We start from the raw sequence: 395,795 nt of genomic DNA, 5'->3' as shown, positions 1-395,795 counted from the left end.
CGGCCTCTCGTACCAGCGGCAGCCCGACGTAACCGAGCCCGATGACCACCAGATCCATGTCCATGGCTACCTTCGCGAGTATCACGACGCCGCGGGCGGCACCGTGCTTCAGGATGTCCTTGCGGTGCCGGCCCCCGGGGACGCGGGCCCTTCGCTCAGGCCTCGTTCACTGTCGTCAGCGGTAGGCATCCCGGTAACGGGCGGCGACGGATCGCCACGTGCGCTCCGCCCTGACCCATTCCTGGGCCGCCTGTCCGATTTTCCGGCACCTGTCCGGACTGTAAATCAGCTCGGCCAGGGAATTCGCCCATGCTTCCGCATCTTCGGGAAGTGTTAACGTCCCGGTCACGCCCGGTTCGACGATTTCGCGCAGAGCATTGACATCACTTGCTATTACTGGGATTCCTCCTGCCATCGCTTCGATCGGCTTGAGGGGCGTGACCAATTGGCAGACCCGGTCCGACCGCCGGGGCACCGCGAACACATCGAGGACCGCGTGGTACTGACGAACCGACCGCATCGGCACCCGTCCGGTGAACACGACCTGAGCGTCGTGCCCGCCGGCGCGGGCCGGACCGGCCCCGGTTCCGGAGCGGCGGTCGTCGACCGGCAGGCCGTGATCGGCGGCGCGCCGCATCAGCGCGCCCAGCTCGGGCCCGTCCCCGACGAGCAGCAGCGTCACCGGGGTGCCCGCCGCGCGCAGCAGCGCGGCGGCGTCGATCAGCGTGTCGATGCCCTCGTAGCCGTAGAACGACGAGGTCAGCCCGACCACCGGCACGCCCTCGCGCAGGCCCAGCTCGGCGCGCGTCCGGGCCGCGTCCGGCAGCGGTTCGAGGAACCCCTCGTCCACCCCGTTCGGCACCGTGAAGATCTTGGACGGGTCGATGCCGCGCCCCGCGATCTCGGCCCGCATCGCCTCGCCCAGCGTGACCACCGCGTCCGCCTCGGCCATCCGGCGGGTCTCCAGCTCCCGGGTCAGCCGGTAGAAGTCGTCGCTCTCGCTGTGCGCGGGGTCGCGGGACAGCCAGGAGTCCTCCAGGAAGCCGCGGACCTCGTACACCACCGGCAGCCCGTGCCGCCGGCCCAGCTCCAGCGCGACCGCCGCGTTCAGGTGGTTGCTCACCGCGTGCAGCACCCGCGGCCGCACCGTCTCGACCAGGCGCCCGGCCAGGTCGGCGCTCTTGGCGATGTCGCGGCGCGGGTCGCGGGCGGGCAGCCAGGGCAGCAGCCGGTGGTACGGGACGCCGTCGACCTCCACCCGCGCCCGCGTGTCACCGAGCCCCTGGCTCAGCGGGTACCCGAGCCTGGTCACCACCTCGGGGGCGTAGCCCAGATCCCGCAGCGCCAGTGCGATCCGGTGCGTCCGCACCGTGTAGCCCGCGTTGGTGAGCGGCATCGCGTTGGTGACGAACTGCAGGAGGGCCTGCCCGTCCCGCTCGGCCCGTGGGCCGCTCACGGGCGTCCGGCCGGTTTGGGCCAGGAGGGCTTGGAGGTCGGCGGACTCGCGGCGCGGGTCGCGAGGGCGGGGGATCATCAGGCGGGAGCCGCGCAGCTTCGCGCCGGGGCGACCCGGGAGGACGCGGGCCAGCAGCCGCACGGCCAGCCGGGGCGCCCGGCCCGGGTCGTCGCGGAGCTGCCGCCAGGTCAGTCCCAGCAGGTAGACGAGTCTCTTGAGCACGGCGGGCGAGCGTAGGCAACCCCGATGAACAGAAGGGAAATTGTGTTGGCGTCCATCGTGCACGTTCTGGGAGCACGTCCGAACTTCGTCAAGGCCGCACCGGTCATCGAGGCGCTGCGCGCCGGAGGGGCCGACCAGGCGGTCGTCCACACCGGCCAGCACTACGACGAGCGGATGTCGGAGATCTTCTTCCAGGAGCTGGGGCTGCCCGAGCCCGACGTCAATCTCGGCGTGGGGTCGGGCGGTCATGCCGCGCAGACGGCCGCGCTCATGATCGGGCTTGAGCAGGAGTTCACGACCCGTTCACCCGCGCTCGTCATCGTGTACGGCGACGTGAACTCGACGATCGCCGCCGCACTGGTCGCGGCCAAGCTGCACATCCCGGTCGCGCATGTGGAGGCCGGGCTGCGCAGCTTCGACATGACCATGCCCGAGGAGGTCAACCGGCGGCTGACCGACCAGCTGTCGGACCTGTGCCTGGTCACCAGCCCGGAGGCGATCGGGCACCTGGCCGCCGAGGGCATCGCGGTGGAGCGCGCGCACTTCGTCGGGAACCCGATGATCGACACGCTGCTGAAGAACCTGGACGCCTTCGACACCGCCAAGGTGCGGGCCGCGCACGGGCTGCCGGAGCGGTACGTGCTCGCCACGCTGCACCGTCCCGCGAACGTGGACCACCCGGAGACGGCCGCGACGCTGGTCAAGGCGCTGCACGGGGTGGCGGATCTGGCGGAGGTGGTGATCCCGGTGCATCCGCGCGGGCGGGCCAACCTGCTGGCCGCCGGGCTGGACGAGCACGCGGGTGTGCACGTGCTGGAGCCGCTGGGCTACATCGACTTCGTCGCCGCGGTGCGGGGCGCGGCGGCGGTGGTGACCGACTCGGGCGGGCTGCAGGAGGAGACCACCATCCTGGGGGTGCCGTGCCTGACCGTGCGGCCCAACACCGAGCGGCCGATCACCATCACCCACGGCACCAACCGGCTGGTCACCTTCGGCGACCTGGTCCCCGAGACCCGCAAGGCACTGGACGCCGGCCAGGCGGCCACGACGCGGAAGCCGCCGCTGTGGGACGGCCACGCGGGCCCGCGCATCGCAGAAGTAGTCATGGAGTTCCTAGGTGACTGAATCGTCCAAGAGCCACAGCGCCGCGTCCGCGGCCCCATCAACCGCCGCATCCGCAGCGAAGGCCAACCGGCAGGCGGCCAAGTTGCGGGCCGCGCTGCGCGAGCGCGAGGGCCGCGTCCAGGAGCTGGAACGGCGCCTGATCGCGCTGGAGACCTCCACGACCGTGCAGTTCGGCAGGCTGGTCGCGGGCGCGGCCCGCAACCCGCGACGGCGCGGCACGAAGCTCCCGCGCGAGCTGTACCGGCTGTGGAAGAAGCGCAACATCCCGTCGGTCGCGCCGACCGTGCGGGAGAGCGACCGGCTCCAGCTCGACCACGTCGACCGGCCCGAGGACCGGCTGCTGGTCGCCCAGCCGTACGACGGGCTGATCATCGCCGGGGTGCTGGGCCGCGACGCCGCCGCCGAGCTCGCCGGGCAGGCCAAGGTGATCTCGCTCTTCCCGCACGACGCCAAGATCGCGCTCGACACCGCCGACGCCGACGTGCTCGTCGTCGACGCGGCGGCGGGGGAGCCCGGCGGGCCGTGGGCCTACCTGGGCACCCCCGGCATGTACGACCGCGACCGCGTCCTGGAGGAGGTGCGCGGGCTGGCGCGCGAGCGCGGGCTGCCGCTCGTCCTGTGGGGCGAGGCGCCGCCGCCGACGCTGGCCGTCCTCGACTGGGACGCGCACGCCACCGGGTTCGCCCAGCTCGCCGAGGCGGCGGCACCCGACCCGGCCCCCGCACCCTGAGCCCTCCGAGCACCTGAACAGGCAGTACCCGTGAAAGGACCTTCCGTGCGACCACGCGCCCTCGTCTACGGCGACGTCGACCTCAATCTGATCGACGGCTCGGCGATCTGGGCCCAGGGGATGGTGCAGGCCGCCGCCCGCGCCGGCTGCGCGGTGACCCTGGTGCTCAAGGCCCCCGTGCGGACCGGCCGGCTGGTCGATCCGCTGCGGGCGCTGCCGGACGTCACCGTGCTCAGCCCGCACGCCGAGGGCCTGGTCGAGGGCGAGGCCGCGATGCAGCCGAAGCAGGCCGCCGCCGTGCTGGCCCGGATCGACGAGGCCGAGCCGTTCGACCTGATCGTGGTGCGCGGCCGGCGGCTGGCCGGGAAGCTGTCGGCCGGGCCGCTGGCCGGGCGCATGTGGACGTACCTGACCGACGTCCCGCAGTCGGCCGGGGAGTTCAGCGGCTCGGCCAAGGGCGAGCTGCGCCGGATCGCCGACGCGTCGCGGGTGCTGCTGTGCCAGACCGAGGAGCTGCGCGGCTTCATGGAGAGCGCGGTGCCGGCGACCGCGGGCAAGAGCGTGCTGTTCCCGCCCGTCGTCGTGCTGCCGGACGGCATGACCGGGCGGGAGGGCGGCGCCCCCGAGGGCCGCGCGCTGAAGCTGGTCTACACGGGCAAGTTCGCGCCGCGCTGGAACACCTACGAGATGGCCTCGCTGCCGCGGCTGCTGGCGGTGCGCGGCGTGGACGCCGAGCTGCACATGGTCGGCGACAAGATCCACGACGATCCGAAGGACCCCGGCTACTCGGCGCGGATGCGGTCGGCGCTGGAGTCCGGGGAGGGCGTGATCTGGCACGGCGGGCATCCGCGGGCGGAGGCGATGCGGCTCACCGCGGCCTGCGACGTGGGCCTGTCCTGGCGGCACCCGGAGATGGACGCCAGCCTGGAGCTGTCCACCAAGGTGCTGGAGTGCGGCACGCTGGGCGTCCCGGTGGTGCTCAACCGCACCCCGATGCACGAGCGGCTGTTCGGCGCGGACTACCCGCTCTTCGCCGCCGGCGAGTCCGACGTCGTGGACGCCCTGACGCTCATCGGGAAGAACCCCGACGTGTTCACCCTCGCGGTCGAGCGCTGCCGGGCCGCCGCGGCGGAGTTCACCCTCGACGCCGCCGCCGCACGGCTGCGCGTCTACCTGCGGCAGACGTTCCCCGAGTCGTCCGAGCAGGTCCTGGCCGCCGCCCGGACCGCGGCCGCGATCGGCGCGTCGGCGTCCGCGCACCATCCCGGCGCACCGGCCGACACGCTCGTGCACGAGGTGCCCGCGGCCGCGGCGCCGGAGCGCGTCCCCGAACCCGCCGTGCGCAAGCTGCGCGTCGGGGTCGCGGGCCACGACCTGAAGTTCTTCACGCGGCTGCTGGACTACCTGAAGTCCCGTCCCGACATGGAGGTGCGCGTCGACCACTGGGCCGCGCTCAAGGTGCACGACCCTGAGCGGAGCCAGGAGCTGGTCGAGTGGGCCGACGTGGTGGTCTGCGAGTGGTGCGGGCCCAACGCGCTCTGGTACGCCGCGCACAAGCGCCCCGGGCAGCGGCTCGTGGTGCGCCTGCACCGCTTCGAGCTGTACGCCGCCTGGCCGCGCAACCTCGATATCGACGCCGTCGACCAGGTCATCTGCGTCAGCCCGCACTACGCCGACCTCACCCGCGAGGTCACCGGCTGGCCGGCCGACAAGGTCGTCGTCGTGCCGAACTGGGTGGACGACCTCCAGCTCGACCGGCCCAAGCTGGCCGGCGCCGAGCACCATCTCGGGATGATCGGCATCGCGCCGTCCCGCAAGCGGCTCGACCTGGCGCTGGACGCGCTGGAGGAGCTGCGCCGCGAGGACCCGCGCTTCACGCTCTTCGTGAAGTCGAAGCTGCCGTGGGAGTACTGGTGGATCTGGGACCGCCCGGAGGAGCGCGCCCACTACGAGGAGGTCTTCCGGCGGATCCGCCGCTCGCCGCTGCTGGCGGGCGGGGTGGTCTTCGACTCCTACGGGCGGGACGTGTCGTCCTGGCTGCGCCGCATCGGCTTCGTGCTGTCGACCAGCGACGACGAGAGCTTCCACCTCGCCCCGGCCGAGGGCATGGCGTCGGGGGCCGTGCCGGTGCTGCTGGGCTGGCCGGGGGCGGACACCATCTACGACACCCGGTGGATCCACCAGGACGCGTCCGCGATGGCCGCGTCGATCGCCGCGACCGTGCGGGAGGGGCGCTGGGAGGCTGAACGGGCGCTCGCCCGGGAGCAGGTCCGCGGGCAGTACGCCCTGGACGAGGTCTGCCGCCAGTGGACCGACCTGCTGGCCGGAGCGCTCGTCCCCGCCCGGTAGCCATTGCGGCAACGGCGATAGCCACCGTGGATCAGGTGCGCGCGGCGGTCCCGGGAACGCGGATGATCTCGATAGGCTCTGCGCTGTGAAACCCCGGCCGCTCCCTGCGTTGTACCGATCCATCGGACGTCCGGCGGGGCGGTACGCGGCCGCCCACCTGCTCTTCGCGGCGGTCCTGGCCGGGGCCGTCGCGGTACGGATCATGGCCGCCCGGGGCTACCCGTCGCTGCTGTGGGGCGGCGACTCCTACGGCTACCTCGACGCGGCCAACAAGTTCCGCCCGCACATCGGGCGGCCGAGCGGCTACTCGGTCTTCCTCGCCGCGCTCGGGCCGTTCGAGGACTTCCGGGCCGTGGTGTTCGCCCAGGCGGCACTGGGCGTGGCCGCCGGGGCCATGGTGTACGCGCTGGTCTGGCGGGCGGCGCGGCGCGCCTGGCCGCGCTGGATCTGGCTGCCCGGCCTGCTCGCCGCCCCCGCCTCGGTCCCGATGCTGTACGACGGCAACCTGATCCAGGCCGAGCACATGATGCTGGCCGACAGCCTGTTCACGTTCCTGCTGGTCGCGGCCGTGACCGTGGTGCTGTGGGGGGAGCGGACGCCCTGGTGGGCGGGCGCGGTCGCCGGGCTGCTGACCTCGTTCGCGGCGCTGACCCGGCTGGCCGGGCTGCCGCTGCTGGGGCTGATCGTGCTGGCCATGCTGCTGCGCCGGCCCGGGTGGCGGCGCGCCGTCGCCTCGGTGGCGGCGGCGGTGGTGATGTTCGCGGTGCCCTTCGGGGCGTACATGAACTGGTTCTCCGGCCACTGGGGCGGCTTCGCGCTCACCAAGGCCGACAAGGTCTGGCTCTACGGGCGCACGGTCGACTTCGCCGACTGCGCCAAGCTGAACCCGCCGCCCGAGCTGATCGTCATGTGCCCCAAGCCGGCGTCGGACCCGCGGATCGCGCCCGCCTTCCGCGCGCTGTGGACGCAGGACTCGCCGTTCACCTACATCCCCGGCGGGATCTACGGCGACGAGGGCAACCAGAAGGCCGGGGAGTTCGCCGACCTCGCGATCAAGAAGCAGTTCGGCGACTACGTGGGCGTGATCGTCCGGGACACGCTGCGGGCGTTCGAGTCCGGCCGGGAGCCGTATCCGACGCCGTGGACCGAGGAGAACACCCGCTTCCCGGCCGGGGAGGCGTGGTCGGACGATCAGCAGCTGCTGGCGGAGAAGTACGGCGCGCACGGCCGCGGCACGGTCGTCGAGCCGCACGCCGCCTGGATCCGCGGCTACCACGATCGCTGGTTCACGCCCGGCCCGGCGCTGGCCGGGCTGCTGGTGGTCGGGCTGGCGGGCGTGCTGATCCGGCTGCGGCCGCGGTCCGGCTTCGGCGGCGCGGTGCTGCTGCCGTGGTCGATGGCGGCGGCCCTGGTGGTGATCCCGGCGGCCACCGCCGACTTCGACTACCGCTACCTGCCGCCCGCGGTGCCGTTCGCCTGCCTGGCCGCCGTGCTGGCGCTGATCCCGGGGGCGGCTCGGACGCGTCCCGCCGCGGCCGCGCCGGCGGTGCCGGCGGACGAGCCCGCCGACGATGAGCCGGACGAGTCGGACGAGTCCGACGAGTCGGGGAAAAAAGTTAGTCTCTGAAAAAAGCGTCCTCGCGTGAACTTTCACCTGCCATCGGACGTCTCTGTTGCATCACCCGAACGGTCGCCTAGCGTGTCGGATGATGCCTAGAGCGTTAAAACGCTCCGATACATCCGCAACCAGGGTATGGATGTCGGGGGAGACCAGGTAGGTACGTAACGGCGGGGATTGGAGCTTATGGGGACGCCGAAGGTCAGTGTCATCGTGCCCGTTCACGATTGCCGCACGACGATGGAGCGCACGTTCCGGTCGGTCTTCGAGCAGACGATGCCGGCCGGCCAGATCGAGATCATCGCGGTCGACGACGGCTCAGCCGACGGCAGCGGCGAGGAGCTGGACAGGCTCGCCGCCGGGCGGTCCGGGTTCACGGTCGTCCACCAGCCGCCCTCCGGCGGGCCCGGACGCCCGCGCAACGTCGGGATCGAGCGGGCGACGGGCGAGTACGTGTTCTTCCTGGACGCCGACGATTACCTCGGCCCGGAGGCCCTGGAGCGCTGCTGCGCGATGGCCGACCGGAACGCGAGCGACGTCGTCGTGCCCAAGTACGTGGGCGTCGGCCGCAAGGTCAACCCGTACCTCTTCAGGAAGACGGTGGAGAGCACCACCATCTACGACGAGGTGCCCAACCTCTACGGCAGCATCACGGCCCTCAAGCTCTACCGGCGCAGCCTGCTGGAGCAGCACCGGATCCGCTTCCCCGAGAAGGTGCTGTCCGGCGAGGACCAGGCCTTCGCCGTCCGCGCCTACTTCGAGGCCAAGGTCGTCTCGGTCCTGGCCGACTACGACTGCTACTACTGGGTCGACCGGCAGGACGGCAGCAGCGCCCTCCAGAAGGGCGGGGCGCCCGCCGCGGACTACTTCCCGGAGATCGAGCGGCTGATGGCGTTCGTGGCCGACCGGACCGAGCCGGGTCCGGTCCGGGAACGGCTGATGCGCCGCCACTTCTCGGTCGAGGTGTTCTCCCGCTTCGACCCGCGCTACCAGGCGTTCTCGCCGGAGGAACGGCGCGCGACCCGGGACGGCGCGCGGCGCCTGCTGGAACTCTGGGGCACCCCGGAGATCATGGCGCAGCTCACCCCGTACATGCGGGTGCTCGGCCACGCCCTGCGCGCCGGCCTGGACGACCTGGTGGACGAGGTGGCGCTGGCGCAGGCCGAGGACCGGGCCCCGGTCGTGGTGGAGGACGACGCCGCGTTCGTCGCCTATCCCGGGTTCCGGGACGAGGCGCTCGGCATCCCCGACGAGGTCTTCGAGGCGCGCGGGCGGCTGCCCGTCCAGCGCGCCCTCACCGGGATGGAGTGGCGGGACGGGCGCCTGCTCGTGCGCGCCCGCGCCATCGTGGCGAAGGCCGGGGAAGGCGGCCGGAAGCAGGAACTGGTCCTGCGGCGGCGGGACGGCGGCGAGCAGCACCGCGTCCCGTTCCGTCCCGAGCGGCCCGGGGACGTCCCCGCGGACGAGTTCGTCGCCGAGATCGACTTCACGGACGCGCCCCCGGTCCCCGGCCGCTGGGACGCCCAGGTCGTGATCGCCGTCGAGGACGTGACCCAGGAGGGCCGGCTGGTCGCGGCGGAGGGCGTCGAGCCCCCGGAGCCGCGGATCGCCGCCGTCCGCGACGGCAGGCCGCTGGTCAAGCCGTACCTCACCAAGGGCGTCGGCGCGCTCGCGCTGCACGTGGGCGGGCGCAAGACCGAAACGGCGCCGGCCACGCCCGCCGAGGTGACGTCCGGGACGTCCGGGACGCTGCGGATCGGGTCGACGCTGGCCGCCGCGCTACCGTCCGGCGACGGCGCCCCGACGAAGGTGCGGGTGCTGCTCCGGCATCGCGGCAGCGGCGAGGTGCGGGCGACCGCGGCCACGGTCGAGCCCGTCCCCGGCGGCCTGGACGTCTCCGCCGAGGTGGACCTGCGCGGTGCCCGCTGGGGCACCTGGGACGCCTCCTACGAGGTCACCGTGGGGGCGGCGAGCGGCGAGTTCCGCGTCCCCTTCGCGGCCGGGGACGGCGAAGCCCCCGGCGCCCTGCGGGGGCCCCGGCCGTTCAGCGGCTCGGGCGGAGACCTGTCGGTGAAGGTGGGCAACTCGGTGATCTCGCGGCTGCGCCGCGTCCTCCCCGGCCGCTCCCAGTAACGCGCTGTGTTTATTGCAACCCCGGCCCAGGGCACTCGCCTGGCGGCTCGTACCCTGACCGTGCTTGGGCGAGCGCGGCATCGCTTCGCGATCTGGCCGGTGAGGCTCGCCTCCGGCATCGCCTCACCGGCCAGGTAGCGCGCTCGCGAGGTTCCTGAGGGAACTTCGAAGCAGGCCCTGGTTTCCAGGGCCTGCTTCGGGGACGGGATGGTCTGCCGACCGGTCCGGTCAGCCGGCGCTGCCGACGGCGGCTTCCTGCTGCTCGTACTCGGCGGGCAGCTGCTCGCGGTAGCCGGCGATCCGCTTCTCCAGCTTGGCCAGGCTGCGGCTGTAGTCCCGGCTGGACAGCCAGAACTTGTAGATGATCACCAGTTCGAAGGCCAGCATGCCGGCGCCCGACAGCACGGTCACCGGGATGATCGCGCCCGACACCACCGCCGCGGCCAGCGGGGCCACGATGAACACGCCCATCTGGAACTCGATCCCGCTGATCAGGTGCGGGCGGATCCGGCCGCGCTTCAGTGCGTTGCGGATCCGGGCGTACCACGGGAAGCGCTGGTTGAACTCGGCCTGCAGCGCCGCGTTCGGGTGGTCGCCGACGACCTGGTCCTCCATGTCGGCCTCGGGGTCGGGCCGCAGCGCGCCCTCGGCCGAGCGCAGCTCCTCGCCGACCGCGCCGTTGTCGGGACCGTTCCCGGCGCGGCGGACCGCCACTTCCAGCTCGCTCGCCTGCTCCCGCATGGCCAGCAGCTTGTTGCGCATCTGGGAGCGGACCTTGTAGATCTCCAGGGCGTCCATGTACCGGAGCATGTCCAGGAACACCACGGCCACCGCGGTCCACACGTAGGCGACGTTGCCGGTGGCGGCGTACTGCCCGCCCATCAGCGCGATCGCGCAGGCCAGCACCCGGACCCGGTCGAAGATGTAGTCCAGCCAGGCGCCGAAGATCGACCCGGTGCCCTTCAGCCGGGCGATCTTGCCGTCCATGCAGTCGAGCGTGAACGACAGGTGGTACAGCAGCGCGCCCAGCAGCAGGTAGGGCCAGGACGCCACGGCGAAGCAGGCGCCCGCGCCCAGGCCCAGGATCAGGGCCCCGACGGTCAGCTGGTTGGGCGTGACGTTCGTGCGGTTGGCCGTGAAGCGCACCAGCCGGGCGGCGAGCGGATCAACCAGTATGACCGTCCACCATGCGTCACGCGCCTTGTACGTCCGTTGCCGAACGTCCTCGAGCGTGAAGTTCGCCATGGAGAGGTGTCCTTTCATTGCGAAGAGGCTCCCCGGACGCGGATTCGCGCGAACCTCGAAATTCGGTTTGACGGCCGGCACGCGCCCGCCTCGGCGTGCCAGGCCCCGGCCGGAGACCCCCGGCGGCCGCATAGATGTTATCGGCTGTCCTGGGGGTGGCCTCCAGAAAGTCGCCGACTCGTAACTTTAACGATCAAAGCCGGGAAGGTTCGAGGTGTCCGGATCATCCCTCGCGCAGCATCCGGTCGACGACCCGGGCCGCCGCGCCGCCGTCGTCCCATGTGCAGAACTTCTCCCGGAACGCCCGGTAGCGGTCGGCGTAGGCGGCGGCGACCGGCTCGGCGTCGCGGATCGCCTCGATCAGCTCGGGTGAGGTCCGGCACAGCGGGCCGGGCGCCTCGATCTCGAAGTCGAAGTAGAAACCGCGCAGCTGGTCGCGGTAGCGCTCCAGGTCGTAGGTGAAGAACAGCTGCGGGCGGCCGGTGACCGCGAAGTCGAACATCACCGACGAGTAGTCGGTGATCATCACGTCGGAGATCAGGTAGAGGTCGGCGATCTCCGGGTAGCGGCTGACGTCGATGGAGAACACGCCGTCGGTGCCCTCCACCCCGCCGCCCAGGTTGAAGTGGCCGCGGACCAGCAGCACGTGGTCGTCGCCCAGCGCCGCGCGGGCCGCGTCGAGGTCGACCTGCAGCTCCATCTGATAGCCGCCGGCCTTGGCCTGGTCGTCCCGCCAGGTCGGCGCGTACAGCACGACCCGCTTGCCCTCCGGGACGCCCAGCAGCGCCCGGACGCGGGACGCCCGCGCGAGGTCGCCCCGGGCCAGCAGGTCGTTGCGCGGGTATCCGGACTCCAGCATCTCGCCGTCGTAGCGGAACGCCCGCTGCATGATCGGGGTGCTGAACGGGTTGGGCGAGACGAGCACGTCCCACTGGGCCGCGTCCGCGCTGAACCGGCGCATGTAGTCCTGGGCGTTCTTGAACCGCGGACGCTCGATGTCGTAGCCGATGCGCTTGAGCGGCGTGCCGTGCCAGGTCTGCACGTAGAACTGGCCCTCGCGCTTGCGCAGCCACTCGGGCATCGGGTCGTTGCCGACCAGGAACCGCGCCTGCGCCAGCGTCCGGAAGTGCTCGCGGCTGCCGTACAGCACGGAGCGGACGCCCGCGGGCGGCTCGAACTGGCCGTCCTTGGTGATCCAGACGTACTCCAGGTCGGGCCGCCGCCGGGCCAGCTCCTCGAAGATCGCCCGGGGGCTGTCGGAGTACTGCCGGCCGCGGAAGCTCTCGAACATCGCCAGGTCGCGCAGCGGCTCGGACAGGTAGCCGGGGTAGTCGCGCTGCGCGATCCGCTTGAGCCCGAAGACGCCGCGCTCCTCGTCGTCGGTGGCGGGACGCGACTCCAGCCGCAGCGAGTCGGCCTGGAACGTCGACAGCTTGAACTCGTGCAGCCCCACCACCCGCGGGGCGGGCAGGTCCGCGACCGAGGACCGCGAGACCGCCACCGCGACGTCGCCCTCCTCCATCGGCGCGAAGAGGCCCCACTGGCCGGTCGCCAGCGGCAGCTCCTCGCCGAACCGCGGCACCCGGGCGGGCGCCAGCTCGCAGGTGAACGTGCGGTCCTGCCAGGCCAGCGGGAAGGAGTAGGTGTCGCCGCCGTTGCGCAGCTTCACCTTCAGCTCGCCGGGCAGCGCGGCCGCGCCGTCGCCCGTGCCGGCCGCCATCTCGCCGGTCAGCACCAGCCGGCCGTCCTGGGTCCACTCGGCCCGGGTCACCGCGGGACGGCGCGGCCGCTCGATGATCCGCACGTTGCCGAACTTGGTGCGGGTCACGACGATCTCGTCCGAGCCCAGCGAGTGCCGCACCTCCACGTCGTCGTGGATGCTCAGCCGCACCGCCTTGGCCTGCCCCGCCAGCTTCAGGGAGGCGTCCCAGTCCAGGCCCTCGGTCACCCAGGTGTGCAGCGTCGCGGCGTTATCGCTCGCGTGGGAGACCAGCCCGTCCACCGGGATGCGGGCGGTGAAGCCGCCCTTGCCGTCCAGCGACACCGGCAGCCGCGACTTGCCCATGCCCTGCCGCCGGGCCAGCACGATCTCGCCCGAGGTGGCGGCGGAGTCGGCGGTCCAGCCGCGCAGCACCAGCTCCCCGCCCGCCACGTCGGCGCCGGTGATGTGCGCGCTGAGCTGCTTGACCTGGACGATGAACCGGTCGCTGGTACTGGTCACCGGCCGGATCCACACCTCCGGGCCGGCCTCCCAGGCGTTGGCCCACTTGACGTCGCTGCGCCGCGGCCCGCCCAGCGGCCCGCCGACCTTCAGCCCGCCCGGCGCGGTGACCTCCGCGTGCAGCTCCCAGTTGGCCGAGCGCAGCGCCCGCAGCACCCGGTACTTGCTGACCCGCATGAACCGGTAGCGGCTGACCTTGAGGTCGGCGGGGTCGATCGCCACCTCGAAGCCGGCCCAGTCGTAGTCGGCGGCGGCGCGCTTGGCGTCGGCGGACACGTCCGGACGGTGCGCGCGCCGCACCGGCAGCTCCACGACCGTGCCGTTGCGGGCGTGCTGGAGCCAGACCCGCAGCGTGCACGCCTCCGGGTCCTTCGCCGGGTCGGTCATCGGGATCCGCGCGATGTAGGCGTGCCCGGAGATCCGCAGCTTGCCGTTCTCCCAGTGCGCCGAGTCGGCCCGGCCCTGCAGCTTCAGCCGCAGCTCGTCGGTGACGTCGTAGAGATCGTCGGGCACGCCGCGGGACGGGTCGCGGAAGTAGGGGTACTCGGCGTACCAGTGCCCGTCCTTGCGGGTGACGTCGGCGGTGAAGATCCGGGCCTGCTGGTAGTTGATCAGCTCCAGCAGCTCGTCGATCATCCCGTTCCGGATGAAGTGGTACTTGAGCCGCTTGAGCGCGGTCAGCTCGCGGATCAGCGCGTCGTCGGCCTCGGCCAGCACCTCGTTGACCTGGGCGCGCAGCCGCTCCTGGTACTCCGTGCCGCCCTCGCCGGCCACGTCGATGTACAGCGGCAGCTCGCCGGAGACCACCGACTCCAGCTGCTTGCGCCACAGCCTGCGGTCGCGGTCGCGCAGGAACGCGGTGACGGCCTGGGTGGTGCGGACCCGGTCCTCCAGGTTGCCCGGCTCGGTACGGCGCTGCGTGATCGACTGGGACTCGCCCTCGCGCTCCCGCCAGTAGTAGACGACGTCGGACAGCACGTCCACCGAGGCGGCCAGGTAGTGCGCCGGGATCGTCACCGGGGCGTCCTCGTACAGGCCGGGCGGGAACTCGAACCCGTTGCGCTCGAAGAACTCCCGGCGGAACACCTTGTTCCAGGCGGTGCGGTCGCCGAGCAGGTCGGGCCGCCGGGTGATGTGCGTGCTCTTCTCGGTGACCTTGAAGATCTCGGTGTGCATCGGGGAGTTGCGCGGGCCGGCCGAGGTGAGCCGCCGCACGCCGCCGCAGGCCAGGTCGGAGCCGGTCTCCTTCAGCGACCCCACCATCAGCTCGTAGGTGTAGCGGGGGACGATGTCGTCGGAGTCCATGAACGCCAGGAAGGTGCCGCTCGCCTCCCGCGTCCCGGTGTTGCGGGCCGGGCCGAGGCCCTGGTTCTCCTGCTGGACGAGGCGGAACCGGTCGTCCTTCTCCGCGAACTCCTTGGCGATCGCCGTACTGCCGTCGGGTGAGCCGTCGTCGACCATGATCACCTCGATGTCGCGCAGCGTCTGCTGCTGCAGTGATTCGAGGCAGGCTTCCAGGTAGCTCTCGACGTTGTAGAACGGAACGACGACGCTGAGAAGCGGTGACACGGTTCTCCCGGTTGCGGTGACTGCGGACGGCCCTCGCGCACGGTGCCCGCCCGGCTCCGGAGGGTGTTCCGCAAAAGGAACGGCGACTTTTTGAAGATTAGCTGAACTGTCGTGAAAGGGCCGGTGTTGTTGGCGTTCCCGCCTGTTTCGGTAGGACTCAGGCCCGGGGGCCGGAGTTCACCGACGACACCTCGGCGTTCTGCGTGTCCGCGGCGGAGTCCTCGGCGGATCCGGTGATCCTAGCGCTCCCGGCGTCCTCGACGGGTCCACCCGGCTCAGCGCGTTCGCCCGCGCGGCGGGTGCCGGCCCGCCGTCCCGAGCCGGATCGCCTACCACTCGGGCCCTTGCCCGAACCCCTCCGCGAACCCTTTGCGGAACCCTTGCCCGGGCCCTTGCCCGGGCCCTTGGAGCCGGGGCGGCGGAGCGGGGTGAACGCATAGGTCATCTTGGGTTCCAGCGCCCAGCGCATGCAGACGACGACCGGCTTCGAGCACAGGAACGTGCCCACCACGGCCGCGCCCGCGATCACCACCAGCACGCCCGGGACGGTGTTCAGCCACTCGGCGTCCCACCAGTCGGTGAACTGCAGCAGCCGGGTGACGAAGCCGTGCAGCAGGTAGGCGTACAGGGTGGTCGTGCCCAGCTTGGTGAACCATGTCCTGCGCCCCGGCACGACCGCGAGGAAGGCGGCGACCAGCACGGTCGCGCACACGAACATGGCCAGCCGCATCACCGTGCCGGTGACGTTGTCGACGCCCAGCTCCTGGTGCGGATCCTTCCAATAGATCCAGGCGCGGTTCATGCGGTTCATGGCCAGGTAGGCCACGCCCAGCCCGGCGGCCAGCGTCAGCGCGCCCAGCACCCGCGCGACGGGCCGCTTGAGGTACTCGAAGTGCTCGGGCTTGAGCAGCAGGCCCAGCACGTAGAAGGGCAGCAGCCCGATCACCCGGTGGATGTTGAAGGTGTTGCCGAGGTCGCTCATGTACGACAGCAGCGAGAACACCAGCGCGACCGCCAGCGGCCAGCGGATCTGCTGCCAGACCGGGGTGGACAGCCGCCAGAAGAACAGCGCGCACAGGAACCAGGTGAGGAAGTACGGATCGAGCAGGCTGATCTCCAGCTCGTTCCGGCCGACCTGCCAGTCGTACAGCGAGTAGGCGAGCTCGAAGACCAGGTACGGCACCCCGACATTGGTGATCAGCTTGCGCGCCTTGCCGCCCGCGAACGTCCAGTTCCGCGAGAAGTAGCCGGTGACCACGATGAACATCGGCATGTGGAACATGTAGATGAACATGTACAGGGCCTTGGCCATCGGCACGTCGAGCCGGTACGCCAGCGAGTGTCCGATCACCACCAGCAGGATCGCCAGGAACTTGGCGTTGTCGAAGAACGGGTCGCGTTCCTTGCGGCGCGGCGCGGCGGCCGCCTTCCCGCTGGAGGCCCGCCCCCCTGCGGCCTTCCCGTCAGCCTTCCCGTTGGGAACCGGCGCGGCGGGCGCCTTCCCGTCGGCGGCCCCGTCGGCCGCCCTTCCGTCGGTGGCGGCCTCGGCGGCCCCCTCAGGGGGCGCGCCGGGCGGGCCCTCTCCAGGCGGCGAGGTGCGCGGCTGCGGAGCGGTGGAAGGCGGGGTGGAGTGCGCCATTATTCCTTACAGATGTCGTCGTTCGCCTTGACTTCGCCCTGCTGCGTGGGGATGCCCCCGGTCTTGGATCCCTGCAGCGGCGTCCAGTTGGAGCCGACGACCAGGTCGACGACGCCGGGCGACCCACCGGTGCGGGCGGCGGGCGGCGGCGGGCTGGTGGACAGCACCCCGTTGACGGTCTGGGCGTGCTGGTCGGCACCGGTCCCGTACATGACCCGGGTGGTCTTGGTGGGGCTCGTGTTGCCGCCCACGGTCACCTGGAAGCCCTGCTGCTCCAGGTCGTCGGCGACCCGCTTGGCCTGGCCGTCGATGCCGCTGGCGTTGAAGACCCGCACCCGCACCTGGCTCGGCGGGATCGCCGGCGTGGCGGTGCTGGCCTTCTTCTTCGGCTCGCTGGGGACGGTCTTGTCGTTGCGGATCGCGCTGAAGAACTGGTCCGCGGCCGGCTGCTGGAGCGCCACCCGGTTGGGGTCGGGGGCGTACGCCCCCCACGGCGCGGTCACGAACCGCAGCTTGCCGGAGGTCATGCCCTGCATGCCGGAGCCGATCCGCATCATCACCTGCGGGGTGAGCTCTTTGTCGGTGGTGAGCGACTTGGTGGTCGCGTTCATGAGGTCCAGCATCTTCTTGGGGTTGGAGAGCACTCCCGCGCTCATCGCCTTGCTGGCCAGGGCCCCCATGAACTTCTGCTGCCGCTTGATCCGGTCGGTGTCGGACCCGTTGCCCAGGCCCTTCCGGTTGCGGACGTAGGCCAGGGCCTGCTCGCCCTTGATGGTGTGCTTGCCCTTGGACAGCCTGAGCTTGGACTGGGGGTCGTTGACCGCCTTGGGCAGGCAGACGTCGACGCCGCCGACCGCCTCGGTGACCGCCTTGAACCCGTTGAAGTCGACCTGCATGAAGTGGTCGATCTTGATGTTGGTGAAGCCCTCGATCGTCTTGATCACGCAGGACGCGCCGCCGTAGGTGAACGACGAGTTGATCTGCCCGGGGTTCTGCGCCTGGGTGCTCTGCCCGTTCTTCAGCTTGCACGAGGGGATCGGGACCATCAGGTCGCGCGGGAAGCTGATGCCCATCGCCTGCCCGCCGCCGGGGGACAGGTGCAGCAGGATCATCGTGTCCGAGCGCGGCAGTTCCTTGGTCATGTTGCGGCCGTACTGGGCGTTGCCCGCCCCCGCCCGGGTGTCCGACCCCAGCAGCAGGATGTTCATCGCGCTGTTGAGCTTCTTCGGACGGTTGGGACCGAGCAGCGCGTTGGCGTCCTCTTGGGAGATGTTGCCGAACGCCGTGCGGTAGAAGGCGTAGGCACCGAGGGACCCGGCCACCATCACCACGGACAGGCCGATCGACACCCAGCCGAGGACGCGCCAGCCGCGCCGACGCGCGGACGGCTCGTGCTCGTCGGCGTCGTCGACGTACTCCATGTACATCGGGTTGCTGTTCATCGGCTCCGTGGTGGGGCGGCCCCGCCGCGCGGCACGGCGGATCGCCTCAGGGGTCGGAAACAAACTGAGGTTAAGTCAGAGGAGCCGTTTCACGGACCCGGACGGAACATTCCATCCGGATACGCCGGCCACCGCGGTCACATGCTCCAGGGTCACGCGTCGTTCTAGGGCTGCTTTGTCGAAGTTTCGTTGGATTATGACGGAAGCACCCGAGGCTAGTGGTGCAACCAGACCCGCGAGTACGCCGTCGAGTGTGGTGTAGGGCATGTCAACCAGGACTCGATCTTGCGCGTCGAGCCCCCATTTCGCCGCGGCCCCGAAGGCCTCACGGACCACCTCCGCCCCGGTGAGTGTGGTCTTTGTCACATGCAAGGCGGGCGATTCTGGGGTGATCTCCGCGCTTGGGACGAACCGGTCGCCGTACGAGCGGACCTCGACCGCGTAGTCCACGACCCCCGGCGGGCAATCGGCCAGGGCGCCGCCGAGCGCGTGCAGGGAGAGGCCCACGATCTCGTCCGCGCCCGGGTCCGTGAGCATCCGGTCCAGCACCTCCTCGGCGGCCACCAGGAGGTACGGGCCGGAGGCACCGGCCGGTTCGGTCGCGTCGGATATTTCGTCGGTCCCGTCCGCCGGCCCGCCCGGATCCGCCGGAACCGCCTCGAGTCCGGCCGACCAGCACGCCATCAGCCACGCCGCCGACTGCCAGTGCGGCGGCAGCGCCAGCACCACCCGGCCGCCGGGCTCGGCGGCCAGCCCGTCCACCAGCAGGTTGGCGGTCTTGGCGACCCAGTTGTCGAACGTCTTGGCCGACAGTTCCACGCGCTCGCCGGTCGCGTCGTCGTAGAAGGTCACCAGGGGCCGGGACGGGTCGTCCGCCACCCGCCTGCGGAGCAGCTCCGCGGGTCCGATCTCGCTCATGGGGCCGAGCGTACGGGGCGCAAGCCCGCCGTCAGGGCCGCTACGCTCCGCACCGATGGATCAGCATCCGATGGGCCACGTCCGTGTTCGCCGCTTGTGTCGTCTGTGTCGCCCCGGTGGTGACCGGTGACGGCCGGACGGCTGCTGGCACGGCTCGCGACCGTCCCGGCGCTGCTGGTCGTCGCGTGGCTGTCGGTGTCGCTGCCGCTGCTGCTGGCCGGGTACTTCCGGCCGGGCCCGGCGATCGCGCTGTTCGTGCCCGCAGCCGTCCTGGCCCTGTGGCTGGGCCTGCGGGAGCGCCCGGCCGATGCGCGCGAGGACACCGCCGGCGGGGCCGGGACCGGCCAGGACAGGACCGGAGCGGTGTCGTGGTGGTCGGCCGGGGGCGTGCTCGCGGTCGGGATCGGCTTCCTGATCCTCCAGACGCTGATGCTGGCCGAGCAGATCATCGTGCGCCGCGATCCGGCCTCCTACGTGCAGTTCGCCACCTGGCTGGCCGACCACGGCTCGCTGCCGATCCCGCAGTCGCGGGAGGCGTTCGGCGGCGGGGACGACGCGCTGCGGTACGGCAGCCCCGCCTTCTACGAGGTGGGCGGCGACCTGGTGCCGCAGTTCATGGCGGGCCTGCCGCTGATCCTGGCCCTGGGCTCCTGGGTCGGCGGCACCCACGGGCTGCTGCTGATGGCGCCGCTGCTGGGCGCCTGCGCCGTGGTCGCGTTCGGCGGGCTGATCGCGCGGCTGGTCGGGCCGCGCTGGGCGCCCGCCGGGGCGCTCCTGCTCGCCCTCACCACGCCGATGGTCTTCGTGTCGCGCTCCACGTTCAGCGAGCTGCCCGCGATGGTGCTGCTGCTGGGCGGCCTGGCGCTGCTGTACGACGCCCGTAAGGACGAGGAGCGCCGCGTCCCCGAGGGCACGGTCGTGAAGGGGATCCCGCCCGAGACGGCCAAGGCGTTCCTGGGCGGGCTGGCGCTGGGGCTGATCGTGCTGGTCCGCATCGACGGGATCCGCGACGTGCTCCCGGCCGTGGTGTTCGCGGGACTGCTGGTGGCGTGGCGGCGCCGCACCGGCCTGCCGCTGGCCGCGGGACTGCTGCTCGGGGCGGGCGGCGGCCTGGCCGAGGGCTTTCTGCTCTCCCGCCCCTACCTGGACTACCTGAACCGTTCGCTCGATCCGCTGCTGCTCATCGCCGGGCTGCTGATCGCCGCGACCGTCCTCATGGTGGTCGTGCTGCGCTGGGAGGCCACCGGCGCCCGGCTGCGGCGGCTCGGCGCGCAGGTCTCCCGGGGCCGCGCCCCGGCCGCCGCGGCGGTGCTGACGGTGCTGGTGGTGGCGGCGTTCGCGGTGCGCCCGCTGGTGCAGACGGTGCGGCGGGATCCGGCCAACCCCGACGACGAGCTGAACGTGCAGTTCATCGAGCATGTGCAGCGGCTCAGCGGGCTGGACATCGACGGCACCCGGCAGTATTCGGAGCTCTCCCTCTACTGGGTGGTCTGGTACATCGGCCTGCCCGCACTGCTCCTGGCCACCCTCGGCGCCGCGCTGCTGGCCCGGCGGATGATGCGCGGCCGCGCCGCCGAGTGGCTGCTGCCGTACGCGATGACCGTCTGGACCACGGTGCTGGTGCTGTACCGGCCCGGGATCACGCCCGACCATCCGTGGGCCTCGCGGCGGCTGATCGCCGTGGTCGTCCCGGGCCTGCTGCTGCTCGCGGTCTGGGGGACGGCCTGGACGATGCGGCGGATCAGGCGCGCCGGGTACGGGCCGCGCACCGTCCGCTGGTCCGCCGTCGCGGCGGCGGTGCTGCTCCTGGCGCCGATCCTGCTGTCGTCGGCCGGGATCATCGTCTCCAGGACCGACCAGGGCGAGGCGGCGGCCGTCCGCGGGCTGTGCGAGCGGCTCGGCCCGGGCCGCTCGGCGGTGGTCGTCGACCGCTCCAACGCCGACCGGTTCCTCCAGGTCATCCGGGGCATGTGCGGGGTGCCGTCGGCCCGCACGGTCTCCAGCGCCACGCCGGCGGACGTGCGCCGCGTCATCGGCAAGATCTACGCGGCCGGGCGGCGGCCGGTGCTCCTGGGCGGCGATGCCAAGCAGGTCGCGCCGTACGTCGAGCCGCACGGCCGGCCGGTCCGGGCCGTCGCGCTGCGCGCTCGCCAGGACGAGCGGACGCTCACCGAGCCGCCCAACGGCACCTGGGGCCTGACGGTGGACGTGTGGCTGGCCGAGCCGCCTCCGCCCGGCGGCGGCTGAGAAGACAGAGCGGCTGGAAATACAGACCGACTGAAGGCCTCGGTTGCCCCGCGCGCAGGTGAACAGTGCGCCACCAAGACGTTATCGGTACCCGGGGGCGAGTATTCTCGCCCGGCGTGAGTACCGAGCCCACCGAGCCGCCCGCGCCACCGACCGCCACGCTGGCCGCGGAGCCGTCCCCGGACGCCGCCAGCACGGCACCGGCCGCGGCGGACGACCCTGTCCACGTGACGATCGTCCTGCCTTGCTACAACGAGCAGGACCACGTCATCGACGAGGTCGAGCGCATCTGCAAGGCGATGGACAACAGCGGCAAGAGCTATGAGCTGCTGGCCGTCGACGACCGCTCGACCGACGACACCCTGGCGCGGCTGCGGGAGGCCGCGCCGCGCTTCCCGAACATGCGGATCATGGCCTTCCAGCACAACAGCGGCTCGGGGACGGTCCGCCGGATCGGCAGCCAGCAGGCCCGCGGCGAGATCGTGGTGTGGACCGACGCGGACATGTCCTATCCCAACGAGCGGATCCCCGACCTGGTCGAGATGCTCGACACCGACCCCTCGATCGACCAGGTGGTCGGGGCGCGCACCAGCGAGGAGGGCTCGCACAAGGCGATGCGGGTGCCCGCCAAGTGGTTCATCCGCAAGATCGCCGAGCGGCTGACCAACTCCAAGATCCCCGACCTGAACTCGGGGCTGCGCGCGTTCCGGCGCGAGGTGTCGCTGCCCTACCTGCGGCTGCTGCCGCCCGGGTTCTCCTGCGTCACCACGATCACCATCGCGTTCCTGTCCAACCAGCACCCGGTCAAGTACGTGCCGATCGACTACGCCAAGCGGGCGGGCAAGTCCAAGTTCAAGTTCTTCAAGGACGCCTACCGCTACATCCTGCAGGTGCTGCGGATGGTGATGTACTTCAACCCGCTCAAGGTGCTGATGCCGCTGGCGCTGTGGCTGCTGGCGATCGGGATCGGCAAGGGCGTGTTCGACATGGTCGTGCACTTCGGCTACTTCGCCAACAACACCGTGATGATCTTCATTTCGGGGTTGCTGATCGCCTCGCTGGCGCTGCTGGCCGACCTGATCGTCCGCTCCCGCGGCGACACCTGACCGGGGCCGGCATGAAGATCGCGATCGTGGGGCCGGCGTTCCCGTTCAAGGGCGGCGGCGCGCACCACACCACCGAGCTGGCGCACCGGCTGGACGCCGCGGGGCACTCCGTGGTGATCGAGTCGTGGCGCGCCCAGTACCCGTCGTTCCTCTATCCCGGGCAGCAGACGATCTCCGAGCCGGAGGGCGAGCCGTTCCCCGGGACGCGGCGGCGGCTCGACTGGCGCCGCCCGGACGGCTGGTGGCGCACCGGCCGCGACCTGCGCTCCCACGACCTGGTGGTGCCGGCGGTGCTCAGCCCCGTCCAGGTCCCGGCCTACCTGGGCATCCTGTCGGGCCTGCGGCGCCGTGCCCGGGTGGTGGCGCTGTGCCACAACGTCCTGCCGCACGAGCGCAAGCCGTACGACATGCCCCTGATGAAGGCGCTGCTGCGGCGCGTCGACGGGGTCCTGGTCCACTCCGAGCAGCAGGCGGAGCTGGCGCGCGGGCTCACCACGCGCCCGGTGAGCGTGGCCGAGATGCCCGCCCACCTGCCCGCCGCCCCCGCCGCCGCGGCCGGCGGGGCGCAGCGGCACGAGCGGCTGCTCTTCTTCGGGATGATCCGCCCGTACAAGGGGCTGGACGTGCTGCTGCGGGCCCTCGCGGCCGGTCCCGAGGGGGTTTCGCTCACCGTCGCGGGCGAGTTCTGGGGCGGCGTGGACGAGACCCGCGCCCTCATCGCGGAGCTGGGCCTCACCGAGCGCGTGGACCTGCGGCCGGGCTACGTGCCCGGCGCCGATGTCCCCGCCCTGTTCGGCGCCGCCGACGCCCTCGTCCTGCCGTACCGCACGGCGACGGCCTCGCAGAACGTGTGGATGGCCTACGAGTACGGCATCCCGGTCATCGCCACCCGCGTGGGCGGCTTTCCCGATCAGGTCCGCGACGGCGTCGACGGGCTCGTCTGCGACCCCGACGACGCGGGCTCCCTCACCGACGCCCTCAAGCGGTTCTACGCCCCGGGCGAGCCCGAGCGGCTGCGCGCGGGGGTCCGTCCCGTGGACCACACGCCGCTGTGGGAGACCTACGTGGACGTGCTGGTGACGCCCTCTTCCCTTTCCTCTTCCTGATCCAGGCTCTCCGCCGTGCCCGGGGCGGCCGCCCGGCCGCCCCGGCCCATCAGGAAGGCGATTCCGGCGCCGGCGAGGTCGGCGAGCGTCAGCACGACCCGCGACGCGAGCGCGACCACGATCGGCGCGCCCGCGGGCAGCACCGGCCCGAGCACCATCACCAGGACGGCCTCGCGCGCGCCGATGCCGCCCGGCGCGATGAAGACCAGCAGGCCCACCACGAACGCCAGCGCGTACGCGCCCGACGCCTGGAACACCAGCCCGGCGCCTTCGCCGCCGACCGCCTCGCACAGCAGCCAGGTGTGGACGCCGAACAGCGCCCAGCCGAGGATCGTCCACGCCACCGCGACCAGGGTCGTCCCCAGGCTCACCGGGTGCTCCAGTGGGGGCCGCCGCGCCAGCTTGAGCGCGGTGTTCAGCGCCCAGGTCACGATCTTCGGGTGCAGCGCGGCCAGCATCACCGGCGCGAGCAGGAACAGCCACCAGTAGCGGTCCCGGGCCGCGTCCGAGGTCAGCGGCAGCGTCACCGCCGCCACGGCCAGCCCGCACGCGCACGAGGTGGCCACCGCCAGCAGCGTGGAGCTGAAGCTGCGCAGCGCCGGCACCTTGTGCTCGCGGGTCATCTCGATCTGCGTGACCAGCGCCCACACCTTGCCCGGCACGTACTTGCCGAGCTGGGAGATGTTGGAGATCCGGAAGGTGGCCCGCACCGGCAGCGGCGAGCCGAGCCCGGCCAGGTAGGTCCGCCAGCCGAGCATCCACACGAACAGGCCGGCGCAGCCCGTCGCGAAGGCCCCCAGCAGCGTCGGCCACGACATCTGCCCGAACGCCCGCACCGTCTCGTCCCACTGGGAGATCAGGCTGTAGGCGCAGAACCCCAGCGCGAGCAGCACCAGCAGGACGCGCAGAATCCGCATCAGGACGACCTTCGACAACACCCGCCCAGGCTATCCGCAGCGCGGACCCGGCGCCGGGACGCGGCTTTCTCGTCACCTGGAGTTCGCACAGTTCGCCTACGTGTCGGCTTACAGTTGTCGGCGATGAAGATTTCGGATGTGGTCGCCTTCATGGGCCACCAGGTGCACGTGTGCCGGTACCGCGAGGCGGGGACGCTGCTCGACTGGATGGGCGGCGATCTGCGCGGCAGGCGCGTCCTCGACGTGGCCGGCGGCGACGGCTACTGGGCCGGGCAGGCCCGCAGGCGCGGCGCCGACGCGGTCTCGATCGACCTGGCCCGCAAGAAGATGGTGTACGGCCGGACGCTCGCCAACGCGCCCGCGCTGATCGAGTGCGACGCGCTGCGGCTGCCGTTCGCCGACGGGTCGTTCGACGCGGTCCTGTCGGTCTGCGCGATCGAGCACTTCGACGACGGCGGGAAGTCCCTCGACGAGATGGCGCGGGTGCTCAAGCCCGGCGGCGAGATCTTCATGTCCGCCGACGTGCTGAGCCGCGCCGACGCCTGGCCGAAGCTGCGCGACGCGCACAAGTCCAAGTACCACGTGCAGCACACCTACACCCACGACAGCCTCGGCAAGCTGATGGACGAGCGCGGCCTCGACCTGGTGCGGCACTCGTACCAGTTCCGCACCGCGGCGGCCGAGCGGCTGTACCTGTCGCTGTCGGCCTACGGCGGCAAGGTCGGTTTCAACGCTGCGGCGCCGCTGGCGCCGCTGGTGGCCATGGGTGACCGGAAGGCGCCGAACGAGCGCGGCAGCATCGTGCTGATCCGCGCCCGTAAGCGCGGCTGAACGGCCGCTTTCGGCGTAGGCTCTGACCGGACGGGAGTGACCTTCCTCACACTGGCCGAGCCGGGATAGGGGTGAACCCTTGGCACCTCGGATTCTGCTCGATGCGACCGCAGTGCCCGCCGATCGCGGGGCGCTGGGACGCTACGTCGACGGGCTGCTGCGGGCCCTGCACGAGCTCGGCGCCGATCTCGCGGTCGCGTGCCGGCTCGCGGACGAGGAGCGGTACGGCGCGCTCGCGCCGCGGGCCCGGATCGTCCAGGACGCGGCCGCCCAGGTCGGCGCGGACGTGATCCACCTGCCGGCCTCCACCATCCCGCTGCACGCGGGCCGCCCGACGGTGGTGACGATCCACGACGTGACGCCGTTCGCCGAGCCGGAGACCCACGATCCGGTGCGCACCGCCTACGTCAGGTCGGCGACTCAGGCGGCGGTGCGCGGCGCGACCCGGCTGATCGCGCCGTCGCGGGCGACGCGGGACGAGCTGGTGCGGCTGCTGGAGGCCGATCCCGCCGCGATCGACGTGGCCCGCCACGGGGTCGATCACGAGGTGTTCCACCGGCCGGCGGAGGACGAGGTCAAGCGGGTCTCCGAGCGGCTCGGCCTGGACGGCCGTCCCTACGTCGCGTATCTGGGCGCGCTGGAGCCGCGCAAGAACGTCCCGAACCTGATCCGGGGCTGGGTGCGGGCCTGCTCCCACTACCCGGACGCGCCGGCGCTGGTGCTGGCGGGCAGCGGCGGCTGGGACGACGAGGTCGACGCCGCGCTGGCGACCGTGCCGCTGGAGCTGCGGGTGGTGCGTCCCGGGTACCTGCCCTCGGCGGAGCTGCCGGGCTTCTTCGGGGGCGCGCTGGCGGTGGTGTTGCCGAGCAAGGGGGAGGGATTCGGATTGCCCGTCCTGGAGGCGATGGCGTGCGGCGCCCCGGTGCTGACGACGCGGCGCGGGCCGCTGCCGGAGGTCGGCGGCGACGCGGTCGCCTACACCGAGCCCGACCCGTCGTCCATCGCCGCCGCCCTGGAGGAGCTGATCGAGGACCCGGAGCGCCGTACGGTGCTGGCCGACGCGGCGTACGCGCGCTCGCAGGGGTTCGGCTGGACGGCCTCGGCGGAGGCGCACCTGGCGGCGTTCGATCGGGCCGTCGCCCAGTACGCGGCCCCGAGATGACCTGCCCCCGGACGCGGGGCTCCCGTTAACGGGGCACCAGTAGGCTCTGCCGAACGTTTTTCAGCCGTGGGAGCCGGGGCGCCGCCCGGTCCGCCGAGAAAGGAGCCTGGTGGAAGCGATTCTGTTGGTCGGAGGCCAGGGCACCCGCCTGCGACCGCTGACCATCTCCACCCCCAAACCGCTGCTTCCCACGGCGGGGGTCCCGTTCCTGGCGCACCAGCTGGCCCGCGCCAGGGCGGCCGGGGTCGACCGCATCGTGTTCGCCACCTCGTACCGGGCGGAGATGTTCGAGGCGGCGTTCGGCACCCGCGCGCACGGCGTCGACCTGGTCTACGTGAGCGAGGACGAGCCGCTCGGCACCGGCGGCGCGATCCGCAACGCGGCGGGCGCGCTGACCTGCGGCCCCGACGAGCCGGTACTGATCCTCAACGGCGACATCCTGTCCGGGCACGACGTGCCGGCGCAGGTGGCGCTGCACGAGGAGGCCGGGGCGGCGGTGACGCTGCATCTGACGCCGGTGGACGACCCGTCCCGGTTCGGCTGCGTGCCGACCGACGGGGAGGGCCGGGTCACCGCGTTCCTGGAGAAGACCTCGCATCCGGTGACCGACCAGATCAACGCGGGCTGCTACGTGTTCCGCCGCAAGGCGATCGACGCGATCCCCGAGGACGAGGTCGTGTCCGTGGAGCGGGAGACCTTCCCCGACCTGATCGAGTCGGGCGCGGTCGTGATGGGGTACGTGGAGTCGGGGTACTGGCTGGATGTGGGCACCCCGGAGGCGTTCGTGCAGGGTTCCCGCGACCTGGTGCTGGGCCGGCTGGCGTCGTCGGCGATGCCGGGCGAGCCGGGTGAGCGGCTGGCGCTGGAACGGTCGCGGGTGTCGCCGGGCGCGGTGGTGCGCGGCGGCACGGCGGTCGGGCGGGGCGCGGTCGTGGAGGCCGGTGCGACGGTGATCGGCAGCGTGCTGCTGGACGAGGCGTTCGTGGCCGAGGGCGCCACGGTCCGCGATTCGGTGCTGAGCCGCGGCGCGCGGGTCGGGCCCGGCGCGGTGCTGGACGGCGTCGTCCTCGGGGACGGCGCGGTGGTGGGGCCGGGCAACGAGCTGCGCGGCGGCGTGCGGGTCTGGCCGGGCATCAAGCTGCCGCCGACGGCGTTGCGGTTCTCCACCGATGCCTGAGCACGTCTCGTCCAGGCTCGCCGGGGTCGCGGCGGCGGAGCCGGACGGGACGCGGGAGTGGCGGGCGCCGTTCGCCCTGGATCTGGAACTGACGCTGCGCCCGCACCGGCGCGGGCTAGGGGATCCGGCGTTCCGTACGGGGCCTGACGGGACGGTCTGGCGTGCCTCGTCCACCCCGGACGGGCCGGGCACCCTCCGGCTGCGGCAGCGCGGGGACGCGCGGGAGCCGGGGAGCGTCGTCGAGGCCGCGGCGTGGGGGCCGGGCGCCATGTGGCTGCTCGAAGGGGTCCCCGACCTGCTGGGGGCGCGGGACGTCCCCGAGGAGTTCGAGGCCCGGCATCCGCTCGTCGGGGAGGCGGTGCTGCGGCATCCCGGTTTGCGCATCGGCCGTTCGGGCCGGGTCTTCGAGGCGCTGGTCCCGGCGGTGCTGGAGCAGAAGGTCCTGACCACCGAGGCCTGGCGGGCCTGGCGGTACCTGGTGCGCCGGTTCGGCCGGCCCGCTCCGGGCGCGCCGTGGCTGCGGGTGCCGCCGCCGCCCGAGGTGTGGATCCGGATCCCGTCGTGGGAGTGGCACCGGTCGGGCGCCGAGGCGGTCCGGGCGCGGACGATCATCGGTGCCGCGCGGGTCGCGGGCCGGCTGGAGGCCCTCCTCCGGGACGGCGGTGCCGCCGATCCCCGGCTGCGGACGCTGCCGGGGATCGGGGTGTGGACTGCGGCGGAGGTCCTGCAGCGGGCCGCCGGCGACGCCGACGCGGTCTCCGTCGGCGACTACCACCTGCCCGGTGTGGTGGGCTGGTCCCTGGTCGGCCGGAAGGTCGACGACGCCGGGATGCTGGAGCTGCTGGCCCCGTACGCGGGTCACCGGCATCGGGTCACCCGGCTGCTGGAACTGACCGGCGCCGCTCCGCCGAGGCGGGGGCCGCGCCTTCCCGTGCGGGACTATCGGAGTTTCTGATCCGGTCCGGACGCAGCCTGCGGCGCAACCAGAAGTCGCCGCGGGCCCAGTCGAGGCCGTCGCGGGAGTCGGCGCCGAACAGGGGGCCGAGTACGGCGAGGGCGATGATGAGGGCGAGCACGAGCCACATGGGTTCTGTCCTTCGGGATGAGGGGTCGTGCCCTGGCCAGGGACTTCTTTTTCCGCGGTGACTCCATTGTCGCCCGGCTCATCTTTCAGGTCCAGCGACTGTTTCTGCAGGGTTCGTGTAAGAATCCCTTCACAATGTTGGATCTGGGGCGGTTGCGGATGCTGCGCGAGCTGGAGATGCGCGGCACCGTCGGCGCGGTGGCCGAGGCCCTCGGCTACTCCCCGTCCGCGGTCTCCCAGCAGCTCGCGCAGTTGCAGCGGGAGGTGGGCGTGACGCTGGTCGAGCGGGTCGGGCGGCGGCTGCGGCTGACCGAGGCGGGCGAGGTGCTGGCCGGGCACGCCGAGACGCTGCTGGCGCAGGCGCAGCGGGCGGAGGAGGAGACGCTGGCGGCCAGCGGCCGGGTGGCGGGCGTGGTGCGGCTGGTCGGCTTCCAGACGGCGCTGACGAACGTGCTGGCGCCGGCGCTGCCCCGGCTGGCCGCCGCGTACCCGGAGCTGGTGGTGGACGTCCTGGACGAGGAGTTCCACCGGGTCCTGCAGGCGCTGGTGCTGCGCGAGATCGACGTGGTGCTGACCGACGAGTACACGCATCTGCCGCGTCCGCACCGTCCCGAGCTGGCCGCGGAGGTGCTGGCGACCGAGCCGATGCGGATCGCGCTGGGCGAGGACGATCCGGAGGCGGCGAGCGGGGAGCCGGTGCGCATCGCGCGGCTGGCCGACCGCTCGTGGGCCACCGGGCATGTCGGCACCAACCACGCCGACCTGCTGGAGCGCACGTGCGTGGAGCTGGGCGGGTTCCGGCCGCGGGTGCGGTTCCGGTCGAACGACTTCCTGGTGATCTTCATGATGGTGGCGCACGGCGGCGCGGCGTGCCTGGTCCCCGATCTGGCGCAGGCCGAGCGCGAGGAGGGCCTGGCGGTGCGCGACATCGCCGAGGCCCGGGTGCTGCGCCGCATGGTGATGTGGACGCGGACGGGCGCCGAGGTGCGCCCTTCGGTGCGCGCCGTGATGGCGGCGCTGCGCGAGTCGGCGGACGCGCTGGCCGCCCGGCGGCCCTCGATCGTGCGGGGCGTCCCCGACGGGGAATAGAACAGGCCGCGCGGAGGCTGGATGTGGGAAAAGGAGCGGCCCCCGGCTCTCTTCTTTCTATGACGCTTGGCATAGAGTGCCATGTCATGGACGCCATGAACAGCAGCGTGACGGAGAGTGCGCTCCGCCGGGCCCTGGCCCGGGCACGCGATGGCAAGACATTGGACCTGGACGAGGCCGCCACCCTGCTGCACGCCCGCGGCGCGCAGCTCGACGATCTTCTCACCTACGCGGCCCGCACCCGGGACGCAGGTCTGGAGGCCGCCGGACGGCCCGGCGTCATCACCTACAGCCGCAAGGTCTTCATCCCCCTGACCCGGCTGTGCCGCGACCGCTGCGGCTACTGCACCTTCGCCACCGTGCCGCACAAGCTGGACTCCCCGTTCCTCGGCCCGGACGAGGTCCTGGAGATCGCCCGGCAGGGCGCGGCGATGGGCTGCAAGGAGGCGCTGTTCACCCTTGGCGACCGGCCCGAGGACCGCTGGAAGCCGGCCCGGGAGTGGCTGGACGCGCACGGCTATGACGACACCCTGTCCTACGTGCGCGCGATGGCCGTCCGGGTGCTGGAGGAGACCGGGCTGCTCCCGCACCTCAACCCGGGCGTCCTCGGCTGGCGCGACTTCCAGCGCCTCAAGCCGGTGTCGCCCTCGATGGGGATGATGCTGGAGACGACCGCGACCCGGCTGTTCAGCGAGAAGGGCGGGCCGCACTTCGGCTCCCCGGACAAGGACCCGGCGGTGCGGCTGCGGGTGCTGGAGGACGCGGGCCGCACCAACGTCCCGTTCACCACCGGCATCCTCATCGGCATCGGCGAGACCGTCCGCGAACGCGCCGACGCCATCTTCGCGATCCGCAAGACGATGCGCGAGTACGGGGCGATCCAGGAGGTCATCGTCCAGAACTTCCGCGCCAAGCCCGACACCAAGATGCGCGGCACCCCCGACGCCGAGCTGGCGGAGCTGGCGGCGACGATCGCGGTCACCCGGCTGCTGCTCGGCCCGAAGGCGCGCGTCCAGGCGCCGCCCAACCTGGTGGACGACCAGTACGCGCTGATGCTGCGGGCCGGGATCGACGACTGGGGCGGGGTGTCGCCCCTGACGCCCGACCACGTCAATCCCGAGCGTCCGTGGCCGCAGATCGACAAGCTGGCCGCCCGCACCGCCGAACAGGGATTCACGCTGCGCGAGCGGCTGACGATCTACCCCGAGTACGTCAAACGCGGCGAGCCGTGGCTGGACCCGCGGCTGAAAGCGCACGTCGCCGCGCTCGCCGACCCCGCGACCGGCCTGGCCCGCGAGGACGCGATCCCCGAGGGGCGCCCCTGGCAGGAACCCGATGGCGGCTTCGAGTCGTTCGGCCGCACCGACCTGCACGTCGAGATCGACACCACCGGCCGGACCGGCGACCGCCGAGAGGACTTCGACTCCGTCTACGGCGACTGGGACGCGCTCCGCGACCGCATGAGCGCCCCGCAGCGCTTCGACAGCGACATCAAGACGGCCCTCGCGCACGCCGAGCGGGACCCGGCCGGCCTGTCGGACGACCAGGCGCTCGCCCTGCTGCACGCCGACGGCCCCGAACTGGACGCCCTCGCGAAGATCGCCGACGACCTGCGCCGCGACGCGACCGGCGACGAGGTCACCTACGTCGTCACCCGCAACATCAACTTCACCAACGTCTGCTACACCGGCTGCCGGTTCTGCGCGTTCGCCCAGCGCCGCACCGACGCGGACGCCTACACCCTCTCCCTCTCCCAGGTCGGCGACCGGGTGGACGAGGCGTGGGCGGCCGGCGCCACCGAGGTCTGCATGCAGGGCGGCATCCACCCCGACCTGCCCGGCACCGCCTACTTCGACCTCGCCCGCGAGGTCAAGAAGCGCGCCCCGGAGATCCACCTGCACTCCTACAGCCCGATGGAGGTCGTCAACGGCGCCAGCCGCACCGACCTGTCGATCCGCGAGTGGCTGCAGGGCGCCCGGGAGGCCGGGGTCGACTCGCTGCCCGGCACCGCCGCCGAGATCCTCGACGACGAGGTCCGCTGGGTGCTGACCAAGGGCAAGCTGCCCGCCGACCAGTGGATCGAGGTCGTCACCACCGCGCACGAGCTGGGCATGCCGACGACGTCCACGATGATGTACGGGCACGTCGACAACCCCGCGCACTGGGTGGCGCACCTCAAGCTGCTGCGGTCCATCCAGGACCGGACCGGCGGGTTCACCGAGTTCGTCCTGCTGCCGTTCGTGCACCACAGCTCGCCGATCTACCTGGCCGGGCTGGCGCGTCCCGGGCCCACCGTCCGGGAGAACATCGCGGTGCACGCCCTAGCCCGGATCCTGCTGCACGGCGCGATCTCCAACATCCAGACGTCCTGGGTGAAGCTGGGCGACGAGCTGTGCACCCGGGTCCTCCAGGGCGGAGTCAACGACCTCGGCGGAACCCTCATGGAGGAGACCATCAGCCGGATGGCGGGCTCGGAGAACGGCTCGTTCAAGACCATCACCTCCCTGGAGGAGATCGCCGCCGCCGCCGGCCGCCCGGCCCGGCAGCGCACCACCACCTACGGCAAGGTCCCCGCCGAACGCCTCGAAGCCGCCCGCCGCACCGACGGCGTCGGCCATTTCGGAAAGCCCGGCCTGAGCCTCCCCCTCGTCAGCACCTGACCCCCATATGACCCGGGCCGGCCGCGTGACGAACCGATCGTGCGGCCGGGCCCGGCATGGACCTCGACATCCCGCGGCCGCGCCCGGACGTGTCCCAGAGCATCACCCGGCTCGGGACGACCGCCACGATCAGGCTGCGCCTGGTCTGAACACCTGGCCTAGTCGTGCTTCGGAAGCAACTGCTCGTCGACCACCCATTTCAGTGCCGCGGTCAGCTTGTCCTGCAGGGGATATTTCTGCAGATGTGAGCCGAGCCCGGCGAAGTACGTGTGCTGCTTCTTCGCCTCGTCATACGAGTCGCGTGTGTGGCGGGCGAGGGCCACCGGCGGGATGACTCCCGCGGTCTTCCACGAACTCGGTGCCGTGGCCATCCACTCCGCGGCTTTCTGCGCGGCCGATGACTCATCCGACGCTGCCCCGCCGAACGGCAGCACCGGGTAGGCGATGGTGCTGAACCGGATGTAGGGGAGTCCGAGTGAGACCACCAGGCCCGCCGTGCCCGCTCCCTCGAACAGCGAGGGCAGGGTGGCCTCCGCGTACATGAGGTCGAACACGTCCTGCGGCAGTCCGTCCAGGCTGAGGACCAGGACCTCGTCCGCCTGTAGATTCCCGATCGCCTCGGAGATCGCCGTGGCGTCCCGCTCGGCCTGCCTCACGATGACCTTCGCCTTTTCGTGAGCGTGCAGATATTTGCGGGTGAAGTCACGGACCGCACGATCGTCCTGATCATTCTCCTCGAATCTGGTCTTGACGGCAGTCCACGTCTGGTCTTGCAGGCCGCGCAGGAGAAGGATGACCGCCCCCTTCTTGAATTGCGGTTCGTCCTCCTGAAGGACGCGGATCATTCCGGCCAGATTGAAGAGGGCCACTGTGACGGGAGGTGAGTTACGGGCGGCGGACGTCCCATCGGCGATCCCGTACACCGGACAGAAGAGCCGCCTCTCGCGCACTCCTTCGAGCACCGCCTTGGCCGCCGCCACGGCCTCCCTCTTCCCCGGAATCTCGAGGAGAGCCTTCCAGGCCGCATCGGACAGTTGCGGTCTGGGACGCCGGTAGAACATGTACTCGAAATTCTGTTGCTTCAGTTTTTCACCGAGGAAGAATGTCTTGTTGCCCGGGACGATGTGGACAAAACTGTTGATCTTCGTCGTCTCGGTCTCCCAGGTGAACGGCTGGACGGCGATGACGACCGTGGATTTCAAGGCCGCGATCTCCTCGTCGAGGAAGGGCGGCCTCTTCGCGCCATCGGAGTCGCTCGGCGGGTCTGGGTCGACGGGCTGCCGCTTCTTCTTCAACTCCTCGAACACGGTCAGCTTGGGTGCGGGCGTGTAGTCCCAGCCGCCACTGATGGCCAGTCTGGCCTGTCCGGACACACGCTCCAAGGCCACCACGCTGACCGGGACGGTCCTTCCTCCGCTGGATACGTCCACCGACTGCGGGAGGGCGCCCTCGCCCAGTTGCGGCAGCAGCTTCCTCAGCTTCTCCAAGGTCTCTTCCGAGTAGTAGACGATCTCCGCCCGCTTGATGATCCCGAGAGCGATGAAGCGCTTGAGGAACTGCAGAGTGGAAGCCTGGTGCCCGAAGTTCGCCCCATGTGGCATATAGAAACGCGGCGCCGTGTCTCCGAGGTAGCCCTCCAGTGCTTTATAGACCTTCTCGACTTCGGGATCGTTCTGTCCGTAGCCGGAATCGATCACCTGCTCGGTGGAGAGTTCCATTTGTGTACCCCTTCCTCGCCGTGCCTGACGTGCCCAGGCTCATTGACTGGATTGCGAATCGGTCGCTTCTTAAGTGACCCTAGCTCGCGCTTTCGCGGCTGTCCCGCCGGGCAAGCTGGCCAGGCGTGGCCATCTCGCGTTGGCTACCGCCTGGTATCGGATTGGCCCCGGAGAAGAAGATTCGCTTCCTCTAGATCGATATTCGCGAGTGATCTTTATGTGTCCGCGAGGGCCGTCCCGCTCGGTCAATGCCGACCACTGATCCGCTTATTGTCCTGGCAATGAAGGGGACGCAGTCACCGAGCAAGCAAGGCTGTGGCGCCTGTGCTCCGGCATGTCTCCCCACCCCGCCGGCGGATCGTGGTCGTGCAGGAGCAAGAGGCGCTCTATCATCGCGCCTGCCCGCTCGCCACGCACCGCGAGTAGCTTCACCACCTCTTGGACGCCATGCGTCTCCCGTCGGTTGAGCCTCGGCATCATCCCCTGGGCCTGGGAGCGCGACGTCGGCGGGTTCGGCGTGTGGCTGGACGAGACGTTCCTGATCAGCGATGACCGGCTTGTGACCGTCGAGTTGGTCAGCGGCTACCTGTCGATCATGACCCCCGAGGAGGCCGGCGGTTACCTGCGGGCGTGGGAACGCATGGTCGCACTGGCCGTGTACGGCGATCAGGCGGTCGCACTGATCCGGGGCGCGTTGGCCGCGCTGGACGAGTACGAGGACCAGTAGCGGAGGGTCAGCGGGCCGGCTTGTAGTCGGAGTGGTCGACGGCGCGGTTCCAGACCTGTTCAAACGGAGACTCACGCGATGCCGGTCAGGTCGTCAAGAACATGCGTACTGAACGCGCGCCATAACACCGTGTACCGCCGGGGGAGGGAAACCTGCCGCGTGGGAGGTCAGGCCGGGGCGAAGGTTCCGTTCTTGATGGCGTCCAGGAGAGCGGCCCACTGGACGCCGTCGCACATCAGCACGGGGCCGTCAGGGTTCTTGGAGTCACGGACGGCCACCCCGCCGTCCCCCGAAGCGACCTCCACGCAGTCCGCATTGGAGCCGCTGTGGCTGCTCGTACGCCAGATGCGGGCGACCTCAACGCAGGCTGCATTAGAACCGCTGTGAGCGCTCTTCCGCCACCGGGCGCCCGCCAGCTCCGGCCTGCTCATCCCGGTCTCCCTCACTCTCGATCGTGCTCTCGTGCGAGGCGCGCAACGAAATCGATCGACTCCGCCAGGCTCATCGCCATCTCTGTCAGCGTATCCGCCTGCTGCCGGAAGAAGGCGACATGTGCCGGTTCCTCCAGGAAGAGGCCTGAAAGCTTGTGATCCAGATACACCACTGGCTTGGCCCGAGCGAAGTCCATGACGATGAAGGGGCCGTCCAACCCGGGATGCCCGCCGAGCGTAAAGGGCAACACCCGGAGCGTGACGTTCGGCTCTTCGGCTGCTTCGGTGAGCCGCCGTAGTTGGCGGGCCATGGTGCGTGAGCTGCCGAGGGCCCGGCGCAGTGCCATCTCGTCGACGATCGCGTGCAGGGTGGGTGGCTCGTCCCTGCTGAGGATGGCCTGGCGCCCCATCCGGGCGACTACCCGGACCTCGACCTCCGGCTCCGGTACGTCGCAGCTTTTCATGACCGCGCGGGTGTAGTCCGGGGTTTGGAGCAGCCCGGGAATCACCAGTGGTTGGACCTCGATGATCTGCGTTGCCGTGGCCTCCAGCTGGATCAGTGTCCGCGACTCGTCTGACAGTCCGCCGTTGGTCTCCCACCAGCCGGGATTGTTCGCGCGCTCGGCCGTGGACAGGAGTCGGCTGCGTTCCTCACCGGTGACCCCATAGACGACGAGCAGCGAGGCGACGTCCTCGACCTTGATGCCCTGCTTGCCGTTCTCGATGCGAGAGATCTTCGATACCTGCCAGCCGAGCTGGCCCGCGACCTTCCGTCCGCTGAGTTGCCTAGCCTTGCGCAACTCACGCAACTCAGCGCCAAGACCTCTGACGCCTACAGTGCTCTGCCTCAGGCTGGACATCCCCATCTCCTCGTTCGCTGTGGATGCGTGCTCGGCGAGCTCATCATGCCAACCAGGGCTACCGGATGTGGGCGAATCAGTGGCGTTCATCGTCACACTGTGTTTCACTTCGACTACTCTACAAATTTGCTTGTGTTGCTCGATCAACGGAGGCGGGCGCATGGACGCGAGTCAAAGGTCAACGGGACTGGGCATGTCGGCGATCTTCGGGGACGAGAGGGCGCTCATGGCTGAGCTCACGGAGATGTCCGTGGAGTTCGCGCCGCGCAGGTTCGCGCTGTGCGAGGTGTGGGCGGAGGACGAGGACGCCGGGGTCGTCGGATGGGGCATGGCCTTCGACGACGAGACCCTGCTCTACCTGCCCCATACCAGGGTCTTTGGCAGGTCGTCCTCCGCTCAGACGGCCCTCAGCCGGTTCACGCGGGGCGGCGGCGGGCGGCTGGTGTGGATCGACGCCGAGAACGAAGGCCACTGATCCGCTCTTGGCCGCCCCGCGCGGCTCACGCGATCAGGTGACCGGGGCGAGGATCGCTCGGGCGGCCGCTGCGCCCTGGGCGGCCACGCCTGGGATGCCGGAGGTGATGAACGGGCCGTCCCCGGCGAGGTCGCCCACGATGTGCAGGCGCGGGGCGGCCGGGACCACGCCGCCGGAGGGGTGCGGTGTCGCCAGGCCCTTGGCGACGAGGGAGTTGACCAAGGCCACTGCGGCTTGCGGGATCGCGTGCGGTGGAGGGTTCACGGCGTTGATGACCAGGTCGGCGGTCCTCGTGGTTCCCTCCGCGTCGACATGGAACCTTCCGTTCCTGCGCTCGATGCTGTTCACCCCTCCGACGGGGTCCAGTTGGCCGGAGTCGAACAGTCGCAGCAGCCGTGCGGCGTTCACCGGCACCATCGGCGAGGCGAGGCTGGTGGCGGTACGGAAATGCGCGCGCAGACGGTTCTTGTCGTGGTCGGCGAGGAGTCGCCAGGCGTACGGGCCCACGGTGTGCGAGGTCTCCTGGAGGACGCGACGGCCGATCTCCGGCGCGTCGACTGCCTCGACCTGGCGCCGCAGCCGCTGGACGGGGTCCTCGGTCCGCGCCGCCCGCAGATCGGCAAGGAGTGCGTCGAGATCCTCCCCGGCGTCCGCCAGTTCGGCGCGCAGCAGCCTGGCCAGCCAGTCGAGTGTGATCTCACCATGGGCCTTGACCCGTTCGGTGGTTACGTGCCGGGGCCGGTGGGCGCGCGGCCGCTGCCAGACGTGGGGGAGCATGCCGGTCCGCGACACCATGCTGATCCGTCCGGTGTGCCCCCGCGCCGCGAGCGACACGACGACGTCTACGGCGGTCAGGCCGCTGCCGATCACGGCCACATCGCTGCCCGGTGTCATGCCGTCCAGCGTCCGCGCCAGCGGGTAGGGGTCGCCCACGAACCCGGGCGTGCCCTCCAGCCCGTAGTGGTCGTGGGGACGGCCGCTGCCCACGCACAGTGCGACCTGGTCGGCGACATGCCTGCTCCCGTCTTCGGTATGCAGGGTCAGGCGGCCGGCGGACCGCGCCAGGCCGACCACCGAGGCGGCGGCGACTTCCACCCGCTGGCCGCGTTCGCGTAGCTCCGCGACCGCTTTTTCGGCCGTGTGCTCCAGGTATTCGCCGTAGAGGGCGCGCGGGACGAGCGGCTGCCCGAAACGTTGGTCCAGGTACGCCTCGCCCCGCGTCCCGAGCCAGGCGCTGTAGTGACCGGGGTCTCCGTGGCGGATCGACATGATGGCGGGCGGGACGTTGACCAGCACCGAGTCCAGGTCCGGCCCGTAGGGGCGGCCCCGCCACCGGTCGGGGGACGGCTCGAACACCGTGATCGATCCTTGCGCCTGGGCGGCACCGGCCAAAGCGTCCAGCAGCCCGACCGCGGCCGCGCCGCCGCCGATGATTGCGATATCCATGCCCCAAGCCTCGGCACCGGCGCGGGGCAAGCCCATCCCCTCGCTGCGGGCGATCGTCGTGGAGTGACCCCCTCAGTTGGGGGGTTGGCGCGAAGAAGACGGCCGCGCAAGCTGGGGGAGACGACGGGGAGGACCTCATGGGCGGTCTCGAGGTGCCGGAGGGCACCGACGCCGGCGATCTCTTCGGGCGGGCCTCGGCGCGGCTGCGGCGGGTGGTGCCGTTCGACGCGGCCGTGTGGGCGGCCACCGATCCCGAGACCGGGCTCATCACGGCGCCGATGCTGGTGGAGGATCTGGGCGACCGCGAACGCTGCGCGGACTACTGGGAGAGCGAGCTGCTGGAGGAGAACGTCGTCCCGTTCCGGGATCTCGCCCACGCCTCGGTCCCCGCGGCCGGGCTGCGTGCTGTGACCGGGAATCTGCCCGGACGCAGCGCACGCTTCCGCAGGCTGCTGCAGGGCCAGGGCGTCCATGACGAGCTGCGCGCCGTGTTCCGTGCGGGCGGCCGTCCCTGGGGTGTGGCCAGCCTGTTCCGTACGGAGCCGGGCGGCCCCTTCGTTCAGGACGAGGTCGCCCTTGTCGCCGGCTTCTCAGCTCCGATGGCGGCGCGGCTGCGGCGCTTCGCACGCTTGTCGGGGCCGCAGGCTCTGCCGGACGCTCCCGCCCCGGGGCTGGTGCTGTTCGACTCGTCCGGCACGGCCATCTCGATCAACGACGAGGCCCGCGAGTACCTGGCCCGCCTTCCCCGCGGGCCCTCGGTGCCGTCCCCGCTCGGCGTACGGCTGCCGATCTGGATCATCGGTACCGCGCTCCAGGCCCGGGCGATCGCACGGGGGCGCGACCACGGCGGAGCCCGCGTGCGCATCAGGACCGTCGAGGGCCGGTGGCTGGTCTGCCACGCCTCGAACCTGACCGGGCCGGACGGGCGGGCCGGGACGGTGGCGCTGGTGATCGAGCCGGCGGCGGCGTCCGACCTGGCGGTGATCGTCGCCGAGGCCCACGAGCTGACACCGCGCGAGCTGGAGATCGCCCAGCACGTCGCGTACGGCCTGCCCACCGGCGAGATCGCCGCACGGCTGTTCATCTCGCCGCACACCGTCCGCGGCCATCTGAAGGCGATCTTCCAGAAGACGGGAGTGTCCAGCAGGGGCGAGCTGGTCGCCCGGCTTTTCGCCGAGCACTACTGGCCGCGCGCCCGCCGGAATGAACGGCCGTGATGACCGGGGCGCCTTTCGCCCGCCATTCGCAGCGTGCGGACGAGATTTCGCGGCCGTCGGTAATAATTTGACCGGCGTGCGTGCCGGGCGGAAAAAGGCTTCCTATTGAGAATTCCGGGCCGGGCGGCGGGTTATTCACCGCGCCGCCCGGCCCGCGCTCAGCGGACCTCGATGAACATGTCCGGGCTCCGCGGCGGCCGCTGCCGCGGCGGAGCCGCCGCGTGACCGATCCCCACCGCGCCCATCGGATCCCATTCGTCCGGCAGGTCCAGGACGTCCCGCACCACGTCGGGGCAGAACATCGTGCTCGACACCCAGCACGAGCCCAGCCCCTCCACGGCCAGCGCGACCAGCAGGTTCTGCACACCCGCGCCGGCCGCGACCACGAACATCTCGCGCTCGGCCCCGGCCCGGCGCGGGTCCGGGTAGTCGTGCGCGCCGTCCGCGACCAGGAACGGCACCACCAGGTAGGGGGCGCGGCGCAGCGGCTCGCCGCGGCGCAGCCGCTTGGTGATCGACTCCTTGGAGAAGCCGTCGCGGCGCAGGTCGGCCTCCCACGCGTCGCGCATGGCGTCCAGCAGCCGGGTCCGCGATTCCGCCGACTCCAGGAGCACGAACCGCCACGGCGTGGTGTGGTGCGGCGCGGGCGCGGTGATCGCGGCGGCGACCGCCCGCCGGACCGCCGCGCCGTCCACCGGATCGGCGGTGAACTCGCGGATCGTGCGGCGCGCGTGCAGCACCTCGGCCGCCCCGAACCGGAACATGTCCTCCTCCGGTGGTCGCACCAGCTCGCGCGCCCCCGGCCCGTCGTCCGCGGTGACCAGGGCGCCCAGCCCGCGCACCACCGCCACCGGGACGCCGTCCAGCTTGCCCTTGACCAGCTCGGCGGCCGAGGCGATCTCGTCCGCGACGGCCGTGATCGTGGCGTCCAGCCGGTTGCCGAAGGCGTCGTCCCGGCCGCGCAGGTCGTGCAGCGGCGCGAGCCCGGCCGCGCCGATCGCCGCGTCGGTGAGGCCCATCCGCCACGGCCGGCCCAGTGTGTCGGACACGATCACGGCGACGTTCAGCCCGGTGCGCTCGCGCACCCCGGCGCGGATCCGGCGGGCCGAGGCGTCCGGGTCCTCGGGCAGCAGCAGCACCGTGCCGGGAGCGGTGTTGGACGCGTCCACCCCGGCCGCGGCCAGCACCAGGCCCTGCCGGGTCTCCACGATCCGCGTCTCGCCGCGCGCGTGCTCTCGGCGCGCCACCACCCGCACCGTCTCGGCGTCGATCGCCTTCTCCCGGTCGGCGGCGACCAGCACCCGGCCCTCCGCCTTGCTGACGATCTTGGACGTGACGACCAGGACGTCGCCCTCCGCCAGCACGTCACCGGGCAGCAGCGCCGCGATGTCGGCGCCTTCGGACACCTCGGGCAGCCCGGGGATCCCGAAGACCCGCAATTCCTCCGGCGCGCTCACGAGAGCTCCCCGGCCAGGTCGAGGGCGGCCCGCGCGATGGCGGCGGTGGCGTCGGGGTCGCTCATCAGCAGCGGCCGGGACCGCACCTCGATCCCGTCGACGCCTGTCGCGGCGACGGCCGCGTCGGCCTCGTCCACCAGCCAGCCGTCCAGCAACCCGGCGCCGTAGTGCGCGGCCACCGCGCGGGCGGAGGTCTCCACTCCGATCGCGGTCAGGCACGCGTCGGCCATCCCGCGTACCGGCGCGTCCCCGATGATCGGAGAGACGCCGACCACGGTCTTGGCCGCGACCGCCTCCCGGATGCCGGGGACGGCCAGGATCGTCCCGATGCTCACCACCGGGTTGGACGGCGGGAACAGCACCGCGTCGGCCTCCTCGACCGCCTCCAGCACCCCCGGAGCGGGCTTGGCGTCGTCGGCGCCGACCGCCGCGATCGACACGGCCGGCAGCGCGGCGCGCGTCCGCACCCACCACTCCTGGAAGTGGATCGCCCGCCGGCCGTGCTCGGGATCGTCCACCACGACATGCGTCTCGACCTGGTCGTCGGTCATCGGGATCAGCCGCACCCCCGGCTTCCACCGGTCGCACAGCGCCGCGGTGACCGCCGACAGCGGGTAGCCGGCCTCCAGCATCTGCGTCCGCACGATGTGCGTCGCGAAGTCCCGGTCGCCCAGCCCGAACCAGCTGGGCCCCACCCCGTAGGCGAGCAGTTCCTCCTTCACCGTGAACGTCTCGCCGGCGCGGCCCCAGCCCTGCTCCTCGTTGATGCCGCCGCCGAGGGTGTACATCACGGTGTCCAGGTCAGGGCAGACGCGCAGGCCGAACAGGGAGATGTCGTCTCCCGTGTTGCCGATCACGGTGATTTCGGCCTCCGGCTCGGCTCGCAGCAGCCCCCGTAGGAACCGCGCCCCGCCGATGCCTCCGGCCAATGTCACGATCTTCATGCAGTGCATCCCGTTCGACTCACGCTGTGTCACCTGCCACCCGCTACCCGTTCGCCGCTCAGCCTATGGCGCCCCAGGACACGACCCCGCCGCCGCGGTGCTCCGGCCGGGAAGTGGGGAGGACCGGGGGAGGGGCAGAGACGTCGGGGGCCGGGATGTGCAAAGCTTTGAGCAGGGAATCCCATTGACTGCTTCGGGAGAGATGACGCCGTGAACAAGGAAGCCGTCCAGCGCCTGCGCGAACCGGCCGCCTGGGTATTGCTCGCCTCGGCGGGGGTGCAATTGTTCGCCGGGATCATCGCTCTGTTCGTCGGCGGCGGTGACAACTCGGGAGGGTTCAAGTACCGCGCGTTCGCCGAGATCACCGAGGGTTTCTTCACCCAGGTCGCCGTGGCCGGGCTGCTCGCGCTGGCGGTGGCCCTGGCGGTCCTCGGCCCGGCGCCGACCCGGCAGGCGCGCAACATCGTCATGGGCGCGCTGGGCGTGCTCGGCGGGATCGCGCTGTTCGCCGTGATCTGCTGGCTCAGCTCCCTGCTGGTGGAGTCGCAGTACGCCGGCGGCGGGATGAAGCTGTCGGTCTTCCTGTACGGCGCCGGCAGGCTCGCCGTCATCGGGGTCACCGGCTGGTTCATCTTCACGGTGTTCCAGGCCATGCAGCCCGCGCGGCCGCAGGGCCAGGCGCAGATGCCGCAGGGCGGCTACCCCGGCTACCAGCCGGGACAGCAGCAGTTCGGCCAGCCGCAGGCGCCGCAGCAGCAGTTCGGGCAGCCCCAGCAGCAGTTCGGGCAACCGCAGCAGCCGTACCAGCAGCCCCCGCAGCAGCAGCCGCAACCGGGCTACGGCCAGCAGTTCGGCCAGCCCCAGCAGCCCCCGCAGGACTACCAGCCTCCGCAGCCCGGCCAGCCCGGCGCCACCCAGCCCGCGCCCGGCCAGCCCGGACAGCAGCAGTACGGCCAGGGCGGCTACCAGCAGCCCGGCGCGGAGGAGGAGGTCGGCGACTGGACCCGCGCGTACGGCGGCCCGGGCTCCGACCAGGGGCACGGCCAGCCCGGCGGCGCCCAGGGCGAGCGGCGCGACGACGAGGGCGGCGACTGGTACCGCGACAACCGCCCGCCGCAGTGACCGGCCCGCGCCCGTCCCTCTGACGGTCCCGGATCGACCCAACGACTGGACCCGACGGCCGAACAACGGACGCTCCTTGACCGGACCTTTGGACGGCCGCAACGGTCGGGCGCCCGGTTGACCCCACGGACGGCCCACGAGCGGTCCAAGACCTTCCCAGTGACCGGTCCGCGACCCGCTCGCGATCGGTACGGTGTTCGCTCGGTGTTCGCGGTGTGCCGCCGATGATCGTACGCATGTTCCCGGCGTTTAACTGATCTCCGGTCAAAGCCGCTCTCGGTCATACCGCGAATAACCATCTTTGTCCTCCCGGAAACTTGTTCCGCTTGACGGAGCGGGCGCTACACGCGTGTAATTTCGTGGGTGTAGTTCTATGCCTTCTCGGGGGATGGAGCTGTAGGGAAGGCATTGACCAGGGGGCTCCACGGGCTAGGAGGTGCGCTGTGAGCGAGGTAGTGATCCCGCTGGCGCACGGCACAGACGGTGAAGAGTTGGGCTGGCAGGAGCGCGCGCTGTGCGCGCAGACGGACCCGGAGGCTTTCTTTCCGGAGAAGGGCGGCTCCACTCGCGAGGCCAAGAAGGTGTGCCGCGCATGCGAGGTACGGGCGGAGTGCTTGGAGTACGCGCTCCAGCACGATGAACGCTTCGGCATCTGGGGCGGTCTTTCCGAACGGGAGCGCCGCAAGCTGAAGCGCCAGGCCGTCTGAGCGGTCCGGCGGCGCGCGTCGCCGGACGCTGAAGGAGCGGCCCGCCGGTTCCAAAAGGGCATCGGATCTGGGGGGATCCGGCGCACGACGGAGCCGCCGAGCGTACAGTTGTCAGCCGTGCCGGCCGCTAAGGCCGGCACGGCTGACGGCTTTCCATCCCGTCCCCCCCGCCCCCGCCCGACCGGCCCGGCCGGTCCCGACCCGCCGCAGGAACCCCACAGGAACCCCACAGATCGAGCGGACCCTTGTCGCCCACACTCGATCGCCATGTCGTCACGGCGGTCCTCGTCGCCCATGACGGCGCGCGATGGCTCCCCCAGACGCTGAAGGCGCTGCTGACACAGACCCGCCCGGTGCAACGCCTCGTCGCCGCGGACACCGGAAGCCGGGACCGCGGTCCCGCCGTCCTCACCGAGGTCGTCGGCCCCGGCAACATGGTCACCCTGGCCCGCACCACCGGGTACGGGGAGGCCGTCGACGAGGCGCTCCGGCACCCGGCGGCGTCGCTGCCCGTGCCGCCCCCCGACGGCGTCCCCGACGAGGGCCGCACCGAGTGGATCTGGCTGCTGCACGACGACTCCGCGCCCGCCCAGGACGCGCTCGCCCAGCTGCTGCGGGTCGCCGACGGCGATCCCAACGCCGCCGTGCTCGGCGCCAAGCTCCGCGACTGGGACGACCGGCGCACGCTGCGCGAGCTCGGCGTTGCCATGGACGGAGCCGGCCGCCGCTGGACCGGCCTGGACCACCGCGAGTTCGACCAGGGCCAGCACGACGGCCTGCGCGATGTGATGGCGGTGTCCAGCGCCGGGATGCTGGTGCGCCGGGACGTGTGGGAGCGGCTGGGCGGCTTCGACGCCGAGTTCGGCCTCTTCCGCGACGACATGGACTTCTGCTGGCGGGCGCACGCCGCCGGGCACCGCGTGGTCGTGGTCAGCGACGCGGTGCTCCACCACGCCGAGGCGTCCTGGCGCGGGATCCGCGAGACCGGCGTCATCGGCGGGTCCCGGCGCCGCCGTGACCGCCGCAACGCGCTCTACACGCTGCTGGCCAACCAGCCGATGCCCGCGATGCTGCGGTCGCTGCTGCGCAACGTCTGGACCACCCTTCTCCGCGTCCTGTTCTTGCTGGTGGTCAAACGTCCCGACGCCGCCCGCGACGAGCTGGCCGCGCTCGGCGACGTGCTGAGCCGGCCGGGCCGGATGCGGCGTGCCCGGGCCGCGCGGGCGGACGGCCGCAAGCGCGTCCACCGCAGCATGCGGCGCTTCCAGCCGCGCGGGCTCGCCCTCCGCCGCTTCGCCGAGGCGGTCGGCACCCGGTTCGCCGCGCGCGGGGGCCGCCGCCACGACGCCGACGACGAGCCGCCCCGCGACGAGGGCCCCGGCCTGACCCGGCGCCTCCTGGCCCGTCCCGGGGTGGTGGTCGTGCTCGCGCTGGCCGCGGTGGCCGTGGCCGCCGAGCGCTCGCTGATCACCGCGGCGGGGCGGCTGGGCGGCGGCGCGCTGGTCCCGGCGTGGGGCGGCGCGAGCGACCTGTGGGCCCAGTACCTCTCCGGCTGGCACCCCGTCGGGCTCGGCTCCGACGCCGGCAGCCCGCCGTACGTGGCCGTGCTGGCCGCGCTGTCCACGCTGCTGCTCGGCAAGCCGTGGCTGGTGGTCTCGATCCTGCTGCTGGGCAGCGTGCCGCTGGCCGGGCTGACCGCCTACCACGCCTCCAGGACGCTGGTCGTGGCGGCGCCGCGGACCGGCCGCCGGGCCGTGGCGCACGGCCCGCGGATCCCCGTCTGGGCGGTGCGGATGTGGTTCGCCGCCTGCTACGCGCTGCTGCCCGCCGCCACCGGCGCGATCGCGAACGGGCGGCTCGGCACCGCCGTGGTGATCGTCCTGCTGCCGCTGATCGCGATCCAGGCGGCCCGGATGTTCGGACTGCCGCGCTCGGCCGCGCGCCGCCCGGCCGCGCACCGCACCGAATCACACCGCACCGAATCACACCGGGCCGATCCGCGCCGTACCGGGCGGGCCGCCTGGACGGTCGCCCTGCTCCTCACGGTCGCGATGGCGTTCGTCCCGCTGACCTGGCTGCTGGCCCTCGTCGCCGGCGTCGTGTCATGGAACCTGCTGGGCGGCGCGGCCGGGCTCGCCGGCCGGCTCGCGGGCGGCCGCGGCCGCCGCCACCTCACCATCGCGCTGGCCGTCCCGCCGCTGCTGCTCCTGCCCTGGACGCTCGGGCTGCTCCGGCATCCGTCCAGGTTCCTGCTGGAGGCGGGCCCGCACGCCCCTGTCACCCCGGTCGCCACCGCGCGCGACCTCCTGTCCCTCGACCCCGGCGGCCCCGGCACCCCGGCCCGCTGGACGCTGTACGGCCTGCTGCTGGTCGCGGTGTGCGCGCTGCCGCTGCGCAGCCGCCGCACCACCGTGCTGGCCGGCTGGATGCTGGCGATCTTCGGGCTGCTGGTCGCGATCCTGGCGGGCATGGCGACCGTCACCAAGGGCGCCGACCGGGCCGCGGTGTGGCCGGGCGTGGCGCTGGTCTTCGCCGGCGCCGGGGTGCTGCTGGCCGCCACCGCCGCCGTGCAGCGCGCCGTGGACGTCCTGGCCGGACGGCACCTCACGTACCGGATCGCCGGAGCGATGGTCGTGCTGGCCGCCCTGACCGCGCCGGTCCTGGCCGCCGCCGGCTGGATCACCGGGGGCGCCGGGGGCCCGCTCGGGCGCACCGACCCCGACGCCGTCCCCGCGTTCGTGAACGGCTCCGCCGGGGAGCGCACCCTGGTCATGCGCCGCGAGCCCACCGGACGCGTCGCCTACACGGTGCTGCGCGGCGCCGAGCCGATGCTGGGCGAGTCCGAGACCCCGGTGAACGACGACGCGCGCCGCCGCATGGACGACCTGGTCGCCGGGCTCGCCGGCGGGCGCGCCGGGGACGGCGGGGCCCTCACCCGGATGGGCGTTCGGTACGTCCTGGTGCCGCGTCCCGCCCGCGACGACTTGACCCGCGTCCTGGACGCCACCCCGGAGCTGGCGCGGCTCAGCCGCACCGACTCCTTCGGCGTGTGGCGGCTGCAGTCGCCCGCCGGGCGGCTGATGCTGCTGGACGGCCAGACCGCCACCCCGCTCGACCTGGGGCCGGGCCGGACCGACGCCGCCGTGCGGATCCCGGCCGGCCGCGCCACCCGCACCCTGCTGCTGGCCGAGCCCGCCGACGGCGGCTGGCGCGCCGCGCTGGACGGCCGCGACGTCAAGGCCCGCACGCTGGACGGCTGGGCGCAGGCGTACGAGATCCCGCCCGCGGGCGGCCGCTTCGAGCTGTCGCGCAGCATGTGGACGCGGCACGGCTGGGTGGCCGTCCAGGGGCTGGCGGTGCTGATGGTCGCGGTTCTGGCGCTGCCCGGGGCTCGTCCGGAGGCATGGGAGGCGGCCGCGGGACGGGCCGGGAGCCGCGGCCGCACCCGCGGGCGCCGGGCCCGGTCCGCCGCGGGGGGCCTCGCCCGCCGTGCCGCCGCGGGAGCCGAGCGCCGCACCGGCGCGCTGCGCGCCCGCGTCCGGCCCGCGGACGAGGAGCCGCAGATCAAGGACGAGCCGGCGGCCGAGGATCCCGCGGCCGAGGAACCCGAGAAGCCCGCGGCGACGGTGCCCGAGGAGCGCGCGTGAACCTGGACCGGATCGTCCGCCTCCTCGGGCTCCGCTATGCCACCGCCGCGCTCGTGCTGCTCGCGCTGGCCGCCCTGTACGGGGCCGCGTCCCTGACGCGCCCCGACGACCGGGCCACGGCCAAGGAGGCCGGCAGGACCGACCCCGTCCGATCGGCGGTCGCGGTCTGCCCGGGCCGCGAGGGTGGCAGGCTCACCGTCCAGAGCGCCGGGTCCGGCCGCAAGGGAGGCCGCGCCGACGTCCTCCAGGCCCCTGAGGGCACCGGCATCGGCTCCCTCACCACGCCCGGCACCGGCTGGACCAAGGACCTGGACACGGCCAAGGACTCCTACACCGTGTGGGCCCGCGGCGCCCTGGCCTCCGGTCTGGAGGCCGAGCAGACCACCCACTGGCCCGAGGGCAAGGACAGGGGGCTCGCAGGGGTGCGGTGCGCGCGTCCCGGCACCGACCTGTGGTTCCTGGGCCCCGGGCCCGTCGCGGCCGAGAGCATCGACCTGCATCTCACCAACGTGGACGCCCAGCCCGCCACCGTGGACGTCACGGCCCTCTCCGGAGAAGGCCCCCTCGACACCTCCGACGGCCGCGGCACCCCGATCCCGCCGTACGGCACCAAGGTCGTGGCGCTCGGCAAGTCCCCCGAAGGGCTCGGCGAGATCGTCCGGACCGCCGCCGACCTCGGGCTGCGCGTCCGCTCCACCACCGGCCGGGTCGCCGCGTCCATCCGGGTGCGGATCGCCGACGGCAAGGGCATCGAGTGGCTGCCGCTCGCGCCCCGCCCGGCCGCGTCGCTGCTGGTCCCGGGCGTCCCTGGCGGCGAGGGTCGGCGCCGGCTGCTGGTCGCCGTGCCCGGCGAGGAGGACGCCGGCGTCAAGATCCAGGTCATCACCCCGGACGGCGCGTTCGCCCCCCAGGGCCAGGACACCCTCGACGCCCCCGCAGGCACGGTCACCACCCTCGACCTCGACCGCGCGCTGTCCGGCAAGCCCGCCGCGGTACGGCTGGTCGCCGACCGCCCGATCCTGGCCGGGTACGCCGCCGAGCGCGGCCGCGACGTCGCCTACGGCACCGCCACGCCCGCCCTCGCGAGCGGCGGCGTCGGCATCGTCTCCGACAACCGGTTCGACTCCACGCTCTCCCTCACCGCACCGGGCGGCGCCGCCAACGTGCGGGTCACCCCGATCGGCCCGCAGGGACCCGGCACCCCGCAGGACGTGTCCGTCCCGTCCGACCGCACCATGGAGGTCAAGCTGAAGGCCCCCAGCGGGGGTGAGCAGGGCTACGGCGCGCTGATCCAGCCCCGGCCCGGCTCCGGGCCCGTGCACGCCGCACGGATCCAGTCCACGGGCAAGGACGCCGACCTGCTCTTCACCGCCCTCCCCGTAGCACCGGCCGTCACAGCGCAGCGCCTGCCAGGCGTCGGCGACTCGCAGAGCGCACTGATCCCGTAAAAGGGGCCTCAAGTAACGCGCGAGCGCGCTACCTGGCCGGTGGGGCGATGCCGGAGGCGAGCGTCACCGACAGATCGCGAAGCGATGTCGCGCTCGCTCCAAGCACGGTCAGGGTGCGAGCCGCCAGGCGAGCACCCTGGGCCGGGGTTGCAATAAATACAGCCTCATTCGTCGGGGGAGTCGTAGCTGGGGTCGACGGATTCGGGGGACAGGCCCAGCAGGTCGGCGATCTCCTCCACCAGCAGGTCGCGGACCAGCCGGCCGGTCTCCCGCTCGCCCGCGGCACGGGCCTCCACCGGACGGCGGAAGATCACGATGCGCACCGGGGGGCCCTCCGTGCCCGGCCGGGTCTGGGCGAGGGGCACCGGCCCGTCGAACCAGGGTTCGACCGGCGGCACCTCCTCGACCGCGAACTCGACCCTGGCCAGCTCGCGCCCCCACCGCCGGCCCAGCCGGCGGACCTCGTCGCGGACGAGGTCGTCGAAGCGCTCCGCCCGGGTGCGGGAGAACGGCGCCTGCGCGGGCGCCAGCGGACCGCGGAGGCCGCGACCGTGCCGATCGCGGCGTCGTACGCCTGCCACACGGGATCGCACGCCGTCCACATTACCTCTCCCGGCCCATCCGGCGGTCCGGCCTCGCCGGTTCCGGGTGTCGCGACCCATTGCGGCGCCGGGGCCACGGAATGTGATCGTTGCAAAGGAAATACGCCGGTAACGGCGACACGTGCACGCCGGTGGTGGCGGACGCGGCGGCAGCGGGGTACGGTCGGCCATCGTGAGCCCCGTCCGCACCTGCTCCCGCACCGCCTGCAAGGCGCCCGCAGTCTTCACGCTCACGTACGTCTACCGCGACTCGACGGCGGTCCTGGGACCCCTCGCCACGTATGCCGAGCCGCACTGCTACGACCTGTGCGCGGAGCACTCCGAGCGGCTCACCGCGCCCATGGGCTGGGAACTGGTCCGGCTTCCCGTCGAGGAGGAGACCGAGCCCAGCGCGGACGATCTCGAAGCCCTCGCCGACGCCGTCCGGGAGGCCGCCAAGCCCGCCCCCGGCGGCCAGGAGCCGGTGGGGCAGGGCACCGAGGTGGGCCGGCGCGGGCACCTGCGGGTGCTGCGCTCCGAACCCGCCGGGACGCAGCCCGCCCAGGAGTGACCTGCGTGCGCGTCCGCCGCCCGTTTCTGCGAGGATATCCACAGCCCCTCGTGAAGGGCCCGGCCTCCGGCTCGTCCCGGTAGGCTCGGGGCTTCGCAGAATCGCACGGCGTCCGCGATGAAAAGGGAGCAGGAGTGGGCGACCTCGCCAAGATCTTCAAGGCGTACGACATCCGCGGCGTGGTGCCGGATGAGCTCGACGAGACGACCGCCGAGGCGATCGGCGCGGCCTTCGTCCGGGTGACCGGGGCCACCGCCGTCGTCACCGCCCATGACATGCGGGCCTCATCCGGCCCGCTGTCTGCCGCGTTCGCGCGCGGTGCGACCGCCCAGGGGGCCGACGTGGTGGAGGCCGGCCTCGGCTCCACCGACATGCTCTACTACGCCAGCGGCGTGCTCGACCTGCCCGGCGCGATGTTCACCGCCAGCCACAACCCGGCCCGGTACAACGGCCTGAAGCTGTGCCGCACCGGCGCCAGGCCGATCGGCCGCGACACCGGCCTCGGCGAGATCCGCGACCTGGTCGAGAAGGGCGTCCCCGGCTACGACGGCGAGCCGGGCACCGTCTCCCAGCGCGATCTGCTCGGGGGCTACGCCGAGCACCTCAAGACCCTGGTCGACCTTTCCGGCATCCGCCGGCTCAAGGTGGCCGTCGACGCGGGCAACGGCATGGGCGGCCACACCGTCCCGGTGGTGTTCGAGGGCCTGCCGATCGACCTGGTGCCGCTGTACTTCGAGCTCGACGGCACCTTCCCCAACCACGAGGCCAACCCGATCGAGCCGGAGAACCTGCGCGACCTGCAGGCCAAGGTCCGCGAGACCGGCGCCGACATCGGCCTGGCCTTCGACGGCGACGCCGACCGCTGCTTCGTGGTCGACGAGCGGGGCGAGATCGTGTCCCCGTCGGCGGTCACCGCGCTGGTGGCGGTGCGGGAGCTGGCCAAGCACCCGGGCTCCGCGATCGTGCACAACCTGATCACGTCCAAGGCGGTGCCGGAGATCGTCGCCGAGCACGGCGGCAGCCCGATCCGCACCCGGGTGGGGCACTCCTTCATCAAGCAGACGATGGCCGAGACCGGCGCGGTGTTCGGCGGCGAGCACTCGGCGCACTTCTACTTCCGCGACTTCTGGTTCGCCGACTCGGGGATGCTGGCCGCGCTGCACGTGCTGGCCGCCCTCGGCGAGCAGGCCCGGCCGCTCTCGCGGCTGCTGGCGGAGTACTCCCGGTACGCCGCCTCCGGCGAGATCAACAGCGAGGTGACCGACCAGGCCGCCGCGGCGGCGCAGGTCCGCGCCGCCTTCGAGGCGCGTCCCGGGGTCACCGTCGACGAACTCGACGGGCTCACCGTGGGCACCGACGACTGGTGGTTCAACCTGCGCCCCTCCAACACCGAGCCGCTGCTGCGCCTCAACGTGGAGGCCGCCGACGAGCAGACCATGGCCGCGACCCGTGACGAGGTCCTGGCCATCGTGAGGGGGAAGTGAGCATGAAGCTGGACGGCTGGCTGCTGGAGATCCTGGCCTGCCCCAACTGCGGTGGTGAGCTGCGCGCCGAGGACGCCGACTCCGAGCTGGTCTGCACCGGTTCCTGCGGCTATGCCTACCCGGTTCGCGACGACATCCCGGTCCTCCTGGTCGACGAGGCCAGGACCCCCACCCCATGAGCCGCCGGGCGGCATGGTGAACGAGGGCGTCGACTCCGGCCGGCTGGACGACCCGGAGGCGATCGAGGCCGCCGACCCCGGGGGCATGCTGCGCCAGGTCGCCTCGTCCGCGGCGCAGATCCGGGAGGCGCGGCGGCTGGCCGCCGAGGCGGGCGTGGCCGGGCTGGCCGACGAGGGCCGCCCGCGGGCGATCGTGGTGACCGGCATGGGCGGCTCGGGCATCTCCGGCGACGTCCTGGCCGCCATCTGCGGTGTCGGCTGCCCGGTGCCGATCGTGACCGTCCGGGGCTACCGGCTGCCCGGCTGGGTGGGCGCGGCCGACGTGGTGATGGCCGTCTCGTGCTCGGGAGGCACCGAGGAGACCCTGGCCGTGGCGGCGGAGGCGGCCAGGCGCGGCTGCCGGATGGTGTTCGTGGGCGGGGCCGATTCGCCGCTGTCGGCGCTGGCCGAGCGCACCCGCGGGCTGTTCGTCCCGGTGCGTTCGGTGGGCCAGCCGAGGGCGACGCTGTGGGGGCTGACCGTCCCGCTGCTGCTGGCCGCCCGGGCGCTGGGGCTGGCCGACGTGCGCGACGAGGTACTGGAATCGGCCGCCGAACGGCTGGAGGACATCGCGCACCGGTGCCGTCCGGCCAGCGAGTCGTTCGTCAACCCGGCCAAGCGGGCCGCGCTCGACCTGATGGGCGACATGCCGCTGGTGTGGGGCACCTCGGAACTCGCGGGCACGGCGGCGTACCGGTTCTGCTGCCAGCTCAACGAGAACGCCAAGTACCCCGGCGTCTACGGCGAGCTGCCGGAGGCCGGGCACAACCAGGTGGTGGCGTTCGACGGTTACTTCGCACGGTCCGCGGCCGACCCCGACGACTTCTTCCGCGACCGGACCGACGACGCCGAACACGGGCTCCACCTGGTGGTGCTGCGCGATACCGACGAGCATCCGCAGGTCGGCAAGCGCCGTGAGGTCGGGGTGGAGCTCGCGAGGGCGCGCGGTGTGTCGGTCACCGAGATCGCGGCCGAGGGCGACCATCCGCTGGAGAGAATCGCGACAATGATCGCGCTAGCGGACTACATCACGGTTTACTTGGCTATCGCGCTGGGAGCCGACCCGACGCCGGTGTCGGCCATCAAAGAGCTCAAGGCAAGGATTGCGGATACATGAGTGCTGAGGGCGGAACCAAGGCGATCGTCGCCGCACTGGCCGCGAACCTCGGGATCGCGGTGTCGAAGTTCGTCGCGTTCGTGTTCACGGGGTCGTCGTCGATGCTGGCCGAGTCGATCCACTCGGTGGCCGACTCGGGGAACCAGGGACTGCTGCTGATCGGCCGGAAGCGGTCCGAGCGCACACGTACGCCGCAGCACCCCTTCGGCTACGGCCGCGAGCGCTATTTCTACGCGTTCGTGGTCGCGGTCGTCCTGTTCACGGTCGGTGCCGCGTTCTCGCTCTACGAGGGCATCCACAAGATCTCCGACCCGCACGAGGTCGAGTCGCCAGGCTGGGCCTTCGGCGTGCTGATCGCCGCGATCGTCATGGAGACCTTCTCGTTCCGCACCGCGATCGTGGAGTCCAACCGGATCCGGGGCGACAAGTCGTGGTGGCAGTTCATCCGCCGCGCCAAGGCGCCCGAGCTGCCGGTGGTGCTGCTGGAGGACCTCGGCGCCCTGGTCGGCCTGATCCTGGCGCTGTTCGGCGTCACCATGGCCGTGGTCACCCACGACGGCGTCTGGGACGGCATCGGCACGGTCTCCATCGGCGTCCTGCTGGCCGTGATCGCGATCGTGCTGGCCGTCGAGACCAAGAGCCTGCTGATCGGCGAGGGCGCGGACCCCGAGGTCGAGCAGCGGATCCTGGAGGCGCTGGAGTCGGTCGACGAGGTCGACCACGTCATGCACATCCGGACCCAGTTCATCGGGCCGGAGGAGATGCTGATCGCCGCCAAGATCGCGGTGAATCACGACGACACGGCCGCCGAGGTGGCCCGCGGCATCGACGCGGCCGAGGCCAAGGTCCGCGCCCAGTTCCCAGAGGCCCGCCTGATCTACCTGGAGCCGGCCCTGGACGAGGCCGACCGCAAGAACGCCGCGGAAACCTCCCCCTCCGCCTGACCCTCACCCACGCGGCCCCCGAACCCTGAGAAAGCTGCCAGGTGTTCGGGGGCGGCTTTCTCAGGGTCTTGGAAGCCTCGGGCCGTAGGAGCAGAGCCCTCCAGCGTTGCAGGGCCCGTCACATCGCTGCCCCCCGAGAAAGCTCCGGGTTTTCGGGGCCAGCTTTTTTACAGCAGAGACGCTGCACGGCCCCCGAAACTCGGGGCCTTTCTCACCGGCCTCGGACGCTTCAGATGCGACGCTTTCGGAGCCACCTGGGGCGAGGCCGACCTGCCCGCGTCGTGCTCGCCCAGGTGTGGGGGCGGCGGTGCGTGGACGGGGCGGACCAGTCCTGGCGGCTGGGACGTCTATTCGTGCGGCCTCCCACAGCGTTCGGAGGCTGGGGCTTAGGGCCTGTCTCGGAGGACCTCAGGTACCGCGCGAGCGCGCTACCTGGCCGGTGGGGCGATGCCGGAGGCGAGCGTTGCCGGGCAGATCGCGAAGCGATGTCGCGCTCGCCCAGGCTCGGTCAGGGTGCGAGCCGCTAGGCGAGCAACCTGGGCCGAGCTTGAAATAAACACAGGCTTCCCCGCCGATCGGCCGTTGTACCGGTCGACCCCAGCCCAGGCTTGACCGGCCGTGCCTCTGCGAAGCACTCCGCACGGTCGATCGGCGAGGCGCCTTCCCATGCTCCCCGCCCGGACCCCTGAAGCCGGGCGGTTCTGGTGTGACCGCGGCGGCTCCGCCGAACCCCCTATGTCAGCGGCGCCACCGGATCGGTCACGATGAAGACATTACGTGCCCGCCGGTTCGCCACACGTCCCCCCTGAGGAGGGAAATGATGTCGTCCTCGAGGGGGATACAGGTCGGGCGCATAACACCGCACGGTGAGGTGACAACCGGCGGGGACCGGTCAGTATTGATGGGTGACCAGCGACGACCACTCCCAGACCGCCCCGTCCCATGACCGGGAGACGCCGGCCGGGTTCGGGCCGGCGCTCGCCCACCATGCGTGGCGGCTGTCCGGCCGGATCGTGGCGGGCGTGGGACAGCTGCTGCTGTGGATCCTCACCGGGATCGGCCGGCTGCTCAGCCCGATCGGGGCGCGGATCGCCGCCAAGCTGACCGGCCGCCGCACCGGCGACGGGCACCCCCGGACGGCCACGACGACCGCGCCGCTGCCCCGGTGGATCAACGCCTGGAGCGAGTTCGGCCGGTCGTGGTACTTCGCGCCCCTCACCGGCCTCGCGCTGACGGTCGCCGCGCTGGCCGAGCTGGCACCCCGGGTGGCGTCCCCGCTGAGCGTGGCGGGCGGCTTCGCGGTGGCCTCGACGCTGCCGCTGGTGTGGCGCAGGGAGAACCTGCGTCCCGTCGCCGCCGTGGCGCTCGGCGCGTTCGCCGGCAGCCTCCTCACCGGCCAGACCCTGCTGGTGACGACCGCCTTCGCCGCTCTGTACACGCTGTACGCGCTCGCCCGGCAACTGTCCCGGCAGTCCGCCGGGGCGCTGGCGGTGGGCGGCCTGGTGGTCATCGCCGTGGTCTACGTGGCCACCGGCACCCTCGGCGACATCCCCTGGCCCGCCGCCGTCGTCGCCGTGCTGGCCGCCGTGGGGCTGGGCGACGCGCGCCGCGTGGTCGAGACCGCCGGACGCACCAGCGCCGAGGCCGACGAGCGCACCAGCGAGACCCTCACCAGGCTCACCGCCGTCCAGCGCGAGCAGGCGGTCATGCGCGAGCGCGCCCGGATCGCCCGCGAGCTGCACGACGTGGTCGCGCACTCGGTCTCGATGATCGCGGTGCAGGCGGAGACCGCCCCGTACACCATGCGGAACCTCTCGCCCGAGGCCCGGGACGGCTACACCGAGATCGCCAAGACGGCCCGCGAGGCGCTGGTGGAGATGCGGCGGCTGCTGAGCGTGCTGCGCGCCGACGCCAAGTCGGAGCCCGAGTCGGCGCCCCAGCCGCGCCTCGACCGGTTGCCCGAGCTGGTCGAGCAGCATCGCGGCGCGGGCGGACGGGTCGACATGCAGGTGCTGGGCGACCCGCGGGAGCTGTCCACGACGGTGGAGCTGTCGGCGTACCGGATCGTCCAGGAGGCGCTCACGAACGCGCGGCGGCATGCGCCCGGCGCGGGGGTCCGGGTGGAGCTGGCCTACCTGCCCGACCGGCTCGCGGTACGGGTCCGCGACGACGGGGCGTCCGCGCCGACCATGGTCCTGAACCGCGACGGGGCGCCGTCTCGTACAGCGGTACTGGATCCCTCGGGCGCCGGAACCGGCCAGAGTGGGCATACCCGGCTGGAAACCGCCTCTTCCGGCGAACCAGGCGGTGGACACGGCCTCGTGGGGATGCGGGAACGTGCGACCATGCTGGGCGGACGGTTCTCCGCCGGCCCGGCCACCGAGGGCGGGTTCGTGGTGGAGGCCGAGCTTCCGCTGACCAGGGAGGAGACCCCCACCCGTGACCCCGGTTCCCAGGCGCCCGGCCGCCTCTGACCACGGACGGCGGTCCGGCGAGCGCGGCGGGGGGTCGGCGTGATCAAGGTAGTGATCGTCGACGACCAGACGATCGTGCGGGCCGGGTTCGCCGCGCTGCTGGACGCCCAGCCCGACATCTCGGTCGTCGGGGAGGCGGGCGACGGCCGGGAGGCGGTCCGGCTGGCCGAGTCCCGCCGTCCGGACGTGGTGGTCATGGACATCCGGATGCCCGGCATGGACGGCATCGAGGCCACCCGCCGGATCCTCGCGCAACCGGGCACCGACGGCGTCCGCGTCCTGGTCCTGACGACGTTCGACGTGGACGAGTACGTCTACGAGGCCTTGGCCGTGGGCGCGAGCGGTTTCCTGCTCAAGGACGCCACCGCCGACGAGCTCGTCTCGGCCGTGCGCGTGGTGGCCCGCGGCGATTCGCTGCTGGCCCCGCAGGTGACCGGCCGCCTGATCCGCGAGTTCACCAAGCAGCGCCGCAACCGTCCGCAGGCCCCGTCCGAGCTGGCCACGCTGACGGCCCGGGAGACCGAGGTGCTGGTCCTCATCGCGGGCGGCCTCTCCAACGCCGAGATCGCCGCACGGCTGGTGGTGAGCGAACACACGGTGAAGACCCATGTGGCGCGCGTCTTCACCAAGCTGGGCCTGCGCGACCGGGCCCAGGCCGTGATGCTCGCGTACGAATCAGGCGTGGTCGTCCCAGGCGAGGGGCGCTGACCCGGAAGCCACACCCAAGGCACCGCGCACACACCCGTCGGAGCCTCCTGGAGACCGGATGTGTCACCGGAGTCTTCTGGTGGGCGCGGTGCCAGCCGCCCTGAAGGCGCCGCTGGCAGGTTCATCTGGCGCGCCTTGTCGGAGTGCCCGGGGTGGATGTGTCACCGGTCCTGGGGTGTCGCTGGTCGGCGAACCTGGCGGACGTGCCGGAGTCCTCAGGTGGGCGGGCGTCTGCCGTCCTGGAGGTGCTGGCAGGTACGTCTGGCGCTCCTCGTCATCTGGTCCGTCCTGGGCGGAAGGCGCCTCCGCGCATTAGGCGTTGCGCCTTCTCCTGCTCGAAGTCCAGGGCTCTTGTGGGTGGGGCGGAGAGTCTGCCGATGCGTTCGCCCAGTTCCCGTACGCGGGCCTGGACCTCGGGTTCGGCCAGGACGCGGAGGCCGAAGGCCAGTTCGGCGGGGCCGATGTCGTAGCGCTTCTCGAGGGCCAGGGCCAGGGCGACGGCGCGGAGTTCGGCGTCGCCGAAGCGGCGGTGGCCGCCCGCGGCGCGGCTGCGGGAGCCGGCCGCGGTCTCCCGGGTGGCGGGGAGGAGGCCGAGGCTCTCCCGGTAGCGGAGCATGCGGGGCGAGGTGCCGAGCCGCCGGGCGGCCTCCGTGATGCGCATGGGACGATTCTGACAAATCCCTGTCAGAAAGTCAGGGCCGACCGTGCCTTCGACACGAGGGCGGGCCTAGACTCGCGTGCAGACCCGGCCCCACCCGAGCGACGACGGTGGTGCGGCGGGCGCCGACCCCAGTGGAGACAGGGAGTTACACAAGCATGGATTACAAGGTCGCCGACCTGTCGCTGGCCGACTTCGGGCGCCGGGAGATCCGGCTCGCCGAGCACGAGATGCCCGGCCTGATGGCCATTCGCGAGGAGTACGCCGAGGCCAGGCCGCTGCGCGGGGCCAAGATCATGGGCTCGCTGCACATGACGATCCAGACCGCCGTGCTGATCGAGACGCTGGTGGAGCTCGGCGCCGACGTGCGCTGGGTGTCCTGCAACATCTTCTCCACCCAGGACCACGCCGCCGCGGCCGTCGTCGTCGGCAAGGACGGCACCGCCGAAGCCCCCAAGGGCGTACCGGTGTTCGCCTGGAAGGGCGAGACGCTGGAGGAGTACTGGTGGTGCACCGACCAGGCCCTCCAGTGGCCTGACGGCAGCGGCCCGAACATGATCCTGGACGACGGCGGCGACGCCACGCTGCTGGTGCACAAGGGCGCCGAGTACGAGAAGGCGGGGGCCGTCCCGGCCGCGACCGAGGACGACCCCGAGGAGTGGGGCATCATCCTCGAGACGCTGCGCCGCACCATCGACGAGAAGCCGGGCCGCTGGACCGAGGCCGCGGCCGCGATCAAGGGCGTGACCGAGGAGACCACCACCGGCGTGCACCGTCTCTACGAGATGGCCAAGGAAGGCAAGCTGGCCTTCCCGGCGATCAACGTCAACGACTCGGTGACCAAGTCCAAGTTCGACAACAAGTACGGCTGCCGGCACAGCGTGATCGACGGCCTGAACCGCGCCACCGACGTGCTGATCGGCGGCAAGGTCGCGGTGGTCTGCGGTTACGGCGACGTGGGCAAGGGTTGCGCGGAGGCGCTGCGCGGCCAGGGCGCGCGGGTGGTCGTGACCGAGATCGACCCGATTTGCGCGCTGCAGGCGGCGATGGACGGCTTCCAGGTGACGGTGCTGGAGGACGTGGTCGGCAAGGCCGACATCTTCGTCAGCACCACCGGCAACTTCAACATCATCACCGCCGAGCACATGGCGGCGATGAAGCACCAGGCGATCGTGTCCAACATCGGGCACTTCGACAACGAGATCGACATGGCCGGGCTGGCCAAGACCCCGGGCATCGTGAAGACCGAGATCAAGCCGCAGGTGCACGAGTGGCGGTTCCCGGACGGGCACACCATCCTGGTGCTGGCCGAGGGCCGGCTGATGAACCTGGGCTGCGCGACCGGGCACCCCTCGTTCGTGATGTCCAACTCCTTCACCAACCAGGTCATCGCGCAGATCGAGCTGTTCACCAAGACCGAGGAGTACCCGGTCGGGGTGTACGTGCTGCCCAAGCACCTGGACGAGAAGGTGGCCCGGCTGCACCTCGACGCGCTCGGCGTGAAGCTGACCGAGCTGACCAAGGAGCAGGCCGACTACATCGGCGTGCACGTCGAGGGCCCGTACAAGCCGGACCACTACCGGTACTGAGTTCATTGTCGCCCTTGGCGTCGGGCGTTGAACGCCCTCCTTTGGCGGGCGACGCGCGATCGCCGCATCGCTCCGGCTCGCCTGGCGGCTCGCTGCGCGATCAGGTTCTCGCAGGCTCGAACCTGGCTTCGCACGCGATCGCGGCGGTTGGCGTCGCCGGAGGTTGAGGCAGGGCGGCTGAGGTAGATGGGACACTGCCGGACAGGGATTTATGGCCTGTCCGGCAGTTGTTCGTAAGGGATCACGTTGAGCGATATCGCGGACGTTTCGCTGGCGTATGAGGGAGTCAAGCGGATCGAGTGGGCCGACCGGACGATGCCGGTGCTCCGGCAGATCCGGGAGCGGTTCGCGGCGGAACGCCCGCTGGACGGGCTGCGGGTCGCGGCGTGCATGCACGTCACCACCGAGACGGCCAACCTCATCCGGACGTTGCAGGCGGGCGGGGCGAGCGTGGCGCTGGCGGCGTCCAACCCGCTGTCCACCCAGGACGACACCGCGGCGGCGCTCGTCCAGGAGTACGGCGCCGAGGTGTTCGCGCGTTCCGGGACCGACCGGGAGGGCTACTACCGGCACATCCACCAGGCCCTGGAGACCGGCCCCGACCTGGTGCTGGACGACGGTTGCGACCTGGTGAACACCCTGCACATCGAGCGGACGGACCTGCTCGGCACGGTGAAGGGCGGTTGCGAGGAGACCACGACCGGTGTCATCCGGCTGCACCAGATGGCGCGGGAGGGTGCACTGCGCTTTCCGATGGTGGCGGTGAACGACACCGACACCAAGCACATGTTCGACAACCGGTACGGGACGGGGCAGTCCACGCTGGACGGGATCGTCCGCGCCACCAACACGCTGCTGGCGGGGAAGACGATCGTGATCGCGGGGTTCGGCTACTGCGGGCGCGGGCTGGCCGAGCGGGCCCGCGGGCTGGGCGCCCGGGTGGTCGTCACCGAGATCGATCCGGTGAAGGCACTGGACGCGGCGCTGCAGGGCTTCGCCGTCCAGCCGATGGCCGAGGCCGCACCGCAGGGGGACGTGTTCATCACCGTGACCGGCAACCGGGACGTGATCGCCGGGCATCATCTGGCGGCCATGAAGAACGGGGCGATCCTCGCCAACTCCGGGCATTTCGATATCGAGATCGACGTGCGGGCGTTGCAGGAGATGGCGGTGGAGGTGCACCGGGGGGTGCGGCCGCAGGCCGACGAGTACGTGCTGGACGACGGGCGCCGGCTGGTGCTGCTGGCCGAGGGCCGGCTGGTCAACCTGGCCGCCGCGGAGGGGCATCCGGCGGCGGTCATGGACATGTCGTTCGCCGACCAGGCCCTCACGTGCGCGTGGCTGGCGTCGGCGCACGAGACCCTCGCCCCGGCGGTGCACGAGGTGCCGAAGGAGATCGACAACGAGGTGGCCCGGCTGAAGCTGGCGTCCATGTCGATCAACATTGACACCCTCACCGCCGACCAGGAGGACTACCTGCACTCCTGGCGGATCGGCTCCTGACGTGCCCCGCGGAACCTACCTGCACCTCGACGAGGGCTTGGAAGAGCACTTCCAGTGCGCCCCCGGCGCCGGAGGCTGGCGCTACGTGGGTCAGCGCGCCGACGGACTCCGCGTCGACCTGGTCGTGGACGCCCGCTGGCGGCAGATCCGCGTGGAACTGGCCGCGCCGCATTGGTGGATCCGCGGCGGCGTCACGGGCAACGAGGTCGCCTGGGTGCGCGGCGGCGGTGCCGAGGCCACCGAGCACGCGGAACGCGCGATCGGCCTCCTCGGCGAGTCTCCCGCCTTCCTGGTCGCCGTGGCCCGGACGCTGCGCCTGCCCGAGAAGGAGCACAGGACCGTACGGCTCGTCCAGGTCACCGGTCCGGCCCTGTCCACCCTCACCGTCGACCGCCGCTGGCGGCTGGCGGGCACCTCCACGTACGAGACCGAGACCGAGCCCCTGCCCGTCGAGCGCCACGAGGTGACCGACCTGGCCACCGGCGAAGTCGATGTGGTGCACCTGGCCGGGGACGTGGTCCTGGACGCCCCCGGCATCGAACTGACCACCCTGGAGTCACCCCCCAGCCTCATCTTCTGACCCCTCGGGGTGGAGCCTCCCTGCGGTTCACTGACCGTAGTGCTGCGGGGGCGTCGCGTTGTACTGCTGCTGCTGCGACGGCGGTTGCTGGGGCCAACCGCCGGGCTGCTGTGGCCAACCACCGCTTTGCTGGGGCCAGCCACCGGTCTGGGGTTGGCCGTACGGCCCCGGCGCGCCCGAGGCCGGGGGCGCGGTCAGGACCTGCTGGTACGGCCCCGCCCCGTAGTTGGACGGCGGCAGGAAACGCGGCTGTCCGGGCGCCGGGTTGCTGAACGCGGGCGGCGCGGGCGGGCCCTGCCTGGCCGGAGCCGCCGGCGGGGCCCCGGCCATCGCCATCACCGAAGCGGGAGCGGCGGCCTCGGCGGACGGCCAGGCGACCCCCAGCTTGCGCATACGGCGCGCCTGGCGCATCCAGAGGCGCCACTCCTCCCGGCGGCGCCGTTCGGCCAGCACGGCGGAAATGACGATCTCTGGACGCACCCCCGCGGGCGGTGGCGGGCTCACTACCGCGGCCATCCGGTCCGCGATCCGCTGCCCCAGCCGGTCCCGCACGTCGGGCCGCAGCTCCCAGAACCGCGCCAGGTACTGCCGGGCGGTCATCGCCAGCTCGTCCGACAGCATCGACACCTCCAGCGTGCGGCCCCACCCCGCCAGCTGCGGCGGCATCACCGCCACCGGGCCGTGCAGCGCCGCGTGCGGCATCCGCTCCTGGATGACCACGGTGCCCGCGAACACGTCGCCCAGCCGCTTGCCGCGCTGGTTGAACAGCGAGGTGAGCAGCGCGGGCGCCCCGTAGAAGACGAAGAACTCCAGGAACCCGGCCAGCGCCCGCACCAGCGCCTGCCGGAACCGGATCGGGCCGCCGTCGTCGGCCACCACCCGCAATCCCACGGCCAGCTTGCCGAGGGTGCGGCCGCGCGACAGCGTCTCGAACGCGCACGGATAGCCGACGATCACCGTCGCGATGCCCAGGATGCTCAGCCCGGCCGACCAGGCGTCGTCGGCGACCATCGCGGTCGCCCCGGCCAGGTACAGCACCAGGTTGAGCAGCATCAGCTGGAGGAACACGTCGATGAGGAGGGCGCACCCCCGGCTGGCCAATCGCGCCACTCGGATATCGAGCGCCACGGCCTCGCCGGTGACGAGTTGGGTCACGGTCCCTCCTCCTGAATGGGGTGCGCGGTCCATTTTGCCCGCACCGGGGCCCGAGGCGTTAGTCTCGCCGGGTGGACGTCGACGCCTACGTGGCCGCGCACAACGCCGAGTGGGTGCGCCTGGAGCGGCTGATCAACTCCAGCCGGAAGCTGACCGGAGCGGAGATCGACGAACTGGTCGAGCTCTACCAGCGCACCGCCACCCACCTGTCGGTGGTGCGGTCCAGCTCGCCCGACCCGATGCTGGTCGGACGGCTGTCGGGGCTGGTGGCGCGGGGCCGCGCGGCGGTCGCGGGCGCGCAGGCGCCGCTGTGGCGGGACGTCACCCGCTTCGCCGCCGTGTCGTTCCCGGCCACCGCGTACCGGATGCGCTGGTGGTGGCTGGGCTCCGCGGTGCTGGGCAACCTGCTCGCGCTGGTCGTGGCGATCTGGGTGGCCCGCAATCCCGAGGTGCAGGCGGCCATCGCCACCCCGCACGAGATCCGCGAGCTGGTCGAGAACGACTTCGCCAACTACTACACCGAGCACTCGGCGGCCTCGTTCGCCTTCCAGGTCTGGATCAACAACGCCTGGGTGTCGGCGGTCGCGCTGATCTTCGGCATCCTGCTCGGCATCCCGACGGTCTACGTGCTGTGGCTCAACCAGCTCAACCTGGGCGTGACGGCCGGGCTGATGTTCGCCAACGGCAAGGGCGACGTCTTCTTCGGCCTGATCCTGCCGCACGGCCTGCTGGAGCTGACCGCCGTCTACCTGGCGTGCGGCGCGGGCCTCAAGCTCGGCTGGACGATCATCGATCCCGGGCCGCGCCGCCGCGGCCAGGCCCTGGCCGAGGAGGGCCGGGCGGCCGTCGGGATCGCGCTCGGGCTGATCGGCGCGCTGCTGGTCTCGGGCCTGATCGAGGGATTCGTCACAGGCTGGGTGCACACCACGTGGCTGCGGATCGGGATCGGCGTGGTCGCGGAGGCGGCCTTCCTGGCGTACGTGATCGTCCTGGGCCGCCGTGCCGTCCGGCGGGGCGAGACGGGCGACGCCGACCTCCGCCCCGACCTGGCCCCCACCTCGGGCTGATCCGCCCTTGAGGGGCCTTATCAGAGCAGTGCGGGAAGGTCAATGTCGAAAGGAAATGGCTGCTCCGTCTTGAGTGCTCCATGATAGGCACCCGTCTCGGAATATTCCCGACTTGCCGGATTAAGTGCGAATGTATACGTGGTCAGTCCTGACGAGTTCTCTTCGAGGCGCCAGTAGTGCGGAATCCCCGCCTGTGCGTACTCCACTGGTTTGGAGAAGCGATCCGTACTCACGCTGCCGGTGCTCATGATCTCAACCGCCAGCAGAGCGTCCCCTGGGAGGACCGGCCGATTGCGCGGGTCGCCCCGATAGACAAGAACGTCCGGACGGCGGTTGGTCAGAGGCACCTCTGAAATGCGCAGATCGGAGTCGATCGTCGCGCGCCATGGCGGAGGCGCCGCACGCTTCAGGGCATGGGCGAGCTCCATCGCGATTTCGTTGTGCCTGGGGGTCGCTGCGGGCGACACGACGATGCTCCCGTCGACGATCTCGATGTTCCGGCAGTCTTCTACCGGCATCCGATCGTATTGCTCCGCGGTGATTCCTTCGTCGGGAAGTGACAACATCCATTCCGGCAATGCGCCCATCTTGTCCACTTCCTTTAGTGGCGCCTGAATTGTACTCGGCTCGTTCAGGGGAAGAGGTGCCGCCATGTCACAGAGCGTACCGCCCGGAAACATTGTCACATGACCTGCGGCGAAGTTTCTCGCACGGTACCGCGTGGTTTCCGCGGGCTCAGAGGCGGCCTGCGGCCTTGAGGGCCAGGTAGGCGTCGGCCAGGGCGGGGGCGATCTCGTCCGGCGGGGCGTCCACGACCTCGACGCCGTACGAGCGGAGCTCGGCGGTGAGGCGGCGGCGGTCGAAGCGGGCCCGCTCGGCCGCGGCGGCGTCGTACACCGCCGCCAGGTCGCCGCGCGTCTCGGCCATCTCGCCGACCCGCGGGTCGCTCACCGCGGCCAGCATGACCAGGTGGCGGGCGGTGAGCTGGGGGAGGAGCGGCAGCAGGCCCTCCTCGATCGCGGCCGGGTTCAGCTCGGTGAGCAGCACGACCAGGCAGCGCTGCCGGACCCGCGACATCAGCGTCGACACCATGCCCGCCGCGTCGCACTCGATCAGCTCCGGCTCCAGCGGCGCCATCGCCTGCACCATCGCGGGCAGCAGGTCGGTGCGGGACGCGCCCTCCACCCGGGCCCGGACCCGCCGGTCGTAGGCGAGCATGTCGACCCGGTCGCCCGCCCGGGACGCCAGCGCGCCCAGCAGCAGCGCCGCGTCCATCGAGCAGTCCAGCCGCGGCACGTCGCCGACCCGGCCCGCCGACGTGCGGCCGGTGTCGAGCACCAGGTAGAGCCGCCGGTCGCGTTCCGGCCGCCAGGTCCGGACGACCACGTCCGCGCGGCGCGCGGTGGCCCGCCAGTCGATCGACCGCACGTCGTCGCCGTCCACGTATTCGCGCAGCGAGTCGAACTCGGTGCCCTGCCCGCGGATCAGCGCCACGTGCTGGCCGGTGAGCTGGCGCAGCTTGGACAGCTTGGCGGGCAGGTGGCGGCGGGACGGGAACGCGGGCAGCACCCGGACCGTCCACGGCGCCGGGCGCGACAACTGCCGCGCGGCCAGGCCCAGCGGCCCGGCGGAGCGGACCGTGACCGTCACCGCCCGCCGGTCGCCGCGCCGGGTGGGGTGCAGCGTGACGTCGGCGCGGCGGCGTTCCCCGGCGGGCACGTCCACCCGCACGGTACGGGGCGTCGCGCCAGCGCTCGGCGGCCACGCGTCCCGGAGCACGGCCTTCAGCCGGCGGCGCCCGAGGTTCTCCACGATCAGGCCGACCCGGGCGCTCTCGCCGAGCCGGACGTTGGTGTCGCCGTCGCGGTGCAGCCGCAGCGCCCGCACGTTCCCGGCCAGCACGAGGTCGACCGCGACGGCCAGCAGCAGCACGCCCCAGACGCCGAGCAGCGTCCACCAGCTCGGCAGGAAGATCGGCACGATGGCGCCGAGCAGGGCCAGCAGCCCGAGACGTCCGGTCAGCGCCATGCCCGCTCTCCCGTCCTCGCCGCGATCCCGGTCACCTCGGCCCGCTCAGCGCGGTGCCGGGACGTGGGACAGGATGCCCTCCAGCACGCCGTCGGCGGTGGCGCCCTCCAGCTCGGCCTCGGGCCGCAGCTGGACGCGGTGCCGCAGCGTCGGCCGGGCCAGCGCCTTCACGTCGTCGGGCGTCACGTAGTCGCGGCCCGACATCCACGCCCACGCCCGCGAGGTCGCCAGCAGCGCGGTGGCGCCGCGCGGCGACACGCCCAGGGCCAGCGACGGGGACTGCCGGGTGGCGCGGCACAGGTCGACGACGTACGCGGCGACCTTCGCGTCGAGGTGGACGGTGCGGACGGCCGCCCGCCCGGCGGCCAGCTCGTCCGGGCCCGCCACCGGCCGGACGGCCGACAGGTCGCTCGGGTCGAACCCGGTCGCGTGCCGCTGCACCATCGCGATCTCCTCGTCCCGGGTGGGGACGGGGACGGTCAGCTTCAGCAGGAACCGGTCGAGCTGGGCTTCCGGAAGCGGGTAGGTGCCCTCGTACTCGATGGGGTTCTGGGTGGCGCAGACCACGAACGGGTCGGGCAGCGCCCGCGGCGCGCCCTCGACCGACACCTGCCGCTCCTCCATCGCCTCCAGCAGCGACGCCTGCGTCTTGGGCGGGGTCCGGTTGATCTCGTCGGCCAGCAGCAGGTTGGTGAACACCGGCCCCTCGCGGAACTCGAACTCCGCGGTCCGGTTGTCGTAGATCAGCGAGCCGGTGACGTCGCCGGGCATCAGGTCGGGGGTGAACTGGACCCGCTTGAAGTCCAGGTCGAGCGCCCGCGCCAGGGTGCGGATCATCAGCGTCTTGGCGGTGCCCGGGACGCCCTCCAGCAGCACGTGCCCGCGGCACAGGAGGGAGATGACCAGCCCGGTGACCACCGCGTCCTGGCCGACCACCGTCTTGGCGACCTCGGCGCGCAGCGCGGTCAGCGCGGTGCGGGCGGTCTCCGCGCGCCGCCGCGCCTCCTCGCTCTCGGCCGCGGCGGCCGGATCGGTGTCGGCCGGCTCCCCGGCACCGCCGTCCTTGTCGAGTCCGACTGGGTGGTTCACGAGTGGCGTACCTGCCTTTCCAGGTCGTCGAGCACGTCGGTGAGCCAGACGAGCTGGCCGTCGTCCGCCGGTTCAGGACCGTACAGGGCCGCGCCGACCATCGCCTCGTCATAGGTGGTGCGGTGGGCGACGGCGGTGACGATCTCCTGCGCGGTGGACGGGTCCTCAGCGGCGCTGCGGGGCAGCCCGAGCAGCGGGACGAGCCGTTGCCTGGCCCCGGCGCGCAGCGCGTCGGCGGCGCGGTCCCGGGCCCGGTGCGCCCGGTACAGCCGGGCCCGGCCCTCCACCGTCTCGGCGGATCGGACGACGACCGGCAGCGTCTCGGCCACCACCGGCCCCAGCCGCCGGGCCCGCCACAGCGCGACCACGGCGACGGCGATGAGCAGTTGCAGGACGAACAGCTTGACCCCGAACGGCAGCAGGTCGTCCATGGTCTTCTCCTCGCTGCCACTGCCCGGCTCGGGCGGGTCGGGGATCAGCCAGACGACCGAGGAGCGCGCGCCCGCCAGGTTCATCGCCAGCGCGGCGTTGCCCTCCTCGTCGAGCTTGTCGTTGGTGAGCGGTGAGGAGGACCCGAGCACGGTGATCGTGCGGGTTCCGTCCCGCGTCTGGACGAGCCGGTAGAGCCCGTCGGCCTCGTAGCAGCCGGTCCCGCCGGGCGGGAGCTCGTAGGTGTCGGAGCGCTCGAACAGGACCTCCCCGGCCGGCGTGGCCGCCGGCAGGGCGCAGTCGGGGCCGGCGATCGACTCGAAGCTGCTGCTGCCGCGCTCGACCCCTGGCGCCAGCGCCCGCAGGACGTCCCGGGTCGGCTCGACCAGCAGCACGTCGGCCCGGACGCCGCGCAGCCTTTGGAGGTCGGCGTCGGTGATCCGTTCCGGGCGGGTGACCACGAGCGTCGTCCCGGCACCGGCGGCCGCGGCCGCGTCGGCGGCGCTCCGCGACACGTGCACGGGCGTGCCGCGCTGCTTGAGGGTCTCCGCCAGCGCCCGGCTGCCGCCCGTGCTGGGCGACTCGGGGTCCAGGTCCTGGGTGGTGCCGCTCGGACGCAGCAGGGCCAGCCCGATCGCGATCACGATCATCGCGAGCACCGTGAGGAGAATCCCCCGGGAGGCCCGCCAGCGGCGCGCCGCGACCTGCCCGGCGGAGGGCCCGTCGCCCGCCGTGCCGCCCGCCGTGCCGCCCGCGGGGGCGCTCGGCGGCTTCGTCGTGGTCACCACCGCGTGCCCCTGTCCTCCGCCGCCCCGGCGCCGGCCGGCGCAGCGTCCGCGTCGTTCCCGGAGCCGAGGGGGCGGGGGCGGGCTGCGCGGACGCGGTCGTCCAGGGCCTTCATCCGGGCGTACGCCTCGGCGCTGCCCGGCCGGTCGCCGTACCAGACGTCGTCGAAGATCCGCACGCCGTCGGTCAGCTCGCCGGCCAGCTCGGGCAGCGCGGCGCCCGCCTCGGCGCCCAGCTCGTCGGCGGTACGGCCCGGCTGCGGCGCCAGCACGGCGCGTTCCTCCAGGTCGCGGGCTATCGCGCGGAGCCGCTCGCGGATCGCCTGCGGCCAGTCGCCGGCCGCCGCGAACTCCTCGGCGGCGGTCCGGTGGTCCTTGGCGGTGGTCGGCTCCTCCTCCAGCAGCGCCTCGCGGCGCGACCGCACGTTCTTGCGGCCCCGCATCAGCCACGCCACCAGCGCGATCGCCGCGGCCACCACCAGCAGGACGACGACGATCGACAGCCAGCCGCTGCCGTTGCCGTGCGCCGTCGGGTCGGTGGACCGGTCGAACAGATCGCGCATCCAGTCGCCGAACCGGTCCAGGAACCGTTCCAGCCAGGACGGACGGTCGCGGTGGTAGATCGGCTTGTCCAGCTCGCGGCGGGCCAGCTCCTGGGCCTCGTCACGGCCGATCGGGTCGAGAATCATGGCATCGCCCCCGATCCGTACTGGGGAGGTCCTTGCCGCGGTCCATAGCCGGGCGGGTACTGGGGCCCGTACTGCACGGGCTGCGGTCGCGGCTGCGGCGGCGGGCTGGGGCGCCAGTGCTCGAAGAACCCGTCGTCACCCGCGCTCGCGGTCGCCGGGGCGTCGGCCGCCGCCTGCACGCCCCGCCGTTCGAGCGCGCGGGTGCGGAGTTCGAGGTCGAAGCCCTCCCGCCGCATCCGCCGGTCGATGTAGAGCAGCGCGATGACGCCCGCGTCGAACGGCAGCACCACCGACCAGCTGACGATGCGCCCAAGGGTGTCGATCGACAGCGCCAGCGCCGTCTGCGAGTCCTCCATGCCGCCCCCGCCGAAGAAGACCAGCTCCACCAGCAGGAACGGGATCCGCAGCGCGAAGAAGCCCATGAAGATCGTGACGAGGATGGCCAGCAGCATCGTCCCGCACGTCCGCCACCAGCGGCCCCTGGACAGCGCGTACGCCCTGCGCAGCGCCCCTTCGAAGCTCTCCCGCTCCATCACCACGGCGGGCGCGGCCAGCACCAGCAGCACGTACAGCCACACCATCAGCACCACGCCGACCGGGAACCCGATCAGCGCCGCCAGCACGCCCAGCGCCGGATGCGCGTCCACCGCCAGGAACAGCACGAACGGCAGCACCGGCAGCGCCAGGCCCAGCAGCGGCACCAGCGTGACCGTCACGCCGACCCCGATCAGCCGGCCCGCCCTCGGCCGGGTGTCGCGCCAGGCGCCGCGCAGGGAGGCGGGCAGTCCGAACAGCCCGCGGCCCAGCACCGGGCTCAGCAGCCCGGCCAGCAGCACGATCCCCAACGCCGACAGCACCAGCCCGAAGATCCCCAGCGTGAACTGGGTGCCGATGGAGCGGACCACCCAGCCCGGGCTGACCTCGCCCCGGGCCGAACGGCCCACGAAGAAGTACGCCGCCACCGACCCGGCCACCTGGATGACGGTGGTGATCGCCACCGAGGGGCCCAGCACGGCGCGCGGGTACAGCCGGACGCAGGCGATGGCGCCGTCGAGGATCTCCGAGATCGACAGCGGCCGGAACGGGATCTCGCCCGCCAGCGCGGCGTCCTCGCCCCCGAGCCCGGGGATCTCGCCGGCCGAGCCGGCCGAGGCCGCGCCCGCCGGCGGCGCCGCACCGCCCTCCGGCTGGGCACGGCCGTTCAGGGCGCCTTCGGGCACGGCGCCGCCGCCCGGTACGGCGCCCTGGTCCCCGGCCGCGCCGCCGCCCGGGACGGCACGCTCGTCCCAACCGTCCGGTGTCGGCATGTCTGCTCCCCGTGCGATGACTCGTCAGGTCATCCTGTCACGGGCGGGCTGCCGCGATTGCCCGTCCCCGTCCGTTCGTGCGACGACGGGATCGGCGGGCCGGCCCGCCGATCGAGGTCAAACCGGGGAACGCGCCGCCGGTCGTTCTTTACAATCCGGCTGCGGGCCGGGGCGCGGCGGCCCGGCCCCGGGCCGAAGCGGCACCATCGGCCCGACAGGAAGGGTCATGTAGGAGCCAAACAAGGGTAACCTGGCACGCCAAGGTGTGTCCTGCCCTTCCGGCACACTCCACCGACCCCCGACTTGTGACGATGAGGGCCATGAGAGGACGTGTACTGGTCGTCGACGACGACCTCGCGCTCGCCGAGATGCTCGGCATCGTGCTGAGGGGCGAGGGTTTCGAGCCGTCGTTCGTGCACGACGGCGACAAGGCGCTCGAGGCGTTCCGGGAGACCCGGCCCGACCTCGTGCTCCTCGACCTGATGCTGCCCGGCGCCGACGGCATCGACGTGTGCCGGCAGATCCGCGCCGAGTCCGGCATCCCGATCGTGATGCTCACCGCCAAGAGCGACACGGTCGACGTGGTGCTGGGCCTGGAGTCCGGCGCCGACGACTACATCGTCAAGCCGTTCAAGCCCAAGGAGCTGGTGGCCCGGGTGCGCGCCCGGCTGCGCCGCACCGACGAACCCGCCCCCGAGACGCTCCAGATCGGCGACATCACCATCGACGTGGCCGGGCACTCGGTCAAGCGCGGCGACCGGCACATCCCGCTCACCCCGCTGGAGTTCGACCTGCTCGTGGCGCTGGCCCGCAAGCCGCGCCAGGTGTTCACCCGCGAGGTGCTGCTGGAGCAGGTCTGGGGCTACCGGCACGCCGCCGACACCCGGCTGGTGAACGTCCACGTGCAGCGCCTCCGAGCCAAGATCGAGAAGGACCCGGAGCGCCCTGAGATCGTGGTGACCGTACGCGGCGTCGGCTACAAGGCCGGCCCCGCCTGACACACACCCGGAACGGAGCACAGCGAAGTGGAGGGTGTCGGCCAGGCGGTTCGCGACGGGGGTCCGGGGGTCGTTCCCCGGCCGCCGGCTCGGCCGCGGGTGCGGGGCGACGGCCCTCCTGAGTGCTTGGGCGTGCCTGCGATACGCAGGAGGCGGTTTCCCGTAACGGACCGCGAGCGCCGGCGAAGCGAAGGAGGCGTTTCGCTTCATCCCGGGGGATACGGGGGGTCGTCCCCCCGCAGTGAAGACCGATGAACAAGGTGAAGCGGCTGGTCCGCCGCGGGCTCGGCACCGGACGCCGGGTGGTGCGCGGCGCGGTCCGCCGCGCCTACGCGCGCTGGCGCCGCTCCATCCAGGTGCGGGTGGTCACCTCCACGCTGTTCATCTCCGCGATCGTGGTGGCGATCCTCGGGCTCTTCCTCATGCAGCAGATCACCACCGCGCTGATGGACGGCAAGATCAAGGCGGCGCTGCTCCAGCTCGACGAGGGCCTCGGCGCCGTCCAGCGCGACCTGGGCACCCCCTCCGAAGACGCCGGCGGACGGCTGGAGAGCGTGGTGAACGGGCTGAAGGCGCGCAGCGGCCCGTCCGGGCTCTACGAGATCTACATCCGCGACGTGCGCGAACCGTACTTCGACGGGTTCGCCACCAACGAGCTGCGTCAGGAGAGCGTCCCGCAACGGCTCCGCGACGAGCTCGGCAAGGGGCCCACCGGTGCCCGCGACCACACCTTCGGCAGGCTCTCCTACATCGGCCGCGGTTCCGAGCCCGGCCTGATCGTCGGCGGCAAGGCCGGCCAGTTCGAGGTGTACTACCTGTTCCCGCTCACCGAGGAGCAGCGCACCCTGACCTGGGTGGGCCGTTCGCTGGCCGGGGTCGGCGCGGTGCTCGTGCTGCTGCTGGCCGCGATCGCGTCCCTGGTCACCCGGCAGGTGGTGATCCCGGTGCGGCTCGCCGCGCAGGGCGCCCAGCGACTGGCCGCCGGACGGCTGGAGGAGCGGATGCGGGTCCGCGGCGAGGACGACCTGGCCAAGCTGGCCAGATCGTTCAACGACATGGCCGCCAACCTGCAGGAGAAGATCGGCGAGCTGGAGGGCCTGTCGCAGGTGCAGCGGCTGTTCGTGTCGGACGTCTCACATGAGCTGCGCACCCCGCTGACCACCATCCGGATCGCCGCGGACATGCTCTACGAGTACCGCGACACCTTCTCCGACCCGGCCGTCGGACGGTCCGCGGAACTGCTGCAGAGCCAGCTGGAGCGGTTCGAGTCGCTGCTGGGCGACCTGCTGGAGATCAGCCGGCACGACGCCGGCGCCGCCACCCTGGACGCGGAGTCGCTCGACATGCGCGACCTGGTGCTGCGCGCGGTCGGCGACATCCAGAACCTGGCCGAGCGCAAGGGCAGCAAGGTGGTGTTCCAGCTGCCGGGCGAGCCGTGCATGGCCGAGGTCGACCGCCGCCGCGTCGAGCGCATCCTGCGGAACCTGCTGGTCAACGCCGTCGAGCACGGTGAGGGCGAGGACATCGTGGTCACCGTGGGCGCCGACCGCGACGCGGTCGCGGTCGCGGTCCGCGACCACGGCGTGGGCCTGAAGGCGGGCGAGGGCCAGATGGTCTTCGACCGGTTCTGGCGCGCCGACCCGGCCAGGGCCCGGACCACCGGCGGCACCGGGCTCGGCCTGTCGATCTCCCGCGAGGACGCCCAGCTGCACGGCGGCTGGCTCCAGGCGTGGGGCGAGCCCGGGGCGGGCTCCCAGTTCCGGCTGTCGCTGCCCCGGGTCGCGGGCGCCGAGCTGCGCGGCTCGCCGCTGCCGCTGGTGCCGCCCGAGGCGGGCAGCGCCCGCCCGCTGTTCGCGGAACTGGAGGCGGGAGATTGACCGTGACGCTGACCTGGCGGAATGTCACGGCCCTCGGTGCGGTGGCGATGCTCCTCCTCGGGTGCGCGAGCGTACCCAGCGGCGGCCGGGTGGTGTCCGGCAAACGCGCCGAGGGGGCCGAGCAGGTCGACGACCCCTATGTCCGGCTGATCCCGGTCCGGCCGCGTCCCGAGTGGGGGCCGGGGCAGATCGTCTCGGGCTTTCTGTCCGCGTCCGCCAGCTTCGATGACGACCACACCGTCGCCCGCGAGTACATGTCGTGGCCCGGGATGTGGCGGCCCGCCCCCCGGCCCGCCGTGACCGTCATGCAGGACCGGCAGGACCCCGACGTGGTCAGGGAGAACGCGACCTCGGCGACCGTCCGGGTGCGCGGCCGGCAGCTCGGCACCATCGACGCCGGCGGCCAGTACACCGCCGACCCGAAGATCGTCGAGGTCACCTTCCAGCTCGCCAAGACGGCGCACGGCCTGTGGCGGCTCACCGGCCTGCCCGGCGAGGTGCAGAACGGGCTGCTGCTCACCAAGGGCGACGTCGACCGGGCGTTCCGCACCGTGAACCTGTTCTTCTTCGCGCCCGACCGGCGCACCCTCGTCCCGAACGGGATCTTCCTGCCGCTGGTGAACCGCCGCGATCTGCCCGCCCACCTGGTCGGCGCGCTCCTGGACGGCCCCACCTCGTGGCTCGACCCGGCGGTCAAGAGCGCGTTCCCGCGCGGTACCCGGCTGCGCGGCCGGGGCGTCACCGTCAGCAAGGACGTCGCCACCGTCGACCTCACCGGGGAGGCCCGCGGCGGCAGCCTGGAACGGATGTCCGCCCAGCTCGGCTGGACGCTGCGGCAGCTGTCGGAGATCAAGGAGTGGCGGCTGCAGATCGACGGCGAGACGGTCGCGCCGGAGGGCGTGAGCAGCACCCAGCCCGTTCGGTCCTGGCAGGTCAACGACCCCGACGGGATCTCCGCCGACCAGACCGCCTACGTCATCGGCGCCGCCGGCCACCTCAGCCAGCTCCTCCAGGACCAGCCGCAACCGGTCGCCACCGGCACCGGGGGACGGCTCGTCCGGCCCGCCGTCGCGCCCGACCACGTCGAGGTGGCCGGTCTCGCCCCCAAAGGCGACCAGGTCCTGGTCGGCGACCTGGTCGCGGGCGCGGCCAACATCCGCACCCTGCTCCGGCCGTCCGGCGAGGACTCCCGCTTCACCCCGCCGTCCTGGGACCGCGACGGCAGGCTGTGGACGGTCGAGTCCTCCGGCGACAAGTCCTGGCTGTGGGTCCGCGCGCGCCGCGGCCAGGCCCCCGTGCGGGTCGCGCACTGGGGGCTCGGCGGGCGCCAGGTGCTGGCCTTCCGGGTCTCCCGGGACGGCGTCCGCGCCGCCGCGATCGTGAACGTGGACGGCCGGGCGCAGGTGCAGATCGGCCGGATCGTGCACGAGGGAGGCACCGACGTGGGCTCGTTCCTGCCGGTGAGCTCCGAGCTCGGCGGCGCCATCGACCTGGCCTGGCGCGACTACGGCACGCTCGCCGTCCTGGGCCGCAAGAACTTCGACTCGCAGGTGCTGGCCTACCTCGTCCCGGTCAGCGGCAGCGCGATCAGCACGCTGGGCGGCGGCGCGCTCGGCCTGCCGCAGTCGATCGCCGCGGCGCCGGACGAACCCGTCCTCATCGGCACCCGCTCGTCCCACAAGAAGCAGGTCTGCCGCCAGCGGACGCCGCGCGAGCAGTTCAGCGAGTGGGTCTGCAACATCCCCGCGGCCGACCCGGCGTACCCCCGCTGAGAGTTATCCACAGTTCGGCCGCCCTCTGGCGGCCGCCGCGACACGCCCGGCATCGTAACGGACATGAAATTCCTGTCCGACCTCCTCGACCTCCTCCTCCCACAGACCTGTGCGGGCTGCGGCCGCCCCTCGGCCCTCTTATGCGCGACATGCCTGGCGTTCCTCACGGGCGCTCCGGCCCGATACGTGCGTCCCAACGCGGAGCTGTCCCGCTGCTGGGCGGTCGCCTCCTACCAGGGGCCGGTCCGTGCCGTCATCGTGGCCCACAAGGAACACGGCCGCACGCCCCTGGCCGCCCCCTTAGGCACGGCCCTGGCCAAAGCGATCAAGACGGCCGTGCCCTCCGACGAGCAGTGCGCCGTCGTCTGGATCCCCTCGTCCCACCGCTCGATCCGCGCCCGAGGCCACGACCCCACCAGACGGATGGCAGCCGCCGCCGTCGACGAACTCCGCAGGGCCGGAACGCCCGTCACAGCCCTCCAGGCGCTCCGTCACCGCCGGGAGGTGGCCGACCAAGCCTCCCTGTCCGCGGTCCAGCGAGCGGCCAATCTGGCGGGCGCACTGGAGCCTTCTCCGAACGTCCCCCTGTCCGGCCGCCGCGTCGTCCTGGTCGACGACGTGATCACGACCGGCGCCACCCTGACCGAAGGCGCCCGCGCCCTGCGCACGGCCGGCGCCAGGATCCTCGCAGCCGCCACCGTAGCCGCCACCCCCACCCACCAAGAAAAGACCAAACCCCCCACCCGGCACCCACCATGAATCCTGAGGGCGAGGCCTGGCCGCGGTTCGACGCCGAGTTGCCGGTGATCTCGTGCCGCTGGGCGTGCCGGGGCCGGTGGGGCGGGCGAGGCGAAATGTGCCCTTGGTGTGAATGGTGAGAATCTGCGGGCGGGGAAGGGAGTGAGGTGGTTAGTTACATAACGTAGTGAAGATGCGGGGGCTCGCCCGGGCTTGTGTCGGACGAGAGCGGCGACGGTGGTCATGGGCGGGCGGGGCGCCGGTGGCGGTTTGCCGAACTCACCGGCTGGTCAGGTGGGTGTGGCCTGTATCCCAGGAGACGGTCTCATGCTCTGCGGTCATGTCGATTCACAGCTTGTGAGCAGGTCACGGCGGGGACGGGGGTGGTGCGGCGGGTCCCCTCGATAACGGTCAGTGAGTATTTCCTCGGCCCACCCCCCTGACATTCGAGGCGTAAGGGGTTAGCGTTCCTGACATGGCACCCGCCCGGGTCCGTGGTTGCGTCGGATCGCAGTGCCCGTCGAGGGCACGGCAGGCGGTCTGGCAAGCCGATGCCAGGCGCAGGCGAAACGGCCCACGTAAGGCGACTTCTCGTCGACCGATCACGGTGCGCCTTAGAGGTGAGTCCTGCCCCGGCGGGGGATCAGATATCCCCCGAACCGGGAGAAGGGCAGTAGTGGCGAAAGCGCCGCGAGCCCCTCAGCAGGCGGATGTGGGGACGAAGACCAGGTCGGCCGGGCGGGTGCGACCCCATCGGGTCGCGGCGCCCGCTCCGCGCTTCGACGACGCCGGGCGGGTGGAGAACGCAATCGGGAGAAGGGGGGTTTCTCGCGTGGACATCATCGTGAGGGGCCGTCACACCGACGTCAACGACAGGTTCCGCCGACACGTCGACACCAAGCTGGCCAAGATCGAACGCCTCGCCACCAAGGTCAGGCGCGTGGACGTGGAGGTGTCGCAGGAACGCAACCCGCGTCAGGCCGACCAGCGGGAGCGGGTCGAGCTGACCATCCGCTCGCGCGGACCGGTGATCCGGGCCGAAGCGGCCGCCGACGACAGGTACGGAGCCCTCGATCTGGCGTTGGACAAGCTGGAGTCCAGGCTGCGCCGTGAAAACGACCGCCGGAAGGTGCACCACGGCAGCCGGGCGCCGGCCAAGCTCGCCACCATGGAGGCGCTCCCAGATGCCTCCGCCGACGCCGTACCGCCTCCGCATCCGTCCCCCAAGAACGCGTCCAGAACGCGTTCGGCGCCGGCCGCCGAGGACGCCGCGGCCGACGCCTACGAGGCGGCCGACACGGCGGCGGACGAGCATCTCGTCCCGATCCCCATGGAGGGCGACGGGCCCCTCATCGTCCGCGAGAAGTTCCACGAGGCCGAGCCGATGGGAATCGAGCAGGCCCTCTTCGAAATGGAACTCGTCGGTCACGACTTTTTCCTCTTCCGCGACAAGGCCGCGGGGCATCCCTCCGTCGTATATAGGAGGAGAGGCTGGGACTACGGCGTCATCCGCCTTGTCGAAGAGTGATGTGGCACATGCGTCACGTCACCGCCCAGAGCGTGTCATGATCTAGGAAAGGCGTAACTCGAAGCAAGCCGCGGACGCGGTGGTCCGGGGCGAGGGGTCGTGTGCCGAACACGCGCCCGCGGCGCGGGCGCCTCGGCGGCGGGCGATCCCGCCCCGGACCCGCCCGTCCGCGCGCCCCTCCGCACGACCCGAGACCAGCGACAACCGAAGGGGGGAAGCGGCGTATCCTCCACGCCGCGACTCAGGTGAGCGAGAATCCCCAGGCTCGCGGCGCCGCGGCGGTGCCCCGTCAAACCGCCGCCGGCGACACCAAGGCCGGCGAGGGCCCCGCCGATCCCATCCGCGTCCTCATCGTGGACGATCACGCGCTGTTCCGCCGTGGCCTGGAGATGGTCCTGCAGGGTGAGGACGACATCGAGGTCATCGGCGAGGGCGGGGACGGCCACGAGGCCGTCGAGATGGCCGGCGACCTGCTGCCCGACGTCGTCCTGATGGACATCCGGATGCCGCGCCGCAGCGGCATCGAGGCATGCACGGCGATCAAGGACGCGGCGCCCAGCGCCAAGATCGTGATGCTGACGATCAGCGACGAGGAGGAAGACCTCTTCGAGGCCATCAAGGCCGGTGCCAGCGGCTACCTGCTCAAGGAGATCTCGATCGACGAGGTCCCGCAGGCGGTGCGCGCGGTGCACGGCGGCCAGTCGCTGATCAGCCCGTCGATGGCGTCCAAGCTGATCACCGAGTTCGCGGCCCTGGCCAAGAGCAGCGAGGAGCGCACCCAGCAGGTCCCCGCGCCCCGCCTCACCGAGCGCGAGATGGAGGTGCTCCGGCTGGTCGCCCGGGGACTGGGCAACCGGGAGATCGCCCGCGAGCTGTTCATCTCCGAGAACACCGTGAAGAACCACGTCCGCAATATCCTGGAGAAGCTGCAGCTGCACTCCCGGATGGAGGCCGTGGTCTACGCGGTGCGGGAGAAGCTCCTCGAGATCACCTAGACGCGATCTTCATCCGTCCCGCTTCCGCGACCGAATCACCGGGGGCGCCGGACGAGGAGGGACGACGCCATGACAGCGGCTCATGGGGATGTGGCACCACTCCTGGGTGCCTGGGCGATCGGCGCCTGCTCGGAAGAGGAGACCCGGCTCGTCCTGGAACACCTCCCCGAGTGCGCCGTCTGCGCGGAGGAGACCCGCCTCCTGGCCCGGGCCGCCCCCGTGCTGCACGGGGGCGGCCGCTTGCCTCCGGCGGGGTTGCGCGCGTCCGTCCTGAGCGGGGCGTTCGAGCGCAGGCGGCCGGTGGTCCGGCTCCCCGAGCACGTGGCGCCCTACGCGGCCCAGGTCTCGATGCTGGACGCACTGCTGGCGGAGCTCACCGAACCGGACTGGACGACCAACGTGATCTACGACTGGAACGTCCAAGACGTGGTGGCCCACCTGGGCGCGACCGACCGCCTCCTGGCGGAGCAGCTGACCGAACAGGACGCCCCCGACGTGGACGCTCGCACCGCCGCGGAGATCGCCTTCGAGCGCGGACGCCGTCCAGAGGAGACCCGCGGGTCCTGGCGGGAGCACGCACAAGAACTCTGCGCCCGTCTCAAAGAGGCCACGCCGAGCACGGTCCACATCCCGTTCCCCATGCGCCTGGAGAACGCCGTCGTGGCACGAGCGTTCGAGACCTGGGTGCACGCCACCGACATAGCCGCGGCCGTGGGACGCAGCCTCCCCGCCCCCTTGCCCGAGCACCTCCACGCCATCGCCGACCTGGGCGTGCGGTCGCTGCCCGCGGCCCTGGCCATGCGGGGCGTCGAGACCGGTGGCCAGGCGCGCCTCCTGTTGGAAGGCCCCGGAGGCGGCGACTGGCTGCTCCCGTTGGGCGGCGACGGCCCGAACGTGACGATCCGCCTGGACGTCCTGGATTTCTGCATGCTGGCCGCAGACCGCCGCGATCCCACCAAGGTCGAAGCCACCATCGAAGGCGACTCCCCTTTGGCCCGCCACCTGCTCAGCGCCGCCTCCGCGTTCGCGGGCCCCTGACTGTGTTCATTGCAATCCCGGCCTACGGCGCTCGCCTGGCGGGCTGTGTTTTTTGCAATCCCGGCCTACGGGGCTCGCCTGGCGGCTCGCCCCTAACCGGGCTTGGACGAGCGCGACATCGCTTCGCGATCTGGCCGGTGAGGCTCGCCTTCGGCTTCACCTCACCGGCCAGGTAGCGCGCTCGCGCGGTACCTGAGGCCACTTCGAGACAGGGCTTAGGAGCCCTGGCCGGCATGGGGCTCGGCTCGCTGTGAGGCGATCCTGGGGGCCACCGGCTATGTCGGTTTGTCGGTGTTGTGTTCTAGCATCGCGGCGTGGACGAGATCGAGCTGACGGCGGATGAGGCGCGGCGGCTTCAGCTTCGGGCGCAGGGGTTGCTCGGGAGCGGGTTCCGGCGTGGGGGCGGAGGAGTGGCGGGGGTGCTGGCGGGGCTGGGGGCCGTCCAGCTGGACACGATCTCCGTGCTGGCGCGGTCGCATGAACTGGTGCCGTACGCGCGGCTGGGCCCGGTGGGGCGGGACGCGGTGGAAACGGCCTACTGGGGGAACGGCACGGGGTTCGAGTACTGGGCGCACGCCGCGTCGGTCCTGCCGCTGGACGACTGGCCGTTGTTCGCGTTCCGGCGCAGGGCGTTCCGGCGGAGGGGTTGGCGCTGGCACAAGGTGCCCGAGGGCGTGTGCGACGACATCCTCAAGCGGCTCCGGGCGGACGGCCCGCTCACCACCAAGGAGCTGGGCGGTGCGAAGGCGGGCGGCGACTGGTGGCAGTGGAGCGACCAGAAGATCGGGATCGAGTGGCTGCTGGACATCGGCGAGGTCGTGTGCGTGCGCAGGGTGGGCTGGCGGCGCGTGTACGACCTGGCCGAGCGGGCGATTCCGTCCCGGCTCCTCGATCATGAGCCCGATGACGAGGAATGCCTGACCGCGCTGGTCGCACGGTCGGGACGGGCGCTGGGCGTGGGCTCCCGGGCGGACCTGGCCGATTACTACAGGCTCAAGGCCGAGCAGGTCGACGCGGTGGTGGAGGCCGCCGGGCTCGTCCCGGTGCGGGTCCGGGGGTGGCGGAACGGCGCGTGGGCCGACCCCGAGGCGCTGGCGGCGCCGGTCCGGGGACGGCATGCGACGACGCTGCTGTCGCCGTTCGACTCCCTGGTCTGGGACCGGGCCCGCACGTCGCGTGTGTTCGGGTTCGATCACCGGCTGGAGGCGTACGTGCCCAAGGCCAAGCGTGTTCACGGCTATTTCGTGATGCCGCTCTTGACCGGGGGACGGCTTGTGGGCCGGGTCGACCCGGCGCGGGAGGGGAGGACCCTGGTCGCCAGGCAGGTCTCCTTCGAGCCGTGGGCGACCCGGACGCCGGCGCGCACCGAGACCTCGGTGGCCGCGCTGCGGACGGCGTTGCGGCAGGCCGCGTCCTGGGTGGGCTGCGACGATGTGCGTGTCGAGCGGATTCATCCCGTTGCGGCGGGAACCGCCCTGGTCGATTAGTCAGCCGTGTGGCGTGCGCTGGGTGTCGGTGTGGATGGGTTTGTCGATGGTCTCGCCCGCCTGGCCGCCGCGGCGCTTGGCGGTGCGGCTGCCGAAGACGGAGTAGTCGACGATCTCCGGGATGACCCGGGGCGCGTCCACCACGACGTCGGCGAAGATGTGGACCACTCCGCCGACGACGAAGCCGATCGCGATGATCGCGGCGCCGGCCCAGAACATCACCCAGGACGGCCCGATACACAGGCCCACGCCGCCGACCACGAAGCCCGCGACCATGATGGCGACGGCGAGCCAGGAGCCGGGTCGGCCGGCGTGCGAGCCGTGTCCGCCCTCCTCGGGGGACAGGCCGTGCGTGCCTGGTGATTCGCCGGAGCCGTGTGTTTTTTCGGACATGTTCACGCTCCCCTCGGATCCGCGTCGACAGATCTTCCTCTGACCCGCCGGGTCAAACAGGACGCGCTGCGGATTGCGTCGCGACGTGACCTAGACCATTCTGGGTCTCGCCTACGATGGGCATCGTACGTGTGGTGTGCGTGCCGCCGGGAGCGGTGACCCACGATCTGCAAGGAGCCTCTGAGAGTGCCGCCAGTCATCGATAAGATCCTTCGTGCGGGCGAAGGAAAAATCCTGCGCAAGCTCAAGAAGCTCGCGGATCAGGTCAACTCGATCGAGGACGACTACCTCGAGATGAGCGACGCCGAGTTGCGCGAGCAGACAGAGAAGTTCCGGGAAGAGTTCGCCGAGGAGGTGGCGAAGCTCACCGACAAGGGCAAGAGCGAGAAGGACGCCGAGAGGGAAGTCCTCGACGAGCTCCTGCCCTACGCGTTCGCGACCGCCCGTGAGGCCGCGCGCCGGGTGCTGGGCCAGCGCCATTACGACGTGCAGGTCATGGGTGGCGCCGCGCTGCACCTGGGCAACATCGCCGAGATGAAGACCGGTGAGGGCAAGACCCTCACCTGCGTGCTCCCGGCGTACCTGAACGCCCTTGCGGGCAAGGGCGTGCACGTGGTCACCGTGAACGACTACCTGGCCAAGCGCGACGCCGAGTGGATGGGCCGCGTGCACCAGTTCCTCGGGCTCGAGGTCGGCGTCATCCTCCCGCAGATGACCCCGGACGAGCGCCGCGTGGCCTACAACTGCGACATCACCTACGGCACGAACAACGAGTTCGGGTTCGACTACCTGCGCGACAACATGGCGTGGAGCCTGGAAGAGCTCGTCCAGCGCGAGCACTACTACGCCGTCGTCGACGAGGTCGACTCGATCCTGATCGACGAGGCCCGGACCCCGTTGATCATCTCCGGTCCGGCCGAGCAGAACTCCAAGTGGTACGGCGAGTTCGCCAAGATCGTGCCGCGGCTGAAGCGGGCCGAGCTGGTCAGTACCGCGGGCCAGGTGGACCAGTACGGCCCCGGTGACTACGAGGTCAACGAGAAGAAGCGCACGGTCGGCATCACCGAGTCGGGCGTGGAGAAGGTCGAGGACTGGCTCGGCATCGACAACCTCTACGACTCGGTGAACACGCCGCTGGTCAGCTTCCTGAACAACGCGCTGAAGGCCAAGGAGCTGTACAAGCGCGACAAGGACTACGTCGTCATGAACGGCGAGGTCCTGATCGTGGACGAGTTCACCGGCCGCATCCTGCACGGCCGGCGTTACAACGAGGGCATGCACCAGGCCATCGAGGCCAAGGAGAGCGTGACCATCAAGGACGAGAACCAGACGCTCGCCACGATCACGCTGCAGAACTACTTCCGGCTGTACAAGAAGCTGAGCGGGATGACCGGTACCGCCCAGACCGAGGCGGCCGAGTTCAACAAGACCTACAAGATCGGTGTCGTGCCGATCCCGACGAACATGCCGATGATCCGCGATGACGTCGCGGACGTGGTCTACAAGACCGAGCAGGCCAAGTTCGAGGCGTGCGTGGACGACATCGCCGAGCGGCACGAGAAGGGCCAGCCGGTCCTGGTCGGGACGACGTCGGTGGAGAAGTCGGAGCGGCTGAGCAAGATGCTCAAGCGGCGCGGCATCCCGCACCAGGTGCTGAACGCCAAGCACCACGAGCAGGAGTCGGCGATCGTGGCCGAGGCCGGCCGCAAGGGCGCGGTCACGGTCGCGACGAACATGGCCGGCCGCGGCACCGACATCATGCTCGGCGGCAACCCCGACTTCCGCGCCGACCTGGAGCTGCACCAGCGCGGGCTGTCGCCGCTGGAGTCGGCGGAGGAGTACGAGGCGGCCTGGCCGGAGGCGCTGGACAAGGCCAAGGAGGCCGTGCAGGGCGAGCACGAGGAGGTCGTCGAGGCCGGCGGCCTGTACGTGCTGGGCACCGAGCGGCACGAGTCGCGGCGGATCGACAACCAGCTGCGCGGCCGTTCCGGCCGGCAGGGCGACCCGGGCGAGTCCCGGTTCTACCTGTCGCTGGAGGACGACCTGATGCGGCTGTTCAACTCCGCCCGGGTCGAGTCGATCATGACGCGGTTGAACATCCCGGACGACGTGCCGATCGAATCCAAGATCGTGTCGAATGCGATCAAGTCGGCGCAGAGCCAGGTCGAGCAGCAGAACTTCGAGATGCGCAAGAACGTCTTGAAGTACGACGAGGTGCTGAACCGGCAGCGCGTGGTCATCTACGCCGAGCGCCGCAAGGTGCTGGAGGGCGCCGACCTGCACGAGCAGGTCCGCAACATGATCGACGAGGTCGTGGACGGCTACGTCGCGGGCGCCACCGGCGAGGGCTTCGCCGAGGAATGGGACCTGGACAAGCTCTGGAAGGCCTTCAAGCAGCTCTACCCGATCTCGATCGCGGTGGAGGACCTGGTCGAGGAGGCCGGCGGGGAGATCTCCGGGCTGGACGCCGAGACGCTGGCGGAGAAGATCCGCGAGGACGCGCAGGCGGCGTACGACAAGCGCGAGGAGGAGCTCGGCGCGGAGGTCGTCCGCGAGCTGGAGCGGCGCGTGGTGCTGTCGGTGCTCGACCGCAAGTGGCGCGAGCACCTGTACGAGATGGACTACCTGCAGGAGGGCATCGGCCTGCGGGCCATGGCGCAGCGCGACCCGCTGGTGGAGTACCAGCGCGAGGGCTTCGACATGTTCAACTCCATGCTCGACGGCATCAAGGAAGAGTCGGTCGGCTACCTGTTCAACATCGAGGTCGAGGTGGAGGAGCAGCCGGAGGCGCCGGCCGTCGGCGCCAAGCCGGTCGAGATCTCCAAGTCCGCCGCCAAGACCGTCCCGGCGGACGAGGACGAGGAGGTCTCGCGCGCCAAGGACGACGAGGAGGACGAGAAGCCGGAAAAGGCTCCCGTCATCCACGCTGAGGGCTTCGACAAGCCGAAGCGGGCCAAGAAGCTGGAGTATTCGGCGCCGACCGTCGACGGTGAGGGCGGCGTCGAGCACCACAGCGAGGAGGCCGAGGACGAATACGCGGGTGTTTCCCGTAATGACCCGTGCCCGTGCGGTTCGGGCAAGAAGTTCAAGCGCTGCCACGGTGACCCCCGCAACAAGTAGGGGCCGGCAAGCGGAGAGCGGCGGCCTCCCGGGATTTGCTCCCGGGAGGCCGCCGTCTTATTTATGGCTGCTGTTTTCGCGTATTGCGGGGATGGTCGTTTCCAGGGTCGTGCAGCGCCAGCGTTCTCGGTGATGGTCGAGGCGTAGGGCGACAGCGTGAACGCGCCCGTTCAGGACGACCACGGCGCCGGTTTCCACGACTCCCGGGGTCGGTTCTTGCAGCCATGTCCGCAGTATTCGCGGCGGTGCGACGGCGGTCCGGGCGCGTACCGGCCGGTGGACGGCCAGGCCCTGCCAGACGTCCGGTACGGCCCGGTCGGCGAGCTGCCGTGGCGGGCGCGTACCGGCGAGCACGTCGATCACGAGCCGCACCGTCGCCTGGGCCGCTTCCTCCTTGGACGGTGCGGGCCGCCCGCCGACCAGCGACAGGTGCGGTCTTCGCCTCGCCTCGGGGGGCGCCTGCGGTGCCAGCGCCAGGGACCCGTCGACGCGGGGCGCGACGCCGTTCTGGGCGATGCGCACGACGGTGAGGCGCTGCTCCGCCGCGGGACGGACCGCACGGGGACGCTGATGGCGTTCGGGCATGAGAGTGGCCTCCAGGCATTTCGGCTTCGTTCACCAGAGCGCCGAGAGCCCGACCAAATACATCCTGTCCGCATCCGGCCACAGGGGCGGACAGGAAACGGCGGCGGGCGCTTGGGGCGCCCGCCGCCGTCCGGGAGCGAGCCCTCCCGCTAGGGGGTGTTTCATAAGCCTGCTGTCCGGCTGCGCGACGCCCAGGCACGCACCTCGCCGCGTTGTCGTCGGTCGACAGCCAAACCCGGGCTGACTCCCTCCTCCGCCTTGCGATGCACGCACCTGAACGCCGCTCGCCACGGACGAGACTTATGAAACACCCCCTAGGTGAGGAGAGGGAGGGCTCTGAGGAGAAAGGCCCGTCAGGCGGAGTCCTCCGCGGGGCGCTTCTCCTCGGCCTTCTTGCCGCCCTTGGGCTTCTTGGCAGCGCCGGCGAGTTCGGGCGCGGCCGCGGGGTCGGCGGCCACCGACTCCTCGCCCTCGGGTTCGCGGCCCGGGGTGGCGAAATCGAACTTCTCGATCAGGAACTTGAAGATCACGTAGTAGAGGACGAAGTAGAGCACGCCCATCCCGATGATCAGTGGCAGTCCCTTGGTGTTGTCCTTGGTCATGTTGAGCAGGAAGTCGATGCCGCCCGCGGAGAAGCCGAAGCCGAGCTGGGCCCCGGCGGCCTCCAGGATCGCCATCGAGATGCCGGTGAGCACGACGTGCACCGCGTACAGCACCGGGGCCACGAACATGAACGCGAACTCGATCGGCTCGGTGACGCCGGTGACGAACGCGGTGAGCGCGGCGGAGATCATGATGCCGCCGACCGCGGGCCGCCGGTGCGCGGGCGCCGCCCGCCAGATGGCCAGGGCCGCGCCGGGCAGGCCGAACATCAGCACCGGGAAGAACCCGGCCAGGAAGCCGCCCGCGTTCGGGTCGCCGGCCAGGTAGCGGTTGATCTCGCCGTGCACCACGCCGTCGGCGCCCTGGTAGTCGCCGAACACGAACCAGATCAGCGAGTTGGGGATGTGGTGCAGGCCGAACGGCAGCAGCAGCCGGTTGACGACGCCGTACACGCCGGCGCCGAGCGCGCCCGCGCCGGTGATCCAGTTGCCGAAGTCGGTCAGCCAGGCGCCGAAGACCGGCCAGAGGAACCCGATGACGACGCCGAGGGCGAGCGCGGCGACCGCGGTGATGATCGGCACGAACCGGCGGCCGCCGAAGAAGGCCAGCCAGGTGGGCAGCTTGATCCGGTAGAACCGCTGGTAGAGCAGCGCGGCCATGACGCCGATGAGGATGCCGCCCAGCACGTCGGTGGGGTTCTTGGCGCCCCAGTCGATCACCTCGGTCGGCGCCCCGTCGACGACCTTGGTGATCAGTACCTTGCCCTTGAGTTCGTCGCTGTAGGAGAACATCACCTTCGACACCCGGTCGAAGACCAGGTAGCCGACCACGGCGGCCAGGGCGGTGGAGCCGTCGGCCTTGCGCGCGAACCCGATGGCCACGCCGACCGCGAACAGCAGCGGCAGCGCGGCGAACAGCGCGTCGCCGGCGTTGCCGACGACGTTGGCGACCTCGTTCCAGCCGAGCCCGTCCTTGCCGAGCAGGTCGGCCTGGCCCAGCCGGAGCAGCAGGGCGGCGGCCGGGAGGACGGCGATCGGCAGCATCAGGCTGCGCCCGATGCGCTGCAGCACGGCGAGGGCGCTCGACCCTCGGCGCGGCGCAGCGGTCCCGTCCACTGCGGTTGTCGAACTCATCAGGGGGTTCCTCCAATACCGGGGTTCTACCGGGGGGTTCAGTGACCGGTTGGCGGTGGCCTACGTGCGCCTTGGCGGGTTTCCGAGGGCGGTATGGACCTGGTAGCGGTCGGCCCGGTAGGTCGACACGCCCAGTTCCGCGCAGACACCTCCGGAGTAGGAGCGGCGTTGCAGGAGCAGCACGGCGCTGCCCCGGGAGATCTGCAGGTGCCTGGCCTCTACGGCGTCGGCGAGCCCGGCGTCGATGGTCTGGTCCCCGGCGTCGAACACCAGCCCGTACACCGCTTCCAGGACCCCGTACAGGGAGCGGTCCGCCAGCCGGCGGTCGAGCAGGTCGGGCGCCAGGGAGGCGAGGATGTGCGAGCGTTCCAGCGCCATCGGCTCGCCGTCGGCGGTGCGCAGCCGTTCGATGACGTGGACGCCGGTGCCCTGCTCCACCTCGAAGATCCGGGCCAGCCGGGCGTCGGCGGGGACGGTGCGCCGGTCCAGGTCGACGGCGCCCGGCCGCAGCCCGCGGGCCAGCATGTCCTCGGTGAACGACACCAGCCGCAGCGGCATCTCGATCTTGGGCCGGGCGACGAAGGTGCCCTTTCCGGGGACGCGGTAGAGCCGTCCCTCCGAGACCAGCTGGTCGACGCCCTGGCGCACGGTCATCCGGGACAGCCCGTAGCGTCCGCACAGCTCCCGCTCGGAGGGGATCGGAGCGTCGACGGGCAGCTCCGAACCCTCGATCATGTCGAGCAGGATGGCCCGGAGCTGGAAGTACTTGGGCACCGGGCTGTGCGGGTCGATGGTCGTCACGGGCTTCCTCGTGGCCGGGCCGATGATGGAGTTACCGGTTCACCGTGTTCGCCTTGTTCGTACTGGTCTAGGCCGGACTAGACCACAGCGTGTGAAGGTGTGTCAATGCACGAATGGATAACGGCCGGGTCACGCCACGGACGCGCGAAGATCTAAGGAAAGTGCAGGTCACAGGCCTGTGGAGGATGAGGACCCGACGCGGATGGGTGGCGCTATCTGTCGCTCTTTCTGGTTCGTGGAGTATGGTGCGTACTGGTCTAGTCCGGACTAGACCAGTCCTGGCCGATCCGCCGCGCGAGCGGCGGATCGTGGTTACGGCGTCACAGAGAGTGCGCATCCATGCCATCACTTCTCATCACCGCGAGCAGCTTGGTCACTTCTTCCGGGACCGGTCCTACCCGCGTGCTGTCTCCGGGATACGTCCGGGTGGCGGACGGGGTGATCGCCGAGGTCGGCGAGGGGCGTCCCGCGGGGGCGCCCGGCATCGACCTGGACGGCGGGCTGCTCGCCCCCGGCCTGGTGGACCTCCAGGTCAACGGGTACTACGGGTACGACATGGTGGACGCCGACGAGGTCGGCTGGAACACCGTCGTGCGGCGGCTGCCCGAGACCGGGGTGACCTCGTTCCTGCCCACGTTCATCACCGCGCCGGTCGAGACGCAGGCCGAGGCGCTGCGCCGCACCCGTGACCTGCTGCCCGGGCTGCCCGCCGGCGGCACCCGCGTGCTGGGCGTCCACCTGGAGGGGCCGTTCCTCGCGGAGAAGCGCAAGGGCGCCCACAACGCCGAATGGCTCACCGACCCCACGCCCGAGGCCGTCGCGGCGCTGCTGGAGACCGGGCTGGTCAAGCTGGTCACCCTCGCCCCGGAGCGGGCGGGCGCCCTGGCGGCGATCCGCACTCTGAGCGGCGCCGGGGTCCTGGTCAGCGTAGGGCACAGCGACGCGACCTCCGACCAGGTCGCGGCCGCCGCCGACGCCGGTGCCCGCAAGGTCACCCACATCTTCAACGCCCAGTCCGGCGTCCACCACCGCGACCCGGGCGTGGCCGTCCAGGCGCTCACCGATCCGCGGCTGAGTCCCGGCCTGGTCCTCGACCTGCACCACGTGTCCGCGCCCGTGTGCAGGCTGGTGTTCCAGGCCGCGGCGGGACGGGTCGTGCTGGTCACCGACGCCGCCGCCTCCGCCGGGATGCCGCCCGGCACCTACGAGCTGGGCGGCGAGCCCATCACGATGCCCGCCGAGGGCCCGCCGCTGCGTGCCGACGGCACCATCGCGGGCTCCGGGCTGCGGCTGGACGAGGCCGTCGCCAACGCGATCACCATCGGCGTCGACCCGGCCACCGCCGTGGACGCCGCCACCCGTGTTCCGGCCGATCTGATCGGCCGTCCCGACCTGGGCCGCATCACCCCCGGCGCCGCGGCCGACCTGGTGTGGCTGGGACCCGACCACCGGGCGCATGCCACCTGGATCGCCGGGGAGAACGTCTTCGGAGGCAAGTCATGACCACAACCGGCCGCACCCGGATGCGCACGGAGATCGGGGAACAGCCCGAGGCGCTGCGCCGGACCATCGACGGACTGCTGCCGCGGATGCCCGAGATCGCGGCGCTGGCCCGCGAGACCCGGCAGGTGCTCTTCATCGCGCGGGGGTCGTCCGACAACGCCGCCGTGTACGGCCGCTACCTGGTGGAGTCGCACGCCGGGCGGCTGGCCACGCTGGCCGCCCCGTCCATCGCGACCACCTACCGGCGCAAGCTCGACCTGTCCGGCGTGCTGGCGGTGGCGATCAGCCAGTCCGGCAAGACCGAGGAGATCGTGGAGACGCTGGACTGGGCGGCCGACTGCGGCGCCCGGACCGTGGCGATCACCAACGGTCCCGGCTCGCCGCTGGCCGAGGCCGCCGAGGCCGCGCTGATCACCGACGCGGGCGAGGAGCTGGCCGTCCCGGCCACCAAGACCTACACCACCCAGCTCGCCGCGCTGTCGGTGCTCGGCCTGGGCCTGGGCCTGGGCGCCGAGGCCGAGGTGGACGATCTGCGCCGGGTCCCCGACGAGGTGGGCCGGCTGATCACGCTGACCGAGGCGTCCGCGGAGCTCCCAGCGATCGTCGAGGAGCTGGCCGAGGTGCCCGGCGCGGTGGTGTCGGGACGCGGCATCGCCTTCGGCACCGCGCTGGAGCTGGCCCTGAAGATCAAGGAGGCGTGCTACCTGCACGCGATGGGCCTGTCGTACGCCGATCTGCTGCACGGCCCGATCGCGGTGGTCGACGAGGAGACCCCGGCGCTGCTGGTGGCGGCCGAATCGGGCCCGACCCTGCACGGGACGATCGCGCTGGCGCACCGGGTCCGCGCCGCGGGCGCCCGCGCGTACGGCGTGGGCGGCGGGCCCGGGCTCGCCGAGGCGTGCGCGCGGGCGCTGCCCGGCCCGGCCCTGCCCGAGTGGGTCGCGCCGCTGGGGCTGATCGTGCCGGGGCAGCTCCTGGTGGAGCGGCTGGCCCGCCGGCTCGGCGCCGATCCCGACGTCCCGCGCGGGCTGAACAAGGTCACGCAGACCGACTGAGCATTCCCGGGGGCGGGGACGGGGGCGTCCCTCCGAGAATGTGACCGTCCGGAACACCGAAATCGACCGGCGCCTCCGCGGTGAGGCCCCCCGATCCGAGCCAGAGAAAACGGAGTGAACATGGACAAGGCGGAGGCGATCGTCGCGGCGCTGGGCGGCGCCGACAACATCGTCGAGATCGAGCCCTGCGCCACCCGGCTGCGCACCGAGGTGACCGACGCCGCCAAGGTCGACGAGGCGGCGCTGAAGGCGGCCGGCGCGTTCGGCGTGATGCGCAGCGGCCAGGTCGTGCAGGTGGTGGTGGGGCCCGAGGCCGACACCATCGCCAGCGACATCGAGGACATTCTCGACTGATCGAGGGAAGGGCCGGAGCAATGACGCGAGTTCTCTCGCCGGTCGGCGGGAAGGCGGTCGGGCTGGCCGGGGTCCCCGACCCGGTGTTCGCCCAGGCCATGGTGGGCCCGGGGACCGCAATCGACCCCGAGCGGGCGCCCGGCAGGGCGCTGGCGCCGGTGGACGGCAAGATCGTCAAGTTGCATCCGCACGCGTTCGTGGTCGTCGACGCCGAGGGCCACGGCGTGCTGGTCCATCTGGGCGTGGACACCGTCCAGCTGAAGGGCCAGGGCTTCGAGCTGCTGGCCGCCGAGGGCGACCAGGTGGTCGCCGGCCAGCCGCTGGTCGGCTGGAATCCGGCCGAGATCGAGGCGGGCGGCCGGTCCCCGGTGACCGCGGTGGTGGCGCTGGACGCCGGCGCCGACGCGCTGTCCGGAGTAGTGGAGTCCGGCGAGGTCGAGAGGGGGGCCGAGCTTTTCACCTGGAGCTGAGCGCGGCCGTCTTCGATCTGGACGGCACGCTGATCGACACCGAGCCGCGCAACCGCGCGATGTGGACCTGGCTGTTCGAGTCGCACGGCGCCGCGCACGATGCCGCGCTGATCGCCTCGTTCGCCGGGCGGCGCGGCCGGGAGGTGCTGGCCGAGCTGCTGCACCTGTTCCCGGGCCGCAGCGTGGAGGAGCTGTACCAGCAGGCGATCTCGTACGAGCACGGCCCCGGCGCGCCCGTGGTCGCGCCCGTCCCGGGCGGCGTGGAACTGGTGCGGGCGATGCACGAGGCGGGCCTCCCGCTGGGCGTGGCCACGTCCGGGCAGCGCCGGTACGCCGAGGGCCTGCTGACCGGACTCGGCGTACGGGAGTGCTTCGGGGCCGTGGTGACCGCCGACGACGTGGTGACCGGCAAGCCCGATCCCGAGGGCTTCCTGGCCGCCTGCGCCCGGCTGGGCGTGCCGCCGGAGGCGGCGGTCGGCTTCGAGGACGCGCCCGCGGGCGTGGCCGCGGTGAAGGCCGCGGGTATGACCTGCGTGGGCGTGACCACCACCCAGCCCGCCGAGGCGCTGGTGGGCGCCGACCACGTGGTGCCCGATCTGAAGGAAGTGGACGTCGTGCCGGGGCCCGCGCTGCGGGTGTCCGGTGGTTGATTGCGAGGAGTTGCTGTGACCGAGCGTAACGTCAAGATCGAGTCCAAGGTGGGGCTGCACGCGCGGCCGGCCGCGCTGTTCGTGCAGACCGCCGCCAAGGCCCCGATGGACGTCACCGTGGCCAGGCGCGGGGGCGCTCCCGTCAACGCCAAGAGCATCCTGGCCGTGCTGGGCCTGGACGCCCGCCACGGCGAGGAGATCGTCATCAGCGCCGAGGGGGAGAACGCCGAGGAACTGCTGGACAGCCTGGAGGCGCTGCTGGGCAAGCCGGAGCCCGAAGGTGCCTGAGCCGCTGCACGATGCCGGGCCGGCCCCCGCCGGCACCGAGCCCCCGGACGGCGGTGCCGGGCCGGGCGGGGCGGACGACCTGTTGCGCGGCGCCGGCGTCAGCCCCGGGATCGGGGCGGGCCCGGTGCGCGTCCTGGCGGGCGCCGTGCCCGAGCCGCCCCCCGGGGCCCGGCACGGCGGCGACGCGGCGGCCGAGAAGGCGACCGCGCTGGCGGCGCTGGAGGCGGTCGCCGCCGAGTTGGAGGCGCGCGGCGAGCAGGCCGCCGCGCTGGGCAACAAGGACGGCCAGGAGGTCCTCGGCGCGCAGGCGCTGATGGCCCGCGACCCTGGGCTGGCCGACGGGGTGGCCGCCAAGGTCGGCGAGGGGACGGCCGCGCCCCGCGCCGTCTTCGAGGCGTTCGGCGTCTACCGCGAGATGCTCGCCGGGGCGGGGGAGTACATGGCCGCCCGGGTGAGCGACCTGGACGACATCCGGGACCGGGCGGTCACCCGGCTGCTCGGGCTGCCGATGCCGGGCGTCCCGGACTCCGACGAGCCGTTCGTGCTGGTGGCGCGGGATCTGGCGCCCGCCGACACGGCGCTGATCGACCCGTCCCAGGTGGTCGCGTTCGTGACCGAGGGCGGCGGCCCGACCAGCCACACCGCGATCCTGGCCCGGACGATGGGCGTCCCCGCGGTGGTGGCGCTGCCGGGCGCGACCGGGCTGCCCGAGGGCACCCGGGTCCTGGTCGACGGCGGCGCGGGCACGGTGCGCGTCGATCCCGCCGACGAGGAGGTGGCGGCGGCGCGCGGGGCGGCGGCCGCGCGCGCCGCGCTGCTGACGGAGACCACCGGTCCGGGCGCCACCGCGGACGGCCACCCGGTCCCGCTGCTGGCCAACATCGGCGGCCCGCGCGACGTCGAGGCCGCGCTGATGAACGGGGCGGAGGGCGTCGGGCTCTACCGCACCGAGTTCCTCTTCCTCGACCGTTCCACGCCTCCGGACGACGCCGAGCAGGAGCGGGCGTACCGGGAGGTCCTGGAGGCGTTCCCGGAGGGCCGCGTGGTCGTGCGGACCCTGGACGCGGGGGCCGACAAGCCGCTGGCGTTCCTGCCGCCGCCCGGCGAGGAGCCCAACCCGGCGCTGGGCGAGCGGGGGCTGCGGATGGCCCGTCTGCACCCGGAGGTGCTGCGCGGCCAGCTCGCGGCGCTGGCCCGTGCCGCCGCCGGCGTCAGTGCGAAGCTCGAGGTCATGGCGCCGATGGTGACGGACGCGGCGGAGGCCGCGTTCTTCGCCGCGGCGTGCCGGGACGCCGGGATCGAGCGTCCGGGGGTCATGGTCGAGGTGCCCGCCGCGGCGCTGCGCGCCCGCGATCTGGTGCCGGAGGTGGAGTTCTTCAGCATCGGCACCAACGACCTCACCCAGTACGCGTGCGCCGCCGACCGGCAGATCGGCGGGCTGGCGGCGCTCCAGGACCCGTGGCAGCCCGCGGTGCTCGACCTGGTGGCGATGGCCGCCGCGGCGGCCGCCGATGCCGGCAAGGGCAGCGGCGTCTGCGGTGAGGCGGCCGCCGATCCGGCGCTGGCGTGCGTGCTGGTGGGGGTGGGCGTCACGTCGCTGTCGATGAGCGCGCCGTCGCTGCCCCCGGTCCGGGCCGTGCTCGCCCGCCACACCATGGACCAGTGCCGCGAGGCGGCCGCGGCGGCGCGGGCCGCGCGTTCGGCGGGCGCGGCGCGGGAGGCCGCACGCGCCCTGCTGCCCCTCCTGCCGGAACTGGGCCTTTGACCTGATCGGCCGACGGCCGGGCGGGGCCGCTGTCGCGGGACTACTGGTAGGTGAGCCCGTGCCCGAACGGCATGCCGCCGGCGCGCACCGGGAGCCGTCCGGTGGGCTTCAGCGTGCCCGCCAGCACCTTGGCCAGCGCCGTGACCGCGGCCGACCCGGAAGAGTAGGTGGCCAGCGTCGCGCCCGCCCCGGAGGCCCGGTCGAGGTCGTACGGGCGGCCCAGCGCCGCGACGACCACCGGCCGCGACCCCTGGGCGCGGATCCGCGCCGCGGTCGCCGGCCCGGCGTCGAGCGTGGTGAGCACGGTGACGTCGGCGGTGGCCGGGGACGTGGCGAGCCGGACGCCCTGGCGGCGCAGCGCGGCCATGAGGGCGTCCCCGCGCGGCCCGACGACCTGCACGGTCCGGTTGCGGAGCGGCAGCAGCCCGCGGTCGTTGCGGACCAGGGTGACCGCGTGCTCGGCGACCTGCTGTGCGGTGGCCCGGTGCGGCGCCGCGCGGACGACCGCGGCGGCCCGTGCCGCGTCGGCGGCGGTGCCGCGGAACAGCCCGCGCGCCTCCTTGAGCCGCAGGACGCGGCCGACGGCCTCGTCCAGCCGGCGCCGCGGGATCGTCCCGTCGCGCACGGCGTTCAGCACGGCCCGGTAGGCGGTCGGTAGCCGGGGCGGCATGAGGAGCTGGTCGGCGCCCGCGTTGATCGCCCGCACCGCCACCTCTCCGTCGCCGTACTTCAGCCGGGCGCCCTGCATCTCCAGCGAGTCGGTGACGATCACGCCCTGGTGGCCGAGCCGCTCGCGCAGCAGCCCGGTGAGCACGGTCTTGGACAGCGTGGCCGGGTCGCCGGAGCGGTCGAGGCCGGGGACGACGATGTGCGCGGACATGACGGCGTCCACGCCGCCGCGCACCGCGGCCTGGAAGGGGGGCGCGTCGAGCCGCTCCCACTGGCTCCGGGTGTGCCCGATGACGGGCAGGCCGGTGTGGCTGTCGGTGGCCGTGTCGCCGTGCCCGGGGAAGTGCTTGGCGGTGGCGGCGACACCGGCGGACTGGTAGCCGCCGATGGCCGAGGTCAGCATCTGCGACACCAGCGCCGGGTCGGAGCCGTACGAGCGGACGCCGATCACCGGGTTGGCGGGGTTGACGTTGACGTCGGCGACCGGGGCGTAGTCCTGGTTGATCCCGACGGCGCGCAGCTCGGTGCCGGTGACCCTGGCCGCGGCCTGGGCGTCCTCGGGACGGCGGGTCGCGCCCAGCGCCATGTTGCCGGGGAAGCGGGTGAGGAAGGGCGCCCGGCTGACCAGGCCCTGCTCCTCGTCCACCGACAGCAGGAGCGGCAGCTTGGACGACTTCTGCAACGAGTTGGACAGCGCGGCGGTCGCGGCCGGGCCGCCGGCGAAGTTGGCGGGGAAGTAGACGAGCCCGCCGACATGGTAGTTCCTGATCTTCGATCGGGCGTCGGCGGGGCCGGCGAAGGTCGGCACGAACAGCTGCCCGACCTTCTCCTTCAGGGTCATGTCGGCGATGTGGCCGGTGATCCAGGAGCCCTGAGCGGGCTGCCCGGGACGGGCCGCCGCACCGCGCTGCTGCGGGCCGCCGGTGGTCTGGGCGCGGTCGGCCGTGGCGCCGCCCGCGCAGCCGGCCAGCGGCACCGTGACCGCCGTCACCGCGGCCAGCGCGATCGATCGTGGAACACGCAACGGACCAGGCCCCCCGACGTGGTCGCTCGTCTCGCTCGGTCGTGATCTGTTACTCGGTCGTGATCTGACCTGGCGACGTTAGCCGCTCGCGGGCGGCGTGTCGACTTCCGCCGCGCCCGCGCGCCGAGGCTTGACCCGGGCCAGCGGGAGGGCAGGGGAGAACCACACGTGGCACGGTGGAGCCTGAAGTCACCGAACGCGCGGCGGTGTGCGCGTCGTGTTCCGGGACGTTCCCGGGGCCGGGGGAGGCGGTGCGGATCAGACCGGCGGGTGGCCGAGCCTGCGCAGCGCGAGCGAGGCGGCGCCGACGGCGCCGTCGCCCGCTCCGCACGGCTCGGCGGCGAAGCGGTCGCGCAGCCCGGCCCGCACCGCTTCGGCGACCGGCCCGTCGCGCAGCACCGAGCCGTGCATGACCACCGGGGCGCACGGGTCGTTCAGCGCCGGTCGCACGGCGTCGACGTCCCGCAGCAGCCATTCGGCGGCCTCCTCGGTGATGCGCCGGGCCACCGGATCACCCGCGGCCGCGGCCGCCGCGACCACCGGGCCGAGCCGGCCCAGGGCCGCGGGCGGGCGGCCGTACACCTCTTTGATGATCGCCTGGGCGAGCCGGGGATCGGGCGGCGGCGCGGGGCCGGTCGCGGGGACCTCCGGGGGATCGGGCGGCCGGCCGAGCGGGCCTCCGTCCGGCGGGTGCGGCTCGTCGGCGAACAGCACGGCGGTTCCCGTTCCGTGGGCCAGGGACGGGGGCGGGGACGGACTGGGCGCGGGGGCGGCCGAGAGGGGGTGGGCGCCGTGCCCGACCGCGGCGGCGGCGTGCCCCAGCGGGGCGGCGCCGTGCCCGGACGGGGAAGCGCCGTGCCCGGGCGGGGCGCCGTGGGCCGCGGACGCCGCATGGCCGGGGGAGGGCGGCGGCACCGCCAGCGCCAGGGCACGCTGGTGCCGCGGGCGCCGCCGGGTGGCGTCGATCTCCTTGACCACCGCCGCACCGAGCAGTGCGCGCGGCACCGACTCGGTCAGCAGCGTCGGGGAGCCGCGGCCGTCGTAGGCCGCCAGGGCCGCGCGGACCGCCTCCCTCCCCAGCCATACCGCCGATCCCTCGTCGCCGACCAGCCAGCCGTAGCCGTCGGCGCGCTGCACGATCGTGCCGTCGCTGATCACCGCGGCGCCCGCGCCGGTGCCGGAGAACACCACGATGCCCTTGGGGGCGGTGGTCCCGGCGGCGAAGGCGACCGCGATGTCGGTCACGACGGCGGGCGAGCCGCGCAGCCCGACGGCGTTCCAGGCGCGCCGGGCGGCGGTGACCGCGGCGGGACGTCCCGCCGATCCCGCCCCGGCGATGCCGAACACGCCGCCGATCACATGGGAACGGTCCACGTCACCGAGCGCTTCCCGCAGGGCCGTGGTGAGCGCCCCCGCGGTGTCGCCCCCGGAGTTGGGGTTGGCGCCAGGTCCGGTTCCGGAACCGGCCTGCGCGCCCCCGAGCGTTAGTACGACACAGCGGGTCTTGGTGCCACCCGCGTCTATGCCGATCACGTACGGACCGGCCAAATGGGTCAACACGTGGCGACCGTAGCCTTTTCTACCGTTGACGTGACATCCAGCAAGTAAGAAACTTTCTTCCATGAGGAAACCCAACGGCTCGGAGCCGGGGAGCACCGGGGAGGCCGGCACGATCAGCGCGCCGGCGCCGCCGCCGTCCGGCGCGGCCAGGGACGCGACGCCACTGAGCACCGTGGTCAGAGTGCGTTCCCTGCTGCCTTCACTGCCCCCGGCAGAGCGACGTGTCGCTCAACGCGTCATCGACGACCCCGAAGGGGTCGCGAACTCCACCATCACCGAACTCGCCCAGACCTGCGGCACCTCGGAGACCACGGTCATCAGGTTCTGCCGGGCGATCGGGTTCCATGGTTACCCAGAGCTCCGGCTGACCCTGGCCACCGAGGCGGGCCGGGCGCAGAGCGCGACCGGCGGCCGGGTCATCGGAAGCGACATCAGTCCCGACGACTCGCTCGAACAGATCGTGGAGAAGGTGACCTTCGCCGACGCCAGGGCCGTCGAGGAGACCGCGGCCCAGCTCGAGATCAAGATGCTCGAACAGGTCGTGGACGCGGTCGTCGCCGCCGACCGGGTCGACGTCTACGGGGTCGGCGCCAGCGCCTTCGTCGCCGCGGACTTCCAGCAGAAACTGCACCGCATCGGCAGGGTCTGCGCCGCCTGGTCGGACGCGCACATCATGCTCACCAGCGCCGCGGTGCTGCAGGCGGGCGACGTCGCGATCGGGATCTCGCACACGGGCGCGACGGTGGAGACCATCGACGCGCTCGAAGTCGCCAAGGGCAGGGGGGTGACGACCGTGGCCGTGACCAACTTCCCCAAGTCGCCCATCGCCGAGGTGGCCGATCTCATCCTGACCACCGCGGCGCGGGAGACCACGTTCCGCTCGGGCGCGACCGCCAGCCGGCTGGCGCAGCTGACGGTGGTCGACTGCCTGTTCGTCGGCGTGGCCCAGCGCACGTACGGAACCACCCGCAAGGCCCTGGAAGCCACCTTCGAGGCGGTCCGCGGTCGGACCGTCCGACCTGATCGGAGGCGCCGGTGATCGACATTGACCTGTCGGCCCTGGAGGCGCTGTGCCGTTTCAAGGCGGTCCGCGGTCGGACCGTCCGACCCGACCGGAGGCGCCGGTGATCGACACTGACCTGCCCACCGAGGGGCGCAACCCGCGCACCCTCGACGTCGACACGCTGCCCACCCTGGAGGTGCTGCGCCGGATCAACGCCGAGGACGCGACGGTGCCGCTGGTGGTCGAGTCCGTGCTGCCGGAGATCGCGCGGCTGGTCGACCTGTCGGTCGCCGCGCTGCGCGGCGGCGGCCGGGTGCACTACTTCGGCGCCGGCACCTCCGGCCGCCTGGCCGTGCTGGACGCGGCCGAGCTGCCGCCCACGTTCGGCATCTGGGGCCGGGTCGTGGCGCACAACGCCGGCGGTTTCGGCGCGCTGTCCCAGGCCGTCTCCGAGGTCGAGGACGATCTGGAGCTCGGCGCCCGGGACGCGGCCGAGGTCGCCGCCGGCGACGTGGCCGTCGGCATCGCCGCCAGCGGCCGCACCCCGTACGTGCTGGGCGCGCTGCGCGCCTGCGCGGCGGCCGGCGCGCGCACCGCCCTGATCAGCTGCAACCCGCACACCCCGTACGGGGACGAGGTGGAGGTGCACATCGCCCTGGCCACCGGTCCCGAGGTGATCAGCGGCTCCACCCGGATGAAGGCCGGCACCGCCACCAAGCTGGTGCTCAACTCCTTCTCCACCACGCTGATGATCAGGATGGGCCGGACGTACTCCAACCTGATGGTCAGCGTCAACGCGCTCAACTCCAAGCTGCGGGCCAGGCTGGTGCGCATTCTCACCGAGGCGACCGGAATGGACCCGCTGACCTGTGAGAACGCCCTGGTCGAGGCCGGGGGGGACACCCGCGTGGCGCTGGTCTCGCTGCTCGGCGAGGTACCGGCCGCGCGCGCGACGACGGTGCTGGAGGAGACCGACGGCGGAGTACGGGAGGCGCTGCAGCGACTCAGATCGGCCTGACCGCGGCCCGGCGGACGGACCGGCCGGCGCCGGCGACCGCGTGATCATGCAATCGACCCCGCCGATTGCATGATCACGCCCCTGGCCGCCGCGGCCGCCGGAAAGGCGATCGCCTACGATCGGTGCCGTGACCCCCGAAACCGTCAAGGCCGTCATCACCGACTGGGGCGGCGTGCTGACCTCCCCGCTGAAGGAATCGATCGGCGTCTGGCTGGCCGCCGACCGGATCGACGCCGACCGCTACCGGACGGTCATGCGCGCCTGGATAGCGGAGGCGTACAAGGGGGCGGGCGCCAACCCCGTGCACGGGCTGGAGGACGGCACGCTGGCGCCCGCCGAGTTCGAGCGGCTGCTGGCCGCCGAGCTGCGCACCGTGGACGGCGGCGCGGTGCCCGCCGAGGGCCTGATCCGCCGGATGTTCGGGGCGTTCGCCCCGGTCGAGCCGATGTACGCCGCGCTGCGCACCGCCCGTGCCGCCGGGATCCGCACGGCGCTGCTGTCCAACTCCTGGGGGAACGACTACCCCCGCGAGGTGTTCGCCGAGCTGTTCGACGCCGTGGTGATCTCCGCGGAGGTCGGCATGCGCAAGCCCGACGAGCGGATCTTCCGGCACACCGTCGGGCTGGTCGGCCTGCCCGCGGAGCAGTGCGTGTTCATCGACGACGTCGAGCACAACGTGACCGCGGCCCGGGCGGTCGGCATGAAGGCGATCCACCACACCGCCGCCGACGCCACGCTGGTGGAACTGCGCGCCCTGGGGTTGCGAATCTGAGGGCGCGCGATCTGGCAGACTTGCGGATCGTCATGCGCGTCTACGTCCCGTCCACGCTGACCGCCCTCGCCCGCGTCCACGACGCCCGGGAGGCCGGTCCCGCCCCGCTGGCCGCGTACGCGGTGACGCCCGCGCTGCGCGAGTGGTACGCCGCCGGCGACACCGAGGAGCTGGAGTACGCGGCCATGACCGCCGCCGCCCGCGCCTCGCTGCGGCTGCTGGCGGAGGATCCGCGGGCACCGGCCCGGCGGGTGGTGCTGGCCGCCGAGGTGCCGGACGGAGACGTCCGCTGGGCGCCCGGCCAGCGCGGCCTGGAGGAGGACGCCCGCGCCCTGGTCCAGGTGAGCGCCGCGATCCCGTGGCGCAGGATCGCCGCCGGCCACGTCGACGGCGAGGACGCGGCCGCCGACGTCCGTGCCGCCGCCGAGGCGCTGTTCGCCGCCGACGCCGGCGACGAGGACGCGCTGTTCACCGTCGACGGCGCCGAGGGCCACGAGCTGATGTGGTATGCCACCCAGGAGCTCGGCCACCTGCTGCCCTGAGGCGAGTTCCGTCCGGTCACGCGTCGCGCCGTCCCTGCTGGGTAGGCCCTGGAGCGTCGGGACGGCGGCGGCCGCCCGGCCACGCCCGGCCGCCCCCGGGCACCGGGACGTGCGACGACGAGGTCGGACTTCCAGGGAGCAGCAGATGGACGCCGTCAGCAACGTGCCCGTACCGGCCAACGAGCCGGTCAAGGCGCACGCCCCCGGCAGCCCCGAGCGGGCCGCGCTGGAGGCCAAGATCAAGGAGCTCGGCGGCACCGCGCCGGCCGAGCTGACCATGACGATCGGCGGCGAGCGCCGGCTGGGCGGCGGCGCGCCGATCGACGTCGTGCAGCCGCACGACCACGGCCGGGTGCTCGGCCGGATGGGCAACGCCACCGACGCCGACGTGCGGGCGGCGGTCGACGCGGCGCTGGCGGCGGCGCCGGCCTGGCGCGCGATGGCGTTCGAGGACCGGGCCGCGATCCTGCTGCGCGCCGCCGACCTGCTGGCCGGCCCGTGGCGGGCCACCATCAACGCCGCCACCGTCCTCGGGCAGTCCAAGTCCGTCCAGCAGGCGGAGATCGACGCGGCCTGCGAGCTGATCGACTTCTGGCGGTTCAACGTCGACTACGCCCGGCGGCTGCTGGCCGAGCAGCCCAACTCGTCCCCGGGCGTGTGGAACCGGATGGACTACCGGCCGCTGGAGGGCTTCGTCGTCGCGATCACCCCGTTCAACTTCACCGCGATCGCCGGCAACCTGCCGACCGCGCCCGCGCTGATGGGCAACGTGGTGGTCTGGAAGCCCTCGCCCACCCAGCAGCTGGCCGCGCACCACACGATGCGGCTGCTGGAGGAGGCCGGGCTGCCGCCCGGCGTGATCAACCTGGTGACCGGGGACGGCCGCGCCGTCTCCAGCGCGGCGCTGCCGCGCCCGGAGCTGGCCGGGATCCACTTCACCGGCAGCACCGGCACCTTCCAGCACCTGTGGCGGACGGTCGGCGAGAACATCTCCGGCTACCGCGGCTACCCGCGGCTGGTCGGCGAGACCGGCGGCAAGGACTTCGTGGTCGCGCACCCGTCCGCCGACCCCGACGTGCTCAGGACGGCGCTGATCCGCGGCGCGTTCGAGTACCAGGGGCAGAAGTGCTCGGCCGCGTCCCGCGCCTACGTCCCGCGCTCCATCTGGACCCGGATCCGCGACGACTTCCGCGACGAGGTCGAGGCGCTCCCCATGGGCAACGTCGCCGAGGACCTGTCGCTGTTCATGGGCGCCGTGATCGACGAGCGGGCGTTCGCCAAGCACCGCGCCGCGCTGGAGCGGGCGCGCGGGATCGGCACGATGAGCGTCCTGGCGGGCGGCACGCTGGACGACTCGGAGGGCTGGTTCGTCCGGCCGACCGTGCTGGAGTCCACCGACCCCGACGACGAGATCTTCGTCAAGGAGTACTTCGGCCCGATCGTGGGCGTGCACGTCTACGACGACGGCGACTACGACGCGATGCTGGACCAGATGGAGGGCGTCGCCGAGTACGCGCTGACCGGCGCGATCGTCGCCCGGGACCGGGCCGTGATCGCCGACGCCGCCGAGCGGCTCCGGTTCGCGGCCGGGAACTTCTACATCAACGACAAGCCCACCGGCTCGATCGTCGGGCAGCAGCCGTTCGGCGGCGCGCGCGCCAGCGGCACCAACGACAAGGCCGGCTCGATCATCAACCTGACCCGGTGGGCCAGCATGCGGTCGATCAAGGAGACGTTCGTCGCACCGACCGACTACCGCTATCCGCACATGGACACCTGAACGCCCGTCCCAACCTGTGGAATGTCCGCCTGTACAGGTGGACATTCCACAGGTTGCCAAACACGGCAAAGGCCGCTTGGGAACGGGTTGACCTCCTCTCCCTCGCGAATGAGAGAGAGTCCCCCCTCACGGGTGGGGTTTTCTGATTCACAGCCCATTGCCGCCTGGGTCACCAGCAAGGGACGGTGTGCCGCCCACGGTCTTACACAAGCTCCACAGACCTGACATCCCGCCAGCCCGGCGGTAGGCCCGATCGGCTTGGTAGCCACCAACCGGACGCCAGTACCGTAGCACCCGCCGGTTCAGGCCGGAGGCAGATCGCCCTGGCTGCGACGCCCGTTCCCCGACCTTCGGGCAGGGGCGCTTCATCCTCGGTGAAAGCTGGGTATCCGCGAAAGGACTCAGATTGACGACGCTGAACCGTCTGGTGCTGTGGAACATCGATCACACGCTCGTGGACGTCGGACGGATCACCCGGGAGGCCTATGCCGAGGCGTTCCAGCGGACGGTCGGCCGGCCGCTGGTCCGGCTGCCGCCCACCCCGGGCCGCACCGAGTCGGAGCTCATCTTCGAGACGCTGGCGTTCAACGACGTCGTCACCACCGACGATCATCTGCCCGCGTTCATGTCGGCGCTGGCCGGGTCGTTCGCGGCGCGGCGGGCCGATCTCAGGGCGCACGGCCGGGTGCTGGCCGGGGCCCGGGAGGCGCTGGCGGCGCTGGCCCGGCTGCCCGACACCGCGCAGTCGGTGCTGACCGGCTCGATCCAGCCGAACGCCGCGCTGAAGGTGACCGAGCTCGGCCTGGCCGACCGGCTCGACCTGGAGGTCGGCGGTTACGAGAACGGCGTCTACAGCAAGGCGGCGCTGCTGGAGCTGGCCCGCACCCGGGCGGGGGACAAGCACGGCGTCCGCTATCCGGAGTCGGCCACGGTGTTCATCGCCGACTCGCCGCGCGACGTGCAGGCCGCGCACATCGCCCGGTCCGCGATCATCGCGGTGGCGACCGGCAGCGCGACCGAGGCGGAGCTGCGCGGCGCCGGCGCCGACGTGGTCCTGGCCACGCTGGCCGACACCGACGCGGTGGTGCGGGCCGTACTCGAGCTGACCGGCCGCTGATCGAGCTGACCGGCCGCTGATCGCGCTTACCGGCCGGGCGTCATCGCGGAAGTTGCGCAGGTCACCCCGTCGGCCCGATGCTGGTGAGGTACTGCGGGCTGCGGCGGAGGGACGGACGGATGTCGCGCGACCAAGAGGTTTCCGAGGGCACGTTGCTGTGGGAGCCGTCGGAGGAGGCCACCGCCCGGGCGCGGGCCACCCGCTTCATGCACGGGCTGCGCGAACGCGGCGTCGACGTCCGGTCCTACGACGACCTGTGGAACTGGTCGGTCACCGAGATCGACGCGTTCTGGGACGCGATCTGGTCCGGCTTCGAGGTGGTCGGCGAGCGCGGTGACGGCCCGGTCCGTGCCGGCGGGCCGCTCCCGGTGGACGGGCTGGAGTGGTTCCCCGGTGCCACCCTCAACTACGCCGCCAACGCGCTGCGGCACGCGTCCCAGGCGCCGGACCGGACCGCGGTGGTCTTCCGGTCCGAGGCCGGCGGGCACCGCGTGCTCAGCGGCCGCGAGCTGTGCATGCAGGTCGCCGAGGTGCGCGCCGGGCTGGCCGAGCTGGGCGTGGGCAAGGGCGACCGGGTGGTCGCGTACCTGCCCAGCATCCCCGAGACGCTGATCTGCTTCCTGGCGACCGCGTCGCTGGGGGCGATCTGGTCGTCCTGCTCGCCCGACTTCGGCTCCTCGTCGGTGATCGACAGGTTCGCGCAGATCGAGCCCAAGGTCCTGCTGGCCGTGGACGGCTACGCCTACAACGGCAAGCGGTTCGACCGCCGCGAGATCGTGGCCGAGATCGAGGCCGCGCTGCCCACCCTCGCCGCCACCGTGCTGATCCCCTACCTCGACCCTGCCGCCACGCCCGACGGGCTGCGGGTCGGCATGCACTACGGTGACCTGCCCAAGTCCGACAAGGACACGCTGGAGTTCGAGCCCGTCCCCTTCGGCCACCCGCTCTGGGTCGTCTACTCCTCGGGCACCACGGGCCTGCCCAAGCCGCTCGTGCACGGGCACGGCGGGGTCGTCCTGGAACACCTCAAGGCCATCACCTTTCACCAGGACCTGGGGCCGGAGGACGTGTTCTTCTGGTACACCACCACCGGCTGGATGATGTGGAACTACCTCGTCGGCGGCCTGCTGGTGGGGTCCACCATCGTCCTGTACGACGGCGCCCCCCTCGACCTGTGGAAGCTGGCCGCCGACACCGGCGTCACCTACATGGGCCTGGGCGCCCCCTACATCACCAGCTGTGCCAAGCAGGGCATGCGACCCGGCGAGGAGTACGACCTGTCGGCCCTGCGCGGCATCGGCTCCACCGGGTCGCCGCTACCGCCCGAAGGGTTCGCCTGGGTGTACGAGGCGGTCGGCAAAGACCTGCTGCTCGGCTCGCTGTCCGGCGGCACCGACCTGTGCACGGGCTTCGTGGGCCCGTCCCCGCTGCTGCCCCTGTACGCGGGCGTGCTCCAGTGCCGGAGCCTGGGCGCCAAGGTGGAGGCCTACGGCGACGACGGCAAGCCCGTCGTCGACGAGGTCGGCGAGCTGGTCATCGCCGAGCCGATGCCGTCCATGCCGGTGATGTTCTGGAACGACCCCGATGGCTCCCGCTACCGCGAGTCCTACTTCGAGATGTTCCCCGGGGTGTGGCGGCACGGCGACTGGATCAAGGTGCGGCCGGACGGCGGCTGCGTCATCTACGGCCGCTCCGACTCCACCCTCAACCGCGGCGGCGTCCGGATGGGCACCGCCGACTTCTACCGCGTCGTGGAGGCGTTCCCGGAGATCGCCGACAGCCTGGTCATCGACACCGGACGGCTGGGCGAGGAGGGCCGGCTGATCCTTTACGTCCAGGCCGCCGCGGGCACCGAGCTGTCCGACGAGCTGGTCGGGCGGCTCAAGCGGGAGCTGCGCTCGGCGCTGTCGCCGCGGCACGTGCCCGACGAGATCCACCAGGTCCCCGGCATCCCGCGCACGCTGTCGGGCAAGAAGCTGGAGGTCCCGGTCCGCAAGATCCTCCTGGGCACCCCGGTCGACCAGGCCGCCAACCGCGACTCGCTGGCCAACCCCGAGGTCCTCGACCACTTCACGCCGCTGTGTTGATTGCAATCACGGTCAGGGTCCTCGCCTGGCGGCTCGGACCCTGACCGTGCTTGGTGCGAGCGCGACATCGCTTCGCGATCTGGCCGGTGAGGCTCGCCTCCGGCATCGCATCACCGGCCAGGTAGCGCGCTCGCGCGGCACCTGAGGCCGGTTCGAGACAGGATCCGGCTCACTGCAGGGGCGGGAGCGGCGTCCAGCCTGGGCGTACGGCCCCGGAGTAGTTGCGCGCGTACCGGCCTTGGAGCTCCTCGATCGTTATGGGCCGGCCCGTCCGCGGCGCGTGAACGAACCTGCCCTGGCCCACGTAGATACCGACATGCCCCATCCGGTTGAAGAAGACGAGGTCTCCCGAACGCAGCTTGCTCCGCGACACCTTGGTGGGGATGTGCTCGTACTGGCTGTAGCTGACCCGTGGGATCAACACCCCGGCGTGGCGCCAGGCTTGCTGCACCAGGCCGGAACAGTCGAACCCGTATTCTCCCGTCCCGCCCCATACATAGGGGCGTCCCCGCTGCGCGTGGGCGAACGCGACGGCCTTCCGGGCGCGCTGCTTCCAGGCGGCCCGCAGCCTGGACCGCTCCTTGCGCACGGCCGCCTGGAGGGCTGCCAGGGACCGCTGCGAACGCGACTCGCCCGCCGCCTCCTGCGGGGGCCCGCCCGCGGGCACCGCGGCGGAGGCGAACGGGGACACGGACCCGCGCGACGGGGATTCCGGCGGCCCCGGAGCCGCCGGCCCCGCCTCGGCGACGCCTGGTACCAGCACGAGGGCCAGGGCCAGCGTGCCCGCGCAGGCCATGCCCCCGTACCTCGCTACGAAGATCATCGGCGGCTGTGTACCCCGAAGCCGCCCGCCACACTCCCGAATCTCCCTGATAATCGGCTGCTGACCTGCCATAATGTCGCGCGTTACCGGATCTGTTCAAGCTTTGTGCCCGTTCCGCGGGCCGAGCGGGCACCGCGACGGCGAGGCGAAGGGAAGATCACCTCAAAGTGTGCGTATGCCGGGCGCAGCGTGACATCGCGACGTAGGGTCTCAGGGCCGGGTGAACTTCCCCAGGGGTTGGGGCGTCACACAATCGAAGGGGCCGATCTGTGCCGATCCATGGTGATCAGGACGGGTCGTCCGATCCCATCGGTCCAGAGAGGGCGGTTCGGCGCATGGAGGTTGGGGCGCTGCGTTCCGGCGACCCGGAGAGGCTGGGGCACTACGCGCTCATCGGCCGCGTGGGCGAAGGCGGTCAGGGCACCGTCTTCCTCGCCGAGGACGGGCAGGGCGGCCGGGTCGCGGTCAAGCTGCTGCACGCCGAGCTGACCTCCGACGACAAGGCCCGCGCCCGGTTCCTGCGCGAGCTGGACGTCGCCAAGCGGGTCGCCCCGTTCTGCACGGCGCAGGTGATCGACGCCGACGCCACCGGAGACCGGCCCTACATCGTCAGCGAGTACGTGCCCGGCCCCTCGCTCAACCAGCTGGTCACCGAGCAGGGCCCGCTGGGCGGCGCGGCGCTGGAGCGGCTGGCGGTCGGCACCGCGACCGCGCTGACCGCCATCCACCAGGCCGAGATCATCCACCGCGACTTCAAGCCGCACAACGTGCTGATCGGCCTGGACGGCCCGCGCGTGATCGACTTCGGGGTGGCCCGGGCGATCAGCGGCTCCACCACGCTCACCAGCAAGGTCATCGGCACCCCCTCGTACATGGCGCCCGAGCAGCTGCAGGGCGACGAGATCGGCACCGCCGCAGACGTGTTCTGCTGGGCCGCGACCCTGGCCTTCGCCGCCACCGGGGAGCCCCCCTTCGGGCAGGACACCATCCCCGCCGTGATCAACCGGATCCTGCACAGCGAGCCCGAACTGGGCGAGCTGGACGGCCCGCTGCGCGAGCTGGTCGTCGACTGCCTGCGCAAGGACCCGGCCGACCGGCCGAACGCCCGGCAGCTGCTGATGCGGCTGCTCGGCCACGAGGAGCGCGCCGCCGCCACCGCACCCGTCCCCGCCGCGACGATCGCCGGCGCGCGCGCCGGGGCCGAGCCGGACGATGCCGCCCCCGACGACGCCACCGCGATCCTGGCCGTGGGCAGCGTGCTGGCCGCCGAGCTGAACGAGGACGAGGCCCGCGCGGCCGCCCTCGCGTCGCCCAGGCCGGCCCGCCGCGCCGCGGCCGCGAGCGAGGCCACCGTCGCCGCGCCGGCGGTCCCCGGCCCGGACGCCGACGCGACAGGCCTGCTCGAGCCCCTTGGGGACGCCGAGGCCGCCGGGTTCGACGACTGGCCCGACCGCTCCGAGCGGCCGCCGTCCCCCGAGGAATGGGCCGCGCAGAACACCCTGCCCCCCGAAATGGTCGGCGACCGGCGCCGGAACGGCCTGCGGCACGCGGTGTCCGGCCCGCGCCGGATGGCCGCGCTCGCCGGCGCCGCCGCCCTGCTCATCGCCGCCACGGTCATCTCCACCGTGCTCGCGCTGAGCGGCGACGGGAACGGCAAGACCGGCCACCCCGTCAGCGACTCCCAGCAGCCCGTCTCGCCGTCCAGCACGGCGCCCAGCGTCGCGCCCAGCCTGCCGAAACGGAACCTGCCCGTCCCGGAGGACACCGGCCACGACACGCTGCCCACCACGCCGTCCCCGAGTTACAGCGACACGCTGCCCGGTTCCCCTCCGCCGAGCGACCTGCCGACGTCGTCCAAGCCGACCGGCGGGCCGTCGACGTCGCCGTCGCCGAGCCAGAGCGAGACCGAGACCGAGGAACCGCCGCCGGACGACCCCGGCGAGCCGGAAGGCGACGGAACGGACACCGGTGGGTGAACGTCCCATAGGGCGAAATTGAACGAGGTGCGCCGGCGACAGGTTTTGTGGGCGTGACCGTAAGGAAGGTCATGCTCGCCGCGTGCCCCCCGCCGGTCGGCTTTGGGGCGATTCCTGGCTACGCTGGCGCAAGTGAGCGGCGCCACAACGAGGTGGCGAAGGGTCTCTAGGGAGTTGTTTGATGGGCGGCAAGCTCGACCAGGCCAAGGACGACCTGCTCCGGCGGGCGGCGGAGACGTGCGCCCAGCGGCCGGGCGGCCGGAGCGCGGACGTGGAGGAGTCGGTCGAGTACCTCCGGCTCTACTACCGCAACGTCGCCCCCGAGGATCTGCTGGCACGCGATCCGGCCGACATCTGCGGGCCCGCCATGGCCCACCGGCTGCTGGGCGAGGAACGCCCCCAGGGGCGCGCCAAGGTCCGGGTCTTCACCCCGAACCTGGAGGAGCACGGCTGGGACCCCGGGCACTCCGTCGTGCAGGTGGTCACCGATGACATGCCGTTCCTCGTCGACTCCGTCGCGATGGAGCTGAACCGGCACCAGCTGACCACCCACCTGATCGTCCACCCGCTGATGGGCGTCGACCGCGACGTGGCCGGGCAGCTCAAGGCGTTCCGCGGCAAGCTCGAAAGCGAACGCGACCTGGACGAGTCCTGGATCCACATCGAGGTGGACCGCACCAGTGACCGGGCCATGCTGGACGAGCTGGAGCGCGACCTGCTGCGCGTCCTGCAGGACGTGCGGGTCGCGGTCGAGGACGAGCCCAAGATGCGCTCCCGGGCCGGCGAGGTCGCGCTGACGTTCGCCGAGGAGCCGCCGCCGCTGCCGGAGGCCGAGCGGGCCGAGGGCGTCGAGCTGCTCGACTGGCTCGCCGAGCGCCACTTCACCTTCCTCGGCTACCGCGACTACACCCTCACCGAGGACGGCACCGCCCTGCGTCCCGAACCCGGCACCGGGCTGGGGATCCTGCGCAACGACAAGAGCGAGTCCGGCAGCTTCGCCGCGCTGCCGCCCGAGGTCCGCGAGAAGGCCACCGAGAAGCGGCTGCTGGTGCTGACCAAGGCCAACTCGCGCGCCACCGTGCACCGGTCCGCCTACCTCGACTACATCGGCGTCAAGAAGTTCGACGCGAGCGGCCGGGTGGTCGGCGAGCGCCGCTTCCTGGGCCTGTTCGCGCACGGCGCGTACAGCGAGTCGATCTCCAACATCCCCGTCCTGCGGCGCAAGCTGGAGGAGGTGCTGGAGCGCGCCGGGTTCACCGCCGACAGCTACGACGGCCAGGACCTCATCGAGATCCTGGAGACCTACCCGCGCGACGAGCTGTTCCAGATCTCCACCGACGACCTGCTGCCGATCGCGCTGGGCGTGCTGCGGCTGCGCGAGCGCCGCCAGCTCAGGCTGTTCCTACGCAAGGACCAGTACGGCCGGTTCATGTCCTGCATGGTCTACCTGCCCCGCGACCGCTACACCACCAAGGTCCGGCTGAAGATCCAGGAGATCCTGCGGCAGGCCTTCGACGGCGTCAGCGTCGACTACAGCGCCAACGTCACCGAGTCCGTGCTGGCCCGGCTGCACGTGGTGGTGCGCGGCGAGCGCGGCCGCCCGCTGCCCGACGTGGACGCCGAGGAACTCGGGGCCCGGCTGGCGGCCGCGACCCGCTCCTGGGCCGAAGACCTCTCCGACGCGATCATCGAGCAGTGCGGTGAGGAACGTTCCGGGGCACTGGCCCGCCGCTACGCCGAGGCGTTCCCCGAGGCCTACAAGGCCGACTTCCCCGCCCGCACCGCCGTGGCCGACCTCAAGCGGCTGGACGCGCTCGACGAGCACCACGACACCTCGATCAACCTGTACGAGCCCTACGGCGCCGGGCCCGGCGAGCGCCGCCTCAAGATCTACCGGCTGGGCGAGCCGATCACGCTGTCCCGGGTGCTGCCGCTCCTGCAGAACATGGGCGTCGAGGTCGTCGACGAGCGCCCGTACGAGATCAACCCCGCCGACACCGGCGACGAGGCGGCCGCGGGCCGGGCCTGGATCTACGACCTGGGGCTGCGCTACGAGCCGCCGGCCGACGTGCCGGAGGAGGCCACCAAGGACCTGTTCCAGGACGCCTTCATCGCGCTGTGGCGGGGCGAGATCGAGAACGACGGCTTCAACGCCCTGGTCCTGCACGTCGGGCTCACCTGGCGGCAGGCGATGATCCTGCGCGCCTACGCCCTCTACCTGCGGCAGGCCGGCAACGCCTTCTCCAAGCGCTACTTCGAGCAGGTGCTGCTGCGCAACGCCCCCATCGCCCGGCTGCTGGTGCGGCTGTGGGAGAGCCGCCTCGACCCGACCCTGGCCGGCGGCGAGGAGGAGCGCAGCGCCGGGATCGCCGAGGAACTGCACGGCAAGCTCGACGAGGTCGCCAGCCTCGACGAGGACCGCATCCTGCGCGCCTACCTGTCGATGATCGACGCGACCCTGCGCACCAACTTCTACCAGCGCAAGCCGTACCTGTCGCTGAAGTTCGACCCGGAGCGGATCCCCGACCTGCCGCAGCCCCGGCCCAAGTTCGAGGTCTTCGTGTACTCGCCCCGGGTCGAGGGCGTCCACCTGCGGTTCGGGTCGGTGGCGCGCGGCGGGCTGCGCTGGTCCGACCGGCGCGAGGACTTCCGCACGGAGATCCTCGGCCTGGTCAAGGCGCAGGCCGTCAAGAACACCGTGATCGTCCCCGCCGGCGCCAAGGGCGGGTTCGTCGGCAAGCAGCTGCCCGACCCCGCCGCCGACCGCGAGGCGTTCATGCAGGCCGGGATCGCCTGCTACAAGGACTTCATCTCCGGCCTCCTCGACCTCACCGACAACATGGTCGACGGCAAGGTGGTGCCGCCGCCCAACGTCGTGCGGCACGACGGCGACGACACCTACCTGGTCGTCGCCGCCGACAAGGGCACCGCCACCTTCTCCGACATCGCCAACGAGGTCGCCGCGTCCTACGGCTTCTGGCTCGGCGACGCGTTCGCCTCCGGCGGCTCGGTCGGCTACGACCACAAGGGCATGGGGATCACCGCCCGCGGCGCCTGGGAGTCGGTCAAGTACCACTTCCGCTCGCTCGGCAAGGACATCCAGAACGAGGACTTCACCGTCGTCGGCGTCGGCGACATGTCCGGCGACGTCTTCGGCAACGGGATGCTGCTGTCCCGGCGGATCAAGCTGGTCGCCGCCTTCGACCACCGGCACATCTTCATCGACCCCGACCCCGACCCCGAACGCTCGTTCGAGGAACGGGAACGGCTGTTCAAGCTGCCCCGCAGCACCTGGGCGGACTACGACACCGCGCTGATCTCCAAGGGCGGCGGCGTCTTCCCCCGCACCGCCAAGTCCATCCGGATCACCCCCCAGATGCACGCCGTGCTGGGCATCCCCGACGACGTCAAGGCCATGACGCCGTTCCAGCTCATCCACGCCGCCATCTGCGCCCCCGTCGACCTGCTGTGGAACGGCGGCATCGGCACCTACGTCAAGGCGTCCCTGGAGAACAACGCCGACGTCGGCGACAAGGCCAACGACACCCTCCGCGCCGACGCGGCCGAACTGCGCTGCAAGGTCATCGGCGAGGGCGGCAACCTGGGCCTCACCCAGCTCGCCCGGATCGAGTTCGCCCGCGACGGCGGCCTGGTCAACACCGACTTCATCGACAACTCCGCCGGCGTCGACACCTCCGACCACGAGGTCAACATCAAGATCCTGCTCGACCAGGTGGTCCGCGACGGCGAACTGACCGGCAAGCAGCGCGACACCCTGCTGTACGGGATGACCGACGAGGTCGCCGACCTGGTGCTGCGCGACAACTACGCGCAGAACGTCGTCCTGGCCTCGGCTCGCGCGCAGGCCGCCTCCATGCTCCACGTGCACGCCCGCCACCTGCGCAAGCTGGAACGCGACGGCAAGATCGACCGGCGCCTGGAGTTCCTGCCCGACGACAAGGCGCTCGCCGAGCGGCGCCAGGCCGGCCTCGGCCTCACCGGCCCCGAGTTCTCGGTGCTGCTGGCCTACGGCAAGCTCACCCTCGACCACGAGCTGGTCGCCTCCAACCTGCCCGACGACCCGTACCTGGAGTCCTGGCTCGTCGACTACTTCCCGACCCCGCTGCGCGAGCGGTTCCGCGCCTACATGGACCGGCACCCGCTGCGCCGCGAGATCATCACCACCGCGGTCGTCAACGACGTCGTCAACAACAGCGGCATCACCTTCGGGTTCCGGATCACCGAGGAGACCGGCGCGTCCTCCCCGGACATCGCCCGCGCCTACCTGGTCGCCCGCGAGGTCTTCGACATGCCGCGGTTCTGGCGGTCGGTCGAGGCGCTGACCTACCAGGTCGACGAGTCCACCCAGATCAAGATGCTGCTGGAGGCCCGCAAGCTCACCGAACGCGGCGCCCGCTGGCTCCTGCACAACCGCCGCCCACCGTTCGACATCCGCGAGACCATCGACTTCTTCGCCAAGGGCGCCGTCACCCTCGGCTCCCAGCTGCCCAAGGTCCTGGTCGGCCTCGACCTCGCCGCCTTCGAGCAGCGCCGCGACGACTTCGCCGAACGCGGCGTCCCCGACGAACTCGCCGAACAGTCCGCGATGCTCGTCCCCGCCTTCTCCACCTTCGACCTCGTCGGCATCGCCCAGGAGACCGGCCGCCCGGTCGAGGAGGTCGCCGAGGTCTACTTCGACCTGGCCGACCGCCTCCAGCTCTCCCGCCTCCGCGAACGCATCATCGCGCTGCCCCGCGACGACCGCTGGCGCTCCATGGCACGCTCCGCCCTCCGCGACGACCTGTACGCCGCCCACGCCGCCCTCACCCGCGACGTCCTGGTCATCAGCGAACCCGGCGCCAGCCCCGAGCAGCGCATGGTGCACTGGGCCGACAAGAACCGCACAGCCGTCTCCCGCGCCCAGCAGACCCTCTCCGAGATCTGGGAAAGCGACAGCTTCGACCTGGCAACCCTCTCAGTAGCCGCAGGCGCGATCCGCACCCTGGTGACAGCCAGCGGGCTCTAGCTGTGTCTACCTGGGGGCCACCCCCCAGACCCCCAGGCGGGGCGGGCACGTCCCTGCGCTCGCCTGGGGGCTCGCTCCGGGACGCCCCCACCCCGGCAGGGGGCATGCTCAGCCGAGGGTGAGGGGGAGTTTTGCGGAGAGGGGGCCCAGTTCGGCTTTCTCTGCGGCGGTCGGCGGGCGGCGGCCGGTGCTGATCAGGAGTGCGTCCTTGTCGGAGAACGAGGCGGGGAACGGGGTTCCGGCGATCTTCTCCAGTGTCGCGCGGGTCGCCGCGAGGGTCTCCGCGGGCGGCTCGGCTGCTGGCGGCAGATGTGCGATCAGGTCGAGGTGGTGCAAGGTCCATTCGAGCACGTACGCGGACAGGTAGTCGCCGACGGTCAGCACCTCGCCCTGTGTGCTGACGCGGGCGCCGGGATCGGCGAGTTCGGCGGCGCGGCCCGCGGCGGCGCCGACGTCGTCGAAGTGGAACTTGAGCCAGCGGGGCTCGCCGTAGGCGGCGGCCAGCCGGGGGATCAGTTCGTCGGGCGGGCCCTCGCCGGGTTCGGCGGGGGCCCAGTAGGTGACCGCGTCCATGGTCGGTTCGGTCTCGGCGGGCGTGACCAGGGTGATCAGGACGTCCTGGGCGCCGATGACCAGGTGGCACACCAGATCCCGCACGAGCCAGCCGGTACAGCCGGAGGGCTGCTCGAAGTCCTCGTCCGGGATTTCGGCGACCGCCGTCCGCAACGCCGTCCACGAGCGTGAGAAGAGATCCACCGCGGCACGCTAATGCCGGGCCGGAACGGGGGGCAAGCGGATTCAGCAGGCGCCTGGGCCTGGGGGGCGGGTGGTGAAGCGTCCTTCCCAGAACAGGGCGGCCGACCGGTCGGCTTCGTCGCAGCCGCATTCTCGCGCGTGCCGGGTGCGGGACGCGGTGCGGCGGGCCAGGGCCGAGGCGCGTACGGCCGCGCACCAGCAGTGGTGGGCCATCCCGGCGGGCGGGCCGGCCTCGGCGCAGTCGCACAGCGGGGACCCGCGCATCTCCAGTTCGTCGGCGATCGTCTCGCGCTCTCCCATGCCACCATCAAAGGCCAGGTGGCCGACATTCGCCACATTAGTCTTTTCGTTGAGTGACCTATCGGTCACCCTGGGAAGATGGTTGTGTTCGATCGGGTGCCGGACGGGTCCGCTTCTGTTGACCGCTGCGGTGGGGCCGCTCCGGCACCCGACGGCCTGAGCGTCAGTTCTGCTCCTGCTGGCGCATCCAGCGGATCTCGGCTTCGACGAACTCGTCGATGTCGCCGTCCAGGACGGCGGTGGGGTTGCCGACCTCCACGCCGGTGCGCAGGTCCTTCACGATCTGGTACGGGTGCAGCACGTAGTTGCGGATCTGGGTGCCCCAGCTGCTGGTGCCCTCGCCGCGCAGCTGCGACATCTTCTCCGCCTCCTCCTGCCGCTTGCGCTCCAGCAGCTTGGCCTGCAGGACGCCCATGGCGGTGGCGCGGTTCTGGAGCTGGCTGCGCTCGTTCTGGCAGGAGACCACGATCCCGGTGGGGATGTGGGTGATGCGGACGGCCGAGTCGGTGGTGTTGACGCCCTGGCCGCCGGGGCCGGACGAGCGGTACACGTCGACGCGCAGGTCGTTCTCGTCGATGTCGACGTGGTCGCTCTGCTCGACGACCGGGACGACGTCCAGCCCGGCGAAGGAGGTCTGGCGGCGGCTGGCGTTGTCGAACGGGGAGATGCGCACGAGCCGGTGGGTGCCGTGCTCGCCGCGCAGCGTGCCGTAGGCGTAGGGGGTCTTCACCACGAAGGTGGTGGACTTGATCCCGGCCTCTTCGGCGTAGGAGGTCTCGTAAACCTCGGTGGGGTAGCCGTGCCGTTCGGCCCAGCGCAGGTACATCCGCTGGAGCTGCTCGGCCCAGTCGGCGGCGTCGACCCCGCCGGCCTGGGCGTTGATGGTGACCAGGGCCTCGCGCTCGTCGTACTCGCCGGACATCAGCGTGCGGACCTCGAGCTGCTGGACGGCCTTGTGCAGGGCGGCCAGCTCCTCGTCGGCCTCCTTGCGGGTGTCCTCGTCGTCCATCTCGCCGGCCAGCTCGTAGAGGGTGGCCGCGTCGTCGAGGCGCTGCCGCAGGCCCTCGACCCGGTTGAGCTCGCTCTCCAGGTACGACAGCCGGCGCGTCACCGTCTGGGCGCGTTCCTGGTCGTTCCACAGGTCAGGGTCGGCGGACTGCTCGCGCAGCTCGGTGATGTCGCGCCGCATCCCGTCGAGGTCCAGCACCTGCTCGATGCCGGACAGGGTCGCGCCGAGCTCCTTGAGCCGTTCTTCGGGATCCATGCCTGCCACACCCCGAGCTTATCCTCGTCCCGGCAGTGCCCGAGCGACCGATACTCAGGTCCGCGCCCCGGCCAATACCCTGCGGATGGCAGAATCACGGGATCGATCACCATCGCGGGCACGTTGGCACGGCATGGGATCGGTTCGTCAAGTGCCGGGGGAGAGGTTGGGTTCGGGCGGCGTCATGAATACTGCGCGGAGAACCTCGCTGCTGGTCGTGGCCGTTTCGCTGGTGGCCGCGGCGGGCTGCGCAGGCGAGAGGCCCGAGGCCCGTCCCACGACCGTGGTGACCGCCACGGCCGAGGAGCCCGAGCCGCTCACCCTGGACGTCGCGCGCCGCGAATTCCGCACGTTCGTCACCAACGAGGACGTGGCCCGTGCCGCCGGCGACGAGCGGCTGGGGCTGACCTGGGTGTCGGACGGCGAGTCGGCGCTGACCGCCGCCGAGTACCGCAAGGCGGCCTTCGACGGCGACCCGGTCCGCCGGTACGAGTACGGCACCCCGGAACTCTTCGTGCCGAAGCTGAAGCCCGAGGTGTACCCGCAGTGGTTCGTGGCGTCGGTGCCGAGGAGCGTGCGGGGCGAGGAGAAGAGCACCCGCACCGCGATGATGGCGTTCGTCCTGCGCGCCCCCGGGGAGCGGTGGACGCTGAGCCTGGCGTCGCAGCTGGCGCCCAAGGCCAAGGAGCCCGAGATCGTCAAGGACGCCGAGGGGTACGCGACGGCGCTGACGACGTCCGACACCTCGGTGCTGATCCGTCCCCGCGAGGTGCCCGGGATCCAGGCCACCGTCGCGGCGGAGGGGCCCGACAGCGTCGCGGCCAGGGTGATGAAGGCGGGGCCCGTCACCACCGGCTACTACGACAAGGCCCGCAAGGCGAAGCGGCGGGCGAAGCCGAAGGGCCTGACGGTGGAGACCGTGATCACCGCCACGCCGTATCCGATCTTCCAGTTGCGCACGGAGAACGGCGGCGGGCTGGTGCTGTACTCGCTGTTCCGCAACAGCGTGACGGGGGTCCGGGACAAGGAGGACGCGTCGGCCAAGCCGCCGATCCCGCCGGAGATCGAACATCTGCTCGACGGGACGGTCGAGGGGAACGAGATCCATGTCTCAGAGACGCTGCAGTTCGCGGCCTACGACCCCGCCCGTCCCAAGGAGGAGGACGGCGAGGGCGAGGAGCCGCCCAAGGCGGATGTGATCGCCGACGCCGGCGGGATCTACAAGGCCAGCACGCCTCCCCCCAGGAAGACCCCCAGCTGAGCGGGCGCGTTCAGTACAGGCGCTGCAGGACGAGCGCGACGAAGAGCAGGGCGACGAGCCCGGCCAGCACCAGCGCCGGCGGGATGGACGGGCCGTGCCGGTGCATCTCGTCCCGGGCGTTCCGGCAGGTCGGGCAGCGGCCCTCGACCACCGGACCCGAGCACCGGGCACAGATCAGATGTTCGCAGCTCATATGGCCGTCTCTCTCGATCGGGAACTTCCTGTCACTGAGAACTTTAAGCGTGATTCCGCAGCAATCCGCATGACCGGGCTGTAAAGTCCAGGACCAGGCCGAGGCCCGGCCGGGTCGAGGCGGTCGTTCCCCCCTCTACACTGCACCGGGCCGCCCGGCTCGCCGCGGAGTCCGGTTACCGTTTTCGGGTCCGGAGCGCTTAGAGTCGGCCGCCTGCGGTCCGATGCCGCGGGCCCGCAGCCAGCTCCCGCCACTGGAGGTGACGTTTCAGCCGGAAGGGCGGCTGTATGATGCCGCCTCAGGCAGGTTGACGGACATCAGGTAAGGCGTCAACGTCCCGACGGACGCGAATCGACGGCCCGGCCGGATGGTCGGCCGGAGGAACGACGCCCGAGCCCCAGGGCCCGTCCGCGAGCCCCCCGGACCAAGCGGCCCGGGATTCACGAACCGCTACAAGAAAACTACCGTCCGCATCATCGGGACGACAAGAGATATCAGACGCGATTCCTCCCGTACGAGACCGCGCGGGTCCTTCGCAAGAATGGTGCTGAACCGCCGTGATGCAGCCATGATCCATTTCGACAACGTCACCAAGGTCTATCCGACCCAGAACCGGCCCGCCCTGCAGCATGTGAACGTCGCCATCGAGAAGGGCGAGTTCCTGTTCCTGGTCGGCCCGTCCGGTTCGGGGAAGTCGACCTTCCTCCGGCTGATCCTCAAGGAGGAGCGTCCTTCCCAGGGGCACGTCCACGTGGCGGGCAAGGACCTGAGCCGGCTGAGCAACTGGAAGGTGCCGCACCTGCGCCGCAGGATCGGGTGCGTGTTCCAGGACTTCCGGCTGCTGCCGAACAAGAACGTCTTCGAGAACGTCGCGTTCGCCCTCGAAGTGATCGGCAAGCCCCGGCGCTTCATCGGCAAGGTGGTGCCCGAGGTCATCGACCTGGTGGGCCTGGAGGGCAAGGCGCACCGGATGCCCGACGAGCTCTCGGGCGGTGAGCAGCAGCGGGTGGCCATCGCCCGCGCGTTCGTCAACCGCCCCATGATCCTGCTCGCCGACGAGCCCACCGGGAACATCGACCCGGCCACCTCGATCGGCATCATGAAGGTGTTGGACCGGATCAACCGGACCGGCACCACCGTGGTCATGGCCACCCACGACGCCGCGATCGTCGACGCCTTCCGCAAGCGCGTCGTCGAGCTGGAGGACGGCCGGGTCGTCCGTGACCAGTCCCGGGGCGTCTACGGGCAGGCCTACTGACCCTCCGAGACCCGGCACGCATCTGAACCCCAGCGGCCGCGGCGGGCGTATGACATCCGGACGCATGGCATAGCCTGCACCGGACCCACGCTCCCAGCGGGCACAGGCGATCAAGGACATCGAGGCATGCGCGTACAGTTCGTTCTCCAGGAGATCTGGATCGGTCTCCGCCGGAACCTGACGATGACGATCTCCCTCGTCATCACCGTCGCCATCGCCATGGCGCTCTTCGGCACCGGCCTCCTCATCAGGCAGCAGGTCAACTCCTCCAAGACCTACTGGTACGACAAGGTCGAGGTCTCGATCTTCCTGTGCGCCAAGACCAGTTCGAACCCGAATTGCCAGAAGGCCGACGCCACCGACCCGCAGAAGCAGGGTCTGAAGGCCGAGCTGGAGAAGCACCCGCAGGTGGCGGGCGTGGAGTACGAGAGCAAGCAGCAGGCGTACGCCCGGTTCAAGGACCGCTTCGCCAGCACACCCGGCTTCGTGCAGAGCGCGAAGGAGGGTGACATTCCCGACTCCTTCAGGATCCGGCTGAAGAATCCGGAGCAGTACAAGGACGTCGCGCAGACCATGCTGGGCCGTCCCGGCGTCGACCAGGTGATCAACGAGCAGGAGATCCTGAAGAAGTTCTTCCGGATCCTCAACGGCCTGCAATGGGCCGCGCTGTTCATCGCGCTGGTCCAGGTGGTCGCCTCGGTGCTGCTGGTGGGCAACACGGTGCGGCTGTCGGCGTTCAACCGGCGCCGCGAGACCGGGATCATGAGACTGGTCGGCGCGTCCAACACCTATATCCAGATGCCGTTCATCCTGGAGGGCGCGATCGCCGGGCTGATCGGCGGGATGTTCTCCTCGATCCTGCTGGTGCTCAGCAAGATGCTGCTGATCGACCGGCTGGCCGGCAATGTCGGGTTCGCCAGCCAGCTGGGCTGGGGAACGGTGGTGGCGGTCATCATCGTCTCGATCTGCTTCGGCGTGCTGCTGTGCGCCGTGGCCTCGTTCCTGACGCTGCGCCGGTATCTGAAGATTTAAGCTGACCGCATGTTCCGGTCGACCGGTCGAGTGCCGCGCGGCGCGGCCGTCGCCATCGTCGTGATCTGTGCTTACGCCGCCGGGACGGTGTCCGGCGGCGGTCCGGAGGCGGACCCCTCCGGCGCCCGCCGTTCGGCGCTGCTGGACGAGACGGCCTTGCGGGTCGGCGAGCGGGCGTCCGGGCCGGTCGGCAGCGGCGTCGTGGACGGCGCCGCGATCGAAGGACTCCTGCACCGCATGGGCGACCGCTGGGCGCGCTACTACTCGCCCAGCGAGTACGACGAGTTCAAAGGACGGCTCGAAGGCCGTTACAGCGGCGTCGGCCTGTGGCTGGGCACGCACGAGGAGGAGTCCCCCCAGGGCTCCGGCGGCAAGCCGGCCGCGGGACGGGTGCTGGTGGCCGGTGTACGGCCCGGGTCGGCCGCCGAACGCGCCGGTGTGCGCGGCGGAGACTCGATCGTCGCCGTGGACGGGCGGCGCGCCGAGGGCTGGGACGTCTCCCGGGTCTCGGGGGCCCTGCGCGGCCGCCCCGGCACCCGGGTGGAGCTGACCGTCCTGCGGAACGGCCGCGAGTACCGCTTCGCCCCCGTCCGGACGGCCGTGCGCGCCGACGACGTCATCGTCAGCCGGCCCGGCGCCGATACCCGCATGATCCGCGTTGAGGAGTTCACCCGAGGCGTGGGCGAGGAGATCCGCGCCGCCGTCGCCGGCGGGCGCGGCGCCGAGGGCATCCTGCTCGATCTGCGCGGCAACCCCGGCGGCCTGCTGGAGGAGGCGGTGGAGGCCGCCTCGGCGTTCTTGCCCGGCGGGCTGGTGGTGACCTACGAACGGCCGGGGCAGCCCGCCGAGCGGCTCACCGTGACCCGTCCCGGCGACCCGTCCAGCCCGGTGGTGGTGCTGGTGGACGGCGGCACGGCCAGCGCCGCGGAGGTGGTCGCCGGCTCCCTGCGTGATCGCGACCGCGCGGTGATCGTAGGATCGCGTACCTATGGGAAGGGCGCGGTGCAGGAACCGGTCGAACTGCCGGACGGCTCGGCGGTCGAGTTGACCGTCGGTCGCTACCGGACCCCCGGCGGCCGTAACCTCGACGGGGCGGGCATCGAGCCCGACGTGCCGGTCCCCGCCGACCGCCCGCCCAGAGCGGCCGAGCAGCGCGGCCAGTCGGTGCTGCGCGGCCTGCTCGCGACGCTGCCGGACAGGAACCGAGGCTGAACGAGGCTGATGACCAGTGCCACGTGAGACAGGGCGCAAGCTCGTCGCCCAGAACAAGCGGGCCCGCTACGACTACCACATCGACGAGACGTGGGAGGCGGGCATGGTGCTGATGGGCACGGAGGTGAAGGCGCTGCGCGCCGGGCGCGCCTCGCTCGCCGACGGTTACGCGCACGTGATGGACGGCGAGGTGTGGCTGGAGCACGTCCACATCCCCGAGTACACGCAGGGCACCTGGACCAACCACGCCCCCCGCCGGCGCCGCAAGCTGCTGTTGCACAAGAAGGAGATCCAGAAGATCATCGCCAAGTCGTCCGAGCCGGGCTGGACGCTGATCCCGCTCGCGCTGTACTTCAAGGACGGCAAGGCCAAGATCGAGATCGGCCTGGGTCGTGGTAAGAAGTCCTACGACAAGCGCCAGGCCATCGCCAAGCGCGAGGCCGACCGGGAGATGCGGCGCGCCGCCGCGGCCCGTTTCAGGGGACGGTGAAGGTGCCGATGAGCAAGCGAGCCCGCCTGGACCCGGCGCGCTCCCGGATCCGCCGGGTCGTGTCGATGGCCGCGATGACGGCCCTGGTCGGCAGCGGCGCCAGTGCCTGTTTCGCGGAGCCGTCCGCGCTGCCGGCCATGCGCGACTTCCTGATCGCCTGGCAGGTCGGCAACCACGAGGCCGCCGCCCGCAAGACCACCGGCGCCGACCGGGCCACCGTCCGCGCCGCGCTCGACCAGGTGCGCGGGCAGCTCGACGCCGCGTCGCTGAAGCTGGCGCTGGGCACGCCCCTCCAGGACGGCCAGGAGCGCGACGACCAGGAGAAGGCCATCGAGCGGACCAAAGACTCCGCCACGGCGCGCTTCTCGGTCAAGGTCGACCTGGGGGAGAACGGCGAGCCCTGGACCTACACCGGCCTCATGCACCTCAAGCGCATCAAGGGCAAGTGGAAGGTCGAGTGGAACCCCTCGATCATCAACCCCAACCTCAAGGCCGGGCAGCGCCTGGCCGTGGTGAGCGAGGTCCCGGCGCGCTCACCCATCCTGGACTCCGCCAACCGTCCGCTGGTGCGCAAGGTCAACGCCGACATTGTCGGCGTCTACCCCGGGCAGCTGCGCGACCCGAAGAAGACCGTCGACCAGCTCACCCGCGCCGCGCGGATGAACCGCGGCCCGCAGCTGGACGGCGAGCGCCTGCTGGGCCGGGTCAAGTCCGCGCCGCCGAACGTGTTCCTGCCGCTGCTGACGCTGCAGCGTCCCGAGAACAACGCGCTCATCCTGCGGCTCAGGAACGTCCAGGGGCCGCTGCACGCCCAGCCCGTCCAGGCGCCGATCGCGCCCGCGCTGGCCCCCGAGCTGGTCGGCGCGCTCGGCCCGGCCACCGCCGACGGCCTCCAGCAGGTCGGCGCCCCGTACCAGCCCGGTGACACCATCGGCGTCAGCGGCCTGCAACTGCAGTTGCAGCGCCGGCTCGCCGGGATCCCCACGGTGCGGGTGGTGGCGCAGAACCCCGACGGCTCGGGACGGCAGGAGCTGCGCGCGTGGCCCGGCCAGAACCCGCAGCCGGTCAAGACCACCCTCGACCGCAAGATCCAGCCCCGCGCCGACCTGGCCCTGAGCGGCCTCAAGATGCCCGCGTCGATGGTCGCGGTACGGCCCAGCACCGGTGAGGTCCTGGCGGTCGCCAACCATCTCACCGGCGGCCGCAACCAGGCCATGGAGGGCCGCTACTCGCCCGGCATGGCCTTCAGCGTCGTCTCCGCCGAGGCGCTGCTGAACTCGGGCCTGGCGCAGGACACCAAGACCGACTGTCCCGCCACCACCACCGTGGGCGGCCGTACGTTCGCCAACCCCAGCGGGGGCGCGCGTGGGCAGGACAAGTTCCAGATGCAGTTCGCCAACTCCTGCGCGACCACCCTGGCCGCCCAGAACGGCCGGCTGAACGGGAACACCCTGCTCGCCGAGGCCGCCAAGCTCGGACTCGGCAAGGACTGGGGGCTGTCGGTCCCCTACTTCTCCGGCTCCGTACCGCAGCCCGCCAACGACGCCGAGAAGGCCGCCACCATGCTCGGCCAGGGCAAGGTCCAAGTGAGCCCTCTGGCCATGGCGCTGGTCGCCGGTGCGGTCGAGTCCGGCACCTGGCGACCGCCCTACCTCCTCAACGACCCCCGCGACCCCCAGCAGGTGGCCGCCCAGCCGCTCAACCCGGTGGCGACGTCCGGCTGGAAGCAGCTGATGCGGCGCTCGGTCTTTCAGGGCACGGCCAAGGACGCCAACGTCGTCGCCTCCGGCGCCGTGGTCCGTGGCGTGACCGCCGTGGCCGACCAGAACGGCAAGCCGATCTCCTGGTTCGTCGGCTCCCGTGGCGACATGTCGTTCGCCATCGCCGTCGAGGGCAAGGTCAACGCGGCCAAGCTGGTCCCCATCTTCCTCACCGGCTCCCCCGCGGGGGCCCGCTGAACGGCTTTGTGGTCTCTTTACGGCCAGGCCGGAACCCTCGTTGGGGTCCTAGGCGTCTTTCTAGGTGACTGAGATACCGCTTGGGGGGTTGCGGACTCAGTCGCCGTGATGAGACCAGAGCCTCGTCTCGGGGGAGGCTCTGCCGTCCGGACCGGCCCGACCCTGCCGGTCGGCCCCGGTGAGCGAGCGGCCCAGCTCGCCGCTCACCGGGGCGTCACTGCGTCATGGCCCGGAATGCCGTTGGCATCCGTCCTGTTGTACCTGTAGCGTCTACCGTGGGTGCTTCGGCGTCCGCGTTGACAATTGAACATGGGGGTGACCGGCTTCGACTTCGGTAGGTCGAGCCAGGGGAAGCGGGTCGAGGGTTGCTGTCGTGACCTCGCAAATCCTGTGACAGCAAACCAATAACTGCCACTAAGAAGCAGTCCGAGTTCGCTCTCGCCGCCTGAGGCGAGTAGCGACTCTGCCAGCCCGGGAGCGTCTCCGTCCCGGGGTCTGGCATCATCAGGAGACTCCACCTCCTCACCCGGTCGCGGGGTGAGCAGGAACATCTAACAGCGACTGAGCCCGCCGGCGACAGGCCTGCATGAGCGCCGGGGCTGAGAAAGCGATCCGCAGGCTGCACCCGGAGAAGCCCTGACTCATCATCGAAGGACGCGGGTTCGATTCCCGCCACCTCCACTCGTGGGCGAGGTGTGGTCGCGGGCCCTGGCGGGCCCGCTTCCGGCGCCTCTTCCGGATATCTCCCAGGGGGGCGACCCCCTGGAACCCCCGTTGGGCCCTGCGCTCGGCGAGCTTCGCTCGCCTTCGCCAGGGCCCGCAGTGTTTTCGGGGGACGGCGAGGGCTCCGTCCTCACGCCGGTGTGCAAGGTGTCCCTTGGCGGGCCGCCGACCGCTTCGACCATCTGATCGAGGGGGCCGTTTTCGGCTAGGCCGTTCTGCTGTTCTGGTATCTCTGGTCGAATGTCGACAAACGTCCCGCAGAGCCCCACCGAATCCGAACTTCGCGCCGCCGCCGAGACGGGAGACCCGCAGGCCGGCGTGGAATATGCCAAGTACCTGACGGCCGGCTCGGCCAAGGACGTGGACGGGGCCATGCCGTGGCTCGAGCCCGCCGCACTCGCCGGGGACGCGTTCGCCGCCCGGACTCTCGCCATCATGACGCGCGACAGGGGCGAGTACGAACGGGCCGAGCACTGGTACCGGACCGCAGCAGACCACGACGGTGGCTGTGCTTTCGGCCTGGCGACACTGCTGGAGAAATGCGGCGACCTCGTCGGGGCCGCCGAGTGGTACGACAAGGGCGCCGCCCTGGGCAGTCTGGAGTGCAAGACCAATGGTGCGGTCCTGGTGGCCGGGCAGGGCCGGATGGACGAAGCCATCGCACGGCTGGAGGCGGCGCAGGCGGAGGGCGACCACGTCGCCGGGGACGCTCTGGACCGGATATACGGCTTCAGCGCCGAAATCGGAGAGTGCGAGGATCTCCTGGACCGGGCGGAACCGGCCGAGGACTGGGACGAGGTGATGGACGCCGTCTACCAGCTGCACGAACGGGCCGAGGACTTCCGGGCGTACCCCTCCCACCTCGACGATGCGCTGCCCCTGTTCGACAGGGGCGCCGAAGTGGCGGAGGACGACAGGCCCCTGGTCTGGAAGGCACTGCTCCTGGTCAAGCTCGACCGTTGGGACGCCGCGCAGAGCTCTCTGGAGAAGGCGGCGGAGCGTTTCCCAGAGTCGGGTTTCGCGTCGTATGTCCACGGCCTCATGCAGCGCGAGCACGGTGACCTGGACAAGGCCGAGAAGTGGCTGCGGCGATCCGCGGACCTCGGCCGGCCCGAGGCACAGTGGAACCTGGCCGTCCTCTGCCTGAACCAGCGGCGACTGGATGAGGCGCAGCGCTGGTACACGGCGTACGCGGAACAAGCGGATGAGGAGAACGACAAGGACTACGAGGCCGGGCTGGAACGCGTCGACGAGTATCGCCGTGAGCCCGACAACCTGCTTGACGAGGCGGATGAGGCGCGACTGCCGGAACTGCGCACCGCCGCGGAGACCGGCGACATCGCGGCGGCGGCCGAACTGGCGCGGTTGCTCCGGCGCAAGCGGGCGCTCCCGGAGGCCGTGAAGTGGTTCCGTGTGGCGGCCGAGGATGGGGACCCGAAGACGAAGCTGGAGCTGGGCGAGCTCCTGTACGACGACTGCGACGCCGACGCGGAGTATGTGGTCGAGTGGTTCCTGCCGGCGGCAGAGGCCGCCTACGAACGTGCCATCGCCGCCCCGGTCGCCGACTCCGCGGACGTGGACCTGATCGAACGGGTCGGGCACTTCTATCTGGCCGCCGAGGAAGAGTTCAAGGGCGAGAAGTGGCTTCGGCGCGCCGCCCGGCTCGGCCACGGCAAGGCCGCCTGGTGGGCCGGGAAACGTTCGGACGACTACGGCGACCGGCAGGAGGCCGAGCGCATGTGGGAGCTCGGGGCCCGGAACGGCTACGCCTGGTGCGGCTGGCTCGCCGGGCGGAGCATGGTCCTGCGCAAGGCGTACGCCGAAGCCGAGCCGCTGCTGCGAATCGCGTGGGACGGCCGCGAGAAGGAGGAGCCGCTGCACGAGGCGGCGTACTGGCTGGGCCGGTCTCTGCGCGGTCAGGAACGGCTGGACGAGGCCGCCGAATGGCTGCGCACGGCCGTCGAGGTGCATTCGTCGGTGCAGAAGGGCTACAGCGGTTTCATGCTCCACTCGCTCTTCGATCCGCGCTCGGACCTCGCCGATCTTCTCTCCGAACTGGAACTCGACGACGAGGCGACACCTCTGGTGGAGCACATTCTCGAGCGGCACCCCAAACACCAGATCGCGCACCGCGCCGCCGCACGGATCGCCGCACGGCGCGGTGATCTGGAGGCGGCCCGCGCCCACCTGAAACACGTCAACGACGACCTGGCCGACATCCCGGAGGGCGTCACCGCCAAGGATCTCCTACGAATCTTCGACGCCGTCCACCCCCGGTGACCGAATGACCCGCACTCGGCTCTGATCTTGAGACCGTCGGCCTCTCCTGAGCGGCATCACGGCGCCCCTGTGCGTGGGCCCTGGATCGAGCACACGCGGCACCGCGCGATGCAGATACGGCCCGCCCCGAATAAGGGGCGGGCCGTACTGCTGCCATGGCCGCGGCCTGTCCCGTCACGCGAGGGTGTCTACGGCCACCGGTGGAGCGTCAAATCTTGTAGACGCTCCCGGAGTAAATCCACCCCACGTGGGGGTAGTAGATGCGATACCACTTGTTGCCGGAGCTGTTGATACAGGCACCGCTGGTTTTCCCGCTTGATCATCGTTTACCGGCAAAGCAACGTCAAGCGCGGTTTGTTTGCACGGGTGCTGCGGGCCGACGGCTGCTTCTCGTCCACACGGTCAGGAGACCGGCCACCGCTCCGGCGAGAAGGCCGGCGGGCACCGCGGCGATTCCGTCGGCCGAGTAGGAGTCGCCGGACAGCGCAAGGGCGCCCGCCATCGGCTCGACCGTCGTGAAGGACACAACTAGGAGGACAAAGGGATAGCCGGCCACGATGGCAGCGAGGGCCAGGTACGAGCGTGCGGATCGCGGTCGGGCGGTGAGGGCCAGCACGGCGACGACAAGCGGACCGCCGAGCAGTATCGCGAAGACCACATCGGTGTTCCCCGCGGCGAGCGCCCCTGCCGTTCCCAGGACGGCGGCGAAACCCGCTGCCAGCGGGACGGCGGCGCGCGGAACGTGCGGCATCGCCGACACGGCGCAGGAGATGGCCGCGAGCACGAGGAGGACCTGGACAATGCCCAGGCCCGCCGTCATCCCCGCCGGTATGAACCGGCCGGCTTCGCTTTGGGCATTGGTCAGCAGCAGGGGCGCACAGCAGGCGGCGACGATTCCATACCCGACCAGATGCCGCTGCGGATCTTCGGCCTTCGCGTCCGGGCGCCGCGTGGCCACCGCGGCGGCGACCGCGGACGCCACCCCGAGCGCCCCGGCCGCGGCCGACCACCCGGTCGCCCTCATCGAGGTGAACACGCCATCGGCGACCAGCAACACCAGCCCGCCCGCGACGAGGGCGGCATGCTTCCGCCAACCGGAGCCGCGGACGGTCAGTGCCAGGCCGCAGACGACCACGATGATCGCGGCCCAGCGGAGGTCGTGCACCCACAGACTCAACCAGCGGTCGCCGGGAATCCCCTCGTCATCCACTGCCGACGAGGCCTTCTCGCCCGCCCGTGCGGCATGGTCCAGGAAGGCCAGTGCCAGCGCCCACGACACCGCACCGGCGGCGGTCAGCGCGAGGCCGACCGCCGGACGAAGACGTCGTGCCGTCACGGCTTGCTCAGGCTTTCGGGCAGCCGGACCGAGATGAACTCGTTGTCGTCGGCGCGGTTCGCCACCCGGGTCGCGTCGGACGGGAAGTTGTTGTCGTTCAGCACGCCGATGGTCCGGTCGTTGAGGACGGTGACGGCCTCGATGGTGAAGAACGGGAACTTGAAGGTCTTGCCCGGGGTGCCGAGTTCGTCCGGGTTCGCGATGTTCAGCAGGTCGACGGCCTCGGTCTTGTCGACCCGGCCGTCCTGGTTCCCGTCGGCGAGGTCGACCTTGTAGACCTTCTTGAAGGCCGCCGCGTCACCCTTGAGGTTGTCGCGCTCGATGGTCAGGAAACGGTTCCGGCCGATCGAGACCAGGTCGGCCACGGCCAGTTTGGGCGCCTCCATCTGGTACGTCCAGCGCTGCCCGGTGAAGGCGGCACGAGCCCGATCGAACTCGTAGATGCGCAGACTCTGCGGGGCGTCGCCCGTGACGGTTCCCTCGAACATCGGATACAGCGTCTTGCCGTCCGGGGAGATCGCCAGGTTCTCCAGGCCCTTGCTGTCGCCGATGTTGGGCTCTTCGCCGGGTTGTAGATCCGGACTGCTCGGGGACTTGACCCCGGGAATCGGGATGGGCTTCTCCATCAGCCGCCCGGCACGATCGAAGTGCAGGAGGTAGGGACCGAACTCCTCGCCGACCCAGTACGTGCCGTCCGGCGCGCGCACGAACGCTTCCGGATCGAAGTCGGCTCCGGTGAGCTTCCGGTCGGCCCGGGTGAGCGGGAAGTGCACGAGGCCCTTCGGGTCGGTGAGGGAGATGCCTCCGCCCACCCGCACCGTGCCGCCCTTGAAGTCCGGCTTGATCCGGTGGATGCGCAGCAGGAAGTCGGCGCTGTTGTTCTTTCTCCCGTACCCGTTGTCCGAGATCGCGGCGAACGAGCCGTCGGCGTTCTTGACGATGCCGCTGAAGCCCTGGATCGGCTGGTCGGCGAAGGGCACCTTGACGCCGTTGATCGGTTCGGTGCCCAACGCGGACCCCGAAACCTCGGTCCCGGCGGCGTAGGTCTCGGCGGGCAGCCGCGCCCAGCCCACCAACGTCGGGCGTTCCGCCTCGGCGCGCTCGCCCGAACCGGTCAGCCCCGCCACGGACGACGTACCGACACCGGTACCGATCAGGGCCGCGACGGCGCAGGATGCGATCGCTCCGGCCAGGACAGTTTTACGCACAAACCCCTCCTTGTCGTCCGAAACCCATGATCATAACCATCTGTCCGACGGCCCCGCAGATGATCACAGATTTGACTACGGACGGCACGGTCATGTCCGTTTCATGTTTGGATTGCCACCCGAGGATCACGAATCGCCGAAAAGGTCCAGATCGGACTCTTTATCCGATTCCACTGTTCGCTATATGTAGTCAAATGGATGCGCATAGTGTCGCCCCATGCCGACGCAGGAACATGACATCCCGGCCGAGCTGTTCCGGTGGTGTCCACGGATCGCCGCCGACCTCCTGGTGGAGATGGGCATGGAACTCCCCGATGTCCGAGACGCCCAGGAGGTCTCGGAATCATGCACCGACCACAAAACCAGCGAGTACACGGCGGACGCGGCCGTCCTGCTGGAGACCAAGGACGGCCCCTGGGGCGTGGTGGTGGAGGTGCAGTGCAACACCAGGCTCGACAGGAAACGGTTCACCTGGCCTCTCTACGTCGCCACGCTCCGCGCACGCCATGAATGCCCGGCGACGCTGCTGGTGATCGCCCCTGATGCGAAGATCGCCGGGGCCTGCGCGACGACCATCCAGACCGGTCACCCGGGCCACGAGCTCACCCCGCTCGTGCTGCGGCCTGAGCACGTACGGGTGATGACCGACCCGAAGGACATCGTCGCCGACCCGGCGATGGGCGTCCTGTCGGCCATGTTCCACGGCGAGGCCGATGGCGTGGTGCCCGCGGCTTTCGAAGCCATCATCACCATCGCGGAGAAGGACGACGAGAACGCTCGCCGTTACCATGACTTCGTGAGCGCACTGCTCCCGGAGGCAGCGAGGAAGGCGCTTGAGACCATGATGAAGACCCAGACCCGCTACTACAGCGAGGCATTCAGGACCATCCACGCCGAGGGAGAGGCCAAGGGAGAGGCCAAGGGGGAGGCCAAGGGCGAGGCCAAGCTCGTCCTGGAGATCCTGGACCAGCGCGGGATCGAGTTGACGGAGGAGCAGCGGCAGCGCATCCGTGGCTGCACCGACCCGGAGGAGGCGGATGCGTGGGGGAAGCGCGTGCTCACCGCGTCGTCGGCCGACGAACTGTTCGGATGAGGACCCAGACCCGCTACTTCAGCGAGCCGTTTAGGAGGGCCTATGCCGAGGGCTATGCCGAGGGCTATGCCAAGGGCATTCTGTGGATTCTGGACCAGCGAAGGGTCGGGCTGACGGAGGAGCAGCGGCGGCGCATCCGTGGCTGCACCGACCCGGAGGAGGCGGATGCGTGGGGGAAGCGTGTGCTCGACGTGTCGTCGGCCGATGAGCTGTTTGCGGGCTGAAATCGGGTTGCGGGGTTGGTGAGGTGTCGGGTAGCACGGCGTCATGGCCACCCCGCTGTTGAACAGGTTCTGCTGGATGGACCTCAAGACCCGTGATGTTCCCGGTACCGCGGCCTTCTTCTCCGCGGAGCTGGGCTGGCGGTTCGCGGTGGACGAGGACGACTGGCGCCGGGCGACCAAGATTTCCTCTGCCGGTCACCAGATCGGCGGCGTGAGCGATCTGGCGAACGGGATCTATCCGCCTGGTACTCCGGCGCACATCGCCTACTACATCGCGGTCGATGACGTCGATCGTCGCGTCAAGGCGGCTACGGCGAACGGTGCGGAGCTTGTGGTCGGGCCTTTCGACGTCGGTGACCAGGGCCGCATGGCGACGCTTGTCGATCCGGTCGGCGCGGCCTTCTCCCTATGGCAGGCACGCGAGTTCAAGGGATGGGGCTTGCCGCCTGACTCGGTGCGCATGGTTCTCGCCTGCGATGAACCCCGCCGAGCTGAGCTCTTCTATCGCGAGATGCTGGGTGCTTCTCTTGAGGGCGCCGACTTCGTCACGGCACGCGAGGTTCCCCAATGGGAGCTCTCCGTGGAGGGTGCTCGTGGGCTGCGGGTGAAGAGTCCGGAAGGGCTGACCATTCGCGTTCACTCTCTAGGGGAGGCGTAGGGCGGCGAAGACCGGTTGGTGGTCGCTGCCGGGGAGTGAGTGGACGCTGAAATCCTCCACTGCGATCCGGCGGTCGGCGAGTACGCGGTCGAGTGCCACTTTGGGGACGCCCCAATAGCGTTGCGGCCAGGTCGGCACCAGCGCCATTCCTCGGACGTCGGCCGCGTCACGGTAGCCGCTGTCCAGCAGTTCACGCACTGGACGGTGGTCGAGGGTGGCGTTGAAATCGCCCGCGAGCACGCGAAGGCCGCCGCCCGCTCTCGGCAAGGCTTTCAGCCCGTCCTTCCAGCAGGGCGTATCGCGCACGTCGCTCGGCGAGCAGGGGTGGACGGACACGATCTCCAGGCGTCGGCCGATCATGGCGCGGGCCTGCCGGAATCCGCCGATTTCGATCATTGGCGATTCGGTGAGCGGAAAGCGGGCGTAGATCCCGGAGCCCGGCGTGTCGAGGGACGACCGGTCGACGGCGTACGGCATGAGCGTGCGCAGCCCGGCCCTGTCCAAGCGTTCGGCTGACCGCGGGGTGAGTTCCTGCACCGTGAGCACGTCGGGGCGGACGGCGCGCACGAGTTCCACGACCGACGCGGCGTCGCCCTCGCCCATCGACAGGTTGGTGCTGAGGACCCTCAGCCGCTCTCCGCGCGCAGGGGGATTGCCGTCGGGGACGGTCCTGGGAAGGAGGACCGTGGTGAACGCGGCGGTCGTGACGAGGGCCGTCAACGCCACTGTCCGTTGGCGCAGTGCGAGCGCGAGGAGCAGGGGAATGGCCGAGGCCGCAGCCACATAGGGGGTGAAGGCGACGAGGGGTGTCCAACGCCAGGTGGGCGTCCATCCCGAGATCCGCAAAGCCGCCCAGACGGTGAACGGAGTCACGAGTACCCAGAGAAACGCGCCCACCAACCATGATCGGGGCATGTGCCGACAGATTAACCGGTCCGTTTCCGGCCTGGCCGGGAAAGTGCGGCGACTTCGCGGCGGGCGGGTGAGAGTGTGAAGTAAAGGCGGAATCACGGTGAAGGGGGACCGGCCCATGGCGGTGGTGGCCGTCGACGGAGGCAGGATTCTGATCGAGGTCGACTCGGTGCCGGGCGCCGACGATCTCGCGGCGATCTACGACGGGGCCGAGGGGGTGCGGCGCGGGCTGGCGGAGAAGGTCGTCGACATCGGCCGGCCGCTGTTCGCCGAGGGCCTCGCGCTGGTGCGGGAATGCGCGGAACAGGTCGTCGCGCAGATGGCGGAGATGCCCGACGGGATCCGGCCCGACGAGTACGAGGTGCAGCTGGCGGTGAAGCTGGACGCCAAGGTCGGCGCCAAGATCGTGGACGTGAACGGCGGGGCCCAGCTCCAGGTGGTGCTGCGCTGGACGGAACGGCGGTGAGAGTCTCGCCGATCCTGCCGTACGGCTATGTCGTGGGGCAGGAGCGGCTGCGGCGCGCCCTGGAGATCGCGTTCGTGGCGCCGGGTGTCGGCGGGGTGCTGGTCAGCGGGGAGCGCGGGACGGCCAAGTCGACGACGGTGCGGGCGTTCGCGTGGATGGTGTACGGCGAGCTGCCGGTGACGCTGCCGATCAACGCCACCGACGACCGGGTGCTGGGCGGCTGGAGCATCGAGGCGCTGATGCGCGGCCGGACCGAACCGCAGGCCGGGCTGCTGGAGCGCGCCGGCGAGAAGGGCATGCTGTACGTCGACGAGGTGAACCTGCTCGACGACCACCTGGTCAACGTCATCCTGGACGTGGCGTCCACCGGGCTGCTGGTGGTGCAGCGCGAGCACATCGACGAGCCGGGCCGGACGGTGTCGTTCACCCTGGTGGGCACCATGAACCCCGAAGAGGGCGGGTTGCGGCCGCAGCTGCTCGACAGGTTCGGGCTGCTGGTGCCGGTCGAGGCGGAGATGGACGTGGCGCGGCGCCGCGAGATCCTGCTCACCGTGCTCCGGTACGACGAGGAGCGTGAGCGGGCGGACTCCGAGTGGCTGCGCCGGGGGTTCCGGCTCGACGCGGAGCGGCGCGGCGAGCTGGTGGCGGCGCGGGAGGCGGCGCGGAAGGTGGAGCTGCCGGGCGACGTCGCCGAGTTGTGCGCTCGGGTCTCGTCCGGGTTCGGGGTGGCGGGGCATCGCAGCGAGATCGTGATGGCGTTGGGTGCGCGGGCGTGCGCGGCTTTGGCGGGCCGTCCGGCGGCGACGGCGGTGGACGTGCGGGAGGTGGCGCCGTACGCGGTCGTGCATCGGCGCCCGGAGGCGGCCTACGGCGAGGCGATCGTGTGGACGCCCAAGGATCAGGAGCGGCTCGACCGGATCGTCGAAGGGTGATGCCCGCCGAACGTGTCGCGAGGGCGCTGGCGTGCGCGGCGCTGGACCGCGAACTGCGCGGCGTGCTGCTGTACGACCTGGATCCGGGGTTGCTGGGCGGGCTGGCCCGGTGGCTGGTGGAGACGGGGGCGGGGCCGGGAGCGGCGTACCGGACGGTCGTGGTCGGCGCGGGCGCGGGGGAGGACGACCTGTGGGTGGGGCTGCGGCCGCCGCGGCGTGGCGAGGCGTTGCCGTTCTCGCCGGAGCCGGGGCCGCTGGCGGAGGTGCCGGGACGTCCTCCCGCTGTCGTCTTGGTGCCCGATCTGGCCCGGACGGGCATGGCGGGCGCACGCGCGGCGGTGACGGCGCTGGGCTCGGACGTCCTGCATCTGGAACGGGACGGCCTGGAGGCGTTGTGGCGGCCGCGGGCGCGGTGGCTCGCGGCGTGCCGGCGGGAGGACATGGGCAAGCTGTCGCCGCATCTCCTCGATCGGTTCGCCGTCCGGGTGGACGCCGCCGGGCTGCGTGAGGGCGACCTGCCAGGTCCGGCGCCGATCCGGCCGCGCCGTACCGCCCGGATGACGGCTGCGGCGGTGGATCGGGCCGTGCGGGTCGGCGGGGCCGCACCGGGTGTGCGGCGGGAGCTGGCGCTGGCGCGGATCGCGCGCTGCCTGGCGACGCTGGACGGTGCCGTGACCGTGGACGCGGCGGCGGTGGACGAGGCGGCGCGGCTCCTCGGGTTCGCCGAGCCGGAGACCGGGCCGGAGCCGCCCGCCCCGGTCGCGGCCGGCGGACGCGGCGCCGAGGGGCGGCCCGCCGTGGCGGCGCCCGATCGTCCCGTCGAGGCGTCGCACGCCGTGCGGGAGGTCGTGGCGGCGCCGCCGGTGGAGCCGCTCGCGGCGGGGCCGCTGCCGCCGGTCGCGGTGGACACGCCGTACCCGGAGGACGTCCTTGACGGGGAGCGCGAGCCGATGTCCCTGCGGGCGCCGTGGGCGCGGCGGTCGACGGTGCGGGCCCTGCGGGGGGCGCCGCTGGGGACCGTCCCGGCACATCACGTCCATGACATCGCGGTCGTGGCGACGCTTCTGGAGGCGGCGAAGCACCAGGCGGTGCGCTGTCCGGACCACTTCGCGGGCGACCCGCGTCCGCCGCACCTCGCTCCGCCCGATCTGCGCCGCTACCGTCGCGCGCAGGTGCCGGGACGGCTGTTCGCCCTGCTGCTGGATCACACGTGCCGCGGCGACTGGGACTGGTACGAGGCGCTGTCCCCGTTCCTGCGCTGGAGCTACACGCAGCGCGCCGTCGTGTGCGTCGTCGAGGTCGGCGCCCGCGACGCCCCGGGCGAGCTGGCGGCGCGGCGGCGGATCGGCCGCAACCTCCTCGACCCGGGCATTGTGCGGGCGCTGGACGGCGCGCCAGGACGGGCCACCCCGCTCGCGCACGGGCTGGTCCTGGTCGCCGACTCCCTCACCCGGCACCTGCACCGCGAGCGGGCGGCCGTGGAGGAGGCGCTGCTCGTCGTGGTGACCGACGGGCGCGGCAACGTCCCGTTGCGCGACAGCGTCAGCGGCCGGGCCCCGGAAGGCGTCGGGCGGCGGGGTGTCGAGGACGCGCTGTCGGTGGCGCGGGAGATCCGCGCGATGCGGCGGGTGCGGGTCGTGCTCGTCGATCCGCGGCCGCACGCGGGCGCGGGGCTGGTCGCGGAACTGGGCGAGGCCCTCGGCGGTGCCGTCGTCCCCGGACGGGATCATCCCGATGGCGCGTAACCGGCTCGCCGAGGTCCTGTTCGGCCCGGCCCGGCGGGGCCCGGCACCGCCGGCCCGGCCGCCGGCGCGGCGGGTCGAACCGGCGACTCCGGCGCGGGTCACGGCGCTGGAGCCGTTCGAGGCCGATCCGGGCGCGCCCGCCGCGCCGGGTGTCGCCCAGCTCCGGATCGTCCGCGCGATCTCCGATGGGGAGCCGGTCTTCGGGGTGAGCGGGCACTGCTGCTGCGCCGACCTGCCGTACCACGCGCCGGGCGAGTACGGCCGTCCCGGCCTGTCGCTCGGCACGCTGATGAGCCGGGAGGCCGCCGCGGGCGGTGCGCCGCCCGCCAAGACGCTGCACTGGATGCGCGGCTGGTCGGAGAGCAAGCGGCCGCTGGTGGGCTGGCTGAACCGGCTGCGCCGCGTCCACGGCGACCGGCTGCGCCTGATCATCTGGGACGACACCGACTTCGACATCCCCTGGGAGCTGCTGTGGCTGCCGGGGGAGCCCGGGGACGGGGTGCGCGGCGGCTGGCTGGGCGCGGAGGTCGCGGTGAGCCGCCGCACCACGCTGCACGGGCCGGCCGCCCGGCCGGCGGCGCGCTGCTCGGGCGAGGTGGTCGGCTTCGTCGACGAGAGCGACCTGGAGATCGCGGGCGACCTGCCGATCCTGCGCGACCTGGGCATGCGGACCTTCCCCTCGTTCCGCGACCTGGTGTCCTACCTGGAGGAGGCGGGCGCGCCGCCGTCGCTGGTGTACGTCGCGTGCCACGGCTCGTACTCGGTGGACGGCTTCGAGTTCACCCTCGGCGAGCTGCCGCTGGGCGAGCTGAACGGGCGGGTGCTCAGGCGGCTGGCGGGCACGGACGGCCTGGTGTTCCTCAACGCCTGCCACTCCGGCCGGTTGATCATCGAGGAGCGGTTCAACGACAAGACGCTGCGCGGCTTCGCCAAGGTCTTCCTGGCCTCCGGCGCGGCCGGGCTCATCGGCACCGCCGCGGAGGTGGGCACGCGCAGCGCCCGGGAGGCCGCCCGCACCCTCATCCGCCGCCTGCGGGACGAGCCCGGCACGCCTGTGGCCGTCGCGCTGCGCGACTACCGCCGCAGCCTCGCGCCCGACGACGTCCCGCCGGTGCGGGACGTCGCGGCGAACCAGGCGCTGCTGCAGTTCATGTACGCCTTCGTCTACATCTACTACGGGGATCCGCACTCGACGGTGAGACTCGTCCCGGCCGCCGGGAAGGGGGGTGCCACGTGATTCCGCGTTCGGCCGCCCGGATGGTCGTCCAGCCCTTGGTGGGCTGGCCCAGGACCGTCACGCCGGGGCAGGCCCACCTCGTCACGGTCGACCTGCGCGCCGCCGAGGGCCAGGGGTGGCCGTACGAGGAGGAGGAGTTCGCCTTCCCGTGCATGCTGGACGGCGCCCCGCACTTCACGGTCGAGGCGGTCAGCGACCCCAGCGTCATCCTGCACCGCTTCGGCGGCAGCTACGGCCCCGCGCGGTTCGTCGTCACGGCCGCGGAGGCGCTGGGCGAGCATGTGCTGTGGTTGAACGTCGCCACGCAGAACAGTGCGCTTGTGTACGCGGCGGAACTCGCCATCACGGTCGTCCCCGCCCGGGCGGAGGCGTCTGGCGGGGAGCGGATCGGAATGCGCCTTCCGTCCACCGGCCCAGCGGAATCGGAGCTGACCAGGACGAGACGGCTCTGCCCCAACTGCAACGAGCCGGTGGGGGTCGGCGTTGCGTTCTGCGAGAACTGCGGAATCTCACTGGACACGCCTCAAGCACCTGCTCCCTCCCACGCGGTGGGCCGTGCCGGGGAGGACTTCCTCGTCGTCGTCGCAGGAGACTCGGAAATCACGACCAGCCTTGCGCTGTACCACTTGACGCCCCCGTTCAGCCTGGACTCCTCCGATGCTCTGCGGGACGCCACCCGTAGAGCGGGCTCGGCCCTGGGCGGGGCAGGCGGGCAGGGGACGTCCGCCACGATGATGCGGTTCGACCTGCCCGGCATCTCGGTGGCGCACATCGGTGACACGCGCGCGTACATGCTGCGGGACGCGGAGCTGTCGCTGATCACGCAGGACCACGTCGTCGACCTGCTGGAACGGGGCGAGGGCCACCTCCATCCGGAGCGCGAACGGCGGCTGCCCCGGCTGGAGGACGAAGGCGACGCGGAGCCCGACCTGCTGTCCCGTGAGGCACAGCTGGGGGATCGCTACCTGGTGTGCTCGCCCGGCCTTTGGCGGAACGTCCCGGTACGGGGGATCTTCGAGGTGCTGTCCCGTACGGCGTTTCCGCAAGCCGCCGCGGACGCGCTGGTGCGCCGTGCGGCGCAGCAGGGCGGCGGCGTGGGGATCGCGTGCGTGATCGGCGACGTGCAGGAGGAGCGTGCGTCCCGGTGGCGCCGGGGCCGCCTGCGGCTGGCCACGGGAGTCGCCCACTCCACCGGAACGCAAGCGGCCGCGCGGACGGGCGCGCCGTCGATCCCCGGCTACGAGCTGTTCGCATGGGTCGGCCGGGGAATGTTCGGCGAGGTCTGGCGGGGCCGGGACGCCCAGGGCCGGGACGTCGCCGTCCGGCTGATCCGCCCCGGGGCGACCGGCTCCGACCGGGTCCGGCAGCGGCTGGCCCGCGACATCGACACAGCGCGGGGGCTGCGGAGCGACCATGTCGACGCGCAGCTGGACGCCGACGTGACCGGCCCGCGTCCGTACATCGTCACCCGGTTCGTCTCGGGGCTCAGGCTCGGTGCGTACATCGACGAGTGGGGCCCGCTTCCGGAGGGGCTGCTCCAGCACGTCGCCATCGGCCTGGCCCGCGCGCTCGCCGACGTCCATGCCGCCGGGCTGGTGCACCGGGACGTCAGACCCGGGGAAGTGCTGATCGACAAAGGCGAGCCGGTCCTGACGGGCCTGGGCCTCGCCGCGCTGATGGACGCCGGCACCCAGGGCTTCCCGGCACCTGAGGTCCTGCAGGGCGAGGAGGCCGGTCCGGCGGCGGACGTGTTCGCCTGGGCCTGCACTGTCGTGCAGGCGGCCACCGGGCGCCCGCCCTTCCCCGGCACCGCCTTCAAGCTGGTCTACTACGAGACGCTCGAGGGCGGAGCGGATCTCGCCGGCGTGCCCGCCTGGCTTGATCCGGTGGTGCGGGCGGCGCTGGCCGTCGACCCCGGAGACCGTCCGACCGCCGCCGAACTGGTCGAGCGGCTGAGGGACCGGGAGTAGCGGCCGTGGACGTCCCAGCGGAGATGGCGTGCGGTGGTGTGGGGGCGTTCGGCGGTACTCGTGCGGCTTGAGGACCGATAGTTTGGTTCGCGTGCGTCAAGGTTTGAGTGATCTGTTCTCCGGGGTCGGCTATCTCTTCCGCGGGCTGGGCTGGGTGGCCAGGCATCCGCTGCTGTGGTTGTTCGGGCTCATTCCGGCCGTGATCGTGCTGCTGGTGTACGGGACGGCGCTCGGCACGCTCGCCTGGAACCTGGACGAGGTGTCGGGCTGGCTCACGCCGTTCGCCGACGACTGGTCGGAGGGGCTGCGCAAGGCCACGCGGGTGGTCGCCGGGCTGGCGCTGTTCGGCGCGTCGCTGTTCCTGGCGATGATCACGTTCACCGCGTGCACGCTGCTGGTCGGCGATCCGTTCTACGAGAGCATCTCGACGAAGGTGGAGGATTCGCAGGGCGGCGCGCCGCCGGAGCCGGACGTCCCGCTGATGACGCAGATCAAGCGAGCGGTCACGGACGCCGCGCTGCTGGGCCTGGTGGCGCTGGGCTTCGCGGTCGTCTTCTTCGTGTGCGGGTTCCTGCCGCTGGTGGGGCAGACGGTGGTGCCGGCGGTGGCGGCGCTGGTGTCGGGGTATTTCCTGGCGGGCGAGCTGATCTCGGTCGCGCTGGAGCGGCGCGGGGTGCTGCGCAAGGAACGGTTCGCGCTGATGAAGCGGAACAAGATGCTGGTGGTGGGGCTCGGCGTGGCGACCGTCGTGGTCTTCCTCATACCGCTGGGCGCGGTGCTGGCGATGCCGGGCGCGGTCGCGGCGGGCACGCTGTTGGTGCGGGAGCGGCTGGCGGCCGGCGAGGGTGGTCCGAGCGGTGCCCAACACGCCGCGGGCCCTTACGGCGCGGGCCAGAACGGCCTGGGGCAATATGCTCCTGGGCAGCATGCGCCGGGCCCGTACGGGGCCGGTCCGCAGGCCGGAGGCTTGTACGGTGGGCCGCCCGCACATGGTTGAGCCGTTGGAAAGATGTGTCCGGAGCGTAATGGCCTACCCGGCGAGCAGCAGTGGTCTTGCCGTAACGTGTGCCGCATGTCCGATGAGGGGGAGCGCGGGGGGCGCTGAACGAGATGAGTGACAACTCCGCCGACCGCGAGAAGAACGCGCGCGTGACCGTCCCGGAGGTCGAGGTGCCCGAGCCCGAGGGCCGGACTGATTTCTCCAGCCCGGGGCCGCGGGCGGTAACGCCCGAGGCCGAGGACGTGAAGGTCGCGCCGGTCCCGCAGCCCGCCGCCGAGGAGGAGCTGTTCGGCGGCGAGGGCGACCCGCTGTACGCGGGCGTGGCCGCCCCGGGCCCGACGGGCCCGGTCAAGCCCGGCAAGCCGAGCAGCGGCAACTGGCAGATGCCCGACTGGATGGCCGACGAGGACGCCGCGGACACCAAGCTGGGCCGTTCCACCGGCCGGCTCGACGCGCAGCCCGGCGGGCACGCCCCGGACGGCTTCGAGGACGGCGGCGGCCGCGGCAAGCTGATCCTTTTCGGCGGCGTCGGCCTGCTGGTGCTGGCCCTGCTGGCGGCCGGGGGCGTCTACCTGCTCAAGCAGCGGAGCGGCGACCCCGGGTCGGGTGAGGTCAAGCCGGGTAAGGCGGCGGCCGACAGCGGCCCGCAGTCGCCGGCGCCGCGGGTGCAGATGCCGCCCGGCAAGCCGCTGAAGCGGTTCCCGGGCCGTCCGAGCAAGATGCTGGGCATGGTGACCGATCCGGTCTCGGGCCTGGCGTACCCGCGGCTGGCCAAGCCGTGGCAGCCGCCGACCAAGGCCATCAAGCTGGGCACGCCCGGCTGGTCCGGGCAGCAGGTGCTGGTCACCGAGCGGCGCGCCGCGAAGCCGGTGTACGGGCAGGTGCTCATCGGCGCGCTGAACCCGGCGCTGCGCGGTTCGTACACCGGGCCGGAGAGCGTGCCGGCCGTGGCGGTGCTGGCGGCCAAGTCGATGGAGCAGCAGTACTACCGCTTCCCGCACAAGTCGGCGCCGCTGGCGTCGCAGGCGCTGACGGTGGACGGCCGGAAGGGCTGGCTGGTCGCCTCGTACATCACGTACAAGCGGGCGGGCGTGCGGGCGACCGGCGAGGTCGTCGCGACCGCGGTGATCGACAGCGGGCGGGCGGCGCCGGCGGTGGCGTACGTGTCGGTGCCGAACACCCATCGGGCGATGTGGCCGGATGTCAACCAGTTCCTCACCCGGCTGAAGGTCTCGGCTGCCTGACATATCGCTGAAATCCCCTTACTCTGCCCCTCGTGGGGCAGAGCGAGGAGCATGCCGATGACGCGCCCACAGGCCCGCTGCCGGTCGTCCGGGACGAGCTGATCTCGGCGGAGTCGGTGCGGCGGCAGGACCTGTTGACGGCGGCGGTGTTCGGCGCGTTCGTGATCCTGTTGACGGGCGCGCTGGTGGCCTGGGCCTGGCCGCCCTGACGGCCGGACCGCGTTCTCGTAGGCCGGCGCTTACGTGAGCGAGCGGAACGGTCGATGGCGATCGCGACCTGTGATCGCGGCGGCTCTGACCGGGCTGGGGCTCGGGCTGCTGGCGCTGGGGCCGGGGCTCGCGCCCGGCTTCGTGCTCTCGTACGACATGGTGTTCGTCCCGGATCCCGGGTTCACGCGGATGACGTTCGGGCTGACCGGGACCGTGCCGCGGCATGTGCCGAGCGACGCCGCCGTCACCGCGCTGGCGACCGTGCTCCCCGCGTGGGCGGCGCAGCGGCTCGTGCTGCTGGGGATCTTCGTGATGGCGTGCACGGCGGCGGCGTCGCTGGTGCCGTCGCGGCGTATGGTCCCGAGGCTGGCGGCCGGGGTCTGCTACGCGTGGAACCCGTTCGTCGCGGAGCGTCTGCTGCTGGGGCAGTGGGCGCTCCTGCTGGGATACGCGGCCTTGCCCTGGGTTCTCATCGCCGCGTCCCGGGCGGACGAGCGCGGCGGCGGGCGCCGGCTGGTGTGCGCTCTGCTCCCTGCGGCGATCGGTGGTTTCGCGGCTCTCGCCGTATCGGGAATGGCGGCCTTGCTGATGGGCACGTGGCGCGGGCGGGGGAAGGTCCTCGTGGCGCTCGCGGTGCTGAGCCTGCCATGGCTCGTCCCCGGTGCTCTGCGTCCGGGGGGCGTGCCGGGGGACGGGCCGGCGGTCGAGGCGTTCGCGGCGCGCGCCGACACTCCGTTCGGCACGCTCGGCAGCGTGCTCCTCCTGGGGGGTGTGTGGAACGGCGAGACGGTGCCGACCGGCTACGGGGCGCCGGTGACCGCTGCCTTGTGGGGCGCGGTGGTGGTCGGGGCGCTGTTCGCGTACTGGAGGTTCCGCGAGCGCATCGCGCCCTGGTGGCGCGGCGCGGCGATCGCGGCCGGGACGGGGTACGCGGTGGCGTGCCTGGGGGCGGTCGCACCGGCCCTGCTGGAGGGCGCGATCGGGGTGTGGTCGGGGCTGGCCGTGTTCCGCGACGGCCAGCAGTTCGCCGCGCCCCTGGCGGTCGTCGTCGCGGTCGGCCTCGGGCTGGCGGCCGACGAGGCGATCGGGGCCCGGTACTCGGCGGTGGCCTTCGGCGCGCTGGCCGCCCCGGTGGTGGTGCTGCCGTCGCTGGCGTGGGGGGCCGCCGGCCAGCTGCGATCGGTGGACTATCCGGCGGACTGGGCGCGCGCGAAGCGGATCATCGAGTCCGACCCGGTGTCCGGGGACGTGCTCGTGCTGCCCTGGGCCGCATACCGCGGCTACGCCTGGAACCACGGCCGCCGCGTGCTCGACCCCTTGCCCCGTTACCTGCACCGGCGCGTGGTCGTGAACGACGCGGTGACGGTCGGCCCGACCACCGTCGCGCCCGAGGACCCGAAGGCCGCGCGGCTGGACGGGGCGATCAGGGCGGGCGGCCCGCTGACCGGGGTGCTCGGCGAGGCGGGCGTCCGCTACGTCGCGGTCGACGCCCGCGATCCCGCCGCGGGGCCCGACCGGCTCCCGGGGGCCCAACGGCTCGTCCAGGGACCGGATTTGGTGCTGTACCGAATCCCGGTGGCGCGTGACGGCCAGGATGAACATGTCCCGGTCGGGCCCGTGATCGCCGCCTGGATTGTCGTGAGTGTGGTGGTTTCCTGGTCTTCTGTGATCTCAGCCACTACTCTGGGCAGCCCGTTACTCAGCAGTATCCCCCGTCGTACACCCCGTCGAAGGGTCTCCTGATGCGGATCGCGATCGCTGCACTCGTCGGTGTCCTCCTGGCGGTCGGCGCCTCGTTCGGAGTGGTCCAGCTGTCGAACGCCTCCCAGCAGGACCCGGTCATCAAGCCGCTCTACAACTACGGCTCGCGCTGACGGCGACCGCGAGCCATTCGTGCGCGCGCACGGCGGCGGGCCCGCCGACCTGGAGATCGTCGTCCCGGCCTGCAACGAGGCCGGACGGCTCCCGGCGGGGCTCGCGCTGCTCGGCGAGAAGCTGGCCGGGCTCGGCGTCCCGGCGCGGATCCTCGTGGTCGACAACGCCAGCACCGACGGCACCGCGGGCATCGTCCGGGACTGGCGCGGACCCGTCCCGGCACGGCTGCTGCACTGCGCACTGCGCGGCAAGGGCGCGGCGGTACGGGTCGGGCTGCTGGCCACCGGCGCCCCGTACACGGGATTCTGCGACGCCGACATGGCCACCGACCTGGCCGCGCTCGACGAGGCGCTCGCCCTGCTGCGCGCCGGCCATCCGGTCGTGGTCGGCTCGCGCCGCCATCCCTCCTCGCTGGTGGAGGGCTACGCGCAGCCGATGCGCAGGCTCGGCGCGGTCACCTTCAACCGGCTCGTGCGCGACCTGGCCGGCGGCATCCGCGACACCCAGTGCGGCTTCAAGTTCTTCAGCGGGCCCCTGGCCAGGGCGGCCGCGGCCGACCTGAAGACCGCGGGGTTCGCTTTCGACGTCGAACTGCTCATGCACTGCGTCCGCCGCGGCGCCTCCGTCACCGCGATACCGGTCGTGTGGCGCGACCAGCCCGGCACCACGTTCTCGGTGCGCCGCCACACCTCCCAGTGCCTGCTCGACGTGGCACGCATCCGCACCCGCGCGGGACGTCCCGTACGCGACCCTCGCCCAGCCCTGTCCCCAGCCCGGAACCCGCCCGCCCAGCCGGCGCCGCTCGTGCTGTTCAAAGGGACCGGAGCAGGGCCCGGATGAGCCGTACGACATGAACGGCCTGCGGCTGGCGATTGTGAACTGGCGGGACCCCTGGCATCCGGGCGCGGGCGGTGCCGAACGCTACGCGTGGGAGTTGGCGCGGCGGCTCGTACTGGACGGCGCCCACGTCCGGTACGTGACGTCCCGCGCGCGCGGGCAGCACCGCCGTGACCGCGTGGACGGAGTCGCCTTCATACGTCTCGGCGGCCGGTTCACGGTGTATCCGCTGGTGTTGCTGTGGACGCTCCTAAGGAGGCGGTCATTCGACGCCGTCATCGACTGCCAGAACGGCATCCCGTTCTTCACCCCGTTGGTCCTTCCCAGGCGCGTCCCCGTGTTCTGCCTGATCCATCACGTGCATGACGAGCAGTTCGGCCTCTACTTTCCACGATGGTTGGCTTGGCTTGGCCGCATGTTGGAGGGGCCAGTGAGCTGTTGGGCTTACCGGCGCCACGCGTTCGTGTGCGTTTCCCTGTCCACGCTGAACGCTGTGCGGGAACGGCTCGGCTGGACCGGGTCGGCCTATGTCGTGCCCAACGGCTCGAACGTCCCGAACCAGGGGACGGCACCGGGAATGCAACCCCCGGTGGGCGACCCTGAACTGGTGTGCGTGACCCGGCTCGTCCCGCACAAACGGCCGTCGCACCTGCTCGACCTGGCCGAAGTCCTGGTCGGGCAGCATCCGGGCCTTCGTCTCAACGTCGTCGGCGACGGTCCTGAGGCTCCGCGGCTGGCCGCCGAGATCGCCCGGCGCGGCCTGGGGGGCGTCGTGGTCGCGCACGGGTTCGTCCCGGAGGCGACCAAGGCCGCGCTGGTCGCCCGCGCCGACCTGCACCTCAGCACGTCCCAGGGCGAGGGCTGGGGACTCAGCGTCATCGAGGCGGCCGCACTGGGCGTGCCGACCGTTGCCTATGACGTCGAAGGGCTGCGCGATGCCGTGCGCGACGGCGCGACCGGCTGGCTGGCGAGCCCAGGGGAGGACCAAGCGGGGGTGGTGGAACGCGCCCTCAAGGAACTCGCGGACCCGGAGCGGCGCCGCGAGGTGGCCGCCGCGTGCCGGGAGTGGGCGGGGGCGTTCGGCTGGGTCGGCACGGCCGACCGGTGGGCCCGGCTGATCGCGGCGGCGGTGGCGACCGGCTCGGCCGCCTCGGAGGATCGTCGCGCGCATGTCGTCCGCCGGTGCGGTGACGGTCGTCCGCAGGTCGTCGAGGGGCCCGTCCGTGACCTGCTGCTCGCGGAGCGCGGTGGCGAATGCCCGCCGGTGGTGCGCGAGGCCGCGCCGCTGGAACGACTGCTAGGGCGCCCCTGCGTCGACGCGGAGACCGGCGCTGCCGGAGGCTGAGGAAGGAGCCTGGGCGACCATGGCCGTGGGAGAGACGGAACGGCCGCCTGCCGGCGTGCCCGGTGGAGCGCCCGGCGCCTTCGTGCCGGCGCCGGACGGCCGTCCCGAGGCCGTCGACCTCCGGTTGCGCGACCGGCTGCGGGCGGCGGTGTGCTGCCTGGCGCTGACCGCGCTCGCCTTCGCCACCCGCCCCGGCGCGATCCTGGCCGACACCAAGATCGACATGGCGGTGAACCCGCTGGGCTTCCTCGGCCGGGCACTGCACCTGTGGGACACCGAGCAGTTCGGGCAACTGCAGAACCAGGCGGTCGGCTACCTGTTCCCGATGGGGCCGTTCTACGCGCTCGGCGACCTGCTCGGCGTGCCCGCCTGGATCACCCAGCGGTGCTGGCTGGCGCTGCTGATGTGCCTGGCCTTCCTCGGCGCGCGGCGGCTGGCGGCGCGGCTGGGCGTGGGCGGCCCCGCCGCCCGGCTGACCGGCGCGATGGCGTACGCGCTGGCTCCGAACGCGCTGGCCACGATGGGCCAGCTGTCCTCGGAGTACATGCCGGCGGCGATGCTGCCCTGGATCGTGCTGCCCCTGGTCACGGCCGCCGAGGGCGGCGGCGGCAGGGCACGCGCGGCGGCGCGGTCGGGCATCGCGATCGCCTGCTGCGGCGGCATCAACGCGACCGCGACCGTGGCCGTACTGGTCGTCCCCGTCCTGTACCTGCTGACCAGGAGGTGGAGCCTGGCGCAGGCCCGGCTGCCGGCCTGGTGGACGGCGGCCGTGGCCGCGGCGACCGCGTGGTGGCTGATCCCGCTCCTGCTGACCGGCACCTACGGCTTCTCCTGGCTGACCTACACCGAGAAGGCGCGGACGACCACCGGCCCGACCGGCCTCATCAACGTGCTGCGCGGCGCCGAGCGCTGGGTCAACTACCTGGTCGTGGACGGCCAGGTGTGGTGGCCCGTCGGGCACGCGGTCTCGCTCGACCCGGTCCCGGTGATCTGCACCGGGGTGGTGGCGGCGCTCGGCCTGGCCGGGCTGGTGGCCAGGCCACTGCCGGAGCGCTCCTTCCTGCTGCTCACGCTGCTTTCGGGCTTGGCGATCATCTCGATGGGGCATCTCGGCGGCCTGCCGGGGCCGTTCGCCGCCGAGCTGCGCGACCTGCTGGACGGGCCACTGGCCCCGCTGCGCAACCTGCACAAGTTCGACGCGGTCGTACGGCTGCCGCTCGCGCTGGGACTCGCGCACCTGCTGACCGTGGCGGCCGCCGCCACGGCCGCCCGCGCGAACGGTCCCGGGCGGAGGCCCGAACGGCGTCAGCGCGTCCGGGCCATCGTGAGCGTGCCGGTGGCGGCGGCCGTCGCGCTGGGCGGCATCGGCGTCACGGCCGTCTCGAAGGGGCTCTCCGGTCCCGGGGAGTTCGCGCAGGTGCCGCGCTACTGGAAGGACGCCGCCTCCTGGCTCAACACGCGCGCAGGGCAGCAGGGCGTGCTCGCACTCCCCGGAGCCGCCTTCGGCGAGTACTTGTGGGGCCGCCCCATGGACGACATCGTCCAACCCCTTCTCACCGCCCGCTGGGCCGTGCGGCAACTCGTCCCGGCCGGCTCGCCCGGGTACACGCGCGCGCTCGACGCGGTCGACCAGCAGGTCAGGACGGGCCAGAGTTCGCCAGGCCTGGCCGACTTCTTGGGACGCATGGGAATCCGCTACCTGCTCGTCCGCAACGACCTGCGTCGGGAGACGCTGCGCGGCGGCTGGCCCGCCCGCCTCCACCAGGCCCTCGACGCCTCACCCGGGCTGCGCAAGGCGGCGGCGTTCGGTGCCCCCGTCGGCGGCGACCTGACCGACGACGCGGTGTCGGCCGTGGACCAGCCTTACCCCGCCCTCGAGGTGTACGAGGTCGAGGGCGCCCAAGCGGTGGCGGGCCTGGCCGACGCCGACGATCCCGTTCGCGTGTACGGCGGCCCGGAGGCGCTGCTGCCGATGGCGGACGGGAAGGCGCTGCCGCGCGGGCCCGTCCTACTGAACGACGACGCCCCCGACCTCGGCGGCTCGCCCGTGGTCACCGACTCCCCGCGGCTGCTGCGCCGCGACTTCGGGGAACTGCACCAGACGTCCCAGACGCTGACCGCCGCCGAGCGGAACAGCGCAGGCGACGTGCTGGACGACGGCTGGCTGAAGTACGCCACCACGGCCGTTTACGGCGGAGGCGTCCGCGACGTCGTCGCGTCCTCGTCCGCGGGCGGGGACCGCGCGATCCCGCAGGCGCGCAAGCCCGGCGCCGTCCCGTACGCGGCCGTCGACGGCGACCCGTTCAGCGCCTGGGAGACGGGCGGCTGGGACGGTCCGCTCGGCCAGTGGCTGCGGGTCGACTTCGACCGGGCCCGGGAGGTTCCGCGGCTCACGGCGCGGTTCGTCCAGGACCGCAGGCTGGGACCGCCGGTGGCGCGGGTCGCGGTCGAGACCGAGCGCGGCGCCGTCGAGCAGCCGGTCCGCGCCACCGGCGACGCCCAGCCGCTGCGGACCGCGCCCGGCGCGACGCGATGGCTGCGGCTGCGGATCATCGGGATGGCGGGCGGCGGCGGGTCGGCGCCGATCCGGGCGGGGGTCTCCGAGCTGGCGATCGAGGGCGTCCGGCCGTCCCGCACCTACGCGCTCCCGGTGCCGGACGGCGCCGCCGGCACGCCCTCGTACGTCATGAGCCGCGCACCCGGCGCGACACCGGACTGCATGAAGGGCGCCCGGCGCTGGGTCTGCTCCGAAACCCTCGGCGGCGCCGACGAGGAGGGCAGGGGGTTCGACCGGACGTTCACGGCGGGCCGCGCGACCCGGGCGAGGCTGACGGGCACGGCGGTGCTAACCGATCCGCGCCTGGTCGCCCGGTACACGACGCTGCCGGGGGACGTGCGTGTCGCGGCCTCCACCGCGCTGAGCGCCCACCCCGCCGACCAGGCCAGATCCGCCTTCGACGGGGATCGGCGAACGTCCTGGATCGCCGCCGCCAACGATGGGGCGCCGACGCTCACCCTCGGGTGGCGGCGCGGCACGCGGGTGTCGTCGTTGACGCTGGACCGGCCGCCCGGCGCGTCCGGGCCCGTCCAGGTGCGGGTCGAGGGACGTGGCGGGCAGACCCGCGAGGGCCTCCCGGACGCGCGCGGCCGGATCACCTTCGCGCCGCTGGACACCGACCGGCTGACCCTGACGTTCCGGCGCGGCGGGCGACTCCAGCCCTTTCAAATCTCCGAGGTGCGGGTGCCGGGCGTGCGGCCGCTGCGCGACGCCGGCGCCGCCCCGCTGTCGCTGGACTGCGGCTTCGGGCCGCGCCTGCGCGTCGGCGGTCCGGACGGCGTCGTGGAGACCAAGGTCACCGGGACACTGGGCGACCTGCTGGAGGGGCGGCCGGTCGCGTTCGAGGCGTGCCGGAGGGTCCCGCTCCAGGCCGGGCCCAACCGGCTCGCCTCCGTGCCGCTCGACAGCTTTCGTGTGGAGACCGTCGTGGTGGGCGACCGGGCGACACCCGACGGGGCGCTGCGACCGGTGCGGGTCCTGCGGTGGTCGGCGGGGAAGCGCGAGCTTCAGGTGGACGCCGGGCGCCGCTCCTTCCTGACGGTCAACGAGAACTACAACACCGGCTGGCAGGCGCGCGCGGGCGGCAAGACGCTGCGCCCGGTACGGCTGGACGGCTGGAAACAGGGCTGGCTCGTACCGGCCGGCACCGGCGGGACCGTCGAACTCACCTACCGCCCGGACGCGGCCCAGCGCATCGACGTCGTGGCCGGTCTCAGCCTCCTGTTGATGCTGTTGCTGATCGGTATGTGGCCGGGGGGACGCCGTGGAGAGCCACCGGAGGTTGTTGCCCGGGGTTGGCCGGCTTGGGCCGCCATAGGCTTGGCCGCCGTTCTGGGTTTCTGGGTGGCCGGTGTACCCGGACTGGCCGTCACAGCCGCGACGGCCGTGTTCTGCGGGTGGGCCCGTACAAGACGAACACGGCTCCTACGCGCCCCCGCGTCACCCTGGACGATCGCAGTCCTGATGCTCGCCGGAACGGGATGCCTGGCAGTCGGCTACTGGACGAAGACCCTCGACAACCCCGCAGCCCCCTCCGGCTATCTGGGTGACGTCGTTCCGCAGGTCCTCGGCCTGGTCATCATGGGGCGGGTGGCTCTGGAGCTCTGGCGTGCTCCGGCGCCGATCGAGCTGAGTTGGGCGCGCGGCGGGGGCGGCCTCCCCGGGCCAGGCGCTGCGCCGGACGCTCCACCAGATGATGACTCACCGTCGCCGCTGCGATGGACGCCGCGAGCAGCAGCGGAAGATCGGTCGCCACGTCCCCCCGGAAAACCCGGTCCGTCCACTCGTACCAGCCGACGATGATGAGCATCTGCCACAGGAACAGGCTGTAGGAGATGCGTCCCAGGAACCGCATGACCGGGTTGCCGAGGATCGCCTGCAGCGGCCGGTGGCCGGGCGGAGCCAGCGCCACGGGCGCGACGAACGCGGCGGCGCACAGGCCGCTGACGACGAGGTCCAGCAAGGACGTCCAGACGACGTCTTGCGTGACCAGGTCGAGCGGGCCGGTCGCGGGCGTGGAGGCGATGACGTACAGCAGTGCCGCTCCCGTCCAGCAGGCCGGCCAGGAATCGGCGACGGTACGGCACACGCGCGCGGCGGCGCCGTCCGGCTCCAGGCGCGCCCAGACGGTGAGGACGGCCAGCGCCATCCCGATCGCGAACCAAACGAAGTAGCGGGGCAGCCAGAGCATGGAGTGGCCTGCGGCCGTGTAGAGAAATGACGTGTAGAGAAATGAGAGCACCGCGTAACCAACGATGGCTTTCAGTAGGCGGCGCGCGCGTTCGCCAACGTCACGGCCGCGCCGCGCGTACCAGCCAAGGAGGGCCGCAGTGACCGGGAGGGTCACGTACCAGGCGGCCTCTACCGCGAGGCTCCATATCTGGCCGAGATGCGCCGGACCCAGACTGCTCTCCCACCACGGCTCCGGCAAGTAGGTGTGCGTAAGGGTGAGCAGCGACAGCCAGGTGCCCGCGTCGGTGACATGGCTCCACGCGGCGGTGAGCATGAAGCACACGACCACGGCCCAATAGGCGGGCAGGATGCGCAGCGCGCGCTTGCGCAGGTACGTACCCACACGCGGTTTGCTGCCCCCAGGGTCTAGAGAGACCGCGGCCCAAGGGCGGTACAGAAGCAATCCCGACAAGGCGAAAAAGATGGGGACGCCTATCTGGCCCCCGTTGTAGAGCCAGCCCCATCTGCTCGCTTCAGTGAGGTCTCCCGATGTGCTGGCCACGTGATACGCCAGCACGGCCAAGGCCGCCGTCGCGCGTACACCGTCGAGCGTGTCCTGATGGCCCGAGACGGGCGGCAGGCTCAGCGACATGGCCACGGATCCTACCGGCCAGTAGACACTGGCGTGTAGGGTAACCGCGCTGCCTTCCGGAGGTGCTCATGCGACGACCGGTCGGACTGGCGCTGATCTGCCTGGGCGCCTTCTTCCTCACGCTCGCCCCGCTGGTCCGCTTCTACGTGGCCGACCAGGTCGTCCAAGCACCGTTGAACCGCTACCAGGTGACCCGCCTGGAGGCCAGGAACGCGACCTACTTCGACGCCGCGACCCTGAAGACCAAGACCGGCGTGACGCTCCAGGCCGCCAACACCGTGCGCGGCGACGTCCGGGCCAACGGCGGCGACGACCGGATCGCGGTCTGGGACTCCTCGACCAACATCTTCGACACCGCGAACCCCGACAAGCCCGTCCAGATCCAGGGCTACCGGATCGCGTTCGACCGCCGCACCTCCGAGCTGGTGCGGTGCTGCGGCACCAACGTGGACGGCGACGGCGCGGTGAAGATGTCCGGCTACGCGCTGCTGTTCCCGCTGGCGAACGTGGACCGGCTCGACTACCCGTTCTTCGACATGGCCACCAAGCAGGCCGCCCCGATGCGCTACTCCGGCGAGGAGAAGGTGCGCGGCATGCGGGCCTACCGGTTCGTGCAGCAGATCCCCGAGACCAAGACCGCGCCACTGGACGCCAGGCTGCCCGGCCGGATGCTGGGCCTGGACGCCAAGAGCCCCGACCAGAAGGTCGACCGCTACTCGGCGGCGACGATCACGGTGTGGGTGGACCCGCGGACCGGGATCCCGGTCAAGCACCGCCAGACCATCCACAGCACCGTCCGCACCCCTGACGGCCGCGGCCGGATGACGGTCGCCGCCGCCGACCTGGTCACGGTGGAGTCGTCCCAGAAGAGCCTGGTCGACATGGCCGACGCCAACGCACTGAAGATCGCCGCGGTGCGGTCGTACGTACCGTTCGCCACCGTCTTCCTGGGCCTGGCCCTGCTCCTGCTGGGCGTGGTCGGCGGCCTGACCGGCGGCGGCGCCCGGCCCGCCAGGACCGCGCCCCGGACCCCGCGCCGAGCGGACGGCAAATTCGGCCCCCCGACCCCCTGATGCTGGTACGTGTTCTACCCGTTTTGTCTTGCGCTGGCTCGGTGTCGATCTAGCTAAGTAGAACCTGTTGCAGTTTTGCCTTCGGCGACCTAGGGTCGAGGGGTGCGGACACGAGTCACCGAACTATTCGGCATCGAGTACCCGATCTTCGCGTTCAGTCACTGCCGCGACGTGGTCGCCGCGGTGAGCCGCGCCGGCGGCATGGGCGTCCTCGGCGCCCTGTACTTCACCCCCGAGGAGCTCGAGCTGGAGCTCAAGTGGATCGACGAGCACGTCGGCGGCCGCCCGTACGGGGTCGACGTGGTGATGCCCGCCAAGTACGAGGGCGCCGACCTCGGTGACTCGGGCGAGCTGCTCACCAGGCTCCAGGGCATGATCCCCGCCGAGCACAAGGAGTTCCTGGAGAACCTCCTCGCCGAGCACGGCGTCGAGCCGCTCAGCGACGAGGGCGCCGGCAAGGCCCTCCTCGGCTGGACCGACGCCACCGCCCGGCCCCAGGTCGAGGTCGCGCTCAAGCACCCCATCGCGCTGCTCGCCAACGCGCTCGGCCCGCCGCCCGCCGACGTCGTCCGGCAGGCCCACGAGCACGGCGTCAAGGTCGCCGGGCTGGCCTCCAACGCCCGGCACGCCCGCAAGCAGGTCGAGGTCGGCGTCGACATCATCGTCGCCCAGGGCACCGAGGCCGGCGGCCACACCGGCGATGTCTCCACCATGGTCCTCATCCCCGAGGTCGTGGACGCGGTCGGCGCGGACACCATGGTGCTCGCCGCCGGCGGCATCGGCCGCGGCCGGCAGATGGCCGCCGGCATGGCGCTCGGCGCCGACGGCGTGTGGACCGGCTCGATCTGGCTCACCGTGGACGAGGCCGACACCCCCGAGAAGGCGCGCGGCAAGCTGCTCGCCGCGACCTCCCGCGACACCGTCCGGTCCCGGGCCTGGACGGGCAAGCCCGCCCGCTTCCTCAAGACCGCCTGGACCGACGCCTGGGAGAGCGAGGACTCGCCCGGCACCCTCCCGATGCCGATGCAGTTCATGCTGATCTCCGACGCGCTGCGCCGCATCGGCCGGTCCGGGGACGGCGAGCTGGTCACCTTCCCGGTCGGCCAGATCGTCGGCTCCATGAGCCAGGTCAAGCCCGCCGCGCAGGTCGTGTACGACCTCATCGAGGAGTACGTCGAGGCCCTGGAGCGACTCAACGCCGCCGCCGAGGCCGACTGAGCCCGCTCGCGCCCCAGGCCGCAGGCCGGCGGCCCTGGGGCGCGCGCCTCGTCAGGGTTCGGCCGTCACAGACCGGCGGGCAGCCCGAAGGCCTTCAGCAGGCGCGGGTCGAAGGTGGTGATCTCCGCGATCCGGCCGTCCCGTACCGCCAGCACGTCGATGTTCACGGGCGCGAACCGCTGCTCGCCGACGCGGCGCACGTAGTTCGCCACGGCCGGCTGCCGGTTGGCCCACAGCGGCAGCGAACGCCACTCGCCCCACGCCGACTCCCCGGCCAGCGCCGGCCCCCACAGCTCCAGGATCGCCTCGCGGCCCTCGTACACCAGGCCGTGCGGCGGCATCGTCTGCCGGGCGTCCTCGCGCAGCAGCTCCTTGAGCCGGGTGAGATCGGACAGCTCGTTGGCCTCGACGTACCGCCGCAGCACCGCGCGCTCCCCGGCGCTCGCCCGCGCGCCCTGCTCCGCCCGCTCCCGCGGCAGGTACGCCCGCAACGTCATGCGCCCCCGCTGCAGCATGCCCTTCACCGCGGCGACGTTGGTGTTCAGCACATCCGCCGCGTCCCCGACGGGCCAGCCCAGCACCTCCAGCATGATGACCGCGGCCCGTTGCCGCGCGGGCAGATGCTGGATGGCGGCCAGGAACGCCAGCTCGATCGTCTCCCGTGCCACCGCCGCCGCGCCCGGCTCGTCCGCCGCCAGGTCCAGCAGCCGGTCGGGGAACGGCTCCAGCCACGACACCTCGGCGATCATCGCGGGCGCCGCGGACATCTCCCGCTCCCGTGCCGGGCCGGTCAGCACGTCCAGGCACGCGTTCGTCGCGATCCGGTACAGCCACGCCCGGAACGTGGACCGCCCCTCGTAGGTCTCCCGCCTCCGCCACGCCCGCAGCATCGTCTCCTGGACGAGGTCCTCCGCGTCCGTGAACGACCCGAGCATCCGGTAGCAGTGCACCCGCAGCTCGTGCCGGTGCCGTTCGGCCGACTCGGTGAACGCGGCCTCGTCCATGGCGCACCCTCCTCGCGGGCGCACATCGTACGACCGTCCCATGGCACCCCTGTGAGCTGGCTTTCCGTCAAACCACCGATACCCAGATGTGTCGGTTCGATCACAGAGCGCAGGCGAGCGGCGGGCCACCACCTCCGGGTGGTGGGCCGCCGCTCGGTCTCACGACTCCGCGTCGCCTCGCCGGAATCGGAGCGCCATGAAGCCGCCGGCGCCCAGGATCAGCGTGACGCCGACTCCTGTGAGCGCCACGTCCGTGCCGTCGCCCGCGCCTCCGATGCCGGTCTTCGCGCCTCCCTTGGGAACCACCGTCACGTAATGCGTACGTACGAAGTCGGGGCAGTTCTCGCTGATCGAGTGCTTTTTCAGTTCGGCGTCGGGCTTGATGGTCGCCGTCACCTCGGTATTGCTCCCCGAGAAGCGCACCTCTTCGAATGCGGTGGAGCGCAGGCTTCCGGCCTGGGCCGAGCACGGGTGGGTGAGCTTGACGCTGATCTGCTGTCCGCGGTGTGCCGGGTCAGGGTTCACCGTTTCCTCTGGCGCGGCCATCGCGGGCGCCGCGAGTGCCATCGTCGCCGCGCCGGCGACCCCGGCGGCCGCCATGATGCTCCTGAATCGCATGATCTCCCCCGTGATAGTGCAACGTGATTTTTCCGCACTATTCGGTGGGATCCGCGATATGCCCGGCCGGTTCTCAACGGCGCGGCAAAGTCCTCGTCAGAGGCCCTTGAAGACGGCGGGGCGCTTCTCCTTGAAGGCCCGGGAGCCCTCCTTGGCGTCCGCGGAGCCGATGACGGGCCAGCCGATCTCGTCGGAGATCTTCAGGGCCTCCTCCTCGGAGAGGTGCTCGGTCTCGCGGTAGGTGCGCAGGATGGCCTGGACGGCGAGGGGGCCGCACGCGGCGACCTGGTCGGCCAGTTCGCGGGCGGCGGTGAGCGCCTGGCCGTCCGGGACGACCTTGTTGACGAGGCCCATCGCGAGTGCTTCCCGCGGGGTGACGGAACGGGCCGTCAGCAGGATGTCCATCGCGTTGGCGTAGCCGATCTGGCGGGGGAGGCGGATCGCGCAGCCGCCCATGGGGAACAGGCCGCGCTTGGCCTCGTACAGGCCCAGGGTCGCGCCCTCGGCGACGACGCGCAGGTCGGTGCCGACGAGGAGTTCGGTGCCGCCGGCCACGGCGTACCCCTCGACGGCGCAGATGAGGGGCTTGGTGGGGCGGCTGTCGCGCAGCAGCCCCTTCCAGTGGAAGTCGGGGATCTGGGCCGCGCGCTCCCGGACGCGCGGGTCGGACGAGGGCGTGCCCATGGCCTTGAGGTCGGCGCCCGCGCAGAACTGGCCGTCGGCCCCGGTGAGGATGCCGACCCGTACCTCGGGCGTCGCGGAGATGTGGGCCCAGGCGTCGGCCAGCCCGACGAGCATGTCGTTGCTCAGCGCGTTGCGCGCCTCAGGGCGGTTCAGCGTCACGACGACCACGTGGCCGTCCTGCTCGACGGTGCAGTGCTCGGTGCTGATGGGCAGCCGCTCGGCCATCGTTCCTCCACTCAACCGGCCATAAAACAAGAACAGATTCTAGTGATCAGCGTTGCGCGTCAACAGGTCTTGCCCAGCAAAACGAGAACGTGATCTACTTTGGTTCCCCCGGCACCTGACCGGTGCACCGCGATCACCGAGGAGAACCGATGGGGTCGTTGGGTTTTTGGCGGCTGGCGCAGGCCGATCCCGAGTGGATCGCCGCCGTCGACCCGGACGGGATCGAGCACACCGCCGGCGAGCTGCTGGCCCGGGCCAACCGGCTCGTGCACGGGCTGCGCGGGCTGGGCGTGGAGAAGGGGGACGGGATCTGCGGGCTCGTCCCCAACGGCGTGGACGGCCTGGTGCTGTACCTGGCCGCTCTGCAGGCGGGGTGGTACTACACGCCGATCAACTGGCATCTGGCCGGCCCCGAGATCGGCTACATCGTGGCCGACAGCGAGGCCAAGGCGTTCTTCGTGCACGAGCGGTACGCGAGTGAGGGCGTGCGCGGGGCGGAGGAGTCGGGGATCGACGCCCGCCGCCGCTTCGCGTTCGGCCGCGTCGAGGGCTTCCGGCCGCACGAGGAACTGGTGGAGGGGCAGCCGGACACGCTGCCGGACGACCGGAGCAACGGCGCCACCATGCACTACACCTCCGGCACCACGGGACGGCCCAAGGGCGTCCGCAGGCCGCTGGCCGCCCTCGATCCCGACGACAGCGCGGAACTGCTGACGTTCCTGCTGTCGCTGTTCGGAATCCGGCCCGGACGGCCGGCGGGCCAGGAACCGCAGGCGCACCTGGTGACCTCGCCGAACTACCACACTGCCGTGACCCAGTTCGGCGGCACGGCGCTGCAGATGGGCCACACCCTCGTCTACGTGGACAAGTGGGAGGCCGAGGACTGCCTGCGGCTGATCCAGCGGTACGGCATCACCAACACGCACATGGTCCCGACCCACTTCAAGCGGCTGCTGGCCCTTCCCGAGGACGTCCGCAAGCGGTACGACGTGTCGTCCATGAAGTGGGCGATCCACGCCGCCGCGCCCTGCCCCGTGCCGATCAAGCAGCAGATGCTGGAGTGGTGGGGCGACTGCATCTGGGAGTACTACGCGGCCACCGAGGGCGGCGGCACGATCGCGAGCCCGCAGGACTGGCGCGAGCATCCCGGCACGGTCGGGAAGGCGTGGCCGATCAGCGAGCTGCTCATCGTGGACGACGACGGCGAGCCCGTCCCGGCGGGAGAGCCCGGCACGATCTACATGAAGATGGCCGGGACCGGGTTCGAGTACAAGGGCGACCGGGCGAAGACGGAGGAGAGCCGGCTCAAGGACTTCTTCACCGTCGGCGACGTCGGGCACCTGACCGAGGACGGCTTCCTGTTCCTGTCCGACCGCAAGTCCGACATGATCATCTCCGGCGGGGCCAACATCTACCCGGCCGAGATCGAGAACGAGATCGTCCTGCATCCCAAGGTCGCGGACGTGGCCGTCTTCGGCATCCCGGACGAGGAGTGGGGCGAGCAGATCAAGGCCGTCGTGGAGCCCGCCGCGGGCGTCGCGCCCGGCCCGGAGCTGGCGGCGGAGATCCTCGCGGCGCTGGAGGGCCGGCTGGCGCGGATGAAGTGGCCCAGATCGATCGACTTCATCGAGACCCTGCCGCGCGAGCCGAACGGCAAGCTCCTCAAGCGCAAGCTGCGCGACCCGTACTGGAAGGACCACGAGCGTGCCATCTGAGGCCCAGAGCCATGTCCTGGAGTTTCCGGGCGGGTACACGCGGTCGGTCGGGCCGGTCATCGGGCGGTTCCTGAGCGAGCTGCGCGACGGGCGGCTGGTCGGCGTGCGGACCGCCGGCGGGCGGGTGCTCGTCCCGCCGTCCGAGTACGACCCCGCGAACGGCGAGCCGGTGACCGGGGAGTTCGTCGAGGTCGGCCCGATCGGCACCGTGCAGACCTGGTCGTGGGTGCCGCGTCCGCTGAAGAGCCATCCGCTGGACCGGCCGTTCGCGTGGGCGCTGATCCGGCCGGACGGCGCCGACACGGCCCTGCTGCACGCGCTCGATCTGGGCGTCTTCGACGAGGGCGCCGATCCGCCCCGGTTCCTCAAGACCGGGATGCGGGTGCGTCCGAAGTACCGGGTCGAGCGGACCGGCGCGATCGGCGACATCGAGTGCTTCGTCCCCGAGGTCACCATGATCAACGCGCCGACCCGGCTGGAGTACCGGCTGCAGGGCGGGCGGGCGCTGGACCGTTTCCTGGAGGGGATCTCCGAGGGCCGGATCCTCGGCCACCGCTGCGGAGTGTGCGGCGAGGTGATCGTCCCGATGAAGGGGCTGTGCCCGCGCGACGGCGTGCCGACCAGCGAGGAGGTCGAGCTGCCCGACACCGGCACGGTCACCACGTTCGCGGTCAACAACCTGCCGGACCCGCGCGCGCCCGAGGTCCCGTTCGTGTCGGCCTACATCCTGCTGGACGGCGCCGGCCTGCCCATGCTCGCCCTGGTCGCGGGCATCCCCGCGGACCAGGTCCGCATGGGCATGCGCGTGAAGGCGGTCTGGAGGCCGGAAAACGAATGGGGGCGAACCATGGCGAACATTCGATGGTTCGCCCCCATCGAGGAGCCTGACGTGCCTTTCGACGCCATCAAGGACTACGTTTGACGTCCTCTCAGCCCACCCGGGCCGCGAGCCCAGCCGTCGCCGACTGGCCTTCCTGCTTCGTCGCCGGTTGCGCACCCGTCGGGATGAATCCCGCAGAGACCCGTCTCACATCAGCTCCACAGGCGTTTACCTCTCCGCCCGCCCTTCGGCCGAGGTTCTTGCGCGTAATCTCACCCAGCTTGGTTTTCGCAGAGTGTGAGCAAATGCTAGCAGAAAGTAAGGGAGGGTGGGGGTAATGAACGCTGAGATCGCGGTCGTCGCGTTCGCGCAGAGCGCGCACGCCGCCGAGGACTCCGGGCTGGCGGAGGTGGAGATCCTCGCGCCCGTCATCACCGAGATCAAGCAGCGGACCGGGCTGAACCGGTTCGGGTTCACCTGCTCGGGCTCCAACGACTACCTGGTCGGGGCGCCGTTCTCGTTCGTGTCGGCGCTGGACGCGGTCGGGGCCTGGCCGCCGATCTCCGAGAGCCACGTGGAGATGGACGCGGCCTGGGCGCTGTACGAGGCGTGGGTGAAGCTCCGGCACGGGGAGGTCGACACGGCCCTGGTGTACGGGTTCGGGAAGTCCTCGCAGGGGACGCTGCGCGAGATCATGACGCAGCAGCTCGATCCGTACCATCTGGCGCCGCTCGGGATCGACCAGGTGTCGCTGGCCGCGTTGCAGGCCCGCGCCCACCTGGAGCGGTCGGGAGCCAAGGAGGACGATCTGCGCGCCGTCGCGACGCGCTCGCGCCGGGCCGGCCGGGAGAACCCGTTCGCGCTGCACCTGCCGGACCCGTCCGGCGACGAGGGCTACGACGTGGCGCCGCTGCGGCCGTACGACATCGCGCCGATCACCGACGGGGCCGCCGCGGTCGTGCTGGCCACCGGTGACCGGGCGCGCGAGCTGTGCGAGCGGCCCGCGTGGATCCGCGGCATCGACCATCGCAGCGAGGCGCACTCACCGGGCGTGCGGGACCTGAGCCGGTCCGAGGCGACCCGGATCGCGGGCGAGAAAGCGGGCGCGGCCGGGATCGAGGTGGCCGAACTGCACGCGCAGTTCACGCACGAGGAGCTGATCCTGCGGGAGGCGCTCGGCCTGGGCGACGAGGTCACGGTCAACCCGTCCGGCGGCCCGCTGTCGGCCAACCCGGTGATGGCGGCCGGGCTGATCAGGATCGGCGAGGCCGCGGCCCGGATCCACGACGGCTCGGCCGCCCGGACGCTCGGCCACGCCACCGCCGGTCCGTGCCTGCAGCAGAACCTCGTCTGCGTTCTTTCCGGAGAAGACCATGGGTAACCCGTGCGCGATCGTAGCCAAATCAGTGGGCTCGGGGGCAGACCGCCTCTTTAACCTGGAGGCTCGCCATGGGTAACCCGTGCGCCATTGTCGGCGTGGGCCAGACCGCCTACAAGACCAAGCGGCTTGATGTGTCGATGGCCGGGCTGTTGCGCGAGGCGGCCGTCAAGGCGCTGGACGACGCCGGGCTGACCTGGACCGACATCGACGCCGTCGTGATCGGCAAGGCGCCCGACCTGTTCGAGGGCGTGATGATGCCCGAGGCGTACCTGGCCGACGCGCTGGGCGCCACCGGCAAGCCGATCATGCGGGTGCACACGGCCGGGTCGGTCGGCGGGTCGACCGCGATCGTCGCGGCGAGCCTGATCCAGGGCGGTGTGCACGACCGGGTGCTGACCGTGGCCTGGGAGAAGCAGTCGGAGTCGAACGCGACGTGGGCGCTGACCGTGAACACGCCGTTCTCGACGTCCCTGGTCGTCGGGGCGGGCGGCTACTTCGCCCCGCACATCCGCGCGTACATGCGGCGTTCCGGCGCGCCCGACCACGTCGGGACGCTGGTCGCGGTCAAGGACCGGCAGAACGCCCTGAAGAACCCCAACGCCCACTTGAAGATCCCCGGCATCTCCCGCGAGATGGTCGAGTCGACGCCGATGCTGTGGGAGCCGATCCGCTACCTGGAGACCTGCCCGTCGTCCGACGGCGCCTGCGCGATGGTGCTGGCGTCCGAGGACGCGGCGCGCAAGGCCCCGAACAGGCCCGCCTGGGTGCACGGCACCGCGATGCGCTCGGAGCCGATCTTCTTCGCCGGCCGCGACACCGTGAACCCGCAGGGCGGCAAGGACTGCGCCGCCGACGTGTACCGGCAGGCCGGGATCGCCGATCCGCGCCGCGAGCTGGACTGCGCCGAGGTGTACGTGCCGTTCTCCTGGTACGAGCCGATGTGGCTGGAGAACCTCGGGTTCTGCGGCGAGGGCGAGGGCTGGAAGCTGACCGAGGCGGGGGCGACCGCGCTGGACGGGGACATCCCGTGGAACCCCTCGGGCGGCGTGCTGTCGTCCAACCCGATCGGCGCGTCCGGGATGATCCGGTTCGCCGAGGCGGCCCTCCAGGTGCGCGGGCAGGCCGGGGAGTACCAGGTGGACGGCGCGCGCCGCGCCCTCGGCCACGCCTACGGCGGCGGCGCCCAGTTCTTCGCGATGTGGATCGTCGGCTCAGAGAAGCCCTAAGCCCCTCCCCCTCGATCTCCGGAGGACGTCCGATGGAGTTCAACTACGCCGATCTGTTCGAGGGAGTCGCCGACGCGATCGGGGACCGCGTCGCGCTCGTCTGCGGCGCCAGGCGGCTCACCTACGCCGAGCTGGATGCGCAGGCCAACCGGCTCGCGCACCATCTCGAGTCCGCCGGGGTGAAGCCCGGCCAGCATGTCGCCGTCCAGCTCTACAACGGCATCGAGTACGCGGTCGCGCTGGTCGCCGCGTTGAAGATCAGGGCCGTGCCGGTCAACGTCAACTACCGGTACGTGGAGAGCGAGCTGCGCTACGTCTACCAGGACTCCGACAGCGTGGCGCTGCTGTACGACGTGGAGTTCGACGAGCGGGTCGCGGCGACCGTCCCGCAGGTGGAGAGCCTGCGGCACCTCATCGCGGTCGGCGGCGCGTCCTCGGTGCCCGGCGCCGTCCCCTACGAGGAGGCCCTGGCGGCCCGGCCGGCGACGCGGGGCTTCGGTCCGCGCTCCGCCGACGACACCTACATCATCTACACGGGCGGCACGACCGGCATGCCCAAGGGCGTGATGTGGGGCATGAAGGAGCTGCTGTTCGCGTTCTGGAACCCGAGCCTGCCGCGCCCCGGCGTCCCCGAGGACGTGGTGGAGATGGCCCGGAACGCGGGGCCGATGGTGATGATGCCGGTGGCTCCGCTGATGCATGGCGCGGCGCAGGTGGCGACGTTCATCGCCTGGTGGATGGGCGCGACCGTGGTGTACGTCCGCAGGTTCGAGGCCGCCGAGGTGTGGCGCACGATCGAACGGGAGAAGGTCAACTCGCTCACGATCACCGGTGACGCGATGGCGATCCCGATGGTCGAGGAGCTGGAGCGTTCGCCCTACGACCTGTCGTCGCTGCTCGCCTTCGTCTCGACCGGCGCGATCCTGAGCGGGTCGGTCCGGGAGCGGCTGGCGGTGGTGCTGCCGAACATCATGATCATGGACCGCTTCGGGTCGACCGAGTCGGGCTCGACCGCCGAGGCCGTGGCCGGGTCGACGCCGGAGAAGGGCCTGCGGTTCGCGCCCGACGTGGCCGACGTCACCGTCCTGGACGACGCGCTCCAGCCGGTCAAGCCGGGCTCGGGCGTCATCGGCCAGGTGGCCCGCACCGGTTTCATCGCCCGCGGCTACTACAACGACCCGGAGAAGACCGCGCGCACGTTCCCCGAGGTGGACGGCCGGCGCTGGCTGCTCACCGGCGACATCGCCACGGTCGAGGAGGACGGCAGCATCGCGGTGTACGGCCGCGGCTCGCAGGCCATCAACACCGGCGGCGAGAAGGTCTTCCCGGAGGAGGTCGAGGCCGTCCTGAAGGGGCATCCGGCGGTGTTCGACGCGGTCGTGACGGGCATCCCCGACGAGCGTTTCGGTTCCCGCGTCGCGGCCGTCGTCCAGCCGCAGGGCGAGCCCCCGGCGCCCCAGGACCTCGACGCCCATTGCCGCAAGAACCTCTCCGGCTACAAGGTCCCGCGCACGTACGCGTTCGTGAAGGAGATGAAACGCAGCCCGGCGGGCAAGGCCGACTACCGGTGGGCCAAGGAAACGGCCCAGCGGTCCGTCGAGCGGTAGCGCCGCCGCCTCCGGCCGCGAGCGCCCGGCGAATGTTGATCTTTCGCGGGGTTTGGGAGGGAGCGGGTGTTCGGTGGGCACTAAGCTGTGTTCCCAAGTCCCGGCCACCTCGAGACAGGCCCTGGGCTCCCTCGGAAACGTGGAGATCGAGGTAAAAGCGTGTCGAGCCCGGAACGCGAGCGGGTCATGGCGGAGCTGCGGGAGGCGATGCAGCGGAGCACGCTCTACACGATGCTGTTGAACCAGACCGCCGCGGGCAAGGCGGGGCTGAACGTGACCGACGCGCAGTGCCTCAATGCCCTGTCGCTGGACGGTCCGCAGACGCCGGGACGGCTGGCGGCGCTCATGGGCATCACCACCGGTGGCGCGATCACCGCCGTCATCGACCGGCTGGAGCGGGCGGGGTACGTCAAGCGGACCCGCGATCCCGACGACCGGCGGCGGGTGATCGTGGAGCTGGTGCCGGAGACCGCGGCGCGGTTCGAGCGGTACTTCGACCCGGTGGCGCGGGCGTTCGCCGACCGGCTGGACGGGTTCTCGGACGCGCAGCTCCGGCTGCTGTCCGGCTATGTCCAGGGCGGCAACGAGGAGATGCCCGGCTTGATCGAGAAAGTGCGCCGCCTGCCCTGACTCTGTGAGAGCGTTCGTCCATGCCTTCCTCGACGTCTCCCTCAACGCGTCCTGCCCACGTGCTGGCGGGCCTCCTGGCGACGGCCGGGGCCACCCACTTCATCGTGCCCCGGGTCTACGACGACATCGTCCCGTCGCGGCTGCCCGGCGATCAGCGCACGTGGACGTATGCGAGCGGGGTCGCCGAGCTGGCGTGCGCCGCCGCGATCGCCGTGCCGAAGACGCGCCGCGCCGGAGCCTTCGCCACCGCGGCGCTGTTCGCCGCGGTCTTCCCCGCCAACGTCAAGATGGCCTACGACTGGCGGCACGGCCCCCAGCCGTGGCGCGCGGTCGTGTTCGGCCGCCTGCCGCTGCAGGCGCCGCTGATCGGGTGGGCGCTCAAGGTCGCCAAGGACGCTGACGGACGGTGATGATCGCCGAACCGTGGCCGAACAGGCCCTGGTTCACCGCGATGCCCGCCCGGGCGTTCGCCACCTGCCGCCCCTCGGCCCGGCCGCGCAGCTGCCAGGTCAGCTCGCACACCTGCGCGATCGCCTGGGCCGGGATCGCCTCCCCGAACGAGGCCAGCCCGCCCGAGGCGTTCACCGGCACGCGCCCGCCCAGGGCGGTGTCGCCGGAGCGCAGCAGCTTCTCCGCGCCGCCCGGCTCGCACAGCCCGATGTCCTCGTACCAGTCGAGTTCGAGGGCGGTGGACAGGTCGTAGACCTCGGCGAGCGACAGCTCCTCGGGGCCGAGCCCGGCCTCCTCGTACGCGGCGCGCGCGATGGCCTGCCGGAACGGCACCTCGGGTGCGGGCACGGCCAGCGCCGAGTCGGTCGCGAAGTCCGGCAGGTCGAGCACGGTCTTGGGGAAGGTCGGCGTGACCGTCGACAGCCCCGCGATCCGCACCGGGTCGGGCGCGCCCCGGGACCGTGCGAACTCCATCGACGACAGCACCAGCGCCGCCCCGCCGTCGCTCGTCGCGCAGATGTCCAGCAGCCGCAGCGGGTCGGCGACCACGGCGGACGCGCGCACGTCGTCCAGGGTCACCTCCTTGCGGTAGCGGGCGTTGGGGTTGGCCAGGCCGTGCCGCGCGTTCTTGACCTTGACGGCGGCGAAGTCGTCCAGCGTCGCGCCGTGCACGGCCATCCGGCGCCGGGCGTACAGCGCGAAGTAGATCGGGTTGGTCGCGCCGAGCAGCCGGAACCGCAGCCAGTCCGGGTCGTCGGGACGGTCGCCGCCGACCGGCTTGAAGAACCCCTTGGGCGCCGCGTCCGCGCCGACCACCAGCGCCACGTCGCACAGGCCCGCGAGGATCCGCGCGCGGGCGGCGTCGATCGCCTGCGCCCCGGACGCGCACGCCGCGTAGCTGCTGGAGATCCGGGCGCCAGACCAGCCGAGGGCCTGCGCGAACGTCGCCCCGGCGATGAACCCGGGATACCCGTTGCGGATGGTGTCGGCGCCCGCCACGTACTGGATCTCGGGCCAGGCCACCCCCGCGTCCGCCAGCGCGGCGCGGGCGGCGACCAGGCCGTACTCGACGAAGCTCCGCCCCCACTTGCCCCACGGGTGCATCCCCGCGCCGAGGACCGCCACGTCGCCGGTCATCGCGCGGGCCTCCACATCCAGACGGTGTACTCGGCCTCGTCGTCCTCGTACAGGACGCCTTCGGCCAGCTCGACCTCCATGCCGACCTCGAGGTCGTCGACGCCGATGCCCGGGACGACCTGGCCGAGGACGACCATGCGCTCGTGGTCCAGTTCGACGGCCGCGACCGTGTAGGGGCGGTACGGGTCGGGCGAGACGTACGGGGGAGGGGGTTTGTAGCGGGAGTCGGCGTAGGACCAGACGCGCCCGCGGTTGGAGAAGGCGTACTCCTCCAGTTCGGAGCCGTCCCGGGGACCGGAGCAGGCCGGGTTGCGGCAGGCGAGGGCGTTGCGGGGGAAGTAGGGGGTGCCGCAGGCGGTGCAGCGGGTGCCGAGCAGCCGTACGCCGTCCCGGGTCGTGAACCAGCCTTCGGCCGCGGGGCACCGTTCCTTCGCGAGGGTCACCCGCGCAGCTTACCAACCAAGCGTACGTTCAAATCAAGGGTGCCGGTGGCCGGGGTCTCCTAACTGACGCGTCAGTCACTTCGCTACAGTTGGGGACGGACCGAGCGTGATTCGGGCCCGTGCCCGGGGTCATCGTCGTCAAGGAGTGCGCATGCGGACTGGACTGCAGGGAAAGACCGCCCTCGTCACCGGGGCCTCCCGGGGCATCGGCAAGGCCACGGCCGTCGCGCTGGCCGCCGAGGGCGCCAACGTCGTGCTCTCCTCGCGCAAGCAGGACGCGCTCGACGAGGTCGCCGCGGAGATCCGGGCCGCCCACCCGGCCGCCCGCGTGCTGGCCAAGGCCGCGCACGTGGGCGACGCCGACGCCGCCGCGGCCTGCGTGGACGCCGCCGTGGCCGAGTTCGGCGCGGTGGACGTCCTGGTCAACAACGCCGGCACCAGCCCGCACTTCGGCCCGATGGTCGACATCGAGCCCGCCGCCGCCGAGAAGACCGTCCAGGTCAACCAGTTCGCCGTGGTGCTGTGGACGCAGCTGGCCTGGAAGGCGTCGATGAGCCGGCACGGCGGCTCGATCATCAACATCGCCTCCGTCGGCGGCATGATCACCGAGCACGGGATCGGGTACTACAACGCCACCAAGGCCGCGGTCATCCACCTCACCCGCCAGTTCGCCATGGAGCTGGCCCCGGCCGTCCGGGTCAACTGCATCGCGCCCGGGCTGGTCAAGACCGCCCTCGCCCGCGCGCTCTGGGAGAACAACGAGGAGGAGATCAGCAAGCACCTGCCGCTCGGCCGGCTGGGTGCTCCCGAGGACATCGCGAACGCCGCGGTGTTCCTGGCCGGCGACGCCGCGTCCTGGATGACCGGGCAGACCATGGTGGTCGACGGCGGCGCGATCATCCGGCCCTCGATCGCGTAAAGGAGCAGGACCATGAACCGCTGGGGACTGACGATCCCGCAGGCCGGGCTCCCGCTGGCCGAGCACCGCGAGATCGTCCAGGAGATGCCCGGGCTCGGCTACACCGACGCCTGGACCGCTGAGACCAACGGCACCGACGGCTTCACCCCGCTGGCGCTGGCCTCGCAGTGGGCCCCGGAACTGCGGCTCGGCCCGGCGATCGTGCCGGTCTACACGCGCGGCCCGGCCCTGCTGGCCCAGCAGGCCGCGACCCTCGCCGGGCTGGCCCCCGGACGCTTCGTGCTGGGCATCGGCACCTCCTCCGACACCATCGTCGAGCGCTGGAACGCGATCCCGTTCGAGAAGCCGTACCAGCGCACCCGCGACACGCTGCGGTTCCTGCGCAAGGCGCTGGCGGGCGAGAAGGTCAAGGAGGACTTCGAGACCTTCTCGGTCAAGGGCTTCAAGCTGGAGGCGCCGCCCGAGACGCCGCCGCGGATCGTCCTGGCGGCGCTGCGGCCCGGCATGCTGCGGCTGGCGGCCCGCGAGGCCGACGGCGCCATCACCAACTGGCTGGCGCCCGAGGACGTCCGTACGGTGCGCGGCGCGCTGGGCGACGAGCCCGAGCTGGTCGCGCGGCTGTTCGTCTGCCCGACCGACGACGCCGAGGAGGCCCGCTCGATCGGCCGCTGGATGATCGCCGCCTACATGACGGTGCCCGTCTACCGCGCCTTCCACGAGTGGCTGGGACGCGGCGAGGCGCTGCGCCCGATGAACGAGGCGTGGGCCGCGGGCGATCGCAAGAAGGCCCTGGAGGTGATCCCGGACGAGGTCGTCGACGACCTGATCGTGCACGGCTCGCCGGAGGCCTGCCGCGCCCGCGTCCGCGAGTACGCCGAGAACGGGCTCACCACCCCGGTGCTGGCGATCGTGCCGTGCCGCGGGCTGTCCCCGGTCGAGGCGGTGCGCGCGCTCGCACCCGGCGCGTGAGGCGCTGAGCTGGGGAAATGTTCTGGGATCGGGCCCGGTGCGGTGACGCGCCGGGCCTGTTCATTTACACGGCGTTCACAGAGATTGCCCCGGCCGGAGGTTTACCTGGTGATGTGTCGGGGAGGGTGGGGCGAACAGGTGACTGACCTGTCCTGGCATGAAACCGAGACATGAGGAGCCGATAGTGCTCACGCTGACCAGCGGCGCCGTCCAGGTGATCCGTACCGTGACCGCAAATCCCGAGATGCCGCCGGAGACCGGCATCCGCATCGAGTCCGGAATCGACGGGTCCGACGCCCTGCGGCTCTCGGTCGCGCCTGCCCCGGAGGCCGGCGACCAGGTCGTGGAGGCGGAGGGGGCTCGGGTCTACCTGGAGCAGACGGTCGCGCAACTGCTCGATGACAAGACCCTGGACGCCCAGGTCGACTCGCAGGGCGACGTGGCGTTCACCATCGCCGAGGGGACGGAGCATCCCGAAGCCTGACTTGACCGGATACTGACCTGATCCCGTTATCGGGCCTGCCGGGCACGGACGTTCCTGATCCTTCCCGCTCGACCAGGAGCGTCCCGGAGACTGGGGCCGGAGCGCCGATCCCCGCCAGGGACCGGCGCCCCGGCCCTGTACGTTTTTCTGGGAGACTGGACGGCGTGCCGCCCCCCGACGTGACGCCCCCGGAAGAGCCGTCGCGGGAGGAGCTGGACCGGCAGGTGCGCGACCACTACGGCGGCTGGCGCGACCAGCCGCGCGGCTTGGCCTGCGCGGTCATCGCCGCGTTCCTGATCCTCACCACGGTGGCGTTCGGGCTCGCCGCCGTCGCGATGATCATGGCTGCTCGTTGAACGAGGGATGCGGCCCCAGCGCCCAGTACTCGAACAGCCCGTAGCCGGTGCCCCCCTCGCCGGCGGGCGGCAGGGCCGGGGCGGCGCCGTCCAGGTACTCGTAGCGCGCGACGGCGTCGACCATGCCCCACATGCGGGCGGCGTCCTCCTCCTTGCGCGTGTCGTACGAGACGCCCTGCACCTTCAGGTCGGCTCCCTGGTACATGCCGTGCTTCCAGTCGGGCTCCAGGCCGTAACCCGTGCCGACCATGATGTGGACGGGCAGGATGGGCGTCGCCTGTACCGCGAACGGCCGTCCTCCTGGCGGGCTGAACGCGATGGTCGCCGTGGTGACCTCGCGCGTGCCGTCCTTGTAGACGGGACGGTATTCAGGACGGCCCAGGTACTCCGTCTCGCGTTCCTCGTCCGGCCAGACGCGCACGGCCTCCTCCAGCAGGCGCCGCCCTTTCTCGTCCTCCTGGACGATGCAGAGGATCGAGTGGTCCTCGAACTGCATCGGCGTGTAGAGCCAGTAGAAGGTCCCCGAGTTCTTCGCCTGGATGCCGGGCGGTTCCGGCTCGCCGACCGGCCGGATGCCCCAGGAGCGGTCCCGCGAGCCCCACCAGCGGTCCGGCGTGACCTCGATCCGCTCGCCGGCCACGGTGATCGTCCCGGTCCAGCGGCCGGTCTGCGCCAGCCGCCGGGAGTCGAACACGACCCGCTCCTGCCAGCGCAGGTAGTGCGGCGGCTCCAGCTGGGCCGGGACGGTGCCCTCCCAGGTCAGATCGAACGACAGGCCGTGCCCGTTCTCGTCCAGGACGACCCGGAGCCGCCGCAGCCCCTCGACGACCTCGACCCGGAACGGCCCGACCGAGGTGTCCATCCGGTCCGCGCCCAGCTCCCGCGAGGCCCGCACGACCTTGTGCGCCGGTCCGCGCCGGACGAGGGCGAACGCGTCGGTCACGCCGAGGTTCGGGTACTGGCCGATCCCGATGACCAGCATCAGCTCGTCCGAGCAGCCGTGCGCGTTGAAGTAGTACCGGTCGTAGAAGTTGCGGTCGGAGGTGGTGACGTGCCGCATCACCTCGGGGGCCTGGTGGATCGGGTAGTCGTCGAGCGGCGAGAGCGTCACTGGAGCTCCTGGAGGATCGCGGCGAGCAGGCGGGTGCAGTTGTTGTCGTGCGGGAACGGGTCGTCGGGCTCGATCCAGCCGATGTCGATCATCGCCTGCCCGACCCGCGCCATGATCACCGAGAACTTGAAGCCGGACAGCACCTCGTAGTAGCCCAGGTCGCGCACGGGCCGTCCGAGCAGTTCCTCGTAGCGGGCGACGGTCTCGGCGTAAGGCGGGAAGCCGGGCAGGCGGGGCACGCCGATTCCCTCGGAGTGGTGCCGGTCCAGATGGATGAACCAGGCCAGGTCCTCCTCCGGCGCGCCCAGCACGGCGTTCTCCCAATCGAGCACGGCGGCTAGCACGCCGTCCTGGAAGATGACGTTGCCGATGCGCGCGTCGCCCCAAAGCAGGGCGGGCGGATCGGGTTCGGCCGGGCGGTTGGCCCTTAGCCACTCAAGGGCCTTCTGTGCGATCTCCTGCGGGCCGTTGTACGCCCATTCCAGGTAGTACTCGTAGTAGTTGAGGCGCTGGTCCAGCCCCGGGGCGCCCCACTGGGGCTGGTCGAGGAAGCCCAGGTCCAGGGCGACCGGGTCGAGCCTGTGGACGCGGGCCAGGATCTCCAGGGCCGACCACCACATCGCCGCGCGCTCCTCCGGCGGGACCTCGGTGACCCAGCCGCCCATGTGGTACGGGGGCATGTCGGTCGGGACGCGGCCCTGGATCCGTCCCATCACGAAGAACGGGGCTCCCAGGGGAGCGGTCGACGGCTCGTACCAGCGGATGGGCGGGACGGGGATGTCGGTGCGCTCGTCCAGGATCCGCATCAGGCGGTACTGCTCCTCGAAGCGCGGCTCCGGGAAGATCTGGTAGCGGGCGGGGGCGACGCGGGCCACGTAGGGTTCGCGCCGCTCGGGGCCGCCGGGCGGTTCGGGCCAGGCGGCGTCGAACATCAGTGTCTCGCTGGAGAATCCGCTGGTGGAGGGGGTCTCCAGGGACGGGATGCGGGCGCCGGGCAGCCGCTCGTCCAGCCAGTCGGCCAGGCTCCGCAGGGTGGTCTCGGGATCGCGTTGGTCGGGTACGGGCATGGCCGCCTCCTCGCGCGCCGCCGCGTCCCGGGCCGGGTGGGGGCGGTTCGGGGCGGCCGGCCCAGGGCGCCGGGCGGAACCAAAGTAGAACGTGTTCTATCAATGGGCCGGGGCACGGTCAATGCCCCCGCGTGAAAGGATCGGATCATGCGACTGACCAAGCTCGGACATGCCTGCGTGCGGCTCCAGAAGGACGACCGGACCCTGGTCATCGACCCGGGGGCGTTCACCCCGGAGGGCGACGCCCTCGACGGCGCCGACGCCGTCCTGATCACGCACGAGCACTTCGACCACTTCGACCCAGACCGGCTCCGCAAGGCGATGGCGGAGAACCCGGCGCTGGAGGTGTGGACCTCCCGCACCGTCGCGGCGAACCTGGCCGACCTCGGCGGCCGCGTCCACCAGGTCGGGCACGGCGACGCGGTCACCGTCGCGGGCTTCGACGTGCACGTCTACGGCGAGGACCACGAGATCCTGCACCCGGACGTCCCGCCGATCCCCAACACCGGGTTCCTCGTCGACGGCGAGGTGTTCCATCCGGGCGACGCGCTGACCGTCCCCGGGGAGCCCGTCGGCACCCTGTGCCTGCCCGGCAACGCGCCCTGGATGAAGGTCCCGGAGCTGTACCTCTACACCCGCGAGGTGCGGCCCGAGCGGGCGTTCGTCGTGCACGACGGGCTGCTGAACGACAACGGCCTGGCCGTGATGGAGACGCACGTGACCAACGCGGGCAAGGAGCTCGGCAAGGAGTTCCGCCGCCTCAAGCCCGGCGAGTCGGTCGATGTGGGCGCCCCGTGATCCGGGCGGTCTTCTTCGACATCGGCGAGACCCTGGTCAACGAGTGCGAGATCTACGGCCGGTGGGCCGACTGGCTGGGCGTGCCGCGGCACACCTTCGTCGCCAAGCTGGGCGCACTGCTGGCCACCGGCGGCAACCACATGGACCTGCTGGAGCACTTCCGGCCGGGCTTCGACCTGGAGAAGGAGCAGCGGAGGCGGGCCGAGGCCGGGGTGCCGAACGGCTTCGGCCCGGCCGACCTGTACCCCGACGCGCGCGAGTGCCTGGCCGCGCTGCGCGCCCAGGGGGTCTTCGTCGGGGTCGCGGGCAACCAGCCGGTCGAGGCCGCCGAGCAGTTCGCCTCCCTCGGCCTGGAGGCCGACGTGGTCGGGATCTCCGACGTGTGGGGCCTGCAGAAGCCCGATCCCGCGTTCTTCGCGCGGTGCGCCGGGCTGGCGGGCGTGCCGGCCGCGGAGATCCTCTACGTGGGGGACCGCGTCGACAACGACGTGCGTCCCGCGCTGGCGTACGGCATGCGGGCGGCGTTCCTGCGGCGCGGCCCCTGGGGGGTCATCCAGGGGGAGGACGAGGCCCTGGCGCGGTGCACGTTCGTGCTGGACGACCTGGCCGGGCTTCCGGGCCTGGTCGCCGCCCGCAACGCCGCCGCCTGACCGGCCGCCGGGCCCCCGCGTCATTTCCGGGTCATTCCTCTGCCGTTCGCGGAACCACCCCTAAGGGACTTCCCTTAATTCGCGGGTAGGACATCAAGACCGGCCGTCAGAGTGATTCGCCCGGAGCGCCCGTTTCCTAGCGTTGAAGACGTAGCCGCAGGTAGCGGATACGCATCATTCCGAGAGAAACGGGGAGAGCACCCTCATGAACGGCATTCACCGCCCGCGCGACGGCCGCATGATCGCTGGGGTCTGCGCCGGCCTGGCCCGGCGGTTCGGGACCACGCCGACGACCGTCCGGTTGCTGGCGCTGCTGTCCTGCCTGCTGCCCGGCCCGCAGTTCGTGGCCTACATCGTGCTGTGGGTCATGCTCCCGAACGAGGACCGGCACGTGGCCCGCTCCTACTGACCATTCCGCACGGCCGGATTTCTCCGCCGGTGCCAAGATCGCCGGGCGCCCGCGCTGATAACGTCCTGGCACCGCATGATCACCAGATCCCCTTGGACCGAGGGATCGCACGGTGTTAGATCGTGGCACGGCTTTTCCGAGAGTCCGAGGAGGGGGCCGCGGTGCCGGACAAGGGCCAGGAACCCGCCGCCGAGGCGGCCCGGGCCCTGCTCGGCTACCTGCGCGACCTGTCCGCCGCCCGGCGCGGACCGGTCCGCGACGTCGCCGCCCGGGACGGCGTCCACTGGCTGGCCGACCTCCCGGGTGAGGTGTACGTCGAGACCGACGCGGGCCGCGGCGACGTGCTCTTCAGCGTCCCGGTGATCCCGCTGACGCCGCCCGCCGTGCTGGAGGAGTTCGACGGCTGGCTGGGCATGCGCCACTGGTACCGGGTCCTGCGCGACATGGCCGACGACGCCGCCGCCGGCGGTACCGAGGCGGTGCTGGCCGCCGGCCTGCTCGCCTGGCGTCCCCCCGACGGCCCGCCCGTCCGCGGCCACCTGCTGACCACGCCCGTCCGGATCGTCGTGGACGACCGTTCCGGACGGGTGGACGTGGTCCTGGCCGGCCACGCCGCCCCGCGCGACCGCGACCTGCTCGCGGCCCTGCCCGGCTTCAGTCCCGAGCGTGCCGACTGGGTGTGGGACGCGGTCCGGTCCGGGCAGGGGCTCGGCCTGCACGCCTCGGTGTCGGACGTGCTCCGCAAGTGGTGCTCGGCCGCGTTCGGCGACCGCCAGGAGACGGTCGCCTTCCGCGAGGACTGGGCCCCGGCGCAGCCCGGCGGCCCGCTGCCGGCGGCACCGCTGCTGCGGCTGGCGCCCGCGCTGGTCGCCCGGCCGCCCGGCCGCGCCGCCTTGGCCGGCCACTACGACACGCTGCTCACGCGTCTCGGCGACGGCCCCGTGCCCGGCGGCCTGGCCGCCTTCCTCGCGCCGGGCAAGCGCTCGCCGCTGATGCACGTCGAGGACCGCGACCCCGGGACGATCGCCGGACTGCTCGCCGGGATGCTGGACCGGGGCCGCCGGGTGCTGGTCGCCGTGCCGGACGGCGCCGCCGCCCGGCGCCTGCACGCCGCGCTCCCGGACGGGATCGCCGGGCTCTGCGCCGCCGTGACCGGCCCCGAGGACGGCACGGGCGGCGGGGCCGCGGTCGCCGCGCCCGACCGGATCGCCGCGGCCGTGCTCGCCCGCGTCCCCGGCCATGATCCGCGGCGGCACCGGGCCCTCGTCGAGGAGCTGGTCGAACGGGCGGCCGACGCCGAGACAATCGCCGCCGGGCTGGCGGACCGGCTGCGCGCCGAGGAGGACGCGGCGGACGCGGGGACCTGCGATCTCGGCCCCGGCTACCGCGGCGGCCGCGCCGACCTCGACCGGCGGCTGCGCGCCGAGGCCGCCGAGCACGGCTGGCTGCCGCGGCGGCCGGGGCTCGACGCGGGCGCGCCGCTGTCGGGCGCCGAGGCCGCCGAGCTGGTCCGGCTGCTGGCCGCGCGGTCCCCGCTGGGACGCATGCGGATCACGCACCGCGACGTCGATCCGGCCGCCCTCCCCGGCCCCCCGTACGTGCGGACGCTGATCGAGGCGGAGGCGACCGCGGCCGCGCAGGCCGAACAGGCCGAGACCGAGACGTCCCGGCGGTTGCGGCGCTGCGACGGCCACCTGCTCGCCCGCCTCGACGGCTGCGCGGGCGCGGTGAACGCCGCGCTGCGCGATCTGGGCCTGGAGGGCCATCCCGGCAACTGGGACCCGGCCGACCACGCGGTGCGCGCCTTCGGCGACGCTCTCGGCCGGCGCCGTCCGGCGGTCTGGGAACGGGTCGCCGAGATGACGCCCAAGGCCGAATGGGCCGAGCGCGCCCTGCGGTCCCTGGTGGGGCGCCGGGTCGCGTTCCCGCCGGGCGAACTGCGCCTGCGCGACCTGGCCGCGGCCACCCAGCAGCTCCGCGACTACCTCGCCGACGGCGGCACGCTGAAGCGCGGGCCGCTCCGCTCCGCGGCCCAGCGGCAGGCCGAGCCCGTCCTCCAGGGCGTCACCGTCGACGGCCGCCCGCCGAGCACGCCCGAGCAGCTCGACGTCGTGTTCACCGAGCTCATGGTGCGGATGGCCTGCCAGGAACTGCAGTACGTCTGGGAGGCCGCCGGGGTCTCGTTCCCGGCCGACGTGCCGCTCGAGACCAGGGTCGCCCGCTTCCGCCGCGCGCACGCCCGCCTGGCCCGCGTCCGCGACGTGCTGCCCGCGGTGGACGAGACCGTCGAACTGCTCTATCAGGCCGGCCTGGGCATCCCCCTCACGCACCCGGTGCAGTGGTACGGGTACGCCGTCGGCTTGCAGAGCGCCCTGCTCGGCCTCGGCGTCGGCCGTGCCACCGCCGACCTCGCCGCGCTGCGCGACTCCATCGGGGGTGCCGGCGGCGACGGCGAGCGGCCGCCCGAACTGGACGACGCGATGGCCGCGATCGATGCCCGCGACGCCGACGCGTACGGCCGGTGCCTGCGCGCCCTCGCCGAGGCCCGGCACGAGCGGGCCCTGCAGATCCGCTGCGAGCAGCTGCTCGGGCACGTCCGCGCCGTCCATCCCGAGCTCGCCGACCTGCTCGACTCCACCGCCGGCGCCGAGGTCTGGCCGGAGCGCGCGGTGCGCTGGGAGGAGGCGTGGGCGTGGGCGGCCGCGTCGGCCCGCTTCGCCGCGCTGCCCCGGTCCGCCGCAGAGACCCGGCTGCGCGCCGAGCTCGACCAGGTGCGGGAACGACGGCGCGAGGCCTCCGACCGGCTCGCGGCGGCACGGGCGTGGGGCGCGTGCCTGTCCCGGCTCGACCCCTCGGCCACGGACGCGGCGGAGGTCGTCCCGGTGTGGATCGTCCCGCTGTGGCGGATCCCGGAGGCCCTGCCGCCCCGTCCGGACGCGTTCGACGTCGTGATCGTCGACGGCGAGCACGGCGCGGGCGCGGAGGCCCTGTTCGTGCTGTGGCGGGCCCCGCGGGTGATCCTGGTGGGCGAGGGCGGCCCCGCGCTGCCCGCGCCCGAGGGCGCGCCGTCCGGCTCGTCCCTTCCCGCCGGGCTGGCGGGCGCCGTCACCCCGACCGCGCCCCTCTACGAGATCCTGCTGAACCGCCTGGCCGCGGACGCCGAGCCCGCACCCGAGCCCGCACCCGAGCCCGCGCCGGAGCCCGTGCGCGCGGAGCCCGCGCCCGCGCCGGAGCCGACGCCTCAGCCGCGGGCGCGTCCCGAGGGCGGGAAGGTGGTCCGGGTGCGCCCGGGACGGTCCATCGTGACCTACAAGCGCCCCGAACTGGCCGAAGTGGTGGAGCAGGTCGCCCAGCTGGAGCCCGGCCTGGACGACGATCAGCTGGTCGAGCTGGTCGCCCGGGTGCTGGCCTGCCCGGCCGACGAAGAGCTGCTGGTCGGCGCCAGGGTGCGGTTCGCGGTCGAGCAGTACCGCGAATCCCTGGTGGAATGACCACATCGGTGGGAGCGGACGGCCCGGAAAAGGCATGATCTCCTTATGGGGACAGAAGAGATCATCGGTATCTGGCGGACCGTGATCCTCGGCGAGCACAAGTCGTGGGTGATGTTCGGGAACGGCACCTGCGTGATCCTGATGGAGCCGGAGGAGGACCTCGCCGCGCAGGCGGTCGCGATCATGCGCGAGTACGGGCCCGTGCACGCCGGCACGCAGTCCGCCGACTTCGGGATCATCGAGCTGGACGACGCGCCGGGCTGGGTCGTCTACGGCCACCACGACGACGTGCTCAGCTACGTCGGCCCGGAAGAGGTCGAGGGGGCCGACGAGCTGAAGGTCGGGCTGCTCGGCAGGTCCAAGCGCGACGCCGACGGGCGCGAGCTCGACGTGGTGCACGTGGAGGACCGGCGGGACCGGCTCCACCAGGCGAATTCCTCGTCATGACGCCGGGTGTCACCGGTTGTCGATATATAGGGAGGCGTGGCGGACTGGGATGAGGACGCGCGGGCGCGGCTGCGCGCGGCCGCGCACCGGCGGGACGGGGACGCGGGGCTGGCCGCCCTGGCGGGCCGCCCGCTGGGGCCGGTGCTCCAGTACGCCGGCGACGTCCTGCTCGCGGCGCTCGACCGCGGGCTGCCCGCCGCCGAGCCGCTCGCCCGCAAGTGCGTCGAGGAACTGGACGGCCGTGACGGTCCTGGAGACGCCGAGCTGGCCGCCGAGCTGACCGCGGCGCTGGAGGGTAGGGCGACCGGGCTGATCGGCGTCCCGGTCGATCTGGGGGCGCTGGGGGCCCGCCTGGAGGCCGATCCGGCCGACGGCGTCCAGGCCGTCGACCTCCGGACGGGCGACATCGACGAGCCGGGCCCCGGCTTCGACCCCGAGAGCCGGCTGACGTTCGTCCCCGGCGGGCCCGACCCGGGCGACCCGGGGGAGGAGGCGCAGCGCGGCCGGGCTCGGCGCCGGCTCGCCGAGCACGGCTACCGTCCGGGCCCGCGCCCCTTCCTCTGACCCGCGGTTCTCAGGGCGTGAGTCTCAGGACGGACCGGACGATCGCGCAGACGGCCGGAACGATCCCGGCCTGCGTGCGCAGGGAGGGCGTCCGGGCGGTGTCGTTGATGACGTTCAGCGCCGCCTGCACGCGGACCCGGGCGTGGCCGTCGGAAAGCCCGCCATGGATCTCGCGGAGCAGCCGGACCCATTCGGCCACGTAGGAGCGCTGGACGTCGCGGATGGCCGTCCGCTCCCGGTCCGGCAGGTGTGCGGTCTCGGCGATGAGCAGATCCATGACGTCGCTGTTGGCGAAGGAGTAAGCGGTGTAGGAGTGCGCGAGCCCGCGCAACGCGGCCGCGTCGTCGGTGGACAGGGGCAGAAGCCGCGACATCTGGTGGCGCAGCTGCTCGGCACCGCGCAGCATGATGGTGACCAGCAGGTCGAGCTTGCCGTCGAAGTGGTGGTAAACGCTGGGGCCGGTGATTCCCACGGCGGCGCCGACATCGTCGACGCCGACGGTCCGGTACCCGCGTTCGGCGAACAGGCGGGCGGCGGCGGACAGCAGTTCGTCCCGGCGCGTCAGCGGTTCGACGGACGTGAGCGGCCCGGTGGACGGGGTGCTCGCCGCCGGGGCCTCCTCGCCGGACGGCTCGATCCGGGCGTCCAGTACGTCCTCGGCGATCGCGGCGAGCAGTTCCTCGTACTCCGCTCGCGGCAGCCGGATCCGCTGGAACGAGATGCTCATCAGCGCGGCGAGGCTCGCCCAGGTGATCAGCTCCCGGCGCGGCGCGGCGAGCTCGGGCCGCCGCGGGCCGACGAGCTCGGCGTACCGCCGTCCGGTCGTCACGAGCTGTTCGCGCAGCCGGTCCCGGGCCGCGGGGGCGAGGTGCCGGGACTCGCGCTGCCAGAGCACGCCGGTGCCGCGATGGTCGAGCGACGCCGCGACGATGGCGCGTATCGCGGCCCGCCGGTCCGCCGTGCCGACCGACTCCACGGCGGAGCCGATCGCGGCCAGTTCATGGTTCACGACCTCGTAGAGCAGGTCGTCCTTGCCCCGGAAGTGCTGGTAGAGCGCCGACGGGCGAACCGCGACAGCGTCCGCGACGTCGCCCATCGAGACGTGCGCGTAGCCGTCGCGGGCGAACAGCTCCGCCGCCGCCGCCATGATCAGCTGCCTTCGGTTGCGGGGCCGGGTGCCGCGCGGCGGTGTCGGCACCGCCTCGGCCATGGTGTTCTCCTCCGCGGGCCGATGGAGCCGGCGGCCCGGCTCCTCCCGGTGCAGGATCGTACTCACAGATTGAAGCCGCCGCCGCATACGACCGTCTGAGCGCTGACGTAGTCGGATTCGGGGATGCAGAACAGGTAGACCGCACCGGCCGCGTCGGCCGGGGTGCCGGCGCGGCCGAGCGGGATCGTCCGCTCCATGGCGCCGAGCAGTTCGGGGTTGACACCGACCTTGATCTCCTTGCCCTGGACCGCGATCGTGCCGGCGTCGCCTCCGGCGGGCGCCGCGGTCAGCCGGGTTCTGATCAGCCCGAACGCGACGGTGTTGACGGTGACGTTGTAGCGGCCCCATTCCTTGGCCAGCGCCTTGGTCAACCCGGTGACCCCGGCCTTGGCGGCGGCGTAGTTCGCCTGCCCGGCGTTGCCCCCGAGGCCGGCGATGGAGGAGATGTTGACGACCTTGCGGCACGGTACCGGCACGCCCGCCTCCCGCTCCGCCCGCACCGCGGCGGAGATGATCGGCTGGGCGGCGCGCAGGATCCGGAACGGCGCCTTGAGGTGCACGTCCAGGATGGCGTCCCACTGCTCGTCGGTCATCTTCTGAACGACGGAGTCCCAGGTGTAGCCGGCGTTGTTCACGATGATGTCCAGCCCGCCGAAGGCGTCGAGGGCGGTGGCCGTGAAGCGTTCGGCGAAGCCGTGCTCGGTCACCGATCCGGCGCACGCGACCGCCCGGCCGCCCGCGGCCTCGATGGCGGCGACGGTCTCTTCGACCGGTTCGGCGTCCAGGTCGTTGACGACCACGGCGGCGCCCGCGCCGGCGAGCTTGAGGGCGACCTCCCGGCCGATCCCCCGGCCGGAGCCGGTGACGATCGCGACCTTGGCGTCCAGTTCTCCCATGGTCGGTGCTGCCTTTCAGTCGAGGGCGACGGTCGCGTCGCCGGTGAGGGTCGTCGTGCCGTCGTCGAGGGTGACGGCGAGTTCGAGGGCGGCCACCCCGTCCGCGATGGACGTGACCCTGCCGGTGCAGGTCGGCCTGGCATTGACCGGAGTGATGGCGACGAAACGCACCCGGTAGGAGCGGATCCGGTCCTGTGGAACCCAGCCGGTGAGCAGCCTGCCGAGGTAGGCCATGGACAGCATGCCGTGGGCGAAGACGTCGTCCAGACCCGCGGACCTGGCGACGTCCAGGTCGATGTGCATCGGGTTGTGGTCTCCCGAGGCGCCGGCGAACAGCGCCAGCGTGGTTCGCGAGATCGGCTCGATCTCCAGTGGCGGCAGGGTCGCGCCGATCTCGATCACGGCGGGCCGTTCCGTGCGGGGCGTCATGCCGTCGCCTCCGGGGAGCGCACCACGATCACCGTGCTCAGGTCCGCGATCGGCGACCCGTCCACGGCGGCCACCGCGGTCTCCTTGACGACGAACTCCAGCGCGCCGCCCTTCTTGGCGTAGACGTCGGCGATGCGCGGTCTCGCGATCAGGGTGTCGCCGGCATGCGCCGTCGAGTGGTAGACGAACGACTGCGTGCCGTGCAGGATCCGGCGGAGATCGACTCCGAGGTCGGTCAGGAAGCCGAACGGCTCGGGCCGCTCCAGCTCGATCCCGAACAGGAACGTCGGTGGCACGGGCAGATCCGGGTGGCCCGCCGCCCTGGCCGCCTCGAGGTCGCTGTACACCGGATCGGTCTCGCCGATCGCTTTGGCGAAGAACCGCAGGCGGCGGGCCTCCATGGTGCTCTCGACGATCGGCAGCTCGGTGCCGATCGCGCCGGCGTCGATGGCCACGCTCAGACCGCCTTCTCGTACAGGGTCACCACGGCGGCGCCGCCCAGACCGATGTTGTGCTGCAGCGCCACGTTCACGCCGTCGACCTGGCGGCCGCCCGCCTGGCCGCGCAGCTGCCAGACCAGTTCCGCACACTGCGCCAGTCCGGTCGCCCCGAGCGGATGGCCCTTGGACAGCAGTCCGCCGGACGGGTTGGTCACCACCCGGCCGCCGTAGGTGTTGTCGCCGTCGGCGACGAACTTCTCCGCCGTGCCCTCCGGGGTCAGCCCGAGCGCCTCGTAGCTGATCAGCTCGTTGGCGGTGAAGCAGTCGTGCAGCTCGACCACGCGGATGTCCTCCGGTGACACCCCCGAGGCCGCGTAGACCTGGTCCGCCGCGGCCTTGGCCATGTCGCGGCCGACGAGGGCGGTCATGTCCCCGCCGGTGAACGTGGACGGGAGGTCGGTGGTCATCGCCTGCGCGCCGATCCGGACCGAGGTGTCCAGGCCGTTCCTGCGGGCGAACTCCGCGGAGGCGATCACCGCGGCGGCCGCCCCGCAGGTGGGCGGGCAGCACTGCAGGCGGGTCAGCGGTCCGTAGACGTGCGGCGAGGCCAGGACCTCCTCGACCGTGACCGGGTCGCGGAACACCGCGTACGGGTTGTTCGCCGCGTGCGCGCGGGACTTCACCGAGATCCTGGCGAACGTCTCCGGCCCGGTGCCGTACTTCTCGGCGTAGGCCGCGCCCGCGCCGCCGAAGTACTGCGCGGCGAACGGGGCGTCGGAGGTGCCCTGCACCTGGTGCGCGACCTCGTCGAACCGCGCGAACGGGCTGGGCCGGTCCTGCCACTGCGCCACCAGCGCGCCGCGCCGCATCTGCTCGAATCCGAGCGCGAGGACGACCTCGGCGGCGCCGGATTCCACCGCCTGGCGTGCCAGGTACAGAGCCGAGGAGCCGGTCGAGCAGTTGTTGTTGACGTTGATGATCGGGATGCCGGACTGCCCGAGCCGGTACAGGGCCGCCTGCCCGCAGGTGGAGTCGCCGTAGACGTAGCCGACGTAGGCCTGCCGCACCGCGGAATGGTCGACGCCTGCGTCGGCCAGTGCCGCGCGGGCCGCCTTCTCGCCCATCACGTCGTAGGGCTCCGTCCTGCTCGGTGTGGTGAACGGGATCATTCCGACGCCGACCACGTGTGCGCGTTGCGTCATGCCACCCTCCAAATCCTAACGGCGATTCACTTAGCCTAACGCACTTTCACTTATCCTCGGCAAGGCGCAGCAGGGCCGTCCCCATCGCCACGAGTGAGGGGCCGACCTCGACGCGGGACCGCAGACCCGGAGATCGGGCCAGGTCGTTGACCACGGTGAGCACCGCCTGGACCCTGATGCGGGCGGACACCGGATCCAGCTCGGGACGGACGGTGCGGAGCAGGTGCACCCACTCGGCGATGTAGTCGTGCTGGATCTGCCGTACCTGATGCCGCTCGTCATCGGTGAGATGCACGAGCTCGGCGATGATGATGTCGATCAGGTGGCCCTGTTCGAGGTCGAAGCGGACGTAGGAGCGGACCAGCTGGCGCAGGGCGTCCGGGGCGTCGGCGGCGCGCCCGAGCACGCTGGACAGATCCGTCCACAGTGCCTCGCTGCCCCGATTGATCGCCGCCCGCAGCAGATGGCCCTTGCTCGGAAAGTAGGTGTAGACGCTCGGCCCGGCCACCCCGACGGCGCCACCGATGTCGTCGATGCTCACCGCGGCGTACCCGCGCCGGGCGAACAGGCGTGCCGCGGCCTGGAGGAGCGCCTCGCGCCGAGAATGCAGTTCGAGGCCGGTGCCGGCGGGGACGGCGTGCTCATCCGGCGGCAGTTCCGCCGTCACCACGTCACGGCACATGGCATGGACGAGCCGCCGGTACTCGGGATCCGGTAACTCGAGAGAGTGGTACGACACGCTCTCGAGCACCGCCAGAAGGCACCACACCAGGACTTCGGCGCTTCCCTGGTCCGTCTCCGGCCGCTCTTCCCGCACCAGCCGCCCGAGGGCATCCGCGAGATCGCGCAACCGCTCGCGCAGTTCCACCCTGATCTCGGCGGGCAGGTGACGCGACTCCCGCTGCCACAGCACCCCGAGCTCGCGATGCTCCAGTGCCTGGGCCGCGAGCTCGTGCAGCGCCGCGTCGAGGCCCGGTGAGGCTCCTACCGCGGCCTGCGCCGGACGCAGGCCGTCGCCCAGCACCGCCGCGAGCAGCTGGTGTTTTCCAGGGAAGTGCCGGTACAGCGCGGAAGGGCCCACTCCGACCGCGTCGGCGATCTCGGTCATCCCGACCTGGTGGTAGCCCCTCCGGTAGAACAGCTCGGCGGCCGCGGCCGTGATGAGGGCTCGGCGGTTGCGCGGCCGTGTCCCCCGCGCGGGCGTTCGCGCCCCGCGCCCGCTCGGCGCTTCCGACATCGTCGCTCCTTCTGGCTATTCACTTATCGTCCTTGCAGTCCAGTCTAACAAGGACTTCTTGTCGACTATTGCTTGATTGAACCTAGTCATGTTTCACTTGCGCCACGCCCGCTCGTCCGAGCACAGACCTTCTGGAGGCGGAGATGGAAGTCGAGCCGGTGGTCCGGTCCGGAGAGGTGACGCGGACCCATACCGAGGTCCGGGAGCGGGCCGCGAGGATCGCCTCGGGGCTGGCCGAAGCCGGTGTGTCGCAGGGCGACCGGATCGCGGTCGTCATGCGGAACGACATCTCCTACCTGGAGGTCTTCGCCGCGGTCGCCCTGCTCGGCGCGGTCGCCGTCCCGGTGAACTGGCACTGGCGCGGGGGCGAGCTCGAACATCTGCTCAGGGACAGCTCCGCCCGGCTCGTGATCGTCCACACCGATCTGCTGCCCACCGTCGCGGCACACCTGCCCGACGGCGTCGATCTGGTCGAGGCGGCGGTGCCGGAGGCGGTCGCGAAGGCGTACGGTCTGGCGCCGCACCGGCTGCCGCCGTCGGGCGAGCACGCGACACTGCAGTCCTGGATCGACCAGGCGCAGCCCTGGCCGCACCCTCCCGTGCCGGCACCCCTGGGTCTCATATACACCTCCGGCACCACGGGCCTTCCCAAGGGCATCCTCCGGCGGCCGACCTCGCCCGAGCAGTCCCGCCGGCTCGTCGAGCTGGTCTTCGACGCCTGGCGGCTGCGGCCGGGGATGCGATCGATGATCCCCGCACCGCTGTACCACACCGCCCCCAACACCCACGCCATGCTCGGACTCGCCGGCGGACTCGACCTGACCGTGCTCCCGCGCTTCGACGCGGAGGAGACGCTGCGGCTGATCGAACGGCACCGGATCGAACACGTCCAGGTCGTTCCCACCATGCTCGTCCGTCTCCTGGGGCTGCCCGCGGAGATCCGCCGGCGTTACGACCTGACATCACTCAAGGTGATCCTGCACGCGGCGGCGCCCTGCCCCGCAGAGATCAAGGACCGGATCATCGACTGGTTCGGCCCGATCGTGCAGGAGTACTACGGCGGATCGGAGACCGGGCCGGTGGTCGCCTGCGACAGCGACGAGTGGGCGGCGCATCGAGGTACCGTCGGACGTCCCATCGCCGACGCCGGCGTCCGGGTACTGGACGGAGCCGGCCGGCCGGTCCCCGTCGGCGAGGTCGGCGAGATCTTCCTCAGACCACCGTCCGCGTGGCCCGATTTCACCTACGTCGGCGATGACGGAAAACGCCGCGACATCGATCGCGACGGATACCTGACGATCGGCGATCTCGGTTTCGTCGACGCGGACGGCTTCCTCCATCTCCGCGACCGCAAGAACGACATGGTCATCTCCGGCGGTGTGAACATCTATCCCCTGGAGATCGAGCAGTGCATCTCGGGCCTGGCGGGGGTGGCCGACGTGGCGGTCTTCGGGATCCCCGACCCCGAGTTCGGCGAGGCGCTCGCGGCCCACGTGCAGCCGCTGCCCGGAGCCCCGCTGACCGAGGAGGACGTGACACGTCATGTCCGGTCGCGGCTGGCCGGCTACAAGGTGCCGCGGGTCGTCGTCCTCGACGACCACCTGCCCCGCGAGGACTCCGGCAAGCTCTTCAAGCGGCGGCTCCGGGAGAGATACCTGTCCGGCGAGGCCGGCGAGGCCGGCGAGGCCCGCGGAGCGGCGACGGCACGGTCGCGGCGCGTGGCGGCGGAATCGTGACCTCCGTGAAACTGCACCGGCGCGGCCCGGTGACCGTCCTGACGCTCAACCGGCCCGAGCGGCTCAACGCGGTGACCCCGGAGATGATCCACGAGCTCGATGACGCCCTCGGCGACGCCTCCGGGGAGCCCGGCTGCCGGGTGATCATCCTCACCGGTGCCGGCCGCGGGTTCTGCTCGGGGCTCGACCTCGAGGTCGGCTTCGGTGATCCGGCCGGCCGGTCGGAAGTGGCGCACAACTACCGGTTCATGGAGTCCGCCACCCGGATCACCGAGCGGCTGAGGAGCATCGGGCAGCCGGTCATCGCCGCCCTGCACGGACCGGTGGTCGGGGTGGGCGTCGCCCTGGCGGCCGCCGCGGACATCCGGATCGCCGACGCCTCGGCGTCGTTCGGCTTCGGATTCGTCCGGCTCGGCATGTCCGCGGGCGAGGTCGGGCTCTCCTGGTTCCTGCCCAGGATCATCGGGCCGGCCCGCGCCGCGGAGATCCTCTTCACCGGCCGGACGCTCACCGCGGCCGAGGCCGAATCGGCCGGTCTGGTGATCGGTGTGGAGCGGGGCGCCGCCCTCGCCCGCGCGCACGAGCTCGCCGCCGAGATCGCCGCCCGGCCCGCCTTCTCGATCACCGTCACCAAGGAACTGCTCAACGCGAGCACGAACGGCGCGGGCTTCGCCGAACACCTCGAACTGGAGAAGCGGACGCAGGTCCTCTGCTCCCTGACCGAGGAGTTCACCGCCGCCCGGGAACGCTTCGCCTCGCGCGACAGGGCGTGACACGCGGCGCCGCCGCTCCGCCCGCCGACCGCGCACAGGACCGGCACCGCACAAGACGATCTCGTGGATGGGAGAAGAGCAATGGGAAGAGTGGACGGCAAGGTCGCGTTCATCACCGGTGTCGCCAGGGGGCAGGGCCGTTCGCACGCCCTGCGGCTGGCCGCGGAGGGCGCCGACATCATCGGGGTCGACATCTGCGGACCCGTCGGCTCGGTGCCGTACGCGCTGGCGAGCAAGGAGGATCTCGACGAGACGGCCCGTGCCGTGCGGCGAACCGGCCGCAGGATGTTCACCGCCGTCGCCGATGTGCGCGACTATCCGGCGCTGGAGGGGGCACTGCGGGACGGGATCGCCGAAATGGGCGGTCTCGACATCGTCTCCGCGAACGCCGGGATCGCCTCCTTCGCTCCCATGCATCTCATGGCGGAGGAGACCTGGCGGGACATGATCGATGTCAACCTCACCGGTGTGTGGCACACGGTCAAGGCCGCGGCGGCTCCCCTGATCGAGGCCGGGAAGGGCGGCTCGATCATCCTCACCGCGTCCTCGGCCGGCCTCAAGGGGGCACCGAACATCGGGCACTACGCCGCCGCGAAACACGGGGTGCTCGGGCTCATGAAGAGCCTGGCCAACGAGCTCGCGGCGCACATGATCCGGGTCAACTCCGTGCTGCCGACCGGCGTCGGGGACACCGGAATGGTCAACAACGAGCCGATGCGCAAGCTGTTCCTGCCCGACGCCGACGATCCCTCGCACGAGGACCTCGGCGCCGCGATGGGGACACTGAACGCCCTTCCGATTCCGTGGGTCGAATGCGTCGACGTCTCGAACGCCGTGTTGTTCCTCGCTTCTGAGGAGGCCCGTTTCATCACGGGCACGGCTCTTTCGGTCGATGCCGGCTGGCATGTCAAGTAACCCGGTCAAGGCTTTCGCCGATCAGTGAGGAGCAGGGAATCATGACCGTTCGAACCGTCCCGCCCATCGCCGAGGCCCAGGAACTGGGGCTCGACCCTCACCGGTTGGCGCGCATCCGCGAAGCGGTGTCGCGGGACGTGGCCGGCCTCCGGTACGACGGAATGGCGATCCGCGTGCTGAAGGACGGGCAGCCGGTTCTCGCCGAGGACATCGGGTACGCGGAGCGCGCGTCGGATCGGGCGCTGACCCCCGACACCGTCTTCCTCACAATGTCGCTGGGAAAGCAATTCGTGAACGCCGTGGTGCTGTCCTATGTGGAGCGGGGGCTCCTCGACCTCACCCTGCCCGTCGCCGAGGTGCTGCCCGGATTCGGCTGCCGGGGCAAGGACCGGATCACCCTGTTCCATCTCCTGACGCACACCGGCGGCGTCTTCTCGGGCGTGCCGCCGCTGCCGCCCGGCGAACTCGCGTCCAACGCCGCCGTCGCCGCGTTCGCCGCCGGTGCGCGGCTCGAGTCGTTGCCCGGTGAACGCGTGAACTATTCCATGGTCTGCGCGCACGCCGTGCTCGGCGAGATGCTGCGCGCCGCCGACGGCGGCCGGCGGACCTTCACCGAGTTGATGTCGGGCGAGCTGTTCGATCTGCTCGGTATGACGGAGACGAGCGTCGGTGTACGGGAGGACCTGGCGTCCAGGCTCGCGCCGATGGCGGCCCGCTATACCGAGGCCGGCGTCTTCGGTCCCGCCGACGTCGAAGGCGTCGGCGCGCTCATCGGGATCCCGGGGAGCGAGATGGCCGCCGGCGGCTACGTCACCACCGCATCGGATCTGACCCGTTTCGTGCTTATGCTCCGGAATGGCGGGGAGTTCGGCGGGTTCCGGCTGCTGTCTCCCGCCATGATCAAGCTCGCCGCTCAGAACCACACCGGGCGGCTCCGCAACACCCTGTTCGATTTCACGCTCGACGGCCGGCACTGGAGCGAGTTCCCCGCGCACATAGGCCTCGGCTTCTTCGTCCGCGGATCGGGAGTCGCCCCAGGGCCGTTCGGCAACCTGTGCAGTCCGGACACCTTCGGTGGCGCGGGGGCGGGCACGTCCTGTTTCTGGGTCGACCCGCAGCACGACACGGCCTTCATCATGCTCACCACCGGCGCGATGGAGGACACGCGGCACTACGAGCGATCACGGCGGATCTCGGACATGGTCATCTCATCGATCACCGGCTGAGAGGCCGCGGACGCCGGCCGGCCGCCCGGCTCACGAGCCGGGGCGCACCAGCGGGAACGGGATGGTCTCCCGGATGCTGCGCCCGGTGAGCGTGATCAGCAGCCGGTCGACGCCCAGGCCCATCCCGCCGGCCGGGGGCATCGCGTACTCCAGCGCGCGCAGGAAGTCCTCGTCCAGCTCCATCGCCTCCGGGTCGCCGCCGGCGGCCTGCAGCGACTGCTCGGTGAGCCGCTGCCGCTGCAGGATCGGGTCGATCAGCTCGGAGTACGCGGTGCCCAGCTCCAGCCCGAACACGATGAGGTCCCACTTCTCGGCCAGCCGCGGGTCCTTGCGGTGCGGGCGGGTGAGCGGCGAGGTCTCCGCCGGGTAGTCGCGCACGAACGTGGGCGCCTTGAGCTCCTCCTCGACCAGGGCCTCGAACAGCTCCTGGACGACCCGGCCCTGCCCCCACGCCGGGTCCACGTTCACCCCGGCCCGCTCGGCGGCGGCCTGGACGGCGGTCACCGGCGTGTCGGGCGTCAGCTCCTCGCCGAGCGCCTCCGACACCGACCCGTACACCGTGATCTCGTGCCACGGCTCGGCCAGGTCGTACTCGACGCCGTCCTTGACGACCACGGTCGTGCCGAGCGCCGCCCGCGCCGCCTCGACGACCAGGTCGCGGGTGAGCGTGGCCATGGTGTCGTAGTTGCCGTACGGCTCGTAGGCCTCCAGCATCGTGAACTCGGGGTTGTGCTTGTGCGAGACGCCCTCGTTGCGGAAGTTCCGGTTGAGCTCGAAGACCTTCCCGACGCCGCCGACCAGCAGCCGCTTGAGGTACAGCTCGGGCGCGATCCGCAGGTACAGCTGCATGTTGTAGGCGTTGATGCGGGTGGTGAACGGCCGGGCCGTGGCGCCGCCGTGGATCGGCTGGAGCATCGGCGTCTCGACCTCCAGGTAGCCGCGCTCGCGCAGCCCGTCCCGTACGGCCGCGATCGTGTCGCCGCGCAGCCGCAGCATCCGGCGCGACTCGTCGTTGACGATGAAGTCGACGTACCGCTGCCGCACCCGCAGCTCGTCGGACAGACCGGCGGACCTGGGCGTCCCGCCGTCGGGGGCGACCACCGCGGGCAGCGGGCGCAGGCACTTGGCGGTGAGCTTCCAGGAGTGCGCCAGCACCGACAGCTCGCCGGTCTTCGAGGTCACCACCTCGCCGGTGACGCCGACCAGGTCGCCGAGGTCGATCAGCGATTTCCAGGACCGCAGCGACTCGGTGCCGAGCTCGCCTGCGGCCAGCATGATCTGCAGGTCGCCGGTCTCGTCGCGCATCGTCACGAAGATCAGCCGGCCGTGCTCGCGGGCCCGGATGACCCGCCCGGCGACGGCCGCCGTCGTGCCCGTGCGGGTGTCGGGGGCCAGGCAGGGGAAGCGTTCGCGGACGCCGGCGGCGTAATCGGTGCGCTCGAAGCCCAGCGGGTACGGCTCCAACCCGGCCGCGCGGATCTGCGCCAGCTTGGCGTGCCGGACCCGCTCCTGCTCCGACAGCCGCCGCTGCGGCGTGAGCGCCGCCTCGGCCGCCTCCTCGATCTCCTTGATCTTGTCGACCAGCTCCTGGGACGGCGTCATGCGGGCGGCGCGGTCCAGCCTGGGCCGGTTGAGGCTGGGCAGGAACCCCTCGGCGCGGGCGTAGGCGAGGCCGAGCCGGAGAATGTCGCGGTTCTGCATGTAGCAGATGAACCGGGGCCGCCAGTCGGGGTTGTACTTGGCGTTGGCCAGGTAGAGCGACTCCAGCTGCCAGAACTTCGAGGCGAACAGCAGCAGGCGGTAGTAGAGCCGCGCGACCGGGCCCGCGCCGATCTGCGAGCCGCGCTCGAACGCCGAGCGCAGCATCGCGAAGTTCAGCGAGAGCCGCTGCACGCCGACGGTCGCGGCCCGTTCGGCCAGCTTGGCGACCATGAACTCGTTCAGCCCGTTCTCGGCCGCGCGGTCGCGCCGCATCAGGTCCAGCGACAGCCCGTTGCGGCCCCACGGGACGAAGCTGAGCAGCCCGCGCAGCTCGCCCTCGGCGTCGAACGCCTCCACCATCACGCAGCGGCCGTCGGTCGGGTCGCCGAGCCGGCCGAGGGCCATGGAGAACCCGCGCTCGGTCTGGTCGCCGCGCCAGGCGTCGGCGCTGCGGATCAGCTTGGCCATCTCCCAGGCGGCGATCTGCGAGTGCCGCCGGATCCGCACCGTGTACCCGGCCCGCTCGACCCGCCGCACCGCCTGCCTGACCTGGCGCATCTCGCGGCCGTCCAGGCTGAAGTCGGTGAGGTCGAGGATCGCCTCGTCGCCGAGTTCGAGCGCGTCGAAGCCGTGCCGCCGGTAGAGGTGCGCGCCGCGCTCGCCGACGCTGACCGCGCCGGGGATCCACGCGTGCGCGCGGCACTCGCCGAGCCAGGCCTCGATCGCCTGGTCCCAGGACTCGGGGTCGCCCAGCGGATCACCGCTTGCCAGCGAGACCGCCCCCTCTACCCGGTAGGCGATACCCGCCTTGCCGTTGGGCGCAAGGATGAAGTCCTTGTCGCGGCGCAGCGCGAAGTAGCCGAGCGAGTCCTGGTCGCCGTACTCCGCCAGCAGCGTCCGCGCGCCGACCTCCTCGTCGGTGTCCAGCACCGCGTCCCGCCGGCCGGGCCGGAACAGCGCCCAGAAGGTGACGATGAGCAGGCCGGTGCCGAGCACCCCGATGATGGTGTCGACCCAGCCGGGCACCCGGACGCCGATCGGCTCGCCGGTGACGCCCGAGCCCAGCACGGTCTGCATCAGCACGTACCAGGGATGGGTCCAGAAGCCGCCGTTCGGGTCCTCGTCGGTGACGAACACTAGGAACGTTCCGATCCCGCCGCTCACCACCATCAGCACGGCGAACACCATCACCGCGAGCCGCCGGTTGGCGCGGTCGGGCAGCGTGGTGAACTCCCCGCGCGCCGCGATCAGCAGGCCCAGCACCGCCAGGAACACCGCGGTGGTGATGCACTCGCCGACCGGCGTCGGCTCCTCGGGGTCCAGGATCAGCGCCAGGAGCAGCAGCGTGGAGGTCGCCGAGTACAGGCCGAACAGCAGCACCAGGATCCGCCACGCCGCCTTCTTGCGCCGCCGTACGCCCATCGACAGAAGGATCAGAAGCAGCCCGAAGGGAACACTGGCGGTGAAGCCCAGATAATAGATCCAGCGCAGTGCCCAGATGTCGGCGACCATGAGGATGACGTCCGACGACAGCCAGGCCAGGATGGACAGGATGCCGGAGAGCCGGGTGTACCAGAAGAAGATGGTCGGCACGCTCTGGATCAGGGCGTGCCAGCCCGCGGTCCATCGGCTGCGGGGCCGGGCGTTAGCTGTTCCGGGTGTCACTGTCATCCACGCTTCTGTCTTCTGTCACTCGCCCGTCCGGCCGGCGCCAACCTTGGCGACACGGCGAACGTCGTACGTGTAGGGGATATGGCCGCAGGGAGGATGATGCTCTACGAGGGGTCTACCCCCCACCAGAGTCGGTCCAAGAGTGTCTGCAAAAGTCGATATGGTCGCGCATATGCCAAATGAGTCCACCGGGGAGCGGTTGCTCGCCCACCGCTACCGACTGGTGACGCAGGTCGGCCGCGGCGGCATGGGCACGGTGTGGCAGGCTCACGATGAGGTCCTCGGTCGTGACGTCGCGGTGAAAGAGGTCATCCTGCCGCATGGTCTCACCGATGAGGAACGCAGCGTCCACCATAAGCGCACGTTCCGTGAGGCGCGCACCGCCGCGCGCCTCGGCCATCCGGGCGTGGTCACGGTGTACGACGTCGTCGAGGAGGACGGCCGCCCCTGGATCATCATGGAACTGCTCCTGGCCCCGTCGCTGGACCAGGTGATCAAAGGGGAGGGCCCGCTGGAGCCGCGGCGGGCCGCCGAGATCGGCCGGCAGATGCTGGCCGCGCTGCACGCCGCGCACGAGGCCGGCGTGCTGCACCGCGACGTCAAACCGAGCAACGTGCTGCTCACCCGCGGTGACCGCGCGATCCTCACCGACTTCGGCATCGCCACCGCCTCCGGCGACGCGACGCTGACCCAGACCGGCCTGGTGATGGGCTCGCCCGCGTACATCGCGCCCGAGCGCGCCCGCGGCCGCACCGCCGGGCCCGCCTCGGACCTGTGGTCCCTGGGCGTCACGCTGTACGCGATGACGCACGGGAAGTCCCCGTTCGAGCGCTCCGAGCCGATGGCGGCGCTGGTCGCGGTCATCTCCGAGGATCCGGACCCGCCGGAGCACGCCGGACGGCTCGCGCCGGTGATCCGCGGGCTGCTGCACAAGGACCCCGACCAGCGGATGGACGCCATCGAGGCGGGCGCCCTGCTGGACGACATCGTCCGGCAGGAGACCTTCGACACCCAGCGCACGCAGGTCGTCGAGATGCCGGTCGAGGACCTGCCGGGCCGGTACCGGGACGGCTCCCGGCGCTCGGCCGCCGCCTCCGCGGAGGCCCCGCCGGCCTCGGACGGGACCGTCCGCGACGGGCCCTACGCCGAGGCGTACGCCGAGCCCTATCCGGAGACCTACGCCCCGGACGCCTATCCGGACCCCTACCCGGACCCGTCGTCCGACAGCGGGCGCACCCGCATGGAGTCGACCGTGTCGCCCGCCGAGGGGCCGGGTGAGGCGGCGCGCAAGAGGCCGTCCGGTCCGATGGCCTGGCGGTCCGGCTCGCCGACCGAGCCCGCCGAGCGGCCGGGGCCGCCGGGCGGCCCGAGGGCCGGGCGGCCCGCGCCGCTCGGGCAGGGCAACCGCAACCCGATGCTCATCGGCCTGATCGTGCTGATCGTTCTGGTGGTCCTCGCTGTGATTCTGCTCACCCGGGGCGGCGGCGACGGGAAAGAGGCCGGCACCCGGGGCAACACGCCCGCGCCGAGCGCCAATACGAAGCGGGGCAGCGCCTCGGGCCCGGCCAAGTCGCCGGACGGCAGCGCCGGGCTCCCGGCCGGGTTCCGCCTGCACAAGGACCCCAGCGGCTTCACCATCGCGGTTCCCAGCGACTGGAAGGGGCCGCTGCGCCGCGGCTCGTCCCCCAGCAGCGTGTTCTTCGAGCCGAAGAGCGGCGAGGGCTACATTCAGGTCGACCAGACCTCCAACCCCAACGACAGCGCGCTGGAGGACTGGAAGCAGTACGAGCCGACGGCCCGCGGTCGGTTCGGCGGCTACCAGCTGGTCAAGATCGCCCCGGTGGCCGACGGCGAGCCGGTCAGCGACTCCGACGGAGAGAAGGCGGCCGACTGGGAGTGGACCTACGACGGCCGCGACGGACGGCTGCACGCGCTCAACCGCGGGTTCGTCATGAAGGACATGGGGTACGCGATCGTGCTGGTCGCGCCGGACAAGGACTGGGACCGGACGTTCGCCGAGATGGATCCGGTCTACCGGTTCTTCGAGGGCAAGGACGACTGAAACCCCCGCCACGGCAAGGGTTCACGCGCGAGTCGGTATACCGATCTTTAATAAGAGATCGGTAGTGTCGCGACACATGTCGGACGGGGAACGATCTGTGCAAGCGCCGCAACAGGAGGACGGGCGCCTGGTCGCCGGCCGCTACCGGCTTCTCGCGGTGGTGGGGCGAGGCGGCATGGGTACCGTCTGGCGCGCCCGCGACGAGATGCTCGCCCGCGAGGTCGCGGTCAAGGAGGTGCTGCTCCGGCAGGATCTGAGCGACCAGGAGCGCGAGGACCGGCACCGCCGGACGCTGCGCGAGGCGCGCGCCTCGGCCCGGTTGAACCATCCGGGCGTGGTGACCGTACACGATGTCGTGGACGAGGACGACCGTCCCTGGATCGTCATGGAGCTGGTCCGGGCGCGGTCCCTCCAGGAGATCCTGGACGACGGCGAGCCGCTGCCGCCGGGCCGCGTGGCGGGCATCGGGCGGCAGGTCGTGGGCGCGCTGCGGGCCGCCCACGCCATCGGCATCCTGCACCGCGACGTCAAGCCCGCCAACGTGCTCATCACCGCCGAGGACCGCGCGGTCCTCACCGACTTCGGCATCGCGCAGGTCGCGGGCGACGCCACCCTCACCCAGACCGGGCTGCTGGTCGGGTCGCCCGCCTACATGTCGCCCGAGCGGGTGAAGGGCGAGCGCGCGATCCCCGCGTCCGACCTGTGGGCACTGGGTGCGACGCTTTACGCGGCGTGCGAGGGCAAACCGCCGCACCACCGGTCCGACGCGATGGCCGTGCTCGCCGCGGTCATGACGCAGGAGCCGCCCCGGCCGCGGAACGCGGGCGCGCTCGCCCCCGTCCTGGAGGGGCTGCTGAAGACCGATCCGGTGGACCGGCTGCGGGCCGAGCAGGCCGAGGAGATGCTCAGGCAGGTCGCCACGGGCGCCTCCGCCGTGGCCGTCCCGGCTCCGGCCCCGTTCGGCGCGCCGCCGGCACCGGTGACCGCGGGGAACGCCGCCGGCGCGGCCGTCACCGAATCGGAGACCGTGCTGTCGCCCGGTCCTCCGGCCGGGGATCGGACCCAGGGGCTCGCCGCGTCGTCCACCTCGCACGTCCCCGCCCCCCGGGGGCCCGGGGCGGACGGCCTGGGCCCGACCGCCGCCGGCGGCCGGGCGGGCCGGCGCGGCGGAGTGCTGATCCCGGTGTTCGCGGGCGCCGCGATCGCCCTCGTGATCGTGGGCGTCGTCGGGTTCGTCCTCTGGCCGGAGAAGAAGAACATGAAAAGGGCGGATGCGGGCCCCGGGCTCCCGCCCGGGGCGACCTTGCCCACCCATGGCTCCCCGGTGCAGCCGGTGCAGCCCTCGAAGGAGTTCCCGAGCGGCATCAGGACCGCCCTACCGGCCCTGCCTCAGGGCTTCACGCAGCAGCGCGGCCCGGGGTTCACGATCGGCGTCCCGGCGGGCTGGACGCGCAAGGCGCAGGGCAACAGCACGTTCTGGCTGGACCCCGCCTCGGACGCCTACATCCAGGTGGACCAGACGGTGTGGTCCGGCGATCCCTACGCGCACTGGCAGCAGTGGTCGCGGGAGGTCAGAGGCAACGGCAAGCTGCCCGGCTTCCAGAGGGTCGGCCTCGCCAGGACGACCGTGGGCGGGCGGCCCGCCGCCGACATCGAGTTCACCTGGAGCAAATACAGGGCCAGGAACCGGGGAGTCATGGTGAATGGGCAGCCGTATGCCGTTCTGGTGGCGGTTCCGGCGTCCAGGTGGAACACGTACCAGGGAACCGTGAACAATGTGCTCGACACGTTCCGACCTTGAACGTGCGAATGACGACCGGGACGGACGGGAGCGTCCCGCAGCCGACAACAGACCATGGAGTGTGCGCGAGGCGTTCCTCTAGGCAGGGCCGCTCGTGACGGGGGACCATTTAGACATGGGAGAGGGTCATCTGCTCGCCAACCGCTACCGGTTGGACGCGGTGGTGGGCCGTGGTGGCATGGGCACCGTGTGGCGTGCCTATGACGTCATGCTCGACCGCGAGGTCGCGGTCAAGGAAGTGGTGCTGCCGCCGGGGCTGACCCCGGACGAGCGTGACGTCCTGTACGAGCGGACCTTCCGGGAGGCCCGGGCCTCGGCCCGGCTGAACCACCCGGGCGTGGTCACGGTGCACGACGTGGTGGAGGAGTCCGAGCGGCCCTGGATCGTGATGGAGCTGGTGCGCGCCCGCTCGCTCCAGGAGGTCCTGGAGGAGGGCCTGCTGCAGCACCGGCGGGTGGCCGAGATCGGGCTGCAGATGCTCGCGGCGCTGCGGCACGCCCACGAGAAGGGCATCCTGCACCGCGACATCAAGCCGAGCAACGTCCTGATCACCGACGCGGGCCGGGTGGTGCTGACCGACTTCGGCATCGCCCAGGTGGAGGGCGATGCGACCCTCACCCAGACCGGCCTGGTGATGGGATCGCCCGCCTACATCCCGCCAGAGCGCGCGCAGGGGGAGCGCGCGGTGCCCGCCTCGGACCTGTGGGCCCTCGGCGCGACGCTGTACGCGGCTCTGGAGGGCCATTCGCCCTACGAGCGGGCCGATGCCATGGCCTCGCTCCAGGCGGCGCTGACCGAGCCCGTCCCGCCCGCGCGGAACGCGGGACCGCTGGCGTCGGTGCTGGAGGGGCTGCTGGCGCGCGAGCCCGCCCGGCGGCTCAGCGGCGCACAGACGCAGCCCATGCTCACCCACGTGGCCACGATGCCGGAGCCGATCCCGCGCATGTCGATCCGGCTGGCCGAGGACACCATCCTGGACGAGCCGGCGGGCACCGACTACGACCAGACGGTGGTGGACGAGGCCGCGGACACGATCCTCGACGAGCCGACCCGCCGCGAATCGGGGCCGGCGGCGTACAGCCAGAACAGCGCCGTCTTCCAGCCGAACGCGCACCCGCGGTCCGGCACCGCCGGAGAGAACCGCAGGCATCACGCCCAGCCGCCTCCTCGGGCACAGCAGCCCCATCAGGAGCGGCAGGGCGACCGTGGCGGCGGCCCGCGCCAGGAGACGGGATCGGGATCGGGATCGCCGCACGATCCCGAGGTGCGGACGCTGCTGGAGACCGAGTGGGCCGTCCCACCGCCACCGGGCCCCCAGACGCCCCCGCTGTGGGAGCAGCCGGCGCAGTACCGGCAGTGGCAGCAGCCCGCGCCGTCGACCGGGCACCGGGAGCGCGAGCGCCGCAAGACCATCGTGATCGTCACGATCGCGGTGATCCTGGTGGTCGCCGCAGTGCTGGCCGGTGCGTTCATCCTGCGGCGGAGCCTCAACTCGACCGCCGCGGGCACCGCCCCGCCGGTGGTCTCCGTGTCCGCGATCTCGATGCCCGTGGACGCGGGGCCCGTGGACGCGGGGGCCGCCGCGGCCGGGTGACGGCCCCGGTCAGCTTCCGGCGGCCAGGGCGTTCAGCGCGAGCCGCAGGTCGGCGACGTGCGCCTCGAGATCGTCCAGGGCGGTCTCGCCCTCGCGCAGCCGCGCCGTGTCCTGCTCCACCCGGGTCATCCGGTCGTCGAGCGTCTTGAGGATCTGGTCGCGGCCGGCGCCGTCCGCGTCGTCGTCGCCGTCGAGGGACTGCCGCAGCAGCGCTGCCTGGCTGCGCAGCTGGAGCGTCCGGCGGTGCAGATCGACGAAGATCGACACCTTGGCGCGCAGCAGCCAGGGGTCGAACGGCTTGGTGAGGTAGTCGACCGCGCCCGCCGCGTAGCCCTGGTACGCCTGCTCGCCGCCCTCGCCCGCCGCGGTGAGGAAGATGATCGGGATGTCCCGGGTGCGGGGCCGGCTCTTGATGTGCCCGGCCGTCTCGAAGCCGTCCATCTCCGGCATCACCACATCGAGCAGGATCAGCGCGAACTCGTCGTTCAGCAGCTCCCGGAGCGCGGCCTGGCCGGAGCCCACCGGGACGACATCGACCGGCAGCGCGTCCAGGACGGCCGTGAGAGCGACCAGGTTCTCCTCACGGTCGTCCACGGCCAGGATCTTGGTGGCGTGCGACACCGGCTCCTCCGTGTCCGTCGGGCGTGTCGGTCGGGCTGCGTCCGACCACCCTGCCATGCCGCCGCGCCGGACGACAGTGGAGGGGCGCCGAATCGGCGCCGCGGAGCCGGCACCGGGCAGGAGATCTCAGGACAGCCAGCCCGGCTTGACCAGACCCGACTCGTAGGCGAAGACCACCAGCTGGGCGCGGTCGCGGGCGCCCAGCTTGACCATGGTGCGGCTCACATGGGTCTTGGCGGTCGCCGGGCTCACCACCAGCCGGGCGGCGATCTCCTCGTTGGTCAGGCCCTCGCCGACCAGCGCCATCACCTCCCGCTCCCGCTCGGTGAGCGAGTTGAGCCGCGGCGAGGGCGCCGGCTCCTTGGCCCGGGTGGCGAACTCGGCGATCAGCCGGCGGGTCACGCTCGGCGACAGCAGCGCGTCCCCGGCCGCCACCGCCCGCACCGCGTTGATCAGCTCCACCGGCTCGGTGTCCTTGACCAGGAAGCCGCCCGCCCCGCCGCGCAGCGCCTCGAAGACGTACTCGTCCAGCTCGAAGGTGGTGAGGATGACGATCCGGACGCCGTCCAGCCGCTCGTCGGAGGCGATCCGCCGGGTGGCCTCCAGCCCGTCCAGGCCGGGCATCCGGATGTCCATGAGGATGACGTCCGGGCGCAGCCGCCGGGCCTGCGCGACGGCCTCCTCGCCGTCCCCGGCCTCCCCGACCACCTCGATGTCGGACTGGGCGTCCAGGAGTGCCCGGAACCCCGCGCGGACCAGCACCTGGTCGTCGGCCAGCAGAACCTTGATCACTCGGCACCTCCCCGGCCCGGCCCGCCGTGCGCGCCGGACTCGTCCTCGACGGGGAGCGCGGCGCTCACCCGGAACCCGCCCCCGGGCCGCGGCCCGGCCGAGAACGTGCCGCCGAGGGCGGCGGCGCGTTCCCGCATCCCGTTGATCCCGCTGCCGCCCGGATGGTCGTCCAGCAGCGACACGCCGTGGCCGTCGTCGGCGACCTCGACGGCGATCTCCCGCTCACCGTAGGCGATCCGGACCGTGGCCGTCACCGGGCCGGGGCCCGCGTGCCGGGTCACGTTGGTGAGCGATTCCTGGACGATCCGGAACGCGGCCAGATCGGTGCCGGCGGGGAGCGGCCGCCGCTCCCCGGTGATCTCGGCCTCCACCCGCAGCCCCGCCGATCGGGCGCGGCCGAGCAGTTCCTCCAGCCGGGCCAGCCCCGCGGTGGGGGCGCGCGGCGCGCTCTCGCCCTGCGAGCGCAGCACCCCGATCACCGACCGCATCTCGCTCAGCGCCTCCTTGCTGGCCTCCTTGATCGCCGCCAGCGCGGTCCGCGCCTGCTCGGGGTCCTGGTCGATGAGGTGCAGCGCCACCCCGGCCTGCACGTTGATCATCGAGATGTTGTGCGCCAGGACGTCGTGCAGCTCGCGGGCCATCCGCAGCCGTTCCTCGCTGGCCTGGCGGCGCTCCTCCTCGGCCCGGGTGCGGGCCGCGGCGGCGGCCCGCTGCGCGCGCATCCGGATCAGCTCCCCGCTGATCAGCGGGACCACCACCCAGGCGACCGCGAACACGGTCGAGCCCAGGCTGGGCTCCTCCACCGGGAAGGGCCGCCCGGGCATGCCGCGCTGCTCGAACGGCACCCCGATGAACCAGGTGAGCGTGAAGTAGCCGGCCAGTCCCGCGAACGTCCCCACCCAGGCGGTCAGCCGGTGGCCCGCCGTCACGGCCCCCAGGATCGCGACGGCGGCGGCGGCCAGGCCCGGCCCGTAGGTGTAGGCGCGCAGCAGGTAGAGGCCGGTCACGGCGCCCACGGACAGGAGCGTGAAGACCGGGTGCCGGCGGCGGAGCAGCAGCAGCAGCGGGCCGCCGATGAGCAGCGCGAAGCCGAGCGGGTCGAGCGGGGTGCTGTGGTAGTCGGGCGGGCCCCCACGGGGGCCCCACCCCTCGTTCTCCCACGGCCCGCGGTCCCCCTTGTCCTGCGCACCTATCGAGCCGACCACCTGGAGGAAGGCGAGGAAGGCCGGGACCGCCCACACGGGCCACTGGCCGGGCAGCGGCAGGTGCAGGCGCGCCGCCCCGGCCGGCGGCGGGCCGCCCGCTGGGGCCGTATTCGGCGGGGAACTGCTCATTGGAGCACGTTAAGCCACCTGAACCGGACAGGGCGTCGGCCGGGGGGAGGGACCGGGCGTACTCCCCGGGCGGTATCGGCGGCCCCGTGATGTCAGCCCGCGAGCCACTCCCCGGTCTCCACGCTGACCAGCCCGTGCCGCGCCGCCTCGATCACCGCCTCGCGCTGGGAGTGCACGCCCAGCTTGCTCAGCACGCTCTGCACATGGCTGCGCGCGGTGCTGCGGGTGACGCCCATCGCCTTGGCCAGCGCCTGGGTGGACTCGCCGCGCGCCAGCCGGGTCAGCACCTCCCGCTCCCGCGGGGTGAGGAACCGCGCCACCTTCTGCGCCTGGTTGCGCGGGCGGTCGACCGGGCCGCCGCGCAGTGCGGCCCGGTCGACCACGACCTCGCCGCGGGCGACCCGGCGCAGCACCTCCAGGACGTCCCCGGCCTGCTGCCCCTTGTGCGCGAACCCCCGCACGCCCGCCGCCAGCCCGGCCTCCAGCACGTGCCGCTCCAGGAACCCGGTCAGCACGACGAAACGGGCAGCGGGCGCCGCCGCCCGCAGCCGCGGGATCCACTCCAGCGCCGTCCCGGACGGGAACTGCAGGTCGATGAGGCACACGTCGGCGCGCCGCGAGGCCAGCACCGCCGGCAGCTCGCCGGGGGAGTAGGCGACGCCCACCACGACGTGCCCGGCGTCGGCCAGCACCAGAGCCAGCGAGTCGGCGAACACCGCGTGGTCGTCGCAGACCACCACCCGCGTGGCCGGGGCCGGCCCGGGCAGGGGCCCGGCTGCGGACGGCCGGCTCATGGATGCGGCCGCCAGTCGTCGGCGTGCACCGTCCCGGCCGCGACCACCCTGGCCGGAGGCGCCGACGGCAGCAGCAACCGGACCCGCGCCCCGCCCATCTCGCAGGTGCGGATCTCCAGCCCGCCGCCGTACTCGGAGATCAGGTCGTGCACGATGCCGAGCCCCAGCGAGGCCAGCCCGGCCTTGCCCGCGCCGAACCCCGGGCCGTCGTCGTCGACCTGCACGGCCACCCAGCCGTGCCCGGCGGTGACGCGCACGTCCACCCGGCCGGCCGCGACCCGGCAGGCGTTGTCGAGGACGTTGCGGAGCGCGCGCCACAACGCCACCGGGTCCATGTTCGCCCATGCCTCGGCACCGCGGAAGCGGACCTCGTGCGGGGTGGCCAGCCGCATGCCGGTGACCACCTCGGCGGCCAGGTCGTCGACCCGGATCCGCTCCGGGGACGGCATCGGCTGCCCCGCCTCGTCCATGCCGCCGTCCGCGCCCGCGTCCACCCCGCCGCCGCCCTCGTCCAGCAGGCGCAGCAGGTGGTCGAGCCAGCGGGTCTCGCCGAGCAGCTGCTCGACCCGCTCGCGGCTGCCGGCGCCGATGTCGTCGGCCACCGCGACCGCGGACGCCAGCATGATGATCGTGCCGAGTTCGTGTCGGATGTCATGACGCAGCCGCCGCCGCCACAGCCCCGGGTCCTCCGGTCCGGTCGCGGCCGGGTCGGCGGTGGTGAGCATCGTGACATGAGCGGGCGTGGCCACCGGAGAAGACCGAGACTGCCCGTTGTTCATGGAAGGACCCCCGTCCCTTATTACCAGCACCGCCATGACCGTCACCCGTGCGGGAACGGCTGTCCAGACAATTGACCGCAACAGACCAGTTGCTGACCGGAAGTGGACATGCCAATGCGGAGCGTAAACCGGGCCGTTTTAGGGGACGTCTTCCGTAAGACTCGGGGCCCGTTCGGGGCTACCTTCGAGCGTGCTCGCAAGCGGGTCCGCAAGTACGCTCAAGAAGCATTGTCCACCACCCCGGCGCCATTTCTTCATACCTTCGTCGTAGCCGTCTTGCGCATTCCGCCGGGTGTGGCCGCGCGGGCCGGGAGGGACAGTCATGACATGCCGACGATCACTTTTCTCGGACATGCCGGAGTGGCGGTCAGCGCCCGCGCGTTCCGCCTGCTCGCGGACCCCTGGCTCGCGTCGACCGGTGCCTTCCTCGGCGCCTGGCACCAGTACCCGAGAAACGATCATTTGGACGCCGCCGGGCTGGCCGACGCCGATTGGGTCGCCGTCTCGCACGAGCACCTAGATCATTTCGATCCGTGGTTCATCGGCCGGCTTCCCGGCCGTACCCGGATCCTCATTCCGCGCTATCCGGGGCCCGCCTTCCGAGAACGGATGGCGGCGGCCGCGGGTTCCCGCCAGGTAATCGAGATACCGGCGTGGCAGAAATTCCCACTGGACAATCGCGGCTCCTGGATGACCGTCATTCCGGAGCTCTCGCCGATGTGCCATGACGCCGCATTTCTCATCGTCGCGGACGGGCAGGCGGTCCTGCACTGCAACGACGCGCGGCTCACCGCCGCCCAGGCGCGCCGGGCCAAGCACATGGCCGGCGGGCGCCTGGACGTCATGGCGCTGCAGACCTCGGGCGCGTCCTGGCACCCGATCTGCTACGAGTACCCGCCCGCGGAGATGGCCGAGGTCTCCATGGCCAAGCGCGTCTCCAAGCTGCGCTCGGTGCAGCGCCTGGTCCGGCAGGCCGCCCCGGAGCTGGCCGTGCCCTTCGCCGGGCCGCCCTGCTTCCTGGACGAGGAGGTGCGGCCGCTGAACCGGGTGCTGGAACAGCGGGACGGCGCGTTCTGCGACCCGGACGTCTCCACCGCCTGGCTGCGCGAGCACCTGCCCGCCCAGCGCTGGGACCACTTCAAGCCGGGCGACGTCCTCGACCTGGACACCGGCGGGGTCGTCCGCGACCCGGTCTCGGCCGGGTTCTCCTTCGACGACGCGTTCCGCGAGGGCTACCTGCGGAGGTACGCCGCGGACCGGGCGGACGCGATCGCGAGCGTGCTGGCCCGCTTCCCGCACCCCGGTCCCGGGCTCTACGACCGTTTCGCCGCCCACTTCGAGTACCTGGGCGGGCTCAGCGACTACTTCCTCGGCCAGATCGACATGGTGGTCCGCTTCGAGGTCACCGGGCCCAACGGCGGCGTGTGGGACGTCGACATCTCGCCGGACGGCGTCAAGGTCGGCGAGGCCGCCCCCGGCACCCGGCCGCACTACCGCATCACCACGGCGGGCCGCTGGGTGGAGGGCGTGCTGAGCGGCGGGATCGCGTGGGAGGACCTGCTCATCTCGTTCCGCCTCAGCCTCTACCGCGACCCGGATGTCTACAACGACCATCTCGTCGGGCTGCTGAAGCACGCAAACGCCCCGGCGCTCCAGGCCGTGGAGGCGTACGAGACGGGCCGGGACGAGTCCGAGCGCATCGTCGTCGAGTCGGACGGGCTGGCCTACGACATCCCGCGCTACTGCCCGCACGCCGGAGAGGACCTGTCGGTGGGCGCCGTGGTGCGCGACGGGCAGGTCCACTGCCTGGCGCACAATTTCGCCTTCGACCTCTCGACCGGCCGCTGCGTCAACGCCCGGTCGGCCGGTCTGGCGAGCCGCAGGGTGTCCTGAAAGGAGACGCAATGTTCTCTGAATGTGACCAGGTCCGTGCACTTCGTATTTGTTAGCCGTGCTACGTTTTAGGGGTTTCTGGGGGCTTGAAGGGGTTCGGGGAAGTGCTGGGGAAGAAGAAGTTCGGCCTGCTGGCCGTGGGTTTCGTGCTGCTCGTGACGACGTTGGAAGTGCTCGCCCTCCAGTTGGGCTCGCTGGAACTGGACCTGTCGCGCCCGCCCGCGGTCGCGGAGAACTCCGCACCCTGACCCGGGGCTACCGGGAGTTGCGCGCCCGCATGATCGACTGCAGGTCGGGGTGCTCGCCCCCGGTCGCGTCGGCGAGCGTGGGGCAGGCCCAGCGGCCCTGATGCCCCCACGAATAGGCGATGTCCATCGGCGGGTTCGGGACGAGCCGGTCCCAGCGGCGCAGGATCTGGCGCATCTGCTCCTCGGTCGGCAGCCAGTACTGCTTGTCGCCGCGTGAGCAGCCCTGCCCGAACGTCTGGTAGACGGGCACGATCACCCGCCGCGGGACACCGGCCTGGTCGGCCATCCGCACCATCCGGTCGATGGCGTTGATGTCGCAGGTGGCGCGGGTCCGCGCCGAGCCCTTGCAGGGGTACGGGTCGAGCCCGACCAGGTCCACGTTCACCCGCTCGGGCGTGACCGTCCGCATCGGCCAGTCGGTGAGCGAGATGAACGAGACCTGCCCGGGCGCCTCGCGCTCGATGAGGTCGGCGCGGCGCCGGATCTCGTCGGCGACCCGCGGGCACTCGCGCGGATTGGGCTCGTCGGAGAGGTACCAGCCGTACACCTTGGGATGCCGCGCCAGCCGCCGCACCGCCTCGGTGAACTCCGCCATGGACAGCTCGAAGTCCTCGCACGTGAAGTTGCCGACCCACAGCAGGGCGCGCATGCCGTCCGGGACGCCGTCGACCGAGGCGTCGTCGGGCTTGACGTCCACGAGGTCGTAGCCGAGCGCGCGCAGCCGCGGGTAGTCCGACGGCTCGGTGTTGAGCGCGATGTTGAGCGTCCTGCCGGGCTCGCCGCCGGGCCGGCCCGGGCTGGCGAGCGGGCCCCGGTACGGCCGGTACGGCTCGGCGGCGCGGTGCCGCACGTAGAAGAGCAGCCCCGCGACCAGGACCGCGACGGCGACCACCGCGGCGGAGACCTTGATCCGCGTGTCCATGGCTTGCCTCCAGGAACGGTCAGGCCGCGGAGCCGGTCTCCTCGGACGCGGACTCCTCCGCGGCGGGCCGGGCGGGCGGCGGCGAGGTCTCCAGCGGCGGGACGGTGAAGCCGAGGATGTGCCTGACGGTGTCCCACAGCGCGCCGAGCGTGGCCCGCATGGACGGGTCGCCGAGGTAGACCGCGTCCACCGCGACCCGGGCGGGCACGATCCGCTCGATGTAGTTGACCAGGTCGACCTCAGCCCCGGGCGGCAGCACGTCGAAGTCGCGGAAGCGGACCTCCGACACGCCGGTCAGCCCGGGCCGGTGGTCGAAGATCCAGCGGCTGCCCGGGTCGTAGTGCACCGCCAGGTCGTAGGTCTCCGGCCGCGGCCCGACCAGCGTCATGTGCCCGCGCAGCACGTTCACCAGCTGCGGCAGCTCGTCCAGCGACCACTCGCGCAGCAGCTTGCCGATCCGGGTCAGCCGCGGATCGCAGTTGGCGGTGACGGTGAGCCCGCCCACGCCCTGCCGCATGGTGCGGAACTTGTACATGGTGAACGGCCGCCCGCCCTGCCCCACCCGGGTCTGCCGGAAGATCCCCGGGCCCGGGCTGGACGCCCGCACCAGCAGGTAGATCAGCAGCAGCGGGACGCTCAGCAGCACCAGCCCGGCCAGCGCCCCGGCGACGTCCAGGACCCGGCGCGCGGTGGCCGGCGCGACCCCGTCGGACGGGTCGACCGGCCGCGTGTCCAGCTCTCGCTCCGTCATGCCGTCACCCATTCCTCTCGCCCGTGCCGGGGTGGCCCGTGCCCGTCTCGATGCGCCGCCCGACATGCCGGAACCAGGCCAGCAGCGCCACCGTGGTCGCGACGAACGACACCGCGGTCGCGGTCGCGGCGCCCGCCGCGTCGTACCGGGGGATCAGGTACACCCCGGCCAGCACCACCGCGACCAGCCCGATCGCCTGCCCGGTCGAGGCGGCGCCCGGCCGGCCGACCCCGTACAGGTAGGCCATGACCAGCCCGGTGACGCCGAAGGTGACCACCCCGGCGAGCCGGATGTAGGTCGGCACCACCGCGTCGCCGAAGACCTCGCCGAACACCCGCGGCAGCGCCGTCCCGGCGATCAGCGCCAGCGGCAGCGCGGCCAGCGCCGACACCCCCAGCGCGGGCAGGATCATCCGGCGGGTGCGGCGGGTCGCCTCGGCCCGGTCGTCGCGGGCGAAGTCGGGGTAGAGCACGTAGTTGAGCGCCAGGCCGGGCAACTGCACCAGCTCGGCGAACTTGCTGGCCACCGTGTAGACGCCCAGCACCTTCGGCCCCGCCAGCGCGCCCAGCAGCGCCATGTCGAAGCGCAGCTGGAGCAGGTCGATCAGCTGGCCGAGGTAGCCGCGCAGGCCGTAGCCCGCGATGGTGCGGCCGAGCCGGAGGTCGGGGCGGCCCCAGCCCTTGAAGAAGCCGCGCCGCGCCAGCCGCACGATGATCCACGCCGCGGCCGCGACGTCCGCCAGCACCAGCCCGGTGACCAGCGCGCCCGGCCCGTACCAGCCGATCAGGATCACCAGGTAGATGGGCAGGAACACGAACTCCTCGACCGCGATCGCCAGGCTCGCGCCGCGCAGGTCGTCGGTGCCCTGCAGCAGGCCCTTGCCGACCGACACGAACCCCTGCGTGAACACCGGGACGGTCGCGGCCAGCGCCACCCAGAACCCGAACGACTGGAAGAACGCCAGATGGATCAGCGGGCTGAAGGCCAGCCAGCCCACCGCCCCGGCCAGCGCGCCCGCGACGGTCAGCCACGCCAGCGTGGGCCGGACCGCCGACTGGTCGTACTCCCGCCCCGCCCCGTCCGTGCCCGCCAGGAAGTAGGGCGCGGCGGCCGGGAGCCCCGCGTTGGACAGGTGGCAGACCAGCCCCGGCAGGATCCGGACCAGCGTGAACGCGCCGACCAGCTCGGGCCCGCCGATCCGGGCGACCATGATCGTCGCGATGCCGAGCGAGGCCAGCGCGCCCACCCGGCCCGCCATGTTGCCCGCCATCAGCCGGGCGATCCGGCCGGTGATCGTCCGGGTGGGCGCGGCGGAGTGCTCGGTGGGCAGCACCGTGTCGGGGACGGCGTCGCCGGGCCGCGGCCGGGTCTCGGTCATGCCGCCTCCCGGTCGGCGGCGCCGGCGGCGTCGCGGCGCCCGAACAGGTCCAGCGCGGCGATCAGCCCGAAGAACGCCCAGCCGTGCCGGTAGTGGAGGGTCTCGTAGAACAGCGCGGAGACCAGGAAGACCAGCACCAGCGCCCCGAACAGCTCCGGCCGCGGGACGATCCGCGCGTACGCGGGCGCCAGCGCGTCCCGGCGGGCGATCCGCAGGCACTTGAGCAGCAGCGCGAACACCAGGACGATCAGCGCGACCCCGCCCAGGAAGCCGCGCTCCAGCACCGCCGCGATGTAGTCGTTGTGCGCCTCGCGGACGTAGGTCTCCTGGTTCTCCAGCATCGCGGCCTCGGTGTGGCCCGGCCCGATGCCCCACGGATGGGTCTGCCGCTCGATCATCTCGACGGTCGTGGCGAACACCGTGCTGCGCGATTCGGTGCTCTCCCCGGTCGTGCGGCCGATCGAGTCGCGCAGGATGGGGGAGGCGGCGCCGGCCCGGTCCAGGTACGGCTGGACGTCGATCAGGGAGACGGCCGCGATCCCGCCGCCGCCCGCGAACGCCGCCAGCGACATGACCGCGACCGCGTGGTGCGCCTTGCCCTCGCGGAACAGCCGGAACACGTACCCGGCCACGATCGCGACGCCCAGCGCCAGGGCGCCGCCGTTGGAGCCGGTCAGCACCTCGGCGAGCAGCAGGATCCCGCACACCGTCCAGCGCTGCCACGCCCGCTCCGGGACGCGGGCGGCGCGGGCGATGAAGAAGACGCAGATGAACCAGTTGGAGGCGTAGTTGGCGTCGCCGAAGGTGAACATGGCGCGCTCGCCGTCCACCTGCTTGCCCGACAGCGTGTCGTTCCCGACCAGGAACCCGAAGATCATGATGAGCGCGTAGAACGTGCCGATCCACACCCACGACCTGATCGCCGGCCGCAGGAAGCCGGTGTCCCGCGCCAGGTTGGCGACGCTGACCCCCCACAGCAGCACGAACAGGTCCTTGACCAGGGTGAGCGCGCCCGCGTCGTTCACGATCGCGGCGATGCCGCCGGCGACGATGGTCAGCAGCGTCGGGACGAGCAGCGGCCACCGCACCGGATGGCGGTGCGTGGCGGCCCACAGCAGCGCCGTCATCGTCACCACGATCAGCGCCAGGTCGGGCAGCCCGGTGTTGCCGGGGCCGGGCGGCAGCCCGAACGGCATCAGCATCGGCAGCGACGCGATCCCGCCGACCAGGATCACGCCCACGAGCGACCGCCCGCCGGCCCGCGGCTCCCCTTCCGGCGGCGCGGGCTCCGCGAGCGGTCGCGCGGAGGGCTTGGTGGTCGTGATCGTGGTCATGGCCGCCTGGAGCTCCCCCGGTAGGTGTCGTCCAGCACCGCGCCCAGGTACTCCGGGGAGAACCAGTCGCCGACCCGCCCGCGCGCGCGTTCGGCCATCCGGGCCGCGGCCGCCGGGTCGTCCAGCAGGTGCGCGATCGCGGTGGCCAGCCCGGCCGGATCCTGCGGCGGCACCAGCAGGCCCGTCTCCCCGGACAGCACCAGGTCCTGGTTGGACGGCACGGCCGTCGCGACCAGCGGGATCCCCGCCCCGATCGCCTCGACCAGCACGCAGGGCAGGCCCTCCCACCGGCTGGCCATCGCCATCACGTCGAACGCGGGCAGCACGTCCGCCACGTCGTCGCGATGCCCCAGCCAGCGCATCCGGTCCGCGACGCCCAGCCGCGCGGCCAGCTTCTCCAGCTCCCCGGCCATCGCCCCGCCGCCGACCCACAGCCCGAACACGTCGTCGGGCAGCCGCGCCAGCGCCTTGACGAAGATCTCCGGGCCCTTCTGGAACGTCAGCCGGCCGATCGAACCGACGACCTTCACCCCCAGCGGCAGGTCGAGCCGCCGCCGGGCCTGCGCGCGCGAGCCGGGCGCGGCGGCGTAGGCGGCCACGTCCACCGCCGGCCACGACAGCCGGATCCGCTCCGGCGTGGCCAGGCCCAGCCGCAGCGCCGTCGTCACCGTCTCCGACCCGATCGCCAGGAACGCGTCGGTGTGCTTGGCGGCCATCCGCTCCAGCCGGACGTAGGCGCGGCGGCGCGGCCACGACTGGAACTCGTTGAACGGGAACCCGTGCCAGGTGTGCACGATCCGCGGCACCCCCGCCCGCGCCGCCGCGATCCGCCCGATCACCCCGCCCTTGGCGCTGTGGGTGTGGACGACGTCGTACCGCCCCTCGGCCAGCACCCGGGTGAGCGTCCGCAGCGCCGCCCGGTCGTCGCGCGGCGAGATCTGCGGGACCAGCGGCCGCACCTGGACGATCTCCATCCCGGCCGCGTGCGCGCGCGGGGTGAAATCCCCGGCGGCGGCGTTGCCGACCGCGTCGTCCCCGTACCGGACCTCCTTGTCCCGTGCGGCGGCGGCGCTGTCGATGCCGACCCCGCCGGTGATCACCGCGCGTTCGTAGTCGGACGGGTCCAGGGCCAGCGCCCCGTTCAGCGCCACCTGCCCGGCTCCGCCGTTGAAACGGGTGATCACGGTGGCCACCCTGAGCTTGCGGCTTGTCCTCACGAGCACCTCACAACACGGGGGGATCGAAGCGCGGGCCGGCGGCCTCGCACAGCGGCCGCTCGCCGGACGGCCGGGGCCGCCGGACCGGGCGGTACTCGGGCAGCAGCCGGCGCAGCGCCAGCCGGACCCCCGCCGCGTCGCCCCGGGCGGCGGCGCGTTCCAGCGCGTCCAGCAGATCCGGCAGCCCGGCGGGCGGCGGCGCCGGACGGGTCCCCCAGATCTTGGGATGGGCGGTGCGGATCCGGCGCTCGGAGTCGGCGAAGGTCTTCTCGGCCAGCTTCTCGCCCGGGCCCAGCCCGCTGAACCGGATCGTCACCTCCGGCAGCCGCAGCCGCGCCGCGTACCGGTGCACCAGTTCCACCACCGGCACCGGGCTGCCCATGTCCAGCGCGAACGTCTCGGCCTCCTCGGTCAGCGCCGCCGCCTCCAGCAGCAGCACGGCCGCCTCCGCCAGCGTCATGAAGTGCCGCGCCACCTCCGGATGGGTGAGGGTCACCGCCTCGCCCGAGGAGATCCGGCTGGCCAGCGCGGTCAGCGGCGAGCCGCGCGCGCCGATCACGTTGCCGACCCGCACCGCCGCGAACCGGGTCGGGCCGGGCGTGGCCGTCTGCAGCAGCAGCTCGCCCAGCCGCATCGTCGCCCCGAGCACCGACGCCGGATCGGCCGCCTTGTCGGACGACACCAGCACCAGCCGCTCCACGCCGTGCCGCACCGCCGCGTCCACCAGGCGCCGGGTGCCGACCACGTTGGCGGCCACGCCCTGGCACGGGTCGTCCTCGACCTTGCCCAGCTCGTTCTGCCCGGCGGCGTGGAAGACCAGCTCGGGCCGGGCCTCGCGGAGGACCGCCTCGACCCGGCCGCGGTCGCGGACATCGGCCCGCGCCGCCATCACCCGCTCGGTGCCCGGCCGTCCGGCCAGTTCCGCCGCCAGCCGGTCCAGGCGCCGGCCGTCCCGGTCCATCAGCCACAGGGCGGCCGGGCCCAGCCGCCCGACCCGCTCGCACAGCGCGGACCCGATCGTCCCGCAGGCCCCGGTGACCAGCACCCGCCGGTCCGCGACCAGCCGCTGCACCCGCGGTCCCGCCACCGCGACCTCGTCCCGTCCCAGGAGCAGCGCCATCGGACTCGCCTCCGGGGCCGGGGCCGGGGCCGGGACCGGGACGGGGACGCCGCGGCGGGGGAACCAGCGCACGGTCAGCCCCGGGCCCGCAGCGCCCCGGTGAGCGCGGTGACCACCCGGTCCTGGGCGTCGGCCGACAGCCCCGGATACAGCGGCAGCGACAGCAGCTCCTCGGCCACCCGGTCGGTCACCGGCAACGACGCGCACTCCGCTTCGCCGAGGATCTCCCGGTAGGCGGTCATCTGATCGGCCGGGATGAAGTGCACCGACGTCGACACGCCCGCCGCCGCCAGCTCGGCGATGATCGCGTCCCGGTCCGGGACCCGCACCTGGTAGAGGTGCCAGGCGTGCTGGACGCCCTCGAGGTCGCGCTGCGGCAGCACCAGCCCGGGCAGCCCGCGCAGCGCCTCGTCGTACCGGGCCGCCAGCTCGGCGCGGCGCCGCTGCCACTCGGGCAGCGCGGTCAGCTGGGCGCGGCCGATCGACGCCTGGATGTCGGTCATGTTGGCCTTCAGGCCGAGGTTCTTGACGTCGTACCGCCAGCTCCCGCCGGGCAGGTAGCGCCGCCAGGAGTCCTTGCTCATGCCGTGCAGGCGGGTCGCGCGGATCCGGTCGGCGAACGCCTGGTCGCTGGTCGCGACCGCGCCGCCCTCGCCGATCGGCATGTTCTTGGTCGCGTAGAAGCTGAAGCAGGCCGCGTACGACGACGCGCCGACCGGGACGCCGTCCCGGGCCGCGCCGGGGCCGTGCGCGGCGTCCTCGATCACCCGCGTCCGGTCCAGCCCGGCCGCCGCGGCCAGCGCCGCGACGTCCACCGGGTACCCGCCCTGGTTCTGGACGATCATTGCGGCGGGCGCGCTCCGGGCCGCGGCCGCCGCGACCGCGGCCGGGCCCGGCACCAGCGTGTCCTCGTCGATGTCGACCAGGACGGGGCGGTGCCCGGCGTGCAGGATGGCGTTGATCGCGCCGCAGAACGTGAGGCTCGGGGTCAGCACCGCCGAGCCGGGCGGCAGGTCCAGCGCGCGCAGGCACAGCTCCAGCGCGGTCGTGCACGAGGCGACCGCGACCACGTGCGCGGCGCCCAGGTGGTCGGCGAAGTCCTGCTCGAACGCCGCGGTCTGCGGCCCCGTGGTCACCCAGCCGGAGTCGAGCACCTTCACGACGGCGTCCGACACCTCCCCGGCGAAGGACGGCACGGTGAACGGCACCGTGATCTGCTCGGCCTGCCCCATGAGTCACCCCTTGATCTTCCGAGTGGTGGCGACGACCCCGAGCAGCGGCCAGCCGGACGCGGCGACCAGGTCGCGGACCGACTGCAGCCCCGACAGCGTCGTCACCGGACCGGCCACCGCGACCACCCCGGCCTCGTCGTCGGCGCCCGGGTCGATGTCCTCGAAGGCGTGCGCCTGGCACGCCGAACGCTTGGCGCCCGGCCGCGGCGCGGCGCCGCCGGGCGCGGCGACCTCGCCGGCCTTCTTGGCGATGACCGCCGTGCCCGTGCCCTTGGCGCCCGCCCGCACGACCGAGGAACCGCCCCCGGCGCCCGACGAGGGCCCGTTGCTGTTCACGCTCGGCCCGCTTTCATCCGGTTCGTCCGGCGGCGGTTCGGCGGCGCTCGCCTGGACGACCCCGCCGCCGTCCCCGTACACGGCGGAAACGATCCGCGACACCAGCTCGGCGGGCAGCGGCCCCTGCGCGCCGACCAGCGCGATCCGGTCCACCCCCGCCCGCCGGGCGGCCAGCCTGACCCGGCGGCCCAGGTCGGCCAGCTCGGCGTCGCCGCCGTCGGCCCGGCCCAGCAGCGGGACGCCCAGCCGCCGCGCCACCCGGCCCGGCCCCGGGATCGTCGGCCGGAACATCTCGATCACGACCGCGACGAGGATCCCGCCGATCAGCCCGACCAGCCCCGCGATCGCCGCCATCATGACCACCGGGTCGGTCCGCTCGGCCAGTACCGCCGGCTGCACCACCGAGGCCGTCCCCGCCGTCGACAGCTCCGTGCGCAGCTCGCTGCGGCCGGTGCGCAGGTCGCTCAGCTCCGCCGCGACCCGCTCCCGCTCGTTGGCCGCGCCGATGTCGGGCACCGGGACCGCCCCGGCCCGCCGCGACAGCGGTCCCAGCTCCTTCTCCAGGTCCCGGATCCGCTTCTCGATCGCCGCCAGCTGCCGGCTGATCGAGCCCTGGTTGGACTCGTTGATCTCCGCGACCACGGCCGCGCCGATCGCGTCGGTCAGCCGCCGCGCCACCGCCGGGTCCGGGTCCTCGACCGTCAGCTCCACCACCGTGGAGGTGCCGAGCCCGGCCACCGTGACCTTCTTGGCCAGCTTCACCGGATCCCGCCCGATCCGCTGCCCGCGCAGCACCCGGTCCAGCAGCGTCCGGCCGGTCGCGAACGCCTTGACCTGGCTCACCACGATGCTGACGCCCGCGTCCCCGGCCGCCGCGTCGGTGGCCTTGCTGCTGGCCTGGAGCCGGGACGTGGCCGCGTGCGGCGGTTCCTGGCCGCTCATCACCAGCCCCACCAGCACCAACGGCAGCACCGTCATCGCCAGCAGAAGCTTCCAGTAGCTGCGGACCACGCGCGCCGCGACTTCGTCGATCTCCACGATCTTCCCTCCGGCCTCGTCAGGCCGAGCGTAAGAACGGCTCGCGGAGATCGAATCGCCCATCGAGACGATGGCCCGCTACGTCATTTGTGGGGGAGCGTCCCAGGGGTGACCTCAGGTACCGCGCGAGCGCGCTACCTGGCCGGTGGTGCGATGCCGAAGGCGAGCGTCACCGGCCAGATCGCGGAGCGATGTCGCGCTCGCCCAAGCACGGTCAGGGTGCGAGCCGCCAGGCGAGGACCCTGGGCCGGGATTGCAAACTACTCGGGTTTCATTCCGGCGCGCATGGCCAGGGTGATGGCCTCCAGGGCCGAGTGCATGTCCAGCTTGGCCAGCAGGTTCTGCGTGTGGGTCCGGACGGTGTTGGCCGACAGTCCCAGCCGGTCGGCGATCTCGGCCCGGTTCAGGCCGTCCACCATGCACTGCAGGACCTCGCGCTCACGGGGGGTGAGCTCGGCCAGCAGGCGGGCGCCGCCGTTGGGTTCGGGGCCGTCCTCCAGGAGGCGGCGCAGCACCTCGCCCAGCACGTCGGGCGGCAGCCAGCCGCCGTGGTGGGCGGCGGCGCGGATGACGCGGGCGACCAGGTCGGCGCTCTCGGTCTTGGAGAGCCAGCCCACGGCGCCGAACCGGACGGCCTGCACGATGGCGTCGACCTCGCTCATCGCCGACAGGACCACCACGCGCATCTCGGGGTGCCGTTCCCGGATCCGGCTCAGCACGTCCAGGCCGCTCTCGGCGCCGAGCGTCATGTCCAGCACCACGACCTGCGGGCGTTCGGTGGCGGCCAGCGCCAGCGCGCGCCGCACGCCCGCCGCGATCGGCAGGATGACCAGGTCGGGCTCCCGGTTCAGCCGGGCGGCCAGCGCCTCGGCGAACAGGGCGTGATCGTCCACGATGAGGACGCGGATGGGCGGTCGCATCCCCCGACCTTCCCCGGTGCCCGGCCGCCGCGGATCCCGCAAACGCTGTACTTCGCGTTCGGTGCCGGTTCTGGACAGGCCGGCCCGGACGAGCGCGGCGGGGAGGACTCGGGCGCGGACGCGTCCCGCGACCGCCGAGTTGACCCGCGTCCGGAGGCGGTCAGTTGCGGAACGCGCCGTTGACCGTCCGCCACCGCCTGCCGAAGCTGTGCGTATCGGTCAGGGGATCGATCACAGGGGTGATCATAGGGGGCCTCGAATGCGTGCAGGGAATGCGTCAGGGAAAGTCCTGATAACCGGGGGAGCGGGCTTCATCGGAAGCACGATCGCGTCGGCGTTCGCCGAGCGCGGAATCGTTCCGGTCGTGCTCGACAGCCTGGTCACCGGGCGGACCGAGTTCACCCAGGGAAAGATCTTCTACCAGGGCGACATCTCCGACGGCGATCTGCTGGACGAGATCTTCGCCGCGCATCCCGACATCGGTATCGCGGTGCATTGCGCGGCGCTCATCGTGGTGCCCGACTCGGTGTCGGATCCGCAGCGCTATTACGACGTCAACCTCACCGGAACGCTGAATCTGGCCGGCCATCTGATCCGCAACGGATGCGAGCGGATGGTCTTCGCCTCGACCGCGGGGATGTACCGGCCCGGGCCGGACCTGTCGGTGAGCGAGGGGTCGTCGCTGGACCCGCAGAACCCCTACACGCGCTCGAAGATGATGGCCGAGCTGCTGCTGGAGGACCTGTGCTCGGCCTACGGGCTGCGGGTGGTCTCGCTGCGCTACCTCAACCCGATCGGCGCCGACCCGCGGATGCGCACCGGGCTGCAGAGCAGCAGGCCGACGCACGCGCTGGGGAAGATGATCGAATCGTACGGGCTGGGCGTGCCGTTCCGGATCACCGGTACCGACTGGGACACCCGGGACGGCACCGCGGTCCGCGACTACATTCACGTGTGGGACATCGCCCGCGCTTTCTGCGCGGCGGCGGCGCGGTTCGATTCCATCGTCGCGCCCGCCGGTCCGGACGGGCGCGGCTCCGGTTATCAGGTCATCAATCTCGGCACCGGCGGGGGGACCACCGTCCGGGAACTGGTGGAGGCCTTCCGCGGCGTCGTCGGAGACGGTTTCCAGGTCGAGGAGGCGCCCGCCAGGCCGGGCGATGTCGTGGGCGCGTACGTCAATCCCGCGAAGGCGCTGGAATTGCTCGGCTGGAAGCCCGAGTATTCCATCGAGGACGCCATTCGCCATTCGCTGGAATGGGCGGCGCGGCGGAGCCGTATGGACGCGGCCTGATCTTCGGGTGACCCGCCGCGCGCGGTGCGGACGGACGTGCGAGAGTATGGGATCGGTCACACGTCCGGTACCACCGAGGAGGCGCGTTGAGCGGCGATGTGCGGATCACCGTGACGCGGACCCTGAGCAAGGAGCAGCAGGTCCGGCGGGAGCGACTGATCGAGGCCGCGCGCCTGCTGGCGTTAGAGGGCGGCTACCCGGCCGTGACCATGCACGACGTGGCCGACCGTGCCGGGGTGGCGCGTGCCACGGTGTACCGCTACTTCGCCACCAAGGACCACCTGCTGACCGAGGTCGCCGCCACCTGGGCGCACCGGATCACCGACGACATCGACTCCCTGGCGGTCGGGACGACCCCGGTGGAGCGGCTCACGTCGATGCTGGAGCGGGTGGTCCGGGTGGCGGCCGAGGAGTTGACGCTGACCTCGGCGATCGTCCAGGCGGTGACGGCGGACGACTCCAGCGTGGACGACGCCCGCACGGTGCTCTTCCTGTTCGTCCGGGAGCGGCTGGCCGCGGCGATCGGCGATCCGGTCCCGGACCGGGAGGAGATCGAGATCGTGCTCGGGCACGTGCTGCTGGCCGGGCTGGTCAGCCTGACCTCGCTGCGCCGCCCGGTGGACGAGGTGGCCGCGATGGTGCGGACGTCGGGGCGGCTGGTGCTCACCGGGGCCATGGCGCCCCGCGCGCTGTGAGGCGCGCCGCTCACCGGGGCTGACCTCCGCTTGGTGTGGCCTTTGTCTCATGCCCCGCCGTTTGACAGGCGTTCCGCGCGGCAGGAAGGGGCCAGGGCGCGTTTTTGCCCCTGGGGCGGGCGCTTTGCCCTCGATTTGCGCTGAGCAGGAAGTTTGATACCTTCTGTCTGGTTCCGGGGATGCACTCCATGCGTCGCCGGGGGCCGGCGAGCCGCACCCGGACAGGGGCGAGCCCGCCATCACGGTCGCGTGTGCGGATTTCGAACCCGCGCGAACCGTGGTCATCCATCTGATCGCAGTGCGGCGGCCATCGACGGCCGCCGCTCCGCCGAGTCCGATCCCGCGCCGACGACGGCGCCCGGAGCCGGGGACCCATCTCTCTGGGGTGAATCGGCGCACTTCCACGTGCGCCGTAGGGCGACTTCCACGCCCGAATCCGACAGCTAACCCGGTAGGCGGCCATGGAAGGAATCAGGAGACCCCTGCCTTGTCGTTCCGCTCGAACCATTCCCATAGTGCCCTGCTCGCCACCCTCCGCGACCGCGCGGGCGAGCTGACCTCCCAGACCCTGGCCCTGCGGGGCCGCGCCGCCACCGGCGTCATCGGCGGCGTCGTCCTCGGCGCCCTGACCTTCGGGTCGGCCCTGGGCGCGGTCGCCTCCGCCGAAGCCGCCCCCGCCTCCGGCGCCGCCAAGGCCCGTCAGGCCGCGCCGGCCGCCGCGCCCGAGAAGGCCGACAAGTACGCCAAGTCCGCCACCACCCAGCAGGTCATCAAGCTGGCCGAGAAGCAGGTCGGCATCACCGAGGGCCAGGGCGGCGAGACCAAGTTCCACGACTGGTACATCAAGAGCAACGCCGCCAAGCTGACCGCCGCGCGCGACGGCGGGAGCGTGTCCGAATACAAGGGCGCCCAGTGGTGCAACATGTTCGTGTCCTGGCTCGGCGCGAAGGCCGGCCTGAAGGGCATGGGCGCCGATGCCTACACCGTCGCGCACGCCGAGTGGTTCAAGAAGACCGGCCGCTGGGGCCAGAAGGCCAAGCCCGGCGCCGTGGTGTTCTTCGCCTGGAACGGCGGCGGCATCTCCGGCATCGAGCACGTCGGCATGGTCGTCAAGGACAACGGCGACGGCACCATCACCACCATCGAGGGCAACACCGACAACGCCGTGAAGGAGAAGGTCCGCGACAAGTCGACGGTCGCCGGGTACGGCTACCCCGACTACCGGAGCTGACCCCCCGGCCCCGGCCTGGAACCGGCGAGGGCGTCCCGCCACCCGTGATCACTTCCTGATCGCGGGAGGGCGGGGCGCCCTTCGGCGTCTCACGTCCGCCACGCGAGAACGCGAAGATCGACACCCGCTTGATCCCATATCGACCCGTCCATTGCGCTGTGTGGAAATCACTAGCCGGAGTACGGATTCACGGGCCATGGGGGGATTCGATGGGGATCCGGCCGGACGTCAGCGTCATCGTGATCGCCTACAACGATGCCCGGCGGCTTCCCCGCGCGGTCGGATCGGTGCTCGCCCAGTCGCTGGGCAGCGTCGAGACGGTGATCGTGGACGACGCCAGCAGCGACGCCACCGGCGCCGTCGCCGACCGGTTCGCCGCCGCGCGCCCAGGGCGGATCCGGGCCGCGCACCTGCCGGAGAACTCCGGCGGCTGCGGCCGGCCCCGCAACACCGGGGTGGAACTGGCCCGCGGCGCGTACGTGATGTTCCTCGACAGCGACGACGTCCTCGACCGGCACGCCTGCATGAACATGGTCGCGGCGGCCGAGGAGACCGGCGCCGACCTCGTCTCCGGTCTGTGCGTGCGGTCCTATCGCGGCCCGCCGCCCAAGGAGACGCCCTGGTACGCCCGGCTCTACCGGAACCGGGCCGTGCACGGGTCCGTCCTGGAGCGCCCCGACCTGCTCTACGACACCCTGTCCACCAACAAGTGCTACCGCCGCGGCTTCCTCGCCGAGCACGGGCTGCGCTTCGCCGAGGACGTGCACTACGAGGATCTGCTGTTCACGGCCGAGGCCTACCTCGCCGCGTCCCGGATCGCGACCCTGCCGCACCGCGTCTACACCTGGTGCGTCGAGCCCGCCGCGGACCGCCCGTCGATCTCAAACCGGCGGGGCGAGCTGCGCAACCTGGCCGACCGGCTGGAGGTGCACCGCCGGATCGACCGCGCGTTCCTGGCGCACGGGGCCGAGCACCTCAAGCTGGCCAAGGACGCCAAGTTCCTGAACCACGACCTGCTTCTTTACCTCCGCGACCTGCGGACGCGGGACGAGCCGCACCGGGCGCGCTTCCGCGGGCTGGTCGCCCCCTACCTCGCCGAGCTGCACCCCGGCACGCTGGAGGCCGCCGGCCGGCTGCCCGCGATCGCCGCGTACATGGTGCGGCGCGGGGACGTCGACGGTGCCGTCGCCGCCGCCGAACTGGCCCGCAAGCGGATCCCCGAGCTGGGCGCCGACCTGGTGGAGCGGGACGGCCGGATCTACTGGGGCGGCCGCCACCTGCAGGACGCGCGCGCCCGGGAGATCCTCGACGTCACCGCGCTGGGCCTGCGCGCGCGGCCGCTGAGCGGCCTGCGCCCGGCCGTCACCGTGACCGAGCTGCGGCGGGACGGCCGGCGCGTCACGATCGCGGGCCGGATCGCCAACCCGCTCGGCCGCATCCCGGCAGGTGCCGGGCCCGCCGGGACGCTGGAGCTGAGGGACCGGCGCCGGCCCCGCCGGACGCTCCGGATCCCGGTCCGGCTGGCGCACCGGAGCGAGCGGATCGAGTGGCGGGCCGTGTTCGACTCCGCGCGCCGGCTCCGTCCCGTCGGGTTCGTCGATCCGGTGTGGGACGCCCGGCTCGCACTGCGCGCGGACGGCGAGCGGTTCACCGTCCCGGTCACCGCGGGACGGACCGGCGCGGGACGGGTGGGAGCGGACGGGACGCGGCTGCCGGCGCGGCCGCGGCTGACCCGGCTGGCCGGCACCCATTTCAGGCCGTATGTGACCGGGCGGGGCGAGCTGTCGTTCGTCCTCGAAGGCGGCGGGCGGCTCACCGGGGCGTCGCTGGCCGGGGTGCGGCGGGCGGCCCGCAGCGCGGCCGGGCGCCGGGCGTGGCGGGACGTCCGGCGGGCCGTGCGGTCGGGGCGCCGCCTGCGGGCCCGCGCCCGGCGCGCGCTCACCTCCCGCCGCACCAAGATCGCCGTGTCGAACCGGGTGCTGACCAGGCTGCCGGTCCGGCGCGGCACGGTGGTCTTCGAGAGCCACCTGGGCAGGCAGTACTCGGACAACCCCAAGTACATCTACCGGGAGCTGCGCCGGTCCGGGGCCGCGGCCAAGGCGATCTGGTCCTACGACGGCAGCCCGGAGGGTTTCCCGTCCGACGCCGCTCTCGTCCGGCGCGGGTCGTGGGCCTACTACCTCGCTCTGGCGCGTGCGGAGTTCTGGGTCGACAACCAGGGCTTCCCACCTGGACTGCGCAAGCGCGAGGAGACCACCTACATCCAGACCTGGCACGGCTCGGCCTACAAGCGGATGGGGTTCGACCAACCCCGTCTAAAGAACGCCCCATGGGCGGAGCAAGAACGCTACCGCCGCGCGGTGGAGCGCTATGACTGCTTTCTTGTGCGCACCGTCCATGATGAAAGAACCCTGGTGCCCGGCATGGGAGTGACGGCCGAGCTGATGCCGGTGGGCTATCCCCGCAACGACCCGCTCGTGAACGGCGGCCGGCACGACCCCGAACTGGCGCGCGAGCTCGACGCGCTGCGCCGCGAGCTGGGCTTGGACGGCGACGACCGCGAGGTGATCCTGTACGCGCCGACGTTCCGCGAGGGGCGGGACGGCGGGCCGGCCGCCCTCTCCGGGCCGCCGCCCTTCGACGTCGAACGCTTCGCCGCCGAGCTGGGCGGGTCGAAGATCCTGCTCGTCCGGCCGCACTACCTGTCCGGCCTGGTGCTGCCGCCCTGGACAGAGAACACGGCAGGGGGCGCGGTGCGATACGCCGGGCACATCGCGGACATCACGCCCCTGCTGCTGCTCGCCGACGCTCTGGTCACCGATCGCTCGTCGGTGATGTTCGACTACGCGCTGCTGGACCGCCCGATCATCTTCTTCGTCCCGTCCGGGGACGGGGGCACCGTTGACCCCGGGTACTTCGACCTGGCCACGTGGGCGCCGGGCCCGGTCGTCCGAGACGAGGACGCGCTCTTCGCGGTGCTGGCCGGGCTGGACGGCATCCGGCACGGCCACGCCGCCCGCCGCCGCGCCTTCGTGTCGCGCTACGGCGAGCATGACCGCGGCACCGCGGCGAGGGCGGTCGTGGACCGCTTCTTCGCCGCACGGCCGTCCGGAGCATACGGGGAGGGGGCACGCCGTGGGTGACGTTCCGGCGGGGCGCGACGTCTTCATCGTCTGCAACAACGTCGACGAGCTGGGCGGCGTCCAGCGCTGGGCGCACGACATGGCCGGGCTGCTGACCGGGCGCGGCCACCGCGTCACGCTGGTCGGCGTCACCCGGGTCTCGGAAACGCGGCCGGCGGTGCACGATCATGGCGGGTCGCATGCCCGCGCGGCCCCTTACGCCGTCGAGACCCTGCACGATTCCTGGACGCTGCCGGCCCTGAAACGGCGTCCGCGCACCCTGCTCGCCCGCGCCGACCCGCGGGCGATGCTGCGCGACCGCAGGCGGTCCGCGGCGATGCGCGGCGGCGCGGGCCGGCTGGCGGCGCTGCTCGGCGCCGCGCGGCCCGGCGGCGTGGTGATCGTCGCCCAGGTCTGGGCGATGGAATGGGTCCGGCTGGCCGGGCCGCGCGCCCGTGCCGGGCTGCGGGTGGTGGGGATGAGCCACGAGTCGTACGAGGCCAGCCGCCGCTCGTCCCGGTACGCGCGGGTCAGGGAGCTGTTCGCCGACGCCGACCGGCTGCTGGCGCTGACCGCCGAGGACGCCGACGCGTGGGCGCGGGCCGGCCTGACCAACGCCGACCACATGCCCAACCCGCTGCGCGCCGTGCCGGGCCGCCGGCCGGTGCCGCGCGACCCGGTGATCGCCTGCCTGGGCCGGCTGTCGCACGAGAAGGGCGTGGACATGGCGATCGAGTCCTGGGCGTCGATCGCGGCCCGGCATCCGCGCTGGCGGCTGCGGCTGTACGGGGCGGGCCCGCGCGAGGACGCGCTGCGCGCGCTGGCGGAGCGGCTGGGCGTGGCCGGCTCGGTGGACTTCGCCGGGGTGACCCGGGACGTGCCGGCGGCGCTGGACCGGGCGTCGATCTTCGCGCTGCCGTCCCGCCAGGAGGGCTTCCCGATGGCGCTGCTGGAGGCGATGGCGGCGGGGGTGCCGGCGGTCGCGTTCGACTGCGCGCCCGGCGTCCGCGAACTGGTCACCGACGGGGCGGACGGCCTGCTGGCGCGGCCCGGCGACATCGCCGGGCTCGCCGCCGCGCTGGACCGGCTGATCATGGATCCGGAGCTGCGCGAGCGGCTGGGCGGCGCCGCGCCGCGCTCGGCCCGCCGGTTCGAGGCGGGCGCGGTGCTGGACCGCTGGGAGCGGCTGTTCGACCTGCTGCACCGCGGGCGCGGATGGTCTCCGATCGCGGAAGCCGATTGGACCTGTGATCGGCGGCTGATCGGCCCATAGCGTACGGACCATGACCCATCCGTTCCTGTTCCTGCTGGCGGCCACGACGCTGGTCGTGATCCCCGGGCCGAACCACCTCTACATCACCGCGCGCAGCGTCGCCGACGGCCGGCGGGCCGGGCTCGCGTCCGCGCTGGGCGTGGAGACCGGCACGCTGGTGCACGTCGCCGCCGCCGCGGCGGGCCTGTCGGCGGTCGTGGCGGCCTCGGCGACGGCCTTCGGCGTGCTCCGCTACGCGGGCGCCGCGTACCTGGTCTACCTGGCGATCCGGACGCTGCGCGGCGGTGACCACGAGAACGGGCCGCGGGTCGCGCCCAAACCGCTGCGCCGCGTCTACCTCGACGGCGTCCTGGTCAATGTCCTCAATCCCAAGGTCGTGCTGTTCTTCCTGGCGTTCCTGCCGCAGTTCGTCGACCAGGACGCGGGCGCCGTTCCCGCGCAGATCGCGATCATGGGCTTGGTGACCTGCCTGATCGGCCTGGCCGGCGATGTGCTCTACGCGATCGCCGGGGGCTCGATCGGCGACGCGCTGCGCTCGCGCCCGCACTTCCGGCGCGGGCAGCGCTACGTGACCGGGGCGATCTATCTGGCGCTCGGCGCGGTCGCCGCCTTCGCGGGGGCAGGACCGCGGCGCGCGGCCTGACCGCGCGGGCTGACCAAGAAGGCATACGACGTCCCCCTACGGGCCCTGCGCCGGGCCGGTAGGGGGATCGGCGGCTCGCAGCCCCGCTAGGCTTCGGCCGGGTTTCGCATCCCTGGTACGCGCTTCACCGGGCGAGACCTCTGTTCCGGCGCGGACGGCTCCCGCCGTTCCGGTGCCTCCCGCCGCTCCGGTGCCTCCTGGCGAGCCTGCCGCGGCTGCGCGCCGTGGCCGGAGAAGACCTCGCGCAGCTCGTGGATCACGTCCTCGGCGGGCCGCGCCACGATGCCCGCGACCCGCCCGGCGGCCAGGAACAGCACCCGGTCGGCGAGCGCCGCGGCGGCCGGGGCGTCGGTGACGGCGACGACGGTCGTGCCCAACTCGGTCGCGCAGCGGCGGAGCATGGCGAAGGTGTCGGCGGTCATCGCGCCGCCGGACTCGGTCTCGTCCACCAGCAGCACGCTGGGGTCGGGCAGCAGCGCGGCGGCGCACATCGTGAGATGCCGCCGGTCCTCGGGCAGCACGCCCACGGGGGTGCCCAGTTCGTCCAGGAGGCCCAGGAGCGCGGCGATCCGGTCGGTGCGCGCGCGGGCGACGATGGCGGGCGTCCCGGCCAGCGCCGCGGCCCACTCCAGGTTCTCCTCCACCGTGCGGTCCAGGAACGGCCGCGAGTGGGACAGCGCGAACCCGACCTCGCCCCGGCAGATCTGCCGGACCTGCTGCGGCAGCCACGGCCTCGCGTCCCCCCGGCCGACGTAGACCCGGCCCACGCTCGGTGGCTCGTGACCGGCCAGGCAGGCCAGCAGGGTGCTCTTGCCTGAGCCGGAGGGGCCCATCAGAGCGCACAGCTCGCCCGCCCGGAACGCCACGTTCACGTTGTCGAGCGCGGGCTCGCCGGACGGGGCGTAGGTCTTGGTGAGGCCCGTGGTGTACGCGGCCACCAGACATTCGTCGGCCCGTTGCCGGAAGGTCCGTCTGCGTGTCCTTCTCGGATGGGTGATCCGCGGCATCGTCATGCAGTTCCCCCGAATTCCGATGCTTGGGTGGTTCGTCCGTTTTCAGCTATCGCCAGCTTGCAGGACGGTTCGGATCGCGGGCGTAACCATTTTGGAGATCTCTGCTAAAAAACGCCGTTGACCTGCACGGACGAGCCGCGCATGGGCATGCCGCGGCCGGTGTTCCGGCGGTTCGGAAAGGGGACGGTCGGGATCAGGATCGTTCCAAAGTCGTTCAACGTTCAATTGGAAAATGCGCGCCGGGGTGCCCGGACGAGCAGCGCGACCGACCCGACCAGCAGGGCCAGTACCGCGCTCGGCCGGATCGGCTCCACGCCGTTCCAGACGGCCTGGACGTAAGCCTCCGCGCCCGTCTCGGCGGCGGTGAGTCCGAGGGCGAAGGCGAGCGTCCCCACGCCCAGGCCGACCAGCCCGGAGAGCTGCCGCCTGCGCCAGCGCCGCTGGTCATGCGCCGCCCACAGGCCGCGGGTCCCGCACCACAGCAGCGTCAGCCCGGCCAGTGCCGCCCCTGTCAGGGCAAGGGGCCGGAGGAGGACGTCCATGTCCACGTCCTGTCCGCCCGATGTCGCGGCCGTGCCCTCCGTGCCCGCCGCGAGCTCGTTCGCCGTGGTCACCATCTCCGGCGGCGGCCCGAGCAGCAGCTCGCCGACGCCCTGCACGGCGACGGCGAGGTAGAAGAGCGCGGAACCGAGCATCAGCATGCTGGCCAGCGCCCGTACCGCCGATGCCGGGCGGCTCGCGGAGGCGCCGAGACCAGGGGAGGGGGAAGGCGCGGCCGGGACGGCGGGAGGGTGGACGCGGCGGCCCTTGGGAACGCCCAGCATGAGAAGCCGGGTCGCCGGACCACGGATGGCCGTGCCGTGGCGCAGGATGCTCACTGTTCCCCCCGAAACGCTCGCCTCCGGCGCGGTGCCCGCCGGCCCCCATGCATATGAGCGTTGACCTGCGATATCACCAACGCGTCAGATTCCTGAATGCCCGGAGTGAGGCAGGAGTAACCACAACCCTGACCAATGATCGGTTCTCTCGGTCAAGTGATCGACCGGGAGAGCACCGCGTGATGACCGGCGTCTCAGCCGAGGCGGATCAGACGCTTAAGAAGGGACGGCTCGCTCAATGACCGGTCGAGTTCCAGCGGGACGTTCGCCGCACCGGCCCGCACGTTCCCGACCCGCGCGCCCTGCCCGGCCGCGCGCGGCGGCTCGCCGTCGACCTTTACCTGGACGGTGAGCCCCGGCCAGCCCACCACCGTGATGGGCGCGCCCGCACGCAGCGGCGTGACATCGCCCAGCCCGTCGCGGACCCGTCCCACGCGGGCCCCGGCATTGGCCAGCGTCACCGAGGTCAGGGCGTTCTCGGCGACGGCGAGCAGGTTCTTGGCGACCTGCAGCGCGCCCATGGCGCTGGGGGACTGCTGCCCCATCACCGCCCCCAGGAACATCGTGTCGACCCCGCCCACCTGCTTGCGCGCCGCGAACACGTAGTTCCCGCCCGCCGCGTCGGTGTAGCCGGTCTTGCCGCCGATCACCCCGTACTGGCCGATCAGGATGTTGCCCCCGGGACGCGGCGGCCCGCCGTTGGTGGGCACGTAGGCGCGCTTGCTCACGACCTCGACGAAGGCGGGCATGCTCATCGCGGCGCGCAGCAGCTTCACCTGGTCGGCCGCCGTGCTCACGGTGCGCGAGTCGTAGCCGCTGGGGTCGGTGTAGCGGGTGCTCGTCATGCCCAGCGACCGCGCCGCGTCGTTCATCTTCTGGACGAACGCGCGCGGCTGGCCGGCGTCCCAGCGGGCCAGTTCGTGCGCCACGTCGTTCGCCGAAATGATCATCAGGGCTTCCAGCGCCTTGCGCTCGGTCAGCCGCATTCCCGAGGTGACTCCGAGCAGCGACTCGCCGCGCTGCTTGCGGCCCGGGATCTGCGCGGCCGCCTGCGGTGACACCGTGTACGTCGGCCCAGGCTGCCCAGCCGCGAGCGGATGGTCGCGCAGGAAGACGTAGGCGGTCATCATCTTGGCCACGCTGGCCGTCGGCGTGGGGACCGTCCCACCGGAGGAGCCCATCGCGCCAAGGCCGTCCACGTGCAGCGCGGACTGCCCTTGCGCGGGCAGGGGGAGCGCCGGCGCGGCCCCTGGGAAGGTGTGGCTGGACGCGGGGAGCGTCAGCTGCATCGTCGGTTCGGGGACGGGCCGTACCAACTGGCCCGTCGCGGCACCCGCCAGCAGGACGAGTACGACGATGAGGGTCAGCAGACCACGGCGCCGCTTCTTACGCCCCTTTACCTCACCGGCCGCCGCCTCGTAAGCGGCGTTGAAGTCACGTGCCTCGCCGTACTCCTGCGGGTACTGCTCCTGCGCCGGGTATTCCTCCTGCGCAGGGCCATAGGGGGATGGGGAGGGGTATACGGGCGGCGGCGCCTCCGGGTACTGCTGGCGGTGGGCCGGCGCATACTGCTGCGGCTGCGGCTCAGGCCGTACCTGCGGGGGCGGCTGCGGCGGATGCGCGGACGGTGCAGGCGGTGCGGGCGGAGGCGCGAAGCTCTGCGGAGGATGGACCTCCTGTGGCGCCGGAGCGGGCGGGGTGGCGTAAGGGGGCTGCCGCGTCGGCCAGCCTTCCAGCGCCTGCACAGGACTGGGAGCGCTTGGCCGCTCCTCCGGCGGTTCCTCCGGCTGCTCCTCCTCTGGCCGTTCCTCTTGCTGCTCCTCTGGCCGCTTCTCGAGAACAGGCTGCTCGAAGGGCTGTTCCCAATGCCCCTGCCACTGGTGAGCCCCGGCCTCGTCGGGTGCCTCGTCAGGGGTCTCATCCAGGAAGGGACCGGCGGGCTCCGGCTCGGCCTCGTTCTGCGCCGGCTCCGGTTCTGCTTCGGGCTCGTCCCATATCGGCTGCGGAGCGGTTTCCGGACCGGAGGCGACCGGCTCGGGGTCCTCTTCGGGCGGGGCCGGCTTGGGCCGCACCGACGCCATGTCGATCTCGGGAACGGTTTCCTGGGCGCCCTTCCGCACGACCTTCGGATCGATCTCCGGAACGGTCACCGAGGCCGCCGCGCCGGACGTCTCCGCCGGGGGCGCGTCGTCGGAAGGCGCCTCGTCCGCAGGCGTCTCGTCCGCGGCCGCCTCGACGGAGGGGGCTTCGTCGGTGGGGGCTTCCTCGGAAGGCTCGTCGGAAGGCTTGTCGGAAGGATCGTCGGCCTGCGGCTCGTCGTCGGCCTGTGCCTCCTCGGCCGGCTCCTCGTCGGGCGGCGGTGCCGAGATGGTCCACTGCCCGGCCGGGTTGAAGAGCACCGACGAGAAATCGGGCTTTTCGCCTTCGTCGTCGTCCGTCCGGCCACTCTCCGGGGCGGGTTCGGGTTCGGGCTCTTCCGCGTCCGCGTCGTCCTCGCCCGCGCCCGTGTCCGTGTCCCCGGCGTTCTCGGGTTCCTCGGCGGGTACGGTACGGAACTCGGCGGTCTCCGCCCTGGCGGCTTCCGGGTCACCGTCCTGGCCGTCCTGGTCGGACGGGGGCTGCGCCGGATCCTTCAGGGGCGCCGGATCCTGCACGGCGCGACCTCCTCGGCTCGAGTACACGGGCGGCCGGGAGCGGTCTCGCCAGCGACTCCCCGTACGCCGATCAATGCCTGAGCAGTTTAGTCCGAAACTTCGGCGGATTAAGCGATGGGCGCTTCCCGCGGACGGCCGTGTCTCCCCGCGTTTCCGCGCCCGGGCCGCCCTAGGCGGGCGCCGGAACGGCCGCCACCAGCCGCGCCAGCTCCTCTTCGGTGTTGTAGTAGTGCACCGAGGCCCGCACCGCGGCGGGGACGGCCGCGGCGTCGTACCGCATCTGACCTCCCTGGGTGACGCTGACGTTGATCCCCTGCTCCCGCAGCGACATTTTCAGCGCGGTCGCGTCGTGGCCGTCCACCGTGAAGGTCACGATGGCCGAACGGCGCCGGCCGCGGTCGAGGACGGTGACGCCGGGACGCTCGGACAGCGCGTCCCGGAGCCGCGCGGCCAGGGCCGTCACCCGCTCCTCGATCGCGTCGAGGCCGAGTCCGGCGGCCTGGTCGGCGGCGACGCCGAGCGCGATCTGCCCCGCGACGTACCGCTCCCAGTTCTCGAAGCGGCGCGCGTCGTCCCTGATCTCGTAGGTGCCGGAAGCCGTCCAGGAAGCGGCGTGCAGGTCGAGGAACGGCGGCTCCAGCGTGTCCAGGATCGGCCGCCGCACGTACAGGAACCCGGTCCCGCGCGGGCCGCGGAGGAACTTGCGCCCGGTCCCCGAGAGCATGTCGCAGCCGATCTCCGCGACGTCCACCCGCAGCTGGCCGACCGACTGGCACGCGTCGAGCAGGTAGAGCACGTTCGCCGCCCGGCACAGCCGCCCGATCTCGGCGGCCGGGTTGATCAGGCCGTTGTAGGTCGGGACGTGGTTGATCGACACCAGCCGCACATCGCCCTTGGCCAGCTCGGCCTTCAGGACGTCGAGGGACAGCTGCCCGTCGGCGTCGTCCGGCACGACGTCGACCCGGACCCCGCGCCGCTCCGCGAGCTGCTGGTAGGGGATGGTGTTGCTGGGGTACTCGCTGGTCGTGGTGAGGATCCGGTCGCCGCGCTCGAACGGGACCGAGTAGAACGCCATGTCCCAGGCGCGGGTGGCGTTCTCGACGTAGGCGATCTCGTCGCGGTCCGCTCCGATCAGCCCGGCCACCGCGTCGTAGAAGCGCTCGACCGCCGGGGCGGCCCGCTCGGCGGCCTCGTAGCCGCCGATCAGCGACTCCAGCTCCAGATGCCCGGCCACGGCATCGATCACCGGCCGGGCGGGCAGCGCCGCCCCCGCGTTGTTGAGATGGGTCACCTGTTCGCATCCGGGAGTCTCCGCCCGCAGCGCGCCGATATCCAATTGCTCCCCTTCCACCGTCGACCCAGACTGTCGTACCCGGATGGGACGCTCAGTACGACCGGGAAAACTTGACCTCAACCATCCTTGAGGTCCGATCATCTTCATGAACGGCCGCCGGGTCCCGGTGGCGACACGCACCCGAACCGGCGGTGATCACGATGGACATGGAAGTCACAGCGTGGATGTCCCTGCACCACGCCATGAACGCGCAGGACCGGAGACCCTTCTCCAAGGCGACGCTGAGACGCATCGCCCGGTTCGCCCGGCCGCACCGCCGGCTGCTGGCCTGCTTCCTGCTGTTCAGCGTCGTGATGGCGGTGCTGGCGGTGGCCACGCCGGTGCTCGCGGGCCGGGTCGTCGACGCCATCGTCGGCGGCTCCGACACCGGCACGGTGGTGTGGCTGGCCGTGATCATCGCCGGCCTGGCCCTCGCCGAGGGCGGCCTGGGCCTGGCCAACCGGTGGCTGTCGGCCAGCATCGGCGAGGGCCTCATCCTCGACCTGCGCACCTCCGTGTTCGACCACGTGCAGCGCATGCCGGTCGCGTTCTTCACCCGCACCCGCACCGGCGCCCTGGTCAGCCGGCTCAACAACGACGTCATCGGCGCCCAGCGCGCGTTCAGCGACACCCTCTCCGGCGTCGTCAGCAACCTGGTGACGGTCCTGCTGACCTTCGCCGTCATGATCCAGATCTCCTGGCAGATCACCCTGCTCGCGCTGATCCTGCTCCCGATCTTCGTGCTGCCCGCCCGGCGCATGGGCTCCCGGCTCGCCCGCCTCGAACGCGAGGCCGCCCGGCACGACGCCGCCATGAGCACCCAGATGACCGAGCGGTTCTCCGCCCCCGGCGCCACCCTGGTCAAGCTGTTCGGCCGGCCCGCCCGCGAGTCCGCCGAGTTCGCCGCGCGCGCCCGCCGCGTCCGCGACATCGGCGTGCGCACCGCGATGGTCCAGCACGTCTTCATCACCGCGCTGACCATGGTCTCCGCACTGGCCCTCGCCCTGGTGTACGGCCTGGGCGGCTTCTTCTCCCTGCGCGGCCAGCTCGACGCGGGCGCCGTCGTCGCGCTGGCGCTGCTGCTGACCCGCCTGTACGCGCCGCTGACCGCCCTGGCCAGCGCCCGCGTCGAGGTGATGAGCGCGCTGGTCAGCTTCGAGCGGGTCTTCGAGGTCCTCGACCTCAAGCCCCTGGTCGCCGAGCCCGAGGAGCACCGTCCCGTGCCCGACGGCCCCGCGGCGGTCGAGTTCGACGGCGTCACCTTCGCCTACCCGTCCGCCGACAAGGTCTCCCTGGCCTCCCTCGAGGATGTCGCCACCCTCGACACCCGCGGCGGCACCGACGTCCTGCACGAGGTGTCCTTCCGCGCCGAGCCCGGCCAGATGATCGCGCTCGTCGGGTCCTCGGGCGCCGGCAAGTCCACCATCGCGCAGCTGCTGCCCCGCCTTTACGACCCCGACTCCGGCGCCGTCCGGCTCGGCGGCGTCGACGTCCGCGAGCTGAGCTTCGCCACCATCCGCGAGACCCTCGGCATGGTCACCCAGGACGGCCACCTCTTCCACGAGTCCATCCGCGACAACCTGCTGCTGGCCCGTCCCGAGGCGTCCGAGGACGACCTGTGGGACGTGCTCGACCGCGCCCGCCTCAAGGACCTCATCCAGAGCCTGCCGGACGGCCTCGACACCATCGTCGGCGAGCGCGGCTACCGCCTCTCCGGCGGCGAGCGCCAGCGCCTCACCATCGCCCGCCTCCTCCTGGCCCGCCCCCGAGTGGTGATCCTCGACGAGGCCACCGCCCACCTCGACTCCACGTCCGAGGCCGCCGTCCAGGAGGCCCTCACCGAGGCGCTCGACGGCCGCACCGCCGTGGTGATCGCGCACCGGCTCTCCACCGTCCGGGCCGCCGACCAGATCCTCGTGGTCGAGGCCGGCCGGATCGTCGAGCGCGGCACCCACGACGACCTGCTGGCCGCGGGCGGCCGCTACACCGAGCTCTACCGCACCCAGTTCAGCCAGGACCCGAAGGAAGAAGCGTTCGCATAACCACACCCGCCCGCCCGCGGCCCGTCCCTCGCTACGGCGAGGGACGGGCCGCGTTCGTCGTGCTCAGTGGCATCCCTGATCAGTACCGACCACCGACATGAACACCACCATGCCGCCGACCAGCCACTGGCTGTAGGTCGGCCAGCAGCAGGTCCGGATCCCGTGCAGCGCACGCTCGGCGCGGTCGTCGTTCCGTACCCAGTCGGGGACCGGGTTCATCGCCCGCTCGCACGCGCGTTCCCACTCGGCGACCAGCCAGTTCCGCGCGCCGGCGGGATCGGTGTGGACGGCTTCGATGAACCGCGGTGACTTGCCCAGCCACTCGACCGTCCGCACCGGCGGCCGGTCGGGGCTGTTCAGGTCGAGCGAGTCGGTTCGGCTCATGCGGTCCCACTCCTGCCCGCTGCCTGACCAGCGATAGCAGTGGTAGTGCGTGGGCACCACGCCCGACGGCTTGGTGGTGTCAGGGGCGATCTGGTGGCCCATCAGGCGCCCTCCGGCGGCGCGCACTCGGGCGGGCAGCAGGGCTTGCGCTCGCCGTGCCAGAACTCCAGGTCGACGCGGTACCCGGTCTTCTCCAGTTCCGGGATGGTCGTTTCGAGCGTGTCACCCGACAGGATCGCCTCGTCCTGGAACGGCACGTGGTGGATGTACCGGCCCGCGTGCTCGGTGCAGAACTCGGCGTAGGCCTGCGACCGGAGCATGAACGCGTGCCAGGCGGGGTCGACCGGGACCGTCGGGACGATTCGCGCCCAGGGCCGGCCCTCGGCGCGGGCCTGGACGATGGTCGCCTGTGCTTTGAGGAAGACGAGGGCCTGGCCCATCATGCGCTCGGCGTAGGGCCGGGTGACGTGGTGGTATCGGCGGAGGTCCTCCACCAGGAGGTCGAACACCTCCCGTGGGACGAGGCCGCGCGGGTCTTTGACGGCCGTGGCCGCTGGTTCGGTTGTGATGGTCATGTGCACCTCCGGCGCGCTCATCGGCTGGCACCGCCGGCCCCGGGTGCGCGCCTCAACCCGGGGCGGCGGCGTTCAGGGCGTGGCGGGCCGCGGCGCTGAGGGACAGCGCAAACCACGACCCGCCACGCGATCGACGCACGGCCCCCGCCTGTCAACCTCCGAGGGGCGTCCCCCACCGAGTGCCCCGGGCGGGCGACCGTACGACGCCAAGTGGGGCGAGCTGGCTGCCGCGCCTTTCCGGCCAGGCCCCCCCACGTCGGGCCGCGCGGTCCCGGACCCCGTTTGCCCCAGGATCGGGACCGCGCGGGCTGGTGCCGTGCGGCCGTCGGGATGACCTATCGGCGACGGCCGCACCACGTTGGAACCGCGACCCCTGGCGCCCCGACCAGGCACCCGCGGGCCGCAGGGCTATGCGCGCTGCCGCACGAGCACGCCGAGCGTGCGCTCGATGTAGGCGACGGCGCCGGGGATGTCGGAGCACGCGGCCATCGGCTCGCCGGTCGAGGCGCGGAACCATGGCCCGAACCGCTGCGACATCACGCTGACGGTTTCGCCGACGGCTGGTACGTAGGGGTGCGTGACGCGCAGCCGTACGGGCCCGTCGTGGGAAAGGGGCGTGGTGGACCAGCTCTTGGTCGCGAGCGCGTCGGCCAGCGCCTGGAGCAGTTCGACGTCGCTGCTCACGTGTTGATCCCCGCTCCCGGCTCGTGCCGCACGATCCGGCGGATCTCCTGGCCGGTGTTCACCAGGGATTTGATGGCCGTGACCACGTCGGGGAAGTTATCGGCCTCTGCGAGCGGGCAGCCGCCAAGGGTGAAGAACCATGCTCGGTCACCGTCGTCGCGGCGCGGGCGGGCGACGATCGTCGCGCTGGAGTGCTCCGGGCAGCAGCCATCCGCCGTGGGGTTGGTGACATGCAGCCCGTTTGGCGTCATCTCGGCTCCGAGTTTGTAGGCCCGCAGCACGGTGCCCAGCGATTCCAGTAGCGGTCTACGATCGGGGTTCATGGGGTGGCGCCTCCTTGGACGGCGTTGCTCCTAGGCCCCGGGTCCCCTGGTGTTTGCCCACCAGGCCGGGGCTGCCTTGTCTTCCGGCCGGGACGTGCGTCCGCATCGGCCCACCGCGCCGACGCACGCCCCGTCAAGAGCCAGTGAATCCATGGCAGATGACCTAGAGCCATGAGGAGAATGGGGGGACAGGGGGCTACGGTGGCGTCCCCCCTTGACCACGACGGCGAAGGGTGCATCACGAAATGCCCGCCGACCAGAAGGCAATCAGGAAGGCGATCGGCGCGCGTCTGCGCGCGGCGCGCGAGGAGCCCCTCAGCCCATCCGGGCGCGCACGTTACTCCCGTGAAAAGTGGGCCATCCTGCTACGCAATGCAGCCGGACCGGGCGCGCGTGACCTGCCGGACGTCAAGACCCTCGCGCACATGATCAAGGAGTGGGAACGGGGCGACCACATCCCCAAGCCCACCACCTATCGACCGCTATACGCCAAGGTCACCGGCAAAACCGAAGCCGAGCTGTTCGGGGCCGACTCCATCACACAGCCTGCCCAAGACGACGCAGCCGACGAAGCGGTCGAACTCGCCGCATGGCTGGAGCAGTCCAACGTAGGCGACGGCGTCATCGGCTACCTGGAGACCGCAACCCGCCGCCTGACGTTCGACTACCCCCGCCGGCCACCGCTGGAGGTTCTGGACGAAGCCCGCGGTCTCCAGGCCCGCGTGACCCACATCCTGCGCAACGGCCGCCAGCGACTCAGCCAGACGCAGGCGCTGCTCACCGTGTCGGCCGAGCTGTTCGCCCTGATCAACCTGCTGGCCGGCGACGTCGGCCGCTACTCCCTCGCGGACGCCTACGGCTACGCGGCCTGGACATGCGCTGATGAAGCCGACTCGGACCCGGCCCGTGCGCTGGTGCTGTGCACGCAGTCCAAGACCGCGAGATGGGAAGGCCGCTACGCCGCGGCGGCCGAGCTGGCCCGCCGCGGCTTCGAACTGGCACCTGAGGGCGCGCGTGGGCGGATCCTGCTGGCTGTCTCGGAAGCGACCGCACTGCAATCCCGCGGCGACATTGACACCGCCTACGAGGCTCTACAGCGCGCCCAAGACGCTCGTGACGACCTGAACGCTGTAGACGAAACGGCCGATGCCTGGAGCTGCCCGCGCGCCCGACAGGAGACCTACGCGCTCCAAGTGGGGCTCGGCGCCCGCGACCCGGACGCGATGCTCCGCTCCGTTCAGGCCGCCGATGACGCATGGGCCGACGGCGCCCCCCGCGTGTACGGCACCTGGGCCCAGGTCCGCATTGGCGCGGCACTGGCCCACGTCATGATGGGCGAGCCAGAGGGCGCGGCCGAGGAACTCGGCCCGGTGTTCGACCTCGGCCAGGAGTATCGCGTGGTCACCATCATCGGCCGCATGTCCGAGGTTGCCCAGCGACTTGGTCAGAGCCGCTACAAGGGCGACTCTCGCGCCACGTCCCTGCAAGAACGCATCCGCGCCTTCCAGACCGGGTCGCTGGAGCACAAGGCCCTCACCGCCCCGGAGGAGGCTCCGTGAGCCCCTACCCGACCCGCATGTCCAACCATTGGTGGTGGCGCCCCGGCGTCAGGCCGGGCCGGCGCCTGCTGGTGTGGCACATCCTGCTACACGATCAGCCCGAACCCCGCGAACTTGTACGCCAGTGCCAGGACAAGCTCGTCGGCCGGGACGGCTTGGACTTGGTCCCCGGGGAGTGGCTGCATATGACCACGCAGATCGTCGGGTTCTCCGACGAGATCGGCGTGGCCGAGGTCGACACCATGCTGCGCGGTGCCGCGGAACGGCTCGGCGCCCTGGCTCCTATCGAGGTGGAGCTGGGCAGGGTGTGGTTCCACAGCGAGGCGATCATGCTCGGCATTCGACCGCCCCGAGCCCTCGATCCTGTCCGCGAGGCGATCCGAGACGCCGTCGCCGGATCGGTCCGCGTGCACCAGCTCGCCGACGAACCCGAATGGACCCCGCACGTCTCCATCGCCTACAGCCACGGGAACGGCCCAGCGAAGAACATCATCGACACACTCACGCCACGGCCTGCGGGGCACCCCTTGCGGGTCGGTGAAGTCCATCTCGTCGAGCAGGTCCGCGAAGAACGGCTCTACCGATGGGATCACCGGGCAACCATTTCGCTAGGCGCCTAAGCTCCATACCGCGCTGCACTGGCGGCCCGTCCTCATTGAGGCCGGGCGCCAGTCTCGTCTACGGGCTCCCCGGTCGCCCCTGCGGCGCGATGCGGCCGCACCGCTCTAGCCCTCTAGAGGTCCTAGTGTGCAGGTCAGGCAGCCTCTAGGAGCCTCGACAGGAGAGTCTGCGGCCCTAGAACTAGACGCCCTGAGAGGCGCGCTCGACACCGTTCTAGGCACGCCGGAGCACCGCTCGACGTCGGCGTGGGCGTTCCGCGTTCTCGACGGCGGCACCGGACAGCGAGATCCCGCGACGGCAGGAAGACCCGCAGGCGGACGTCGTCGTAGCCCTTGTCGCCATGCGGCTTGCCGGGACGCCGACGGCGCGGATCGGCGGGATGCCGCGCACCGGCGGTTCCAGGCCCGGGCCGTCATGGGTGCGGCAGCCGACACCGTGGTACCGCTGAGCTGCCCGTACCGCATTGGCCTTTTCTCTTCATCGCCGTTCGGAATGGCGATGTTAGTCAATAGAAAGCAGCCAATAAAGCCAGCATGGCAAAATAAGATAAATTGCCAGTAATGGGCCGAGTGGGATTCTTCTGCTTCAGAAAGGCCAGTTGCTGTTTCTGGCGGCTTCGATCCATGGGATGACGGGGTACGCGGCGTCGGACAGGCCGCCGAAGAGCAACCGGTCACGGGACGGGACGGCAGGTGCGCCGCTCAGTGCCCAGGAGTAGACGGGAGCGGGGACGTCCATCTCGGCCGGGTTCTGCGCATGCTCGTAGGCGACCACGACCCGGTCGTGACCCGCGAAGGAGCTCTGGACCGCAGAGCGGCACGCGAGCGGCACGCCGGGGAGATCGCACGACCGCCAGCGGGGCAGGCCATGCAGCGGAGATTCGCCCGGCACGACGCTGAACGGCTTGCCCTCGGCCGTCACGATGTCGGCGGTCTCGCAGCATTGCGCGAAGGTCAGGCCGAAGACGGCGGCGGTGTCGCTGGTGTGGTCGAGGACGAGCAGCGTGCGGCCTGGAATGCGCGGGAGCGCGGCGAGACCGTAGGCGGCGGCGCGTTCCAGGAAGGGCACCCAGCGCTGGTGGGCCACGGCCCTGCGGGCGGCCGCGAGCCGAAGCGGGAGGATGCCGGCGGCGCGGATCGCGGCGGGGTCGGCGAGCCGGGACGCGACCGTCATCGCCGTCTCGAACGAGATGGGCGCCTCGTCGAAATGGGTCAGGCAGCGCACGAGGTCGTCGAGCGGCATCGAGGGAATGAGCCGTTCCCAGTCGGCGCGGCCGAGCGGGCGGCGCAGCATGCCGCCGGCGCGCCGCCAGGTGAAGCCGAGGTCGGTGAGGGGGACGGTGTCGTCGGCCATGGGCGGATGGCCGTCCAGGAGCCCCCGGTGGCGGTGGACGAGGGATAGGGACGCGGGGATCTCGCGGCGCGGGTGGCGCCGCCGGTCGAGGGCGTGCCGGAAGAGATCGGCCTGCCGCTGGTCGCGGGCGCGCGGGTGGACCAGCTCGATGACGTCGCCGAACCTGTACGGCGCCGGTGTCGGGGCCGTGAAGTGGGACGACGGGAACGTCCTGGCGGTGAGGAGCGAGCCGGGGACGGACAGGTCGGGGTGGCCGGTGTCGTGGGCGAGGAGGGACCGCTCGTCGTACAGGCGGGTGACGGCGTCGGCGAGGCCGCGCTTGACCGGCTTGGGCAGGGCACGGCCGTAGGCGCCGGTCCAGTACGCCAGGAAGAGGCCCGGGTCGTCGCCGCGGCGCAGTACCGAGTCGATCACCTGCCGGGACATTCCCGGCAACCCGGCCGCCAGCCGCTCGTGCGCGAACGCCGCCGCGCCAACGAGCGCCACATACCGCATCGGCGTCGCGGCGCGCTGCCAGCGCAGGAACCGCGCCGTCCATTCGGGGTCCTGCCGTGTGGCGTCCCGGACGAGTTCCCTGTAGCGGTCACGGGCCGCGCGCCCCCACAGGAAGAAGGCGTCCTCGTGACCGAGCCGGGTGAGGGCGGTGAGGAACAGCTCCTCCAGCGTGTCGATGGTCGCCTCCTTCCCGGATGGTGCGCCTGCGGACGGCCCGAGATCGGGCGGGCGGCGGGCTGGGTACCGACGGGGCGTGAGCAGTGCCCCTTCGAGGGGCCCGCTCCACCACCTCCTGAAGCAACCGCGACCATCGCACCGGGTCCTGCCCGCAGGCGCACGAGGGAGCCTAGGGAAGGTGTCTGACAGAACGGTTACCGTTCGCCCGCGGAGTGCTTCAGGGCGGATTCGTATTGCGGCCTGGAGAAGGTGAACGGACCGAGCGAGGACAGGTCCCAGTCACGATGAGTGTTGCGGAACGACGACCAGCGCACCGTGGTCTCTTCCACTTCAATGCGGGCCATGAGCGCCCAGCACTCGTCGATGCCGCAGGTGCAGGTGAGCATCATCGTCTCGCCGTCGTCCCGGTAGAACCAAGGAACGTCGTACGGGTCTCCCAGGAGGTGCCGGCCGGGCCAGCCATAGCTGGCCCCAAGGCGCATGTAGCTGCCCGCCAGCAAGGGGGCCGGATCGGGTGCGAAGTCCTCTGCGCGTTCCTGCTGTTCTTGCAGTGCGAAGGGCAGCTCCGCCTGCCGGACGAGTTCGATCAGTTCCGTTCCGTCCACCAGGACGTTCAGGACGTGGACCGGATCATCGGCCCAGTCGCAGGTGTAGGGGACCAGGCTGAATTCGATGGTGTTCATAATGTGGACCGGCCGCCTTTCAGTCTCGTGCGGAACACCGGGCCTGCGGGGTCCTGATGAAGCGCCTCCTGAAAAGGAGGCACTCGGAAAAAGTCACGTAACGCTGCGAGGGGCTGACGTGCTGCAACCGCGACTTAAAGGGACTTTTCGGCACGTTTTGTCACCGCGTCGTTACAGTAGCAGGCTGTTTCGGTCGCCTTTACCGTATTAAAGCCGCTGGCCTGTTTTGTCGGGATCTGGGTAACCCGGCGCGGTACCCCAGTGAACGGCGAGGTGACGTGCAGATGAGGTTCCGGGCGGGCGTGGCGGCCGGTGCCACGGGCTATTTGGTCGTGCGGGCGGCGCATACGGCCGTCCGGCGGCTCCACCCGGGACGGCGGCTGCGCGAGTACTTCGAGGCCAGGCTGGAACGCGCCGTCCGTGACCGGGCCGCGAAGGCCGCGCGCGGCGGCCCGCTCGCCAAGGCGGCGCTCGCCGGAGTACGGGCGCTGAGCGAGGGCCGCTCGCAGGTCCGGGCATTGCTGAGCGCCGGATGGACCGCGGTCAAGGAGACCCTCGCCGGGATCTTCGGCTCGTCCGGGCAGGGCCGCGTCGTCGACATCGAGGAGCAGATCGACATCGGGGCGCCGCGCCGCCTGGTGTACGACCAGTGGACGCTGTTCCAGCGGTTCCCGGAGTTCATGAAGAAGGTCGTCAGCGTCGACCAGGTGGCCGACGAGAAGCTCGACTGGAAGGCGAAGATCTTCTGGTCCAGCCGGAGCTGGGAGTCCACGATCGTCGAGCAGGTCCCCGACGATCACATCACCTGGCGTTCCGGCGGACGGGTCGACGGCACCGTCAGCTTTCACGCCCTCGCCCCCGATCTCACTCGCGTACTGCTGACCATCGAATACCGGCCGCGCGGGCTCTTCGAACGCGTCGCCGGTCTCTGGCGCGCGCAGGGCCGCCGTGTCCGGCTGGAGCTCAAGCACTTCCGCCGCCACGTCATGACCCAGACGCTGCTGAACCCCGACGGGATCGAGGGCTGGCGCGGCGAGATCCACGACAGCGAGGTCGTCCAGTCCCACGAGGACGCCGTCGCCGAAGAGGAGAAGCAGGGCTCGGAAAAGGAGTACGAGGACGCCAAATGACGCGGGCGCGCCGCTGCCGTCAGAAAGACGTGCCGTTCAGGTAGACCCAGGCTCCGTCGTGGCGGGTGAAGGTGCTGAGCTCGTGGAGCTGCCCCTTCCGGCCGCCCTGGGTGTAGTGGGCACGGAATTCCACCGTCCCCTTGGTGTGGAACGGGCTGCCGTCGGAGGTGCCGAGGATTTCCAGGCCGTCCCAGCGCAGGTCGTCCTCGAAGCCGACGGCGGGAGGGCGGGTGGTGGGGTGCCAGCTCTTCAGCAGGTATGCGCTGTCCTGGACGGCGAAGGCGCTGTAGCGGGAGCGCATGAGCTGCTCGGCGGTCTTGGCCTGGGTCTCGCCGCGATGGAGCCGCCCGCAGCATTCGCCGTAGGCCGAGGGCAGCCCGCAGGAACAGGGGCCGGCGGGACGGGCTGGAGCGCGACGCTTGGGCATCCACCCATTGTGACAGCCCGCTCTTGGCCCATTGCGCCCTCGACGAGCCATTCCCTGCCCAGGGTCGCTCCGAACAGCGGCGCTGGGTGCCCTCGCCGCGGGTGACAGTCGGCACGGGCTGTTCACCTGTCGTCGTTGGGTGGACCAGCGTGGCCCGCTTCCGCCGGGACGAACCGCCGCACGTCGATGCGGTGCGTGATGGCCGACCGCGGGCCGAAGGCATCGCGGAGGTCCACCGGGTCGTACCGGACGGGGGCGGGCGGGAAGCGCGCCCGCGGCCCCGTGGTGTCCGTTCTGTTCACCGACCCTGAGTGGCCAACGGTTCCGGCCGTTCCGATCACTTCTGATGGCCGCTGCTGGCCTCGAATATGAAGAGCGCGATCGCGATGCCTGTCAGTGCGAGCAAGAGAAACGACGTCAGCAGGTGGTCCCGCCGGTTCACCCGCATGGCGAGCGTCGAGTTCGCCCTGGTCAGAAGTAGAGATGCGGCTATCGATGCCGGAAACAACAGACCAGCGATCTGACTCATCCCGATTCTGTTGTCCCGACGCAAGAATCCCAGCCAAAGCAATGCACCTATTGCCGTGGTGAGAAGAATCCAAACCGTCCAATTGGTTGCGCGAACCGACTTCACCGGTTTCATTTTGAAGGTAAGCCAAACTCTCTCCACTCGCTTTTTGCTGGTCGCGTAGAAGGAAAATAGTTCGGCATCTTGTGTGACATGCGCCAATCCCTTGTCGAAATCTAGCTCCTTGTCGGATTCGGTGCGGATGGTCCACGCTTTTTTCTTCAGTTCGATGTTCATGTCAGGAACCCGAATATTGACATGGTTGGACTCCGCGTCGTTGAATGTGACTATCTGTAGCACCTGGCGAGAAAATGCGCCTGGACGTTGGGCGAGATTGAACCTCCCACCCTTTGGGATCCCGCCGAAGTAGAGAATACGCTTTTCTTCGACCTTGACTTCGAACGGTTCGTCCAAGGGGACCAGGCACTCTGCAAAAAGAGTCCGGTAGCCTCCACATTTGGCATACACTGACAGAATCTCTTTTGCCTCTGGATGGCACTGAGCTTGGCCTAGAAACTTCTCGAGATCGCCAAGCAGTTCGAATATTCGCTGGTGACTCCACAGGTTATCCATCACTTGCGGCAGAAATGGGACTGCTATAAGTGGATTTCTGGTGGCGCTGTCCCGGTGAAATGGAAATACGCCTGGCGTGACGATATTGCCGATCTTGGACGCCTCCCCCCGCCACCGCCGTCGCTCTCTATAGGAAGGCTTTTCTGTCTTCTTTTCGGACTCTGCCAGCCCGGCAAAGCTGGTTTCCAAATATCGACCTAGAATTGAAGGGTCGAACCTGCCGAGCCATTCGATAAATCGGTCGGAAGGGCGAAGCTTGTCGAGCCGCTTGATAAATCTGTCGGAAGGGCCAAGTTCGCGGAGTTGCTTGATGAGGAGCCTGGAAGGGCCAAGCTCGCCGAGTCGCGCGACAAATCGCGCAGCAGATTGGCCAAAATCGTCAAGCCGTTCGATGAGCCGCGACGATCTTTTCTCGCGAAAGTCTGTCCACGGTCGCGGTTCAAAACTGAAGAGGCCTTCCAGAAAGGCGATGAAGTCATTGTGCATTTGACTGTCGGGGTTGCCCTTGCACATTATCTCGCTGGCCCGACGTCGGAAATATTTGACTTCAATCTCAGCGCGTTCGTCTCCAGAGAGTGGGTAGGCTTCTTGATCGGCGACAATTACCCGCAGATCTACCGGGTGCTGCTTCAAGAGTTGGACGATTGGCAAGATCAAGCGAACATGGGTCTTTTTTTCGGGAAGGGTGAACCCTAGTGCCTTGCCCAGGTGGTCCCGAAGCGGCCTGACATGGATGCGGTAGTAGCGCTCGGACCATAGTTCGCTCGAAAGGCGAATCTCCATGGTAGACCGCATGCGCCAAGCCGGGAGATCCTTCAGTAGGTGGACGGGTACCTCGTGGCACCGCCTCAGATCACACTTTTGGTCGTCGTGCAAATAGTCGCCCATGGTCGACAGCCTCCCGGGGGAGGTGTTCCCGCTTTCGGCTTTGTGGATTTTTGTGCAGCGGTAACGAATCGGTGTTGATCGGCCCCGGGAGAGTCAATGGATTGCGGCCTGGGGTCCGTTCAGGGTGCGGTCAGTTCAGGCGTTGGGTTCTGCTCAGGATTCGTTGTGCGACCACGACAAGTACCAGGAAGGCCCCACTGACCACCTGCTGGACGGCGGAGGTGAGGCTGCCGAACTGGTTGATGAGGTTCTGGATCACTCCGAGCAGCAGCACCCCGGCCATCGTGCCGGTCACTCCGCCGACCCCGCCGGTGAGGAGGGTTCCGCCGATGACGACGGCGGCGATCGCGTCCAGTTCCAGGCCGATGCCGAGGATCGTGACGCCGGAGGACAGCCGGGCGGCGTTCAGCGCCCCGGCCAGGCCGGCCAGCAGGCCCGACATGAGATAGACCATGATCTTGGTGCGGGCGATCGGGACGCCCATGAGCCCGGCGGCGTCCTCGTTGCCGCCCACGGCGTACACGTTCTGCCCGAACCCGGTGCGCTGCAGCAGCACGACGCCGACGATCGCCAGGGCCACGGTGATGAGGACCGGCCAGGTCACCCCGAACGGCCCGTCCTGGCCGAGCGAGGCGAAGGCGCGGTCCTGGACGAGGTAGGTGGTGGCGCCCTCGTCCGAGACGGCCAGCATGATCCCGCGGACGCCGAGCAGCCCGGCCAGTGTCACGATGAACGGCGCCATGCCGAGCCGTGCGATCAGCACGCCGTGCAGGAGCCCGATCGCCCCGCATACGGCGAGCGGCAGCGCGAGCGCCGCGAGCGCCCCGGCCTGGGACCCGTACGCGGCCAGCACCCCGCCGAGCACGAACAGCGAGCCCACCGACAGGTCGATCCCGCCACTGATGATCACGAAGGTCATGCCGAGCGCGATGATCGCCAGGAACGACGACGACACGATGACGGCGCGCAGGTTGGCGCCCGTGGCGAACGAGTCGAAGGCGACGGTGCCGAAGGCCACCAGGCTCAGCAGCACCAGCGCCGCGCCGTGGTGCTGCAGCAGCCGCCCGAGCCGTTCGCGCCGCGCGGCCGCGGACGCGCCGCCGGCCGGGGGCGCCGCCCGGCCCGCCGTGATCGCGGTGGGGTCGGTCATCGCGCACCTCGGTTTCCGGCCGCGTACACCGCGGCGAGGATGATGGCCGCCTGGACGATCTGCGCCCAGGACTGCGGCAGGTCGTGCTTGATCAGCGTGGCCTGCAGCAACTGCATCAGCAGCGCGCCCATCACCGTGCCGATCACCCGGACGCGGCCGCCGCTGAGCGGGGTGCCGCCGATGACCACCGCGGTGATCGCCGACAGCTCCATGAACAGCCCCAGCGAGGTCGGGTCGCCGGCCTGGAGCCGCGCCGTCGCCAGCACCCCGGCGCCGGCCGCCAGCGTGCCCGAGATCATGTAGACCGCCAGCAGCAGCCGCTTCACCGGCAGCCCGGACAGCTCGCTGGCGGTCCGGTTGCCGCCGATCGCCACGATCTGCCGGCCGAACGTGGTGCGGCGGACGGCGAACGCCAGCGCCGCGGTCAGCGCGGCCGCGATCAGCACCACGTACGGGAGCCCCGCCACCGAGCCGCTGCCCAGCGCCAGCAGTCCCGGGTCGCTCACCTCTTTCAACTGCGGCACCAGCACGTTGGCCAGTCCGCGCACCCCGACCAGCAGCGCCAGCGTCGCGACGATCGGCTGCACGCCGACGTAGGCGACCAGGCCGCCGCCCGCCGCGCCCACGACGGCGCCCGCCGCCAGCGCCGCCAGCACGGCCGGCAGCGCCCCGTACCCGAGGTACAGCACCACCATCGACGCGGCCAGCGCCATCACCGAGCCGACCGACAGGTCGATGCCCTCGGTCCCGATGACCAGCGCCATGCCGAGCGCGACGATGACGATCGGGGCGACCTGCACCAGCTGGGTCCGGAAGTTGCCGGTGTCCACGAAGTTCGGGGTGAAGACCACGTTGAACAGCAGCAGGGCCAGCACCGAGGCGTACACCCCGTACTCCTGCAGCCACGCCAGGACGCGCGCCCGGTCGGGGGCGGGGCGGCGTCCGGCCACGGCCTCAGCCATGGCGCTCCTCTCCTCTGTCACCGGCATGATCGTCCCCCGCGATGGCGGCCATGACGCGCTCCTCGGTCACCTGGTCGCCCGCCAGTTCCCCGGCCACCGTCCCGTCGCGCAGGACGACCACCCGGTCCGAGCCCTCCACCAGTTCCTCCAGATCGGAGGAGATGAGCAGCACGCCCAGACCGTCCCGGGCCAGTTCCTCGACCAGCGTCTGCACCTCGGCCTTCGCGCCCACGTCGATGCCGCGGGTCGGCTCGTCCAGCAGCAGCACCTTGGGGTTCATGGCGAGCCAGCGGGCCAGCAGCACCTTCTGCTGGTTGCCGCCCGACAGCTCCTCCACCCGCTGGTGCGGCGAGGACGCCCTGATGCGCAGCCGCCGCATGAAGCCGTCCACCAGCCGGTCGATCCGCCCGTCGGAGACCACCCCCGCCTTGGCGAGACGGGGCAGCGCGGCCAGCGCGATGTTCTCCCGCACCGAGAGGCCGGGGACGATGCCCTCCGCCTTGCGGTCCTCGGGCAGCAGGCTCACCCCGGCGCGGATCGCCACCGCGGTCGACCGGCGGCGGCGCAGCGCCGACCCGGCCACGACCACCTCGCCGCCGTCCAGCGGCAGCGCGCCGACGATCGCCTTGGCGGTCTCGGTACGGCCCGCGCCCAGCAGCCCGCCGAGCCCGACCACCTCGCCGGGCCGGACGGTCACCGAGACGCCGCCGAGCACGTGCCGGCGGGTGAGGCCGCGCGCCTCCACGACCGGTGGCCCGGCCGCCGCCGCGTGCTCGCCGGAGAACCGCGTCACCCCGCCCGACCGGACCTCGGCGAGGTCGCGGCCGAGCATGAGCGAGATCAGCCGGAGCCGGTCCAGGGCGGCCAGCGGGCCGGTGTGCGCGACCCGCCCGTCCCGCAGGACGGTGACCCGGTCGCACAGCCGGTACAGCTCGTCGAGCCGGTGGCTGACGTAGATCGTCGAGATGCCGCGGCGGCGCAGCTCCCGGACGACGCCGAACAGCGTCTCCACCTCCCGCGGCTCCAGGGACGAGGTCGGCTCGTCCATGATGACGACCCGCGCGTCCACCGACACCGCGCGCGCCAGCGCCACCATCTGCTGCGTGCCGACGCCCAGCGAGCGCAGCGGCCGGCGCACGTCCGCGCGCACCCCGAGCCCGGCCAGCTCCCGTTCCGCGGCCGCGTGCAGCCGGGGCAGGTCGATCACGCCGAACCGGTTGCGCGGCTCCCGCCCCAGGAGCAGGTTGCGGGCCACGCTCATCGCCGGTACGAGGCCGACCTCCTGGTAGATCGCGGAGATCCCGGACCGGCGCGCGTCCAGCGGGGAGCCGAACCCGACCGGCCGCCCGGCCAGCAGCACCCGGCCGCCGTCCGGGCGGTGCGCCCCGGTGAACACCTTGATCAGCGTGGACTTGCCGGCGCCGTTCTCCCCGACGAGCGCGTGCACCTCGCCGGGGAGCAGCGTGAAGGAGACCTCGTCCAGCGCCAGCACGCCGGGGAACCGCTTGGAGACGCCGCGCGCCTCCAGCACCGGCTCCGGGGCGCCGCCTGCCGGGGTCGCCATCAGTAGGCCTGGCCCAGCGAGCCCTTGGCGTTGGCCGTCGTGTACTCGCGGTCGCTGATCAGGACCTTCTCCGGGATCGGCTCGCCCGCGGTGAACTTCCGCGCGGTCTCGAACGCGAGCGGGCCGAACCGCGGATTGGACTCGATCACCGCCTGCAGCCAGCCGTCCACGATCGAGCGGACCGCGCCGCGGGTGCCGTCGATGGACACGATCTTGACCTCGCCGGGCTTCTTGCCCGCGCCCTTCAGCGCGGTCACCGCGCCCAGCGCCATCTCGTCGTTCTCGGCGTAGACGCCGTTGATGTCGGGGTTGGACTGCACGAGCTGCTCGGTCACCTGCTGGCCCTTCTCGCGGGTGAACTCGGCGGTCTGCTCGAACGAGATCCGGATGCCGGGCGCCTTCTCCTTCATCCGGTCCTTGAACCCGTTGGTGCGGTCGGTGGTGACGTTGTTGCCGGGCGCGCCGAGCAGGATCGCGACCTTCCCCTTGCCGCCCAGCACCTTGATCATCTGGTCGGCGGCGCGGACGCCCTGCTGGTAGAAGTCCGAGCCGATGAACGTCAGGTAGTCGCGGCACGCGCTGGCGTTGATCTTGCGGTCCACGGTGATGATCGGGATCTTCTTCGCCGCGGCCTGCCGCAGCACCGGCTCCCAGCCGTCGGAGTTCAGCGGCGCGATCACCAGCAGCCTGGCGCCCTGCGCGATCAGCTGCTGGACGTCGGTGATCTGCTTGGAGAACTGCGACTGCGCGTTGGTGACGCGCAGCTTGGAGATGCCGAGCCGGGCCGCCTCGTCCTTGATCGACTTGGTCTCGGCGATCCGGAACGGGTTGGCCTCCTTCTCCGACTGCGAGAAGCCGACCACCGACGACTTCAGGTCGAACGCCGCGCCGCCGAACTGCTTCAGCGTGCACGTCGACCCGGCCGTGCCGGCCGGGGACTGGGCCACCTGCTGCTGCGCCTGAGCGCCCGCGGTGCCCTCGGACGCCGCGTCGTCCTCGGACTTGGCGCAGCCGCCGGCGGCGAGGACGGCGGCGAAGGCGACGGCGGCGAAGGGAAGGTGACGGGGGTGGCCGGGCTGCTTGGTCATAGTGGTTCCTTACGTTCGGGCGGCCGGACCGAGGGACGCCGGGTGGTGCTGCGAACAGGGGCCCGCAGGGGGCCAGGGGAGGGGCCAGGGGAGGGCCGGAGGAGGGGCCAGGAGTCGGGAGCGGGCGACGGCGGCGGGTCGGCCGGGCGCGTTGGACGCGCGGCCGGCCGGCCCGTCACCGGCCCGGTCGGGCGCGGGGTCAGCCGCAGCCGACCGGGGTTTCGTCGATCACCGCCCGGTTGGCGTCCGCGATCCGCTTGACGTCGGGTTTCACCACCGCGCGGTCATAGGTGAGCAGACCGTTCAGCTCGGTCTCCACATCGGTGGTCTGGGTGTAGATCGCCGCGCTGAGCCCGTTGCAGGTGCGCAGCCTGCGCAGCTGCTCGCTCATCGCGACGTACCGGTCGGTCAGCGCCTTCGGATCGGGCTCGACCGCGTACCCCCAGCCCCCGCCGGACCAGGTGTGCCCGATGACGGGCAGGCCGAGCCCGCCGTACTCGCCCAGGACCGAGGCCCGGGCGGCGGTGGGGGCGCCGGGCGAGCCCGGCCCCGGGTAGATGTGGTAGTCCATGATGTCGCCGTTGCCGCCGTCGACCGCGCCGCAGCAGTTGATCCCGCTCATGTTGTTCACCAGGCGGGACGGGTCCCAGCCCTTGACGAGGTCGGCGATCCGGGCCTGGTCGTACTGGCCCCAGCCCTCGTTGAACGGCACCCACATCACGATGGACGGGTTGTTGTGGTGCTGGTCGAGCATGGTGCGCAGCTCGGTCTCGTACTGGGCGCGCTCGGCGGCGTCCGGGGAGCCGAACATGGACGGCATGTCCTGCCACACGATCAGCCCGAGCCGGTCGGCCCACGTGTACCAGCGGTCCGACTCGACCTTGACGTGCTTGCGGACGGTGTTGAAGCCGAGCCGCCTGGTCTGCTCCAGGTCGTAGCGCAGCGCCTTGTCGGTCGGCGCGGTGTAGATGCCATCCGGCCAGAAGCCCTGGTCGAGCGGGCCCATCTGGAAGACGGGCTCGCCGTTGAGCAGCATCCGGTTGACGCCGCCGACCTGCTTGACCTCGACCGTGCGCATGCCGAAGTAGCTTCCGGCGCGGTCGACGGTGCGGCCGCGGTCGTCGACGAGTGCCACGTCCAGGTCGTACAGGAACGGCCGGTCGGGCGACCACAGCTTCGGCTTCGGCACGGGCACGCGCAGTTCGGTGCCGGCCGCTCCGGTGGCGCGGCCCACCACGCGGCGCCCGTCGCGGGCGGTGACGACGGCGCGGGTGCCGTCCGCGCCCTGCGCCCGGACGGTCACGCGCAGCGCCTCGCCGGCCACGTCGGGCGTGCTCCTCAGCGAGGTGACGTGCGCGGGCGCGACGGGTTCCAGCCACACCGAGCGCCAGATCCCGGACGCCGGGGTGTAGAAGATCCCGCCGGGGGTCTTGCGCTGCTTGCCGACGGCCTGGCCGTCCAGGCCGGTGGGGTCGTGCACGCCGACGATGAGTTCCTGCGGGCCGCCGCCGGGCTTGAGCGCGTCGGTCACGTCCACGCTGAAGCGGTCGTAGCCGCCGCGGTGCACGGCCACGCGCCGGCCGTTGACGTACACCGCGGACTCCCAGTCGACGGCGTCGAGGTGCAGCAGCAGCCGTTGCCCGCCGCGGTCGCGGTCGGCGCGCACCCGCCAGCCGTTCGGGACGGTGAACGTTCGCCGGTACCACATGCGGTCCTCGTTGCGTTCGATCCCCGACAGCACCGACTCGGCGGGGAACGGGACCACGATCCGCTCGTCCAGGTTCCGGCCGACCGGGGGCGCCTCGCCCTCGCGGGCGGCGGCGAACTGCCACGTCCCGTTCAGGCTGCGCCACCGCTCGCGGGTGAGCTGCGGGCGCGGGTATTCGGGCAGCGGGTCGCGCGGGTTCATCTCCGCGGCCCACCGGGTCCGGATCGTGTAGTCGGAGCCGTTGGCCGTCGGGACGTGCGTGAACGCCTCCAGCGCCGTGCCGTCCCCGGTGGTGACGCCGCCCGCGCCGTCGTAGGAGACGCGGACGGTGTTGCCGGCCTGCTTGGGGATCGGGTGGGCCGGCGTCAGCACGAGCACCGACGGGTCGCCGGGGCCCGGCTTCAGTGCTTCGAGGGGCCAGGGGGTGCCGCCGACGGTCAGCCTGAAGTGCTCGCGCGCGCTCGCGGGCGGGGCGGCGAGGGCGGTGTCGAAGCCGAGCGACACCGCGTCGCCGGACTTCTCCACCGCGGCCGTGCCCGGTCCCGGCGGGTCGAAGCCGGCGGGGAGCGTGAAGGCGGAGGCGGGCACGATCTCCTTGGGCCGGGACGGGGTCTGCCGGCGCAGCCGCAGGTTCGAGCCGCCCACGTTCTCGAAGTACTCGATCTTGATGTCGTAGTCGGTGCCGGCCTGGAGGCCGATCGGCGCGCCGGTCTTCTCCTGGTCCCAGTTGTCGGCCCAGTTGTCGATGATCAGGCGGCCGTCCACCCAGAGCCGGAAGCCGTTGTCGCCGATCATCGAGAAGGTGTGCGGCTCGGAGCGCTCCGGCCGGATCCGGCCGGTCCAGCGCACCGACACGTGGTCGTTCTGGCCGGTCAGCTCGCGGAAGGTGCCCTCCAGGTCGGGCAGTTCGATGTTGGGGTCGACGACGGTCGACTTGAGCTGGTGGAAGTCGAACGCGCCGGGGGCGGAGCTGGTGTAGTAGTCGCCGCGCAGGCCGCTGCGCTCCGCGGCGGGGGCCGGGGTGCGGTCGCCGCCGGGCGCGGACGCGGGTGCGGCGGTCGCGGGGAGGGCGGCGACGAACTGCCAGACGAGGGCGGCGAGCAGGGCCAGCACGATCGCGGGACGGGGTCTCATCGGGGGACGGGGTCTCTTCGCGTTCATCCCAGGGATCCTTTGCGCGAGGGGGTGGGGGGATCTCAGGACCGGTCGAAACGAACAGATATGAACCCTTGGCCGATCCCAATCAAGCACCGAACGATCGGGTCGGTCAAGAGATATCGATCAAACTCGATCGAAAACGATCCGATCCGGCCGCTCCAGGGCGTCCCAACGACCCGATCCGCCCGGGGGCCCCGGGCGCCGAAGGGCCCCGGACCCGCGCCCGACTGACTACGATCGGAATCGGTCGAATCCTTTCACCGAGTCGAGACCGGAGCTGGGGGACAGTGAGCGAGAACCAGGGGCCGGCGGACGGGCGCAGGCCGGTCTTCGCCGCCGAACGCCGCAGGCGCATCCTGGAGCTGGTCCGCGCCAACGGCGCCCTGTCGCTGCGCCAGCTCGCCGAGGCCGTCCAGTCGTCCGAGGTCACCGTGCGGCGGGACGTGCGCGCGCTGGAGGCCGACGGCCTGCTCAACCGGCACCACGGCGGCGCCTCCCTGCCCGGCGAGCTGTCCCGCGAGCCCACCTACCTGCAGAAGGCCCAGGTCGCGTCCGCCGAGAAGGCCGCCATCGCCGATCTGGCCGGCGCGCTGGTGGAGGACGGCGACGCCATCGTCATCGGCCCCGGCACCACCACCCTCGCGCTGGCGCAGCGCCTGACCGGCCACGCCGAGCTGGCCGTCGTCACCAACTCGCTGCTGGTGGCGCAGGCGCTGGCGGGCTCCCCGCGCATCGAGGTCATGGTGACCGGCGGCACGCTGCGCGGATCCATCCAGGCCCTGGTCGGCAGCGAGGCCGAACGGGCCCTGGCCGGCCTGCGGGTGCGCCGCGCCTTCATCTCCGGCAACGGCCTGACCGCCGAGCGTGGGCTGTCCACGCCGAACGTCCAGGTGGCCAGCGCCGACCGCGCGCTGGCGACGGCCGCGGAGGAGGTCGTGGTGCTCGCCGACCACACCAAGATCGGTGTGGACACGATGGTGCAGACCGTTCCGTCCGACCGGATCGACCACCTGGTCACCGACGAGCACGCCGCGCGCGAGGAACTGGACGAGCTCAGCGGCCGCGGCGCCCGCCTGCACGTCGCCAGGCTCTGACCGACCGGTTCTGGCCGACCGATTCTGATCGACCGTGACCGAACGTGCTCCGAATCGTTACTGCATCGTTTCGCGACGGGATCACCATCGGTGCAGCGGGGGCGCGACGGCCAGGAGGGAACGCGTGCCGAACAGAGTCCTCGAAGCCGCCGGGATCCTCAAGAGGTTCCCCGGGGTCCTGGCGCTCGACCACGTCTCCCTGACCCTCGTCCCGGGCGAGGTGCACGCCCTCGCCGGGGAGAACGGCGCCGGCAAGTCCACCCTGCTCAAGGTGCTCACCGGGATCCACCGTCCCGACGCGGGCGAGGTGCGCGTCGCGGGCGCGCCGGTCCGCCTCACCGGGCCGCGGGAGGCCGCCCGCGCCGGGATCGGCGCCGTCCACCAGGACACCGGCCTGCTGCCGCTGATGAGCGTGGCCCGCAACCTCTTCCTCGGCCGCGAGCCCCGCACCCGGCTCGGCCTGATCGACTTCGCCCGCATGCACGCCCGCTCGGAGGAGATCCTCGCCGGGTACCGGGTGAGCGTGGACGTCCGCCGCCCGCTCGGCGCGCTGCCCGTCGGCGCCCGCCGCCTGGTCGCCCTGGCCCGCGCCTGCGCGACCGGCGCCCAGGTGGTCGTCCTGGACGAGCCCGCCGCGTCCCTGGAGCCCGCCGAGGCCGCCGTGCTCTTCCGCACCATCGCGGCGCTCCGCGACGAGGGCCGCTCGGTCGTCTACGTGAGCCACCGGCTGGAGGACCTGTACGAGATCTGCGACCGCGTCACGGTGCTGCGCGGCGGCCGGGTCGTCCACACCGGGCCGCTGGCGAACCTGGACCGCCTCGCCCTGGTCGCCCTCATGCTGGGCCGCGGCCGCGTCCCCCCGCCCGTCCCGATTGAGGCGCCCGTCCCGATCGAGGCGCCCGCGCCGATGCCGGACGGCGACCCACCCTACCTCCAGGCCACCGGGCTGACCCGCAAGCACGCCCTCACCGACGTCTCGATCGCGCTGCGCCGCGGCGAGGTCCTCGGGCTCGGCGGGCTGCTCGGCGCCGGCCGTACCGAGACCGCCAAGGCCATCGCGGGCGCGCTGCCGCTGGACTCGGGCGAGGTGACCGTGGCCGGCGCCCCGCTCCGCAAGCGCTCCATCACCGGCGCCATCCGGGCCGGCGTCAGCCTGCTGCCCGAGAACCGCACGGCCGAGGGACTCGTCCCGGCACTGTCGGTCCGCGACAACATCGCGCTCGCCGCGCTGCCCCGGCTGTCCCGCTTCGGCGTCGTGTCGGGTGCGCGCATCGACCGCATCGCCGACACGTTCATGCGCCGCCTGCGGATCACGGCCACCTCGCCCCACCAGAAGGTCCGCGAGCTGTCCGGCGGCAACCAGCAGAAGGTGCTGCTGGCCCGCTGGCTCGCCATGCACCCCAAGGTCCTCCTCCTGGACGAGCCGACCCGCGGCGTGGACGTCGGGGCCAAGGCCGAACTCCAGGAGCTCCTGGACGAACTCGCCGTCGACGGCCTCGCCGTCATGCTCATCTCCTCCGACCCCCGCGAGCTGGTGGACGGCTGCGACCGCGTCGTCGTGATGCGCGAGGGGGCGATCGCCGCCGAACTGGTCGGCCCCGAGGTCACCGAGGACGGCATCATGACCGCGATGGCGGCGGCCGCCCCCACCTGCTGACGTCCGTTCGAAATGCCGATACCGGATCTTTGGACGGTGCGGAGCGGCCGGTGGTTCCTGGCCGGAAGCGGCCTTTGCCCCTCCGCGTGCCATGCCGTTCCCGTTAAGTGCCGCTCACCTGAGCAAATGCGCGAGGCCAATCGGTCGCAGGGAAGGCGCCGGAGAAAAGTATGCTGAAATCTTTTTTGACCGCCAGTAAACTCCCGATGACCGCGGAGGTTACATGGGCAACGAGCTGCGTGTAAGCCGGGACGACCTGCGAAGAGCGGCCACCATGCTCGGTCAGGCCATCGACCGGATGGACGCCGATCTGTCGGCCCTCGAAGGGGAGCTGGGCGGCTTCGGGCAGCCCTGGGGCGGCGACGAGATCGGCATGCTGATCGGGGCGTGCTACGAGGGCGCCCTCGACATGGCGATGGAGTGCTTCGGCACCAACATGGACGAGCTGGACGGCTTCGTCGAGGACCTGGAGAAGATGGCCGACAACTACCGGGGGGCCGAGGACCTGTCGGAGATCGAGGTCAACCGGGTCAGAGAGATCCTCGGCTGATGGGCATGCAGCTTCCCGGCGAGCTGATCTCGCTGCTCGGCATGCTCGGCTACACCTGGCCGGAGGCCGACGAGACCAAGCTGTTCGAGATGGGGCAGCGGTGGGTGGCGTTCGGCGGGACGCTGTCCTCGGGCGTCGGTGAGGCCGGCGGCGCCGGGCAGGCCGTCAACATGGCCGGCATGGGGCAGGGGTTCGACTCCTTCCAGCGGGCCTGGGCCGACCCGAAGGCGCCGCAGACGCTGCTGGGGAAGGCGACCAGCGGGGCGATGGTGGTCGGGGTCGGGCTGATCGTGGCCGGCGCGGTGGTCCTGGTCCTGAAGATCAGCGTGATCGTGCAGCTGGTGATCCTGGCCTTCCAGATCGCGCAGGCCATCGCCACCGCCGTGGTCACCTTCGGCGCGTCGCTGCTGGAGATCCCGATCTTCAAGATCATCACCGGGCTGATCATCGACCAGCTGATCGGGCTGGCGCTCAACGCGATCATGGGCGAGTAGGCCGCCGCATGGGACGCGGAAGCCGCGGCAGGGGACGGCAGAACCTGCGCCGCGGGCGGGGCGTCGCCCGCGGGATGTACAAGAAGATGGGCCTGCGGGACCTCATGGAGCCCGCGCCGGGGCGGCGCCGGGCGCCGGGCAGCTCGCCCGCGCCCCGGACCGGGCTCCCGAACAACCGCAAGTTCGACAACCTGGTCAACCGGGCCCGCAAGCTCAAGGCCAAGACCGGCAAGCGGCGCAACGTCGCCACCTCCGACTACGACGTGTTCCCGCCGGGACGGGGCAGGCAGCGGGGCTCGATCGACACCCGCAGCGGCCGGTCCAATTCCCCGGAGCAGGGATTCACCGACACCAGGCGCGACGGGCCCGACCGGCTGCCGAACTACCAGGCCGGCGGCCACGACCGGACCAACGACTCCGAGAAGAAGATATTCGAGGACTTCAGCCGGAGATTCCCGGACACCCGCACGTCGGGCAATCTGACGGTCTACACCGACCGGCACCCCTGCGAAGGGTGCGCGATGTCCACCCAGGATTTCCTGCGGCGCTATCCGAATATGCAGGTGGACATCGTCTACACCAACCGGGACGGTGGCGTGGGAGCCCCGCAGATCGGCACCCAGAACAACTTCCCCGGCGACTATGTGAACGACCGGATCACCCTGAACCACTACACCCGCGGCGCGAGGTAGTCTCCTGCCATGGGGAGGAGACGCGAGCGCGGGAGCCCGACGGCCACGCTGGATCCGCGGCGCTTCTCGATCGCGGAGTACCGCGAGTACGTGCTGGCCAGGCGGCAGACCGGCCCCGGGGAACTGGCCGGATGCTCGCCCGGCGAGATCGAGCATCTGGCGCGCGTCCAGGGGGTCGGGCGGATCCCGCGGCTGTATCGCGAGTTCCTCCTCGCGATGGGGAAGAATCCGCGTCCCCTGCTGTCCGGCGTCGACTGGACGTACCCGGACCTGCTTCAGATCAAGGGCGAGATGACCACCGACCTGACGGCCGCGGGCATCGACACCGGATTTCTCGACGACACGCTTCTGATCGGGCTCGGCGGCGGTCATTACATGTTCTACATTCCGAATGCGAGCACGGCGGGCGACGATCCCGAAGTGTGGACCTCCAGCGACGGCGGAGACCGCGAGCGGGCGTATCCGACCTTCCGCGAATTCCTGCTGGCGATCGCCGACGACGACGGCAGGGCGGTGCGTCTCCCATGATCCGCGACGGATTCTCGATCGCCGAGTTCCGCGACCACCTGGTGGCGGAGGGGCTGGCCGCGGCGGGCGACTTCGCCGGCTGCGCGGAGGCGGAGATCCACGGCGTGCTGCGCGCGCAGCTCGTCCTCGGGGTGCCCGCGCTCTACCGCGACTTCCTCGCCGTGATGGGCAAGCGCCCCTACCCGCTGATGCAGGGCACCGACTGGACCTACGACGACCTGCTGGAGCTCAAGCGGGACTCCGCCGACCTGCTCCGGGAGAACGACGCCGACCCGGCGCTGCTCGACGACGCGCTGGTGATCGCGATGCACCAGGGGTACGTCTTCTACTTCATCCCGGCCGCGTCGGCCGCCCCCGCCGACCCGCCCGTCTGGACCTACACCGAGGGCGAGCAGCCGGTCAGGGCGTTCGGCACGTTCCGCGAGTTCCTGGTCTCGCTGGAGCGGATGCGCCGCCGCGAGCTGAGCGCGTACCGGGAGCTGGAGGCCTCCGGCCGGTTCACCATGACCCGCGCCGACGACGGCACCGCCGGGCCATGACGGCGAACGTCGTCACCGCCGACCTGAAGGCCGGCGGCGTCCGCGCCGCGTTCGACGCCGTGACCGCCGGCGAGGGCGACGGGGATGTGCGACCTCCCGAAGCCCCTCGCTTCACCGCCGGCAGTACGGACCACGCCGAGTACCTGGTCCTCGAATCGGCCGCGGCACGGATCGCCAACCGCCGCGCGAAGGGCGTGCTGCGCATGTACAGCGAGCACTACCCGTGCGCGCCCTGCCGCGACGTGATGCGGCAGTTCCTGCGCGCCTTCCCGCGCATGGAGATCGAACTCGGCTACACCCGCGGCGAGCCGGAGCCCTTCGTCCCCGACCCGGTCAACGCGCGGATCGAGATCACCCACGTCGAGCCGGGCTGACGGCCTACCGCGGCGGGTTCTGGCCGCGGTCGCCGATGCGCGTCATGATCTCGTCCAGGCTCTGCGTGAACATGGCCAACTGCCGCAGGCCCTGGTCCTGCGCCTCGCGCAACCGGTCGGCCAGCACGGCCGGGTCGATCGCCACGTCGGCGACCTGGGACCGCTCGCGCAGGTCGCGCAGCGCCGCGTTCACCGCGACGACCAACTCCGCGGACAGTTCCTCGGACGACATCCGCAGCACGCGTGGATCCATTTCGATCGACGTGACCTCGCCGCCAGGGGCGGCGACGACCCGGATCCGCCCGTCCGCCGTCTCCCCGCGCCCTTCGGGGGGAGCCTCGCCCTCGGCCCCCGCCGGCCGTGCCGGTCCGGAGCCGCCCTGTTCCAGGAGCTGCCTGGTCTCGGCCAGCATCCGGTCGAACTCGCTGAGGTCCGCCATCTCGCTCTCTCCCTCCCACGGCCTCGATCGTGTTGGTTTCGAAGCCGAATTCACTCGAGTCGACACGATCCCCTTCTGATCCCCAGGCGCGGCGGGACGGCCCTGGCGCCCGAGGCCGCGCCGCACGTACCGTCCCCACACTGAAACAGACGTCCGGACCACATCACCGGTTCGCATCGCCGCGCTCAAGATCGTCCCGGCGGTTTATTCTGAAGCGCCGTCCATGAGGGTTTTTTAGAAAGGCGCCTCCGATGACGCAGGTTTCGCAGCAACGGTTCGCCCCTCCTGCTCTGCTGGAGCAGGGGCATCCGTTCCGGCAGTGGAAGACGTGGCGGATACCCGGTGCCGAGTTGACCCTCACCGGCTATTCCCGCGCGAACGACAAGACCTTCTTTCATATCCCCGAGCTGCGGTGCAGTCTCGACGCGGGGCTGTGTGAAGGGCGGCAAGTGGACACGGTCTTCTTGACCCACACTCACCACGACCACTCCAAAGACCTCGATTTCCTCGCTTCCAATGCCTCCGGCACGGACATCTACCTGCCCGCCGAGGCGGTGCCGTACGTGGAGTCGTACCTGCGCGCGTCCGCGGAGCTGAACCACGGAGCGGGGTTCGACCCGGCCCTGGCGGGGGGCTACCGCCTGCACGGTGTGCGGCAGAACGACGAGGTTCTTTTCGGACGCCGGGGGCACCACGTGCGGGTGGTGGAGTGCGAGCACAAAGTGCCCTGCGTCGGGTATGCCTTCTCCGAGCGGCGCAAGGCGCTGCGTCCGGAGTTCGAGGAACTGCGGCGGTCGCTGGAGCGGGAGGGCCGGAGCCGGGAGTTCGGCCGGATCATGGCGCGGAACCGCGCGGAGGGCGTCGCGGTCGACGCAGAGGTCCGCAGGCCGCTGTTCGCCTTCCTCGGCGACACGCACGTGAACGTGTTCGAGCGGAATCCGTGGCTCTTCGAGTACCCGGTCGTCATCACCGAATGCACCTTCCTCCACGACACCGAGCTGGACCGCGCGGAGCGGGTCGGGCATACGGTCTGGAGCCGGCTCAGGCCTGTGGTCGAGGCCCACCCGGAGACGCTGTTCGTTCTGACGCACTTCAGCCTGCGCCACTCGGACCGGGAGATCCTCGAGTTCTTTCGCCGGGAGAAGGCGGACGCGGCATGGCCGGACAACGTCGTGTTGTGGGTCCACCCGGCGAGCCACCTGCCCGAACAGCACCAGCACTCCGTCTAGGCGGACGGTTTCGGTCGGGCTTTTTGATAACCGAGAATACGGGCAAGATCAAACCATGGCTGCCCGCGGGGGTGCCTCCCTAGGCTCGGGATGATGATCGCCCGGAACTTCCGTCAGGAGCGTTGCGCGTGACCGTGACTCCAGAGTTGCCTGACATCGTGTCGGCCGAGTTCGCCGCCGATCCTTACGCCGCCTACCGGATATTCCGTGAGAGCGGTCCGGTGCACTGGCACGAGGGCATGCAGAGCTACGTGGTATCGCGGTATGAGGACGTGTCCCGCGCCTTCCGGGACCAGGTGTTCACCACCGCCAACTACGACTGGCAGCTCGAACCGGTGCACGGCCGCACCATTCTCCAGCTCAGCGGCAGGGAGCACGCGGTGCGCCGCGGGCTGGTGGCCCCGGCCTTCCGCGGCGGCGAGTTGCAGGAGAGGTTCCTGCCGGTGATCGAGCGGAACGCGCGCACGCTGATCGACGCGTTCCGCGCCGACGGCCGGGTCGAGCTGGTCGGCCGGTGATGTGGTGGATCTCCCGGTAGCTCACCACGAACCACGCGGGCACGTCACCGTCGAACAGGACGGGCACCACCGGGCCGTACTCGCGGCGCAGCCGGTGGTAGAAGGCGGCGGGCTCGCGGGCGATGCCGGTCCCGGTCAGCCGCACGGGTCCGGCGGCCACCGCGGCGGGCGGGCGCGAAAGGCCGTCGCGCTCGGACGGACCGGTCGGTCCGGTCACGGCGCGATCTCCTCGAAAGCCGTCGGGTCCTGGAGCCGGGCGAGGTGGCGGACGAGCGTGATCAGTACGGTCTTGGACGACTCCCGGGTCCGCGCGTCGCACTCGACCAGCGGGATGTCGCCGGGCAGCGAGAGCGCGTCGCGGACCCGGTCGATCGACGGCCGGGGGCCGCTGAACCGGTTGACCGCGACCACGAACGGCATCCCGTGCGCCTCCAGCCGGTCCAGGGAGTAGAAGGACTCCTCCAGCCGGCGGGTGTCCACCAGGACCACCGCGCCCAGGCTCCCGGAGAACAGCCGGTCCCACAGGAACCAGAACCGCTCCTGGCCGGGCGCCCCGAACAGGTAGAGGACCCGCTGCTCGTTCAGCGTGATCCGGCCGAAGTCGAACGCGACCGTGGTGGTGTTCTTGTGCTCGACCTGGCTGAGGTCGTCGATCCCGACGCCCGCCTGCGTCATCGTCTCCTCGGTGCTGAGCGGGCGGATCTCGCTGACCGAGCCGACCATGGTGGTCTTGCCGACGCCGAACCCGCCGACGATCACGATCTTGGAGGCGTCCCGGGCGGTGCGGCGCAGCGGTGGGTCCTGGACCGAGCCGAGTCGCCCGTCCGCGGTGGGATCAGAGGTCTTGGAGTCCAACGAGCACCTGCTTCAGCGTTTCCATGTCGGCCGTGCGCGCGGACGCGGCGGCCGAGGACGGGTGGCGGACGGTGACGCGGCCGGAGTCCCGCAGGTCCAGCAGCAGAATCTTCACCACGCTCACCGGCATTTCCAGATGGGAGGAGAGCTCGACGACCGCGACCGGGCCGTACCGGCACAGGCGCAGGATCGCCGCGTGCTCCGATTGCATACCGGGCACCGGGTCGTCCTCGGCGACGATCAGCGAGACCACGTCGAGCTCGCCGCCCTCGACCCGGCTGCGCCCGCCGGTCACGGTGTAGAGCCGGTCGGGATTCTCCTTGTCGAGCGGGCGCGGGTTCATGGGTGAGTACGGGCCCCGGGGGTGCGCGGCGCCGCGGTCAGGTAGCCGCCGATCTGCTCGACCAGCTCGTGCATGCTGTGGCCCACCAGCCCGACATCGGCGATCTCGTCGGCGACCACGGCCAGGTTGGCGCCGGCACCGGCCGGCACGATGAGCAGCACCCCGCCGGGGAACTCCACCATCGACTGGCCCGCGCCGATTCCGTTGCCGAACTCCCCGGAGGCGCTCAGCGACAGGCTCTGGATGCCCGAGGCGATGGCCGACAGCTGGTCGGCCTTGTCCTCGTCGAGCCCGGTCGTATGGCAGATCTTCAGGCCGTCCTTGGACAGCACCAGGACGTGCCGGACGCCGGGCGCGCGGTCCACGAGGGTCGCCAGGAGCCAGTCGAGATCGCGCTGGTCGGTGCTCATCGGTTTTCGGGACGCGGCCGGTGGGCCGGCGTCCCTTCTCCCCTCTGTCGTCCTGCCATATGAGCCTTGCGTGGCGGCTGCGCGTCATCATCCTTGCGAAGGGAGCGGCTGAAAGATCACAACGGGCGCGGGCCGCCTCGCGCCGAGCCCGGGAAGACCGGTGACCATGATGCATCACCAGTGGATCAAGATGTCGTAACTCGCGGAGATTCCGACTTTAAATCGTCACGTTAACCAAAGACCGATAAATCCCTGAATGAGAATTGGGAGCGTTCCACTCAGCCGGTCGCCCCGCGGCGCGAAGCGCAGGGCGCGATCGCGCACGCGGCCGAGCGTGCCGGCCCGCACTGACAGCCCCGCCCGAATTGGGCCCTTGCGGTTCCTTTCAGACGGTATACGATGTCCCGTATCCCGGCGACGATATACCGCGCCTTAGGAGGTCTCGTGTACCACGAGCTCACCGTCTGGTCCCGGGGGATCATCATGGACAAGGAGGCGCGCGACGTCTCCTCGTGCGTCGCCTCGGCGGCGCGGTCCCTGGGCCACCACGCGGAGAACGTCAGCGACTACGTCGACGACCCCGACAGGACCAACTGCCTCGTCCGCCGCTACGCGCGACTCGGCGACGAGCCGATCGAGGACCGCTTCGTCTACGAGAACCCGCACCCCGACTGGGTGGTCCTCATCGAAGAGACGATCATCAAGGCGGTCAACTTCTTCCGGGGCACCCGGCCCGGGGAGGGGGTCCTGGTCGTCAACTCCGCGCGCGACCCCGAGTACCTGATCCGGTTCCTCCCCGACCACATGCTGGACAAGCTGGCGAAGCTGGTGGTCGTCGACGCCGTGCGGCTGGCCGAGCAGCGCGGCTCCAGCCCCTGGATGTTCGTCCGCGACCTGTCGGAGCTGGCCTTCGACCGGATGTCCACCGAGGGCGCGGTGGAACGGCTCGCGATCGGCATGGGCATCGCCGCGCCCGTGCTCGGCGCCCTGGTGGCCGCCACCGGCGTGCTGCCGATCGACGCGGTGGCGCAGGTCGTCGCCGACCGCGACGCGATGCTGCGCGGCGCCGAGGAGCATCGCGTGCTCGTGCCAGGTTCCGCTCCCGTCTGAGGAGGCCCCCATGTCCGTCCGCGGCACCCGGGTTCCGGCACACCTGCAGCTGCCGATCGCCGGCGTGACCCCGCCGCCCACCGAGGAAGAGGGCCAGCGGCTCTTCCCCACCGGAAACTTCCGCTCGTTCCGGCCCGTGTACCGGGACAAGACACCGCCGTGCAACAACGCCTGCCCGACCGGCGAGCAGATCCAGAAGTACCTCGACTACGTCAAGCACGAGCGCTACCTGGACGGCTACCTGACGATCCTGGAAGACAACCCGATGCCGTCGGTGACCGGCCGGGTCTGCTACCACCCGTGCGAGACCGCCTGCAACCGGGGGTTCCACGACGAGCCGATCGGCATCCGGAGCGTGGAGCGGTTCCTCGGCGACTTCGGGCTCCGGCTCCCCGAGAACCCGATCGCCGCGACCCTGCCGCCGCTGTCCGGCCGCCGCGTCGCCATCGTGGGATCCGGCCCGGCCGGGCTGGCCTGCGCCTACCACCTGCGGCGGCGCGGCCACGCCAGCGTGATCTACGAGGCGCTGCCCAGGCCGGGCGGGATGCTCCGCGCCGGGATCCCGCACTGGCACCTGCCCGAGGAGGTCCTGGACGCCGAGATCGCCAAGATCGAGGGCCTGGGCGGGATCGAGATCCGCTGCGGCGTCCGGGCCGGCGCGGACGTGTGCGTCGACGACCTGGTCGCCGAGTACGACGCCGTGTTCCTCGGCCTCGGCCAGGACGTGGGGCGGCCCCTCGCCGTCGAGGGCGCCGACCTGCGCGGGGTCTCCGGCGCCATGGAGTTCCTGCGCGAGGCCGGGCTCGGCAGGCCGGTCAAGGCCGGCCGCGAGGTGCTGGTGGTCGGCGGCGGCAACACCGCTTCCGACGCCGCCCGATCGGCCGTCCGGCTCGGCGGCGGCACCGCGACCATCGTCTCGCTGGAGTCGGCGGACGAGCTGCTGATCGTCGAGGAGGACCTGGTCCAGGGCCGCGAGGAGGGCGTGCGGTACGCCACCAACACCGCCGTCGCCCGCGTCCTCGGCGAGAACGGCGTCGTCACCGGCGCGGTGCTCTGCGACGCCCGGCTCGCCAAGGACGCGAGCGGCCGGGTGGTGCCCGAGCCGGTCCCCGGCACCGAGCGCGAGGTCTCCTGCGACACCGTCCTGGTCGCGATCGGCCAGGTGCAGCGGCTGGACTGGCTGGCGCCCGAGATGGTGGAGAACGGCCTGGTCAAGGCGGACCGGTACGGCCGGGTCGGCTCCGCGGCCGCCGGGGCGGGAAGCGTCACCGTCTTCGTCGGCGGGGACGTCTCGCGCGGGCCGTCGATGGTCGTGGACGCCCTGGGCGACGGCAAGCGCGCGGCGCGGAACATCGACGTGCTGCTGCGCGGCGAGGAGCCGGCGCCGCCCGAGCCGGTCGAGGTCATGCCGTACGAGCGGCTGAACACCGCCTACTTCCCTGAGGCGCCCCGCGTCGAGGCGCCGATGACCCCGCCCGAGGAGCGCAGGAGGAGGCAGAAGGTCGAGGTCACCCTCGCCTACAGCCGCGAGCAGGCGGTGGCCGAGTCGGACCGGTGCATGAGCTGCGGCGTCTGCAACGGCTGCGACAACTGCTACCTGGTCTGCCCGGACGTCAGCGTGATGCGCGGGGCCCGGGAGAACGGCTCGTACGAGATCCGGCTTCCGTACTGCAAGGGCTGCCTGGTGTGCGTGCAGGAGTGCCCCACCGGCTGCCTGGAGAAGGCCCCCGAACTGGACTTCGACGAGCCGGACGCGGTGGTCCGGATGGAGACCGCGTTCGCCACCCACGACGGCGCGCACGCCGAGCAGTCGCCGCCGATCGCCCGCCTCATCGAGGAGCAGACCGCCGCCTACGACGCCGCCCGGAAGGTGTGATCCGATGGCCGGCACCATTCACACGGACACCACGCGAACGGACACCGTTCACACGGACGCCGTCCACGGCAACGGGGCCGCCGTTCACGCGCCGGGAGCGGGGCCCGCCTGGCTGGAACGGGCGGAGCGCACCCCGGAGGGCGACCGGCTCCTGCGGGACATCGCGGGGACGCGGGTGCGGCTGAACGGCTGCGCGGCGGCGGCGTACGGCGCCCTGTACGCCAACGTCGACGTGGTCAGCGCCTACCCGATCCGCCCGTACACGGCGATCATGATGAACCTGGCGCAGTTCATCGCCGACGGCGTCCTGGACGCCGAGTACCTGCACGCCGACGGCGAGCACGCCCAGCTGTCCGCGGCGTTCGGCGCCGGGTCGTGCGGCGCGCGCGCCTACACCGGCTCGTCCGGGGTCGGCGTCACCTACGGGTACGAGATGTACTCGATCACCTCCGGGGCGCGGATCCCGATCCAGATGGCGATCGCCGACCGCACCCTCGACCCGCCCGGCGACTTCGGCTCCGAGCACACCGACGCGCTGTGCACCCGTGACATGGGCTGGCTGATGGGCTGGGCGGCGACCCCGCAGGAGGTCTTCGACAAGACGCTGATCGGCTACGCGATCGGCGAGGACCCGCGGGTGCTGCTCCCGCAGATGATCTGCCAGGACGGCTACTTCGTCTCGCACATCGCCGGCGAGGTGGAGATGCCCTCGACCGAGCAGGTGGACCGCTACCTGCCGCCGTACAACCTGCCGTTCCCGCTCGACCCGCGGCACCCGGTGTCGCACGGCGCGCAGATCCACCCCGCGCAGGGGCCGCCGCTGCAGCTGGAGCGGGCGCGCGCGATGGAGTCGGCGATCCCGGTCATCCGACGGCGCACCGACGAGTTCGCCGAGGTCTTCGGCCGCCGGTACGCCCATTTCGTCGAGGAGTACCTGCTGGAGGACGCCGAGATCGCCTTCGTCGTCTCCGGCGGGCACTCGGTGACCTGCCGGGCCGCGATCCAGCGGCTGCGCGCCCAGGGGATCAGGGCGGGCATGGCCCGGCTGATGTGGGTGCGCCCGTTCCCGTCCGAGGACCTCCAGAAGGCGCTGCGCGGCGTACAGGCGGTCGGCGTCGTGGAGACCAACCTGGGGCTCGGCGGCGCGAGCTACGGCGGCATCCACTCGCTGGACGTGACGACGGCCCTCTACCACTCGCCGTACAACCGGCCCCTGGTCACCTCGTTCATGGCCGGGCTGGGCGGTGAGACCGTGCCCATCGCCGAGTTCACCTGGATGGCGGACAAGCTGGTCCAGGCGCGGGAACGCGGCGCCGTCGAGAAGCCCACCCACTGGGTCAATTTCGAGGACTGAGACACATGCCCGAGGTCATCAGGCAGCACCTGCCGCTGTTCGACGAGCAGGGCCGCTCCGCCGCCGTCCCCGACGAGGAGGGCAGGGACCTGCACTACCTGCCCGACCTTCCCGGGGAGGACCCCTACCAGGCGGGGCACCGCACCTGCGCGGGCTGCGGCCCGGCCATCGAGTACCGCTGGACGCTCAAGGCGGCCGGCGAGAACACGGTCCTGGCCGGCCCCACCGGGTGCATGTACGTCGCCAACTCCACCTACCTGTGCACCCCCTACACCGTGCCCTGGGCGCACACCCCGATCGCCAGCGGCGGCTCGTTCACCTCCGGGATGGCGGCCGGGTACGAGGCGCTGATCCGCAAGGGCCGCTACGACGGCCCGTACCCGAACATCATCGTGATGGCCGGGGACGGGTCGGCGGCCGACATCGGGCTGGGGTCCATCTCCGGCGCGCTGTACCGCGACCATGACGCGCTCTTCGTCTGCTACGACAACGAGTGCTACGCCAACACCGGCATCCAGACCTCGCCGACGACCCCGTACGCCGGGATGACGACGTTCACCCCGTTCGGCTCGAAGATCCCGGAGGGCAAGAGCCTGCCGCCCAAGAACCTGGCCAGGATGATGGCCGAGGGCCACCCGCACTGCTACGTGGCGACCACCACGGTCGGGTACCCGGTGGACCTGATGAACAAGACCCGCAAGGGGCTCAACCGGCAGGGCGCGGCGTTCCTGCACTGCTTCACGCCGTGCCAGAAGGGCTGGGTCTACCAGACCTCGATGACCGTGGAACTCGGGCGCCGGGTGGTGGAGGCGGGGCTGTTCCCGGTGTGGGAGTACGACCCGGAGACGCGCGAGTACTCCTACTTCCATCCGCCCGTGCAGCGGCCGGTCACCGACTACCTGGCGATGCAGGGCCGGTTCGGGCACATGCTGCCGGAGCACGTGGCGCGGATGCAGCGCTCCGCCAACCAGAACTGGGTGGACATCGGCATGGACGTCCCGGACGAGCTGCTGGACCTGGAGGATCCGGAACGGCACGAGCGCCTCAAGGAGGAGTCGTACGCGATGCCCATCAACCGGGGCATCGGAGCCTGACCGGAGCCGAGGAGGGGCCGCGATGTTCCAGCTGCGCTTCGACGGCGGGCGGCAGCAGCGCTACCTGCCGGACCACAGGTCGGTGCTGCGGTACGTGCTGATGATCGGCCCGCACGCCGCCGACACGGCGTTCGAGGTCTGGACCGAGGGGGCACCGGTCCGGCTGGCCGACGGTTCGCCGGGTGGACGCACCTTCGAGCTGGCGGAGGTCATCGACGTCGCCGCCCCCGGCGCCTACGACCGGCTCCGCGCCGCCCTCGCGGCCGACGCCGCCCCCGCCCGCACCGGGGCTGGCTGAGATGGCCGGCGACGGCGCGGGCGGCCCGGCCGGCGAGCGGCCGCGGTTGCTGCCCCTGTCGGTCGGGCCGTCGCGAACCCGCGACCGGGAGGCGCTGCGCGCGGCCGTCGTGCAGCTCATCGGGCATCTGGTGATCGAGGCGGTGCCGCCCGAGCGCCGGCATCCGCTCTTCGACCAGGGCCGGGAACTGCTGGAGGAGGCGGGCTGGGGGCTGGCCGAGCTGGTCCCCGCCGCCGCCGAGGACGGCGCTGCCCGGCGCGAGCTGTTCCGGATCCTCCGCCTGTCCTGACCCGCCGAGGGGCCCGCATGGACCGCTTTCCCCGCCGGTTTCCCTTCGAGCTGCGGCTGCCGCTCGCCCCCTACCGCTTCGAGTGGCGGGGGGAGGCGGCCGTCTCCGCCGAGAAGGACGAGACGGCGCTCTACACCGAGGAGCGCTACACCCACCGCGACGGGACCGTCGTGATCATCCGCGCGTACCGCGCCGACGGTTCCTTCCACATTCTCTCGGACAGGGCCGAGATCGAGCTGATCGACAACGCGAACGATCCGGGGGCGCCCGATCCCGTCAGCCTCGTCCGGCTGCCCTAACCCAGCGCGACGCGCGGATCAGGCACGAGGAGGCCGAGATGTCGGCAATGGCGCGCGAACATACAGACGAGGCGGTCCCGGGTTTCACCGTGAACCGCTGGTGGGTCCTGGCGAGCCTGGTCGTCTCGATGATGGCGATCGCCAACCTGCAGTACGCCTGGACCCTGTTCACCGACCACCTGGAGACGAGCCTGGGCGCCGAGCTCGCCGCGATCCAGTTCGCCTTCACCGCGTTCATCTTCACCGAGACCTGGCTGGTGCCGGTCGAGGGGTGGTTGGTCGACCGGGTCGGCCCCCGGCTGGTCATGCTCGGCGGGGCGGTGCTGATCGCCGCCTCCTGGGTCGGGTCCGGCCTGGCGGGCAGCGTCTACGCCCTGTGGGCGGTCTACGCCCTCGGCGGCGTCGGCGCCGGCGCCATCTACGGCTCCTGCGTGGGCACCGCGCTCAAGTGGTTCCCCGACCACCGGGGGCTGTGCGCCGGACTGGTGGCCGGCGGGTACGGCGCGGGCACCGCGGTGACCATCATCCCGATCTCCCGGATGATCGACTCGTCCGGCTACCGGACGACCTTCATCGTCTTCGGGATCATTCAGGGCATCGCGGTCGCCATGGCGGCGCTGTTCGTCCGGAGCCCGGCGCCGGGCTGGCAACCGCCCGGCTGGGCCGAGAAGGAGCGGAAGATCCGGTCCAGGGTCAGGATGAGCACCCGCGACTACACCTGGCGCGAAACGCTGCGCCACCCCGCCTTCTGGGCCATGTACCTGGTGATGACGCTGATGGCCTTCACCGGGCTGGTGATGACCGCGCAGCTCAAGCCGATCGGCAAGGACTACGGCATGGACGAGGGCGTGCTGTGGTTCGGGACCAGCGCGCTGGTGCTGGCCGTGCTGATCGACCGCATCCTCAACGGGGTGTGCCGCCCCTTCTGGGGCTGGGCCTCCGACCACATCGGCCGCGAGACGGCGCTGACGCTGGCCTTCGCCTTCCAGTTCTTCGTGATCGTCATCTGGATCGCGTTCATCGAGCATCCGGTCGCGTTCGTGGTGCTGACCGCGCTGGCTTTCTTCTCCTGGGGAGAGATCTACTCGCTGTTCCCGGCGACCGTGGGCGACCTGTTCGGACGGGCCCACGCGACCACCAACTACGGGATGCTCTACACCTCCAAGGGCACGGCGTCGTTCTTCGCGGCGCCCGGGGCGGCGTGGCTGGTGTCCCTCAACGGCGGATCGGGCCAGTGGATCCCGGTGCTGTGGGCGATGGCCGCGTGCAGCGCGCTGGCGACCGTGCTCACCTGGTTCCTCATCCGTCCGCTGGTCAGGCAGGCCGTCGGGGAGCCGGTGGCCGTCGGGGAGACCGCGGAAGCGATCCCCTGAACGGGCAGCGGGAACCCGCGGGAGCGCTGCTACGCGTCTTCGCCCTGGCCGGCGTGGTAGGCCTCGCGGGTCCGCTCGGTGTGGCGGCGGGCGATCGCGGCGGCGCGCGGCCCGTCGTGCGCCTCGATCGCCTCGATGAGCTCGGCGTGCTCGGCCCACGACTCGGCACCGCGGGCCTGCACGACCCGCCGGTAGTACCAGCGGACCCGCCGGTCGACCACGCCGATGAGATCGGCGAGGACCATGTTGTCCGACAGGGCGCGCACCTGCGCGTGGAACTCGGCGTTGGCGGCGACGATCGGCTCGGGATCGCCCGCCTCCAGCGCCTCGACGCCGCGCTGCCAGATGGCGCGCAGCGCCGCCGCGTCCTGCGGGGACGCGGCGGCCGCGGCCAGCCGCGCCGCCTCGCTCTCCAGCAGCCCCCGCACGTCGAGCAGCTGGTCGACCTCCCGCTCGGTGGGCGTGTGCACGAAGGCGCCCTGGCCGGGACGCAGGTCGACCCAGCCTTCGGCCTGCAACCGGTGGAACGCCTCGCGGATCGGCTGCCGGCTCACACCGAGCTGGCGGGCCAGCTCGGCCTCGACCATGCGCTGCCCGGGCTGCAGAACGCCGTTGACGATGAGTTCGACGAGCGCGTCGTACACGGTCTGCCGCAACGGCACCGGGCGCTCGACGGGACGGATCACTTCGGTCATAGCAGTTCTCAGTATACGGGCGACGGTATGCATTCTGGGAGAAGAGAGCGATGTCACAGTCACCGCTGCTGGAACACGGCCGCCACCGCCTGCCGGGCGACCGGGCGTGCGTGATGGAACTGGTCTCGGTCCTCAACGGCGAGCCGTGGAGCGACCATCCGCGCTGCGTGCATCCCGTGCTCGCCGCGGTGGCCCGCACCGTCAACGACCTGGTCGGGCCCTCCGCGAGCGAGCGGCTCGCGGCCCTGGCGCCCGAGATGATCGGCACGGCGCAGGCCGGGCGCGACGCTGGCGCGCGGTTGGTCGCGCGCTGCGCCGAGCAGGCGCTGCGCCGCCCGCCGCGCGACGGGCGGCTGCGGTACACGCTCGAATGGGATCTCCGCACCGCCCGCCGCCGCCTCCGCAACCTCGGCGACCTGGACCCCGCGCGGCGGTGGACGGCACTGCTGGAACGCCTCCGCGACCACGACGCGGCCCTGCAGGTCGTGGTCGCGATACGGGCGGCCGCACCCCGCACCACCGACGACGAATTACTCGCCCTGCTGCGGGACTGCATCACCGACGTGAGGCAGACCCGCACACAGGGCGACCGCTCGCGCATTTTGTTATGACTTCTGGTTTGGGAAGGAATTCGTGATCAGCCGAACAGGACTTGACGCGGTCCCATGATGATCCGGTCATAAGGGCGCAAGGTTCTCATGACCGTCTCCAGTTCCGATCGGCCCATGGAAACGCAGCCCGCGGTCTGAGCCGAGCCGATGTGCATGAAGATCGCCGAGCCGTCGCCCTGGACGATCGGCGAGTCCGGCGGCCGGTTGTAGTTGACCACGACGGCCTGCTTGTACGGGCCGCTGAGCATGTATCCCGAGAGGTTCTCGTCGGCGGGCAGGCAGGTGCCCGGGTAGTACCGGTTGTAGCGCGCGTCGCCGATCGTCGAGCCCCAGCAGTCGCCGCTCTCGCGCAGCGTACGGTAGGGCAGCGCGGTGCCGGGGTCCCCCTCGCCGAACGCCTCGGTCAGCGTGAACGAACCGGTCGGCGACTTGCCGTCGCCCTCCCGCTTGGTGCCCGGTTCGGCGAAGCCGCTCCTGCCCACGTGCCCGTCCGTGGCGAGCGTCTGCTTCCAGCGGCCGCCCTTCTTCGCGCACTCGACGATATCGACCTCGGTCGTCCCATAGTCGGCCGCCACGGCGAAGACCACATGCTTCGCCCGGCCGGCCGAATATTTCGACTGCCCCTGGCTGAGCGCCTCGCAGGGGTTCTTCTCCTCCGCGGCCGCCGGCTGAGTTGAGATGGCCGCGGTAATGAGCGTCCCGGCGGACAGGACCGAAAAGGCCATCCGCAGACAGGTACGGGCTCGAATGGACATTCGACCACACCTTTCCGTTCGTCGAAAAGTCACCCCCGCGGGCGGCACGCTAGCAGGAAATGATCTTGCGGACCGGGGAACGGGCGGACTCCCGCGCACCCGGCCGGGAACCGTAAGATCCTTTTCGTGAGCGCTTCCCCCCACGCCCCGGAACTGGCCGTTCTGGCCGCCGGTGCCGGAACCGACCATCCGCGTAAGCTCAAGTCGGCCTTGGCCAAACTGGCAGGGCCGCTGTCCGCGGCGGACCGGATTTCCTTCTTCGAGGACGCGTGCCGCGCGTTCGTGGCCGTGGGCGCGTCGGAGCCGGCGGCAGAACTCGCGACGTGGTCGTTCACCCAGGCCCGCAAGGCCGACGCGAGCCCCTGCGACGTCGAGCGGCTGCACGCGACGCTCCTCGAGTTCGTCCCGGCGGGAGCGGTCGCTCCGACCGCCCTGCGCGACTACGCCAAGACGCTCAGCGGCCACTTTCCGCCGGACGAGGCGCACGCCCGGTTCCGCGCGGTGATCTGTGCGGGCTTCGACGCCGGGCTGATCCCGTACGCGGGGCTCTTCCCGGGCCTGCGGAGGCTGGCCGCCGCGGCCGGGATCGCCAAGCACGACGAGGAGGAGTTCCTCGCCGGGCGGCTGCTGCGCGACGGGCTGCTGCCCGGCGCCGCCCAGACGATCTGGGCCGCCGCGAGGAAGGCCCTGGCGACGGTGGCCGGACGCGACGAAGACCTGATGGACCTGCTGATCGCGTCCGAACCCGACCCGGGCGGCGACGAGAAGATCCGGCAGATGTGGCTGGCGACGCTGGCCGACGCGGGGGCGGGTGCCCGGCTGACGGCGGACTGGTTCGCCACCACCGGCCGCCGCTGCGCCGCCGACACACTGTCGACTCTCGTCGATCAGGCCGGGAAGCGCCTCTTTCCGGAGGACGCCGAGCCGGGCGGCGACATCGATCCCGACACCGATCCGGCGGCCATCCCGCCCAGACACGCGCGCTGGGACGACGTGCCCGACACCGAGATGAGGACACTGCTCAAAGCCGACGTCCGGTCGGGCCACCTGTACCGCTTCCACCGGGCGATGTCATGGCTGGCGGACGCGGGGTATCAGTTCCTGCGGCGCAATCCCGGATTCGCACGCGAACTGGAGTTCTGCGACCCGGTGGAGGCGCTGCTGACGGAGCTGCGCGCCGGCATCCCGGAGGAGTTCGGGATCCCTGTCTCCTTCCCGGGCCATGCCGCACGGTCCGTCGTCCAGCATCGCGAGTACCTGACCGTGCGGACCCGCCGGGAGGTCGAGGTCGACGACGGCAGCGGGCCCCCGTGGACGGTGCATCTCGGCCGTTTCCCAGCGGAGCTGATGCCCTGGTACGACGGCAAGGCCATGCGCGTGTCGCGGGTGCGGCCCGGCGGCCGCTGGCAGACGTTCCGGGCGGAGGGCCCGGTCGACGAGGAACTCGCGCTGACGTTCGAGTCGGACGCCTGCACGGCGCGTCCGGAGGCGCCCGGGACCGGTGAGGTCACCTTTCCGGGGGCCGCCTCGCCGAGCCGGGTCCGGCTCCACCAGGGCCAGATCACCGTCATCGCGCCCGACGGCTCGCAGAGCGCGTGGCTGGACTATTCCCCGATGCGCCCGTCCGTGCCCCCGCCCGCCGCGTGGGGCAGGCGGAGCCCGGTGGACCCGGCCGGTTCGGCAGCGCTGCGCACGCTGGACCGGGAAACGGCCGAGCGCATCGTGGCGGCCGCCCTGCCCGCCTCCCGCTCGGTGCCAAGGGAGGAACTCGTCCGCCTGCTGCCCGAGATCACCGAACCTTCGCTGATCGCCGCGGTGACCCAGCGGACGCACCTCACGGCGCAATGCCTGCTGCACGAGCATTGGCTACGGATGAAGGACGGGGTGGCGCCTCGCCCGCCGTTCTCCCCGATTCTGGAATTCCATCCCGAGCTGCCCGTGATGGGCCTGCGAGACCTGGTGTCGTTGCGGCTGTTCGAAAAGCACGCCCTGGCGGCGGCCGAGGGGCCCGCGGAGCCCCAACTGTTGCACACGGTCGAGCAACCACACGTGGCCGACCGTCTCATCGAGGACTTCGGCGGGCTGGCGCGCCACGTGATACCCGTCCTATGGCCTTGGCAGCGGCCCTATGCCGCGTGGAGCCTGGACAAGCTGAATATCTGGGCCAACACCGGATGGGGCGACGGAAGCGGACGCTACCGGCTGCTCTGGTTCAAGCAGCCCGGCCCGCCGTCAACGCTGAAATTCCAGGTATGGCGCACGCGGAACGGGAGGCTGCTGTCGTTCAGCGGGTGGCACCGTCGAGGGTTCGCGGCGGTCGAGTACTCCCCGGACGGACGATTCGTCCCGATCCGGCTCCCGGAACGCGCCCTCGTCGGCGCCCCCGTGCCGCAAGGCTGGCTCTCCCAAGAGCGGCTGCTGCGACTGGAGCGCCTGCTGGCCGAGAACGGCCCGCCCCTGGTACGCGCCGAGACCGCGCGGGAACTGGCCGCACAGACCGGCCTCACGACGTCGAAGGCGGTGGATCTGCTGTACGGGGACGAGGACGGCAACCTCCGCCCTCGAACCCTGCCGTCGGGGAAGGACCTGGAGCTTCCCCCCGAGATCGCCGACCTGCTCGAAGCCGCGAAGGGTGAGAAGCTGCACCGCAATCACCGGTCCGCGTTCCGCCGTGACACCGGCCGCCTGGGGCTTTTCCGGGAACGGCTGATGCCCGACGACCCGGCCGACCTGTGGACCACCGGCTTCGACGTCGCCGGCGCCGCCGCCTGGTGGCGCGAGGAATGCGAGCGCGAGGGCTGGTGAGCGAACTACGCGCCATCGCGACGACCGGGCTTCCCTCGAGGGTGGTCAATGGGGGAGAAAATCTGAGGGCGGGGGAGTCCCTCTGACCGGTATGTCAGTACTCGATGAGCGCGCGCCCGACGACCCGGCCGTGAGCGACGTCGGCGTAGGCGCGTGCCGCCTCGGTAAAGGGGTATCGGGCCGAAATGAGCTGGGCGGGCTGGAACGCGCCGGCGCGCACGGCGTCGAGCAGCCGCGGCATGTCCTCTCGCGGCAGGCCGGCGTAAGACCCGGTCAGCGTCACCTTGCGGCGGACGAACACGGTGAGGTCGGGGATGGTCCCTGGGCCGGACGTGCCGCCGAGTCCGGTCACCACCACCCGGCCGCCGACGCCGACGAGTTGCAGTGCCTGCTTCAGCGTGCTCGGGGTACCGATGGTGTCGAAGACGACGTCGGGCTCCTTGCCGAGGGTGGCGCGGGCCAGGTCGGCGAGCCGGGCTTCGGCGCCGTCGAGCGCTGCCGCCGCGCCGAAGCCGACCGCGGTCCGCCGTGCGTCGGGGCGTAGATCGGTGGCGACCGTGTCGACCGCTCCCGCGTGCCGGGCGAGCGCGACGATGCACAGTCCGACCCCGCCCGCGCCGATCACGACGACCCGGTCACCGCCGGTCAGGCGCGCGGCCCGGTGCACGGCGCCGTAGGCGGTCAGTCCGGCGCAGCCGAGCACCGCGGCGTCGGCCAGTGGCCCCGGCCAGTCCGAGGGCAGCGGGAACACCGCGGTCGCGGGCAGCAGGACGTGCCGGACGAGACCGCCCATACCGGAGGCGCGCAGGCCGGTGCCGTCGGGCAGCCGGTAACGGCAGGAGCCGTCGAACCGCACGCCGTCGCGCTGCATCGCCGATCGGAACGGGGCGCACTCGTCCTCTGCGCCCGAGGCACATGCCGCGCAGCGACCGCAGGGAACGAGGAACGAGCACACGACAGGGTTACCTGGTCGCACGTGCGCAACATTTGGGCCGATCTCGGTGACCGTGCCGGACAGCTCGTGACCGAACACGCAGGGCGGTGCGACGGTGCCGTGGCCCTGCAGCTTGTGCACGTCGCTGTGACACGCTCCGCAGGCCGCGACCTCCAGGAGGACCTCGCCCTCCTGCGGTGCGGCGACCTCGACGGGGCGCAGCCGGAGCCCGGTTTCGACGCCCTCGAAGACCGCCGCGACGCTGGACCGCCGGCCGGTCATCGAAGGCCCCCGTCCGTGGCGGCGGACCGAGCGGCGCCCGCACCGGCGATCCGGCCGAAGACGGCGCCGGACATGAGCCCGGTCCCACCCGGGTAGTTGCCGGAGAAGAGCCCGCCCACCAGTTCCCCCGCCGCGTACAGGCCGTCGATCGGCCGGGCCTGGCCGTCCAGCACCCGGGCGCCGGTGTCGATGTGCAGGCCGCCGAATGTGAAGGTGATTCCGCAGCTCACCGCGTAGCCGTGGAACGGGGGAGTGTCCAGGGCCAGCGCCCAGTTCGACTTCGGCGGTTCGACGTTCGCCCGCCGCCGGTCCTTGACCGCGGGGTCGAAAGGCTTGTCCACGATCGCGGCGTTGAACTCCTCGACCGTTCGGCGCAGCCCCTTCGGGTCGATGCCCAACAGCAGCGCGAGATCTTCGATGGTGTCGGCGGTGGCGCTGGTGATCGGTTCGCTGTCGTACTCCTCGGTGCGGAGCATGGCGCGGGTCTTCGCGTCGAACAGCTGCCAGGCGACGCCGCCGGGCCGGAGCAGGATCTCCCGGCCGTACTTGGCGTAGGTGTAGTTGCGGTAGTCCGCGCCCTCGTCCACGAAGCGGCGGCCGTCGCGGTCCACCACTATGCCCAGGGGGTAGCTCTGCCGCGTGTACTGGTTGGTCAGTTCCCGGTCGCCGCCTCCGGCAGGAGCGCCGGCGTCCCAGGCCACGCTGTGGCAGGTGCCGTAGTCGCCGTGGGGGGCGGCGCCGAGAGAGAGCGCGAGTTCGAGGATCTCGCCGTCGTTGGTGGGAGTGCCGCGCACTATCGCCGCCGCCCATTCTTGGCCGAGGTGGTGCGCCCTCAATCGCGGACTGGCCTCGAACCCCCCTGCGGCGAGGACGACCGCGCCGGCCCGGACGGTGTGCTCGCCGGTCGCGTCGGTGAACGTCACCGCGTCCGTCGCACCGCCGGAGTCACGGTGCAGCGCGGTCACCCTGGCGCCGTACCGGACCTCCACGCCCGACGCGGCCGCCGCCTCGGTGTGCTGGGCCATCAGACCCTTGCCGCCGGTCAGTTGGCGAACGGATCTTCTGGGGCGTCCTGGCTGTAGTCCACGACGACGCATTTGACCTCTACGTACTCGCTCAGCACCGCCATGCCGTTCTCCCGTCCGATGCCGCTCTGCTTGTAGCCGCCGTAGGGCAGCGTCCAGTGCACCGGGCGGAAGGTGTTGACCGAGACGAGTCCCGCCTGCAACCGCTCGCTCATCCGGTGGGCACGCCCGACGTCACTGGTCCAGAGCCCCGAAGGTGACCCGCTTCAGCCCGTCGGCTGCGTTGCGCATGATCTGCTGCGCGGTGCCGTAGCTCCCGGTGAACGAGACCTTGTCCACGCCGGGATGGCTCACCAGGGCCTGCCCCGCGCCGGCACCCCGGCCAGGGACGATGTTGACCACGCCCGGAGGCAGCTTCCACGACCAGGCGCGCGAAGGCCAGCGCGGACACCGAAGTCTGCCGCCCGACCGGAACGCCATCGTCGACGAGACGGGCTACGGCCGTGGCACCGCGCTCACCTACTCGCAGTTGGACGCCGGAAGCCGCGACCTTTCGGCCGGCCTGCACTCGCTGGGGCTGCGACGCGGTGACGCCATCGCGCTCCTGCTGCCCAACTGCACCGAATGGGTCCTCACGTTCCTCGCCGCCGCCCGGCTCGGCCTGCTCGTCGTGCCGCTCAACACGCGCTACCGCTCCGCGGAACTGCTGCACCTGCTGCGGGTGAGCTCGGCCAAGGCACTGGTGGTGGCGCCGACCTTCGAGTCGGTCGACCTGGCCGCCCGCCTCACCGACGTGTGGGCCCAACGGAGCGACCTGGATCTACGCTGGCTGGTCCCGGTGCATGCCGAGACCGTCCCGGGCGCCCCCTCCGGACTAACGACGGTGCCGCTGGACGAACTGCGCAGCCCGACCCGCGCTGAGCCCGAGCCCGGCGGACAGCCGACGGACCCTGTCATCGTGTTCGGAACCTCCGGCACCACCTCCGCACCGAAGCTGGCCGTGCACACCCAGGAGACCGTCGCTCGGCACATTCCCGGAGTCGCCTCGACCCTCCCCCTCACCGAACAGGACGTCGCACTCTCGGTACTGCCGCTCAACGGGACCTTCGGCTTCGTCCCGTTCACCGCCGGGCTGTCGGCGGGCACCACGCAGATCCTGCTGCCCGTCCACGATTCCGACCGTGCGATCCAGGCGATCCTCCGGCACGACGTCACGTTCATGGCCTGCGCCGAGGGTCCGCTGCGCGAGCTGCTGGCCGACCCGCGCATCGCGAACGGGCAGGCCCGCGAGCTGCGCCGCGTCGTCACCGCGGGAGTGGCGATCGAAGACATCGTCGCCGCCGCCGACGAGATCGACATCCGCGCCGCCAATGTGTACGGCTCGTCCGAACTCTTCGCCTTCGCCGCGACCTGGGACTTCGACTCGCCCGCTCACCAGCGGGCGGTCGCCGGCGGCCGCCTCGTCCTCCCGCGGTCACACGTCCGTGCGGCCGACACCGAAACCGGGCACCCCCTCCCCGACGGTGCCGTGGGCGAGCTTCAGTTCCGCGGACCGACCCTGTTCACCGGCTACCTCGCCAACCCGGACGCGACCGAGCGAGCCCTCACTCCCGACGGCTGGTACCGGTCCGGCGACCGCGGACGTACCCTGCCCGGCCGGGCGTTCGAGTACCACTCGCGCCTGGGCGACGCCATGCGGCTCAAGGGGTACCTGGTGAACCCGGCCGACGTCGAATCCTGTCTGGCAGGCCATCCCGCCGTCGAGCTCGCCCAGCTCGTCGGCGTACGCGACCCGCACACCGGCGATGACCAGCCGGTCGCCTTCGTCCGGTTGCGCCCCGGTGCGACGGCGGAGCCGGAGGACCTGCTCGAGCACTGTCGCCGTTCCCTGGCCAGTTTCAAAGTGCCCTCGCACATCGAGGTGCTGGCCGCGTTCCCCACCACGCCCAGCGCCAACGGCGACAAGATCCGCAAGGACCGGTTGCGCGAGATGGCCGCCGCACTCCTCCCCCCACACCACCAGGAGGCCACATGACGCACACCGAGGACCCCGTCCAGTCCGACATCGCGTGGGCCACCCCGGAGCAGGTCGTCGTGCATGGCATCGACCTGGTCACCGACGTGCTCGGGCATGTCGGACTCGGCGATTTCGCCTTCCTCGAACTCTTCGGCCGCCTGCCCGGCACCGACGAGTCGGTGGTCTTCAACGCACTGGTCGTCGCGCTCGTCGAGCATGGCCTCACCCCGAGCGCGCTGGTCACCCGCCTCACCCACCTCGGCGCACCCGAATCGCTGCAGGGAGCCGTCGCGGCCGGACTGCTCGGCCTCGGCGACACCTTCGTCGGCACGATGGAGGGCGCCGCCCGTTACTGCGCCGAAGCCGCGAACGACCCCGTCTGGCAGTCCGACGACGAGGCACTGGCCGCCGTGGCCGACCGCATCGTCACCTCCTTCCTCGACCAGCGCCGCGCCGTCCCCGGAATCGGGCATCCCGTTCATAAGCCAGTCGACCCGCGGGCCGAGCGACTGTTCGTCGTCGCACGCGAGCATGGTGTCGACCCTGCGAACGAACGGCTGGTACGCGCCGTCTCGGCCGCCGCCTCCACCCGCACCGGCAAGGAACTTCCGGTCAACGTCACCGGCGCGATCGGCGCCATCGCCACAGCGATGGGCGTGCCGTCGCACGTGGTCCGCGGGCTCGGCGTCATGGCCCGTGCCATCGGCCTTGTCGGGCACCTCGTCGAGGAAGGTGAACGACCGATCGCCGGGCACATCTGGCGGGAGGCAGAGCAACGCGCCACCCGGCCGTCCACGCCCGGTGCCCAAGCGTTGGGCCCATGAGACGTTGTCGTCCAGGTGGGTGGCGGGCGATGCTGCCTGTTGCGGCGGCGCGTTGCCAATGGTCAGAGCAAGACCGAAGGGCGGGTGAAGCGTCGGCGGTAGGTGGTGGCGGTGAGCCCGTAGTGGGCTTTGAAGCGGCGGGCGAAGTAGTTCTGGTCGGCCCATCCGACGCTCTGGGCTACCTGCGTGATGGGCTGGTCGGTATGCAGGAGGAGAGAGGCCGCCTTTTCGACCCGGTGCTGGGCGAGATAGGTCATCGGTGGCAGCCCTGTGGCCGCCTTGAACAGGCGGATGAGGTAGCGCGGCGTCAGGTGGAGTTCCTCAGCGAGTTCGTCCAGGGTCCATTTGTGAGCGAGCCGTGACTCCAGCAGGTGCATGGCCTCCAGGACGGCCGGGTGGGCGGGCCCCTCTCCGCCGGGCATGTCCGCCCGATCGCTGGCGACGGCCCTGGCGATATGGCTCAGGAACAGCGAGAGCCGTCCGATGATGTCACCGCGGTGCCGGCCCACCGGTTGGTGGCGCAGCTGGGCCAAGCCGTCCAGGTGGACCACGCACTCTTCGAACGCTTGTGGGTCCAAATGCGTGGTGAGCATTCCCCGGCGTTGCATGGAATTGGGGCCGGTCCACAGTAAATAGCCCAGGAGCGGGTCCTCCCGCGTCCAGGACAGTTCGCGCTGTAGCAGGCCGGTGTTGAGGCAGCAGTTGTACAGATCGAGCCCACAACACTCCTCGTACCCGTGCCAGACTCCAGGCCGCAGCAGGATGACGTCTCCGACCTCCAGGTTCCGGCGGCCGGTGAGCGACTTGTGTATTCCCCGGCCGCCGGTCACCACGGCGATCTCGACGAAGCTGTGCGTGTGGACGGGGTGGCCGTCCTCGTGGAAGTGGTGCCCGGCGTAGGCCAGCGACCCGTCGGTGATGTACACCAGCCCCTTGATCTCTTCGACGGGGGGACTGCTCATGACCGCGCCCTTACGTCCGACGGCTGAAGCGAACATTGTGCTACTGCTGGGCCATTTCGGGCTATCCGGACTGGTTGCCGCGGGCGGATCATCCCTGCTTAGACCGCGTGTGGTTCACCTGATTGGCAACACGGCCGTCACGGGTGCGAAGGAGGCCGCATGGCGCGAGGGTCCGCGCGTAAGGAGCGGCGGGCGCCCGCCTGGTTCCTCGTCCCGGCGCTGGTGCTGTACGCCTTCGTGGTGCTGCTTCCCAGCGCCCAGGGCGCGACGTTCGCGTTCACCGACTGGGACGGGCTCAGCCCCACCAGGGGCTTCGCCGGCCTGGCCAATTTCCGCGAGATGCTCGACGACCCGGCGGCCCGGGGAGCGTTGCGGCAGACGCTCATCATCGCGGTGGCGGTGACCGTCGTCCAGAACGCCGTGGGCCTGCTGCTGGCGCTGGGTGTGCACAGCAGGATCAGAAGCCGGAACGTCCTCCGGGTCTTCCTCTTCGCCCCGGCGGTGATGGCGCCGGTCGTCACGGCCGCGCTGTGGAAGTACATGCTGGCCCCGGACGGCGCGTTGAACGGCCTGATCGCCGTGATCGGCCCCGACTCCTGGCAGCGGAACTGGCTGGGGGATCCGGCGCTGGCGCTGTGCAGCGTGATCGGCGTGATCATTTGGCAGTTCGCGGGCTACTCGATGGTGATCTTCCTGGCCGGGCTGCAGGGGATCCCGCGGGAGCTGTACGAGGCGGCCGCGGTGGACGGGGCGACCGGGTGGCGGCGGTTCCGGCACGTGGTGCTGCCGCTGCTGGCGCCGGCGACGACGATCAACCTGATGCTGTCGATCATCGGCGGGCTGAAGCTGTTCGACCAGGTGTGGGTGATGACGGGCGGTGGCCCGGGCACCGCGACCGAGACGCTCTCGACGCTGATCTACAAGAACGCCTTCCAGTTCAACGAGTACGCCTACAGCGTGGCGCTGGCGATCGTGCTGACGATCTTCGTCGCGGTCTTCTCCAGCGGCCAGTACGGGCTGCTGCGTCGCCAGGAGAGGGCGGTCCGGTGAACCGCTACGGCCCGCGCACCCTGGTGCGCGAGATCGTCATGATCGCGGTGGCCGCGGTCGTCGCGTTCCCTCTGTACGTCCTGGTCAACCTGTCGTTGCGGGATCCCCGGGACGGCTCCTCGATCGTGGCCCCGACGACGTCGCCGACGCTGCGCAACTACGCCGACGCCTGGCGGGAGGCGGGGCTGGCGGGTGCGATCGTCAACAGTGCCGTGGTGACGGCGGTGAGCGTGGCGATCATCGTCGTCGTCTCGGCGATGGCGGCCTACCCGCTGGCGCGGGTGACGGCGCGCTGGTCCCGCTGGGCGTTCACGCTGGTGATGCTGGGGTTGCTGCTGCCTTTCCAGCTGGCGCTGCTGCCGCTCTACCAGACCATCCGCGATCTGCGTCTGCTGGGCACGCTGTGGTCGCTGGTGCTGTTCTACAGCGGGCTCCAGGTGCCGTTCGCGACCTTCCTCTACACGGGGTTCCTCCGTGTCGTTCCCCGCGACTACGAGGAGGCCGCGCTCATCGACGGCGCGAGTCCGCTCCAGGTGTTCTGGCGCGTGGTGTTCCCGCTGCTGCGCCCCGTCACCGGCACCGTCGTCATCCTGAACGCCATCTTCGTCTGGAACGACTTCCTCACGCCCTTCCTGTACCTGTCCGGCAGCGACCAGCAGACCATTCCGGTGGCCATCTTCGGATTCATCGGCCAGTTCGTCTCGCAATGGAACCTGGTGTTCGCCGGGTTGGTCATCGCCATGCTCCCGATCCTCGTCGGCTATTTCCTCATGCAACGCCACATCATCAAGGGCTTCGCCGGGGGACTGAAAGGATGACCATCCTCTTGCCGAACGCACAGCCGGCCCCACAGGACGGGCTGACCCTGTACGGGCTCACCTGCGAGATGCTGGAGACACCGCTGGGCCTGGACGCCCCGTCGCCCCGCCTGTCGTGGAAGCTTCGCTCGTCCCGCCGGGGCGACTCCCAGACCTCCTACCGGCTCACCGCGGCGCTCCACCACCGGGACCTGGACGACGCGCAGCGGCTGATCTGGGACACCGGCCGCAGAGAGTCGGCCGACGGAGTCCTCGTTCCCTATGACGGACCGCCGCTGCGGTCCTCCACCCGCTATCACTGGCGGGTCGAGGTGTGGGACGCCGAAGAGGCGGCGGCCGACAGCGCGGAGTCGTGGTTCGAGACCGGCCTGCTGCACCGTGACGAATGGCGTGCCGTGTGGATCGGCCGTGACACCGAGACCGCGGCCGTCATGGACCCGCCCGGCGACGAGGACCGTACCGACCGCACCCGGCACCTGTCTCCCTGCTCCCATCTGCGGCGCTCCTTCGACCTGGGCGGGCGGCGGCCGGTGCGGGCCCGCGTCTACGCCACGGCACGCGGCGTCTATGAGCTGCGCCTGAACGGCCGGCGCGTCGGGGACGCCGAGCTGGCGCCGGGCTGGACCGAATATCACCGGCGCGTGCCGTACCAGGCCTACGACGTGAGCGAACTGCTCGAAGAGGGCGAGAACGTCGTAGGGATCGTCCTGGCCGACGGCTGGTGGAGCGGATTCGTCGGCTTCGACTCCCGCCATCAGGCCCGGCACTACGGCGGGGCGCCGCAGGCGATCGTCCAGATCCTGCTGGACCACGCCGACGGCTCCCGGCGCTGGATCGCCTCCGATGAGAGCTGGCGAGAACGTGCCGGCGCGATCAAGTACGCCGACCTGCTGATGGGGGAATACGTTGACGCCCGCGACGACCTGCCCGGCTGGGACCGTCCCGGCTACGACGACACCGGCTGGAACAAGGCCGCCGTGCTCGACCGGGACACCGGCGTCCTGGAAGCGGCGGCCGACCGGCCGGTGCGGGTGACCCAGGAACTGGCCGCCCGCTCGGTCACCCGCCGCCCCGAGGGGCATTCCGTCGTCGACCTCGGTCAGAACATGGTCGGCCGGGTGCGGCTGACCATCCGGGGCGCCGAACGGGGACGGCGCATCCGGTTGCGGCACGCCGAGATGCTCAGCGACGGCGAGTTGTACCTGGCCAACCTGCGGACCGCCGAGGCCACCGATGTCCACATCGCCTCCGGTGACCCGGTCGAGGTGTTCGAGCCGCGTTTCACCTTCCACGGCTTCCGCTACGTGGAGGTTTCCGGCTACCCCGGCGACCTGCGCAGCGAGGACGTCGTCGGGCGGGTGCTGCACAGCGACACCCCGCTGACCGGCCGGTTCGAATGCTCCGACGAGACCGCCAACCGGCTGCACACCAACATCCTCTGGGGCCAGCGCGGCAACTTCGTCTCCATCCCCACCGACTGCCCGCAACGCGACGAACGGCTCGGCTGGCTCGCCGACGCCCAGGTGTTCCTGCCCACCGCCTGCCGCAACGCCGACGTCGCGGCCTTCTTCGCGCGGTGGATGCGCGATGTGGTCGACGGTCAGGACGCCGACGGCGCGTTTCCCGACGTGGCGCCCAGGCTGTGCATAGAGCGTGAGGGCGCCCCCGCGTGGGGCGACGGCGGCGTCATCATTCCCTGGCACCTGTACCGGACGTACGGCGACCGCCGTGTCCTGGAACGCTCGTACGCCGCCATGACCGCCTGGGTCGACCACGTGCACCGGCACAACCCCGATCTGGTGTGGCGGCACAGGGTCGGCAACCACTACGGCGACTGGCTGCAGGTGGACGCCGAGACCCCACGCGAGGTGCTGGCCACCGCCTACTTCGCCCGCAGCGCGCGGATCGTCGCCCAAGCGGCCCAGGTCCTCGGGGAGGACGCCGACGCCAAACGGTACGGCGCCCTGCACGAGGCCGTACGAGACGCGTTCGTCGACGGCTTCGTCGACACCGGTTCAGGACGTCCCGGGGACGAGGGCCGGATCGCGGGCGGGACCCAGACCGGTTACCTGCTCGCCCTCGCCTTCGAGTTGGTGCCCGAACACCTGGTGCCCGCGGCCGTCGGCCACCTGACCGCCGACATCGAGGCCCGCGGCCGGCACCTGACCACCGGGTTCGTCGGCGTCGCGCTGCTGTGCCCCGTGCTCGCCGCACACGGCCGCGCCGATCTGGCCTACGCGTTGCTGCATCAGGACACCTATCCGTCCTGGGCCTACTCGATCAGGCACGGCGCCACCACGATCTGGGAGCGCTGGGACGGCTGGACCGAAGAGCACGGCTTCCAGTCACCGGCCATGAACTCCTTCAACCACTACAGCCTCGGCTCGGTCGGCGACTGGTTGTACGGCGGCGTCGCCGGCATCGACCAGCATCCCGACTCCGTCGCCTACCGGCACCTGCGGCTGCGCCCGAACGTCGGCGGACGGCTCACCTGGGCCCGCGCCCGCCAGGAGACCCCGCTGGGCACCGCCGCCTGCGGCTGGTCGCTCCATCCCGGTTCCGGGCCACAGGAGCTGCGTGTCGAGGTGACCGTGCCTCCCGGTGCCCGGGCCACCCTGCACATCCCCACAGCCGATCCGAGAAGCGTTCGCGAAGGCCGAGGGGAGCTGCCCGAATCCGGCGGGATCGACATCGTCGACAGCCTTCCCGAGGAGCTCGTCGTGCGCCTGGGATCCGGGACCTACCACTTCAGCGCCGCGGCACCGAGACGTTGACGAGCCGGCCCCGCATCCGCCGTTTTCCGTCCACCACCCCGTTACCCCCGAGGAGGACTCCAGATGAGTCCCGTCCCACGGCTCACGGCCGCCCTGGCCGCGGGCGCTCTCATGACCAGCGCGTGCAGCAGCGGCACCAACGCCTCCGGCGGATCGGACACCCTGCGCGTCGCCGCGGTGGCCACCGACCGCGCCGGCACCGAGGCCGTCCTGAAGGCGTTCAAGGCCAAGAACCCCGGCGTGGAGTTCACCACCTCCTACTCCGACACCGACCAGTACCAGGGCACCCTGCGCACCCAGCTGTCCTCGGGCACCGCACCCGACGTCTTCTTCGCCTGGCCCGGCAACGGCAACCCAGGCGCCATCGAGGTGCTCGCCCCCACCGGCTACCTCGCCGACCTGTCCGCACGCCCCTGGACCTCGCGGATCCCCGCCGGGATCAAACCGGTGACCCAGGTCGCCGGCAGGACCTACATCGTGCCGCTCACCTTCGTCGGCATCGGCGGCCTCTACAACAAGAAGGCCATGGACGAGGTCGGCGCCGGGCCCCCGGCGACCTGGCGCGAGCTGCTGGCGTTCTGCGACGCGGCCAAGTCCAAGGGCAAGGTCGCCTTCGCCCTCGGCAACCAGACCGACTGGGTCACCCAGCTCGTCGACTACGCCCTGGTCCCCACCACCGTTTACGCCGGGAACCAGAACTTCGACCAGCGAATGAAGGCGGGCTCGGCGACCTTCGCCGGTTCGGGCTGGAAGACCGCCATGGACAAGTACCTGGAGATGAACGAGCGCGGGTGCTTCTCCAAGGATCCACTGGGCACCTCGTTCGAGACCGCGGTGTCCCAACTGGCCAAGGGCGAAGCGGTCGCCGCGATCCAGGTCACCTCCACGCTCAACCAGGTCAAGTCCGAAGCCCCGCAGGGCAGCGCGTTCGGTCTCTTTCCCGTTCCCGCCACCGACAACGCCGACCAGACCCGCATGCCCGGCGCGGCCGGCGGCGCCTTCGCGATGAACGCCAAGGCCAAGAACCCCGAACTCGCCACCAGGTTCATCGACTTCCTCGCCACCCCCGAGGCCATGAACCTGTACGCGGGCGCCACCGGCAACCTGCCCAGCATCCCCAACGACCGGTTCAAACTCGACCCCACCCTGCAGCCGCTGGTCGACTTCCAGAAAGCGAACAAGACCGTCCCGTTCATGGACCAGCTCTGGCCCAACCCCAAGGTGCAACAGGCCCACTTCACCGGTGTCCAGAACATGTTCGCCGGCAAGGCCGACCCGACCACCGTCCTCCGCCAGATGGACCAGGCCTACAAGGACAAGTGAGGAATCGGAGGTCACCGCCCGGGGGCGAAGACAGCCTGCCCGGCCGACCGGCAGACCGCCTACGAGATACAGGCGGCCGAGAGCGTACAGAAACTCAGGGCCGGTGACCTGATCTGGAAGACGGGGCGCGTCAACGGTGCCCGGCAACGCGTGACCTTCGGCCATGAGCTGCACTCCCGCGACACGGTCGCCTGGCGGGTACGGGCCTGGGACGCCGACCGGCGGCCCTCCCAGTGGTCGGCCCCGGCCACCTGGTCGATGGGCCTCCTCCAGCAGGGCGACTGGGGCGCCGCCCGGTGGATCGACTACCCCGACCGTGCCGAGAACCAGCCGATGCCCATCTTCGCCCGCCGGTTCGACGTGCCGCGCGGCAAGAAGGTCGCCAAGGCCCGCCTGTACCTGTCGGGCGTCGGGCTGCACCACGCCACGGTCAACGGTAAGGAACTGACCGACGAGGTGCTGGCGCCCGGCAACTCCAACTACCAACTCTCCAGTGAATACCGCACCTACGACCTCACCAGCCTTGTCCGCAACGGCGGCAACACCGTCCTGGCCGCCGACGCCGCGGCCGGAGCCACCACGGTGAAGCTCAACGACGTGACCGGATACCACGTCGGCGGCACCATCAACATCGACACCGGCGACGGCGGTGACCGCCTGGAGTCCCGCAAGATCACCGCAATCGGCACGGCCGGCGCCGACGGGACCGGCATCACCTTCACGCCTGCGCTCTCGAGCGCGCACGCGGCCGGCGCCAAGGCCACCGGCTCGGGCAACAACATCGCCGCCGGCGACGCCTCCGCCGGAGCCGCGGTGACGCCGCGCCTCATCGGCCGCATGGAGATCACCTACAGCGACGGCGGCGGGAACGTCATCGTCACCGACCGGTCCTGGCGCACAGCCCCGGGCCCCCTGGTCACCGACGCCTGGTACTCGGGATCGGACTACGACGCCCGCCGTGAGCAGCCCGGCTGGAACCTGCCCGGTGCGAACCTGACTCCCTCCGCCAAACGGCGCGACGGCTCGGCCATGGGATGGACCAGTGCGGGCATCGCCCCACCGCCCAATCTCGCAACCCGACTGGTGGCGCGGACCGCCGAGCCGATCGTCGTCCAGGAGGAGCTGACGCCGGTCAAGATGACCAATCCCGCCCCCGGCACCTGGGTGTTCGACTTCGGGCAGAACATCGTCGGCCGGCCCAAGCTCGACCTGGGCAGGCTCCCGGCCGGCACGACGGTGAAGGTGGCCCCGGCAGAGTCCCTCAACGCCGACGGCACCGTCGACCAGGCCTCACTCATGGGCGGCGGCGGATCCCGCGGCACCGACCTGTTCAACACCTACACCGCCCACGGCGGCCGCCAGGGCGAGTCCTGGCAGCCCGGCTTCAACTACTTCGGCATGCAGTGGGTTCAGGTCACCGGGCTGCCGGCGGGACACAAGCCGAACCGCAAGCTCGTCACCGGCGTCCGCCTGCAGGCCGACACACCCGCCGCGAGCACCTTCACCAGCTCGAACGGGCGCATCAACCGCATCCACAAGATGGCGCGCCACTCCTTCGCCGGCAACATCATGTCGGTCTTCACCGACTGCCCCGGCCGCGAGAAGCTGTCCTACCCGGCCGACTACACCATGCCGATGGGCGCCATCCACCGCGACTTCGAGCTCGCCGCCTACATGCGCACCACCATGAGGCACCTGGTCGAAGGCCAGTCGATCGCCGACACGCCCATGGCCGGGAACGTGGCGCTGAAGACCCCCGTGTACGACTGGGGCTACTCCGGTCGCTTCGGTGATGAGATCAACTGGGGCGACGCCATCGTCCTGGTGCCGTCCTTCCTGTACGAGCTGTACGGCGACACCCAGACGATGTCCACCTATTACGACCGCATGGTCAAGTACATCGACTACATCCGGCGCGAGAAGGCCGGGACCGGCGCCGACGAGCAGATCGTCGACGCCGCACTGGCCGACTGGGTGGCCGCCGATCAGACCTCCGGCCGCATCACCGGCACCTGGGGCTACTACGTCATGATCAGCAAGATGGCCCGTATGGCCGAGCTGACCGGCCATGCCGCCGACGCCCGCACGTACCGGCAGCTCGCCCAAGACATCAGGCAGGCGTTCAACAAGGCGTTCTTCAACGACTCCCTGGGCCGCTACACCGCCACCGGCAACGAAGGAGCCACCCAGACCGCCCAGGCACTGGCCCTGGACGCGGGACTCGTACCGGACGACAAGCGCAAGGGCGTCCTGGACGCCCTGGTCGAACTCGTCTACGCCTTCCACCCCAACGGCGACGGCCCGCACTTCAGCGGCGGCACCATCGGCATGGCCCCCACCATCCGCGCCCTGGCCGAAGGCGACCGCGACGACGTCCTGTGGGATCTCCTTCACGAGAACGACCAGCCCAGCTACGGCTACTTCATGGAGTCCACCACCGCCAATCCCGGCGGCATGACCACCATCGGCGAACGCTGGACCCGCGGCGACTCCAAGAACCACATGATCCTCGCCCAGGTCGAAGAATGGTTCCAGTCCCACCTGGCCGGCATCCGTCCGGCCACCGGCTCCACCGCCTACGAAAAGCTGATCATCCAGCCCAAGCCCGTAGGCGACCTGCGCTACGTCAAAGGCAGCTACAACACCCCCCAGGGCACCGCCCGCACCTCCTGGGCCAAGTCGGGCCACCGCTTCGAACTGGAGATCACCATCCCGGCCAACACCGGCGCCGAGATCTGGGTTCCCACCGACGGATACGACAACGTCCAGAAACCGGCCAGAGCGACCTTCCTGCGGACCGAAGGAAGGCACGCCGTCTACTCGGTGCCCTCGGGGCAATTCACCTTCACGGCAACGAACAAATAAACGTACGGCACTTGACAAGTCGCGCTGCCGTCTGGTGTCGCGAAAAATGTGAAGCCGACCGGCAGTACGTCTGAACGGCTGTTGCCGGTCGGCTCCACTGTACGACGCAGAATTTGCCGACTCCCTTATGCAGGCCGCGGCCCGTCCAGACACACGGCACCAGCGCCGTCCAGAACCCATACCCAGGTGGAGATCCCGAAGGGGATCTCACAGTCCAGAGCCGCGGCCCGAGGTTCAGGAGTCGTTCCGGTTCCTGGGGCGCCTCCGCGGAGGTGCGCGGTCGGCCCTCGCGTGGCGGCCCTCCACCGCGCCCGCTTCATGCCGCGATGCGGTGGAGGCTCGGGCTGGTTAGCGGGATGCCTTAGCGCCTGCCGTAATCCTCGACACGCTCCTTTTGCAGCCGTTCGCCATCAATGCAATCGCCACCAAAACAGATCCACAACATGAAGATCATCTGGGAAGACGAAGAAGGCGACGACCCCGAAGACCAGAGCAAACCTTGATCTTCAACTAACCCGGCATCCGCCCCATCCTGCCTCGGGTTTGGGGTTCTATCTGTATTGGGTCGCCCGGAAAAACATCGACCCTCCACGTGGCAGATCGCGGTGGAACCGGCGCGCAGCGGGCAGTGGGAATTCCATCCCGGGAAGGCTGTCAAGCCTGCAGAATGCCCAACAACATTCCTTCACCCCCGCCAAGTGATCAACCTGGATTCTTCAGCGGTGTTGGGGGTTGAGTGAGTCCGACTTCATCCAGCCTTGTGGTGGAGGGTGAGGATGGCTTGAACGATGCCGGTCAGGCGGCTGGGTGAGCAGCGGAAGAGCACCAGGCCGCTGTGAAGGTCACCCGCAAGGCCATCAACGAGCTCACAGCGGCGGGAGCGACTGATCGCCAGTCTCGAACATGTCGAGGTGCCGGACCCCGAGTTCACCCGCGACGTCAACGCCCGAGCCGCTCAGCTCAGCGCCGAACGCGACGAGAAGAAGGCCAAGCTCGCCGAGTTGGAAAACACCCGTCCCATCCGCCAGTGCCCCGACCTTCTCAACAAGATCCCGACGGGAAGCATCGATCTCGGCCAGGTTCCAGAGGCGACGTTGCGGAAGCTGTTTCGAGGCGTTCCGGCTGGAGATGCGCTACGACCGCAAGGCCAACAAGGTGCTCTGCCAGGTGACCATCACGCCCGAGGTGATTCCCGCTCAGCGAGAGGCGGCTGAGGACAGCCTAAAAGATCAAAAGCCCGCACACGATGATGATCGTGCACGGGTCTGTGGGGCGCCCCCTGCAGGATTCGAACCTGCGCACACGGCTCCGGAGGCCGTTGCTCTATCCCCTGAGCTAAGGGGGCCTGCGCCCTGGTCGTTCGGCGCGAGAAGAAGGCTACCAGGGTTGGGGACCACGCGCGCACCTGGACGGTTCGCTGTGCGTTGCCGTGCGGAGTCGACTAACTTCGTGGCCGTGACCGAGCCCCTGGGACGCGTGCTCGTCGTCGATGACGATGAGGTGATACGCCAGCTCATCGCCGTGAACCTGCAGCTTGAAGGGTTTGATGTGGTGACCGCGGTGGACGGTCAGGACTGCCTGGAGAAGGTCCGGGGGGCCTGCCCGGACGTGATCACGCTCGATGTGATGATGCCGCGGCTGGACGGGTGGGGGACCGCGATCCGGCTGCGGGAGGACGAGGAGACCCGGCACATCAAGGTGGTGATGATCACGGCCAGGGCGCAGGAGCACGATGTCAGGAGGGGGTATGAGATCGGTGTCGACGCCTACGTGACCAAGCCCTTCGACCCCAACCAGCTGATCCAGACGGTGCGGAAGCTGGCGGCGGCGTCCACATAGTGGTCGGATAGTCTCACCAGAGTGACTCCGGCCGAGGTGAATGCTGCCCTCATGGGTGCGGTGGGCGAGGTGGGCCCGCCTGACCTGGGGCTTCGGTGTCTGGGGGCGGGGATCTACGGTAGTCCCGCGGCGTTGCGTACCGGGGTGGATGCTCGGGTGCTCGCCGGCCGACTCGAGAAGGTCCCCGGGATCGCCCGGGTGGACGTGGACGGGGGGTTCCTCCGGATCGCCGTTGCGTGCCCTGGGGATTTGGCGGCGGACGTCGTGGCCGAGGGGGAACGTTACGGGTGGGGATCGGTTCGTTCCTTTTCGTGGCCCGATCGGCCTCGGACATTTGAAAACCCTGGGTTTCGGGTGCGGTACGCGTTCGCGCGCGCGGCGGCCGTGGGGCGGCGCGCCCGGGATTTCGGGATGCGCGGCGGACGGCCCGTGGGGCTGGAGCGGCCGGAAGAGCAGGCGTTGCTCGCCTTGTTGGGGGAGATGCCCGGATGGGCCCGCCACGGTGAGTTGTCGGGGTTTCTGGTGCGTCTCGCGGACGGCTTCCACGACGTTTACGAGCGGTGCCCGGCGCTGCCCCAGGGTGAGGAGAAACCAGGGGCGGTGCACGCCGCGCGGATCACGCTGGCGGAGGCGGCGCGCATCGCCCTGAGCAACGGCCTGAAGATGATCGGTGAAATCCCTAGAGAGCGACTATGAGCAGAGTTCACCCGGCCGGACCGCGGCACGCCGACGTCCTGCCCGAAGAACACCCGCTGCCTCCGGCGGAGGACCTGAATGTGCTGGATCCGCACATCTGGCCCCGCGGCGCCAAGCGCGAGGACGGCGTGGTGACGATCGGCGGCCTCGACGTGCGCGACCTGGCCCGGGAGTACGGGACGCCGCTGTTCGTCTATGACGAGGAGGACGTGCGGTCGCGCGCGCGGGAGTACGTGACCGCGTTCCATGACGGCGACGTCCACTATGCGGGCAAGGCTTTCCTGTGCACGGCGGTCGCCCGGTGGCTCAAGGAGGAGGGGCTCGGGCTGGACGTGTGCAGCGGGGGAGAGCTCGCGGTGGCGCTGGCCGCGGATTTCCCCGCCGAGCGCATCACCATGCACGGGAGCAACAAGTCGGTCGGGGAGCTGGAGCGTGCGGTCGAGGTGGGGGTCGGACGCATTGTGCTCGACTCCTTCCAGGAGATCGCGCGGGTCGGATACCTGGCCAAGGAGAAGGGCGTGCGGGCCAAGGTGATGGTGCGGGTCACCACGGGTGTGGAGGCGCACACGCACGAGTTCATCGCGACCGCACATGATGATCAGAAGTTCGGTTTCTCCCGGAGTTCGGGGGCGGCCCTGGAGGCCGTCCGGAGGGTGCTGGAGCTCCAGCAGCTGGAACTGGTGGGACTGCACTCCCATATCGGTTCGCAGATCTTTGAAACCGACGGTTTCGAAGTTGCGGCGCACCGCCTGGCGCAGCTCCTGGTGGCCATCCGGGACGAGCACGGGATCGAGCTCCCCGAGCTGGACCTCGGCGGCGGCTACGGGATCGCCTACGTGCCGGGCGACGAGCCGCACGACCCCAAGGACCTGGCGGACGGGCTGCGCTCGATCGTGAGCCGCGAGTGCAAGGCGTACGGGCTCGCGATGCCGCGGCTGACCGTCGAGCCGGGCCGGGCGATCATCGGCCCGGGCGGGGTCACGCTGTACGAGGTCGGCACCGTCAAGGACGTGGAGGGCCTGCGCACCTACGTCTCTGTCGACGGGGGCATGAGCGACAACCTCCGAACCGCCCTGTACGGCGCCGAATACACCTGCGTGCTGGCGAGCCGGTCGTCCGACTCCGGCCCGATGCTCGGCAGACTTGTCGGCAAGCACTGCGAAAGCGGCGATATCGTCGTGCGAGACCTGTGGCTGCCCGAAGATCTTGCGGCGGGAGACCTGGTGGCGGTCGCGGCGACCGGTGCGTACTGTCGATCAATGGCCAGTAACTACAACTTCGTTCCGAAGCCGGCGGTGGTGGCGGTGCGGAACGGCGCGTCGCGGGTCATCGTCCGCCGGGAGACCCAGGACGACCTGTTGCGGCTTGATGCGGAGGTTGGAGCGTGAAACCCGAACGGGGCCCGCTGCGGGTGGCGCTGCTGGGATGCGGCGTCGTCGGCTCGGAGGTCGTGCGGCTGCTGCGCGAGCAGGCGGCCGATCTGACCGCGCGGGTCGGGGTCCCCCTGGAGGTGGCCGGGATCGCGGTGCGGCGGCTGGACCGGGTCCGCGAGGGCATCGACCCGGCGCTGCTCACCACCGACGCGCAGGCCCTGGTCACGCGGGACGACGTGGACCTGGTGGTGGAGGTGATCGGCGGCATCGAGCCGGCCCGGTCGCTGATGCTGGAGGCGATGAAGGCCGGCAAGTCGGTGATCACCGCCAACAAGGCGCTGCTGGCCGAGGACGGCGAGACGCTGTTCGCCGCGGCCCGCGAGTGCGGCGCCGACCTGTACTACGAGGCCGCGGTGGCCGGGGCGATCCCGCTGCTGCGCCCGCTGCGCGAGTCGCTGGTCGGCGATCACGTGCACCGGGTGCTGGGCATCGTGAACGGCACCACCAACTACATCCTCGACCAGATGGACACCCACGGCGCGGGTTTCAACGACGCGCTGGAGGAGGCCCAGGCGCTCGGCTTCGCGGAGGCCGACCCGACCGCGGACGTGGAGGGTTTCGACGCGGCGGCCAAGGCGGCGATCCTGGCGCAGCTGGCGTTCCACACCCCGGTCACCGCCGCCGACGTGCACCGGGAGGGGATCACCGAGGTCACCGCGGCGGACGTGGCGGGCGCTGAGGAGATGGACAGCGTGGTCAAGCTGCTGGCCATCTGCGAGCGCGTCCCGGCCGAGGACGGCCGGAACGGCGGGCGCGGCGTCTCGGTCCGGGTCTACCCGGCGATGATCCCGCGCTCGCATCCGCTGGCCAGCGTGCGCGGGGCCTACAACGCGGTTTTCGTCGAGGCCGAATCGGCGGGCCCGCTGATGTTCTACGGGGCGGGCGCCGGCGGCGCCCCGACCGCGTCGGCGATCCTCGGCGACCTGGTCGCGGTGGCCCGCAACCTGGTCGCCGGCAGCCGCGGGCCGGTCGAGGTGACCTACGCCAAGCTGCCCGTCCTGCCGATGGGCGAGACGATCACGCGCTACTACGTGCAGCTGGACGTGGCCGACAGGTCCGGCGTGCTGGCCGCGGTCGCCGAGGAGTTCGCCCGGCACGAGGTCTCCATCCAGGCGGTCCGCCAGGAGGGGCTCGGCGACGACGCCCAGCTCGTCGTGGTCACCCACCGCGCGCCGGACGCCGCCCTGTCGGCGACCGTGGAACGGCTCCGCAAGCTCGACATCGTCCGCGAGGTGGCCAGCGTCATGCGGGTCGAGGGCGAGGACTGACCCCGGACCCGGAATGGGGCGGTCCTGCCCGCACCGGTGATAGCATTCCGGTGCCTGAGCAGCGAAAGCTGCGATGATCGGGCCTACCGCCGGGCTGGCGGGATGTTAGGTCTGTGGAGCTTGTGTAAGACCGTGGGCGGCACACCGTCCCTTGCTGGTAGCCCCAGGCGGCGACGGGCTGTGAAGCAGAACACCCGACCCGTGAGGGGAGGAATCCCCCTCGTTTACGAGGGGGGTGAGGTCAACTGAGGAGATCGACGTGAACCCGACCGTCCGCACCTGGCGCGGTCTCATCGAGGAGTACCGCGACCGCCTTCCGGTGACGGACGCGACTCCGGTCGTCACCTTGCAGGAGGGCGGGACGCCGCTGCTGCCCGCCCTCCGCGTGTCCCAGCTCACCGGCTGCGAGGTGTTCCTCAAGGTCGAGGGCGCCAATCCGACCGGGTCGTTCAAGGACCGCGGGATGACGATGGCGATCAGCAAGGCCGCCGAGGACGGCGCCAAGGCGGTGATCTGCGCCTCCACCGGCAACACCTCGGCCTCGGCCGCCGCCTACGCGGTCCGGGCCGGGATGACCTGCGCCGTGCTGGTGCCGCAAGGCAAGATCGCGATGGGCAAGCTGGCGCAGGCGCTGGTGCACGGCGCCCGGCTGCTCCAGGTCGACGGCAACTTCGACGACTGCCTGGAGCTGGCCCGCAAGCTGTCGGTGGACTACCCGGTGGCGCTGGTCAACTCGGTCAACAAGTACCGGCTGCAGGGGCAGAAGACCGCCGCGTTCGAGATCGTGGACGCGCTCGGCGACGCCCCCGACGTGCACTGCCTGCCGGTCGGCAACGCCGGCAACATCTCCGCGTACTGGATGGGCTACAAGGAGTACGGGGCCGACGAGGTCGCGTCCAGGACCCCGCGGATGCTGGGGTTCCAGGCCAGCGGGGCGGCGCCGTTCGTCAAGGGCGAGCCGGTGCTGAAGCCGCAGACGATCGCCACCGCGATCCGGATCGGCAACCCCGCGTCCTGGGATCTGGCGATCGCGGCGCGGGACGAGTCCGGCGGCGCGATCGACTCGGTCACCGACCGGCAGATCCTGCGCGCGTACCGGCTGCTGGCGGCGGAGGAGGGCGTGTTCGTCGAGCCCGCCTCGGCGGCGAGCGTGGCGGGGCTGCTGCAGGCCGTCGAGGGCGGCGTGGTGGAGCGGGGTTCGAAGGTGGTCTGCACGGTGACGGGGAACGGTCTGAAGGACCCCGACTGGGCGATCTCGGGCGCGCCCGCCCCGACCACCGTCAAGGTGGACGCGCACATGGCCGCGTCCGCGCTGGGCCTGGCGTGACCGTCCGGGAACCCGGCGCCGCCGTGCGGGGCTGGGCCGAGGCGCCCGTCCTGGTGCGGACGCCGGCGACCAGTGCCAATCTCGGGCCCGGGTTCGACTCGCTGGGCCTGGCGCTGACGCTGTACGACGACGTCGAGGTCGCGGTGACCGGCGGCGGGCTGGAGATCGAGGTGGACGGCGAGGGCGCCGAGGTCGCCGACCGCGGCGAGGGGCACCTCATCGTGACCGTCCTGCGGCGCGCCTTCGCCGAGCTGGACGCCCTGGCGGGGACCGATCCAGGCCGGCCGCCGGGGCTGCGGCTGCGCTGCGTGAACCGGATCCCGCACAGCCGCGGGCTCGGGTCGTCGTCCGCCGCGATCGTGGCGGGGATCGTCGCGGCGCGGCACCTGCACCCCGCGGGCGCCCGGCTGGACGACGCCGCGGCGCTCCGGCTGGCCACCGAGATCGAGGGCCATCCCGACAACGTGGCGCCGTGCCTGGCGGGCGGGCTCACGATCGCCTGGACGGACGCGGGCGGCCCCCGTTCGGTACGGCTCGATCCGCGGTTGGACGAGGTCACGGCGCTGGTCCCGGAGCAGCGGCTGGCGACCGAGCAGGCCCGCGGGCTGCTGCCGGAGACCGTCCCGCACGGCGACGCGGCGGCCAACGCGGGCCGCGCCGCGCTGCTGATCGCGGCGCTTTCGGGGGGCCTCGGCGGGGACGTGCTGCTGGCGGCGACCGAGGACCGGCTGCACCAGGATCACCGGGCGCCCGCGATGCCGGAGTCGGCCGCGCTGGTGGCGCGGTTGCGCGCGGCGGGCCTTCCGGCGGTCATTTCCGGGGCAGGTCCTACTGTCCTGGTCTTCACAAGCGCCGCGCAAGTTGATTCGATGTGCGCGGAAGTGGGTAATGGCTGGCACATACACCCGCTGAACGTCGCCCCCGACGGAGCCCGCGTTCGGCACCACGGTTCCAGCCTCCGGCCCTGACCTTCTCGCGGGGCCGGACGGACCGATCCTGCTAGTAAAATGCGAAGACATCGACCTCTGGGGAATAGCAGTGCGCCCTGGTGATGTTAGGCTGATTGCCGCACCAGATGCCCCGTTCGGGGCCGTGTGCTCGTCAGCCGCGCGTCGCCTCTACGGCCCTCCGGCCGTGTCGGTCCCGCGTACTAGGCTTCCCGACACCGTGACATCCCGATGTCAGGCGTTTCAACGAACCAACTTCGGACGTGGCGGTACCGGGAACTCGCACGAGCGAACCGTCCCGACCACCATCTGGCTATGCCCAGAAATCGCGGAACGCGGTAAAACCGCGGGCCGCGGAGCCCGACTCGGCGCCCCCGCCGGGCCGCACTACCGGGTTGCCTGGCCGATCGCCGGCCTACACCCGCTCCCTGGGAAGGACCCTTAGTGAGCGAATCCAGCGAACTGCTTACGGACGCATCCAGCACGGCACCTGCCGCCGAGGCCGCGGCCGATGCTGCCGCGCCTGCCACCCCCCGGCGCCGCCGGACGGGCACCGGCCTTTCGGCGATGGTGCTGCCCGAGCTCAAGGCGCTCGCGTCCAGCCTCGGCATCACCGGTGTGACCGGGATGCGCAAGAGCCAGCTCATCGCCGCCATCCAGGAGAAGCAGGGCGGCGAGGGCCAGGGCTCGGGCGGGGGCGAGCAGGGAGCCGCTGGCCCGGCGAAGGCGGAGCGGCCGCGCCGGACCCGTTCCACCAAGCGCGATGCGGCCGAGGGCCAGGTGACCATCGCCGAGGCGGCCGCGGAGCAGCCGGCGGCGGAGCGGCCGGCCGGCGCGGGCGGGGGCGAGGCCAAGGGCGAGCCGCAGGGAGACGGCCAGGGCGAGGCCAAGGGCGCCGAGCGGGCCGAGAAGACCGACCGCGTCGAGAAGACCGACCGCGCCGAGCGGGCCGACAAGTCCGAGCGGTCCGAGCGGTCCGAGAAGAGCGAGGGCCGCCAGGAGCGGCAGGAGCGGCGCGACCGGGGCGAGCGCGGGGAGCGGGGCGACCGGCAGCAGGGCGGGCGCGAGTCCGGCCAGGGCGGCCGGTCCGACGACGACGGCGAGGGCCAGGGCGGCCGGGACGGCCGCGACGGCGGTCGCGAGGGCGGTCGGCAGCGCGGTCGCGGCCGGGAGCGCGGCGAGGGCCGTGACCAGGGCGGCCGGGACGGCGGTCGGGACGGCGGCCGGCAGCGCGGCGGCCAGGGCCAGGGCGGCCGGGACGGCCGGGACGCCCAGTCCGACGACGAGGACGGCGGCGGCCGGGGCCGGCGGGGCCGCCGGTTCCGCGAGCGCAACCGGGGCCGTGGCGGCCGCGAGCGCTACGAGGAGCCGGTGATCACCGAGGACGACGTGCTGATCCCGGTCGCGGGCATCCTCGACATCCTCGACAACTACGCGTTCGTGCGCACCACCGGCTACCTGCCCGGACCCAACGACGTGTACGTCTCGCTGGCGCAGGTCCGCAAGAACGGGCTGCGCAAGGGCGACGTCATCACCGGCGCGGTCCGCCAGGCCCGGGAGGGCGAGCGGCGGGAGAAGTTCAACGCGCTGGTCCGGCTCGACACCGTCAACGGGATGGAGCCCGAGCAGGCCAAGGGCCGCGTCGACTTCACCAAGCTGACCCCGCTGTACCCGCAGGAGCGGCTGCGGCTGGAGTCCGACCCGGGGATCCTCACCACGCGGATCATCGACCTGGTGTCGCCGATCGGCAAGGGGCAGCGCGGTCTGATCGTGTCGCCGCCCAAGGCCGGCAAGACGATGGTGCTGCAGTCGATCGCCAACGCGATCACCAAGAACAACCCCGAGTGCCACCTGATGGTCGTCCTGGTCGACGAGCGTCCCGAAGAGGTCACCGACATGCAGCGGTCGGTGAAGGGCGAGGTCATCCACTCGACCTTCGACCGTCCGGCCGAGGACCACACCACGGTCGCCGAGCTGGCGATCGAGCGGGCCAAGCGGCTCGTGGAGCTGGGCCACGACGTGGTCGTGCTGCTCGACTCGATCACCCGGCTGGGCCGGGCGTACAACCTGGCCGCCCCGGCGTCCGGGCGGATCCTGTCCGGTGGTGTCGACTCGACCGCGCTGTACCCGCCGAAGCGGTTCTTCGGCGCGGCCCGCAACATCGAGAACGGCGGCTCGCTGACCATCCTCGCCACCGCGCTGGTGGAGACCGGGTCCCGCATGGACGAGGTCATCTTCGAGGAGTTCAAGGGCACCGGCAACATGGAGCTCAAGCTCAACCGGCAGCTCGCCGACAAGCGGATCTTCCCCGCGGTGGACGTGGACGCGTCCGGCACCCGCAAGGAGGAGATCCTCATGGCGCCGGAGGAGCTGCGGGTGGTCTGGCAGCTGCGCCGGGTGCTGCACGCGCTCGACACGCAGCAGGCTCTGGAGCTGCTCATCGAGAAGATGAAGGAGACCAAGTCCAACGCCGAGTTCCTCCTGCAGGTGCAGAAGACCACGGTGGCGGACGACCGCTGACGGCGGCGCGTCCGTGCACGCGCCATGATGATCGCCTAACGGCTGGAAGAAGGGCCCGGCCCCGCGTACCACGCGCGGGCGCCGGGCCCTTCTCCATGCCTTCTCCATGCCCGTCGCCGCGCCGGTCCCCATGCCGGGACGCCGCGCGCCGGCCCGTCTGAGGGCTTGGCAGCCGCCCGCCGGGCCCGGATGGTGGGGTTAGCCCTACCTCGGGTCGGCGGCGGGCACCATGGCCCGGTACGGGGCTGATCGGCAGGCTGGGATCGTACGGTGGACCGGGCATGGAGGAACGACGTGGGCGAGCTGAGCAGCACCGCCGCCGCGGGGGGCCGCGCGACGATAGTGAGCGGGTCGTGGCGCCCGATGGCGATGGCCAGGTCACCGCTGACCTGGACATCGCTCCTTTTCATGGGGACGAGCATGGCGCTCGGGCTGGGCTGGTTCATATTCCTGGTCGTCGGGCTGACGCTGTCGACGGCGCTGACGATCATCTGGGTGGGCATCCCGATGCTGGCGCTGATGGTGGTCGGCTGGCGGTTCGCGGCGATCGTGGAGCGGACGCTGGCGCGGCTGGCGTTCGGGGTCCCGATCCCCACCCCGTACCGGAGGCTTCCGGAGGGTCTCAACCCGCTGAAGAAGCTGAAGGTGATGGCGCAGGACCCGGCGACCTGGAAGGACCTGGTGTACCTGTTCCTGCGGTTCCCGCTGGGGATCTTCGAGTTCGTGGTGGCGGTGGCGGTCTGGTCGTTCACCGTGACGTTCCTGGCGCTGCCGCTGATCGCGATGGAGTCGGGCGGGGTCGAGATCGGCCTCGGGTTCGTCTCGATCTGGGCGGGGAACGCGTTCGCGGCGCTGCCCGGCACCGCGTTCGGGCTGGTGCTGCTGGTGATGGCGATGTACGTGACGCGGGCGCTGGCGGTCGGGCACATGCTCGTCGCCCGGCTGCTGCTCGGCCCGAACCGGTCCCAGGAGGAGAACGTGCAGCTGCGGGAGCGCACCGCGCACCTGCGGGCGAGCCGGGCGCGCGGGGTGGACGCGGCCGAGTTCGAGCGGCGCCGGATCGAGCGCGATCTGCACGACGGCGCGCAGCAGCGGCTGCTGGCGGTCGCGATGGACATCGGCCGGGCCCGGGCCAAGCTGGACGACGACCCGGAGGGCGCGCGGGCCCTGATCGAGCAGGCGCACACGGGCACCAAGGAGGCGATCACCGAGCTGCGCGACCTGGCCCGCGGCATCTACCCGGCGATCCTCACCGACCGCGGGCTGGACCCGGCGCTGTCCGGGCTGGCGGGGCGCGCGCCGGTGCCGGTCGAGGTCGAGGTGGACCTGCCCGAGCGCCCGCCGGCCGCGGTCGAGAGCATCGCCTACTTCATCGTGGCCGAGGCGCTGGCGAACATCGCCAAGTACGCCCGGGCGACCCGCGCCACCGTGCGCGTCGCCCGCGAGGACTCGTGGGTGGTCGTCGAGGTGGCCGACAACGGGGTCGGCGGCGCGGTCGCCCGTCCGGAGGGCGGGCTGGCGGGCCTGGCGGACCGCGCGGCGACGATCGACGGCATGCTGATCGTCGACAGCCCGCCCGGCGGGCCGACCGTGCTCCGCGCCGACCTGCCCTGCACCTGGTAGCCGGCGGGGCGCGTCGCTCCGGGCGCCGTCCCCCGCATTCGGACGAGATCCCGGCCGTTCCGGTACGACGGCCGGGATCTCGCCTTCGTGTCCCCTGGCCTGCGGGTTCTTCCGTGCCGTCGAGCGCGCGTCCGCCCGGGATTCCGGCATGCGGGCGCCGCGACGGCGCGGGCGCCTGATAATGGGGGGATGCGGGTGGTGATCGCCGAGGATTCGGTGCTGCTGCGGGAAGGGCTGGTGCGGCTGCTGGCCGACGCCGGGATCGAGACCGTGGCGACGGTGGGTGAGGGTCCGGGCCTGCTCGACATCGTGCTCGAGCACCGGCCGGATCTGGCGATCGTGGACGTGCGGATGCCGCCGTCGTTCACCGACGAGGGGCTGCGCGCGGCGCTGGCGGTGCGCGAGCGGGTGCCGGACGCGCCGATCCTGGTGCTCTCCCAGTACGTGGAGGAGCGGTACGCGACCGATCTGATCCTCGGCGGCGCCATGGGCGTGGGCTACCTGCTGAAGGAGCGGGTGGCCGAGGTCGCCGAGTTCATCGACGCGGTGCGCCGGATCGCGGCCGGCGGCACGGTGATCGACCCGGAGGTGATCGGGCAGCTGCTCGGGCGGCGCCGCACCGGGGACCCGCTCGACGTGCTCACGCCGCGCGAGCACGAGGTGCTGGGGCTGATGGCGCAGGGCCGGGCGAACGGGGCGATCGCCGCGGATCTGGTGGTCACCGAGGGTGCGGTGGAGAAGCACATCTCCAACATCTTCATGAAACTGAACCTGCAGCCCGCGCAGGGCGGGCACCGCCGGGTCATGGCGGTCCTGGCCTACCTGGGCCGCGCCGAAGCCTGACCCGGGGCATGATCGGGAATGCCGGGTGACCTCGGCACGTTCGAGGATCTGGCACACTTGGATTGCAACCGCTGCGGTACCGGTTCACGCTTCCCCCTTTTCCCGCGCGTCCCGCGCGAATCCGGGGAGTGCCCGGCGACCGCCAGAAGCGAGGAGAACCCGTGAAGCCTGACATCCACCCGAACTACGTCGTCACCACCGTGACGTGTACGTGCGGCAACACCTTCGAGACCCGCAGCACCGCCGAGAACGGCGTGATCCACGCCGACGTGTGCTCCAACTGCCACCCGTTCTACACGGGCAAGCAGAAGATCCTGGACACCGGCGGCCGGGTCGCGCGCTTCGAGCAGCGCTTCGGCAAGAAGGCCGGCCGCGGCAAGTAGGCCCCTGGCGGCCCGGGCACACGGCCGCTCGCAGCACCGGCCCGGCGTCATCGGGCGCCGGGTCCCGGCCCGGGGAGCGACCGCGTTCCCCGGGCCGTTCGAACGTCACCCGCGGCCCGCGAAACGGCCGAAGCGGGTCATGACCGGCCGTGACGGGCCAGAACAAGGCACACCGTGAATCTCGACGATCTGATCAGCGAATACGCCGACATCGAGGGCCGGCTCGCCGACCCGTCCGTGCACGCCGACCAGAACCTGGCGCGCCGGCTCGGCAAGCGCTACGCCGAGCTGCGGCCGATCGTCGAGACCCGCCGCGAGCTGGCCGCCACCGAGGACGATCTGGCCGCCGCGCGCGAGCTGGCCGGGGAGGACGAGGCGTTCGCCGCCGAGGCCGCCGAGCTGGAGCGGCGGGGCGAGGAGCTGGCGGAGCGGCTGCGCCGCCTGCTGGTGCCGCGCGATCCCAACGACGCCAAGGACGTCATCCTGGAGATCAAGGCCGGCGAGGGCGGCGAGGAGTCGGCGCTGTTCGCCGGCGACCTGCTGCGCATGTACCTGCGGTACGCCGAGCGGGCCGGCTGGAAGACCGAGGTCATCGACTCCCACCCGTCCGACCTGGGCGGGTACAAGGACGTCACGGTCGCGGTGAAGGCCAAGGGCACGCCGGAGGAGGGCGTGTGGACGCGCCTGAAGTACGAGGGCGGCGTGCACCGCGTCCAGCGGGTCCCCGTGACCGAGTCGCAGGGCCGCATCCACACCAGCGCGGCGGGCGTCCTGGTCACCCCGGAGGCCGAGGACGTCGACGTCCAGATCGACCCCAACGACCTGCGCATCGACGTCTACCGGTCGTCGGGGCCGGGCGGGCAGAGCGTCAACACCACCGACTCGGCGGTGCGGATCACGCACGAGCCGACGGGCGTGGTGGTGTCCTGCCAGAACGAGAAGAGCCAGCTGCAGAACAAGGAGCAGGCGCTGCGGATCCTGCGGTCCCGGCTGCTGGCGATGGCGCAGGAGGAGGCCGACGCCGCCGCGGCGGCCGAGCGCAAGAGCCAGGTCCGCACGGTCGACCGGTCCGAGCGCGTGCGCACCTACAACTACCCGGAGAACCGGATCTCCGATCACCGGGTCGGCTACAAGGCCTACAACCTCGACCAGGTGCTCGACGGCGACCTGCACAACGTGACGCAGTCGCTGGTGGACGCCGACATGGAACGCCGGCTCGCCGAGGCGCAGCAGCCGGCGGGCCCGGGGCGGGAGACAAGTCGGTCGTCATGAACCTGCTGCTCGACGAGGTGGCCAGGGCCACGGCGCGGCTCGCCGACGCCGGGGCCGCCTCGCCGCGCGCCGACGCCGAGGAGCTGGCCGCGTCGGTGCACGGGGTGAACCGCTCCGAGCTGCACAAGGTGGCCGACGCCGCGTTCGACGCGCTGTTCTGGGAGTACGTGGCGCGCCGCGAGGCCGGGGAGCCGCTGCAGCACATCACCGGGCGGGCGTTCTTCCGCTACCTGGAGCTGAAGGTGGGGCCGGGGGTGTTCGTCCCGCGGCCGGAGACCGAGGTGATGGTCGGCTGGGCGCTGGAGACGCTGCGCGACATGGACGTCCAGGACCCGCTGGTGGTCGATCTGGGCACCGGGTCGGCGGCGATCGCGCTGTCGATCGCGGTGGAGGCGCCGCGCGCCAGGGTGCACGCGGTGGAGAAGGACCCGACGGCGTTCGTGCACGCCACCCGCAACATCGACGAGCTGGACGAGCGCGGCCGGGTGCGGCTGCACCTGGGCGACTTCGGCGCCGCGCTGGGGGAGCTGGACGGCACCGTCGACTTCGTGATCAGCAATCCGCCGTACATCCCGATGAGCGAGTGGGAGTACGTGCCGCGCGACGTGCGCGACCACGACCCGGCCGACGCGCTGTGGGGCGGCGGCGACGACGGGCTGGACGCGATCCGCGTGGTCGAGCGCACCGCCCGCCGCCTGCTGCGCCCCGGCGGGTACGTGGCGGTGGAGCACAGCGACCTGCAGGGCAACGGGGTCTACTGGATCTTCGCGGAGGAGAACGGCTGGCGCGACGTGCGCAACCGCCGCGATCTGACCAACCGCGACCGCTTCGTCACCGCCCGGCTGGGCGTCCCCTAGACCATCCCGCCCTAGACTCCGCAGGGAATGCCCTTGTGCACCAACCGCAAGCGGCCTGCCAGGCCAGCAACAACCCCAACCGCTGCGATCGCGTCCGAAGGCAGGTTCGAGCGGAGCGAGAACCTGATCGCGAAGCGAGCCGTCAAGGCGAGTCGGCGCGATGCGGCGATCGCCGCAGGCGCGGCAAGCGAAGAGCCGCCAGGCGAGGAGCGCAGCTCGCGTCTGCAATGAGAAGGAGCGACCGTGAGCCGACGTTATGACTGCTCCGAGCCGATGGAGCGCACCCGAGGGATCGCCGAGGCGGTCTCGGCCGCGCGGCGCGGTGAGCTGATCGTGCTGCCGACCGACACGGTGTACGGGATCGGCGCCGACGCGTTCACCCCGCCCGCGGTGTCCGCGCTGCTGGACGCCAAGGGGCGGGGCCGGGAGATGCCCCCGCCGGTGCTGGTGGGCTCCGTCCGGGCCGCCACCGCCCTGGTGGAGGATCTGGGCACCTACGGTCAGGATCTGATCGACGAGTTCTGGCCGGGCGCCCTGACGCTGGTGTGCCGGGCCAACCAGAACCTGCTGTGGGACCTGGGGGAGACCAAGGGCACGGTCGCGGTGCGGATGCCGATGCACGAGCTCGCGGTGGAGCTGCTCAAGGAGACCGGCCCGCTCGCGGTGAGCAGCGCGAACCTGAGCGGGGAGGCTCCGGCGCGCACCGTCGCCGAGGCGGAGAAGATGCTCGGCGACTCGGTGTCGGTCTATCTGGACGGCGGTGCGACCGGGCATGCCGAGCCGTCCACGATCGTGGACCTGACCGGGTCGATTCCGAGGCTGCTGCGCGCGGGCGCGGTGTCGGAGGACAAGATCCGTTCCGTGGTCGGCGTGCTGCTGACCGACGAGGACGACGCCGACCCCGACGACACCGACGACCCCGACGACACCGACCACACCGGCGACGCCGCCGGAACGGACCACGCGGACGGCGGCGGGGTCGACCTCGCCAAGCCGGCGGACGGGGCCGGAAAAACGTCCCTGACAAAGGACGAACCCGGCCCTTCCCTCAGCAAAGAGGACTGATCTCCCGGGGATCATTATCCCGACTTGTCAGAAACCCTTGTCAGAACGCTTTGCCGGTAAGGGCTGAACGCGTTTCCTGGATTCAAGTCGCATGTCACGCGGTTTCATCCTGCATTGTGTCCAGCAGCGCGCGCATGTCGGTGAGCGCGGCCCGCGCGTGCTCCGCGACGGCCGCCAGCGCCTCCTGCGCCTTCCGCATGTCCGTTTCCGCCGACGCCAGCCCCGCGTCCGCGGTGTGCACGACCCGGGCGATGTGCTCCAGGACGGTCCCGCGCAGGCCCATCGCGACCCGGTGCCGTTCGGCGAACACGACCTCGCCGGCGCGGGCCGCCATCGCCTCCAGCGCGTCGGCCTCCCACCGCACGCCGCGGCCGGCGACCGCCCGCCCCCACGCCCAGAACGGCAGCAGCAACAGCACGGAACTCACGCTCGCGACCACTCCGAACGCCACCGCGTCGGGGTCGCCGGCGGACGGGTCCGTCAGCGCGCCCAGAACGCCGGACGCCACGCCCCACGGCACCGCGGCGAGCAGCGGCGCGGGCCAGGTGGCCTTCGTGCGCCGGGCGTAGCCGCCCACCGAGGACACCGCGATCATCGCCGTGGGGCAGCCGAACAGCAGCATGAGCAGCATCGTCGTCGACCCCGTCCACCCGGCCAGCACCGCCCACGAGGTGTCGATCAGCGCCAGCGCGACCAGCGTCGTGTACGGGGCGCGGCGCCGCCACCACAGCGGCAGGGCTCGTCCGACCAGCGCCGCGACCGCCAGCGCCCCCGCGCCGAGCGGCCAGTCGGCCAGCAGTTCCGCGCCGGGCGTGAAGCCCAGCACCACCGGCAGCGCCACGCACAGCCCGATCGCGGCGCCGTCCAGCACCTCCGGCCAGCCGACCCTGCGCCGCCCGCCGGACGCCGAGGCGGGCAGCACGGCGCGGACCGTCCAGCCGCCCGAGCCGTCCGGCCCGGCGTCGAGGGCGCCGCCCAGCGACTCCGCGCGTTCGCGCATCCCGGCGATCCCGCGGCCGCCGCCGAGCGCCGGGGCGGGGATCTCCTCGGCCGGCGCGGCGTTGTGCACGACCACTTCCAGACCGCCCGCCCCGTAGCCGATCTCGACGGTCACGGCGGCTCCCTGGGCGTACCGCATCGCGTTCGTGAGCGCCTCCTGGACGATCCGGTACGCCGCGTTGGTCACCTGAGGTCGCAGGCGCCGCGGTCCCTCGACTGAGAGCGTCACAGGGACGCCCAGGCGTACCAGGCCCCGGCAGAGGGGAGGCAGAAGCGTCTCCAGCCGGCCGTCCCCCGATTCGGGCCCGACGACGTCCACCAGGCGGTCCAGCGCCTTGAGCACGTCGCGGGCGGTGTCGGCGGCGGCCGTCAGCGCGCGGTGGACCAGGGCCGGGTCGTCCAGATGGGAGGCGGCGGTGCTGTGCACGACCACTGAGCTGAGGTGGTGGCCCGCCACGTCGTGCAGGTCGCGGGCCAGGCGCTCGCGTTCGGCGGCGGCGGTGTCGCGGCGCTCCCGCTCCGCCCCGGCGAGCCGTTCGGACAGTTCCCGGTGGCGGGCCTTGCGCTGCCGCCGCAACTGGCCCAGCGCGGTGACCGCGACGAAGGTGACGACGTCCAGGGTCCCGTTGGTCAGCAGCTCCACGCCGGGCCGTACCGGGGCGAAGGCCAGCGTCACGACGACCAGCACGGTGGCGCAGCCGAGCATGGCGTCGCGGCGGCCGCGGTGCACCGCCACCGAGAACAGCGCCACGACCTCGGCGAACCCGCTGACGAGCGCGTCGGCGTCGTGGACCGCCAGCGTCCCGGCGGCGCTCATGACGAGCGTCACCGCCAGCACGGCCCGCGGCGCGACCCGGCGCCAGATCAGCGCGAGGTTGCAGCACACGATCGCGGCCACGCCCGCCATCCAGCGGTCCCGGTCCAGCGGGCCGTCCGCACCGGCCGTGTTCAGCCACGTCCCGCCCATCTGAGCCGCCGCGAGCAGGGCGGGGACGGCGAAATCGGTGATGGCGGGCCAGCGCCCGCCGGCCGCCCCGAGCCACCCCCATCGCCGCACACCCGGTGACTTTACGGGCGTTACCGCGGGCCAGGGGACCCGAACCCGGCGATGCGAAACGGCTCGTTACGGCGCGACGGGTGCGGAATCGGTGACACCATGCCTGACGTGCGAGGCCGGATCCGGGGGCTGGCGGTCGCGGTCGGTGTGTCCGCGCTGGTGACCGCCGGACCGGCGCTGCCCGCCCGCTCCTCGTCCGCACCCGCGCCGGTCCCCGAGGCCGCGCCCGGCCGGGAGGCATTGCCCGTCCGGGAGTCGGCGGTGCCCGGGCTGCGCCCGGTGGAGAGCATCCCGGCCTACGACGTCGTCATGGCCATCGGCCGCGACGGCGTGCTGCGCGTCCGCGAGACGATCACCTACGACTTCGACCGCGGCGGCGAGCACGGCATCGAGCGGTACGTGCCGTACCGCCGCGGCGACCGGCTCTACGAGGTCCGCGACGTGCGGACCAGCTCGTCCACCGGTGCCCCGGCACGGGCCCGCACGCTGCGGCTGCTCAACGACGTGCGGATCACCATCGGCGGCGGGGGGCGCCGCGTCACCGGCCGCCAGGCGTACGTGCTCGAGTACGCGGTGGCCGGGCTGTTCACCCCGCACGGGAACCGCGTCGAGCTGGCCTGGGACGCGATCGGCAGGTCATGGGACGTGCCGATCGGGGAGGTCGCGGTGCGCGTCCAGGCCCCGGTCCCGCTGCGCAAGGTGTCCTGCCACGCCGGCGGAACGCTGGCGGCCACGCGCTGCCTCCGCGACCGCGACGGGCCGTACGCGATCGGCTTCACCCAGCGCGGCCTGCGCCCCCGCGAGGGCGTGCTCGTCCAGGTGCGGCTGCCGGCGGGCGCGGTGGACGACCCGCCGCCCCGGTACGCGCGCCCCCGCTGGGCGGGCACCTGGGCGGGCACGGCAGTACTGGGCGTCGCGCTCGGTGCCGCCGCACTGGTGGCGGGCCGCGCCGCGGGCGGCGGCCCGCCGCCGCGCCGCCGGGCCGGCCGGATCCTGGTCACCGGGGGCGCGCTGGCCGTCCTCGCCGACGTGGCCGACGACGTGGTGCCGGGCGGCCCGTGGGCGTTCTCGCTGGGCGACCTGTCGGTGACGGGCCTCGCGCTCGCGTCCGTCGGCACCGGTTCCGTGCTCGTCCATCGGGCCATGAACCGCGAACCCGCGCCGACCGTTCCACTTGAGGACTACAGTTGATCGGTACGCCTCGGGTGCGAACCGGTCGCCCGGGGCGCGCGTCATACCCCGTTGGGGCCGGGCACGGCAACGGCCGCCCCGCGGAGACCGGTGCGGACACGATGAAAGGAGACGTGCGGCGTGCGGGAGTACCTGCTCACCATCCTCATCGCCGCCCTCGTCGCCTACCTGCTCACTCCCGCCGTCCGCCGGTTCGCGGTGTGGTTCGGCGCCCAGGCCGCCCCCCGCGAACGCGACGTGCACGTGATCCCGACGCCCCGGCTGGGCGGGCTGGCGATGTTCGGCGGCATGGTCGCCGCGCTGGTGGTCGCGACCGGGCTGCCGGAGATGCGCGACGTGCTGGCCAACGGCGATGTGAGCGTCGTCAAGGCGCTGCTGCTGTCGGGCGGGCTGATCGTGCTGGTCGGGATCGCCGACGACCGCTGGGGCGTGGACGCGCTCACCAAGTTCGCCGGCCAGGTCGCCGCCGCCGGGATCTTCATCATGCAGGGCATCCAGCTGTACGTGATCCCGATGCCGACCGGGGAGTCGCTGTCGCTGCCCCCGGCCTACGGGGTGCCGCTGACGGTGTTCATCGTGGTCGCCACCATCAACGCGGTGAACTTCATCGACGGCCTGGACGGGCTGGCGGCGGGCGTGGTGGGGATCGCCGCGCTGGCCCTGTTCTCCTACGCCTACCTGCTGACCTACACCAACAAGCTCACCACGCTCAGCGGCGCCACCCTGACGGCCGCGGTGCTGGTCGGGATCTGCGCCGGGTTCCTGCCGCACAACTTCAACCCGGCCCGGATCTTCATGGGCGACACCGGTTCGATGCTGATCGGGCTGCTGCTCAGCGCCTCGACGATCATGCTCACCGGGCAGTTCGACTCGGCCCTGCTCGGCACCTACCGGCTGTTCCCGTTCTACGTGCCGCTGCTGCTGGTCCCGGCGGTGGCGGCGGTGCCGTTCGTGGACATGCTGCTGGCGGTGTGGCGCCGCACCAACCAGGGCCGCTCCCCGTTCGCGCCGGACAAGCTGCACCTGCACCACCGGCTGCTGGAACTGGGGCACTCGCACCGCCGGGCGGTGCTGATCATGTACTTCTGGGTGTCGCTGCTGGCCTCCAGCCTGGTGGGGCTGTCGTTCACCAACTCGGTGGTGCTGGTCGCCTCGGTCACCGGGGCGGTCGCGGTCGCCGGGCTGACCGCGATGATCGCGGTGCCCCGGATGGCGGCCCGCCGCACCGGGGCGGAGGCCCCCGAATCCGTCGCCCCGGCCCGCACCCGCGAGCCGGTCTGACGCTGTATTCATGCAATCCCGGCCCAGGGTCCTCGCCTGGCGGCTCGGACCCTGACCGTGCTTGGGGCGAGCGCGACATCGCTTCGCGATCTGGCCGGTGAGGCTCGCCTTCGGCATCGCTTCACCGGCCAGGTAGCGCGCTCGCGCGACACTTGAGGTCACCTTGAGACAGGCCCTCCCGGGCTCCGGAGCGAGACCCCGGTACGACCTGGGCGATGATCATTTCGGGGTGTTCCGGGGTGTTCCGGGGGTTTGAACGGCGCTCGGTTCATGGCAGGCTCCGGGGGAGCGGACATGCGGAGTGCCCGGGCCGTTCCGGCGTGACCATCGGTCGTCCTGGGCTACAGTCCGTGTTGTTCGCGCGGGTGACGGTCGAGCAAAGCCGTTACATCCAGGGTAATTGCGGACGTTCCGGACGCTTGTGATACCTTTCACGAGCAAGGGACGAACACGAAAAGTGACCAGCCGGAGCCATCATGCACTCTTCCGACGCCCGGATCCTCCGTGGCGCCGCGATCCCGACCGGTCTCGCAGGCATCGCCGCCGTCGCGGCGGGCCTGGCGCTGGCCGGTGCCAAGGGAGCGCTGGGTGCCGCGATCGGCGCGGTCATCGTGATCGCCTTCTTCTCGGTCAGTGTGATCGCGGTGAGCTACGCCTCCAAGATCTCGGCGCAGTTGATGTTCACCGCCGCCGTCTTCAGCTACATCATCAAGATCTTCGGGATGTTCGCGCTGGTCGTCGCCTTCGAGGGCGTCACCGCGTGGAACTCCAAGGCCTACGCCTGGTCGGTGATCGCGCTGACCGTGGTCTGGGTCTGCGCTGAGATCCGCGCCTCCACCAAGCTCAAGACCCCCTACGTGGACCCCGCGCCGGCCACCGGAACCGCCGCCGCGAGCGCGTCCGAACAGGCCGCCGAGCCCATAGCCGATGCCACTCCGAAGGCCGGTGCCGCCGTCGCCGACCGGGGCCCGTGATGCACCCGTGGGCGGTATCGGCGCAAATGGACTACTCCAATATGACCATCCGGGGGGTGGCCTGCTATGGTCCGTCCTGCGATGAGCGAGGAGGGGCACCCACCCGATCCGGAGTCCGCGGAGGACTCCGAACAGCGAAGCTTCGCCAACGCCGCCTGGTCGATCCCCAGCTACCTGCTGAGCGGGATGGCCGTCTACGGCGGCCTCGGCTGGCTGCTGGATCAGTGGTGGGGCACCTCGGCGATGCTCCCCATCGGGATCCTGGTGGGCCTCGGTCTCGCGCTCTACCTGGTCTACCACCGCTACGGCCGCTGACCGCGCCGCCGGCGGGGGAACAGGCCGCCACCGACCGGGACTGACTCCGCGTGGCCCTCGGGCCCGCACCTGACGAACCGACTGACCTGCAGAGTCACTGACGAAGGGACTGCCGCGTGAGTGCGCGACACCTCCTCGCCGCCCCGAGCGGAGACGAGTTCAAGGCCCCGGGGACCGAGATCTTCGAGTGGGGGCCGCTCTGGGACGGTGCGCCCTCCTGGGTCACCAAGCCGACCCTCATCGTCGCGCTCTCGGTCATCATCGTCGTCGGCTTCTTCTGGGCCGCCTTCAACAAGCCCAAGCTCGTCCCGCGCGGCGTGCAGAACGTGGGCGAGGTCGGCTACCTGTTCGTGCGCGACCAGATCGCCCGGCCGATGATCGGCAAGGACGGCGACAGGTGGATGCCGTTCCTGGTGTCCACCTTCTTCTTCATCCTGATCATGAACTGGATGGGCGTCGTCCCGGTGATGCAGCTGCCGGTGAACTCGCACATCGCCTTCCCGATCGTGCTGGCGATCGTGGTCTACGGGATGATGTGGTTCCTGAGCATCAAGCACCAGGGGCTCGTCGGGTGGTTCAAGGGGATGCTGTTCCCGCCGGGCCTGCCCAAGCCGCTGTACGTGCTGTACGCCCCGATCGAGCTGCTGTCGGTGATCATTCTCCGGCCGTTCACCCACTCGGTCCGATTGTTCGCGAACATGTTCGCCGGCCACCTGCTGCTCGCCTTCTTCGCCACCGTCGCCTGGTGGTTCCTCGCCGAGAAACTCACCGTCCTCGGGGCGGGTGTCGGCCTGATCGGCCTGGTCATGACCATCGTCATGACCGCCTTCGAGATCTTCGTGCAGGCGCTTCAGGCGTTCATCTTCACGATGCTGGCCGCCTCCTACATCGGCGGCGCCCTGCACCCTGACCACTGACCGACCAGCTACCCGCAACGCAAGCTCGGTGGGGCGGCTCCCCACCGCCGAATGAGAAGGAATGTCAATGAGCACTCTCGCTGCAGTCTCCGGCGACCTCGGCTCGATCGCGTACGGTCTGGCCGCCATCGGCCCCGGTATCGGCGTGGGCATCATCTTCGGCCAGGGCGTGCAGGCCATCGCCCGCCAGCCGGAGCTGACCAACGTGATCCGTACCAACATGCTGCTGGGCTTCGCGCTGACCGAGGCGCTCGCGCTCATCGGTTTCGTCGTGCCGTTCGTGCACAGCGGCGGCTGATCCTCCTGGCACCCACTGACAGGAAGGCGGAATCCCAATGACCAACCTGATGACCGCCGTAACGGTGGCCTCGACGGAGGGCGGGGAGAGCAACCCGCTCCTGCCGCACACCTCCGAACTGGTCATCGGCACGATCTCGTTCATCATCGTGCTGGTCCTGGTCGGCTGGAAACTGGTCCCCCAGATCCAGAAGACCCTGGAGGAGCGGACCGACGCGATCGAGGGCGGGCTCAAGCGCGCCGAGGACGCGCAGTCCGAGGCGCAGGCCACGCTGAAGGAGTACCAGGCCAAGCTGGCCGAGGCGCGGCACGAGGCGTCCCGGCTGCGCGAAGAGGCCCGCGAGCAGGGCGCGCAGATCATCGCCGAGATGCGCGAGCAGGCCCAGGCCGAGGCGCGCCGGATCACCGAGGCCGCACAGGCCCAGATCGAGGCCGAGCGGCAGGCCGCGTTGCAGTCGCTGCGGGGCGAGATCGGGACGCTGTCGGTCGAGCTGGCCGGCCGCGTGGTGGGCGAGTCGCTGGACGACGCCGCCCGGCAGAGCCGCGTGGTCGACCGCTTCCTTGAGGAGCTCGAGGACCGCGCCCGCACCCAGGAGCAGGTCACCTCATGACCATCACGGGAGCGGTGAGCAGGGCGTCGCTGGCCGAGGCCAGGGAGCGGCTGGAGGCGGCGATCGCCTCGGGCGACCCGGCCACGCTCGGCGGCGACCTGTTCGCGGTGCTGCGCCTGATCGACCGCGAGCACGGGCTGCGCCGGGCGGTCTCCGACCCGGCACGGGACGGGGCCGACAAGGCGCGGCTCGTCCAGGCCCTGCTGGAGGGCAAGGTCTCACCGGCCGCTCTCGAGCTGGTCGCCGACGTGGTGCGGCTGCGCTGGTCCAAGCCGTCGGAGCTGGCGGACGCGGTGGAGACCCTCGCGGTCACCGCCGAGGCCGCCCGCGCCGAGTCGGAAAGCCGGCTCGACGACCTGGAGGACGAGCTGTTCCGGTTCTCCCGGGTCGTCGAAGGCGAGCCGGAGCTGCGCGCCGCCCTCTCGGGGTCGCGGCTGCCGGACGACCGCAAGGCCGGTCTGCTGGACGCGCTGCTGGACGGCAAGGTCACCGCCGCCACCAAGACGCTGGTCACCGAGCTGGTGCTGCGGCCGAGAGGCCGTAGCCTGGAAGGCGGGCTCGCCGAGTTCGGCAAGCTCGTCGCCCAGCGCAGGCAGCGTCTGGTGGCGCTGGTGCGCAGCCGGGTGGAGCTGACCGAGTCCCAGCGGACCCGGCTGGCCGCGGTGCTGGCGACGGCCTACGGCCATGACGTACACCTGAACATCGAGCTCGACCCCAACACGATCGGCGGGCTGTCCATCCAGATCGGGGACGAGATCATCGACGGCACCATCTCCGGGCGGCTGGACGACGTCCGACGGCGGCTGGCCAGCTGACGCGGGCCGGCAAGGCGACCCCTAAGGGAGCAAGAGAGGAATCATGGCGGAGCTGACGATCCGTCCGGAGGAGATCCGGGACGCGCTGGAGCGCTTCGTCCAGTCGTACGAGCCCGAGGCGGCGGCGCGCGAAGAGGTCGGCACCGTCGTCGATTCCGGCGACGGTATCGCCCACGTCGAGGGCCTGCCCTCGACCATGGCGAACGAACTCCTCGAGTTCGAGGACGGGACCCGTGGCCTGGCTCTTAACCTGGACGTGCGCGAGATCGGCGCCGTCGTCCTGGGTGACTTCAGCAAGATCGAGGAGGGCCAGAAGGTCCGCCGTACCGGCGAGGTCCTCTCGGTCCCGGTCGGCGACGGCTTCCTCGGCCGCGTCGTGGACGCGCTGGGCAACCCGATCGACGGCAAGGGCGCTATCGAGACCGACGAGCGCCGTGCGCTCGAGCTGCAGGCGCCCTCGGTGGTGCAGCGGCAGTCGGTGAAGGAGCCGCTGCAGACCGGCATCAAGGCGATCGACTCGATGACGCCGATCGGCCGGGGCCAGCGGCAGCTGATCATCGGTGACCGGCAGACCGGCAAGACCACGGTCTGCGTGGACACCATCCTGAACCAGAAGGAAGCCTGGGAGTCCGGCGACGAGAGCAGGCAGATCCGCTGCATCTACGTCGCGGTGGGCCAGAAGGGCTCCACGATCGCCAACGTGCGCCGCACCCTGGAGGAGGCGGGCGCGATGGCGTACACCACGATCGTGGCCGCCCCCGCCTCCGAGCCGGCCGGCTACAAGTACATCTCCCCCTACACCGGGTCGGCGATCGGCCAGCACTGGATGTACCAGGGCAAGCACGTCCTGATCATCTTCGATGACCTGTCGAAGCAGGCCGAGGCCTACCGCTCGGTGTCGCTGCTGCTGCGCCGCCCGCCGGGCCGCGAGGCCTACCCGGGCGACGTGTTCTACCTGCACTCGCGGCTGCTGGAGCGGTGCGCGAAGCTGTCGGACGACATGGGCGGCGGCTCGATGACCGGCCTGCCGATCATCGAGACCAAGGGCAACGACGTGTCGGCCTACATCCCGACCAACGTCATCTCCATCACCGACGGCCAGTGCTTCCTGGAGACCGACCTGTTCAACCAGGGCGTCCGGCCGGCGATCAACGTCGGTATCTCGGTGTCCCGGGTCGGCGGCTCGGCGCAGGTGAAGGCGATGCGCAAGGTCGCCGGCACGCTGAAGCTGTCGCTGTCGCAGTACCGCGACCTGGAGGCGTTCGCCGCGTTCGCGTCCGACCTGGACGCGGCCTCCCGCGCCCAGCTCGACCGCGGCGCCCGGCTGGTGGAGCTGCTCAAGCAGCCGCAGTTCAGCCCGTTCCCGGTGGAGAAGCAGGTCGTGTCGGTGTGGGCCGGCACCTCCGGTGAGCTCGACGAGGTCCCGGTGGCGGACGTCCGCCGGTTCGAGAACGAGTTCCTCGACCACCTCGAGCGCAACGAGAGCGGCCTGCTCACCTCCATCCGGGAGACCGGCGAGCTGTCCGACGACGGCCTGACGACCCTCAAGGACGCGGTCACGGAGTTCAAGAAGGGCTTCGAGACCAGCGAGGGCCTGCTGCTCGGCGAGGACGAGTCGGCCGAGCCGGCCGAGCCGACCGCGGACGAGGCCGTCGAGCAGGAGACCATCACCCGCGTCAAGAAGGACTGACCGCGATGGCTCAGATTCGTCAACTGCGGCAGCGGATCAGGTCGGTCAGCTCGACCGCCAAGATCACGCGCGCCCAGGAGATGATCGCGACCTCGCGGATCGTGAAGGCGCAGCAGGCGGTGGCGGCCTCCAAGCCGTACTCCGACCAGATCACGCGAGCGCTGACGGCGCTGGTCAGCCACCATGTGGGCATCGACCATCCGCTGCTGCGCGAGCAGCCGGAGGACAAGCGCTCCGCGGTGCTGATCATCAGCAGCGACGGCGGGTTCTGCGGCGCTTACAACGCCAACCTGATCCGCGAGGCCGAGTCGCTGATGCAGACGCTGCGTGACCAGGGCCGCGAGCCGGTGCCGTACGTGGTGGGCAACAAGGGCATCACCTGGTACCGGTTCCGCGACCGGGAACTGGCCGCGGAGTGGCGCGGCATCAGCAGCCGGCCCGACTTCGCCAACGCCGAGCGGATCGGCCGGCGGCTCGTGGACGACTTCCTCAAGACCGACGCCGAGGGCGGGGTCGGGGAGATCCACGTGGTCTACACCGAGTTCGTCTCGATGCTGACCCAGCAGGTGCAGGTGCGCCGGCTGCTGCCGCTGGAGGTCGCGGAGCAGGAGCAGGAGTCCGCGCAGGTGCCGCCGGCCTACGACTTCGAGCCGTCGGCGGCGGACGCGCTGGACCTGCTGCTGCCCAACTACATAGAGAGCCGCATCTTCCACATGCAGCTCCAGGGGGCGGCGGCGTTCCACGCCGCGGTCCGCCGGGCGATGAAGTCGGCGACCGACAATGCCAACGAGCTGATCGAGGTCTACACGCGCCAGATGAACCAGGCGCGGCAGGCCGCGATCACCCAGGAAATCAGCGAGATCGTCGGTGGCGCTGACGCGCTGGCCGATTCTGGCGGGGAGTGAGAATGACCGCAGAAGTAGAGACGGCGACGGCGACGGGGCGCGTCGCCCGGGTCATCGGCCCGGTCGTCGACGTGGAATTCCCCGCCGACGCCCTTCCGGAGATCTACAACGCCCTGAACATCGAGGTCACGCTGGGCGAGGAGACCAAGACGCTGACCCTGGAGGTGGCCCAGCACCTGGGCGACAACCTGGTCCGCGCCGTCTCGATGCAGCCCACCGACGGCATGGTCCGCGGCGCCCCGGTGATCGACACCGGCAACTCGATCGAGGTGCCGGTCGGCAACGTCACCAAGGGCCACGTGTGGAACGCGCTGGGCGACTCGCTGGACGTGCCCAAGGCGTCCCTCGAGGTCAACGAGCACTGGGGGATCCACCGCAAGGCCCCGCCGTTCGACCAGCTGGAGTCCAAGACCGAGATGCTGGAGACCGGCATCAAGGTCATCGACCTGCTCACGCCGTACGTGTCGGGCGGGAAGATCGGGCTGTTCGGCGGCGCGGGCGTCGGCAAGACGGTGCTCATCCAGGAGATGATCACCCGTGTCGCGCGGAACTTCGGCGGCACCTCGGTGTTCGCCGGCGTCGGCGAGCGGACCCGTGAGGGCAACGACCTCTGGGTCGAGATGGAAGAGGCGAACGTCCTCAAGGACACCGCGCTGGTGTTCGGCCAGATGGACGAGCCGCCGGGCACCCGGCTGCGGGTGGCGCTGTCCGGGCTCACCATGGCCGAGTACTTCCGGGACGTCCAGAAGCAGGACGTGCTGCTGTTCATCGACAACATCTTCCGGTTCACCCAGGCGGGTTCGGAGGTGTCCACGCTGCTCGGCCGCATGCCGTCCGCGGTGGGCTACCAGCCGACGCTGGCCGACGAGATGGGCGTGCTGCAGGAGCGGATCACCTCGACCCGCGGCCACTCGATCACCTCGATGCAGGCGATCTACGTGCCCGCGGACGACATCACCGACCCGGCGCCGCACACCACCTTCGCGCACCTGGACGCCACCACGGTGCTCTCCCGGGCCATCACCGAGAAGGGCATCTACCCGGCGGTGGACCCGCTCGACTCGACCTCGCGGATCATGGACCCGCAGATCGTCGGGCGGGAGCACTACGACGTGGCCCAGGAGGTGAAGCGGATCCTGCAGAAGTACAAGGAGCTGCAGGACATCATCGCCATCCTCGGTATCGACGAGCTGTCGGAAGAGGACAAGGTCACCGTCAACCGGGCGCGGCGGATCGAGCGGTTCCTGTCGCACCCGATGTACACGGCCGAGCAGTTCACCGGCCAGCCCGGTGTCACGGTGCCGCTGAGCGAGACCATCGCCTCGTTCAAGGGGATCGCCGAGGGCGAGTACGACCACCTGCCCGAGCAGGCGTTCTTCATGTGCGGCGGCATCGAGGACGCCGAGAAGAAGGCCAAGGAGCTGGAGAAGTAGGCAGTTCCGGCGGGGCGGGGCGACCCGTCCCGCCGGGACCGTCTCACCGGTTCCGGTAGTCGGAGGACGGACTTGTGGCAACTCTGAGGGTCGGGCTGGTCTCGCCGGAGCGCGAGATCTGGTCCGGCGAGGCCAAGATGGTGGTCGCGCAGACCGTCGAGGGCCAGCTCGGCATCCTGCCGGGCCACGCCCCGGTGCTGGGCGTGCTGCTGGACGGCAGCGTGGTGAAGATCGAGCCGGCGGATGACGGCGAGTGGGTGACCGCGATGGTCGGCAGCGGGTTCTTCTCGATCGCCGGCGACGAGGTGTCGATCCTGGCCGAGCAGGCCGAGCTGGGCACCGAGGTGGACGTCGCGGACGCCAACCGGGCGCTGCAGGACGCGCTGGCGGCCGGCGAGGATGACTCGACGTCCGAGCGGCGGGCCCGGGCGCGGCTGCGCGCCGCGGGCGTGGACGCCTAAGAAGATCGTCTGAAGGCCACGGCCGGTTCCGTATCACGGAACGGGTCGTGGCCTTCGGCGAACCCGCGGCGTTTCGCTCGCCTTTACCCAGCGGGCGGAAGGCTTGACGCGTTGAGCATGGGGTGCCGTGCACGGCGGCCGCGTGCGGGTTGTAGGCTTCCGCAAAACTCGGCCGGCGGGCCCGGTACGGCCCGGACGACGCGGCTCTGTCAAGCAGGAACGGCGGGGGGACTTGGGCGAGCACCTGGCAAGGGACGCGGGCGCGGTCCTCGCCGCCGTCGTTGTGCTCGTCGCGCTGGCTTTCGCCCTGATGGCGCTGAGACGCTGGCTTTTCGTCCGCGGTGGCGGCGCGGTGGAGTGCAGCCTGCGCGTGATGCCCGCGGACGGCGGGCCCGGCCCTTGGCGGCTGGGCATCGGCCGTTACAAAGGGGACGTGCTGCACTGGCACCGTGCCTTCGGATTCCGCAGGAGGCCCCGGCAGGTGATTCACCGCCGGGGCCTTGTCGTGTCCAACCGGCGCCGTCCCGAGGGCGAGGAGGCGGAGGGGCTGCTGCCGGAGGTGTCGGTCATCGAGGTGCGGGACGGGGACCTGCGGGTGGAGCTGGCGATGAGCGCCGCCGCGCTGACGGGTTTCCTGGCGTGGCTGGAGGCGGCCCCGCCGGGCTTCCCCGTCGACCTGCACTGAATTCATGCAATCCCGGCCCAGGGTGCTCGCCTGGCGGCTCGCACCCTGACCGTGCTTGGTGCGAGCGCGACATCGCTTCGCGATCTGGCCGTTGAGGCTCGCCTTCGGCTTCGCCTCACCGGCCAGGTAGCGCGCTCGCGCGGTACCTGAGGTCACTTCGAGATAGGCCCGAGGTCTGTTCCGGGACGCGACGGCGGGTGCTATCGAATCGGCGTCATCGGCGGGTGGTATCGAATCGGCGTCGGGACGGTGGGGCCCTTGTGGCGTCCGGGAGAGGGCGGAATGATCGAGCGGATTCCGCTCTCCCTCACCTCAGGAGTGCATGTGCGAAGACTCTCCCTCGGTGCAACAGCGCTGTTCACCGGTTCCGTGGTGGCCGCCGCCCTGGTCGCGGTCCCGCAGGCGTCCGCCTCCGCCGCGCCCGACCTGGCCAGGCTGGTCCAGGTCAAGGACATCCGCCGGCATCTGGAGGCGTTCCAGGAGATCGCCGAGTACAACGGCGGGAACCGGGCCGCGGGCCGTCCGGGCTACGACGTCTCGGTGAAGTACGTGGTGAGCCAGCTGAAGAAGGCCGGTTTCACGCCGCAGGTGCAGAAGTTCGAGTTCGACTACTGGGAGGAGCGGTCCCCGGCCGTGTTCGCCCAGACGGCGCCCGAGCAGAAGACGTACCAGCCGGGCACCGACTTCCAGACGATGCAGTACTCGGGATCGGGCGACGTGACCGCGGCCGCCGCGGCCGTGGACGTTCCCGCGGCCGGCCAGGCCGGCACCGCGGGCTGCGAGGCGGCCGACTTCCAGGGCTTCGCCGCGGGCTCGGTCGCGGTGATCCAGCGCGGCGGGTGCAGCTTCGAGATCAAGGCCGCCAACGCGCAGGCAGCCGGCGCCGCCGGCGTGGTGATCTACAACCTGCCGACCGAGCAGGGCCCGGTCAACGGGACGCTGGGCCGGGCGTTCACGCTGCCGGTCGTGGAGACCCCGCACGCGCTGGGCGCCGAGCTGGCCAAGGCCGCGCAGGCCGGCGGGCTGAAGCTGCGGGTCAGGACCGACACCGCCACCGGGAAGCGGTCCTCGTCCAACGTGATCGCCGAGACCGCGCAGGGCCGCGCCGACAACGTGGTCGTGGTCGGCGCGCACCTCGACAGCGTGCCCGAGGGCCCCGGCATCAACGACAACGGCAGCGGCTCGGCCACCATCCTCGCCGTCGCGCAGCAGATCGCCAAGCTGGGCGAGAAGGGGCTGCGCAACAAGGTGCGGTTCGCCTGGTGGGGCGCCGAGGAGGACGGCCTGCTCGGCTCCACGCACTACGTCTCGTCGCTGAGCGAGGCCGACCGCGCCAAGATCGCCCTCAATCTCAACTTCGACATGCTGGGCTCGGTGAACGGGGTCCGCGGCGTCTACGACGGCGACGACTCCCTGGGGACCGGCACCAACCCGCCGCCCGGCTCGGGCGCCATCGAGAAGATCCTCAAGGACTACTACACGGGGCGCAAGCTGCCGACGCTGGAGAGCGAGTTCACCGGACGGTCCGACTACGGGCCCTTCATCGAGCAGGGCATCCCGGCCGGCGGGCTGTTCAGCGGCGCCGAGGTGATCAAGACGCCGGAGCAGGCCAAGCTGTTCGGCGGGGAGGCGGGCAAGCCGTACGACCCGTGTTACCACGCCGCGTGCGACTCGATCGCCAACATCGACTGGAAGCTGCTGGACACGCACGCCGACGGGGTCGCGTTCTCCGTCCAGCGGCTGGCCAAGAGCACGCTGCCGGTGAACGGGGAGACCCGCCGGTCGGCCGCCGCCAAGCGGTCGGCCGCGTCGCCCGCCGAATGGCGCGGCGGGCACCGGATCCGCTGACCGATGTGAAACGGCGCGCCGCCCGTCCCGTGGGCGGCGCGCCGTCGCGCTACGCGCCGGACGTGGGGGTGACGCTGATCGGGCCCGAGTCGTTGCTGATCGTGACGCGGTGCTTGGAACGGCTGTCCTGCCGCAGCCCGAAGATGTCCCGAGCGCCGGAGTCGGTCTTCAGGTCGAAGGCGTAGCCCTCGGCGACGTCGGGCAGCTCGACCTTGATCGCGCCGGAGTCGTTGGTTACGGCGACGCTGTCGGGTGCGGCGGTCAGGCGCAGCTTCACCGCGCCGGAGTTGCCCCGTGCCGTGATCTGCGACGTGTGCAGGCCGTCGGCGTCGATCGAGCCGGCGTCGGCGACGATCCGGGCCAGGTCGGCGCGCCCCGTGATCTTGATGCTGCCGGAATTGGCCGTGGCGGTGAGCGCGCCGGTGCGCACCCCTTCGGCGGTGATCGAGCCGGCGTCGGAGTTCAGGTTCATGCTCTTGCCGGTCAGGCCGCTGACCCGAAGGTCGCCGCTGTCGGTGTTCAGGTCGACCGCGGTCGCGCGGGGGACCTCGACGCGGTACCCGGCGCCGCACGCGTTGTGGCCGATGACGGTGCGGTTGCAGTTGCTCTTCAGGGTGAGCGTGCCGTCCTTGACGATCCGCTCGGTCCTGGGCTTGTTGCTGGAGTTCGACCAGCGCAGATACTCCACGATCTTGATGTCCGGGGAGTCGGTACCGACGACCTCCAGCTTGCCGCCGTCGCCGTTCACCTTGAACGTGGGGAAGGTGCCCTTGACGGTGTGCGTCCGCGTCTCGCGCTGCGTCTCGGTGTTGAACGACACGTTGCAGCCGGTCGTTCCCAGCGCCACGAGCGCCGCCGCCGCGATCCCCACCGCCACGCGCCTCTGCGTCTTCACGTTCACTCCTGGTTGGCCGGTTTCCCCGTTACGGGTACAAGCTTCACATCGGCGTACCAGGGCGGGCCAGGTGGAGAGCCAGCCTCCCGATGGTGGGGCTAGCCCCACCTCACCGCTCGCCGCCCGGCTTCCACAGGAGGTCGCCGTGCCCGGCGTTGGCGACCCGGCACAGGATGAAGAGCAGGTCGGAGAGCCGGTTGAGGTAGCGGGCGGTCAGCGGGTTGACGCCGCCCTCGCGGTCGCCGACGAGGGTGGCGCCGTGCCGTTCGATCGCCGCCCACGCGGACCGCTCCGCCCGCCGGGTCACCGTCCGGGCGACGTGCAGGAGGGCCGCGCCGGGCGTGCCGCCGGGGATGATGAAGCTGCGCAGGGCCGGCAGGTCGGCGTTGTGCTCGTCGCAGGCGGCCTCCAGGCGGTCGATGTAGGAGTCGTCCACGCGCAGCGCCGGGACGCCGGTGTCGGGCACGACGGGGCGGGCGAGGTCGGCGCCGACGTCGAACATGTCGTTCTGGACGCGGGTCAGCAGGGTGACGAGCGGCTCGGGCAGGGAGCCCAGGGCGATCGCCGCGCCGATCGCCGCGTTGGCCTCCTCGGTGTCGGCGTAGGCGGCCAGGCGGAGATCGGACTTGGACGTGCGGGACATGTCGCCGAGATGGGTGCTCCCGTCGTCGCCGGCACGGGTGTAGATCTGCGACAGCACGACCGGGGTCTCCCTGTTCTTCGCCATGCCCGTCACCCTATGTCGTGCGGCCGCCGCCGCCATCGGTAGGGTTTCCCGACATGACCGATGATCCCGGCTATGACCACATCATCGTGGGCGCCGGCAGCGCGGGCTGCGTGCTGGCCGCCCGGCTCACCGAGGATCCCGGCTCCCGCGTCCTGCTGCTGGAGGCGGGCCCGCCCGACGACGCCCCGGAGATCCACATCCCGGCCGCGCTCACGTCGCTGATCAAGGGGCCGTACGACTGGGACTACACGACCGTCCCGCAGGAGCACGCCGCGGGGCGGGGCGTCTACTGGCCGCGCGGACGCACGCTGGGCGGCTGCTCGTCCACCAACGCGATGATCTACATTCGCGGGCACCGGCACGACTACGACACCTGGCGCGACTCCCACGGCTGCGCCGGCTGGGGGCACGCCGACCTGCTGCCGTACTTCCTGAAGGCCGAGGACCAGCAGCGCGGCGCGTCCGAACACCACGGCGCCGGCGGCCCGCTGCGCGTGGAGGACCTGCGGTACAAGCACCCGCTCACCCGCGCCTGGGTGCAGGCGGCCAAGCGGTACGGGCTGGCGGCCAACAGCGACTTCAACGGCCCCGAACAGGACGGCGTCGGCTTCTACCAGGTCACGCACAAGAGCGGGAAGCGCTGGTCGACCGCCGCCGGCTACCTGCGGCCCGCGCTCGCCCGTCCCAACCTCACGGTCGTCACCGACGCGCTCGTCACCCGCGTCCTCATCGAGAACGGCCGGGCGACCGGCGTCCGGTACGAACGGCGCGGCACCCGGCACGAGGCCCGCGCGCACGGCGAGGTGATCCTGTCCGGCGGCGCGGTCAACAGCCCGCAGCTGCTCATGCTGTCGGGCATCGGCCCCGCGGACCAGCTCCGCGCCCACGGCATCGACGTCCTCGTCGACGCGCCCGTCGGGCAGGGCCTCCAGGACCACCCGTTCGTGAACGTGATGTTCGCGACGCCGAGCGTCAAGGGCCTCTGGGAAATGGCCAACGTCCGCTCCTACGCGCTCTACCAGACCCTGGCGCGCGGCCCGCTCGCGTCGAACGTGGCCGAGGCGGGCGGCTTCGCCCGCACCGCCGAGGGCCTGCCCGCCCCCGACCTGCAGTACCACGTGCTGCCGGCCCCGTTCATCGACCAGGGCCTGGTGGAGCCGTCCCAGCGGCTGCTGTCGGTCATGGTCACCGCCATCGCGGTCGCGAGCCGGGGCAGCCTCGCGCTCCGCTCGGCCAGCCCGTACGCCAAGCCGCTCATCGACCCCGCGTACCTGGCCGACAAGGCGGACGTGGACATCCTGGTCGCGGGCGTCCGCCAGGCCCGCCAGATCGCCGCCACCGCCCCCCTGGCCGACGTCGTCGGCGGCGAATGGGCGCCCGGCGAGCAGATCGACGGCGACGAGGCCCTGGCCGGCTTCGTCCGGCACGCCTGCGCGACCCTGTTCCACCCCACGAGCACCTGCGCCATGGGCGCCTCGGAGGACACCGTCTGCGACCCCGACCTGCGCGTCCGAGGCGTCGAGGGCCTCCGCGTGGTGGACGCCTCCGTGATGCCGTCCGTCCCACGCGGCAACACCAACGCCCCGACCATAGCCATAGCCGAACGCGCCGCCGACCTGATCCGCGCCCGCACCCCCTTGACCACCGCCTGAGGTCGGTGGCCCACGGCCATCGACCGGCCCCTTCCGTGTGGCAGCACCGGGGAGCAGCAGCCCTCACCCGCCCACAGGTAGGGCGAGGTCAGGCACGGTGTTCGATCTGCTCAAAGATGTCGGCGTCGGTCTGCTGCTGCCACTCGGGAAGAGCATCCCAGTCGGCGACATAAGACGGCTTGGGATCCTGGATGTGTTTGAAGATCTGCGCGATCCAGCACAGGGCGACGAACCGGCCCTTCTGCTCGCGCGTCAGCTTGGCGGTGGCGCCTTCTGAGAGCGAGACGAAATCGGCCACCTGCCGATAGACGGCGCTTGCCGCCTGCCGTTCCCAGCCGGGCGTGTCCTCCCACGGGGCCACGTAGCCCGGCTTGGGCTCTCCCGGGTAGTACTTGCGGACTCCGGAGATCCACGCTTCGCGGAAGACACGGCCTTGCTCGTCCTGCAAGGTCTCCGGTCGGGGCTGCATGATGACTCCTCACAATTGGGTAATGCGCTCGCTGAGCTGCGACGCTCGCGGATCGGACATCAATGGGGCGAGTTCGCCACGCAAACCTTGAAGTTTGCGGCCGACATAACCCGACGATCGGGTCTGCTCGGCCAGGTCGATGGCCTGCCCGCCGTAGTCGAAGACCTGATCCAGGTCACGAGCCTGGAGGCCCAGCGTGGCCAGATCCGCGAGGATGCTGCCCCGGCGGCGTAGCGATGTGGCCTTGCCAAGGGCATTGGTCAGCGCTTGGGTCGCCAGATCCGTCCGGCTGAGCGCTGCGTAACACGCGCCGCGTTCCTCGTCGAGCCGTCCCCCGTCGAACCGGAGCCACCCGCCCGGCATGTCGGATCCACTGAGCGCTTGGACCTGCTCAGCGAAGTCGAGCGCGCGGCGGCAGGCGTCGAAGTCTCCGATACCGGCGTACGTCTGCGCCTGAACAGCGGCAACCCAATGCCGGGTTGACAACTGGCTATCGCCACGCCGCGCGAGGCGAGCGGCCCCTTCCAGGACGGGCGTCACGTCGCTGAATTGGCGTTCGTAAATGCCGAGGTAGGCGTGCCGGGTGAGAGCGCAGGCCCAAAGGTCGAACGCGCCCGCTTCCTTCCCGGCATCGGCGGCGAGTTTGTAGCAGTGCGCGGCGTCGGTGTACCGGTCGGCGTCGAAGAAGATCTCTCCAGCGAGTTGGAGCAGGTCACCGGTCAAGACACAGAGCCGTTTGTGAGCCGACGAGGAGTGCGCCTGGTGCAGGCTGCCGGTTACCAGGTCGAGCTGCTGACGTATGACGGGATAGACGGTGCGCTTTGACTCGGAGAGCGCGAACACCTGCCACAGGTGAGAGTTCAGCAGCTCGTACTGGTAGAGCTGCTCGGAGTCATCGGCACGTGCGTCATCGGCGAGGTTGGGGACGGTGACCAGCGTTCCCGCGATGCTCAGCAGGCGGAGCAGCTTCCGGCGGTTCATGTCCTCCAGTTCATCAAAGGTCCCGCCGGGCGCGACCACCGCGTGGCCAATAACGCGGCCCTGCAGGGTTTCGACGGAGCCGGACGCCAGCTCTGTCTGCCCGGCGCCCGGTTCGGGCATCAGCAACTCGTCCAGCTTGTCGGAGGTTACCTGGAGCAGACCGCACAGCTTGGCCCAGTGGTAGGGCTGTGGGTCGCACTGTCCGCGTTCCCACCGCGCGATGGTGGACCGGTCGGCCTCCAGCATGGCGGCAAGGGACTCTTGACTGAATCCCAACGTCCGACGGCGCTCTGCCAGACGGGGCCGCCGTCCTGCCGTCATCGAAGCCCTCCCGAGATGAAGCCGTTTCCACTCTGCGTCACCTTGTCCAAGGTCAGCGTAAGACGCGAATCGGCGATGCAGTGCGGATGCACCAGAGATGCACCAGGCATGCCTCAGCGGTGCGCCGCCACTGCCCTGGGCTGGACCCGGCCCGCGGGCTTTCCTGGAAGGGAAACAAAACAGCAGCCAAGGAGCCCAATGGCCAACCATCGCCGGGGCCGGCATCGTCTTCGCGCCCCTCTTGTGCCGTTTGACCAGTCCGACGGGGATCAGTCGACCATGTCGATTTCGGACGGGCAGGGGGAGGCTGTCCAGCACCTGGAGAACCTCCGGCTTGCGCTGAACACCACCGATCCGGCCCTGTTCGTGCGACTCGTCCGCGCCCAAGGTGAACCGCCTTACCTGCACGTCAACAACCCAGCGGGAGCAGACCGGTTCGCCGAGGACATCGGCGTACGACCGGCACAGGTCCCCGAAGACCCCCACCGCTATGTGTGGTCGTGGGGCGAGGAGATCACCTCCGTGACGACTCCAGAGATCGCGGCCCAACGCGTCCGGAACGTGCTGGCCGTGCACCAGCAGCAAATGTGACACCAGCGGAGTGGGCGACCCATCCACCCAGCCGCAGCGATCACCCCGAACGGACCGCGCGAGGTGCGCGGTCGGTATCACCGAGGAAAGGAGATCCCCGATGGTCCCGTACGGCTTGAGACATCAGGTGCACCTTGACGGCGCGTACACGGCCTCGATTCCCGGAATCGTGTACGACCCGCATCGTCAGCTCTCGACCGTGGGCGGTAGGCCACTGGTCGAGCAGCCCGCCCTGATGCGCCAGTACACCGTCACCTGGGGCACGACCCACAACGACAACAAGACCGACGACGGAGGCTGACCGGTGAATGGCGCGGTGCTGGTCATGACCGACGCGACCGACTACACCGCAGATCTGATCGTCGCTGATCTGCAAACCCGAGGTGTGCGGGTGGCCCGGCTGGACCCCGGCGCGGGACCGGTTCGGATAGAGGCGACATTGGCGCGCGGACGCTGGCGGGATGCGATCGGCGACGAGCACCGTGCCATCGACCTGGGCGAGGTGGTGTCGGTGCTGTGGCGCTGGCCCACCGCGCCCGCCGGTCACCCTGCGATCGCTGATACCGCGCAGCGGTCCTGGGCGGCCCGAGAGGACATGGCGGCGGTGTTCGGAGTGCTGAAGTCGCTTCCGGTCCGCTGGATCAACCACCCCGATCTTGCGGCGGCGGCCAACTCCAAACCGGGCCAACTCGTCACAGCGACAGAATGCGGATTGACAGTGCCGGACACGATCGTCACAACCTCCGGGGAAGCGGTCCGCCGATGGGCGCGAGGCAGGGAAGTGCTGTTCAAGGCGTTCTACGCCCAAGGGGCCGACGAGGACGCGATGGTAGTCGCTACTCGGGCCGATCCCGACACCGTCCCGGACGGACTGGGCGCGGCCTGCTTGTTCCAGGAGGTCATCCCCGGCGCGCCTGTACGGTTGACCATGATCGGCGCACAAGCGTTCGCCGTGGTCATCACGGGCACCGGCGACCTTGACTGGCGACCGGTACAACACCGACTGACCTTTACTCCGACCGGTGTGCCTCCCGAGGTGATGGTGGGAGTCCGGGACTTCATGCACCGTTACCGGCTGGAGTACGGCGCGTTCGACTTCATCGCCACGGCCGACGACGCTTGGACGTTCCTTGAAATCAACCCGACCGGCATGTACGGCTTCGTCGAGATCCAGTCGGGCTTGTCGATCACGGAGGCGATCGCCGACCGCTTGTGCGATCCGGTGCGTTCGGCTATACGGCCCGGCGTTGAAACGCGAGTATCTCGGCCGGGTGTCGATACGTCATTACCCTGCCACTGAGGCTCTCGGCGAGCCCGGTAGCCAACTGTGGATCACGGTGCGCCCGTCACGGCGCGGGCAAGGTATCGGGCGGCGGTTGCTCGCGGAAGCGTGCAAGTTCGCGCGGGCGCAAGGAATCACCACGGCTGTGGTGGAGCTCGCCGAGGGCAACGAGGCGGGACGGCACCTGATCGCTCCGCCCAGGCGGACCCGATCGAACATCGAGCGGCGGAACGGGCAGGGCGCCGCCGTTACCTACTACCGACCGCCTGAAGGCGCAGCGAACCCGAGACAGGGCTCTGCATGGAGCGCTGGCCAGAGAAGTCGCCTGGGACATCTCTGGCGCTGGTGGACGCCGGTGGCCGCTTGGTCGAATCCGGTTGCTCGTATCCGGCCGGGCGGCTTCCAGATCTCCGGTCAGCGCTTGTAGCGTTTGGCGTGCAGGACGTTGATCAGCTGCAAAAGGCGGGCCATGTCCTTCTCCGTCCGGTCGAAGGAGGTCAGGTTCATCGGGAGGTTGAACCGGGTCCGGGTGATGGCCTTGGGACGGGCGAACTCGCGCAGCCCGTCCGCGCCGTGGATGCGGCCGAAGCCGGACTCGCCGACGCCGCCGAACGGCAGCGCCGCGACCATGGCGAACGAGGCGAAGGCGTTGATGGAGGTCATGCCGGAGCGCATCCGGCGGGCGGCGTCCATGGCACGGCGCTTGTTCCCGGAGAAGATGGTGCCGGCCAGCCCGTAGTCGGTGCGGTTGGCCTTCTCCAGGGCCTCCTCCAGGTCCGCCACCTTGTGGACGGTGACCGTCGGGCCGAAGGTCTCCTCGCGGACGGCGGCGGAGTCGTCCGGCACGTCGGTCAGGACCACCGGTTCCACGTACGGCTCGCGGACCGACTCGGCACCGCCCACGACGGCCCGGCCGCCCTTGTCGAGGGCGTCCTTGATGTGCCGTTCGATGATGTCGAGCTGGGCGGGCATGGTGATCGGCCCGTAGGCCGCCTCGCGGTCGAAGCCGGGACGCAGGTCGCGGGCCTTCCTGGTGAGGGCGTCGAGGAAGGCGTCGTAGGCCCGGTCCACGACGTAGATCCGCTCGATGCCGATGCAGGTCTGCCCGGCGTTGGCCATCGCGCCCCACAGCGCGGCGTCCGCGGCGGCGTCCAGGTCGGCGTCGGCGTCGACGATGCAGGCGTCCTTGCCGCCGCACTCGGCCACGATCGGGGTGAGGTTCGCGGCGCAGGCGGCCATGACCTTCTTGGCCGTCCGCGCCGACCCGGTGAAGGCGATCTTGCCGATGCCGGGGGAGGAGGCCAGCGCGGCGCCGGTGTCGCCGAGGCCGGTGACGGTCTGCAGGACGGGCTGCTCCGGGACGACCCCGGCGACCAGTTCGGCCAGGAAGACCCCGACGCCCGGGGTGAACTCCGAGGGCTTGAACACCACCGCGTTGCCGGCGGCGAGCGCGTAGGCGATCGAGCCCATCGGGGTGAAGATCGGGTAGTTCCACGGGCCGATCACGCCGACCACGCCGAGCGGCTGGTACTCCAGCACGGCCTTCTGGTTGAGCGAGGCGACCCCGGGGAAGACGGTGCGCGGGCCGAGCACCTTGCGGGCGTTGCGGGCGGCCCAGTCCAGATGCACGATCGCCATGATCGTCTCAAGCTGGGCGTCCTGCACCGGCTTGCCGGTCTCCTGGTGGATGAGCTCGGCCATGCGGTTGAGGTTGCGGGCCAGCGCGCCCTTGATGTTGAGCAGCCGGACCCGGCGTTCCTTCCAGCCCAGCGCGCGCCACCACCGGGCGGCGGCCCGGGCGCGTTCGACCGTGTCGGCCACCGCGGCGGGATCGTGGACCGGATGCTCGGCGACGACCTCTCCGGTGGCCGGGTTCAGCGACGCGAAGGTGGCGGGGCGCTCCGTGGCCACGGACATGGGGACCTCCCGGGATGGGCTGGGCGAGCGCTCGGTAAGCGGTTGCTTGCACAGCCTACCGGCTAGTATCACAACCCTATTGGGGACAGGTGGGCCGAGCACGCGCCGCCCAGAGCCAGGCAAGGGGGCTCCCCGACGTCAAGCGTCCGGGATCCAGCTCCCGTGGAAGCCGGCCGGGACCCGGCGCGGCAGCCGCACCGCCGCGGTGCGGGACAGGTCCGAGGCGTCCAGTACCAGCAGCTCCGAGCCCCGGCCCGCGGCGTCGGTCACGACCGACATCAGCCAGCCCTCGTCCTCGCCGCGCGCGTCCGCCGCCGGGACGAACACCGCCTCGCCCGGGATCAGCCCCTGCCCCGGCGAGTGCGTCGCCGACGAGCCGGTGCGCAGATCGTGCTTGATGATCGAGTCGCCGGTCACCGTGTACAGGTAGCGGTGCGACAGGCCCGTGCGGCCGTCGTTGTGCGTCGGGAACTCGGTGCCCCGATCGTCCAGCGCCTCCCCCAGGACCTTGCCGCCGGACGGGTCGATCGTCCAGCGGTGCAGCCGCGCCATGCCCTGGACCGCGGCGGCGTTCACCGCCTCGGCCGCCGGCAGCCCGCCGATCGTCGCCCACACCTTGGCGAAGTCGGCCGGGGCGTACCGCACGCAGTCGAGCACCACGCGGCCGGCCGCGTCCTCGTGCGCGTTGCCGACGTGGAAGACGTAGCAGGGGTCGATGTCGAACCAGCGGACCTCGCCCGCCCGGTCCGGATCGCGCGGCATCACGCCGAGCCGGGCGCCGTACCCGTCGTCCCAGCGGTACGGCATGACGCCCTGTACTGCGAGGTCGGCATCGAACACCAGCGGCAGGTCCAGCCACACCACGTGGTTCTCGGTGACGGCGAAGTCGTGCATCATCGTCCCGCCCGGGACGTCCACCTCCCGGCTCTCCACCAGCTCGCCGTCCGCCGACAGCCGGTGGTAGGTGAGGTAGGGCGGGAAGAAGCCGTACCCGAAGAACAGCAGTTCGCCGGTGCGCGGGTCCTGCTTGGGGTGCGCGGTCATCCCGCTGGTCAGCCGCCCCCCGAAGTCGCACGGCCCGACCGTGCCGAGCTCGGGCGTCAGCTCGTACGGGAAGCCCACCTCGACCAGCGCGTAGATCTTGTCGTTGAACGGGATGACGTGCGTGTTCGCGGTGACGGCGGCCCGGTCGAGGCCGAGGTCGGGGCCGACCAGATCGGCGCCGCCGGTGAAGTGCGTCGTGCGGACCCAGCGGTTGCGATACCACTCGGCGCGGCCGTCGCGGAGTCGAAGGCCGTGCACCATACCGTGCCCGGAGAACCAGTGCCCGGTCTCCTCGCCGGGGGCGGGGTTGGGGCCGTTCCGGAAGTAGCGTCCCGACAGCTCGGCCGGGAGGGTGCCGTCGACCTCCAGGTCCACAGCGTCGATCTCGTCGGGAACGGGGGCCATGTGGCCGTCCATCCAGAGGGGCCGGCCGGTCTGCGAGCTCATCAGCGTTCTCCTCAATATGTCAGTATTGACAGGTCGAAACTAAAGTTTCTTAGACTGACATGTCAATACTGAAAGGTGGGAATGGAGTCGAAGCGGTGGTCGCGTCAGGGACGGACGATCAGTCGTTCCAGAACTGGAAGGCCGTCCGGCAGCGCGCGAAGGCCGGCACCGCGGTGTCGATGTACACCACGATCACGTTCTACTCAAAAGATCGGAGAGTGACCGCAGGCCGGTAGCGGGGTGTACGGTCACCGACCGGCGGGGCTTCCGCACGTTCACGCGCGAGCGCGGAGCACGGCGTCGGTGTACTGCTCCGTTGTCAGGTCGGCATCCGTGATGCCCGACTCGGACAGCACACCGCGGACCGCAACGAGCGCCTCGCTCAGCTCCTCCTCGAGGGCGAGTGTTTCCAACTCGATGAACGTCCCGTCGAGTTCGGGCACGGTGACCACCGTGGCGAGCATGTCCCGGCCGTGGGCGTTGAACCGGTAGTTCGCGCAGTTCTTCGTCAGCCGGACGTACTCCACGGCGCCCAAGACGCGCAGCACGGTGTCAACCACGGCAGGGTCGGCGACCTTGGTCTCGTGCTCGGGCTTGGAGCCGGACTCCTCGTCAACAGCTGGTTCCTTGTAGGTCAGGATCGTCTGACGCGTGCCGCTCCGGTCTACCACACGCACGCGCAGCTCCCGGCCCTCGGCGGTCAGGGATTCGTCTGCCCGGTCGTAGTAGGTTTCCCGGTAGATGCTGCCCGCGTTCCGCCGGCCGAGCGGGAGCAGCGCGCCGTCGCGTCGATGGGCCGGGCTTGGCTGAAGATCCGCACGAAGGACGGATCTCGGCTATTGGAGGCGTTGCGTCCGCTGAGCAGCGCCGAGGGCTGGGTCCTGCACGCCGGGGAAGCGCGCGGCCGGCCTTGGGTGTCGCTCACCTTCCCCAGGCGGGACATCGGTGAAGCGGCCCGGTGCGCCCTAAGGGGATCAACATGGCGCAAAGCGTCAGGTCGGGGCGATTTGAGCTCAGTCGTTCCAGAACTGGAACAGGGCGTGGCCGGTGCCGATCGGGGACACGTTCAGCGACAGCCGGAACGGAAACTCCTCCAGCCCGATGAAGCCCGCGATCCCGTAGGTGACGTCGAAGAACGCCTGGTTCACCGGCGGGACCAGCCACAGCGCGGCCAGCAGCGCCAGGAAGGCATAGCCCGCGTACTCGTTGGCCTTCAGTACCCACTTCCGCGGCAGGTACGGCTCCAGGATCCCGAAACCGTCCAGGCCCGGAATCGGAAGCAGATTGAGGAAAGCGGCTGTGACCTGCAGGAACGCCAGGAATGCCAGTCCGGCCCAGAACACCCCGTGCTCGGCGTCGGCGAAGTTCTTGAAGATCACCGCCAGCATGATCGCGAACACCGCGTTGCTCAGCGGCCCCGCCGCAGACACCAGGCTGTGCCGGATCCGCCCCGAGATCGCGCCACGGTCGATCCACACCGCGCCGCCCGGCAGCCCGATCCCGCCCAGCAGGATGAAGAGCAACGGAAACCCGAAACTCAGCATCGGGTCGGCGTACCGCGCGGGGTTCAATGTCAGGTAGCCCCGCGTCGCGACGCCGCGGTCGCCCGAACGGAACGCCAGATACGCGTGGCCGAACTCGTGCAGGCACAGCGACAGCACCCACGCCGCCACCACGAAGCCGAACACCGCGACCCGGGCCGGGGTGGTCGTCATCGCCCCGTACCGCCAGGCGACCAGGCCGCACAGCACGGTGATCGCCACGATCGCCAGGAACACCGGGCTCGGCTGAACCGAGGACCGGTCCCGTTCGTGGTGCACCGTCTCCATTCCGGCCCCTCTTCCCGCCTGGTCCGCTTCCCTCATCGATCTTTGAAGCTACCTGCTCCGCCGACCGTCCGGGCCCATGGTCATGGACCCGTGATCACCGGCACCACGTAAGTGCGCAGGAACCGGCGCAACGCCGCCGGCTCCCGGTCCCGGTCCAGCACGATCAGCGAGGTGATGATCCGGAACAGGAACTCCACCGTCCCCTCCACCTCGATGTCGGCCCGCAGCAGCCGGCGCCGCTGCGCCGCCTCGAAATGCGGGCGCACCTGGTCGCAGCACACCGCCAGCACGTGCTCGGCCGACCGCGCCACCGCCGCCTGCATGTGCCCGGCCGACTCCGGCACCAGGAACGCCGCGGTCGCCGGGCGCTCCCGCACGTAGGCGATCGCGTCCATGGTGCCCTCCACTACGGCCTCCGCCACCGAACGCCCGGTCCGCAGCCGCTCGGCGAGCCGGTCGAGGAAGCGCCCGAGATCGCGCAGCACCACCGCCAGGATCAGCTCGTCCCGGCCCCCGGTGACGCTGCGGTAGACGGTCGCCCGCGACAGCTTCGCCGCGGCCGCGATGTCCTCGACCGTCGTCTTGGCCACGCCGAACCGGGCGAAGCACTCCTCGGCCGCGTCGATGATGCGCTCACGCGTGGTGTCGGTGCTCGCCGGGGGCATGCCCGCAGATTATCGGCACCGGCGGGCCCGGGCCCGGTGGGCATCAGCCGAGGAGGTAGTCCAGCGTCCACGAGTGGCCGCCGTCGGGCGCCACGATGATCTGCCCCTGACCGCGGATCCCGGTCAGCTCGCCGGTGCCCGACGTCGGCACGATCAGCCAGCGGAGCCACTGCGACTCGTCGCTGCCCGCGCTGTGCTGCAGGACGAACGTGCCCTCCCGCCCGTGCAGGATTCCCCGGACGGTCTCCACCCCGACATAGGCGACCGGCCCCGCCGCCGTCTCGACCGTGATCAGCTCCGCCGTGCTGGAGCCGACCAGATCACCGTGGAAGGTCTTGCCGACCCGGACGCGGGTGAGCCTGACGCCGTCCTCGTCCTGGTACGGCTCCTGCGCGTCCCAGGAGTCGATGTCGAAGGTCCCGGCGGCCTGATTCGTCATGCCCGCCATGATGCCGCAGGTCAGAACAGGGTGCCCTCGTGCTCGATCCCGCGCAGCGCGTCGTAGTCGAGCGTCACGCAGCCGATGCCGCGGTCGGTGGCCAGCACCCGCGCCTGCGGACGGATCTCCTGCGCCGCGAAGATCCCCCGCACCGGTGCCAGATGCGGGTCCCGGTTGAGCAGCTCCAGGTAGCGGGTCAGCTGCTCCACCCCGTCGATCTCGCCGCGCCGTTTGATCTCGACCGCGACCGTGGCCTGGTCGGAGTCCCGGCACAGGATGTCCACCGGGCCGATCGCGGTCGGGTACTCGCGGCGGACCAGCGTCCAGCCCTCGCCCAGCGTGGTGATGTGCTCGGCGAGCAGCTCCTGCAGATGCGCCTCCACACCGTCCTTGACCAGGCCGGGATCCAGGCCGAGCTCGTGGCTGGAGTCGTGCACGATCTCGTTGATGGTGAGGATCAGCCGCTCCCCGGACTTGCCGTGCGTGACCGTCCAGCGGGCGATGGCGCCGTTCTCCTCGTACGGCTCCTCGCGCAGCGAGCACGGCGGGTTCATCCAGTTCAGCGGCTTGTAGGCGCGGTCGTCGGCATGGACGCTCACGCTGCCGTCGGCCTTGATGAGGACGAGCCTGAGGGCCATCGGCAGGTGGGCGGTGAGCTTGCCGGCGTAGTCCACGCTGCAGCGGGCGATTACGAGACGCACGAGGCTCAACCTTAGTGAGCCCTGGGACTGGTCGTGCGCGGCTTGGGTCACTCCGCAATGTCCTGAGGCCGCACCAGTCGATCCGGACACGCCTAAGCCGGTTAAAGCGGGGCGTAGGCCGCCTAAGGCGCTCGAACCCGCGCAGATAAGGCTAAGTCCCAATGTGGTGGCACCCGCCTTAGGACGAACCTTGAGGATGTCGGGCCGGACACGCGGCCCGTCAGCCAAGGAGGGGCGATGTTCCACAACGACATCATGTACACGGTGATGCAGGAGCGTGCCCGTGACCTGCGGGCCAAGGCGAAGACCGCCCGCGACATCAGCGCGTACCGCAAGAGCCGGAAGTTCGGCGCGGACGAGGCCGTGGAGCAGCCCGAGCCCGCCCCCGCCCGGCGGGGCACCCGGACGCGCGGCGCCGCGCCGGCCGCCGGGCGCTGACCCGTTACCTGAACCGAGAGCCTGTCAAGACCTGGAATTCTCACGGAGGCGTGGTTAGCGTCACGGGAGGTGGGTGCTCATCACGTTCGGTGAAAGGAATCCCATGTCCCTTGACGTCACCCCCGAACTCCTCGAGACGGCGCAGCGCGGTGAGGTAGGCGACGCCGCATTCGTCGAATGCATCCGGACCTCCCTTCCCTACGCCTGGGAGATGGTCAGCGGTCTGGTGGCCAGGCTCCAGGTGGACGGCGGCGAGTTCGCCGACAACCTGACGCCGCCGCCGGACGAGCAGGCCCGCGGCCAGCTGCTGCGGCTGCTGGCCAGCGACGCCATGCGCGGCACGCTGGAACGGTACTTCGGAGTGAAGCTGGCGTTCCAGAACTGTCACCGCGTCGCGGTCTTCCCGGTCGGCGACTCGGAGGCGTACCGCACGTTCGTGACCGCGCGCGAGCAGATCCTCAACCAGTCCCCGGAGCTCCGCGACTGCTGACCCGGCCGTCGCGCAGACCCTTCGCAAGGGCCGCCACCGGGCCGGACTCGCCTCCGGCCCGGTGGCGGCCCGTCCAGGGCCGAGTCCACCTCGGCCTTCCCCTCGTGGGCGGCCACGATCGCCAGGCCGGTCGGATCCGCTTCGCTCACGCGGGACGGTCGTCCTCGACGGCGGTCCGGACGCGGGGGAGGACCTCCTCGCCGAGGCGCGTGATGTTCTGGAGTGTGGCCTCGTCCGAACCGGCCCCCTCCACCAGCAGGATGAGGTGCCGGATGCCGGTACGGCGCACGGTGCGGATCATCGACTCGGCGCATTCCTCGGGCGACCCGACCGGGTGCAGGTCGCAGAGGTGCCGGGTGTATTCCAGCGGGTCGCGTCGCGCCCGGGGACGGTCGTCCACCGGCACGTAGCCGTCCAGTCCGGGGCCGAGCCAGCGCGGCATGTCGCGGAGCAGCAGCGACACGGCCTCGTCCCGGCTGCCGGCCACCTGGGCGAGATGCGTCGAGACGTGCGGCAGCCCGGGGGCGCCGTGCCGGGCGACGGCGGCGGCCTTCTCCTCGTCGCCGACGTGCATGCCCAGGAGCATCGGCAGCCCGCGTTCGGCGGCCAGCTTCCCGGTCTCGGGGGACGTGCACGCCACGGCGACCGGCGGGGGAGCCGCCGCCCGGGGCACCACGGGCACCTCGCGGAAGCGGAAGTGCTCGCCCGTCCAGGCCAGGCGTTCGGGGCCGCCGAGCCAGGCGAGCAGCAGGTCCAGCGACTCGGCGAAGCCGTCCTCGTAGCGGGCGAGGCCGGTGCCGAAGACCTCCAGGTCGCGCCACGGTCCGCCGCGTCCCACGCCGAGCCGGAACCGCCCGCCGGAGACGAGCGCGAGCAGCGCCGCCTGCTCGGCGAGCGCCACCGGATGCTGGCTGGACAGCACGCTCACGGCCGTGCCGACGTGGATCCGCCGGGTCAGGCCGAGCAGATGACCGGCGAGCGCGGTCGCGGACGGCACGACGCCGTACGACATGAAGTGGTGCTCGGCCAGCCACACGTCGTCGAACCCGGCGCGTTCGGCGGTCCGGGCCGCCTCGACGGTGCGGGCGAGGGCGGCGGCGTCGTCCTGGCCTGGGAAGCGGGCGGCGAGAAGGAAGATTCCAAGGCGCACGCCCCGGGTCGTACCCGGTCTCGGGGGGCGTGCGGCGGCTCTGCGAGACTGCCGTGCATGACTGAGGCTTCGTTCGGCAGGGTCGGGGTAGTCGGGCTTGGGACGATGGGCGCGGGCATCGCCGAGGTGCTCGCGCGCGGCGGCCTGGCGGTCGTCGGGATCGAGATCGACGCGGCGGCGCTGGAACGCGGCCGCGGCCATCTGGAGAGCTCGACGGGACGTGCGGTCAAGCGCGGCAAGCTCACCGAGGAGGCGCGGGCCGAGATCCTCGGCAGGGTCGTCCTCTCCACCGACTTCGCCGATCTGGGCGACTGCGACCTGGTCGTCGAGGCCGTCCCGGAACGGCTCGACCTCAAGCGCAAGGTGTTCGCCGAGCTCGACCGGGTGTGCCGGGACGACGCGGTGCTGGCGACCAACACCTCCTCGCTGTCGGTCACCGAGATCGCGGGCACCACCGGGCGGCCCACCAAGGTCGTGGGCGTGCACTTCTTCAACCCGGCGCCGGTGATGCGGCTGGTCGAGGTGATCGGCACGGTGCTGACCGAGCCCGCGGCGGTGCGGCGGGTCGCCGAACTGGTGCGGGGGCTCGGCAAGACCCCGGTGACGATCGGCGACCGGGCCGGGTTCGTGGCGAACCGGTTGCTGTTCGGCTACCTGAACCAGGCGGCGGCGATGCTGGAGTCCGGGCATGCCACGCGGGACGACATCGACACGGCGATGACGGCCGGCGCGGGGCTGCCGATGGGGCCGTTCACGCTGATGGACCTGATCGGGCTGGACACCTGCCTGGGCGTCCTGGAGGCGGTGTACGCCGAGTCGCGGGACCGCCGGCACGCGCCCTCGCCGGTGCTGTCGGAGCTGGTCAGGGCCGGTCTGCTGGGACGCAAGACCGGCCGCGGGTTCTACTCCTACGGCGCGGAGGCGGGCGCGGACGCCGAGCCCGCCGGGACGTCCGCGGAGCCGCCCGCGGTCGGGATCGTCGCCGCGGGCGGCTCCGCGGCCGCGCTCGTGTCCGCCGTCGCCGAGCGTGCCGCCGGCGGCCGGGTCCGGCTGGTCGCGGCCGACGACGCCCGCGCCGAGGTCGAGAAGGCGCTGGACGGGACCGCGCTCGCCGCAGTGGGCGCCGGCGACCTGGCCGGCTGCGACCTGATCATCATCGAGGCCGGTGCCGACGCCGCGCTGGCGGAGGCGGTCGCGGCCGCGGCGGGGGCGGACGCGGTCCTCGCCGTCACCGGCTCGGTCGCGCCGATCCTGCCGCGGGCGATCGCGACCGGCCGGCCCGCCGCCGTGGTCGGCCTGCACCTGCCCGAGGCCGGGAGCGGCCTGGCCGAGATCGCGACCACCGCGGCCTGCGGCGACGGGGTCGCCGACCGGGCCGTCGCGCTGGTCGCCGCGCTCGGCCTGCTGCCGGTGCGGTGCCGCGGCCGGGCCGGGTTCATCGTGGACGCGCTGCGCTTCCCGTACCTGAACGACGCCGCCGCGATGCTGGAGGCCGGGTACGCCGACGCGGACTCCATCGACGCCGCGATGACGCTGGGCTGCGGCTACCGGTCCGGGCCCGTCGCCGACCTGGACCGGCTCGGCCTGGACCGCGCCGTGACGGTGCTGCGGGCCCTGCACGCCGAACGGCACGAGCCCGCGCTGGCGCCCGTCCCGCTGCTGGAGGAGCACGCCGCCGCCGGGCGCCCGCTCCGCTGAGGCCTGGCCGATCCCGGACGTTCGGCCTCATATCCTGGTTGCCATGAGCCCGCGCAAGAACCGCCGTCCCGCACCGGACCCCCGCCCGTCCGGTGGTGCCGGTTCCGCGCTCTGGGCTCAGCGGACGGAGCAGGCGGCGGACGGGGACTGGAACGTCCGGACGGTCGCCGGCGCGAACGCCACCAAGCCGTACCGCTGCCCCGGCTGCGACCAGGAGATCCCGGCGGGCGTCGGGCATGTGGTCGCCTGGCCCGCCGACGGGCGGGGCGACGCCGACGACCGGCGGCACTGGCATCGTCCCTGCTGGCAGGCGCGCGACCGGCGGGCGCCGCGCACCCTGCGGTCCCGCGACGCGCCCCGCCGCTGACGGCACGACCGACGAAGGAGACCGATGGGGGAGATCCGCGCGAGCACCGTGCTTCCGGCCCGGCGCGAGGCGATCACGCTGCACACGGCCGACGGGCTGGAACTGGTCGGCGAGCTGGCGCTGCCCGCCGACCGGCCGCCGGTGGCCACCCTGGTCTGCCTGCATCCGCTGCCGACGGCCGAGGGCATGATGGACAGCCACGTGCTGCGCAAGGCGTCGTTCCGGCTGCCCGCGCTGGCCGGCGTCGCGGTGCTGCGGTTCAACACGCGCGGGACGACGTCGGCGCACGGCACCAGCCAGGGCGAGTTCGGCGGCGGCGAGACCGAGCGGTTCGACGTGGCGGCGGCGCTGGAGTACGCCGAGTTCGGCGACCTGCCGCATCCCTGGCTGCTGGGCTGGTCGTTCGGGACGGAGCTGGCCCTGAAGTGGGGTCTCGACCCGCTGGTGGAGGGGGCGATCCTGCTGTCCCCGCCGCTGCACCGCGCCGGCGACGCCGACCTGGACGCCTGGGGCGGGGACGGGCGTCCCGTGGTGGCGCTGGTGCCCGAATTCGACGACTACCTGCGTCCCGCCGAGGCCAGGGAGCGGTTCAAGCGGATCCCGCAGGCCGAGGTGGTCGCGGTGGACGGCGCCAAGCACCTGTGGGTGGGGGAGCCGTACGTCCGGATCGTGCTCGACGAGATCGTCAAGCGGGTCGCGCCGCAGGCCTGGCCGCTCCCCACAGAATGGGACGGTCCACCAGCCAAAAGCCAATAAAGGGGTCGATAAACCGGAGCGACCGATCGCGGCCAGACCTCCCCGCCCGACCCCGATCACGGGTGACGATTGCGTAGCCGCCATGTGGACGGCAGCCGTTCGTGACCGCGGAGGGGGAGGGCCACGCCACCATGACCGTGCAGCTCTACGCGAGGGACATCGGTGCCGGAACACCGCTGGTGCTGCTGCACGCCTTCCCCCTGTCCTCGGCCATGTGGCTGGCGCAGCGCGAGGGCCTGGCCGGACGGTTCCGCGTGATCACACCCGACCTGCGCGGGTTCGGCGGCTCGGTGCTGGGCGACGATCCGCCCTCGGTCGACGCCATGGCCGACGACGTCGCACGGATGCTCAACCAGCTGGGACTGCCCCGCGCGGTCGTCGGCGGCCTGTCCATGGGCGGGTACGTCGCGATGGCGCTGTGCCGCCGCCACCCCGACCTGCTCCTCGGCCTCGTCCTGGCCGGGACCAAGGCCGCCGCCGACACCGAAACCGCCCGCGCCACCCGGATCCGCCAGGCCGAACGGCTCGAAGGGGACGGGGACGTCGCCGCCCTCATCGAGGAGGTGCTGCCGAACCTGGTCGGGCCCACCACCTTCCGGCAGCGGGCCCTGGTGTACGGGCGGGTGCGCGGTCTCGTCCAGTCGGCCCCGGCGGCCGCCGCCGCGTGGGCGCAGCGCGCCATGGCCGGGCGCGACGACTCGTTCGGGGCGCTGCGCGAGCTGCGGGTCCCGGCCCTGGTCATGGTGGGCGACGAGGACGTCATCGCCACCGAGGGCGACGCCCGCGCGATGGCCGAGGCGATGCCCAACGCCGAGCTGATGGTGATCCCGCGCGCCGGGCACCTGTGCGCCGTCGAGCAGCCGGACCTGTTCAACCAGGCCGTGGCCGAGTTCGCGACCGCCCTGGCCCGCGCCCCCCAGTGAGCGCTACAAGGTCTCCTGGCGCGGCATGAAGACCTCGCGGATCACCAGTGAGATGGCGGCGGCGGTCGGGATCGCCAGCAGCGCGCCGAGGACGCCCAGCAGCGCCGCGCCGACCAGCGCCGCCACCACCGTCACCGCGGGCTGCACGTCCACGGTGCGTTTCATGACCCGCGGATACAGCAGGTAGTTCTCCACCTGCTGGTAGATCATGTAGAAGACCAGGCAGCTGATCCCCTCCGGCAGCCCGGTGAGGAAGGCGACCAGCGTGACGATCACCGCGCCGATGGTCGCGCCGATCAGCGGGATCAGGTCGGTCACCGCCACGATCAGCGCCAGCGCCAGCGCGTACGGCACCCCGAGGATCTCCAGGAAGATGTAGCTGGAGACGCCGGCGATGAACGCGATGGTGAACTGGCCGGCCACGTACCCGCCGATCCGGTCCAGGATCTCGTCGCCCAGCAGCGCCACCCGGGCCCGCCGCGAGCGCGGCGCCAGCTGGTAGAAGAACGTCTTGATCTGCGGCAGCGAGCCCAGGAAGTACAGCGACAGGATCAGGATCGTCAGCGTCTGCACGGTGCCCGACAGCGCCTGCCGGCCGACCTCCAGGGCGCGCTCGGCGAGCGTCTGCTGGAAGTCCGGTTCGCTGATCTTCGCCTGCACCTGCTCCAGCAGCTTGTACCGCCGGTCCCACTCGGCGATCTTCGGGTTCTTCTGCAGCTGCTCGATGTACCCGGGAACGTTCCTGGTCAGCGCGGCTATCTGCTCGGTCAGCGGCGGCACCAGCGAGGCCACGAACCCGGCGAAGAACAGCACCACCATCAGGAACACCACGGTGACCGCCCAGCCGCGCGACAGCCCGATCCGCTTCAGCCGCTCCACCGCCGGGTTCAGCCCGACCGCCAGGAACATCGCCACCACGATCGTGATGATCACCGACTGCGCGTTGGCGGCGGCCCGGACCAGCAGCCACGCGGTGATGACGCCCAGCGCCCCGGTGAAACCGAACACGAACGGATGCGCGTTGCCCAGCGGCTGCCCGGGCCGTCCGAACGGGAACCGATGGTCGACCCCGGCCTCCCGCTTGCGCTGCTCGATGTCGTGCGCCGGATCAGGTGTGGCGGCAAGGACGGTGTCGTCGGTGACCGTGCCCGGGGACACCTTCCCGACGGGGACGGGCAACCGCTCGTCCGCGTCCTCCTTCTCCTCGCCTGCACCCTGCTGCGGCTCGGGAATGTCCTCGGGCGGCGGCACGTCCCCCAGACGCACCGAGCCCCCGGACACCACAGGCTGCTCGCTCTCCCGCCCAAGGGCCCCACCCCCGTCGCCAACAGGCACCGACGGCTGTGCGCCCTGTCGCGCCGGGATCTGAGCGTCGTCGGGCGGGGCCGGTGCCTGCCCAGCAGGTGTGGCCGATCCGGTCTGCTCAGAGGGCGTGCTTGGTGGAGCTTGTTCGGTGTCCGTAGCCGGCGAGGTCTTTTGTTCTGGGGTCTGGGCGTCGTCGGGCGGGGACGGAGCCTGCCCGGCAAGCACGGTCTGCTCGGCGGGCACGGTCTGCTCGGCGGGCACGGTCTGCTCGGCGGGCACGGTCTGCTCGGCGGGCACGGCCTGCTGGGCCTCGCGCGCGGGGGGCTTGTTGTCGGCGGGTGGGGACGGGGCGGGCACGGGAGGGTTCGGGTCGGCTCCCGTGTCGTCGGGAGGGGCAGGCCGGTCCTTGTCGGGGGTCTCGTCGGGCACGCCAGTCTCCTTGCTTCCATCTGTCCGGCCGCCGGCCGTGCCGTCGTGGACACGGAAAAGCCTAGAGGCAGTTGCCCACCTCTAGGCTTTTCGTTCGACCCGTACTCGGAACGACCCCGGGGCGGCGCTCAGCCGGCGGCCGGAGCCGGTCGTCTTACTCCTGCCACCAGTCCTCGTCGTCCTCCTCGGACTTCTTGGCCTGCGCGCCCTTGGCCGGTGCCGCGGCCTTCGCAGGAGCGGGCTGCTTGGCCTGCTGCTGCGGCTGGGCGGGCTTGGGCTCCGGGGACGACAGCGCGGGCTTCTCCGGCGGAGCGGTCAGCTCTTCGGCCCCCATTGACGGCGCCACGCCGCCGATCAGCTGGCGCAGCTGGTTGAGGTGGCTGGTGATGCTGTCGCGCTGGCGGGTGAGCTCGTCGACCTGGCGCTGCGCGGCGGTGCGGACCCGGTCGGCCTCGGCCTTGGTCTCGGCGAGCAGCTGCTCGGCCTGTGCCTTGGCCTCGGCGATGACCTGGTCGGAGTTCTTGCGCGCGTTGGCCATGAGCTGCTTGGCGTGCGAGTCGGCCTCGCGCCGGGTCTGCTCGGCCTGCTGGGTGGCCTTGGCTGCGCGCTGCTCGGCGGACGCGGCGCGCTGCTCGGCCTCGGCGACCAGCTTCTGGGTGGCGGCCTGCGCGGCGGCGTGCCGCTCGGCGTCCTGCCGGTCGGCCTCCTCCCGGCGGGCGGCCAGCTGGATCTCGAACTCGGCCTCGGCCTGGGCGCGCTGGGCCTCGCTCTCCTCCAGGATGCGCTGGGCCTGGGCCCGCATCTCGTCGGCCTGCCGCTTGGCCGTGGTGAGGATCTCGTCGCGCTCGCGCTTGGTCGAGGCGCGCAGCTGGGCGACCTCGCGCTCGGTCGTGGTGCGCAGCTTGGCGATCTCACGCTCGGCGCTGGCGCGCTTCTCGGCGACCTCGTGGTCGGCGGTGGCGCGCAGCTTGGCGACCTCGCGCTCGGTGGTGGAGGTCAGCTCGTCGGCCTCGCGGCGGGCCGAAGTGCGCACCTCCTCGGCCTCGCGCTCGGCCGCGTTGCGCATGTCATCGCCCTCGCGCTGGGCGGTGGCGCGCAGTTCGGAGGCCTCGTTCTCGGTGGCGGCGCGCAGTTCGGCGGCGTCGACCTTGGCCGCGGCCTTGATCTCGTTGGCCTCGGACCGGGCGGCCTGGACGAGCTCGGTGGCCTGCTCTTCGGCCAGCCGGAGCAGCTGCTCGATGCGGGCGCCGAGGCCGGAGTAGGTGGGCCGTTCCTGTTCCTGCAGCTGGCGGTGCGCGTCCGACAGCTCCCGCTGCAGGGCCTGGGTCGACTCGCGGGCCTGCCGGACCTCGTTGTCGAGCTGTTTGATGTGCTCGTCGACCTGGTGCCGGTCGTAGCCGCGGAGCACCACGTCGAACTCGCGTGGGGGCGTGTCTTCGAAGAAGTTGCTGAGCTGGGCGTCGATGTCGGACTGCATGTGGCTCAATCCTGATGTGACGGGGCTACGGGTGGTTCCGGGGACCGGTTGATCGCCTGGCTGGATCGGCGCACGGCCCCAGACCTCTTCCGGCGACAGAAGCGTACTCCGGGAGCTGCCTTGTTGGGGGCTCATCTTGACGCGCTGCGTATTTTGTCGTGTTTGCAAAGTCGCCGCTGAACTCAGCGGTGCCCGTCGGCGCCTCGCTCAAAAAGCACCAGACGTGCCCGAATCACTACACACCGGCGCTCACAAACCCGGCGGTCCGCCGTGTGATATCGAACACGTCACGATCCAGAGCCGTTCGGTCTTACCGCCCAAATCAAGATCGATGAACGCCTCGAACCGTGCGAAACCGGGCGGGCCGCGGCATCGGAGTCAGCCGGCCGAGTCAGACCCGGAAACGGCGCGGCGCCCCGGGCGCGGCCCGCCGCGCGATCAGGAGGTCGCCTTCTGGACCAGCTCGGTCAGCACGCCGTGGCAGTCCTTCGGGTGCAGGAAGGTGATCCGGGACCCCAGCGAGCCGCGGCGCGGGCTGTCGTACAGCACCCGCACGCCCTTGCCGGAGATGCCGTCCGCCTCCTCCTGGACGTCGCCGTCGGTGCCGAACGCGATGTGGTGGACGCCCTCGCCGTTCTTGGCCAGCCACTTGGCCACCGTCGAGTCGTCCCGGATCGGCTGGAGCAGCTGGATGTAGCTGGCCGCGCCGTCCCCGGTGTCGTTGATCCTCAGCATCGCCTCCCGGACGCCCTGCTCCTCGTTCACCTCGTAGTGCACGTCGCTGAAACCGTAGGTCTCCAGGTAGAACTCCACGGTCGCCTCCAGGTCGTGGCAGGCGATCCCGATGTGGTCGATGCGGGTCAGCATGGCGGTGTGCTCCTCACGGTGCGGGCTCCGGCGCGGCCGCCCCGTCGTCCAAAGGGACGGGGCGGCCATAATCGGGCTCGGTCGTCCTGGGTATCGTGGCAAACGTCGCCGCCGAACCTTTGTGGAGGCCCCCGTCATGACCGAACGATCGGTGATCGTCGCCGGAGCGCGTACCCCCATCGGCCGCCTGCTCGGCTCGCTGAAGGACTTCTCCGCGGTCGATCTGGGCGCGCACGCCATCCGGGCCGCGCTCGAGCGGGCGGGTGTCGCCGGCGACCAGGTGCAGTACGTGATCATGGGCCAGGTGCTGCAGGCCGGCGCCGGGCAGATCCCGTCCCGGCAGGCGGCGGTCAAGGCGGGCATCCCGATGAACGTCCCGTCGATCACGATCAACAAGGTCTGCCTGTCCGGGCTGGACGCCATCGCGCTGGCCGACCAGCTCATCCGGGCGGGCGAGTTCGACATCGTGGTGGCGGGCGGCATGGAGTCGATGACCGGTTCCCCGCACCTGATGCCCAAGTCCCGGGCCGGCTACAAGTACGGCTCGATCGAGGTGCTCGACCATATGGCCTACGACGCGCTCACCGACGCGTTCGACCACGTGTCCATGGGCGAGTCCACCGAGCGGTACAACGCGAAGCTGGGCATCAGCCGGGCCGAGCAGGACGAGTTCTCCGCCCGTTCGCACCAGCGCGCCGCCGCGGCCATCAAGAACGGCCTCTTCGACGAGGAGATCGCCCCCGTGGAGATCCCGCAGCGGCGCGGCGAGCCGGTGCTGTTCGCGACCGACGAGGGCGTGCGCGGCGACACCACCGTCGAGACGCTCGGCCGGCTGCGCCCCTCGTTCACCAAGGACGGCACCATCACGGCCGGGTCGTCCTCGCAGATCTCCGACGGCGCCGCGGCGGTCGTGGTCATGTCCAGGGCCAAGGCCGCGGAACTCGGGCTGAGCCCGCTGGCCGAGATCGGCGCGCACGGCAACGTCGCGGGTCCCGACAACTCGCTGCAGTCGCAGCCGTCCAACGCGATCGAGCACGCCCTGTCCAAGGAGGGCATCGGCGTCGGCGACCTGGACGTCATCGAGATCAACGAGGCGTTCGCGTCGGTCGGCGTCCAGTCGATGCGGGACCTGGGCGTCGGCCCGGAGAAGGTCAACGTGAACGGCGGCGCGATCGCGCTGGGCCACCCGGTGGGCATGTCCGGCGCCCGGATCGTGCTGCACCTGGCCCACGAGCTGAAGCGCCGCGGCGGCGGCACCGGCGCCGCGGGCCTGTGCGGCGGTGGTGGCCAGGGCGATGCGTTGATCCTTCGCTCAGTTTGATTTCGCGCGGCGGCGTCGTTCGCCGGGCCGGTCACCGGGTGGCGGTGCTCTGGACGGTCACCGTCTTGAAGCCCAGCGCCTTGAGCATGTTCTGCAGCATGAGCTTGGCGTTCTGGTCGGCGCGCTCGCGCAGCCCGCTCTCGGTCGCGGCGGACTGGATCTTCTGGCTCGCCAGCACGTACAGCTGCTGCTGGTTGTTGGGGTTGCCGCTGAAGAAGTCGCCCATGCGGTTGACCAGGCCGCGCTGCTGCTCGAAGACGTAGCTGCGCTTGGTGTCGAGGTTGGTGGCCTCCAGTTGCGCACGCGGCAGCCGCACGGTCGCGGCGGTGCGGTCGGCGTTCACGGTGACCGCGCCGGAGCCGAGCTTGGCGAAGTCCACGTAGGCGTCGACCGAGCCGTGCCCGACGAACAGAGTCCGGGAGCCGCGCACCGCGCCCGGCAGGAACCTGGCGTCCTTCTCCAGGTCCACGATGACCTGGAAGTTGCCGGAGGCGGACTCGAACCGGGCCAGGTCGCGGATGGACTGCAGCACGACCGGGCCGCTGCGGTCCTTGGTCTCCTCCTCGAACGGGTTGATCCAGTCCGGGAGCATGCGCATCGCCTGCTGCGCCGCGAGGACGACCGCCACGGTCAGCACGATCAGCACGGCGGAGGTTCGCAACCCCCGGCCTGGCATTCGCCGTCCCGGCGAAGCGGAGGACCCGGAGGAGGGCCCTGCGGCGTTCTCGGGGGACGTCTCGGGGGCGGCCTTGCGGGTGTCGGCGTCCTTCTGCTCAGAACGTGCCATGTGTACGGCATTCCCGGCGAATCGGCCGGGTCACCTTACCCGGTGGTTGCGGTCGGCTCGATGAACCGGACAGCACGGACGAACGGGACGGTCAACGGGCGCCGATCATGCCCGTGGCCTCACGTAACCCTGGAGAGGGACGTGTGAGCAGGGCCATACGGACGTTCGAAACCATTCCCGGGGGCCGGTACGTTGGCCTGCCGTGGACATCGTTCGTGCTCTCCGGATCGTCTCGATCGCCGAGGCGGTCTCCTTCCTCGTGCTGCTGCTGATCGCCATGCCGTTCAAGTACATGGCGGACACCCCCCAGCTCGTCCAGCTGGTGGGGCCGATCCACGGCGTCCTGTTCCTGGCGTACGTGGCGCTGGTCCTGGTCGGGCGGGGCGCGATGGGCTGGAACGCCGCACGCACGGTGCTCGCGTTGATCGCCAGCGTGCTCCCGGTGGCGCCGCTGCTGGTGGAGCGCCGCTGGATCAAGCCGGCCGAGGCCGAGCGGGCCCCGGCCTGACGGCTCTGCATGGCCGCGGCGGGCCTGGGGGGTCCCGTCGTGGCCATGCAGGGGATTCAGGCGGAGCCGCCGGCGGGCAGGCCGCCGGCGGGCAGGTGCCCGGTGTCCGGCCGTACCGGACGGGGTGAGGGCCGCGGCGCCTCCGCCGGGCGCGGCGCGACCACCGGCCGGAAGTCGCCCGGGCCGAGCGCGCAGCCGCGATAGCGCCCGTAGTTGGTCCGCAGCCAGTAACGCTTCTGCTCCTCGCTCCAGGCTTCGAACCGCTGCGCCGTCCGCTGGTCCGAGATCGCCGGCCGCGGCCCGCCGAGCAGCCACGCGTCGACGACGGCGCGGTACTCCAGGCGCCGCGACGGGCCGATCACCCCGGGCCCCCGGCCCGATTCGAGGGCGGTCGTCCCGGGGTCGGACGTTCCAGGCGTCCCGGGAAGCGGCCCCCACGCCCCAGCGTCGCCCTGGCATGCGCGGGAGTCCGTGAGCGCGTCCTTGATCTGACGCACGGCCCGCTCCACGTACCCCGGTGACAGCCGGCCGTCGAGGTGGATGGACGCCGTCCCCCCCGCCACGGCCACGGGCTCCACGGCCGGACGCTGAACCACCTGCGTGAACCCTCCCGGGGTGCCGCTCAGCCGGGTGGCCAGCGGTGTCGCCGCCGCCATCAGCGCGGGCAGCGCCGACCGCAGCGCCGGATGGACGCAGACCCGCAGCGGCCACTCCCGGCACGCCAGCGCGACCGGTGCCGGCGCGGCCGCGCTCCCGTCCGACGCGTGCAGCCGCGCCGTGGCGGACCCGGTCCCGGCCAGCGCGACCACCAGCGGGACGGCCACCACCACGCGCCGCGTCACCCACCCCACGTACGCCAGGATCAGCACCGCCGTCACCGCCAGCGCCCACAGCGTCTGATCGGCCAGGACGCGGCCGCGCAGCACGGTGAACGGCTCCACGTGATCGAGCACCGCGGGCGGCAGCAGGCTCCACCAGGACGCGCCCGGGACCCGCAGCGCCGCCCACGACCAGGTCGCCACCATGACCGCCGCCGCCGTCGCCGGCCGCGGGACCAGCCGTGCCGCCAGGTAGCCGATCACCACGTGCAGGACGAGCGCGGCCGCGCCCGCCAGGAAGCCCAGCGGGGACGGCCGTCCCGCCTCCTGCCGCAGCACCGTCTCCACGGTCACGACGGCCGTGACCGTGCCGTACGCGAACACCGCCGCCCCCGCCAGCAGGAGCAGGTCGAACAGCGCTCCGGTGGCGGGGGAGCGGGGGGAGAGGTCCCTGAGGTAGTTGAGACCTCGTTCGCGTACCGCGGCCCAGGCGGCCAGCCCCGCGGCGACGGGGCCGAGCAGCCGCACGGCGTTGATGAGCGCGACGACCGAGTTGTCCCAGTACGCGACGCCCGGGACCAGGGACAGCCAGACGAAGACGATCCCGATTCCCGTCAGCAGGGGAACCGCGACGAGCAGTGCCGCCCGCCGGGCGTCGAGGCGGAGCACCCGCCCCAGCTCAGACACCGGCGCCGCTCCCCGCGGGCCGCCGTCCCGCCTGGATCCGGGGCGGCCCGCACGGGGCCGGCGCCGTCGCGGGGACGGGCGCGAGCGGGGCCGGCGCGGTCTTCCAGACGATGGGGATCGAGGGGCCTTCGGGGATCATCGAGCTCGTGAGGGAGGCGGGGGCGGTGGGGTCGGCGGGGGTGGAAGCAGGTATCGGAGGAGGTAGAGGACCGTTCATCGCAATCGTCATGTAGGGCGTGGGGTCGGGTCTCATCGGATCCGGTGGGGTGCCTGGCGCGTCGGTGGGCCCGCGTCCCGGCCTCCTCTGGCGGGGCGTGCCCGGGGGCGGGCGGTACGGGTCCGGGCGGTACGGATCCGCGCCGTCCGGCCCAGGCGTACGGGGCGCGCGCCTGGACGAACGGTCTCGCACGGACTCGGAGGCCGGAGGCATTGACCCGTACGAGGAACCGGACCTGGGCTTGGGGATGGACCCGGACACGGGTCCGGGCATGGACGTGGACGTGGACGTGGACGTGGACGTGGACATGGACGCGGGTGCGGACGTGGACGTGGACGCGGACACGGATGCGGACACGGATGCGGACATGGACGCGGGCACGGACGCGGGGGCGGTGCCGGCGGTGAGGAGCCGGCCCGGAGCCCGCGACGGATGCTCGGCCGGGCGGTGCTCGGTCAGACGGCCCCGGGCGAGTGTGTAGACCTCCCGGCACCACGATGCGAGATGCTCCGGCCGCGCCGCCGAGACGACCACCGTGGGGGCCAGCGCCCGGATCAGCGGGATCAGCTCGGCGACCGCCGCCCGGTCCGCGGCACCGCGGCCCTCGTACAGCTCCTCCAGCGGATCGTCCAGGACGACCAGTTCGGGCCCGTGCACGCAGGCCGCCGCCAGCCCCGCCCGCAGCCGGACGTCCGGCGGCAGCAGCGCCAATTCCGTGCCGCCGGCATCCGCGACGTCCAGTCTTTTCATGATGTTCCGGGCCGCGGGAGCGCGCACCTTCTTGTAATAGGCCGCATACTCGACCAGTTCCTCTGCGGTCATGTTCTTGGCCCAGCGGAATCGGCCCGGCAGGAAACCGATACGCGCCCGTACGGCGCGCAAATCGGTGGCTTTGCCGATGTCGTGGCCGAGAATCCTCAGTGCGCCGGCATGCGGCCGACGCAATGTCGCGAACGTAGCCAATAGAGTGGATTTACCGACACCAGGTGGACCGGCCAGGCCGATCACGCCCTCGGCGATGCCGAAGGCCACCGGGCGCAGGAGCCACCGCCCCCCGCGGCGGACACCCATCCCTCGGGCCACGATCGCGGAATGCTCCGCGATCACTCATACCCCCCGTTGTTTCGTCATGCGCTTGCGGGCGACCCCGCGGGAACGCCGGCGGCCTTTTCTGCCCCGGCCGCGCCCCCGCTCCGGCCGGGATCGGACCGGGATCTCAGGCGAGCCCGGCGGCGCTCCTCTTTGCCGTCGCACCATGCATCGACATCGTGACTATAACCAGGCTTGGCGATTGCTGTCAGCCTTCTTTCTGCTCCCGCGCCATGCCGCGCGGATTCTTTGCCCGCACAGCGAAGACGTGAATTCCCAGGAATTGGCCGCTTGTGTCCGGACAGGCCGGAAAGCCGCAGCGGGCGAGAAAGCCGTCCCCGAACGGTCCGCCGCAGCCGCCACCGGCCGGGCCGGCGGCGCGCCCGTCCGCACCGCGCGCTCCGCTGGGAGCGGACCGGCGTACGGACAAGGGCGTTCATGAGGCAGGATGGACCCATGCCTTCTCGGGACTTTTCGTTGCACGGGGCCATTGATCTTGGGGCCCGACAGGCTGCCGCCAAGAAGCAGCAGGAGCGCCAGGCCAAAGGCGGTGCGGGCGCGGGCGGCGACAGCGGCGCGTACGTCGTCGACGTCACCGACCAGACCTTCAACACCGAGGTGGTGGAACGGTCGCGGACCGTTCCCGTACTCGTCGACTTCTGGGCCGATTGGTGCGGGCCGTGCAAACAGCTCGGCCCCATCCTGGAGAAGCTGGCCGACGAGGCCGCCGGCAAATGGATCCTCGCCAAGGTCGACATCGACGCCAACCCGGCGCTCGCCCAGTACATGCAGCAGATGGGCGTCCGCGGCATCCCGTTCGTCGCAGCCGTCGTCGGCGGGCAGCTCCTGCCCTTCCTGAACGGCGCCGCGCCCGAACCGCAGGTGCGCCAGGCCATCGACCAGCTCTTCGAAGCGCTGGCCAAGGAGGGCATCCTCCCCGAGGACGCCGGGCCCGAGGCGCAGGAGGAGCCGGGCCAGGCCCCCCTCGACCCGGTGTACGGCGCGGCCGAGGAGGCCCTGCGCAGCGGCGACCTCGACACGGCCAAGGCCGCGTTCCAGAAGATCCTCGAAGGCTCGCCGCAGGACACCGAGGCCAAGCGCGGCCTGGCCCTGGTCGACCTGAGCCTGCGGGTCGGATCGCTGGACGCCCAGTCCGTCATGCAGAAGGCCGCCGACCAGCCCGGCGACGTCCAGGCGCAGATCGAGGCGTCCGACATCGAACTGGTCTCCGGCCAGATCGAGGAGGCCTTCGACCGGCTCCTGTCAGCCGTCCGCCGCACCGCCGGCGACGACCGCGACGCCGCCCGCAAGCACCTCCTCAAGCTGTTCGAGGTCCTGCCGCCGGACGACCCCAGGGTCGGCAAGGCCCGCCGCGGCCTCCAGTCCGCCCTGTTCTGAGCCGCGCACGATCCGTGCGGCGACGGACCGCGAGAACGGGCATGATGGCGGTGTGAGCGCACACGTGGTGACGATCTCGGCCACGTTCGGCGCCGGCGGGAGCAGCATCGGGCCCGCCGTCGCCGACCGTCTCGGCCTGCCCTTCGTCGACCGCGCCGTCCCCGCCGCCGTCGCCGCGGAGATCGGCTGCACGCTGGAGGAGGCGCTCGCGCACGACGACCGCGCCGCCAGCGGGCTCGGCCGCATCCTCGCGGGCGCGGCACGGCTGCCCAGCGTCCCGCTGGGCGGCATGGACGTCTACCTCCCCGAGCGGACGATCGTCCCGGCGGAGGAGGAGTTCGTCACGCACACCGAGCAGGTCATCGGCCGGGCCGCCGACGGCGACGGCGGCGTCATCCTCGGCCGCGCGGGCGCCGTGCTGCTCGCCGACCGCCCCGGTGTCCTGCACGTTCGGCTCGACGGCCCCCGCGAACGCCGGCTGGCCCGCGCCCTCACCGAGGCGGAGGCGCAGGCCGGAACGCGAAGCGGGACGTCCCAGCGCCGGGTTGAGCGTATGCTCGACGACAATGACCGCGCCCGAGCGGCCTACGTGAAGCACTTTTACGGGGCCGATCCCGCCGATCCGCGGCTCTACCACCTCGTGATCGACACCACGAGGTTCACCGGGCCCGCAGCCGTGGAACTGATCACGACCGCGGCCCGGGCGCTCTGAGCCGCGGAGGAGCCGGGCGTCGGCCCCCCGCCGGCCGTCCCCGTGGGACGGTCCGCGCGGGACAAGGACGTACCCGGTAGCAGAGGGAGCAAGTCGTGGCCAGCGTGCCCAGCGTGTCGTACTCCATCACCGTCCGGCTGGAGGTCCCCGCCGGCGGCAAGGCCGTAAGCCAGATCACTCACGTGGTCGAGAACGCCGGCGGCATCGTCACCGCGCTCGACGTCAACACCGCCGGGCACGAGACGCTGCGCATCGACGTCACCATCGCCACCCGTGACACCGAGCACGCCGAGGCGATCGCCGCCGCCCTGGAGAAGCTCGACGCGATCCGGATCCACAAGGTCAGCGACCGCACCTTCCTCATGCACCTCGGCGGCAAGATCGAGATGCAGTCCAAGGTGCCGCTGCGCACCCGTGACGAGCTGTCCATGGCCTACACCCCCGGCGTCGCCCGGGTCTCCCTGGCCATCGCCCGCAACCCCGAGGACGTCCGCCGCCTCACGATCAAGCGCAACAGCGTCGCCGTGGTCACCGACGGCTCGGCGGTGCTGGGCCTGGGCAACATCGGCCCGGAGGCCGCGCTGCCCGTCATGGAGGGCAAGGCCGCCCTGTTCAAACGGTTCGCCGGCATCGACGCCTGGCCGATCTGCCTGGACACCCAGGACACCGACGAGATCGTCCGGACCGTCCAGATCCTCGCGCCCGCGTTCGGCGGCATCAACCTCGAGGACATCTCCGCCCCGCGCTGCTTCGAGGTCGAGGCCCGGCTGCGCGACCTGCTCGACATCCCGGTCTTCCACGACGACCAGCACGGCACCGCGATCTGCGTGCTGTCCGCGCTCACCAACGCGCTGCGCGTGGTCGGCAAGGACATCGGCGCCGTCCGCATCACCATGGCCGGCGCCGGCGCCGCCGGCAGTGCCATCCTGCGGCTGCTGATGCACGCCGGCGCCCGCGACCTGGTCGTCTGCGACTACAAGGGAGCGGTCCACCAGGGCCGCGACGACCTCGACGACTCGCTCCGCTGGATCGCCGACAACACCAACGCCGCCGGCTACGCGGGCGACCTGCGCGGCGCGGTCAAGGACGCCGACGTGTTCATCGGCGTCTCCGCCCCCGGCATCCTCACCGGCGACGACATCGCCACCATGAACGACGACGCCATCGTCTTCGCACTGGCCAACCCCGAGCCCGAGGTGTCCCCCGACGAGGCCCGCGAGCACGCCGCCGTCGTCGCCACCGGCCGCAGCGACTACCCCAACCAGATCAACAACGTGCTGGCCTTCCCCGGCGTCTTCCGAGGCCTGCTGGACGCCCAGGCGGACGGCGTCACCCAGGACATGCTCCTCGCCGCCGCCACCGCCCTCGCCGAGGTCGTGACCGACGACGAACTCGGCCCCAACTACATCGTCCCGAGCGTCTTCCACGCCGACGTGGCCCCACGCGTGGCAGGCGCCGTCCGCGAAGCCGCAGGCGGCCGCCCGAGAACCGAACTCTAGCCATCTGGGGGGCTGTGTTTATCTGGGGGGCGACCCCCCAGACCCCCACGCAAGGGACGCGCACCTCCTGCGCTCGCTGGCGCTCGCTCCGGAGGCACCCGCCCCTTGGCAGGGGGCTCCCGCCCCCCGCACCCCCCGGCTGGGGGGCTCCGCCTCCCCTCGTCCCCCCATCTCCTGGGGGCTTCGCCCCCTTGCCCCCCTTTACTGAGGGGCTGGGGCGGGGCGGGCCTCGGACGGGGGGTCAGTCGGTGTTCTTGCGGGCGAAGATCTGTTCGCGGCGGCGGGGCCAGATTCCGCCGTACCAGAAGATGATCACTCCGGTGATCATGGCGCCGGCGCCGGTGGCGGCTCGGGCCCACAGGAGGGTGCTGTCGGATCCGGTGCGCGGCAGTTCGTCGTCGGGCGAGTCGTTCGGGGCCGGGCTGGCGGCCCGGCGGCAGTTGGCGGTCAGCGTCCGCGAGCGTACCGGCTCGTTCCGCCAGGTCACCTGGACGCGGGTGCGGCGGTCCTCGCGCAGCGAGACCGAAGTGGTCCGGGTCGCGCCCGGGCCGATGCGTCCGGGCACCGCCCCGGTGTCGTCGTTCTTCTCGATCGCGTAGTCCTCGGTCCGTGAGCCGGTGTTCCGGACGGTGACCTCGACCGTCCGGTTGGAGCACCGGACCGAGCCGATCGTCACCTGAAACGGCTGCGCGGGTACGGGCGTCGTGCGGGTCCGCGTCGGGGACGGAGACGGGGACTTGGACGGGGACTTGGACGGGGACTTGGACGGGGAGCGGGTGGGCGAGTTGGTGCGCGTCGGCGACGGGCTCGCGGACGGTGAGGTGGTGGCGCCTTGGGGTGTGGCACCGTCGTCCGATGACATCGCGTTCGCCAGCGCGGGGACGGCGATCAGCGCCCCGATGACGAAGAACACGGCTGCGATGACGACCCTGGGCAACTGCATCGCGTTCCTCCCGGCTGGCCGCCCGCCGGTCCGCACCCGCGCGCGGTCGCTGTTCCTAGATCATTATTGACCCAGGCCCGTATTGTGCTCTGTACCCCGAAGAATGGGAACGCACAACAGGCTAACGAGTGGGGGGACGTGCCGCCGAAGCTCTCGGCAACGCATCATGGAATCCATGGAAGACGGCATCAGGGTGGGGCTTCTGCTGGTCGCGACCCCTCAACTGGAGGATCCCAACTTCAAGCGCAGCGTGGTCCTGCTGGTCGAGCACGATGCCGAGGGCGGAACGCTTGGAGTTGTCCTGAACCGGCCGACCGAGGTGCCGGTCGATCGGGTGCTGCCTCCCTGGGCCGAGCTGGTGACCGGGCCGTCCGTCGTCTTCCAAGGCGGGCCGGTGGCGCTCGACAACGCGCTCGCGCTGGCCAGGCTGCCGGGCGAGGACGAGCCGCTGGGCTGGCGGCCGCTGGACGGCGGCTCGGAGGTCGCCCGGGTCGGGCTGGTCGACCTGGACGCCCCGCCCGCGCTGCTGGCCCCCGAACTGCTCCAGTTGCGCGTGTTCGCCGGGTACGCGGGCTGGTCGGCGGGGCAGTTGCACTCGGAGATAGAGGAGGGCGCCTGGTACCTGGTGCCCGCCGAGGCCGGTGACGTCTTCGCGGGCGCCCCTGACCGGCTGTGGCAGGAGGTCCTGCGCCGGCAGGGCGGCGACCTGGCGTTCGTGTCGACGTTCCCGGAAGACCCGACGCTGAACTAAGGTGTGCCGACGCTGAACTATCGTGTGGGGCGAGGCGCGCTGCGCGCCGACGACGACATCTGCCAGGCGAGCGCGGCCGTCGGGCCGCCGGGGTGAGGAGACCGCATGAGCACCAAGATCCTTCCCGAGAGTGATACCCGGCCGGACCTCTCGCACGGCGACGGTGACCATGAGCGGTTCGCGCACTACGTGAAGAAGGCCAAGATCACCGAGAGCGCCGTGACCGGCACCCCGGTGATCGCGCTGTGCGGCAAGGTCTGGGTCCCCAACCGCGACCCGAAGAAGTACCCGGTCTGCCCGGAGTGCAAGGAGATCTACGAGTCCATGAAGCCCGGCGGCGGCGACAACAAGGACTGACCGTCCGGACCCGGGTCCCGGACGTGCGTTCCCGGGCCCGGTCGCCGGGGGTGAGCGTTCCGTCCCTCTTGGGTTCGGGGCGCTTCTGCATGGGCGGGTCGGCTGGCGGTCGCGGGCGGACCTGTTGTACGTCGGATGGGGCGGCGCGCCGGGATGAGGGCGGCCGCTGATTCCGCGGTCGCCGGCCGCGGAGTCGCGACGTTCTGAACTCGGGGGAGTCTCATGAGCCGGACCCTTGCGGTCTCACTGTGCGCTGTTTCGGTCACGATGTGTGCCCAATCAGGGGCGGTGCGTGACCGCGGAGTGGCCGTACGGCCCCAGGCCGTCCCGGCCGAGGAACGGCAGTGCGCCGGTGCTGCCGCCAGGACGGGCGTCCGCGGAAGGCACGGCCGCGACGCGCACGAGTTGGGCCGCGACCAGGTCATGGCGATGCTGGACGACCTCCGCCGGACACTGGCCCACCGCTACGGCACGGCGGACGAGACGATCGCGGCCGGACGGGCGACCGCGGGGCAGGGGGAGCGGCGCCCGGCCGGGCGGATCGTCGTACCCGTCTGGTTCCATGCCATCTCGGACGGGGCGACGGGACAGGTGTCGCGGACGAGGGCGCGCAAGCAGGTCAGCACGCTCAACCGTGCGTACGGCGGAGAGAAGGGCGGGGCCGACACGGGGGTCACCTTCAGGCTGGCCGGACACGACGTGCGATCGGAACGGAGGTGGTTCAGGGCACCGGAGCGGTACGAGCGCGACATGAAGCGGGCATTGCGCAAAGGAGGCGCCGGCACGCTCAACCTCTACACGGCGGCGGTCGGTTCCGACGTGCTCGGATTCTCCACGTTCCCGCAGTGGCTCCGGGAGGACCCGATGGCCGACGGCGTGGTGATCGACTACCGGACGCTGCCCGGCGGTTCGATCCGGCACTACGACCGCGGCTTCACGGCGGTGCATGAGATAGGCCACTGGCTGGGGCTCCTCCACACCTTCGAGAACGGCTGCGCGCCGCCCGGCGACGGAGTCGGCGACACCCCGTACGAGGCGCGGCCCGCCGACGGCTGCCCGCACGCCCGCAACACCTGCCGGCAGCAGGGGCGCGACCCTGTGCGCAACTTCATGAACTACGGCTGGGACGAGTGCATGCGCGAGTTCACAAAGGGCCAGGGCCTGCGCATACGCGCCTCCTGGGCCGCCTACCGCTCGCCGGGGCGACGGGGCGCGAACGGTCCGGATGAGGGCGGCGGGGCACGATCTGTCGGTGGGGCTCGGTAGCCTTCGATGACCGTGAGCACTTTCGCCGCATCGGACATGCCCCCCGCGTTCCCCGAGAGGGCCGCCTGGGGGACTGCGTCGTCCCTGCGCGCCTGGCAGCAGCAGGCGCTGGAGGCGTACTTCGGCAGCGACGGCACGCAGCCGGGCCCGCGCGACTTCCTCACCGTCGCGACCCCCGGCGCCGGCAAGACCACGTTCGCGCTGCGCCTGGCCAAGGAACTCCTCGACCGCCGGATCGTCGCCGCGATCACGGTGATCTGCCCGACCGAGCACCTCAAACGGCAGTGGGCGGAGTCGGCGTCCCGCGTCGGCATCCGGATCGACCCCGAGTTCCAGAACGCGCAGGGCCGGGTCGGCAAGGACTTCCACGGCATCGCCGTCACCTACGCGACCGTCGCCGCGCGGCCCGCGCTGCACCGCAACCGCACCGAGGCGCGCAAGACGCTGGTCATCTTCGACGAGGTGCACCACGCCGGCGACGGGCTGTCCTGGGGCGACGCGGTGCGCGAGGCGTTCGAGCCCGCCACCCGGCGGCTGTCGCTGTCCGGCACGCCGTTCCGCACCGACATCAACCCGATCCCGTTCGTCCTGTACGACGAGGGCCCCGACGGCATCCGCCGCAGCCGCGCCGACTACACCTACGGCTACGGCCCGGCGCTGACCGACGGCGTCGTCCGGCCGGTGATCTTCCTGGCGTACGCGGGCGAGATGCGCTGGCGCACCCGGGCCGGCGACGAGATCACCGCGACCCTCGGCGAACCCCTCACCCAGGACCAGACCGCCCAGGCGTGGCGCGCCGCGCTCGACCCCAAGGGCGACTGGATCAAGCAGGTGCTCGCCGCCGCCGACCGCCGGCTCACCGAGCTGCGCCGCGCCATCCCGGACGCCGCCGGCCTGGTGATCGCCACCGACCATGAGGCGGCCCGCGCGTACGCCAAGATGCTGCGCGCCGTGACCGGCCAGGGCGCCACCATCGTGCTGTCGGACGACCCCACCGCGTCCAAGAAGATCAAGCAGTTCGGCGAGACCGACGACCGCTGGATGGTCGCGGTCCGGATGGTGTCCGAGGGCGTCGACATCCCGCGGCTGTGCGTGGGCGTGTACGCCACCTCCACCAGCACCCCGCTGTTCTTCGCGCAGGCCATCGGGCGTTTCGTCCGGGCGCGCAAGCGCGGCGAGACCGCCTCGGTGTTCCTGCCGTCGGTGCCGACGCTGATGGGCCACGCCGCCGAGATGGAGACCGAGCGCGACCACGTCCTCGACCGTCCCGTCCGCGAGGACGGCCTCGACGACGACCTGCTCGCCGAGGCCAACCGGCAGCGCGACACCCCCGACGTGGGCGAGGAGCTGCCGTTCGAGACGGTCGAGGCGTCCGCCACCTTCGACCGGGTCCTGTACGACGGCGGCGAGTTCGGCATGCAGGCCGCGCCCGGCTCCGCCGAAGAGGAGGAGTACCTCGGCATCCCGGGCCTGCTGGAGCCCGAGCAGGTGTCGGCCCTGCTCCGCAAGCGGCAGGCCGAGCAGGTCAAGGCCGAACGCAAGCGCAAGACCGGCGACCCGCGCGCCGACCGCACCGCCGCCGAAGACCTGCACACCCTCCGCAAGGAGCTGAACGGCCTGGTCGGCGCCTGGAACCATCGCACCGGGCAGCCGCACGGCGTGATCCACAGCGAGCTGCGCCGCAGCTGCGGCGGCCCCGCCATCGCGCAGGCGTCCGCGGACGACATCCGCAAGCGCATCGCCAAGATCCGCGAATGGGCCGCCCGCCGCGGATCATGACCACCCCGACCTGCACATCCGCATGATTGTCGGCGACAATCGATGGCGTCCGGATGCAGGATCAGGGAATCATGGAGCCGTGGAACGGATGCGGGGTTGGCCGGTCACGCTGACCGAAGGCCCGGTGGGGCTACGGCCGCTGCGGCATCGGGACGCCGCGACCTGGCGCGATCTGCGGGTCCGCAACGCCGAGTGGCTGCGCCCCTGGGAGCCGACCAACCCCGAGACGCCGCTGTTCCGCAGCGGCCTCGGCCCGTACCTCAGCATGGTCTACACGATGCGGCACGAGGCGCGGCAGGGGCTGGCGCTGCCTTGGGTCGTCACCTACGAGGGCGATTTCGTCGGCCAGCTGACCATCGGTGCGATCGTGTGGGGCTCGGCCCGGTCCGCGCAGATCGGCTACTGGGTGGATCGGCAGGTCGCCGGACGCGGCGTGATACCGACCGCCGTGGCGATGGCGGTCGATCACTGTTTCTTCACCGTGGGGCTGCACCGGGTCGAGGCCAATATTCGCCCGGAGAACACCGCCAGCCGCCGGGTCGTGGAGAAACTCCGTTTCCGGGAAGAGGGAATTCGGCGCCGCCATCTGCACATCGACGGCGCCTGGCGCGACCACATCTGCTACGCCCTGACCGTCGAGGACGTCCCCGGTGGCCTGCGCTCTCGCTGGCTCGCCGACAGTAGCCGGGCATTTCCGCGACCGTCTTCGTGACCTTGACTTTCCCTCGTTAGAATCCTGCGAACGAGAAGAGCCGGCAAACGGAGAGTAACCCCGGGATCGATCTCGCGACACACCGCCCCTTATGCTCGTCAACCTCTGACAGCGGCTCGTACCGTGCGGGGCGTGACCCTGCTCCCATTGCACGTGCGCGCGCCGAAAGTCGGCCCGCCCTTGGCCCCGGCGGTGGGCCGGTGAGCAGTGCTGTCCTTTACCTGGCCATCGTCGCGGTGTGGGCCGTCGTCCTGGTGCCCATGTGGCTGCGCCGCGACTCCGAGTCCTCCGGCTTTTCCCGCCTGCTCGGCAAGCGCGGCGAGGAGGAGGAGCTCGACGAGCCGGAGGAGCCGGCCGGAGCACCGGCCCCGGCACGGCGCCGCTCCGGCCGCGCCGCCGTCATCGCCCGGCGCCGCCGCCGCACGTCCGGCCTGACGCTCCTGCTGGCCACTTCCATCGCCGTCGTCGCGGCCGGCTACGCCCCCTGGTGGATCGCCCTGCCCCCGACCCTCCTCCTGGCGGCCCACCTGACGCTCCTGCGCGTCGCCGTGGGCATGGACACCACCCGCCGCCAGGAACGCCGCGCCCGCGCCCAGGAGGCCCGCAGAGCCGCCGCCCAGCAGCCCCAGGCCGAGATCATCGAACTGTCCGCCCCGGCCGAGGAGGAAGTCTTCGACCAGTACGCCGACGACCGCCGCGCCGTCGGCGAATAACCGGTGCGCGAGCACCCCCTGGAGTTTGCTAACCTAGCGGAGTCCTTGGGGCTGTAGCGCAGTCCGGTAGCGCACCTCGTTCGCATCGAGGGGGTCAGGGGTTCAAATCCCCTCAGCTCCACCCAGGGCCGTTTCTCGAGACGGCCTGAGAGCGGTTGACGAGATCCCGTCCGATCATCTTGATCGGGCGGGATCTCGCTTTTGGGCAGGTGGAGTGATCTTCGGGTGGGCTCAATCGGGGCTGCGAGACGAGCCGCAGGCCGGGCGGCGTCCCTCAGGGACCGCGCCGGTCGTGCGAGCTCGCGATCGGCAGGCTCGGTGTCGTCGGCTCGGGGAGCGCCCTCGGCGCCGTGGTCACAGATCGAGGACGACCTTGCCCGGGACGCGGCGGGCGAGCAGGGATTCGGCTGCTTCGAGGGCATTGTCCCAGGGGCCTCGCCAGCCGATCTGCGGATCTAGGCCGCCCCTCCGCAGGAGGTGCACGAGGTAGACCAGGTCGTCGCCGAGTGGGGTGGTGAGGTTGAAGGTCTCCAATCGGCCTCGGTCGACGCGCGTGCGCGCCTCCTCGAAGTCGATCAGCGTCGGCTCACGCGAAGCCATGCCGATGGCCTGGACGATCCCCCCGTTCTCCAACTGGTTGTAGGCCTGCGCGAGTTGCGGTCCGCCGACGTTGTCCAGCACGCCGTACACCCGGCCGGACACCTCCGACGGGCCGAAGACGATCTCTGCGGCGCCGAGTTCGCGTAGACCTTCGCCGCGGGCAGGGCCGCCGACGGAGGCGATGACGTGCGCGCCGGCGCGGGCGGCGAGCTGCACCGCATACCGTCCGACGCCTCCGGACGCGCCGGTGACCAGCACCCGGCGGCCGATCAGCGGCCCCAGCCGCCGGACCGCCTGCAGTGCGGTGGCTCCGGCGACCGGAAGCGCGGCGGCCTGGCCCAGGTCGACGCTTTCGGGCACGACGGCCAGGTCGCCGGTGTCCACGGCCCGCAGTTCGGCCCAGGCACCCGACCAGCCGAAGGTGACCACGCGGCTGCCGACCGCGGGCCCGGATCCGTCGGCGGCGGCCTGGACCACCACCCCGGCGGCGTCCCAGCCGGGGACGTGTCCCGCTGGCCCGCCGCCGGGTCTGAAGGCGATTTCGCCGAAATTGAACGAGACGGCGGCCACCCGGACCAGCACCTGAGAGGGCGTGGGCGCCGGGTCGGGGGCGAGGCCGAGGCGAAGGCGGTGAGGTACTTGCGGGTCGTAGACCAAGGCTTGCATCGTCGCTCCTGTCCGAAGGGGTACGGTGCGACACTGCCGATCGATGCGCATGATCGGCTGACGGTCAGCGCACGGTGCCGCCATCGCCCAGCGCCGCCCGGATCCGGTCGACGTCGCCGCGCTCGGCGGGCGGCAGGGGCGCGCCGACCGACTCCCGCAACGCGGTCGCCTCCTCAAGCAGGCGCAGCGCCTCCTCGGCCGCGCCCTCGAGCACCGCGACTCCGGCCAGCCCCTCCTGGGCCAGGGCGACGGATCGCGGATCGCCGATCTCCCGCGCGGCCGCCAGCCCTTTGACGTGCAGGGTCCTGGCCAGGGCGGCGTCGCCGCGCTGCTCGGCGATGAACCCGAGTTCGGCCAGGATCAGCGTCACTCCGTAGAACGGCATGCCGTAGTCGGCTTCCAGCCGCCGGTTCCAGTCCAGTGATTCCTGGAAGAGCCGCTCCGCGGCGTCGAGGTCACCGGCGCGCCGCGCCACGAGGCCGAGCCCGACTCGGGCGAAGTCTTCGGCGAACGGGTTCGACTGCTCGGCCGCCAGCCGCATGCCCCGCTCATGGAACTCGTGTGAGCGGGCGGGGTCCCCGTTCAGAAGCGCGATCCTGCCGAGGCTGGACAGCCGGTAGGAGACGTCGGTCCACAGCCGCAGATCCTCGGCGATGCGCAACCCTTCCCTGTGCAGCCGGCCGGCGTGTTCGTGGTCGCCGGTGACCTCGGCCAGGTATCCGAGGATGTCGGAGGCCTGCAGCTGCCCCCACCGGTCACCGAGGTCGGTGAAGATCGCGAGGCTCTCCGTGCCGCTGCGCTCCGCGGTCGGCAGGTCGCCCTGGAACATCGCCTGCTTGGCGCGGCCGGCCAGCGCGGCCGCCTCGCCCCAGCGGTCGTCGAGTGCGCGGAAGTCGGCCAGTGCCCGGTCCAGCAGTGGCTCGGCCGCGGCGACATCTCCCAGATGCAGGTAGACGTGCGCCATGAACCAGCGAGACCTGGCGTCTGGGAACTCCTCCACCTCGGCGCGGCGGGCGCCGACCAGCATGGCGAACCCGGCCTCCCAGCTGGACCCCTCGCTCACCGCGGCCAGGTGGCGATGTCCTTCCCGGTGCCTGCCGCGCAGGTACCAGTACCAGGTCAGGGCCTCGGCCAGGCGCCTGGATCCGGTGACGGCACGCAGGTTGAGCGCCTCGTCGTCGAGGCGCCGCAGCCACTCGCGCTGGGCGTGGCCGTGCAGGTGCGGTCGGGCCCGCTCGGCCAGCCCGGTGTAGAACTCGTCCCGGCGCCGGAACGTCGGATCGTCCGCCTCGAGCCGTTCGAGGCAGTAGGCCGCGATGCTCTCCAGCAGGCGGTACCTCGGCGGATCGGCGACCACCATGGACCTGTTCACCAGCTGGTCCAGCAGATCGAGATCGACGCCGACGGCCTCGGCCGCTTCCAGAGTGCAGCCGCCCGGGTGGGCCGCCAGCGCGCACAGTGCGGCGCGTTGGGGCTCGGTGAGCTGTTCCCAACTCCAGTCGATCACGGCTCGCAAGGTCTGCCGGCGAGCGGGCCGGCCTCTGTGCGCGGTGGCGAGCAGGCGGAAGCGGTCGTCGAGCCGCTCGGCCACGCCGCGCACGCCCAGCACGCGAACCCGGGCGGCGGCGAGCTCCAGCGCGAGCGGCAGGCCGTCCAGCCTCCTGCAGATCACCTCGGCCCACGACGCGCTCTCGGCATCGAGAGTGCGGCCCGGCGCGGCGCGGGCGGTGAACAGCTGGACGGCGGCGGACGAGTCCAGCGGGGCGACCGGGTACAGGACCTCGCCGGGAACGGCCAGCGACTCCTGGCTGGTGGCCAGGACGCGGAGCCCCGGGGCCGCCCGCAGCAGCAGGTCCACCAGCTCAGCGACCGGTTCGACCAGATGCTCGCAGTTGTCCAGCACCAGCAGCAGTTCCTGTCCGCGCAGGGCGGCGGCCAGCCGGGCCGGGGAATCAGGCGGCGGCACGCCCGGACGCGACCCCGGCTCGTCGCGGATCCCCAGCTCGGCAGCCACGGCGTCGGCCACCGCGCCTGTGGTGCCCGCGAACTCGATCAGCCAGGAGCCGTCGGGAAAGTCGAGCCCGGCGGCGGCGGCCAAGGCCAGGCGGGTCTTGCCGACCCCGCCGGGGCCGGTCAAGGTGACCAGCCGGGAGGAGCCGAGCAGGGCGCGTACCTCGGTCACCGCCTCCTGCCGTCCGACCAGGTCCGTGAGCGGGACGGGGAGGTTGGTGCGGGGACGCGCGGCCGAGGTGGCAGGAGCCGGTACGGGCGCCAGCGCCGGGTCCTGCCGCAGGATCGCCTGGTAGAGGTCCACCAGCTCGGGCCCCGGGTCCAGCCCCAGCTCGTCCGCCAGCCGCTGGCGCAGTTCCGTGTACCCGGCCAGGGCCTCGTTCTGCCGTCCCGACCGGTAGAGGGCGCGCATGTGCGCGGCACGCAAGCGTTCGCGCAGCGGCTGCTCGGTCACCGGCTCGCCCAGCTCATCGGCCAGTTGGCTGTGCTCGCCGAGCGCGAGCCGTACCTCCGCCTGCTCTTCGAGCGCGGTCAGCCGCTGCTCGTCCAGGCGGGTGGCGGCCGCACGGGCGAACTCCTCGTCGCGGAAGTCGCCGAAGGCGGGGCCGCGCCACAACGCCAGCGCATCCGACAGCAGGCCCGCCTTCGTCCGGAGATCCGCGGTCGCGCGGGCCCGGTCCAGCAGACCGGCGAACCTGAGCGCGTCGATCTCGTCGGTGCGCAGCGCGTAGCCGACCGGCTGGAAGACCACCAGGTCGCGACCGCCCGGCCCCAGGGCGCGGCGCAGCTGGGAGACCTTGGTCTGCAGCGTGTTGGTCGGATTGCCGGGAGGGTCCTCCCCCCACAGGTCGTCGACCAGCCGGTCCGCGGAGACCGGGCGGCCCTCGTGGACAAGCAGGTCGGCCAGCAGCGCGCGGACCTTCAGTTCGGGGACCCGCACGGGTCGTCCGTCGGCGGCCCACACGGAAAGCGGGCCAAGCACTCCGAATCGCACCGGGTCACGCTACCCGCAGCCAACCCCCAGCCAACCGTGCGCGGCCCTCGGCAGAGTCGGGTCCGTCAACGAAAGGAGGCGGGATGAGGCTCGCGATCATCATCGGCAGCGTCCGGCAGGGACGCTTCGGCCCTACCGCGGCGGCCTGGCTCCACGCCAGGGCATGCCGCCGCGAGGACCTTGACGTGGACGTCATCGACCTGGCCGAGGCATGGCTACCGGTGGTGCTCCCGCAGGAAGGCGGTCCCGCGCCGCCCGCCGTACGGGATCTTCAGCCCTGGCTGGCCGCGGCGGAGGGATTCGTGATCGTCACGCCGGAGTACAACCACAGCTTCCCGGCTTCGCTCAAGAACGCCATCGACTGGTATCGCGACGAGTGGCGGGGCAAACCCGTCGTCTTCCTCTCCTACGGCGGAGAGTCGGGTGGCCTGCGGGCCGTCGAGCAGCTCCGGTCGGTCTTCGCCGCGCTCGGCGCGGTGACCGTCGGAGAGCCCGTCGGCTTCTACCACCACGAGCCCCCCTCAGACCTGGCCGCCGAGCGGCTGCTCGACGCCGTCGCGAACAACGCCACCACTAACGACCCCATCACACACAGGGAGAACAGCGTGTACGCAAACCGTGAGATCCGCTTGGCCGCCCGCCCCGCCGGTGAGCCCCGTCCGCAGGACTTCGAGCTGGCCACGACCAAGGTCCCGGTGCTCGCCGATGGACAGGTCCTGGTCCGCAACACCTGGATGTCGGTGGACCCGTACATGCGGGAGCGCATGAACGACGGCGAGTCCTACCTGCCGCCCTTCCGCCTCGGCGCTCCTATGGACGGTTCGGCGGTGGGCGAGGTCCTGGACTCGCGCTCCCCGGACGTCCCGGTGGGGTCCACCGTCGTGCATTTCCTGGGCTGGCGCGAGTACGCGGTGCTGGACGCGGCCGACGCGACCGTGGTCGACACCGGGCTCGCCCCGGCGGAGGCATACCTGGGCGTGCTGGGCACCACAGGGCTGACGGCCTACGCGGCCCTGACGGAGGTGGCTCCAGTACGTCAGGGCGACGTGGTCTTCGTCTCGGCCGCGGCCGGAGCGGTGGGCAGCGTCGCCGGCCAGCTCGCCCGCATGCTCGGAGCCTCCCGAGTAGTCGGGTCGGCGGGAGGCCCGGCCAAGGCCGACAAGATCGTGACGGACTTCGGATTCGACGCCGCCATCGACTACCGGGCCGGTTCCGTCGCCGACCAACTCGCCGAGGCCGCTCCCGACGGCATCGACGTCTACGTCGACCACGTCGGCGGCGACCACCTGGTGGCCGCCATCAACGCGCTGCGCAACGGCGGCCGGATCGCGATGGTGGGCGCCATCAGCGCCTACAACGCCACCGAACCCGTCCCCGGCCCCAGCAACCTGTTCGAGCTGGCCGCCAAGGACGCCACCCTGCGCGGCATGCTGGTCAACTCCTACTTCCACCTCTTCCCAGAGTGGATCGGCAAGGCAGCGGGCTGGCTGGCCGACGGCTCCCTGCGCACCGAGCTGACCGCCACCGAGGGCATCGAGCAGGCGCCCGCCGCCTTCCTGGACATGATGCGCGGCGGCAACGTCGGCAAGATGCTCGTGAGGCTCTGATCCGATGACCGCTCCCACGGCACTGCTCGTGCTGGCCCACTCCCGCTCGACCTCGCTCACCGCGCGAGCCGCCGACCGTGCGCGTCGGCGGCTGGAGCGGGGCGGCTTCACCGTCGACCTGCTCGACCTGCACGCCGAGGACTTCGACCCGCGCATGACCATCGAAGACGAGCCCGCCTGGACCGACCCCGGCAAGGGCTACTCCGCCGGAACCGAGGCCCATATGCGACGCATCGAAGCGGCCGACGTCATCGTCGTCGTCTTCCCCGTCTGGTGGTTCGGCCTCCCTGCCATTCTCAAGGGATGGATCGACCGGGTCTGGAACTATGGGTTCGCCTACGGCCGCAGCACGCCCCGCCTGCACGGCAAACGCATCGTCTGGATCGGCTTGGCCGGCTACTCCGAGGAGCACTTCACGTCGACCGGCTGGGACGAGTCGCTGACCCGCACCCTCACGGTGGGGATCTCCAACTTCTGCGACATCGACGATGTGAAGGTCCATCTCGTCTACGGGACCGTCCCCGACCAAACCGCCAGGGCCGGACATGCGGAGGACATCCTCGCCACCGCCGAGGCAGGGTTGGACAGAATGCTGCAGCCGATGGTCGCCTGACTCCGGTCGACCATGGCACGGACGATCACGGGCGGACCCTGCATCATCGGGATCCGCCCGTGACGGCGTGCCGTGAGGTCGGCCGCATGGACGTGCTCGCGCCCTGTCGGCGGAGATGCCTGACAGCAGGAAGGGCACAACAATGGTCAAGCCGATTGCTTGTGACCGGGGGCGGTACACGTCACGCCGAGCACATCCCGCGGCCCATGACCGGTCTTGTCGCCCGCGCCGCGCACCACGTCCAGCCCGGCGACTACCGTATCTACGCGCTCCCGAACCGAGGGGGCGGGCTGGGGAAACGATCAGTTCTCTCCTGGGACGTGATCACCGGGGAAGGACGTGTTCTGCGCTGCGAGCGCCGGTCACCCCAGGGGTGTTTACCATCGGGAGCTGTGACAACCTCCGCGGAATGCATGTGCTGCGGCAACAACGGACGGCTGAGTTCCCTGCCACCTCGCGAGCGCATCGCGGCCGACTCCCACTGGCGGGTGGCGCACGCGTTCGGCACGGGCCTGCTCGGCTGGTTGGTCCTGATGCCTCTGCGGCACGTGACCAGCGTCGCCGAACTCACCGACGCCGAGGCGGCCATGCTGGGCCAATGGCAGGTACGGCTCTCCCGGGCCCTGCACGCCGTCACCGGCTGCACCAAGACCTACATCGCGCAATTCGCTGAGGCCGAAGGCCATGCCCACGTCCACTTCCACATCATCCCCCGCATGAGGGACCAACCGGTCGAACAGCGCGGCCCCAAAGTGTTCACCAGGCTCGGGCGACCCGAGCACCGTGACCTCAGCACCGCCCAACGCGACGAAATCGCCGCCAAGATCCGTAACCATCTGGAACGCGGGCAAACACATCGCCGAACCGAGTGAACGAGCCCACCGAGGCCGGCCACCAGATCGTGGTCGCCACCCCCGCGGAAGCCCTAAACGGTGGTTGACCGCAACCTGTTCACCGGACAGAACCCTGCCTCGGCAGCCGTCCTGGCCGGACGACTGCTCGAGGTCCTCAAGACGCCGGCGGCCACTTGGGATTACACGGCTGGGCGTTCGGGTTGGACGAGTCTCAGGAACGAGCGGGTTCGTTCGTGGGCGGGGCGGCTGAAGAACTGGGCGGGCGGGCCCTGTTCGAGGATCCGGCCGTCGTCCATGAAGATCACTCGGTCGGCGACCTCGCGGGCGAAGGCGACCTCGTGGGTGACGACGACCATCGTCATCCCGTCCTCGGCCAGGGAGCGCATGGTGCGCAGGACTTCGGCGTGGAGTTCGGGGTCGAGTGCCGAGGTCGGCTCGTCGAACAGGATGACCTCGGGTTCCATGGCCAGGGCGCGGGCGATGGCGACGCGCTGCTTCTGGCCGCCCGAGAGCCGGGCGGGGTAGACGTCGCGTTTGTCCGCGAGGCCGACGCGTTCCAGGAGCCGTTCTCCCAGGGCGACGGCGTCGGCTTTGGGCATGCCCCGTACTGAGAGGGGGCCTTCGATGACGTTGCCCAGTGCGGTCATGTGGGGGAACAGGTTGAAGTGCTGGAAGACCATGGCGGCGCGGTTGCGGAGTTGGCGTACCGCCTTGGCGCGGGCGCGGTTGCGGCGGGCGTTGGGGCCGCAGGAGATGCTCTGGCCGCAGATGTGGATGTGCCCGGCGTCGGGTTCCTCCAGGAGGTTGATGCAGCGGACCAGGGTGGTCTTGCCCGATCCGGACGGGCCCATGATGACCAGTACCTCGCCGCGCGCCACGTCCAGGTCGACGCCCTTCAGGACGGCGAGGGAGCCGAAGCTCTTGCTCACGCCGGTGACCGTGACCACGTGGCTCATGCGTACGCCCTTCCCATGCGCCGTTCCAGCACGGCTTGGCCGATCGAGAGTGCCGCGTTCATCAGCCAGTAGACGACGGCGGCGAGCAGGAACATCTCCATGTACCTGAAGGTGGACGAGCCGACGGCCTCGGCGGCCTGGGTGATCTCGGCGACGGTGATCACCGAGGCCAGGGAGGTGTCCTTCATCAGGGCGATGAACCGGCTTCCGACCGCGGGGGTCGCGACCCGGATGGCCTGGGGCAGCACCACGCGGCGCAGGGTTCTGAGGGACGACATGCCGAGCGAGTCGGCGGCCTCCCATTGGCCGCGGTCCACCGCGAGGAAGCCGGCGCGGAAGTTCTCGCTGAGGTAGGCCGCGGTGTGCAGGGTCAGCGCGGTCACCGCGGACAGGAACGCGCCGAGCTGGATGCCCATCTGCGGCAGCCCGAAGTAGATCACCAGGATCTGGATCAGCAGCGGCGTGCCGCGGAAGACCGAGACGTAGGCGATCGAGAGCAGCACGAGCGGGCGCCGTCCCGAGAGCCGCGCCAGGGTGAGCAGCATGCCCAGGACGCAGCCCGCCGCGAAGGACACCAGGCCGAGCAGCAGGGTCATCATGAGGGCCGGCCCCAGCAGCGGCAGGGCCCGGTCCAGGAGGGCGGGGTCGAGGAGATTCACGGTCGGCCTCCCGGTCTTACTGTGCGGGGAGTTTGCGCAGCTCGGCGGCCATGTCGAGACCATTGAGCCACGTTCTGGAGATGCGGCTGAGCGTGCCGTCGGCGAGCATGTCCGCGATCGCCTCGTCCACCGCGGTCTTCATGGCGGTGTCGCTCTTGCCGAAGGACATTCCGGTGATCTCGGTTTCCAGCAGGGGGCCGACCGGCTTGACCTTGAGGTTGTTCTTGCCGGCGAGGTAGGAGCCCTGGAACTTGGAGACCAGGCCCGCCTCCTCGCGGCCCAGCGAGACGTCGGTCAGCGAGAGCGTGGCGTTCTGCAGGGTCTTGACCTTGGCTCCCGGCACGTTGGCGAGGACCCACTGCTCCTGCGTGGTGCCGGCGGTGACGGCGATGCGGTGGCCGCGCAGGTCGGAGGCGGAGCGGATGGAGGTGTTGCCGGCGGCGACGAAGACCGCGATGCCGTTGACCTGGTAGGGGCGCGAGAACCCGACCTGCTTCTTGCGCTCGTCGGTGATGGTCTGGCCCGAGATGACGATGTCGTACCGGCCCGACTGGACGCCCGGGATGAAGCTCTTGTAGTTGGACTTGACGAACTTGACCTTGCCGATTCCGAGCCTGCGCGCGATCTCGTTCGCGACGTCGACGTCGTAGCCCGCGGGCCTGTCCTGCTCGTCGACGAAGTTCCAGGGCGGGTTGGCCTGGGTGTTGGCGACCAGGAGCGTGCCGCGCTCCTTGGCGGCCGCGAGCCCGGACCGGGGGCCGCCGACGGCGGCGCCGCCGCACGCGGCCGCGCTGCCGAGGAGCAGGACCACTGCTGTTGTGATGAGGGGTCGGGGACGGCTCATGATCACTCCCTCGTGTCCCGCAGGTGCAGGACGCCGATGATCCTTTCGAGTGCCTTGCCGAGCACATGCGGCGGCGTGGCGAAGTTGACGCGGACGAACCCGCCGCCCGCCGCCCCATAGCCGGCGCCTTCGCCGACCGCCACACCGGACCGTTCCAGCAGCACCGCCGCCGGCCGTTCGGGATCCAATCCCCGCAGGTCCAGCCAGGCGAAGTAGGTGGCGTCCGGCGTCCGCCACAGGCCGGACAGCCCGGCGGCGTCCATGCGGTCGCGGACGAGGTCGCGGGCGGCGCCCAGATCCTTCAGCACCGACCGCAGCCACGGTTCGCCGTGGTCGAGCGCGGCGGCGGTCGCCACCATGCCGAGCGGGCTCGCCCCGCTCGTCTCCAGGTGCCGCAAGCCGTCCCAGACCTCCCGGTCCCGGACGTTGGTCAGCACGACCATCGCGGTGCGCAGACCGGGGAAGTTCCATGCCTTGGTGGCGCTGGTGACGGTGATCGCGTGCTCGCGCGCCGCCTCGTTCAGCGCCGCGTAGGGCGTGAACGGGTGGCCGTAGCGGATCGGGGCGTGCACCTCGTCGACGATCACGCGTGCGCCGTGCCGGTCGACGATCTCGGCGAGGGCCGCCAGCTGCTCGTCCCGGACGATGGTGCCGACCGGGTTGACGGGATTGCACAGCAGCACGCTGCCCGCTCCGGCGGCGAGGGCGCCCTCGATGTGTTCCAGGTCCAGTTCGGGCCCGTGCGGGCCGGTGACGAGCGGCACTTGGACGCAGCGCCGTCCGGTGAGCGGCGCGACCTCGAGGAAGCGCGTGTAGGTCGGGGTCGGGATCACCACGGCCGTGTCGGGCCGGGTGAGCCTGCGGATGGCGACGGCGATGCCGCGCATCACGTCCGGCACCACCCGGACGCCTTCGGAGCCGACGTCCAGGCCGAGGCGTCCCATCCACCGCGCGGTGGCGTCCGGAACCGCGCTGCGCGCGTCGGGGACGGGATACCCGAACGCCTCGGTCCGGGCCGCGTCGCGGACCGCCGCCGTCACCGCGGGACTCAGCGAGACGTCCATTTCGGCCACGCCCAGGTCCAGGACGCCGGGCGCATAGGTGGACCAGCGCTTGCACCCCTTGCGGCGCGACTGCTCCACGTCCCAGATCGGCGCTTCGGACGTCTCCGCCACGCTCAATGTTCGCTCCCTGAGCGGGGGTTCGGGAGGTTAGTGGGCATCTGGCCCTCCTTGCTAGTAAGTCGTGGCAAGTGCGACTTATGAGCAGATACGTCACTATCCTCCAGTTCTGATTTCGTTTGAGTAGTAGTCACCTCGCTGGGGGAAGCCATAGGTTGCGGCTATGGGACGGCCGCTGATCGAGACCATGGACCTGGTGGTCTTCGACGCCGTCGCCAGGACGGGCAGCTTCGGCAGGGCGGCCGTCGACCTGCAGCTCGCCCAGCCGTCGATCAGCGCCCGGGTGGCCGCGCTGGAGCGCAAGCTCGGTGCTCGGCTCGTCACCCGGGGCCCGCGCGGAACCCTGCTCACCCCGGCCGGGGAACGGCTCGCCGACTACGCGCGCCGATGCCTCGACCTGCTGCTGGAGACGCAGACCGCGGTCGGCACGCAGGGGATCGACAGGATCGTGGTCGCCGCCCCGGCCAGTCTCGGGCCGCCCGTCTTCCCCGCTCTGCTCCAGGCCCTCGCCGGTCATCCCATCGACGTCGTCTGCCGGGTGGCGCACAGCTCCGAGGCCATCGCGGCCGTCCTGGACGGCAGCGCGCACGCCGCGTTCGTCCTGCGACGGGCGCTGCCGCCGGGCCTGGAGGCGATGCTCGTCGCCGCTTCGCCCATCGTCGCCGTGGCCGCCCCGCGGCATCGGCTGACCGCGAACGCCGACCTGCGGCCCGCCGATCTGGCCGGCACCCCGATCGTGGTGCACAACTGGAGCGAGGACGCGCAGGACCTCGCCAACGCCTTCACCAGCCCGCGGCGCGACGCCGGATGCCCGGTCCGCCTGGTCGGGACGCCCGACATCGCCGTGGACCTCGCGCTGCGCCTCCAGTACGTCGCCGTGATCCCGCTGTACGCGGCCGTCCCGGCACTGCGCGCCGGCTGGCTGCGTGACCTGCGGCTTCCCGGGCTGCACTGGGAGCAGCAGATCCGGCTCATCCACCGGGCGAACGACGATCGGCGACCCGGCATCCGGCGGCTCCGGGCGGCCATACCGGCGATCCTCGCCGAATTCACCGAGCACTGACCCTCAGGACGGGGCGGCCGCTTTCAGAAGCGGGTGTACGGCTCGAAGCCGAGGAACTCCAGGGGGTCGTCGTCCTCGTCCAGGACCGCGAGGCCCTCTGTTTCGAGGCGTCCTCGCATCCAGTCGAGCAGGGTGTCGACCAGCCCGCCGGGCAGGGGCGGGCCCTGATCGGCGTGCCGGGGGTGGACGATCAGGGGCCAGGTGTCAGGATCGCCTTCGGTCAGCCAGCCGAGGTAGTCGCCCTCGATCGAATCGGCGAACGGCAGGAAGCCCCCGGGCTCCGGCCAGGCGGGGAGCGGGTAGTACGCGGGCAAGGCTTCGCGCAGATGGCGGTATCCGTCGAGGACTTCCTCGGCGAACCGCGCCAGCCCGTTCTCGTCCAGACGGGTGGGAGGACTGAACCTCAGCCAGTTGGAGAAGCAGCCGGACCCGTAGGACTCCATCAGCGTCACGTACTCGGACGGAAGGGGCGTGCCGAGTGCTTCGAACAGCCCGTCCCAGGTGCCGTCGCCCAGGTACGGCACGTCCGGCGGGGGTGCGAGCAGGTGCAGGGCTTCCATGCCTGTGCCCTGGGCGAGCGCGGCACGGCGCAGCGCGACCGGTACGACCTCTGGCTCGGGCACCGGTGGGCTCCAGGGGATGGCGCCGGGCAGGAAAGCGGTTCGCCGCGCGGTCGCCGGCAGCGGTCCGAGAGTGTGGCCGCCGGGCAGCGGGAGGCCCGTTCGGACGGCCGTCGAGAGCGTTTCCAGTAGCGCCGAGTCATAGGTGTGCCAGGGGCCGCCGTCGGTGGCCATGGCGTCCCTGTAGAAGATCACGACCGGCCATTCGTCGGGGTCCGCGGACGCTGAGGTGTCCCAGAAAAGGTAGCTGGCCGATCGCGTCGTACCCCATGCGAGCAGGCCGCCCTGGGCGGGGTGGAACGCCGGTGGTTCATAGGGCGGGGCCGACCGCGAAAGGATGCGGCAGTCGCGGTGCGTCGTTTTCAGCCACTCGCCGTAGTCGAAGCGACCCGGCAGGGCGCACGGGGTGTGCAACCAAATGGCCTCCCCGATGTCGAGCGGGCCGTAGGCGGTCACCAGCGCCTTGTAATCGCTGGGCAGGGGAAGACCGAGCCAGGACTCGACCGCGTTCCAGTCGACGGTTACGGGTTCGGCCTGCGGTGGACCGAAAAGCGCGGCGAATTCATTCACGGGGGCTGAGTGTCGCACGACTCGCCGTTCTCCAGGTCGTTCCAGCCGAGTCGCAGGCGGGGTCGCCGCTGCGCAGGTACGGCCGCAGGACGAATCCTTCGACGATGCGGCCTTTCTGGACCACCCACAGGTGCAGGACAGCGCCGTACCACATCAACTGGTAGGGGATCACGTGGTCGTAGCCGTCGCCCCAACGCCCTTCGAAGGTCTCCCGGAGCGCGGCGAGATCACTGGCGGCGTAGACGTCTCCCAGGCGGGAGCCGCCCGGCCCCACGGAGAACTCCAGCAGGTAGCAGCTCGGCTCGTCCACGGGGCTTCTCCGCTCGGGAACGTGTCGGTTGCGGACGCTACCGTGGTCGATGAGCCGCTGGACGAAGATGATGAAGACGAGGAATCACAGGCGAAGACCTCCGAAGTCCCACAGGAAGCCGCCGACGTGGCCGATCTGCTGAAGTCGCCTTCGGAAGCGCCCCCGCTGGTCGTCCGTCCCCTTGACGGGCCGGGCGTCCTCGACCTGCGGGGCGGTGTCCTGCCCGGGCGGGCGGAGCTGCGCCTGCCGGCCGGGGACGTGCTCGTCGTCTCCGGGCTGCCCGGCAGCGGCAAGAGCACGCTGATCGGCCGGGCCGTGCCGGGCGCGGCCGTCCCGGGCACTCGGCGCGGCGCGGGGGTGTGGCGGGTGGACTCGCAGGACAGCCGCGAGCGCTGGGCACGGTGGCTGCCCGCCTCGGTGCCGTACGCGACGTACCGGCCGCTGGTCCGGGTCGTCCACTATCTGCGTCTGCGCCAGGCGCTCCGAACCGGGGCGGCCGTCGTCGTGCACGACTGCGGGAGCCAGGCGTGGGTGCGCCGGTGGCTGGCGCGCGATGCCCGCCGCCGGGGCCGCGGCCTGCACCTGGTGCTGCTGGACGTGCCGCCGGAAGTGGCCCTGGACGGGCAGGCCGAACGCGGCCGGTGGGTGTCCGACCACGCCTTCGCCCGGCACCGCCGGGCCGTCGGGCGGCTCGTGGACGAGGCCGGGCGCGGGTGCGTCCCGAGGGGCTGCGCCGCGGCCGTGATGCTCGACCGCCGGGCCGCGACCGCCCTCCACACGATCAGCTTCGGCGGCGACCAGGACCCGTAAAAGGGTTTCGGCGCGAGCGGAGCCGCCGTTTACACTCGGGGCCATGTCGACACCCCGGATGTCCTAGCTCGGGACACACGCTTCACGCCACCCGTGTGTCCATGAGCTGCTCCGGAGCGTCATTCCATGATCTCTTTTCGTGATGTCGACGTGCGCGTCGGCCCCCGTCTCCTGCTGTCCGGCGTCACCGCGCATGTCGCGCCCGGTGACCGCGTCGGCCTGGTCGGCCGCAACGGCACCGGCAAGACCACCCTGCTGGAGATCCTCGCCGGGCGGGCGCGGCCCGCGGCGGGGGACGTCGTTCGCACCGGTCCCGTCGGCCATCTCCCGCAGGACCCGGCGGCCGCCGACCCGGCGGTCACCGTGACCGGGCGGATCCTGTCCGCCCGCGGCCTGGACGAGGCGGTGCGCCGGCTCCGCGCCGCGGAGGCCGAGATGGCCGCCACCGGGGACGGCGCCGCCGCCGGACGGGCGATGGCCCGGTACGCGCGGGCCGAGGCCGAGTTCCAGGCGCGCGGCGGGTACGCCGCCGAGGCCGAGGCCGCCCGGATCGCCGCCGGCCTCGGTCTGCCCGACCGGGCCCTGGACCGTCCGCTCGGCGATCTGTCCGGCGGCCAGCGGCGCCGGGCCGAGCTGGCGCGGGTCCTGTTCGCCGAGCGCGGCACGCTGCTGCTGGACGAGCCCACCAACCACCTCGACGCCGACTCGATCGGCTGGCTCCGCGGGTTCCTGGCCGGGTACCCCGGCGGGCTCGTGATGATCAGCCACGACACCGGCCTGCTCGCCGGCATCGCCAACCGGATCTGGCATCTGGAGCACGGCGCGATCGAGGTGCACAACACCGGGTGGCGCGCCTACCTCGCCGACCGCGAGGCGGCCCGGCGGCGCGGGGAGCGGCGCCGGGCCGCCGCGGAGCGGAAGGCCGCGGCGCTGCACGCCCAGGCCGACCGGATGCGCGCCCGCAGCGCGACCGCCGTCCGGGCCAAGGACATGGCGCGGCGCGCCGACCGGATGCTCGCCGAGGCCGAGCCGGTGCGGCGGTCCGGGAAGGTCGCCCGGATCCGGCTGCCCGAACCCGCCCCGTCCGGGCGGATCCCGCTGGGCGCGGTGAGCCTGGCCAAGTCGTACGGGGACCTGCGGGTGCTGGCGGGCGTGGACCTGGCGGTCGACCGGGGTGGGCGGCTGCTCGTGCTCGGGCTCAACGGGGCGGGCAAGACCACGCTGCTGAAGATCCTCGCGGGACGGCTGGCGCCCGATTCGGGACGGGTGGTGCACGGCCACGGCCTGCGGCTGGGCTATTTCGCCCAGGAGCACGACACTCTCGACCCCGGCCGCACGGTCGCGCAGAACCTCGCCGACGCCGCACCGCACCTGGAGCCGGGGGAGGCCCGCCGGATCCTGGGCTCGTTCCTCTTCTCCGGGGACGACGCGGGCAAGCCCGCCGGTGTGCTGTCGGGCGGGGAGAAGACGCGGCTGGCCTTGGCGACGCTGGTGAGCTCGGGCGCGAACGTGCTGCTGCTGGACGAGCCGACCAACAACCTGGACCCGGCGTCGCGCGAAGAGGTCCTGGGGGCGCTCGGCGCGTACAAGGGGGCGGTGGTGATGGTCACGCACGACCCGAGCGCGATCGAGGCGCTCCGTCCCGAACGGGTCCTGCTGCTGCCGGACGCGACCGAGGACCTGTGGAGCGAGGACTACATGGAGCTGGTCTCGCTCACCTGACCGGCCGCTCCGGCGGCGCCGGCCAGGTCTGCGGCGGTGCCCTTCCGGTACGCGGTGGGGCTCTTGCCGAGGGTCCGCTTGAACGCCGAGCTGAACGCGAACGCGTCCGTGTAGCCGACTTCCCGGGCCACCGCGGCGACCGTCGCCGACGGGTCGGCCAGGCGTTCGGCGGCCAGGGCCATCCGCCACCCGGTCAGGTAGGCCAGCGGGGGTTCGCCGACCAGTTCGGTGAAGCGGCGGGCGAGGGTGGTGCGGGAGGCGTGCGCGGCGGCGGCGAGGGAGGCCAGCGTCCAGGGCCTGGCCGGGGCGTCGTGGACGGCGCGCAGGGCGGGTCCGACCACCGGGTCGGACAGGGCCTGGTACCAGCCGGGCCGGATCGCCTCCGGGCGGTCGAACCAGTCGCGCAGCGTGCACACCAGCAGCCAGTCGAGCAGGCGGTCCAGGACGACCTGGCGGCCGGGGCGGCAGGCGTCCAGCTGCGCCTCCAGGTAGTCGCGCATGGCGGCGCAGTCGTGGTCGTCCGGGATGACGATCATCGGGGGCAGCACCCGGACCAGGCGGCGGGAGACCTCGCCGGTGAGCCGGTACGAGGCGGCCAGCAGGACGGTGTCGCCGGACGCCTCTCCGGCGCCGTCGCAGCGGACGTCCCGCACGGTGCGCGGGGTGGCGGTGTCGGCGAACATGAACGGCTCGGGCCCGCGCACGATCGCGGCCTCGCCGACCTTGATCGGCATGGTCCGGTCCCCCTGCACGAGCAGGCCCTGCCCGCGCAGCGGCACGCACAGCGTCAGCGGCGGGCCGGCGGCGAAGCGCAGCCCCCACGGGGGCGTCAGCGTGGAGGTGCCGAACGCGGCGCCCTCGCCGCGCACGCCTTTCAGCAGATCGTCGAACGGGTCCACTCCGCCACGATATAGCGGCCCGTGACCGGGACGACCGGGCATGTCCGCGGCGTTGGCCGGGGGCATGGGCCGTCGGGACGATGGGGCTGGTCCTGATCTTTCGCACGCCCCCCTGTGACCCGGCAAAACGGTGAAAGGCCGGATAAACCCGGGTGTTTTCCAGTACGTTCCGTCGTCTGCACCAGGAAAGATCACATCCCGAGGGCCGGGATACGGGGCCGGGGAACGAGGGGGAAGCGGGCATGTCTTCGTGGGCCGGACGGCTCCAGGCGGCGGTCGAGCGGTGGCGGGAGGGCGATCTGGACGGCGCGGCGGGGGCGCTGCGCGAGATCGTCATCTCCGCCGAGACCGGGGACGCGGACGGGGACGGCGGCGCCGAGGTCGCGGTCGAGGCGTCCCATCTGCTCGGCCGGCTGCTGCAGGAGCGCGGCGACCTGGACGGGGCCCGCGCGGCGCACCGCGCGGTCGCCGCCGGCGGCCATCCGGTCTTCGCGCAGCGCTCGGCGGTGGCGCTCGGGCTGATGCTGGTGGACGAGGAGGAGTGGGCGCTGGCGCACCGCCCGCTGCGGGCCGCCGCGAGCGGCGCGGACACCGAGATCGCGGCGATGGCGGAGCTGACGCTGATCACCGTGCTGCGCCGGCTGGGCGACCTGGACGGTGCCGAGGCGGCCGTGGAGCGCGCCCGGCGCGGCGCCGACCCGGACATCGCCCGGATGGCGGGGGAGCTGTCGGGGGCGGGCCGGCCGGCGGACGGCGGGGAGCGCGAGCGGCAGGCGTGGGAGGCGTACGAGTCGATCACCGCGCTGCTGGACGGGCACCCCGACGAGGCCGAGGCCGCCGACGAGGTCGTGCTGACCGCGCTGGACAGGATGCTCGCGCACGGCATGCCCGAGCTGTGCACCCGGGCGGCGTTCCGGCTGTACTCGATCCACGCCCGGCGCGGCGAGTTCGCCGCCTGCCGCCGGGTCATGGAGCACGCGATCGCGGTCGGCGACCCGGCCGAGCGCGGCCCGGCCGAGAAGCTGCTCGGCGCCGCGCTGTTCGACCTGGGGGAGAACGCCGAGGCGCGGGAGGCGTACCGGCGGGCCGCCGCGGACCACCGGCCGGAGATCCGCCTGGACGCGCTCATCCAGGAGTCGAAGTTCACCCGGGAGATGGACGGCGCCGAGGGCGAGCGGGAGGCGCGGGCCATCCTGTGGCGGGTGGTCGAGTCGGGCCATCCGGAGTTCGCCCTGGAGGCGCGGGCCTGCCTGGGCCAGGTGTACTCCGAGGCGGGCGAGGTCGCGGACGCCGTCGACTGCTGGCGGGCGGTGCTCGAAGGCGGCTCGGAGTTCCGCAAGGGCGCCGTGCACTTCCTCGGCATGCTGCTGACCGGCCTGCCGCCGGACGATCCGCGCCGCGCCGAGATCGGTGAGCTGCTGGAACGGGCGGGGGAGATCGACGACGATCCCGATCTGGCGTTCCAGGCCGGCATGATCCTGGCGCACGCGGACGCGGCCGTGCGCGGCCCGGACGAGGTGTACGAGCAGGCCGTCGACGACTGCGACGCCGCGCTGGAGCGGCTGCGCGAGGGCGAGGTGGACCGGGCCCGCGCGCTGCTGCGCCAGGTGATCGACGCCGGGATCGCCGGGCAGTCCGAGCGGGCCGCGACGATGCTGGCGGCGCTGGAGTTCGGCGAGGGCGACGCCGAGCAGGCCGACGAGCTGCTGGAGGACGTGGCCGCCGGCGAGGAGTTCGCGCGCGGTTTCGCCGCGGCCGTGAACCGGCTGATGATCGCGGCGAGCGGGGCCGGGGCGCCGCATCCGGTGCTCGCCGCGCTGGTCGACTACCAGCGTCTCGGCCGGGAGATCGGGATCGCCCGCTACCAGGAGTGCGCGGGGGGCGCCGATCCGTCGGTGGCGGCACTGGCCAAGGGCATGCTGGGGCAGGTGTACGTCTCCCTCGGCGTGCCGCGGTCCCAGGGCGTGGAGCTGCTGGAGGAGGCCGCGGCGGCCGGGGACCCGCTGGCGCTCTCGCACGCCGCCGTGCTGTCCTGGATCGTCCGCGACGCCGGCGACCCCGCCGAGGCCGGCGCGGTGATCGGCCTGCTCCGGCGGGCCCGGGACGAGGGACATCCGGCGCTGGCGCCGTGGGTGGCGTGGGCGCTCGGCGCCGCGCTCCAGCGGCGGGACGGGGACGGCGACGCGGGCGACGCGCTGGCGGCGTACGAGGACGTCTCCCGCTCCGGGCATCCGGGCCTGATCGTGGAGGCCGAGGCGAACGCGCTGCAGATCCTGGAGGCCCGGGGCGATCTGGCCGGGGCGGCCGCGGCGCACGAGCGGATCGTGGCGCGCGGCGACCGGCTTCGGGCGCCGCGCAGCGCGTGGCTGCTCGGCTTCACGCGCGTCCGGCTGGACGACTTCGACGCCGCCCGCGCCGCGTTCGCCAAGGTTCCCGAGGACCATCCGGAACTGGCCGCGGACGGGGTGTTCGCGCGCCACCTCCTCGACCGCGACTTCGAAGCCGCCGCGGCGGCCCTGGACGGCGTGCGGGACCGCGGCGAGGACCACCTGGACGCCATGACCGCCTGGCTGACCCTGGAGGCGGCGCACGCCTGGCAGCGCGCGGGCGAGCACGCGGCCGCCGACGCCGCGCTGTCCCTGGCGGCCGAGCACGCCCCGGCCGCCCAGGCGCAGGAGGCCGCACTCTACCTCGGCGCGCTGCGCAACGACGTGGGCGATCACACGGGCGCCGCCGAGGCGTGGGCCCGCGCCGCCGACGGCGAGGACGAGTACCGGGCGGGCAAGGCCGCCGGTGGTCTCGGCGAGGTCCTGTTCCACCTCGGCGATCTGGACGGGTCGGCCACCGCCTACCGGCGCGCGCTCGACGCCACCGACCCGGGCGACGACGAGCACCCCGGCCTGCTGGACTCCGCGGTGCGCGTGCTGGTCGCCGCGGGCCGGGTGGACGAGGCCCGCGCCGTCCAGGTGGAACGGACCGGCGACGGGCCGCACGTGGCCCTGGTGATCGGAACGGCGCTCCGCGACGGCGGCGATCCCGACGCCGCAGCGGCCGAGTTCCAGGCCGCGGTCGACACCCCCGCCGGGGACGACCGGGCGGTCTGGGCCGTGGCCATGGCGGGCGTCATGCTGGCCAGGTTGTGCGCCGGATGGGGCGAGCCCGCGCAGGCCGCCGAGCACGCCGCGCGCGCCGTCGCGGATTTCGAGCGCCTCGCCGCGCCGGACCAGGACGCCGCCCAGAACCTCGCCGCCGCCGCGTTCGAGCTGGGCGGCTACCTGGCCGAGACCGGCGACGCCGAGGGCGCCCGGGAGGCCTACGAGCGGGCCGCCGCCTCGTCCGACCCCGACATCGCGCTGCCCGCCATGGAACGTCTCGGCACCGCGGACCTCATGGAGCGCGCGGTCCTGCGGCTGGGCGAGGGCGACGAGATCGAGGCCCTGGAACTGCTCACCCGCCACTACGACTCGGGCGTGCTCGCCGAGCTGCACGTCGCGCTCTTCCACTGGCGGCTTCCGGCCGTCCGCGAGCTGTTCCGGCGCTCGGCGGGCACCGAGCACGCCGGGGCCGTCACGGACATGGTCTCCTCGGCCGCCCAGGAACGGCTCGCGATGGGCGCCGACGGGGCCGACGAGCTGTGCGGGCTCGTCCTCGCCCACGGCACGCCCCGGCAGGTGGCCGAGATCTGCGCGGCGTTCGGGCACGCCCAGGACCAAGCGGGGGACCTGGACGCCGCGATCGAGACCCTCGAACGGGGCGCGGCGGTCGACGACCCGGCGGGGCTGCTGTGCCTGCGGTACCTGCTCCCGGTGCTGTCGCGGCGCGACGATCACGATGCCCTGATGGCGGCCGCACGCCGGGCCGTCGCCACCGCCGACCCCGAGACCGCCACGCAGGGGCACTGGATGCTGGGCGGCGCCCTGTGGACCAGGGGCGATCTGGAAGGCGCGGTCACGGAGCTGCGCGCCGCGGCCGCGGTCACCGACGCCGCGTTCCGCCCGCACATCGAACTGCAGCTCGGCGGGGCGCTGCACGAGTACGGCGACGTCGAGGGCGCGCACCGCATCCTGGAGCCGCTGCTGGCCTGCGAGGAGCCGTACGTGGCGCTGCACGCGGGCAGCCGTCTGGGCGCCTGGCTGGGCCGGGACGGCCGGCACGCCGGTGCCGCCGAGGCGCTGGGCGCGGCCGCGGCGGCGGCGCTGCGCGTCCCGGAACCGGACGAGGAGGTGCGCGAGCTGCACCAGATCGCGCTGAACAACCTCGCGACCGTGGCCGGGATGGCCGACGAGGCCGGTGAACCCGCCGTCGCCGTGCGGGCGCTGCGCCTCGCCGCGGCGGGCGGCGCTCCCGGGGACGCCGTGGAGATCGCCAAGGGGTACGGGACCGCCGCCGCCGAACGGGACGACCTGGACGCCGCGCGCGTCTACTACAAGGGCGCCGCGGATTTCCCGCCCGACGGCGACCCGGGTGCCCTGCTCGAACTCGCGGCGCTGCTCGCCCAGCGCGGCGCGAACGACGAGGCCCGCAGGCTGCTGGAACCGCTCGCGCCGTCCGATGACGCGGCGCTGCCGGCGCCCGCGATCGAGCCGAAGCTGGCCCCCGATCCGGAGCCGGTACCGGCGCCGGACGCGAGTGAGCGAGAGGACGAGCGGCGCCGGGACGATCTGTTCGCGTTCCTGGGGGAGCACGAGAGGGAGCGGGAGAAGGAGTTCGGCGCCGGCCTCGACGACGGGCACGGCCCCGACGGGCTCGACTCGCTGCTCTGGCTGATGCGCAACCAGTCGGGCACGGCCACCGCCGGGGCCGCCGGCCGGCAGCTGATCCGCGCCGCCCGCCAGGTCGTGGACGACGACCCCGGGCAGGCCCGCGAGATCCTCGCGATGGTCGTCGAGCACGGCGATCCGGAGGAGGTCGCGACCGCCTACGACGACATCGGGGACATCCACGGCTACGTCGAGGACGACATGGCGGCCGCCGTCGCCGCGTACCGGAAGGGCGCGGAGGTCGACCACCCGGCCGCGCTGCTCCCGCTGCGCAGCCTGCTGCTGGCGCTGTCGAACCTGGAGGACTACGACGCCGTCGCGGAGACCGCCCAGCGCGCGGTCACCACCGGCGACCCCGAGACCGTCGCCGTCGGCTACTGGCTGTGGGGCGAATCGCGCGGCCACCGGGGCGACTCGGACGCGGCGGTGCGGCTCTACCGGCGGGGCGTCGAGGCCGGGCATCCGGACGTCACCCCCCGGATCCGCGCCGACCTGGCCCGGACGCTCCGCGATCGCGGCGAGGCCGAGGAGGCCATGGCGGAGATCGCGCACGCCGCCGCGGCCCCCGACCGGGACGTGCGCGCCCGTGCCGGCTGCCTGCACGGGCAGTGGGCGTTCGACGACGGCGACCTGGAGACGGCGGCCGAGGCGCTCGGCGCCGTGGCCCTCATGGAGATCGATCCGGCGGATCCGGAGCCGGTGGCCTCACTGGCCGACCAGTCCGCCCGGAACCTGCTGGTCGTCGCCGAGCGGGCGCATCGCGAGGGCCGGTACGAGACCGCGACGCGGGCGCTGACGCTGCTCGGCCGGACGGGCCGGCACGTGGCGGGCGAACTGGCGGGCAGGCGCGCCACCGAGCTGGCCGAGGCCGGCGACCGCGCCGCCGCCATGCTGTACGTCGAGTGCATCGCCGGGATGCTGTCCGACCCCTCGGCCGACATGGAGATCGGCCTGGCCGACCTGTACGTCTCCGCGGGCGACCCCGAACGGGCCAGGGAGATCTACGAGCGGCTGGCCGGGCACGACGACGCCGAGGTGCGGCTGGTCGCCAACGGGCGGCTGGTGCCGCTGCTGCGCCACACCGGCGACGCCGCCGGACTGGAGACGGTCACCCGGGCGATGACCGGCGACTCCGCGGCGACCGGGCTCGACGAGGGCGATCGGGCGTTCCTCGGCAGCCTGCTGGGCCTGCTGCAACAGGAGCAGGGCGACGACGAGGGCGCGATGCGCACCTTCCGCGCGGCGGCCGAGAGCGGCGCGTCCTCCGCGCTGTTCTCGCTCGGGCAGGCCCTGGTGGACGCGGGCGAGTTCGAGGAGGCCCGCGAGGTGCTGGGCCGCATCCCGGACACCGCGACGCGCTACACCCGGCACATCGCCGTCCTGCTCGCCCGCTCCCACCACGAGGAGCGGCCCGACCAGGCCCGGGAGCTGTACCTCCGGGCCGTCCAGGGCGAGGGCGACGCCGACGCGCGAGCGGAGGCGCTGGCGAAGATGTACCTGGGCGCGCTCGCCAAACGGGACCGCGACTGGCCGGAGGCGCTGCGCTGGTACCGGCAGGTGATCGACGCCGGGGTCGAGGGCCAGGCGCCGCTGGCCGCCGCGCACCTGGGCGAGCTGGCGTACTGGCTGGGCGACCGCGATTCCGCCGTCCGGTACTACGAGCTGACCCTGGCCACCGGCACGACGAAGGCGGAGCTGGTGGGCGAGGCCGCGTACCGGCTCGGCGAGATCCGGCACGGCGACGGCGACCTGGACCAGGCCGCGCGGCACCTTCGCCAGGCGGTCGACTCCGGCGACGAGGGCTTCGCCGACCAGGCCCGCGCGCTCCTGGCCAAGATCGACCAGGACACCTGAGCCGGGCCCGGACCAGGTGTCAGAGGCGGCCGTTGCGGCGGAGGACGTCGATCGCGTGGACCGTGATGACGCCGCGCCAGTCGAGCGAGCCCGCCGGGGAGATCTTGGCGTAGTCGACCGTCCAGCCGCCGTCGTCCCGCTGGAGGGCGGCGAGCCGGTCCAGGTCGGCCGAGATCACGCCCGGGTCGAGCAGGTCCCGAACAGGCCGCCCGGGGGTGGGGGCGATGTCCAGCGGGCGTAGTTTCTCGTCCGCCGTGCCGCCCTCGACCGGCAGCGTCCCCTCGGGCGGGACGAACTTGCCCAGGCGGCCCAGCAGGGCGCCGGCGTCGTCCGGACGGGTGTCGTGCGCCGCGTCCAGGAAATGCAGTGCGAACGACAGGACGTAGGCGTGCGGCATCTCCTCCAGGGCCTCGATCGCCTCGAAGCAGTAGCCCACGGCCCGTTGCAGCCACGGGTGCGCGGCGACGGCCGGGTCGTGCGCGGCCACCCGCAGCGCGGCGGCCGCCGACACTGACGTGATCTGCAGGGACGAGACGGACGGATCGGCGGCGGCCCACCACGGCGCCGTCGCCTCGCCGACGGTGAGCGGCAGCGCCATGGGCAGGCCGCCGTCGGGCAGCGAGACCGACTCCAGCCAGTCGCAGAGGGCGGCGGCGTGCGGTGAGGTGACCGGCGGGTCGGCGAACCGCGCGACGCTCTCGAAGACCCCGAAGGCGTGCAGCGCGGCGCCGGGCTGGCTCTCGGGAGAGCGCAGGTCGGGCTCCAGCCCGAGGCCGTACCCGCCGTCGGGATTGCGGTAGGCGTCCAGCGCGGCGAGCGCGCCGGCGGTGTCGGACCCGCCCATGAGCAGGGCGAAGCAGCGGCGGTCGAGGACGCGTGCGTGGCCGGCCATGAACGATTCGGCGGCTCGGATGTCGATGTCCATGCCGCCATCGTGGTCCGCGGCCTGCCGCCCGGTCTTGCAGAATCCGGCCGTCCGGGCCGCGTGGCCTCCTGCCCGGGGTGACGTGACGTGTTACGGGGAACGATCGAACCATCACCCAGAGTGAACGGACGGGCGAGAATGCCGCGGGGGAGCGATGGCCGGCTGGAGGCGCGTGGTGCCGCGGTCGCTGCGCGCCCGGCTGACCATGCTCGCCGGGCTGATCGCCGTCCTGGTCTTCTCGACCACCTCGACGCTGATCCTGGCGCTGGTGCCCGGCAACCTGCGGGAGACGCTGGAGGCGCGGGCCGAGCTGGCCGTGCGGCGGGTCGCCGACGAGGCCCGTGCCGGGAGGCTGCCGCCGACCGTCGATGAGCCCGTTCGCGGCGAAGGGCACGAATCCGCCGTCCAGGTCGTCGACGAGCAGGGCCGGGTGCTGGCCGCCAGCATCGGGGTGGGCGGCCGGGGCCGGCTGGCCGGCTTCGTCCCCGACGGGTACGGGAACGTCGCCGACGAGGAGGTCCTGATGCGGCCGCCGGGCACCCGCCGGGCGCCCCCGGAGGAGTATCTGGTCGCGGCGATGCGGGTCCGGACGCCGGGCGGCCCCGTGGTGGTGTACGCGGCGGTCGATCTGGCCGAGGTCAGGCGCTCCCGCCTCCTGCTCAACCTGCTGATCTTCATCGGCACGCCGTTCGCGGTGCTGGTGGTGGCGTCGGTGGCGTGGTTCGCGGTGGGGTTGAGCCTGCGTCCGGTCGAGCGGATCCGGGCGCAGCTGGAGGAGATCAGCGGCCGGGACCTGAGCCGCCGGGTGCCGGTGCCCGGTTCCGAGGACGAGATCGCCCGGCTGGCCGCCACCACCAACGCCACGCTGGGACGGCTGGAACGGTCGGCCGAGGCGCAGCGCCGTTTCGTCGCCGACGCCTCGCACGAGCTGCGCAGCCCGATCACCGCGCTGCGGCTCCAGATGGAGGCCGAGTGCGTCGCGCCCGAGGCGGCCGACTGGCCCGAGGTCTGCCGCCGCGTCCTGGTCGCCACCGAGCGGCTCGCGGGGATCGTGGACGAGCTGCTGATGCTGGCCCGGCTGGACGCGGGCGCGACCGCCGAGCGCCGGGTCGTCGACCTGTCCCTGCTGGCGGCCGACCAGATCAGGCGGCGCGCCGGGGGACGGGTACCGGTGCACGGCGACATGGCGCCCGACGCGGTGGTGTTCGGCTCGCCGGTCCAGCTGGACCGGTCGCTGACGAACCTACTCGACAACGCCGTCCGGCACGCCCGGGAGCGGGTGGACCTGCGGGTCGCGGTCGAGGGCGGCCAGGTCGTGGTGACCGTGACCGACGACGGGCTCGGGATCGCCCCGGAGGACCGGGAGCGGGTCTTCGAGCGCTTCACCCGGCTGCGCGAGGGCCGCCGGCTCGACAAGGGCGGCAGCGGCCTGGGGCTGCCGCTGTCCAGGGAGATCGCGGCCGCGCACGACGGCACCCTGGTCGTCGAGGACAGCCCGCGCGGCGCCCGCTTCGTACTGCGGCTGCCGCGCAGCCCGGCGCCCGCCGACGGACTCTAGAGGTCACGGCGACCGGTGCGCGCCTCAACCGGTCGCCGTGACCCGTCCCCCTGCCCAGTGTGCGCGGTCGCCGGCCCCGGGGCGGCGGCCGGACCCGGCCGCCGCCCGCCCCCCGACCATGAGCCGATGCGAGCCTCTCTCCCACAGGGTGCGATGACGGTATTGCCTACCCGGACGTAGGTTCGCGGCAACGACGCCCCGGTCGACGAACGGCCGAATAGGCGCGCCAAGTGGTCGCTCCATTGCGGTGTGTTCGGTCCGGTCATGCGTGCACGTCCGGAACCGGCGCTACAGGTAGAGGCCGAACAGCTCCTCCGGATGATCGAGCAGCGGCGGCAGATCGTCCGCACGCAGCGTGATCAGCTCCTTCTTGCTCGGCGGCCGGGCGTCCGCGCCGTTCTCCGCCGCCCTGCCGGTCCCGGCCGCCTTCCCGTTGGCGGCCGCCTTGCCGTTGGCGGCGCGCCCGGCGTCCCGGGACGCCGACGCCACCCGCTGCGCCTGGTTGGCCACCGCCACGTCGAGGAGGTTGCGCATCAGCCGGCCGTTCCCGAACGACGGCCCCCGCTGCACCCGCCGCAGCGACGAGCGCAGCAGGTCCGACGTGCCCGGCGCCAGCCGGAACCCGTCCGCCTCCGCCAGCCGCTCGAACACCGCCACCAGTTCGGCGTCGCTGTAGTCGGGGAAGTGCAGCTGCTTGGGGAACCGCGAGTCCAGGCCCGGATTGGCGGCCAGGAACTCCGCCATCTCCCGCTCGTACCCGGCGACGATCACCACCAGGTCGTCCCGGTGGTCCTCCATCAGCTTCACCAGCTCGGCGATCGCCTCGTGCCCGTAGTCGCTCTTGTGCGGCGATTGGGTGAGCGTGTACGCCTCGTCGATGAACAGCACCCCGCCGATCGCCCGCTCCACCAGCCGCCGCGTCCGCGGCGCGGTCTGCCCGATGTACTCGCCCACCAGATGGGCGCGGGACGCCTCCACCACGTGCCCCGACGACAGCACCCCGAGCCGCTTGTAGATCCGGCCCAGCAGCCGGGCCACCATCGTCTTGCCCGTCCCCGGATTGCCGGTGAACACCATGTGCCGGGTCGGCGGGCTGATCTTCAGCCCGTTCTCGCCGCGCAGCCGCGCCGCGTGCGTCCCGGCGACCAGCAGCCCGATCTCCTCCTTGATCGTCTCCAGCCCGGTGAGCTCGCGCAGCTCGGTCAGCGGGTTGCCGGGGCTCTGCGTGGTGTCCAGCGAGGCCGGGATGTCCCGCTTGCCGACCACCGGCTCCTCGCCCTCGGCCGTACGGGCCCGCACGGCCTCCACCACGACGTCGGCCAGGTACGGCGCGAGCCGGGCGTTGCGCAGCGTCTGCACCGGCGGCGCGGCCGCCAGCAGCTTGCCCGCCGCCGCGACCGCGTGCCGGGTGCCCCGCGCCCCGCGCTCCCGCAGCGCCCTGCGGAACAGCTCGGCGTGGCCGTGCTCGTCGAAGGGCACGGTGCGGGCGACGCGGAACCGGTGCGGCAGCACCGGGTTGATCTCGCGGATCCGCTCGTCCCCGCCGGTGTCGCACAGCGCCACCAGGTGCAGGTCCTCGTGCACCGCCAGCAGCCGGTGCAGCTCGCCCGCGATCGCCTCGCCGTTGCCCGGGTCGGTCACGATGCCGTCCAGGCCCTCGACGATCAGGAGCCGCTCGCCGGCGCAGTCGCGGACGTCGGCGTGCAGCTTGGCGACGGCGTCCGACAGGCGCTGTCCCACGAACAGGTTGTCGGTCAGCCAGACCGGGTCACGGGCCAGGTTGAGCGCCTTGCCCAGCTCCTGCGCCGCGTCCCGCTTGCCCGTGCCGTCCGGGCCCACCAGCAGCAGCCGCACCGGCTCGCGGCCGCGGCTCAACTCCGCCAGCGCCCGGCTCACCTCCGGCTGCCCGACCAGCCCGCTGGCCACCGCGGACGGCTCCGCCGCCGGGGCCCGCACGGCGGCCGCCGCGACCGGCTTCAGCTCGTCCACCAGCGGGTTCACCACGCGGCGGCGCGGCACGAACAGGCGCCGCAGATCGGTCTGGAACTGCCCGACCGGGATCCACTCCGGCCTGGGGAACCACGGGTCGCCCGGCAGCCCCTGCACCGTCGCGATCCACCGCATCGCCATGTCGAGCCAGGCCCGGCAGGCGTCGACCGCGCCCGCCACCAGCGCCCGTACCAGCCATGCCCGGGTCCGCTCCTGCCACGCGGCCGCCTTGAACCCGCCCCGCTCGGCCGGGAACCGCGCCTGCAGCTCCCGGTAGCGGTCCTCGCCCAGCGCCGCCACCAGCTCGCCGGGGACGTCCTCCATGTTGCCCTGGAGCAGCAGCTGGATCAGGTGCGTCTCCACCGTCTCGTCGCGCGGCGCCACGTCCACCAGGTGCTCGTACGCGGCCAGCAGCCCCGCCGTCACCCATTCCAGGTAACCCACCGGCCCCATCAGCTCGGGCACGGCCGAGAGGATCTCGTCGTCGGCGTGGGAGTGCCAGTGCTCGCGCAGTTCCAGCTTGGGCAGGTTCATGTCGCACTGCGGCGGATCGTCGTACAGGCGCAGCAGCGCCTTGCGGCGGTGCTCCAGCGGCTCGACGCCCTCCAGGACCTCCAGGCAGTCCCGGGCCAGGGAGATCGCCAGCTCCCGGTCGGGGGCCTCCACCAGCCAGTCCACGGGTGGCCGCCACCGGCCGCCCGGGGCGTCCCACCGGGTCATCCGGGTGCTGAGCGGCCCGGGATTGACCAGATGCCGGTGCAGGAGCCGTTCGGGCAGCTGCGAGTACGAGCCCGCCTTGATCGCCCCGCCGCCCGGCAGGAACGCCAGGATCCCGAAGATCTCCGCCGTCACCAGCGAGGCCGGCAGCGTCAGCAGCTTGTGGTCGTCGGTGGTGAGCCCGGCGCACCGCGGATCGCGCGCCAGCGCGTCGATCCGCGCCCCGATCTCCTCGAACAGCCCGTCCGGCACCCGCCAGGGCCCGTACGAGTAGACGTCGAGGACCGGCTCGTCGGTGAGCAGTAGCCCCAGATGATCCGGCAGCCGCAACGCATTCTCCCCAAGAGTGACTAAAATCGGGGTAACAGCCTATGGTTCCGGAGCGCCTGGCTTCTCCATCGGAGCCGGCCCCCCCACCCCGTTCCATTGAACTGGCACCGGCCGCGAACCACCCCCGCGTTCACCCAGGACGTACAGAGCCGCGGTCAACGGCCCGGTCCGAGGGCCTCCCGCGCCCAGCGGGCGGCCTTGAGGGCTTGCCGCGACGTGCCCATGCCGCCGCTGCCGAGCCGCTCCCCGAGCCGGTAGCGGCCGGCGAGCACACGATCAGGCATAGGCGTCCTTTCCAGGATCAGGTGGGACGGCGTAGGGCTTCTATGGCCAGGCGCGCGGTGGTGCCGATGGCGGCGTCGGCCTCCGGCAGGACGGCGACCGGGAGGAGCGAGCGGGTGAAGACAGCCACCGCGTAGCGGCCGCCGTCCGGGTATTCGACCACGCCGATCTCGATGCGCAGCGTGGGGAGGGTACCGGTCTTGCCGCTGACGCGGACGTCGTCGTAGGGGAACCCGGACGACAGGCGGTGCGGCCATACCTGGAGGCCCAGGAGGCGGCGCATCTGTTCGCAGTCCTCGGGTGTGCCCGCCTCGTCCCGCCAGATGAGCGAGAGGAGGCGGGTCATCTCCTTGGGGGTGCTGGCGCTGGTGTGGGCGGGGTCGAGGACGCGCAAAGAGGGCAGGAGGCCGGGCTCGTCCAGGCGCGGCCACAGTTCGCCGAGGCTGTCGACGCCGGCGTCGCGCAGCAGGAGGTCGTGCAGGCGGCGGGCGTCGCCGTCGACGCGGGTGCGGCGCAGCCCGAGCGCGGCGATCGCCGCGTCGACCGCCTCCTGGCCGACCCGGGCGAACAGGAGGTCGGCCGCGGTGTTGTCGCTCACCGCGATCATGAGGTAGCACAGGTCGCGCAGCGACATCCGCACCTCGTCCAGCATCACCGACACGCCGGTGGGGCCGTCGGTGCGGCCGCCGGGCGGGAGCGTGACCGGCTCGGTCGGGTCCAGCAGGCCGGCGGCGGCCTGCCGGTAGAATGCCACCAGCAGCGGCACCTTGAACACCGACGCCAGCACCACCGGGTCGCCGTCGCGGATGCCGATCTCCCGCCCGCTGTCCACGTCGATCGCGTGCAGGAAACCGGTGACGCCCGCGTTCCGGAACACCGCCTCGATCCGGCCGATCGCCTCGCCGCTCATGCCAGGAACCCCGCGGCCGGACGGGGCGGGACGCGGCGCACCGGGGGCCGGTCGAGCGGCACCATGCCCGCCTCGCGGCGCAGCGCGGCGGCCGCGGCGGAGACGAAGTCGGCGATGGCCGGATCGGGCTCGGCGGCCTGCCGCCAGGCGCACGAGGTCCGCCACGCCAGCGGTTCCCCGGCCAGCGGCCGCCAGACCACCCCGGCGGTGTCGCCGGTCCGGGGCGCGAGCGCGACGGCGGTCCCGGCCAGCACCAGGCCGAGCGCGAACTGCGGATTGGCCGTCTCGTGCACGGCCGGCGGGTCGTAGCCGTGCCGGCGGCAGATGACCAGCAGCTCGTCGTAGGTTCCGGGCGCCTCGTCCCTGGGGAAGATCACCAGCTCCCGTCCCGCGAGATCGGCCAGCCGCACCTCCTCCGGGTCCTCGCCCGCCGGGCGGGGCAGCAGGACGCCCACCGGCTGCCCGAGCATGGGCCCCAGCGCCAGCTCCCGGGTGTCGCACGGATGCCGCAGCACGCCCGCGTCCAGGACGCCGTCGGCGAGCGCGCGGGCCTGCTCGTCGGTGGGCAGCTCGCGCAGGTCGAGCCGCAGGTCGGGACGGTGCTCCCGGAACGCGGCGATGATCGCGGCGACCACGTCGCCGCCCAGGCCGGAGGGCAGCCCGGCGCGCAGCACGCCCGCGCCGCCGTCCCGGGCCCGCTCGGCCAGGGCGTAGATGCGGTCCGCCCGGGCCAGGAACTCGCGGGCCTCGTCGAGCAGCAGCCGGCCGGGGGCGGTGAGCGCGACCCGACGGCTGGACCGGTCGAAGAGCCGCACGCCCAGTTCCCTCTCCAACCGCTGGATTCGCTGGCTGAGCGGCGGCTGCGCCATGCCGAGACGGTCGGCGGCGTGCCCGAAGTGCAGTTCCTCGGCCACGACGACGAAGCACCTCAGGTGCCCCACCAGGTTCACGAGCCGGGATCATACCAATCCGGATATCGTCCCCGGGCTCAGGTGCGTACGGTGCGGGCCGCGGCCAGGTGGAAGTGGGACAACCGGTGCAGCGCGGCGGCGCGCTCGTCCGGGGGCTCGTCGGTCTCGGCGCGCTGGCGGGCGTAGAGCTCGACCAGGGCGTGGTAGCGGTAGTGGCCGGCGGCCGGGGAGCGCAGCAGGCTCCCGTCGACCAGCGATTCGCACAGCTCGTCGGCCTCGTGCTCGGGCAGGCCGAGCAGCGCGGCGGCGGCCTCCCGCGTGATCGTCGGGCTCTCGGCCAGCGCCAGCAGCCGGAACGCGCGCCGCTGCGCCGGGTCCAGCTGGTCGTACCCGAGCTGGAACACCGCCTCGACGGCCAGGCCCGCGACGCGCAGCTCGGCCAGCCTGCGGCGCCGGTCGGCGAGCCGTTCCACGAGGGACGCGACCGTCCAGGACGGGCGGGCGGCCAGCCGGGCGGCCACGATCCGCACCGCCAGCGGCAGGTGCCCGCAGGCGGCCAGCAGGTCGCGGGCGGCGGCCGGCTCGGCGGCCAGCCGGTCCTCCCCGGCGACGCGCCCGGCCAGGACGCGCGCCTCGCCGGGCTCCATGACGTCCAGGTCGACCGGCCGTCCGGCGCCCAGCCCGCCCAGCTTGGACCGGCTGGTGATCAGCACCGCGCAGCCGGGGGAGCCGGGCAGCAGCGGCCGGACCTGGCGGGCGTCGCGGGCGTCGTCGAGCAGCACGAGCACCCGCCGCTCGGCCAGCCGGGTGCGGTACAGCGCGGCGCGCTCGCGGAGACCGGACGGGATCGCGTCCCGTTCCACGCCGAGGGCCGGCAGGAACGCGCCCAGCACCGGATGCGGGTCGGTGCCCGCGACGCGCAGGTTGACGTAGAGCTGGCCGTCGGGAAAGCGCGCCCGGACGCGGTGCGCGACGTGCAGGGCCAGCGCCGTCTTGCCGACCCCGGCCGGGCCGGCGATCGGCACCAGCGCCACCGCCCGCCGCGGCTCGGCCAGCAGCGCCGCCAGCTCCTCGACGAGCCGCGCGCGGCCGGTGAAGTCGGGCACGTCGCCCGGCAGTTGCGCGGGCGGGCGTCCGGCCGGTACGGGCTCGTCCGGCCCGATGTGCTTGCTTTCGGTCAGCAGGCGTTGGTGGAGGGCGGCCAGGTCCTGGCCGGGCTCGATGCCCAGGTCTTCGACGAGGGTGCGGCGGGTCTCGGCGTACACGGCCAGCGCCTCGGCGTGCCGTCCGGCGCGGTGCAGCGCGAGCATGAGCCGGCCGCGCAGCCGCTCGCGCAGCGGATGCGCGGCGACCAGGGCGGACAGCTCGGGCACGAGCTCGGCGTGCGCGCCCAGCTCCAGGTCCAGTTCCAGCCGGGTCTCCAGGGCGGCCAGCCGGCGCTCGGCCAGCCGGATCCGCTGGGCCCGCGCGTACGGGCCGGGCACGCCCGCCAGCGGCTCGCCGCGCCATCGGCTCAGCCCCGTGCGCAGCAGTTCGCGGGCCGCCGCGGGCCGTCCCGCGGAACGGGCCCGCGCGGCCGCGGCGACGTCGCGTTCGAAGAGGGCCGCGTCGAGCGCCTCGGGCGGGAGCCGGAGCGCGTAGCCGTCACCGACCGACGCCATGATCCGGTAGCCGCCGTCGCGGTCGGGCTCCAGCAGGCGGCGCAGCCCGGACGCGTAGGTGCGCAGGGCGCCGACCGCGCGCCGGGGCGGCGCGTCCCCCCAGACGGCCTGGACCAGTTCTTGCGCGGTGGCCGGACGGCCCTCCCTGAGCAGCAGCGCGACCAGCACGGCCCGCTGCTGCGGCGGGCCCAGCGGCAGCTCGGTCCCGCCGCGCCGGGCGAGCGGGGGGCCGAGGACGGCGAACTCGAAGGTGTGCGACGTGGCGGACATTTCCATTGCGTAAGTACCCTATGAGCCGATTCAGACGGGCGGACGACGGCTTCTCGAAGATCGTCCGAATGAGGTGAAAGACTCCGCCACTGTGGACACTCCCGCGTTGCGCTTCACCGTGCTCGGCCCCGTGCGCGCATGGCGGGGCCCCGCCGAACTGGACCTCGGCGGCCCGCAGCAGCGGGCCGTGCTCGCCGTGCTGCTCCTGAACCGCGGCCGCGCCATGCCGATCGAGGGCCTGGTGAACGCGCTGTGGGGGGACCAACCACCCGCCCGGGCCGTAGGAACGGTACGCACCTACGCCTCCCGGTTGCGCCGAGTCCTCGAAGACGACCGGGCCAACCCGGAGGTCCTGGTCTCGACCGGGAAAGGCTACGTCCTCCGTACGGAACCGGGCATGCTCGACGCGGACGTTTTCGCGGCCCGCGCGGACAAGGCGGGCCGGGCCCGCGCCGCGGGCGATCCGGCACGGGCACGCGAACTTTACGGCCAAGCCCTGGACCTCTGGGACGGCGCGCCGCTGCCCGGGCTGCCCGGCCCCTACCTCCAGGCACGCCGGCTGCGCCTGGCGGAGCGGCGGCTGGCGGTCCTCCAGGCGCGGCTGGAGGCCGATCTCGAGCTGGGCCGGCATGCCGAGATCGTGGGCGAGCTGGCCGTGCTGAGCGCGGAGCATCCGCTGCGGGAGCCGCTGCTCGGCCTGCTGATGCTGGCGCTCTACCGGTGCGGACGCCAGGCGGAGGCGCTGACCGCCTACACCTCGGCGCGCCGGACGCTGGTGGGGGAGCTGGGCGTCGACCCGGGCCCCGAGCTGCGCGCTCTGCACGAGCGGATCCTCCGGAACGACGCCGCGCTGGCCGCGCCCGTCCCGGCGGGCGAGGAAGGCGGTCCTTACCAGCGGCCTGCCTCGCTGCCCGCGGACCTGGCCGACTTCACCGGGCGTGCCGCGCTGGTCGACCGCCTGACCGGATGGCTGGTGTCCGAGCGGCGCGAGGCGCCCGCCGTCATCGCCGTGTCGGGGGTCGGCGGCGTCGGCAAGACGGCGCTGGCGGTGCACGTCGCGCACGCCGCACGGGACGCCTTCCCCGACGGCCAACTGCACATCGACCTGCAGGGCGTGAGCGAGCACCCCGTGCCGCCCGCCGTGGCGCTGGGGGAGTTCCTGCGCGCGCTCGGCGTGCCCGCCGGCTCCGTCCCGGAAGGGGAGGGCGAGCGGTCCGCGCTCTTCAGATCGCTGCTCGCCGACCGGCGCGTGCTGATCTTCCTCGACAACGCCCGGGACGCCGAGCAGGTCCGGCCGCTGCTGCCCGGCACGCCGGGCTGCGCCGCCCTGGTGACCGCGCGGGCCAGGCCGGGCGGTCTCCCCGGCGCCCACCCGGTCGATCTCGACGTGCTCGACCCGGTGGAGGCGATCGCGCTGTTCACCGGGATCGTCGGGCCGCGCGCCGCGGCCGAGCGCGGCGCCGTGGTCGACGCGGTCGGGCTGTGCGGGTTCCTGCCGCTGGCCGTCCGGATCGCCGCGGCCCGGCTGGCGGCGCGGCCCGGCTGGTCGGTGGGGTCGCTGGCCGCCCGGCTGGCCGACGGCCGGCGCCGGCTGGCCGAGCTGCGGATCGGCGACCTGGCCGTCGAGGCCACCTTCCGGCTGGGATACGACCAGCTCGACCCGGCCACCGCGCGGGCCTTCCGGCTGTTCGCCGTCCCGGACACCGGCCAGGTATGCCCGCCCGGCGCCGCCGCGCTGCTCGGCACGTCCCAGGCGGAGGCCGAGCGGATGCTGGAGGCGCTGGTCGATCTGGGCCTGATGGATTCCCCGGCCCCGGACTGCTACTGCTACCACGACCTGCTGTGGCTGTTCGCCCGGCAGATCCCCGAGCCGCCCGGCGAGCAGGGCGAGCGCCGGGCCGCGCTGCGCCGGCTGCTGCGGTTCGCGCTGGCCGCCCAGCGGGAGGTGTTCCGCCTGGTGCGGCCGGGCGCCCCGGTGGCCGTGGCCGCCCCGGTCGCGACGGATGCGGTGGAGTTCCCCAACGCGCACGAGGCCCGCGAGTGGGCCTTCCACGAGCTCACCAACATGCTGACCATCGTCCGCCAGGTCGCCGTCGAGGCGCGGGAGCACCGGGACGGCTCCCTAGGCGAGGCGGCCGATCTGCTGCTCGCCCTCGACCCGCTCCTGGAGGACGGCTACCGCTGGGACGATGCCCGCCCGGCGGCCCGTGCCGTCCTGGACGAGGCGCTGCGCAGCGGTGACCGCAGGGCCGAGGCGCGGGCCCGGTTCGTCCTCGGCCGCGGCTTCACCCACACCAGCCGCCTGGCCGAGGCCCGCGAGCACGCCGGACGCGTGACCGCGCTCTGCCGGAAGACCGGCGACCGGGTACTGCTGCTGGCCGCCTTCGACCTGCAGGCCCACATCGCCTTCTACGAGCACGACCTGGGCGCGGCCATCGAGCACGTCGAGCGGGCCCTGGAGCTGGGCCGCGAGTTCGGCGACGGGGCGGGCGAGGCCGAGCGCACCGGCAACCTCGCCTACGCCTACGCGGAGGTCGGGGAGGCGGCCAACGCCGTCCTGGCCGCCGAACGCAGTCGCGAACTGGCCCGCGAGGCCGGGCACGGCGCGGCCGAGGCGTACGCCCTCTACACACTCGGCATCGCGCTGCGCGAGCTGGGCCGGCTGGACGAGGCGCTGGCCCGCTTCGACGACGGGCTGGCGATCTGCTGGTCGCAGGGGCTGCGGGCGCGCGAGTCGTACATCCTGCTGCGGATCGCCGAGACCCACCTGCGGCGCGGGCGGGCAGCCGAGGCCCTCGACCCCGCCGGGCGGTCGCTGGCGGTCAGCCGGGAGATCGGCGAGGAGTACCAGCAGGGCCGCGCGCTCACCGCCCTGGGCTCGACCCTGGTCGCGCTCGGCGACCGGGACGGCGCGCGCCGCCGCTGGGCGGAGGCGCTGGCGCTGTTCGGCGAGCTGGAGGTCGCCGAGGCCGACGACGTGCGGCGCCTGCTCGACGGGATCGCCGCGGCCCGGCCTTGAAGATCGTCAGCCGGGGCCGGCCGGGGGCGGCGCGGTCGAGGTCCGCACGACCAGCTCGCCCGGCAGCGCGCGGGACGGCGGGCGGCCGCCCTCCAGCAGCTCCAGCAGCGCGCTCATGCCCTGCGCCCCCAGCTCCTGCGCGGGCAGCCGGACGGTGGTCAGCTCCGGCTCCAGCGCCCGGGCGATCTCCACGTCGTCGAACCCGGTGACCGACAGGTCGCGGGGGATCTCCAGGCCGCGCGCCCGCGCCGCCTTGTACGCCCCGGCCGCCAGCAGGTCGTCGTCGCAGATCAGCGCGGTGGGACGATGTGGCAGGTCCAGCAGCCGCCCGGCGGCCTCCTTGGCCGAGTGGACCTCGATGCGCCCCGCGGCGCGGTCGAGGGTCCCGCCGGGCAGCGCCGCGACGGCCGCGGCGGCGGCGTCGCCGCGCGCCCGGAACGTCCACTCGTCCACCGCGGCCGCGACATGGCCGAACCGCCGGTGGCCGAGCGCCGCCAGATGCGCCACGACGGCGCGCATGCCGTCCTCGACCGCGAAGTCGACGGCGGGCGCGGCGCCCGCCGCGGCGGGGCCGCTGTCGAGCATGACCAGCGGCGCCGGGCCGAACCCGCGCAGCGCGTCCAGGGTCATGGACGAGGCGATGATCCCGTCGATCGCGTCCTGCGGCGCCGCGAACGGGCTCCCGGCCGGACCCGCGTCGTCGGGCGGGTAGACCACGACGGCGAGCCCGTTCCGGGCCGCGACCCGGGCGGCGCCGATGTAGACGGCGCCGAAGAACGGCGCGGTGATGGTCGGGATCACCAGCAGGACCGTGCGGGTGGTGCCGAGGCGCAGGTTGCGGGCGGCGGCGTTGGGCCGGTAGCCGAGCCGCTCGGCGGTCTCCTGGACGGCCCGCGCGGTGGCGGGCGACACCCGCCCGGTCCATTTCCGGCCGAGGACGAGCGAGACGGTGGACTGCGAGACCCCGGCGGCCTGGGCCACGTCCTTGCTGGTGGGGCGCGCGGAACGGCCGTTGACGGTCTCCCCGGCCTCGGTCACGGCGCGCTCCTCGCGATCTCGCTCGATGAAAAACAGGGTAGAGCCGACCCCGGTCTTGGTGGTACGTATGACGTGAAACGTAATACGTATGACGAACTCCGAGCGGGCTCGGAGACGGCTCAACGGCGGCCCCGAGACGTCACGGAGAGTGAATGCGCGTCTACCTCGACTTCCTGCGGACCACCCACGCCGCCCGGCTGCTCGGCGGAACGCTGCTGGGACGGCTGCCCAACGGCATGGGCATGCTCGCGGTCGTCCTGCACGTGCGCGCCGAGGGCGGCGGCTACCCGCTCGCCGGCACCCTCGCCGCCGTCTTCGGCCTGGCCACGGCCGCGGGCCAGCCCGTCCTGGGCCGGACCATGGACCGCTTCGGCCAGCCCCGCGTCCTGCTCCCGGCGGCGCTGCTCTCCGCCGCCGGGTTCGGGCTGCTCGCGCTGACCGGCGGCGACCCGCTGCCGGTCACGGCCGGCGCGGTCGTCCTCGCCGGGTTCGCCACCCCGCCGCTGGAGGCCGGCCTGCGCGCCCTGTGGAGCCTGGTGCTGCCGGGCCCGGCACAGGTCAAGGCCGCGTACGCGCTGGACGCCGCCGCGCAGGAGACCCTCTACACGGTCGGCCCGCTCCTCGTCGTCGCGGCCGCGCTGATCAACACCGAGACCGCGCTGCTGCTCACCGGCGCCCTCGGCGTCGCCGGCACGCTCGTCATCACCACCTCCGGGCCGTCCCGCGCCTGGAAGGGGGAGCCGCGCGCCGCAGACTGGGCGGGACCGCTCCGCGAGCCCGGCCTGCGCGTGCTCTTCATGGCCCTGACCTGCGCCGGCATCGCCCTGGGCGTGTACGCGGTGGCCGTGGTCGCCTACGCCGAACGCGCCCGCGACGACCTCGCCTCCGGGCTCCTCCTCGCCGCGATGTCCGCCGGCGCCCTGGCGGGCGGCCTGGTGTACGGCGCGCGGTCCTGGCCCGGCGAGGAGCACCGGCGCTTCCCCTGGCTGATGGCCGCGCTCGCCGCCGGCTACCTCCCGCTCGTCTGGGCCCCCACGCTGCCGATCATGACGGTGCTGGCGTTCGGCAGCGGCCTGTTCCTCGCGCCCATGCTGGCGTGCAGCTTCACCCTGGTGGACCGGCTGGCGCCGAGCGGGACGGTCACCGAGGCGTTCGCGTGGATCGTCGCCGCGGTCGCGGTGGGCGGCGCCCTCGGCTCCGCCGCCGCCGGACTGGGCCAGGACCTCGGGGGCGTCCCCGGCGCGTTCGCGGCCGCCGGGCTGGGCGGCCTGCTCGCCCTGGCCGTCTGCCTGCTCGGCGCCCGGACCTACCGTCCCCGCGCCGAGCCCGGCCCCGGCAGGCTTCCCGAGTCGGCCGCGCGCCCGCTCTGACCGGGCCGGACCCGGCTCAGACCCACTTCTTGAACCAGATCCGGTCCAGCCAGGCGTCATACGGCATGATCTTGGCGGCCAGGATCGGATAGAAGTAGGCGAAGTTCGCCAGCACCAGCAGCACGAACGCGCCCGCCGCCGCGGCCCCCACCACCCGGCGGATGCTGACCTGCCCGTTCTCCTTGAAGATGGCCGTCGCCCCGCCGGGGGACACCACCAGGGGGCCCAGGGGCAGGCCGTGGAGCCCCGTGGCGGTGCCGTGCCCGGCCACCGGGCCGGAGCCCGGCGACCCGGCCTGCGCCGGGTCCCTCGGTCTCGGTTCTCTGCGTGCCGGGCCCATCAAGTAGCCGAACACCAGGACGATCGCCAGCACCATGAACGGCAGCATCGGCGTCGCGTAGAACAGGAACATGGTGCGGTCGGCGAAGGCCGACGGGAACCAGGTCAGCCAGCCGCCCAGGAAGCCCAGCAGGATCGCGCCCGCACGCCAGTCGCGCAGTGCCAGCCACAGGGCCGCCACCGCGACCAGGGCCAGCAGCGCCCCCCACCACAGGGCCGGAGTGCCGATCCCCAGGATCTCGCGAGAGCACCGCTCGGCGCCGCAGACGCCCTTGGGCTCGCTGTAGAAGAACGCCACCGGACGCCGCAGGACCGGCCAGTCCCACGGCCAGGACTGGTAGGGATGCTCGGAATCGAGCCCGGTGTGGAACTCCAACATCTCCGCGTGGTAGCCCCACAGGTTGGGCAGCGCCTCGAACGGCCGGGCGAGGACGAACCCGGCGACCTCGCCGCGCCCCCAACCGCCCGGCCGGAAGATCCACCCCCACCAGGTGGCCAGGTACGTCACCGCGCCCACCAGCACCAGCTGCGCGAATGCGGGAACGGCGTCCAGCAGCAGCGCCCCGGGGAGCGGCCGCCGCACCCCCGCCGCCCGGCGCGCGCCGTAGTCCCAGAACACGATCATGATCCCGAACACGGCGACGTAGAAGATCCCGGTCCACTTGGTGGCGCAGGCCAGGCCCAGGCAGACCCCGGCGGCGATGCGCCAGCCGTGCAGCACGAACGGCCCGAACCCGGACGCTCCGCCGGCGTCCGTGATCCCGGCTTCGATCTTCTCGGCCAAGCGGCGCCTGGACCGGTCGCGGTCGGCCACCAGGCAGGCGAACCCGGCCAGGATCCAGAACATCACGAAGATGTCCAGCAGCGCGGCCCGGCTGGTCACGAACTGCAGGCCGTCCAGCGCCAGCAGCAGCCCGGCCATGCAGCCCAGCAGGGTGGAGCCGGTCATCCGGCGGGCCACCCGGCACAGGATCAGCACCGACAGCGTGCCGCACAGCGCCGCCGCGAACCGCCAGCCGAACGGGGTGGCGCCGAACAGCCACTCGCCGATCGCGATCATCCACTTGCCGGCCGGGGGATGCGCCACGAACGACGGCCCCGCCGCCCAGATGTTCGCGTCCGGATCGGCGATGAGGAGCTTGTCGGCGTCCTTGACCGTGTTGTGCTCCCAGCCGAACTTCAGCAGCGCCAGCGCGTCCTTGGCGTAGTAGGTCTCGTCGAAGACCACGGCCTTGGGCATTTCCAGCCGGTCGAACCGCAGGAACCCGGCGAAGATCGTCACCAGCAGCGGGCCCAGCCAGCTCAGCACCACGTTTCCCGGAATGGGCGGGGCGAGCCAATCGCGCAGGGACGGCGGCTCGGACCGCCCTCCGGTGGCCCTTGCCGGCGCGAAATCCGTCATCGCCATTTGGCCATCGTACGGGCGCCCAGGGTGAGCACCGGGCCGTCCCGGCGAACCGGACGGCCCGGCCGGTGCCCGCGAGCGACGAGAATGGTCGCGTGACGGGGACGGTGAACGGGAACGCGACCGCCGGGACGGGCCGGCTGGTGCTGGCCGCGGCGCCGATCGGACGCGCCGACGACGCCTCGGCCCGGCTGCGCGCGGCGCTGGCCGAGGCGGAGATCGTCGCGGCCGAGGACACCCGGCGGCTCCGCCGGCTGGCCGCCGACCTGGACGTGCAGGTGCGCGCCCGGGTGGTGTCGTACTACGACCAGAACGAGCGGGCGCGGGCGGCCGAGCTGCTCGGCGAGCTGCTGGCCGGACGGGACGTCCTGGTGATCACCGATGCCGGGCTGCCGGGCGTCTCCGACCCCGGCTACCGGCTGGTCCAGGCGGCGGCCGCCGAGGGCGTGCCGGTGACCGCGCTGCCCGGCCCGTCGGCGGTCACCACGGCGCTGGTGGTGTCGGGGCTGCCCACCGACCGGTTCTGCTTCGAGGGCTTCCCGCCGCGCAAGCCGGGCGAGCGGGCGCGGCGGCTGGCGGCGCTGGCCGCCGAGCCCCGCACGATGGTGTTCTTCGAGTCGCCGCGCCGGCTGGAGAGCACGCTGGGGGCGATGGCGGCGGCGTTCGGCGCGGACCGTCCGGCCGCGGTCTGCCGGGAGCTGACCAAGACCTACGAGGAGATCCGCCGCGGCCCGCTGGCCGAGCTGGCCGCGTGGGCCGGCCCGGACGTGCGCGGCGAGATCACCATCGTGGTCGGCGGCGCGCCCGAGCCCGAGGGACTGTCCGACCCGGCCGACCTGGCCGCCGCGGTCGCCGCCCGGGAGGACGCCGGAACGCCCCGCAAGCAGGCCATCGCCGAGATCGCCAAGGAGAACGGCGTGCCCAAGCGGGTCGTGTACGACGCCGTCGTCGCCGCCCGCCAATAGACCCCCGGCATTCGGTCAAATCGGTTCGGATCCGGACGGTCCCGATGCCGCGTCCGGGGGGATACTGGAACCAGGAGCGCGCCCGGGCGCGCGAGCTGCCCCGGAGCGCGAAGTGGCGGTCACCAAGGGGGTGCAGGCTATGCACGAGGCATGGTCGAGCCACGAGACCTGGGTCTACGAGTGCCAGAACTGCTTCACGACCTGGGAAGAGGAATACGACGTCCGGCACAGCGCCGACGGCCATGGCGGCGAAGTGGAACTGTTCGAGAAGGACGGCCAGCGCTGCATGACCCCGTGGGTCGACCACGTCTGCCCCACCTGCGCGGGCCAGAACGTCAAGACGCTCCCGACGCCCTTGGGACGGCACGCCACGGCCACCCCGTCGGGCAACCGCGAGGACCTGGAGCTGGTCTTCCGCCTCCGCCGCCTGCATGCGTACTAGTTGTACTGCCCACCCAGCCGCCGGTAAGGGCGCCGGGTGAAAGGGCCGCAGGACTGTGTCTCGAAGTGGCCTCAGGTACCGCGCGAGCGCGCTACCTGGCCGGTTAGGCGACGCCGGAGGCGAGCCTCACCGGCCAGATCGCGAAGCGATGCCGCGCTCGCACCAAGCACGGTCAGGGTGCGAGCCGCCAGGCGAGCGCCCTGGGCCGAGCTTGAAACAAACACAGCGGTCTAGTTGGTCGCGGGCTCGGGGACCTTTTCCTCCAGCGGCTCGGGCACGGGACCGTCGGCCCCGAGCTCGGCGTCGTCCCGGCGGCGCCGCACGGCTCGCAGCGCCCCGGACGCCCGGCCGCGCGCCTCGGGCGAGAACGCGATGCCTGCGGCCAGGCAGGCCAGCGGGACGGCGGGCAGCACGTACCGGTAGTCGAACTCGGCGGTCGCGGCCGGGGCGAGCAGCAGGCCCGTGCCCAGCGTCCACGGGAGGAACGCCATCCCGCCGAGCCGCCGCCACATCACCGCCAGGCCGCCCAAGCCGATCAGCAGCAGCACCCCGACGCCCGTGCCGCGCAGGTAGAAGTGGTCCTGGTAGAAGCGCATGACCCCGGCGAACGGCTCCACGACCAGCGTCCGGGCCCGGCCCTGCTCGTACTTCACGGCCTCGTCGGCGGCGGTGTTGTCGTTGTCCATCCGCCAGTTGGGCAGGGCGGCGGTGGTGCGGCCGAACTCGTACTGCTGGTAGGTCGCCCGGTCGGGGAACACGGTGCGGTCCCACCGGAAGACCCGCAGGAAGTCGTACCCGACCACCTGCAGGTAGTCGACCGGCTGGGAGAGGATCGCGCGGCGGGAGAAGCTGTTGGCGACCTGGTTCTGGTCGGCGCTGAACCGCTTGCCGGTGTAGCGGTTGAGCGGTGAGGCCGCGTTCCAGATCCCGTCCTGGGAGTTGGGGAGCCGGTTCTCCGGCTCGGTGCACAGCGGGATCTCCTCCACCGGCGGGTTGATCTTGTGGCAGTCGGCGAACTTGTAGACCCGGGCGTACAGGAAGATCCCGTTGCTCTCGGTGATGGTGAACTTGTCGTTCTCGATCTTGTACCAGCCCGCGTAGGCCACCACCGGCAGCGCGCAGGCGGCCAGCGTGACCGCCAGCATCCGCCATCCGGTCCGCCGGATGAGCATGTAGGTCAGCACGCCGAGCAGCACCGGCAGCCCGACCGAGCGGGTCAGCCACGCCAGCCCGATGATCAGCCCGAGCGAGGCGGCGATCTTCCAGGTGGTGCGGTCGTGCCAGAGCAGCACCGTGACCGCGGCGACCACCAGGAAGGTGAACATGGTGTCGGACAGGATCAGGTGCTCCAGCTGGATCTGGTACGCGTCCAGCAGGAACGGGGTGGTGGCCAGCGCCGCGCCCCAGCCCGGCAGCCGGAACCGGCGGCGCAGCAGCGCGTACACCATCACGCCCATGGCCAGGCCCATGAGGTGCTGCATCGCGATGACCAGGCCGAAGCTGTGGAACGGCTTGAGGAGCAGCAGCAGGAACGAGTAGCCGTCGGGCCGCAGCGGGTGCGGGTACGGCTTCATCGCCACGTGCAGGTAGTCGAAGCTGTCGTTGAAGAACATCGCCGGCTGGTAGCCGACCATCGCGATGGCCCGCAGCAGTACCGCTGTGGCAAGGATCACAGCAAAGAAAGGGTGACGGCGCACGAGCGCCCACAGGCGCGCGGCGCGTTCGCGCAGGTGCCCTCCCGGGTCCGCGGCGAAGTCGCGGGCGCGGTCGCGCAGCGATCCGGCCCGGGCCGCGGCGGCCGCGCGGACGCGGCCAGAGGCTCCCGTGAACCAATCCTTGCCAAGACGTCGACGCTTCGGCGTGTCGCCGGGCTCGCCGGTTGTGCCGGGTTCGTCTTGCCCGGGTGCGTCCGGGCCGGGCGAGCCCTTGCCGGGGGCGGTGTCCGGGGGATCGGTGACCCCCGCCACCGCGTGCGGGCCGGACGGGGCATCGCCCCCGTCCGGCCCCGGTTCGGCGCCGTCCGGCGGATCTGTGTTCAAGCCTGCGACGGCCCCCCGTGGGCCGGCACCGTTCCCGGGCTGACCTGCACTGTCCTCTCGGGCCCCGAGCTCGGTGGCACTGCGTTCTCCGGCGCGCGTCAAAGCCGACCCAACCTTTCCGGGCCGCGGTGCCCGTATGCTTGTTCCTCTAGCCTGCCGCTAACGGCCGTGACTGAGCGGGTCTTCAGGTTGCAAGTACGCAACACGATACGGGCGCTCTTGATCGAAGATGCGCGCATCGCTCGCTCCGGGCAGGCATCATGAACGACGGCCGGCCGCCCGGCGGAACATGACGAGATTAGTAGAAAATACCGCAGACGGTCACCAGGGGTAACGAAGGAGATCGCGTGGAACTCTCCGTAGTGATGCCATGTCTGAACGAGGCTGAAACG

At 71.9% G+C, this 395,795-nt stretch carries 338 protein-coding genes, 2 tRNA genes, 1 other RNA gene, 5 pseudogenes and 1 riboswitch (1 of these 347 running past the window's edge); of the genes and pseudogenes, 212 read left to right on the top strand and 134 right to left on the bottom strand.

The features are described from left to right. Window positions 1-175: 175 nt before the first annotated feature. A complete protein-coding gene (locus ABD340_RS20450) occupies window positions 176-1,678 on the bottom strand; it encodes a glycosyltransferase family 4 protein (RefSeq protein WP_344590683.1) in 1,503 nt (500 codons plus the stop codon). 24 nt (window positions 1,679-1,702) lie between these two features. Here ABD340_RS20450 and wecB point away from each other — a divergent pair, with 24 nt between their 5' ends. From wecB to ABD340_RS20425, 5 genes are all read left to right on the top strand, one after another. Further along, the gene (wecB, locus tag ABD340_RS20445; protein ID WP_425547400.1) at window positions 1,703-2,803 is read left to right on the top strand and encodes a non-hydrolyzing UDP-N-acetylglucosamine 2-epimerase; all 1,101 of its coding nucleotides are present in this window, start codon (window positions 1,703-1,705) and stop codon (window positions 2,801-2,803) included. Then, window positions 2,796-3,533, top strand: coding sequence for a hypothetical protein (locus ABD340_RS20440; RefSeq protein WP_344590682.1), 738 nt, complete (start codon window positions 2,796-2,798; stop codon window positions 3,531-3,533). The genes wecB and ABD340_RS20440 overlap by 8 nt, the downstream gene beginning before the upstream one ends. 120 nt (window positions 3,534-3,653) lie before the next feature. Continuing rightward, window positions 3,654-5,882, top strand: coding sequence for a glycosyltransferase (locus ABD340_RS20435; protein WP_344590756.1), 2,229 nt, complete (start codon window positions 3,654-3,656; stop codon window positions 5,880-5,882). A 109-nt stretch (window positions 5,883-5,991) separates the two neighbouring features. Further along, complete coding sequence (locus ABD340_RS20430; RefSeq protein ID WP_344590681.1) at window positions 5,992-7,509, top strand: ArnT family glycosyltransferase; 1,518 nt, start codon at window positions 5,992-5,994, stop codon at window positions 7,507-7,509. A gap of 204 nt (window positions 7,510-7,713) precedes the next feature. Further along, on the top strand, window positions 7,714-9,633 hold the full coding sequence (locus ABD340_RS20425; RefSeq protein ID WP_425547399.1) for a glycosyltransferase family 2 protein: 1,920 nt from the start codon (window positions 7,714-7,716) through the stop codon (window positions 9,631-9,633). A 228-nt stretch (window positions 9,634-9,861) separates the two neighbouring features. Here ABD340_RS20425 and ABD340_RS20420 read toward each other — a convergent pair whose 3' ends face one another. The 5 genes from ABD340_RS20420 to ABD340_RS20400 all read right to left on the bottom strand — a co-directional run bounded on the left by ABD340_RS20420 (window position 9,862) and on the right by ABD340_RS20400 (window position 18,667). Continuing rightward, a complete protein-coding gene (locus tag ABD340_RS20420) occupies window positions 9,862-10,878 on the bottom strand; it encodes a CDP-alcohol phosphatidyltransferase family protein (protein ID WP_344590678.1) in 1,017 nt (338 codons plus the stop codon). A gap of 223 nt (window positions 10,879-11,101) precedes the next feature. After that, window positions 11,102-14,668 carry a bifunctional glycosyltransferase/CDP-glycerol:glycerophosphate glycerophosphotransferase gene (locus ABD340_RS20415; protein WP_344590676.1) on the bottom strand — a complete coding sequence of 1,189 codons (3,567 nt, stop codon included), beginning with the start codon at window positions 14,666-14,668 and terminating at the stop codon, window positions 11,102-11,104. 157 nt (window positions 14,669-14,825) lie between these two features. Beyond that, window positions 14,826-16,307 carry an acyltransferase family protein gene (locus ABD340_RS20410; RefSeq protein WP_344590674.1) on the bottom strand — a complete coding sequence of 494 codons (1,482 nt, stop codon included), beginning with the start codon at window positions 16,305-16,307 and terminating at the stop codon, window positions 14,826-14,828. Further along, entirely contained in the window at window positions 16,307-17,749 is a 1,443-nt protein-coding gene (locus ABD340_RS20405) for an LCP family protein (RefSeq protein WP_344590673.1), read from the bottom strand. The genes ABD340_RS20410 and ABD340_RS20405 overlap by 1 nt, the downstream gene beginning before the upstream one ends. A gap of 75 nt (window positions 17,750-17,824) precedes the next feature. After that, window positions 17,825-18,667 carry a TIGR03089 family protein gene (locus ABD340_RS20400; protein WP_344590672.1) on the bottom strand — a complete coding sequence of 281 codons (843 nt, stop codon included), beginning with the start codon at window positions 18,665-18,667 and terminating at the stop codon, window positions 17,825-17,827. 126 nt (window positions 18,668-18,793) lie between these two features. Here ABD340_RS20400 and ABD340_RS20395 point away from each other — a divergent pair, with 126 nt between their 5' ends. The 3 genes from ABD340_RS20395 to ABD340_RS20385 all read left to right on the top strand — a co-directional run bounded on the left by ABD340_RS20395 (window position 18,794) and on the right by ABD340_RS20385 (window position 23,126). Further along, window positions 18,794-20,914 (top strand): hypothetical protein, encoded by a 2,121-nt coding sequence (locus ABD340_RS20395; RefSeq protein ID WP_344590671.1) that lies wholly within the window; start codon window positions 18,794-18,796, stop codon window positions 20,912-20,914. Between the two features lie 227 nt (window positions 20,915-21,141). After that, window positions 21,142-22,020, top strand: a complete 879-nt coding sequence (locus ABD340_RS20390; protein ID WP_344590755.1) for a glycosyltransferase family 2 protein — start codon at window positions 21,142-21,144, stop codon at window positions 22,018-22,020. A gap of 11 nt (window positions 22,021-22,031) precedes the next feature. Then, window positions 22,032-23,126: a glycosyltransferase family 4 protein gene (locus ABD340_RS20385; protein ID WP_344590670.1), complete on the top strand. Its 1,095-nt coding sequence runs from the start codon at window positions 22,032-22,034 to the stop codon at window positions 23,124-23,126. Here ABD340_RS20385 and ABD340_RS20380 read toward each other — a convergent pair. Continuing rightward, window positions 23,081-24,043, bottom strand: a complete 963-nt coding sequence (locus ABD340_RS20380) for a lysylphosphatidylglycerol synthase transmembrane domain-containing protein (protein WP_344590669.1) — start codon at window positions 24,041-24,043, stop codon at window positions 23,081-23,083. The two genes, ABD340_RS20385 and ABD340_RS20380, sit on opposite strands and share 46 nt — an antisense overlap. Before the next feature lie 123 nt (window positions 24,044-24,166). Here ABD340_RS20380 and ABD340_RS20375 point away from each other — a divergent pair, with 123 nt between their 5' ends. The 6 genes from ABD340_RS20375 (at window position 24,167) to ABD340_RS20350 (ending at window position 32,046) form a co-directional block, all read left to right on the top strand. Then, window positions 24,167-24,874 (top strand): class I SAM-dependent methyltransferase, encoded by a 708-nt coding sequence (locus ABD340_RS20375; protein ID WP_344590668.1) that lies wholly within the window; start codon window positions 24,167-24,169, stop codon window positions 24,872-24,874. 79 nt (window positions 24,875-24,953) lie between these two features. Then, window positions 24,954-26,036 (top strand): glycosyltransferase family 4 protein, encoded by a 1,083-nt coding sequence (locus ABD340_RS20370; protein ID WP_344590667.1) that lies wholly within the window; start codon window positions 24,954-24,956, stop codon window positions 26,034-26,036. Window positions 26,037-26,145: 109 nt separating this feature from the next. Next, window positions 26,146-27,213, top strand: coding sequence for a mannose-1-phosphate guanylyltransferase (manB, locus tag ABD340_RS20365; protein ID WP_344590665.1), 1,068 nt, complete (start codon window positions 26,146-26,148; stop codon window positions 27,211-27,213). After that, window positions 27,206-28,168 (top strand): DNA-3-methyladenine glycosylase family protein, encoded by a 963-nt coding sequence (locus tag ABD340_RS20360; RefSeq protein WP_344590664.1) that lies wholly within the window; start codon window positions 27,206-27,208, stop codon window positions 28,166-28,168. Before manB ends, ABD340_RS20360 begins: the two co-directional genes overlap by 8 nt. A 264-nt stretch (window positions 28,169-28,432) precedes the next feature. Next, window positions 28,433-29,386 (top strand): LysR family transcriptional regulator, encoded by a 954-nt coding sequence (locus ABD340_RS20355; RefSeq protein WP_344590663.1) that lies wholly within the window; start codon window positions 28,433-28,435, stop codon window positions 29,384-29,386. A gap of 86 nt (window positions 29,387-29,472) precedes the next feature. Next, window positions 29,473-32,046, top strand: coding sequence for a bifunctional FO biosynthesis protein CofGH (locus tag ABD340_RS20350; RefSeq protein WP_344590662.1), 2,574 nt, complete (start codon window positions 29,473-29,475; stop codon window positions 32,044-32,046). A gap of 158 nt (window positions 32,047-32,204) precedes the next feature. Here the strand turns inward: ABD340_RS20350 and ABD340_RS20345 are convergent, their stop codons facing one another. Continuing rightward, complete coding sequence (locus ABD340_RS20345) at window positions 32,205-33,764, bottom strand: hypothetical protein (protein ID WP_344590660.1); 1,560 nt, start codon at window positions 33,762-33,764, stop codon at window positions 32,205-32,207. A gap of 463 nt (window positions 33,765-34,227) precedes the next feature. Between ABD340_RS20345 and ABD340_RS20340 the strand changes: the two genes are divergently transcribed. Beyond that, complete coding sequence (locus ABD340_RS20340) at window positions 34,228-34,491, top strand: hypothetical protein (RefSeq protein ID WP_344590659.1); 264 nt, start codon at window positions 34,228-34,230, stop codon at window positions 34,489-34,491. Window positions 34,492-34,658: 167 nt separating this feature from the next. Here ABD340_RS20340 and ABD340_RS20335 read toward each other — a convergent pair whose 3' ends face one another. After that, a complete protein-coding gene (locus tag ABD340_RS20335; protein ID WP_344590657.1) occupies window positions 34,659-34,922 on the bottom strand; it encodes a DUF397 domain-containing protein in 264 nt (87 codons plus the stop codon). Window positions 34,923-34,933: 11 nt separating this feature from the next. After that, complete coding sequence (locus ABD340_RS20330; RefSeq protein WP_344590656.1) at window positions 34,934-35,872, bottom strand: helix-turn-helix domain-containing protein; 939 nt, start codon at window positions 35,870-35,872, stop codon at window positions 34,934-34,936. Between the two features lie 136 nt (window positions 35,873-36,008). On the opposite strand from ABD340_RS20330, the gene ABD340_RS20325 reads away from it, so the two are divergent. Then, window positions 36,009-36,257 carry a hypothetical protein gene (locus ABD340_RS20325; protein ID WP_344590655.1) on the top strand — a complete coding sequence of 83 codons (249 nt, stop codon included), beginning with the start codon at window positions 36,009-36,011 and terminating at the stop codon, window positions 36,255-36,257. 33 nt (window positions 36,258-36,290) lie between these two features. On the opposite strand, the gene ABD340_RS20320 is transcribed toward ABD340_RS20325, so the two are convergent. Beyond that, on the bottom strand, window positions 36,291-37,703 hold the full coding sequence (locus ABD340_RS20320; RefSeq protein WP_344590654.1) for an FAD/NAD(P)-binding protein: 1,413 nt from the start codon (window positions 37,701-37,703) through the stop codon (window positions 36,291-36,293). 137 nt (window positions 37,704-37,840) lie between these two features. Between ABD340_RS20320 and ABD340_RS20315 the strand changes: the two genes are divergently transcribed. After that, on the top strand, window positions 37,841-38,920 hold the full coding sequence (locus tag ABD340_RS20315; protein ID WP_344590652.1) for a LuxR C-terminal-related transcriptional regulator: 1,080 nt from the start codon (window positions 37,841-37,843) through the stop codon (window positions 38,918-38,920). Window positions 38,921-39,078: 158 nt separating this feature from the next. Here ABD340_RS20315 and ABD340_RS20310 read toward each other — a convergent pair whose 3' ends face one another. Then, window positions 39,079-40,377, bottom strand: a complete 1,299-nt coding sequence (locus ABD340_RS20310) for a coenzyme F420-0:L-glutamate ligase (protein WP_344590650.1) — start codon at window positions 40,375-40,377, stop codon at window positions 39,079-39,081. Continuing rightward, window positions 40,374-41,321, bottom strand: coding sequence for a 2-phospho-L-lactate transferase (cofD, locus tag ABD340_RS20305; protein WP_344590648.1), 948 nt, complete (start codon window positions 41,319-41,321; stop codon window positions 40,374-40,376). Before cofD ends, ABD340_RS20310 begins: the two co-directional genes overlap by 4 nt. A 210-nt stretch (window positions 41,322-41,531) precedes the next feature. Here cofD and ABD340_RS20300 point away from each other — a divergent pair, with 210 nt between their 5' ends. The 4 genes from ABD340_RS20300 (at window position 41,532) to ABD340_RS20285 (ending at window position 48,245) form a co-directional block, all read left to right on the top strand. Beyond that, window positions 41,532-42,443: a hypothetical protein gene (locus ABD340_RS20300; RefSeq protein WP_344590647.1), complete on the top strand. Its 912-nt coding sequence runs from the start codon at window positions 41,532-41,534 to the stop codon at window positions 42,441-42,443. A 443-nt stretch (window positions 42,444-42,886) separates the two neighbouring features. After that, a complete protein-coding gene (locus ABD340_RS20295) occupies window positions 42,887-43,150 on the top strand; it encodes a WhiB family transcriptional regulator (protein WP_067487041.1) in 264 nt (87 codons plus the stop codon). 245 nt (window positions 43,151-43,395) lie between these two features. Then, window positions 43,396-46,797, top strand: a complete 3,402-nt coding sequence (locus ABD340_RS20290) for a glycosyltransferase (protein ID WP_344590646.1) — start codon at window positions 43,396-43,398, stop codon at window positions 46,795-46,797. Further along, window positions 46,794-48,245, top strand: a complete 1,452-nt coding sequence (locus tag ABD340_RS20285) for a DUF5719 family protein (protein ID WP_344590644.1) — start codon at window positions 46,794-46,796, stop codon at window positions 48,243-48,245. Before ABD340_RS20290 ends, ABD340_RS20285 begins: the two co-directional genes overlap by 4 nt. 164 nt (window positions 48,246-48,409) lie before the next feature. Here the strand turns inward: ABD340_RS20285 and ABD340_RS20280 are convergent, their stop codons facing one another. Further along, the gene (locus ABD340_RS20280) at window positions 48,410-48,826 is read right to left on the bottom strand and encodes a metallopeptidase family protein (protein ID WP_425547408.1); all 417 of its coding nucleotides are present in this window, start codon (window positions 48,824-48,826) and stop codon (window positions 48,410-48,412) included. Between the two features lie 193 nt (window positions 48,827-49,019). On the opposite strand from ABD340_RS20280, the gene ABD340_RS20275 reads away from it, so the two are divergent. The 7 genes from ABD340_RS20275 to ABD340_RS20245 all read left to right on the top strand — a co-directional run bounded on the left by ABD340_RS20275 (window position 49,020) and on the right by ABD340_RS20245 (window position 56,342). Further along, window positions 49,020-49,397 carry a DUF3499 domain-containing protein gene (locus ABD340_RS20275; protein WP_344590642.1) on the top strand — a complete coding sequence of 126 codons (378 nt, stop codon included), beginning with the start codon at window positions 49,020-49,022 and terminating at the stop codon, window positions 49,395-49,397. Window positions 49,398-49,531: 134 nt separating this feature from the next. After that, entirely contained in the window at window positions 49,532-50,881 is a 1,350-nt protein-coding gene (locus ABD340_RS20270; RefSeq protein ID WP_344590641.1) for a phosphomannomutase/phosphoglucomutase, read from the top strand. Continuing rightward, window positions 50,878-51,060 carry a Trm112 family protein gene (locus tag ABD340_RS20265; RefSeq protein WP_425547397.1) on the top strand — a complete coding sequence of 61 codons (183 nt, stop codon included), beginning with the start codon at window positions 50,878-50,880 and terminating at the stop codon, window positions 51,058-51,060. Before ABD340_RS20270 ends, ABD340_RS20265 begins: the two co-directional genes overlap by 4 nt. A gap of 13 nt (window positions 51,061-51,073) precedes the next feature. Next, window positions 51,074-52,216, top strand: coding sequence for an SIS domain-containing protein (locus ABD340_RS20260; protein ID WP_344590638.1), 1,143 nt, complete (start codon window positions 51,074-51,076; stop codon window positions 52,214-52,216). Continuing rightward, window positions 52,213-53,160 carry a cation diffusion facilitator family transporter gene (locus ABD340_RS20255; protein WP_344590636.1) on the top strand — a complete coding sequence of 316 codons (948 nt, stop codon included), beginning with the start codon at window positions 52,213-52,215 and terminating at the stop codon, window positions 53,158-53,160. The genes ABD340_RS20260 and ABD340_RS20255 overlap by 4 nt, the downstream gene beginning before the upstream one ends. 905 nt (window positions 53,161-54,065) lie before the next feature. Continuing rightward, window positions 54,066-55,634: a sensor histidine kinase gene (locus ABD340_RS20250; RefSeq protein WP_344590635.1), complete on the top strand. Its 1,569-nt coding sequence runs from the start codon at window positions 54,066-54,068 to the stop codon at window positions 55,632-55,634. Window positions 55,635-55,673: 39 nt separating this feature from the next. Beyond that, the gene (locus ABD340_RS20245; protein WP_344590633.1) at window positions 55,674-56,342 is read left to right on the top strand and encodes a response regulator; all 669 of its coding nucleotides are present in this window, start codon (window positions 55,674-55,676) and stop codon (window positions 56,340-56,342) included. A gap of 274 nt (window positions 56,343-56,616) precedes the next feature. Here the strand turns inward: ABD340_RS20245 and ABD340_RS20240 are convergent, their stop codons facing one another. After that, entirely contained in the window at window positions 56,617-57,003 is a 387-nt protein-coding gene (locus tag ABD340_RS20240; RefSeq protein WP_344590631.1) for a MerR family DNA-binding transcriptional regulator, read from the bottom strand. A gap of 155 nt (window positions 57,004-57,158) precedes the next feature. Here ABD340_RS20240 and ahcY (ABD340_RS20235) point away from each other — a divergent pair, with 155 nt between their 5' ends. The 3 genes from ahcY (ABD340_RS20235) to ABD340_RS20225 all read left to right on the top strand — a co-directional run bounded on the left by ahcY (ABD340_RS20235) (window position 57,159) and on the right by ABD340_RS20225 (window position 60,672). Further along, window positions 57,159-58,589, top strand: a complete 1,431-nt coding sequence (gene ahcY / locus ABD340_RS20235) for an adenosylhomocysteinase (RefSeq protein WP_344590629.1) — start codon at window positions 57,159-57,161, stop codon at window positions 58,587-58,589. Between the two features lie 246 nt (window positions 58,590-58,835). Next, on the top strand, window positions 58,836-60,092 hold the full coding sequence (gene ahcY / locus ABD340_RS20230) for an adenosylhomocysteinase (RefSeq protein ID WP_344590628.1): 1,257 nt from the start codon (window positions 58,836-58,838) through the stop codon (window positions 60,090-60,092). 1 nt (window position 60,093) lies between these two features. Next, entirely contained in the window at window positions 60,094-60,672 is a 579-nt protein-coding gene (locus ABD340_RS20225) for a hypothetical protein (protein ID WP_344590626.1), read from the top strand. A 27-nt stretch (window positions 60,673-60,699) separates the two neighbouring features. Here ABD340_RS20225 and ABD340_RS20220 read toward each other — a convergent pair whose 3' ends face one another. Beyond that, a complete protein-coding gene (locus ABD340_RS20220; RefSeq protein WP_344590625.1) occupies window positions 60,700-61,827 on the bottom strand; it encodes an RDD family protein in 1,128 nt (375 codons plus the stop codon). 71 nt (window positions 61,828-61,898) lie between these two features. Here ABD340_RS20220 and ABD340_RS20215 point away from each other — a divergent pair, with 71 nt between their 5' ends. Further along, window positions 61,899-62,894, top strand: coding sequence for a stage II sporulation protein M (locus ABD340_RS20215; protein ID WP_344590624.1), 996 nt, complete (start codon window positions 61,899-61,901; stop codon window positions 62,892-62,894). A gap of 20 nt (window positions 62,895-62,914) precedes the next feature. Here the strand turns inward: ABD340_RS20215 and ABD340_RS20210 are convergent, their stop codons facing one another. The 6 genes from ABD340_RS20210 to ABD340_RS20185 all read right to left on the bottom strand — a co-directional run bounded on the left by ABD340_RS20210 (window position 62,915) and on the right by ABD340_RS20185 (window position 69,221). Beyond that, a complete protein-coding gene (locus ABD340_RS20210) occupies window positions 62,915-63,547 on the bottom strand; it encodes a Uma2 family endonuclease (RefSeq protein ID WP_344590622.1) in 633 nt (210 codons plus the stop codon). 82 nt (window positions 63,548-63,629) lie between these two features. Continuing rightward, window positions 63,630-64,922: a DUF58 domain-containing protein gene (locus ABD340_RS20205; protein WP_344590621.1), complete on the bottom strand. Its 1,293-nt coding sequence runs from the start codon at window positions 64,920-64,922 to the stop codon at window positions 63,630-63,632. A 45-nt stretch (window positions 64,923-64,967) separates the two neighbouring features. Beyond that, window positions 64,968-65,891 (bottom strand): AAA family ATPase, encoded by a 924-nt coding sequence (locus tag ABD340_RS20200; protein ID WP_344590753.1) that lies wholly within the window; start codon window positions 65,889-65,891, stop codon window positions 64,968-64,970. Between the two features lie 116 nt (window positions 65,892-66,007). Further along, on the bottom strand, window positions 66,008-67,225 hold the full coding sequence (locus ABD340_RS20195) for a DUF4350 domain-containing protein (protein WP_344590619.1): 1,218 nt from the start codon (window positions 67,223-67,225) through the stop codon (window positions 66,008-66,010). Next, window positions 67,222-67,914: a DUF4129 domain-containing protein gene (locus ABD340_RS20190; protein WP_344590618.1), complete on the bottom strand. Its 693-nt coding sequence runs from the start codon at window positions 67,912-67,914 to the stop codon at window positions 67,222-67,224. Before ABD340_RS20190 ends, ABD340_RS20195 begins: the two co-directional genes overlap by 4 nt. Beyond that, the gene (locus tag ABD340_RS20185) at window positions 67,911-69,221 is read right to left on the bottom strand and encodes a hypothetical protein (RefSeq protein ID WP_344590617.1); all 1,311 of its coding nucleotides are present in this window, start codon (window positions 69,219-69,221) and stop codon (window positions 67,911-67,913) included. The genes ABD340_RS20190 and ABD340_RS20185 overlap by 4 nt, the downstream gene beginning before the upstream one ends. 320 nt (window positions 69,222-69,541) lie before the next feature. On the opposite strand from ABD340_RS20185, the gene mtrA reads away from it, so the two are divergent. From mtrA to ABD340_RS20145, 8 genes are all read left to right on the top strand, one after another. After that, a complete protein-coding gene (mtrA, locus tag ABD340_RS20180; protein ID WP_030165828.1) occupies window positions 69,542-70,219 on the top strand; it encodes an MtrAB system response regulator MtrA in 678 nt (225 codons plus the stop codon). Window positions 70,220-70,470: 251 nt separating this feature from the next. Next, complete coding sequence (mtrB, locus tag ABD340_RS20175; RefSeq protein WP_344590616.1) at window positions 70,471-72,096, top strand: MtrAB system histidine kinase MtrB; 1,626 nt, start codon at window positions 70,471-70,473, stop codon at window positions 72,094-72,096. Window positions 72,097-72,098: 2 nt separating this feature from the next. Further along, entirely contained in the window at window positions 72,099-73,868 is a 1,770-nt protein-coding gene (locus tag ABD340_RS20170; RefSeq protein ID WP_344590614.1) for an LpqB family beta-propeller domain-containing protein, read from the top strand. Between the two features lie 63 nt (window positions 73,869-73,931). Continuing rightward, window positions 73,932-74,627: a ComF family protein gene (locus tag ABD340_RS20165; RefSeq protein WP_344590613.1), complete on the top strand. Its 696-nt coding sequence runs from the start codon at window positions 73,932-73,934 to the stop codon at window positions 74,625-74,627. An 811-nt stretch (window positions 74,628-75,438) separates the two neighbouring features. Next, the gene (gene hpf, locus ABD340_RS20160) at window positions 75,439-76,134 is read left to right on the top strand and encodes a ribosome hibernation-promoting factor, HPF/YfiA family (RefSeq protein ID WP_344590612.1); all 696 of its coding nucleotides are present in this window, start codon (window positions 75,439-75,441) and stop codon (window positions 76,132-76,134) included. A 245-nt stretch (window positions 76,135-76,379) separates the two neighbouring features. Further along, window positions 76,380-77,129: a response regulator gene (locus tag ABD340_RS20155; RefSeq protein ID WP_425547395.1), complete on the top strand. Its 750-nt coding sequence runs from the start codon at window positions 76,380-76,382 to the stop codon at window positions 77,127-77,129. A 90-nt stretch (window positions 77,130-77,219) separates the two neighbouring features. Further along, window positions 77,220-78,167, top strand: coding sequence for a maleylpyruvate isomerase family mycothiol-dependent enzyme (locus tag ABD340_RS20150; protein WP_344590611.1), 948 nt, complete (start codon window positions 77,220-77,222; stop codon window positions 78,165-78,167). A 314-nt stretch (window positions 78,168-78,481) separates the two neighbouring features. Continuing rightward, on the top strand, window positions 78,482-79,654 hold the full coding sequence (locus tag ABD340_RS20145) for a winged helix-turn-helix domain-containing protein (protein ID WP_344590610.1): 1,173 nt from the start codon (window positions 78,482-78,484) through the stop codon (window positions 79,652-79,654). On the opposite strand, the gene ABD340_RS20140 is transcribed toward ABD340_RS20145, so the two are convergent. Next, entirely contained in the window at window positions 79,655-80,047 is a 393-nt protein-coding gene (locus tag ABD340_RS20140; RefSeq protein ID WP_344590608.1) for an HGxxPAAW family protein, read from the bottom strand. A 186-nt stretch (window positions 80,048-80,233) separates the two neighbouring features. Between ABD340_RS20140 and secA the strand changes: the two genes are divergently transcribed. After that, window positions 80,234-83,167, top strand: coding sequence for a preprotein translocase subunit SecA (secA, locus tag ABD340_RS20135; RefSeq protein WP_344590607.1), 2,934 nt, complete (start codon window positions 80,234-80,236; stop codon window positions 83,165-83,167). A gap of 57 nt (window positions 83,168-83,224) precedes the next feature. On the opposite strand, the gene ABD340_RS20130 is transcribed toward secA, so the two are convergent. From ABD340_RS20130 to ABD340_RS20120, 3 genes are all read right to left on the bottom strand, one after another. Continuing rightward, window positions 83,225-83,752 carry an Rv3235 family protein gene (locus ABD340_RS20130; RefSeq protein WP_344590606.1) on the bottom strand — a complete coding sequence of 176 codons (528 nt, stop codon included), beginning with the start codon at window positions 83,750-83,752 and terminating at the stop codon, window positions 83,225-83,227. Between the two features lie 353 nt (window positions 83,753-84,105). After that, window positions 84,106-85,488, bottom strand: coding sequence for a PTS transporter subunit EIIC (locus ABD340_RS20125; protein ID WP_344590604.1), 1,383 nt, complete (start codon window positions 85,486-85,488; stop codon window positions 84,106-84,108). A 60-nt stretch (window positions 85,489-85,548) separates the two neighbouring features. Further along, a complete protein-coding gene (locus tag ABD340_RS20120) occupies window positions 85,549-86,289 on the bottom strand; it encodes a GntR family transcriptional regulator (RefSeq protein ID WP_344590603.1) in 741 nt (246 codons plus the stop codon). Between the two features lie 402 nt (window positions 86,290-86,691). On the opposite strand from ABD340_RS20120, the gene nagA reads away from it, so the two are divergent. The 7 genes from nagA to ptsP all read left to right on the top strand — a co-directional run bounded on the left by nagA (window position 86,692) and on the right by ptsP (window position 92,374). Beyond that, window positions 86,692-87,792 (top strand): N-acetylglucosamine-6-phosphate deacetylase, encoded by a 1,101-nt coding sequence (gene nagA, locus ABD340_RS20115; protein ID WP_344590602.1) that lies wholly within the window; start codon window positions 86,692-86,694, stop codon window positions 87,790-87,792. Further along, on the top strand, window positions 87,789-88,847 hold the full coding sequence (locus ABD340_RS20110; RefSeq protein ID WP_344590601.1) for an SIS domain-containing protein: 1,059 nt from the start codon (window positions 87,789-87,791) through the stop codon (window positions 88,845-88,847). Before nagA ends, ABD340_RS20110 begins: the two co-directional genes overlap by 4 nt. 114 nt (window positions 88,848-88,961) lie before the next feature. Further along, complete coding sequence (locus ABD340_RS20105) at window positions 88,962-89,201, top strand: PTS sugar transporter subunit IIB (RefSeq protein WP_344590600.1); 240 nt, start codon at window positions 88,962-88,964, stop codon at window positions 89,199-89,201. Window positions 89,202-89,221: 20 nt separating this feature from the next. Further along, entirely contained in the window at window positions 89,222-89,671 is a 450-nt protein-coding gene (locus tag ABD340_RS20100) for a PTS sugar transporter subunit IIA (RefSeq protein WP_344590599.1), read from the top strand. Then, complete coding sequence (locus ABD340_RS20095) at window positions 89,662-90,321, top strand: HAD family hydrolase (RefSeq protein WP_344590749.1); 660 nt, start codon at window positions 89,662-89,664, stop codon at window positions 90,319-90,321. Before ABD340_RS20100 ends, ABD340_RS20095 begins: the two co-directional genes overlap by 10 nt. Before the next feature lie 15 nt (window positions 90,322-90,336). Then, entirely contained in the window at window positions 90,337-90,609 is a 273-nt protein-coding gene (locus tag ABD340_RS20090; RefSeq protein ID WP_344590598.1) for an HPr family phosphocarrier protein, read from the top strand. Between the two features lie 79 nt (window positions 90,610-90,688). Further along, a complete protein-coding gene (gene ptsP / locus ABD340_RS20085) occupies window positions 90,689-92,374 on the top strand; it encodes a phosphoenolpyruvate--protein phosphotransferase (protein ID WP_425547407.1) in 1,686 nt (561 codons plus the stop codon). Window positions 92,375-92,414: 40 nt separating this feature from the next. On the opposite strand, the gene ABD340_RS20080 is transcribed toward ptsP, so the two are convergent. Both ABD340_RS20080 and ABD340_RS20075 read right to left on the bottom strand, forming a co-directional pair. Then, a complete protein-coding gene (locus ABD340_RS20080; protein ID WP_344590596.1) occupies window positions 92,415-94,067 on the bottom strand; it encodes a glycoside hydrolase family 3 protein in 1,653 nt (550 codons plus the stop codon). A gap of 258 nt (window positions 94,068-94,325) precedes the next feature. Continuing rightward, window positions 94,326-95,627 (bottom strand): N-acetylglucosamine kinase, encoded by a 1,302-nt coding sequence (locus tag ABD340_RS20075; RefSeq protein ID WP_344590594.1) that lies wholly within the window; start codon window positions 95,625-95,627, stop codon window positions 94,326-94,328. 61 nt (window positions 95,628-95,688) lie between these two features. On the opposite strand from ABD340_RS20075, the gene ABD340_RS20070 reads away from it, so the two are divergent. The 7 genes from ABD340_RS20070 to ABD340_RS20040 all read left to right on the top strand — a co-directional run bounded on the left by ABD340_RS20070 (window position 95,689) and on the right by ABD340_RS20040 (window position 103,946). Further along, on the top strand, window positions 95,689-96,666 hold the full coding sequence (locus ABD340_RS20070; protein ID WP_344590592.1) for a MurR/RpiR family transcriptional regulator: 978 nt from the start codon (window positions 95,689-95,691) through the stop codon (window positions 96,664-96,666). An 85-nt stretch (window positions 96,667-96,751) separates the two neighbouring features. Beyond that, window positions 96,752-97,648, top strand: coding sequence for an N-acetylmuramic acid 6-phosphate etherase (locus ABD340_RS20065; protein ID WP_344590590.1), 897 nt, complete (start codon window positions 96,752-96,754; stop codon window positions 97,646-97,648). Window positions 97,649-97,775: 127 nt separating this feature from the next. Further along, window positions 97,776-98,420: an HAD family hydrolase gene (locus ABD340_RS20060; protein ID WP_344590589.1), complete on the top strand. Its 645-nt coding sequence runs from the start codon at window positions 97,776-97,778 to the stop codon at window positions 98,418-98,420. 32 nt (window positions 98,421-98,452) lie between these two features. Beyond that, window positions 98,453-98,962 (top strand): DUF6912 family protein, encoded by a 510-nt coding sequence (locus tag ABD340_RS20055; protein WP_344590588.1) that lies wholly within the window; start codon window positions 98,453-98,455, stop codon window positions 98,960-98,962. Between the two features lie 145 nt (window positions 98,963-99,107). Then, on the top strand, window positions 99,108-100,742 hold the full coding sequence (pruA, locus tag ABD340_RS20050) for an L-glutamate gamma-semialdehyde dehydrogenase (RefSeq protein ID WP_344590587.1): 1,635 nt from the start codon (window positions 99,108-99,110) through the stop codon (window positions 100,740-100,742). Between the two features lie 406 nt (window positions 100,743-101,148). Beyond that, window positions 101,149-101,859 carry an HAD family hydrolase gene (locus ABD340_RS20045; RefSeq protein ID WP_344590586.1) on the top strand — a complete coding sequence of 237 codons (711 nt, stop codon included), beginning with the start codon at window positions 101,149-101,151 and terminating at the stop codon, window positions 101,857-101,859. Window positions 101,860-101,978: 119 nt separating this feature from the next. Next, entirely contained in the window at window positions 101,979-103,946 is a 1,968-nt protein-coding gene (locus ABD340_RS20040; RefSeq protein WP_344590584.1) for an acetoacetate--CoA ligase, read from the top strand. A 169-nt stretch (window positions 103,947-104,115) separates the two neighbouring features. Here ABD340_RS20040 and ABD340_RS20035 read toward each other — a convergent pair whose 3' ends face one another. Beyond that, window positions 104,116-104,769 carry a C40 family peptidase gene (locus ABD340_RS20035; RefSeq protein ID WP_344590583.1) on the bottom strand — a complete coding sequence of 218 codons (654 nt, stop codon included), beginning with the start codon at window positions 104,767-104,769 and terminating at the stop codon, window positions 104,116-104,118. 335 nt (window positions 104,770-105,104) lie between these two features. Between ABD340_RS20035 and ABD340_RS20030 the strand changes: the two genes are divergently transcribed. Further along, window positions 105,105-106,745, top strand: a complete 1,641-nt coding sequence (locus ABD340_RS20030) for a serine/threonine-protein kinase (protein ID WP_344590581.1) — start codon at window positions 105,105-105,107, stop codon at window positions 106,743-106,745. A 181-nt stretch (window positions 106,746-106,926) separates the two neighbouring features. Then, complete coding sequence (locus ABD340_RS20025; RefSeq protein ID WP_344590580.1) at window positions 106,927-111,771, top strand: NAD-glutamate dehydrogenase; 4,845 nt, start codon at window positions 106,927-106,929, stop codon at window positions 111,769-111,771. A gap of 108 nt (window positions 111,772-111,879) precedes the next feature. Here the strand turns inward: ABD340_RS20025 and ABD340_RS20020 are convergent, their stop codons facing one another. From ABD340_RS20020 to prfB, 3 genes are all read right to left on the bottom strand, one after another. Further along, on the bottom strand, window positions 111,880-112,527 hold the full coding sequence (locus ABD340_RS20020) for a maleylpyruvate isomerase N-terminal domain-containing protein (RefSeq protein ID WP_344590579.1): 648 nt from the start codon (window positions 112,525-112,527) through the stop codon (window positions 111,880-111,882). Between the two features lie 42 nt (window positions 112,528-112,569). Then, complete coding sequence (locus ABD340_RS20015) at window positions 112,570-112,827, bottom strand: hypothetical protein (RefSeq protein ID WP_344590577.1); 258 nt, start codon at window positions 112,825-112,827, stop codon at window positions 112,570-112,572. Window positions 112,828-112,990: 163 nt separating this feature from the next. Next, window positions 112,991-114,100, bottom strand: coding sequence for a peptide chain release factor 2 (prfB, locus tag ABD340_RS20010; protein WP_344590575.1), 1,110 nt, complete (start codon window positions 114,098-114,100; stop codon window positions 112,991-112,993). Window positions 114,101-114,275: 175 nt separating this feature from the next. Between prfB and ABD340_RS20005 the strand changes: the two genes are divergently transcribed. Continuing rightward, window positions 114,276-115,352, top strand: a complete 1,077-nt coding sequence (locus ABD340_RS20005; protein WP_344590574.1) for a DUF8094 domain-containing protein — start codon at window positions 114,276-114,278, stop codon at window positions 115,350-115,352. A 10-nt stretch (window positions 115,353-115,362) separates the two neighbouring features. Here the strand turns inward: ABD340_RS20005 and ABD340_RS20000 are convergent, their stop codons facing one another. Beyond that, window positions 115,363-115,545, bottom strand: coding sequence for a hypothetical protein (locus ABD340_RS20000; protein ID WP_344590573.1), 183 nt, complete (start codon window positions 115,543-115,545; stop codon window positions 115,363-115,365). A gap of 568 nt (window positions 115,546-116,113) precedes the next feature. Here ABD340_RS20000 and ftsE point away from each other — a divergent pair. From ftsE to ABD340_RS19965, 7 genes are all read left to right on the top strand, one after another. Further along, complete coding sequence (gene ftsE, locus ABD340_RS19995; protein ID WP_132150579.1) at window positions 116,114-116,803, top strand: cell division ATP-binding protein FtsE; 690 nt, start codon at window positions 116,114-116,116, stop codon at window positions 116,801-116,803. Between the two features lie 126 nt (window positions 116,804-116,929). Further along, window positions 116,930-117,835: a permease-like cell division protein FtsX gene (gene ftsX, locus ABD340_RS19990; RefSeq protein WP_344590571.1), complete on the top strand. Its 906-nt coding sequence runs from the start codon at window positions 116,930-116,932 to the stop codon at window positions 117,833-117,835. 9 nt (window positions 117,836-117,844) lie between these two features. Beyond that, the gene (locus ABD340_RS19985) at window positions 117,845-119,047 is read left to right on the top strand and encodes a S41 family peptidase (RefSeq protein ID WP_344590570.1); all 1,203 of its coding nucleotides are present in this window, start codon (window positions 117,845-117,847) and stop codon (window positions 119,045-119,047) included. A gap of 16 nt (window positions 119,048-119,063) precedes the next feature. Beyond that, complete coding sequence (gene smpB, locus ABD340_RS19980; RefSeq protein WP_344590568.1) at window positions 119,064-119,537, top strand: SsrA-binding protein SmpB; 474 nt, start codon at window positions 119,064-119,066, stop codon at window positions 119,535-119,537. A gap of 8 nt (window positions 119,538-119,545) precedes the next feature. Beyond that, complete coding sequence (locus ABD340_RS19975) at window positions 119,546-121,495, top strand: penicillin-binding transpeptidase domain-containing protein (protein WP_344590566.1); 1,950 nt, start codon at window positions 119,546-119,548, stop codon at window positions 121,493-121,495. Between the two features lie 311 nt (window positions 121,496-121,806). Next, window positions 121,807-122,179, top strand: a transfer-messenger RNA (tmRNA) gene (gene ssrA / locus ABD340_RS19970). A 279-nt stretch (window positions 122,180-122,458) separates the two neighbouring features. After that, a complete protein-coding gene (locus tag ABD340_RS19965) occupies window positions 122,459-124,498 on the top strand; it encodes a tetratricopeptide repeat protein (RefSeq protein WP_344590565.1) in 2,040 nt (679 codons plus the stop codon). A gap of 343 nt (window positions 124,499-124,841) precedes the next feature. On the opposite strand, the gene ABD340_RS19960 is transcribed toward ABD340_RS19965, so the two are convergent. Further along, window positions 124,842-125,834, bottom strand: a complete 993-nt coding sequence (locus tag ABD340_RS19960; RefSeq protein WP_344590563.1) for a hypothetical protein — start codon at window positions 125,832-125,834, stop codon at window positions 124,842-124,844. Next, window positions 125,831-127,042 carry an esterase-like activity of phytase family protein gene (locus ABD340_RS19955; protein ID WP_344590562.1) on the bottom strand — a complete coding sequence of 404 codons (1,212 nt, stop codon included), beginning with the start codon at window positions 127,040-127,042 and terminating at the stop codon, window positions 125,831-125,833. Before ABD340_RS19955 ends, ABD340_RS19960 begins: the two co-directional genes overlap by 4 nt. Before the next feature lie 217 nt (window positions 127,043-127,259). Here ABD340_RS19955 and ABD340_RS19950 point away from each other — a divergent pair, with 217 nt between their 5' ends. From ABD340_RS19950 to ABD340_RS19940, 3 genes are read left to right on the top strand one after another with little or no spacing between them, the layout of a single operon-like run. Beyond that, complete coding sequence (locus tag ABD340_RS19950; protein ID WP_344590561.1) at window positions 127,260-128,135, top strand: hypothetical protein; 876 nt, start codon at window positions 127,260-127,262, stop codon at window positions 128,133-128,135. After that, a complete protein-coding gene (locus tag ABD340_RS19945) occupies window positions 128,132-128,359 on the top strand; it encodes a hypothetical protein (protein WP_344590559.1) in 228 nt (75 codons plus the stop codon). Before ABD340_RS19950 ends, ABD340_RS19945 begins: the two co-directional genes overlap by 4 nt. A 43-nt stretch (window positions 128,360-128,402) precedes the next feature. Continuing rightward, window positions 128,403-129,017 (top strand): VOC family protein, encoded by a 615-nt coding sequence (locus tag ABD340_RS19940; RefSeq protein WP_344590557.1) that lies wholly within the window; start codon window positions 128,403-128,405, stop codon window positions 129,015-129,017. Here the strand turns inward: ABD340_RS19940 and ABD340_RS19935 are convergent. Next, window positions 129,003-129,737: an endonuclease/exonuclease/phosphatase family protein gene (locus tag ABD340_RS19935; protein ID WP_344590555.1), complete on the bottom strand. Its 735-nt coding sequence runs from the start codon at window positions 129,735-129,737 to the stop codon at window positions 129,003-129,005. The two genes, ABD340_RS19940 and ABD340_RS19935, sit on opposite strands and share 15 nt — an antisense overlap. Window positions 129,738-130,047: 310 nt before the next feature. Here ABD340_RS19935 and ABD340_RS19930 point away from each other — a divergent pair, with 310 nt between their 5' ends. The 13 genes and pseudogenes from ABD340_RS19930 to ABD340_RS19870 form a co-directional block, all read left to right on the top strand. Beyond that, on the top strand, window positions 130,048-130,395 hold the full coding sequence (locus tag ABD340_RS19930; RefSeq protein ID WP_344590553.1) for a CU044_2847 family protein: 348 nt from the start codon (window positions 130,048-130,050) through the stop codon (window positions 130,393-130,395). Further along, window positions 130,392-131,327: an AAA family ATPase gene (locus ABD340_RS19925; protein WP_344590551.1), complete on the top strand. Its 936-nt coding sequence runs from the start codon at window positions 130,392-130,394 to the stop codon at window positions 131,325-131,327. The genes ABD340_RS19930 and ABD340_RS19925 overlap by 4 nt, the downstream gene beginning before the upstream one ends. Continuing rightward, window positions 131,327-133,072, top strand: a complete 1,746-nt coding sequence (locus tag ABD340_RS19920) for a hypothetical protein (protein ID WP_344590550.1) — start codon at window positions 131,327-131,329, stop codon at window positions 133,070-133,072. The genes ABD340_RS19925 and ABD340_RS19920 overlap by 1 nt, the downstream gene beginning before the upstream one ends. Further along, window positions 133,062-134,309: a CHAT domain-containing protein gene (locus tag ABD340_RS19915; protein WP_344590549.1), complete on the top strand. Its 1,248-nt coding sequence runs from the start codon at window positions 133,062-133,064 to the stop codon at window positions 134,307-134,309. Before ABD340_RS19920 ends, ABD340_RS19915 begins: the two co-directional genes overlap by 11 nt. After that, complete coding sequence (locus tag ABD340_RS19910) at window positions 134,306-136,279, top strand: protein kinase domain-containing protein (RefSeq protein ID WP_344590547.1); 1,974 nt, start codon at window positions 134,306-134,308, stop codon at window positions 136,277-136,279. Before ABD340_RS19915 ends, ABD340_RS19910 begins: the two co-directional genes overlap by 4 nt. Window positions 136,280-136,382: 103 nt before the next feature. Further along, window positions 136,383-137,276 (top strand): EI24 domain-containing protein, encoded by an 894-nt coding sequence (locus tag ABD340_RS19905; RefSeq protein WP_344590545.1) that lies wholly within the window; start codon window positions 136,383-136,385, stop codon window positions 137,274-137,276. 113 nt (window positions 137,277-137,389) lie between these two features. Next, window positions 137,390-138,523, top strand: a complete 1,134-nt coding sequence (locus ABD340_RS19900; protein WP_344590543.1) for a hypothetical protein — start codon at window positions 137,390-137,392, stop codon at window positions 138,521-138,523. A 32-nt stretch (window positions 138,524-138,555) separates the two neighbouring features. Then, the gene (locus ABD340_RS19895) at window positions 138,556-138,732 is read left to right on the top strand and encodes a hypothetical protein (protein ID WP_344590542.1); all 177 of its coding nucleotides are present in this window, start codon (window positions 138,556-138,558) and stop codon (window positions 138,730-138,732) included. 70 nt (window positions 138,733-138,802) lie between these two features. Then, window positions 138,803-140,476: an MmpA family trehalose lipid delivery protein gene (locus tag ABD340_RS19890; RefSeq protein WP_344590540.1), complete on the top strand. Its 1,674-nt coding sequence runs from the start codon at window positions 138,803-138,805 to the stop codon at window positions 140,474-140,476. Further along, on the top strand, window positions 140,476-140,607 hold the full coding sequence (locus ABD340_RS19885) for a hypothetical protein (protein ID WP_344590539.1): 132 nt from the start codon (window positions 140,476-140,478) through the stop codon (window positions 140,605-140,607). The genes ABD340_RS19890 and ABD340_RS19885 overlap by 1 nt, the downstream gene beginning before the upstream one ends. Before the next feature lie 19 nt (window positions 140,608-140,626). Continuing rightward, window positions 140,627-141,448, top strand: coding sequence for a glycosyltransferase (locus tag ABD340_RS19880; protein WP_344590537.1), 822 nt, complete (start codon window positions 140,627-140,629; stop codon window positions 141,446-141,448). A 10-nt stretch (window positions 141,449-141,458) separates the two neighbouring features. Further along, window positions 141,459-142,790 carry a glycosyltransferase family 4 protein gene (locus ABD340_RS19875; protein ID WP_344590536.1) on the top strand — a complete coding sequence of 444 codons (1,332 nt, stop codon included), beginning with the start codon at window positions 141,459-141,461 and terminating at the stop codon, window positions 142,788-142,790. Window positions 142,791-142,809: 19 nt separating this feature from the next. Then, a pseudogene (locus ABD340_RS19870) lies at window positions 142,810-145,977 on the top strand (alpha-(1->3)-arabinofuranosyltransferase domain-containing protein); the annotation flags it as partial. A gap of 949 nt (window positions 145,978-146,926) precedes the next feature. Here the strand turns inward: ABD340_RS19870 and ABD340_RS19865 are convergent. Then, the gene (locus ABD340_RS19865; RefSeq protein ID WP_344590534.1) at window positions 146,927-148,171 is read right to left on the bottom strand and encodes an acyltransferase family protein; all 1,245 of its coding nucleotides are present in this window, start codon (window positions 148,169-148,171) and stop codon (window positions 146,927-146,929) included. 68 nt (window positions 148,172-148,239) lie between these two features. Between ABD340_RS19865 and pgfA the strand changes: the two genes are divergently transcribed. Together pgfA and ABD340_RS19855 are read left to right on the top strand one after the other, a co-directional pair. Then, window positions 148,240-149,244 carry a cell envelope lipid trafficking protein PgfA gene (gene pgfA, locus ABD340_RS19860; protein ID WP_344590532.1) on the top strand — a complete coding sequence of 335 codons (1,005 nt, stop codon included), beginning with the start codon at window positions 148,240-148,242 and terminating at the stop codon, window positions 149,242-149,244. Between the two features lie 102 nt (window positions 149,245-149,346). Then, on the top strand, window positions 149,347-150,462 hold the full coding sequence (locus ABD340_RS19855) for an NAD(P)H-dependent flavin oxidoreductase (RefSeq protein WP_344590530.1): 1,116 nt from the start codon (window positions 149,347-149,349) through the stop codon (window positions 150,460-150,462). Window positions 150,463-150,527: 65 nt separating this feature from the next. Here the strand turns inward: ABD340_RS19855 and ABD340_RS19850 are convergent, their stop codons facing one another. The 3 genes from ABD340_RS19850 to ABD340_RS19840 all read right to left on the bottom strand — a co-directional run bounded on the left by ABD340_RS19850 (window position 150,528) and on the right by ABD340_RS19840 (window position 152,993). Continuing rightward, a complete protein-coding gene (locus ABD340_RS19850) occupies window positions 150,528-151,466 on the bottom strand; it encodes an RNA polymerase subunit sigma-70 (protein ID WP_344590529.1) in 939 nt (312 codons plus the stop codon). Between the two features lie 159 nt (window positions 151,467-151,625). Further along, window positions 151,626-152,066, bottom strand: coding sequence for a hypothetical protein (locus tag ABD340_RS19845; protein ID WP_344590527.1), 441 nt, complete (start codon window positions 152,064-152,066; stop codon window positions 151,626-151,628). Window positions 152,067-152,180: 114 nt separating this feature from the next. Next, complete coding sequence (locus ABD340_RS19840) at window positions 152,181-152,993, bottom strand: crotonase/enoyl-CoA hydratase family protein (protein ID WP_344590526.1); 813 nt, start codon at window positions 152,991-152,993, stop codon at window positions 152,181-152,183. Window positions 152,994-153,142: 149 nt separating this feature from the next. Here ABD340_RS19840 and ABD340_RS19835 point away from each other — a divergent pair, with 149 nt between their 5' ends. From ABD340_RS19835 to ABD340_RS19805, 7 genes are all read left to right on the top strand, one after another. Then, a complete protein-coding gene (locus ABD340_RS19835; RefSeq protein ID WP_344590525.1) occupies window positions 153,143-154,708 on the top strand; it encodes an acyl-CoA synthetase in 1,566 nt (521 codons plus the stop codon). Further along, the gene (locus tag ABD340_RS19830; RefSeq protein WP_344590524.1) at window positions 154,698-155,630 is read left to right on the top strand and encodes a Zn-ribbon domain-containing OB-fold protein; all 933 of its coding nucleotides are present in this window, start codon (window positions 154,698-154,700) and stop codon (window positions 155,628-155,630) included. Before ABD340_RS19835 ends, ABD340_RS19830 begins: the two co-directional genes overlap by 11 nt. 235 nt (window positions 155,631-155,865) lie before the next feature. Beyond that, window positions 155,866-156,909 (top strand): thiolase domain-containing protein, encoded by a 1,044-nt coding sequence (locus ABD340_RS19825; protein ID WP_344590522.1) that lies wholly within the window; start codon window positions 155,866-155,868, stop codon window positions 156,907-156,909. Window positions 156,910-156,977: 68 nt separating this feature from the next. Continuing rightward, window positions 156,978-158,135, top strand: coding sequence for a thiolase domain-containing protein (locus tag ABD340_RS19820; RefSeq protein ID WP_344590521.1), 1,158 nt, complete (start codon window positions 156,978-156,980; stop codon window positions 158,133-158,135). A gap of 32 nt (window positions 158,136-158,167) precedes the next feature. Then, complete coding sequence (locus ABD340_RS19815) at window positions 158,168-159,742, top strand: acyl-CoA synthetase (protein ID WP_344590519.1); 1,575 nt, start codon at window positions 158,168-158,170, stop codon at window positions 159,740-159,742. A gap of 159 nt (window positions 159,743-159,901) precedes the next feature. Then, the gene (locus tag ABD340_RS19810) at window positions 159,902-160,372 is read left to right on the top strand and encodes a MarR family winged helix-turn-helix transcriptional regulator (protein WP_344590517.1); all 471 of its coding nucleotides are present in this window, start codon (window positions 159,902-159,904) and stop codon (window positions 160,370-160,372) included. Between the two features lie 59 nt (window positions 160,373-160,431). Then, window positions 160,432-160,782 (top strand): DoxX family protein, encoded by a 351-nt coding sequence (locus tag ABD340_RS19805; RefSeq protein WP_344590516.1) that lies wholly within the window; start codon window positions 160,432-160,434, stop codon window positions 160,780-160,782. On the opposite strand, the gene ABD340_RS19800 is transcribed toward ABD340_RS19805, so the two are convergent. Together ABD340_RS19800 and ABD340_RS19795 are read right to left on the bottom strand one after the other, a co-directional pair. After that, window positions 160,751-161,959 carry a lipid-transfer protein gene (locus tag ABD340_RS19800; RefSeq protein WP_344590514.1) on the bottom strand — a complete coding sequence of 403 codons (1,209 nt, stop codon included), beginning with the start codon at window positions 161,957-161,959 and terminating at the stop codon, window positions 160,751-160,753. The two genes, ABD340_RS19805 and ABD340_RS19800, sit on opposite strands and share 32 nt — an antisense overlap. Next, window positions 161,956-162,402 (bottom strand): Zn-ribbon domain-containing OB-fold protein, encoded by a 447-nt coding sequence (locus tag ABD340_RS19795; protein WP_344590513.1) that lies wholly within the window; start codon window positions 162,400-162,402, stop codon window positions 161,956-161,958. Before ABD340_RS19795 ends, ABD340_RS19800 begins: the two co-directional genes overlap by 4 nt. A gap of 151 nt (window positions 162,403-162,553) precedes the next feature. On the opposite strand from ABD340_RS19795, the gene ABD340_RS19790 reads away from it, so the two are divergent. The 4 genes from ABD340_RS19790 to ABD340_RS19775 all read left to right on the top strand — a co-directional run bounded on the left by ABD340_RS19790 (window position 162,554) and on the right by ABD340_RS19775 (window position 165,130). Then, window positions 162,554-163,321 (top strand): SDR family oxidoreductase, encoded by a 768-nt coding sequence (locus ABD340_RS19790; RefSeq protein WP_344590511.1) that lies wholly within the window; start codon window positions 162,554-162,556, stop codon window positions 163,319-163,321. 12 nt (window positions 163,322-163,333) lie between these two features. Beyond that, a complete protein-coding gene (locus tag ABD340_RS19785) occupies window positions 163,334-164,290 on the top strand; it encodes an LLM class F420-dependent oxidoreductase (protein ID WP_344590509.1) in 957 nt (318 codons plus the stop codon). 184 nt (window positions 164,291-164,474) lie between these two features. Next, on the top strand, window positions 164,475-164,774 hold the full coding sequence (locus ABD340_RS19780; RefSeq protein ID WP_344590507.1) for a Fe-S cluster assembly protein HesB: 300 nt from the start codon (window positions 164,475-164,477) through the stop codon (window positions 164,772-164,774). A 164-nt stretch (window positions 164,775-164,938) separates the two neighbouring features. After that, window positions 164,939-165,130, top strand: coding sequence for a hypothetical protein (locus ABD340_RS19775; protein ID WP_344590505.1), 192 nt, complete (start codon window positions 164,939-164,941; stop codon window positions 165,128-165,130). On the opposite strand, the gene ABD340_RS19770 is transcribed toward ABD340_RS19775, so the two are convergent. After that, window positions 165,114-166,241 carry an Rv3169 family protein gene (locus ABD340_RS19770; protein WP_344590504.1) on the bottom strand — a complete coding sequence of 376 codons (1,128 nt, stop codon included), beginning with the start codon at window positions 166,239-166,241 and terminating at the stop codon, window positions 165,114-165,116. The genes ABD340_RS19775 and ABD340_RS19770 overlap by 17 nt on opposite strands. Then, complete coding sequence (locus tag ABD340_RS19765; RefSeq protein WP_344590503.1) at window positions 166,238-167,308, bottom strand: phosphotransferase family protein; 1,071 nt, start codon at window positions 167,306-167,308, stop codon at window positions 166,238-166,240. Before ABD340_RS19765 ends, ABD340_RS19770 begins: the two co-directional genes overlap by 4 nt. Before the next feature lie 147 nt (window positions 167,309-167,455). Here ABD340_RS19765 and ABD340_RS19760 point away from each other — a divergent pair, with 147 nt between their 5' ends. The 6 genes from ABD340_RS19760 to ABD340_RS19735 all read left to right on the top strand — a co-directional run bounded on the left by ABD340_RS19760 (window position 167,456) and on the right by ABD340_RS19735 (window position 173,667). Next, complete coding sequence (locus ABD340_RS19760; RefSeq protein ID WP_344590501.1) at window positions 167,456-168,106, top strand: MBL fold metallo-hydrolase; 651 nt, start codon at window positions 167,456-167,458, stop codon at window positions 168,104-168,106. Beyond that, window positions 168,103-168,756, top strand: coding sequence for an HAD family hydrolase (locus ABD340_RS19755; protein WP_344590499.1), 654 nt, complete (start codon window positions 168,103-168,105; stop codon window positions 168,754-168,756). Before ABD340_RS19760 ends, ABD340_RS19755 begins: the two co-directional genes overlap by 4 nt. 205 nt (window positions 168,757-168,961) lie before the next feature. Next, window positions 168,962-169,165, top strand: coding sequence for a PspC domain-containing protein (locus ABD340_RS19750; protein ID WP_344590498.1), 204 nt, complete (start codon window positions 168,962-168,964; stop codon window positions 169,163-169,165). A 122-nt stretch (window positions 169,166-169,287) separates the two neighbouring features. Beyond that, window positions 169,288-172,656: a hypothetical protein gene (locus tag ABD340_RS19745; protein WP_344590497.1), complete on the top strand. Its 3,369-nt coding sequence runs from the start codon at window positions 169,288-169,290 to the stop codon at window positions 172,654-172,656. A 45-nt stretch (window positions 172,657-172,701) separates the two neighbouring features. Continuing rightward, window positions 172,702-173,103 carry a hypothetical protein gene (locus tag ABD340_RS19740; protein ID WP_344590495.1) on the top strand — a complete coding sequence of 134 codons (402 nt, stop codon included), beginning with the start codon at window positions 172,702-172,704 and terminating at the stop codon, window positions 173,101-173,103. A 36-nt stretch (window positions 173,104-173,139) separates the two neighbouring features. Further along, window positions 173,140-173,667, top strand: coding sequence for a hypothetical protein (locus tag ABD340_RS19735; RefSeq protein ID WP_344590493.1), 528 nt, complete (start codon window positions 173,140-173,142; stop codon window positions 173,665-173,667). Between the two features lie 10 nt (window positions 173,668-173,677). On the opposite strand, the gene ABD340_RS19730 is transcribed toward ABD340_RS19735, so the two are convergent. From ABD340_RS19730 to ABD340_RS19705, 6 genes are read right to left on the bottom strand one after another with little or no spacing between them, the layout of a single operon-like run. Continuing rightward, window positions 173,678-174,943, bottom strand: coding sequence for a TetR/AcrR family transcriptional regulator (locus ABD340_RS19730; RefSeq protein ID WP_344590492.1), 1,266 nt, complete (start codon window positions 174,941-174,943; stop codon window positions 173,678-173,680). Next, window positions 174,940-175,773, bottom strand: a complete 834-nt coding sequence (locus tag ABD340_RS19725) for an SDR family NAD(P)-dependent oxidoreductase (RefSeq protein ID WP_344590490.1) — start codon at window positions 175,771-175,773, stop codon at window positions 174,940-174,942. Before ABD340_RS19725 ends, ABD340_RS19730 begins: the two co-directional genes overlap by 4 nt. A gap of 15 nt (window positions 175,774-175,788) precedes the next feature. After that, window positions 175,789-176,202, bottom strand: coding sequence for a MaoC/PaaZ C-terminal domain-containing protein (locus ABD340_RS19720; protein WP_344590488.1), 414 nt, complete (start codon window positions 176,200-176,202; stop codon window positions 175,789-175,791). Beyond that, window positions 176,199-176,657 carry a MaoC family dehydratase N-terminal domain-containing protein gene (locus tag ABD340_RS19715; RefSeq protein ID WP_344590486.1) on the bottom strand — a complete coding sequence of 153 codons (459 nt, stop codon included), beginning with the start codon at window positions 176,655-176,657 and terminating at the stop codon, window positions 176,199-176,201. Before ABD340_RS19715 ends, ABD340_RS19720 begins: the two co-directional genes overlap by 4 nt. A gap of 2 nt (window positions 176,658-176,659) precedes the next feature. Then, window positions 176,660-177,844 carry a lipid-transfer protein gene (locus ABD340_RS19710; protein WP_344590484.1) on the bottom strand — a complete coding sequence of 395 codons (1,185 nt, stop codon included), beginning with the start codon at window positions 177,842-177,844 and terminating at the stop codon, window positions 176,660-176,662. A gap of 46 nt (window positions 177,845-177,890) precedes the next feature. Then, on the bottom strand, window positions 177,891-179,081 hold the full coding sequence (locus tag ABD340_RS19705; RefSeq protein ID WP_344590483.1) for a TetR/AcrR family transcriptional regulator: 1,191 nt from the start codon (window positions 179,079-179,081) through the stop codon (window positions 177,891-177,893). A 143-nt stretch (window positions 179,082-179,224) separates the two neighbouring features. Here ABD340_RS19705 and ABD340_RS19700 point away from each other — a divergent pair, with 143 nt between their 5' ends. From ABD340_RS19700 to ABD340_RS19685, 4 genes are all read left to right on the top strand, one after another. Continuing rightward, on the top strand, window positions 179,225-180,817 hold the full coding sequence (locus tag ABD340_RS19700; protein ID WP_344590481.1) for an AMP-binding protein: 1,593 nt from the start codon (window positions 179,225-179,227) through the stop codon (window positions 180,815-180,817). 5 nt (window positions 180,818-180,822) lie between these two features. After that, a complete protein-coding gene (locus ABD340_RS19695; RefSeq protein WP_344590480.1) occupies window positions 180,823-181,590 on the top strand; it encodes an enoyl-CoA hydratase/isomerase family protein in 768 nt (255 codons plus the stop codon). 81 nt (window positions 181,591-181,671) lie between these two features. After that, window positions 181,672-182,505: a mycofactocin-coupled SDR family oxidoreductase gene (locus tag ABD340_RS19690; protein WP_344590478.1), complete on the top strand. Its 834-nt coding sequence runs from the start codon at window positions 181,672-181,674 to the stop codon at window positions 182,503-182,505. Window positions 182,506-182,546: 41 nt separating this feature from the next. Continuing rightward, window positions 182,547-183,731, top strand: a complete 1,185-nt coding sequence (locus ABD340_RS19685; protein WP_344590476.1) for a serine hydrolase domain-containing protein — start codon at window positions 182,547-182,549, stop codon at window positions 183,729-183,731. 30 nt (window positions 183,732-183,761) lie between these two features. Here ABD340_RS19685 and lysX read toward each other — a convergent pair whose 3' ends face one another. Continuing rightward, window positions 183,762-187,025, bottom strand: a complete 3,264-nt coding sequence (gene lysX, locus ABD340_RS19680; RefSeq protein WP_425547393.1) for a bifunctional lysylphosphatidylglycerol synthetase/lysine--tRNA ligase LysX — start codon at window positions 187,023-187,025, stop codon at window positions 183,762-183,764. 250 nt (window positions 187,026-187,275) lie between these two features. Between lysX and ABD340_RS19675 the strand changes: the two genes are divergently transcribed. From ABD340_RS19675 to ABD340_RS19665, 3 genes are all read left to right on the top strand, one after another. Then, window positions 187,276-189,165, top strand: a complete 1,890-nt coding sequence (locus ABD340_RS19675) for a serine/threonine-protein kinase (RefSeq protein WP_344590473.1) — start codon at window positions 187,276-187,278, stop codon at window positions 189,163-189,165. Between the two features lie 97 nt (window positions 189,166-189,262). Further along, on the top strand, window positions 189,263-190,966 hold the full coding sequence (locus ABD340_RS19670) for a serine/threonine-protein kinase (RefSeq protein ID WP_344590471.1): 1,704 nt from the start codon (window positions 189,263-189,265) through the stop codon (window positions 190,964-190,966). Window positions 190,967-191,081: 115 nt separating this feature from the next. Beyond that, complete coding sequence (locus ABD340_RS19665) at window positions 191,082-192,560, top strand: serine/threonine-protein kinase (protein WP_344590470.1); 1,479 nt, start codon at window positions 191,082-191,084, stop codon at window positions 192,558-192,560. Between the two features lie 9 nt (window positions 192,561-192,569). Here the strand turns inward: ABD340_RS19665 and ABD340_RS19660 are convergent, their stop codons facing one another. The 5 genes from ABD340_RS19660 to ABD340_RS19640 form a co-directional block, all read right to left on the bottom strand. Next, window positions 192,570-193,181 (bottom strand): response regulator, encoded by a 612-nt coding sequence (locus tag ABD340_RS19660; RefSeq protein ID WP_344590469.1) that lies wholly within the window; start codon window positions 193,179-193,181, stop codon window positions 192,570-192,572. 126 nt (window positions 193,182-193,307) lie between these two features. After that, window positions 193,308-193,973 carry a response regulator gene (locus ABD340_RS19655; protein ID WP_344590468.1) on the bottom strand — a complete coding sequence of 222 codons (666 nt, stop codon included), beginning with the start codon at window positions 193,971-193,973 and terminating at the stop codon, window positions 193,308-193,310. Further along, window positions 193,970-195,307 (bottom strand): sensor histidine kinase, encoded by a 1,338-nt coding sequence (locus ABD340_RS19650; protein ID WP_344590466.1) that lies wholly within the window; start codon window positions 195,305-195,307, stop codon window positions 193,970-193,972. The genes ABD340_RS19655 and ABD340_RS19650 overlap by 4 nt, the downstream gene beginning before the upstream one ends. Window positions 195,308-195,399: 92 nt before the next feature. After that, window positions 195,400-196,101, bottom strand: coding sequence for a response regulator transcription factor (locus ABD340_RS19645; protein ID WP_344590464.1), 702 nt, complete (start codon window positions 196,099-196,101; stop codon window positions 195,400-195,402). Next, complete coding sequence (locus ABD340_RS19640) at window positions 196,098-196,826, bottom strand: sensor histidine kinase (protein WP_344590462.1); 729 nt, start codon at window positions 196,824-196,826, stop codon at window positions 196,098-196,100. The genes ABD340_RS19645 and ABD340_RS19640 overlap by 4 nt, the downstream gene beginning before the upstream one ends. Before the next feature lie 381 nt (window positions 196,827-197,207). Between ABD340_RS19640 and ABD340_RS19635 the strand changes: the two genes are divergently transcribed. Beyond that, the gene (locus tag ABD340_RS19635; protein ID WP_344590461.1) at window positions 197,208-198,773 is read left to right on the top strand and encodes a Rieske 2Fe-2S domain-containing protein; all 1,566 of its coding nucleotides are present in this window, start codon (window positions 197,208-197,210) and stop codon (window positions 198,771-198,773) included. An 86-nt stretch (window positions 198,774-198,859) separates the two neighbouring features. Beyond that, a complete protein-coding gene (locus tag ABD340_RS19630) occupies window positions 198,860-199,021 on the top strand; it encodes a hypothetical protein (RefSeq protein WP_344590460.1) in 162 nt (53 codons plus the stop codon). A 7-nt stretch (window positions 199,022-199,028) separates the two neighbouring features. On the opposite strand, the gene ABD340_RS19625 is transcribed toward ABD340_RS19630, so the two are convergent. From ABD340_RS19625 to ABD340_RS19585, 9 genes are all read right to left on the bottom strand, one after another. Next, window positions 199,029-199,943: a hypothetical protein gene (locus ABD340_RS19625; RefSeq protein ID WP_344590458.1), complete on the bottom strand. Its 915-nt coding sequence runs from the start codon at window positions 199,941-199,943 to the stop codon at window positions 199,029-199,031. Between the two features lie 19 nt (window positions 199,944-199,962). Beyond that, complete coding sequence (locus tag ABD340_RS19620; protein WP_344590457.1) at window positions 199,963-200,694, bottom strand: sugar transferase; 732 nt, start codon at window positions 200,692-200,694, stop codon at window positions 199,963-199,965. 4 nt (window positions 200,695-200,698) lie between these two features. Further along, the gene (locus tag ABD340_RS19615) at window positions 200,699-202,072 is read right to left on the bottom strand and encodes a lipopolysaccharide biosynthesis protein (protein ID WP_344590455.1); all 1,374 of its coding nucleotides are present in this window, start codon (window positions 202,070-202,072) and stop codon (window positions 200,699-200,701) included. Continuing rightward, window positions 202,069-203,406, bottom strand: a complete 1,338-nt coding sequence (locus ABD340_RS19610; RefSeq protein ID WP_344590454.1) for an O-antigen ligase family protein — start codon at window positions 203,404-203,406, stop codon at window positions 202,069-202,071. The genes ABD340_RS19615 and ABD340_RS19610 overlap by 4 nt, the downstream gene beginning before the upstream one ends. Continuing rightward, the gene (locus ABD340_RS19605) at window positions 203,403-204,590 is read right to left on the bottom strand and encodes a glycosyltransferase (protein WP_344590453.1); all 1,188 of its coding nucleotides are present in this window, start codon (window positions 204,588-204,590) and stop codon (window positions 203,403-203,405) included. Before ABD340_RS19605 ends, ABD340_RS19610 begins: the two co-directional genes overlap by 4 nt. 40 nt (window positions 204,591-204,630) lie before the next feature. Further along, entirely contained in the window at window positions 204,631-205,743 is a 1,113-nt protein-coding gene (locus ABD340_RS19600; protein WP_344590451.1) for an SDR family NAD(P)-dependent oxidoreductase, read from the bottom strand. Between the two features lie 74 nt (window positions 205,744-205,817). Continuing rightward, entirely contained in the window at window positions 205,818-206,975 is a 1,158-nt protein-coding gene (locus ABD340_RS19595) for a DegT/DnrJ/EryC1/StrS family aminotransferase (RefSeq protein ID WP_344590449.1), read from the bottom strand. 3 nt (window positions 206,976-206,978) lie between these two features. Beyond that, on the bottom strand, window positions 206,979-208,349 hold the full coding sequence (locus ABD340_RS19590; RefSeq protein WP_344590447.1) for a YveK family protein: 1,371 nt from the start codon (window positions 208,347-208,349) through the stop codon (window positions 206,979-206,981). A 260-nt stretch (window positions 208,350-208,609) separates the two neighbouring features. Beyond that, complete coding sequence (locus ABD340_RS19585) at window positions 208,610-209,269, bottom strand: response regulator transcription factor (RefSeq protein WP_344590446.1); 660 nt, start codon at window positions 209,267-209,269, stop codon at window positions 208,610-208,612. On the opposite strand from ABD340_RS19585, the gene galE reads away from it, so the two are divergent. From galE to ABD340_RS19555, 6 genes are all read left to right on the top strand, one after another. After that, entirely contained in the window at window positions 209,244-210,563 is a 1,320-nt protein-coding gene (galE, locus tag ABD340_RS19580) for a UDP-glucose 4-epimerase GalE (protein WP_344590445.1), read from the top strand. The two genes, ABD340_RS19585 and galE, sit on opposite strands and share 26 nt — an antisense overlap. Window positions 210,564-210,649: 86 nt before the next feature. Next, window positions 210,650-211,258 carry a TetR/AcrR family transcriptional regulator gene (locus tag ABD340_RS19575; RefSeq protein ID WP_344590444.1) on the top strand — a complete coding sequence of 203 codons (609 nt, stop codon included), beginning with the start codon at window positions 210,650-210,652 and terminating at the stop codon, window positions 211,256-211,258. A 333-nt stretch (window positions 211,259-211,591) separates the two neighbouring features. Further along, a riboswitch (cyclic di-AMP (ydaO/yuaA leader) is annotated at window positions 211,592-211,731 on the top strand. 14 nt (window positions 211,732-211,745) lie between these two features. Further along, window positions 211,746-212,489: a CHAP domain-containing protein gene (locus tag ABD340_RS19570; RefSeq protein WP_344590443.1), complete on the top strand. Its 744-nt coding sequence runs from the start codon at window positions 211,746-211,748 to the stop codon at window positions 212,487-212,489. A gap of 209 nt (window positions 212,490-212,698) precedes the next feature. Further along, window positions 212,699-215,632 carry a bifunctional glycosyltransferase/CDP-glycerol:glycerophosphate glycerophosphotransferase gene (locus ABD340_RS19565; protein ID WP_344590442.1) on the top strand — a complete coding sequence of 978 codons (2,934 nt, stop codon included), beginning with the start codon at window positions 212,699-212,701 and terminating at the stop codon, window positions 215,630-215,632. Continuing rightward, window positions 215,625-216,884 carry a glycosyltransferase gene (locus tag ABD340_RS19560; RefSeq protein ID WP_344590441.1) on the top strand — a complete coding sequence of 420 codons (1,260 nt, stop codon included), beginning with the start codon at window positions 215,625-215,627 and terminating at the stop codon, window positions 216,882-216,884. Before ABD340_RS19565 ends, ABD340_RS19560 begins: the two co-directional genes overlap by 8 nt. A gap of 10 nt (window positions 216,885-216,894) precedes the next feature. Then, window positions 216,895-217,527: a LysE family translocator gene (locus tag ABD340_RS19555; RefSeq protein ID WP_344590439.1), complete on the top strand. Its 633-nt coding sequence runs from the start codon at window positions 216,895-216,897 to the stop codon at window positions 217,525-217,527. Window positions 217,528-217,613: 86 nt separating this feature from the next. Here ABD340_RS19555 and ABD340_RS19550 read toward each other — a convergent pair whose 3' ends face one another. The 4 genes from ABD340_RS19550 to ABD340_RS19535 form a co-directional block, all read right to left on the bottom strand. Continuing rightward, window positions 217,614-218,465 carry an ATP-binding cassette domain-containing protein gene (locus ABD340_RS19550; protein WP_344590438.1) on the bottom strand — a complete coding sequence of 284 codons (852 nt, stop codon included), beginning with the start codon at window positions 218,463-218,465 and terminating at the stop codon, window positions 217,614-217,616. Between the two features lie 296 nt (window positions 218,466-218,761). Continuing rightward, a complete protein-coding gene (locus tag ABD340_RS19545; RefSeq protein ID WP_344590437.1) occupies window positions 218,762-219,418 on the bottom strand; it encodes a hypothetical protein in 657 nt (218 codons plus the stop codon). A gap of 194 nt (window positions 219,419-219,612) precedes the next feature. Beyond that, entirely contained in the window at window positions 219,613-222,072 is a 2,460-nt protein-coding gene (locus ABD340_RS19540; protein WP_344590436.1) for a D-alanyl-D-alanine carboxypeptidase family protein, read from the bottom strand. A gap of 169 nt (window positions 222,073-222,241) precedes the next feature. Next, entirely contained in the window at window positions 222,242-223,408 is a 1,167-nt protein-coding gene (locus tag ABD340_RS19535) for an aminotransferase class V-fold PLP-dependent enzyme (RefSeq protein ID WP_344590435.1), read from the bottom strand. 158 nt (window positions 223,409-223,566) lie between these two features. On the opposite strand from ABD340_RS19535, the gene ABD340_RS19530 reads away from it, so the two are divergent. Continuing rightward, window positions 223,567-225,447, top strand: coding sequence for an ABC transporter ATP-binding protein (locus tag ABD340_RS19530; RefSeq protein WP_344590434.1), 1,881 nt, complete (start codon window positions 223,567-223,569; stop codon window positions 225,445-225,447). A 63-nt stretch (window positions 225,448-225,510) separates the two neighbouring features. Here the strand turns inward: ABD340_RS19530 and ABD340_RS19525 are convergent, their stop codons facing one another. From ABD340_RS19525 to ABD340_RS19510, 4 genes are all read right to left on the bottom strand, one after another. Further along, window positions 225,511-225,933 (bottom strand): hypothetical protein, encoded by a 423-nt coding sequence (locus tag ABD340_RS19525; protein WP_344590433.1) that lies wholly within the window; start codon window positions 225,931-225,933, stop codon window positions 225,511-225,513. Further along, complete coding sequence (locus ABD340_RS19520) at window positions 225,933-226,406, bottom strand: glycine-rich domain-containing protein (RefSeq protein WP_344590431.1); 474 nt, start codon at window positions 226,404-226,406, stop codon at window positions 225,933-225,935. Before ABD340_RS19520 ends, ABD340_RS19525 begins: the two co-directional genes overlap by 1 nt. Before the next feature lie 408 nt (window positions 226,407-226,814). After that, a complete protein-coding gene (locus tag ABD340_RS19515; RefSeq protein ID WP_344590429.1) occupies window positions 226,815-227,090 on the bottom strand; it encodes a hypothetical protein in 276 nt (91 codons plus the stop codon). Then, window positions 227,087-227,413, bottom strand: a complete 327-nt coding sequence (locus ABD340_RS19510; RefSeq protein ID WP_344590428.1) for a hypothetical protein — start codon at window positions 227,411-227,413, stop codon at window positions 227,087-227,089. The genes ABD340_RS19515 and ABD340_RS19510 overlap by 4 nt, the downstream gene beginning before the upstream one ends. A gap of 245 nt (window positions 227,414-227,658) precedes the next feature. On the opposite strand from ABD340_RS19510, the gene ABD340_RS19505 reads away from it, so the two are divergent. Together ABD340_RS19505 and ABD340_RS19500 are read left to right on the top strand one after the other, a co-directional pair. Continuing rightward, the gene (locus ABD340_RS19505) at window positions 227,659-228,972 is read left to right on the top strand and encodes an NsdA family TPR-like regulatory protein (RefSeq protein ID WP_344590426.1); all 1,314 of its coding nucleotides are present in this window, start codon (window positions 227,659-227,661) and stop codon (window positions 228,970-228,972) included. Next, window positions 228,969-229,592 carry a 2'-5' RNA ligase family protein gene (locus ABD340_RS19500; protein WP_344590425.1) on the top strand — a complete coding sequence of 208 codons (624 nt, stop codon included), beginning with the start codon at window positions 228,969-228,971 and terminating at the stop codon, window positions 229,590-229,592. Before ABD340_RS19505 ends, ABD340_RS19500 begins: the two co-directional genes overlap by 4 nt. Window positions 229,593-229,855: 263 nt before the next feature. On the opposite strand, the pseudogene ABD340_RS19495 reads toward ABD340_RS19500, so the two are convergent. From ABD340_RS19495 to ABD340_RS19485, 3 genes and pseudogenes are all read right to left on the bottom strand, one after another. Next, window positions 229,856-230,010: pseudogene (locus ABD340_RS19495) on the bottom strand (IS5/IS1182 family transposase); the annotation flags it as partial. A gap of 168 nt (window positions 230,011-230,178) precedes the next feature. After that, window positions 230,179-231,432, bottom strand: a complete 1,254-nt coding sequence (locus ABD340_RS19490) for a hypothetical protein (protein WP_344590423.1) — start codon at window positions 231,430-231,432, stop codon at window positions 230,179-230,181. A 380-nt stretch (window positions 231,433-231,812) separates the two neighbouring features. Further along, window positions 231,813-232,301: a hypothetical protein gene (locus tag ABD340_RS19485; RefSeq protein WP_344590422.1), complete on the bottom strand. Its 489-nt coding sequence runs from the start codon at window positions 232,299-232,301 to the stop codon at window positions 231,813-231,815. A 284-nt stretch (window positions 232,302-232,585) separates the two neighbouring features. Between ABD340_RS19485 and ABD340_RS19480 the strand changes: the two genes are divergently transcribed. Further along, window positions 232,586-233,431 carry an SRPBCC family protein gene (locus ABD340_RS19480; RefSeq protein ID WP_344590420.1) on the top strand — a complete coding sequence of 282 codons (846 nt, stop codon included), beginning with the start codon at window positions 232,586-232,588 and terminating at the stop codon, window positions 233,429-233,431. Between the two features lie 19 nt (window positions 233,432-233,450). On the opposite strand, the gene ABD340_RS19475 is transcribed toward ABD340_RS19480, so the two are convergent. From ABD340_RS19475 to ABD340_RS19440, 8 genes are all read right to left on the bottom strand, one after another. Next, entirely contained in the window at window positions 233,451-233,858 is a 408-nt protein-coding gene (locus tag ABD340_RS19475) for a YchJ family protein (RefSeq protein WP_344590419.1), read from the bottom strand. Window positions 233,859-233,980: 122 nt separating this feature from the next. After that, window positions 233,981-234,160 (bottom strand): hypothetical protein, encoded by a 180-nt coding sequence (locus ABD340_RS19470; protein ID WP_344590418.1) that lies wholly within the window; start codon window positions 234,158-234,160, stop codon window positions 233,981-233,983. Window positions 234,161-234,195: 35 nt separating this feature from the next. Further along, the gene (locus ABD340_RS19465) at window positions 234,196-235,782 is read right to left on the bottom strand and encodes a hypothetical protein (protein WP_344590416.1); all 1,587 of its coding nucleotides are present in this window, start codon (window positions 235,780-235,782) and stop codon (window positions 234,196-234,198) included. A gap of 235 nt (window positions 235,783-236,017) precedes the next feature. Continuing rightward, complete coding sequence (locus tag ABD340_RS19460; RefSeq protein WP_344590415.1) at window positions 236,018-237,037, bottom strand: ABC transporter permease; 1,020 nt, start codon at window positions 237,035-237,037, stop codon at window positions 236,018-236,020. Continuing rightward, window positions 237,034-237,999: an ABC transporter permease gene (locus ABD340_RS19455; protein ID WP_344590414.1), complete on the bottom strand. Its 966-nt coding sequence runs from the start codon at window positions 237,997-237,999 to the stop codon at window positions 237,034-237,036. Before ABD340_RS19455 ends, ABD340_RS19460 begins: the two co-directional genes overlap by 4 nt. Further along, entirely contained in the window at window positions 237,992-239,563 is a 1,572-nt protein-coding gene (locus tag ABD340_RS19450) for a sugar ABC transporter ATP-binding protein (protein WP_344590413.1), read from the bottom strand. Before ABD340_RS19450 ends, ABD340_RS19455 begins: the two co-directional genes overlap by 8 nt. After that, window positions 239,563-240,651 (bottom strand): ABC transporter substrate-binding protein, encoded by a 1,089-nt coding sequence (locus tag ABD340_RS19445; RefSeq protein WP_344590411.1) that lies wholly within the window; start codon window positions 240,649-240,651, stop codon window positions 239,563-239,565. The genes ABD340_RS19450 and ABD340_RS19445 overlap by 1 nt, the downstream gene beginning before the upstream one ends. Before the next feature lie 199 nt (window positions 240,652-240,850). Next, window positions 240,851-243,520 (bottom strand): PA14 domain-containing protein, encoded by a 2,670-nt coding sequence (locus ABD340_RS19440; RefSeq protein WP_344590410.1) that lies wholly within the window; start codon window positions 243,518-243,520, stop codon window positions 240,851-240,853. A 284-nt stretch (window positions 243,521-243,804) separates the two neighbouring features. On the opposite strand from ABD340_RS19440, the gene ABD340_RS19435 reads away from it, so the two are divergent. The 9 genes and pseudogenes from ABD340_RS19435 (at window position 243,805) to ABD340_RS19400 (ending at window position 249,445) form a co-directional block, all read left to right on the top strand. After that, on the top strand, window positions 243,805-244,611 hold the full coding sequence (locus tag ABD340_RS19435) for a DeoR/GlpR family DNA-binding transcription regulator (RefSeq protein ID WP_344590408.1): 807 nt from the start codon (window positions 243,805-243,807) through the stop codon (window positions 244,609-244,611). A 163-nt stretch (window positions 244,612-244,774) separates the two neighbouring features. Then, a pseudogene (locus tag ABD340_RS48000) lies at window positions 244,775-245,233 on the top strand (ATP-binding cassette domain-containing protein); the annotation flags it as partial. A 213-nt stretch (window positions 245,234-245,446) separates the two neighbouring features. Then, window positions 245,447-246,268 carry an ATP-binding cassette domain-containing protein gene (locus ABD340_RS47995; protein ID WP_425547405.1) on the top strand — a complete coding sequence of 274 codons (822 nt, stop codon included), beginning with the start codon at window positions 245,447-245,449 and terminating at the stop codon, window positions 246,266-246,268. Between the two features lie 223 nt (window positions 246,269-246,491). After that, complete coding sequence (locus ABD340_RS19425) at window positions 246,492-246,818, top strand: WXG100 family type VII secretion target (protein WP_344590404.1); 327 nt, start codon at window positions 246,492-246,494, stop codon at window positions 246,816-246,818. Continuing rightward, complete coding sequence (locus ABD340_RS19420) at window positions 246,818-247,312, top strand: WXG100-like domain-containing protein (protein WP_344590402.1); 495 nt, start codon at window positions 246,818-246,820, stop codon at window positions 247,310-247,312. The genes ABD340_RS19425 and ABD340_RS19420 overlap by 1 nt, the downstream gene beginning before the upstream one ends. A gap of 8 nt (window positions 247,313-247,320) precedes the next feature. Next, the gene (locus ABD340_RS19415) at window positions 247,321-248,004 is read left to right on the top strand and encodes a deaminase domain-containing protein (RefSeq protein ID WP_344590400.1); all 684 of its coding nucleotides are present in this window, start codon (window positions 247,321-247,323) and stop codon (window positions 248,002-248,004) included. 9 nt (window positions 248,005-248,013) lie between these two features. Beyond that, window positions 248,014-248,532, top strand: coding sequence for an SMI1/KNR4 family protein (locus ABD340_RS19410; protein WP_344590399.1), 519 nt, complete (start codon window positions 248,014-248,016; stop codon window positions 248,530-248,532). After that, window positions 248,529-249,071 (top strand): hypothetical protein, encoded by a 543-nt coding sequence (locus tag ABD340_RS19405; protein WP_344590397.1) that lies wholly within the window; start codon window positions 248,529-248,531, stop codon window positions 249,069-249,071. The genes ABD340_RS19410 and ABD340_RS19405 overlap by 4 nt, the downstream gene beginning before the upstream one ends. Next, window positions 249,068-249,445, top strand: a complete 378-nt coding sequence (locus tag ABD340_RS19400; RefSeq protein ID WP_344590395.1) for a deaminase domain-containing protein — start codon at window positions 249,068-249,070, stop codon at window positions 249,443-249,445. The genes ABD340_RS19405 and ABD340_RS19400 overlap by 4 nt, the downstream gene beginning before the upstream one ends. Window positions 249,446-249,449: 4 nt before the next feature. Here the strand turns inward: ABD340_RS19400 and ABD340_RS19395 are convergent, their stop codons facing one another. After that, window positions 249,450-249,884: a YbaB/EbfC family nucleoid-associated protein gene (locus ABD340_RS19395; RefSeq protein ID WP_344590393.1), complete on the bottom strand. Its 435-nt coding sequence runs from the start codon at window positions 249,882-249,884 to the stop codon at window positions 249,450-249,452. 251 nt (window positions 249,885-250,135) lie between these two features. Between ABD340_RS19395 and ABD340_RS19390 the strand changes: the two genes are divergently transcribed. Further along, entirely contained in the window at window positions 250,136-251,113 is a 978-nt protein-coding gene (locus ABD340_RS19390; RefSeq protein ID WP_344590391.1) for an MBL fold metallo-hydrolase, read from the top strand. A 128-nt stretch (window positions 251,114-251,241) separates the two neighbouring features. Beyond that, window positions 251,242-251,622: pseudogene (locus tag ABD340_RS19385) on the top strand (cytochrome P450); the annotation flags it as partial. A 222-nt stretch (window positions 251,623-251,844) separates the two neighbouring features. On the opposite strand, the gene ABD340_RS19375 reads toward ABD340_RS19385, so the two are convergent. Genes ABD340_RS19375 through ABD340_RS19365 form a run of 3 tightly spaced genes read right to left on the bottom strand, consistent with a single transcriptional unit; the run spans window position 251,845 to window position 253,239 of the window. Beyond that, entirely contained in the window at window positions 251,845-252,486 is a 642-nt protein-coding gene (locus ABD340_RS19375) for a GTP-binding protein (protein ID WP_425547391.1), read from the bottom strand. After that, window positions 252,467-252,829: a DUF742 domain-containing protein gene (locus ABD340_RS19370; protein WP_344590390.1), complete on the bottom strand. Its 363-nt coding sequence runs from the start codon at window positions 252,827-252,829 to the stop codon at window positions 252,467-252,469. Before ABD340_RS19370 ends, ABD340_RS19375 begins: the two co-directional genes overlap by 20 nt. Next, the gene (locus ABD340_RS19365; protein ID WP_344590388.1) at window positions 252,826-253,239 is read right to left on the bottom strand and encodes a roadblock/LC7 domain-containing protein; all 414 of its coding nucleotides are present in this window, start codon (window positions 253,237-253,239) and stop codon (window positions 252,826-252,828) included. Before ABD340_RS19365 ends, ABD340_RS19370 begins: the two co-directional genes overlap by 4 nt. A gap of 444 nt (window positions 253,240-253,683) precedes the next feature. Here ABD340_RS19365 and ABD340_RS19360 point away from each other — a divergent pair, with 444 nt between their 5' ends. From ABD340_RS19360 to oxlT, 8 genes are read left to right on the top strand one after another with little or no spacing between them, the layout of a single operon-like run. Next, the gene (locus ABD340_RS19360) at window positions 253,684-254,349 is read left to right on the top strand and encodes a 2-oxoacid:acceptor oxidoreductase family protein (RefSeq protein ID WP_344590386.1); all 666 of its coding nucleotides are present in this window, start codon (window positions 253,684-253,686) and stop codon (window positions 254,347-254,349) included. Window positions 254,350-254,359: 10 nt separating this feature from the next. Beyond that, window positions 254,360-256,225: an NAD(P)-binding protein gene (locus ABD340_RS19355; RefSeq protein ID WP_344590385.1), complete on the top strand. Its 1,866-nt coding sequence runs from the start codon at window positions 254,360-254,362 to the stop codon at window positions 256,223-256,225. 4 nt (window positions 256,226-256,229) lie between these two features. After that, window positions 256,230-257,579: an oxalate oxidoreductase subunit alpha gene (locus tag ABD340_RS19350; RefSeq protein ID WP_344590383.1), complete on the top strand. Its 1,350-nt coding sequence runs from the start codon at window positions 256,230-256,232 to the stop codon at window positions 257,577-257,579. Window positions 257,580-257,584: 5 nt separating this feature from the next. Continuing rightward, window positions 257,585-258,673, top strand: a complete 1,089-nt coding sequence (locus ABD340_RS19345; protein WP_344590381.1) for a thiamine pyrophosphate-dependent enzyme — start codon at window positions 257,585-257,587, stop codon at window positions 258,671-258,673. A gap of 22 nt (window positions 258,674-258,695) precedes the next feature. Continuing rightward, window positions 258,696-258,971 carry a hypothetical protein gene (locus ABD340_RS19340; RefSeq protein ID WP_344590380.1) on the top strand — a complete coding sequence of 92 codons (276 nt, stop codon included), beginning with the start codon at window positions 258,696-258,698 and terminating at the stop codon, window positions 258,969-258,971. 1 nt (window position 258,972) lies between these two features. Further along, window positions 258,973-259,260 carry a hypothetical protein gene (locus tag ABD340_RS19335; protein WP_344590378.1) on the top strand — a complete coding sequence of 96 codons (288 nt, stop codon included), beginning with the start codon at window positions 258,973-258,975 and terminating at the stop codon, window positions 259,258-259,260. Window positions 259,261-259,277: 17 nt separating this feature from the next. Then, entirely contained in the window at window positions 259,278-259,559 is a 282-nt protein-coding gene (locus ABD340_RS19330) for a hypothetical protein (protein ID WP_344590376.1), read from the top strand. A gap of 38 nt (window positions 259,560-259,597) precedes the next feature. Continuing rightward, on the top strand, window positions 259,598-260,932 hold the full coding sequence (gene oxlT / locus ABD340_RS19325) for an oxalate/formate MFS antiporter (RefSeq protein ID WP_344590374.1): 1,335 nt from the start codon (window positions 259,598-259,600) through the stop codon (window positions 260,930-260,932). A gap of 29 nt (window positions 260,933-260,961) precedes the next feature. Here the strand turns inward: oxlT and ABD340_RS19320 are convergent, their stop codons facing one another. Beyond that, the gene (locus ABD340_RS19320; RefSeq protein WP_344590372.1) at window positions 260,962-261,627 is read right to left on the bottom strand and encodes a GntR family transcriptional regulator; all 666 of its coding nucleotides are present in this window, start codon (window positions 261,625-261,627) and stop codon (window positions 260,962-260,964) included. Window positions 261,628-261,677: 50 nt separating this feature from the next. Here ABD340_RS19320 and ABD340_RS19315 point away from each other — a divergent pair, with 50 nt between their 5' ends. Beyond that, the gene (locus ABD340_RS19315) at window positions 261,678-262,238 is read left to right on the top strand and encodes a hypothetical protein (RefSeq protein ID WP_344590371.1); all 561 of its coding nucleotides are present in this window, start codon (window positions 261,678-261,680) and stop codon (window positions 262,236-262,238) included. A 26-nt stretch (window positions 262,239-262,264) separates the two neighbouring features. On the opposite strand, the gene ABD340_RS19310 is transcribed toward ABD340_RS19315, so the two are convergent. Then, window positions 262,265-262,993, bottom strand: coding sequence for a L,D-transpeptidase family protein (locus tag ABD340_RS19310; RefSeq protein ID WP_344590370.1), 729 nt, complete (start codon window positions 262,991-262,993; stop codon window positions 262,265-262,267). Window positions 262,994-263,119: 126 nt separating this feature from the next. On the opposite strand from ABD340_RS19310, the gene ABD340_RS19305 reads away from it, so the two are divergent. Continuing rightward, window positions 263,120-265,798: a hypothetical protein gene (locus ABD340_RS19305; RefSeq protein WP_344590369.1), complete on the top strand. Its 2,679-nt coding sequence runs from the start codon at window positions 263,120-263,122 to the stop codon at window positions 265,796-265,798. Window positions 265,799-265,892: 94 nt separating this feature from the next. Here ABD340_RS19305 and ABD340_RS19300 read toward each other — a convergent pair whose 3' ends face one another. Genes ABD340_RS19300 through ABD340_RS19285 form a run of 4 tightly spaced genes read right to left on the bottom strand, consistent with a single transcriptional unit; the run spans window position 265,893 to window position 268,441 of the window. Next, window positions 265,893-267,014 (bottom strand): zinc-binding dehydrogenase, encoded by a 1,122-nt coding sequence (locus ABD340_RS19300; protein ID WP_344590367.1) that lies wholly within the window; start codon window positions 267,012-267,014, stop codon window positions 265,893-265,895. Then, a complete protein-coding gene (gene tcuA / locus ABD340_RS19295) occupies window positions 267,011-268,111 on the bottom strand; it encodes an FAD-dependent tricarballylate dehydrogenase TcuA (RefSeq protein ID WP_344590366.1) in 1,101 nt (366 codons plus the stop codon). The genes ABD340_RS19300 and tcuA overlap by 4 nt, the downstream gene beginning before the upstream one ends. Continuing rightward, entirely contained in the window at window positions 268,057-268,254 is a 198-nt protein-coding gene (locus ABD340_RS19290) for an aldehyde dehydrogenase family protein (RefSeq protein ID WP_344590365.1), read from the bottom strand. The genes tcuA and ABD340_RS19290 overlap by 55 nt, the downstream gene beginning before the upstream one ends. A gap of 19 nt (window positions 268,255-268,273) precedes the next feature. Further along, the gene (locus ABD340_RS19285) at window positions 268,274-268,441 is read right to left on the bottom strand and encodes an aldehyde dehydrogenase family protein (RefSeq protein WP_344590364.1); all 168 of its coding nucleotides are present in this window, start codon (window positions 268,439-268,441) and stop codon (window positions 268,274-268,276) included. On the opposite strand from ABD340_RS19285, the gene ABD340_RS19280 reads away from it, so the two are divergent. Continuing rightward, window positions 268,434-270,074 (top strand): AMP-binding protein, encoded by a 1,641-nt coding sequence (locus ABD340_RS19280; protein ID WP_344590363.1) that lies wholly within the window; start codon window positions 268,434-268,436, stop codon window positions 270,072-270,074. The two genes, ABD340_RS19285 and ABD340_RS19280, sit on opposite strands and share 8 nt — an antisense overlap. Further along, complete coding sequence (locus ABD340_RS19275; RefSeq protein WP_344590362.1) at window positions 270,071-270,880, top strand: citryl-CoA lyase; 810 nt, start codon at window positions 270,071-270,073, stop codon at window positions 270,878-270,880. The genes ABD340_RS19280 and ABD340_RS19275 overlap by 4 nt, the downstream gene beginning before the upstream one ends. A 62-nt stretch (window positions 270,881-270,942) precedes the next feature. Here the strand turns inward: ABD340_RS19275 and ABD340_RS19270 are convergent, their stop codons facing one another. Then, the gene (locus tag ABD340_RS19270) at window positions 270,943-271,842 is read right to left on the bottom strand and encodes a helix-turn-helix domain-containing protein (RefSeq protein ID WP_344590361.1); all 900 of its coding nucleotides are present in this window, start codon (window positions 271,840-271,842) and stop codon (window positions 270,943-270,945) included. Window positions 271,843-272,001: 159 nt separating this feature from the next. Here ABD340_RS19270 and ABD340_RS19265 point away from each other — a divergent pair, with 159 nt between their 5' ends. From ABD340_RS19265 to ABD340_RS19240, 6 genes are all read left to right on the top strand, one after another. Next, window positions 272,002-272,892, top strand: coding sequence for a carbohydrate ABC transporter permease (locus tag ABD340_RS19265; RefSeq protein WP_344590360.1), 891 nt, complete (start codon window positions 272,002-272,004; stop codon window positions 272,890-272,892). Next, window positions 272,889-273,710, top strand: coding sequence for a carbohydrate ABC transporter permease (locus ABD340_RS19260; RefSeq protein WP_344590359.1), 822 nt, complete (start codon window positions 272,889-272,891; stop codon window positions 273,708-273,710). Before ABD340_RS19265 ends, ABD340_RS19260 begins: the two co-directional genes overlap by 4 nt. Further along, window positions 273,707-276,484: an alpha-L-rhamnosidase gene (locus ABD340_RS19255; RefSeq protein ID WP_344590358.1), complete on the top strand. Its 2,778-nt coding sequence runs from the start codon at window positions 273,707-273,709 to the stop codon at window positions 276,482-276,484. The genes ABD340_RS19260 and ABD340_RS19255 overlap by 4 nt, the downstream gene beginning before the upstream one ends. 63 nt (window positions 276,485-276,547) lie before the next feature. Next, a complete protein-coding gene (locus ABD340_RS19250) occupies window positions 276,548-277,807 on the top strand; it encodes an ABC transporter substrate-binding protein (RefSeq protein WP_344590357.1) in 1,260 nt (419 codons plus the stop codon). 3 nt (window positions 277,808-277,810) lie between these two features. After that, window positions 277,811-280,672, top strand: coding sequence for a family 78 glycoside hydrolase catalytic domain (locus ABD340_RS19245; protein ID WP_486303562.1), 2,862 nt, complete (start codon window positions 277,811-277,813; stop codon window positions 280,670-280,672). A gap of 911 nt (window positions 280,673-281,583) precedes the next feature. Further along, entirely contained in the window at window positions 281,584-281,886 is a 303-nt protein-coding gene (locus ABD340_RS19240) for a hypothetical protein (RefSeq protein WP_344590355.1), read from the top strand. Window positions 281,887-281,945: 59 nt separating this feature from the next. On the opposite strand, the gene ABD340_RS19235 is transcribed toward ABD340_RS19240, so the two are convergent. Continuing rightward, window positions 281,946-282,017: transfer RNA gene (locus ABD340_RS19235), tRNA-Arg, on the bottom strand. A 131-nt stretch (window positions 282,018-282,148) separates the two neighbouring features. Between ABD340_RS19235 and ABD340_RS19230 the strand changes: the two genes are divergently transcribed. The 13 genes from ABD340_RS19230 (at window position 282,149) to ABD340_RS19170 (ending at window position 296,745) form a co-directional block, all read left to right on the top strand. Then, on the top strand, window positions 282,149-282,511 hold the full coding sequence (locus tag ABD340_RS19230; RefSeq protein ID WP_344590746.1) for a response regulator transcription factor: 363 nt from the start codon (window positions 282,149-282,151) through the stop codon (window positions 282,509-282,511). Between the two features lie 354 nt (window positions 282,512-282,865). Next, complete coding sequence (locus ABD340_RS19225; RefSeq protein WP_344590354.1) at window positions 282,866-283,207, top strand: DALR anticodon-binding domain-containing protein; 342 nt, start codon at window positions 282,866-282,868, stop codon at window positions 283,205-283,207. Then, window positions 283,204-284,595, top strand: coding sequence for a diaminopimelate decarboxylase (gene lysA / locus ABD340_RS19220; RefSeq protein ID WP_344590353.1), 1,392 nt, complete (start codon window positions 283,204-283,206; stop codon window positions 284,593-284,595). Before ABD340_RS19225 ends, lysA begins: the two co-directional genes overlap by 4 nt. A gap of 23 nt (window positions 284,596-284,618) precedes the next feature. Further along, the gene (locus ABD340_RS19215) at window positions 284,619-285,908 is read left to right on the top strand and encodes a homoserine dehydrogenase (protein ID WP_344590745.1); all 1,290 of its coding nucleotides are present in this window, start codon (window positions 284,619-284,621) and stop codon (window positions 285,906-285,908) included. Window positions 285,909-286,167: 259 nt separating this feature from the next. Continuing rightward, the gene (gene thrC / locus ABD340_RS19210; RefSeq protein ID WP_344590352.1) at window positions 286,168-287,235 is read left to right on the top strand and encodes a threonine synthase; all 1,068 of its coding nucleotides are present in this window, start codon (window positions 286,168-286,170) and stop codon (window positions 287,233-287,235) included. After that, entirely contained in the window at window positions 287,232-288,203 is a 972-nt protein-coding gene (thrB, locus tag ABD340_RS19205) for a homoserine kinase (RefSeq protein ID WP_344590351.1), read from the top strand. Before thrC ends, thrB begins: the two co-directional genes overlap by 4 nt. A 423-nt stretch (window positions 288,204-288,626) precedes the next feature. Further along, window positions 288,627-290,702 carry a transcription termination factor Rho gene (gene rho / locus ABD340_RS19200; protein WP_344590350.1) on the top strand — a complete coding sequence of 692 codons (2,076 nt, stop codon included), beginning with the start codon at window positions 288,627-288,629 and terminating at the stop codon, window positions 290,700-290,702. Between the two features lie 294 nt (window positions 290,703-290,996). After that, complete coding sequence (locus ABD340_RS19195) at window positions 290,997-292,325, top strand: sensor histidine kinase (protein ID WP_344590349.1); 1,329 nt, start codon at window positions 290,997-290,999, stop codon at window positions 292,323-292,325. A 189-nt stretch (window positions 292,326-292,514) separates the two neighbouring features. Then, the gene (locus ABD340_RS19190; protein ID WP_344590348.1) at window positions 292,515-293,168 is read left to right on the top strand and encodes a response regulator transcription factor; all 654 of its coding nucleotides are present in this window, start codon (window positions 292,515-292,517) and stop codon (window positions 293,166-293,168) included. 161 nt (window positions 293,169-293,329) lie between these two features. Beyond that, a complete protein-coding gene (gene rpmE / locus ABD340_RS19185; protein ID WP_344590347.1) occupies window positions 293,330-293,551 on the top strand; it encodes a 50S ribosomal protein L31 in 222 nt (73 codons plus the stop codon). A 174-nt stretch (window positions 293,552-293,725) separates the two neighbouring features. After that, window positions 293,726-294,823: a peptide chain release factor 1 gene (prfA, locus tag ABD340_RS19180; protein ID WP_344590346.1), complete on the top strand. Its 1,098-nt coding sequence runs from the start codon at window positions 293,726-293,728 to the stop codon at window positions 294,821-294,823. After that, window positions 294,820-295,680, top strand: coding sequence for a peptide chain release factor N(5)-glutamine methyltransferase (gene prmC / locus ABD340_RS19175; RefSeq protein WP_344590345.1), 861 nt, complete (start codon window positions 294,820-294,822; stop codon window positions 295,678-295,680). The genes prfA and prmC overlap by 4 nt, the downstream gene beginning before the upstream one ends. 243 nt (window positions 295,681-295,923) lie before the next feature. Beyond that, on the top strand, window positions 295,924-296,745 hold the full coding sequence (locus ABD340_RS19170; RefSeq protein ID WP_344590344.1) for an L-threonylcarbamoyladenylate synthase: 822 nt from the start codon (window positions 295,924-295,926) through the stop codon (window positions 296,743-296,745). A 94-nt stretch (window positions 296,746-296,839) separates the two neighbouring features. On the opposite strand, the gene ABD340_RS19165 is transcribed toward ABD340_RS19170, so the two are convergent. After that, on the bottom strand, window positions 296,840-298,801 hold the full coding sequence (locus tag ABD340_RS19165; RefSeq protein ID WP_344590343.1) for a sensor histidine kinase: 1,962 nt from the start codon (window positions 298,799-298,801) through the stop codon (window positions 296,840-296,842). A gap of 99 nt (window positions 298,802-298,900) precedes the next feature. On the opposite strand from ABD340_RS19165, the gene ABD340_RS19160 reads away from it, so the two are divergent. The 14 genes from ABD340_RS19160 to ABD340_RS19095 all read left to right on the top strand — a co-directional run bounded on the left by ABD340_RS19160 (window position 298,901) and on the right by ABD340_RS19095 (window position 312,224). Then, window positions 298,901-299,992 (top strand): DUF2207 domain-containing protein, encoded by a 1,092-nt coding sequence (locus ABD340_RS19160; protein ID WP_344590342.1) that lies wholly within the window; start codon window positions 298,901-298,903, stop codon window positions 299,990-299,992. 120 nt (window positions 299,993-300,112) lie between these two features. Continuing rightward, the gene (locus ABD340_RS19155) at window positions 300,113-301,273 is read left to right on the top strand and encodes an MraY family glycosyltransferase (RefSeq protein WP_344590341.1); all 1,161 of its coding nucleotides are present in this window, start codon (window positions 300,113-300,115) and stop codon (window positions 301,271-301,273) included. A gap of 476 nt (window positions 301,274-301,749) precedes the next feature. After that, complete coding sequence (locus ABD340_RS19150) at window positions 301,750-302,247, top strand: Cg1360 family ATP-synthase-associated protein (RefSeq protein WP_344590340.1); 498 nt, start codon at window positions 301,750-301,752, stop codon at window positions 302,245-302,247. Between the two features lie 81 nt (window positions 302,248-302,328). Continuing rightward, window positions 302,329-302,562: an AtpZ/AtpI family protein gene (locus tag ABD340_RS19145; RefSeq protein WP_344590339.1), complete on the top strand. Its 234-nt coding sequence runs from the start codon at window positions 302,329-302,331 to the stop codon at window positions 302,560-302,562. Between the two features lie 116 nt (window positions 302,563-302,678). Beyond that, complete coding sequence (atpB, locus tag ABD340_RS19140) at window positions 302,679-303,479, top strand: F0F1 ATP synthase subunit A (RefSeq protein WP_344590338.1); 801 nt, start codon at window positions 302,679-302,681, stop codon at window positions 303,477-303,479. Between the two features lie 67 nt (window positions 303,480-303,546). Further along, a complete protein-coding gene (gene atpE, locus ABD340_RS19135) occupies window positions 303,547-303,777 on the top strand; it encodes an ATP synthase F0 subunit C (protein WP_344590337.1) in 231 nt (76 codons plus the stop codon). A gap of 37 nt (window positions 303,778-303,814) precedes the next feature. Next, a complete protein-coding gene (locus ABD340_RS19130) occupies window positions 303,815-304,387 on the top strand; it encodes a F0F1 ATP synthase subunit B (protein ID WP_344590336.1) in 573 nt (190 codons plus the stop codon). Further along, a complete protein-coding gene (locus tag ABD340_RS19125) occupies window positions 304,384-305,202 on the top strand; it encodes a F0F1 ATP synthase subunit delta (RefSeq protein WP_344590335.1) in 819 nt (272 codons plus the stop codon). Before ABD340_RS19130 ends, ABD340_RS19125 begins: the two co-directional genes overlap by 4 nt. A gap of 43 nt (window positions 305,203-305,245) precedes the next feature. After that, the gene (gene atpA, locus ABD340_RS19120) at window positions 305,246-306,892 is read left to right on the top strand and encodes a F0F1 ATP synthase subunit alpha (protein ID WP_344590334.1); all 1,647 of its coding nucleotides are present in this window, start codon (window positions 305,246-305,248) and stop codon (window positions 306,890-306,892) included. Between the two features lie 5 nt (window positions 306,893-306,897). After that, window positions 306,898-307,797, top strand: a complete 900-nt coding sequence (locus tag ABD340_RS19115; protein ID WP_344590333.1) for a F0F1 ATP synthase subunit gamma — start codon at window positions 306,898-306,900, stop codon at window positions 307,795-307,797. Window positions 307,798-307,799: 2 nt separating this feature from the next. Further along, a complete protein-coding gene (gene atpD / locus ABD340_RS19110; RefSeq protein WP_344590332.1) occupies window positions 307,800-309,230 on the top strand; it encodes a F0F1 ATP synthase subunit beta in 1,431 nt (476 codons plus the stop codon). A gap of 74 nt (window positions 309,231-309,304) precedes the next feature. Beyond that, entirely contained in the window at window positions 309,305-309,691 is a 387-nt protein-coding gene (locus tag ABD340_RS19105) for a F0F1 ATP synthase subunit epsilon (RefSeq protein WP_344590331.1), read from the top strand. 232 nt (window positions 309,692-309,923) lie between these two features. Then, window positions 309,924-310,376: a DUF2550 domain-containing protein gene (locus ABD340_RS19100; RefSeq protein ID WP_344590330.1), complete on the top strand. Its 453-nt coding sequence runs from the start codon at window positions 309,924-309,926 to the stop codon at window positions 310,374-310,376. 324 nt (window positions 310,377-310,700) lie between these two features. Further along, window positions 310,701-312,224 (top strand): M28 family metallopeptidase, encoded by a 1,524-nt coding sequence (locus ABD340_RS19095; protein ID WP_344590329.1) that lies wholly within the window; start codon window positions 310,701-310,703, stop codon window positions 312,222-312,224. A gap of 49 nt (window positions 312,225-312,273) precedes the next feature. Here the strand turns inward: ABD340_RS19095 and ABD340_RS19090 are convergent, their stop codons facing one another. Continuing rightward, complete coding sequence (locus ABD340_RS19090) at window positions 312,274-313,119, bottom strand: DUF4097 family beta strand repeat-containing protein (protein WP_344590328.1); 846 nt, start codon at window positions 313,117-313,119, stop codon at window positions 312,274-312,276. 109 nt (window positions 313,120-313,228) lie between these two features. Then, window positions 313,229-313,846 (bottom strand): cob(I)yrinic acid a,c-diamide adenosyltransferase, encoded by a 618-nt coding sequence (locus ABD340_RS19085; protein WP_344590327.1) that lies wholly within the window; start codon window positions 313,844-313,846, stop codon window positions 313,229-313,231. A gap of 53 nt (window positions 313,847-313,899) precedes the next feature. On the opposite strand from ABD340_RS19085, the gene ABD340_RS19080 reads away from it, so the two are divergent. Then, window positions 313,900-315,498, top strand: coding sequence for a GMC family oxidoreductase (locus ABD340_RS19080; RefSeq protein ID WP_344590326.1), 1,599 nt, complete (start codon window positions 313,900-313,902; stop codon window positions 315,496-315,498). A gap of 88 nt (window positions 315,499-315,586) precedes the next feature. On the opposite strand, the gene ABD340_RS19075 is transcribed toward ABD340_RS19080, so the two are convergent. Both ABD340_RS19075 and ABD340_RS19070 read right to left on the bottom strand, forming a co-directional pair. Next, a complete protein-coding gene (locus tag ABD340_RS19075; RefSeq protein WP_344590325.1) occupies window positions 315,587-315,967 on the bottom strand; it encodes a hypothetical protein in 381 nt (126 codons plus the stop codon). Window positions 315,968-315,976: 9 nt separating this feature from the next. Further along, window positions 315,977-317,269 (bottom strand): helix-turn-helix domain-containing protein, encoded by a 1,293-nt coding sequence (locus ABD340_RS19070; RefSeq protein ID WP_344590324.1) that lies wholly within the window; start codon window positions 317,267-317,269, stop codon window positions 315,977-315,979. 279 nt (window positions 317,270-317,548) lie between these two features. On the opposite strand from ABD340_RS19070, the gene ABD340_RS19065 reads away from it, so the two are divergent. The 4 genes from ABD340_RS19065 to ABD340_RS47990 all read left to right on the top strand — a co-directional run bounded on the left by ABD340_RS19065 (window position 317,549) and on the right by ABD340_RS47990 (window position 319,569). Continuing rightward, window positions 317,549-317,860 (top strand): hypothetical protein, encoded by a 312-nt coding sequence (locus tag ABD340_RS19065; protein ID WP_344590323.1) that lies wholly within the window; start codon window positions 317,549-317,551, stop codon window positions 317,858-317,860. 100 nt (window positions 317,861-317,960) lie between these two features. Further along, window positions 317,961-318,161 carry a hypothetical protein gene (locus tag ABD340_RS19060; protein ID WP_344590322.1) on the top strand — a complete coding sequence of 67 codons (201 nt, stop codon included), beginning with the start codon at window positions 317,961-317,963 and terminating at the stop codon, window positions 318,159-318,161. Between the two features lie 24 nt (window positions 318,162-318,185). Then, complete coding sequence (locus ABD340_RS19055; RefSeq protein ID WP_344590321.1) at window positions 318,186-319,160, top strand: MvdC/MvdD family ATP grasp protein; 975 nt, start codon at window positions 318,186-318,188, stop codon at window positions 319,158-319,160. Then, window positions 319,132-319,569, top strand: a complete 438-nt coding sequence (locus tag ABD340_RS47990) for a GNAT family N-acetyltransferase (RefSeq protein WP_425547404.1) — start codon at window positions 319,132-319,134, stop codon at window positions 319,567-319,569. Before ABD340_RS19055 ends, ABD340_RS47990 begins: the two co-directional genes overlap by 29 nt. Here ABD340_RS47990 and ABD340_RS19050 read toward each other — a convergent pair. From ABD340_RS19050 to nucS, 7 genes are all read right to left on the bottom strand, one after another. After that, window positions 319,557-321,059 (bottom strand): aldehyde dehydrogenase family protein, encoded by a 1,503-nt coding sequence (locus tag ABD340_RS19050; RefSeq protein WP_344590320.1) that lies wholly within the window; start codon window positions 321,057-321,059, stop codon window positions 319,557-319,559. The two genes, ABD340_RS47990 and ABD340_RS19050, sit on opposite strands and share 13 nt — an antisense overlap. 138 nt (window positions 321,060-321,197) lie before the next feature. Beyond that, window positions 321,198-322,550, bottom strand: coding sequence for a carotenoid oxygenase family protein (locus ABD340_RS19045; protein ID WP_344590319.1), 1,353 nt, complete (start codon window positions 322,548-322,550; stop codon window positions 321,198-321,200). Window positions 322,551-322,825: 275 nt separating this feature from the next. Beyond that, the gene (locus tag ABD340_RS19040) at window positions 322,826-323,293 is read right to left on the bottom strand and encodes a CYTH domain-containing protein (RefSeq protein ID WP_344590744.1); all 468 of its coding nucleotides are present in this window, start codon (window positions 323,291-323,293) and stop codon (window positions 322,826-322,828) included. A gap of 270 nt (window positions 323,294-323,563) precedes the next feature. Beyond that, window positions 323,564-324,379, bottom strand: coding sequence for a site-2 protease family protein (locus tag ABD340_RS19035; RefSeq protein ID WP_344590318.1), 816 nt, complete (start codon window positions 324,377-324,379; stop codon window positions 323,564-323,566). An 80-nt stretch (window positions 324,380-324,459) separates the two neighbouring features. Beyond that, complete coding sequence (locus ABD340_RS19030) at window positions 324,460-325,044, bottom strand: TetR/AcrR family transcriptional regulator (protein WP_344590317.1); 585 nt, start codon at window positions 325,042-325,044, stop codon at window positions 324,460-324,462. Window positions 325,045-325,087: 43 nt separating this feature from the next. Beyond that, on the bottom strand, window positions 325,088-325,483 hold the full coding sequence (locus ABD340_RS19025) for a DUF3224 domain-containing protein (protein WP_344590316.1): 396 nt from the start codon (window positions 325,481-325,483) through the stop codon (window positions 325,088-325,090). A gap of 20 nt (window positions 325,484-325,503) precedes the next feature. Continuing rightward, entirely contained in the window at window positions 325,504-326,184 is a 681-nt protein-coding gene (gene nucS / locus ABD340_RS19020) for an endonuclease NucS (protein WP_344590315.1), read from the bottom strand. Window positions 326,185-326,421: 237 nt separating this feature from the next. On the opposite strand from nucS, the gene ABD340_RS19015 reads away from it, so the two are divergent. Together ABD340_RS19015 and ABD340_RS19010 are read left to right on the top strand one after the other, a co-directional pair. Then, on the top strand, window positions 326,422-326,622 hold the full coding sequence (locus ABD340_RS19015; RefSeq protein ID WP_344590314.1) for a hypothetical protein: 201 nt from the start codon (window positions 326,422-326,424) through the stop codon (window positions 326,620-326,622). 103 nt (window positions 326,623-326,725) lie between these two features. Further along, window positions 326,726-327,112: an SCO5389 family protein gene (locus tag ABD340_RS19010; RefSeq protein WP_344590313.1), complete on the top strand. Its 387-nt coding sequence runs from the start codon at window positions 326,726-326,728 to the stop codon at window positions 327,110-327,112. Window positions 327,113-327,257: 145 nt separating this feature from the next. Here ABD340_RS19010 and ABD340_RS19005 read toward each other — a convergent pair whose 3' ends face one another. Next, a complete protein-coding gene (locus ABD340_RS19005) occupies window positions 327,258-328,262 on the bottom strand; it encodes an LLM class flavin-dependent oxidoreductase (RefSeq protein WP_344590312.1) in 1,005 nt (334 codons plus the stop codon). A gap of 57 nt (window positions 328,263-328,319) precedes the next feature. Here ABD340_RS19005 and ABD340_RS19000 point away from each other — a divergent pair, with 57 nt between their 5' ends. From ABD340_RS19000 to ABD340_RS18985, 4 genes are all read left to right on the top strand, one after another. Further along, window positions 328,320-329,960 carry a 3-hydroxyacyl-CoA dehydrogenase family protein gene (locus tag ABD340_RS19000; RefSeq protein WP_344590311.1) on the top strand — a complete coding sequence of 547 codons (1,641 nt, stop codon included), beginning with the start codon at window positions 328,320-328,322 and terminating at the stop codon, window positions 329,958-329,960. A 43-nt stretch (window positions 329,961-330,003) separates the two neighbouring features. Then, entirely contained in the window at window positions 330,004-330,327 is a 324-nt protein-coding gene (locus tag ABD340_RS18995) for an ATP/GTP-binding protein (RefSeq protein ID WP_344590310.1), read from the top strand. Window positions 330,328-330,351: 24 nt separating this feature from the next. Then, window positions 330,352-331,083 carry an alpha/beta hydrolase gene (locus tag ABD340_RS18990; protein WP_344590309.1) on the top strand — a complete coding sequence of 244 codons (732 nt, stop codon included), beginning with the start codon at window positions 330,352-330,354 and terminating at the stop codon, window positions 331,081-331,083. A gap of 101 nt (window positions 331,084-331,184) precedes the next feature. Further along, window positions 331,185-332,006, top strand: coding sequence for an alpha/beta fold hydrolase (locus ABD340_RS18985; RefSeq protein WP_344590308.1), 822 nt, complete (start codon window positions 331,185-331,187; stop codon window positions 332,004-332,006). A 3-nt stretch (window positions 332,007-332,009) separates the two neighbouring features. Here ABD340_RS18985 and ABD340_RS18980 read toward each other — a convergent pair whose 3' ends face one another. From ABD340_RS18980 to mce, 3 genes are all read right to left on the bottom strand, one after another. Next, window positions 332,010-333,740 carry an AI-2E family transporter gene (locus ABD340_RS18980; protein WP_344590307.1) on the bottom strand — a complete coding sequence of 577 codons (1,731 nt, stop codon included), beginning with the start codon at window positions 333,738-333,740 and terminating at the stop codon, window positions 332,010-332,012. A gap of 154 nt (window positions 333,741-333,894) precedes the next feature. Next, a complete protein-coding gene (locus ABD340_RS18975) occupies window positions 333,895-335,217 on the bottom strand; it encodes a DivIVA domain-containing protein (protein WP_344590306.1) in 1,323 nt (440 codons plus the stop codon). Window positions 335,218-335,655: 438 nt separating this feature from the next. Further along, complete coding sequence (mce, locus tag ABD340_RS18970) at window positions 335,656-336,084, bottom strand: methylmalonyl-CoA epimerase (RefSeq protein WP_344590305.1); 429 nt, start codon at window positions 336,082-336,084, stop codon at window positions 335,656-335,658. Between the two features lie 136 nt (window positions 336,085-336,220). On the opposite strand from mce, the gene ABD340_RS18965 reads away from it, so the two are divergent. Then, a complete protein-coding gene (locus tag ABD340_RS18965; RefSeq protein ID WP_344590304.1) occupies window positions 336,221-337,405 on the top strand; it encodes an acetyl-CoA C-acetyltransferase in 1,185 nt (394 codons plus the stop codon). A gap of 31 nt (window positions 337,406-337,436) precedes the next feature. Here ABD340_RS18965 and ABD340_RS18960 read toward each other — a convergent pair whose 3' ends face one another. After that, window positions 337,437-338,192 carry a DUF4230 domain-containing protein gene (locus ABD340_RS18960; RefSeq protein ID WP_344590303.1) on the bottom strand — a complete coding sequence of 252 codons (756 nt, stop codon included), beginning with the start codon at window positions 338,190-338,192 and terminating at the stop codon, window positions 337,437-337,439. 202 nt (window positions 338,193-338,394) lie between these two features. Between ABD340_RS18960 and ABD340_RS18955 the strand changes: the two genes are divergently transcribed. Next, window positions 338,395-338,700 (top strand): DUF3817 domain-containing protein, encoded by a 306-nt coding sequence (locus ABD340_RS18955; protein WP_344590302.1) that lies wholly within the window; start codon window positions 338,395-338,397, stop codon window positions 338,698-338,700. 56 nt (window positions 338,701-338,756) lie between these two features. Here the strand turns inward: ABD340_RS18955 and ABD340_RS18950 are convergent, their stop codons facing one another. Further along, the gene (locus tag ABD340_RS18950) at window positions 338,757-340,205 is read right to left on the bottom strand and encodes a hypothetical protein (protein WP_344590301.1); all 1,449 of its coding nucleotides are present in this window, start codon (window positions 340,203-340,205) and stop codon (window positions 338,757-338,759) included. Beyond that, a complete protein-coding gene (locus ABD340_RS18945) occupies window positions 340,198-341,493 on the bottom strand; it encodes an ATP-binding cassette domain-containing protein (RefSeq protein WP_344590742.1) in 1,296 nt (431 codons plus the stop codon). Before ABD340_RS18945 ends, ABD340_RS18950 begins: the two co-directional genes overlap by 8 nt. A gap of 495 nt (window positions 341,494-341,988) precedes the next feature. Here ABD340_RS18945 and ABD340_RS18940 point away from each other — a divergent pair, with 495 nt between their 5' ends. The 3 genes from ABD340_RS18940 to ABD340_RS18930 all read left to right on the top strand — a co-directional run bounded on the left by ABD340_RS18940 (window position 341,989) and on the right by ABD340_RS18930 (window position 345,120). Next, on the top strand, window positions 341,989-342,909 hold the full coding sequence (locus tag ABD340_RS18940; protein WP_344590300.1) for a tetratricopeptide repeat protein: 921 nt from the start codon (window positions 341,989-341,991) through the stop codon (window positions 342,907-342,909). A 52-nt stretch (window positions 342,910-342,961) separates the two neighbouring features. Next, window positions 342,962-343,621, top strand: a complete 660-nt coding sequence (locus ABD340_RS18935; protein WP_344590299.1) for a cytidylate kinase-like family protein — start codon at window positions 342,962-342,964, stop codon at window positions 343,619-343,621. A 95-nt stretch (window positions 343,622-343,716) separates the two neighbouring features. Then, complete coding sequence (locus tag ABD340_RS18930; RefSeq protein WP_344590298.1) at window positions 343,717-345,120, top strand: NAD-dependent malic enzyme; 1,404 nt, start codon at window positions 343,717-343,719, stop codon at window positions 345,118-345,120. Window positions 345,121-345,361: 241 nt separating this feature from the next. Here the strand turns inward: ABD340_RS18930 and ABD340_RS18925 are convergent, their stop codons facing one another. Then, complete coding sequence (locus ABD340_RS18925; protein WP_344590297.1) at window positions 345,362-346,063, bottom strand: hypothetical protein; 702 nt, start codon at window positions 346,061-346,063, stop codon at window positions 345,362-345,364. Window positions 346,064-346,238: 175 nt separating this feature from the next. On the opposite strand from ABD340_RS18925, the gene ABD340_RS18920 reads away from it, so the two are divergent. The 7 genes from ABD340_RS18920 (at window position 346,239) to ABD340_RS18890 (ending at window position 351,762) form a co-directional block, all read left to right on the top strand. Beyond that, window positions 346,239-346,814, top strand: a complete 576-nt coding sequence (locus ABD340_RS18920; protein WP_344590296.1) for a YqgE/AlgH family protein — start codon at window positions 346,239-346,241, stop codon at window positions 346,812-346,814. Between the two features lie 105 nt (window positions 346,815-346,919). Next, on the top strand, window positions 346,920-347,171 hold the full coding sequence (locus ABD340_RS18915; RefSeq protein ID WP_344590295.1) for a DUF3039 domain-containing protein: 252 nt from the start codon (window positions 346,920-346,922) through the stop codon (window positions 347,169-347,171). Between the two features lie 288 nt (window positions 347,172-347,459). Then, a complete protein-coding gene (locus tag ABD340_RS18910; protein WP_344590294.1) occupies window positions 347,460-348,437 on the top strand; it encodes a zinc metalloprotease in 978 nt (325 codons plus the stop codon). 36 nt (window positions 348,438-348,473) lie between these two features. Beyond that, the gene (locus ABD340_RS18905; protein ID WP_344590740.1) at window positions 348,474-350,216 is read left to right on the top strand and encodes a DEAD/DEAH box helicase; all 1,743 of its coding nucleotides are present in this window, start codon (window positions 348,474-348,476) and stop codon (window positions 350,214-350,216) included. Between the two features lie 88 nt (window positions 350,217-350,304). Then, window positions 350,305-350,928 (top strand): GNAT family N-acetyltransferase, encoded by a 624-nt coding sequence (locus ABD340_RS18900; RefSeq protein ID WP_344590293.1) that lies wholly within the window; start codon window positions 350,305-350,307, stop codon window positions 350,926-350,928. 200 nt (window positions 350,929-351,128) lie between these two features. Further along, on the top strand, window positions 351,129-351,641 hold the full coding sequence (locus ABD340_RS18895; protein ID WP_344590292.1) for a hypothetical protein: 513 nt from the start codon (window positions 351,129-351,131) through the stop codon (window positions 351,639-351,641). A gap of 47 nt (window positions 351,642-351,688) precedes the next feature. Beyond that, window positions 351,689-351,762: transfer RNA gene (locus tag ABD340_RS18890), tRNA-Ala, on the top strand. Window positions 351,763-351,995: 233 nt separating this feature from the next. Here the strand turns inward: ABD340_RS18890 and ABD340_RS18885 are convergent. Together ABD340_RS18885 and ABD340_RS18880 are read right to left on the bottom strand one after the other, a co-directional pair. Beyond that, complete coding sequence (locus tag ABD340_RS18885; RefSeq protein WP_344590291.1) at window positions 351,996-352,907, bottom strand: zinc-binding dehydrogenase; 912 nt, start codon at window positions 352,905-352,907, stop codon at window positions 351,996-351,998. A 64-nt stretch (window positions 352,908-352,971) separates the two neighbouring features. Further along, window positions 352,972-355,911 carry an AfsR/SARP family transcriptional regulator gene (locus ABD340_RS18880; protein ID WP_344590290.1) on the bottom strand — a complete coding sequence of 980 codons (2,940 nt, stop codon included), beginning with the start codon at window positions 355,909-355,911 and terminating at the stop codon, window positions 352,972-352,974. 83 nt (window positions 355,912-355,994) lie between these two features. On the opposite strand from ABD340_RS18880, the pseudogene ABD340_RS18875 reads away from it, so the two are divergent. The 4 genes and pseudogenes from ABD340_RS18875 to ABD340_RS18860 form a co-directional block, all read left to right on the top strand. After that, a pseudogene (locus tag ABD340_RS18875) lies at window positions 355,995-356,393 on the top strand (NADPH-dependent FMN reductase); the annotation flags it as partial. A 123-nt stretch (window positions 356,394-356,516) separates the two neighbouring features. Continuing rightward, entirely contained in the window at window positions 356,517-357,518 is a 1,002-nt protein-coding gene (locus tag ABD340_RS18870) for an NADP-dependent oxidoreductase (RefSeq protein ID WP_344590738.1), read from the top strand. 4 nt (window positions 357,519-357,522) lie between these two features. Next, on the top strand, window positions 357,523-358,131 hold the full coding sequence (locus ABD340_RS18865) for an NAD(P)H oxidoreductase (RefSeq protein WP_344590289.1): 609 nt from the start codon (window positions 357,523-357,525) through the stop codon (window positions 358,129-358,131). Window positions 358,132-358,523: 392 nt separating this feature from the next. Beyond that, a complete protein-coding gene (locus tag ABD340_RS18860) occupies window positions 358,524-359,003 on the top strand; it encodes an HIT family protein (RefSeq protein ID WP_344590288.1) in 480 nt (159 codons plus the stop codon). A 161-nt stretch (window positions 359,004-359,164) separates the two neighbouring features. Here the strand turns inward: ABD340_RS18860 and ABD340_RS18855 are convergent, their stop codons facing one another. From ABD340_RS18855 to ABD340_RS18840, 4 genes are read right to left on the bottom strand one after another with little or no spacing between them, the layout of a single operon-like run. Then, the gene (locus tag ABD340_RS18855) at window positions 359,165-359,941 is read right to left on the bottom strand and encodes an amino acid ABC transporter ATP-binding protein (RefSeq protein ID WP_344590287.1); all 777 of its coding nucleotides are present in this window, start codon (window positions 359,939-359,941) and stop codon (window positions 359,165-359,167) included. Beyond that, on the bottom strand, window positions 359,938-360,600 hold the full coding sequence (locus tag ABD340_RS18850) for an amino acid ABC transporter permease (protein ID WP_344590286.1): 663 nt from the start codon (window positions 360,598-360,600) through the stop codon (window positions 359,938-359,940). Before ABD340_RS18850 ends, ABD340_RS18855 begins: the two co-directional genes overlap by 4 nt. Window positions 360,601-360,616: 16 nt before the next feature. Beyond that, the gene (locus ABD340_RS18845; RefSeq protein ID WP_344590285.1) at window positions 360,617-361,444 is read right to left on the bottom strand and encodes a transporter substrate-binding domain-containing protein; all 828 of its coding nucleotides are present in this window, start codon (window positions 361,442-361,444) and stop codon (window positions 360,617-360,619) included. 2 nt (window positions 361,445-361,446) lie between these two features. Further along, window positions 361,447-362,619, bottom strand: a complete 1,173-nt coding sequence (locus ABD340_RS18840; protein ID WP_344590735.1) for a MalY/PatB family protein — start codon at window positions 362,617-362,619, stop codon at window positions 361,447-361,449. A gap of 169 nt (window positions 362,620-362,788) precedes the next feature. Here ABD340_RS18840 and ABD340_RS18835 point away from each other — a divergent pair, with 169 nt between their 5' ends. Further along, on the top strand, window positions 362,789-363,688 hold the full coding sequence (locus tag ABD340_RS18835) for a LysR family transcriptional regulator (RefSeq protein WP_344590284.1): 900 nt from the start codon (window positions 362,789-362,791) through the stop codon (window positions 363,686-363,688). A 23-nt stretch (window positions 363,689-363,711) separates the two neighbouring features. On the opposite strand, the gene ABD340_RS18830 is transcribed toward ABD340_RS18835, so the two are convergent. Further along, the gene (locus tag ABD340_RS18830; protein WP_344590283.1) at window positions 363,712-364,878 is read right to left on the bottom strand and encodes an SMI1/KNR4 family protein; all 1,167 of its coding nucleotides are present in this window, start codon (window positions 364,876-364,878) and stop codon (window positions 363,712-363,714) included. Continuing rightward, window positions 364,871-365,188, bottom strand: a complete 318-nt coding sequence (locus ABD340_RS18825) for a hypothetical protein (protein WP_344590282.1) — start codon at window positions 365,186-365,188, stop codon at window positions 364,871-364,873. Before ABD340_RS18825 ends, ABD340_RS18830 begins: the two co-directional genes overlap by 8 nt. Before the next feature lie 42 nt (window positions 365,189-365,230). On the opposite strand from ABD340_RS18825, the gene ABD340_RS18820 reads away from it, so the two are divergent. Both ABD340_RS18820 and ABD340_RS18815 read left to right on the top strand, forming a co-directional pair. After that, a complete protein-coding gene (locus ABD340_RS18820; protein ID WP_344590281.1) occupies window positions 365,231-365,998 on the top strand; it encodes an AAA family ATPase in 768 nt (255 codons plus the stop codon). Window positions 365,999-366,124: 126 nt separating this feature from the next. After that, complete coding sequence (locus ABD340_RS18815; protein ID WP_344590280.1) at window positions 366,125-367,720, top strand: ABC-F family ATP-binding cassette domain-containing protein; 1,596 nt, start codon at window positions 366,125-366,127, stop codon at window positions 367,718-367,720. Here the strand turns inward: ABD340_RS18815 and ABD340_RS18810 are convergent. After that, the gene (locus tag ABD340_RS18810; protein WP_344590279.1) at window positions 367,693-368,619 is read right to left on the bottom strand and encodes an AraC family transcriptional regulator; all 927 of its coding nucleotides are present in this window, start codon (window positions 368,617-368,619) and stop codon (window positions 367,693-367,695) included. The two genes, ABD340_RS18815 and ABD340_RS18810, sit on opposite strands and share 28 nt — an antisense overlap. Window positions 368,620-368,861: 242 nt before the next feature. Here ABD340_RS18810 and ABD340_RS18805 point away from each other — a divergent pair, with 242 nt between their 5' ends. Beyond that, a complete protein-coding gene (locus ABD340_RS18805; protein ID WP_344590278.1) occupies window positions 368,862-375,233 on the top strand; it encodes a hypothetical protein in 6,372 nt (2,123 codons plus the stop codon). A gap of 19 nt (window positions 375,234-375,252) precedes the next feature. Here the strand turns inward: ABD340_RS18805 and ABD340_RS18800 are convergent, their stop codons facing one another. Then, window positions 375,253-376,158 (bottom strand): hypothetical protein, encoded by a 906-nt coding sequence (locus ABD340_RS18800; RefSeq protein WP_344590277.1) that lies wholly within the window; start codon window positions 376,156-376,158, stop codon window positions 375,253-375,255. Between the two features lie 154 nt (window positions 376,159-376,312). Between ABD340_RS18800 and ABD340_RS18795 the strand changes: the two genes are divergently transcribed. Beyond that, on the top strand, window positions 376,313-377,716 hold the full coding sequence (locus tag ABD340_RS18795) for a sensor histidine kinase (protein ID WP_344590276.1): 1,404 nt from the start codon (window positions 376,313-376,315) through the stop codon (window positions 377,714-377,716). A gap of 288 nt (window positions 377,717-378,004) precedes the next feature. Here the strand turns inward: ABD340_RS18795 and ABD340_RS18790 are convergent, their stop codons facing one another. The 5 genes from ABD340_RS18790 to ABD340_RS18770 all read right to left on the bottom strand — a co-directional run bounded on the left by ABD340_RS18790 (window position 378,005) and on the right by ABD340_RS18770 (window position 384,786). Then, entirely contained in the window at window positions 378,005-380,752 is a 2,748-nt protein-coding gene (locus ABD340_RS18790; RefSeq protein WP_344590275.1) for an AAA family ATPase, read from the bottom strand. 155 nt (window positions 380,753-380,907) lie between these two features. Continuing rightward, window positions 380,908-381,036: a hypothetical protein gene (locus ABD340_RS18785; protein ID WP_344590274.1), complete on the bottom strand. Its 129-nt coding sequence runs from the start codon at window positions 381,034-381,036 to the stop codon at window positions 380,908-380,910. A gap of 17 nt (window positions 381,037-381,053) precedes the next feature. After that, entirely contained in the window at window positions 381,054-381,944 is an 891-nt protein-coding gene (locus tag ABD340_RS18780; protein WP_344590273.1) for a serine hydrolase, read from the bottom strand. Beyond that, on the bottom strand, window positions 381,941-382,894 hold the full coding sequence (locus tag ABD340_RS18775) for a LysR family transcriptional regulator (protein WP_344590272.1): 954 nt from the start codon (window positions 382,892-382,894) through the stop codon (window positions 381,941-381,943). The genes ABD340_RS18780 and ABD340_RS18775 overlap by 4 nt, the downstream gene beginning before the upstream one ends. A gap of 38 nt (window positions 382,895-382,932) precedes the next feature. Beyond that, window positions 382,933-384,786 carry an AfsR/SARP family transcriptional regulator gene (locus ABD340_RS18770; protein WP_344590271.1) on the bottom strand — a complete coding sequence of 618 codons (1,854 nt, stop codon included), beginning with the start codon at window positions 384,784-384,786 and terminating at the stop codon, window positions 382,933-382,935. A gap of 91 nt (window positions 384,787-384,877) precedes the next feature. Here ABD340_RS18770 and ABD340_RS18765 point away from each other — a divergent pair, with 91 nt between their 5' ends. Continuing rightward, complete coding sequence (locus ABD340_RS18765) at window positions 384,878-387,805, top strand: AfsR/SARP family transcriptional regulator (RefSeq protein ID WP_344590270.1); 2,928 nt, start codon at window positions 384,878-384,880, stop codon at window positions 387,803-387,805. Window positions 387,806-387,811: 6 nt separating this feature from the next. Here the strand turns inward: ABD340_RS18765 and ABD340_RS18760 are convergent, their stop codons facing one another. Next, on the bottom strand, window positions 387,812-388,843 hold the full coding sequence (locus ABD340_RS18760) for a LacI family DNA-binding transcriptional regulator (RefSeq protein WP_344590269.1): 1,032 nt from the start codon (window positions 388,841-388,843) through the stop codon (window positions 387,812-387,814). A gap of 152 nt (window positions 388,844-388,995) precedes the next feature. Here ABD340_RS18760 and ABD340_RS18755 point away from each other — a divergent pair, with 152 nt between their 5' ends. Further along, window positions 388,996-390,213 (top strand): MFS transporter, encoded by a 1,218-nt coding sequence (locus ABD340_RS18755; protein WP_344590268.1) that lies wholly within the window; start codon window positions 388,996-388,998, stop codon window positions 390,211-390,213. A 16-nt stretch (window positions 390,214-390,229) separates the two neighbouring features. Here the strand turns inward: ABD340_RS18755 and ABD340_RS18750 are convergent, their stop codons facing one another. After that, window positions 390,230-391,960, bottom strand: coding sequence for a dolichyl-phosphate-mannose--protein mannosyltransferase (locus ABD340_RS18750; protein WP_344590267.1), 1,731 nt, complete (start codon window positions 391,958-391,960; stop codon window positions 390,230-390,232). A gap of 92 nt (window positions 391,961-392,052) precedes the next feature. Here ABD340_RS18750 and rsmI point away from each other — a divergent pair, with 92 nt between their 5' ends. Together rsmI and ABD340_RS18740 are read left to right on the top strand one after the other, a co-directional pair. After that, window positions 392,053-392,922, top strand: coding sequence for a 16S rRNA (cytidine(1402)-2'-O)-methyltransferase (gene rsmI, locus ABD340_RS18745; protein ID WP_344590266.1), 870 nt, complete (start codon window positions 392,053-392,055; stop codon window positions 392,920-392,922). Between the two features lie 139 nt (window positions 392,923-393,061). Next, a complete protein-coding gene (locus ABD340_RS18740) occupies window positions 393,062-393,364 on the top strand; it encodes a hypothetical protein (protein ID WP_344590265.1) in 303 nt (100 codons plus the stop codon). Window positions 393,365-393,594: 230 nt separating this feature from the next. Here ABD340_RS18740 and ABD340_RS18735 read toward each other — a convergent pair whose 3' ends face one another. Further along, window positions 393,595-395,403, bottom strand: coding sequence for a glycosyltransferase family protein (locus ABD340_RS18735; protein WP_344590264.1), 1,809 nt, complete (start codon window positions 395,401-395,403; stop codon window positions 393,595-393,597). A 347-nt stretch (window positions 395,404-395,750) separates the two neighbouring features. On the opposite strand from ABD340_RS18735, the gene ABD340_RS18730 reads away from it, so the two are divergent. Then, window positions 395,751-395,795, top strand: partial view of a glycosyltransferase family 2 protein gene (locus ABD340_RS18730; RefSeq protein ID WP_344590263.1) — the 5' end (the start) only. 1,449 nt of this gene lie beyond the right edge of the window; the window shows 45 of its 1,494 coding nt (coding positions 1-45); its start codon is at window positions 395,751-395,753; its stop codon lies beyond the right edge, outside the window.

Origin of the sequence: Actinomadura vinacea, from assembly GCF_039532545.1 — a bacterium.
Lineage (GTDB): Bacteria > Actinomycetota > Actinomycetes > Streptosporangiales > Streptosporangiaceae > Spirillospora > Spirillospora vinacea.
The sequence above is the reverse complement of the archived record's forward strand: the minus strand, read 5'-3'. Positions and strand labels throughout refer to the sequence as shown.

Excerpts from the sequence above, each read along its gene's own strand:
- ABD340_RS19000 (WP_344590311.1), top strand. The coding sequence starts at position 328,320 with ATGACTGAGGCTTCGTTCGGCAGGGTCGGGGTAGTCGGGCTTGGGACG.
- ABD340_RS18915 (WP_344590295.1), top strand. The coding sequence starts at position 346,920 with ATGAGCACCAAGATCCTTCCCGAGAGTGATACCCGGCCGGACCTCTCG.
- ABD340_RS19370 (WP_344590390.1), bottom strand. The coding sequence starts at position 252,829 with ATGAACCCGCGCCCGCTCGACAAGGAGAATCCCGACCGGCTCTACACC.
- ABD340_RS19985 (WP_344590570.1), top strand. The coding sequence starts at position 117,845 with ATGTTCCGGTCGACCGGTCGAGTGCCGCGCGGCGCGGCCGTCGCCATC.
- ABD340_RS20140 (WP_344590608.1), bottom strand. The coding sequence starts at position 80,047 with ATGTCCGAAAAAACACACGGCTCCGGCGAATCACCAGGCACGCACGGC.
- ABD340_RS19850 (WP_344590529.1), bottom strand. The coding sequence starts at position 151,466 with ATGGACGAGGCCGCGTTCACCGAGTCGGCCGAACGGCACCGGCACGAG.
- ABD340_RS18965 (WP_344590304.1), top strand. The coding sequence starts at position 336,221 with ATGACCGAACGATCGGTGATCGTCGCCGGAGCGCGTACCCCCATCGGC.
- ABD340_RS19930 (WP_344590553.1), top strand. The coding sequence starts at position 130,048 with ATGGCGGTGGTGGCCGTCGACGGAGGCAGGATTCTGATCGAGGTCGAC.
- ABD340_RS19355 (WP_344590385.1), top strand. The coding sequence starts at position 254,360 with ATGTCCGTCCGCGGCACCCGGGTTCCGGCACACCTGCAGCTGCCGATC.
- ABD340_RS20405 (WP_344590673.1), bottom strand. The coding sequence starts at position 17,749 with ATGAACAGCAACCCGATGTACATGGAGTACGTCGACGACGCCGACGAG.
- ABD340_RS20345 (WP_344590660.1), bottom strand. The coding sequence starts at position 33,764 with ATGGAACTCTCCACCGAGCAGGTGATCGATTCCGGCTACGGACAGAAC.
- ABD340_RS18785 (WP_344590274.1), bottom strand. The coding sequence starts at position 381,036 with ATGCCTGATCGTGTGCTCGCCGGCCGCTACCGGCTCGGGGAGCGGCTC.
- ABD340_RS19710 (WP_344590484.1), bottom strand. The coding sequence starts at position 177,844 with ATGACGCAACGCGCACACGTGGTCGGCGTCGGAATGATCCCGTTCACC.
- ABD340_RS19965 (WP_344590565.1), top strand. The coding sequence starts at position 122,459 with ATGTCGACAAACGTCCCGCAGAGCCCCACCGAATCCGAACTTCGCGCC.
- ABD340_RS20320 (WP_344590654.1), bottom strand. The coding sequence starts at position 37,703 with ATGGATATCGCAATCATCGGCGGCGGCGCGGCCGCGGTCGGGCTGCTG.
- ABD340_RS19675 (WP_344590473.1), top strand. The coding sequence starts at position 187,276 with ATGCCAAATGAGTCCACCGGGGAGCGGTTGCTCGCCCACCGCTACCGA.
- ABD340_RS19640 (WP_344590462.1), bottom strand. The coding sequence starts at position 196,826 with ATGCTCACCACCGCCGACCCGGCCGCGACCGGACCGGAGGACCCGGGG.
- ABD340_RS19445 (WP_344590411.1), bottom strand. The coding sequence starts at position 240,651 with ATGACCAAGCAGCCCGGCCACCCCCGTCACCTTCCCTTCGCCGCCGTC.
- ABD340_RS18960 (WP_344590303.1), bottom strand. The coding sequence starts at position 338,192 with ATGGCACGTTCTGAGCAGAAGGACGCCGACACCCGCAAGGCCGCCCCC.
- ABD340_RS18855 (WP_344590287.1), bottom strand. The coding sequence starts at position 359,941 with ATGAGCCACGTGGTCACGGTCACCGGCGTGAGCAAGAGCTTCGGCTCC.
- ABD340_RS20355 (WP_344590663.1), top strand. The coding sequence starts at position 28,433 with ATGTTGGATCTGGGGCGGTTGCGGATGCTGCGCGAGCTGGAGATGCGC.
- ABD340_RS18845 (WP_344590285.1), bottom strand. The coding sequence starts at position 361,444 with ATGAGCCGTCCCCGACCCCTCATCACAACAGCAGTGGTCCTGCTCCTC.
- ABD340_RS19190 (WP_344590348.1), top strand. The coding sequence starts at position 292,515 with ATGCGGGTGGTGATCGCCGAGGATTCGGTGCTGCTGCGGGAAGGGCTG.
- ABD340_RS19620 (WP_344590457.1), bottom strand. The coding sequence starts at position 200,694 with ATGACGGAGCGAGAGCTGGACACGCGGCCGGTCGACCCGTCCGACGGG.
- ABD340_RS19615 (WP_344590455.1), bottom strand. The coding sequence starts at position 202,072 with ATGACCGAGACCCGGCCGCGGCCCGGCGACGCCGTCCCCGACACGGTG.
- ABD340_RS19025 (WP_344590316.1), bottom strand. The coding sequence starts at position 325,483 with ATGACGAATCAGGCCGCCGGGACCTTCGACATCGACTCCTGGGACGCG.
- ABD340_RS19785 (WP_344590509.1), top strand. The coding sequence starts at position 163,334 with ATGAACCGCTGGGGACTGACGATCCCGCAGGCCGGGCTCCCGCTGGCC.
- ABD340_RS20385 (WP_344590670.1), top strand. The coding sequence starts at position 22,032 with ATGAAGATCGCGATCGTGGGGCCGGCGTTCCCGTTCAAGGGCGGCGGC.
- ABD340_RS19035 (WP_344590318.1), bottom strand. The coding sequence starts at position 324,379 with ATGGAGACGGTGCACCACGAACGGGACCGGTCCTCGGTTCAGCCGAGC.
- ABD340_RS19080 (WP_344590326.1), top strand. The coding sequence starts at position 313,900 with ATGACCGATGATCCCGGCTATGACCACATCATCGTGGGCGCCGGCAGC.
- ABD340_RS19365 (WP_344590388.1), bottom strand. The coding sequence starts at position 253,239 with ATGAGCACCGACCAGCGCGATCTCGACTGGCTCCTGGCGACCCTCGTG.
- ABD340_RS20205 (WP_344590621.1), bottom strand. The coding sequence starts at position 64,922 with ATGGCGCTGACCGGACGTCTCGGGCTGCTGGCCCTGCTCGGCGCCATC.
- ABD340_RS20015 (WP_344590577.1), bottom strand. The coding sequence starts at position 112,827 with ATGGGAGAGCGCGAGACGATCGCCGACGAACTGGAGATGCGCGGGTCC.
- ABD340_RS18885 (WP_344590291.1), bottom strand. The coding sequence starts at position 352,907 with ATGCAAGCCTTGGTCTACGACCCGCAAGTACCTCACCGCCTTCGCCTC.
- ABD340_RS20375 (WP_344590668.1), top strand. The coding sequence starts at position 24,167 with ATGAAGATTTCGGATGTGGTCGCCTTCATGGGCCACCAGGTGCACGTG.
- ABD340_RS20030 (WP_344590581.1), top strand. The coding sequence starts at position 105,105 with ATGGAGGTTGGGGCGCTGCGTTCCGGCGACCCGGAGAGGCTGGGGCAC.
- ABD340_RS19555 (WP_344590439.1), top strand. The coding sequence starts at position 216,895 with ATGACCCATCCGTTCCTGTTCCTGCTGGCGGCCACGACGCTGGTCGTG.
- ABD340_RS19665 (WP_344590470.1), top strand. The coding sequence starts at position 191,082 with ATGGGAGAGGGTCATCTGCTCGCCAACCGCTACCGGTTGGACGCGGTG.
- ABD340_RS19700 (WP_344590481.1), top strand. The coding sequence starts at position 179,225 with ATGGAAGTCGAGCCGGTGGTCCGGTCCGGAGAGGTGACGCGGACCCAT.
- ABD340_RS20360 (WP_344590664.1), top strand. The coding sequence starts at position 27,206 with ATGCCTGAGCACGTCTCGTCCAGGCTCGCCGGGGTCGCGGCGGCGGAG.
- ABD340_RS19760 (WP_344590501.1), top strand. The coding sequence starts at position 167,456 with ATGCGACTGACCAAGCTCGGACATGCCTGCGTGCGGCTCCAGAAGGAC.
- ABD340_RS19050 (WP_344590320.1), bottom strand. The coding sequence starts at position 321,059 with ATGTCCGTGGCCACGGAGCGCCCCGCCACCTTCGCGTCGCTGAACCCG.
- ABD340_RS20325 (WP_344590655.1), top strand. The coding sequence starts at position 36,009 with ATGGCTGAGCTCACGGAGATGTCCGTGGAGTTCGCGCCGCGCAGGTTC.
- ABD340_RS19725 (WP_344590490.1), bottom strand. The coding sequence starts at position 175,773 with ATGGGAGAACTGGACGCCAAGGTCGCGATCGTCACCGGCTCCGGCCGG.
- ABD340_RS19740 (WP_344590495.1), top strand. The coding sequence starts at position 172,702 with ATGGGGACAGAAGAGATCATCGGTATCTGGCGGACCGTGATCCTCGGC.
- ABD340_RS19340 (WP_344590380.1), top strand. The coding sequence starts at position 258,696 with ATGTTCCAGCTGCGCTTCGACGGCGGGCGGCAGCAGCGCTACCTGCCG.
- galE (WP_344590445.1), top strand. The coding sequence starts at position 209,244 with ATGAGGACGCGGATGGGCGGTCGCATCCCCCGACCTTCCCCGGTGCCC.
- ABD340_RS19390 (WP_344590391.1), top strand. The coding sequence starts at position 250,136 with ATGACGCAGGTTTCGCAGCAACGGTTCGCCCCTCCTGCTCTGCTGGAG.
- ABD340_RS19720 (WP_344590488.1), bottom strand. The coding sequence starts at position 176,202 with ATGACGCCCCGCACGGAACGGCCCGCCGTGATCGAGATCGGCGCGACC.
- ABD340_RS19010 (WP_344590313.1), top strand. The coding sequence starts at position 326,726 with ATGTCCCTTGACGTCACCCCCGAACTCCTCGAGACGGCGCAGCGCGGT.
- pgfA (WP_344590532.1), top strand. The coding sequence starts at position 148,240 with ATGCGACGACCGGTCGGACTGGCGCTGATCTGCCTGGGCGCCTTCTTC.
- ABD340_RS19950 (WP_344590561.1), top strand. The coding sequence starts at position 127,260 with ATGCCGACGCAGGAACATGACATCCCGGCCGAGCTGTTCCGGTGGTGT.
- pruA (WP_344590587.1), top strand. The coding sequence starts at position 99,108 with ATGGACGCCGTCAGCAACGTGCCCGTACCGGCCAACGAGCCGGTCAAG.
- ABD340_RS20055 (WP_344590588.1), top strand. The coding sequence starts at position 98,453 with ATGCGCGTCTACGTCCCGTCCACGCTGACCGCCCTCGCCCGCGTCCAC.
- ABD340_RS19520 (WP_344590431.1), bottom strand. The coding sequence starts at position 226,406 with ATGACCATCACAACCGAACCAGCGGCCACGGCCGTCAAAGACCCGCGC.
- ABD340_RS18905 (WP_344590740.1), top strand. The coding sequence starts at position 348,474 with ATGCCCCCCGCGTTCCCCGAGAGGGCCGCCTGGGGGACTGCGTCGTCC.
- ABD340_RS18795 (WP_344590276.1), top strand. The coding sequence starts at position 376,313 with ATGGCCGGCTGGAGGCGCGTGGTGCCGCGGTCGCTGCGCGCCCGGCTG.
- ABD340_RS20190 (WP_344590618.1), bottom strand. The coding sequence starts at position 67,914 with ATGATTCTCGACCCGATCGGCCGTGACGAGGCCCAGGAGCTGGCCCGC.
- ftsE (WP_132150579.1), top strand. The coding sequence starts at position 116,114 with ATGATCCATTTCGACAACGTCACCAAGGTCTATCCGACCCAGAACCGG.
- ABD340_RS19865 (WP_344590534.1), bottom strand. The coding sequence starts at position 148,171 with ATGTCGCTGAGCCTGCCGCCCGTCTCGGGCCATCAGGACACGCTCGAC.
- ABD340_RS19705 (WP_344590483.1), bottom strand. The coding sequence starts at position 179,081 with ATGTCGGAAGCGCCGAGCGGGCGCGGGGCGCGAACGCCCGCGCGGGGG.
- ABD340_RS19145 (WP_344590339.1), top strand. The coding sequence starts at position 302,329 with ATGAGCGAGGAGGGGCACCCACCCGATCCGGAGTCCGCGGAGGACTCC.
- ABD340_RS19450 (WP_344590413.1), bottom strand. The coding sequence starts at position 239,563 with ATGGCGACCCCGGCAGGCGGCGCCCCGGAGCCGGTGCTGGAGGCGCGC.
- tcuA (WP_344590366.1), bottom strand. The coding sequence starts at position 268,111 with ATGCGTCGTCGTGGACTACAGCCAGGACGCCCCAGAAGATCCGTTCGC.
- ABD340_RS19420 (WP_344590402.1), top strand. The coding sequence starts at position 246,818 with ATGGGCATGCAGCTTCCCGGCGAGCTGATCTCGCTGCTCGGCATGCTC.
- ABD340_RS19315 (WP_344590371.1), top strand. The coding sequence starts at position 261,678 with ATGTCACAGTCACCGCTGCTGGAACACGGCCGCCACCGCCTGCCGGGC.
- ABD340_RS20400 (WP_344590672.1), bottom strand. The coding sequence starts at position 18,667 with ATGAGCGAGATCGGACCCGCGGAGCTGCTCCGCAGGCGGGTGGCGGAC.
- ABD340_RS20000 (WP_344590573.1), bottom strand. The coding sequence starts at position 115,545 with ATGAGCTGCGAACATCTGATCTGTGCCCGGTGCTCGGGTCCGGTGGTC.
- ABD340_RS20420 (WP_344590678.1), bottom strand. The coding sequence starts at position 10,878 with ATGGCGAACTTCACGCTCGAGGACGTTCGGCAACGGACGTACAAGGCG.
- ABD340_RS19635 (WP_344590461.1), top strand. The coding sequence starts at position 197,208 with ATGCCGACGATCACTTTTCTCGGACATGCCGGAGTGGCGGTCAGCGCC.
- ABD340_RS19845 (WP_344590527.1), bottom strand. The coding sequence starts at position 152,066 with ATGGCGGCCGCCGGGGTCGCCGGCGCGGCGACGATGGCACTCGCGGCG.
- ABD340_RS18975 (WP_344590306.1), bottom strand. The coding sequence starts at position 335,217 with ATGCAGTCCGACATCGACGCCCAGCTCAGCAACTTCTTCGAAGACACG.
- ABD340_RS18770 (WP_344590271.1), bottom strand. The coding sequence starts at position 384,786 with ATGTCCGCCACGTCGCACACCTTCGAGTTCGCCGTCCTCGGCCCCCCG.
- ABD340_RS19825 (WP_344590522.1), top strand. The coding sequence starts at position 155,866 with ATGAACGCTGAGATCGCGGTCGTCGCGTTCGCGCAGAGCGCGCACGCC.
- lysA (WP_344590353.1), top strand. The coding sequence starts at position 283,204 with ATGAGCAGAGTTCACCCGGCCGGACCGCGGCACGCCGACGTCCTGCCC.
- mtrB (WP_344590616.1), top strand. The coding sequence starts at position 70,471 with ATGAACAAGGTGAAGCGGCTGGTCCGCCGCGGGCTCGGCACCGGACGC.
- ABD340_RS47995 (WP_425547405.1), top strand. The coding sequence starts at position 245,447 with ATGCTGGGCCGCGGCCGCGTCCCCCCGCCCGTCCCGATTGAGGCGCCC.
- ABD340_RS19400 (WP_344590395.1), top strand. The coding sequence starts at position 249,068 with ATGACGGCGAACGTCGTCACCGCCGACCTGAAGGCCGGCGGCGTCCGC.
- ABD340_RS19750 (WP_344590498.1), top strand. The coding sequence starts at position 168,962 with ATGAACGGCATTCACCGCCCGCGCGACGGCCGCATGATCGCTGGGGTC.
- ABD340_RS19505 (WP_344590426.1), top strand. The coding sequence starts at position 227,659 with ATGCCCGCCGACCAGAAGGCAATCAGGAAGGCGATCGGCGCGCGTCTG.
- atpE (WP_344590337.1), top strand. The coding sequence starts at position 303,547 with ATGAGCACTCTCGCTGCAGTCTCCGGCGACCTCGGCTCGATCGCGTAC.
- ABD340_RS20330 (WP_344590656.1), bottom strand. The coding sequence starts at position 35,872 with ATGAACGCCACTGATTCGCCCACATCCGGTAGCCCTGGTTGGCATGAT.
- ABD340_RS19530 (WP_344590434.1), top strand. The coding sequence starts at position 223,567 with ATGGACATGGAAGTCACAGCGTGGATGTCCCTGCACCACGCCATGAAC.
- ABD340_RS19915 (WP_344590549.1), top strand. The coding sequence starts at position 133,062 with ATGGCGCGTAACCGGCTCGCCGAGGTCCTGTTCGGCCCGGCCCGGCGG.
- ABD340_RS18800 (WP_344590277.1), bottom strand. The coding sequence starts at position 376,158 with ATGGACATCGACATCCGAGCCGCCGAATCGTTCATGGCCGGCCACGCA.
- ABD340_RS19840 (WP_344590526.1), bottom strand. The coding sequence starts at position 152,993 with ATGGCCGAGCGGCTGCCCATCAGCACCGAGCACTGCACCGTCGAGCAG.
- ABD340_RS19070 (WP_344590324.1), bottom strand. The coding sequence starts at position 317,269 with ATGACGGCAGGACGGCGGCCCCGTCTGGCAGAGCGCCGTCGGACGTTG.
- ABD340_RS19815 (WP_344590519.1), top strand. The coding sequence starts at position 158,168 with ATGGAGTTCAACTACGCCGATCTGTTCGAGGGAGTCGCCGACGCGATC.
- ABD340_RS19650 (WP_344590466.1), bottom strand. The coding sequence starts at position 195,307 with ATGAGCAGTTCCCCGCCGAATACGGCCCCAGCGGGCGGCCCGCCGCCG.
- ABD340_RS20210 (WP_344590622.1), bottom strand. The coding sequence starts at position 63,547 with ATGGCGGCACCTCTTCCCCTGAACGAGCCGAGTACAATTCAGGCGCCA.
- ABD340_RS20410 (WP_344590674.1), bottom strand. The coding sequence starts at position 16,307 with ATGGCGCACTCCACCCCGCCTTCCACCGCTCCGCAGCCGCGCACCTCG.
- ABD340_RS19835 (WP_344590525.1), top strand. The coding sequence starts at position 153,143 with ATGGGGTCGTTGGGTTTTTGGCGGCTGGCGCAGGCCGATCCCGAGTGG.
- ABD340_RS19405 (WP_344590397.1), top strand. The coding sequence starts at position 248,529 with ATGATCCGCGACGGATTCTCGATCGCCGAGTTCCGCGACCACCTGGTG.
- ABD340_RS19055 (WP_344590321.1), top strand. The coding sequence starts at position 318,186 with ATGACCGACGCGACCGACTACACCGCAGATCTGATCGTCGCTGATCTG.
- ABD340_RS19130 (WP_344590336.1), top strand. The coding sequence starts at position 303,815 with ATGACCAACCTGATGACCGCCGTAACGGTGGCCTCGACGGAGGGCGGG.
- ABD340_RS19685 (WP_344590476.1), top strand. The coding sequence starts at position 182,547 with ATGACCGTTCGAACCGTCCCGCCCATCGCCGAGGCCCAGGAACTGGGG.
- ABD340_RS19300 (WP_344590367.1), bottom strand. The coding sequence starts at position 267,014 with ATGACCGGCCGGCGGTCCAGCGTCGCGGCGGTCTTCGAGGGCGTCGAA.
- ABD340_RS18925 (WP_344590297.1), bottom strand. The coding sequence starts at position 346,063 with ATGCAGTTGCCCAGGGTCGTCATCGCAGCCGTGTTCTTCGTCATCGGG.
- ABD340_RS18865 (WP_344590289.1), top strand. The coding sequence starts at position 357,523 with ATGACCGCTCCCACGGCACTGCTCGTGCTGGCCCACTCCCGCTCGACC.
- ABD340_RS20315 (WP_344590652.1), top strand. The coding sequence starts at position 37,841 with ATGGGCGGTCTCGAGGTGCCGGAGGGCACCGACGCCGGCGATCTCTTC.
- ABD340_RS19595 (WP_344590449.1), bottom strand. The coding sequence starts at position 206,975 with ATGGGGCAGGCCGAGCAGATCACGGTGCCGTTCACCGTGCCGTCCTTC.
- ABD340_RS19085 (WP_344590327.1), bottom strand. The coding sequence starts at position 313,846 with ATGGCGAAGAACAGGGAGACCCCGGTCGTGCTGTCGCAGATCTACACC.
- ABD340_RS19885 (WP_344590539.1), top strand. The coding sequence starts at position 140,476 with ATGCGGATCGCGATCGCTGCACTCGTCGGTGTCCTCCTGGCGGTCGGC.
- ABD340_RS18920 (WP_344590296.1), top strand. The coding sequence starts at position 346,239 with ATGGAAGACGGCATCAGGGTGGGGCTTCTGCTGGTCGCGACCCCTCAA.
- ABD340_RS19150 (WP_344590340.1), top strand. The coding sequence starts at position 301,750 with ATGCACTCTTCCGACGCCCGGATCCTCCGTGGCGCCGCGATCCCGACC.
- ABD340_RS19115 (WP_344590333.1), top strand. The coding sequence starts at position 306,898 with ATGGCTCAGATTCGTCAACTGCGGCAGCGGATCAGGTCGGTCAGCTCG.
- wecB (WP_425547400.1), top strand. The coding sequence starts at position 1,703 with ATGAACAGAAGGGAAATTGTGTTGGCGTCCATCGTGCACGTTCTGGGA.
- ftsX (WP_344590571.1), top strand. The coding sequence starts at position 116,930 with ATGCGCGTACAGTTCGTTCTCCAGGAGATCTGGATCGGTCTCCGCCGG.
- ABD340_RS19440 (WP_344590410.1), bottom strand. The coding sequence starts at position 243,520 with ATGAACGCGAAGAGACCCCGTCCCCCGATGAGACCCCGTCCCGCGATC.
- ABD340_RS19265 (WP_344590360.1), top strand. The coding sequence starts at position 272,002 with ATGGCGCGAGGGTCCGCGCGTAAGGAGCGGCGGGCGCCCGCCTGGTTC.
- ABD340_RS19290 (WP_344590365.1), bottom strand. The coding sequence starts at position 268,254 with ATGAGCGAGCGGTTGCAGGCGGGACTCGTCTCGGTCAACACCTTCCGC.
- ABD340_RS18780 (WP_344590273.1), bottom strand. The coding sequence starts at position 381,944 with ATGAGCGGCGAGGCGATCGGCCGGATCGAGGCGGTGTTCCGGAACGCG.
- ABD340_RS19790 (WP_344590511.1), top strand. The coding sequence starts at position 162,554 with ATGCGGACTGGACTGCAGGGAAAGACCGCCCTCGTCACCGGGGCCTCC.
- ABD340_RS20070 (WP_344590592.1), top strand. The coding sequence starts at position 95,689 with ATGAGGAAACCCAACGGCTCGGAGCCGGGGAGCACCGGGGAGGCCGGC.
- ABD340_RS19350 (WP_344590383.1), top strand. The coding sequence starts at position 256,230 with ATGGCCGGCACCATTCACACGGACACCACGCGAACGGACACCGTTCAC.
- ABD340_RS20025 (WP_344590580.1), top strand. The coding sequence starts at position 106,927 with ATGGGCGGCAAGCTCGACCAGGCCAAGGACGACCTGCTCCGGCGGGCG.
- ABD340_RS19645 (WP_344590464.1), bottom strand. The coding sequence starts at position 196,101 with ATGAGCCGGCCGTCCGCAGCCGGGCCCCTGCCCGGGCCGGCCCCGGCC.
- ABD340_RS19800 (WP_344590514.1), bottom strand. The coding sequence starts at position 161,959 with ATGACCGGCGACGTGGCGGTCCTCGGCGCGGGGATGCACCCGTGGGGC.
- ABD340_RS19510 (WP_344590428.1), bottom strand. The coding sequence starts at position 227,413 with ATGAACCCCGATCGTAGACCGCTACTGGAATCGCTGGGCACCGTGCTG.
- ABD340_RS20100 (WP_344590599.1), top strand. The coding sequence starts at position 89,222 with ATGACGCGAGTTCTCTCGCCGGTCGGCGGGAAGGCGGTCGGGCTGGCC.
- ABD340_RS20260 (WP_344590638.1), top strand. The coding sequence starts at position 51,074 with ATGGTGAACGAGGGCGTCGACTCCGGCCGGCTGGACGACCCGGAGGCG.
- ABD340_RS18945 (WP_344590742.1), bottom strand. The coding sequence starts at position 341,493 with ATGGGTGTCCGCCGCGGGGGGCGGTGGCTCCTGCGCCCGGTGGCCTTC.
- ABD340_RS19030 (WP_344590317.1), bottom strand. The coding sequence starts at position 325,044 with ATGCCCCCGGCGAGCACCGACACCACGCGTGAGCGCATCATCGACGCG.
- ABD340_RS19275 (WP_344590362.1), top strand. The coding sequence starts at position 270,071 with ATGACGCACACCGAGGACCCCGTCCAGTCCGACATCGCGTGGGCCACC.
- ABD340_RS19900 (WP_344590543.1), top strand. The coding sequence starts at position 137,390 with ATGAGTGACAACTCCGCCGACCGCGAGAAGAACGCGCGCGTGACCGTC.
- ABD340_RS19525 (WP_344590433.1), bottom strand. The coding sequence starts at position 225,933 with ATGGGCCACCAGATCGCCCCTGACACCACCAAGCCGTCGGGCGTGGTG.
- ABD340_RS19610 (WP_344590454.1), bottom strand. The coding sequence starts at position 203,406 with ATGACCACGATCACGACCACCAAGCCCTCCGCGCGACCGCTCGCGGAG.
- oxlT (WP_344590374.1), top strand. The coding sequence starts at position 259,598 with ATGTCGGCAATGGCGCGCGAACATACAGACGAGGCGGTCCCGGGTTTC.
- ABD340_RS19690 (WP_344590478.1), top strand. The coding sequence starts at position 181,672 with ATGGGAAGAGTGGACGGCAAGGTCGCGTTCATCACCGGTGTCGCCAGG.
- ABD340_RS19975 (WP_344590566.1), top strand. The coding sequence starts at position 119,546 with ATGAGCAAGCGAGCCCGCCTGGACCCGGCGCGCTCCCGGATCCGCCGG.
- ABD340_RS19565 (WP_344590442.1), top strand. The coding sequence starts at position 212,699 with ATGGGGATCCGGCCGGACGTCAGCGTCATCGTGATCGCCTACAACGAT.
- ABD340_RS19060 (WP_344590322.1), top strand. The coding sequence starts at position 317,961 with ATGGTCCCGTACGGCTTGAGACATCAGGTGCACCTTGACGGCGCGTAC.
- ABD340_RS20165 (WP_344590613.1), top strand. The coding sequence starts at position 73,932 with ATGAAATTCCTGTCCGACCTCCTCGACCTCCTCCTCCCACAGACCTGT.
- ABD340_RS18900 (WP_344590293.1), top strand. The coding sequence starts at position 350,305 with ATGCGGGGTTGGCCGGTCACGCTGACCGAAGGCCCGGTGGGGCTACGG.
- ABD340_RS19480 (WP_344590420.1), top strand. The coding sequence starts at position 232,586 with ATGAGGTTCCGGGCGGGCGTGGCGGCCGGTGCCACGGGCTATTTGGTC.
- ABD340_RS19765 (WP_344590503.1), bottom strand. The coding sequence starts at position 167,308 with ATGCCCGTACCCGACCAACGCGATCCCGAGACCACCCTGCGGAGCCTG.
- ABD340_RS19940 (WP_344590557.1), top strand. The coding sequence starts at position 128,403 with ATGGCCACCCCGCTGTTGAACAGGTTCTGCTGGATGGACCTCAAGACC.
- ABD340_RS19475 (WP_344590419.1), bottom strand. The coding sequence starts at position 233,858 with ATGCCCAAGCGTCGCGCTCCAGCCCGTCCCGCCGGCCCCTGTTCCTGC.
- ABD340_RS19255 (WP_344590358.1), top strand. The coding sequence starts at position 273,707 with ATGACCATCCTCTTGCCGAACGCACAGCCGGCCCCACAGGACGGGCTG.
- ABD340_RS18750 (WP_344590267.1), bottom strand. The coding sequence starts at position 391,960 with ATGGCGATGACGGATTTCGCGCCGGCAAGGGCCACCGGAGGGCGGTCC.
- ABD340_RS20040 (WP_344590584.1), top strand. The coding sequence starts at position 101,979 with ATGTCGCGCGACCAAGAGGTTTCCGAGGGCACGTTGCTGTGGGAGCCG.
- ABD340_RS20350 (WP_344590662.1), top strand. The coding sequence starts at position 29,473 with ATGGACGCCATGAACAGCAGCGTGACGGAGAGTGCGCTCCGCCGGGCC.
- ABD340_RS19395 (WP_344590393.1), bottom strand. The coding sequence starts at position 249,884 with ATGGCGGACCTCAGCGAGTTCGACCGGATGCTGGCCGAGACCAGGCAG.
- ABD340_RS19320 (WP_344590372.1), bottom strand. The coding sequence starts at position 261,627 with ATGACCGAAGTGATCCGTCCCGTCGAGCGCCCGGTGCCGTTGCGGCAG.
- ABD340_RS18755 (WP_344590268.1), top strand. The coding sequence starts at position 388,996 with ATGCGCGTCTACCTCGACTTCCTGCGGACCACCCACGCCGCCCGGCTG.
- ABD340_RS20130 (WP_344590606.1), bottom strand. The coding sequence starts at position 83,752 with ATGCCCGAACGCCATCAGCGTCCCCGTGCGGTCCGTCCCGCGGCGGAG.
- ABD340_RS19465 (WP_344590416.1), bottom strand. The coding sequence starts at position 235,782 with ATGGAGATTCGCCTTTCGAGCGAACTATGGTCCGAGCGCTACTACCGC.
- ABD340_RS18835 (WP_344590284.1), top strand. The coding sequence starts at position 362,789 with ATGGGACGGCCGCTGATCGAGACCATGGACCTGGTGGTCTTCGACGCC.
- ABD340_RS19330 (WP_344590376.1), top strand. The coding sequence starts at position 259,278 with ATGGACCGCTTTCCCCGCCGGTTTCCCTTCGAGCTGCGGCTGCCGCTC.
- ABD340_RS20185 (WP_344590617.1), bottom strand. The coding sequence starts at position 69,221 with ATGCCGACACCGGACGGTTGGGACGAGCGTGCCGTCCCGGGCGGCGGC.
- ABD340_RS19310 (WP_344590370.1), bottom strand. The coding sequence starts at position 262,993 with ATGTCCATTCGAGCCCGTACCTGTCTGCGGATGGCCTTTTCGGTCCTG.
- ABD340_RS19335 (WP_344590378.1), top strand. The coding sequence starts at position 258,973 with ATGGCCGGCGACGGCGCGGGCGGCCCGGCCGGCGAGCGGCCGCGGTTG.
- ABD340_RS19945 (WP_344590559.1), top strand. The coding sequence starts at position 128,132 with ATGAGGACCCAGACCCGCTACTTCAGCGAGCCGTTTAGGAGGGCCTAT.
- ABD340_RS19920 (WP_344590550.1), top strand. The coding sequence starts at position 131,327 with ATGCCCGCCGAACGTGTCGCGAGGGCGCTGGCGTGCGCGGCGCTGGAC.
- cofD (WP_344590648.1), bottom strand. The coding sequence starts at position 41,321 with ATGAAGATCGTGACATTGGCCGGAGGCATCGGCGGGGCGCGGTTCCTA.
- ABD340_RS19065 (WP_344590323.1), top strand. The coding sequence starts at position 317,549 with ATGTCGATTTCGGACGGGCAGGGGGAGGCTGTCCAGCACCTGGAGAAC.
- ABD340_RS19410 (WP_344590399.1), top strand. The coding sequence starts at position 248,014 with ATGGGGAGGAGACGCGAGCGCGGGAGCCCGACGGCCACGCTGGATCCG.
- ABD340_RS20005 (WP_344590574.1), top strand. The coding sequence starts at position 114,276 with ATGAATACTGCGCGGAGAACCTCGCTGCTGGTCGTGGCCGTTTCGCTG.
- ABD340_RS19045 (WP_344590319.1), bottom strand. The coding sequence starts at position 322,550 with ATGAGCTCGCAGACCGGCCGGCCCCTCTGGATGGACGGCCACATGGCC.
- ABD340_RS20110 (WP_344590601.1), top strand. The coding sequence starts at position 87,789 with ATGACCACAACCGGCCGCACCCGGATGCGCACGGAGATCGGGGAACAG.
- ABD340_RS20435 (WP_344590756.1), top strand. The coding sequence starts at position 3,654 with ATGGTGCAGGCCGCCGCCCGCGCCGGCTGCGCGGTGACCCTGGTGCTC.
- ABD340_RS18990 (WP_344590309.1), top strand. The coding sequence starts at position 330,352 with ATGGGGGAGATCCGCGCGAGCACCGTGCTTCCGGCCCGGCGCGAGGCG.
- ABD340_RS19015 (WP_344590314.1), top strand. The coding sequence starts at position 326,422 with ATGTTCCACAACGACATCATGTACACGGTGATGCAGGAGCGTGCCCGT.
- ABD340_RS19345 (WP_344590381.1), top strand. The coding sequence starts at position 257,585 with ATGCCCGAGGTCATCAGGCAGCACCTGCCGCTGTTCGACGAGCAGGGC.
- ABD340_RS18815 (WP_344590280.1), top strand. The coding sequence starts at position 366,125 with ATGATCTCTTTTCGTGATGTCGACGTGCGCGTCGGCCCCCGTCTCCTG.
- ABD340_RS19485 (WP_344590422.1), bottom strand. The coding sequence starts at position 232,301 with ATGAACACCATCGAATTCAGCCTGGTCCCCTACACCTGCGACTGGGCC.
- ABD340_RS19460 (WP_344590415.1), bottom strand. The coding sequence starts at position 237,037 with ATGACCGACCCCACCGCGATCACGGCGGGCCGGGCGGCGCCCCCGGCC.
- ABD340_RS19425 (WP_344590404.1), top strand. The coding sequence starts at position 246,492 with ATGGGCAACGAGCTGCGTGTAAGCCGGGACGACCTGCGAAGAGCGGCC.
- ABD340_RS18740 (WP_344590265.1), top strand. The coding sequence starts at position 393,062 with ATGCACGAGGCATGGTCGAGCCACGAGACCTGGGTCTACGAGTGCCAG.
- ahcY (WP_344590629.1), top strand. The coding sequence starts at position 57,159 with ATGGATTACAAGGTCGCCGACCTGTCGCTGGCCGACTTCGGGCGCCGG.
- ABD340_RS20035 (WP_344590583.1), bottom strand. The coding sequence starts at position 104,769 with ATGATCTTCGTAGCGAGGTACGGGGGCATGGCCTGCGCGGGCACGCTG.
- mtrA (WP_030165828.1), top strand. The coding sequence starts at position 69,542 with ATGAGAGGACGTGTACTGGTCGTCGACGACGACCTCGCGCTCGCCGAG.
- ABD340_RS18805 (WP_344590278.1), top strand. The coding sequence starts at position 368,862 with ATGTCTTCGTGGGCCGGACGGCTCCAGGCGGCGGTCGAGCGGTGGCGG.
- ABD340_RS19160 (WP_344590342.1), top strand. The coding sequence starts at position 298,901 with ATGCCTGACGTGCGAGGCCGGATCCGGGGGCTGGCGGTCGCGGTCGGT.
- ABD340_RS19625 (WP_344590458.1), bottom strand. The coding sequence starts at position 199,943 with ATGGACACGCGGATCAAGGTCTCCGCCGCGGTGGTCGCCGTCGCGGTC.
- mce (WP_344590305.1), bottom strand. The coding sequence starts at position 336,084 with ATGCTGACCCGCATCGACCACATCGGGATCGCCTGCCACGACCTGGAG.
- ABD340_RS19415 (WP_344590400.1), top strand. The coding sequence starts at position 247,321 with ATGGGACGCGGAAGCCGCGGCAGGGGACGGCAGAACCTGCGCCGCGGG.
- ABD340_RS20255 (WP_344590636.1), top strand. The coding sequence starts at position 52,213 with ATGAGTGCTGAGGGCGGAACCAAGGCGATCGTCGCCGCACTGGCCGCG.
- ABD340_RS18995 (WP_344590310.1), top strand. The coding sequence starts at position 330,004 with ATGAGCCCGCGCAAGAACCGCCGTCCCGCACCGGACCCCCGCCCGTCC.
- prmC (WP_344590345.1), top strand. The coding sequence starts at position 294,820 with ATGAACCTGCTGCTCGACGAGGTGGCCAGGGCCACGGCGCGGCTCGCC.
- ABD340_RS19075 (WP_344590325.1), bottom strand. The coding sequence starts at position 315,967 with ATGCAGCCCCGACCGGAGACCTTGCAGGACGAGCAAGGCCGTGTCTTC.
- ABD340_RS20335 (WP_344590657.1), bottom strand. The coding sequence starts at position 34,922 with ATGAGCAGGCCGGAGCTGGCGGGCGCCCGGTGGCGGAAGAGCGCTCAC.
- atpA (WP_344590334.1), top strand. The coding sequence starts at position 305,246 with ATGGCGGAGCTGACGATCCGTCCGGAGGAGATCCGGGACGCGCTGGAG.
- ABD340_RS19455 (WP_344590414.1), bottom strand. The coding sequence starts at position 237,999 with ATGGCTGAGGCCGTGGCCGGACGCCGCCCCGCCCCCGACCGGGCGCGC.
- ABD340_RS19270 (WP_344590361.1), bottom strand. The coding sequence starts at position 271,842 with ATGAGCAGTCCCCCCGTCGAAGAGATCAAGGGGCTGGTGTACATCACC.
- ABD340_RS19250 (WP_344590357.1), top strand. The coding sequence starts at position 276,548 with ATGAGTCCCGTCCCACGGCTCACGGCCGCCCTGGCCGCGGGCGCTCTC.
- ABD340_RS19820 (WP_344590521.1), top strand. The coding sequence starts at position 156,978 with ATGGGTAACCCGTGCGCCATTGTCGGCGTGGGCCAGACCGCCTACAAG.
- ABD340_RS19875 (WP_344590536.1), top strand. The coding sequence starts at position 141,459 with ATGAACGGCCTGCGGCTGGCGATTGTGAACTGGCGGGACCCCTGGCAT.
- ABD340_RS19600 (WP_344590451.1), bottom strand. The coding sequence starts at position 205,743 with ATGGCGCTGCTCCTGGGACGGGACGAGGTCGCGGTGGCGGGACCGCGG.
- ABD340_RS19585 (WP_344590446.1), bottom strand. The coding sequence starts at position 209,269 with ATGCGACCGCCCATCCGCGTCCTCATCGTGGACGATCACGCCCTGTTC.
- ABD340_RS20240 (WP_344590631.1), bottom strand. The coding sequence starts at position 57,003 with ATGCGCATCACGGAGGCCGCCCGGCGGCTCGGCACCTCGCCCCGCATG.
- ABD340_RS19125 (WP_344590335.1), top strand. The coding sequence starts at position 304,384 with ATGACCATCACGGGAGCGGTGAGCAGGGCGTCGCTGGCCGAGGCCAGG.
- ABD340_RS20125 (WP_344590604.1), bottom strand. The coding sequence starts at position 85,488 with ATGAGTTCGACAACCGCAGTGGACGGGACCGCTGCGCCGCGCCGAGGG.
- atpD (WP_344590332.1), top strand. The coding sequence starts at position 307,800 with ATGACCGCAGAAGTAGAGACGGCGACGGCGACGGGGCGCGTCGCCCGG.
- ABD340_RS20380 (WP_344590669.1), bottom strand. The coding sequence starts at position 24,043 with ATGCGGATTCTGCGCGTCCTGCTGGTGCTGCTCGCGCTGGGGTTCTGC.